The following is a 444,311-nucleotide window of genomic DNA, read 5'->3' as shown; positions in this document are numbered from 1 at the left end:
CACCAACAACACGGTGATCGGCGCCATCGCGGTCCGCCGCGGCGAGGCCGACGCGCTGATCTGCGGCCTTGAGGGCCGCTTCGAGACGCGCCTGCGCATCATCCGCGACGTGATTGGGCTCGCGCCGGGCGTGGAGCAGTGCGCCGCGATGAGCCTCGTGGTGACGCATAACGGCGCCTACTTCCTGGCCGACACCCATGTCCGCCAGAACCCCACGGCCGAGGAGATCGCCGACGTGGCGCAGGCCTGCGCCAGCCACGTCAGCCGGTTCGGGATGACGCCGAAGATCGCGCTCCTCAGCCACTCGGATTTCGGCCAGTCGGATTCGCCCTCCGCGATGAAGATGCGCGACGCCCTCGCGCTCCTGCACACGCGGAATCCCGAGCTGCAGGTCGACGGCGAGATGCAAGCCGATTCCGCCCTCAACGAGATGGTGCGCGAGCGCGTCCTGCCGGGCTCGCGCCTCAAGGGCGCGGCCAACGTCCTGATCTTCCCGAACCTCGACGCCGCCAACATCGCCTTCCAGTTCGCGAAGGTGCTGGCGGACGCGCTGCCGGTCGGCCCGCTCCTGATCGGCCCGGCCAAGCCCGCCCACATCCTGACGCCGTCGGTGACGGCGCGCGGCATCGTCAACGTCACGGCCGCCGCCGTGGTCGAGGCCCAGGCGGACGAGGCCGTCGCGCGCGCCGAGGAGGGCGGCGTCGGCATGCTCTCGGAGTGAGGGGCGCCCGTCGGCGGCCGCCAGCGTGGCCGTCGATTTGCTTGCCCGCCCCGGGACCACGAAACCACCGGGAGACGACGCGATGTGCGCGGGCGACGATCCAACCTGCCACGCCTTCGAGGAGCACCGCCGCCGGTTCCGGCGGGATCTCGAGCCTGAGCGGCGCGCCTTCCTGAGGAGCGGCTTCGCGGCGACCGGCGCCGCGGCCGCGGCCCTCGCGGCCGGCGGTCCGTCGCTCGTGAGCCCGGCCCTGGCCCAGGCGAGCGGCGCCAAGATCGCCGCCACGGCGCATTACCACCTGCCGGCGAATGCCGAGACGGTCCACTGGGGCTTCTTCAGCCGCAGCCTCAAGCCCAAGGTCGAGATCGGCTCGGGCGACTTCGTCACGATCGAGACGCTCACCCACCAGGCGAGCGACGATGCCGAGCGCATGATCCAGGGCGATCCGGGCGCCGAGAGCGTCTATCTCTGGACCAAGGACAAGATGGGCGTCTCGCCCCGCGGGGCCGGCGCCATGGACGCCAAGGTCGGCCCCGGCGGCGGCCTCGGCGTGCACATCTGCACCGGCCCGGTGGCGATCCGCGGCGCCGAGCCCGGCGACGTCCTGGAGGTGCGGATCCTCGACGTCGCCCCCCGCCCCTGCGCCAATCCCAGGTACAAGGGACTGGCCTTCGGCAGCAATGCGGCGGCGTGGTGGGGCTACCACTACAACGACCTGATCACCGGCGATAAACCCCGGGAGGTCGTGACCATCTACGAGGTCGACGCCACCGGCGAGCGCGACTGGGCCCGGGCGGTCTACAGCTTCCGCTGGCCCGGCGTGACCGACCCGTTCGGCGTCTCCCACCCGACCATCGACTATCCCGGCCTGCCGGTGGACCACACGAAGACCCAGAAGACCTTCGAGGTCCTGAAGGGCATCCGCGTGCCGATCCGGCCGCATTTCGGCACGATGGGCGTGGCGCCCGCCGAGGCCGACCGGGTGAACACGATCCCGCCGAGCTACACCGGCGGCAACATCGACAACTGGCGGATCGGCAAGGGCGCGACCCTCTACTACCCGGTGGCGGTGCCGGGCGCCCTGTTCTCCGTGGGCGATCCCCACGCCAGCCAGGGCGATTCCGAACTATGCGGCACCGCGATCGAGTGCTCGCTCACCGGCACCTTCCAATTCATCCTGCACAAGAAGGCGGACCTGCCCGGCACGCCGCTGGAGGCGCTCGACTTCCCGATGATCGAGACCCGGGACGACTGGGTTCTGTCCGGCTTCAGCTATCCGAACTACCTGCGCGACCTCGGCCCGGACGCCCAGAGCGCGATCTTCCAGAAATCCTCGATCGACCTCGCCATGCGCGACGCCTTCCGGAAGATGCGCCAGTTCCTGATGCACGCGAAGGGCCTCACCGAGGACGAGGCGATCTCGCTGATGTCGGTCGCGGTCGATTTCGGGATCACGCAGGTCGTGGACGGCAACTGGGGCGTCCACGCCGTGGTCAAGAAGGCGATCTTCTCCGATCGCGTCGCCTGACGGCGGACCCGGTCACGCGGCCTTCGCGGCTCCGGTCATCGTCATGAGGCCGGCGATGACCCGGTAGGTCTCGGTCCAGGCTTCCCGGACCTCCGGCGTGAAGTCCGGGCCGAGCCTCTGCTCCAGGGTCCAGAGCAGCGCCGCCCCGACCGCCTCGAAATGCGCCTGCAGCGCGCCGTAGCCGACGTGCCGGTCCCCGAGATCGCGCACGGCGGCGACGAGGGCCTCCGGCTTGTCGAGGTTGGCCACCGCCAGTGCCAGCATGGCGACGAGTTTGCGCTTCTGCGCGGTCATGTCGTCCGGGAAGAGCGACCGGACCTGCGGCGCGATGTCGAACAGGCGTCCGTAGAACAGCTCTGCCGCGGTGTCGCCGAGCGCCTGCACCGTCGCGAAGCTGCGCTGCACGATCGCGACCTGGGCGGCGGAGACCGCGTAGGACACGCGAACGCTCGCCAGGAACCGTTCGACCTCGGCGGTCAGACGGTCCGACTGGTCCGACAGGGCGGAGGCCGCCGCGAGAACCTGGCTCGCGGCCAGGCCGGTGCCCTCCGCCGCCTGCGCGACGCCGGTCATGGTCGTGGTGACCTCGCCTGTGCCGGCGGCCGCCTGCCCGACGTTGCGGACGATCTCCTGGGTCGCCGCACCCTGTTCCTCGACGGCCGCCGCGATCGTGGTCGCTGCCCCGTTGATCTCGCGGATCCGCGCGGTGATCGCCGCGATGGCCTCCACCGCCTGCCCGGTGGACGCCTGCACCTGCGCGATCTGACCGGAGATCTCGTCGGTGGCCTTGGCGGTCTGCGCGGCGAGGGCCTTCACCTCGGAAGCCACCACCGCGAAGCCGCGGCCGGCCGCGCCCGCGCGGGCCGCCTCGATGGTGGCGTTGAGCGCCAGCAGGTTGGTCTGCTCGGCGATCGACGAGATCAGCCCTACGACGGCACCGATCTGGTCCACGGCGCTGCTCAGGTCCTGGACGCGCGCGGCGGTCCGGTCGGCCTCGGCCGCGGCTCTCTGCGCGAGATCCGCCGACCCGTCGGCCTGCCGCCCGATCTCCTGGACGGAGGTGCCGAGCTCCTCCGCGGCCGCCGCCACGGTGTTGACGTTGCTCGAGGCCCGCTCGGCGGCGGCCGCGACCGCCGTCGACTGCCCGGCCGTCTGGGTGGCCGTCACGGTCATCGTCTGCGCCGTGACCTGCAGGGCGTTGGCCGAGGACGCGACCGAGCCGATCATGCCTCCGACGGCCTCCTCGAACCGCTGCGCCATCTGGCGCAGGCTGTCCCGGCGCTGGTCGTCGGCGTCCAGCCGCGCCCGCTCGGCCCCGGCCTCGAGGTCGCGCGTGCGGATCAGATTGTCCCGGAAGGCCTGCACGGCCACCATGATCGGCGCGAACTCGTTCCGGTACGCTCGCACCGGGACGGCGACGGCGGTGTCGCCCCCCGTCAGCGCGCGCATCGCGGTGGCGATGATCCGGAGGGGGCGCAGCACGCCCCCGAACAGAGCCATGAGGCCCAGCCCGACGAGCAGCAGGACGGCCAGCAGCGCCGCGGCACTGTGCAGGAGAACGCCGTCCGCCTCCGCGGCGAGGCTCTCGGCCCGCGCCACCATCTCGGCGAGGGCGGCATTGGCGAGATCGACGATCGTCATCTGCTCGACGCTGTTTCGCTTGCGGAGGTCCTGGAACGCGATGGGGGACGCGCGATGCTGGCTCAGGGCGTCGAAGATCGCGCGCGCCGCCTCCGCCGCCTCGCCCTCGAAATTGCTGCGCTTGGCCTTCTCGAACGCGGACCGCACGGCGTCCGAGCTCTGGGCGGCGGCCTCGCTGGTGCTCGACCACGCCGACTGGACCCGCGCCCGCTCCTCGGCCGCCGCCACGGTCTCAGGCAGCGACCACGACGTTCCCGCCGCCAGCGAGGTCTGCACGCGCAGGGCGACGTTCCCGATCGCGACACGGGTCGCCCAGGCGGACCGCTTGAGGACGAGGTAGTGCTGCAGGACGGCGTCGGAGCGCGGAATAGCCGAATCCACGGCGTCCGTGGTCGCCGTCAGCGCGTCGAGAAGTTCCTGAAAGGCCGTCAGCACGGCGGGCAGCAGCGCCGGGTCCCGCTTCGGCTTCGGTACGCGCAGGGCTTCATCGATCCGGGGGCGGAGCAGGTTCACGGCGTCCTGAGCCGCGTTGAGCCTCGCCATCGTCGCCGTCACGGAGGGCAGATCCCGGTTCCGCAGCAGGTCCTGAACGCTCGCGAAGCCCGCGACCATCGCGTCCCGGTTCGTCGCGTAGGCCTTCAGGCTCTCCGGGTCGGCGGACGCATCCCCGCCCAGGGCGAGCGCTGCCCCTCGCTCGAGGCGTGTCGGCAGGATCGTCCCGAGCAGCTGGCGACTGGCGCGGGTCAGCGTGACCGCGTCCCGGGCCTGTCGCGCCTGAAGCCGCGCGTCGAGCAGAGCATTCCCCGCGTAGGCCAGTAACATCATCGCCATGGCGAGTATCGTCGTGCACATGACGACTCGAATCGAGACGTAGCCAAGCCATCTCATCGCGTGAACAATCCGATGTGCGAGTGGGATCTGCGTGTTGCTCGCATCATAGGGCGAACGGCGCGCGCGTTCACGCTGCCGCTCGGCAGTGTTCGACAGTCTATCGCGCCGACATATTTTGCGGGCGGCGCGCTCTATTCCGGATTCAGAGGAGAATCGACATCAACCATTAAAAAAGTTGGGTTCGTGAATTAAGCCGGCGTTACCGCGGCGATCTCGGTCGGCAGGCGCACGCTCACCGTTCCGGCGGCGTGCGGTGAGCGCCGGTGCGACGGTCACGAGGCCGCCGTCGGCCCCGGGACGCGTGAGCTCTCCCGCGCGACGGGCCCGGGCCATCGTGCGAGACCGGACCGCGGCGAAGAGCGAGGCCCTGCCCGGGTTCGGCGCACGCGCCGCGCGGATCAGGGCGCGTCGTCCGCGAGCTCGACCCGCCCGTCTAGGCCGATGATGCGCCCGAGGCCGCGGACGCGGTTCAGCAGGCGGTCTCCGTTCAGGGCTTCCCAGTCCCGCGGCAGGCGCAGCACCACCCGCCCCTCCTCGACGGTGAGCGGCGCCCGTCCGAGGGCGCCGTCCATGCCGGCCGAGATCGGGAAGGCGATCCGGAGCAGGGCGCCCAGGAGGCGGGCGCGCTCGAACAGGCGCGGACCGGCCACGCTCCGGAGCATCGGGTTCGCCTTCTCGGGGGCCAGGCCGGTGTGCCTCAGGGACACCGCCAGGGCGAGATAGGCCCGGCCTGGATGATCCACGCCGACGAACGCGGCATTCTGGATCACCGCGATGCTCTGCTCACCGCGGTAATCCGGATGCGCCCGCCAGCCGACGTCGGACAGCAGGCAGCCGGCGTGCCGCAGACGGCGCTCGTCGGTGGTCTCGTGGCCGTCCAGGGTCGCGACGAACCGGTCCGTCCAGGTGATCAACTCCTCGCCGTGGCGGGGCGAGCGCGCGCGCAGAACGTTGAATTCCGACGCCGAGGCCAGCAGCGGATCGATCAGACGGGTGTCGCGGTCGAGCTGCTCGAACAGCAGGCCCTCGCGCACGCCCGATGCCGAGATCGCCACCTCGCGGGGGCGCCCGACCCGGATGATCTCCTCGAGGACGACGGCGCCGTAGGCGAGGAGCGGGCGCCGCGCCTCGGAGATCGCGTCGACGTCCTGCAGCAGCGCCACGTCGGTCTGCTCGACGACCTGCAGGAAGCTGAGTTCGTCTGTGGGCTCCACCGTGTAGCCGTGCATGACGTGGACGGGGTAGCCGCGGGCCGCCTGATGGAGCCGCGCGATGGCCCGCCACGTGCCGCCGACCGCGTAGAAGGTCCGCCCGCGCAGGGTCTCGAGCTGCGGGGCGGCCTTGCGCATGTACTCGCGGACGATCTTGGCGGCCTTCTTGACCGAGCCGCCGGACAGGTCCTGCAGGGCGAGGCCGCCGAGGGGCATGGTCACCCCCTGTCCGACCACCGCCCCGCGGACGTCCACGAGCTCCAGCGAGCCGCCGCCCATGTCGCCCACGACGCCGTTCGGCGCGTGGAATCCCGAGACCACGCCGAGGGCCGACAGCTCGGCCTCGCGCCGTCCGGAGAGGAGCTGGATCTCCTGGCCACAGGCCGCCTCGGCGGCCCGGAGAAAGTCTGGACCGTTCTCGGCGTCCCGCGCCGCCGCCGTGGCGAGGACGTAGACCTGCCTGACGCGCATCGTCTGGCACAGCACCCGGAACCGCGCCAGGGCGGCGAGTGCGCGCGTCACCGCCTCCTCGTTCAGGCGGCCGGTCGTCAGGACGTTGCGGCCCAGGCCGCAGAGCACCTTCTCATTGTAGAGCGGCGTCGGCGCCCGGGTCAGTCCGTCGTACGCGACGAGGCGGACCGAGTTGGAGCCGATGTCGATGATCGCCACAGGATGGCGCGCGGTGCTGTCGATCGCCTCCGCGTCGTGCGCGAGGGTGAGGTTGGCAAGAGGGCTGCCCAAACGTCCGAGTCCTTCATCAGCCCGGCGCGCCTGCCGGCGCGCCGTGCGGGAGGTTTAGCCCAGCGACGCCGCGCAGCGAAACTCAGCTGCGTTGGGCGCGGCGGCTCAGCGCCCGCGGACTCGACTTCTTCGAGGCCTTGCCGCGCCCCGAGAGGCTGGGATTGGTCATGAAATACTTGTGGGCGTTGAACGGCTCCTCGCCCTCGGCGGGCTGGATCCGCTCGCAGCCGCCCGAGGCGAGGAGCCGCCAGCTCTGGCGGTTGTCGAGCAGGTTGGCCAGCATGATCTGGTCGAGCACCTGCTGATGCACCGTCGGGTTGGTGATCGGCAGCAGCGCCTCGACGCGGCGGTCGAGGTTCCGGCTCATCAGGTCGGCGGAGGAGATGTAGACCGTCGCCTTGGGGTGCGGCAGCCCGACGCCGTTGCCGAAGGCGTAGATGCGCCCGTGCTCCAGGAAGCGCCCGACGATCGACTTCACCCGGATCGTCTCCGACAGCCCGGGAATGCCCGGGCGCAGGCAGCAGATGCCGCGAACCACGCAGTCGATCTGAACCCCGGCCGCCGAGGCGTCGTAGAGCGCGTCGATGATCTGACTGTCGACCAGGGAGTTGCACTTGATCCAGATCGCGGCCGGACGCCCGGCCTTCGCGTGGGCGACCTCCGCCTCGATGTGCTCCAGGAGGCGGTTCTTCAGGGTCAGTGGCGAGACCGCCATGCGCTCCAGCTCGGCCGGCTCGGCGTAGCCGGTGATGAAGTTGAAGATCCGCGACACGTCGCGCGCGATCGCGGGATCGGCCGTGAAGAACGACAGGTCCGTGTAGATGCGCGCGGTGATCGGGTGGTAGTTGCCGGTGCCGACGTGGCAGTAGGTGACGAGCCTGTCGCCTTCCCGCCGGACCACCAGCGACAGCTTGGCGTGGGTCTTCAGCTCGACGAAGCCGAACACCACCTGCGCGCCGGCCTTCTCGAGGTTGCGCGCCCAGCGGATGTTGGCCTCCTCGTCGAAGCGCGCCTTCAGCTCCACGAGGGCGGTGACGGACTTGCCGAGTTCCGCGGCCTCGGCGAGGGCCGCCACGATCGGCGAGTTGGACGAGGTACGGTAGAGCGTCTGCTTGATCGCGACCACGTTCGGGTCACGGGCGGCCTGCGCGAGGAACTGCACCACCGAATCGAAGGATTCGTAGGGGTGGTGGACGATGAAGTCCTTCTGCCGGATCGCCGCGAACACGTCGCCGCCGCTCTCGCGGATGCGCTCCGGGAAGCGCGGGTTGTAGGGCTTGAACTTCAGGTCGGGCCTGTCGATGCCGACGACCTGGGACAGCTCGTTCAGGGCCAGCATGCCCTCCACGAGGAAGATCGCGTCCGCGGCGATCTCCAGTTCGTCGGCGACGAAGCTGCGCAGATCCTCCGACATGCCCGCCTCGACCTCGAGACGGATCACGACGCCGCGCCGCCGCTGCTTCAGCGCCGTCTCGAAATGCAGGACGAGGTCCTCCGCCTCCTCCTCGATCTCCAAGTCGGAATCGCGGACCACGCGGAACGCGCCGCTGCCCTTGACGAGGTAGCCCGGGAAGAGCCGCCCGGTGAACATCCCGATCACCTGCTCGATGGTGATCAGGCGCGCGGCCGTCTCGCTGTCGCTCACCGGCAGGCGCACGAAGCGGTCGATGACGCCCGGCAGCCGGATCAGCGCGCGCAGCAGCCGGCCGTCCTTCGGTCGCACCAGCATCAGCGCGATGGTCGTGCCGAGATTCGGGATGAACGGGAACGGGTGGGCCGGATCGATCGCCAGCGGCGTCAGGACCGGGAAGACGTGGTTGAGGAAGTACTCCTCCAGCCACGCCGCCTGCTCGGCCGTGAGGGCCGCGGGCTCGACGATGTCGATGTCGCTCGTGTGCAGCTCCGTGCGCAGTTCCCGCCAGCGGGCCTGCTGGTCGGCGGCGAGGCGCGACACCTCGGCGCCGATCCGGACGAGTTGCTCGGACGGCGACAGGCCGTCCTGCGACGGGACCGTGATCCCCGCCCGGACCTGATCGATGAGGCCGGCGACGCGGACCATGAAGAATTCGTCGAGGTTGTTGGCCGAGATCGACAGGAAGCGGAGGCGCTCCAGGAGCGGGTGGTTGGGGTTCGACGCCTCTTCCAGCACCCGCCGGTTGAACTGCAGCCAGGACAGCTCGCGGTTCACGTACCGCTCCGGTGAGTGGCGCAGGGTTCGCCCGGCCTCCACCACCGGCTCGCGGGCCGCGCCGACCGGCGGCTCCGCGGGAGTCGCGGCCGCCGCGGCCGGCCACTCGTCGGTGGCGTCCGGAATGGCTTCCGCCGGAGCCGCCGCCCCCGCGACCGGATCGGCCTGCAGGCGCTTGGGCGCGACCGCCCGCCGCGTCGCCGGACTGGCCGTCGCGCGCCGACGGGGCTCGGGCGCCTCATCGGCGGCGTCGCGGTCCACGGGCTTCTGCGTCGATTCCATCCCGGATCCCTGTCTCTGCTCCTCGCGGCGGCGGAGCGTGTATCACCCTAGACCGGCGCCCTTCACGACAGTTTCGTGACGGCCACTGCATTCCTCCTTCAGGCGTTCGGGTCCGGCTCGTCCTCCAGCCCCATGCGCCGCAGGACGGCCAGCGCGAGCGGCCGGCTGATGCGGCGGCCGCGCCCGAGGGCGTCGCGGTCGAGCTCGGCGACGACGTCGCGGGCGCGGCCCAGCGACCGGTCGATCCGCAGGGCCAGCGCCTCGATGACACCGAGATCGACCACCAGCTGCCGGTCGACGAACAGCTTGACCAGGACGGCACGCAGGAGCGCGTCGTCCGGCGCCTCGATGGCGATGCGCGGCGCGAGGCGAAGCCGCGAGCGCAGATCCGGCGTCGTGAGGCCGAGGGCGTCGATACCCGTGGCGCTGGTCAGCAGAACCGGGGAGCCCCGCTCGCGGGCGCGGTTGAGCAGATGGAACAGCGCCGCCTCGTCGCGCCGCTCCGCCCGGTCGATGTCCTCCACGACCAGCGCCCCGTTGGAGACGAGGTGCTGGACCGCGTCGGCACCCAGCTCGGCGGCCGGGAGGGTCCAGGCATGGGCCCGCTCGGCCCAGATCGCCGCGAGGTGGCTCTTGCCGCTGCCGGAGGGGCCGGTGAGGACCAAGACGCTGTCGGGCCAGTCCGGCCACGCCTCGATCAGCGCGTAGGCGGCCTCGTTGGCCGGTCCGACGAGGAAATCCTCGCGCCCGTAGCGGGGGTCGAGCGGCAGGTCGAAGGCCAGCTGCTTGGGTGGGGCGTTCTCGCGCATAGGCCGCTCAGGATCATCCCGCGCCCGCGGAGGTCAAGGCCGAAGCGTCCTTGCCCTCGTGCTCGATCAGGATCGGCTGCCCGGCGTGGTAGAGGCGGCTCTCCAGGTAGCGGGCCAGGGCGAAGCGGACCAGCACGCCGATCGAGGCCGCGATCGGGACGGCGAGCAGCAGCCCGACGAAGCCGAACAGCGTTCCGAAGGCGAGCAGGGCGAACATCAGCCAGACCGGGTGCAGCCCCGTGGAATCGCCGACGAGCTTCGGCGAGATGACGTTGCCCTCCAGGAACTGGCCGACGAGGAAGACGGCGACGGTCAGGCCGAGATGCAGCCAATCTCCGGAGGGCCAGAACTGGACGAGCGCGACGCCCACGGAGAGCATGAAGCCGGTGAGCGTGCCGACGTAGGGGATGAAGGTCAGGAACCCGGCGATCAGGCCGATCAGCACGCCGAAGTTGAGGCCAACCAGCCAGAGGCCGACGGCGTAGAAGCTGCCCAGGATGAGGCAGACCAGGGTCTGGCCGCGGACGTAGCCGGTGACCGCTCCGTCGATCTGGCGCGCCAGCTCGCGCACCGTCGCCCGGTGCCGGGGCGGCACCCAGCCGTCGATGGCGGCGACCATCCGGTCCCAGTCGACGAGGATGTGGAAGGCGACGACCGGCGTCACGACCAGCAGGGAGGCGATCGAGATCAGCGCCTGGCTGCCCGACCAGAGCGATTTCAGGAAGGCCAGGAGCCACGTGCCAGCCTGGGTGGCGAGCGTCCCCACGGAGGATTGCAGCTCGTTGAGGACGTTCGCGCCGCCGACGCGCTCGAGCAGGGTCCCGGACCGCTCGGCGATGATCGCCTGGAGCCGCGACACCATTCCGGGCAGCGCGTTGACGAGCGCCACGACCTGGTTGGCCGTGAGCGGGATCAGGATCAGCAGCGTCACGACGAGGACGACGACGAACAGCGCCAGGATCAGCAGGCTCGCCGCCAGCCGCCCAAGGCCGAGCCGCTCCAGCCGGTCTGCCAGGGGATCGAGGAGGTAGGCCAGCGTGATGCCGGCCACGAACGGCAGCATCACCTCCCGCAGGAGGTAGACGATCAATCCCAGGGCCACGACAGCGGCCAGCCCGATCACAGCCCGTGCGCGCACGATGACGCTCCCCCCAGCAGCACACCACGCCAGCGGGCAGAGTGGGTATGCGGAGCGCGCCGATCAAGGCGCCGCCGGCACGACTCGCGCGGCGCGCGGGAAGCCGCTAGAGCGGGGCCAGTATTCAGCGAGGTGGCGCGGGCATGACGGCCAAGGACGGCAACGAGCCGAAGACGGGGCTGACCTACGCGGCGGCGGGCGTCGATATCGATGCCGGCAACGCTATGGTCGAGACGATCAAGCCGCTGGTGCGCTCGACCCGGCGCCCGGGCGCCGACGCCGAGATCGGCGGGTTCGGCGGCCTGTTCGACCTGAAGGCCGCGGGCTTCCGCGACCCGATCCTGGTCGCGGCTAACGACGGCGTCGGCACCAAGGTGAAGATCGCCATCGAGACCGGCCGCCACGACACGATCGGCATCGACCTCGTGGCGATGTGCGTGAACGACATCATCGTCCAGGGCGCCGAGCCGCTGTTCTTCCTCGACTACTACGCGACCGGTAAGCTGGTCCCCGGCGTCGGCGCCGACATCGTGCGCGGCATCGCCGAGGGCTGCCGGCAGGCCGGCTGCGCGCTGATCGGCGGCGAGACCGCCGAGATGCCGGGCCTCTACGACGGGTCCGACTACGACCTCGCGGGCTTCTCCGTCGGCGCCGCCGAGCGCGGCGCCCTGCTGCCGCGGCCCGGCATCCGGCCCGGCGACGTCGTGCTCGGCCTGCCCTCCTCCGGCGTCCATTCCAACGGCTTCTCGCTGGTCCGCCGGATCGTCGCGAAGACGGGTCTCGGCTGGGACGCGCCGGCCCCGTTCGCCCCGGGCCGCAGCCTCGGCGAGGCGCTGCTGGAGCCGACCCGGATCTACGTGAAGCCGCTGCTCGCGGCTTTGGGCGCCACCGACGGGATCCGGGCGCTCGCCCACATCACGGGCGGCGGCTTCCCCGACAACCTTCCCCGGGTCCTGCCGGACGAAGTCGGCATCGCCGTCGACCTCGATGCCGTGACCCCGTCGCCGGTCTTCGGCTGGCTCGCCCGCGAGGGCGGCGTCGCCGAGGCCGAGATGCTGCGGACCTTCAACTGCGGGATCGGCATGGTGGTGATCGCCGCCGCCGACGCGGTCGACGACGTCGACGAGGCCCTGACCCGGGCCGGCGAGACCCCGGTCCGCCTCGGACGGATCACGGCGCGCGGCCCCGAGCCGGTGACCTTCAGCGGCCGCCTCGCCCTGTGATGGCGTCCGCCCGCAAGACCCGCGTCGCGATCCTCATCTCGGGGCGCGGCTCGAACATGCTGGCGCTGCTGGAAGCCGCGAAGGATCCCGCCTTCCCGGCCGAGATCGTGCTGGTCCTGTCGAACCGCCCGGAGGCCGCCGGCCTCGCCCGGGCAGCCGAGGCCGGCATCCCGACGCAGGCCATCGATCACCGGGCCTTCGCCGACCGGGCCGGTTTCGACGCCGCCCTCGACGCGGCGCTGCGCGCGGCGGATGTCGACCTCGTCTGCCTCGCGGGCTTCATGCGGATCCTGACGACCGACTTCGTCGCGTCCTGGGCCGGCCGGATGCTCAACATCCACCCTTCGCTCCTGCCCCTGTTCAAGGGCACCCACACGCACCGGCAGGCGCTGGACGCGGGCGTGCGCCTGCACGGCTGCACGGTCCACTTCGTCGTGCCGGAACTCGACGCCGGACCGATCGTCGCCCAGGCCGCGGTCCCGGTCCGCCAGGACGACGATCCCGACAGCCTCGCCGACCGCGTGATCGTGCAGGAGCGGCGGCTCTACCCCGCGGTGCTCGCCCTGGTGGCGGGCGGCCGCGCCCGTCTGGACGGCGATCGCGTCGTGATCGACGAGAGGGCGCCAGACGGCGCTCTGTTCAGCCTCTAGGCGGCGGTTGCACGGGCGTTTCCGTCCGCGCGAGCGGGGCGCCGCGATCCGGCCGCGCCACGCTCGCCATGTTCCGCCCCCGGGGCTGCTCCGCCGACGAAGACGGTGCGCGGACCCGGAGGCCTTCGAAGCTCTGGGCGCTCAGACCGGGCGCTGGAGCTTGCAGCTGTCCAGGGCCGAGAGCGCCTTAGCGCGGGCGGTGTCGTTGAAGTAGCCGGTGGTCCGGTAGGCCTCGATCTCGGAGGCGTCGAGGCTGCGCAGCGTCTGCCGCGCGTAGCAGCCGCAGGGGCGCTCCAGGGAGGCCTCGCTGGCGCTGGTCATGCGGGCCTGGACGACCGTGCAGGCGTGGCGCACGCGGCCCTCGAGGTTGGTCTTGCTGGCGGTCTTGAGAGCGGGGTCCGGCTCGTACTGCTGGAACGGGGCCGAGGATCCGCCCGCGAGGGCGGCGGTCGCGCCGAGGGCGAACAGGCCGGTCGCGATCAGCAGGGGCAGGCGGCGCATCGTCATGGTCGGGGTCGTCCGGGGGCTGAGATTGGCTAAGCTCGGCCGTTGGACGCTCCCGGGCTCCGTCCCGTCAAGGACGACCCGGTCACACAGGGCGGCATTCCCGGCGCCGCCGGGTACGGGGCGCGCGAATGGCGGGTCGGTGTGCCCAACCCGCCACCGCGCGTCGCCTCGCCTCAGGCGGCGATGTCGGAATCCTTGAAGAACTGCGCGATCTCGAGCTTGGCGTTCTCGGCGCTGTCGGAGCCGTGGACGGTGTTCTCGCCGACGGACTCGGCGAACTTCTTGCGGATCGTGCCCTCGGCGGCCTGGGCCGGGTTCGTGGCACCCATCACCTCACGGTACTTGGCGACGGCGTTCTCGCCCTCGAGGACCTGAACCACCACCGGGCCGGAGGTCATGAAGGTCACGAGCTCGCCGAAGAACGGGCGCTCCTTGTGCACCTCGTAGAACTTCTCGGCCTGCTCCTTGGTCATGCGGATGCGGCGCTGGCCGACGATGCGCAGGCCGGCCTCCTCGATGACGGCGTTGACCGCGCCGGTCAGGTTCCGCCGCGTCGCGTCGGGCTTCAGGATCGAGAAGGTGCGCTCGGTGGCCATGGTGCGTCCGGTCTGTCTGTGGAAAAAATCTGCGGCGCGCCGGCGATCCGGACACGCCGCGGCAGCGAGAATTTCGCTTCGGCGCCGGGCTTATAGCGGGCGCCCCCCGGTGCCTCAAGCGGCCCGGCGCGCCCGGGCGGGGCAAGCGCGGCCGTGGCTCTGCCGCAACACCGCCGAAAAATCGCCCGATTGCGGCGGCTCAGTCGCGCACCAACCGACTTCGTCCACCCCTCGGGCGCCGGCGACGCCCCAATCCCGGAGACGAACCATGCGACTCGCTCTCAGCGCCAGCCTGCTTCTCGCCGGCCTCACCGCCGCCTCCGCCGACACGGGCAAGGATCCGTCCGGCACCTGGCTCACCGGCGACGGCCGCGCCAAGATCCGGATCGACCGCTGCGGCCCCGGCCAGAAGCTGGTCTGCGGCAAGGTCGTCTGGCTCAAGACGCCGACCTTCGACAACGGCGCCCCGCGCACCGACCTCAAGAATCCCGACCCGAAGAAGCGCGCCCGTCCGGTGATCGGTCTCCAGCTGATCGAAGGTCTGAAGCCGGACGACGCGAAGTTCACCGGCGAGCTCTACAATATCGAGGAAGGCAAGATCTACACGGTCAGCCTCGAGCGGGAGAGCGAGGCCGAGCTCAACGTGTCGGGCTGCATGCTCAAGATCCTGTGCGGGTCGCAGACCTGGACCCGCGTGCCGGACGTGAACCAGCAGGCCGCCAACAAGAACTGAGCTTCGTCAGATCGCCGCGAGGCCGCGCTGCACCGCCGGCCTCGCCAGGATGCTCTCGAGCCACCGGGCGACGTTCGGGAGGGTGTCGATGTCGACACCCTGCTTGAAGTTGAGCTTCGCCCAGGTGAACGTCGCGATGTCGGCGACGGAGTAGTCCTCGGCCAGGAAGGCGCGCCCCTCGAGGCGCCGCTCCAGCACGCCGTAGAGGCGCTTGGCCTCGGCGGTGAACCGGTCGATCGCGTAAGGCAGCTTCTCGGGCGCATAGATCTTGAAGTGATGCGTCTGCCCGAGCATCGGCCCGAAGCCCGCCACCTGCCAGAACAGCCATTCGTCGACCGCCACGCGGGCGCGCTCGTCGGTCGGGTAGAACTGCCCGGTCTTCCGGCCGAGATACTGCAGGATCGCGCCTGATTCGAAGACCGAGATCGGCAGTCCGCCCGGACCGTCCGGATCGACGATGGCCGGGATCTTGTTGTTGGGCGAAATCGCCAGGAAGTCGGGCGCGAACTGCTCGTTCTTCGCGATGTCCACGGGAACGATGCGATAGGGGAGCCCGCACTCCTCCAGCATAATCGGGATCTTCCAGCCGTTCGGCGTACTCCATGTGTGGACGTCGATCGGCCGCCCGGACACCGCTGCCATGCTCTGCCTGCTCCTGGACCCGATCGTCGGCGGCGCGGTGGTCCTCCGCCGTTTCCGAATTGCCCCGGCAGTGAAGACGATTTCCCGGCCGCGCTCAAGGGCACCGCGCCCGTAGACGCGGTCGCACGGCGAAGCTGCGCCGGGGCTGGCGGCGGCGGCGCGGCCGGGCTTGCCGGCGCCGCGGGAGAGCGGCGAGATTGCGGCTCGGGCGCCGGAACGGCGCCCGAGGGGGAACATCCGATGATCGATCGTCTCGTCAGGATCGCGGTCCTGTCCGTGCCGCTGCTCGCCGCCTGCCCGGCTCTCGCCAAGGAGCCACCCGCCAAGGAATCACCCGCCAAGGAGGCACCCACGAAGGCGCCGCCCGTCGCCGAGGCGCCGGCCGCCAGGGCGCCGAGCGCGGGCCAGTCCGCCGCCCGCGATCGCCAGAAGACCTGCGGCACCGAGTGGCGCGCCCTGACCGACGCGCAGAAGGCGGCGCAGGGACCGAAGTGGCCGCAGTACTGGAGCAAGTGCAACAAGCGCCTGAAAGGTGGCGACAAGGCCTGATCGGCTAGAACCGCGGGGCGTTCCGTTCGTTCGAACATCCGCGGCGGGTTGGCAGGAGGCACGAGGCGATGACGGACCCTTCTCCGTCCGGTCGGGCGGTGGACAGCGCGCCGCGCGGGGTCCGGCATGGCTGAGGCCCCCGCCGGCTCCGTCGCGGATCGCCGCCCCGAACCGCTCGGCGACCGCGTCCTGGCGTTCCTCGATGCCTGGGTGCCGAAGCCGGCCGCCTGGGCCTTCGCGCTGCGGATCTGGATCGCCATGATGCTGGCGCTGGCCGCCGCATTCTGGCTCCAGCTCGACAGCGCCTCGTCCGCCGCCACCTGCGTGGCGATCCTCGCCCAGCCCAAGCGGGGGCAGGCGATCTCGAAGGCGGTCTACCGCCTGCTCGGCACGCTCGTCGGCGCGGCGGTGGCGCTCGTCTTCATGGCGCTCTTCGGCCAGGACCGGGTGCTGCTGCTCCTCAGCTTCACCGTCTGGCTCGGCCTCTGCGTCTTCGTCGCCCAGTTTCTGCAGGACACGCGGGCCTACGGCGCGATGCTGTCCGGCTACACTGTGGCGATCATCGCGCTCGGCCAGATCGACGATCCGCAGGGGACCTTCGACGCCGCCGTGTCCCGCGTCGCCGCGATCGTGCTCGGCATCGTCGTGATCACCTTCATCAACGACGCCCTCGCCTCGCCGAGCACGTGGCGGGCGCTGCTGCCGCAGCTGCGCGCGGCCTGGGACCAGACGCGCGGCTACGCCCGCGAGACTCTGGCGTCGGGGGATCTCGGCGCCCCGCGCACCGCCGCGCTGATCCGCGCCATCGCGCCGATGCGGGCCGATGCCAGCGCCATCGCGGGCGAGCTGGACGACGGCCGGTACCGCGCGGCCGGCGCGCGCAGCTGCATCGCCGCGCTCTACGTGATGGCGGCGTCGATCCGCGGCCTCGGGGCCGCGGCCGCGTCCCTGCGCGATCCGAGCCCGGCCGTCGCGGAGGCGATGGCGATCTGCCGGCGGGTGGCCGACGCGCCCGATCCCGACGCCCTGGACCGCGACGACGAGCGCCTGCGCGACCTAGTCGACGCGGCCATCCGCGACGGGACCCGTCCCCTCGACGAGGTCGTTGTGCTCCAGCGCGCCCTCGACTTCGTCTGCGCCGCGACCTTCGCGCAGGACGGCATCCGCGCCGTCGCCGACGGCCACAGGCCCCTGCGCGACGCCGAACTGCCGACGCACCGCGACTTCCCGGTCGCCCTCCGCGGCGCCCTGCGGGTGGCCCTGAGTTTCGCGGTCACCGCCGCCACCTTCGCGGCGCTCGGCCTGCCCCAGGCCTCGTTCGCACTGGTCCAGGTGGCCGCCACCGCGGCCCTGTCGTCGATGACGCCGGACCCGAAGAAGTTCGCGAACGGCGTCGTCGTCGGCATGACGCTGGCCGCCGCCCTGGCGGGCATCGCCCGGTTCGCGCTCCTCAACGGTGTCCAGGGCTTCCCGATGCTGGCGCTGGTGATGGCGCCGGTGATCTTCCTGGGCTGCTTCCTCTCGCTGAACCCGAAGACCTTCGGGGTCGGCTTCATCCTGATCGTGTTCTTCCCCGTCCTGCTGGGGCCCTCGAACCCGCAGACCTACGACGCCCTGAGCTTCCTGCTGAACGCGTTCCTCGTCGTCGTGGCGGCCGTGATCCTGTCGATCATCGTCCGCCTCATCCTGCCGATCTCGCCGGCCCAGCAGCGGGTCTTCGCCCTCGGTTCGGCGCGGCGGGCGCTCGCCGACGCCCTCGTCGGCCAGGGCGGCGACGCCACCACCCGCACGAGCCTGAATGCCGACCGGCTGTTCCAGTTCGCCGCCTACAGCTCGGGGAGCGCGGCGGTGCGGCAAGCAAACCTGCACCACGCCTTCGCCCTCGCCCGCCTGGAGGCCGCCGCCGCCCGGGCTCACGCGGAACTGCGCCGCCTCTGGTCGGTCGGAGCCCTGCGCGGCGCGATCCCGCGGGCGCGGGACGCCCTCGCGGCCGGCGACGATCGCGGGCTCGAGATGGCGGCGCGCGACCTGATCCGCGCCGCCTCCAGCCAGGACCGGGCGGTGCGGCTCACGACGGCCCGTGCCGCCAGCGACCTCGTCACCGCGTCGCGAACCATCGCCCGCCACAGGCGATTCCTCCAACGCCTCGACATCGCGCTATTCTGATTGCCGCTTCTTCCGGGGTAACCATGCACGAAGACATCCATGTCGGCGGGGTGCTAGTCACGGCCTTCGTCGCTTACGCGCTCGCCGCGTTCGTGATCCTGATCGTCCTTCGCCTCGTCTTCGCCCGCATCCGCTTCAGCCGCTACGTCGCCAACGCCCCGCTCGCCGAAGCCGGCCTCTACGTCTGTGTCCTCGCCCTCCTGATCGCGTTCATCTGATGCCCGACACGACCGCCGACGAGGACGATCCGAAGTCCGCCGCCCGCGACGGCGCGCCCGGGCGGAGCGGCCCGCTGCCCGCAGTGCCGCGCCGGGGCCGGGCCGCCAAGGTGTTCCGCCTCGCGGCCACCGGCGTGATCCTGCTCGCGGCGATCCTGGCGGGAGCCTTCGTGTGGGAATTCTACGTGGCGGCGCCCTGGACGCGCGACGGCACGGTCCGGGTCCAGGTCGCCAACATCGCCCCGCAGGTCGCGGGTCAGATCGTCGAGGTCCGGGTTCAGGACAACCAGAACGTTCGCAAGGGCGACGTCCTCTACGTCATCGACCCGGTTGATTTCGAGGTCGCCGTCACCTCGGCGGATGCCGAGGTCAAGAATCGCGAAGCCGATCTGCAGGTGAAGAACGCCGAGTCGGCCCGGCGCCAAGCGCTCTCGACCGTGTCGACCTCGATCGAGGAGAAGCAGCGATTCGCAGGCGCCGCGAAGATCGCCGAGGCGTCGCTGGAGAGCGCGCAGGCGCAGCTGCGGCAGGCCAAGGTGAATCTGGAGCGCACCCAGGTGAGGTCGACCGTCAACGGACGGGTGACCAACCTGCTGATGCGGGTCGGCGACTACGCCCGGACCGGCACCTCGAACATCAACGTGGTCGACACCGACTCCTTCTGGATCGACGGCTATTTCGAGGAGACCAAGATGTCCAACATCCGCGTCGGCGACCCCGCCGACGTGAAGCTGATGGGCTTCGATCCGCACCTGACCGGCACGGTCCACAGCATCACGCTCGGCATCTCCACGGCGAACGCCGCCGCCAGCACGCAGGGGCTGCCGGACGTCAACCCCGTCTACACCTGGGTGCGCCTCGCCCAGCGGGTGCCGGTCCGCATCGGCATCGACCACGTCCCGGCGGGCGTCCCGCTCATCGCCGGCATGACCGCGACGGTGTTCGTCAACGGCGGCCGCGGCCCGGCACCGAGCTGGTTCATGGACCTGCGCGACCGCGTCTCCGGCCTGGCAAAGCCGGCGGCCAGCCCCACCCGGGAGGCCGACCGGCGCTGAATCGCCGCGCGGACGCGATCCGGTTGGCGGGGGCGCGGTTGCCCGGACACGCATCCGCGCCGGAGATCACGATGAACCGACTGGTCGCACTCGCCACCGTCCTGCTGGCCGCGGGACCGGCCGCGGCCGCGCCCCCGCGGGCCGCGGTATTCGATTTCCACTTCTCGAACCTATCGCCGGTGCCGGGTGACGCCGCCGACATCGCGCGGCTGAAGAGGGTCAGCGCCGAACTGCGCGACCTCCTCCAGAAGAAGGGCCTGTTCGTCGTGGTCTCGACCGAGCCGGTGCGGGACGAGGTCACCAGAAGTGCCGACCTGCGCCGCTGCAATGGCTGCGCGGATGACTTCGCCCGCAAGCTCGGCGCGGATGTCGCGATCACCGGCGAGGTGCAGAAAGTCTCGAACCTGATCCTCAACCTCAACGTCTACGTGAAGTCCCTCACCGGCGACGCGCCCGAGAAGGCCTACAGCGTGGACCTGCGCGGCGACACGGATGAGTCCTTCGACCGCGGCATCCGCTTTCTGGTCGAGAACAATATGGGCGCCGGCAAGTAGCTTGCGGGCCAATCAATATTTCGCAGCGCCGCGGGATCGATCCAAGTGATTGAGCTCGCACGCGCTGCGGTGCGGCGGCGGAGGCAAGTGGATCGAAAAAGCCTTTTGCCGAGAAAATAGCTATTGACCGACTTGGAGCACGGGCGCAGTCTCCATCTGTGCCTAGCGAGAGCGGGCACGGACCGGCACGAAATCTTGACGCGATCAGGTTTCGCAGCGGTGTCGGTCGTCGGAAGCTGGAGGAGACAGGGATGACTCCACCGCAGCGGAATGCCGCCTAGACGGTTCAGGGACAGGTTCGGCCCGAGACCTAGCGGCGCAACACGAACAGCCGGACGGACGCGGCTCCAGGGGCGCAGAAGCGGCCACGCATGGCACGCCTTCGAATGCGCGAAAGGCCCCACTTCGAGCCGTTCCGCCGCGGTTTCTCTTCGAGGATCTGTTCGTGGCCCACCTGCCCGGCATCGCCGCGGCGGGATCTAGTCGTGGCTTTGGCGAGCATGGGACTGGCCGGCGACGTCGAAGCGACGGCCATCCGATCCCGGCACTCATCCCGAGGCCGGGCGCGGACTGGCCGCTCGCCGCGGAAGGCTCACTCGATCCCGAGCTTCGCCTTGAGCAGCGCGTTCACCGCCGCGGGGTTCGCCTTGCCGCCGGTGGCCTTCATGGTCTGGCCGACGAACCAGCCGAGCAGGGTCGGCTTCTCTTTGGCCTGGGCGACCTTGTCGGGATTCGCCGCGATGATCTGGTCCACCGCCGCCTCGATGGCGCCCGTGTCGGTCACCTGCTTCATGCCGCGGCTCTCGACGACGGCGCGCGGGTCGCCGCCCTCGGTCCAGACGATCTCGAACAGGTCCTTGGCGATCTTGCCGGAGATGACGCCCTCGCCGATCAGGTCGATGATCGCCCCGAGCTGGTCCGCCGAGACCGGGGTCGCGTCGATGGACAGCCCCTCCTTGTTGAGGCGCCCGAACAGCTCGTTGATCACCCAGTTGGCCGCGGCCTTGCCGTCCCGGCCCTTCGCCACCGCCTCGTAATAGTCCGCGGAGGCGCGCTCGGCGACCAGCACCCCGGCATCGTAGGGCGAGAGGCCGAAGGCCGAGACGAACCGCGCCTTCTTGGCGTCCGGCAGCTCCGGCAGCCCCTCGGCCAGGACGTCGACGTAGGCCTGGTCGAATTCCAGCGGCAGCAGGTCCGGGTCGGGGAAGTAGCGGTAGTCGTGCGCCTCTTCCTTCGAGCGCATCGAGCGCGTCTCGCCCTTGGTCGGGTCGAACAGGCGCGTCTCCTGGTCGATCTTGCCGCCGTCCTCGAGGATGGCGATCTGGCGCCGCGCCTCCGTCTCAATCGCCTGCCCGATGAAGCGGATCGAGTTGACGTTCTTGATCTCGCAGCGGGTGCCCAGCGGCTCACCGGGGCGGCGGACCGAGACGTTCACGTCGGCGCGAAGCGAGCCCTTCTCCATGTCGCCGTCGCAGGTGCCGAGGTAGCGCAGGATCGTGCGCAGCTTGGTCACGTAGGCCTTCGCCTCCTCGGAGGAGCGCAGGTCGGGCCGGGAGACGATCTCCATCAGCGCCACGCCCGACCGGTTGAGGTCGACGAAGCTCCGGGTCGGATCCTGGTCGTGCAGCGACTTGCCGGCATCCTGCTCGAGGTGCAGGCGCTCGATGCCCACGGTGATCGAGGCGCCGTCGGCCAGATCCACCAGGACCTCGCCCTCGCCGACGATCGGGTCCTTGTACTGCGAGATCTGGTAGCCCTGCGGCAGGTCCGGATAGAAGTAGTTCTTCCGGTCGAACACGGAGCGCAGGTTGATCTTGGCCTTCAGGCCGAGGCCGGTGCGCACCGCCTGGGCGACGCACTCGGCGTTGATCACCGGCAGCATCCCGGGCATCGCGGCGTCGACCAGCGACACGTGGTCGTTCGGCTCGGCCCCGAACTCCGTCGAGGCGCCGGAGAACAGCTTCGCCCGGCTGGACACCTGGGCGTGGATCTCCATGCCGACGATCACCTCCCAGTCGTGGAGGCCGCCCTTGATCAGCTTCTTGGGGTCGACGGGTGCGTTCATGGTCGGTCCGAAAGGCGGCTGGCGTTCGAGGCGTCGCCGTCTCTGCGAGCGCAGCGAAGCGATCCAGGGAAGCGCGAGGCTTCCGGGCGTTGCACCGCCGGATCGCTTCGCTGCGCTCGCAGAGACGGCGGAGGCGCCGCATGCGTCGAGCGAGAGATTTTCTAGGAGGCCCCTGCCCGCAGGGTCAAGCGCGGCGTCCGACCGCTTGCCGGGCGCCGTAGCCCGCGACGGCCCAGAGCAGGGCCGCGACGGCGCGGACCGGGAAGAAGGTCGGGCCGTCGCGGGTGATCGGCGCCGGCCACGGGATGCCGGCCGCGCTGACCGCGTAGGAGAACAGCACCGAGAAGCCGAGCGCCGCGATCGCCGCGATGAAGACCTTGCCGAACTGGCTGGCGGTCCAGCCGAGATAGACCGCCACCACGATCAGCGCCGGATCGAACGCGGCCCAGATCCAGACCGTCCAGGGATAGTACGGGACGGTCATGACCACCACGGCTCGGGCAGGACGGTGCGACCGGCCGCGTCCTCGATCACCTGCGCGACCGCGAACAGCGTCTCCTCGTCGAAGGGCCGGCCGATGAGCTGGAGGCCCAGCGGGAGGCCCTGGCCGTCGAGCCCCGCCGGCACGGCGATGCCCGGCAGCCCGGCCATGTTCACCGTCACGGTGAACACGTCGTTGAGGTACATCTCCACCGGGTCAGCCGAGGCCTTCTCGCCGATGCCGAAGGCGGCCGACGGCGTCGCCGGCGTCAGGATCGCGTCGACCCCGGCCGCGTAGGCGGCCTCGAAGTCGCGCTTGATCAGCGTGCGGATCTTCTGCGCGCGGACGTAGTAGGCGTCGTAGTATCCGGCCGAGAGCACGTAGGTGCCGATCATGATCCGGCGCTTCACCTCGCGGCCGAAGCCGGCAGCGCGGGTGTTCTCGTACATCCCGGCGATGTCCTTACCGGGCACGCGCAGGCCGTAGCGGACGCCGTCGTAGCGGGCGAGGTTCGAGGAGGCCTCGGCCGGCGCCACGATGTAGTAGGCCGGCAGCGCGTAGGCGGTGTGCGGCAGCGAGATCTCCCGGATCGTCGCGCCGGCGGCCTTGAGCCACGCCGCGCCCTCGTCCCAGAGCTTCTGGATTTCCGCGGGCATCCCGTCGACCCGGTACTCCTTCGGGATGCCGATGGTCAGGCCCTTCACGCCGCGCGACACGGCGGCCTCGAAATCGGGCACCGCGAGGTCGGCGCAGGTCGTGTCCCGGGCGTCGGCGCCCGCCATGGAGCCGAGCAGGATGGCGCAATCGCGCACCGTCCGGGCGATCGGGCCGGCCTGATCGAGGGAGGAGGCGAAGGCCACCGTGCCCCAGCGCGAGCAGCGCCCGTAGGTCGGCTTGATCCCCACCGTGCCGGTGAAGGCGGCAGGCTGCCGGATGGAGCCGCCGGTATCGGTCGCGGTGGCGCCGAGGCAGAGGCGCGCGGCGACCGCCGCGGCGGAGCCGCCCGACGAGCCGCCGGGCACGATCGGCGCGTCCGATCCGGCGCGCCGCCAGGGCGAGACCACGTTGCCGTAGGCGCTGGTCTCGTTCGACGAGCCCATGGCGAACTCGTCGAGGTTCAGCTTGCCGAGCATCACGGCGCCGTCGCGCCACAGATTGGCCGACACGGCCGATTCGTAGTGCGGCTCGAAGGTCTCGAGGATCTTGGAGCCCGCTGTGGTCGTCACGCCGTGCGTGCAGAACAGGTCCTTGATGCCGAGGGGGATGCCCTCGAGCGGCCGCGCCTCGCCGGACGCGATCTTCTGGTCCGAGGCCTCGGCCATCGCCAGGGCGCGGTCCGGGGTCTCCCGGATATACGCGTTCAGGACGCGGGCCTTGGCCATGGCGTCCAGATGGGCCTGGGTCAGCTCGCGGGCCGAGATCCGCTTCGCCTTCAGGGCGTCGCGCGCTTCGGCCAGGGTAAGTTCGTTCGGATCCACGCTGTTCACGTCCCCGCGCGCGCCGCCGCGCGCCTGCCCGCCAGAAATCCGGTCCGCAAGGTCCGGGCCGTCCTCGGCCTACTCGACCACCTTCGGGACCAGGAAGTAATTGTCCTCGGTCTCGGGTGCGTTGGCCACGACGTCGGCGGCGCGGCCACCCTCCGTGACGACGTCCTCGCGCTTCTTCATCGCCATCGGCGTCACCGAGGTCATCGGCTCGACGCCCGCGACGTCGACCGTGCCGAGCTGCTCGACGAAGGACAGGATGGCGTTCAGCTCGCCCTGGAGGGGCCCGACTTCGTCGTCGGTGACCGCGATCCGCGCCAGATGCGCGATGCGCCGAACCGTCTTCTCGTCGACCGACATGCCGTCCCGTTCGTCCCTGCCCGGGAGCGCTCTCCCGAAGTCGGTCGGCCTATAGCATCGGGTCTCGACGCGCCGCAACGCGGGTGGGCTATGCCGCGCCGCCCGCAGGGCGGCCGGCCGCGCCGGACCCGCCTGACCGCGCGCTCGGCGCGGGCGGGCGACGGGCGGATCAGGTCACGACGTGGTGGGGCGTCACCGACATCTCGATGGTGATTCCTGGTTGCCGGACCGGCTGGATCATGGCTTGGGTGAAGCCCGCGACCAGCACCTCGAAGGCGAGGAGCAGCATCCAGCGGTGCTTGCGCGGCATCGCCCGCCGGCGGCCGGACGGAGCGGAAGAGGAGAGCTGGCCGTTCGTCGACAAGGCGGACCCCTACAGCGTGGTTTAACGGAACATTAACCTACCTAGACGCGAACGGCTCCGCGCGCACCGGGGGCGATCTGCGGAGGAACCGAAGTCTGTGGACGGTGGAGCGGGAGCGATGTGGGAGACGGTCTTCGAGGAGCTTGCGCCGGGCTTCGTGCCGGACGCGGCGGCCCTCGACCGTGCAGCGGAGGCGCTGGGCTTCGCCCTGCCGGCCTCCTACCGCGACTTCTGCCGGACCTGCGGCGTCGGCCTCGCGGGCGGGCAGTTCCGCGTCGCCGTGCCGGCACCGTTCGAGGCCTGCGATCTGGTGAGCCAGGCGGCCCTCATCGCCCACAGCGTCGGCGCCGCGGTCGCCATGCTGGAGGACGGGGCGGAGCCGCACCGGTTCGACGTCGAGGGCGGCGACGCCGGCATCGTCGAGCGCGCCTGCTTCTTCGGCGCGGGCGAGGACGGCAGCTTCCTGTTCTGGGACGTCACCGGGACCGACGGCGAGTACGACGTCTGGCTGCTGGCGCCTGACTTGGAGACGGTGCGGTTCGGCGGCGAGAGCCTCGACGACTTCTTCACCCGGGTCACGGCGCCGTCCGCGGCCCTGGTCCTGGGACCGGGCTCGGAGCCCCTCCCCGCACGGTTCGAGGGCGTCACCGAGGCCATTCTGGCGCGCGCTGCGCGGGCGGTACCATGAATTTCGACGCGATCCGCGCCTTCGCGGCCGAGTCCCGCGGCGGCGCCCGCCTGATCGGCATCGATCTCGGCACCAAGACGATCGGCCTCGCCCTGTCGGATCTCGGCCGCCAGATCGCGACGCCGCTGGAGACGATCCGCCGGGTGAAGTTCACCCCCGACGCGCAGCGGCTCGCCGCCCTGTGCCGGCAGCACGCGGTCGGCGGCCTCGTCGTCGGGCTGCCGCTCAACATGGACGGGAGCGAGGGGCCGCGGGTGCAGTCGACCCGCGCCTTCATGCGCAACCTCGCGCCGATCCTCCCCCTGCCCCACGTCTTCTTCGACGAACGCCTCTCGACCGCCGTGGTCACCCGCGCGCTGATCGAGGCCGACGCCTCGCGGGCGCGGCGCGGCGAACTCGTGGACAAGCTCGCCGCCGCCTACATCCTCCAGGGCTGCCTCGACGTCATGCGCAACCTCGCGGACGCCGATGCGGACGACGATCCCGAAGAGGACTCCCTCAGCGGCTGACCAGCGAGACGGTGCCGCTGCCGTGGCGCTCGATCCGTCCGTCGAGCTCCAGTTCCAGCAGCACGCTCTGCACGGTCCGGGCACCGACCCCGGCGCTCCGCGCCAGCTCATCGGTGCCGACCGGGCTCGGACCGAGCAGGGCCACGATCCGCGCCCGGTCGTCCTCGGCCTCGGGCGGCTCGTCGCGCGCGGGATTGTCGGCGGACGCGCCGTCGGCTCGCTCCGGTCCCGGGTCGAGAGCCGCGTCGAGCGCGATCTCGTCCCAGAAATCCGGCTGCTCGGCCAGGTCCGGCCGCCCGCGCGCCGGGGCCGCCTCGGCGTCCGGGCCGCGCTCGATGATCGGTCCCAGCACCTCCAGCACGTGGTCCACCTCGGAGACCAGGGTGGCGCCCTGGCGGATCAGGTCGTTGGTGCCCTCGGCGCGCGGGTCGAGCGGCGAGCCGGGAACCGCGAAGACCTCCCGGTTCTGCTCCAGGGCGTAGCGCGCCGTGATCAGCGAGCCGGAGCGGCGGGCTGCCTCCACCACCACCGTCCCGTAGGACAGCCCGGAGATGATCCGGTTGCGCCTCGGGAAGTCCCGCCCCCGGGGCTCCCAGCCCATCGGCATCTCCGCGAGGACCGCGCCGCCCTCAGCCAGGATGGCCTCGACCAGGGTCGCGTGGCTCGCCGGGTAGATCCGGTCCTGGCCGCCGGCCATGACGGCGATCGTGCCGGTCCGGAGGCTCGCCTTGTGGGCGCGCGCGTCGATCCCGCGGGCGAGGCCCGAGACCACCGTGAGGCCTGCCTCGCCGAGCCCGCGGGCGAGCCGCTCCGTGAAGGCGAGCCCCGCCGACGATGCGTTCCGCGAGCCGACGAGGGCGGCGGCGGGCCGGTTGAGGATCGGTGCGCCGCGCACGGCCAGAAGCGGTGGCGCCGCGTCGACCTGTATCAGGAGCCGCGGGTATTCCGCCTCGCCGGTGGCGATCAGCCGGCCGCTGAGGCGGGTCAGGGCCGCCAGCTCGGCCTCGGCCTCAGCGCGGGTGGGTGGCACGATCCGCCGCCCCTGGCGGCCGGTGAGCTCCGGCAGGGCGTCGAGGGCGGCGGCCGCGCCGCCGAAACGGTTCACGAGCCTCCGGAAGGTGCGGGGGCCGACGCCCTCGGTCCGGATCAGCCGCAGCCAGTCGAGCCGCTGGGCCTCGGTGAGCTGCATCCACCACCCCCACACCTGCCCGAAGGTCGGCGCGGCGCGCCGGCACTCAGCCCTTCTGGCCGATGCGCCCCTCGGTGCCGGACGCGAGTCGGCGGATGTTGGGCGCGTGCTTCCACCATAGCAGCAGGCCGAGGAGCAGGAACAGCAACGCCTGCGTCGGGGCACCCAGCGCCCAGAGGACGAGGGGTGTGGCCGCGGAGGCGGCGAGCGCCGCCAGCGACGAGTACTTGAGCGCGAAGGCGAGACCGAGCCAGATCGCCGCGAACGCCGCGAGGGCGGGCGGGCTGAAGGCGAGGAGCACCCCGATGAAGGTCGCGACGCCCTTGCCGCCCTTGAAGCCCAGCCAGACCGGGAAGAGGTGGCCGAGGAAGGCGCCGAGCCCGGCCGCGAGCGCCGGGCCCTCGCCCAACTGCCGGGCGATGAGGACGGCCGCCGTGCCCTTGAGGGCGTCGCCCAGGAGCGTCGCCGCGGCGAGGCCCTTGCGGCCGGTGCGGAGCACGTTGGTGGCGCCGATATTGCCGGAGCCGATCGCCCGGACGTCGCCGAGGCCGGCGAACTTCGTGAGGATCAGCCCGAACGGGATCGAGCCCAGGGCGTAGCCGAGGGCGAGGCCGCCGAGGGCGGCCGGGGTCGCGAGATCGGGGGGCATCATGCGGCGGCCGCGAGGTCGTCGACCGCGTGGACGATCCGGCCACCGACCAGCGTCAGCACCGCCGCGCCCTGGAGGCGCGCCTCGTCGAAGGGGGAGTTCTTGGAGCGCGACTTCAGCCGGCGCTTGTCGAGGACGTAGGGCAGATCGGGGTCGATCAGCACGAGGTCGGCGGGGGCGCCGACCGCCAGCCGGCCGGCCTCGCGGCCGAGGATCCGCGCCGGGTTCGCGGTAAGCGCGGCGATCAGCTTGGGCAGCGCGAGGTCGCCGGTGTGGACGAGGCGCATGGCGGCGCCGAGCAGCGTCTCGATTCCGAGCGCCCCGTCCGCCGCCTCGGCGAAGGGCAGGCGCTTGGTCTCCACGTCCTGCGGGTTGTGGTCCGACACGACCACGTCGATCACGCCCTCGTCGAGGGCGCGCACCACCGCCTGACGGTCGGTCTCGTGGCGCAGGGGCGGCGAGAGCCGGCAGAAGGTGCGGTAATGGCCGATATCGTTCTCGTTGAGGACGAGGTTGTTCACCGAGACGCCGCAGGTCACCGGCAGGCCGTCCTGCTTGGCCCGGCGGACGATCTCCACCGAATCGGCGCAGGAGATCATCGCCGCGTGGTAGCGGGCACCGGTCAGCCGCACGAGGCGGATGTCGCGCTCCAGCATCACGGTCTCGGCCTCGCGGGGGATGCCCATGAGCCCGAGGCGCGAGGCGAGCTCGCCCTCGTTCATGACGCCCTCGGCGACGAGGGCGGATTCCTCCACGTGCTGTACGATCAGCGCGTCGAAATCCCGGGCGTAGGTCAGGGCGCGGCGCAGAACCTGCGCGTTTGCCACGGCCCGGAGCCCGTCGGTGAACGCGACCGCGCCGGCCTCCTTGAGCAGGCCGAACTCGGTCATCTCCCGGCCGGCCAAGCCCTTGGTGATGGCGGCCGCCGGCAGGACATTGACGCTCGCCGTGTCGCGGGCGCGGCGGAGCACGAAGTCGACGATGGCCGGCTCGTCGATCACCGGATTGGTGTCGGGCATGCAGACGAGCGTCGTGACGCCGCCCGCGGCCGCCGCGGCGCTCGCCGAGGCCAGGGTCTCGCGGTGCTCCGCCCCCGGCTCGCCCACGAAGGCGCGCATGTCGATCAGCCCGGGGGCCAGCACGCGGCCGGCGCAGTCGACGCGCTTCGCGTCGGCCGGGGCGCCCGGCGCCGCGCCGGCGGCGATATCGGCGATGCGGCCGTCCCTCACCAGCACCGCGCCGGCGGTCTGGCGACCGGTCTCGGGATCGAGGAGGTCGGCGTTCGCCAGAAGGTAGCTGCTCACTGGGGCGCCCTCGCGGAAGAGGCCGGGCCGTCGAGGCGCATGGCGAGGCCAGCCGCCGCCATGTGCGCCTTCGCCTCGGCGACGCTCGCCTGCCCGAAATGGAAGATGGAGGCCGCCAGGACGGCGCTGGCGCCGCCCTCGGCCACGCCAGCCACGAGGTCGTCGAGGCCGCCGACGCCGCCCGAGGCGATCACCGGCACGGTGACGACGTCGCTGATCGCGCGCGTCAGGGCGAGATCGTAGCCGGAGCGCGTCCCGTCCTTGTCCATGGATGTGACGAGCAGCTCGCCGGCGCCCTTCTCAGCCACCAGCCGCGCGAAAGCCACGGCGTCGATCCCGGTCGGGTCGCGGCCGCCATGGGTGAAGATCTCCCAGGCGGCCGGCGTGCCGGGGGGCGAGACGCGCTTGGCGTCGATCGCCACCACGATGCACTGCGCGCCGAACTTCTCGGCGGCCCGGGCCACGAGGTCGGGATCCTTCACCGCGGCGGTGTTGATCGCGACCTTGTCGGCGCCGGCGAGCAGCAGCGCGCGCACGTCCTCGACGGTGCGCACGCCGCCGCCGACGGTCAGCGGCATGAAGCAGGCCTCGGCGGTCCGGCTGACGATGTCGAGCAGGGTGCCGCGGGCTTCGCGGCTCGCGGTGATGTCGAGGAAGCACAGTTCGTCGGCGCCGGCCGCGTCGTAGACCTTCGCGGCCTCGACGGGGTCGCCGGCATCGCGCAGGCCCTCGAAGCGCACGCCCTTCACGACGCGGCCATCCTTCACGTCGAGGCAGGGAATGATGCGGGTCTTCAGCACGGGCGGCGTCTCATGTCACGAGCCTCTGGATATCACGCCGCCGGGCCGCGCGCCGCAGCGATCGCCGCCAGGGCTGCCTCCGGATCGATGCGGCCGTCGTAGAGTGCCCGGCCGGTGATCGCGCCCGCGATCAGGGCGCAGTCGGGCTGCAGCAGCCGGTGGACGTCGTCGATCGACGCGAGGCCGCCCGAGGCGATGACCGGGATGCGCACGGCCTGGGCGAGCGCCAGGGTCATCTCGACGTTGAGGCCCTTCAGGATCCCGTCGCGGGCGATGTCGGTGTAGATGATCGCCGCGACGCCCGCGTCCTCGAACCGGCGCCCCAGCTCCTCCGCGGTCATGCTGGAGGTCTGGGCCCAGCCCTCGACGGCGACGCGGCCGTCCTTGGCGTCGATCCCGACCGCGATCTTCCCAGGATACTTGCGGGCCGCCTCCCGGACGAAGCCGGGATCGCGCACCGCCGCGGTGCCGATGATCGCGCGGGCAACGCCCTTGCTCAGCCACCCCTCCAGGGTCTTCATCTCGCGGATCCCGCCGCCGAGCTGGACCGGGATCGTGACCCGCGCGAGGATCGCGTCGACGGCCTCGGCGTTCCGCGGGGCGCCCGCGAAGGCGCCGTCGAGATCGACGACGTGGAGCCAGGAGAAGCCCTGCGCCTCGAAGATCGCGGCCTGCGCGGCCGGATCGTCGCCGAAGACCTTGGCCTGCGCCATGTCCCCCTGGATGAGGCGAACGCAACGCCCCTCTTTCAGGTCGATCGCCGGGTACAGGATCACGGGCGCTTCCGTCCTTCTTGCCTGGGCCGAACGGCGCTCACGGGCGCCAGTTCAGGAAGTTGGCGATGAGCGCGAGGCCCAGCCGCTGGCTCTTCTCGGGGTGGAACTGCGTGCCGGCGACGTTGCCGCGGGCGACGAGGGCGGTGACCGGGCCGCCGTACTCGGCGCGCGCGACGACGTCGTCCGGACGCTCCGCCTGCAGCGCGTAGCTGTGCACGAAGTAGGCGTGCAGCCCGTCCTCGCCGGTGGGAATGCCGGCGAGCAGCGGGTGGTCGCGCTCGGTCCGCAGGGTGTTCCAGCCCATGTGGGGAACCTTGAGGGCCGGATCCGACGGCCGGATCGGACCGACGTCGCCGGGGATCCAGCCGAGCCCCGGCGTGGTCGTGTACTCGAGCCCGCGGCTCGCCAGGAGCTGCATCCCCACGCAGATGCCGAGGAACGGGCGGCCCGCCCCGTGGGCGACCCGCGTCATCGCCTCGACCATGCCGGGAACGGCATCGAGCCCGCGGCGGCAATCCGCGAAGGCGCCGACGCCGGGCAGCACGACGCGGTCGGCCGCGGCCACCACCTCCGGGTCCGAGGTCAGGCAGATCCGCGCGTCGCGCCCGCTCTCGCGGGCGGCGCGCTCGAAGGCCTTGGCGGCGGAGTGGAGGTTGCCCGACCCGTAATCGATGATCGCGACGGTCTCGGTGGTCATGCGCGTCTCGCCCGGGAACTCACCGGGCGCCTTCCTGGGCAGGGAACAGCCCGATCACCGGCTCGGCCCGCCGGCTGGGGCCGCTCGGGAACGGGGCCCGGGGGGCGCTCGGGATCGCCTCGATCCAGCGGTTCAGCGCCCGGGCCTCGGCCTCCTCGGGCGTCGCGGCGACCACCGCGTCGCGCGCCGGCCAGCCGCGCCGCGCCAGGGTCCAGCGGCGCAGGCTGGAGGCCTCGAGGCCGATCAGCCAGGCGGCCAGCAGGGTGACGATCAGGCCGGCACCGGCCGGGAGCCCGAGGGCGATGCCGGCAGCGGCCAGCGCCACGAGGCCGACGAGGACGAGCAGGGCGGCGAGCCAGAGGCGGTGGAACAGGAACCACAGCACCGTGAAGGCGAAGGCCGGCCAGGAGAAGCCGTCGCGTACCAGGAGAGCCCGGTCGAGCCCGACCGTCTCGCCGGGCCGCGCATCGGCCGGCAGGTGGAGCGTGTAGCTGCGCATCCGCATCGCGAAACTCCGACAGCGCGCGCCGCGACGGCCGTGTGGCCGATCCGGGCGCCCGACGACAACGGGTCTACAGAGAGCCCTTGGTTGAGGGAACGCGCCCCTCCTCCCGCGGATCGATCGCCACGGCCTTCCGCAAGGCGCGGGCCAGCCCCTTGTAGCAGCTCTCCGCGATGTGGTGGGCGTTGTCGCCGTAGAGGGTCTCCACGTGGAGCGTCAGGCCGGCATTCATCGCGAAGGCCTGGAACCACTCGCGCACCAACTCGGTGTCGAACTGTCCGATCTTCTCCACGCGGAACGTCGTGCGGAACACCAGGAAGGGCCGGCCGGAGATGTCGACGCAGACCCGGGTCAGCGCCTCGTCCATCGGCAGGTGGATGTCGGCGTAGCGCGTGACCCCGCGCTTGTCGCCGAGCGCCTTGGCGAAGGCCTGCCCCAGGGCGATGCCGCAATCCTCGGCCGAGTGGTGCTGGTCGATGTGCAGGTCGCCGTCGACCTTCACGTCCAGGTCGAACAGGGCGTGCCGCGCCAGCAGATCCAGCATGTGGTCGAGGAAGCCGATGCCGGTGGCGATCTTCGACCGCCCGGTCCCGTCGAGATTGACGGTGACCGCGATATCGGTCTCCGCGGTCTTCCGGCTGATGGAGGCGCTGCGCATTTCGGTCTGGACTTCGCGTCAAGGGCGGCCCGGGCCGCCCGCGCCTTCTAGAGGGACTCGTCGCCGAATGGAAAGGCCGGCCGGCTAGCCGTTGAGAACCCGCCCCGCCACGGCGTCGAGCTTGGCGAGGAGCGCCGGATCCCGGACGGCGGGCGCCGTCATGATCGCGCCGTCCAGGGCCCGGTGCGAACCCGCCGGGCACGGCTCCCGCTCGCCCGGGAAATCGCGGGCGAGACGGGCGACGAGCCGCGCCGCTTTGTCGGCGTTGGCCCGGGCGACGGCGATCACCGCGGCGACGTCGACGGCATCGTGGCCCGGGTGCCAGCAATCGTAGTCGGTCACCATCGCGATGGTCGCGTAGGTGATCTCCGCCTCGCGGGCGAGCTTGGCCTCGGGCATGTTGGTCATGCCGATCACGTCGAAGCCCTGGGCCTTGTAGGCGCGGGATTCGGCCAGCGACGAGAATTGCGGCCCCTCCATGCACACGTACGTGCCGCCGCGATGAACCGCGATGTCCTCGGCCTTCGCGGCCTGAGCGATCCGCGCCTGCAGGCCGGGGCCCACCGGATGGGCGAGGGAGACGTGGGCGACGCAGCCGTCGCCGAAGAACGACGAGGCGCGGCCGTGGGTGCGGTCGACGAACTGGTCGACGAGCACGAAGAGGCCCGGGGGCAGGTCCTCGCGGAAGGAGCCGCAGGCCGAGAGGGCGACGAGGTCGGTGACCCCGGCCCGTTTCAGGGCGTCGATATTGGCGCGGTAGTTGATGCCCGACGGCGAGAGCCGGTGCCCCCGCCCGTGGCGCGCCAGGAACACGACCTTGGTGTCGCCGATGCGCCCGATCCGCAGGGCGTCCGAGGGCTCGCCCCAGGGCGACGTCACGCGCTCCTCGCGCACGTCCTGGAGACCCGGCAGGTCGTAGACGCCGGACCCACCCATGACACCCAGTACCGCTGCGCTCATGCCGGACTCCCTCAACGCGCGACGCCTCGGCAGCGCGGCCTATCCCACCCGGCACCTCGTCTCGGGTGCCGGAGCCATGCGGAGGCCTCGACGGAGACCTCCGGACGCCGCTCTGATCCCTGAAGCCCTCCTGCGAGGCCCGCTGACGCGGTCACCTCAGGATGAGGTGGTGCAGGGGGCGGGCAGTCTCGGGAGGCGGACCGTCGCGGCGGGCGAGCGGTAGCATGGAGCGCCGGCCGAAAAAAAGATGGGCCTCCGCGAGGGAGGCCCATCCGAACTGCGAACCGATCCGGCCCGCCTCAGTAGGTCTTGTGCAGCTCCGGCTGGAGGCCGTGCACCTCGCCACCGACATCCGCCCAGATCTTCTTCTTCACGTAGTAGAGCAGACCCGACAGCACGATCAGGAACAGGATCACCCGGAAGCCCAGGGCCTTGCGGTCCATCATGTGCGGCTCGGCCGCCCACATCAGGAAGGCCGAGACGTCCTTGCCGTACTGGTCCAACGTCTCGGGCACGACCGGCTGGCCCTGATCGTTCTTCGGGTAGGAGACCTGCCCGTCGGTGATCGGCGGCGGCATCGCGATGATGTGGCCCGGATAGTACTTGTTGTAGTGGCCGCCCTCCGGCAGCGCGAAGTCCTTCGGCGGATCCTGGTAGCCGTTGATCAGGGCGTGGATGTAGTCCGGCCCCTGCTCCGAGTAGCCGACGAGCGGCAGCCAGTCGGTCAGGAAGTAGAGCGAGCCGCGGGAGAAGGTCCGCGCCTTGGCGATGACCGAGAAGTCCGGCGGGGCCTTGCCGCCGTTGGCCGCGGCCGCAGCCTGATCGTTCGGGAAGGGCGGCGGGAAGGTGTCGGCCGGGCGGCCCGGCCGCTCGAACATGTCGCCGGCGTCGTTCGGCCCGTCCTTCACCTGATAGGTCGCGGCCAGCGCCTTGACCTGCCCGGCCGAGAAGTGCGGCCCGCCCTCCTGCGCGAGGTTGCGGAAGGAGACCAGCTTCATCGAGTGGCAGGCGGAGCAGACCTCCTTGTAGACCTGGAATCCGCGTTGCAGCTGCGCGGTGTCGAAGCGGCCGAACACGCCGGCGAAGCTCCAGTTCACGCGGGCCGGGATCGGCCCGCCATGCCCTTCCTGGGCGGAGACCGGCACGGCGCCGATCAGCAGGGCCGCCAGGGCGGCCGCGGCGGTCGTCGAGAGGACGCGGGTCATCATCATGGTCCTGTCGTCAGCCCGTCAGCCTTTGGTGGTCGGAGCAGCGGCGGCGCCCGCCGGCATGCCGGATCCGGTCACCTGCTTGCCCGGTCCGGTCACGCTCTCGAGGATCGAGCCCGGCAACTTCTTCGGCGTCTCGAACAGGCCGCAGAGCGGCATGACGATCAGGAAGTGCGCGAAGTAGTAGGCGGTACAGACCTGGGCGGCGAGCACGTAGCCGCCCTCCGGGGGCTGCGAGCCGAGCCAGCCGAGGAGGAGGGTCGCGCCGATGAACACCCAGAAGAACTGGCGGTAGATCGGCCGGTAGTTGCACGACCGGATCCGCGACGTGTCGAGCCACGGCGCGAACGCCAGGATGATCACCGCCGAGAACATCAGGATGACGCCGCCGAGCTTGCTCGGGACCGCGCGCAGGATCGCGTAGAACGGCAGGAAGTACCATTCCGGCACGATGTGCGCGGGCGTCACCGCCGGGTTGGCCTGGATGTAGTTGTCGGCGTGGCCGAGATAGTTGGGCTGGTAGAACAGGAACCACGCGAACAGGATCATGAACACGCAGGTCGCGAACACGTCCTTGACCGTCGCGTAGGGCGTGAACGGCACCGCGTCCTTGCCCGACTTGATCGGGATGCCGGCCGGGTTGTTCTGCCCGGTGACGTGCAGGGCCCAGACGTGCAGCACGACCACGCCGGCGATCATCCACGGCAGCAGGTAGTGCAGCGAGAAGAAGCGGTTCACGGTTGGGTTGCCCACCGAGTAGCCGCCCCACAGCAGGGTCTGGATCGTGTCGCCGACCACCGGGATCGCCGCCAGGATGTTGGTGATGACGGTCGCGCCCCAGAAGCTCATCTGGCCCCACGGCAGCGTGTAGCCGAGGAAGGCGGTCGCCATCATCAGGAGGTAGATGACGACGCCGAGGATGTAGAGCACCTCGCGCGGCGCCTTGTACGACCCGTAATAGAGGGCGCGGAACATGTGCACGTAGACGGCCACGAAGAACATCGAGGCACCGTTGGCGTGCGCGTAGCGCAGCAGCCAGCCGTAGTTCACGTCGCGCATGATCTTCTCGACGGAGGTGAAGGCACCTGTCGCCGAGGGCTCGTAGTGCATCGCCAGCCAGATGCCGGTGACGATCTGGATTCCCAGGAAGGCGGCGAGGATCGCCCCGAAGGTCCAGAAGTAGTTGAGGTTCCGCGGAACCGGGTAGGCGATGAAGGACGAGTGCACCAGCCCGGCGATGGGCAGGCGCGCCTCGAACCATTTGGCCACGCGGCTCTTCGGGACGTAGGTGCTGGCTGTTCCGCTCATGCTTCCGTCCTCCTCAGGCCGCTTCCTTGCCGCCTTCGCCGATCCGGATCTTGGTATCGGTCTGGAAGGCGTAGGGCGGGATCGGCAGGTTGATGGGCGCCGGTCCGTGGCGCACGCGACCCACCGCGTCGAATTGCGAGCCGTGGCACGGGCAGGCCCAGCCCTCGAAAGCGCCCTGGTGGCCGATCGGCACGCAGCCGAGATGCGTGCAGTTGCCGTAGACCACCAGCCACTGGTCGTGGCCGCTCTTGACCCGCGTCGGGAAGGCGGCCGGGTCGATCATGGCCGAGAGCGGGACCGCCTTCATGTCGGTCACTTCCTTGGCGGTCAGCTTGCGCACGAAGATCAGCTTGCCGCGCCAGAAGACGTTGATGATCTGGCCGTCCTGGATCGGTGTCAGGTCGACCTCGATCGGCGCGCCGGCGGCGATCGTGTCGGCGTCGGGCGCCATGGAGGAGATCAGCGGCCAGACGACGGCTCCCGCCCCGACCGCCAACCCGGCGCCCGTCGCCAGGAACAGGAAGTCACGGCGGCTGCCCTCATGACCAGAGACCGCGGCAGCGGCGGCTGATGTGTTCGCCAAGGTTCGGAACTCCATGCGTCGGCGTCAGGGCCGCAGGTGCCCTCGTCCCGGCTCGTCCCGGGAACAAAGCATTATGGTTCTAATCTGAGCAATGAGACCGTCTGCCGCCCCCGAGTCAAGCCGCAGTGTGCGGCGCGGCGATAAGGTCGCCCCTCGATCGTAGCGGTATGTTGCCAGCAATCTCGCTCCTCCGACGCTCAGGCGACGGCGCTGTCGTACCGGGCCGTCCCGTCGTCGAGAAAGCCGCCCGACTGTCGCGTCCAGAGGCCGGCATAGACGCCGCCGGCGGCGACCAGATCGGCGTGAGTCCCCTCCTCGATGATCCGGCCGCGGTCGATCACGACCAGCCGGTCGAGGGCCGCGATCGTCGACAGGCGATGCGCGATGGCCAGCACGGTCTTGCCGGCCATCAGCGTGTCGAGGGATTCCTGGATCGCCGCCTCGACCTGGCTGTCGAGCGCCGAGGTCGCCTCGTCGAGAATCAGGATCGGCGCGTCCTTCAACATGACGCGGGCGATGGCGATGCGCTGGCGCTGGCCGCCGGACAGCTTGACGCCGCGCTCGCCGACCTGGGCGTCGTAGCCGTGCCGGCCCTTGTGGTCGACGAGATCGGCGATGAACGTGTCCGCGTGGGCGAGCCGCGCGGCCCGCTCGATCTCCCCCTGGGTGGCGCCGGGGCGGCCGTAGGCGATGTTGTCGCGGATGGAACGGTGCAGCAGGGAGGTGTCCTGGCTGACCATCGCGATGGCCTCGCGCAGGGATTGCTGGGTCACCGTCGCGATGTCCTGACCGTCCACCAGGATCCGCCCGCTCTCCACGTCGTAGAGCCGCAGGAGCAGGCCCGCCAGGGTCGACTTGCCTGCGCCGCTGACGCCGACCAGTCCGACCTTCTCGCCCGGACGGATCGTCAGGGAGAAATCCTCGATGACGGTGGCGTCGCCGCGCCCGTAGTGGAAGCCGACCTCCTCGAACCGGATCTCGCCGCCGGTGACGGCGAGCGTCCGCGCGTCCGGCGCGTCGACGAGGGCGTGCGGCCGGGCCATCGTCTGCATGCTCTCCTGGACCACGCCGACATTCTCGAACACGCCGCGCACGGTCTGCATGACCCAGCCCGACATGGCGATGAGCCTGAGGACCAGGGCGAGCCCCGCCGACGCCTCGCCGGTCGTCATGCCGCCGTCGCGCCACAGCACGAGGCAGGCCGCGCCGGTGGCGATCAGGAGCCCGCTGTTGAGCAGGCCGAGGAGGCTCGTCGTCAGGGTGACCAGCCGGAACTGGTGGAGATAGGCGGCGGTGTGGACTTCCACGGCGTCCTGCACCGCGGCCCGCTCCTCGCGGTCGCGGGCGAAGAGCTTCACCGTCAGGATGTTGGTGTAGCTGTCGACGATGCGGCCGATCAGCGTCGAGCGGGTGTCGGCGGTCTTGTGCGAGCGCGCGCGGGCCCGGGGCACGAACCACGCGGTCAGGGCCGCGTAGGCGGCGATCCAGAGCAGCACCGGGACGGCGAGCCACGGCGAGATCGCGCTGAACAGCCCGACCGCGGTGATCGCGTAGATCGCCACGTACAGGAGCGTGTCGATGAAGACGACGGCGAGTTCCCGCACCGCCGGGCCCACCTGGACGACGCGGTTAGCGAGCCGTCCCGAGAAGTCGCCCTGGAAATACGAGAGCGCGTGCCCGAGGGTGTAGAGATGCGCCCGCCAGCGGATCTGGCTGGTCGATTGTGGCACGACGAGCTGGTTGGACAGCACCTCGTGGGCCCAGATCGACAGCGGTCGCACCACGGCGATCAGCAGGACCACCAGCCCGAGCTCGACCGCGTGGTCCGACAGCACCGTCGCCCGGTCGGCCGAGCCGAGCAGGTCGATGAACCAGCGCATCACGAGGTAGAGGGAGGCCTCGACCGTGCCGGCGATCACCGCGATGACGAACAGCGCCGCCAGGGCGGCGCGGATCGGGCGCAGGTAGAACCAGGCGAAGCCGAGCACCGACCGCGGCGGCATCCGCGCCTCGTCGAAGGGCGCGAAGGGGTCGACGCGGCGTTCAAGCCAATCGAGGAACATGTTGATGGGGGCGTGACGCGGCGGGAGCCCCTCATGTAAGCGCCTCCCGCCGCGCGCCAACCGCGCGGCGTGGTCGCGCCGCCCGGCCTCAGCGGTTCAGGGCGAGGGCCGCGCCGGACTTGGTGAGGGCGCCTTCCAGGCCGCCGCCGCCCTGACGCAGCCGCGCCGCCACCGAGCCGCCCGGCTGGTAGAGGTAGACCTCGCCGTCGCGGAAGTCCCAGGCCGAGACCCGCGCGAGATCCTTGTTGGCGCAGCCCGAGGCCGTCGCCCGGTAGAGGTCGAGGGCCGGGGTGCTCGAGAGCGTGACCTTGCAGTTCGCACCGGTCGCGTCCCGCGCATCCCAGCTTCCGACCACCGACGAGCGGCCGCCCGTGGCGACCGGCGGCGGCGGCGCCGGCGGGGCGACCGGCTCGGCGATCACGGAGGGGCCGCCGGCGGGCGGCGCGGCCGCCTGGGCACCGGGCGGGGGCGGCGCGTCGGGGCTCGCCGCGACGCCGGGCGGCGGCGCCAGCGGGGCCGCCGTCACCGTGCCCGACGGCATGGCCGGCACCGTGTCCAGGGACGCCTGGGGCGACGGCCCCCGGGTGCGCGGCCCGTCGAGGCGGCTGGAGGCGCAGGCGCCGAGGCTGGCGGCCAGACAGAGAACGGCGAACGTCGACAGGCTCGGGCGCAGCATCGGTCCACTTCGGGTCAGGATTCACGGCGCGGAGGCGCTTCGATCCTGACTCCGTGGCAATTGCGCTGTCCGCAAGGCAGCCCTCTCAGCCCGGACCAACTCTGCTGCGGAGAGCCGGCCTTTTCGGCCGGGTGTGGCCCTCAGGCCTCAACACCCGACTCGACTGCGCGATCAGAGCGTGCGCTCGACCATCATCTTCTTGATCTCGGCGATGGCCTTCGCCGGGTTCAGGCTCTTCGGGCACGTGTTGGCGCAGTTCATGATCGTGTGGCAGCGGTACAGCCGGAACGGGTCGTGCAGCCCGTCGAGGCGGTGGCCCGTGTTCTCGTCGCGCGAGTCGATCAGCCAGCGATAGGCCTGCAGCAGGGCCGCCGGGCCGAGGAACTTGTCGCCGTTCCACCAGTAGCTCGGGCACGACGTGGTGCAGCACGCGCACAGGATGCACTCGTAGAGGCCGTCGAGGCGGGAGCGGTCCTCCGGCGTCTGGCGCCACTCCTTCTCGGGCGCGGGCGTCTCGGTCTGGAGCCAGGGCTCGATGGCGGCGTGCTGGGCGTAGAAATTCGTCAGGTCCGGCACGAGATCCTTGAGGACCGGCATGTGCGGCAGCGGGTAGATCCGGATCGCACCGTCTTTGTCCTTGCGGGTCATCACCGGCAGGGCGTTGTCGGGGCTCTTGCACTCGTCGATGCCCATCGTGCAGGCGAGCGCGTTCTGCCCCTCGATGTTCATCGCGCAGGAGCCGCAGATGCCCTCGCGGCAGGAGCGGCGGAAGACCAGCGTCGAGTCGACCTTGTTCTTGATCCACAGCAGCGCGTCGAGGACCATCGGGCCGCAATCCTCGCGGTCGACCTGATAAGTGTCGATCCGCGGGTTGGCCCCGTCATCCGGGTTCCAGCGGTAGATCTTGAAGGTCTGCAGGTTCCTGGCGCCGGGCGGGGCCGGCCAGGACTTGCCCTGGGTGATCTGGGAATTCTTCGGAAGGTTGAACTGAGCCATGGTTCTCGACGGCTTCCGCTGGAGCAGGACGCGGCGGCCGGAGGGGTGAGGCCCCCCCCGCCGCAGTCGTTGTGCAGAGTTGCAGATCAGTACACGCGCGCCTTGGGCTCGATGTACTGGATCTCGTTGGACATCGTGTAGGTGTGGACCGGGCGGTAATCGATGACCACTTGGTGCTGGCCCTCGTCGAGCCAGGACAGCGTGTGCTTCATCCAGTCCTTGTCGTCGCGGTCCGGGAAGTCCTCGCGCGCGTGGGCACCGCGGGATTCCGTGCGGTTGGCGGCCGATTCCATCGTCACCACCGCCTGGCCGATCAGGTTGTCGAACTCCAGAGTCTCCAGGAGGTCGGTGTTCCAGACCAGCGACCGGTCGGTGATCTTCACGTCGGCGGCGGCGTTCCAGACCTTGTGGATCAGGCCCTTGCCCTCCTCCAGCACCTCGCCGGTGCGGAACACGGCGCAGTTGTTCTGCATCGTCTTCTGCATCTCGGCACGGAGTTCGGCGGTCGGCGTCGAGCCGTTGGCGTAGCGGAACCGGTCGAGGCGCTCGAGGGCCTTGTCGGTCGCGCCCTTGGGCAGCTCCATGGCCCGGCCGTTCGGCTCGACGATCTCGGCGCAGCGCTTGCCGGCGGCGCGGCCGAAGACCACGAGGTCGATCAGCGAGTTCGAGCCGAGGCGATTGGCGCCGTGGACGGAGACGCAGGCCGCCTCGCCGATCGCCATCAGCCCCGGGACCACCGTGTCGGGGTTGCCGTCGCGCAGCGTCAGCACCTCGCCGTGATAGTTCGTGGGGATGCCGCCCATGTTGTAGTGGACGGTCGGGATGACCGGGATCGGCTCCTTGGTCACGTCGACGCCCGCGAAGATCCGCGCGGATTCCGAGATGCCCGGCAGGCGCTCGTGCAGGATCTTCGGGTCCAGGTGGTCGAGGTGCAGGTAGATGTGGTCCTTGTTCTTGCCGACGCCGCGGCCGTCGCGGATCTCCATGGTCATGGAGCGCGAGACCACGTCGCGCGAGGCGAGGTCCTTCGCCGACGGCGCGTAGCGCTCCATGAAGCGCTCGCCCTCGGAATTGGTGAGATAGCCGCCCTCGCCGCGGGAGCCTTCGGTGATCAGGCAGCCCGCGCCGTAGATACCGGTCGGGTGGAACTGCACGAACTCCATGTCCTGCAGCGGCAGGCCGGCGCGCAGCACCATGGCGTTGCCGTCGCCCGTGCAGGTATGGGCGGAGGTCGCCGAGAAGTAGGCGCGGCCGTAGCCGCCGGTCGCCAGGATGGTCATCTGGGCGCGGAAGCGGTGGATCTCGCCGGTGGCCTGATCGAGGGCGATGACGCCGCGGCAGCGGCCCTCGTCGTCCATGATCAGGTCGAGGGCGAAGTACTCGATGAAGAAATCAGTCTGGTTCTTCACCGCCTGCCCGTAGAGGGTGTGCAGCATCGCGTGGCCGGTCCGGTCGGCCGCCGCGCAGGTGCGTTGGGCGGTGCCCTTGCCGTAATCGGTCGTCATGCCGCCGAACGGGCGCTGGTAGATCTTGCCCTCCTCCGTGCGGGAGAACGGTACGCCCCAGTGCTCCAGCTCGTAGACGGCGGCGGGCGCATTGCGCACGAGGTACTCGATGGCGTCTTGGTCGCCGAGCCAGTCCGATCCCTTCACGGTGTCGTACATGTGCCAGCGCCAGTCGTCCGGGCCCATGTTGCCCAGCGAGGCCGAGATGCCGCCCTGCGCCGCCACCGTGTGCGAGCGCGTCGGGAACACCTTGGTGATGCAGGCGGTGCGCAGACCCGCTTCCGAGCAGCCCACCGTGGCGCGCAGTCCCGCGCCGCCCGCGCCGACGATCACGACGTCGAAGGCGTGATCGTGGATGGTGTAGGCAGGCCCGCTGCCGTTTGTGCCGTTGGCGGCCATGTTCGGCTCCTCGAGATCGATGTTGGCGGGGTCAGGCCGGCTGTCCGAAGCCGATGCGCAGGACCGCGTAGAGGCAGGCGACGGCCACGACGACCGCGTAGGCGTTGTTGGCGAACACCGCCGCGATCTTCGTCGCCGGCGCGTGCACGTAGTCCTCGATGATCACCTGCATGCCGAGGCGCATGTGGACCGTGACCGACAGTAGCGCCAGGATCAGGAGGATCGACACCAGAGGGGTCGCGACGAGGAGCCGCGCCTCCGGGTAGCCGCGGCCCGCCATCTTGGCGATGATCACCACGAAGCTCAGCATCAGCACGACGTTGGCGACGGCGGTCAGCCGCTGCAGCCACCAGTGCCCGGCGCCGTGATGGGAGACGCCGAGGCCGCGTACGCGGGCGCGCGGCGTGCGGATCGAGACGCGCGTGTCCTGCCGGACCTCTTCCTTAGCCATGTCGTCCTCCTCAGCGGACCAGAAGGGCGACCGCCCAGATGACGAGGGTGAGGGCCACCGAGCCGATCAGCGTCAGCCGGGCCATCGAGAGGCGCTTCTCCCGGTCGAAGCCGACGCCGGTGTCCCAGATCAGGTGCCGGATGCCGCCGAGCATATGGTGCATCAGGATCCACGTGTAGACGAACAGGATCAGGCGCCCGAAGATCGAGCCGAAGAACCCGGCCACGTAAGAGTAGCCGGCCGGTCCCGAGGCCAGAGCCACGAGCCAGACTGCGACGAGAGCAGTCCCGCCGTAGAGCGCGGTGCCGGTGATGCGGTGGAACACCGACATCGCCATCGTCCAGGTCCAGCGATAGATCTGGAGATGCGGCGACATGGGCTGAGCCACTGTCGGGCGGGCGGTGGGTGCCATCGTGTTGAAGCCTCGCAGCTGCGAACTGGACCGTCTCTAATCTGGTAGCGCTAGAGCCTGAGCGGGCAACCCGCAATCCGTCATGGTGCGGCGCAATGTGCCCTCTGGGGCGACACTTTGCCGATTCTGTCACTTCAGCTGTCCCAGGAGGCGCCACCACGCGTAGTCGAGCGGCGCCGCCACGAGGAGCGACAGGAAACCGAAGCTCAGGGTGAGCCGGGTCGCATCCCGGAGACGGACCCGCCCGAGCTCGCTGGCGAACACGATCGGGGGCGCCTGATAGGGGAAGAACAGGGTCGAGTAGCCGATCACCTGCAGCGAGACGACCGCGAAGGGTGACAGGCCGCTCGCCTCCGACATCTCGCCCGCGAGCGCCGTGTACAGGGCCGGGGCGCCGTTGGCGGTGACGAGGAGGGTCAGCACCGAGGCGATGCCGGTGAGCACCGCGAAGTTCTGCGTCGGTGCGTCGCGCGCAAGGGGCGCGACGGTCAGCAGCAGATGGCCGAGGCGCTCGCCGAGCCCGGTCTCGTTGACCAGGGCGACGAGGCCGAGCAGCGCCGCGATGTAGAAGCAGGTCCGCAGGTTCACTTGTTGGAACGCCTCCGGCGGCAGGACCCCGATCCGCGGCAGCAGGCAGACGACCGCCGCGGCGAGGCCGACCCAGGCGGCGGCAAGGCCGTGGAGGCTGTCGGTCATCCAGAGGATCAGCGTGCAGGCGAGGATCACCGCGAGGCGCCGCTCGGGCGGGGACAGCGGAGGAAGGTCCGGCAGGATCGGAGCGGCGGAGCCGAGGTCGTCCGGGAACAGCTGGACGATGAGGGCGACGAGCAGCACGCCCTTCACCAGCGCCAGGACCGGGGCATGCAGGAGGAAGTAGGAGAGGTACGACAGGTGCAGACCGAGCAGGTGCTCGGCCGAGCCGGCCATCACGAGGTTCGGGACGTTGGCGGGCAGGATCGCCGCAGAGAGGATCGGGGTGGCGAGGCCGACGGCCAGGACCGCACCCGTCCGCCCCGGGCGCCCGGCCGCGAGACCGAAGGCGTCGCAGAGTGCGAGGGTGACGGGGATCATCAGGGCAATGCGGCCCAGATTCGACGGCATGACGAAGGCGATGAGGAAGCTCAGCGTCACCAGCCCAGCGATGAAGCGGCCGTAGGAGCCGGAGAGCCGCAGAGCGAGGGTGCGCGCCATCCGGGCGCCCAAGCCGGTCCGGGTCATGCCCTGCCCCACCACCATGCCGGACAGGACCAGCCAGAACGCGGAGGACGAGAAGCCCGAGAACACCGTCGCGGCCGAGCCGAGACGCGGCAGCATCGCCAGTCCGAAGAAGGCGAGTGCCGTGACGATCTCGGGCAGCAGCGCGGTCGCCCACAGGCCCATGCACAGCACGAGCAGCCCCGCCGTCGCCGCAACCAGTCCCTCGCCGCTCACCGCGATCGTCCCCGCACCACGCTACGCCGGAAGCGGCATCCTCATCGGATTGGAACGGTTCGCAATTCGGGACTTGTTGAGCGAGCCTTCGCCTGCGGCGAAGGCTGTGGATCCGGTGGGCCGATCTGGCCCAGGGGTCCTCACGGCAATGCCCGACCGAAGGCCGGCCGGGCGTCGCGCGGTTTGGAGGATGCGCCGCGGGGACGAGACCCGCGCCGCCTGGCTCAGTAGCCGTAGCCGTAATAGCCGTTGCAGGCAGCCGGGTCGTAGGCGCCGTAGCCGTAAGTGTAGGCGCAATTGTCGTAGCCGTAGTCGAGACCGCCCAGGCCGTAACCGACGCCGAGGCCGAGCCCGAGGCCGGCGAGTCCGTAGCCGACGCCGCGTCCGTAGCGGTGGCCGTAATAGCCGCGGTTGACCAAGCCGCGACCGGCGATCCCGCGGTTCCCGACCCCGCCGAACCGGCCGGCCTGGTTATATTCGCCGGCCCGCAGGCCGCCGGTCCGGACGCTGCCGACGCCGGTCACGCCGAGCCCGGCCCCGCGGAAGCCGCCGCCCAGTCCGCCGACCCGCGCCCCGCCGACGCCATTCTGGAAGGCGCCGCCGCCGAAGCCGCCGTTCCGGAACGCTCCGCCGCCGACACTGCCGCCGCGGGAGCCGCCGCTGAAACCGCCACCGTGGAAACCGCCCCCACCGAATCCGCCGCCGTGGAAGCCACCGCCGCCGAAGCCGCGGGCATCGGCGACGGTCGGCGCGAACGCGACGGCCGCCAGGAGGGCGGTGGAGACGAGTGAGATACGAGTCATGGGAAAGCTCAGCCTGATGTGTGGTGCTTTAACCACTCAACCCGGCTCTAAGGCGGCTGTATCCAAGCTTGAGTATGACCGATGGCGTGGCAGTCGGTCGCTGAGTTGGCGATATGTACGTCGGGCTCGAACGTCACCCTGGACTTCACGAAGTCTTACCGGAAGGGCGGTTCATCGAAACTGCGCAGCTTGCGCGAGTGGAGACCTTGCCGATCGGCCCGAAGAACGTCGAGGGCCGCCAGCCCGACCCGGAGGTGCTCCGAGACGGCCCGATCGTAGAAGGCGTTGGCGGCACCCGGCAGCTTGATCTCGCCGTGGAGCGGCTTGTCTGAGACGCAGAGCAGCGCGCCGTAGGGAACGCGCAGGCGGAAGCCCTGGGCGGCGACCGTGCCGCTCTCCATGTCCACCGCCACGGCGCGGGACTGGTTGATCCGACGCCGCTCCTGGCTGAAGCGCAGTTCCCAGTTGCGATCGTCGTAGGTCACCACCGTGCCGGTGCGCAGGCGCCGCTTGAGCGCGTCAGCCTGCTCGCCCGTCACCGCGGCGGCGGCGTCCTGAAGGGCGACCTGCACCTCGGCGAGGGCCGGCACCGGCACGTCCGGCGGCACGAGCTCGTCGAGGATACGGTCGCGGCGGAGGTAGGCGTGCGCCAGCACGTAGTCGCCGATGGTCTGCGACTGCCGCAGGCCGCCGCAATGGCCGACCATCAGCCAGCAATCCGGGCGCAGCACCGCGAGGTGGTCGGTGATCGTCTTCGCGTTCGAGGGGCCGACGCCGATATTGACCAGCGTCGTGCCCTGCTGGGTCCCGTCGGAATCGCGCGCCACCAAGTGGTAGGCCGGCATCTGATGGCGATGCCAGGGTGAGGCGGCGATCACAGCGGCCGGGTCTGCATCGGCCGCCTCGGCACGGGTCACGGACACGCCGCCCGGCAGGACCAGCCGCTCGAACCCCTCCGCGCCCGAGGCGAGCCGCTCCAAGCCGTGGCGGACGAACTGGTCGACGTAGCGGTGATAGTTGGTGAGCAGGATCCAGGGCTGGACGTCGCGCCAGTCGCAGCCGGTGTAGTGGACGAGGCGCCGGAGCGAGTAATCGACCCGCACCGCGTCGAACAGCGCCAGGGGCAGCGGCTCGCCGGCGATCTGGTCGAACAGCCCGTCCGCGATCTCGTCGCCCACGAGCGACAGGAGCGGCACCGGGAAGTAGGTGGCGAGGTCCGCGCCGTCGACGGTCCGCCCGCGCGCGTCCAGCCCGGCCTCCAGCACGTAGGGATAGGGAATCTCCTGCGCGCTGAGACCGACCTCGAGGGCGATGCCGTAGTCGGCGATCAGCGGCTCCAGCTGGCGGGTCAGGTACGTCCGGAAGAATCCCGGATGCGTGATTGTGGTGGCGTAGGTGCCGGCGGCCTGGAGCTTGGCGGTGGCGCGCCGGACCCGGGGCAGCGGCCCGTCCGGGCGGTAACTGATCCGCAGTTCCGGGTAGCGGAAGGCGAGACGCTCCGTGGCGTCCGGCGGCGGCCCGCCGGCGAGGTAGCGCTCCAGCGCGGTCCGCAGGGCGCCGGCCGCGTCGTCGTAGAGCTCGACCAGCCGGTCGATGGCGGTCGCGGCATCCGCCACCGCCTGCATCGGCCGCAATTCCCGCTCGATCATGTCGCCTCCGTTCCTGCTGCCGGATCTACACCCCGCGCCATCCGGGGGCGAGATGCGGGGTTGCGAGCCGCGGACACATGGCCGACAAGCCGGCCGGCGCGGAGCGCGGCGGCGAGGACGCGGGCATGGACACGGGGCTGGACGCGGATGAGTTCGGGACCCGTCCCGGTGAAGAGAGGGCCGCCCTGCCCGCGACCTTCGACGCGGGCCTCCACTTCATCGGCCGGCTGCGCACGCCCTGGCAGGCGCGGTCCGACTGTCCGAAGAATGGCCTGCAGACCGACGCAATCTGCACCGTCGAGGTCGACCCGGCCTACGCCCCCGGCCTGCGCAACGTCACGGGGTGCACGCACCTGATCCTCGTCTACTGGATGGACCGGGCGACCCGCGGCCTCGTGATCCAGCGGCCGCGCCACGCCGACGGCCCCAGGGGCACGTTCTCCCTGCGCTCGCCGGCCCGTCCCAACCCGATCGCCCTGTCGGTCGTGGAACTGCTCGGCCGCGTCGGCGACACGCTCCGCGTGCGCGGGCTCGACTGTCTCGACGGCACGCCGCTCCTCGACATCAAGCCCTACTACGCCTCGACGGACGCGCGGCCCGACGCCCGGGTCGACCGGGCCGGGGCCGAGCCGTGAAGCGCGTCGTTTCCCTCGTTCTCGGCGGGCTCGCCCTCCTGGCGATCGGCGGCTTCGCCGGGTGGCGCCTGCACCGGCCGGGGGCCGACGCGCGGGCCTACGCCGAGATGCGCCTGATCGCCGTGCAGGTCAGCCTCGACGAGGCGCCGCCGGACTACGTGTTCTGGGCCGGCGATTCCCAGGTGGAGCTGCAGCCCGGTAGCCAGCGCCCCTGCGGGCTGGATTTCCTCAACGGCGGGATCAGCGGCGCGACCGCGGGCAGCTACGCGGACTATCTCGCGCGCCTGACCTTCAAGGTGCAGCCGCGGCTCGCGGTCCTGACCATCGGAACCAACGACATCCTGGTGAAGAACAACCCGCAGCTGCACAAGCCGACGGAGCAGTTCGAGGCCGCCGCCGAGACGATCGTCAAGCGGCTGCAGACCCTCAGCCCGCGCGTCGTGGTGACCGCCCTCCCCCCGGTGGGTCGCGAGATCGGCAAGCTGGTGGATGCCGGCGCGGTCGCGGATTACTCGCGCCGGTTGCGGAATCTCTGCGGGCGGCTCGGCTGCGTCTTCACGGATCCGTTCGCCGCCCTGCGCGACGGCGATACGGGCTACGCCAAGCCCGGCGCCCTGCGCGACGGGCTGCACCTCGCGGCATTCCGGCCGGCGCTGAGGGCGGTCGAGCCGGCGCTCTGCACCCCGTGAGGGCCGGCGCCGCGTCGTTGCGAGCGGTGCGAAGCAATCCAGGAGCGCGTCACGGATCGAAGCGTCACGCTGCCCTGGGTCGCTTCGCTCCGCTCGCGATGACGGCGCGGGATCGGGCCGGACGCCGGCTCACTCCCACTCGATCGTGCCGGGCGGCTTCGAGGTGATGTCGTAGGTCACCCGGTTGATGCCCTTCACCTCGTTGATGATCCGGGTCGCGACCCGGCCCAGGAAGGCCATGTCGAACGGGTAGAAGTCGGCTGTCATGCCGTCGACCGAGGTGACGGCGCGCAGCGCGCAGACGTGGTCGTAGGTGCGCCCGTCGCCCATCACGCCGACGGTCTTCACCGGCAGGATCACCGCGAAGGCCTGCCAGATCGTGTCGTAGAGGCCGGCCTGCCGGATTTCGTCGAGGTAGATCGCGTCGGCCTTGCGCACGGCCTCCAGCTTCTCGCCGGTGATCGTGCCGGGGCAGCGGATCGCCAGGCCCGGGCCCGGGAACGGGTGGCGGCCGACGAAGCCCTCGGGCAGGCCGAGCTCCTTGCCGAGCACCCGGACCTCGTCCTTGAAAAGCTCGCGCAGCGGCTCCACGAGCTTCATGTTCATGCGCTCGGGCAGGCCGCCGACGTTGTGGTGGCTCTTGATGGTCACGGACGGGCCGCCGGTGAACGACACGCTCTCGATCACGTCGGGGTAGAGCGTGCCCTGAGCGAGGAACTTCGCCCCGCCGATCTTCTTCGATTCGGCCTCGAAAACGTCGATGAACAGGCGGCCGATCGTCTTGCGCTTGATTTCCGGGTCGCTGACGCCCTCCAGAGCCGCGAGGAACATCCCCGACGCCTCCACGTGGACCAGCGGGATGTTGTAGTGGTCGCGGAACAGCGCCACAACCTGCTCGGCCTCGCCGAGGCGCAGGAGCCCGTGGTCGACGAACACGCAGGTCAGCTGATCGCCGATCGCCTCGTGGATCAGCACCGCCGCCACGGCCGAATCGACGCCGCCCGAAAGGCCGCAGATCACCTTCTCGGAGCCGACCTGCTCGCGGATCTTGGCGATGGCCTCTTCGCGGTAGGCGCCCATGGTCCAGTCGCCCGAGCAGCCCGCGACATCGCGCACGAAGTTGCGGATCAGCAGGGCGCCGTGGGGCGTGTGCGCCACCTCCGGGTGGAACTGGACCGCGTAGTAGTTGCGGGCCTCGTCGGCAACCGCCGCGAAGGGCGCGTTCCTGGAGATCGCCACGGTGGTGAAGCCGTCCGGCAGCTTGGTGACGCGATCACCGTGGCTCATCCAGACCGGGTACTTCTCGCCCTTGTGCCAGACGCCCTTGAACAGCGGGCAGTCGGCCAGGATCTCGACCTCGGCGCGGCCGAACTCCGCGTGGTGGCCGCCCTCTACGGCGCCGCCGAGCTGGGCCGCCATGGTCTGCTGGCCGTAGCAGATGCCGAAGACCGGGACGCCCGAATCGAACACGAGCTGGGGCGCGCGGGGCGAGGCCTCGACGGTAACCGATTCGGGGCCGCCGGAGAGGATCACGCCCTTGGGCTTCTGCTCGCGGAACGCGGCCTCGGCCTTCGTGAAGGGCACGATCTCGCAGTAGACGCCCTCCTCCCGCACGCGGCGGGCGATGAGCTGCGTCACCTGAGAGCCGAAATCGACGATCAGGATCTTGTCGTGGTCGGTGTTCATCGCGGGCGATTATCCGAAGCCCGCGGCGCGTGCAACGCACAAGTCCGGATTGTCCGGCCTTCCGACGTGCCGTCACCGACGGAATGCCGGACCCGACCGTCAGGTCCCGCGCGTCGCCGTCGCCCCGTCGGTGCCGGCGCGGCCAGCCGCGCGCGGCGGTCTCGGCTGGCCCGACGCGCGCCAGCTCTCAGTCGAAGTTGCGGACCTTGGCCGAGCCGCCGAGGCTGATCGCGGGTTTCGCGGCGGCGCCGGCGAGGCTCACCTTCTTCTGGCCGGGCGGGGTCTTGGCGCGCAGCTGCGGGGCGGGCTCGGGAGTCGGTCGCGACGGCTTCAAATGCGCCTGGCCGTGGATCACCGAGCCGATCTCTCCCGCCACGCGGATCAGGTCGTCGCGCTCGCAGGAACGGGCGACCTTCAGCCCGAGCTTGTGCATGTGGCTCTTGCCGTAGAGGTAGGCGGCGAGCTGCGCGCGCTTCAGCGGCGGGATCTGCTCCAGGATCAGCGGCAGGTCGAAATCGTCGGCCCGGTACACGGAGCCCAGAACCTCGAGGGTCACCGGGCAATCGACTTCGGGCTCGGCGCCGCTGGTCGGATGCGCTTGCGTCATGGATGCCTCTCGGAGGTCGATGGATCGGGACCGGGCTCGGATGCCCCGGAGCCGGGGTCGAGTTCAACCCCTATCGGAACGGTGAGGTTCGCAATCCTGTCCTGCGCGGGCGCAGGCGTCGGTGGCGGGACTGGTTCGGGCTTCCAGGCGCCCAGGCAGCCGGTGCAGACCGATTCGATCACCGCGCGGGCATGGGCCTGCCGGCGGGCCCAGAGCATCTCCCGGGCGAGGCGCGCCGCCTCGGGGTCCGGCAGCGGGCGGATGCGGATGAAGAGCGGCTCCTGCGCGGTGGCGGGCGCTGGTGTCAGGACGAGGAGCCCGAGCAGCGCCATCGCGGGATCGGCGGCACGCCACCGGCGCCGCGGCGCCGACCATGCGGGTCCCGCCATGTCACTCTCCCGCCCGGAACGAGCGCGATACCTCGCGCGTCAGGGTAAACCGCCTCTTAACGGCCGCCGCGGCCGCGCGGAACTTCGCCTCGGGACGCCGGTAGAACGAGGGGGGACCGAGCGGGAGACGGCTTGATGCCTCAGATGTTCGACTGGATCTTCTTCGCGATCATGTTGCCGTTTCCGACCTACCTGGTCTGGGACTTCATGCGGCATCGATAGGCAGGGCGCAACGGCGCTCACCCGCCGGACGAAGCGGCCATGCGGCCGACCGGCGCGGCCCGTTCGGGCTCGATGCCCGGCTCCGCCGCCTGCTCGGCCCGCCGCCGCTCCTGAGCGCGCCCGAGCCAGACGCTGTTCACGAGCCACGCCATCGACAGCGGGATCGCGGCGCCGGCCACGCTGGCGCTGCCGAGCCCCATGCCCTGGATGCCGGTGAACGACCACGCGCCGACCTGATCGCCCAACCGGTAGACGACGGTGTCGATGAAGCTCTTCGCCTTGTAGCGGTCCTCCCGGGGGACGACGGTGAACAGCACCTCGCGCACCGGCCGGGCGATCGCGAAGTTCCCGGCCCGGCGGAGCACCTGGAACGCCACGATGACGCCGATCGTCGGCCAGAGGGCGAGCGCCACGAAGCCGAGGATGCTGAAGGCGGGGAGGATCGCCAGCGTCAGGGCGACGCCGATTCGGTTCACGATCCGGCCCGTGAGGAACAGCTGGATGCCCAGCGTGAGGACGTTCACCGCGAGGTCGACGCTGGCGAAGAACGCCGTCTGCGCGCCGCGGTCCGGGAAGCTCCGCTTCGCGATGCCCGCCTGCTCGAAGTACAGGAACGTCGAGGTCACCGAGAACAGCAGCAGGAACAGCGAGATGTTGAGCAGGTAGGGCGATGCGAGAGTCCGGGTGACGCCGGCGAGCACGCTGCCGCCGATCGTCCGGTCCTGACCGTCCTCGGGGCCCCCGTTCCGGCCCGGCACCTCGTGGAGCTGCGTCGACAGCGCCGCGAGCCCGCGCATGCAGAACACCGCGACCTCGAGGAGCGCCACCGCGCAGAGCATCAGGCCCCAGGTCGGGACGTTCTTGGCCAGGATCGCGGTGGTCGCCGAGCCCGCGATGGCGCCGAGCGTCGCGCCGGCCGCGATGAAGCCGAATAGCCGCTTGCCCTGGGCGTTCGAGAACACGTCGACGATCGTCGCCCAGAAAATCGAGACCACGAACAGGTTGAAGATCGACAGCCAGACGAAGAACACCCGGCCGATCCACACGCCCCACTCAGCGGGCGCGAGGTAGAGCGTCAGCGCGAACGCCAGGATGTTGGCCGCGAAGAACCGATAGGTGATCGGCACGAACCGCGCCCGCGGCATCCGTTTCACGAGGTAGGCGAAGGGCAGGTTGAGGGCGAGCATCCCCAGGAGGGTGGCGGTGAACAGCCAGGGCAGGTTCTCGATGCCGCCGGCGACGCCCATCTGGTCCCGGATCGGGCGCAGGACGTAGTAGGCGGCCAGGATCGAGAAGATGTAGGCCCACGACCAGGCCAGCGCCCGGCCCTCGCCGGGCTGAACGTCGATCAGGCGCGCGAGCGTGCCGCGGGCGGGTTCAGGCATGGGCCGATCTCACCGGATTGGGCTTCTTCCCCGGACGGGCCTCCCTCGGGGAAGGCTCGGTCGGACCCCTCGCCGTTGCGGGGCCCGGCAAGGGGCCGGGCGACGCGCCTACTTCGCCAGTCCGAGTTTCTCGCGCATCTCCGGCGCGGTGACGTCGTGACCGAAGCCCGAGCTGCCCATGGCGAACTTGTCGGCATCCTTGAGCGGGCCGACCACCACCGGGTCGAACCCGGCATCGCGGACGAGGCCCTCGGCGACCTTCAGCGCCTCGGGGTCGTCCCCGGCGATCGGGATCGCCATCCGCCCGCCCGCACGACCCTTGCCGCCGTCCGCGCCCTCCTTGGCGAAGATCTTGTAATTGGCCGCGTTGAAGGCGCGCACGATCTTGGCGCCGGGGAAGTACTTGGCCGAGGTCGCGCCGATCCCGCTGGCCTGGACCTCGTCGTAGAGCGCGCCGTCGCGCTTCTGCGTGGCGTTGCCGGCATCGAGGACGACCTTCCCCTTGAGGGACGGGCCGATCTCCTTCGCGAGGTCCGGATAGGCCTTGTAGGGGACGGCGATGAACATGGCGTCGCCGAACTTGATCGCCTCCTCGGGCGTGCCGGCCCTGGCCTTGGGTCCGAGCTCCGAGACCATCGCGGCGAGCTGCTCCGGGTGGCGGGAGGCGAACATGACCTCGTGGCCGTCCTTGACCCAGAGCGTCCCGATCGTGCCGCCGATGTTCCCGGCGCCGATCACGCCGATCCGGATCTTCTTCGCGCCGTCCTGGGCTGCGGCGGGCACGGAAGCGGGAAGAGCGGCGGCCACGGCGAGGCCAGCCGCGAGGGCGAGCGCCGCGCGGCGCGAGATGACATCAAACCGCATCGATGAACGTCTCCATCTGCTTGCGCTGCGCCGCGTCGGGCAGCTTGCCCCGCACGGCCCCGAGGTTGTCCTCGACATAGGCGGCCTTCGCCATGCCGGGGATCGGGCAGGTCACGGCCGGGTTGCCGAGCACGTATTTCAGGAAGAACTGCGGCCAGCTCGCGCAGCCGAGATCCTTGGCGACCGCCGGCAACTCCTTGCCCTGGACCGCCTTGAACAGGCGATCGCGGCCGAACGGCACGTTGGTCATCACCGCCACGCCGCGATCCGCGGCCAGCGGGAGCACGCGCTCCGCGGCGGCACGGTTGTCGATGGCGTAGTTCACCTGGATGAAGTCGAGGCTCTCGCGCTTCATGACGGCCTCCAGGGCGTCGAGCTGGTTGTCGCGCCAGACCGTGACGCCGACGTACCGGACGCGCTTCTGCGCCTTCAGATCGCGCAGGACCGCCAGGTTCCCGGTCACGTCGATCAGGTTGTGGACCGCCACCAAATCGAGGGTATCGACCTTCATGCGCTTCAGCGATCGGTCGAACTCCGCGAGCGTCGCGTCGCGGCCGGTCGTGTCGACCTTGCTCGCGAGGAAGATCTTCTGGCGCAGGCCGGGCTCCGCCAGGATCAGGCCGAGGACGTCCTCGGCGGTGCCGTAGCTCGGGGCCGTGTCGATCACCGATCCGCCGAGTGCGACGAAGGTCTTCACCGCCTCCTTCAGGGGCGCCACCGCCTCGGGCGTCGGCTCGACCTCGTAGCGCCGGGACGTGCCGATCCCGATGGCCGGGAGCGTCTCGCCGGTGGAGGGTATCGGGCGGCGGATCAGCGGCTCGGCCGCCGCGGCGAGGCGGCCGGCGAGCGGGGCGATAGCGGCTGCGGCGATGACGGCGCGACGGGATACGGGCATGGCCGGCCTCCGACGGATTCAGGACCCGCCGGGAGATAGGGCGCGTCCGCGCTCTGTGTATTCTTAATTCTCACGCTTCCGCGAGGGATGCGCGCTGCACCTTCGAGGCTTGGGCTAATCTTCCTCGGGCGGGTCCTCGAATTCCGCGCCCTCGGTATCGGGGGCGATGCGGAACCGGTACTCGTCGATCGCCAGGAACGCCCGGTGGGCGACCTGCGGGTCGATCCCGTCGCGGACGACCAGGGTCTGGAAGTCGATGAACAGGCGCGCGACGCGGGCCTCCTCCGTCAGGGTGGCCAGGGCGGACGAACTCGCGCCGGCGCGCATCATGTAGCGCTTGGCCTCTCCGGCCGCGTCTGGCGCGGGCAGGACGACGACCTGCCCGGCGGTTTCCGGCTTCAGTTCCGCCCAGCGGACGGGCGTCCAGGCGATGATGGCGTCGGTGTGCTTCATCGAAGGCTCCGGCAGGTGGACGGGGATCCGCCTACCGGTCGCGGCCGGGAACGTCGAGGCTCCCGGCGTTCCGGATCAGGGTGCGCGCTCCATCTGGCCGCGGATCTCGCCCTTCGGGTTCGCGGCGGTGTGGAGGTTGAAGTAGACCTTCCCCGCCTCGAGATCGGCGGCCTTGGCATCGTCGAGGGTCGCCTCGCCGGTGAAGGGGCTGCTCGCCGCCGTCACCGGCACGAGCACGCCGGCATTCTCGCCCGCCTTGGCCGGCCCGTGGAAATGGGCGGCCGTGACCGGCCCGGTGAGGCCGCTGTACTGGCCCGACCAGCTCAAGCGCTTGGTGGCGGGATCGAAGGTCGCGGTGATCTCGCCCTTGCCGGAGGACGCGGTTGCCGGCACCTCGCTGCCGCCGGTGAGCGCCGCGCGGTAGGTGACGTCCTTGCCCGCCGCGACAGCCGGACCCGTGGCGAGCGGCACCCCGAGGGCGAGAAGGGCGGCGAGGCTGGTGGTCCAGCGATGGCTCTTGCGCGCTGTCATCGAACGCTCCGCGATCTGACGGGCCGTCGAGCGGCCCGTGCCAAACCTAGCGGGCCAGGACAGGTCGGACATGGCGGACGGGCTGTCGCCGAGCGATTCTCGGTGACAGCCAAGCGTTTCCCTCCCGCGCACGACGGCACGCGGACTGCCCGACCTCCGGAGGCGCGATTTGCTCACGGGAAGACGTTGACACGGAGCGCCCGCTCTTCCTATACCGCCGCCACTGCACGCATCGTCTCGATGGACGGTCGCGGCTCGTGGCGGGGTAGCTCAGCTGGTTAGAGCAGAGGAATCATAATCCTTGTGTCGGGGGTTCAAATCCCTCCCTCGCTACCAACAGTTTCAGTAATCTTCGTCTATAAATCCAAGTCTCCTCTGAGCGTGCCGACCGGTGTGTCGGATCTGGGCCGCAGCCGGAACGCTGATCCTGAGGATCGCAAATCCTACCGCGAGCGGCCGGTCTCCAGCACGATCAGTTCTTCGCTCGAGCGCTTCGGTCGCACGCGAAGCCACTCACTTTTCAATCCCGTCTCGCTTGCCGCGAAGCAATGGACGTCTGGACTTGCTTCAGGATCTTGTACGGCTTGCCGTCGAGGACGGAGATCGGCGCGTCGAGCGCTACCGACCTCTCGATCTCGGCCGGCCCGACAGCTGATCGGGTCGCGACCCTTTAAGGCAGGCGAAGGTTGATGCCGGCGAACACCGTCCCGTCTTGAAAGTTCAGGACGGTGTCCGTCCATCGCATGACGCGGCGGCCACGATTGCCGGGCGGACCGCGGCTGCCGGTCCGGACCGGCGGGCGACCGTGATCTCTCCAAACGGAACCGGCCGGGACTGGATGGCTTGGCCTCCTGATGCACGACTTCGAAGAGACGCCGGCCATTCGGGAGACGGTGAAATCAATCGGCCCGGACGTCGGCGCGATGTCGCGCGCGCAACTTGAGGCGGAGGTGCTGCGCCTGCGCTCGGGGCTGCCGGAGGCAGGAGCGAGACGATCGGCCGGGAGGTGCGCCCGGTGCATCGGACCGCCGGGCAGGACGCGCCAGCGAGCGAGTGGCGCCACCGGGTCGTCTTCGACAACGTCAGGGACTTCGCCATCGTCGTCACCGACCGCGACGGCTCGGTCATCGACTGGAACCTCGGCGCCGAGCGGATCTTCGGCTGGACGGCGGAGGAGATGCGCGGGCAGCCCGCCGACCGGATCTTCACGTCCGAGGACCGTGCGGAGGGGCGCCCTGAGGCCGAGATGCGGCTCGCGACGAGCGAGGCGCGCGCCTCCGTCGACCGCTGGCACCTCCGCAAGGACGGCAGTCGCGTCTGGACGTCGGGCGAGATGATGCCGCTGCTCGACGAGGCCGGTGCGCATCGCGGGTTCACCAAGATTGTCCGCGACCGCACGGCCGAGCACGAGGCCGCAAGGTCGCTGAGGGAGCGCGAGGCCCACCTCCGGCATACCGTCGAACTGAATCCCCAGGTGCCGTGGACCTGCGACCCGGCGGGCAACATCACCTCATACTCGAACCGCTGGCTGGAACTGACCGGCCAGGCACCCGGCGAACCCGACGGCGCGGGCTGGATGAAGGCCCTGCATCCGGAGGACGTCCCCCACACGGTCGCGGTGTTCTCGGCCTGTCTCGCCTCGGGCGAGCCGGTCGACGTGGACTATCGCATCAACATCGCGGCTACCGGCACGTACCGCTGGATGCGGGCGCGCGCGCGTCCCCGCCGCGACGGAGCCGGCGCCATCGTGGCCTGGTACGGGGTGGTCGAGGACATCCACGACCGCCGCCTGGCCGAGGCGGCGCTGCAGGAGAGCGAGGCCCGTTACCGGACGCTGTTCGAGACGGTCGAGGTCGGGTTCTGCATCCTCATGATGCGGTTCGACGCGGACGGACGGGCGGTCGATTACCTGATCGAGGAGGCCAATCCGGCCTTCGCCCGGCAGACGGGCGCCGACGTCGCCGGCCGCTGGGTCAGCACGTTCGCGCCCGACCTCGAACGGCACTGGTTCGACAGCTACGGCCGCGTCGCCCTGACCGGGGAACCCGCCCATTTCGAGAACTACGCCGCCGTGTTCGGGCGCTGGTTCGACGTGCGTGCGCACCGGGTCGGGGACCCGCGCGACCACCGCGTCGCGGTCTTCTTCAGCGACATCACCGCGCGCAGGAGCGCCGAGTTGCTGGCGGAGGCCAGCGCGCGCGAGCTCCGGCTCATCACCGACGCGCTGCCGGTGCTGATCGCGTTCATCGACGCCGGCCACGTCTACCGCTTCGCCAACGAGGCCTACAAGGACTGGTTCTCCGCCCCGCCCGGCGATGTCGTCGGACGCGATGTCCGCGAGCTGCTCGGCCCGGCCGCCTACGCCGTGCGGCGACCCTTCATCGATCGGGCGCTCGGGGGTGAGCCCGTCACCTTCGAGACGGACTGGCCGCACCGCGACGGGCGCCACCGCGTCGCCGAGATCCGCTACCTGCCGCGACGGACCTCCGGCGGCCGCGTCGACGGTTTCCACGTCTTCGTGCAGGACGTGACCGTCCGGGTGCAGACGGAGGCCGACCTCGCCCGCCAGGTCGCCGCCCGAACCGCCGAGCGCGACCAGATCTGGCAGGCCTCGTCCGACCTGCTCTGCGTGGCCAACCTCGACGGCTACTTCGTCGGCCTCAACCCGGCCTGGTCGCGAACCCTCGGGTGGACCGACGCCGACATGAAGGCGCGGCCGTTCCTCGATTTCGTCCACCCCGACGACGTCGCGTCGACCGTGGCGGCGGCGGGGGGACTGTCGCGCGGGGAGGCCCAGCTCACGTTCGAGAACCGCTATCGCCGCAAGGACGGCAGCTATGTCTGGCTGTCCTGGAACGCGGTGCCCCGCGACGGGCTGATCTACTCGTCCGTGCGCGACGTGACCGAGATCAAGCAGCAGGCCGAGGCGCTGGCCAAGACAGAAGAGGCTCTGCGGCAGTCGCAGAAGATGGAGGCGGTCGGCCAGCTGACCGGCGGCCTCGCGCACGATTTCAACAACCTGCTCGCGGGCATCTCCGGCTCCCTGGAGCTGATGCAGACGCGGATGAGCCAGGGGCGGATGGGCGACCTCGACCGCTACTTGAGCGTCGCCCAGGGCGCGGCCAAGCGGGCCGCCGCCCTGACGCATCGCCTGCTGGCCTTCTCCCGCCGCCAGACCCTCGACCCCAAACCCACCAACGTGAATCGCCTCGTCCACGACATGGAGGAGCTGGTCCGGCGCACCGTCGGTCCGGCCGTCCACTTGGAGGTCGTCGGTCTCGCGGGGCTGTGGCCGGCGCTGATCGACCCGGGCCAGCTGGAGAACGCGCTGCTCAACCTGTGCATCAACGCCCGCGACGCGATGCCGGACGGCGGTCGCATCACCATCGAGACCGCCAACAGGTGGATCGACGAGGTCGGCGGCCGCCAGCACGACCTCGCGCCCGGCCAGTATCTCGGCGTCTGCGTGACCGACACCGGCACCGGCATGGCGCCGGACCTGATCGGAAAGGTGTTCGAGCCGTTCTTCACCACCAAGCCCACCGGCGAGGGCACGGGCCTCGGCCTGTCCATGGTCTACGGCTTCGCCAAGCAGTCCGGCGGGCAGGTGCGGATCTACTCCGAGGTCGGCGCGGGGACGACGGTCTGCCTCTACCTGCCGCGGCACTACGGCGAGGCCGACGAGGACGCGGTCGCGCGCAGGCTTTCCGAGGTCGAGCAAGCGGGCCAGGGCGAGACGGTGCTAATCGTCGACGACGAGCCATCGGTGCGCATGCTGGTCACCGAGGTGCTGGAGGACCTGGGCTACACCGCCATCGAGGCCGCCGACAGCGTCGCCGGCCTGAAGGTGCTGCAGTCGGACGTGCGGATCGATCTGCTGGTGACGGATGTCGGCCTGCCGGGGGGCATGAACGGGCGACAGATGGCGGACGCCGGCCGCGAGCGGCGACCGGACCTGAAGGTGCTGTTCATCACCGGGTACGCGGAGAACGCCGTGCTCGGGAACGGCTACCTTCGGCCCGGGATGCAGGTCTTGACCAAGCCGTTCGTGCTGGAGACCCTCGCCTCCCGCATCAAGGACCTCATCGCCGAGACTTGAACCCCCTCGTCCGAAAGGGCCGCGCCCCCAGAGGGCAGCCGACTGCTCGTGCAACGGGAGCGGGCGAGCCCTGGGGTGCCGCCAGCGAGGTGACCGCCTCGTGGATCGGTCGCCTCGTCCGTGATCCGGTTCCCCGGGCCGGTCGCGCACATGATCGCAGGGCAGGCCGCGGGACGACCGCGTCGTGCCACCGGGTCCGCATTCGCGAGACCGATGACGGAGCGACGCCGAAGGTGTTGATGCCCGGTTCTCGTCGTCGGGCCCTATCCCGGGGCTTGCACGGCCGGGTGATATTGCGGGCTCTCACGCCTGTCGAACATCCCGTAGTCGCGAATGATCCGAACAGCTCGGAGGCGCGTGCCCGCGACTGATGAGACGGCGTTCGCCGCGCCGGCATCTCTCCACGACAGCAGCACCAGCACCTTTCCCGGATTGGTGAAGGAATCGAACGCGTCCCAACTCACCAGCCCCTCGGTCCGCTGGTCGAGACCGAGCATGGCCATGAGGTCGACATCGAAGGGCGTGGGCCGGTCCGCCGACATCGCCTCCGACAGTGTACAGGCCTTGGCTTGGCCGACTTCCGTCTCATCGAGGCGTTGCTCGCGGACCCGATGTCCCGCCGGCGGGTGGGTGTCAGCCGTCACCTCGCCGACGCGGAGATGGTAGTCCGCGAACACCTCGGACCGGCCTTTCCCCTGGATCAGGTGATGACCGGCATGGGTGCGCCAGCGGATCACCGACTTCTCGTCCCGCCACGTCGAGTGCGAAAGGACCCAGCCCGGCCGCGTCCGGCTCGTGAAGCGCTCGTTGTCGATGAAGCCGTCGATGCCCTCGAGCTCAGGCTTCAGCACACGCGCGTGTTCCAGATAGGCGTCCTTGCGACCGTCGCCGGGTCGGACTTCGAAGATGACGGAGAACATGGGCTCCTCCCTGGGTGTCGATGCGGTTCAAGCCGGGACCGGCTCACTCAGACATACGGCGGAGGCTCTCCAGAGGGCCCTACGCCCGGCCTCGAGATGCATCAGATGCGTGTCGCGCCTGAGCTTGATGTCACGCCGGTCCGGGGAGCTGGAGTAGGTATCGAGCAGCCACGCGGCGTCGGTCGTCAGACCGTCCCGCTCACCCCGGAACTGCGGAGACAGCCGGCGAAGGAACAGCGTGGGCCCGGATCGCGGATCTTCGATCCAATGATGCTCCTCCCTGTCGTCAATCTCATCGGGCGTCATAGGCGTCACCTATTGCCGTGGCGGGCGAACCGTCGGCACAGACGTGGCGCGGTTCTCCAGCTTCACGCTCCCACTCTGATCCAGGGATCCCGGCCGAGTCAGCCGTAAACGCTTCGGTCCAAACCGAAGCGTCGTCGGATGCGGCGGGCGTTGAGCGCGTTTAGGTTCAGCTCATGACGCAGGGTCCTGCACTCTCCGAGATCGGCGCGCTCGTCGGAGATCCCAGCCGCTCCAATATCCTGTCGACCTTGATCGACGGGCGAGCACTGACCGCGACCGAACTGGCCTGGACGGCCGGCGTCGCGCCAGCCACCGCGAGCGAGCACCTGACGAAGCTCGTGGCCGGCGGCCTGCTCACGGTGTCGCGCCAAGGTCGGCACCGATACTTCCGCCTCGCCTCCGTCGAGGTCGCCCGCATGCTCGAGGCCATGATGGTGATCGCGAACCGGGGCGAGCCGGAGGGAGCATCGCGCCGAGCGACGCCGCGGATCGATCCAGCCTTGCGCGAGGCCCGCACCTGCTACGATCACCTCGCCGGACGGCTCGGCGTCGGGATCGCCGATGCGCTGGTCGCACGGGGACTGATCGTCCTGGGCGAGGAGGCGGGTGAAGTGACCGCATCCGGCGGTGCGTGGCTGGCCGCGTTCGGTGTCGAAGTCGAACCGGCCGGACGAACCCGCCGCCTGCTCTGCCGCCCCTGCTTAGACTGGAGCGAGCGGAGACCTCACCTCGCCGGCCGTCTCGGAGCCGCCCTGTGCCGCCGCTGCGAGGATCTCGGGTGGATCGAGCGTCAGCGCGACGGGCGCGCCATCCGCGTGACCGAGCGGGGAAGACTCGGCTTCGAGAGCGAGTTCGGCTTCGTCGAGTGACGGTCGGTCGTGATCCGGTCTGCACCCTCCAACGCGATCAGAACGCCTTCCCCGGCAGGGGAAACAGTCCGGCGAACCGCTGCACGACGTCCCGGTCCCCGCCCGCCGCAGGAGATGGGCACGTTCATGTACGGCCGGAACATCGAGGATCCGGATGGCCACGTCGTCGAGCTGATGTGGATGGACCCCGAGGGCATGACGCGAGGGCAGGCTCCGGCCTGAAGCCTTTCCGCGCGCACCCCGACTCGAGGAGGCAACCCATGACTCACGTGAGCGGGTTCGTCACGCCGGTTCCCGACGCGAACCGGGAGGCCTATGTCGCGTCGGCCAGGGCGGCCTGGGCGCTGTTCCGGGAGTACGGCGCGCTCCACCAGATGGAGGCCTGGGGCGACAACGTTCCGGAGGGCGAGCGGACCGATTTCCGGCGGTCCGTCGCCCTTCGCGACGGCGAGAGCGTCGTCCTCGGGTGGATCCTCTGGCCCGACCGGGAAACGGCAGACCGGTGCGAGGCCGCGATGCGGACCGATCCGCGCTTCCGCGATCTGACCATGCCGTTCGACGGGGCGCGGATGATCTTCGGAGGTTTCGCCGCGGTCTTCGAAGCGTCGCGCGGGGCGGCGTAGAGGAGACGAGGATTCTGACCCTCGACGGCGTGGCCCCGACGCTCCGGTGCAACCCTGAGGCGACCTAGCCTTTTCGATGTTCGGCCTGATCGGCGGTGCCGGCGATGTCGACCGCTGACCCCGATCCCGCGGGATGTTCCGCCACGAAGCGCTCGAAGGTCGCGCGATCCTTGGCGCGCTTCAGCGCGTCGACGAAACCCTCGAAGTCCCGGAGACGCGTTTCGAGCGCGCGGCGCTCCCCCTCGATGCGGCCGATCTCGCCGTCGCGCCAGGCGTCGAAGGCGGTGTTGCCGCTGGTCCGGGGCGTCGTGAACCGGCGCCGCTCACGGAACCCGGTGCCGGGCCCGAGGGACCGGCGCAGGCGTTCGAGGCCCGGCAGGCCGGACAGCCCGAGATCGCGCCGCACGAGCGCCTGCCGCGCGACGAGGACGAGGGCGGCGAAGCTGCCGACATAGAGGGCATCGTGGATCCAGGGCATGATGGGCATGGGACAGCTCCTTGCGCGTGTCGGCGCCGTTGAGGACGGACGGAGCATGCCGACATGCCGCTGCTGCGGGCTGAACCGGTCGGTTAAGGCCGGGTTAAGCCTCTAAGCCTGTTGACGGACAACCCGTCCGCGACGCCGCGCGACCGCGGGGCGGCATGCCGTGGGTCCGGGGGTTCAGCCCAGGACGACCCGGAGCTTGTTGGCGAGTTCGTCCCGTTGATAGGGCTTGCTCAGGAGAGGCAGGTCGGCCGGCACCGCGTGTTCGTCGAGCGCCGTGCCCGTGTACCCGGACGTCAGGAGCACCCGCAGGCCGGGACGCAGGCGCCGGGCCTCGACCGAGAGCTGCACGCCGTTCATGCCACCGGGCATGACGACGTCCGAGAACAGGATATCGATGCGCTCGGGGCCGCCCAGCCGCTCCAGGGCCTCCGACGCCCGGGTCGCGGTCAGGGTCCGGTAACCGAGCTCGCCCAGGCTCTCGACCGCCATCTCCAGCACCGCCGGCTCGTCCTCGACCACCAGCACCACCTCGCCGGAGGCCGCCCGCCGCAGCGGGAGGGTGTTGTCCGGCCGGGCCTCGACGGCCCTCTCGGCCGAGCGCGGCAGGTAGAGCTCGATGGAGGTGCCGGCGCCGGGCTCGCTCTTGATCTGCGCATGCCCTCCGGCCTGCCGCACGAACCCGTAGACTTGGCTGAGGCCGAGGCCCGTTCCCTTGCCGACATCCTTGGTCGTGAAGAACGGCTCGAAGGCGCGGCTGCGCGTGGCGGCGTCCATGCCCTGGCCCGTGTCGGTGACCGAGACGAGCACGTAGGCGCCCGGCCGCAGGTCGGGCCGGTCGGGAATCTCCGCGGCATCGAGGTGCCCGTTGCAGGTCTTGACCGTCAGGACGCCGCCGTCCGGCATCGCGTCCCGGGCGTTGACCGCGAGGTTCAGCACCGCACTCTCGAACTGTCCCGGATCGAGCCGGACCGGATCGAGGACCGCGTCGAGGTCGAACCGGATCTCGACGGTCTCGCCGACGGCCCGCTTCAGCAGGGCCTGGAAGTCCTTGAGCAGCCGGTTGGGGTTGACGGTCTCGGGCCGGAGCACCTGGCGCCGGGAGAACGACAGCAGCTTCTCGGTGACCTCGGCCCCGCGCCGCGCCGCCGTCATCGCCGACGTGGCCAGCCTCTCGACGCGCTGCGGGTTGTCGGGCTTGCGCACGATCATGTCGAGGTTGCCGACGATGATGGTCAGCAGGTTGTTGAAGTCGTGCGCCACGCCCCCGGTCAACTGGCCGATGGCCTCCATCTTCTGAGCCTGGTTCAGGCGTTCCTCGGCCTCGCGCTGGCGCGTCGTGTCCATCACGACGCCCGCCATGGATCGGGGCTGGCCGCTCCCGTCGCGGTAGACCTTGCCCCGCATCGTGACCGAGCGGGCGGCCCCGTCCTCGGCCCGCCGGATGTGGCAGTCGATGTCGAGGCGGCCCGTCCCGATGGCGGCATCGAACGCCGCCCGCACGGCGTCTCGGTCCTCGGGGACGACGTGCTCGACGAAGGTCCCGACGTCCCATGCCGCGACCGGAGCGCTGTGGCAGAAGATCGCGTCGTGCCTCGGCGACCGGCGCGCCGTGTTGCCACGGAGGTCGAGCTCCCAGTCGCCCATCTCGGCCGCTTCCAGCGCCAGGGCGAGGTTGTCGCGGGCACGCTGCAGCTCCGCCCGCCGGGCCTCCCGGTCCTCGGCGGCGGCCGCGGCCTGCGCGTACAGGAAGTCGACCTCGCGCAGGTAGACGCCGAGCAGGATGAAGCCGGCCACCAGGGCTTCCATCCGGCCCGCGAACCAGCCGACCGTGCCGCGGGCGGCGCCCGGAAGCGTGACCATGTTGTCGAAGACGAGCAGCAGAAGCGACACGGCCAGCCAGAGCTGGAGCACGGTCCGCAGGCGGGTCTTCCACCACAGCACGGCCAGCGCGATGACGGTCAGGGCGACCACGCCCGGCCCGATGCCCGAGGTGGTGAGCAGCCAGTAATCGTCGCCCTCGACGCATTTCGGCAGGAGGTGGACGAAGCGGACGGCCGCCACGCCGGTGAGCGCGGCGGCCGCGACGGTCCCGGCGACGGTGGCCCAGCCGATCCGTCCGGCCTTTCCGCGCGGGGCCTGCGGCGGACGCTCGTCGCCCTCCAGGAGCGCGTAGGGCAGCGCGAAGAGCGGCGGCCCGAGATGCCAGAAGGTCCAGAGCCACGTCGTGGTGTCCGGCCCGTCGCCGAGGAGCCGACCCTGCGCGAGGACGTTCGGGAACGACAGCATCTGCAGGAAGACGACGAGCGTCACGTAGAGGCTGCCGGCCCCGAGCACGAGCAGCGGCGCCGAGCCGATGCGGCGGTACTGCGTGAGGAACAGGTACGTGGTCAGGCCGTAGACCACGATCAGCGCCGATTGGTAGACGGGCACGAAGCCCGGCATCGGCGGCATCGGGCGGTTGGCGAACGGCAGCAGCGCGAGGGTGACGGCCCCGAATAGGAGGCTGACGGCGACCGCGAGCCGACGCTGCGTCCGGCCGGCCCGGGCGGTCGCCAGGGTCGCCAGAGTCGGCGCCGTCGAGGACTCGCTCATCGTGTGCTCCGGACCGAAGCGGGATGGCTGGCTGCGCCGGCTGATCGCTCGCGAGACATCAGGTGTACCACGGCGCTTCTCGCTGTTCCACGCGAGGCATCGGAGCAATCTCGTCCGTTAAAAGGGCGAAGCTCGGCCGTCGCTCCCGTGCCGTGGCGGCGGCGGGCGACGGATGGCGGCCTCGGCGGAATCGCCTTGCCCGTCGAGAGTGGAGAGTTCTTTCCTGAAGGAGGCGGGTCCCCGGCGCGGACCGGAAGCGGTTCGAGCGGTGCATCGCCCAGCCCGTCGCGCGTAGCGTACGGAAGCGAGTCCGGTTCGGTCAGCCGGGCCTACTACGCGCGCAGATTCAGCCGATAGCGATAGGCATCGCCTCGGAACAGGCCTTCCACGTACTCGATCATCACCGAGTCCTGATTGTAGCTGTGGCGCTTGATCAACAGGCACGGGAGGGGCTGTTCGAAGGCGAAGATCTCGCACTCGTCAGCCGTCGGCATGGTCGCCTCCACCGTCTGCTCGCAGCGCACGAGGCGGCCGCCCGGGTGCCCGCTCAGGAAGGCGTAGACGGAACCGGAGAGGTCGCCGGTCTCAAGGGCGGGCACGGCGCGGATGTTGTACCAGGCGACCTCGCGCGACATCGGCACGCCGTCGCCGGAGCGAACGCGCGTCAGACGCAGGAACGGGGCCGTCGAGGGCAGGCCGAAGATCGATGCGATCGAGCGGTCCTCGGTGACCGCCCGATCGAGGATGCGCGAGGATGGGATCTTCCCCAGCTCCCGCATCTCCTCCGTGAAGCCCTTGAGCCGGTCCATACCCGGGCGCACGGGCTCGGGGGGACGGCGCACGAGGAAGCCGCAGCGCCCGCGCGGGACGAGCAGCTCGTTGTCGCTGAGTTCGGCATAGGCGCGTTGGACCGTCACGCGGCTGACCCCGAGGCTGTCGGCGAGCTGGCGCTCGGCCGGCAAGGTGACGCCCGGCGGCAGCGAGCCCGACAGGATCAGTTCGCGAAGCTGACCCTCGATCTGCCGGTACAGCGGCATCGCCGTGTCGGCGCGCAGGCGGAGGAGAGAGAGCACCGAGGGACGCTCGCCCTCCGCGAGGTCCGCCTCGACATCACCCTTGATCGTCCGATTTTTGGGGCGCACGTCCGATCGGCCTCCGGTACAGCTATTCGCAGTGTACAGGTTCGGAGCGCTCCATGCGCCTGTTCGTCGTCGGAAGCTTCGTGATCGCCTGCTCGGTCAAGGTCGCGCGGCTGCCGCAGGCGGGCGAGTCCCTCGATGGCTTGGCCTTCCTCGCCGAGCCTGGCGGCAAGGGCTTCAACCTCGCGCTCGCCGCGCACCAGCTCGGCGTCGAGGTGGACGGACTCTTCGCCGTCGGCACGGACGTGTTCTCCCCTATGGTCCGCGCCACCTTCGCGCGGGTCGGATTCGCCGAGGACATGCTGGTGCCGCATGCCGGCTCGACGGGCGCCGGCGTCGCGTTCGTCGACGCGGCCGGCGAGAACTGTCTCGCGGTCTGCCTCGGGGCCAACCTCGCCCTCGGTGCGGAGGACGTCCGAGCCGTCGCCGCCCGACTCGAGCGAGCGGACCTCGTGGCGGCGACATTCGAATCGCCGGACGCCTCGATCCGAGCGGCGTTCGCGCTCGCTCGGCAGGCGGGCATCCCCACGCTGCTGAATCCCTCCCCGATGCGCCCCATCGATCCGGCGATCCTGGCCGATACCGCGATCCTCGTCGTCAACGCGGTCGAGGCCGCCGACCTCGGCCTCGGGACTCCCGACGCCATCGCGGACGCCACGGAAGCGACGCCGGCGATCGCCGCCCTGCTCTCCGGAGGCCTCGAACTGCTGGTCGTGACCCTGGGAGAGCGCGGCGCGGTGGCGTTCCGCCCCGATTGGCCCACCCTACGCCAGCCGGCCTTCGCGGTCGCGGCGGTCGACACGGTCGGCGCGGGGGACGGGTTCACGGCCGGGCTGATCGCGGGCCTTCTCGCGGGAGAGCCCCTCGACGCGACCCTGCGGCAGGCCGCGGCCTGCGGTGCGCTGACGACCTGCCAGTTCGGGGCTTTCGAGGCCTTTCCGACCGCGCAGGTGCTGACCGCCTTCCTCCGCGACGCCGATATGTAACTCACGCCGCGCCCAGGCGCTTCGTCGTCTGCCCGCTGAAGAGCGCGAGCGACGTGACGATGCTCAGCAAGTCGGCCTGCCGCTTCGTTCCGGTCTTGTTGAAGATCGAGTTGAGCTGGGTGCGGACGGTGCTTGTCTGGACGCCGACGCTCTCGGCGTAGCTCTGCAGACGCAAACCTCCGGCGAGCGCCTGGAGCAACCGCGCCTCCGCCGGGGTCAGGTCGAACAGCATGTTCAGCAGGCCGTGGTCCGGAACCGCCCGCGCGCCGACATGCACGAGAACGAGGAGCACCGCCGAGGTACCGAAGACGTCGCCGGGGCGCTGCTTCAGGCGCATGACATGAGCGATCTGAGGACGGTGATCAGAGTAGCTGCGCACCGGCATCGTCTGCGCCGCGCGCCGGCCGCCAACGACGTTGCCGATCGCGTCCTGCAGCAGCTTGCTGTTGATCAGGCTCTTGAAGAGCTGGCCGCCGTGCTGGCCGGGGGGCAGGACCTCCTCCCGCTCCTGCAGCCGGGCATTCATGGTCAGCACCCGACCCGAGGCCGACAGAACGGCGGCGGGGAGTCCGATCTGGCTGAGCGTCGCGGTCGTGACGCGGCCGCGCTCGCAGCTGAACTGCGCGCTGAGCTCGCAGGCGCGCACGAGGTGTGGTCGCAAGGCGTCTAGTCCGGGCAGGACGGAGGCCTCATGGGGGCCGGTTTGAGCCCGCCGTTCGGCGGTCACGATCGCGATGTCGCCCGTCGAAAGGGGAATCGTTGTGCCCACCTGCCAGAACGGCCTGTCGCCTTCGCGGAGCCAGCCTTCGTAGGAGGCCGGCACGAGGTCGACGTCGCGCGTGAAGCCCGCCTGGGCGTCGGTGCGCCACGGCGCCATCCGACCGCTGCTGCGCCCCGCGCCGGTCTGGTGACCGAGTCGCTGCTCCAGGGCCGGTGAGGCGATCCAGCGGGAGGTCCCGACGGGCGGGAGCACCGCGAGCACAGCGCCGTCCGAGTTCGCCATATCGCCGATGGACTGGAGGACGTCGGGCCAGAGTTCCGGCGTGCCCGCAGCCTCGTAGATCCGGTCGATAAGCGCTTCCCGCATTGGCACGTCCCGCGACGATTCTTCTGACCGCGATAATACCAATATCAGTCCAAAACCGACATTTGCATCCTTCAAACAGAGGATGCCGTCCGGCAGGGACGGTGCGCCGAGGGCCGTTTCGACGGACTTGCCGCCCCCCGGCCCCGGATGCGCGGCGTCGACACGGCCGCCCGGACCGCCGGCGCGGCGGTGTAAATGCCTGGCGCCACGATGCTTTGTCGCCCGACCGGGACGCTGGCGGCGAGCGCTGCGCGGCGCTGGCGGTGCCATCCGCCGAACAGAGGATGCCAGGGTTCCGGCCCTCCCTAGTGTGTCGACGCGAGGGAGGAACAGCCATGAAAACAGTCGTCGCCACCGCCGTGGTCGTCATGTTCTGCGCCGGCGCCCGGGCCGACGAACTGAACGACATGCCGGACATCGCGTGTGCCCAAGCGTCGTCCGCCGTGGAGCGCGACCACATCGGGTGTCCGGGCACCGACAAGGCGGCCGCGGGGTCCCGGGCGGCCGCCTCGCCCCTCGACCGCGCGGAAGACGACTGACCGGATTCCCGGTGCCATGAGCGTCGTCGCCACGGCACTGCTCACCGGCGCGAGTCTCGGTCTGTCCATCGCCGCGCCGATCGGGCCGACGAGCTTGCTGTGCGTTCAGCGAACGCTGTCAGGCGGCCTGTCGACCGGCCTCGCCACCGGGCTCGGTGTCGCCACCGTGCACCTGACATACGGGGGCCTCGTCATGCGCTGGGGCGCGGAGCTCGCCGCGGTGTGGTCGAACGGCGCCGTTCTCTCCCTGATCTCGGGGGCGGTGCTGCTCGCCCTCGCGGTCCGGGTGCTTCGCAGCGTCTCGGTGCTGCAGGAGGGCTGCGCGTGCCGCGACACGCTGGCGGTGAGCTACGGCAGCGCGGTCGTGCTGGCCCTGACGAATCCGGTCACCCCGGTGCTGTTCCTGGCCGCGATGCCGGCCTTCCTTGAGCGCGGGACCGCGCCGTTCCCGGTTCTGGCGGCCGGTGTCTTCGTCGGCTCGTTCGGCTGGTGGGTGGTGCTCAACACCGCGGTGTCCCTGTTCCGGCGCTGCGTGACCAGCCAGATCCTGAATCGGATGAACAAGGCCGCGGGCCTTCTCCTCGCCCTCCTGGCGCTGAGCTTGCTCGTTCGGGGACTGGACGGTGGCACGGCGGCCCGTTCGAGCAGCGCGGGCGTGAGCGGGGTGTCGGGCGCGGACGTCCGAGCGCCGAGCCGGCTCTGAGCCGTCGCGCAGCGCGGGACGCGATCTCGCCCCGGCTCGCAGCGCGGTCGACAGCGTGGCCGCCCCCGGCCGTGCCGGCGGTGATACCGCGGACCGGATCCGGAGAGCCGCGCCCGTCAGGAGCGTCGGAGGCGTACGGTGGGCGCGGGCCGCGTCACTGCCTGCCAGGCACGGTGCCGTGGACGGCGTTGCGCCAAGCCTCCGCGCCGCCGGCTTGGTGCCAGAGCCACGCCGTTGCCGCCACCCAGGGGCCACCAATCAGGATGAAGGCGATCAGACCCATGTCGTCCCTCCTCGGCTGGGGGACGCCAGCCTACGCCAAATCGACGCGAACGCCAGGTGGACTTGGCCCGGCCGCGCGCGCGCCGGGGCCGCTCGGCGTCGTGGCACGTCAGCCGACGGGGCCGGCATCGAGCGACACGCGGAAGCGCATCCGCACAACGCCCGTGTCGTCGCGGACCGCCGCGATGTAATCCTGGCGCCCGGGCCGGTCGGAGAGCCCCTGCGCGATCCGCGTCATGATCTTCACGGCCTGCGACCGGGCGGCTTCGAGACCGGGCAGGTCGTAGCCGTCCTTGTCGCGGACGAGCTCGGTTCCGTCGTGCAGGTCGATGAAGAAGCGGGGCATGGGCGGCTCGGCGGGGGGATCCGTCCGCTACGCTAAGCAGTTTCCGCACCGGCCCGCGTACCCCTTTTCGGCAGGTCGCCGTCGCGGCGCTCCCGTGATCGCGCCGGCACCGTCGGTGGCTCGGGACGGGCCGGGCGACGGCCCTAGCGGTAGTCGCCCGGGGTCAGACCGTGCCGGGCCATCTTGTCGTAGAGGGTCTTGCGCGGCAGGCCGAGGGCTTCCGCGGCGGCGCGGACATCGCCGCCGGCCATGATCAGCTCGTCGCGGATCAGCTGCCGCTCGAAGCGATCAACCTGGTCGGTGAGGCTTGCGGCGGCCCTCTCGGCCGCGGGCTGCGCCGCCGCCGCGAGGCCCAGCGCGCAGCGCTCGGCGAAATGGCCGAGCTCGCGGACGTTGCCGGGCCAGGCGTGGCGGCGCAGGTGCTCGCGGATCGCCGGCGTGACGGGCGGCACCGGGCGCCCGAACTTCTCCGCGGCCCGGCGCAGGAAGTGCTGAAAGAGCAGCAGCACGTCCTCCCCGCGGTCGCGCAGGGGCGGGATCGCGATCGTGATGACGTTGAGCCGATGATAGAGGTCGTCGCGGAAGGTGCCCTGCGCGGCCGCCTGCCCGAGATCGACCTTCGTGGCGGCGACCACGCGCATGTCGACCGGGCGCACCTCGTTGGTGCCGAGCGGTTCCACGGTGCGCTCCTGGAGCACGCGGAGAAGCTTGACCTGCAGCGGCAGCGGCATGCTCTCGATCTCGTCGAGGAAGAGGGTGCCGCCCTGCGCGTGCTCGATGCGGCCGACCCGGCGCTTGAGGGCCCCGGTGAAGGCGCCGGCCTCGTGCCCGAACAGCTCGCTCTCGACCACGCTGTCGGGCAGCGCCCCGCAATTCATGGCCACGAGGTTTCGCTCCGCGCGGCGGCTCCACCGGTGCATGGCGCCGGCCACGACCTCCTTGCCGGAGCCGGTCTCGCCGAAAACCAGCACGTCGACGTCGGCCTGCGCCACCTCGCGCACCAGGGCGCGCAGGCCCACGATCGCCGGGGAGGTCCCGAGGAAAGCCGGATCCTCCTCGATCGCCGCGTCGAGCCGGGCCCGCAGCGCCCGGTTCTCGATCACGAGCCGCCGCCGCTCCAGCGCCCGGCGCACGGACACGACGAGCGCCTCGGCGGGATAGGGCTTGGCCAGGAAGTCGTAGGCCCCGTCCTGCATGGCGGCCACCGCCATGCGGATGTCCCCGTGGCCGGTGATCAGGATCACCGGCAGGTCGGGGTCGACCCGGCGCAGCCGCGTCAGGAGGGCGACGCCGTCGAGCCCCGGCAGCCGCACGTCGGTGACCACCACGCCGGGCGGCGCGGCCAGGATCGCCGCGAGCGCCGGCTCGGCGGCCGCGAAGGCCTCGACGGTGAAACCCTCGAGCTCCAGGCTCTGGCCGTTGGCCCGGCGCACGTCGGCCTCGTCGTCGATGAAGACGACGCGCTCGGTGCCCGCCTGCGCGTCCGCCGGTCTGCTCACGGTGTCGCTCCCACGGGCTTGCCCACGTTCGGGACCGCGTCCGCCGCCCGGATCATCTCCATCCGGAAGACCGTCCCGGCGCCGTCGCCGCCGGCCAGGATCAGGTTCCCGCCGCAATCCTCCACGATCCCGCGGGATATGGCGAGGCCCAGGCCGAGGCCGTCCGCCTTGGTCGTGAAGAAGGCGTCGAAGATCTGGCCGCGCACCTCCGCGGGGATCCCGGGCCCGGTATCGGCCACCTCGATCGCGACGCGCTCGTCCCCCTCGACGAGGTGCAGGCTGACGCGGGCCTCTTCGCGACCCGCCACGGCGTCGACGGCGTTCTGCAGCAGGTTGACCAGGACCTGCTCCAGCCGCGGGCCATCCCCGAGGACGCGCAGATCCGGGGCGGGCCGGTCCGCCTCCAGCGGGACGTGCAGCGCGGCGGCGCGCGCCGCCACGAGCTCCAGCGCGTTCGCCACCACCTCACGCAGGGAAACCGGTTCCCGCCGCGGCGAGGCGCGGCGGGCGAAGCCCTTGAGTTGCCGGGTGAGGCCGGCGATGCGGTCGGTGAGCCGCCCGATAGCGGCGGCATTCTCGGCCGCGTCCTCGCCCCGGCCGCGGCGGATCAGGATCGCGGCATTGTCCGCGTAGGAGCGGATCGCCGCCAGCGGCTGGTTGATCTCGTGGGCCATGCTGGCCGCGAACTGGCCCAGCGCCGCGAGCCGGCCGGCCTGCGCCAGTTCGCGGCCGAGGCGCTCGCGCTCGGCCTCGGCGCGCTGCCGCTCCGCGATCTCGGCGCGCAGCTGGGCATTGGTCTCCCGCAGCGCCCGCGTCCGCGCCTCGACGCTCGATTCCAGCTCCGCCCGGCGCGCCGCGGCCTCGGCGAGCCGCGCCCGGGTCCGGCGGCCGCGATCGGTGAGCGCGAAGATCCCGTAGCCAGCGAATGCCGTGACGAGGGCCGCGATGATCCAGGCCTGCAGGCGTTCCCGCTCGACGGCGGTGCCGAGCGGCGTCAGCGTCCGCAGCTGCCAGTCCGTGCCCGGTACGGGCGCCTGCGACAGGATCGCGCTCCAGGCCGGCAGCGACCCGCGCCCGACCCGCACCACGTCCGGCTCGCCCGCGACCGGATGGAGCGGCAGGCGCTCCAGGCGGGCGTTGCCGAATTCCTGTCCCGCCTCGATCCGGGCGCGCTCGGCCGCGTCGACGGCGCTGAGCGTGTCGAAGCGCCAGCCCGGCTCGCTGGTGACGAGGACGATGCCACGGGCGTCGGTGACGAAGGTGACCTCGCGGGCGGCCCGCCACGCCGACTCGACGGCGTCGAACTCGACCTTCACCACGACGACCCCGCTCCCGGCCCCGATCCGGCGCGCGAGGTACAGGCCCGGCCGTCCGCTGACCGTGCCGAGGGCGAACTGGGAGCCGGCGCCGCCGGCCAGGGCCTGCTTGAAATAGGGGCGGAACCCGTAGTCCCGGCCGACGAAGCTGCGATCCTCGCCCGCGTTGCTCGCCGCGACCGTGAGTCCGTCGGCGCGGATGATGTAGATGACCGCCGAACCCGTGGCGGCGGCGACCTGGGCGAGCCGCCGGTCGACACGGTCGAGGAGGTCGCGCCCGGGATCGGGACCGACCGCGGCGGCGACCTCGGGGTCGGCCGCGAGCGCCAGCGGCAGGGACGCCTGCTTCTGCATCTCCGCGAGCAGGACGCCGACCTGAAGGCCGATCGCCGAACGGGCGCCGCGCCGCAGGTCCGAGAGGGCCCAGCGCTCCGCGGCGCGCCCGGCGAGCCACGCCGTCACGAGGATCGCGCAGAGCCCGATCACGGCGGCGACACCCCGGCGCGAAGGCGGGCGGTGACCGGAGGGCGGGTGCCCGCTCACCGGCGGCGGGCCAGTGCGGAGATCCGGACCGTCCCGACCGGCGGCGTGCGGGAATCCGCAAGGCCGCCCGTGGCCCTGCCGGGAGCCTGCTTGAAAAAAGCTATCTCCGGCAGGTGGTTAAAGAAATGTAGCGGCCGTCGGTCAATTGGCATGCCGGTTGCCATTCTCGTCACGAAACGCAGCCATGTCGTCAGAGAACGGCTGCGCGCCGGAAGGCCAACAGCAAGCGCGGACACCGCCGGGACACCCCGGCGCGAGCCGCCCCGCCCGAAACCCGAGACAGGGAGAACGCCCGATGGCTGCCGTACCGTCACCACTCACCGCCCCGCATCCGCCCGCCAAGTCGAAGCCGCTGTACCGGACACTGTACTTCCAGGTCCTGGTCGCCGTCGCGATCGGCATCCTGCTCGGCCATTTCTACCCGCAGCTCGGCGCCGAGTTGAAGCCGCTGGGCGACGCCTTCATCAAGCTCGTCAAGATGATCATCGCGCCGGTGATCTTCCTGACCGTCGTCTCCGGCATCGCCGGGATGACCAACCTCGAGAAGGTCGGTCGGGTCGGCGGCAAGGCGCTGATCTACTTCCTGACGTTCTCGACGCTGGCCCTGATCGTCGGCCTCGTCGTCGCCAACGTGCTCCAGCCGGGCAACGGCCTGCACATCGATCCGAAGTCGCTCGACCCGAAGGCGGTCGCCACCTACGCCGGCAAGGCGAAGGAGCAGAGCATCGTCGACTTCCTGATGAACATCATTCCCACGACGGCGGTCGGCGCCTTCGCGGGCGGTGAGATCCTGCAGGTGCTGTTCTTCTCGGTGCTGTTCGGCTTCGGCCTCGCCTTCCTGGGCGACCGCGGCAAGCCGGTGCTCGACATCATCAAGGTCCTGTCCGAGGCGATCTTCGGCGTCGTCAACATCATCATGAAGGTCGCCCCGATCGGCGCCTTCGGCGCGATGGCGTTCACGATCGGCAAGTACGGGATCAGCTCGCTGGCCAACCTCGCCTACCTCGTCGGCGCCTTCTACCTGACGTCGGCGATCTTCGTGCTGGTCGTGCTCGGGGCGGTCGCCCGCTACAACGGCTTCTCGATCATCAAGCTCATCCGTTACATCAAGGAAGAGCTGCTCCTCGTGCTCGGCACGTCGTCCTCCGAGTCGGCACTGCCCTCGCTGCTGGAGAAGATGGAGCGGGCCGGCTGCTCGAAGCCGGTCGTCGGCCTCGTGGTGCCCACGGGCTACTCGTTCAACCTCGACGGCACCAACATCTACATGACCATGGCGGCGCTGTTCATCGCGCAGGCGACCGACACGCCGCTGAGCTACGGTGAGCAGGCGCTGCTGCTGCTCGTCGCCATGCTGTCGTCCAAGGGGGCCGCCGGCGTCACCGGCTCGGGCTTCATCACCCTGGCGGCGACGCTCGCGGTGGTGCCCTCCGTGCCGGTGGTCGGCATGGCGCTGATCCTCGGCGTCGACCGCTTCATGTCGGAGTGCCGCGCGCTGACCAACTTCATCGGCAACGCGGTGGCCTGCATCGTGGTGGCGCGCTGGGAGAACGAGGTCGACGAGGCCAAGCTCGCCGCGGCCCTGTCCGGCCAGACCATGGCGCCGCTTCCCCCCGCGCCGGCTCTCCAGCCGGCCGAGTAAGCCCGCGGCGTCGCGGGCCGCGCACGGCGCAGCGCGGGACGCCGTGACGGTGGAAAACGCACGCCGCGCCGCGGATCCCTCCGCGGCGCGGCTCTCGCATGCCGAAGGAACGCGGCCGAAGGAACGCGACGGAGCCGCGGCCCGACGCCGCCGAACGCTGTCAGGCCGCGTCGAGGGTGTGGGGCGCGAAGGCGGCGACGACCGGCCGGAACGCGCCGACGATCGCCGGGTCGAGCCGCCCCGCCATGCCCTCCAGGATCGCGTAGGCCGCCTCGCTCGCCATGGGCCGCTTGTAGGGCCGCTGCTCGATCAGGGCCGCGTGGATGTCGCAGACGGTGACGAGGCGGACGAGGTCGGGGATCTCCTCTCCCTTGAGCCGGTCCGGATAGCCCGACCCGTCGAGCATCTCGTGGTGCGACCGGACGACGTGCAGCATCTGCTGCTCGAAGCCCTGATCGACGAGCATGCTGTAGCCTTTCTCCGGATGCAGCCGCATGACGGCCAGCTCGGCGTCGTCGAGCCGGCCCGGCTTGTTGAGGATGGCGGCCGGGATGTGGATCTTGCCGACGTCGTGCAGCAGGGCCGCCTTGGTCAGGCGGTGGCGCTCCTGCTCGCCGAGGCCGAGGCTCGCCGCGAAGGCCGCCGCCAGACCGGCGACCAGCAGGCAGTGCTGGTGCGTGGCGTCGTCGAACTGGCGGACCGCGCGGACCCAGTCGCGGATCCCGGTGTCCCGGATCGCGAGGTCGATGGCCTGGGTTCCGTTGTCGATGACGCCGGGCGTGATCGGCTGGTCGGGCACGAACACCGAGGCATAGAATCCGCGCACCGCCGCGGCCGTCCGCACGGCGCAGGCCGGCAGGGGCTCGTCCGCGAAGGTCGCGAGGCGCGCGGCCGCGCGTGGCGCCCCCAGCGTCTCCCGCAGGCGATCCGTGTCGAAGGGCGCGCACAGCGTGTGGGTCGCGCCGAGGGCGACGCCGAGCAGCCGGGTTCGTGGGCTGTCGGTGTGGAGCAGGACGGTCAGCGGAGCGCCGTGCCGGACCTCCGCGAGACGGCGGCGGAGATGCTCGACGGAGCTCGCGCCCAGATCGTGCACGTCGGTGACGATCGCGGTCGCGCCGCCGAGGGGCAATTCCGCGGCGCGCAGATCGTGGAGCTCACAGGACAGGCCATCGGACAGGTCCTGGGCCAGGCCCTGGCTGCGTGCGGGATCGTCCGTGATGAGGAGTATCCGGCCCATCGGCACGCCTTCCGGACCGCGCCTTACGGGAACATCGCGTCGACCGTGTCCTGCGATACCGAGGCGTCGCCGGGCAGGACGGGGCCGTTGAGCAGGGCCGCCTCCTCGCTGCGCGTGTCGGTCGTCGGATTCGGCCGCGACGGCGCGTCGCCGGGCCCGGACCAGACGCGCAGCATCTCGCCGATCCGCTCCTCGACGAGGACGATCGTGCGCACGACCTTCGAGATCCGCTGGCCGGTGAGGTCCTGGAAATTGCAGGATTCGAAGATCGTCTGCATCTCGATCTGGATGGCTTGGGCGTCGGCCCGGTTGGCGTCCTCGCCCGACCGTCTCACGATGCCGCGCGCGAGCGTGTCCACCTTCTCCGAAGCCGTCAGGATCGCGTTGGTGGCGTCCTCGGTGCCCTGCACCACGGCGAGGAGCTCGTCCCGCGCGCGGCTCGTCTCCTGTTCCTGCCGGAGGTCGGCGATCTCCTGGCGCGTGCGCGCGATCGCGTCGGAGATCGACAGGAGCTGGGTCCGGAGGAGCCCAACACCCTCTTCGATGGAGGCAACGTCCGGCAGAGCGCGGGCCATGATCGGGGATCGCCATGCGGTTTATATTGGCCGGTGAAACTATCGGCGACCTCTTAAGCCGCGCTTAATGGCACTTATCTCGACGCGATTCTGTGCCGCTCCGGCCGATCGTGACTGTGCAATGTCCTATTTTCACGTCATCCACAAGTCAAAGCACGCCGAACGCGCGCTGAACCCGCGCCTCGTCTTGTCGACCGCTTCGCGCGACGTCGACGCGACGATCTCCGCCTGGCCGAAGAGTGCGATCTCGCCGCGTTACCGATGAGGGCTGGAACAGCGGCGCTCTCAACTGTTGGTTGATGCTAACGAACTATTCCGGCGCCCGCTCGGTAGCACATGTGCGTGAACGGCTCGACTTTGAGCAGTGATGCGCGGAGAAAAGTAAGCTTTTGATGCTCTCTCGAGCTCGGTGGTTCCGATTTCGAGTTGGGATGTGAGCAGGGCAATCCGAGCGGCGTCGCGCTTGCTCGACCTCCGGGAACGGGCCGCGCGCTTCGCGCGGGCACGCGGGGGCGCGACGGCCGTGGAGTTCGCCCTGGTGGCCCTGCCGTTCTTCGCGCTGGTCGGGGCCTGCCTCGAGAACGGGATCGTGTTCTGGGAGCAGGAGATCCTCCAGCAGGCGGTGTCCGACGCCAGCCGGCAGATCTACACGGGCACGTTTCAGACGACGAACGCCGGCACAACCGACCCGGCGACGCTGATGAGCCGCTTCCGGACGGCGATCTGCACGCAGCCGAACGGCACGCCCCGGGTCACGATCTTCACCTGCGCCAACGTCCGGGTCAGCGTGATGAAGGTGGCCGATTACGGGTCCGCCAACCCGGTCTCGCCGGTCGCGACCAACGCCAGCGGTGCGAGCGACTGGAACCCGAACTTCGCCAGCTACGCCTGCGCCGGGAACTCGGCCATCGTGATCGTGCAGGCCGCGGTCGACATCCCGGTCTTCTTCCCGCTGCTCGGTGCCGCCGTGCCCAACCTGCCGAACAAGCGGCGGGTGCTGCAGGCCGCGACGGTGTTCAAGGTGGAACCCTACACCGCACCGTCGGGGTGCTCGTGATGGGCGGCCTGCCGATCGGCCTGAGCCGCTTCCGCCGCGATGAGCGCGGGATCGCCGCCGTCGAGTTCGCGCTCGTCCTGCCCCTGCTGATCGTCCTGTATTTCGGAACCGCCGAGCTGACGCGCGTCGTCGACGCGACCCGGAAACTGACCCTGTTCGCGCGCACGCTGGGCGATCTGTCCGGACGGGTGGACAACGCTCTGGCGACCCAGAACGGGATGGCTCTGGCGACGCAGGACGGGATGACGAAGATCACCAGTGCGGCGACCGCGATCCTGCGCCCGCTGGACGCGTCCGGCCTGCAGATCGTGGTCAACGCGATGGGCGTGGAAACGGTCAACGGGTCGCTCAAGGGCTTCGTCTGCTCCAGCTGGCCGCAGAACGCCACGAAGCGCCCGGCCAACCAGGCCAACGGGAGCAACGGACTCCCCGCCACACCGGCCGCCTATCAGTTCGACGGGGCCCGCTACATCCTGGCGGAAGTCACGATGCCCTACACCCCGATCATCGGGAGTGCCCTGTACCGCTGGATCTTCGGCGGCCGCGGATTGACCTTCACGCGGCAGATCCCGTGGTCCGAGCGCACCCCCAGCGAGATCGTCATGCCGGGCGGCACCGCCTGCCCGGTCTACAACTAATGGTCGAGGGAAGGCCCGTGTCGGTGTTCCGCATCCGGTTGAACCGCACTCTCAGGCTGGCCGTCGCGGCGTTTCCGCGGGCGCGCTCCGGTCAGGTCGCGCTGACGTTCGCGCTGGTCACGCTGCCGGTCATGTTCGCCACGGCGGCGGCGATCGATTACGGGCGCCGCAACGCCGCGAAGACCCAGCTCGACACCGCCCTCGACGGCGCCGTTCTCGCGGTGATGTCGCAGAAGACCAACACGATCCCGGCGACGACCTTGCAGAACATGGAGACGCAGTTCCGCGCTGAGGCCGCCAAGGTTCCGGGCGTCACGGTGACCTCGTTCGCCCCCGGCGCGCCGGTGAACAGCGCGAAGACGCTGAGCCTCACCGCCACCTACACGGCGACGGTCAAGACCAGCCTGGCATCGATGATGCAGATCCCGGCCATGCCCATCAGCGGCACGTCCTCGGCGACCCGCAACACCTCGCAGTACATCAACTACTACCTGCTGCTCGACAACTCGCCGTCGATGGGGCTCGCGGCGACCGATGCCGACGTGAGCAACATGAAGCGCGCCACCAACGGGTGCGCGTTCGCCTGCCACCAGCACACCTTCGACAACAAGGGCAACATCATCGGCGACGATCAGAACGACTTCTACCATGTGGCGTTGCGGAACAACATCAAGCTCCGCATCCAGGTTCTGAGGGACGCGGTCTCGGCGCTCGTCGATCAGGCGAATGTCAGCATGTTGCTGCCGCAACAGTTCCAGATGGAGATGTGGACCTTCAACGATTCGGTGACGCAGACGCGGCTGCAGGCGATGACGCCGACCTTGAACAACATCAAGACCGCGACCCCGAATATCGATATCGCCTACGCCTACTACAATCAGTCCGACAATCAGACCGATTTCGAGCGGGCCATCGCGAAGATGAACGCGACGATCCCGGCCAGCGGCGACGGGCTGACGCCGGACAAGCCGATCCGGTTCCTGTTCATGGTCACCGACGGCGTCGAGGACACCGGCGGCAGCGTCACCAACCAGAGCGCGGGTTTCCAGATCCAGAGCAACCGCTTCATCGGGCCGCTGAGTCCCTCGACCTGCACGAATCTCAAGAACAAGAACGTCAAGATCGGGATCATCTACACGCAGTACCTGCCGATCTACGATAACGATTTCTACAACAGCTACGTCAGGCCGTACGAGTCGAAGATCGGGCCGGCACTGCAGGCCTGCGCGTCCGACGGCATGTATTTTCCGGTGACCACGAACGGCGACATCACCGCCGCCATGCTGAAGCTTTTCAGCACCACGCTCGCGAGCGTGCGCCTGAGCAACTGACGCGCCGCGCCCCGCTCACGTCGTCGCGGGTGATCCGAGGACGTTGACCCACAGGACGGTGGTCTGGCTGCGCCGATCGGGATTGCTGAAGCGGTGCGGCCGCCGGCTCTCGAAGCGGAAGCTGTCGCCCTCCGCGAGCTGGAGCGTCCGCGTCTCGACGATCAGGGTGAGGCGCCCCGCGAGGACGAGGCCGGCTTCCTCGCCGTCGTGGCTGAACGGCTCGTCGCCGGTGCTCGCGCCGGGCTTCAGCACCATGTGGAACAGGCTCATCCCCTGCGTGCCCCCTGGCGGGGTCAGGAGCTGCTTGGTGATGCCGGCCCGCCAGAGCTGAAGTTCCGGCCGGTCCTTCCGGAACACGACGATGGGATCCGGGTCGGGCGCGTCCGGCCCCGCTTCGAACAGGCCGCCGATCCCGATCTGCAGCGTGTCGGCGAGCAGCGCCAGGACCCGCAGGGACGGCGACGACAGGCCCCGCTCGACCTGGCTGATGAAGCCGATCGACAGGCCCGTGCTGAACGCCACCGCCTCCAGCGAGAGTCCGCGCGCGCGACGCAGGCCGCGCAGGCGCTGACCCACAGCCCGGTCGACCGGTTCCGGACCCGTTGCCTCGCCTCGGGGGATGCTCACCGTCACGCCAGCCTGCCTCTCGTGTGCTTCTTCATGCACGTGAAAGTCGCTTGCGTCGATACCGAAAACGTGCGGTATTCTTCACGAGAATGAAATCGGGCCCGGCTTCCGCCGCGTGACCCGGGCACTGCACGGGAGCGGCACCATGAGAAGACGGTTGGCCAAGCTGTGTCTGTCGTCGGCGCTGCTCCTCGGCGTCCTCGGCGCCCCCGTCGGCGCGCAGGCCCTGAAGGTGGGATCGACGCCCACCGGCCTGCCCTTCACCTTCCTCGATACCAAGACGAACAGCATTCAAGGCGTGATGGTCGACCTCGTCAACGCGGTCAGCAAGGAGGCGGGTTTCACGGTCGCGGTCGAGCCGCTGCAATTCTCGACGCTGATCCCGGCACTCACCGCCTCGAAGATCGATATCATCGCGGCGGCGATGTTCATCACGCCGCAGCGCAAGGAGGTCGTGTCGTTCTCGGCGCCCGTCTACAGCTACGGCGAGGGGCTGATCGTCCCGAAGACCGACACGAAGGACTACACGTCCTTCGCTGACCTGAAGGGCGAGACGGTGGGCGCCCAGGTCGGCACCGCCTTCGTCGAGCCGCTGAAGAAGTCGGGCCTCTTCAACGAGGTGAAGATCTACGACGCGATCCCCGACATCATCCGGGACGTCAATTCCGGGCGGCTGAAGGCCGGCTTCGCCGACGCGCCGATCCTCGCCTACTACGTCAAGCAGGGCCTGTTTCCCGGCGTCCGCCTCGTCGAGACCTTTAAGCCGACCGTCGTCGCCTCGGTCGGCCTCAGCGTCCGCAAGACCGACACCGAGCTCCTCGCCAAGATCGACAAGGCGCTCGCCAAGCTGAAGGCCGACGGGACGCTCCAGGCGATCCTGACCAAGTGGGGTCTGCCGCCGTCGGCCGACCGGTCCTGACATTCATGCGCGAGTTCCTCGCCGACGCGCAGGACTACCTGCCGATCCTGCTGCAGGGCGTGCAGCTCACGATCCTGATCACGATCGCGTCCCTGGTGGTCTCGACGCTGCTCGGGCTGGTCTGGGCGGTGATGCGGGTCTCCGGCATCGCGATCCTGTCGGGCTTCAGCGCGGTGATGATCAACATCCTGCGCGGCATCCCGATCATCGTGCAGCTGTTCTACATCTACTTCGTGATGCCCGATTTCGGCCTGTCGCTCACCGCGGTCCAGGCGGCGATCATCGGGCTCGGCATCGCCTACTCGGCCTATCAGGCCGAGAACTTCCGCGCCGGCATCGAGGCGGTGGATCGCGGCCAGGTCGAGGCGGCGCTGTCGATCGGCATGGGCTGGGGCATGACCATGCGGCGGGTGATCCTGCCGCAGGCGATCCGGATCGCGCTGCCGCCCTACGGCAACATCATGATCATGATGCTCAAGGACTCGTCGCAGGCCTCGACCATCACGGTCGCCGAATTGGCGCTCCAGGGAAAGCTCATCGCCTCGTCGACCTTCAAGAACACCAGCGTCTACACGCTGGTGGCGCTGATGTACCTCGCGCTGAGCCTGCCGCTGATCCTGCTGGTCCGCCACTTTGAGGCGAAGGGGCGGCATCGATGATCGTGCTGGAGGACGTCCACAAGCATTACGGCGCGCTGGAGGTGATCAAGGGCGTCTCGGCCGAGGTCACCAAGGGCGAGGTCGTCTGCATCATCGGGCCCTCGGGATCCGGCAAATCGACCCTCCTGCGCTGCATCAACGGGCTCGAGGCCTACGACGGCGGCGAGATCCGCGTCGACGGGCAGCGGGTCGACCGGGACAAGCGCGGCATCAAGGCGATCCGCACGCGGGTCTCCATGGTCTTCCAGCGCTTCAACCTGTTCGCCAACCGGACCGCGCTCGAGAACGTCGTCGAGGGGCCGATCCACGTGAAGGGCGAGCCCCGGGGCGAGGCCGAGGAGCGGGCGCGCGCCCTGCTCGCCCGGGTCGGGCTCTCGGGCAAGGAGCACGCCCGGCCGAACGAGCTCTCCGGCGGGCAGCAGCAGCGCGTCGCGATCGCCCGGGCGCTCGCCATGCGGCCGGAGGCGATCCTGTTCGACGAGCCGACCTCGGCCCTCGATCCCGAGCTCGTCGGCGACGTGCTGAAGGTCATGCGCGCCCTCGCCGACGAGGGTATGACGATGCTCGTGGTCACCCATGAGATCGGCTTCGCCCGCGAGGTCGCCGACCGGGTCCTCTTCCTCGACGGCGGCCGACTCGTCGAGCAGGGGCCGGCCGCCGAGGTCCTCAACCGGCCGCAGAACCCGCGTACCCGGGACTTCCTGCAGCGCGTGCTGCACCCGCTCTAGGACACGCCGTGGCCGAACCGTTCCCGCTCGCACCCTCGCTCTGGGCCACGACGGCGGCGCCCGCGCCGGACACGCCGCCGCTGGCCCGATCCGGCCTGGCCGAGGTGGTGATCGTCGGCGGCGGGTTCTGCGGCCTGTCCACCGCCCTGCATCTCGCCGAGCGCGGCATCAGACCCGTCGTGCTCGAGGCGCAGGAGGTCGGCTACGGCGGGTCCGGTCGCAACGGCGGCCAGGTCATCCCGGGCCTGAAATACGATCCCGCCGACCTCGTCGCGCGGTTCGGTCGGGAGCGCGGCGAGCGGCTCGCGCGCTTCGCCGGCGGGACCGCCGACGTCGTGTTCGACCTCATCGCCCGGCACGGGATGGACGTGCCGCATTCCCGCGCCGGCTGGATCCAGGGCGCCCACACCGAGGCCGGGCTCGCCGAGGTCGCCAAGCGGGCGGCCCAGTGGGCGGATCTCGGTGCGCCCACCCGCGTCCTCGACAGGGCCGAGACCGAGCAGCTGCTGGGGACCGACCGCTATCTCGGCGGTTGGCTCGACGGCCGCGGCGGGGCGATCCAGCCCCTGAGCTACGCCCGCGGCCTCGCCCGGGCCGCCCAGAAGGCCGGCGCCACGATCCACGGCGGATCGCCGGTCACCGGCCTCGAACGGACCGGATCGGGCTGGACCGTCACCACGGCCCAGGGCGAGCGGGTGACGACCGGCCGGGTCGTGCTGTGCACCAACGGCTACACGGGCGGCCTGTGGCCGAACCTCGCGCGGACCGTGATCGCGGCGAACTCGTTCCAGGTCGCCACGGTGCCGCTGACCGACAACCTGCGGCGCTCGATCCTGCCCGAAGGCCACGTCTCCTCGGACACGCGCAAGCTCCTGCTCTACTTCCGCCTCGACCATACCGGACGCCTGCTGATGGGCGGCCGCGGTCCGTTCCGGGAGCCGCGCGATCCCGCCGACTGGGCCCATCTCGAGCGGATCGTCGGCAAGCTCTTCCCCCAGCTCGACGGGATCGCCTTCGACCATCGCTGGTGCGGCCGCGTCGCGATCACCCGGGACTACCTGCCCCATATCCACGAGCCGGCGCCCGGGCTCCTCATCGATATCGGCTGCCAGGGCCGGGGCGTCGGCCTCCAGTCGGCGATGGGCCGGGCGATGGCCGCCTACATCGCGACCGGAGATGCCGGCAACCTGCCCCTGCCGCTGACGCCGATCGAGCCGCTGCCGCTCCACGGGCTGAACCGGCTGTACGTCTCGGCGATCATCGCCTGGTACCGCCTGCGCGACGGCGGCATCCGCTGATCCTACCGGCCCGCCGTCACCGCGCGCGCCACAGCGCCCCGATCAGGCCCAGGGCGGCGAGCGCCAGCGCGAGGAGCACCCACCACAGGGCCCCCGGCCCGACATGGGTGAGCACGACGGCCCCAGCCGGCGGCGCCAGGGCCTGGGCGGCCAGGGCCGGCCGGGCGAGGCGGCCGACCACCAGCGGGTAGCGCACGGGGCCGAACAGGGCGAGCGGGACCGTGCCGCGGGCGATCGAGTAGATCCCGTTGCCGCCCGCGTAGAGCACCAGCCAGAGCGCCACGCCCGGCAGCCCGGCCGCGAGGAGCCACAGCCCGAGGGCGATCAGGCCGAAGGCGGCCGTCAGTGTCCAGAGCGGGTGGTGGCGGCCCTTGAGGGAGATCTCGGCGACGCGGGCGCTCACCTGCGCGGGCCCGATCAGCGCCCCGTACGAGACGGCGGCGGCGAGCGACACGCCGCGCGCCTGCAGCAGGGTGAGCAGGTGCACCGAGACCTGGGACATGATCGCGCCGCCGATGACCAGCACCCCCGCGAACAGCAGGAACGCGCGGCGCTCCCGGGTCGATAGCGGCGCGGACCCCGTTCCCTGTGGCCCGTCGGAGACCGGGAGTGCCGGCGCGTGCGGGATCATCGCGAGGATGAGCGGCAGCGTCACCGCGAGGTGCAGGCCGGCATAGGTGAGGCAGGCGCCCCGCCAGCCGACATGGGCCACCAGGAAGGCCGAGAGCGGCCAGCACACGGTGCTGGCGAACCCGCCCCAGAGGGTCAGCGTGGTGATGGCCGGCCGCGCGGCCGCGCCGTAGAGCCGCCCGAGGGTCGCGAAGGCGGGGTCATACAGGCCGCAACCCATGCCGGCGCCGAGGATCAGCCAGCCGGCGAGATAGATCGGCAGGTTCGGCGCCACGGCCACGACGGTCAGCCCAGCGGCGAGGAGCAGCGCCGCGAGGGCGAGGACCGGCCGCCCGCCGTGCCGGTGGATCGCCGCCCCGACATGCGGTGAGGCGAGGGCCGCGACGAGGAGGCCGAAGGCCAGTCCGCTGACCACCCAGGCGAGCGGCCAGCCGGTGCTCTCGGCGATGGGGGCCGCCATCACCGCCGGCAGGTAGAACGACGAGCCCCAGGCGAGGATCTCCACGACGCCGAGTGCGGCGATCACCGGCCAGCGGCTGGCTTCGCTCATGTCCGGACCGCCGCCGCCAAGGCCCGCGGGCGCTCAGGCCGTGGCGACACGGCGGCCCTGCTCGTCGACCACCGGCTCGCCGTCCTCCTTCACGAACCCGCCCCGCTGCGGCGGCAGGAGATCCAGCACCGCCTCCGAGGGGCGGCACAGGCGTACGCCCTTCGGCGTGACCACGAGTGGCCGGTTGAGCAGGATCGGATGCGCCGCGACGGCGTCGAGCAACTGCCCGTCGGTCAGGTCCGGGTTGCCGAGGTCGAGCTCGGCGTAGGGCGTGCCCTTCTCCCGGAGCACGTCGCGCACCGACAGCCCGGCGCGGTCGAGGAGCTGCAGCAGCAGCGCGCGGGCCGGCGGCGTCTTGAGATACTCGATCACGTGGGGCTCGATCCCGGCGTTACGGATCATCGCGAGAGTGTTGCGCGACGTGCCGCAGGCCGGATTGTGGTAGATCACGACGTCGAACGGCTCAGACATGTGCTGTGTCTCCCGAGGGGCTGAGGCAGGCGGCCAGGGTCTCCGCCGCCGGCGTGCAGATCTCCGCGCGGCCCTGGCAGCAATCGCGCATCAGGAACGCGATCAGATCGGCCAGCACCGGATAGGCGGCACTGTAGAGGATGGAGCGACCGTCGCGCCGCGAACCGACCAGCCCGGCGCGGCTCAGTTCCTTCAGGTGATGCGACACCGTGGCGGCCGACACGCCGACCGCCTCGGCCAGCGTCCCGGAGGCGAGGCCTTCCGGACCGGCTCTCACCAGCGCCCGCACCAACCGCAGCCTGTGCTCCTGCGCCAGGGCCGCGAAGGCCGACAGGGCTTGCGCGTCGTCCATTTTCCCGACAATCTTCAAACAGTTGTTTGAACGTATGAGAAAGCGTCCCGGTGAGCAAGAGCCCGGCCCCTGCCCCTTCGGTCCGCGACGGCCTGCCGAATCTCAGCGCGGCGCATTTCGCAACGCCGACCGACGGGGCCGGTCGGGGGATCCCGCTCGCGCACGCGCCGCGCCTCCTGATCCTGTACGGGTCGCTCCGCGAACGCTCCTTCAGCCGGTTCCTGGCCTACGAGGCCGCGCGGCTCCTGGAGGCGATGGGCGGCGAGGTCCGCATCTATCACGCCGACGGCCTGCCGCTGCCCGACGACGCGACCGCCGACCATCCGAAGGTGCGGGAGATCCGCGCCCTCTCGGCCTGGTCCGATGGGCAGGTCTGGGTCTCGCCCGAGCGGCACGGCGCGCTCACCGGCGTGATGAAGAGCCAGATCGACTGGCTGCCCCTGTCCGAGGGGAGTCTGCGCCCGACGCAGGGCCGGACCCTCGCGGTGATGCAGGTCTCGGGCGGCTCCCAGAGCTTCAACGCCGTGAACGCCCTGCGCGTCCTCGGCCGCTGGATGCGGATGATCACGATCCCCAACCAGTCCTCGGTGCCGATGGCCTACCGGGAGTTCGACGAGGCCGGCCGTATGAGGCCCGGGCCGCTCTACGACCGGGTCGTCGACGTGTGCGAGGAACTCATGAAGTTCACGCTGCTGACCCGCGGATGCGCCGATTACCTCGTGGACCGCTACAGCGAGCGCAAGGAGCGCGATCCCGACCGGCTCGCCGGTGTCGCGGCCGATATCGGCTTCGCGAAGCCCTCACCGCCGGGCGCCTGAGCCACGCCGGCCCGATCGCGCCGCCACGCGGTCCGGCCCGGGCCGGTGCTCACTGGAATCGCCGCATCTCCGGCGCCAGCGAGCGCCCCGCTTCGAGGAGGGCGCGGACCTTGCGGGTCGCGTGCTGGAGGATGTCCGGCCGCGCATCCTCGTAGGACGTCTCCTCGACGAAGCTCCGCAGGGCCTCCGTGATCCGGTCCTCGATCTCGTCCATCAGGGCGAGCCCCTCCGGACCTTCCCGCCGCAGATGCGCGTCTGCGAGCGTCAGGTAGGCGGCGCTCGCCAGCAGGAAGGCGATCCCGTTCGCCTCCTGAGCCGCCGCGGAGCTCGCGTCGCCGCCGTCCATGCCGTCTGCGACGTCGTCGTCCATCGGCTCACATACTCCCCGTTCGTTGCTCACGCTGTGCCGCTCCCGCCGCGTCGCGCCAAGTAGAGAAAAAGGGTCGGTCCCCGTCCCCATTCGGGCGACGTCGGGGGCCGATCCGGACCGCCGGCCCCGCGTCGTCGCCGGGCGCCGGACCGGTCCGCTCGGCTCTCCCCGGGCCTCAATGGCCCGGATCGGCGCGGTCCTCGGTCGCGCGCCGCTCGCGCATCCGGAGCAGTGCCCGGCGCCAGGCATCCACCACCGCCGCGCGTGCGCGGGCATCGGTCTCGCGGTCGGACTCCGCCGTCCGGGCCTTGCCGTCGGCCTGCCTGCTCCGGGCTCTCGGATCTCGGTTCATGATCGCCTCCTGTCGTGTCCAGACCGAGAGACACCGGATCCCGGGACGCCGCGGTGAGGCGGCGCACGCGGACCATGGAAATCGCGTGCGGCGGAGCACAGGCGGCCGACGGCCCCGCGACGCGCGCAATTTTTCTGATCGTGGACCGAAGAGTTTTTCAGGAGCGCCGACACTCATTTTCGGAGTACTGTCACGGCGCCGGCATGTGCCCTCGTGCGATGCCGCAAATATTGATGCGGTGCAATAACGATCGTATTCAAAACTCAGCCGATCTCCGGGGCCGAGACGTCCCGGCACCACGGGGGCGGCGCATGGCACAGTCGGAGGCGACGGGCATCACGGCCGGCCGCTCCTCCACGTGCCGGGGAGGATCACGGGCTCCATGAGGAAGAACAAGGTCATCTCGGCGGAGGAGGCGATCGCGCTGATCCGCGAGAACGACGTCGTGACCACCACGGGGTTCGTCCAGAGCTGCATCCCGGAGGCCCTGCACGCCGCCCTCGAGAAGCGGTTCGTCGAGACCGGATCACCGCGCGGCCTCACCCTGATCATGACGGCCGGCGCCGGCGACAGCAAAGGGCTCGGCACCGGCCGCCTGCACCATGACGGCCTCCTCACGCGGGTGATCGCGGCCAATTTCGGCCGCATGCCCAAGGTCGCCAAGGCCGCGCAGGACAACCTGATCCGCGGCTACAACCTGCCCCAGGGCGTGATCTCCCAGCTCTACCGGGCCTGCGCGGCGGGCCAGCCCGGCCTGTTCTCGAAGGTCGGCCTGAAGACCTACGTCGACCCGCGCCACGGGGGCGCCAAGGTCAACGAGCTGACCACCGAGGACATCGTCAAGCTCGTCGAGGTCGATGGCGAGGAGTGGCTGTTCTACACGGCGACCAAGATCGACGTGGCCTTCATCCGGGCCACCTCGGCCGATCCGTCGGGCAACCTCTCCTACGAGAAGGAGGCGCTGACCCTGGACTGCCTCGCCCAGGCCATGGCGGCCCGCAACAACGGCGGCATCGTCATCGCCCAGGTCGAGCGCATCGTCGACGACGGCTACCTCCTGCCGAAGGACGTGCGCGTGCCCGGCATCCTCGTAGACTGCGTGGTGGTCGCCGAGCCCGAGATGCACCGGATGAACTACGGCGTGATGCACGACGCGGCGCTCGCCGGCGAGATCCGGGTCCCGGTCACCGGCATCAAGCGGATGGCGCTCAACGAGCGCAAGATCATCGCGCGCCGCGCCGCCTTCGAGCTGCCGCCGAACGGCGTGGTCAATCTCGGCGTCGGCGCGCCCGAGGGCATCTCGTCGGTCGCCAACGAGGAGAAGATCACCCCCTACATCACCCTCACCACCGAGGCGGGCGCGGTCGGCGGGGTGCTGGCGTCCGGTTCGAGCTTCGGCGCGGCCACCAACGCCGACTGCATCATCGACCAGAACCAGATGTTCGACTTCTACGACGGCGGCGGCCTCGACATGACCTGCCTGGGCATGGCCGAGTGCGACGCGGCCGGCAACGTCAACACCTCGCGGTTCGGCGGCAAGCTGAACGGCTGCGGCGGCTTCATCAACATCTCGCAGAACGCCCGCACCGTCGTGTTCGCCGGGACGTTCACGGCCGGCGGTCTCGAGATCGCGGTGTCCGACGGTCAGGTGCGCATCGTGAACGAGGGCAAGGCCCGCAAGTTCGTCACTCAGGTCCAGCAGAACACCTTCTCGGGCCCCTACGCGGTCGAGCGGTCGCAGCCGGTCCTCTACGTGACCGAGCGGTGCGTCTTCCAGCTGACTCCGGAGGGCTTGGAGCTGATCGAGGTCGCGCCGGGGATCGACATCGAGCGCGACATCCTCGCCCACATGGATTTCGCCCCCGTCGTGCGCAATCCGGTGCCGATGGATCCGCGCATCTTCCGCGAGGAGCCGATGGAGCTGATCTCGGATCTGCTCAACCTCGATCTGAAGTCCCGCGTCAGCTACGACGGCGAGCGCAACATCCTCTTCGTCAACCTGGAAGGCTGGTACTGCCGGGTGAAGGGCGACATGGACGAGCTGCGCATGACCATCGTCGAGGCCTGCCGGAAGGCGGGCCAGCGGGTCAACGCCGTGATCAATCACGACGGCTTCCGGCTCAACGAGAACTTGGTCGACGACTACGCCGGCATGGTCCAGTACCTGCAGGCGAACTACTACGCGACCACGACCCGCTACGCGACCAGCGCCTTCCTGCGCCTCAAGATGGAGGAGGCCCTGAACAAGCGCGGGGTCGCGCCGCACGTCTTCGAGCGCAAGGAGGAGGCGCAGGCCTTCGTCAGCAGCACCGAGGACAAGAAGGCCCGCAAGCGCATCTCCCCGGCGGTCGCGTCGGCGGCGTGAGGGCCGGCCGGGCCCGCTCCGGGCGCGCCGGGCGCCGCTCGCGCCACGGCGCGGTCGGTGCCGCGGCCTGCCTCAGGCGACCGGCAGGCCGAGGACCCGCCGCGATTCCTCGGACAGCACCGCGTGGCGCGCCGATTCGGGGCCGTCATTCGGCGTCCGCGCGGCCGCCTGCGTGACGAGGTCCCGGAACCGCTTCTTGTCGAGGGCGCGGCCGCGCAGGCTTCCGAGCACGGCGTCCAGCACCATGCGGACGGCCCGGGCGCGCTGGCGCTCGCGCTCCAGTTCGGCGGCGAGCAGCGGATCCCCGAACTGGGCCGCGCCGAGCGGCGCCACCAAGACGGCGCCGTCGATGACGGCGGGATCCCGGTCGTCGGTCTCGACCGCAGAATCCGTGATGCCGTCGAGGATCTTGGTCGCCTCGGTCAGCAGGATCTTGTGCTGGACCGCCGCCGAGAGGTTCCCCGGAACCTTCTGGCTCGCCGCGGCAATCAGGCGCTTGAACTTGGCCCGATCCAGCCCGAAACGGCCGATGCTGGCCCGCAGCGCTGCCAGCACGGTGCGGAGCGCCTCGGTCCGGTAGGTCGCCTTGAGGAGCTGATCCCGCAGCGCCCCCGCCGAGGCCATCTCGACGAAGGACGTCTCGGGCAGTTGCTGCACCTGTTCCGCCAGCTCGACGATGGCGCGCTGCATCAGCGCGGTGCGCTGCTCGCGGATCTCGTCCGGCGCCAGCCGCTGGCGTCCCTTGCGGAGCCACACGAAGAATTCCGTCGCGTCCCGGTCGAGGAAATCCTCGACGCGCAGATCGATGTAGCCGAGCTGCGCCAGCTCCAGGATCATCAGATTGAAGCTCGCCGGCACGAACACCCAGGCATGGGCGTCGGCGTAGTAGGGCAGTTGCGCGGCGCCGAGCCACTGCGGCTCGTCGGTGAGCGGATTCGCGGGAATGGCCGGCCGCGTGTCCTGGCCCGACCAGGCGCCGACCGTGCCGTTGTCCTTCAGCGCCATGTTCAGGGCGTAGTCGATGTGGGTCCGGACCGTGTGCCGGTTCCGCTTCTCCAGGAACGCCGCGACCGCGTCCGCCGTCCCGGTGAGGGAACGGTAGAAATCGAAGCATTTGCGCTTGTCGGGCACGGCCAGGATCACCACGCCGTCCGGCCGCAGCAGCGTCTCGGCGGCGCGCAGGAAGGTCACGATGTCGGTCGTGTGCTCGATGACGTGGCTGGCGATGAACGCGTCGAAGGTGCCGTGCTGGTCGACCGGGACCGCGTCCGCGATCGAGCCGCCTGTCCAGACGAAATCGACCTCCTCGATGCGGTCGACCGTCTGGTCGTGATACTTCTCGATGAGCTCCGAGCGCGGCGCGTGATCGATGACGAACGTGTTCCAGCCGTCGCGCTTCGGCGCGAGCGGGCTGAAGCTCGGGCCAATCTCCACGATGCGGGCGTCCTTGGTCAGCGACCTCAGGAGTTGCTGCGCACGATCCATTGCCACTAAGCTCCGATCAAACGCTTCGCGAATGCGCTGTAGAAGCGCGGTGAAGGCCGCGTTGGCGGGAAGGAACACCGTTGCACAAGAGGCCGCTCGCCGCCGTCACGATGGCCTACAACGAAAAGACCATGCTTCCGCTCTGGCTGAAGCACTACGCGCGACAAGTCGGGGCTGAAAACTGTTATATCCTCGATCACGGTTCCGACGACGGCTCGACGACCGGACTGCGCGCGAACGTCGTCCGGTTGCCCCGGTTGCCCCTGAACGAGTGGGAGCGCGCCCACACGGTCAGGGATTTCTGCGCATCGCTGTTCATCGGCTTCAAATATGTTCTCTATGCGGATAGCGACGAGCTGATCCTGCCCGATCCAGACGTATCGCCTACTCTCTCCGATTACATCGCCGCGCGGACGCTGCCCCCCATCCTCGATCTGTTCGGGGCCGACGTCATGCACGTCGGGGGCGAGGCTCCTATCGACGTCGCGGCGCCGATCTCCGGCCAGCGGAGATACATCCGGCCGATATCGACCCTGTGCAAGGCGACCATCGTGTCGGAGCGGGTCGACTGGCATGTCGGCTTCCACTGCCTGATCCAGGATCACCGCCCCGATTTCCGCGACCTGTTCCTGTTCCACCTGGCGTATCTGGACCACGACATCCTCTTCAGGCGCCAGCAGAAGCGGAATGCGGCCGCGCCGATCGGCATCCCGAACTCCCACCACGCCATCGACGCGACGGAGTTCCTGGCCTTCGTGAAGGCCGATATCGGTCGCATCCCGCGCCGTCCCATTCAGATGCGTCCGGGTGAGGCCCATTTCGAGACCACGAAGCGGCTGTTCGCCGACGCGATCGAGCGCAAGAGCGCGATCCAGGCGCCCGACCTCTGGACGCTGCCCGAGCGCTTCGTCGGATCCTTCTAGGGCAGGACAGTCGAACCGGCTCGGAGAACGCCGCGTCTGTGCCGGCACGGCCATCCGGTATATCCCGGGCCGCCCGACGCCGCTTCGGCGACGCCGGCGAACCCTTGGGGAGCTTCGACCCTGCGCGACGATCAGAGCCTCATCGCGCCGGGCGCGGACCGGAGCAACGCCGCCGCGCCCTGGGCCGAACGCGTCGCGGATCTCGCGCACGCGGCGCTCATCGGCGAACTGGAGACCTGGCCCAAGCCCGGCCTCGTGAGCCCGGTCGATTCCGGCAGCCACGACGACATGGATGCGGAGACGCTCCGCCGCAGCGCGGCGGCGCTCCGGCCGTTCTTCGCGGAACTGGTCGCGGCGGGCGCCCGCGATGCGGGAATGGCGGAACTCCGGGCAATCGGTCTGGCCGCCGAGACCGCGATGATGCGGGCGACCGGCGGCGTCAACGCGCATCGGGGCGCCATCTTCTCGCTGGGGCTGATCTGTGCCGCCGCGGGAGCGCGGGGCGTGGGGCCCGGTGCGGAGCGCGCGAGCGCCGAAGGGCTGGCGGAGGCGGTCGGCCATCTCTGGGGGACTGCGATCACCCGGGCGCCGGTCTCGGCCGTCAGCCACGGCGGCCGCGCGGCGCGGCGCTTCGGCGTCGGTGGCGCCAGCGCCGAGGCCGCGGCGGGCTTTCCGACCATCCGCGCCGTCGCCCTGCCCGCGCTCCGCTTCGGCCGATCGTGCGCCCCCCACGATGCCGAGGCGGCCCGCGTGCACTGCTTCTTCGCCCTCCTGGCGGTCGTCGACGACACGAACCTCCTGCACCGCGGCGGTGCCGACGGCCTCGTCGGCGCGCGCGCGGCCGCAGCGACCTTTCTCGACGCCGGAGGCATCGCGGCCCCCGACTGGCGGGCGCGCGCGGCGGCGATCCACCGCGCCTTCATGGCCGCGCGCCTGAGCCCCGGCGGCTGCGCCGATCTCCTCGCCGCGACGCTGCTGCTGGACGCCCTCGCCTCCCAACCCTGACGCGCGCGCAGCCCCGGGGCGCGTCGGTCGCAGTTTCGCGGATGCGGGCTCTACCTACATACGGATTCTATCCAGCCCTCCCCCCCCGGACCGCCCGTGACCCTGTTCAGGATCGCCCTCCTCGCGCTCGCCGCGCTCTTCCTCGTGCCGGTGGCGATCTCCGCCCTGCTCTACGCGACGCGGGCGAGCGGCGACTGGCGTCTGGCGGATCGGTCCAGCGCCGGCCTGCTGCCGCGCGCGGACGCGCATCCCGGCGCCGTGCTGCGCATCTTCTCGGCGCGGACCGTGAGCTGGCGCGGCATCGTGGCCACGCACAGCTGGATCGTCGTCAAGGAGCGCGGCGCCCGCGCCTACAGCCGCTTCGACTACACGGCCTGGGGCCAGCCGATCTGGATCGACCGGTTCGTGCCGGACGGACGCTGGTTCGGGAACCCGCCGACGGTGGTGTTCGCGGCCGACGGCGCCGAGGCGGAGGCGATGCTGCCGCGGATCCGGCAGGCCGTGGCCGAGTACCGGTTCAGCCGGCCCGGCGACTACGTCGTTTGGCCCGGCCCGAACTCGAACACCTTCGTGGCCGCCGTCATGGCGGCGGTGCCGGAGATCCGCGAGAGCCTGCCCACCACCGCGATCGGCAAGGACTTCCCCTATGACGGGCGCTGGATCGGCCTGACGCCGTCGCGGACCGGGATCCGCATCAACCTCGGCGGCTATGCCGGGGTGACCCTCGGCTGGGTCGAGGGCCTGGAGCTGAACCTGCTCGGCGGCGTCGCCGGGATCGACCTGCGCCGGCCCGGTCTCAAGCTGCCGGCTCTGGGTCGGGTCGGGCTCTGAGCGCCGACGCGCTCCCGGGGCGCGCGGCCGTCGGCGCCCCGGGACGCGCCGCTCACGGCGCGAGGTCGTGGACCGGCTCCTTCACCGGCGTGGCGCTGCTGTTCAGCACGGTGCTGCCGGTCGAGACCGGCTTCAGCACGGCCCGGTCGATCTGCGGCGGCGTCGGGAGCTGGAGCTGCGCGCTCGTGTCGGTCCATTCGCGCGCGACACGGTCGGGATCGTCGTTGAGCTTCGTGCCGTAGCTCGGCACGATCTCCCGGATCTTCGCCTGCCATTCCGGCGTGGCGACCTTCTGGGCAAAGACCTTCTCCAGCACCTGCAGCATGATCGGCGCCGCCGTGGAGGCGCCGGGCGAGGCCCCGAGGAGCGCCGCGATGCTGCCGTCCCTGGCGTTGACGATCTCGGTGCCGAGCTTCAGGACGCCGCCCTTGTTCGGGTCGCGCTTGATGATCTGCACACGCTGCCCCGCCTGCCAGAGGCGCCACTCCTCCTTCCTGGCCTTCGGGAAGTATTCGCGCAGCGCCGCGATCCGGTCGTCGTCCGACAGCATCAGCTGTCCCGCCAGGTACTCGACCAGCGGGAACTCGTCGACGCCGACCTTCATCATCGGCCAGATGTTGCTGGTGGTCGTGGAGCTGAGGAGGTCGAAGTACGAGCCCTCCTTCAGGAACTTGGTCGAGAAGGTCGCGAACGGCCCGAACAGGATCACGCGCTTGCCGTTGATCACGCGGGTGTCGAGATGCGGCACCGACATCGGCGGGGAGCCCACGGACGCCTTGCCGTACGCCTTGGCGAGATGGAGCGTGGCGACGTCGGGATTGTCGTTGATCAGGAACGAGCCGCCCACCGGGAAACCGGCATACTCGTCGCCCTCAGGGATGCCGGATTTCTGCAGGAGGTGCAGGGCACCGCCGCCCGCGCCGATGAACACGAACTTGGCGTCGGTCGTCCGGCGCGTCCCGTCCTTCAGGTTCTTGGCGGTTACCCGCCACGAGCCGTCGCCGTTCTTGGTGATGCTCTCGACCTCGGTCGAGAGCCGGAGGTTGAAGCTCGGCTGCTTCTTCAGGTGGGCGACGTACTGGCGGGTCACCTCGCCCCACTCGCAGTCGGTCCCGAGCGGCGACCAAGTCGCGGCGACCTTCTGCTTCGGGTCGCGGCCCTCCATCATCAGCGGCACCCACTTGCGGAGCTGCTCGGGATCCTCCGAGTACTCCATGCCGGCGAAGAGCGGGCTCGCCTTCAGGGCCTCCCAGCGCTTCTTCAGGTAGGCGATGTTGTCGTCGCCCCAGACGAAGCTCATGTGGGGCGTGTAGTTGATGAAGGCGCGCGGGTCCGTCATCACGCCGGTCCTGACCTGATGCGCCAGGAACTGCCGGGTCACCTGGAACGCCTCGTTGATCTCCACCGCCTTGGCGATCTCGATCTGCCCGTTCTTCTTCTCGGGCGTGTAGTTCAGCTCCGCCAGGGCCGAGTGTCCGGTGCCGGCGTTGTTCCAGCCGTTCGAGCTCTCGAGGGCGACCTGATCCAGCCGTTCGACCATCTGGATCGACCAGTTCGGCTCCAGCGCGTTCAGCCAGACGCCCAGCGTCGCGCTCATGATCCCGCCGCCGATCAGCAGCACGTCGACCTTGCTGTCCGCGCCCTCGGCCAGGGCCAGCGCGCCCGGCAGGGCCGCCAGCGCCAGGCCGGTGGCGGCCGTGCCGAGGAGCCGCCGCCGGCTCAGGGGCAGCACGTCCGCGGCCCGGCGGTCGCGCCGGTGTTGGGTCTCGTCGTCGCCACGCATGGGCAGATCCCGCTTTTGCGTACCGCACGGCCCGATCGGCCGCCGCGCGTACGGAAGACACTCGATGCGACGGGCGCGAATCCCGCCCGTCCGGCCTTCCGGATCGTTTCCCCATTCCCGTCGCGGCACGCTCGCGGTTTCGCGCGACCCGGCACGACGGTCCTGCCCTGGCCCGCATCGCGTCCGTCGCCCCCGAGCCGCACGGATCGTCGGACGACGGGGCGCGCTCGCGCGACGCAGAGGCCTTCCCTCCGCCTAGGCGCGCGATCTCGCCCGAGAACGGATCTCCGGTTCAAGACCTCGCTCGCGCGGTGGCGCGATTGCCGGGTGGGCGGGAAGTTGCTGGCTGGCTTGGCTCAGCAGATTGGTGGTGGCCTCATAGAGGACGGGGCCTGAAAGGACAATTACTGCCAGGGTTGCAATCGCCGCCATCCTGTCAGTCCGTCGCGACGACCGGCGCGCATGGCGGCGACCCGCCGATAGACTGGCCGCGATCGGTCGCCCGATCGGTCGCCCGGTCCGTCGCTCGACGCGACGGCGTGGCGAAGGCGCGCCGCTGCGGGATGTGCTTGAACCGGATGATGCTGCGCGACAGGCGGCCGTCATCCCAATTGGGCATCACGCGCCAGGGAGTCGTGACGTCGGCGCAGTCGCCGTCGATATGGATGGTGCGGCGCTGCTCGGTGCCGACCCATTCGGGCGCCCACGCGGTCTGCACGCTGGTGACCCACTGGTCACCCTCGATCCGGTAGCGGCCGATATAGGCGACGAGGGTCTTTATCAGCGCGGCCCGCTCGGCGTCGGTGGTCGCCGGCGTGCGGGCGCTGCCCTCGAGGTTGAAGGCGACCCAGCCGTCCTTGGTGAAGATGACGCGACCGCGCGGCGCGCCGCCCATGGCGTCGACGAGCGTGCCGGTCTCCTTGTCCTCGACCTTGTAGGAGACGAGTTCCCAGGTGCCGACGATCCGGTCCGCCAAGCGCGCCCCGACCACCGCCGCGCCGACGCGGTCCGGCGCGGAGGCGCTCCAGGCCAAGTCGGCCGCCAGGAGACCGGAAAGCGCCAGGAGGGTACGGACGGCCGCGGCCGCCGATCGTTGTGCGGGCATGGTCTGGACCGGGGACTCGCGTGTCGCGGCGCCGGAATGCGCCGCCGCCGCGTTCTGCGGGCCGGCACGGCGCGTTCCAAGCGCCGCGCGAGCAGTGCTGGTAGACCGTCTGCGCGCTTGCGGCCGTTGCCGCGGGCGAGCCGTCGTCAGCCGCCGTTGCGGGCCATGCGGGTCGTGACCGTGCCGGCGGCGAGGCTCGGCAGCGGGTCCTGCGTGCCGCTGACGACCACCAGCCGCTGAACCTCGCCGCGCAGGAAGGCCTGGAGGAACCGGTCGTAGTCGCGGAACGACACGCAGCCGTTCGAGTCGCCGCGCGGGCCCAGCATATAGGTGTGCGCCAGCAGGCCGACACGGCCGTAAACCGCCTCGTTGCCGCCGACCGGCGTGAGGCGGATCGCCCGCACGCCGTGGAAGGGCCGTTCGCGCTCGGTGAGATCGTAGGTGCCGGGCGGAGTCGGGCCGCGCATCCGGACGTTGACGAAGCGCGGCTCGTCCATCCCCTCGCCCAGGCCGGAATGCGCCTCCAGGCGCTCGCCGTTCGGAAGGGTCACGGTCCGGGCGGCGATGTTGTAGACCGCGATGCCGGCCGAGGGGCCCGGATCCCGGGCCGGGGCCAGCGGCGGCGAGACGCGCTGCTGCGGCGGCGCGACGTCGGCCGGCTTGCTCTCGAGCGCCGTGTAGGCCAGCGCCGGTCCGCGCTCGATGCCGAACAGCTTCTCGATGAACGAGCGCTCTTCGGGTTGGGGGATAGGCTGAGCCGCCGGCGGCACCTCGCGGCGCGCCATGCGCCGGTCGGACCGCCGGGCGAGTGCGGTGCCCGCGGGCCCGCGGAACTCGGGCGGACGGGGGATCGGCAGCGGGACCACCATCGCGCTGAGCGGTGTCTCGGCGACCTGCGCTCCGGGCTGCGCGTCGGCGCCGGCATCGGCGCCTTCGGGGACGGGTTCGGGCGTCAGCGAGGGTGGGGCGATCTGATTCCAGGCCCATCGTGACTGCGAATTGCCGAGGGCGTCGCGACCGGGCTCGGGCGATTCGGCGGCCTCCGGCTTGGCGGCGGCGGTCTCGGCCCTGTCCTCCGCGGACGGTGCGGGCACTGGCGCTTCCGTCCGGGCGTTCTCGATGCCGGTTACCGGGACGGGGGCGCGATGCAGGACGCTGCCCCCGAGGGCGGCGAGCGTCACCGCGCCGGTGAGCACCGTCAGGGGCGCGAGCCACGTGCTGCGCGCGTTCCGGGTCTTGAGGCCGTCCAGCGGCACGGATTCGACAGCCATCGCGGTTGCCCATGCTCCTCGTCGCGAGGCGGGGCTTGCCGGCTGCCGCCCTCCGCACAGGCTGCGGATCCGCGGCGGGCGGACCGGCCCCGCTCAGCGTGAGACAGCGGGGTCGGGCCGGCTTTTCTGGGGCGATGCGATGGTCGATCTTGGCTCGATCGGGACCATTTTCGGGCGCGCCGCCGCAGTCCTCGCAGTACGTCTCGGTCTATTCGAGGCCGAGATACTGCTAATTGTTGTCGATCTGGCGCCCGAGAATGGCGATCGCCTTCTCGTAGACCGGCGCCGCGTTCCAGCCCTGGATCGCCGCGAAGTTCGGCTCGCCGGGCTGGTAGCCGGCGCCGGCCCGCCAGCCATGCGCCTTGAGGAAATTGGCCGTGGACGACAGGGCGGCGCCGACGTTGTTGAGGTCGCCGGTGCCGTAGGCCAGCACGTTCTTCGGCAGGAACTGGGTGTGCCCGACCTCGCCGTGCGCCGCGCCGCGGGTATTCGGTGTCAGGAGCCCGCGATCGACCAGGGTCAGCGCAGCGTAGAGCTGGTCCGTGAAGTATTCGGAACGCCGGCAATCGTAGGCGAGCGTCGCCACCGCGGAGAGCGTGTTGACGTTGCCGCGCACCGCGCCGAAGCCGGTCTCCATGCCCCAGATCGCCAGGAGCGGGCCCGGCGGAACGCCGTAGCGCTGCTCGATCGAGTCGAAGAGGGCCGCGTTCTGCTGCTTCAGCGCGCGGCCCCGCTTGACGATGGTCGGGCCGCCGCGCTTGGCGAGAAACTGCTCCAGCGACAGCTTGAAGCTGTGCTGCCCCCGGTCCGCCGAGATGGTGGCGGTCGAGTAGGTTGTGTTCTGCAGCGCCGCGAGGCTGGCCGCGCTGGCCCGGCCGCGCGACTCCTCGGCGAATTGCCGCTTCCACGCATCGAAGCCGGCCGCGGTGTTGCCGCACTGCGCGGCCTGCGCCTGCCCGGCGCTGAGAGCGATCCCGGCGATGGCCGCGACCGCGATGGTCTGACGCCGCAAATTCTCGATCACGCGAAACACTCCTTCGGCGCGTCGTCGCGCCCTGTCCTGCTGGGGATACCGGGTCACATCTCGTCGATATCAGGGCGAGAAGATGTCGAAGGCGCGACCTGCAGGCTTCCCGCCCTCAAATCATCGCGCATCTCGGGATCTGCGACGAGGCCGCAACGGCAGGGTGTTCGGAGCATCGTGAACACCGCGTGTGCGAGAAGCCGACGCGCGGCCGACGCGCGGCCGAGGCGTTCGTCACCGGGCAAGATCAGGTAGCTCGAAGGGTCGCATATCACCCCTCGTGCATAGATGTGGCGCGTGGCACATCAGTATTTTGCCAGCAAATGGAATGGCCGTTGGCGTGTTTGACGGATATGTCACAAGCTTGTCAAACGAACGACATAGCCTTGCCGGCGGAAAGACTTCTGCGGAGAGGCGGCGTGGGGTCGTTGATGATCCGGGCGGCGTGGCATGATCGAGATCCCGCCTCCCTCGCCCATTGTGACCGCCCCCTGCCTTGTCGCGACGCCGCTCGGCGCTCTCGGGGCGGACAAGCGCGAGCCCTTGGCCGGATCTTGGTCTGACCGACGGACGCGCGGTGACGCGAACTGAGCTGGTGAACGCCTGCCTCAGACCTGCAGCCGACGGTCGAGGCGAGCCGTCGGGCCGACCTAGCCGACAACGAGACAGGACGCCCATGGCCCTCGGAATGCACGACACCGGTTCCTCGCGCGCGGGCACGCTCGGGCCCGATCTCGACCGCGACGGCGTCGCCAAGGCCTACGGCCGCTGGGCCCCGGTCTACGATCTGGTCTTCGGGCCCGTCTTCGCGCAGGGCCGTACCCTGGCGGCGGCGGCCGCCGAACGGATCGGCGGCCGCATCCTGGAAGTCGGCGTCGGCACCGGCCTGTCGCTGCCGGCCTACAGGCACGCCCGCAGCATCGTCGGAATCGATATCTCGGCCCCCATGCTCGAGAAGGCGCGTCAGCGCGTGGCGCGGCTGCGTCTGCGCAACGTGGAGCGCCTCGCCGTCATGGACGCCGAGCAGCTCGACTTCCCGGACGCCGCCTTCGACGTGGTGGTGGCGCAGTACGTCGTCACGGCTGTCCCCAATCCCGAGGCGGCGCTGGACGAGTTCGCCCGGGTGCTGCGCCCCGGCGGCGAGATCGTGATCACCACGCGGATCGGCGCCGAGGCCGGCCTGCGGCGCGCGGTGGAGCGCACCCTCGCTCCGGTGACGAGCCGCCTCGGATGGCGGACCGAGTTCGCCTGGGAGCGCTACGCGGCCTGGGCCGCCGGCGCGCCGGTGGAGATCGTCGAGCGCCGGGCGCTCCCGCCGCTCGGCCACTTCTCCCTGCTGCGCCTGCGCAAGCGCGACGCCTGAACGCGCATCAGCTTCGACCAACCCACCACCATCGATCGGGGACCCACATCATGGCGAGTTTTCGGGAGGCACTGCGCGTCCAGCGCTGGGACGACCACCGCTATTATCACCACAACCGCGTCAATCAGAGCTTGCACGTGGTGAGCGCGATCAGCTTCCTGGTCGCCTACGCCCTGGCGTTCAGGGATCCGGCCACGGCGGCCCTGATCGGCTGGCTGGTGGCGATGACCTCGCGGCAGGCCGGCCACCTGTTCTTCGAGCCGAAGGGCTACGACCACGTCAACGACGCGACCCACGAGCACAAGGAGGAGATCAAGGTCGGCTACAACCTGCAGCGGAAGGTCGTGCTCCTGGCGATCTGGGCCCTGTCGCCCCTGCCGCTCTACTTCGACCCGAGCCTGTTCGGCCTGATCGCGCCGCACCAGAGCACCGCGGACCTGATCCGCAACGTCGGCTGGATCTGGCTGTGGCTGGCGCTCGCCGGCCTGCTGTTCCGGATGGTGCAGCTCTTCGTCCAGCGCGACGTCCAGACCGGCCTCGTCTGGGTGACCAAGATCCTCACCGACCCGTTCCACGACATCAAGCTCTACCACAAGGCGCCGCTGGCCCTGCTGCACGGCGAGCTGGTCGAGGAGCGGGAGCCGCACGAGCGCGGCGCCTGAGCATAGGTCGCGCGCCGGGCCCGTCGCCCGGCGCGCCGGATCAGCCCTGATCCGGGGCCCGCAGGCCCAGGCGGGCCCCGAGGCCGCCCAGGCGGATGGCCGCGACCTCCCGCAGGATCGACCGGCGGATCGCCCTGTCGCTCGGCGCGCCGCCGTCCCACCAGCCGTCCGCCCGCATGGCCCGCGCCGCCGCCTCGAAGCGCGTCGCCACGGCCTCGAAGGCCGCGTCGTCGTACGCGAGGCTGAAGATCATCCGGCCGGTCCCGACCCACGACAGGGCTAGCCCCTCGGCGCGCAGGTAGAATTGCAGCATCCAGTTGTAGCGCGACGGCTCGGTATACAGGACCGTCCACACTGTCGACATGTTGGCGACCCGCACCGGCAGGCCGGCCTCCGCCAGCCGGGCGTTCAGGTGACGCGCGCGCGCGTCCCAGGTCGCGTCGAGGTCGGCGTAGAGTGCGGCCACCGCCGGGCTGTCGAGCCGGTCGAGGAACACGCCCATCGCGCCCATCACGTAGGGATGGGCGTTGAAGGTGCCCCGCGCGAAGCAGATGTCGACGGGCCGGTCCTCCCTGTACCGGCGCATCAGGTCGGCGCGCCCGCAGAGGACGCCGACCGGCAGGCCGCCCCCCAGGGTCTTGCCGTAGGTGACCATGTCGGCGCGCAGGCCGAAATACGCCTGCGCGCCGCCGCGGGCGAGCCGGAAGCCGAGGAAGACCTCGTCGAGGATCAGCACGATGCCGCGGGCGCTGCACACCGCCCGGAGGTCGTGGAGCCACTTGGTGTAGGCGGCGCGGTCGAAGGACGCCCTGCGGCCGCTGTCGACCAGCGCGGAATCGGCCGGCGCGCCGGCATTCGGGTGCATCGCCTGGAGCGGGTTGACCAGGACGCAGGCGACGTCGCGGCGGCCGGCGAGCACCCGCAGCGTCCGTTCGGACATGTCGGCCAGGGTGAGCGTGTCGCGGGTCGGGACGGGGTTGCCGATGCCCGGCTGCACCTCGCCCCACCAGCCGTGATAGGCGCCGCACAGGCGGACGATCCGGCGGCGGCCGGTGTGGTAGCGGGCGAGCCGCACGGCCTGCATCACCGCCTCGGTCCCGGACATGTGGAACGAGACCTCGTCGAGGCCCGAGATCGCCTTCAGCCGCGCGACGTTGCCGGTGACGACCGGGTGGAGCGGCCCGAGCACGGGACCGAGGGCCGAGACCCGCGCCGCGCCCTCCTCCAGGCAGGCCCGATAGAAATCGACGCCGAACAGGTTCACGCCGTAGGAGCCGGCGAGGTCGTAGAAGACGTTGCCGTCGAGGTCCGTGACGGTGACGCCGGCGGCGGCGGCCGCGAAGGCGCCGGTGCCGAGATGGGCGCGCACGTGCCGGGCGTACTGGAACGGCACCCGGTAGAGCCCGGTGAACTGGAGATCCGAGAGCCCGTCGCGGACCGCCTCGGTCTCGGCGCGTGTCCGGGCGAAGCGCGCCCGGAACAGGTCGGAGAGCCGCGCGAAGCCGGCCTCGCGCCGGCGCGCCACCGCCTCGTCCGGATCGTCCGACCGGAAGAAGGCGCGCTCCGAGTAGGCGTAGTGCGGGATCTGCCCGGCGACGCGCCGGGCCATGCGGGCGTGGCCGGTGAGCGAGCGATGCTTCGCCCGGGAGAGCTGCAGGCGCTCGGCCGCCCGTGGCAGGGCGAGCACCGCGGCGACGGTGGTGGCGGACAGGGTGACGAGGAGCGCGGACATCGCCCCGCGCCCTACCGGAGGCGGTTCACGGCATGATGACGGTTTCCGGATCCCGGCTGCGGACGGTCCTGGCGCGTGTCGGCGCGCAGGAGGATCTCAACTTCCTGCTGACGAACCGGCTGCCGCGCCGTCTCGCCACCCGCTTCATGGGCTGGTTCAGCCGGATCGAGCAGCCGCTGATCCGCGACCTCTCGATATTGACCTGGCGGCTGTTCTGCGACGTCGACCTCCGCGACGCGCGGGAGACGCGCTTCCCCAGCCTCCACGCCGCCTTCGTGCGCGCCCTGCGTCCCGGTGCCCGGCCGATCGCGCCCGATCCGGCCCTGCTGACGAGCCCCAGCGACGCGATCCTGGGAGCCCACGGTCGCGTCGAGGCCGGCCGCCTGCTCCAGATCAAGGGCCTGTCCTACCCGCTCGCCGACCTGCTCGGCGGGGACGTCGCGCTGGCGCGCGCCCACGAGGGCGGCAGCTACGCCACCCTGCGCCTGACGGCCGGGATGTACCATCGATTCCACGCGCCGCACGACCTGCGGGTCGAGTCGGTGCGGCATATCTGGGGCGACACCTGGAACGTGAACCCGATCGCCCTGAAACGCGTCGAGGCGCTGTTCTGCCGGAACGAGCGCGCCGTCCTGCGCCTGCGCCTCGCGGAGGGCGGCCACGCGGTGACGCTGGTGCCGGTGGCGGCCATCCTCGTTGCCGGGCTGCGGCTCGGCTTCCTGCCCGAGGGTCTCGCCCTGCGCGAGACGGGCGGACGGACCCTGCCCACCGCGGCGCGCCTCGCGAAGGGCGCCGAGATGGGCTGGTTCGAGCACGGCTCCACCATCGTGGTGCTGACGCCTCCGGGCTTCACGCTCTGCCCCGGGCTCTCCGTCGGATCGATCCTGCGGGTCGGCGAGCCCCTGATGCGGCTGCCACCGCTCCCTGGATCGCCCGGCCGCTGAGCGTGTCGCCTCAGGCGGCCCGCACCGCCGCCAGGTACTCCGCGACCGCCGCGTTCAGGGTCTCCGACTGTCGCGACAGGGCGGTGGCCGCGTCCAAGGCCGCGGCCGCGGTCCGGCCGGTCTCGCCCGCGGCCTGCGTGATGCGCCCGATCGTGACCGTGACCGCCTGGGTGCCGTCGGCGGCCTGGCTGACGTTCCGCACGATCTCCTGCGTCACCGCCTCCTGCTCCTCCATCGCGGCCGCGACGCCCGTGGCGATGGTCCGAAGGTCCAGGACAGCGGCGGTGATCGCCTGGATGACGTCGACCGCGCGGTGGGTCTCCTTCTGAATGGTCGCGACCTGCTCGGAGATCGTCTCGGTCGCCCGGACGGTCTGCGCCGCCAGCGCCTTGACCTCGGTGGCGACGACGGCGAAGCCGCGTCCCGCCTCCCCGGCGCGGGCCGCCTCGATGGTGGCATTCAGCGCGAGCAGGTTCGTCTGCGCGGCGATCCCGGCGATCAGGCTGACCACGGTCCCGATCCGCTCGGCGCCGTCGGCGAGGCTCATAACGAGGGTGTTCGTCTCCGACGCCTCAGTGGCCGCGCGCCGGGCCATGTCCGAGGAGCGCGTGATCTGGCCGTTGATGGACCCGATCGACGTGGCCAGTTCCTCGCCGGCCGCCGCGACGGTCTGAACGTTGACCGCTGTCTGCTCGGCCGCCGAGGACACCTGGAGCAGCTGCGTCGCGGTCTCGCCGGCGCTCCGGTCCATCGTCGCGGCGGCGGCTTCCATGGACGAGGCGCTGGCGGACAGCGCCTCGGTCAGGCGATCCATCCGGGCACGGAACGCCGCGGTGGCGCTGTCCAACGTCTCGGCGCGGCGCGCCTTCGCTTCCGCCTCGTTGGCGGCGGCGGCATCCGTCGCGCGCTTCGCGACGAGCGCGTCCTTGAAGACCTGGATAGCCTTGAGCATCGCGCCGATCTCGTCGCCGCGGTCCGCACCGTCGATCCGCACGTCGAGGTCGCCCGCGGCGAGACGGGTCATCGTCGCCGTGGTCCGCGCGATCGGGCGGGTGACTTGGACGAGGATCACGCGGATGCCGTACCCGACCGCGAGCGCGGCCCCGGCGAGTGTCGCGAAGAGCAGGATTCGCAGGCGCCGCGCCATCGCGTCCGCGCGTTCGAACTCGGCGCGGGCCTCGCGGACCTGCAGGTCGGACAACTCGCCGATGGCCGCCGTCGTCGGACCCATCGCGCGGAGCAGATCGATCCGGGTCGCGGTCACAGCGTTGAGGTCCCCCTTCGTCAAGGCGCGGACGAGGTCGGTGACGATCGCCACGTCCCGATCGAATCGCGTCGTCAGGCTCGCGACGAGCTGTGCCTCCTCGGGCGTGAGGTACGTGGTCAGGTACGCGGACCAGGCTTCCTTCGCCCGTGCCAGCTGGCGATCGAGGATCGTCACGGCTTCGGACGCCTGAATCGCGTGGAACTCGAAATCCCGCGTCGCGGTCAGTATGGCATCGAAGGCATCGCGCATCGCGCCGAACTGGCTGAGCGGCATGACCCTGTCGGCGTAGATCGATTCGAGGCCCCGGAAATTTCTGTAGAGCGCGTAATTGCTGAGCGCTGCTGATCCCACGAGGAGTGTACCCAGCACCGCGAGAAGCGCGAAAAGCCTACCTTTGATCGTGTGAATCATCGATGGCGACCGTATCGTAGTCGGAGTCTCGAGCGACGATGGCGGTCTAACACTCTGCATGAGCGTTTCAAGAATTTTCGTGTACTTCGAGGCGGCAATACCGTGGAGATTTCACGCCGTTGGATCTGGTTTTTTGAGGAGAACGACAGTTTTATTGAGATAATAACTTGTTCATTGGTCCGATCGTGCGAGCAATGCCAATTCTGTTGCTCGGATGGACGTTGAAACGCGGGCGTTCAGCTGATGCGTCCAGTTCGATGCCGGCGGCTCCGTGAACGCCGCGCAGCACCACAGCTACGACTCGAGCACAGCGCCGTCAGTTCTGCGGAACGGTGTCCTGCTGTAGCCCGGCGTACAGACCTTCGGGTGGCGGGCCGCGTTCGACGACGAAGCCTGCCGCTCAGCGCTGCACGGCCTCGATATCATCCTCGTAGATCGAGTCCGGCTGGCAGGCGTGCCATTCCTTCTTCTCGTCCGCCTGCCCCTTGCGGCCCCAGCAATAGCCCGCCTGCGCCAGGCGTCCGCTCAGCCGATCGCGCAGCCGACACTGCTCACGCGTGATGGCGGGATCGCCGGTGCTCTCGCAGGCGCGTGCGGCGTTCGCCTCGGCCGTCAGCAATTCCGGGACGGTCGGAAGCTGCTGCTGGGCGCGCGCGCCCGTGGCGGCGAAGACCAGAGCGAGGACGGCGAGATCGGCGCGCATGGGCGCACGATAATCGAGCTCCGGCGTTCCGCAACCGCGGGCCAATCGACGCCGGCGCCTTTGGGGCCGTGGCCGCCGAGGTCGGCTCGTTGCTTCGGCCATCGATCGATCGCTCGTGGACTCTCCGCGAGCCGGTCATCACCCTGTGGCGGCCGCGCGGACATGCGCGAACAGGCCGCTCCCGCCGCGCTCGATGTCCTCGCGCACGGCATCCCGGGCCGCCTCCGGGTCACCGCGGCGCAGGGCGTCGATGATGCGGCGATGGGGGTGCGGCTCCCAGTCGGGGACGCCGTCATCGTAGAGGTGCGACAGGATCGGGCCGCAGCGCACCCACAGCAACTCCACGATCTCGTACAGGATCGGCATCTGTCCGAGCCTGCACAGCGTCAGGTGAAACTCGGTGTTGAGGTTCACCGCCCGCGCGAAGTCGCGGCTCGCGTGACAGTGCGAGATCTGCGCGTGGATCGCCTCGAGGTCGTCGACCTCGGCCGCGCGGCTGGCTGCCCCAGCGGCGGCGGCACGCCCCTCGAGATCGGTGCGGATCGCCCGGATCTCCAGGAGCTGATCCAGGGTCAGGCGGGGCACGACGACGCTGCCGCGCGCGTCGAGGGCGAGGGCCTTCTCGGCGACGAGCCTGAGAAGGGCCTCGCGCATGGGGGTCGCGCTGATGCCGAACCGGGCCGACATCGGCCGGAGCCGCAGGCGCGTGTCGGGTCGCAACTGCCCGCGCATCAGCGCGATGCGCAGCTCGCGGTAGGCCCGCTCGCTCAGGCTCTCCTTGACGATCGGACGGACCCAGTCCGGCACGATATCGCCTGTTTCCGGTTCGGACGCCGAAGCGCTTGACATATTCCTCCCCTTCGTCCGATGTTTGTTATAACAAATTACGCCTAGCGTCGACGGCACGTGCCGCGAGGCAGGCCGCCGGGCCGGCAGGCTCGGCGGGAGACAGGGGACGGAAATGCTTGCGTTGCGCAAGGCGACCGCCGCCTTCGGGGCGGACCTCGTCCACGTCGATGCGCCCGCTGCCCCGGGCGTGGGACGCGTCACCGTCGCGGTCGCCGCGGCCGGCATCTGCGGCAGCGACGTCCACGCCTTCGAGTGGACCCCGGGCTACGGGTTCATGACCGCGTTCATGCCGGTCACTCTCGGTCACGAGTTCTCCGGGACGGTCCGGGCGGTGGGGGACGGCGTGACCGCGCTCGCGGTCGGCGACCGGGTCACCTGCTGGCCGACGGTGCCGTGCGGCGGCTGCGCGGCCTGCGCCGCCGCGCGGCCGCAGGATTGCCGGGGCCGCCGCATCGTCGGCCTGCACGCCGACGGGGCCTTCGCCGATCAGGTCGTCGTCCCGGCCGACAATTGCCGCCGCCTGCCGGACGGGTTGCCGCTGACCGTCGCGGCCCTGGCCGAGCCGCTGGCGGTCGCGGTCAACGCGGTGGACGTCGCGGAGGTCGGTCCCGGCGACCGCGTGGCGGTGCTCGGGCCGGGCCCGATCGGCCTCTGCATCGCCTTCGTGGCACAGCAGCGGGGCGCGGACGTGCTGCTCGCCGGGCTCGACGACGCCGCGCGCCTCGACCTCGCCCGGCGGATCGGCATCCGCCACACGGTCGATCTCGCCGGCATCGGCCTGGACGACGCCGTCCGGCGCGTCTTCGACGGGGAGGCCGACCGGGTGGTCGAGGCGACCGGTTCCGCCCGGTCGGTCAGTGACGGGTTGGCCGTCCTGCGCTCGGGCGGCGTGATGGTGGTGGCCGGCATCCATTCCGGCTCCCTCGACCTCGACCTGACGGGTTTCGTGCGCAGCAAGAAGCAGCTGCGCGCGGCCCACGACACGACGGCGCGCGCCTTCGACGCAGCGCTCGCGCTCCTCGCGGCGCATGCCGGGACGCTGGCGGCGCTGATCACCCACCGCCGCCCCCTCGCGGAAGCCGGGGCGGCGTTCGAGCTGGCGCGCAGCCGGCAGGCCATGAAGGTGCTGCTTCTCCCGGAAGCGTCGGCGAGCCGGGAAACGGAGCGATGAGCATGGGCATGCGAGCCGTGATCGCCGACGGACAGGGCGGTCCCGAGGTCCTCCGGATCGTCGAGCGTCCGCGCCCGGAGCCGGGCCAGGGCCAGGTGCTCGTGCGCGTCGAGGCCGCGGGCATCAACCGTCCGGACGTGATGCAGCGCGAGGGCCGCTACCCGCCGCCCCCCGGCGCCTCGGACGTGTTCGGGCTCGAACTCGCCGGGATCGTCGAGGCGCTCGGGCCCGGCGCGGGCCGCTTCCGGACCGGGGACCGAGTGATGGCGCTGGTCCATAGCGGCGCCTACGCCGAGTGGGCCGTCGTCGACGAGGCGGTCGCTCTGCCCGTGCCGGAGGGCCTCCCGGCGGTCGAGGCGGGGGCGATCCCCGAGACCTACTTCACCGTCTGGAGCAACGTGTTCGAGCGCGCCCGGCTGCAGGCGGGCGAGAGCCTCCTGATCCACGGCGGCTCCTCGGGTATCGGCACCACGGCGATCCTGCTGGCGAAGGCCCGGGGCGCCCGGGTGATCGTCACCGCGGGCTCGCCCGAGAAATGCGCGGCCTGCCTGACGCTCGGCGCGGACGCGGCCATCGATTATCGGCGGGAGGATTTCGTCGCCGCGGCCAGGGCCGCCACCGGCGGGAGCGGGCCCGACGTGATCCTCGACATGGTCGGCGGCCCCTACATCGCCCGCAACCTCGATGCCGTGGCGGTCGACGGGCGCATCGCGCAGATCGCGTTCCAGCAGGGCTCGCGGGTGGCGGAGATCGACTTCCAGCCGCTGCTGATGAAGCGGGTGACGCTCACGGGCTCGACGCTGCGCGCCCGGCCGGTGGCCCTGAAGGCGCGCCTCGCCGAGGCCCTCGCCGAGCACGTCCTGCCGCTGCTCGCGGCGGGGCGCGCGCGGCCGCCGATCGATTCCGTGTTCCCGTTCGAGCGGGTCGCGGAGGCCCATGCCCGCATGGATGCGGGCCAGCATATCGGGAAGATCGTCCTGTCGATGGGCGACGCCGCGCAGGGGAGCCGCTGATGTCCGAGATGTCCGAGCGCGCCAACATGACCGGTGCCCACGCCCTCGCGGCCGCGCTCCACCGGCACGGCGTCCGCGACGTGTTCGGCCAGAGCATCCCCTCGGCACTGTTCCTGGCCGCGCCGCACCACGGCATCCGCCAGATCGGCTACCGCACCGAGAACGCGGGCGCCGCCATGGCCGACGCCTACGCGCGGATCTCCGGCCGGGTCGCGGTCGTCGCGGCCCAGAACGGGCCCGCCGCGACCCTGCTGGTGCCGGGCCTCGCGGAAGCCCTGAAGGCCTCGATCCCGGTCGTGGCGATCGTCCAGGACGTCCACCGCCGCTTCACCGACCGGAACGCCTTCCAGGAACTGGACCACCTCGCCCTGTTCGCGGGCGTCGCCAAGTGGGTCCGCCGGGTCGCGGTCGCCGAGCGCATCGACGACTACGTCGACATGGCCTTCGCGGCCGCGGCCTCCGGGCGGCCCGGGCCGGCTGTGCTGCTGGTGCCCCTGGACCTCCTCGACGAGCGGCCGGACTTCGAGGCCGCCGCGCCGCGCCGGTCGGCGAGCCTGGGCACCTACCCCCTCGACCGCACGGTCGCCGACCCGGCCCGGATCGCCGAGGCCGCGGACCTGATCGCCGGCGCGCGGCGTCCCCTCGTGATCGCGGGCGGCGGCGTCCATTCCTCCGGGGCCTACCCGGAACTCGCCGCCCTGCAGGGTCTCGGACTGCCGGTCGCCACCACGGTGATGGGCAAGGGGGCCGTCGCCGAGACCGACCCGCTCTCCGTCGGCGTCGTCGGGTACTTCATGGCGCCGCGGGCGCGCTCGTCCCACTTGCGCAGCCTCGTCACGGAGGCCGACGTCGTCCTCCTCGTCGGAAACCGCACCAACCAGAACGGCACCGACAGCTGGTCGCTCTACCCGGCGGACGCCCGCTTCATCCATCTCGACGTCGACGGGGGCGAGGTCGGCCGCAACTACGAGGCCCTGCGCCTCGTCGGCGACGCCAAGCTGACCCTCGCCGCCCTCGCCGAGGCGCTCCGGCAGCGCGACCTCGCGGGATTGGAGGGCCGCCGCGCGCCGCTCGCCGACACGATCGCCCGCGCCCGCGAGGCCCAGGCCGGCGACATGGCCCGCCTCGTCGACATGGAGGCCGCGCCGATCCGCCCGGAGCGGATCATGGCGGAGATCGACGCGGTCACGACCGCCGAGACCGTCGTCGTCGCCGACGCGAGCTACGCCTCGATCTGGATCGCCAACTTCCTGACGGCGCGGAAGGCCGGCCAGCGCTTCCTGACGCCGCGCGGCATCGCGGGCCTCGGCTGGGGCCTGCCCTTCGCCCTCGGCGCCAAGGCCGCCCGCCCGGACGCGCCCGTGATCTGCGTGACCGGCGACGGCGGCTTCGGCCACGTCTGGTCGGAGCTGGAGACGGCGCGGCGGATGCGGCTGCCGGTCATCGTCGTCGTCCTGAACAACCAGATCCTCGGTTACCAGAAGCACGCGGAGCTGAGCCTGTTCGGCGACTTCACCGACGTCTGCGACTTCGAGGCGGTCGACCACGCCGCCATCGCGCGGGCCTGCGGCTGTGCCGGGACGCGGGTCGAGCGCCCCGAGGATCTCGCACCGGCGCTGCGCGACGCGCTCGCCGGCGGCGCCGTGACGGTGATCGACGTGATCACCGACCAGCGCGCCTACCCGCCGATCACCAGCTTCGAGGGCAAGGACGCCCTCGCCTACTGACGCCGACGATTGACCCGACCGGAAGGCGCGCGAAGCGCCGGGTCGACGACTGACACGGGAGGAAACGATGAGAGTTCTGGCGCGTGCACTCGCCGCCGCCCTCGTGCTGGGCGCCGCGGCCCAGGCGGCGGGACCGACGACGGCCCGAGCCGCCGACGTGAAGTTCGGCGCACTCTTCCCGTTCAGCGGGCAGCTCGCCCTGCTCGGCGAGGAGAGCGCCCGGGGCGTCGAGATCGCCGTCGACGAGATCAACGCCGCTGGCGGCGTCCAGGGGCAGAAGGTGGTGCTCGCCCGCGGCGACGCCGTCGACAACAACCAGGCGATCGGCGAGGCGCGCCGCCTCATCTCCCTGGAGAAGGTGGCGGCGATCTTCGGCTCCTACTCGTCCGCCCGCTCCATCGCCGCGAGCCAGGTGGCCGAGCTGTCCGGCATCCCGTATTTCGAGCTCGGCGCGGTGGCCGAGGAGGTCACCGGGCGCGGGCTGCAATACCTCTACCGCACCAACCCGACGGCCGAGGACATGGCTAAGCTCGCGGTGGAGATGATCGTCAACAAGGTCGCCGCCGGGCTCGGCAAGAAGCCCGAGGACCTGAAGATCGGCATCATCTACGAGGATTCGAGCTACGGCACCTCGGTGGCGGGCTTCCAGAAGAAGTTCGCCGCCCAGGCCAAGCTCAACGTGGTGACCGCGCAGGGCTACCCCGCCTCGACGGTCGACATGTCCTCCCTCGTCCTCGACCTGAAGGGGCGCAACATCGACGTCCTGCTCCAGACGTCCTACCAGAACGATTCCGTGCTGTTCCTGCAGCAGGCCAACGAGGCGGGCTTCAAGCCGGGCGCCATCATCGGCGGCGGCGGCGGCTACTCGATGCAGCCCACCGCCGACGCGGTCGGCCACAAGGTCATCGAGGGCGTGCTCGACACGGATTTTACACAGTACCTCGTCAACACGAAGTACACGCCCGGTATCGAGAACTTCGTCGCGGCCTACCAGAAGAAGTACGGGAGCGCCCCGCGCTCCGGGCACTCCCTGAACAACTACGTCGGCGCCAAGCTCATTCTCGAGGCCATCGGCAAGGCGAAGGGCTTCGAGCCCGACACCATCGTCAAGGCCGTCCAGGCCATCGACGTGAAGGACGGCGTCACAGCGGTCGGCTACGGGTTCAAGTTCGGCAAGAACAACCAGAACGAGCGCGCCGCGATGATGGGCATGCAGTGGCAGGGCGGCAAGCTCGTCACGGTCTATCCCGACAGCGCCGCCGTCGCGCCCATGGAGATGCGCAAGTAACCGCAGGTCTCCGAAGGTAACAGCGCCGCCGTCACGCAGGTCCACGGAGATCGGGGATGGACGTCTTCCTCCAAGTGCTCGCCAACGGGGTGATGCTCGGCGGCCTGTTCGCGATCGTCAGCGTCGGGCTGACCCTGATCTTCGGCATCGTGAAGGTCGTGAACTTCGCCCACGGCGAGTTCCTGATGGTCGGGATGTACCTGACCTATCTCGCGGTGACCGGGCTCGGGCTGCACCCCTTCGCGGCGGTGATCCTCGTCGTGCCGGTCCTGTTCCTGCTAGGCGCCCTCACCCAGCGGTTCCTGATCCAGCCCCTGCTCGCCGCGGGCGACCATCACATCCAGATCTTCGCCACGGTGGGCCTGTCGACGGTGCTGATCAACCTCGCCCTCCTCGTCTTCGGGGCCGACATCGCCAACACGCCGCCATCGGGCCTGCGCCAGCCGCTGGAGATCGGCCCGGTGCGGGTGCTGCTCGGGCAGGTGGTGATCCTCGGCTCCGCGATCGTGCTGGTGGCGGGGCTCCAGATGTTCCTGGCGCGCACCCGCACGGGCCGGGCGATCCGCGCGGTCGCCCAGAACCGCGCGGCGGCCGAGCTGATGGGCATCGACGTCGACCGGATCTACGCCCTGACCTTCGGCAGCGGTGCGGCCTGCGTCGGGGTGGCGGCGGTGCTGATCGCGCCGCTCTACCCGACCTCGCCCAACAGCGGCACCTACTTCGTGCTGATCGCCTTCGTGGTCGTCGTGCTCGGCGGCCTCGGCTCCATCCGCGGCGCCTTCGTCGGGGCGATCCTGATCGGCCTGATCGACAGCGTCACGGGCTTCTACGTCGGCGCCGACATGCGCGAGGTCGCGGTCTTCGGCGTGTTCCTGGCGATCCTGATCCTGAAGCCCTCGGGCCTCTTCGGGCGGCAGCTCCGGCTGTCCCACGTCTCGCCGTGAGGGAGCCCGCGATGACCGATATCCCGCTCGCCGCAGCACCGTCCGCGGCCCCGACAGCCGCACCGTCCGCCTTCCCGCGCCGTGGCGCGGCGGCGCTGGCGCTCGTCCTCGCGGCCCTGGTGGCGGTGCCGGTCGCGGTCGGCAACCCGTTCATCTACCACGTCTTCATCACGATCTGCGTCTTCGCCGCGCTCTCGACCGCCTGGAACATCGTCGGCGGCTACGCCGGCCAGCTCTCCCTCGGCCACGGCATCTTCTACGGCCTCGGCGCCTATTGCGGGATGCTGCTCGTCGGCGCCGGGATCAGCCCGTGGATCGGCATGGTGGCCGGCGCCGCCCTCGCCGTGCTGGTGGCGCTGGCGATCAGCTACCCGTGCTTCCGGCTGCACGGGCCGTTCTTCTCGCTGGCGACCATCGCCTTCCTCGAAGTCTTCCGCGTCCTGGCGCTGCATTTCCGGGACCTGACCGGCGGCGCCACCGGTCTGATGATCCCGCTGAAGTTCGGCTGGACGTGGATGGTGTTCCGGGACCGCTGGCCGCCGCTGGCCATCGCCTTCGGGCTCCTCCTGCTGACCCTGGCGGTCGCGTGGTGGATGCGCAGCCACCGGATCGGCTTCTACCTCGTCGCCACCCGCGAGCGGGAATCGGCCGCGCGCGCCGCGGGCGTGCGCACGGTGCGGGTGCGGCTCGTCGCCGTGGCGGTGTCGGGGGCGCTCACCGCGATGGTCGGCACCTTCCACGCCATGTACCTGACCTTCATCGAGCCGGCGGCGATGTTCTCGCTGACCCTGTCGATCCAGATCGCGATGTTCGCGCTGATCGGCGGACTCGGCACGGTGTTCGGGCCGCTCCTCGGCGCGCTGCTCCTCGTGCCGATCACCGAGCTGGCCCGCGGCTGGCTCGGCGCCAAGGCCCTGGGGCTCCACGGCCTGGTCTACGGCCTCGTTCTGGTCCTCGTCGTCCTGTTCCTGCCCAACGGGCTGATGGGCCTCGTGTCCCGCTTCGCGCGGGCCCGCGCGGGCGGCCGCGGCGCGCAGGCGGCGTCGGTTCCGGCCGTTCCGCGGGTCCCGGAGCGGCCGCCGGTCGGCGCGGACCTGATCCGGGTCGAGGGCCTGCAGAAGCGCTTCGGCGGCCTGCACGTCACCAACGATGTCGGCTTCACGCTCCGGGAGGGCGAGATCCTCGGCCTGATCGGCCCCAACGGGGCCGGCAAGACCACCGTCTTCAACATGATCTCGGGCTTCCTCAAGCCCGATGCCGGCACGGTGAGCGTCCGCGCGCCGGACGGGACGTGGCACCGGCCGGGCCGGCCGTCGGATTTCGCGACGCTCGGCGTCGGCCGCACCTTCCAGATCGTGCAGCCCTTCGCGGCCATGACGGTCGAGGAGAACATCATGGTCGGCGCGTTCCACCGCCACGGCGACGTCCGCGAGGCCCGGGCGGTCGCGCGCGAGACCGCCGAGCGGATGGGGCTCGCGCCCTGGCTCGGGAGCGAGGCGCGCGGCCTCACCATCGGGGGCCTCAAGCGGCTCGAGGTCGCCCGCGTGATGGCGATGCGCCCGCGCGTGCTGCTGCTCGACGAGGTCATGGCCGGCATCAACCAGACCGACGTGCGCCGCGCCATCGACCTGATGCTGTCGATCCGCGACACCGGCGTCAGCATCATCGCGATCGAGCACGTCATGCAGGCGGTGATGGCGCTTTCCGACCGGGTGATCGTCCTGAGTTCCGGGCAGATCATCGCCCAGGGCAGCCCGCAGGACGTGGTACGCGACCCCGCCGTGATCGAGGCGTATCTCGGCAAGGAGTTCGCCCATGCTCACGCTTGAGCGCGTGGATGCCGGTTACGGCGCGACCAGCATCCTGCACGCCGTCTCGCTCGAGGTGCGCGCCGGCGAGGTGGTGACGATCGTCGGCGCGAACGGGGCCGGCAAGACGACGACGCTGCGGACCATCTCGGGCCTGGTGAAGCCCACCCGCGGCCGGATCCTGTTCGAGGACGAGGACGTCACCCGGCTCTCGGGCCACGAGATGGTGGCGCGCGGCGTCACCCTGATCCCGGAGGGGCGCCAGCTCTTCCCCGAGATGACGGTGCGGGAGAACCTGCTGATGGGCGCCTACCGCCGCGCGGCGCGCGAGCGCCAGTCGGAGACGCTCGCGGACGTGCTCGACCTGTTCCCGCGGGTGCGCGAGCGCCTCGACCAGAACGCCGGCTCCCTCTCGGGCGGCGAGCAGCAGATGGTGGCCATCGCCCGCGGGATGATGGCCCGTCCCAAGCTCCTGATGTTCGACGAGCCCTCGCTGGGCCTCGCGCCGATCGTGGTGGCGCAGGTCTTCGCGGTGGTCGACCGGATCGTGAAGACCGGCGCCACCGTCCTGATCGTCGAGCAGAACGTGTTCCACACGCTGCAGGTAGCCGACCGGGGCTACGTTCTGGAGAACGGCGAGATCGTCCTCGCCGACGCGTCCGCGGCCCTTCTCGACAACGACCACGTCCGACGCGCCTATCTGGGGATCTGAGATGACCGAGCGGCAGACGAACGCCGAGGCGATCGCGCGGCGCCCGAGCCACGCCGGACGGCGCGTCCTCGTCACCGGGGCCGGCCGCGGGATCGGCCGGGCGATCGCGGAGGGGTTCAGCGCGCGGGGCGCCCTGGTGGGCGTGGCCGACGTGAACCCGGACGACGTCGCGGCGACCGTCGCGGCGATCGAGGGCGGAGGCGGTCGCGCCCTGCCGCTGCGGCTCGACGTCGCCGACTACGCGGCGGTCGAGGCGGCCCTGTCGGAGGCCGCCGCCGCGATGGGCGGCGCGTTCGACACGGTGGTCAACAACGCCGGCATCTCGCCCAAGCACGACGGGGCGGCCCACCGGGTCTGGGAGATGGACCCGGCGGAGTGGAGCCGCGTCGTCGCGGTCAACCTGACGGGGGCGTTCAACACCGTCCGCGCGCTGGCGCCCGCGATGTGCGCGGCCGGGCGGGGCTGGATCGTCAACATGTCGTCGGTGGCCGGCAAGACCCACTCGCCGATCGTCGCCTGCCACTACGCGGCCTCGAAGGCCGGGCTGATCGGGCTCACCAAGCACCTCGCGGCCGAGCTCGGTCCGTTCGGCATCCGCGTCAACGCGATCGCGCCGGGGCGGATCGAGACCCCGATGGTCCGGGCGGTGGGCCGCGCCGTCAACGACGAGCAGGTGCGCCTGACCCCGATGGGCCGGCTCGGCGCCCCCGAGGAAGTCGCCGATCTCGCCCTCTACCTCACCTCCGCCGAGGCCAGCTTCATCACCGGCCAGACCGTCGACGTCGCCGGCGGCCTCTACATGACGTGAGCCGGGACCGGTCGGGACAGGCGATGGACGGGAGGACGGCCATGAGCAGCGCGGTCACCGCGACCGGGATCACCGGGCGGACCCGGGTCTACGGGATCCTGGCGGACCCGATCTACCACGTGAAGGCGCCCGAGGTGATGGGGGCGCTCTTCGCCCGCCACGGCGTGGACGGCGTCCTCGTCCCGCTGCACGTGGCGGCGGACGGCCTCGCCGCCGTGATGGACGGGCTGCGGCACCTGCGCAATTTCGGCGGCTTCATCGCCACGGTCCCGCACAAGACCGCGATGACCGGCCTGTGCGACGCCCTCACCCGGGAGGCCGAGCAGATCGGGGCGGTCAACTGCGTCCGGCGGGAGGCGGACGGGCGCATGGTCGGCACGATGCTCGACGGGATCGGCTTCGTCGAGGCGCTGCGCGCCTCGGGCCTGGAGCCGCGCGGCCGGAGCGCGGCGCTGGCGGGGGCCGGCGGCGCGGCGAGCGCCATCGCCTTCGCGCTCGCCGAGGCCGGTGTCGCCCGCCTGACGATCCTGAACCGCACCGCCGACCGCGCCCAAGCGCTGGCGGAGCGCCTGCGCGCCGCCTATCCCGGGCTGGCGGTCGCGGCCGAAGGCGTCCAGGCGGAGCACGATCTCCTCGTCAACGGCACGTCGCTCGGGATGCGCCCGCAGGACGCCGCCCCCTTCGACCTGGGCGCCCTCCACGCCGGCCAGTTCGTCGCCGAGGCGATCATGGATCCCGAGACCACGCCGCTGCTCGCCGCCGCGCTGACGGCGGGCTGCCGCGTCCAGAAGGGCCTGCCGATGCTGGAGTGTCAGATCGCCCTGATGGCCCGCCACATGGGCGCCCTCTGAGGCGGGAACCGGGGACTGAGCTTGGGGCGCACCGTGGGACCGACCGACATCGACGCCGTCGCGGCCGGCGCGTTCGACTACGTGATCGTGGGCGGCGGCACCGCGGGCTGCGTCCTGGCCAACCGCCTGACCGAGTCCGGGACGCACCGGGTCCTGCTCCTCGAGGCGGGGGGACGGGCGCGCAGCCCCTGGGTCGCGATCCCGGCGGGCTTCAGCCGCCTGCTCCAGCACCCATCCTACAACTGGCGATTCCGGACCGAGCCCGAGGCGGCGACCGGCGGCCGGGTGATCGCGGTCCCGCGGGGCAAGGGCCTCGGCGGGTCGACGCTGATCAACGGCATGATCTACGTGCGCGGACAGCCGCAGGATTACGATGCCTGGGCGCAGGCCGGGTGCCGCGGCTGGGGATTCTCGGACGTGCTCCCCTATTTCCGCAGGCTCGAGGATTACGAGGGCGGCCGCGAACCGTTGCGCGCCCGCGGCGGTCCGCTGCCGCTGACGGAAGTGGCCGAGCGTCCTGCGATCGCGGAGGCCTTCATCGCCGCCGCGCAGGCGGCAGGCTACCCGCGCAATCCCGACTACAACGCGGAGAGCCAGGACGGCTTCGGCTACTACCAAGTGAACCAGCGGCGCGGCCGGCGCGTCAGCGCCGCCGATGCCTATCTGCGGCCGGCCCTGGCCCGCCCGAACCTCGCCGTCGTGACCGACGCGCACGTCCTGCGGCTGATCTTCGACGCGGACCGGGCGAGCGGCGTCGCCGCTCTGGTCGGCGGCCGCGAGCGGCTCTTCCGCTGCCGCGGGGAAGTGATCCTCGCCGCGGGGGCCGCCCAGACCCCGCAGATCCTGGAACTGTCCGGCCTCGGCGATCCGGCGATCCTCGGGGCGCTCGGCGTCGCCGTGCGGCGCGCCCTCCCCGGCGTCGGCGCCAACTACATGGACCATTACTGCACGCGCATGAACTGGCGCGTGCGCCTGCCGGTGACGCTGAACGAGCAGACCCGCGGCCTGCGCCTCGGCCTCGCGGCGGCGCGCTACCTCGCGACGCGGCAGGGCATCCTGGCGCTGGGGACCGGTCTCGCCCACGGCTTCGTGCGCACCCGGCCGGGGCTCGACGGGCCCGACGTGCAGTACTTCTTCATGCACGCGAGCTACGCCAACGCCGCCGAGCGCAAGCTCGACCGCCTGCCCGGCATGACGATCGGCGTCACGCAGTTGCGACCGGAATCGCGCGGGACGATCCACGCCGCGTCGCCCGACCCGCTCGCGCCGCCCGCCATCCGCCCGAACTTCCTCGCCACCGCGGAGGATCGCCGGGCGATGGTCGAGGGCATGAAGATCGCCCGCGCCATCGTCGCGCAGACGCCGATGGAGCGCTTCCGCGGGGCCGAGCTCAACCCCGGTCCGGACTGCCGGACCGACGCGGACTGGCTCGATTTCGCGCGCCGCGACGGCCAGACGATCTACCACATCTGCGGCACGTGCCGCATGGGCGACGATCCGGATTCGGTGACGGATCCCAGCCTGCGCGTGCGCGGCGTGGCCGGCCTTCGGGTGGCCGATGCCTCGATCATGCCGCGCATCGTCTCCGGCAACACGCAGGCCGCGGTGTTCATGATCGCCGAGAAGGCCGCCGACCTGATCCGGGCCGATGCCTGATCCGGTCTGGCCATCGGGCGCCGCGGCGCGTACGGCAGCCCCGCGCCGGTCTCGGCCGCGTCTCGGCGTCGTGTCGGCGTCGTCCGGCGCTTCGCGACGCAGCAGACCGCAGGTCAAACGCCCCGGCGCGACCGGCGGCAGAGGTTCGACGTCATGCTCTACATGGTCCACATGCAGGTCAACATTCCGGCGTCCCTCCCGAAGGAGGACGCGGCTCGCCTGAAGGCCGAGGAGAAGGCCTACGCCCAGAAGCTCCAGCAAGATGGCCGATGGCGGCATCTCTGGCGCATCGCCGGGCAGTACGCGAATTACAGTGTCTTCGACGTGGCGGGAAACGATGAACTTCACGAAATCCTGAGTTCGCTGCCGCTCTACCCGTATATGGCGATCAGCGTGACGCCGCTGGCGCAGCATCCCTCCGCGATCGCGGCCAACTGACGGGACCACCGCCATGCCTTACATGATCGAGACCTTCGACAAGGCCGGGAGCCTGGACGTCCGCAGGGCGAACCGCGCGGAGCATCTCGTCTACCTCGACCGGATCAAGGACCGGCTCCTGGCCTGCGGCGCGAAGCTGAACGACGACGGGAGCGACGCCGGCGGCGGCCTCTACGTGGTCGACGTCGAGACCCGCGCGGAGGCCGAGGCGCTCATCCACGCGGACCCGTTCTACAAGGTCGGGCTCTTCGAGCGCGTCGAGATCCGGCGCTGGCGCAAGGCCTACCTGGACGGCCGCAGCTATCTCTGAGACCGAGGGAACGCGGTTTCGAAGGACAGGCGGCCTTCCGGTACGGGGCAGCCGCTGAAGAACAAGAGATTGGGGAGGAAACAATGATCCGTCGTCCTTGGGTGGCGGCCGCCGCGTTCGGCGCCGCTGCCCTCACCGCCCTGCCCGCCTCCGCGCAGTACGCGGATGGCGGCATCAAGATCGGCATCCTGACCGACATGTCCGGCGGCTACTCGGATCTGGCCGGCCGCGGCTCGGTGACGGCCGCGCAGCTCGCGGTCGAGGATTTCGGACGGCCGATCAACGGTCGGAAGGTCGAGCTCGTCTTCGCCGATCACCAGAACAAGGCGGACATCGCCTCGTCGATCGCGCGCCGGTGGTTCGATACCGAGGGCGTCGACGCCATCTTCGACACCAACTCCTCGGTCGCCGGGCTGGCGGTGCGCGAGGTCGCGCGCAGCAAGGGCAAGATCGACATCAACTCCGGCGCCGGCTCGATGGCGCTGACCAACGCCGCGTGCTCGCCGACCGGCGCCCACTGGTCTTGGGATACCCACTCGCTCGCGGCCGGCACCGCCGCGGCGCTGGCGGACGATCCGAAGAACACGTGGTTCTTCATCACGGCCGACTACACCTTCGGGCACGATCTGGAGGCGCAGGTCACCCGGGTCGTGAAGGCCAAGGGCGGCACGGTGCTCGGGTCGGTCAAGCACCCGTTCCCCAATCCCGATTTCTCGTCCTACCTGCTGCAGGCGCAGGCGTCGGGCGCGAAGATCATCGGGATGGCCAACGCCGGCGCCGACACGATCAACACCATCAAGCAGGCGAGCGAGTTCGGCATCCTGCAGGGCGGCCAGAGGCTGGGCGGGCTCAACATCTTCCTGACCGACATCTACTCCGTCGGATTGCCGGCGGCGCAGGGCATGATCCTCACGACGGGCTTCTACTGGGACATGGACGACCAGACGCGCGCCTTCGCGCGGCGCTTCGGCGAGCGGATGGGCGGGCGGATGCCGACCATGGTCCAGGCCGGCGACTACTCGGCGGTGCTCCACTTCCTGAAGGCGGCCGAAGCCGCCGGCACGGATGACGGCCTGAAGGTGATGGCCAAGATGCGCGAGCTGCCGATCCAGGATTTCTTCGCCCACAACGCCACGCTGCGCCCGGACGGCCGCATGGTCCACGACATGTACCTCGCCCAGGTGAAGTCCCCGGCGGAATCGACGGGGCCCTGGGACTTCTACAAGATCCTGAAGACGATCCCGGGCGACCAGGCGTTCCAGCCGCTCTCCGAGAGCACGTGCAAGCTGGTGAAGGGCTGACGCGCGCCTTCGCGGCTCGTCGCTTACAGCGGGGCGCGGGCCGTGCACCCCTGTCTCCACCGGAGTCGCCGCTCGCGACGGCCCTAGTGGGACGTGCTCTCGACCGCGGCGGCGAAGACGTAGCCGACCCCGCGCTCGGTCACGATCAGCTTCGGGTCGCTGGGCCTGCGCTCGATCTTCCGGCGCAGCCGCAGGATCTGCACGTCGATGCAGCGATCGAAGACGTCGTCGTGGACGCGGGTGACCTGGAGCAGGTACTCGCGGCTGAGCGGACGCTGAGGTGCGTCGAGGAACGCCGCCAGGAGCGCGTAGTCGCGCTTGCCCAGGACGACCTCTTCCCCGTCGGGATTGATCAGACGCCGGCGTCGGCGGTTCAGGACCCAGCCGTCGAAGCGCCGGCACGGCGCCTCCGCCGGACGGGACGAGGCCTGCGCCGCGACGCGGCGGAGAACGACGCGCACGCGCGCCAGGAATTCGCGCAGGCCGTAGGGTTTGACGATGTAGTCGTCGGCGCCGAGTTCGAGGCCGAGCACGCGGTCGAACTCCTCGCAGCGATGGGCCGTCGTCAGGATGACGGGAACATCGCTCACCGCGCGCAGGTCCCGCAGCAGGTCGAGGCCGTTCTCCGCGCCCGGGCGAAGATTGAGCACCACGAGGTTGAACTGCGACGGATCCGCGAGCTCTCCGCGCGCCTCGGCCCGCGTCGACGCCGGGACGACGTCGACCCCGTGCCCGTCGAGGTATCCGGAAACGACACGCTGAACCTCCGCGTCATCGTCGACGAGCAGAATGCGCAGGCCGTGATGATGCATAAGCGATGCTCCTCCGGAGTCCCGATTGGCGCGATCATCGGAGCAGCGGTCCGAGGGTGTCCGGCCGTCCCGGGGCGGCCGGAGGCGCGTCGTCATCCCCTCGCCTGTCGATCGGCCTGGCCGCTGCTCCCACGGCGTGACGGTTCAGCGGCAGACCCGCTCGTAGCGGCCCCACACCGGGCTGAAGAACAGGCGACAGTCGCCGAAAAAGCCGCCCGCGGCGTATCCGCCCGCCGGGCTCCACCAGCCATGGCCGCCGAAGCGGTGATGGAAGCCGTGATGGAACCCCCCGTGGTGGAAGCCGTGATGGAAGCCGCCATGGTGCCCGAAGCTTCCGTGCCCGAAGCCGCGCGCTTCGGCTCGTCCGGGCACGGTCGCCAGGGCGGCGAGGGCGAGACAGGACAGGATCGCTGTCTTCGTCGAGGTGATCGTCATGAGATGTCTCCCGTTGCGATACGGGGACGATGCACCGGAGAGCCCGGGGTGGACTGTGACCCGGGTCACAGTTTCAGTGTGATCCTCCGGTCGGTCAGCGACGCGCTCGGGGGAGCGGCTAGGACGTCGTCGCGCGCGGGTGGCGCAGCCAGACCTCGAGGGGCTGGCTGCGGCCGCGGATCGCCGCGGTCCGGCTCTCGAACGCGCCCTCCGACCGCTCGAGCCCGGCCGCCTGCGCCAGCTCGGCGCTGAGTGCCAGGCGGGCGTGGGCGTCCGCCGCGACCGCCAGCAGGCGGCTCGCCACGTTGACCGTGTCGCCCGTCGCGGTGATGTGCTGGTTGGTGTCGCTGCCGAGGCGCGAGAGGATCACCGGCCCGTAATGCGCGCCGATGCGCAGATCGAGGGCCGGCCCGGCCTCGTGCAGGACCGGGCTGTCCGCGATCCAGGCGCGCGTTCGGACGATGAGTTCCTCCGCGGCCTGGACGGCGTGCGCCGCCTGGTCCGGGTCCGGATCGAGGGCGCCGAACAGGATCATGGCGCCGTCGCCCATGAAGTTCACCACGACGCCCCCGCGCAGGGTCACCGCTTCGTCCACGAGATCGTGGAACGTCTTGAGCATCGCCCGCGTCCGCGCCGGGCCGAGCTGCTCGCTCCGGCGCGTGAAGCCGGTGAGGTCGACGAACAGCACGGGGATGTCGCGCGCGACCGGCTCGGCGAGGTAACCCGGATCGCGCGCGAGCCGCTCGGCCAGGGCGGCAGGCTGCATCCGCCGCAGCACCTGCTCGGACCGCGCCACGCGCGCGCTCTGGCGGCGCTCGAGCGTCTGGCGGCCGACCGCGCAGACCAGCGCCGGCAGTCCCACGGCCGCGAGCGGCAGGGCGGCGCTCAGCCAGATGCCGTGCGCGAACGCGATGGCGCCCGCGGCGAGCCAGCCTGCCGTCGCGAGCAGGACCAGGATCAGGCCCGGGCCCGGCGGCAGCAGCGCGATGGCGAGTGCGGACCCGACCGCCAGGAGGACCGAGGCCGCGGCGTCTCGCTGCCGCACGCCGGCGTCCCGGACGAGGGCGTCCCCCGTGGTGAGGTGGGCGATGCCGGTGGCGAGGAGCTCGACGCCGGGCAAGACGGGATCGAACGCGGTGGCGAAGGTGTCGCCGCCGCCGAGCGCGGTGACGCCGATCACGACGATGCCGTCCGAGAGCGCCGCGGCCGGCGCCGTCCCGTCGAGGAGGGCGGCCGCGCTCACCGTCGCGATCGTGCGTCGCGGACCGTAGGGGCGCAGCGGGAGGTGGTAGCCGAGGTCCAGCGACAGGGCGCGGTCGCCGATCTGGACGCGCCCCTTGCTGAGCACGGGGTCGTTGCGGGCCGCCAGGGCGGCCGCGCGCAGCACGAAGGACGCGGCGACGCCGTCGGCCGTGCGCACGACCAGGGGGAGATGGCGGGGTACGCCCGACGCGTCCTCTGCGACGTTGACGACGCCGGACGCGACGTCTTCGCCGAGCTTCGGCGACGGCCGGTGGAGCGCGGTGGCGAACGGGATGCCGTCCTCGCTGGCGCTCCCGTCGAAGACCGCAGCCGAAGCCAGGATCGCTGTGGTCTTCCCGAGGGCGACGGCGAGCGCGCTGTCCGCCTCCGGCTGCCGCCCCGCCTCGAGGAAGAGCACATCGACGGCGATCACGCGCGGGCGGGCCTCCGCCACCCGCTCGACGATCCGCGCCATCGTGGTCCGCGAGACCGGGAAGCCGCCTTCGCGCCGCACCGTCGCGTCGTCGATCGCCACTACGGTGAGGTTGGCGGGCGGCGTGCGCGGCCCGGCGAGCCGCAGGCGAAGGTCCGTGAGGGCGGATTCCAGGCGATCGAGGGGCGTCGCGCGCCCGGCGATATGGAGATGGCCGAGCCAGGCGCCCCAGGCGAGTGCGCCGAGCGACGCGGCGAGCAGGAAGACGCGCCGCGCCAGCCGGAAGGTCCGGTCGGGCGTCGGAGCCGCCGGCCGACCGGCCTCGCTCAACGCCCGAACCGCTCGAGCAGGCTCCTGACGCGCTCCTGGGGCCAGCGCCGGACCTCCAGAGGGTCGCGGCCGTCATCGACGTCGACCCCCTCGCCCGGCCCGAGCGTGACGGCGACCTGCGGGTCGGTGCGCCGGGCGACGTCGACCCGTCCCTGCGCCACGAAGACGGAGGTGCGCGCCCGCGTCACGTCGACGGCGTAGACCGTGCCCCGCACCGAGGCCACCGCGTGGGGGGTGAGGATCTGGAAGCCGTCTCGGCGGACGCGGCGGCTCGCCGGGATGGTGACGAAGACCGCGTTGCCGCCGATTTCGGCGCCCTTGAGATGTCCGTCACCGTCGGGTCCCACGGGGCGCAGGCTGCCCGCGCGTTCGGTTTCGAGCGTCAGGCCGTCGGCGCAGTGCAGGATCCGCAAGGGCGGATCGAAGCGCGTCGTCTCCGTACATCGCGTCTGCGCTGCGGCGCTCGACGCCGCGAGGGTGAGGGCGGCCGTGGCTGCCAGGCGCGCTGTCGTTCTCATGCGGTGAAGCCCTGTCGCCTCGATCATGTCTGCGCCCGCGCGCCCAGCGCGACGAGGCGGTGTGAGGCCCGCACGGTCACGCGCGCGCGGCCGAGATCGATGAGGCCCGATCTCTGCCAGTCCTGCAGGACGCGGTTCACGCTCTCCCGCGCCGCGCCGACGAAGGCCGCGAGTTCCTGCTGCGTCACCTGGATCTCGGCGCCGTAATCCTCCGACAGCATGATCAGGCGCCGGGCGAGGCGCATGTCGAGCGGCAGCAGCGTCGCCTCCTCCATGCGCGCGCTCATCCAGCGCAGGCGCTGGCACAGCAGGCCGATGATCCGGACCGCCAGGGCGGGATCGCCGTGGAGCAGTTTGAGGAAGGCCCGCCCCTCGACGACGAACAGGTCGGCCGGCTCGAGCGCCACGGCCTCGGCGGTCCGTGGATGGCCGTCGAGGAAGGCGATCTCGCCGAAGACGTCGCCCGGCCCGAGCAGGTTGAGGGTGACCGCGCGCCCGTCGTCGGAGCCGGCCCCGATCCGGATCTGCCCGCGCCGCACGGCGTAGAGGGCATCGCCCGGATCGCCCTTCTGGAAGAGGATCTCGTGTCGCGCGAGGCTGCGCGTCGTGCAGAGCCCGGCAATGGTCTCGATCGCCTCCGGACCAAGCTCAGCGAAGAACGCGTTGGCCTTCAGAAACCGAACGAGCGTGTGCGGCGTGCTCACGACTGCATCTCTCCGGCCGTCGAGCTGGGGCTTATGCGCGTGTCGAGGGCCGATTAGCAAGGCTTACACTGCGAGAGCGGAGGATGATCATGGGCTCCGCCCGCGGGCGTGCTCACGGCGGCGACGATTGTTACAGGCCGCGCGCCCGCTCCAGCATGCCGGTGGCCCCTTCGCCGATCACCCCGCACGGCGCCTAGCTGTCGCCGGTGGCCGCGCGGGGCAGGATCGAGGCGTCCAAGACCGTCCGAACGTCGCGGCCCGTTCGGGCGGTGCAGCCCTGGAGCCGGTCGGTGACCGCGGCAGCGCGGATTCAGTCCGCCCTCGCCGCGCCGGACGGGCGGAACCCCCGCGCGCTGCCGCGGGCGCGGCAGAGGTCGGCGCGGGCCGCGGTCGCCGTCACGTCGGCCGGGTGGGACAGGTCGTTCGCCTCGATGAACGGCGGCGTCGCCATATCGGCGCGCCGCGCGCGATCAGGCCTCTCGAGAGCGTCTGCGGCGGGTCGGAGCGACTGTCGCGCGCGGATCGTACCCCCGTGAACGATCACTTGTCCGAGCGCGTCTTCCTCGGATCGTCGGAGGGATTGATGTAGTCGAGCCCGAAGGGCCCTGTTCCCGAGACCTGGATCACGGCCGGGTCGCGCGTCGTCCAGAGCGCGTGGGGCATCTTGGCCGGCAGATACAGGAAGGCACCCTGCTGGAGAGACTGCCCCCGGCTCGCGTCGATCGTCTTCCCCATGTCGTGGACGAGTGTGCCGGACAGCAAGGTCACGCTCTCGTCGGTCGCGTGCGTGTGCGGAGCGATGACGTAGTTCGGCGGGAACCGGAGCCTGAGCGTGAACGGTCCGGGCTCGTCCGGATCGCCGGCGATGATGCTGATCTCGCTGCCCTTCGGGAGGGAGGGCGGCGCGGCGCGCCACTGGACGGCTTCGTCACCGGTGACCATGACCATCTCGCCCGCGCGCGCGTCCGGCGCGAGGCATGCGAGGAAGAGGACGAGACAGCAGCTCTGGCGCAAACGCATCGACAATCTCCAGATCGGCGCTGGGGCGAGCCCGGATCGAACCTGTCCGCTGACGCCGAGCCCACTCTACCGTCGGCGGCGCTCGCGACAGGGTCCGTCCTGTTAGACCGCGCGCCTTCGGACCCGCTACGGCAGAACGCCCGTACCGACCCGGGCAAATCGCACGACCTTGCCGGAGACCCTTCCAAGACGGTCGCGCGCTCGCGTACTCTCGGCCTTTCGGGAGAACACGGGTGACACCCTTCAGGCTCAAGCAGGTCCTGGCCGTCTGGGACGCGCGCGAGCTGGATCTCAAATGGGCCCTCGTCGGACGCATCGCGCTGATCGCGATCCTCTGCGCTGCCGGAGCGGCCGCCTACGCGATGCACGACGTCGCGGCGAAGACCCGACAGCGGAACGCCGAGACGGCCGATGAGGTGCATAAGCAGCTCCGCCTCCAGCTCCTGCGAATCGAGCGGGCAGCCGACATTCCCCAACGCTTCCCGGATTGGGAGATCATCACCCGGTACGCTCTGCAACCGGGCCAGTGCGTGCAGCTGATCCCGGCGGATGCCGGTCCGACACGGTCGAGCTGCTTGGGCGTCGAGGCGCACGCGCGCGCCGCACCCGACTGGTTCGCGACGCTCTACCGGTTCCTCTTCTTCGCCGGATCCACCGTCAGCCTGCCGCTCGAGCATCAGGGGTCGCGGATCGGGATCGTCGAAGCGGACATCGATCCCGACGCGGTCGTCGGGTCGGCGTGGATCGTGCTGAAGCAGGTGTCCGGCGCTCTCGCGGCCATGACCGTCGTCCTTTGCGTGCTGGTCTACGGCGCGGTGGCGCACGCGCTGCGTCCCGCCAACGAGATCCTGATCGGTATCGATCGCGTCGCGAAGGGCGACCTCGGATGGCGTCTGCCCAGCCTCCGCCTGCGCGAGCTCCTACGCATCGCGACGGTCTTCAATCAGCTTGCCAGCCATCTCCAAGTCGCCACGCGGGAACGTGCCGAGCTCGCGCGCCGGCTGATCGATGTTCAGGAGCAGGAGCAGCGGTGGCTGTCGCTCGAACTGCACGACGACGTCGCGCAGCGTCTGACGGGGTTGAGCCTTCTCGCCCGGTCGATCCAGGAGGGCGCGCGCTCCTGGTCGCCTTCGGTCGTGGCCGAGAGTGCCGAACTCGCCACCATGGCGTCGGACGCCGTGCGCGCGCTCCGGAGCACCCTCGCCGCGCTCAGGCCGCCCGAGATCGACGATCTCGGGCTGCGGGTCGCGCTCCGGAGTCTGATCGCCGCCCAGGCGCAGCGCGCCGGGGGCCGGATCCACGTCACGCTCGCGGCCGACGCGCAGGCCGATCGCCTGCCCTCCGACGCGGCGGCCCATATCTACCGGATCGTCCAGGAAGGCCTCACCAACGCCGTCCGCCACGCGGCCGCGCACCGTCGCGATCGCGCTGAACGTCGCGGAGACCGACGGCGGCGCCGAGGTCCAGCTGATCCTCACGGACGACGGGAGCGGCGCCCCCGTGGAGGCGCTGGAGCGCCCGCATTCCGGTCTCGGCCTGCTCGGCATGCGCGATCGCGTCCACGCGCTCGGCGGGCAGATCGTGATGGAAACGTCCCCGGGCGGCGGGTTCCGCTTGCGGGTCCGCTTTCACGCCGCGCTCGCGGGCGAAGAGGTGTCATGACCAAACGGCGCATACGCGTGATGCTCGTCGACGATCACACCGTCGTGCGGGAGGGCTATCGGCGGCTCCTGGAGCGGCAGCCCGACATGGAGGTCGCCGCCGAGGCCGGGGACGGCGCGGAGGCCTATCGCTCCTACCGCATGGTGGAGCCGGACGTCGTCATCATGGACATCAGCATGCCCGGCCGCGGTGGGATCGACGCCATCCGGCAGATCCGGCAGGTGGATCCGAGCGCTCGCATCCTCGTCTTCAGCGTGCATGCCGCGGTGAGCTACGCGCTCCAGGCCATACGCGCCGGCGCCCGCGGCTACATCACCAAGAGCAGCGCTTCGGATCTCCTCATCGAAGCGGTGCGAAGCGTGTTCAACAACAAGCTGACCCTGTGCGCGGAGATCTCGCACCTGCTGGCCGCGAGCCGGCTGGCGGAGGAGACGTCCCCGATCGACCAGCTGTCGCCTCGGGAATTCGAGATCCTGCGGATGATCCTCGACGCGCGGCACACGGACGCGATCGCGGCCGATCTCAGCCTCTCGCCCAAGACCGTCGCGAACTATCACTACGCCATCAAATCGAAGCTCGGCGTCAGCTCGGACGTGGAACTCGTCTACTGCTGCATCCGGTGCGGGCTGATCGATCCCTTCGCGGTCGTCGGAGCGGACTAGAACGCGCGGGCGCGCGGCCCGCAGCGGTGCGCGTCACACGTCCAAGTTCGCGACGCTCAGCGCGTTCTCCTGGATGAACTCGCGCCGGGGCTCGACCACGTCGCCCATCAGCTTCACGAACAGGTCGTCGGCATCGGTGACGTCCTTGACCTTGACCTGCAGCAGCGAGCGCACGTCGCGGTCGAGCGTGGTCTCCCAGAGCTGCTGGGCGGTCATCTCGCCGAGGCCCTTGTATCGCTGGAGCTGAAGGCCCTTGCGGCCGAAGGCCATCACCGCCTCGAAGAGCGCCACGGGCCCGTGGAGCACCGTCTCGTCGGACTTCCGCATCAGCGTGGCCGGCTCGCCGTAGATCTCCCGGAAGGCGTCGGCCCGCTCGGAGAGGCGCCGGGCCTCCTGCGAGGTGATCAGCCCGGCGTCGAGGGTCGAGACTTGGCGAACGCCCCGGAGCGTCCGGCTGAGGCGATAGCCGTCCTCGAACGACTCGCCCTGCCAGCCCCGCTCGATCTCGTCGGCGATCGCGTCGAGCCGGCGGGCGGTCATGTCGGCCAGGACCTCGGCCTCACCCGCCCGCGACGCCGCCTCGGCATCGAAGGCGCCGGCCAGCACCGCCTGCTCGACCACGGAGCGGTCGTAGCGCGTGTGCAGGCCCTGCAGGATGCTCCGGAAGGTCCGGGCCTCCTCGACGAGGCTCTTGAGCTGCGCCCCGGCGAATTCCGCGCCGGTGGAGAGCCGCAGGATCGCGCCGTCGGTGCCCTGGTCGATCAGGTAATCCTCGAGGGCGCGCTCGTCCTTCAGGTAGATCGCCCGGCGGCCGCGCTCGGCTTTGTAGAGCGGCGGCTGCGCGATGAAGAGGTGGCCGCGCTCGATCAGCTCCGGCATCTGCCGGAAGAAGAAGGTGAGCAGGAGCGTGCGGATGTGCGAGCCGTCCACGTCCGCGTCGGTCATGATGATGATGCGGTGGTAGCGCAGCTTCTCCGGGTTGAAGCCCTCCCGGTCCGTGGAGGAGCGCCCGATCCCGGCGCCCAGCGCCGTGATCAGGGTGCCGATCTCCGCGGAGGACAGCATCCGGTCCGCGCGCACGCGCTCGACGTTGAGGATCTTGCCGCGCAGGGGCAACACGGCCTGGAAGGTCCGGTCGCGGCCCTGCTTGGCCGAGCCGCCGGCGGAATCGCCCTCCACCAGCAGGATCTCGCACTTGGTCGGGTCGCGCTCCTGGCAGTCGGCGAGCTTGCCGGGCAGCGAGGCAATGTCGAGCGCACCCTTGCGGGTCACGGTCTCGCGCGCCTTGCGGGCGGCCTCGCGGGCTGAGGCCGCCAGCACCACCTTGCCCATCACCGATCGGGCCTGGCTCGGATTCTCCTCGAGCCACGTGGACAGGCCCTCGTTGAGGACGTTCTCCACCGCCGGGCGCACCTCGGACGAGACGAGCTTGTCCTTGGTCTGCGACGAGAATTTGGGGTCCGGCACCTGCACCGAGATGACCGCGGTGAGACCCTCGCGGCAATCCTCGCCGGTGAGCGAGACCTTCTCCTTCTTGGCGATGCCCGACGATTCGGCGTAGCCGGTGACCTGCCGGGTCAGGGCCGCCCGGAAGCCGGCCATGTGGGTGCCGCCGTCGCGCTGCGGGATGTTGTTGGTGAAGGGCAGGACCGTCTCGTTGAACGAGTCGTTCCACCAGAACGCGACCTCGACGCGAATTCCATCGCGCTCGGAGCTGACGACGACGGGGCTCGTCATCCCGTCGATCGGCTTGCGGGAGCGGTCGAGGTACCGGACGAAGGCCTCGATGCCGCCCTCGTAGTACAGCTCCTCGCGCTTCTTCTCGGCGTGGCGGGCATCGGTCAGGACGATGCGGACGCCGGAATTGAGGAAGGCGAGCTCGCGCAGGCGCTTCTCCAGCGTCCCGTAGTCGAACTCGATCATCGTGAAGGTGTCGGTCGACGGCAGGAAGGTGACTTCCGTGCCGCGCCTTCCGTTTCCGGGCCCGATGATCTCCAGGGGCGCCACGGCGTCGCCGTGGCGGAACTCCATCGCGTGCTCGTTGTCGTTGCGCCAGATGCGCAGGCGCAGCCAGGACGACAGGGCGTTCACCACCGAGACGCCCACGCCGTGCAGGCCGCCGGAGACCTTGTACGAATTCTGGTCGAACTTACCGCCGGCATGCAGCTGGGTCATGATGACCTCGGCCGCCGAGACGCCCTCCTCCTTGTGGATGTCCACCGGGATGCCGCGCCCGTTGTCGGAGACCGTGCAGGAACCGTCGGCGTTGAGCGTCACGGTGACGAGGTCGGCGTGGCCGGCCAGGGCCTCGTCGATGGCGTTGTCCACGACCTCGTACACCATGTGGTGGAGGCCGGAGCCGTCGTCGGTGTCGCCGATATACATGCCGGGCCGCTTGCGGACGGCGTCGAGGCCCTTCAGCACGCGGATGGACTCCGCGCCGTAATCGGCGGGCTCGGTCTGGGGGGTGTCGGCCATGAACTTCCTCGGCAGGCGGGCCTGATCGCGTCGGTGGCAGATGCGCCCTCGGGCGCCCGCGCCTGAACTCTCGCTTGGTCCGCCTGATATAGGGGTTCCGCGTTGAGATTGCACGATTTTACGGGTCCGCGGCGGGCCCGTCCCGTCGCTTTTGTGACGCCCGTCGCTTAACGCTGCGTTAGCCCTCGATGCCGCCCGCGCTCGCCGCATCCAGGCGGTCGATCACCCCGGGTGCGAGGGTCAGCCGGACGGCGCCGAGCAGCTCGTCGAGCTGCGCCACGGAGGTCGCGCTCGCGATGGGCGCGGTGATGCCGGGGCGGGCGATGATCCAGGCGAGCGCGACCTGGGCCGGACTCGCGCCGTGGGCCTGCGCGACCGAATCGAGGACGTCGAGCAGCGCGAGGCCGCGGGGGTTCAGGTACTTGACGACCCGGTTCTCCCGCGGGCGTCCCGCCGCGTCGTCGGCACTGCGGTATTTGCCGGTCAGGAAGCCGGCCGCCAGGGAGAAGTAGCCGATCACGCCGATCTGCTCCGCCCGGCAGAGCGGCTCAAGCTCGGCCTCGTAGCCGCGCTGGGCGAGGCTGTAATCGGGCTGCAAGCACTCGTAGCGCGGCAGGTCCGCGGAGGCCGAGACCGCCAGCGCCTCCGCGAGCCGCGCCGCGGTGTAGTTCGAGGCGCCGATCGCCCGGACCTTGCCGGCCGCGATCAGGCGCTCGTGCGCCCTCAGGGTCTCCTCGAGGGGCACCGCCGCGTCGTCGAGATGCGACTGGTACAGGTCGATCCGGTCGACCCCGAGGCGCCGCAGCGAGGCCTCGCAGGCCCGCTCGATATGGGCCGCCGAGAGGCCGTGGCCGGCCTCGCCGAGGTCCATGCCGACCTTGGTCGCCAGGACGATCCGGTCACGCGCGCCCGGTCGGGCCGCGAGCCACTTGCCGATCACCGTCTCGGATTCCCCGCCGACATGGCCGGGGGCCCAGCGCGAGTAGACGTCGGCGGTGTCGATGAAGTCGAAGCCGCTCCCCACGAACCGGTCGAGGATCGCGAAGGACGCGGCCTTGTCGGCCGTCCAGCCGAAGACGTTGCCGCCGAGGCAGAACGGCGCGACCGTCAGGTCGGAGCGGCCGATGCGGCGCCTGTCCATGCGCGTCAATCCTGCAGGAAGGGGTTGGACACGCGCTCCGCGCCGAGAGTGCTGGTCGGTCCATGGCCGGGGATGAAGGCGACGTCGTCGCCCAGCGGCAGCACCTTGTCCTTGATGGCGCGGATGAGCTGCTCGTGGTTGCCGCCGGGCAGGTCGGTGCGGCCGACCGAGCCCTTGAACACCACGTCGCCGACGAGGGCGAAGCGCGCGTCCCGGCTCACGAACACGACGCTGCCCGGCGAGTGGCCGGGGCAGTGGAGGATGTCGAAGCCGAGCCCGCCGACCGTCACGGCGTCGCCCTCGTCGAGCCACCGGTCGGGCGTGACCGGCCGGGCGGCGCCGAGGCCGTAATTGGCCGCCGTCTCGGGCAGGGAATCGAGCAGGAACTTGTCGGCCTGGTGCGGGCCCTCGATCGGCACGCCGAGGCGTTCGCGCAGCTCGTCGGCGCCGGCGGCGTGGTCGACGTGCCCGTGGGTCAGCAGGATCTTCTCGACGGTGACGCCCTGCTCGCGGATCGCCGCCTCGATACGGTCGAGGTCGCCGCCGGGATCGACGACGGCGCCGACCTTGGTGGCGTCATCCCAGATCAGGGTGCAATTCTGCTGGAAGGGCGTGACCGGGATGATCCCGGCGCGTGGCGTACCTGGCATGTCGTCCCGCGTGTTGGTGGCGCCGCTCCGGACGCCCTCCGCCCCAGTTTAGCGTAGAACGCCGGTGGGCGGCACCCTGCGCGGCACCCTGCGCGGCACGCTCAGGCCGCGTCGCCCCTGGGGCGGCGCAGGCTGTCGTGAAGCGCCAGCATCTCGGCCATGCCGAGCGACCGCGAGCTCCAGCGGGTCTCCGCGGCGTTGACCTGGGTGAACCGGTCGTGGGACCGCCCGCCATAGGCGCCGAACAGGGCTCTGCCCGCCTCGACGGCACCGTCGCCGGGCGCCGTCTCGTCCGGCCGGTCGATCCGGTAGGACGGCGTCGGGGAACGGCCGGTCACGCCGATCCGCACCCAGGCGTCGCCGTGATGCTTCTGGCACATCCGCATGGTGCTCAGGACCTGGCGCAGGTAGGCCTCGCCGTCGGCGAGATCCGGCAGGACGTCGGCGATCGTCGCGTCCGGGGGATGATGCTTCGTCCGGGCCATGTCCCACCTCGCTCCAGCCTGTCCTACCGTGTCGGCCGGCCGAGGGCGAGCCGGGCTCCGGTGTTCCTCACGTCGGCCGCCGCTTCAGCAGCGCGTCGAGCCCGCCGACGCGGAACCAGTGGTAGCCGTATCCCTCCAGGAACAGGCAGTGGCGGCCATCGTCCTTGACCTCGCTGCGGGCGCCGGTGAGCAGGTCGACGAGGATGTCGTGCTCGCGATCCTCGGATCCCGACGCCATCGCGACCTCGACGGGCTCCGGCGCGAGATTGTGGACGCACAGGATGGCATTGCCGCGCCACGCGTAGCGTAGCGCCAGGACCGACGGGCGCCCGGTCTCCATCGCGACGACGTCGCCCCAGCCGATCTCCGGCGCCTCCTTGCGCTGCCGGATCATGCTCTGCATCCAGTTGAGCAGCGAGCCCTCCTCGTGGCGCTGGTCGGCGACGTTCACGTGCGCGTAGCCGTAGGGGCCGTGGTCGATCAGCGGCAGGACGGTGCGCCGGGCCGTCGAGAAGCCGCCCTGGTGCTCGCTCGTCCACTGCATCGGCGTGCGGGCGCAGTCGCGCTCCGGCAGAGCCAGCTCGTCGCCCATGCCGATCTCGTCGCCGTAGCGCAGCACCGGCGTTCCCGGGAGGGTGAACATCAGCGAGTAGGCGAGGCGGATCCGGCGGGGATCGCCGGCCAGCATCGGCGCGAAGCGGCGGCGGATGCCGCGATCGTAGAGCTGCATCCCCTTCTCGGGTCCGAAGGCGTCGAACACGCTCTGGCGCTGCTTGTCGGTGAGGCGTCCCAGGTCGAGCTCGTCGTGGTTCCGCAGGAAGATGCCCCACTGGCAGGAGAGCGGGCGCGGCTTCGTCCGCTCGATCGCCTTGACGAGGGGCCGCGCATCGTGGGCCGCCAGGGCGTAGAAGGTCGCCTGATTGACCTGGAAGTTGAACATCATGTGCATGCGGTCGGCATCGTCGCCGAAATAGTCGAGGTCCTGCTTCGGCAGGATGTTGGCCTCGGCCAGGATGATCGCGTCGCCCTGGCGCCACTGCAGGAACTCGCGCAAGTCGCGCAGCATCTCGAACTGCTCGCGGGGCTTGCCGCCGACATCGGCCCCCTTCTCGGCGATGACGAACGGCACCGCGTCCATGCGGAAGCCTGAGACGCCGAGCTGGATCCAGAAGCCCATGATCTTCAGGATCTCGGCCAGCACCTCCGGATTGGCGGTGTTGAGATCCGGCTGGAAGTTGAAGAAGCGGTGGAAGTACCAGGCCTTGGCCTTGGTGTCGTAGGTCCAAGTGGTCTCCTGAACGCCCGGGAAGACCATACCCTCGTCGGCGGTTGCGGGGCGCTCCTTCGACCAGACGTACCAGTCGCGGTAGGGCGATTTGGGGTCGGACCGGGCCGACTGGAACCACGGATGCTGGTCCGAGGTGTGGTTGACGACGAGGTCGATGAGGACGCGCAGGCCCCGCTGCTTGGCGGCGTGCGTGAAGGCGACGAAGTCCCCGAGCGAGCCGTAATCCGGATCGACGCCGTAATAGTCGGCGATGTCGTAGCCGCCGTCCTTCTTGGGCGAGGGCTGGAACGGCATCAGCCAGACCGCGGTGGCGCCCAGGCCCTGGATGTAGTCCAGCCGGCGCTCCAGCCCGGCGAAATCGCCGATACCGTCGCCGTTGGCGTCCATGAACGTGCCGACGGACAGGCAGTAGATGATCGCGTTCTTGTACCACAGGTCGTTGATCATGGGCCCCCCGGCGTCGTCGCGCCTCACGAACGTGGGAGTCGGCCAAAGCGTTGCCGTGCGGCGTCTCCTTAAATCAGCCGCGTTGTGCACGCCCTGTTCAGGCGCGCTCCCGAAAGGTCCGCGCTCGCCCCGTCGCGTCCCCCGAATCCGGCCCGTATGAACGCCATCCTGATCAAGCTGTTCGCGACCGCCCTGACGCTCAGCCAGGTCACGACACGGCCGGACGCGGTCCGGACGCAGTTCGATCCCGCGACGGACGGTCCGGAGGTGGTGCGCCTGCTGCGCGACGGCTGCGCCCACATGCGCAAGGCTTTCGACATCGAGGACATCAATCTCGACGAGTTGATCACCACCGCGATGGAGGATCCGTCCACGGTCGCCGGTCCGGCCGCGCCGAAGATCCTGCACGGTCTCGACCTGACCGAGCTGAACACGAGCTACAAGCAGTTCTGCAAGGGCGAGAACCCGGCGAACTCGCCCTTCGACGCGAAGGCGGTGATCGAGTTCTACGACAACGCCACCAAGGATCTGCCCAGCGCCGAGGCCCTGCGCGACAAGGCCCTGCCGGGGATGACCCGGATCCTCGACGGCGCCGGCAAGCCCTTCGCCGAGGCATCGGAGCCGAACGGCCGCCGCATCGTGGTGCCGATCACGGCGGTCCCGAACCTCGTCCAGAAGGCCTTCATCGCCGCCGAGGACAAGCGCTTCGAGACCCATCACGGGATCGACGAGCGCGGGGTCATCCGCGCCTTCATCGCCAACCTCGCCTCGCCGGGGCGGCCGGCGGGCGGCTCGACCATCACCCAGCAGGTGGTCAAGAACCTCTCGGTCGGCGACGACGTCACCTACGAGCGCAAGATCCGCGAGATGATCGTCGCGTCGCGGCTGGAGCGCATCCTGACGAAGCCGCAGATCCTGGGGCTCTACCTCAACGGCATCTATCTCGGCCGCGGCGCCTACGGCATCGAGATGGCCGCGCAGAGCTATTTCGGGAAGCCGGTGGGGCAGCTGACTCTGCCGGAAGCGGCGCTCCTCGCCGGCATGCCCAAGGGGCCGAACTTCTACAGCCCGGACAAGTACCCCGACCGCGCGCGGGAGCGGCGCGCCTACGTGCTCGCCCGCCTCAAGGAAGAGGGGACGATCACCGAGGCCGAGATGAGCGCGGCGATCAAGTCCGATCTCGGTCTGAAGCCGATCGAGACCGCGCGGCGCGATTCCGGCTTCTACGTCGTGGATTTCCTCAATCGCGAGGCCCGCACCTTCGCGGGCGTGGATTCGCTGACCTCCGGCTCGCTGACCGTCCGTTCGACGATCAACGCGGGGCTGCAGCGCGCCGTCGAGGACGCCCTGCAGGACGGGCTCGCCAATTACGAGCGCGGCACCGGCCGTCAGGCCTTCACGGGGCCGGAACTCAACCTCGCCGACAGCGTCCGGCGGATCCAGGCGGCGACGCCGGCACCGGAGGGCTCCGCCTCGGCCGCGCCCGCCGTCACCGGCGCGCGGCCGGAGGCCGCGAAATCCGACGCCAGACCGGAGGCCGGGCCGGCCGCGAAACCGCGCCGCGGCGAGAGGGTCGCGGCCGTGCCGCAGAAGAAGCCGGCGTGGCTGCTGGCGCTCGAGAGCGCCCGCCCGGTCCTCTACGACGTTCACTGGCCGATGGCGGTGGTGCTGGAGACCGGCCGCGGCGGCGTGAAGGTGGGCCTCGCCGACGGCCGCACCGCCTCCCTCGACCCCGGCATCGCCCGCGGCAAGCTGCAGCTCTACGACGTGATCCGCGTGAAGGTCAGCGCCGGCAAGGGCGGCCCGCGCGCGCAGCTCCGCGTCCGGCCGACCGTCCAGGGCGCGGCCCTGGTATTGGAGAACCAGACCGGCCGGATCCTCGCGATGGCCGGCGGCTTCTCCTACCCGCTGAGCCAGCTCAACCGGGTCACCCAGACGGTGCGCCAGCCCGGCTCGACGCTGAAGCCGCTGACCTACCTCGCCGCGCTCAACGCCGGCCTGCAGCCGAACACCCTGGTGATGGATTCCGCCGTGACCCTGCCGCCCATCGGCGGGGCCGGCGATTCCTGGTCGCCGAAGAACTACGAGGGCGGCGGCTCGGGACCGACGACCCTGCGGCGCGGCCTGGAATTCTCCAAGAACCTCGTCACCGCCCGGCTCCTCCAGGGCGGGATCGCCCCGAAGGCGCCGGCGAGCCTGAAGCGGGTCTGCGACATCGCCCTCGAGGCGCAGATCTACGCCGAGTGCGAGCCCTACTACCCCTTCGTCCTCGGCGCGCAGCCGGTGCGGATGCTCGACCTCGCGGGCTTCTACGCGGCGGTGGCCAACGAGGGCGCCCGCCCGGCGCCCTACGCGCTGGAATCGGTCGAGCGGGACGGCAAGCCGCTCTACGCGCACGCCGCCAAGGAGCCGGTGCGGATCGCCTCGGCGGACCGCGTGGCCTTCTACCAGCTGAAGACCATGCTGCAGGGCGTGACGCAGCACGGCACGGCCGCGGCGCTCGCGAAGGTCTCGGCCTACGTCGCGGGCAAGACCGGCACCTCGGAGAACGAGAACGACGCGTGGTTCGCCGGACTGACCAACGAGATCAGCGTGGTTGTTTGGGTCGGCTACGACAACGCCGACGGCACCCGCAAGACGCTCGGCCGTGGCCAGACCGGCGGCCACGTCTCGGTGCCGATCGCCTCGGCGATCCTGCAGGCGGCCTGGGCGAACGGCGTTGCCAAGACGCCGCTGCGGGGCCCCTCCCCCGAGGCGCGCCCGTTCATCGCCGACCTGCCGATCGACCCGCGCAGCGGCGTACGGGTCGCGAGCGGAGGTTTCCTCGAGCATTTCCGCACCAGCGGTGACGGGCGCATGGCGGACACCCAGTACCGCCTCGTGCCCCGCGAGACGCTCTACGCCATGCGGCCGGACGCGCAGGACGGCGATCTCGCCGGCGACGACGGCGCGAGCGTCGCGGGCGACTACTACGGCAACATGACCGGCGAGCGGCCGCGATCCGACTTCCTCGACCCGTTCGGCGAGCGTCCCGCGCCGCGCAGCCGCCGCGCGCAGGGCGACGTGGATCTCTACGGTCAGGATCCCTACAAGCCCTGGCCGGGCCAGACGAATCGCTCGCCCTTCGGCGGGGACGACGACGCGCGCCGCCCGCGCCGCCGCGATCCCGACTACCTGTTCGGCGAAGACCCCGGTTACTGATAGCCCTCCCCGACAGACGAGAATCCCGTTGCGCCAGCAGCTTCCCGCGGCCCTGGCGGCCGCCCTCACGGCCGCGCTCCCGGCCCTTCCGGCACGCGCCCAGACGCCCGCCGCCAACACCGCCCCGGCGCCGGGGCCCGAGCGGATCAAGGAGGTGCCCTCGGTCACGGCCGTCGATCCGGCCGCGATCAAGCCCGGGCAGATCCTGTTCACCGACCATCGCGACAACCCGTCGGCGCCGGAGAACGGCCTGATCTCGTATCTCGACTGGCTGAAGGCGCGGCCGGCCGAGGCGGCGGCGCTCGCCCCGTATCCCGGCTACAAGGAGCCGGACTACACGGTCACGGTGAACGGCGTGACCAAGCCGCGGCACGAGACCCTGAAGGTCTACGTCGCCGAGGGGCGCTTCGTCGTCCCGCGGCCGCCCGAGGCGATCGACCTCCAGGCCTTCGCCAACCTCGCCTTCGTCCAGAAAATGGATCCGGCGATCAAGCACCGCACCCTGGCGGTCGCCGACGTGACGCCCAACAAGGACCCGGCCGCCGCCTTCGCCAAGCGTCCCGACCGTCCGTGGTGCGAGGGCGCCGGCGCCTGCATCGAGTCGCGCTACGACCTCGAGGGCAAGCTGCCGCTCGGCGTGAAGCTCGCCAACAAGCTCGAGGAAGGCTCGGCCAAGAAGATCGCCGAGTTCGTCTCGTTCCAGAGCGAGTTGCGGGTGCTCGGGCCGGACCAGGGCGACCGGCTCAAGGCGCTGACCAAGATCGACACCGCGGTGACCGGAGGCCTGGAGCAGACGATCTTCTGGGTCAATCAGATCCTGCGCTTCGGCAAGTTCCTGGCCGTATTCCAGCCGATGCCGAACGACCCGACTAAGACGGTGGTCACCACCTACATGGCGCTGGCGATCAAGGGCGACGTCCTCGACCGCAAGGCCGAGTACGCCCGCGTGCCGGTACTCAAGAATCTGCTGCCCGCGCAGGTGCTGATGGGCAATTCCAGCTTCAACACTGGCAACTCGATCAGCGCCGGCCTGCCGGTCTATGCCCGCAACCGGATCGCCACCTTCGCGGACGCGCTCACCAAGCGGTGACGCGCCGCGCGCGCCTCACATCCCGCGGTTGCCGATCGTCGGCAGCGTCGGCTGGGTGTAGGCGCGGTTCACGTCGCGGCGGGTCTGGGTGCCGTTGGTGTTGCCCGAGGCCCGGTAGTTGTCGATGTTGAAGGTCTCGGCGAGGCCGCTGCGGGAATCCGGGCCGTCGCTGGTGCTGCAGGCGCAGAGGCCGCCGAGGGTCAGCGCGGAGAGGGCGAGAAGGGTCAAGCGCATCGCGTATCCTGAAAGCGGGCCGTGGCCGGGCCGCGACCGGCCACGGCCGGAGCGGCCCTCACGGGACGTCTCGCGGCATGGTCAGCGCGGAGGCGCCTCCGTCAAGGTCGCGCGCAAGATGTAAATCCGTTCTGCCGCCTCCGATGCGCGCCGGCCACGGAAAATCCACCACAGACCGGGATTGCGGCGGATAGGGCCGGCCAATCGTGTTGAGTTCGGCCCCCTCCCCCTGGCGAATCCCGGTCGTTTCGGGCGACAACCCTCCGCGATGAGCAACGTCTTGCCCTTCCGTCCGCGCCCGACCGTCACCCGCCTCGCTCGCTGCGAAGTTGTGACTGTGGCCGGTGATCTCCTCGCCCTGCTGGAGCAGCTCGAGGATGTGAGCGCCCGCGCCGCCGCGATGGGGCGTCCGGCGATCGAGGTCGAGCGCACCGTTCAACACCTCTTGGATGCCGTGAGCGCCGTGGAGCGCGCCCTCGACTGCATCGGCGAGGGCGAGCAGTCGGCGCCGGGCTAGACCGCGTCCCTGCGCGCTCGGGCGCGCCGGGCTCCTGACCGCGGGGACGTCGAATCCCGCGCCGGTGGGTCGCCGCGGGGCGTTCCTAAGCAGACTCTAAATCATCCGGAACCCTCCAGTACGCCTTGCGGTTGAGGGTCGGATGCTCGTGTCGGGCGTCGCTTCCGGAGGGTGCTATGAGGCTTCGCACGAGCAGCTTGCTGGCCGTCATGGCGGCCGGCGGTCTCCTCGCCGGGTCGGCGCTGCGCGCCCAGGCCGCCGAGGTCGGTTTCCTCGAGATGCTGTTCGGCGCCCGGCCGGCCCCGCAGCAGGCCCAGCCGGCCCCTGCCCCGGCCCCCGCCTTCGACGGACGCGCCTTCGGCCGCCACGCGACCCCGCGGCTCGGGGCGGCGCGCCGCCGCTTCCAGACCCGCTACGCGGCGCTCCCGCTCAAGATCCGCGTCAAGGAGCGGGAGATCAGCGAGCGCCAGACCCCCATCGACATGAAGGGCGGCGCGACGGCGGCACTGCTCAAGGACGAGACGCTGCGGCCGGGCGACATCGTGGTGCTGAATTCCGGCGCCCGGGTGTTCACCGGGAATCCCGACAAGCGCCACGCGATCCGGGATTTCGAGCCGGTTCAGAACTCGCGCTTCGTGAGCCGGGGCACGCGGAAGGTCCTGGCCGGGCTGTTCACGCCGGTCGGCGCCGTGCCCGCGCAGGAGGCGCGGCGGATGATGGCCCGCGCCCGGCAGCCGATGCCCGAGGCGGCGACGCCGATCCCCGCGCAGAAGACCGCCATGCGGGTGATCAACCCGTGGCAGGGCGGGCAGTGACCGGCGCGGCGCCGCTCAGAAGAAGCGTTCCTTGATGACGATCGTGTCGCCCGGCCGGACCGCGTAGGTCATCGGCACGATCCCGGAGATCAGCGAGCCGCCGGCGTCGCGGGTCAGGACGGCGTAATCGCGCGCTGCCCTCGGGCCGAAACCGGCCGCGATCGCCACCGCCGTCTCCACGGTCATGCCGTTGACGAACGGGTACTGACCGGAGGTGGTGACTTCGCCGAGGATGTAGAACGGTCGGTAGGCGTCCACCTCCACGGTGACGTGCGGCTCGCGCACGTATCCGGAGGCCAGCTTGGCCTCGATCGCCTTCGCCGCCTGCGCGGTCGTCTGGCCGCCCACCTGCACGGTCCCGATCAGCGGCATGGCGATGCGCCCCGCGCCGTCGACCGCGTATATGTTGGACAGGTTGTCCTGGCCGAACACGATCACCCGCAGCTTGTCGCCCGCCGCCAGCGTGTACCGCGCGGCGATCGAGCCGGTGCCGGTGGCATCGAGCTGGTCGGTGCGGAAGCTCGGCCGCAGGCAGCCGCCGAGCGCCAGAGTCGAGCCGAGTGCGAGGAGCAGAGCGCGCCGGTTCATCACCATCGCCGTCATGGATGCAGTTGCGGGGTGATGTAGGCCGTTAAGGTTAATGAAACTTGATCACCGCGCGACGGAGGCGGCGCCGTCACCGGTCCGCGCGGCCCTTAACTCTTGAGCAACCTTAACATCCACTAATGGCCGCGGGACGGCAGTAATGCCCGCCCGGCCTGTCTCCGCGTTCAGAGCGTCCGCATGTCCACGATCCGTCAACGCTCGACCTACGCCGTGCCCGGATCCCAACCGCGCGCCGAGGAAGGCCTCGGCCTCGCGCAGCTGCCGCGGATCCTGCGGCGCTCGATCGGCTGGATCGTCGGGCCGACCCTGGTGGTCGCCCTCGGCGCGAGCGTCTTCGTCAACGTGGTCAGCCCCCGCTACACCGGCGAGGCGAAGGTGCTGCTCGAGAGCCGCGACCCGGCCTTCGCCCGCACCGCGCAGGAGCGCGGCGACCAGCTCGCGCCGATCGACGAGCAGGCGGTGGCGAGCCAGGTGCAGGTCGTGATGTCCCGCGATCTCGCCCGCGAGGCGATCCGCCGGCTCAAGCTCGTCGGCAACGCCGAGTTCGATCCCGGCGCGGGCAGCATCGGCGCCGTGCAGCGCGTGCTGATGATGCTCGGCATCGGTCCCAATCCCCTGGACCGCCCCGCCGAGGACCGGGTCCTCGACGCCTACTTCGACCACCTCCTGGTCTTCCCCGCCGGCAAGTCGCGCATCCTGACGATCGAGTTCCGCGCGAAGGACCCGAAGCTCGCGGCTGAGGCCGCCAACACCATCGCCAAGCTCTACATCGGCTCGCTGGAGGCCGATAAGGTCGACACCGCCCGCTACGCCTCCACCTGGCTCGGCGGCAACATCGACGGGCTGCGCAAGCGCGTCGCCGAGGCGGAGGCCAAGGTCGAGGCGTTCCGCGCCAAGAACGGCCTCGTGGGCAGCACCGGTCTGGCCGGGCGGCCGCTCAACGCCCAGCAGCTCGGCGAGCTGTCGAGCCAGCTCTCCGCGGCGCGGAGCCTGAAGGCCGACCTCGACGGCAAGGTGAAGGCCATCAAGGACCTGATCAAGGACGGGCGCGCCTTCGAGATTCCCGATGTCGCGAACAACGAGGTCATCCGCCGGATCGTCGAGAACCGGATTTCCGTGCGCGCCCAGCTCGCCCTCGAGTCGCGGACCCTGCTGCCGGCTCACCCGCGGATCAAGGAGCTGCACGCCCAGCTCGAGGACCTCGACGCCCAGATCAAGGCCTCGGCCGAGCGCGTCGTGCGCACGATGGAGAACGACGCCAAGATCGCCGGCGCCCGGGTCGAGAGCCTCCAGGCCGCCGTCGACGGCCAGCAGGACGTCGTCGTCCGCGGCAACGCCAGCGAGATCCAGCTCCGCGCGCTGGAGCGCGAGGCCAAGGCGCAGCGCGAGCAGCTCGAATCCTATCTCGGCCGCTACCGCGAGGCGGCGGCGCGCGACGGCGAGGCCGCGACCCCAGCTGACGCGCGCATCGTGTCCCGCGCGGTGACGCCCGAGGTTCCGTCCTTCCCGAAGAAGCTGCCGATCGTCGCCTTCGCGACGCTGCTGACGCTGATGCTCTCGGTCGGCGGGGTCATCGCCAGCGCGCTGCTGGCCGAGTCCGGCCGCGCCGCCGGCGACCGCGACGGCGATCCGGCAGACGATCGGCGGCGCCGCGAGCCGGTGCTGGATCGGCCGTCCTTCACCTTCCCGGAGGCGACGCCGGCCTCCCGTTGGTCCGAGGCGTCGGGCGCGGCTGCCGCCGCGTCGGCGGCGCCCGCCGCGGCCACGGCGCTTCGCTCCCCCGACACGTTCGATCTCGCGCCGCTCGTCGCGCGCATCGCGGCGGCGCCCCGCGCACCGGAGGCGCAGGCGGGTCGCCGCGTCCTGATCGTCGAGACCGAAGCCCGTCGCGGCGTCCCGACGCTGCCCGAGGCGCTGACCCGCGCCCTCGGTCGCGAGGGAAGCCTCGTCGCCGTCGACCTGAACCTGCCGAACGACGGCACGGCGCGGCTCGGCTTCGCCGACCTCATCGCCGGCGAGGCCGCGTTCCTCGACGTGATCCAGGCACGCCGGGACGGCGGCCAGCATCGGATCGAGGCGGGGCTGCTGGAGTCGACCGTCCTGTTCGACGAGCCCGATGCCCTGGCCCTGACCTTCGAGGCCATGGCCGAGGCCTACGACTGGGTGGTCTTCCGGCTCCACGCCGCGCCGGGGGCCGTCGACCTCCTCGAGCTCGTGGCCGGCTTCATGGACAGCGTCATCATCGCGTCGAACGCCGATGCCGAGGATCCGGCGCTGGCCGACCTCTACGCCCTCGCCGAGGAGGCCGGCGCGGGGCAGATCCTGGTCGCGCAGGATCGCCCGGCCGCGTCCGATGTCGAGGAGGCGCGGGCGGAGCTGCGCCTCAACGCCGCCTAGGCCGCGCGCCGATCAGGACCGGCGCAGGGTGCGGAGCCGCTTGAGGGCGGCGTAGAGGCGCGGGTCGCGCTTGATCCGCCGTTTCGTCCGCGTCAGGCCCCGGCGCAGGGCGCCGTAGGCTCGGCCCCGCAGGTTGACCGGGATGATCGTCTCGACGAGGCTGATCGTCTCATCGCAGATGCTGGCCTTGTAGCGCGCCTCGCCGACGCCGAGATCGAAGCCCTGCCGGCCGCGGGCGGTCTGGTCGCGCACGAGATGCTGCAGGAGAAGGTCGCCGGGACTGTAACGGGCGACCTCGGGGTCGCCGTCGAACGCCGTCATCATGCCGCTGAACCGTCGGTCGCTGACGGCACCGCCGAAGGTGGCGAGGACGCGGCCGCTCTCGGCGAGACACAGGGCGTACAGCTCCACGGCGGGCTCGGCGCCGGTCGACGCGGCCGTCAGGAAGGACCGGATCGCGGGATCGGCGTAAGGGTCGGCCACGCCCATGCCGGCGAAGCGGGCCGATTTCTGCGCGAAGAACGCCGCCAGCAGGCGCGCCGCCTCGTCGGCGGTCTCGGCGCGGCGGTAGACGATCGCGCCGTGCGCCTCCACGAGGCGCTTCTCCTTGGAGCGCAGCTTCTTGCGGGCGTCCGCGCTGAAAACCCGGCGCACGGTCGCCTCCGGATCCGGCCCGAGCATGAGTCCGTAGCCGTCGCTGGCCTCCGCCTCGCCGGTCGCGGCGAGCGGGTTCGCTGCCCCGTCCCACATCCGGGGCTGGTGCTTGAGCGCGAAGGCGTCGATACCCTCAGCGCGGCCGGCGCGGATCAGCGCCGCGACGATGCTGCCTGGCCCGATGGCCGCCGCGTCGCGGGTGGCGAAGAGCGGCATGTGATAGTTGGCGTGCGTGCCGCCGACCGTGCGCGCGAGGCGCAGCCCGTGCTCCCGGCTCAGGGTGAACGGGACGAGGATGCGCGGCCGTCCGTCGGCATCCCGCAGGACCGCGACGCGCGCGCGCTCGGCCTGTCCCGTCGCCCGCAGGTAGGCGCTGATCCAGTCGAACCGCTGATACGGCGTGCCGAGGCTCGCCGGATCGGCGTCCAGGCGCCGCCACAGCGCCTCCGCGGCGGCCAGATCGGGGTAGATCTCCGCGACGAGCCCCCCGACGCTGCGCGAATCGACCATGTCCGTTCCCGCTACGTGGACACCGACCGCCATGACCCGATCTCCCGGGGACCGCGCGCGATCCCGTGCCGCGCAAACCCTGACGGCAAGCGGCTGAACAGCCCGTCACTCCGATCGATGATGGCGCGATACCGGCGTCGGACGGTCCGTCAAAGAACAGTCGTGGCTAATGATAGCTTGCTTTCGCCGCGGCCACGCATGCTTTCGGCTTTGTTTACCCGGGCGAGCCAAGGCTGTGCCGAGCTGGGCCGCGGGCCCGAACGGTTCAGGGCCATGCTGTCGTCGCGTGCCAAGCATCGGGTCTTCGCGTCCGGGTTCCGCGCGATCCAGGCGCTCGGGGCGGACCGCTGGCTCAGCCCCGCGGCGCGCGGCCTCGGCGTGATCCTCACTTTCCATCACGTCAGCCCCGACCCGGTCCCGGCCTTCGCGCCGAACCGCCTGCTCGGCATCACCCCCGAGTTCCTTGATCTCACCCTGCGCGAGCTCGATGCCCGCGGCTTCGAGATCATCGGTCTCGATTCGGTGCCGGAGCGGCTGGCCGAACCGGATTACGGGCCGCCCTTCGCGGTCCTGACCTTCGATGACGGCTACCGCGACAACGTCGAGTACGCCCGTCCCGTGCTGGCCCGCCACGGCGCGCCGTGGACCCTGTTCGTCACCAGCGGCTTCGCCGACCAGGCCGGGCGGCTCTGGTGGATCGAGCTGGAGCGGGCGATCGCGCGCCTGGACCGGGTGCGCATCGACGTCGGCGCGCGGAGTCTCGACCTTCCGGCGCGCAGCCCGCAGGAGAAGGCGCTGGCCTTCGAAGCCCTGTACCGCGACCTGCGGCGCGGGGACGAGGCGGACCTCCTCGACCGGATCGCGGCCCTCTGCCGGCAGGCCGGCTTCCCGCCCGGGCGCCTCGCCGCCGACCTGTGCCTGTCCTGGGCTGAGCTGCGCGCCCTCGCCGCCGACCCGGCCGTCACCGTCGGCGCCCACACAGTCAGCCATCCGATGCTCGCCAAGCACGCTCCCGCGATCGCGGCGCGCGAGATCGCCGAGGGGCGCGGGCGGATCGAGACGGAACTCGGGCGGCCGGTGCGGCACCTCTCCTACCCGGTCGGGGATCCGTCCTCCGCCGGTCCGCGGGAATTCGGCCTGGCGCGGGAGATGGGCTTCGCGACGGCCGTGACCACGCGGCCCGGCCACCTCTTCGCCGAGCACGCCGCGCACCTCCAGGCCCTGCCCCGGGTGTCGGTGAACGGTTGCCACCAGACGCGCGCGGCGCTCGCCGGACTGCTCTCCGGCGTCCCGTTCCTGGCGTGGAATCGCGGGCGACGGCTCAACGTCGCCTGAGGCGACGCCTCGCCCGCGCGCGGCGTCAGCGGAACAGCGCGTCGAACAGGTTCTGCGGCTGCTGCTGCGGCGGCGGGGCCGGCGCCGGCCCCTCGTTCGACGGGAAGAACTTCCGCGAGGGCTTCTGGCGGGGCTGCACCGGCACGCCGCGCGGCGCCTCCACGTCCACCTGCCCGTTGGCATTGAGCTGCTGGGCGGTCTTGGTCGCATCCTTGCCGGGGCGCTTCGCCTTCTCGGGCTTGGTCGCCACGGCCGGGACGTCCTCCTGCTCCTTGGCCTCGGCGATCACGTCGCTGCCGCCCTTACAGTCGACCAGCCAGACGTCGTAGATCGGGTGCTCGATCGCGTGCAGGCCGGGGCTCGACGCGAACATCCACCCGGTGAAGATCCGGCGGTACTTGTTGTCGAGGGTGACCTCGTCGACCTCGAGGAACGCCGTTGTCTTGGCGCTCTCGGTCGGCGGCCGCGTGTAGCAGACCCGCGGGGTGAGCTGCAGGGCGCCGAACTGTACGGTCTCGTCGACCGCCACCTCGAAATTGACGATCCGGCCGGTGATCTTGTCGAGGCCGGAGAACACCGCGGTCGGGTTCTTGATCTTGTCGGCGGCGGCGGGGCCGGCGCAGACGAGGAGCGCGAGGCCGGGGGCGAGCGCGCGGCGTGCGAGGGCGGTGATGCGGCTCAAGAGTCGGACCCCTGGACGAGGGTGACCGGCCGCGCCAACGGGTGCGCGGCGGGCGATCGGGATTGACCCGTCATGAACACCGGAACGGTGGCGGCAAAAGGGCGCCGGCTCCGCGAAGCGTCGCGGCTCTACTCGCCCGGCGTCCAGGACACGTAGTCGCCCGTCGCGGCCGGCCGCTGGCCCCAGGAGAGCTGCGAGCCCGCCGGCCGGTACGCGTTCGCGGTGCCGGTCTGGTTCTCGATATGGGGCTTCTGCCACGCCTTCGGCTGATAGGTCTCCTCGCTCGGCGCGACGTCGACGTTGTGGCACAGCCAGCCGCGCCAGCCGGGGGGCACCTTCGAGGCGTCGGCGTAGCCGTTGTAGACGACCCAGCGACGCTCCGAGCCCACCGAGCGGTCGATCAGCGCGCCTTCCGCCTTGTAGTACTTGTTCCCGAACTCGTCCTCGCCGACGAAGATGCCGGTGCGCGCGGTCTGGAGCGCGACGGAGACGGTCTGACCGTTCCACCACGTGAAGATGCGCAGCAAAGTGTCCTTCAGCGCCATCGCCGGTCCCGGAATCGTGGCGCGCCGCGAGGGCGCTCGTCGGCGCCGTTATGGTGACCGCGCGCGTGTGAGTCCAGCCGCATGACGGAAGTGTCGCCCCGCGGCAACGCTCGGCCCGCGCTTTCGGCCTCCGGTTCCGGCCATCCGCCGGTTCCGCTCCCTAGGGTTGTGAATCTAAAATTTTCCCGATCCGATTCCCGAAAGCCGGAAGGACACTTATCCCGGCCCGGGACGATATCCACAGGCTTTTGCGAGCCGGCACAACATCTAGCGGGGAACAAGGCCGTCGAACACCACTTGTTGACGTGAGAGTGAAGGCGGCGGTAATCTCCCTGCATCGGTCGCGCCCCGCGGAAGTGGTGCGTTGGGCAGGGGCGGCCGTTCCTAATTTTCGTTCGCGGGACCGAGGCACGTCTCTCAGCCGGGCTTGGTCGGCCGCGAATCCCACTATCGGGCTAGACCCCGCGTCGCGCGGGGCCGGGACCCTCGTGTCCCGACGGGAGAGGTGTGTTTCATGCGGTTCGAGCGTCGCTACACCACGGCCGGACAATCGCCCTACGCCGGGATCCCCTTCCGCAAGGCCTTGAGCGAGATCCGCAACCCGGACGGCTCGGTCGTGTTCCGCCTCGACGGCATCGACGTGCCGGAGAGCTGGAGCCAGGTCGCGAGCGACGTTCTCGCGCAGAAATACTTCCGCAAGGCGGGCGTTCCGGCGCGGCTGCGCAAGGTCGAGGAGAACGCGGTCCCCTCGTTCCTCTGGCGCTCGGTGCCGGACGACGCGGCCCTGGCCGAGATCCCCGAGGACGAGCGCTTCGTCTCCGAAGCCTCCGCCACGCAGGTCTTCGACCGGCTCGCCGGCTGCTGGACCTACTGGGGCTGGAAGGGCGGCTACTTCTCGTCGGAGGAGGACGCCTCGGCCTTCATGGACGAGCTGCGCTTCATGCTGGCCCGCCAGATGGTGGCGCCGAACTCGCCGCAATGGTTCAACACCGGCCTGCACTGGGCCTATGGCATCGATGGCCCGAGCCAGGGCCACTACTATTGCGACCCGCAGACCGGCGTGCTGACCAAGTCGGCCTCGGCCTACGAGCACCCGCAGCCGCACGCCTGCTTCATCCAGTCGGTCCAGGACGACCTCGTCAACGACGGCGGCATCATGGACCTGTGGGTGCGTGAGGCGCGCCTGTTCAAGTACGGCTCCGGCACCGGCTCGAACTTCTCGATGCTGCGCTCGGAGAACGAGAAGCTCGGCGGCGGCGGCAAGTCCTCGGGCCTGATGAGCTTCCTGAAGATCGGCGACCGCGCGGCCGGCGCGATCAAGTCGGGCGGCACCACGCGGCGCGCCGCCAAGATGGTGATCGTCGACATCGACCACCCGGATATCGAGGCCTTCATCGACTGGAAGGTGAAGGAGGAGCAGAAGGTCGCCGCCCTGGTGACGGGCTCGAAGGTCGTCTCCAAGCACCTGACCCTGGTGATGAAGGCCTGCACGCAGTGCGAGGCCGAGGGCGATGCCTGCTTCGATCCGGAGCGCAACCCGGCGCTCAAGCGCGAGATCAAGGCCGCCCGCCGCGCTTCCGTGCCGGATTCCTACATCAAGCGCGTCGTGCAGTTCGCCCGCCAGGGCTTCACCAAGATCGAGTTCCCCGTCTACGACACCGACTGGGATTCGGAGGCCTACCTCACGGTCGCCGGCCAGAACTCCAACAACTCGGTCTCGCTGACCGACGACTTCCTGCGCGCCGTCGAGGCGGATGCCGACTGGCAGCTGACCGCCCGCACCACCGGCAAGGTCACCAAGACCCTGAAGGCCCGCGACCTGTGGGAGCGGATCGGCGAGGCCGCCTGGGCCTCTGCGGACCCGGGCCTGCACTTCAACACCACGATGAACGACTGGCACACCTGCCCGGCGGGCGGGCGGATCCGGGCCTCGAACCCGTGCTCCGAGTACATGTTCCTCGACGACACCGCCTGCAATCTCGCCTCGGCGAACCTGCTGACGATGTATGACCGGGATACCAAGCGCTTCGACGTGGAGGCCTTCGAGCACCTCAACCGCCTCTGGACGGTGGTGCTCGAGATCTCCGTGATGATGGCGCAGTTCCCGTCCAAGGAGATCGCGGAACTCTCCTACCGCTACCGGACGCTGGGTCTCGGCTACGCCAATATCGGCGGCCTGCTGATGACCATGGGCCTTCCTTACGATTCCGACGCGGGCCGGGCGCTCGCCGGTGCCCTCACCGCCATCATGACCGGCGTCGCCTACGCCACCTCGGCCGAGATGGCCGCGGAACTCGGCACCTTCCCGGCCTACGACGAGAATGCCGACGCGATGCTGCGGGTCATCCGCAACCATCGCCGGGCCGCCCACGGCGAGGCCGGTGGCTACGAGTTCCTGAACGTCGCGCCGGTCGCCCTCGACCACGCGAACATCCCGCAGGCGGATCTGGGCGACCATGCCCGCGCCGCCTGGGACCGGGCGCTGAAGCTCGGCGAGGAGCACGGCTACCGCAACGCCCAGGCCACCGTGATCGCGCCGACCGGCACGATCGGCCTCGTGATGGATTGCGACACGACCGGCATCGAGCCCGACTTCGCCCTGGTGAAGTTCAAGAAGCTCGCCGGCGGCGGCTACTTCAAGATCATCAACCAGGCCGCTCCGGACGCCCTGCGGGCTCTGGGCTACCGCGAATCCGAGATCGCCGAGATCGAGGCCTACGCGGTCGGCCACGGCTCGATGGGCCAGGCGCCGGGCATCAACCCGACGACGCTCCGCGCCAAGGGCTTCACCGACGAGAAGATCGCGGCGGTGGAGAAAGGCCTGAAGTCGGCCTTCGACATAAAGTTCGTGTTCAACCGCTGGACGCTCGGCGACGACTTCCTCACCCAGGCCCTGAAGGTGCCCGCGGAGAAGCTGTCGGACCCGACCTTCGAGCTGCTGCCGTTCCTCGGCTTCACCAAGAAGGAGATCGAGGCCGCCAACACCCACATCTGCGGGGCGATGACCCTGGAGGGCGCGCCGGGCCTGAAGCTCGAGCATTACCCGGTCTTCGACTGCGCCAACCCGTGCGGCCGGATCGGCAAGCGCTACCTCTCGGTCGAGAGCCACATCCGCATGATGGCGGCGGCGCAGCCCTTCATCTCGGGGGCGATCTCCAAGACCATCAACATGCCGAACGACGCCACGGTCGAGGATTGCAAGGCGGCCTACCTGCTGTCCTGGCGCCTCGCCCTCAAGGCGAACGCTCTCTATCGCGACGGCTCGAAGCTGTCGCAGCCGCTCAACTCGGCGCTCATCTCGGATGACGAAGACGAGGCCGATGAGGGGATCGACGCCCTGATCCAGGCGCCGGCCGCCGCCAAGGCCGCCGCCGCCGCGGAGAAGATCGTCGAGCGCGTGATCGAGCGCGTCGAGCGGATCCGCTCCCGCGAGAAGCTGCCGGCCCGTCGGAAGGGCTACACCCAGAAGGCGGTGGTGGGCGGCCACAAGGTCTACCTGCGCACCGGCGAGTACGACGACGGCCGCCTCGGCGAGATCTTCATCGACATGCACAAGGAGGGCGCGACCTTCCGGAGCCTGATGAACAACTTCGCCATCGCGATCTCGCTCGGCCTCCAGTACGGCGTGCCGCTCGAGGAATACGTGGAGGCTTTCACCTTCACGCGGTTCGAGCCGGCCGGCTTCGTGCAGGGCAACGACGCGATCAAGAACGCGACCTCGCTCCTCGACTACGTGTTCCGCGAGCTGGCGGTCTCGTATCTCGGCCGCGCCGACCTCGCCCATGTCAGCCCCGCCGAGATCGGCGGCACGGTGATCGGCGGCGGTGAGAGCGGCGACACGACCCGCGAGGGCCCGAAGCCCGCGCCGGCCTCCTCGGTCGTGTCCCGCGGCCTGCTGCGCGGCTCGGCCGACCGGCTCACCCTGATCCAGGGCGGCCCGGCCGGTGCCAGCCTCGGGGTCGGTGCGGCGAGCGCTGGCCAGTCGGCCCCGGCCGGCGGCACGGTCCACGCGCTCCGCGGCAGCACGGCGCTGAAGGCGGAGCCTGCGGTGGCCGGTCAGGCCGAGACGATCGCCGACACCCTCCCCTTCGCCAAGGCGGAGAGGAGCGTCGCCGACCGGCGGGCCGAGGCGAAGATGAAGGGCTACGTCGGCGAGGCCTGCCCGGAATGCGCGAACTTCACGCTGGTCCGCAACGGCACCTGCCTCAAGTGCGATACCTGCGGTTCGACGACCGGGTGCTCCTGAAACGCCGACGGCTCGTACGATAAAGAAGGCCTAAGTTGCTTGCCGCTCTGAGTTAAACTTGCTGAGGTTTCAGCGAGATATATCTCAGAGCGGCATTCGACCGGGTGCGTCCGAGAGGGGCGCCGATCAGCGGACGATATCCGCGCTCGCTGTACCGGTCAGTGATTCCCCGAAGATGTCGAGCATGTTCGGGGGAAGCTGCGCTTAGACGGACCGATGGTCTCCGCCCTGCGCGTGCGACGAGATCGAGATCTGTTCGCGAAGAGCGTGTAGCGCCTGCGATGGCGCGGATCAGGCTTTTGCGCTGACCGGAGGTTGGAAGGGCGCGCGCGACGACGCGGTCATCGCGGCTGCCAAGCGGCCAGAGGGCGCCTATGTATCGGGCGAGCCAACGCCAGCCATCGACCCGGGCTGGTCTCCACTGAAGGTAGCCGATCCGCGCCCGCTGAGACGACGTCGCCATGATCTCATCGACTTCGACCAGCGCGGTCGTGATCGGCGCTTCCGGCGGCATTGGCCGAGCCCTTGTCTCCGGACTGGCCGCGAGCGGAGCCTACGCTCCGATCTTCGCCCTCTCGCGCTCGCAGCCATCGTTCCCGCACGGCATCCGCAGCCACGCGATCGACCTCACCGACGAGGCGTCGATCGCTGCGGCCGCGGCCGCGGTCGCGGAGGCCGGACCGGTCGGTCTGGTCATCGTCGCGACCGGCATCCTCCATCAGGACGGCGTCGCGCCCGAGAAGGCGCTGAAGGCGCTCGATCCCGGCGCGATGGCCGCCGTGTTCAGCATCAACACGATCGGCCCCGCCCTCGTCGCCAAGCATTTCGTCCCGCTGCTGGCACGAGAGGGACGTTGCGTGTTCGCAGCGTTGTCGGCACGGGTCGGATCGATCGAGGATAATCGCTCGGGCGGATGGTACGCCTACCGTGCCTCGAAGGCAGCTCTGAACCAGATCCTGCGAACCCTATCGATCGAGGTGGCCCGCAGCCGCCCGGACGCGATCGTCGTCGGCCTCCATCCGGGCACGGTCGCTTCCAACCTGTCGCGGCCCTTCCGCCCAGATCCGGGTGCCCCCGGCGTCTTTCGACCCGACGAGAGCGCAGCTCATCTTCTGCGCGTGCTCGGCGAGCTCGACGTGACGGACACCGGAGGCGTCTTCGCCTGGGACGGCGCGCGCGTCCCGGCCTAGGGCTCGGAACCGGTCAGCGCGAGGCGGCGGTCCCGCTAGGCAGATCGCGTTCCCCCGGTCGGATCAGTCCGCGTCGTCCTGGACGTAGGACGCCAGGCCGTTGCCGAAGGACCATTCGTCGCGCGCGTTCGGCGACAGGACGATGAGCACGTCTTCCGGACGAAGACCGGGATCGGCGACGAGGTTGTCGGTGATCGCTCTGTAGAGCGCCTTCTTCTTCGCCGTGTCCCGCCAATTGCCCGCGACGATGTTGATGATCACCACGTCGTCGGTGCGGTGAAGCCCGAGATAGTCGGAATCGTAGATCAGTTCGTCCGGCGCGTGCTGATGGATGAGGTGAAAGCGGTCGTCTGCGGGCACGCCGTAGGCGTCGCGCAGGCCGCGATGGATGCCGTCCGAGATGGCTCTGATATGGGCCGGTGACTTGCCCTTGAGGAGCGAGATCCGAACGAGGGGCATGGCTTGCGGTCTCCTGCGACGTCGAGCGGCTGACTGCCTTGACGCTCCCCGTTTACGCCCCCAGGATCGTCCGGAAAATTTGAAACACCTGAATAAAGACTTTCCGGAAATCGAAGCATGGCGACGCGCACCAACCTCGACATGGACGTGCTCCGCACCTTCGTGACCGGGTTCGAACTCGGCAGTTTCGCCCGCGCGGCCGAGCGGCTGGGGCGGTCGCAATCGGCTGTCAGCACGCAGCTCCGGAAGCTGGAGGAACAGGTCGGTCAGCCGCTCGTGCAGAAGGCGGGACGCGGTCTCGCGCTGACCGCCGCCGGTGAGAGCATGCTCGGCTACGCGAAGCGGCTCTTGGAACTCAACGACGAGGCGGTCGACCGGCTGCGCGGACCCGAGCTCGAGGGCTGGGCGCGGCTGGGCCTCGCGCAGGATTTCGCCGAGGGCTGGCTGCCGGCGGTGCTCAAGCGGTTCTCGCGGGCCTATCCGCGTGTGCGTATCGAGGTTCAGGTCGGGCTCGGCGCGCAGCTCGTCGAGAAGACCCTGAAGGGCGAGCTCGACGTCGCGCTGGTCTGGGGGGACGGCAGCGGTGCCCCTCACGCGCACCGGGTCGCCGAAGTGCCGATCCACTGGATCGGATCTCCGGACTGGCCGGGTCTCGCGGACCCGGTCCGGGAACCCGTCCCGTTCGCGGCCTTCACGCCGCCGTGCACGTTCCGGTCCGCGGCCGTGTCGGCCTTGGACGGTCGCGGCTTGCCCTGGCGGCTCGTCTTCACCAGCCCCAGCCTCTCGGGACTCTGGGCCGCCGCCGAAGGTGGCTTGGGTGTCACCGCGCGCACCGCCGTCGGCCTGCCGAAAACGCTGAGCGTTCTCGATCCGGCCGCGACCGGCCTGCCGCCTCTTCCGAGCGCGTCACTGACACTCCACCAGGCCGAAGCCGAATTGGCGCCGGCCGTCGCGCGGCTCACCGATATTCTTCTCGAGACCATAAGGGAGCATGTCGCGTAAAGGCACGATGACCAGTGACGGGCTCTCGGCGCGCCGCAGACACCCCGGTCATCGAACATCAGTCCTCTCGGTCTCTGCCCGAGTACGAACGGTGATCGATCGCACTGGCCAGGACTTCTCGAGGAGAGACCGCGAGAGGCACCCGACCGCTGTTCGGACCTTGCCCTGTCCGCGTCGCGAGGCTCGATCACGGGGCGGCGGAGCCGAGGGTGACGTGGCTCGCGCCAGCGGAGATGAGGCCGCATCATTCGGTTTTGCCGAACACAGGGTAGCGAACTTTCAAATTATCCGAACTCTCAAGGTCACGTAATCCTTCGTCCGTTGGCCGCCGCGGCGGTCGCGAAGCCACGGACCGACGACCATGCCCTTCATCAATGTTAAAGTCGCGGGCACGCCCCTCGCACCCGAGCAGATCACGGCGATCCAGGCGGGCATCACCCGGCTGATGGCCACCGTCCTGCACAAGGTCGCGCCTCTGGTCGGCGTACTGGTCGAGGCGGTGCCTGCCGCGGGATGGAGTGTCGGTGCCGAGCCGATCGCCCGCGCCGCGCAAGTGGACGCCATCATCAGCGCGGACACGAATACGCCCGATGAGAAATCGCGCTTCATCGCTGAAGTAAACCAGCTCCTGAAGACCGTCCTCGGGGCCGAACTGGCGGAGGTGTCCTACATCGTCATCCACGAGGTGCCGAAGGACAGCTGGGGTTACGACGGCCTAACTCAGGCGGAGCGCGGGCGCCGCCGCGCATAGCTCGCAGCGTTCCGCAGGTGGGGGCGCCGGATCATGTGTCGGCCGACCGGCGCCGCCGGCCTATCACGAACGCGCCCGGCGCTTAATCCGACTGCCGGCACCAGCGACGTGAAATTGTGGTGCCTGCAGCTTTTACGACATGTGGAACGGACAATCTGTATTAATCGTCTGGGATCGCCCAAAATCTCAGCTTGACGGCTCGACCCGTCTCGGGAGATCTCCCTCCCAGAGTGCCACGGTGAAGGGCACACCGCGCACGCGGAATCTTGGAGAGGAAACGATGGTCTTCGCAGGTCGCGCTGCAGCCGCGGTGCTGTTATTGACGATGGTGTCGGCCCCGGCGCGGGCCGCGGACCCGATCAAGATCGGGCTGAGCGGGCCCTATACGGGCGGCTCGTCTTCGATGGGTGTCTCGATGCGGGACGGCGCCAAGCTCGCCGCCGCCGAGATCAACAAGGCCGGCGGCGTTCTCGGCCGGCCGATCCAGCTGATCGAGCGCGACGACGAGGCCAAGAACGAGGTCGGCGCGCAGGTCGCGCAGGAGCTGATCAACAAGGAGAAAGTCGTCGCGAGCGTCGGCTTCATCAATACCGGCGTGGCTCTGGCCGCCCAGCGCTTCTACCAAGAGGCCGAGATCCCGGTCTTCAACAACGTCGCGACCGGGACGATCATCACCAACCAGTTCAAGGAGCCGGACTACGACGCCAACTACGTCTTCCGGAACTCCGCCTACGACGTGCTCCAGGCCGGCCTGATGGTCGACGAGGCCCTCGCCCAGGGTCACAAGAAGATCGCGGTCCTGGCGGACTCGACCAATTACGGGCAGCTCGGGCGCGAGGACATCGAGAAGTATCTCGCGACGAAGAACGTGAAGCCCGTCGCGGTCGAGAAGTTCAACATCAAGGACGTCGACATGACGGCCCAGCTGCTGAAGGCGCAGCAGGCCGGCGCCGAGGTGATCCTGGCCTACGGCATCGGGCCGGAACTGGCCCAGATCGCCAACGGCATGGCCAAGCTCGGCTGGAAGGTCCCGATGATCACGAGCTGGCCGTCCTCGATGCAGAGCTTCATCGACATCGCCGGCACGAACGGCAACGGCGTGATCATGCCCCAGACCTTCATCGAGGATCAGACCCTGCCGAAGCGCAAGGCGTTCCTTGAGAACTACTACAAGACCTACGGCGTCACGAAGATCCCGACCCCCGTGGCCGGCGCCCAGGGCTACGACTCGATCTACCTCCTCGCCGCGGCGATCAAGCAGGCCGGCGGCACCGACGGCGCCAAGATCCGCGCCGCCCTGGAGAACCTGAACGAGAAGGTCGAGGGCGTGGTCACGACCTACGACAAGCCCTTCACGGCGAAGGACCACAACGCCATCTCGCGCAACATGGTGGTGTTCGGGAAGGTGCAGGACGGCAAGATCGTCTACGCCAAGGACGAGGACGCCAAGAACGCCGGCGTGGTTCGTCTGAAGGAGAAGTCCTCGAACTGAGGATCCGGACGCTGCGCCCGCGACGGGCGCGGCGTCTCCCTCGGGGCCGGCGGCGTCACAGCCCGCCGGCGCTCAGCACAGCGGTCCCGCGGCGCCCGCCGCGCGACCGGACGTCCCTCCGGCGACAGCGATCCCATGGAAATCCTGCTCCAGCTCATCGCGTCCGGCGTCGCGGTCGGCATGATCTACGCCGCCATCGCGTTCGGCTATCAGCTGACCTTCGCGACCTCGAAGACCCTCAATTTCGGCCAGGGCGAGGCGCTGGCCCTCGGGGCCCTGTTCGGCCTGACCCTGGTGCCGTTCGTCGGCTACTGGCTGATGATCCCGCTGGTCCTGGTCTTCGGCTTCGCCCTCGGAGCCGTGGTCGAGCGCCTCGGCGTGCGCCCGGCCGTGAAGATCAAGTCCGAGTACGGGTGGATCATGGCCACCATCGCGCTCGGCATCATCTTCAAGAACGTCGCCGAGAACGTCTGGGGACGTGACGACCTCAAATTCCCCTCCCCGCTGCCCGAGACGGCGCTCCAGGTCGGCGGCGTGCGCGTCCTGCCGATGGAACTGCTGATCGTCGCGGGCGCGCTGCTGATGATGCTGACGGTGGAGATCTTCAATCGCAAGTCGATCTGGGGGAAGGCGGTCGTCGCCACCTCCAACGACATCGACGCCGCCGGGCTGATGGGCATCAACACCCAGAAGGTCATCACCCTGTCCTACTCGATCAGCGCCATGACGGCGGCCTTCGCGGGCGTCCTGGTGGCGCCCGTCACCCTGACCGGGGCGACGATGGGCTCCGTGCTGGCGCTCAAGGCCTTCGCGGTGGCGATCATCGGCGGCCTCGAATCCGGCCTCGGCGTCATCGTCGGCGGCCTGATCCTCGGCGTCGCGGAGACGCTGACCGGCTTCTACATCTCGACCGGCTACAAGGATGTGCCGGGCCTGATCCTGCTCCTCGTCGTCCTCTCCATCCGCCCGGTCGGCCTGTTCGGCAAGGCCGTCATCAAGAAGGTCTGAGCGTGACCTCCCGCGCAATTCTCACGGCATCCTGAGCCATGGCGCAGACCCTCGCCCCCACCGAAGCGCCCGCCCCGGCGGCCGCCCCCAGCCTGTCGCGCCACGTCGGCATCCTCGGCGCCGTGCTGCTGGTCGTCGGCCTCGCGGTCTTCCCGCACGTGGTCACGAGCTCGTACTACATCCACCTGATGATCGTGATCGCGATCTACGCGATCCTGATCCTCGGGCTCGACATCGTGGTCGGCTATACCGGGCAGGTGAGCCTCGGCCATGCCGGCCTGTTCGGCGTCGGCGCCTACTCGGCGGCGGTGCTGTTCCTGCACTTCAAGCTCGGGATCTGGTGGGGCATCCTGGCCGGGATCGGGGTGACCTCCGCCTTCGGCGTGCTGCTCGCCGTGCCGGCCCTGCGGGTGACCGGCCCCTACCTCGCCATGGTGACGCTGGCCTTCGGCACCATCGTCCAGATCTTCATCAACGAGCTGACGCCGCTGACCAACGGTCCCCTCGGCATCACCCTGCCGCCGGCCCGTGTCCTCGACTTCTCGCTGCTGGGCCTCCAGGCCCCCTGGGGCGTGGCCGGCCGCAAGCTCGAGTTCTACTACCTGGTCTGTCTGGCGCTCCTGGCCACGATCCTGGTCGTCAACCGAGTGGTGCGCTCGCCCTACGGCCGCGCCTTCGAGGCGCTGCGCGACTCGCCGATCGCCTGCGATTGCATGGGCGTCAGCGTCTACCGCTACAAGGTCTACGCCTTCGTGATCTCGGCGGCTTTGGCCGGCCTCGCCGGCGCGCTGTTCGCCTGGTCGGAGCGCTACGTGGCGCCGAACTCCTACGGGTTCGAGCTCACCGTGCTGTTCCTCCTCGCCGTCACGATGGGCGGCCGCAAGTCGCGGGCGGGGCCGATCATCGGCTCGGCGATCATCGTGATGATGCCGAACGTGCTCGCCGATATCGGCCTGGTGCGGATCATGGCGGGGATCATCGCCGCCGCGGCACTGGTCGTGGGCGCTCTCGCCTTCCTGCGCCGCCGGGAGAACCGGTTCGCCCTGCTGGTGCCGGTCGCGCTCTGCCTCGCCTTCTTCCCGGCCACGCTCGCGCTCGAATCGGTCACCGACTTCCGGCTGACCGTGTTCGGCCTGATGATCCTGTTCGTGGTGTATTACCTGCCGGACGGGATCGTGGGCTTCCTCCGCGAGAAGATCCCCGCCCTGCGCCCGACCCACACGGCCGAGGGCAAGAGCCTCCACGCCGAGGGCGCGGCCCTCAGCGTGCAGAGCGGCGACCGGGGCGCCGACCCGCTCCTCTCCGTCGATCAGGCGCTGATGCAGTTCGGCGGCCTCAAGGCGCTGGCCGGCGTCGATCTCACGGTGCGGCCAGGCACGATCCACGGGCTGATCGGTCCCAACGGATCCGGCAAGAGCACGATGATGAACGTGCTCACCGGCATCTACAAACCGACCGGCGGCAGCGTGACCCTGGCGCGCGGCCAGGGGACGAAGCGCCTCGACGGGCGCACCCCGTCGGAGATCGCCGCTGCCGGCGTGGCACGCACCTTCCAGAACGTGCAGCTCTTCCGGGAGATGACCGCGCTGGAGAACGTGCTGGTCGGGCTCCACCACAGCTTCCGCGGCACCCTGTTCGACGCGATCCTCGGCACGCCGCGGCGCCGCCGGGAGGAGCGCGAGCAGCGCGCCCGCGCCATGGCGATCCTCGACTTCGTCGGCCTCGGCGCCCTGGCGCAGGTCGAGGCACGCAACCTGCCCTACGGCAAGCAGCGGCTCCTCGAGATCGGTCGCGCGCTCGCCCTCGACCCGGTCCTGCTGCTCCTCGACGAGCCGGCCGCGGGCCTCACCGCCCCCGACATCGCCGAGCTGACGGCGATCATCCGCAAGATCCGCGATGCCGGCATCACGGTGATCCTGATCGAGCACCACATGGACGTGGTCATGGGCCTGTGCGACCGCGTCAGCGTCCTCGATTTCGGCCACAAGATCGCCGAGGGCAGCGCCCGCGAAGTGCAGGCCGATCCGAAGGTCGTCGAGGCCTATCTCGGCAGCCCCGTCGCCGACGAGGAGATGACCCATGCTTGAGGTCACGGGTCTGTCGGCCGGCTACGGCCAGGTGGAGGTTCTGCACGGCCTCGATTTCCAGGTCCCCAAGGGCCAGGTCGTGGCGCTGATCGGCTCCAACGGGGCCGGCAAGACCACCACGATGCGCGCCCTGTCGGGCATGATCCGGCCGCGGGCCGGCTCGATCCGCCTCAACGGACAGGAGATCGGCGGCCTCGACAGCCACGACGTCGCCCGGTTCGGCCTCGCGCACTCGCCGGAGGGCCGGCGCGTCTTCCCGACCCTGTCGGTCGAGGACAACCTCACCCTCGGCGCCTTCCCGCGGCTGACCGGCTCGCGCCCGAAGGGCGACGTCGCGGCCGACCGCGAGCGGGCCTTCGAGATGTTCCCGCGGCTCAAGGAGCGGCGCGCGCAGCTCGCCGGCACGCTCTCGGGCGGCGAGCAGCAGATGCTCGCCATGGGTCGGGCGCTGATGCTGCGGCCCGAGATCCTCCTGCTCGACGAGCCCTCGATGGGCCTCGCTCCCAAGTTGGTGGAGGAGGTCTTCCGGATCATCCGGCTGCTCAAGGCCGAGCAGGTGACGATGCTGCTCGTCGAGCAGTTCGCCATGGCGGCGCTCGGCGTCGCCGACCACGCCTACGTGCTGGAGAACGGCCGGATCCGCTTCCAGGGCCCGGCGCAGCAGATGCGCAACGATCCGGCCGTGCGGGCGGCGTATCTCGGCGGCAGCCACTGACATCCGACCGCGGATCGGTGCCGCGCGTGGCCCGGGATGTCCCCCAGTCCCGGCGCCCGGCATGACCCTGTCTCGCCGGGGCCGGCGGATCACGCCCGGCGCACCGTCGTCGGCGCGGCTCGCGAGTGCCTGACAGTCGGCGCATCACCCTCGCGGACAAGCGCCCGCGCTCGCGGACGCCCTACAGGATTGTCCGACGCCGGGCGCGGGCGGCCCGGTGTTTGCTGAGGTTCGCCGGGGACAACGCTGAGGCCGGTCGGGCTCTGATGCCCGTAGGCCGCGCCGCCGCTCTCCTGTAGAGACCGTCGGGACGCGGCCGGCGCGACGGCCACACGGGAGGTGTCGATTTTGGACGACGGTTGGGCGACTGCCTTAGGGTTGTTTGCCGTCCTCGCCCTGGTTCTGGCGAACGGCTTCTTCGTCGCAGCGGAGTTCGCCCTGGTCGCGGTGCGCAGGAGTCGCGTCGCCGAACTCGTCGCCGAGCGGCGCGTGAACGCGAAGGCGCTGCTCTGGGCCACGGACCACCTCGACGCCCACCTCGCGGCGACGCAGCTCGGCATCACGATCTCGTCCCTGGCGCTCGGCTGGGTCGGCGAGCCGGCGCTGGCCCACCTGATCTTGCCCACACTGACGTGGCTGCCGGACATGCTCTCGACGGCGGCCGCCCACACGGTCGCCGTGGTGATCTCGTTCGTCATCATGACGGCGCTGCACATCGTGCTGGGCGAGTTGGCGCCGAAGAGCCTCGCGCTCCAGCGCAGCGAGCGCACGGCCCTGGCGGTGATCCGTCCGCTCAGCGTGTTCCTGTTCGTGTTCCGCCCGGCCATCCTGTTCCTCAACGGGCTCGGCAACGGCGTCCTGCGCCTGTGCGGATTGCAGCCCGGCCACGGCGAGGGCGGCCACCACTCGACGGCCGAGCTCAACCTCCTGGTCGAGGCGAGCCGCGAGGCAGGCCTCATCCGCGAGGCCCAGCAGGAAGCGGTCGAGCGCATCTTCCGGCTGGGGGACCGCCGGGTCCGCGAGATCATGACGCCGCGTCACGAGGTCGAGTGGGTCGACCTCGACGGATCGCCCGAGGAGATCACGCGGGCGGTCCGCGCCTGCAGCCACGCCCATGTCGTCGTGAGCCGCGGCGGCATCGACGAGGTCGTCGGCGTGCTGCGCAAGCAGGACCTGCTCGATCAGATCCTCGACGGGCGACCCCTCGATATCGCCACCGCCATGCGGCCCCCGAACGTCGTCCACGAGGGCATGACGGTGCTCACGGCACTGGAGAGCTTCCAGCGCAACCCCGTGCAGCTGGCGGTGATCGTCGACGAGTACGGCAGCCTGGAAGGCATCGTCACGCAGACGGATCTCCTCGAGGCCATTGCGGGCGACATACCCGAGGTCGGTGAGGACCCGGCGGTCGTCGAGCGCGAGGACGGCTCGTTGCTCATCGACGGCATGATGCCGGCCGAGGACGCGTTCGAGCGTCTCGCCTTCAACGATCCGCCGGGCACGGACGACTACACGACTTTGGCCGGCTACGTGATCTTCCAGCTCGGCCGCATTCCGGCGGCGGGGGACGCGTTCGTGGCGGAGGGGTGGCGTCTCGAGGTGGTCGACATGGACGGCCGTCGCATCGACAAGGTCCTGGCCACCCGCTTGCCGGCGCGGGCGCCGGTCGGAGGGGCGTGAGCGCGTCGCCGGACCATCAATTGGCGCATATCCAATCGGCGCATATGCCTGCGAGAATCGCGGGCGCGTCGTCTCGCGCGGCGGTAGCCGTCGACCGCGCGAGTTCGCAGCGATATCGCGACCGTCAGTAGCGATCGTAGCGGTAGCCACCGTAACGTCGCCCTTCGTAGAAGCGCGCGTCCCTGCGTCCGTAGCCACCGAACTCACGGTGGCGGCGATAGCCGTGCGCGGGCGCCCAGGGTGGCGGGCCGCCGTGACGGAAGCCCCGCTCTCCGCGGGCCCAGGGCGGATCGGCGAAGGCGGCCGAGGTCGATCCGAGGATGCCTCCGGCCAGTGTCAGTGTGCCGAGCAGGATCAGCGTTGGCGTGCGGATCATGGATGCCTTCCTCACAGCGGGGGCGTCCCGCGTCGCCCCAGTTACGGTGCTCCGCGGCAAACCGTTCCCCGCCGTCGCGAAGGCACGAGGCCGGTCAGCTCGGAGCCTCTCCGAATAACCGCGCGGTCTTCAGGATCGCGCTGGTCCGAGAATAAGCACTGGTGGCGATGGAACGGCACAGGTTCCGGTCAAACAGGCGTTCACAGCGTGATCGTGCGCCGTCACGACGTCGATAGCGGCACGAATTGTCGGAACGGTCCCGGAGATCCTGCCGTTTAGGGGCTCCAAAACAGGAGACGCTCCATGACACGCTTGCCGATTATCGTCCTCGCCACCCTCGCACTCGGGGGCAGCGCCGTCGCCGCCGAGCAGGGGGCCTCGTCCAAGACTCCGGGCCACGAGATGCAGGATCGCGGGAGCCGGGCCGGGAGCCCGGGCGCGTCCGGTTACGCGCCGGGCCACGAGATGAAGTCCGGCGGGACGGACTCGACCGGTTCGACGTCGCGAAGCGGCGGAAGCACGACGGGCACCACCGGCACCAGCTCGACCGGCACCCGTCGCTGACACGACCGTCGTCCCGTCCGGCTATTTTGCCCGACGGGACGAACCGGCCGCAAGTCGAGCAGTGCTGATCAACAAGGGTCCGGGCTCGGTTCGAGCTCATGAGGCGCGGATCGCCGAAGATGAATTGTCGATGAACGGCAAGATTGATTAATTTCGTGAGCCGTGGAACGCGATGATTGGCGACTGCATTTCTCGCTTCAGTTCGATGAACGAGGTTGGAGTATGAAGAAGCTTATCACGACCCTGGTCGCCGGCACCGCGCTGCTGGGTGCAGCCTCTGCCGCTCAGGCCCATGAGTGGGGTGGCGGCTATGGCTACGGCTACGGTCCGGGTCACGGCCATTCTCGCGTGATCGTGCGCGAAGGCTACGGCGACGGCTATCGCGGCGTTCGCTTCGGCCACCGAGACTGGGATCGTCCGGATGTTCGCGTAATCGAGCGTCGCGGGTACGGTCATCGTTACCACGAGGACGATTGGGACGATTGATCCGACCCGGATTGATGCGGAGTAGAGAGGCGCCCGACCGGGCGCCTCTTTTTTTATTTCCGATCATCGGCGCACCGCATGCAACGGTTTGGCGCCCGTCCGGCTTTCTGAGCGGTTCATCGACACGAGGAACAGCATCGCTATGCCGGTACGTCTGATCACGACTGCTCTGCTTCTGTCCGCGGGGGCCACGGCCGCGCTCGCCGCGCCCATGTCGGCCGACGACAAGGCGGCGCTCCAGCAGCAATGCATGGGCGATTTCACGACCTTCTGCGGTGGCATGCCGCCCGACGATGGGCCCGAGACTCAAGCCTGTTTCGAGAAGAATATGGCCAAGCTGTCGCCGGGCTGCCAGGGCGCCATCCAGAGCTACAAGCAGGGCAAGAAGGGCTGATCCAACCCGGCTGTCGTCTCCCAAGATCGGACGCGATCAGCCTCGCCATCGGTCCCGCGCGGGTCTGACCGCACAGGCAATACATCGGATCGAAGACCGTAGACGCGGGGGCGGCCCGAGCCGCCCCCGCCGGTGTTCAGTAGCTGTAGGACCGGCGCGGGTAGGCCTGGGGCGCGCCGTAGCCGGTGTCGCGCGGCTGGACCCGCGACCCGTACTCGATCTCCTTGCGCCGCGCCTGCCGGTTGGCGAGGTAGCGGCCGCCCAGGCAGCCTGCGACGGCGCCGACGACGCCGCGCTCGGCGAGGTAATGGCCCGCCAGACCGCCGATGATCGCGCCCTTGATACAGCCCTTCGCCTCAGCCGCACCGACGCTCATGAGTGTCACGAGAGCGATGGCGGATGCTTGTCCCACGATGCGCATGCTGATGCTCCTCTTCGATCCGGAAGAGAATGCACCTGCGTCACGACCGTTCCGGACGTCGGAAAAGGGGTCGGCGCCCCCTTGTTCGTCGCCGCGGAGATCCGACTGTTTCGCGCGCGTCGCTTCGTCCTGATGTCGGCGCCGATCCTGTGGCTCCGCGACCGACGATCGTGCCGGACGGAGCCGTCGCCGTCGGAGGTCGTCCTCCGGAAGCAGTGGCCCGTTCCAGAGCTGCGGTGCGCGTGCGGAGCGGCGGTTGCCACATCGCTTGACTCCAATACTTAGGACTCCTAATTATCGATCCATGGACCACGCGGCCGACCCAGATCCCGTCCTGATCCGCCTGCGCGAGGGCTTCGAGCGCGTCGCCCTCGTGCTGCGGGCCGATCTGTGGGCGGCCGCGGGCGACGCGGGCCTGAATCCGACACAGGCGCAGGTGCTGGCGCTGCTCGCGGGACGCCCGGCCGGCCTGAGGGCGAAGGAGATCGCCGCGCAGCTGGCCGTCTCGGCACCGAGCATGGCCGACACGCTCGCCGCGCTCGCCCGCAAGGCCCTGCTGACGCGCGCGCCCGATCCCACGGATGCCCGCGCGGTGATCGTGCGCCTGACCGACGAAGGCCGCGCGCTCGGGCGCGCCCTCGCCGCGGCCACGTCACAGGTGATGTCGGCTCTGGCGCGGCTGACGCCGCCTGAGCAGGCGGATCTCCTCCTGACCCAGATTAAGCTCATCCGGACCCTGCAGCAGGCGGGCGCCATCCCCGTGCAGCGGATGTGCGTCAGCTGCCGCCATTTCAGGCCGAACGCCCATCCGGCCGAGGCCCAGCCCCACCATTGTGCCTTCGTGAACGCCGCGATCGGGACCCGGGATCTCCGGCTCGATTGCGGCGAGCATGAAGCGGCCGATCCCGACGTCCAGGCTGCCACCTGGACGTCCTTCGCGAATGGATCGCCGCCCCTCCGAGCACCACGAGAGACCTGAAAGGACACATCGTCATGACGAGGATCAAGGCACGGGGCGTCGGCCTCGTGGCGGCGGCTCTGTGCGCGCTCTCCACCGGCGCCTCGGCCGGGCCCATCCGGGCGCAGCCGAGTCCCGCTGTCCTGGCGTCGTTCGACATCGTCGAGACGACGATCGCGACCAAGGGCGACACCGCCGTCTTCACCACCCGGGTCCGGGGCGAGGCGGGCAAGGACAAGCCGGATGCCACCGGCAAGTTCGAGGGCTCGAGCGTCTACGCCTACGTCTGGCCGACGACCCTCGACAGCGACGCGATCGGCTTCGACAAGGCTCAGGGTATCGTGGCGCTCGCCGTCACCTTCCACCCCGATTTCGACGACGCGGCCTACGGTGCCAGGAACCGCCATGTCTGGCACCCGCACTGGGTGGTGCTCGCCAAGGACGCGGCCTGCGGCGGCGGCCTGAAGGTCGTCGATATCCCGGACGGCGCGAAGCCGAAGGTTCCGCCGACCTGGCCGAAGGTCCCGCTCCTGATCGACAGCCCGGACTACCCGACCACCTTCCGGGGCGACACGGTTCAGGTTGAGATCCCGGTCTCGCTCATCACCGGCATCAAGGGTGCCTCGTTCGACGGGGTGACGTCCGGCCTCAAGGTCAACGGCAACCTGCACGCGCCGCTGCTCTGCGTCAGCGACGTCTTCAAGGTCGCCTCGGGCAACCTGTCGCTGCCGGGCAAGGTGACCCCTCAGAAGTAGGACGCGCGACAGGAAGCGGTTCGGCGACTGCCATCGCCGAACCGCCGGAAGATCCCCCTCCGAGCATCAGAGAAGGACGAGTCACCATGGCATATGCCCGCCTCGACGATCCACCCCCGGCCGCGGCCGGGCCCTCGCCGCGCGTAGACGTGATCGATCGCCGACCCGTGAGGGCGCCGACCACGCCGAGGATCGCGGCGCTGGCACGCCTCGGCGGGATCCTTCTCGCGCTCCTCGCGCCGCCGACAGGGGCGATCGCCGCCGATGCCCAGGACCTGGTGGAGGCTCTGCGCACAGTCGCCGGCAGTCGGCCCGGCGTGCGCCCGACCTTCGCCAAAGGGCAGTGCGTCCGCGGCACCTACACCCCTGCGGCCGAAGTGGGACAGGTGACGCGGTCGATCAGTTTCACGCGGCCGTGCCCACTCGTCGGGCGGTTCTCGGTCGGCGGCGGCAACCCGTCGGTGCCGGACGCGACCAGGACCGTTCTGCGCGGCTTCTCGATCAAGCTCCTGTCGGACGGTGGCGAGACCCATCTGCTGTTCGAGAACGCGCCGGTCCACTTCGCGCGGACCGTCGACCAGATGCTCGCGTTCCTGCAGGTCCGCGTTCCCGGCCCCGACGGCAAGCCGAATCCGGAGGCCATCGCGGCCTTCGCGAAGGCCAATCCGGAGACGACGCGCCAGGCGGCCTTCGTCGCCGGCAAGCCTGTCCCGGGCAGCTATGCCGGCCTCGTCTATTGGGGCGTGCACACGTTCACGGGGCTCAACGCGGACGGCCGTGCCGTGCCCTTCAAGTTCAAGATCGTGCCCCGAGCCGGCGAGATCACCCTCAGCGACGAGGAGGCGAAGGGCAAGCCTGCACACTTTCTGGCCGACGCGCTGCGGGAAGAGCTGTCGAAGGGCCCGGCGGTGTTCGACGTCGTGGCCCTGCTCGCCGGGCCCAACGACGATCTCGGCAGCGACATCACCCAGCGGTGGCCCAACGAGGACGACCGGAAGGCGGTCACCCTCGGCACGATCGCGGTGACCGGCATCGAGCCGAACGAGACCTGCGACCAGGGCACCTTCGACCCGGGACAGCTGGCGGACGGCATCGACGCGCCGAAGGACGAGATCTTCGCGGCGCGCCGCACCGCCTACGGGATCTCGTTCGGCCTGCGCTCCCAGTGAGCCTCCGCGGCCCGGCGGCTGCCACCGCCCGGCCGCCACACCCGCTGGCCGCGCCTCGACAGGGCGCCGCGCGGCCAGCGGCCGATGCGACCAGACGGACGCCCGTCATCGACGACTGGAGCTCCGGAGAAGCGGCATGACCATCCTGGCCTCCGAACTCGTGACCGGTCGCTGGTTCAACACGCCCGCGCCGCTCTCCCTCGCCGCGCTGCGCGGCACGGTCGTCGTGCTGCACGCGTTCCAGATGCTGTGCCCCGGCTGCGTGGCGCACGGCACGCCGCAGGCCGAGAAGCTGCACCGGATGTTTGCCGGCAACGGCGCGGTCGCGGTGATCGGCCTGCACGCGGTGTTCGAGCATCATGCCGCCATGACCGAAGTCGCCCTCGAAGCCTTCATCCACGAGTACCGTCTGACCCTGCCGATCGCCGTCGACCTCCTCGAGGACGACGGTCCGATCCCGCAGACGATGCGGCGCTACGGTATGCGCGGAACGCCGACCACGATCGTCATCGACCGCGACGGACGCGTCCGGGAACACGCCTTCGGGCAGGTCGACGACCTCGCGCTCGGGATCGTCGTGGGCTCGCTGATCGCGGCACCGGGCACGGGATCGATGCGCGGGAAGTTGGCACCGGACGGGTGCGACGAAGCCGGCTGCCGGCTCACGGAGGAAACGCGGCCATGACGGCGCCTATTCTCCCACCCGTCCTCCCGCTCGTCCTCGCCGGCCCGGTCGCGCCGCTGGGACCGGACGGTCCGCCGAGCGGCATCGTCAAGAACCCCGTTCCCGCGCCGTGGCGGATCACGGCGACCGGTCTCGTGGGCGATGCCCAGGCCGATCTCCGGTACCACGGCGGCCCGGAGAAGGCGCTCCACCAGTATCCGCAGGACCATTACGCCGCCTGGGCCACCGAGATCGGCGATCATCCGGTGCTCTCCGCACCGGGCGCCTTCGGTGAGAATCTCGCGACGACGGGCTGGACGGAGCGCGACGTCTGCGTCGGCGACGTCGCCCGCTTCGGCTCGGCGCTGCTACAGGTCAGCCAGGGGCGCCAGCCCTGCTTCAAGCTCGACCGACGCTTCGGACGATCCGGGATGGCGCTCGCCGTGCAGAGAACGGGGCGGACGGGCTGGTACTGGCGGGTCCTCAAGGACGGCGTCGCCGAGCCGGGCGACAGGATCGAGCTCCGCGCCCGTCCGCGGCCGGACTGGTCGCTCGCGCGCCTGATCCACCTCCTCTACGTCGACACGCACAACCGGTCCGAGCTGCAGGCCGCGAGCGCGCTCCCGGAACTGGCGGAGAGCTGGCGCCTGCTCCTGCGCCGACGCTTGCGGACCGGCGCGGTCGAGGACTGGTCGAAGCGCGTCACCGGACGGGATGGCGGGCCGGGCGCCTGAACGCGAGCGCGTCGATGCGGATGGGCCTCGGACGAGGGGCCGGGCTGCCGGTCGGACACCGGCCACGGCACGCGCTCATTGCGGGAAGGCCGACGGGAACAGGCGCCGGAGATGTGCGTGCAGGCCGGGCTCGCGCCACGTCCGGCCGCGCCAGGCGAGGTGCCCGTCCGGCCGGATCAGGCAGGCCATGGTTCCCGCGCCGTAAGCCTTACCGAAGGACCCTGTCGGATCCGCGAGCGTCGTCACGCCCGGGATGGGCACCTCGCTGCCGATGACGACGACCCGGACGCGGGGTCGGTGCTGGCGGGCCCAGATCGGCAGATCGGGGCCGGCCACACCGTCCGACATCCCGGCTGCATGGATGAGGAGGACGTGCTCGGTGCCTCTGAGTTCGTCGAAGAGCCGCGTCGGGAAGCCGAGTCCGTCGCGGACCAGCCCGTTGACGTCGGGCGCCCGGTCGCCGGCCCTCGTGCCGGCCTCCGTCGGCTCCGTCGCGTCGTCGGCGATCCAGGCCGTGTTCCGGTAGCTGACGAGGACCTGCGTGTCGGCGAGGCGGTCCGGCGCGCCGCCGCGCTCCCGACCGTATCCCTCGCTCGCCGTCCGGGTCCGCGCGATCACGTCCGCGCCCACCGGGCGCCGCTCCCCCTCGTAGCTGTCGAGGAGAGCCTCGGGGCTGGCGCCCCGAAGAACCAGGGCGAGCTTCCAGGCCAGATTGTAGGCGTCCTGGATCCCGGTGTTCATCCCCTGCCCGCCGGTCGGCGGGTGGATGTGGGCGGCATCGCCCGCCAGGAAGCAGCGGCCGCGCCGATAGGCGGCGGCGAGGCGCATGCTGATGCGGTACACCGACGACCAGCGCAGGTCCGACAGGCGCGAGCCGTCCGGCAGGAGATCGTCGGCCACGGCCTGCAGGTCGGCCAGCGACGGGCCTTGAAGCTCGGCCTGGATCCCGTGGTCCGACCCGCCCGCCGGCACCAGATGCTGCGGCGCGAGCATCGAGACGCGGTAGCGGCCCGGCTCGGGGAGCGGGATGGCGATGAACATGTCGGGCGGGGCGTCCTCGTTCAGTCGCAGCGCCCGGACCGCGAGTCCGTAGGGTACATCCCAGGCGATGAGCACGTCACCGAGCATGAACGGCCAGGGATAGGCCTCGCCCTCGAACGCGATGCCGAGCTGGCGCCGGACCGTGCTGTGGGCACCGTCGCAGCCGACGACGTAGCGGAAGTGCGCCTCCGCGACCGCACCGTCCGCCTCCTGCAGGTGCGCGCAAATTCCGGCGGCGTCCTGCTCCAGGGTCGTCAGGCGCAGGCCGCGCTCGACCCGGGCTCCGAAGCGCTCCAACTGACGGTTCAGGACGCGCTCGGTCTCGAATTGGGGCAGACCGAGCGACGCGTAGGGCAGATCGAGCGGTGGACTGACCGCGTCGATTGGCGGCTGGCCGTGCAGGATCGTGCGCAGACCCGTGAGCCAGAGACCCGCGTCGATCATCTCGCGGGCGAGGCCCATGTCCTCCCAGACTTCCAGCGTGCGCGGGGTAACCCCGATCGCGCGGCAATAGGGCGACGGCCGCGCCGCAGCGTCGACGACCCGGCAGCGCGCCCCGTGCCGGGCGAGTTCGCAGGCGAGCGTCAGACCGACCGGACCGGCTCCCACGATCAGTACATCCGCCATCGCACCCTCCCCGGACCGATCCCGAATCGTCCCAGCGCCCGCACCTATCTGAAATGGCTTGGCCGGAATCACGCCGTCGACGCGCGGACTATAGATTTCGTTCGAAGGATCCGCCGCAGGCACGGCTCGGGATGCGCCGCTCCCGACCGACGCCGATGCGCCGATCCCGCGACAGCGGCTCAGCGCGCGTCCCGGAGAACCGACGGCGGAGGGCGCGCCACGACCTCCCCAAGTCGATTGATTTCGTCGACGGTGTTTCGCGCAGACATTGCATTGATGCCGCGATTTGGGGTGCGACCGAAAAGTCAATGCTTCTCGGGAAAGACATCATTGTATATGGAGCTGACCAGTATGGGGGCCGTGTCCTGGCGCCCCGAGGTCGCGAGAGATGTCGACTTTCGACGAGTCGGTCGCGCGCCAGCAGCGGTTCATGGGACCACTCCTGGTGGCGGCGATCCTGTTCGGCCTGGCCGGGCTGCCGGTCGCGGTCTGGCTCGACCTGCGCGGCCTGTCCGAGCGCATGCTCGCCACGCAGGCGATCGAGACCGGCCGGATCATCGACCAGATGCGCAGCTTCTACGCCAGCGACGTTGTCCAGGCGGTCAACGCCGCGACCGGCCGGGTCGAGACGCGCCACGATTACAAGGGGGTGCCGAACGCGATCCCGATTCCCGCGACTCTCTCCCTGGAACTCGGCGAGCGGATCAGCGGCGGCGACGGCGCGGTGAAGTACCGCTTTGTCTCCGATCTCCCGTTCAAGGACCGCAAGCCGCACGATCTCGACAGCTTCGAGACCCAGGCCCTGGCGGACCTCCGGGCGCACCCCAAGACCGGCTTCGTCAGCGAAACGACGGGGTCCATCTTCGACCGGCAGGTGCGCATCGCGGCGCCGATCCGCATGGAATCCGCCTGCGTGCGCTGCCACAACGCCCATCCCCTGAGCCCGAAGACCGACTGGAAGGTCGGCGACGTCCGAGGCATCCAGGAGATCGTCCTGCACCAGCCGATCGCCGCCAACGTCTTCGCCTTCAAGTATCTGCTCGGCTACTTCATCCTGGCGGCGCTCGCCGGCACCACTTTCCTGCTGCTGCAGGCGCGCCAGTCCCGCCTCATCGACCGGATGAACAGGGAGCTGACCGAGTCGAACGGGTTCCTGGCGGCGGTCTCGGTGCAGATCGCCAAGTACATCTCGCCCCAGGTCTACAAGAGCATCTTCAGCGGCGAGCGGGACGTGTCGGTGGCGACCGAGCGCAAGAAGCTGACGATCTTCTTCTCCGACATCAAGGACTTCACCGCGACCACCGAGCGCCTGCAGCCCGAGGAGCTGACCGCGCTGCTGAACGAGTACCTGACCGAGATGACCGCCATCGCGGTCAAGCACGGCGGCACGGTGGACAAGTATATCGGCGACGCGATGCTGGTCTTCTTCGGCGACCCGGAGAGCCGGGGCGTCCGCGAAGACGCGCAGGCCTGCGTCCGAATGGCGATCGAGATGCAGAAGCGCCTGGGCCAGCTCAACGCCCGCTGGCGGCGATCCGGCATCGAGCGCCCGTTCCAGGCCCGCATCGGCATCAACACGGGCTACTGCAACGTCGGCAATTTCGGCAGCGACGAGCGGATGGACTACACGATCATCGGCGCGGAAGCGAACCTCGCCGCCCGCCTGCAGGCGGCCGCTGTCCCGGGCGGCATCACCCTGAGCTACGAGACCTACGCGCTGGTGAGCGACATCGTCCAGGCGAGCCCGCAGGAGCCGATCCGCATGAAGGGCATCAGCCGCGAGATCGTCCCCTACGCCATCGAGGGCGACCTCACCGCCGAGGCCCCGGAGACGATCTTCTCCGAACACGCCCGGGGGATCGACTTCTACGTCGACGTCGACGCCCTGGAGATGGAGGGCGCGGCGCGTCTCCGGAAGCGCCTGCTCGACACGCTCGCCGCCGTCGACCGCCGGATGACCGGGGCGGGCACCCCCTCGGATGACGGCACGCGGCCCTCCGCGGCCGGCTGAGGTCCGGGCGACCGCGTCAGAGCGGCAGGGCGGACATCGCCAGGGCGCCGTGGTGGCGGAGCGCGTTCGTGGCCGCCACCTGCCGCTCGAAAGCCGTCATCAGCCTGGGCGAAACGCCCTGGCTGTCGGGCAGGCGGATCGTCATCGGGTCGAGGAAGCGCCCGTTGACGCTCACCTCGTAGTGGACGTGGGGGCCCGTCGAGAGGCCGGTCGAGCCCATGTAGGCGATGACCTGCCCCTGATGGACGGTCGCGCCGACCTGAACGCCGTGCGCGAGCCGCTGCAGGTGATTGTAGGCCGTCACGTAGCCGTTGGCGTGGTGGATCTCGACGCGATTGCCGTAGCCGCCGCGCGGGCCCGCATACGCCACGGTCCCGTCGCCCGTCGCCATGATCGGCGTGCCGGCCTTGTTGGCCCAATCGACGCCGTTGTGGAAGCGGGCGTAGTGGAGGATCGGATGGACGCGCGTACCGAACGGGGAGGTGATCCGCCCGTCGGCGATCGGCATGCGCATCAGGAACTTGCGGAGCGAGTTGCCTGTCTCGCTGAAGTAGCTCGCCGTCCCGGCCTCGGGCACCTCGAAGCGGTAGGCGCGGTGCTTCACCCCGCCGAGCGTCAGGGCGACGTAGCGCACCTCCGGCGGGCCGCCCGCCTTCTCGCTCGGGCTGAACAGCACCTCCAGCCGGTCGGACGGGGCGATCCGGCGCTGCATGTCCAGGCCGAACGCGAAGATGCCGACGATGCGCTCGGCCAGGATGTCGGGCAGGCCGTTACGCAGGACCGCCTCGTAGATGCTCCTGTAAAGGCTGGCGCCCGAGCCCTCTCCGTCGCCGTCGTCACCGGAACGCGACGCCGCGACCTGGGCCGACGGCGGCGCCACCGTGACGAAGCCGCCGGAATCCCGTTCCGCGACGATCTCCTCGACGCCGCCCGCGCCGTAGAGCGTCACCCGGGCGATCCGGCGCGCGGCCTCGCCGGCGCGCGACCGGACGAGGAGCAGGTCAACGTGCTGCCCCTCGGCCAGCCCGGTGCAGGCATGCTCGCTGAAGGCGGCCAGGATGGCGGTCACGCGCGCCGGCTCGGCTCCGTTCGCCGCCAGCGCGTCGGCCAGAGTCTCGCCGCGCTTGAGCACGACGTCGCGCGTCTCAGTCAGGCTCAGGCCGGAGGCGGGCTGGGTCTCGGCGAGGTCGGTGATGTTCTCCGGGACGACCCGCACCTCGATCGCGTGGAACGGGTCGCGGCCCGTATCGGCGCCGGCGGCGGTCGCGGCGGCGTCGGCCGGCGCGGCGACCAGGATCTGCGAGAGCAGCCGCTGCGGCGCGAGCGGCACGGCGATCCGCGGCCCCGTCTCGCGCGCCTCATCCGACTGCCTCTCCACGAGGGCCGTGACGTCCTCGTCGCTCAGGCCGGGCGCGTCGTCGGGAACCGGCGTGCCCGCGAGCGCGGAGCGCGTGATCGTGACCGTGGTCCCGGACGGATCGTCCACCGGCTCGTCTGCGACAGGGGCGACCTCTCCGTCCGCGGCGAGCTGGCGCGTCGGATCGAAGGGTGGGATCTGCCCGTCGACCGCGTCGCCGGAGGACAGGCTCGTGACCAGTCGCACGAAGGGCTGGGTCCGGATAATCTCGCGCGCGCCGACCTGGTGGGTCACCGGCGCTGAGAACTCCTCCCGGTCCGAGGCGACGAGTTGGCGCCGCACGAGGCGGTCGCCGCGCTGTCCGACCACCCCTTGCCCCTCCGCGACCTGGGCGGGCCCCTGGCGGAATGTCGGCTTGGCCGGTGCGAGATCGGTGTCGACGGACATGCGGAGCGCCGCCCCCATGAGGGCCGCGCCGCAGGTGGCGATCAGGCAGCTGGCGCAGAGCCAGCGCAGGTTCAGCCGTCGCCGGTCGAGCGGCGTCGTCACTTCGTGGGTCGGGGCCGCGACCGGGGTGCGCGACAGGGACCTGTGCAGAATGGGCAGCCCGCCGCGCGGTGCTCGTCCGCCCTCGTTCATCCGGTCCCCTCACGCTCAAGCTCGCCGCTTCGGCGGTGAGTGCGGCCTGAATGAGGCTGCGACTTGCGCCTGGCGCGACGCTCGTCCGCTCAAGGAGCGCACGTGTCGAACGCGGTACCGGCGGGCAGGACGGGGCATTCGTCGACCGCCCACGATCGTTTCGACCGGACTCCGCCACGGAGCCGGGGAACGCCCGGCGCAGATCGCTGTTGCCCCAGTCGCCACAGAGGGATCGGGGTCCGACCGCCGCGACTTCGGCACCTTGCCGCGACACATTCGGAGAACATGGTCATGGTCGACACGGACAGGGTCACGGGCGCCGCGCGCGCGTTCGGCGGGAAGGTGCAGGGCGCGGTCGGCGACGCCGTCGGCTCGGACCGTCAAGCGCTCGAGGGGCGTCTCCGAGAGGCGCAGGGGACCGCCGAGAATCTCTACGGCCAAGCCAAGGACGCCGTGCGGCACGCGGCCGACGAGGTCTCGGACCACGCCGCCGAGGCCTACGACCGGAGCCGCCACGTCGCCTGGGAAGGTCATCAGAAATCCGTCGAGTGGCCGCACGCCTCCCTGATCGTGGCCGGTCTCGTCGGCTTCGGGCTCGGTTTCCTCGTCAGCCGTCTCTGACACGGATCGCCGCGTGCCGCCGTCGGCCTCACGTCGACGGGATCGCGGGGCCGCGAGCGCCGTGCGCGATTAAGTCGGCACGGAGGCCAGGGCCGAGCCCGTGCCGCGAGAGGCGCGGGCCCCCTCTCCCGCGCGGGAGGGGGATGGCACCGGTTCTCGACCGGGAACCGCCGTCCTAATCGAACCATCGCACATCGGTCGAAAGCGACCCGAGCGGGTTCAGGCACATGCGCACGCAGCCGCCACGCCCGTCGGAAGCCCATCGGCGCTGCCTGGCCGATCCTGGCGGCACAGAGGGTGTCGGCGACCTGCGAGGGTCCACGCCCGAGCCCGGGAATGAGCCTCCATTATCCACGCCGTTAGTAACTTGTGTTCCGTTATGGAACAGAGTCCTTGGCTCTATTCTCGCTCTAGACACCGCTGAGAGGTGTCTAATGCATCAGTTCATCGGCCTATTTGCCATCTTCGTCACGCTGGCCGGCGTGCTCCACACCTGGGGTGCGCCGCACTGGGCGATCGCCGGCCTCTGCCTGATCGGTCTCCTCGGCGCGTCGGCCACGCTCGTCGGCATCCAACCCAAGGTGGCCCCGTCGCCGGTGTCCCAGGCGCAGTCGCTCAACGATGCGATGCAGCCCGTCTTCGAAGGCGTCTGGGACCCGCTGCGGCCCGGCCGGCTGCTGACGACGTCCCGGTAGCGTCTCCGGTCCGCGCGGCCTCCGCCGCGGGCCGCGGGTCCCGTCAGACAGCCCGCGCCGTACCCTAGAAGGTCGAGCGCGCCTCGATGCTGGAATAGTACCCGGAGCCCTGTACCCGATCCCGGACGTAGCCGGCGGCCACCGACATCTGGACGGGTCCGAAGCGGACGCCGGTCAGGTGGGCGCCGATCCGATACTGGCGGAAGAAGTCGTCGCCGAGGAACAGCGCCTCGGGTCCGATATAGACGCCGTCGGCGAGCATGTAGCCGACGCGCAGGCGCGAGTAGTAGGCGTTGAACTTCGTTGAGTACGAGCCGTAGGCAGAGACCATGGTCCGGTCGGTCGGCGTCGCGTAGAAATTGCCAGCGACCTTCAGCCCGACGCCCGTACCGACGACCGGGTTGCCCGGATCGGGAATCGACAGCTGGTTGCTGCGGACGTTGAAGCCGATGAACCCTGCGAGGGCCGCGTCCTTCCAGACCCACTCGTAACCCGCCTGCAGGGCGCCTTCCTGCTGGTAGCCGGTGACCCGCGTCGCGACGGACCGGCCGGGATACGAGTAGGTGCCACCGATGGCGTCCACGCGGACCCGCAGGCCGTCCCGGGTGGGTGAGCCGTTCGGTGCGGCGGTCACCGTCACGGAGCCGAAGGCCGAGCTGTTCGATGTGACGCTGGTGGATCCGTCGACCGCGACGGCCCAGCTGTCGTCGACCGCCTGCTGCGAGGCGCCCGTGTACCAGTCGGCGCCGGCGCTGCGCGCCGGGAGGTCGGCGGCGGCGGCCTGCGTGACGGAGGCCGCCGCGCAGGCGCACGAGAGGGCCAGAACGGTCGTGTACGGAGTGCGAGGACGTCGGGCAGCTGATTCCGCAGTCCCGCCCATATTCAAAGGCTCCGTTAAGGTACGATTTACGCTTTAACCAACACTCGTCGACAATAGTTAACATCCACTTTTGGAAGGACTGAGTTTCGAGCAAGGCGTCCGCGCCGAGAGCGAGCGCGAGAACCGCCCGGTCGATGCGTCGGGCGGGACGCGCGGCGATCAGGCCGCGCGCGCGCGGACCGCGGCGTCGAGGACGACCTGCAGGTCCTCGTTGCGGAAAGGCTTGTCGATCCGCAGGAAGGCGTCGGCGGAGCGCGGCAGCTGGCCGTGTGGGCTGGCGAGGATGACCCGGATCTGCGGGTAGCGCTCGACCACGGTGGCGGCGAGCTGGAGGCCCGCCATCACCGGCATCGATTGATCGACGATCATCGCGTCGAAGGCGGCGTCGCGGGCGAGGATCTCGAGGGCGTGCGCCCCGGAGGCGGCCTGGACCACCGCGTGGCCGAGATCGGCGAGCACCTCTGCGACGCTGGCCCGCACGAGGCCGTCGCTCTCCACGAGCAGGATCTTCAGCCCCGCCGCGCGGATCGGAGGGAGCGTGGCGACGGCCGGGGGCGCGGCGGGCAGCCAGAACTCGGCCAGGAACGGCTCGGCGCCGGTCCCGTCGCGGATCAGGCGCCAGTGGCCGCCGGTCTCGGTCACGAGCGCCGCGGCCGCCGCGAGGGTCGGGCCTGCTGCCGTCGGCAGCGGCGCGGCCTCGAGTCGGCGTCCGCTGCTGACGAGCACGCGCACGTAGGCCGCAACTTCCGCCGCGGCGCCCATGTCCTCGGGGGTGCCCTCGACGGCCGCGATGGCGAAGCCGGCGAGGCCGGCGTCGCGGATATGGAAGGCCAGGTTGAGGAGCAGCAGCTCCAGCACGCGCTCGCTGCACAGGACGGGCGGCAACCCGGCGGGGATCCGGTTGAGGACCGGCATCTCGCCGAGGGCGTTCGCGGCCAGGAACGGCAGGTAGCCCTCGAAGGTGGTGGCGAGGTCGGTCTCGGCGAGGGTGATGCCGGTCTCATCGCCGCGCACGAGGTGCAGCATCCGGCGGGTGAGCGCCGCGCCCCGGCGCGCGCCGGCCGTCGCCCGCCCGACCAGCCGTTCCTGGTCGTCCCCGAGGGTGTGGCGCCGCGCCAGCAGCGTGAGATTCGTCAGGACGACGGTCAGGACGTCGTTGAACTCGTGGACGATGCCGTCGGTCACCCGCCGCAGGACGAGGTTGCGACGCGGCTCGACGGGCTGCGGCAGGGTCGCCCCCTCGCCGCCCGGCAGCTTCCGCATCAGGGCGAAGAGCCGCCGGTCGCCCCTGGCGTCGGCGAGGCACAGCAGCCTCACCTGGACCTGCTGCTCCGGCCAGTCGCGGAGGTGCAGGGTCACGTCGTGCGGGCCGTCGGCCGCGAGGGCGGCGTCGCGCGCCCGGTCGAGCACGGGCCGGTCCTCGGCGACGAAGCAGGCGGCGAACGGGGCGGCGACGGGGGCCCCGTCTTCGCCGGCCGCGCTCCGCGAATCCAAGAGGGTCCGGCCGGTGTCCGGATCGATCTCGCAGCAGGCCCAGCCGGAGACCGCCTCGAAGGTGGTCAGCCGCGCCTTGAGGCGCGCGACCTCGGAACCGGCGCCGGCCATCTGCAACCCGGCGCTGCGGCGATGACCCGCGAAGACGTCCGAGAGCGCCGCGAACTCGCCGATCCACGTGCGGGGCGCTTCGGTCTCGCCGGCGGTCTCGCCCTGGCCCGTCAGGAGGCGGCGCAGCGGTCGCGTCAGCCGCTCTCCCGCGACGAAGCCGAGCGCCGCCGCGCAGAGGATCAGGGCGAGCCCGACGCCGAGCATCCGCCAGTCCGGCGACGCGGCGAGCGCCGCGCCGGAGGGCACGGACTGCGCCGTCACCAGCCATCCCGGCGAACCGATCTCGGCCGCGACACGCATCGGCGTCGTGGCCGAGACGGCCGTCGTCCGGAATGGGCTCGTGGCCCCCGACAGGACCCGGCTGTCCGGGGTGGCGACGAGGAAGCCGAGGGTCTCGGGCAGCGCCGCGGCGCGCCGCACCTCCTCCTCGACCTTGGTGAGATAGCTCGGGTCGGCGTCGAGGCGCAGCAGGCCGTCCTGACCGCGCTCGCCCAGCGCGACGGCGGTCCCGAACGGCGAGTCGGCCTCCGCCCCGTCGCTGACCACGATGACCCCGGCCGCGCGGCCGCGCAGGAACCACGTCTGCCGCGCGACGCTGCTGCCGACGCGGCGCTCGTCCCGGGCCGCCAGCACGGTACCGTCGGGCGCGACGAGGACGGCGTCCCGGTAGACCGGGTTGAGGTCGAGCCACCCGCGCAGGCGCGCGGCGCGCTGGTCGGCGGAGAGCAGGCCCTCGTCGTCGCGGAGCATCAGGGCGGCGTTGCGCGCGTCGACGACGGTCTGCCGCAGCCGCGCCGCGAGGGCGGCGACGTAGGCGCGCGAGGCCGAACCGACCATCTCCTGCGGAGACGCCGCGGGTCCGGGCCGCGCGGCCGGGACGACGATCAGGACGGCGGCCGCGAACCCCGCCGCCGCGGCGATCGCCACCTGCAGAGCGTTGAGCAATCCGAGGGAGATCTGCAGCGGCTTCGCGGTCATCCGTACGCCCGGGGGTCGGTCCCGAGCGAGGCGCGATTTTCGTTAAGGGTCGATTAAGGCCCGCGGCGCAACCCGGCCGTGCCCCCCGACGCGGGCGCGTTCCGCCGGGCGGGTCGTTCCGATTATCCATGGCGCTCTACGTCGCCTGCGCCGCGCCGAAGCCGTTTATAGCGAAGCTTTAGAACGGAATATTAATGTATTCGGCGCAACGGCGCGTCCCGGTCTCGTTCTCGCAGCCCGATCGACTTCGCCACGCCGGGCATCATCTGGGTTGCCCACATTCCTAAGTTAACCGTAATTTCCGGCCAAGTGGAGTGGGCTGGATATTACGAATGGGTTTGTTCATTGACCATCGTCGCTGTACAAACCCGGCGGTAGAGCCGTTGCACCTCGATCCGAGGGATTTTTGGCCCGGGAGGCTGTAGCGTGAGGCAGGCGTTGCGTTGGCTGGCCTGGGTTGGGGCGACAGTCGCCAGCCTCGCCCTGCTCAGCCAGCCGGTCGGGACGCAGGCCCAGCTCGCCATGAGCCTCGCCGCCATGGCGGTGATGATCGTGCTGTGGGCCGTGCTCGACGGGCCGCGCACGCGGTTCGTCTTCATGGCGCTCGGCAGCCTCGTGGTGCTGCGCTACATCCTATGGCGGCTCACCAACACGCTGCCCTCGCCGGGCGACCCGGTCAGCTTCGGCTTCGGCCTGATCCTGCTGGTGGCCGAGCTCTACTGCGTCTTCATTCTGTTCGTCAGCCTGATCATCAACGCGGACCCGCTGCGGCGCGACCCGCCGCCGGCTGCCCCGGCCGCCGACCTGCCCACGGTCGACGTGTTCGTCCCGAGCTACAACGAGGACGCCGCGATCCTTGCCATGACCCTGGCGGCGGCGCGACAGCTGAACTTCCCGCCCGAGAAGCTCACGGTGTGGTTGCTCGACGACGGCGGCACCGACCAGAAGTGCAGCGATGCCGACCCGGCCAAGGCCGCGGCGGCGCGCGCCCGTCGGGGCGAGCTGCAAGCGCTCTGCGACGAGCTCGGCGCCCGCTACCTCACCCGCGCCCGGAACGAGCACGCGAAGGCGGGCAACCTTAACAACGGTCTCGCCCATGCCCGGGGGGACCTCGTGGCGGTGCTGGACGCCGACCACGTCCCGTTCCGCTCGTTCCTGACCGAGACCGTCGGCTATTTCGCGCAGGATCCGCGCCTGTTCCTCGTGCAGACGCCGCACGCGTTCCTCAACCCCGACCCGGTCGAGCGCAATCTGCGGACCTTCGAGCGCATGCCCTCGGAGAACGAGATGTTCTACGCGGTCACGCAGCGCGGCCTCGACAAGTGGAACGGCTCCTTCTTCTGCGGCTCGGCGGCCCTTCTGCGTCGCACCGCCCTCGACGAGGCCGGCGGCTTCTCGGGCATCACCATCACGGAGGATTGCGAGACCGCCTTCGAGCTGCACTCGCGCAACTGGAACAGCGCCTACGTCGACAAGCCGCTGATCGCCGGCCTGCAGCCCGACACACTGGCGGACTTCATCGGCCAGCGCTCCCGCTGGTGCCAGGGGATGTTCCAGATCCTGCTGCTGAAGAACCCGGCCTTCCAGAAGGGCCTCAAGCCCATTCAGAAGATCGCCTACCTCTCCAGCATGACCTTCTGGTTCTTCCCGATCCCGCGGCTGATCTTCATGTTCGCGCCGCTGCTGCACATCTTCTTCGACCTGAAGATCTTCGTGGCCAGCGTGGACGAGTCGATCGCCTATACGCTGACCTACATCATCATCAACTTGATGATCCAGAACTACATCTACGGCAAATTCCGCTGGCCGTTCGTGTCGGAGCTCTACGAGTACATCCAGGGCGTCTACCTGGCCAAGGCGATCGTCTCGGTCATCGCGTCGCCCCGCAAGCCGACCTTCAACGTCACCAACAAGGGGGCGACCCTCGACCACGACCACATCTCGTCGCTCGCCCTTCCGTTCTTCCTGATCTACCTGCTCCTGATGCTCGGCTGCGCCGTCGCGGCGTGGCGCTACCTGTACGAGCCCGGCGTGACCAACCTCATGCTGGTGGTCGGGCTGTGGAACTTCTTCAACCTGCTCACCGCGGGCGCGTCCCTCGGGGTCTGCGCCGAGCGGCGCCAGCTGGAGCGCACGCCCTCCCTGGCGATCGATCGCCGCGGCGTCCTCACGGTCGCCGGACACAGCGTCGACGTCTCGATCGAGCGCGTCTCCGCCGAAGCCTGCACCCTGCGCCTCCTCGGCGGCGCCCTCGATCCGGGGCTCACGCGCCCGCCGCTGCGGGGGACGCTCAGCGTCGAGCCGACGGCCGGCGCGCGCCGGACCGCATCGCTTCCGGTCCACCTGGACCAGGCGACGCGCGACGGACAGGAGCTCGTCATGCGGGTGAACTTCGGCACGCTGGCCATCCGCGACTACCCCGCGCTCGCGGGACTCATGTACGGGGACGCCGAGGCGATGCGGCGCTTTCAGCTGCGGCGGCGGCGGCACAAGGACATTCCGACCGGCACGCTGCAATTCGCGTGGTGGGGCTTGGTCGAGCCGTTCCGCGCGCTCCGCTATCTTCTCGCGAGCCGACGCCCCAGGCCCGTCGAGATCGAGGAGGCGCCGATCTACGACGCACCGCACGACGCCGCGGCGCCGGTGCCGGCTCCGGTGCCGTCCGTCCCGGCACCGGCGGCCCCCGTTGCGGCGCCGTCGCTGCCCGCGACCGCTAAACCCACCGACATCGAGAGCGGGGACGACTGGGTCCGCTTGATGATGGATTACGAGAACGAGCGCACCCTGGCCGAGCTTCGCGGCCGGCGCACGAGCGCGGCGTGACGGCGATGGGTGCTCGGCTCTGCCTCCCCGTGCTGGGACTGCTGCTCGGTCTCGCGAGCGTTCCTGCCCTGGCCCAGAGCTTCCTGGGCTCGGGGCCGGCGGAACGGCTGACGGTCCCGCCGAGCGGCAACGCCCTGCGCGCGCCGTCCGAGGACGGGTCGGGCCCCGCGCGCCGGCCGGACGCGTCGGCGACGGAGACGAAGCCGACCGCGCGCCCGTCCGAGCCGCCCCGGACCGCCGCGCCTCAGACGGTGCCGCGCGCGGCGATCCAGGCGACCATCGCGCCGGCGCGCCGGCTTCCGTCCGGCCCGCGCGGCTTCCGCCTGACCGGGGAAGAGGATTCCCTGCGCTACCCCGTCTACCTCACCGAGGCGCAGACGCGGGGACCGGCACGGCTGCGCCTCTCCTACCTGTCGGCGATCTCGGTGGCGCCGGAGAGTTCCGAACTCGCTGCCTTCGTCAACGGGACGAAGGTCGGCTGGACCCGCATCCAGGCGCCCGGTGCCGTGAAGGTGGTGGAGTTCGCCATCGGCGACGGCGTGCTGAAGCCCGGCTACAACGCCGTCACCTTCACCGCCAGCCAGCGCCACCGCGTCGACTGCTCGGTCGGCGCGACCTACGAATTGTGGACGCAGATCGATCCGTCGCGATCCGGCCTCGTGGTCCCGACGGCGACCGACATGGACGTCCGATCCCTCGCCGCGGCGGAGCCGGATGAGAGCGGCGCCCTGCCGATCCAGGTCATCCTGAACGAGCGTCCGAACCTGGCCCGCCTGGAGCGGATGATGGAGGCGGTGCAGGCCCTCGCCCTCGTGGGGCGGGTCGCCCGTCCGACCGTGACCTTCGGCCCTCCACTGCAGGGCCGAAACGGCATCAACCTCGTCGTCGGTACAGCCTCCGAGATCACCGGCGTCGAGGGCGTTCCCGAACTCGGCCCGATCAGCGGGCCCCGCCTCGCCATCCTGCCGACGCGGCCGAACACACCGCCGACCCTGGTCGTCACCGGGGCCCGCGATGAGGACGTCCGTCAGGCCATCACCAACCTCGCCGTCCCACCCGACAACGGGACGCCGAGCGGGCTCAAGGCGGTCCAGCTGTTCCGCGGCTACATGGTGCACGGCGGCGAGAACCTGACGCTCGACCGCCTCGGCGTGACGTCCCGCGAGTTCTCGGGGCGCCTGCTCCATGTCGGCTTCGCCCTCCGCTTTCCCGGGGATTTCGTCCCGGCCGATTACGGCAAGGTGATGCTCCACCTGGCCGGGGCCTACGTGGCCGGGCTCTCCTCGGAGGCCCGCATCGTCATCGACATCAACGGGCGCAACGCGGCCAGCGTCCCGCTGCCCGACGGGCGCGGCGAGGTGTTCGACGACAGCGCGATCCCCCTGCCCTTCAGCCTCTGGCGCCCGGGGGTGAACCACGTCGAGATCTCGGCGCAGTTGCCGAACGCCGCCGACCAAGTCTGTGACACCCTCAGCCCGGCGGCCAAGCAGGCGCGCTTCCTGTTCCTCGACCGATCGCGGATCGAGATCCCGCATTTCGCCCGGGCGGCGCGCAGCCCCGACCTCGCGGCGATCAAGGGGGGCGCCGTACCGTTCGTCGTCCCGGGGCAGCGCGCGCGCCTCGTGCTGCCGACGCCCGACCGCGACAGCGCCGACGCGGCCGCGACCCTCGCCGCCCGACTGGCGATGGCGGCCGAGCGCGTCATCGATTTCGAGGTCGTGACCCAGCAGCAGGTCGTGTCCGACACGAGCCAGCTCGTGGTCGCGCCCGCCCGCGCCCTCGACCCGGCGCTCCTGGAATCGGTCGGTTTCGATCCGCAGCAGGTCCAGCGGGTCTGGGAAGGCCGCGCCGACATGGTGGCCACCCCGGGTCAGTTCGGTCCCGAGGGCGTGCTTACCCTCGATCGCCTGCGCCGCAACCTGCCGATGCGCTGCGCCCTGCCGACGCTGATCCCGCAGGTGCGCCCGGCGCAGCCCGCCCCGGCCCAGCAGGCGCCGCAATCCCAGGGCCCGACGAGCGCCGGGCCCTCCCCGACCACGGCCCCGGCCCCCTCGCCGGGCTCCGCGTCGGACCGTGAACTCATCGACCGCTGGGAGGCGTCGACACGCGGCTCGCGCCAGATCTGGGCGGCCCTGGACAGCGTCTGGAACGAGATCACCGGCACGGTGCGCTCCCTGCGCCAGACGATCACGGCGCAGGTGAAGCCGGACGAGACGGTCGAGGTTCCGGCGACGGCCTCGCTGCTCATCGCCGAGGGACCCCCGGTCCAGGCGAGCAACACCGTGATCGTGACCGCGCCGAACGCGTCGCTGCTGAAGGCGTCCGTCTCCTGCCTCGTCGACCCGGTGGTCTGGGCGAGGCTCGGCGGCAGCGCCGCCTTCCTCGACGCGTCGAACGGCACGCTGGTGACGTCCCGGCCCGAGCGGATCGAGATCGTCGAGACGCAGCCGCGATCTCTGCCGAACCTGCGCCTCGTGTCCGCGGCTTGGCTGTCGATCAACACGGAATACTACGTGGGCATGACCCTCGCGATGGCTCTCTGCCTCGGCCTGGCCACCACGAGTCTCGTGCGCAACGTCGGCAGGAAGAATCCATGAGCCGCCGCGCCCGCACCCCCCTCGCCGCAGCTTTCCTCGCCGCGGCGATCCTGCCCGCGGCGGCCGCCTCGCCCCAGGACGAGCCCGCCGTGCCTCCGAGTACCGCGCAGCCGGGCACGCAGCCCGCGCAGGCGCCCCGGACCGCGACCCAGGGGCTCGCCGGCAAGCTCGGCAACGACGCCGCGTGGCGGGCCTACCGCGCGCGGTTCATCACCGACCAGGGGCGCGTGGTCGACACCGCGAACGGTCAGATCAGCCACAGCGAGGGCCAGGGCTACGGCATGCTGCTCGCCGTGGCGGCCGGTGATCGGGTCAGCTTCGAGCGGATCTGGGGCTGGACCCGGGCCAACCTGATGGTCCGCGGCGACGAGTTGCTGGCGTGGCGCTGGTCACCCGACAAGCGTCCGGCGGTGAGCGACATGAACAACGCCACCGACGGCGACATCCTGATCGCCTGGGCGCTCACCGAGGCGGCCGAGGCCTGGAACGAGCCGAGCTACCGGACCGCCGCGCGCCGGATCGCCATCGAGTTCGGGCGCAAGACCATCCTGTTCCGGGACGCGCACGGGGCGCTGCTGCTCCCCGCGGTCTCGGGCTTCTCGGCCCGGGAGCGCCCGGACGGTCCGCTGATCAACCTCTCCTACTGGATCTTCCCCGCGTTCCCGCGCCTCGCCCTCGTCGCGCCGGAATACGACTGGGCGGCCCTGACGCGCAGCGGCCTCGCCCTGCTGCGGCAGTCGCGCTTCGGTCCGAGCAACCTGCCCACCGAGTGGATCTCCGCCAAGGAGGCGCCGCGTCCCGCGAACGGCTTCCCGCCGCTGTTCTCCTACAACGCCATCCGGATCCCGCTCTACCTCGTCTGGGCGGGGCTGGTGCGGCCCGACGACCTCGCGCCGTTCCAGGCCCTGTGGTCGGGCGCCGATCGGGAACGGCTGCCGATCGTCGACACCGGCGACGGGCGGAAGGTCGAGTGGCTCACCGAGGCCGGCTACATGGGGCTCCCGGCCCTGGTGGCCTGCGCCCTCGACGGGACGCCCTTCCCCGAGGATGCGCGCGGCGACATCGGCAACCAGAACTACTACCCGGCCACTCTGAGCCTCCTCGCCCTGACCGCGGCCCGCATGCGTTACCCGTCATGCCTGAAGTCCTGACCGGTCGTCCGCCGGCACGCCTCCGACCGGCCGCGCCCTGCCTCCTGATGCTGGCGCTGTCCACCGCGCCGGCCGCCGCGCAGGTCGACGCGCGACCCGGTCCCGCGCCGCAGTCTCCCGCCGCGCCGACACGGTCCGAGCCCCGCATCGTCTACGGCGACGGCCCGCGCGCCCCGGCGATCCTGGCCGACCCGGCCACGTCCCGCACGACCGACATGGTCGACGAGAGCGCGCTGCGCTACTACGCGGCCCAGAAGCAGACGGCTCGGATGAAGGCCGAGATCGCCCGCCTGAAGCGGCTCTATCCCGGCTGGAACGAGCCGCCGGACCTCAACGCACTGCAGCCGAGCCCGCCCGAAGAGGCGCCCCTGTGGGACCTCTTCACCGCGGGGCGGTTCGACGACCTCCGCGCGGCGATCGTCGCGCGCAGGTCGATCGACCCCGCGTGGCAGCCCTCCGAGGAGCTCGCGCGCAAGCTCCGCCGGGCCGAGTTCCGGTCCCGGATCACGGCGCTCACCGGCAAGGACGCCGACGCGATCATCGACCTCTACCGCGCCGATTCCGGCGCCCTCGATCCGCTCGACGTCCAGAGCATCTGGATGGTCGCCGACGCCCTGGGCGATACCGGCTCGGGCGACGAGGCCTTCGAGCTCTACAAGTCGATCCTCGACGGCAACGCCGATTCCGGCGTGCGCCTCGCCACCATCCAGAAGGCGATGGCGCATCTGCGCATGGCGCAGGCGGAGCGCCTGATCGAGATGGGGCATCGGGGCGCGAACGGGGCCTCGGAATTCGACGCGATCCGCCTCGACATCACCCGTGCCCGGATCGCGGCCTTCCTGCACGAGGAGAGCGCCGAGACCCCGACCCCCGCCGATCTCGCGGCCTTCCAGGCCGTCGCCCGCAAGAGCGGCGATCCCACCCAGACGAGCCTCCTCGGCTGGTACGCCTACAAGCGCCGCCAGTTCCGGGAGGCGCTCGAATGGTTCAAGCAGGCGATCGCCCGGGGCGGCGACGCGATGGTCGCCCACGGACTCGCCCTGACCCTGCGCCAGCTCGACATGGCGCGCGAGGCCGAGGAGGTCGCCTACGCGTGGCGCGACAAGTTCGTGGGCAACGAGTTGCTCTACATCGACATCCTGGAGCAGAAGCTGACGCTGCCCCGCCCGCTCGCGATCGAGCCCGCGCGCATCGCCCGCTACGCCCAGGTCGTGACGGCCTCCACCTCGGGCGAAGGCGCCCAGGGGCTGGCGTGGTACGCCTACAATTCCTGCCAGTTCGACACGGCGCTGGAGTGGTTCCAGCGGGCCGTCGCCTGGATGCCGAGCGAGGGGACCGTTTTCGGCTACGCCCTCACCCTGCAGCGCCTGAAGCGGCAGCGTCCGTACCTCGAGGTCGTGAACCGCTACGACGGCCTCTTCGCGAAGGTGGTCGACCTGCTGTTCCGCGAGAATGCCGGCGGGTCGCCGCTGCCCTGCGACCCCGTGCCCGCCGCCGCCGGGCCCGCACCCGGGCGGCACGCCGCGCCCGCGGCGCGGGTCGAGACGCCGCCGATCAACCGGGTGCCGCGGCCGGACCTGCCGCCGGCCGGCGCGGACGCCAAGCCCCTCGCCGTGCAGCGCAACGAGTTCCCCCTGGCGGTCTCCATGGAGAACGCGCTCCGCTACCCGCCGCCGGGGCTCGTGCGGGTCCTGGCCGAGCCCGTTCCCGCGGGGACCTACGCCCGCGAGCCCGCGACCCCGGCGCCGCCCCTGGTGGCCCGGCGCGTGCCCGGCGCGGGTCCGATGCCGTACGAGCGGTTCGGCTACGCCCTGCTCCCGGACTATCGCGGCGTCGACAAGCCCGAATTCCTGTCGCCGCCCGCCGCCGGCACCCTGTGGCAGGACCAGCAGGCCGAGCGCGGGCGACCCGAGAATTCCGAGGCGAAGCGGTTCCAGCTGCCCGCGCGCTCGGCCTACGACACCTCCGCCACGACCGAGCGGACCACCCCGTGAGGCGCGCGGCGATCCGTACGGCCCGGCTCTGCGCCCTGGTGTGTCTCCTGCTGCCCGCCGTCGCGCGGGCGCAGACGGCTCCGGTCCTGACCCTGCCCGGCGCCGGGACGCTGACCGCGGTGATCGAGACGCGCGAGCGCGATGGGTTCGACCAGCGGCTGCGCTATGCCGGCGGCGACGGTCGCAACCACGCCGAGATCGCCCTGCGCCGGGAGACCGCCGACCTACTCCTCGCCTTCCCGCCGCGGCTGGCCAAGCCCAGCGAATTTGGGATCGCGGGGGAGATCGCCGTCCGGTTTCCCGGGCAGGCGATGACGGTGCGGCCGCCGCTGCGGAACGCCTACGGCCCGGTGGGCATCGCGCTCGGCGCCGACTGCCTCTACGCGTGGCAGTGGATCGAGGGCGGACGCGGCGCCGCGTCCGCCGGCGGGCAGCCGCCCGCTCTGTTCCAGGCGGAGCCGCTCGCGCGCCGCGCGATCTCCCTGCGGATCCGGCTGTGCCGCACCGCCGAGGCCAGCCTCGGCGACCTCGTGCGGGCGGTGGAGGGCCTCAGGATCGCCCTGCCCGGCACCCGCCCCCAGCCGGTTGTCGCGCGCGTCCCGCCGCGACGGGTCGCGCCGCGGGCCGCCGTCCGCCGCCCGAGCCGGCCGGCCGCGGCCGAGGCACGCCGAGACGAGGTTCCGCCGGCGCGGACGCCGGCCGCGTCACCGCCGCAGGTGCCCGTGGCGTCGCCCGTCGCGCCACCCGCGGCGCCGCCCGTCGCGCCGCCGGCACCGTCCCCGAGCGCCGGGGCGCCGGATCAGAAGCGCTACATCGTGTCGCCGACCCCCCAGACCCCCGCACCGGTGCTGCCGGAGCCGGGCGGCCAGCGCTACATCACCGAGGGGAGCGGCAGCGGGATCGCACCGAAGCCGGCGCCGGGGCAGGCCCCCGGTGAGACCTTCTTCCGCGACCTGCCGCCGGAGGCCTATCGGCCGCCGAACTGAGTTCAGGTCCGGGCGCCCGCCTCGGATCTGAGCCGTCAGAGCACGAAACGCCCGAGCTCGTTCGCCGGGAAGGTTCGGAAGCGCCGGTATCCGCCCTGTACGGCCTGGGCGAGGGACGCGACGCCCGCGAGATCGCCCGCCTCGGCCCTGCGGGAATCCGCTTCGGTCAGGACGAGGCCCACCGTGATCGAGACCGCGCTGATCGAGACCGGCACGGCGAGAACGTGTCGGCCGGTCAGCCCGTCGGAGGCGACCACGTCGACCGCGTAGAGGCTGAACAGGTAGGCGCGCTCCGCGATCAGCGTCCGCGCCTCCGCCAGGACGTAGCGCGGCTCCTCCCCCGACAGCCGGCGATATCGGGAGATGTCCGGTGCCATCGCTCCCCCGAGCGGCGAGCCTTGGCGGATTCAGGCGGCGATCAGGCGGCGATCCGCTCCGGCTTATCCTCGCTCGCGGCCGGCTCCGGCCCGGCGGGGTCCCGGCTGGCGCGGAAATGATCGAGGATGCTGTCGCCCAGTCCGTCGAGCACGAGGTCGGTCGCGGCCTGGACCTCCGGGTCGACCTCCTCGGGCCGGTACCAGGCCAGGATCTGCTCGGGCAGCGCGTCGAGGATCGCGCCCACCGGGTTGACCGGCTCGGCCTCGGCAGGCCCGTCCGCGGCGTCGGCGATCGCCACGACGACCGGGGTCGCCGTATCGGTCTCCTCCGCGAAGGCGGTCCGGCGCTGGCTCTCCAGGGCGGCGCGCCACGCGGCGTCGGCGGCCTCGGCCTCACGGCGGGCGGTCTCGCGCGCCAGCGCCTGGGCGGCGATGGCGCGGGCCACCTCGCGCGCCTCGTCGCGGGCCGCCTCGGCCTCGTAGCGGTTGAGCAGCGTGATGACCGGGTGCATCTCCGGATCCGACAGGTCGCCGCAGGCTCCGATGGCGGATTCGATGAGGCGCCGCGACAGGCCGGTGCCCCGGACCGGGGCCGCCGCGCGGGCGAGTTCCTGCCAGGCGGCGAGCGCCGCCCGCATCGCCGGCAGGAGCGCTTCGGGCAGCCCGGCGCGGTCGTGCAGGTCCGCGAACAGGCGCGGGTCGCGCATGGCCCGGGCGACCCCGGCATGATCCTGCCCCGACAGGTCGGCCAGGGCGGCGAGCGCGAAGTCCGTCCGGCCCGAGAGCACGGCGCGCAGGATCAGGCCCGCGGTCAGCTGCCGGCTTGCGCGCAGATGGGTCACCAGCCGCGTCACGGCGGCCGCGCCGAAGCCCTCGCAAGCCTCGAGCGCGACGCGCTCGCCGGCCTCGCGGCTCATCCGGTCCAAGCGCTCGGCGCCGAGCCAAGCGCGGTCGGTGACGAAGTCGGCGAGCGCCCGCGCCACCGCGATCCCGAGGGCATGGCGCACCTCCGGCGGCAGGTCGGCGCGGGCGAGGAGCGCCTCGCGCAGGGCGGCCTCGTCGCCGCGGCGCTCGATCATGCGCAGCATCCGGCCCGCGGTGATCTTCGCCGTCGGATTGGCCGCGAGTACGACCAGCGTGTCGGTCTCGCCGATCTCCGCCAGGGCGCCCGCGACCGCGTGCGAGAGGTGGTGCCGGGCGGCGATCACCGCGCGGGTAGCCTCGTCGCCGAGGGCGGCCGCGTCCACGAGGTCGGCGTCGGTGAGGACCGGCGAGCGGGCGAGCACCGGCCGCGCCACCTCGGGAACGTCGGAGGACAGAGCGACGACCAGCGGGCGCGGCGCCCGCGCCGAGGCCGCGCAGGTCTCGGCGAGCGCCCGGCGCACGAGCGGCGACGGGTCGTCGAGGAGCGCGAGCAGCGCGGTCTTGGCCTCCCAGGCCGCGTCGGCGCCCAGGTCGCCGTAGAGGTAGGTCCGGGCCAGCGTCGCGGTCGCTTCGGCCCGGCGCTCGGCCGAGGCGTCCTGCGTCCAGGCCAGAAAGTCGCGGATGATCATCGACCGCTCCGGGGGGCGAACAGGCTGGTCCTGCTGCCGGACATGGACGCTGCGGCCGCGAGGTCCGCGGGTCGGCGGGGCGGCAGCGGCGGATTGAGGAGGGCGGCGCCCGGCGGCGTCGCCGCCGGTCCGGCCGCTGCGCCCGTGACGGCACCCGTGACGGCACCCGTGATAGCACCCGTGACGGCGGGCTCCGCGACGGCGACGCGCGGTGGCGGCTCGGCGTCGGAGCGCGGGAAATAGGTCGGCGCCGCGTGCTGCACCGGCGCGGCGCTGTTGCGCGCCTGCCAGAGACGGGCCGCGGCGTCGGAGGCCGCGCCGCGCTGGTCCGTCTGGAACAGGCTGCGCAGGTCCGAGGTCCCGCCGAACGCGGTCGCCGCGCTGGCGTAGGCCGAGACGGCCTGCGGCGCCGCGGCGCCGTCCTGGCGCAGGCCGGTGAGGTCGGTGGCCGCGGCGCCCTGGGCCGCCGCCGAGAGGCTGGCATAGAGTTCGGCAGCACTCCGCGGCCGGCCGGCGCGGTCGTAGAACAGCGCCCGGTTGGCACCGGCCGCCTCCGGCAGGTCGAGGGCGGCGGCGCGCTCGGGGAAGGCGCGGGCGGTCGAGATCAGGGCGGCCGCGCCCTTCGCGCCCAGCACGTGGGCCGCGTAGAGATCGCCCGCGGTCGGCTCGCGACCGAGGGCGCCCGTGAGGGCGTCGGCGTTCTGCTGGGTCAGCGCGCCGGCCAGCGTCGCGGAGATCTTGGGATCGCGGCGCAGGTCGAGGATCGCCTGCCGCTGGCTGGCGTCGGGAACCGTGTAGGTGCCGTCCGACTGCCGGGTGATCGCGTCGGCCTGCGCCTGCAGGCCGAGCCGCGGCCCGGCATTCTTCATCACGCCGAGCCAGGTCTGCTCGATGAACTGGAACAGGCCGGTGGCCGAGGAGGTGCCGGCCTTGGCGGCGGGATCGAGGGCGGATTCGCGCCGCGCCGTCGCCAGGAGATAGTCGAAGCCGACGCCGCTCGCCGTCGCTCCGTCGCGGATGGCCTGGACCACCGGCCCGGAGGCGGGCGTGCCCGGCAGCGCCCGCGCCTGGGGCGGCGGGTTCTCCGGTGGGCTCGACGGCGTGGTGAACAGGAACATCCGGGCGGGCACGGTGCTGGAGACCGCCCGAACCTGCGCCCGCTATGGTAAACAAGTCCTCAATCGGCCGCGCGCGACCGGTTCCTGTTTCAGGACCCGGTGAACTCCCCCGCGCCCTTCGGCCGGCGCATCTGGAAGCGCGTGTCGGCGGTAGCGTGGAAGTAGTCGAAGTACCCGCCGCGCATGATCGGGTGCATCGCCGCCGTATCGACCATTCCGTCCGCGACGTACCGCTCGTCGACGTAGATCGATACCACCTGCCCGATCACCAGGAAGTTCTCCGCCTCCCCGCCCGAGAGGGGCACCAGCGGCACGGTCTGGAGCCACCGGCACTCCAGGGCCGCCGGCGAGGCGGCCACGCGCGGCGGCCGCACCTTCTGCGAGGGCGCGGTCTCCAGGTTGGCGAAGGCGAACTCGCTCGTTCCGCGCGGGAGCGGCGCCGAGGAATCGTTCATCCCGTCGCGCAGGTCCCAGGTGGCGAGACTGCAGACGAACTCCCGGCCCTCCTCGGCGAAGGTCATCGCGTCCTTCCGGCCCGAGGAGGAGAACGCGACCATGTTGTCGGCCACGGCGTTGAAGAACGAGTAGGGCGCGAGGTTGAGCGCGCCCGCGCGGTTCATGGCGCTGATCCAGCCGATCGGTCGCGGCGCGACGATGGCCTTCAGCGGGTTGTGCGGGAGGGCGCGCGACTCGCGCGGCAGGTCGAGGTCGTAGTGCACGGCCGGTCCCTTCACAGGTAGGTGACGATCTCGTCGAGGGCCGGCCGCGGCCGGTCGGAGGGCACCTCGCGCGCCCGGCCGATATGGACGAAGCCGGCGAGCTTCTCGGTGGGCGCGAGGCCGAGGGCGTCGAGCACGCGGCGGTCGTAGGCGAACCACTCGGTCAGCCACGACGTGGCGAAGCCGGCGGCGTTCGCGGCGATCACGAGATTCATGGTGGCGGCACCGGCGGAGAGCACCTGCTCCCAGTCCGGGATCTTCACGTGCGGACCCGCCCGCGAGACCACCGCGACGACGACCGGCGCGTGGGTCAGGCGGGCGCGTTCCTGCGCGAGCCGCTCGGGCGTCGCGTCGGGATTGTCGGCCGCGAAGGTCGCCGCGATGACCTCGCCCACCTTCGCCCGGGCCTCGCCGGCGATGACGATGAAGCGCCAGGGCGCGAGCTTGCCGTGGTCGGGCACCCGCGAGGCGGCCGTCAGGATGGTGTCCAGCTGCGCCCTGTCGGGCCCGGGCTCGTCCAGCAGCGCCGGCGGCACCGAGCGTCGGGTCTTCAGGAGATCGAGGGTGGCGGTCATGCGCTCCGTCCCGGTATCGCGTCCCGACCGGGATGTGGCATGCGCGGGCCGCCGGTGGAAGAGCGGCCTTGCCGCCGCCACGGTCGGGAGTCAGAGGCAGGCCTGGACGATCCGGTGTCGCGACCGGCGAGACGAGCAGAGAAGGGCCGACCGATGCGCATGAGGCTTGCAGCGACCGCGCTGGCGATGCTCGCCGCCGGCCCGCCGGCCGCGCTCGCGCAGCAGGACCCGTTCCAGAACCGGCTCGGCGGCGCCCTGCCCTCGCCGTCGATCACGACCCCGAACCTGCCGCCGTCCCTGCCCCCGGCCGAGCCGGACGCGCAGCTGTCCCTGTCGGCGCTCCTGTCGGGACCGGGCACGGCCCTGCGCCAGGGGCTCGCGTGGCGGATCTACGAGGATCGCGGCGACGGCACGCGGCCGTCGATCGTCGCCCGCTCGACCGAGGCCGAGCCGCATTTCACCCTCGCGCCGGGCGCCTACGTGGCGACCGTGACGTACGGCTTCGCCAGCGCCTCGAAGCGGATCGTGATGGGCGGGCAGCCGACGACCGACACGCTGCGGGTGGCCGCCGGCGCCCTGAAGCTCGCGGGCGCCGTGGGCGATCAGAAGATCCCGCCCGGTCAGGTGATGTTCTCGGTCTTCGTCCCGGTGGGGACCAATTCCGAGGGCCGGCTGGTGCGCGCCGGCATCAAGACCGGCGAGCTGCTGCGCCTGCCGGAGGGCACGTACCACGTCGTCTCGACCTACGGAGAATCGAACGCGATCCAGCGCGCGGACCTGCGCGTCGAGAACGGCAAGGTCACGGAGGCGACACTCAACCACCGCGCCGCGACGGTGACCCTGAAGCTCGTCGCCGCCCCCGGCGCCGAGGCCTTCGCGGGCACCGCCTTCTCGGTCCTCACCCCCGGCGGCGACACGATCCGCGAGGCGATCGGCGCCTTCCCGCAGGTCACCCTGGCGGAGGGCGACTACGTGCTGATCGCCCGCCACGACGGGCAGGTCTACACCCGGGAGTTCAAGGTCGAGAGCGGGCTCGACCGCGACATCGAGGTCGTGGCGAAGTCCGGCTGACGCTCCCGGGCCGACGGCTCCGCGCCGTTCTCAGGCGAAGCGCCGCGCCAGCGCCACGCAGGCGGCGACGGCCAGCGCGGCGGCGATCATCGCCGGCTCGATCCGCTCGCCGAGGACCAGCGCGGCCACGCCGAGGCCCAGGAACGGCTGCAGCAGCTGCAGCTGGCCGACCGACGCGATGCCGCCGCGCGCCAGGGCGCGGTACCAGAACACGAAGCCGATGAGCATGCTGAACAGCGCGACGTAGCCGAGGCCCGCCCAGGCCGGCAGCGGGATCGCCGCCAGCTCGGCCGGCCGGAGCAGCAGCGCGAGGGGCAGGCTCACGGGCAGCGACAGGACGGTGGCCCAGGCGATCACCTGCCAGCCGCCCAACCGGCGGGCCAGGACGCCGCCCTCGGCGTAGCCGAGCCCGCAGAGCAGGATCGCGGCCAGCATGAAGGCGTCGCCGGGACCCGGCGGACCGTCGAGCCCCCGCGCGGCGAAGCCGACTGTGACCAGCGCGCCGGTGATCGAGAGCAGCCAGAAGACCGGTGACGGTCGCTCGCCGGAGCGCAGCGCGCCGAACAGGGCGGTGGCGAGGGGCAGCAGGCCGACGAAGACGGTGCCGTGCGCGGCGCCGACCGTGCGCAGGGCCAGCGCGGTGAGGAGCGGGAAGCCGACCACGACGCCCGCGGCCACGATGGCGAGCGCCAGGAGATCGGTCCGGCGCGGACGTGCCTGCCGGAGCGCCAGCAGGGTGGCCGCGCCGGCGAGGCCGGCGAGCGCCGCCCGGGCCGCGCTGAGGAACAGGGCGTCCATGCCGGTCAGCGCGAGGCGCGTCGCGACCAGCGACGCGCTGAAGATCGCGACGCCGATGAGGCCGTCCACCCAGGCGCCGGTCGCCGGTCCGCGCGTCGTCTCGATCACTCCCCCCGCCACGGATGTCCCCTCCCGATACGTGCGGCTCCCGGCATGCCGTGCCGGGGCGCGGTCGGCCAGGAACGGTCGGGGCGCCGCCGGGCAATCTGTCCCGGTCGATCTTCGATACAGTTGGCCACCCCGTTCACCGCGCCGGAGCCTCGTGAGGGGCCTCGCCGCGCGGGTCGCGCGCCGGCCGAAGGTTCCATGTTCCGCGCATTAACATTTCCGTGCAGTCGCGGAACGATGCGCCCGAGGCGGCCATTTCAGACCACCCATACCGGGCCACTGGAGTACACCATGCGCCGCCTCGTCATCGCCGCCTTCGCCGCCGCCGCCCTCGCCGGGCCCGCGCTCGCCGCCAACGAGGCGCCGCAGACGGTCGCGCCCAAATTCGAGACCGTGCCGCAGGACGCGGTGCTCAGCTACAACCTCATCGGTCTCAACGTGACCGACGCGCAGAACAACACGGTCGGCGAGATCAAGGACCTCGTGATCGATCACGGGAAGCTGGCCGGCTACATCGTCTCGGTGGGCGGCTTCCTCGGCCTGGGCGAGCGCTACGTCGCGGTCTCGCCGAGCTCGATCGCGCTCGGCTACGACGCCGACGCGAAGAAGTGGAAGGCCATCATCGGCGCCAGCAAGGACCAGCTGAAGGCGGCGCCGGAGTTCAAGTACGAGGGCAAGTTCAAGCGCTGAGGCGCACCGCCGCGGCCGGGCCCAGCGCCCGGCCGATCCGGCGCCCCGCACTCAGACGGAGGCGTCGAGGGCCTGTCGCGCCAGGCGGGCGACGAGCGCCTCCCGCTTGGCTTGGCGCAGCACGATCCGCGCCGCGGCCCGCGCGTTGGACGCGCGCAGCTCGGCCCGCGGGCCGCCGTCGCGCAGGGCGCGCCACGCCAGCGCGCGGAACCAGCGGACGTTGGCCAGCGCCGCCGCCCTGCGGCTCAGCGGCCCGCCGACATCCAGCGGCTTCTCGAGTGTTCCGGACGTCATGGTCTCGATCCTGAAGCGCGACTCGCCGCTTGTCCGATTATGGAACAACAGATGGCGATTCCACGGGAGCTGAGCAATAGTGTTGCCAACGTGAACTTTTGAATCGAGCGCGAAGACTGCGCATCCACGAAATGAGGTAGTCCCGCCCCGGGACGGCACCGGGCGACGGGGCACCGCGCGGCGGGCGATCCTGCGGGAACGCCGCGGCGGGGACCCGACTTCCCGCAACGGGAAGCCGGTGCGGCGCCGATCCGGGCCGGTCGATCTGGAGAGCCGGTCGCGTGCCGACGATTTTCGATGCCCATACCTTCGCCCTCACGGCGCATGCGGGTCAGCTCGACAAGGGCGGCGAGCCGTGCATGCGGCACCTGGAACGCGTCGCGAACGCCGCCCAGACCCGGGCCGGTCACGCCCGACTCATCGACGGGCTCGACATCGACCCGATGCGAGTCATGCAGGCGGCGCTCCTGCACGATGTGCTGGAGGACACGCCGCGCACGGCGGCGGACCTCCGCGCCGCCGGCTTCGAGGCCGACATCGTCGAGACGGTGACGCTTCTCACGAAGCCGCGGAGTCGGATCGCGTATTCCGAGCGGATCACCACCCTGATCGCGGCCGGCAACCTCGCCGCGCTGCTGATCAAGATGTCCGATACCGAGGACAACCTCTGTCCGACCCGGATCCCGCCCAACGCCGCGTTCCTGCGCGAGCGCTACGCGACGGCGTTCGAGCGCCTGAAGGCGGCGGCGGCGACGCGCGGGTACACGGGCCGCTGAGCACCAACCCAGGCGGGGAACATTCGCGCGAGCGTCCGGTAGATCCTGCAACGCCCGGGCTGACCGCTGAGGTTCCGGACCCGGGGATGTGAGTGCCGGAGAAGCGCCGATGACACCGTCGACCCGTTCGCCCGCCGCGATCAGCGACGAGGGGCGCCACGCCCGTGACCGCGGCGATCCGATCACCGCCAACCCCTATCCGGCGGATTCGGAGTCCTGGGCCACCTGGGATCGCGGCTACCGGATGCCCGACGAGCAGGCGCGCGCCGCGACCCCGGCTGCGGTCCGGGAGGACGCGCCACCGGAAGCATCGTGATCCGGGACCCGTGCCGGCCGGTCGGCGACGCGGTCGGAACAGCGGCCGTGGCATGGGGTTGCCCGCACGACCGGTCACGGCTCCGCGAGCGCGATGGCCGGACCGAGAGGGAGATCCGCCATGAAGGTCACGAGTCTCGCCATCGCCGCCCTCCTCGCGGCCGCGATCCCCGCCACGGCCGCCGAGAATGCCGGCAGCGCGACCAGCCGGTCGGGCACGTCCAACAGCACCGGCCCGAGCGACGCGGGGTCCGGCTCGACACCCGGCGCCGCCGGCAGCGGCCCGTCGACCGGCTCGATGAGCCGCTCCGGCACGACGAACAGCACCGGCCCGAACGATGCCGGATCCGGCTCCAAGCCGCCGGCCGGCGGCCGCTGACGGGACCGCGTCGCGCAGCGAGCGGCGCGGAGATCCTGTTTGGCGATATCGCCAAACAGGATCTCCGCGCCCTCACACGCTACAGGGAGGATCCGTGCCGGCACGCACCCGCATCGCACTCGCCGCTCTTCTGCTGCTCGGCCTCGCCGCCTGCGACGACAAGCAGGCGCAGAACAACACGCCGACGAAACCCGACTCCACCAAGATGGAGCCGCAGACCGACCAATCGGCGCCGAACACGCAGAAGCGCTAGAGCCGTTCCCGAACGGGGCAGGTGCGGACGGGGACGCTCGCCGAGCCGCCGCTGTTCGTGGCGCTGGTCCGTTCCCTCTGTGGCGGAGGCCACACGTCTCTGCGGTCCGACCGGGGAACCCGATCATCCGGACCGTCGCGACACCTCCGGGGTCGGCACCGGTGACGGCCGAGCATCCCGGGCGGTCAAGTCCGGATCGGCGAGGGACTTGTCTCGGATTGGCCGGTGGTTGCGCCGGTCGGCGGATCGCCGGACGGGTCGGCGATCAGCGGTACGGCGGCGCCGAAGCCGAGAGCGGCCTCGACGAGGATATCGTCGAGCGCGTCCGCGACCCACACGGCGCCGTCGAGGACGGATGTCAGGATTCGAGTCATCGGCACCTCCCTCCCGCATCCCGGGTCGCCGCCGCCGGACGGCGGCGACCCGGGATGCGGTCTTCAACCGGTTCGCACCCGCCGTCTCAGACGAAGTGCATCGGGAGGGCGCGATCCAGGATCTCGACGTAGGTCCCGGCGAGAACCGCGACGGTGGCGGCGGCGACGGCCGTGGCGAGGGCGAAGCGGGCAACGAGGGTCATCGAAGTCTCCATCAGGTCCGCGACTGTGTTCGCGGTGTGACCCTGATGTAAGCTCAAGCTTTCCCCGCCGAGGTGCTGCGGCACACCCCGGCAGTGAACTGGACCGCGAGGCCTATATCGCCGGGCTCCTCAGTCGGCGCTTCAGGCGGCGCGCACGGTCGCGAGGAACCGTCCGACCTCGGCGGACAGGTGCTCGGACTGGCGCGACAGCTCCGAGGCCGCGCCGAGAACCTGGCTCGCCGCCGCGCCGGTCTCCTCCGCGGCGCCGGCCACGCCGGCGATGTTGCTGGTCACCTCGCCGGTGCCCTGCGCGGCCTGGGTGACGTTGCGGACGATCTCCTGCGTCGCCGCGCCCTGCTCCTCGACGGCGGCCGCGATCGAGGTGGCGACGCTGTTGATCTCGCGGATGCGCCCGGTGATCGTCCCGATGGCGGAGACCGCCTGACCGGTCACGCCCTGGATCCGGCCGATCTGACTGGAGATCTCCCCGGTCGCGCGGGCGGTCTGTTCCGCCAGCGCCTTCACCTCGGAGGCGACGACCGCGAAGCCGCGGCCCGCCGCGCCCGCGCGGGCGGCCTCGATCGTGGCGTTCAGCGCCAGGAGGTTGGTCTGACCGGCGATCGAGGAGATCAGGCCCACCACGTCGCCGATCTTGGCGACGGCGCCGCTGAGTTCCTGGACGAGGGCGCCGGTCTCGTCCGCCTCGCCGGCGGCGGAGCGGGCCAGCTCGGCCGAACCCTGGACCTGGCGCCCGATCTCCTGGACGGAGGCGCCGAGTTCCTCGGCGGCGGCCGCGACGGTGCTGACGTTCGAGGCAGCCTCCTCGGCGGCGGCCGCGACCGCCCCCGACTGCGCCGAGGTCTGGCCTGCCATGGCCGACATGGAGCCGGCGGTGGCCTGCAGCTCGGTCGCGGAGGCCGAGACCTGCCCGACGATGCCGCCGACCGCCGCCTCGAAGCTGTCGGCCATCTGGCGCATGCCGATCCGGCGCTGCTCCTCGGCGGCGAGGCGCGCCTGCGCGGTCTCGGCCTCCAGCGCCTTCATCTGGATAAGGCCCTGCTTGAACACCGCGACGGCCGACGCGATGATGCCGATCTCGGTCTTCTCGCCCTGATGCGGGATCTCGGCCGACAGGTCGCCGGCGATCAGCGCCTGCATCGGCCGCACCACCGCGGCGATGCCGCGGGTGACGCCGAGGACGATGATCACGCCCGACAGAGCGGAGACCGCCACGGCGAGAGCGATCGCGACGAGGCTCACCGTCCAGGTCTCGTTGAAGACGGCGGTGCCCTGGGCCTGCGCGGCATCGGCGCCGGCGTTGTTGATGGCGATCAGCTTCTCGAGAGCCTTGGAGGCGGCGCGGCGCGGGATGAGGCCCTTCGTCTCGTAGAGCTGATAGGCCTCGGTCTTCTTCCCGGCCCGCGACAGATCGACGACGTCGTTGCGCACCGCCTTGAAGGTCTGAGATTCCTGGTTGAACGCGTCGAAAAGCGACCGCTCTTCGGGCGAGCTGAGCAGGCCCTTGTAGACCGCGACCCGGTCGGCCAGCTTCCGGTCGAAGCTGTCCATATCCTTCTCAATGCTGGCGAGCAGCGCCGGATCGGTCGCCTGCGTGTGCCGCAGGAGAAGGCCGCTGCTGCGGGCGGTCAGCGTGTCGATCTCGCCCAGCGCCCGGATGCTCGGCAGCCAGTTCGTATCGATCTCGACCGCCTGCTCGCGCAATTTGCGCGTACTCACGAGCCCGAGCACGCCGAGCCCGATCACGAAAACGGTCAGGACCGAGAAGGCCACGACCAGCTTTGTACGAATGGAGACACTCTGTAGCGACACGGCGGCCTCGACGGAGCCGAATAGAACAATTCGGCGGCTGCACGGCGCACGATTAGCGAAATGTATTTAATATCCGCTAATCAGACCTTCCCCTGACTCGCGAGCTGTCGCTCGCCGTCTCACGGAGGGATGCCGGTTACGCGGCTTGGATCTCCGCGACGGCGCCCGCGCGGACGCGGGGCGGCACCCGACGGGCTCGCCCGCGCTCGAGGCGCCTGCCGGTGTGCCTATCGGGCCGCCGGTTGGGGCATCTTCACGATCCTGCCGTCGGGCAGGATGATGTCGCCCGGGCTCTGTCCGGCCGCGCAGGGACCGATGTAGGTGGCGTCGATCACCATCTGGCGTCGCACGGGCTCCTTGGCGTTCGGCATGCCGGTCAGCGTCGTATCCACCTCCATGTGGATCTTGCTGTTGAAGTCGCCGCTGATCTCGGTCGTGCCCGCGGCCGAGATCGGGCCGAGCTTGCACTCGGTCTCGCCCTTGTAGCCGGTGCTCGTCTTGATGATGGTGCGCTTCGCGCAGTTCTGGCCGCCCCCGAACGCGGCCTGCGCGATCTGATCGGTCTTCTCGTCGATGCATTGACGCGCGGTCGTGTTGCCGTCGGGCGACGTGGTCTTGCTCTCCCACAGGCCGGCCTTGCGTGCCGGCAACGTCTCGGCGGAGGCCACACTGGTCATCGCGGACAGAATCGCCGCAATCCCGATACCGACGGTACGTGCTCGCATGGATGATCCCTGGATCTGACGCGACTCAGGCGCCGCAACGGGGCGTGGCTAACCGATGCGATACAGGCGAACAAGTCGATCCTGGACCAGCGTTCGCTCCGGAACACTGGAGGGGATCGGCACTTCGGCCGCGGATACCCGGCGTGAGCGGTCCGAATGTCGGGATGACTGAGGGGAGGTTTCGCCCGGGTTCGACCGGATGATGATCCGGCTCACACCGCCCGCTTCAGGCCGACCGCACCGGCGCCGAGACGCGCCTCGATCACCTGCACGATGTACTCGGCGTCGCGGCCGACCGCGCCGAAGCGGCCCGAGCCCCAGGTGTTCAGCCAGGGCAGGCCGATGAAGGAGATGCCCGCCTCGGCCGTGACGCCGCGCCTGTGCTTCGGCTGGCCGGCGCCGTTGAACACGGACGCGTCGAGCCACCGGAAATCCGGCGCGAAGCCGATGCACCAGACCACGCTGGCGATGCCGGACCCCTCGAGGGGGAGCGCGGTGACCGGCTCGCCCGGCTCCCAGACCGGCGCGTAGGGCGCCTGGACCGGCGCCGCGATGCCGGCCGCGTCGATATGGGCGTCGATGGCCGCGTTGATGCCGTTGTAGGTCCGGTCGGCCTGGTCGAGCGCGGGCCGGAGGTTGTCGCGGAAGCGGAGGGCGCCCCCGGCGTAGTCCTCGAGGACGCCGTAGAGCGCCATGCCCTCCAGGGCGAAGCGGCGCAGGTCGACGTCCCGGCCGCCGTCGCGGCCGGTCACGTAGTGGTTGGTGTTGTCCCGGACGCCGTCGCGCAGCGGGTGATCGTCGACGGTCTTCTCGTAGTAGCCCATGTCGGCGAGCCACGCGACGACGTCGCGGCCGCGGTAGAAGCGGGCGCAGCGGGGTGCGTCGCCCACGGCGAGATGTACCTGCCGTCCGGCGAGATGCAGGTCCTCGGCGATCTGCGCGCCGGACTGCCCCGAGCCGACGACCAGGACCGCGCCGTCGGGCAGCTGCGCCGGGTTCCGGTACTGATTCGAGTGGATCTGGGTGATCGCGGGCGGCAGCTTCTCGGCCATGCGCGGGACGATCGGCGTGTGGTAGCCGCCGGAGGCCACCACGATCTCGTCGGCGGTGTAGTCGCCCTCCGAGGTCCGGACCGCGAACACGCCGTCGTCGCGCCGCGCCACGCGCGTGACCGCCACGCCCTCGCGGAGCGGCGGCCGCACCTTGGCGACGAAGGCCTTCAGGTAGGCGACGATCTCGTCCTTCCTCATGAACCCGTCCGGGTCCGGCCCGTCGTAGGGGTGGCCCGGCAGGTCGCACTGCCAGTTCGGGGTGACGAGGCAGAACGTGTCCCAGCGCTGCGTTGCCCAGGTGTGCGCGGCCGTGTGCTTCTCGAAGACGAGGTGCGCGATGCCGCGCTGCTTCAGGTGGTAGCTGACCGAGAGGCCGGCCTGGCCGCCGCCGACGACGGCGACGGGGACGTGACGGGTCGTTGTCGTCATGGCTGCAACTCCGTGAAGGCTGACGCGCCGCGGGCGCAGGCGGCGTAGGCGTCGCGGTGGCGCGTCGCGCAGGCGCGCCAGGAATGGGCGGCCGCGCGCTCCAGCCCCGTCGCCCGCAGGCGGGCGCGGGTCCGCGGTTCCAGCGCTGCCGCCATGGCGGCTGCGATGCTGTCGGGGTCGGCGGGATCGACGAACAGCGCGTCGGCCGGCGTCAGGTACTCGGTGAAGGGCGGTCGGTCGGAGACGATTGCCGGCGTTCCGCAGGCCATGGCCTCCAGAACGCAGAGGCCGAACCCCTCGGTCCAGGACGGGAAGGCCAGCAGGTCCGCGGCCCGGTAGAGCGCCGGCATGTCGGCCTGCGCGACGGGCCCCGTCACGATGACGGCCGCGCCGCGGCCCTCGTCCAGACCCGCGGCGACGAGGGCCGCGCGGCAGCGTTCGCGGTAGCCGGCGTGGTCGAGGAGCGAGGCTCCGCCCGCGACGACGAGCTGGGCGTGCGGGTGGCGCGTCCGCAGGCGCGCGAACCCCGCGATGATGCCGAGGCTGTTCTTGCGCTCCTCGAGGCCGCCGACGCTGAGGACGATCGGCCCCGCGCCGAGCCCCCAGCGCGCCCGCAGAGCCGCGTCGCCCTCCGCGGCCGCGGGGCGATAGACCGACAGGTCGACCCCGTTGCCGACGATCCCGGCCTCGGCGCCGATCGCGTCCCGGATCCAGTCGGCCCACAGGCGGCTGACGCAGAGCAGCCGGCCGGCCTCGCGGATCGCGCGGTCCTGCCAGCCCGCGAGCACGGGGTCGGCGAAGCTGTCGACGTGGTGGACGGTCCGGACGAAGCCCGGGATCAGGCGCCGGTGCTTCAGGGTCGCGAGGGCGTTGCCGCCGATGCCGTCATGGGCGTGGAACACGTCGAAGTCGCGGGCCGCCGGGCTCGCGAAGTGGCGCAGGTAGTCGTGGATGCGGGCCCGCACGAGGTCGACCGTCCCGCCCGCGACCGGCTCGGCGGCGACCGCCACGGTCGCGCAGGACGCGTCCCGGAAGAACCCGCGGCCGGACGGGTCGGGCGCGTGGACCACCGCCGCGTGACCGAGTTCGCACAGCGCCTCGGCGAGGGCGAGGCAGTGGGCGACCCCGCCCCGCGGGTTGGTGGAGTGGGTCAGGAGGGCGACGCGCAGCGCCTTCACGGCGTCGCCCCCGGGCCGTCCCTGCCGCAGCCGATCAGCGGGCCGGCGGCGAAGTCCCACACGACGGCCTCGGTGCCCGAGGCGTCCCGCACCCGGACGGCCCGGCCGGCGTCGAGGCCCCCGATCCGGGCCGCCGCGATGCCGCGCTCGGCGAAGCGCGCGGTGACGGCCGCCGTGCGGTCGGGGCGGACGCTCACGAGGTAGCCGAAGCTCGGGAACGCCGTCAGCCAGCGCGCGAGCGGGACGTGGTCGGGCCGCGGGATCGCGTCGAGGTCGATGACGCCGCCGACGGCGGAGCATTCGAGCAGCATCAGCGCCGTGCCGACGATGCCCGCCATGCTGATGTCCTTGGCGGCGCCGGCCAGGCCGTCCTCGGCGAGGCCCGGCAGCAGGGCGAGGTCGCCGCGCAGCCGCGCGCCCGGCGCGCCGGTGGAGGCGTCCCAGTAGGGGTGCGGGTCGCGGAAGCGCCCGCGCAGGTCGATGGCGGCGACGAGGTCGTCGCCGGGCGCGGCGTCGAAGCTCGTCAGCAGGCGCGGTCCCGCCCGGCCGAGCACCGCGACCGCGAGGTTGCCGGCGGCCGCGCGGGTGTTGGTGTGGCCGCCGACCACCGGGACGCCGTAGAGCGCGGCGGCGTCGGACAGGCCGGCCAGGATCGGGTCGGCGGCCCCGGCCTCCCGAGCCCAGAGGGCATCGACGACGGCGAGCGGGCGCCCGCCCATGGCGGCGACGTCGCTCAGGTTGACCATGATCCCGCAATAGCCCGCGAAGTACGGATCGTCGGCCACGAAGCTGTCGAGGAAGCCCTCGATGGCCAGCAGCAGGTGCCCGTCGCCGTCAGGGATCGCCGCGCAATCGTCACCGACCGGCACGGCCGCGTGCCGGCTCCCGAGCCGGAGCCGCCGCACCACGGCGTCAATGTCGCGCTTGTGGCCGACCCCGCGGGCCTCGCGGATCTGGCGGGCCAGCGCCCGGACGTCGATCCCGGCGGTCACGCGGCCCTGCGGAAGGTGAGGAGGCCGTGCTCGGGATCGTGCATCGGGGGGTAGGCCGCGAGGTCCGCCTCCATCAGGCGGTGGGGCCGCCCGTGCAGGTCCAGCGCGTCGAGGCTCTCCCAGTGCAGGGCCTCGAACAGCGCGACGTTGCCCTCTTGGACATGCGCGAGGAAGCGGGTGCAGCCCCGCGCGTGGGCCGAGGACACCGCGACCCGGATGAGGCCGGTGCCGAGGGCGGCGGCGCTGCGGTAAGGCTTGGCGACGGCGAGGCGCGAGCCCCACCACGTTCCCGGGCGCGCGCCGTCTTCGTGGATCCGCACGGTGCCGACGACGGCGTCCGCGTCGCCGCCGAGCGTCGAGAGGGCGCAGATCGGGACGGCGTGCGCGTCGATCGCGTCGCGGTCGTCCTCGGCGAAGATCCCCTGCTCCGCGCAGAAGACCTGCCGCCGCAGGGCGGCGCAGGCGCGCCGCTCCGACGGCGCGACCGCGAACTTCACCCGGAAGTGGCTGGGCCGGTACGGCGGAACGGGGTCGAACATCAGGCCGCCTCCCCGGCGCGCTCGTAGGTGGAGAGCGCCGAGCAGGCACCGCACCGGCCGCAGCCGGCCTTGATGTCGGTGGAGCGCAGGTTCGCCCGCCCCAGCATCTCCGCGAGCGGCTTCAGGACGGCGTGCATGAAGTCGGGCCCGGGGGCCGGATGGCTCTCCAGCGGCGTGCCGGAGATCGGCACGAAGGGCACCACGAACGGGTAGACGCCCATCCCGATCAGCCGGTCGGCCATCGCGAGGATCGCTTCCGGCGCGTCGCCGAGGCCGGCGAGGATGTAGGTGGAGACCTGGCCGCGCCCGAAGACCGGGACAGCGGCCGCGAAGGCGTCGTAGTACCGCTCCAGCGGCACGCCCGCCTTGCCGGGCATGATCCGCGCCCGCACCTCGGGCGTGACGGCCTCCAGATGCATGCCCAGCGCGTCGATGCCCGAGGCCTTCATCCGCTCGAACCAGCGGTCGTCGTCGGGCGGCTCGCACTGGGCCTGGATCGGCAGGTCGACGGCCGCCTTCACCGCGAAGGCGCTCTCGCACAGGATCGCGGCGCCGCGGTCGGTGGCGTTCGGCGTGCCGGTGGTCATGACCATGTGCTTCACGCCGTCGAGCAGCACGGCGGCGCGGGCGACCTCGGCGAGCTGCTCGGGTGTCTTGCGGGCCACCGTGCGGCCGGCCGCCAGCGACTGGCCGATCGAGCAGAACTGGCAGGTCTTCGCGCGGCTCTGGTAGCGGATGCAGGTTTGCAGCACCGTGGTGGCCAGCACGTCGCGCCCGTGCAGGACGGCGATTTTCGCGTAGGGCACACCGTCGAAGGTGGAGAGGGCGTAGAAGCGCGGGCGGCCCGGGAAGGTGACGTGGCCGACCACGACGCCCGCGTGCTCGATCACCGCGATCCCGTCCGCGTCCGGCGGGCGCACGAGGAAGGGCGAGTCGAAGGCGGCCTCGGTGTGGACCGGCACCATCACGGTGCGGCCCGCGATGGTCATCGCCTTGTGGTCCGAGGGGCCGGCGCCGCCGCGGCGGCTCGGCGCGCCGGCGCGGCTGTCGGCGAGCCTAACGCCGCAGGATTGCAACGCGTTGATCAGGCGCTCCGTCGGCATCCCGATCGGGGCCGGCGGGGCCGGCGGTGACGTGGGACGGCGCGTCGGAAGCGGGCTGCTGCTCATGGTCGGGGCTCCGGGGGGCGGTCTGCGAACGGGCCGGCCGCTGCACGAAGGCGGCCGGACGGTCGTCGTGGAGCAGGCTGAGGAGCTCCGGCCGCGCGTAGTGGCCGACCGAGTCCATCATCCGCTTGCGCTTGGTCACCAGCGCGAGATCCATGTCGGCGATCAGGATGCCCTCGCCCGGTCCCAGGGGATCGGCGAGGTGCTTGCCCTCGGGCGACACGATGGCGGTGCAGTTCCCGCCGCGGCAGGCGCCGCGCAGGCGCTCGTCCGGGCAGACCTGCGCGACCTGCGCGTCGGTGAGCCAGCCGGTGGCGTTGACCACGAAGCAGGCCGCTTCCAGGGCGTGGTGGCGGATCGTCACCTCCATCTGGTCGGCGAAGATCTGGCCGACGAGAGAGCCCGGGAACTGCGCGGCGTGGATCTCCTCGTGGCGCGCCATCAGGGCGTAGCGGGCGAGCGGGTTGTAGTGCTCCCAGCAGGCGAGCGCCCCAACGCGGCCGACCGCCGTCTCCACCACGGCGAGGCCGGCGCCGTCGCCCTGCCCCCAGATCATGCGCTCGTGGTAGGTCGGTGTGATCTTCCGGCGCTTGAGCTTCAGGGCGCCGTCCGCGTCGAAGATCAGCTGCGCGTTGTAGAGCGATCCGTGATCGCGCTCGTTGACCCCGACCACGATCACGGCCCCGTGGCGCCGTGCGGCCGCGGAGATCGCCTGCGTCACCGGACCCGGCACGGCGACCGCACGCTCGTAGAGGCGCAGGTGCTCGGGCCCCTGGAGCGCGGGCGGGAGAACGAATGAGAAGTAGGGATAGTAGGGCACGAAGGTCTCGGGGAAGACCATGAAGCGCGCGCCCTTGGCGGCGGCCTCGTCGACGGCGTTGAGCACGCGCTCCAGGGTGCCGTCCGGGCGGTCGAGGTCCGGCGCGATCTGGATCGCGGCAGCCCGCACGATCCGGGTCTCTGACATGGGTGGTCCTCCGGCTGAGCCAGCGGCTGCGCGCGTCGCGCGCGGCCGCCGGGGGCGTTGGCGCGGTCGTCAGACGGTCCAGGTGTCGATGATCACCGCGTTGTCGCGCTTGTGCAGGAGGATGCAGTCGAGCACGTCGAGGGGGTTGATCATGCGAATACCCTCGATGAAGGCCGCCTCGCTGTGTCCGTACAGGGCCTGTGTCGAGAAGCGGCAGGCGTAGACCTTGCCGCCCTCGGCCATGAACTTCTCGAGCTGGTTGTTGAAGTTGAGATGGCCCGGGAACGCCTCGTCGCCGAGCCGGGGGAACCCGCGCTGGACCCCGAGGGTGATGCCCGGGCCGTAGAGCAGGATCGAGGTCTCGAAGCCCTTGCGCTGCAGGCGGGTGGCCTGGAGCAGGTTGACGAGGCCGATCGAGCCTTCGAACGCCACGGTGTGGAAGGTGACGAGGGCCTTCTGGCCCGGTTCGGCCTTCACGTCCTCGAAGACCTTCTCCTCGTAGTCGACCAGGACGTCGCCCTTCTTGTGCGGCTCGCGGTTCACGGCAGGCATTGCTCACGCTCCTCGATGGTCTGACCCGCGGCAGGGGGTGCTGCGCACGTTCAGACAGTCGGATGGCAAGCCATGTGCCAGATCGAAGCCGTCAGGAATGCATTCAATAACGCGCCCTGCGATGCATACAATGATGCGATCAATAGAGTGAATTCGATCCGCCCAGGTCTACTCGACGACGCACAATTCATCATCAGGATTTGCGCACGTCGTCGCCAGATGGCGCGCGCTTCGGCGACGAATATTGTACGCATTGCACGCATCGGTCGCGCCGTGATAGGCCGTCACGCGCCCGGTACGGCGCTTGCAAGCCATACAATCGATCATTGATCGGTTTTCAGGTCGCGGGTGCTGGACGGATGAAGGCTGGCGGGCGGGGAGGACGGTCGGTCGACCGGGGCGACGCGGCCGGTATCTGGACGCCGGACCTCAGGCGCTGGGGCAAGCCCCATTACCTGGCCATCGCGGACGCGCTGGCGGACGACATCCGGACCGGCCACCTGCTTCCGGGCACGCGCCTGCCGACCCAGCGCGCGCTCGCCGCCACGCTCGACCTCAACTTCACGACCGTGTCCCGCGGCTACGTCGAGGCTCACAGGCGCGGCCTGATCGAGGGCCGGGTCGGCCGGGGCACCTTCGTGGTCGACCCGGCGGACGCCGCCCGCACCGCTGGGCCGGCCCTTCCCCGGCGGCCGGGACCGGTCGACTTCACCATGAACCTGCCCCCGGAACCCGACCTGCCCGGCCTGCGGGCCCGCATGCGGTCGTCCTTCGCGGAACTCTCGGGCGATCTCGCCGACCTCCTGCGCTACCAGGGCTTCGGCGGGACGGAGGCGGACAAGGAGGCCGCGCTGCGCTGGCTCGCGGGTCGCGGGATCGCGGCGGCGCGCGAGCGCCTGCTGATCTGCCCCGGCGCGCACAGCGCCCTGTCCAGCATCCTGGGACAGGTCGCGCAGGCGGGCGACACGATCTGCGCCGAGCGCATCACCTATCCGGGTATCCGGACCCTCGCGGCGCACCGGGGCCTGCGCCTCGTCGGCCTGCCGATGGACCGCCACGGGCTCGACCCCGACGCCTTCGCGGCCGCCTGCACGCGGGGGGCGCCGAAGGCGCTCTACCTCAATCCCCTGCTGCAGAACCCGACCACCGCGACCCTGTCCCGCGCCCGGCGCGAGGCCGTCATCGCGACGGCCCGCCGCTACGCGGTCACCATCATCGAGGACGACGCCTACGCGCGCATCTGCCCGGCACCGCCGCCGAGCTTCGCCGAACTGGCGCCCGAGATCACCTACTACGTGGCGGGCGTCGCGAAGTGCCTGGGCGCCGGCCTTCGCCTCGCCTTCCTGATCGCCCCGAACGCGCGGGCCGCCCTGCCCCTCGGCGACGCCCTGCGCGCCGCCACCGTGATGGCGTCGCCGATCTCGACCGCGCTGACGACACGCTGGATCACGGACGGGACGGCGGACGCCATCGTGGATTTCGTCCGCGCCGAGTCGGCCGCGCGCCAGAGCCTCGCGGCCGCGCTGCTGCCCGCCGAGGCCTACGTCGCGGACCCGCACGCCTTCCATGTCTGGATCACCCTGCCGGCGGGATGGACGCGCTCGGCCTTCGCCAGCCAGGGCCGCGCGGCCGGTCTCGGGGTGGTCGGCAGCGACCCCTTCTGCGTCGCGGGGACGCCGCCCGAGGCCGTCCGCCTCTGCCTCGGCGGCCCTTCGACCCGGCAGCAGATCGCCCACGGGCTGGAGAGGCTGGCCCACGCCCTGGAGGGCTCGCCGGCGCTGGCTTCGACCTACATCTGACGGAGCCGGCCGCGTCCCTTCGACCGCGGGCGGCAGGTCGGTCGAATCGTGCCGGCGCGTGGCATCCAGCCGCATCGCGTCGCGGTGCGCCGATCCGGCAGCGAAGACCAGAAATCCTATTCTACGTCAGCATATGAACTTCCGTGCAACCTGAGAGCATGACGGCACCGGATCTCGGCGTCGAAATCCGTACCCTCGATTGTATGGTTCACCGGCACTGAGATCGAAGATTGCGTAAAAAATGTACTCCTCTGGTAGTTTTGACCTGTCCCAGACCTTCTCAATCTCGAACTATTGTGCCGTTCAGATTTAAGTCATCGTTCACGATTGTGCGCAATCATTATGCGAGGCCGTCATGCCGTAACAGTAAATCAGCGGCAGATCTCAAGAAGAACCGCGTGTTCGCACTCGGGATCCCGGCAATGACAAGAAGGGATGGGATCATGCTCGGCGCCCTGCGCGGTCGTGAAGGTCTGGCGGCGAAATTCGATGCCCTCGACCGCTCACAGGCCGTCATCGAGTTCGAGCCGGACGGCACCATCATCACGGCCAACGCCAACTTCCTGACGATGATGGGCTACGCCCTGCCCGACATCCGGGGCCAGCGCCACGCCCTGTTCGTGGAGGCGGCGCACCGGGACAGCCCGGCGTATCACGCCTTCTGGGACGCCCTGCGGCAGGGCACCTGCCAAGTGGCCGAGTTCAAGCGGATCGCCCAGGGCGGCCGCCACGTCTGGGTGCAGGCGAGCTACAACCCCGTGCTCGACCGCGCGGGCCGCGTCGTGAAGGTCGTCAAGTTCGCCTCGGACATCACGGCGCAGAAGCTGCTGATGCTCGACTACGCCGGTCAGATCGCGGCGCTGCACCGGTCGCAGGCCGTGATCGCCTTCGATCCGGCCGGCACGATCCTGGACGCCAACGGCAACTTCCTCGAGACGATGGGCTATCGCCTGGAGGAGATCCGGGGCCAGCACCACGGCCTGTTCGTCGACCCGGCCGAGCGGTCGAGTGCCGGCTACCGCGCGTTCTGGGAGGGCCTTGGCCGGGGTGAGTTCGCGGGCGGCGAGTTCCGCCGCATCGCGAAGGGCGGCCGTGACGTCTGGATCCAGGCGACCTACAACCCGATCCTCGACGCCAGCGGTTGCGTCCTGAAGGTGGTCAAGTTCGCCGCCGACATCACCGCGCAGGTCCAGGAGCGCCACCGGCGCGTCGCGGCGCAGCGGGCGATCGGCGCCGACCTCGACGCGATCGGCACGGCGGTCGAGGGTACCGGCCGACGGACCGCGGAGGCCGTCGAACTCGCCGGGCGGGTGTCCGGCGACATCCAGAGCGTGGCCTCGGGCGCCGAGGAACTGTCGGCCTCGGTCGGGGAGATCAGCCAGCAGGTCAGCCACGCGGCGCGGATGGCCGGCGAGGCCGTCGAGCAGGCCCGGCACACCAGCACCATCGTCGAGGGCCTGAGCGGGCAGGCGGCGCAGATCGGCGACGTCGTGACCATGATCCAGGGCATCGCGGCCCAGACCAACCTGCTCGCGCTCAACGCCACGATCGAGGCGGCCCGGGCGGGCCTCGCCGGCAAGGGCTTCGCGGTCGTGGCGTCGGAGGTGAAGGCGCTCGCCGAGCAGACCGCCAGGGCCACGGACCAGATCCGCGACCAGATCACCACGACGCAGGCCACCACGCGCGAGGCCGTGGCGGCGATCGGGTCGATCCAGGGCACGATCCGGGCGCTCGACGAGATCTCGGCGGCGATCGCGGCCGCCGTCGAGGAGCAGTCGGCGGTGACCCAGGAGATCTCCGGCAGCATGCACACGGCCTCCCGCGGGGTCGGGACCATCGCGGGCGGCATGGCGGCGATCGCGCGGGCCAACGAGCAGGTCGACGCGGCCACCCGCCAGGTCCGGGAAGCCGCGCGCGCCGTCGGCTGAGGTCGCCCGCCCCGGTTCCGGGGGCGCACCGCCGCTCGCGGGTCGCCGCGACCGGTTTCAGACGGGCGGAATCGCCAGCCGGGTGCTTTGGCCCGGACAGGCCGCCCATGATAGCGAGGGCGCGGCTCCGATGCCGGCCCGGGTCGGCGGCGCGACGCGCGGGAAACGACCTTGGCGGCGATTTGGCTGACGGCCCTGATCCGGGCGCTGACCTCAGGGACCGTGGTGGTGCTCGCCTCCGTCCTGGCCGAGTGGCTGGGACCGGTCTGGGGCGCGCTCGTCGTCAGCCTGCCGGTCTCCGCGGGGCCGGCCTACGTGTTCATGGCGATGGAGCACGACGCCGCCTTCGTGGCCGGGGCGGCCCTGAACGGCTTCGCGGCGAACGCCGCGACGGGCCTGTTCCTGATCGTCTACGCCCACCGGGCGGCCGGCCGGGACATGACCGCCACCCTCGGGCCGGCGATCCTCGCGTGGCTCGCGGCGGCCCTGCCGGTCTCGGCACTCACGTGGACGCCGACGACGGCCTTCCTGCTGAACGCCCTGGTCTACGGGGCCGGCGCGCTCTCGACCCGGCACGTCGTGCGCGCGACCCTCGTGCGGAGCGCCGTCGTCGCGCGGCCGCGCCCGCTGGACCTGCTGATCCGGGCGAGCGCCGTCGCGCTGTTCGTCGCGGCCCTCCTGGCGCTGAGTACGGCGCTGGGCCCGGCCAGGACCGGGGTCATCGCCGCCTTCCCGGTCACGATGACGAGCGCCTTCGTCATCCTCCATCGCCGCATCGGCGGGGCGGCGATGGCGCGGCTGGCGAGCGTCGCGATCCGCGGGGTGTTCGGCTTCGGCCTGACCCTGCTGACACTCCACCTGATGATCCAGCCCTACGGTGCCGCGCTCGCGCTGACGGTCGCGCTCCTCGTCTCGCTGATCTACTCGGCGGGACTCCTCGTGGTGCAGCCCCGTCCCGGTCGGCAGGAGCCCGGCATCGTCACGCGCTGAGGCAGCGCCGTCCGACAGCCACCTCCCCGCCCCTCGTCCGGGCGCCGCTAACACCGCCGCGACGGCACCGCAGCGCCTCAGACGCCATCGTCCTCCCGCTGCAGGGCCCGCTTGCGCCAGGCCGTGAGCAGGCTGGCGAGCGCGTCGGGATCCAGCCCATAGCTGTCCGGCAGACCCGCGTTGCGCCCGATCAGATGCCGGTTCATCGCCCCGAGGCGCGTCGCGCCGGCGCTCGCGTCGTCGAACGTGACGAGGCGTTGTCCCGAACCGGGCATGGAGACCGGCTCGAACACGCCCACGTCACGCCACCGGACGCGCCGCGCGCGGCCCAGCTGCACGACGGTGAAGCCCGTCTCGTCGAGGTGCAGCGCCGAGCCGCGGATCGCCGTCAGGATGAGGAACGGGACACCTCCGAGGAAGAGCGCGACGCCCGGCCAGAGCAGCAGTTGCATCGCCGTGGAGGGCGCCTCGTGCAGCACCATCCAGAGCGTGACGCCGCCGAAGCCGGCGGCCATCAGAGCCAGGAACAGGAGTTTCCGCACCGAGGCGCGCAGGATCACGGGGCCGGGGAACTGCGCCGCCAGCGACCCCGCCGACCGGCTCTCGGATTCGAGCAGGTCCGGCCGCAGCTGCCACACGGCGACGGCCGCGCACACGCCGAAGAACACCGTCGTCGTGACGCCGCCATCCGCGCCGGTGGCGATCATCCCGAGGCCGGCGGCGACGAAGAGGAGGCTGATGCCGAGCAGCAGGACGGTCCGGCCACGGTCGCCGCGCGCGAGTTTCAACACGAACGCCCGCCCTCCCGCGACGCCGATGGCCGGTGTGGCCACCCGATTCCGAGACGCGACCATACAGGCCGCGCCGCGAGGCGGCGATCACGCGCGCCGCGCCGTGTCGCCGCTCTCGCCCAGCATCGCCAGCACCTGCGCGGCCCCCTCCTCCGGCGCGATGCGGGACGTGTCGAGGAGCGGCACCCGCAGCTCCTCCGCGAGCGTCCGATAGCCGGCGATCCGGGCTTCGGTCATGTGCTCCGACGGGTTCGGGACGCCGCGCGCGACCATGCGGGCGATGGTGGTGGGACGGTCGGCCCAGCACATGACGGTGAACGGGCGCGGCTCCCAGCCCGGACGGAAGGCCGGCGAGAGGAGCTGCGAGGCGGTGAACCAGTGCCGGTCGAACACGACCGGTCCCGGCGGGGCGTTGGCGATCGCCGCCGCCACGGCCGCGTGCGCCAGGTCGTCGGCCAGCACGTGCTGCCCCGTCCGGGCGAGGTGGACCAGGATCGCGCCGACCGGACCGCTGAACGGGTTGAGCACCGTCGCGCCGAGCGCCTCGGCGACGTGCCGCGCGATACTCGACTTGCCGGAGCCGTCGAGCCCGTCGACCGCGAGCGCGATCCGCGAGGCCTGGGCGGCCTTCTGCTGGGCCCGCGTCAGGTTCGAGGGGTAGATGCGGCCCTCGCGCCGGCCGTGCTCGAGGTAGTGCAGCTGCCCCTGCCACGCGTGCTCGAACAGCGCCGCGAGGTCGGCGTGCAGCCGGATATAGCCGAGGGCGTCGAAATCCTCCGGCAGGGGCCCGTCCCGGCTCGCGAGGTCGGCGAGGCGCAGCGCGGTCTCGCGCGGCGGGCCGGACGGGCGCGCCGCATCGGTCCGGCCCGCCCGCAGCGCGATCGCCTCCGCGACGACGGCGAGCAGGCCGTCCGCGTAGGTGTCCCAGTCGAGCGCCCGGATCCGCGCCCGTCCCGCCTCGGCCCGGGACGCGGCGCCGGCAGGATCGGTCGCGATCCTGTCCACGGCCTCCGCGATGGCCGCGCCCAGCGCCGCGTCCGGACCGTCCGGCACCACCAGGGCCGTGACGCCGTCCTCGGCGAAAGCCAGCGTGCCGTGCACGGTCGCGACGAGCGGCGTGCCGCAGGCCATCGCTTCCGCGGCCGGGTTGCACCAGCCGGCATGCGCCTCCGCGCTGCAGAACGCGTCGAGCCCGTGATACCACGCGGGCAGGTCGGACTCGGGCAGCGGCCCGTGCACGACGAGGCGGCCCGACGCCACCAGATCGGCGCGCGCGCCCACCAGCCCCCAGTCCGGCCGTCCGAACCAGTGCAGGGCCCACGCGTCACCGAGCCTGTCGAGCGCCGCGAGCTGCGCGGCGGGGCGCTTGTTGGCGATGCCGCCGAGCCGGCGCCGCGCGCCGCGCGCGGGCGGCGAGACGGGCGGCGCGAACAGCCCGGTATCGACCGCACCGACGAGGCGCCGCCACGGCAGGCCGAGGGCCTGGAGGGCGGCGTCGTCCCAGTGGTCGTTGTTCGCCACGACGAGGTCGGGCGCGAGGGTCCGCGTGACGCGCGCGTAGGCGTCGCGCCGCACCGGCGCGTTGAGGAGGTGCTGGATCCGGGCGCCGAAGTTCGGGGCCCGGAGGTCCGCGAAGCCCTCGATCGTGGCATCCGGGAAGCCGCCGCCGGGCACCATGACGGCGTCCCAGCTCGCGCGCGCGGCGTCCTCGCGGTGCAGGACGGGCAGCCGCGTCTCGAACCCGTCCTCGCCGGTGCCCAGAGTCAGGTACGCGAACGCGTGACCGCGACGCGCGAGCACCCGCCCGACCCGCTCGAACCGGAGCAGGCCGCCCGTCAGCGCCAAGTGGTCACAGGCGACGAGCAGCCGCATCACGGGGTTCCTCTGATGAGACGCAGGAGGCGAAGGGACAGGCGGCTGCCGTCGCCGGCCGAAGCGCGGTGGGCGTCGAGGGTGTCCTGGAGGTGGTCGCGCGCGCGGTGCATCTCGGCCGCGTAGGCGATCACGCGGTCGGTGCGGCGGACGCTCTCGCGCGCGGCGGCCTCGTGCGCGGCGGCGTCGGCGGCGCGCGCGGCGCGCAGGGCCGCGTTCTCCTCGAGCAGCCGCGCGATCTCCGCGGAGGCCTCCGCGAGCGCCGCGCGCGGATCCGCGTCGATCCGGGTCTCTTCGCCGACCGGCAGGCGCGTCGCCGCCGCCCAGTCCAGGCCGCGCTCCGTCACCCAGTCGCTGACGATCGTCTGGAAACGGCTTTCCCGGGCCAGCCGGTCGGCGAGCTGCGCATCGTCCAGAGCCAGCCCGAGCCGCGGCAGCAGGGCGCGCAGGGCGTCCAGAAGGGTCAGCGTGGACGGCCTGCCGGGACGCCAGTCTCGCGCATCGGTCAGCGCGTTGACCAGGCCCCGCACGGCGAGGTGGCCAGCGTCCAGCGGGACCCCGAGCTCCCATTCCAGGTCTATGAACGTGCCGTCGGCGGCCGAGACGAGATTCTTCGGGATGGCGTCGAGGGCCGGTCCCGGGAGGATCGTCTGGGTCTCGAGCGGCGCTCCCGCCGCGAAGCGGCGCGCGACGGCTTGAAGCCATGTTCCGGCCCAGGCGGCGACGGCGTCCGGGCACCAGCCTTCCCGCGCCAGCCGCGCCTCGAGAACTTCAGACCAGAGGGAGCCCGACACGTAGGTCTCCGACGGCAACAGGTTCGTGACGCCTCGAACCGCGGCGGGAAGGTCGGGATACGCGCGCGCGCGTAGCACCGCGATCTGCGACCCGGCCTCCGCGAAGGTCACCAGCCGCTCGAATTCCGGCCGGCGGCGCAAACCCGCGTGGATCGCCAGCCGGTCGTCCGGCGGCAGCGGCTCCGCCGATGCCGCGATCACGAAGGCGGGCGCCAGATCGCCGATGAGCCCCTGCTCCGCCACCGTGGCCCAGGCGCGCCGCGGCGAGAACAGCGCGCCCGCGCGGGCTGCCGGATCCGGCCCGGCCGCGCCGATCGCGAGCAGTCCGGGATCGAACCCGCCCGGCCGCGCGAGGCCCCGCTCGGCGATGAAGCTCACGGGCTCCTCCCGCCCCGGGAACGGGAACCACCATTCCTGATAGGCCAGGCCGCGGGCCTGCAGGGACCGTTTCAGGCCTGCCCGCGTGGGCAGCCGGAGGCCGTCCGACCTGAGGCGTCCCTCGAGGCTCGGGAAGCCGCGCTGCCCCGCTGTCTCGGAGCCCGCAGCGAGTCCGTGGAGCGAGAGGGCGTTGTCGATGACGAGGATCAGCCGCCCGCCGGGCCGCAGCCGTTCCTGGGCCCAGGCGATCGTCGCGTCGAGCGCGTCCCGGCCCCCGTCGTCGCGACACGACAGCAGCCCCGTCAGCACGACGCCATCGAAGAGGGTGGAAGCCGGCAGGTCGGCGCCATCCGCCGTGGTGACGAGGGTGGCGTCGGAAGCCCAGCGCGCGCGGCTCCCCGCGTCGGGCTTCGGGCCCAGCAGCAGGAGCGTGCCGGTCAACCACGGCAGGAAGGGGCGCAACGCCTCGGCGCAGGGCTCGCGCGGCGGGTGCGGCGCGCCTATTGCCACTTCATCCCGTGCCATACTTCCTGATTGCCAACATTAAATTGCCCGAAATTACCCAATCGCCAAGTGGTTGGGGGAAATTAATCGACGAAATGGACATGCGACAGTTGCGTGTCTACTTACAATTGGCATTAACCTGCAATTAAAACTGGCCCGTCTCGCCGAGGTCACGAGGGATGAATTTCGTCAGCGCGATCTCGTTGGCCGGGCCGCACGTCCTGGTCACGAGCACCTTCCCCGATGCGCTCAACAGGAATCCCGGGATCCGGAGCGATCTGGCAGAGGGCTTCGCCGAACTGCTCGGCGCCGAGCGCGTCAGACACACCCCTCTGGAACTGGCGGTCGCGGCGGTTCGGGCGACCCGGCCGGATGTCGTGATCGCGGTCGGAAGTCTCGTGCCTGACCTGGCGGATCTGCGCGCGCTTCGGCGGGCCGCGGACGCCGTGGGTGCCGTCCTGATCTTCTGGCTGACGGACGACCCGTACGAGTTCGACTACGCCTTCAAGGCGGAACTCTACGCCGACATCGTCGTGAGCAACGATTCCTGGGCGGCGCAGCACTACCGGCACCCCGACGTCCACCACCTGCCGCTGGCCGCGGCGCCCGACCGGCATTTCCGGCCGATCGCCCCGGTGGCGGAGCGGGAGACAGTCCTGTTCTTCTGCGGCGTCGCCTACCCGAACCGCGTCGCCCTGATGCGCCGGATCGACGATCTCCTGTGCCGGCACGTCGTGGAGATCCTGGGCGCCGAGTGGCCGGACACGCTCCGATGCGCGGTGAACCGCCGCCTCACGCCGGCGCAGATGGCCGACTACGCCGCGGCGGCGCGGCTGACGCTCAACATCGGCCGCGACCTTGACGTGGCCAATCGCCGGCTGTCGCTCCCGCAGGCGACGCCGGGACCGCGCACCTTCGAGGTCGCCCTGTCGGGCTCGGCGCAGCTGTTCTTCGTCACCGGCCTGGAAATCTGCGCGCATTTCGAGCCGGACACGGAGATCCTGCTGGTGGACGGCGCGGCCGATATCGCGCGCGCCATCGAGCGGTCGCTCGACGAGCCCGGCGCGATCGAGGCGATCGCGCGCCGGGCGCAGGCGCGGGCGCTCCGCGAGCACACCTACCGGCATCGCGCGGCGCGCCTGCTCGACCTGAGCCGCCTGACGGTCCCGGCCTGATCACGCCGCCGCTGAGACGGACGAGACCGCGCATGTCCGACCTGTCGATCCTGCTGCTCGACACCGAGCCGCAGACCCACAACCGCTACCTCGTGCTCGCCATCGCGGACGCGCTGCGCCGCCATCCCGCGGTCGGCCGGGTCCATGTCGGCGGGCACGGCGATGCCCTGGCCGCCTTCGTCGAGCAGGGTCTCGACACGCTGATCGCTTTCGGCGGCGCGCGGGCGCACGCGCCCCTGGTCGGTCGGCTCGCGGGGCTCGCCCGGACCAGCGTGCTCTGGACCACGGAGGATCCGTACGAGCGCGAGGCGAACGTGCGCGGGTCGGGGGTCTTCGATCTGGTCTTCACGAACGACCTTGCCACGGTCCCGGCCTACGGAGGCCGGGCGCACCACCTCGCCCTCGGCGCCTCCTCGCTCTTCCACGATCTCCCGGTTCTCGAGGACGACGCGCGCTACCGCTACGATCTCCTCTTCATCGGAACGGCGTGGCCGAACAGGGTCGCGACCCTGAACGCGCTCTCGGCCAAGCTGCCGCGGGACGTGAAGTTCAAGCTGGCGCTGCCGTGGAACGCGCATATCGGTCCGCCGGAGCTGGAGGACGAGGCGCTCGTCACAGACTGGCGCTGCGGCAACCGCGACTTCGCCCTCCTGGCGAACCGCAGTCGCGTCGTGCTCACCCTGCCCAGGATCTTCTCGGCGGCGCGCGCCGATCAGGCGACCGGTTCGACGCCGCCGCCGCGGCTGTTCGAGACGGCGCTGGCCGGCGGCTTCCAGGTCGTGGTGTCGCCCGAGCCGGAGACGGCCGCCTACTACACGCCGGACGCCGAGATCGCGCTCTGCGACGACGAGGCCGGTGCAGTCGAGGCGATCCTGACGGCCCTGACCGAGCCGGAGGCCCGCATCGCGCGCGCACGCGCCGCGCAGGCGCGGACCCGCGCCGAACACCTCTACGACCATCGCGTGGCGACGATCCTGGATGCGGTGATCGACCGGCGCCGGACGCAGACGCGCCGGCCGCCCCTCGAACCGTCAGCGCCCCGCACGGTCCTGATGCTCACCCACAACCGGATGGGGCATCGTCCCGGCGGCGGGGTCGAGGTCTATCAGGAACTGCTGACCGAGCTCGGCGAGCCGTACCGCGTCCTGTTCCTCTTCTCCGTCTTCGGCGACGGGCGCTGGTCGCTCCGGCTCGAGGGCCCGGGGATCGCGGAGAGCTTCGCCTGCGGTCCCGTCACGCCGCCGCTCTCGACGGACCCGTTCGTGGAGGGGATCTTCCAGAGGCTGCTGTTCGAGCATCAGGTCGACCTCGTCCACATCCATCACCTGATGCACGTCCCGCTGTCGCTGCCGCTGATCGCGCGGGCCTGCGGCATACCCACCGTCTACCACCTGCACGACCATTTCCTGATTTGCGAGCGCTGGCTGCTGCTCGATCACACCGGCCGGTTCTGCGACGTCGTCAATCGCGGGGCGGACCAGTGCGACGCCTGCCTGGTCTCGGGAAACCAGTATCCGCCCGGCTCCAAGGCGCGCCGCGACGGCATGATGACCCTGGTGACCGACGCGATCGACGCCTTCGTCACGAGCACGCCCGCCACGGCGGGGTACCTCCGGCGCTACTTCCCCGGCATCCCCGCCGACCGGATCGTCGAGATCCCGATGGTGGCGCCGAATACCACGCCGGCCGGGGCGCGGCCGGTGTCCAGGCGCAGGCGCGACGGCGATCGGCTGACCGTGGCGATCCTGGGCAATCTCGCGGCCCACAAGGGCGGCCAGCAGGCGATCAACCTGATCCGGAGCTGCGAGGCCTATCCCATCCATTTCAAGGTGATCGGCCGCATCGACGACCCGTACCGCGAGGCGGTCGCGGGCTTCGGACCGGATCAGGTCACCGTGACGGGCCCCTACGAGCAGCACGCGATCGGCGGCCTGCTGGCCGGCTGCGATGTCTCGCTGCACCTCTCGACCTGGCCCGAGACGTTCGTCATCGCGCTGACGGAGGCGTGGCAGGCGGGCCTGGTTCCGGTCGTCGCCGATATCGGGGCCCTGGCCGAGCGCGTCGAGGACGGGATCGACGGGTTCAAGGTCCCGCCGGACGATGCCGGCGCCGTCCGCGCGCGCCTCATCGCGCTGCACTACGATCGCGCCCGCCTCGCCCGGATGCAGGCCTCCGTTGGCCGGAAATCCTTCCCCGACACCGACGGTCACCTCGGGTCGGTCCGCGCCCTCTACGAGCGCCTGATCGGGACGCGGCCGCTGCGCCACGGACGGGTTCCCAGCCACCTGCGGCACGGTTTCGACCTGCGGCTCGAGACCCTGGGATACCGGACGAACGCCGCCTCCTGGACCAGCGCGGCGATCGCGTGGGACGAGGCGGCCCGCGCGCCGGAGGCGTCGCCCGCCGTGATGGCGGCGGCGCGCGCGCGCCCGGTTCCGGAGCTGCCCGACGCGTTCCGGCGTCTGACGCTGAGGCCGGTCCGGCGCAGCGAGTGCGGCTGGAGCCTCGACGTGCTGCGCACGGACGAGCGCCTGAACCGGAGCCTGGATCTCTCGTCGGTCGTCGCACGGGCCTCCGTGTTCCTGCGCGGCTGGCTGCACGTCTCGGGGCCGGCGCCGAAGGCGATCTACCTGCGGCTGACGGGTCGCACCGGGACATCGTGGGTCGCCCTGCAGAGCGATCTCCGTCCGGACGTGGCCAAGTGGTACGGTGAACCCGCCGCCGCGACGTCCGGCTTCACCGGCCAGATCGACGTCGCGGGGATGTCCTTCGGACGCTACGCGCTCGCGATCGTCCAGATCGCCGACGGTAGCCTGCGCATCCTCGAAGACGTCGCTTCGATCTTCATCGCCCCCGACACCGAGCCGCCGGCGCGCTTCGTTCCGGAGCCGCGCCATCTCGTCAGCGGCCCGCCGCACGTCCCGGATCTACACCACAGCCTGCCGGATGCCGGCGACGCGCTCCGCGTGTCGCCGGGGCAGCTCTGGGCCGCGGAAGTCGCGTTCCCCGGGACCGCGCCCCGGCTCGGCAAGGACACGCTGGCGGTGTTCCGCGGCACGAACGGTCAGACGTGGCGGGCGCCCGTCCTCAAGGTCGACGAGCGGACGGTGCGCATCACCGCCTCCGTCCCGAACATCGATCCGGGTGCCTACACGGTGTCCCTCGCCGAGCCGCACAACAGGACGTTGCGGACCCTCGCGACGCTGTTCCGCACCCAGGTGGCGCGTTCGGAGTGACGGGAATCACCGGCAAGCCCGGTCTCGATCCCCCGAGCCGACCCCGGACGCGGGCCTACCACGCCTCGACCCGTTCACCGCCGAAGATGCGCGACGTCGGCAGCTCGAAGATGAAGTAGGGATTGAGTTGCGGCGGAGCCCCGGCCTCATCCAGGCGGGACTGCTGCTCGGGCGTCAGGACGACCTCGAGGGCGGCGATGTTCTGCGCCAGCTGCTCCGGGCGGCTCGCCCCGACCAGGACCGAGGCGATGCCGGGGCGCCGCGCGACCCAGGCCAGCGCCACCTGCGCCATCGGTCGGCCGACGTCCGCGGCGACCGCCCGCAGCACGTCCACCACCGCGAAGTTCGCCTCGGTGAACAGCATGCCGCCGAAGGGGTTGTCGCCGTTGAGCCGGCCGTCGCTGCCGCCCTCGGCCGCGTCGCCGGCCCGGTCCGGGAGCGAGCCTGCCGGCCCGGCCTGAGCGAGCTTCTCGCGCCCGTACTTGCCGGTCAGCAGGCCGGCCGCCAGCGGGCTCCAGGGCACCAGCCCGAGCCCGAGGGCGCGGCCCGCGGGCAGCACATCGAGTTCCACGCCCCGGTCGAGCAGCGAGTAGGCGTATTGCAGGCCGATGGGTTCCGGAAGGCCGTGGGCGCGGGCCAAGGTGGCGATCTGCGCGGCGTACCAGGCGGGCGCGTTCGAGAATCCGTAATACAGGATGTCGCCGCGCGCGACGGCATCGGTCAGCGCCCGGAGGACTTCCTCCGGCGGCGTGGTCCGGTCCCAGACATGGGTCCAGTACAGGTCGATCCAGCCGGTCCTGAGACGGCGCAGGGAGCTCTCGAGACCGGAGCGGATGTTCCGCGCGCTGTTGCCTCCGGCGAGCGGCGTGCCCTGCGCGCGCGGGAAGCCCGACTTCGTCGCGACGACCAGACGGTCGCGCAGACCGCGCGCCGCGATCAGGTCGCCGAGCATCGTCTCGCTCGCGCCGCCCGCGTAGACGTCGGCCGTATCGAGGAAGTTGCCGCCCGCTTCGACGTAACGGTCGAAGATGGCCGCCGAGACCGTCGCGTCGCTGCCCCAGCGGGCGGCGCCGAAGGTCATGGTCCCGAGCGCAAGGGGGCTCACGGCCAGACCCGAGCGTCCCAGGGTTCGATAGTGCCTCAGATCCATCGCCGCACCTCACTGTTGAGGGCTTGGACGTAGTCCGGCGTCGGTATCGGGATTAGCCGTGGTATTCCGCATGCGTCTGTGAGCAGAGTTCAGGAATGCGGCGCGGCACCCTCGACGATCTGGCGGCTTTCGCGGCGGTGGCGCGCCATCGCAGCTTCACGCGGGCGGCCGCGGAGATGGGGCTGTCGCCCTCCGCGCTCAGCCACACGATGCGGGCTCTGGAGGCGCGTCACGGCGTGCGCCTGCTGGCCCGCACCACCCGCAGCGTCGCGCTCACTCCGGCCGGCGAGCGGCTGCTGCGGTCGGTCGGCCCCGCGCTCGAGGACGTCGCGCGCGGGCTCGACGCGCTGGCCGAGTGGCGCGGCGCGCCGTCGGGGCGGCTGCGGCTGACGACCTTCGCGTACGCCGCGCGGGCGATCCTCGAGCCCAGACTGCCCGCCTTCCTGATCGATTACCCAGCCGTCTCGGTTGAGGTGATCGTGGACGACCCCCTGACCGACATCGTCGCCGCCGGCTTCGACGCCGGGATCCGCTTCGGCGAGACGGTCGAGCGCGACATGGTGGCGGTCCGGGTCGGACCCGACCTGCGCACGGTGGTCGTCGCGACCCCGGACTACTTCGCCCGTCACCCGCGCCCGGAGAGCCCGGCTGACCTGGAAGCGCATCGCTGCGTGAACTACCGGCTCGTCGGCGGCGGCGGGTTGCTGCCCTGGGAGTTCGCCCGCGACGGCCGCGAGATCCGGGTGCGCGCGGCCGGCCAGCTCGTCGTGAACGATGGCCGGCTCGCGGCCGCCGCGATCCGGGCCGGTGCCGGGCTCGGCTACATGCTGGAAGACGAGGCGGCCGACGACCTGGCCGCGGGCCGTCTCGTCCAGGCGCTGGACGCGTGGTGTCCGTCGTTTCCCGGCTGCCACCTCTACTACCCCGACCGGCAGGTCACGCCCGCCCTGCGCAGCCTGATCGACGCGCTGCGGTGGCGGGAGGCGCCGCCGCCTCCCGGCCCGTGAGACCGTGCCCGCGGGGCCTCCCCGCTCAGGCGCCCCGCCAGTCGCGGGCGACCTCGCCCGCGAAGTCGCGGTAGCTGCGCGGCCTGCGGCCGAGGAGCCTCGCGAAGTCCGCAACCTCGGCCTCGGTCGCGACGGCGCCGTCCTCCTGGTAGCGGCGCATCATCACCCGCAGGTCATAGGCGAGCCAGGCGGGAGCGAAGCTCCGGAGCCGCTGCTCCAGCGCGTCGAGATCGTCGCCTCCGTAGCGGACCGCGCGCCCGAGGGCCTCGGACCAGATCTCCGCCAGGGCGTCGCCCGTCAGGGCGTCCGGGCCGACGACGTCGTAGGTCTCGGCCGGAAGACGGTCGGCCGCACGCTCGCGGCGCAGCAGCGCGTTGGCCGCCGCCTCGGCGATATCGCGCACGTCGACCATCGAGACGCCGGCCTGGCCGAGGGGCACGGCATACAGGCCGGCCCCGAGAAGCGGCTCCTTCTGGGCGAGGTCGTTCTGCATGAAGTAGGAGGGCCGCAGCACCGTGGCGGGCAGGTCGAGGGCCGCGATCATCCGCTCGACGGCGTGCTTGCCGGTGAAGTGCGGGGCATCGACGAAGGCCTCGCTCTTGAAGACCGAGAGATAGACGATGCCGCGCACGCCCGCGTCGCGGGCGAGGCTGAGCGTCGTGATCGCCTGGGTCAGCTCGTCCGGCGCGTTGGCGACGAGCAGGAACAGGGTGTCGACCCCGACCAGCGCCGCGCGCATCGCGTCGATGTCGGCGGGATCACCGCGGACGGCCTCGACGCCCGAGGGGAATCGCGCCTTCTCGGGCGAGCGGGTCAGAGCGCGCACGGCGGCCCCCTCGGCGACGAGATGATCGATGACGGCGGAGCCGATGCGGCCCGTGGAACCGGTGACGAGGATGGTCATGGCGGATCTCCTGGATGCGGGGCGGCCCCGAGCGGGCCGCCGATGACCCGAAGATGTGCCGTTCCTTTTCTGAGCCATAGTCGGCAAGATCGGGACTGGGTGTCCCGGATCTGGAACAGCACATGGACCTCGCGGCGCTCGCCGACTTCAATCTCGTCGCCGGCCACGGCGGCTTCGGCCGCGCCGCCCGGGCGAGCGGGCGGCCGAAGGCGACGCTGTCGCGGCGCGTCGCCGAGCTTGAGGCGAGCCTCGGGACGCGGCTGATCGAGCGGGGCGAGCGCAGCCTCCGCCTGACAGAGGCGGGGGCGCTCCTCCACGCCCGGACGGGGCCGCTGCTCAGCGAGATCGCGGAGGCCGGCGCCGTCGTCGGTGGCGGCCTCGACCGACCCCGTGGGCGGCTCCGGGTGAGTGCGCCGCTGCTCCTGTCCGACACGCAGCTCGGCCGCGTCGCCGCGGACTTCGCCCGCGCCTATCCCGAGGTCGAGCTGGAGATCTCCGCCGAAGACCGGTTCGTCGACCCGATCGAGGAGGGTTTCGACGTGATCATCCGGGTCAATCCGAAGCCGGACGAGCGCCTCGTCGGGCGCTGTGTCCTGCGGGACGAGCTCTGGCTGGTGGCGGCGCCCGAGGTCCCGCGTCCCGAACCGTCGGCCGGGAGCGACGCGGCGACCGTGCCGGCGGCGGTGCGCTGGACGCCGCGTCAGGACGAGACGTGGCAGGTCCATGATGGCCGGACGCGCCGGTCCTACGCGCCCGTGCCGGTCCTGCGCCTGTCCTCGCTGCCGATGCTGCGCGACGCCGTGGTGGCGGGCGCCGGCGCGGCGCTGCTCCCGCGCTCGCTGGTCGGGGGCGACGTGGCGGCCGGGCGGCTGGCCTGCTGGGGCTGGCTGGAGGGGCCGCCGACGGAGCTGTGGGCGCTCCACACGTCCCGGCGCTTGGTCAGTCCCAAGGTGAACGCCTTCGTCGCACATCTGGCAGCCGCGCTGTCGACGGATCGACCCGCCGGGCGTTAGATCGAGCGTTCGAACCTGAAGGGCGCCGAGCGCGGCGCGCGCGGGACGGTGCCCTATCCGCATTCCGCCGCACCGTCCCGACGCGGCGCCTCGGGCGAGCCCGGCGGACCCGCCATCGTCCGGCCGAGCCAGTCCACGAAGGCCGCCGCCGGCCCCGCGGGTGGCAGGGCACGCACGAGAACGAAGTACCGGAGCCCGTTCATGAGGGCCGCGTCGCAGGCGGGCACGAGACGCCCGTCGGCGCGATAGGGCGCGACGATCAGCGATCGCCCCAGGGCGATGCCCGAGCCGCCGAGCGAGGCGCGCAGCGCCAGTTGCGCGAGGTTGAAGTAGAGATTCTGGACGCGGCCGCCCCAGGGCGCCCCGTGGACGCGTATCCAGCGATCCCACTCCTCCGAGACGCTCGCGGCCGCCTCCCACGGCGTCGCGTCGTGGAGCAGCACGACGGCCCCGCCGGGATCCGCCGCATCCCGGTAGGCCGGGGCGCAGACCGGGTAGACCGGCTCGGGATGGTCGAAGACGACCGTCGCACCGGGAGGCGGCGCCGGGCCGTAGCGGATCGCGACGTCGATACCGGACTGCGCCATGCGTCCCGGATCCAGGTCGTGGGTCTCCCCGAAGACGGCGACGTCGATGTCGGGATGCGTGTCGCTGAAGGCTTTCAACCTTGGCGCGAGCCATTCCGAGGCCAGGGAGGGGACGCAGCTGATCCGCAGCGTCGCCCGGCCCTCGCGCCGTTCCCCCCGGAGCAGGGCCTCGCCCATCCCGTCGAAGCCGCTCCGCGCCGCGGCGAACAGGTCGTGACCCGCGGCGGTCAGCCGGATCTCGCGGGCGCCCCGCTCGAGCAGCGGGTAACCGAGGCGCCGCTCCAGCCGCTGGATCCGCTGCGTGACCGCGCTCTGCGTGACGGCGAGGCGGTCGCCCGCACGGGCGAAGCCGCCCGCCTCGACCAGGACGCGGAAGAAGAACAGGTCGCCGGCCAGGCGCGCGTCGAGCCTCACGGGCATGCCCGATCATAAGCGGGCCTAATAGACCGCACCAGAGAATATAATTGGCCGCATGAGCGCCGCTCGCGCAGGGTCGGCGCGGACAAACCGGGCAGGATCGGGAGCGCCATGGCAGCCGTCGACGGGATGGAGACTCGACTATCGGGCGACCGGATTCCGGAGGCGGTCAGGCGCGCCAGCCCCACGGTCTGGATGAACCCGGCGCTGGACGCCACCGCGTCCGTCCTGCCCGGACTCGCGACCGGCCGTGCCGACGTGGACGCGGCCGTGGCGCGCTGGCAGCGGTTCGCGCCGCTCCTGGCGCGCCTCTTCCCCGAAGAGGGCGCCGGCCGGATCGACTCGCCGCTCGTCCCGCTGGAAGAGCGCCTGTCCCGTGACATCCTGGACGGTGCCGACGGGCGCGTGCTGGTGAAGGCCGACCACGCGCTGCCGGTGACCGGCTGCATCAAGGCGCGCGGCGGCGTCTACGAGGTCCTGGCCTATGCCGAGGACCTGGCCGCGCGGGCCGGGCTGCTCACCGAGGGGCGATCCTACGCGGCCTTCGCCGACCCGGAATTCCGCGCCCTGTTCGCCCGCCACGTGATCGCGGTCGGCAGCACCGGCAATCTCGGCTTCAGCGTCGGCCTGATGGGGCGCTCGCTCGGCTTCGCGGTCGAGGTCCACATGTCCCACGACGCCAAGGCGTGGAAGAAGCAGCGCCTGCGCGAACTCGGCGCCCGCGTCGTCGAGCATCGCGGCGATTACGGGGCGGCGGTCGCGGCGGCCCGCGGCGCGTTCGCCGGCCGCGCGGACGCCCGTTTCGTCGACGACGAGGATTCCGTCGACCTGTTTCTCGGCTACGCGGCCGCGGCCCTCGACCTTCAGCGCCAGCTCGCGGAGGCCGGGATCGCGGTGGGGCCGGCGCATCCCCTGTTCGTCTATCTGCCCTGCGGCGTGGGCGGTGCGCCGGGCGGCGTCGCCTTCGGTCTGAAGCTCTTGTTCGGTGACGCCGTGCACCCGGTCTTCGTCGAGCCGGTCGCGTCCCCGTGCATGCTGGTCCAGCTCGCGGCCGGTCTCGAGCGCCCGGTCAGCGTCTACGATGTCGGCCTCGACAACCGCACCGCGGCGGACGGGTTGGCCTGCGCCTCCGCGTCGATGCTGGTGGCCCGGACGCTCGAGAAGCTGGTGGCCGCCGTGGTCACGGTGCCCGACGACGCGCTGTACCGCTGGCTCAGGGTGATGTGGACCGAGGCGGGCCTGCGCCTGGAGCCCTCCGCGGCGGCGGGGTTCGCGGCGGCCGGGCGCTTCGCCGCCACGCTGCCCGCGGCGGTCGGCGCCGCGGCCACCCACGTGATCTGGACGACCGGCGGCGCGCACCTCCCGGCCGAGGAATTCGAGGCGGCCCTCGCCCGCGGTTAAGGCGCTGGACGCGGGCTCGGGATCTGAAACCGCGCGGCCGCGGCTCCACGATCGCGCCGGTTCGCCAAGCGATCCGGGGCCGATCTGGAGTGAGGACCAGATTCGGCTTTCGGTCACTCCATCAGGTCGGTCAGGGCTCCGATCTCGTCGGCGTTCTTCCAGACCGTCTCGCAGCCGATCACCGTGTCGGTGGCGTCGATCGTCAGCGTGAACGCGGGGGGTACCCGCTCGGTCCCGACGAGCCGGAGGCGAACACCCCACCGCGACATGTCGTGCACCACGCAGGGGATGGCGGGATGGCCGGCTACCGAGATGCATCCGCTCAGGTTGACGGAGACGCGTCGGGCGTTGCGCTGGTTGTCCATAAGTACTCCGCGCTAGAGCGCCGGAGCATAAGCGGCAACCGATCAAGGGCCGGTTTACGAACTGAACTCAATTGCGCCTAAAATTCGCGTCGAGGTGGCTAATACCGACGTCTCGACCTACCGGTTGGGAAGCCACCGGGAGACGAAGGTCAGCGGCCGCGACGTGCCGGCCCGGCCGTCGGCATCCGCACGCGCGTCCTCGTCCGGCAGCAGCGACCCGATCAGGCGGAGCAGCTTCTCCCGCTCCTCTCCGGTGAACAGCACGAGGAACGAACCGAGATCCAGTTGGACCTCGGGCGCGTCATCGCCCGGGGAGTGAGAGACGTAGGGCTGTCCGGTCTGGAGGTCGCGCATCAGGGACCAGCGGTCGCCGCCGACGCCGACATGGAATTCGCGCGCAATCCGTGGGCCCTGTTCAATCATTGCTCATCCCGCACGCGGTCAACGTGCAATTTTCAACGGGATAGGGCGTGCAAACGCCTTGCGATATAACCTGGCTCAAGAATTCACAGGTATCGTCGACTGCAGCCCCACCGGCGCGAGCCGCCGGTGGCGGTATGTCGGCGCGGTCTCGGGCTGGAGGTTGGTGCACTTGCGGCGCAGGATCGCGGACGATCCGACGCCGGACTGACATGCCCCATCTCCGCGCGGCAGAGGGCGCGTTTTCGGACCGAGAAGGGCGAGCGCTCCGCTCTCGCCCGGTCGGCGCCGGCCCTAGCGATACGCGTGGGGGCGTGAGCGCTCGAAGGCGGCCGCGCAGGCCGTGTCGAAGAGCTTGCAGGGCGGCGGGGCGTCGCCCGGTTCGACGAGCATCGGCTGTCCGCGGATGTCTCCGGTGGCGTGAGCCTGCGAGTACCGTGACCGCGGGTCGAAGTAAGGATCCGAAGTGTAACTGCTCATGAAGGCGCCTCCTGCCGGCATCTCGCTCTCGGACAGCGCCACGCCGGTCTGCAGCGCCAGTGAGAGCACCGAGACCAGGAGCAGCAGACATCGTCTGGTCATAGGCCCGCGCCTCCTCGCGCGCACGAGATCGGCAGCGCGGACGCCGCGCTCCGGATGTCCTGGATGTGTTCGACGGGACCGCCGCGGGGGTCAGCGGCCGGTCTCTGCGAGCAGGCCCGCCACAACGCCTGCGCGCTTCGGAACAGCCGCCCGACGGGATCACCGCGTGGCCGCGACGCACTGCCTTCAGCGACGTTGGCGGGTCAGCCCATCTCGACATTCGGAAGATGGCGCAAGCCGACCGCGCACTGCAATCAAATAGGCTTTTCAGCAGTGAAAACGGAATTGATTTGAGAAATTTTCTTTAAAATTCGATGCGCGCCCGTCCGGCCGCGGCCTAGGACGGAGACAGTGCAAGCATCGGATTCGCGACGCACTTTAGAGATCCGCTGCCGCTTTAAGTTTCTTAAACGCGCTTTATTTTGTCGTGCCGAATTCATTCGAAGAGTGTCTTTGCCAGGACTATAACTTCGGCCTGCCGGGCATTCGCCCTGCCTTCTCTTCGCACACGAGGCTTGATCGGCTGCCAGTCCACGCGGGCACCCCGCGGGAATGGGAGCCGGGTCACGGCGGGACACCCGACTGATCACATGGAACTCGTCCGGTTCGCTCTGAAGTTTCGCAAGAGCTTCTATGTTCTTGCCGTCCTCATGTTCCTCGCGGGGCTCGGCTCGATCACCGTCGCGCCCAAGGACGTGCTGCCCGCCGTCGATATCCCGGTGGTGGTGGTGGTGTGGACCTATAATGGTCTCGACGCGACCGACATGGTCCAGCGCATCACGAACTACAGCGAGTTCTCGCTGTCGAGCAACGTGAACAACATCCGCCGGATCGAGTCGACGTCGATCCAGGGCACGGTGACCGAGCGGATCTACTTCGATTCCGCGGTCAGCATCGATCTGGCGATGACCCAGGTCGACTCGGCGATGAACGCGATCCGCTCGCGCATGCCGCCGGGCGTGCAGCCCCCCGTCATCATGCGCTTCTCCGCCTCGTCGGTGCCCGTCATTCAGATGGCGCTGTCGTCCTCGAAGCTGCCGCTCACCAAGGTCTTCGACTACGCGCAGTACCGGACCCGCCGCCGGCTCGCCGAGGTGCCGGGCTCGACCCTGCCCTCCCCCTACGGCGGCGCGCCGCGTCAGGTCATGGTCGATCTCGACCCCGGCAAGCTGCGCGCGATCGGCATGACGCCGCTCGATGTCCTGAACGCGGTCCTCAAGCAGAACCTCGTCGTGCCCTCGGGCCTCGCGAAGATCGGGACGCAGCAATACACGGTGCGGCTGAACTCGAGCCCGCAGCTGGTCGATCAGCTCAACCGCATTCCGATCAAGGTCGAGAACAACCAGCCGGTCCTGCTGCGCGACGTCGCCCATGTCCGGGACGGCTCGCCCCCGCAGATCAACATCGTCCGCGCCGACGGCCACCACTCCGTCCTGTTGCAGGTCCTCAAGAACGGCGCGGCCTCGACCCTGGACGTCGTGAACGCCGTCAAGGCCGCGCTGCCTGACATCCACGCGGCCGCGCCGAAGGGCATGACCATCACGCCGCTGTTCGATCAGTCGGTCTTCGTCTCGGACGCCATCTCCGACGTGGTGCGCGAGGCGGTGATCGCGGCGGGGCTCACCGGTCTCGCCATCCTGCTGTTCCTCGGCTCCTGGCGCTCGACCATCGTGGTGCTGGTCTCCATCCCGCTCTGCATCCTGACCTCCCTGTCGATCCTGGTTGCTCTGGGCCAGACCATCAACGTGATGACCCTGGGCGGCCTCGCCCTGGCCGTCGGAATCCTCGTGGACGACGCGACGGTCGCGATCGAGAACACCTACCGGATGTTCGAGGAAGGCTTCTCCTTCCGGCGCTCGGTGGTCGAGGGCGTGGCCGGCATCGCCAAGCCGGCCCTGATCTCCACGCTGGCGATCTGCTCGGCCTTCTCGGCGGTCTTCTTCCTCACGGACGCGCCCCGCTACCTCTTCGTCCCGCAGGCCGAGGCGGTGGTCTTCGCGATGCTGACCTCCTACCTCCTGTCGCGGACGCTGGTGGCGATCCTCATCGACGTCCTGGTCGCCCCGGAATACGCCCGGCATCACGGCCCGGCCGCCGAGGTCGATGGGGCGTCACCACCCCGCCGCCGCTCCGTCCTCGGCCGGATTCTCCGCGCGCCCACACGGCCCCTCGCCTGGCTGCTTCAATATCCGCTGCGCGGCGCCCTCGCCTTCCGCAACGCGTTCGAGCGCGGGTTCGCGCGCTTCCACGCGGGCTATGTCGGCCTCCTGTCCGCGGTGCTCGGCCATCCGGCCCGCGCGCTGTCCGGCGCGCTCGCCGTCTTCGCGGTGACGGCCGCGATCTTCCCCTTCGTCGGCCAGGACTACTTCCCGCAGATCGAATCCAGCCAGATGACCCTGCATATCCGCACCCGGCCGGGCGAGCGGATCGAGCAGGCGGAGAAGACCTTCGCGCAGGTCGAGGACGTCGTCCGGCAGGTCGTCCCGAAGGACGAGCTGGGGCTCATCCTGGACAATATCGGCCTCCCCGCCTCGAACTACAATTTCGCCTTCATGGATGCGTCGTTCGTCGCCTACAATGACGGGCAGATGCTCATCAATCTGAAGGGTGAGCATAAGCCGATCTCCTTCTACGAGAAGCGGCTGCGCCAGGTCCTGCACCAGGCCTTCCCCGACGACACCTTCTACTTCCAGCCGTCCGACATCATCACGCAGATCCTGAATTTCGGGACCGTCGCGCAGATCGACGTGCAGGTCTCCGGGCGGCACGATGCCGAGGACCTCGCCGTGGCGCAGGACCTCGTCCGCCGCATCGCGGCGGTCCGCGGCGCCGTCGACGTCCACCTGCACCAGATCGTCGACGCCCCGCAGATGTACGTGAACGTCGACCGCAGGCTGGCCTCCGAGATGGGCGTCAGCGAGCAGTCCATCGCGCAGAACCTGAACGTCTCGCTCTCCGGCTCCTTCCAGGTCAGCCCGAACTTCTGGGCCGATCCCAAGTCCGGCATGCCGTACCAGCTCTGGGTCCAGACGCCGGAGTGGCGCAACGCCGACATCACGCAGCTGATGAACACGCCGGTCTCGGTGCACACGGACGCGGGTGACAGGCCCGGCATCCCGATCCTGCTGTCGAACATCGCCACGATGCAGCGGCAGCCTGAGCAGACCGTGATCAACCACGTCAACCAGCAGCCGACCTTCGACATCCTCGCCAACGTCCAGAACGCGGATCTCGGCAGCGTCCGAAACGCGGTGGACCGGATCGTCGCCGAGGAGCAGGTCAAGCTCCCGGCCCCGGACAAGATCCTCGTCCGCGGCCAGATCGAGAGCATGGAGAGCGCGTTCTCGCGCATCGAGCTCGGGCTCGGGATCGCGCTGGTGGCGGTCTACCTGCTGCTCGTCCTGAACTACCAGACGTGGGTCGACCCCTTCGTGGTCATCGCCGCCCTGCCGCTGGCCTTCTGCGGCATCGTGATGAGCCTGTTCATCACCAGCACGGCGTTCTCGATCCCCGCCCTGTTCGGCGCGATCATGTCGGTCGGCGTGGCGAGCGCGAACTCGATCCTGCTCGTCACCTTCGCCAAGGAGCACCGCGAGGCCACCGGCTGCTCTGCCCGCGAGGCCGCCCTGATGGCCGGCCATACCCGCCTCCGGCCGGTGCTCATGACCGCCTCCGCGATGTTCCTGGGCCTGATCCCGATGGCGATCGGGTCCGGCGAAGGCGCCGAGCAGAATGCCGCCCTCGCCCGCGCGGTGATGGGCGGGATCGGGATGGGCACCGTCTCGACCCTGCTCTTCGTCCCCCTTCTCTACACCCTGCTCCGCCGCAACCCGATCAAGCCCCTCGAGGATTATTGATGACCCGTTTCAACGACGCCCCCGGGAGCGGCGCCGAGGCTGCCGCGCGGGCGCACCAGCACGCGGTCGAGATCGACCCGCTGCGGCAGGACGGGGCCGGCGAGGCCCTCGTCCACGCGGTGCCGCCGCCGCCGCGCAAGCGCCCGTTCCTCGTGGCGTTCCTCGCGCTCGGCAGCGCCCTCGGCCTCGGCGCCTGGCACCATTGGGAAACCTACCAGGCCTCCCTGGAGACCCAGGCCGAGGCCGTGAACTTCGTTCCGACGGTCCGCACCGGGCCGGCGCAGGTGGATGACGGGCCCATGACGCTGACCCTGCCGGGCCAGACCGAAGCCTTCGACCATGCCGACATCTTCGCCCGCGCCACCGGCTACATCGCCGAGCGCCGGGTCGACATCGGGTCGCGGGTCAAGAAGGGCGACCTGCTGGTCCGGATCGCCGCGCCCGACCTCGACCAGCAGGCCCGGCAGGCCGAGGCTCAGCTCGGCCAGTTCAAGGCGCAGCTCGCCGTCGCGCAGGCGGATGTGGAGCAGGCCAAGGCCAGCGTGACGCTCGCGAACGTGACCGACGCCCGCACCGCGACGCTGGCCGGACAAGGCTGGGCCTCGAAGCAGAACGCCGACCAGACCCGGGCGGGGATGCTGACCGCCACCGCGACCCTCGCCGCCGCGCAGGCGAAGGTGAAGGTCGCGGAAGCCAACATCACCGCCCAGCAGGCGACCGTCGACCGGCTCCGGACGCTGACCACCTTCGAGAACGTCGTCGCGCCGTTCGACGGCATCGTGACCGCCCGCAAGGTCGATGTCGGCGACCTCGTCCACGGCGATGCCGGCTCCGGGACGCCGCTCTTCACGGTCGACAGCACCGATGTCCTGCGGGTCGCGGTGCAGGTGCCGCAATCGGCCGCCGTGGGTATCCGCGACGGGGTGAAGGCGCGGGTCCAGGTCGCGCAGATCGCGGACCGGACCTTCGACGGCACGGTCTCGCGCAGCTCGGTGGCTCTCCAATCCTCGGTGCGGACGCTGGACACGGAGGTCGACGTCGCCAATCCCGACGGAATCCTGCGGCCGGGCCTCTACGTCGCCGTCACTTTCGCGGTGCCGCGCACGCATCCGCGGGTGATCGTGCCGTCCGAGGCGCTCATCTTCGACGCGGAGGGGACGCGCGTGGCCGTGGTCGGGGCGGACGACACCGTCCGGCTCCGGCCGATCACGATCGCGCGCGATCTCGGCACGCGCCTCGAGCTGCGCAGCGGCCTCGACAGCGGCGAGACCGTCGTCCTCAACCCGCCCGCCGGCCTTCAGGACGGCAGCCGCGTCGTCCCCCGCGGCTCCGTCGCCTCCCAGGTCCCGACAGCCAAGCTCTCCGAGCAGGCGAGCGCGGAGTGAGGCGCATGGTCCAGATCCCTCGCTCCCTTGTAAGCTTCGCCGGCGGGATGACGCAGGTCGGCCGCCGCGACCGAACCGCATTTGACTCCGGCTCCGAAGAGGATAATTCCACCTCTCCCTCCGAGCCGCAGGAGACCAGACAGGGCCGGCGAATACAAAATAAGAAGGAAAAACGAATGGCCAGCGTATTGGTAGTCGAGGACGACCGGCGGGTCGCCGCGGAGATCGGTTCGGCCCTCGCGGAATACGGATTTCAGGTCGACGAAGCCCCCAGTGGCAGCATCGGACTACGCAAGGCCCTGGACGGTAACTTTGACGTGATCGTGCTCGACCGGATGCTCCCGGAGATCGACGGCCTGTCGCTGCTGACCGAGCTGCGCGCCGCGAAGGTCTCGACGCCGGTCCTGATCCTCAGCGCCCTGTCGGCCGTCAACGAGCGCGTCGACGGGCTGCGCGCCGGCGGCGACGACTACCTCGCCAAGCCGTTCGAGTTCATCGAGCTGACCGCCCGCGTCGACGCGCTGGCGCGGCGCAAGATGGCGGCCGAGGCGGTGAACGAGCTCGTCGTCGGCGACCTGCGCCTCGACCTGATCGAGCGCGTCCTCCACTGCGGGAACCGGGAAATTGAGCTCCTGCCCAAGGAATTCGCGATCATCGAGTTCCTGATGCAGAACGCCGGCACGCTGGTGAGCCGGAAGATGATCTTCGAATCCGTCTGGGGCTACAGCTTCAATCACCAGTCCAGCGTCATCGACGTCCACATCGGCAAGATCCGCAAGAAGCTCGATCCCGACGGGCTGAACCCGCGGATCCACACGGTGCGCAACACGGGCTTCATCCTCCGTGCGCCTTCTTGAGGTCCGGCGCACCAGCGGCTTCCGGGTCGCGTGCCTGTTCTTCGCGACCTTCGGGACCGCCTCGCTGGCGCTCTCGGGCTTCCTCTACGTCGACACGCGCAGCTACGGCCGCAAGGCCGCGTTCGAATGGGTCGAGTGGGAATCGAAGCACCTCCTGAACCTGTCGCCGCGTGCGCTGCGCGAGCGGATCGACGCGTCCGAGGATTTCGCCGAGGGCGGCCGCCCGCTCGTCCTGTTCGGGCCCGACCACGTGCGCCGGGCCGGCGCGCCGATCGCCTTCCCCGACAGGGCGCCGATCGGGAAGCCGTTCATCCTGGCGCAGCCGCTGGATCACCGCAGCCGCACGCTCTTCAGCCAGCTCACCGAGCTTCCGAGCGGCGAGTACGTGCTGGTCAGCCGCTCGGCCCAGGATCTCCAGTCCCTCGAGAAGGCGCTGGTCGAGACCTTTGTCTGGGGCATGGCCGCCACCATCGTGATCGGCCTGATCGGTGCCGTCGTGTTCGGCGCCGGCTCGCTGCGGCAGAACGATGCGATCACCAAGGCGGTCGAGCGCATCATGCGCGGCGACCTGAGCGAGCGCCTGCCGACGCGCGGCGTCTCGGCCGACCTCGCTCACCTCACGCGCGTCGTGAACGACATGCTCGACCAGCTCGAGCGGCTGATGCTGGAGATCAAGGGCGTCAACGAGAACATCGCCCACGACCTGCGCACCCCGCTGACCCGGGTGGTCGGCACGCTGGAGCGGTCGCTGCGCAAGGCCGACAGCGTCGCGGCCTTCCGCGCCTTCAACGAGGACGTCCTGGCCGAGGTCAAGAGCATCGTCGTCCGGTTCTCGGCCCTGCTGCGCATCTCCGAGATGGAGGACCGCCTGCGCCGATCAGGCTTCACCCAGGTCGATCTCGGCCGGCTGCTCGAGGATGCGGTGGAGTACTACGAGCCCCTGGCAATCGAGCGCGACATCCGACTTCTCTGGGAGCGGCCGGACGGCCCGTGCGCGATAGAGGGCGACCGCAGCCTGATCTTCGAGGCGGTGAGCAACCTGATCGACAACGCCCTGAAGTTCACGCCGGCCGCCGGGCAGGTGACGGTCGCGCTGCTCCGGAATCCGACGGGGATCCAGGTCACCGATACGGGCTGCGGCATCCCCGCGGAGGAGCTGAGCGCCGTGCGCGCCCGGTACCGCCGCGGCGCGCTGAAGACCGACAAGAGCGGCTTCGGGATCGGCCTGAGCCTCGTCGATTCCATCGCGCGGCTGCACAGCGCCACCTTCGACATCGTCTCCGACGGGAGCGGCTGCCGCGTGACCCTCAGCTGGACCCACAGCGTCGCGGGGCACCCGTCGATCGACCTCCTGCCGGCCGCATCCCTCTGACGCCGTCGTCACGCCGTCGCGCCCGGCCGGTCCCGCATCGCGGGGCGTGCCGGGCGCGGGGCCGTACCGGGTGGGCGCTCAATAGGCGGGCTGGCCGCGGCGGCGCTCGCGGCTGTTGAGATGGCTCCACTGGCGATTGGCCGGGACGGTCTCGACCGCGCTGGGCCGCTGGATCGCGGCGCTGTAGCCGGTCGCCCCCTCCCACATGCCGCCCGCCTTGTCGTTGCCCTCGGAGGCGGACCACGCGTCGAGGCCGCTGCCGTTGGTCCGGACGATGAGGCTGGGATCGATGGTCGCGCCACCGTCCTGAGCGAGAGCAGGTCCCGCGATCAGCATCGCGCCCATCGAGCAGGCCAGGACGATGTTCTTCATGATGATCTCCCGTTACACAAGCTGTCGCTCACCGGCGACGTGGTAGTAATATGCTGCAATACCCATTTAAACTCTATATTTTATTGCGGAATAATTCTTTTGCTCTTTGGACGGGCTTCAATCTTGAAACGATTTTTGAATTTCTCGTGGAGGATGGCCTCAGGTCGGCCACATCCCGGTCACCGGGATCGGGGCTTGTGTCGCCCGGGCCTGACGGACAATCCTGCCCGGCTTGCGCCGGCAGCGAGCACGAAAAAGCCGACCGGTTGCCCGGTCGGCGAAGTCGTATGGGTCTGAAGCTCTGGGTCAGACCGGCCCTGCCCTGGTACCCGGGCCAGCCGCTCTGAAACCATAGCATCCGCTCGGTCGGCGGCGAAGCAAGCCGCTGAAGAGCTGACTCTCTTGTAGATAATTTTGCGTCGATCGCAAGCAAAAGATCTTTTATTTGTTAAATACGGCCCAATTTACGAGATAACTTACTTGGCGTTCCAAATAGAGAAGCCCGGCCTTGCGGCCGGGCTCGAGACTGGACTTTGCGCCCGCGAAGGCGCGTCGGATCGGTTCAGAAATCCCGCTGCACGCGGAACCGGAATTGGGCCGCATCCTGCGAATTGACGTAGCGCAGCGCGTTCTTCGAGATGTCCGGCGTGACGCCGCTGTTGAGCGCCGTGCGGATGTACTCGCCCTCGACGCCGATATCGAGATCCTTCACGGGGGTCCAGATCAGGCTGGCGCCGGTGATCATCTGGTTGTTGCCCCGCAGGATGGGACTCGTGGCGAAGGCCAGGGCATTCGACGCACTGGCGCCGGCCGGGGCGAAGCCGAAGCCGAGGAGGCCCAGAGCGTTGCGCCCCTTGGAGTTGTAGTCGATCTGCGCGTAGCTGCCGAAGAAGGCCGAGCGCCAGGCCGGCGACCAGTAATGGAGCAGGGAGGCGACAGCGGAGAACGAGGTCGACAGTTCGAGGCGGCCGGTCGCGGGGTTGAGCACCGCGTCGGCGTAGTATTGCGCGAACGAGCCGCCGCCGACCGGCGCCGCGCCGAGGGCGTCGTACGGCGCCGTGTAGTTGGAGATGCCCGTATAGGCGATGGCACCCTGCCCGTAGGCGCCCTGGAGGTAGAGCGTGTCGCCCGTCGCGATGAACGGCAGGTTGACCTTCAGGCCACCCTGGACCGCCCAGCCGTAGGCGTTCGAGGCGCGTCCCGTCGGCGAGATGCCCAGGCCGGTCGTGGCGGTGGTGATGCCCGCGACCGTGCTGCCGGCGACGCCGGCATTGATCTCGTGGACGGCGGCCGAGAGCTGCGCCGAGCCCCAGGCCTGGTCGATGCGGGCCGCGCCGACGAAGTCCGGCATGCGGCTCTTCTGGGTGACGTCGACGAAGGCGACATTGCCGGGACCGACGACGATCGGCGCCAGCCAGGTCGAGGGGGTGAACGGGTTGAAGGCGTTGCTGTAGCCCGCGAAGCCGCCACCGGCCGTGAAGGCCCCGACGGCCGAGCCGGTGCCGAAGATCGGGAAGCGCCGGTAGGTCGGATCCTCCATCGAGGCGGTCAGCGTGATGCCGTTCCCGAGGATCGCCGAGTAGGCGAGCAGGTTCGTGCTGAACGTATCGGAGCCGGCCGTGCCGCCGATCAACTCGAAGTCGTGCGCGTAGAAGTCGAAGAAGGAGGACGCGCGGCCCGCGGTGAGCCCGGCGAACTGAATGAAGGCCTTATCGGCGTTGACGTAGGTCTGCGTGCGCCCGAAGGCGTCGGCGCCGAGGCCCGCGATGGCCAAGCTCTCGCGCTGCCGGGATCCCGAGGTCAGGAACGGGCCGCTGCGGTTGGCGACATCGATGCGCAGGAAGGCGCGCAGGGTTCCGTAATCGGTCTGGGTCCGCGAATCGAGGTTCAGACGCATCAGGCCGAGATAGCCGGTGAGGTCGCCGCCGCCGCCCGTGCGAACCTTGCTGGTCTGATACAGGAAGTCATACCGCGCCCGTCCGGACAGACGAATGCAGGTATCGGTCCCGGGGATGTAGAAGAAGCCGGCGCCGTAGGCGTTGCAAACGCGTACGAACTCGACCGGCGCAGCCTTGAACGTCGGGAGATCGGCAGCGTACGCACCGCCGATCGGGATCATCAGGGCCGAGGAGCCCAGTAACAGCGCCTTGATTCTGGTCATCATATCCCCGCATCCGACGCCGTGGTCGTGCCACTGCCAGCGTCAACCCAATGATCCGCGTTCACGCACGTGTACGGGTCCCGACACGGTGCGGCGTCGCAGTATTTTTCGAGAATTGGCCGCTCTATCGCTCGGCAGCTTGACCGTATCCGTCAAGATTTGATTTTACAAATAAATTGCGATTGCGTTTTTCAACCGGAATTGACTTCCTGAAATTTGTTTTTTTATCCAAATTGATCACGGAAATGAGAGTGCGCGGGCGAGGCGAGCTGCGGATCGCGGCCGCGTCGGCTCAGCGAGGCTGGTTGATGGCGCGGTCCATCGCGTGGACTCCGCCGACCGAGACCTTGAGTTCTGCGCCGTGGATGTCGCTAGCAGCGATGAAGAGGCATCTGCCGCCCTATCAGGCCTGCTCCCCGAGATCCAACGACAGATCCCGTGCCGTCGCTAGGAGATCCTGTCTCCGAGCATTCCTGACTGAGCGCTCTGTCGTGACAGGTGCTTGAGGTGCCGCTCTGAGGCCGTGCCCTATCGGCCGCGTCCGCCTCTCGTCGACGCGCGACCCGAACCGGTTTGCGCCGCGGCGGGGCGGAGCCACGGCATGGCCTGCTGATCGACCGGGCCGAGACCGCCGTTAAGCATATCTTTCAAGAGTTATAGATTGCAAAGCACGGCTATATCCCGGGGCCGGCATCATGATTTACAAAGTTCTAACGTAGCGCGTCCAATTTGCGGCGACGGTGCGGAGGATCGAATGTCGGAACCGCTGACCCTCGCGCCGCATCAGCCCGGCGGAGCCGAGACCGCCCCCGGGTGGCGTAGTACAGCCGCCGCGCAGGTCGACCGGCATCCCCGCTCCGATGTCGGGACCATCGTGATTCACTGGGTGGTCGCCATCGCCATGGTGGCGAGCCTGCTGACGGGCCTGCGCATCTCGGCCGACGCACCCGTGGCGCGGACCGCGAAGTTCCTGGCGCCCCTGCTTCCGCAAGGTGAAGTCTGGACCGTCCACTTCGTGGCCGGCCTGACCCTGTTCTTCGGAATCACCGCCTATCTGGTCTACCTCGTGCGCGGGCGTCTCACGGATCGCAACGGCCTGTCGCGGCTCCGCGCCCTCCGTGTCAGCGGGCGAAGCAAGGCCGCCCGGAAGGCACGGTGGGGCGGCATCAACGTCGCGCTGCACTGGCTGATCTACGCCGTCACGCTCGTCCTGACAGGCACCGGGGTCGCGCTCTACCTCGGCTATGGCGGCTGGGTGGTCTGGCTGCACGCCACCTGCGCGCTGGTCGCCCTGGCCTACATCGCGGTCCATATCCTCGCGCACTTCATGTACGGCGGCTTGTGGCAGCTCCTGCGGTTGTTCCGCCCGGCGGCCCTGGCGGACGGTGCGGCGCGGCGGCGACGCCCACTTCTGGCCGCCGCCGTCATCGGCCTCCCCGTCGTCGGCGGCCTCGCCTTCGCGGACGTGAAGGGCCGGTCCACGCTGGTGATCGACAAGGTGTCGGCCGGGCCCGACCTGTCGAAGCTCCTCGAAGACCCGGTCTGGCGCACCGCGCGCCCGGTCTCGGTCCGGACGATGCAGGGGGCCAATTTCGGCGGGACCGGTGAGACCACCGTCGAGATCCGCGCCGTGCGCGACGCGACGAACGTGTATTTCGCCTTCCGCTGGTGGGACCCGTCGCGCTCGCTGAAGCGCGTCCCGATGATCAAGAAGGCGGACGGCTGGCACCTCCTCGACGCGGACGCGGCGCGCGCGGACGTGACCGCCTACTACGAGGACAAGCTGGCGGTGATCTTCTCGCGGTCCGACGCGTTCGGCAGCGGCGGGTCGACCCATCTCGGCGCCCGGCCGCTGCCCGACGCCCCCGCCCCGCTCAACGGCCGCGGCTACCACTACACCACCGACGGCAGCTACATCGATATGTGGCAGTGGAAGGCGGCCCGCGGCGGCATGCTCGGCGTCGTCGAGGACATGCATATCGGCCCGCCCACAGACCCCACCGACGCCGAGCGGGCCGTGAAGGGCCGCTACCAGGCCGGCTACTGGGGCGATCCCGGCACCAGCGCGTACCGCTACAACTTCAAGTTCGAGGGGCCCGGCGGCTACGCGGGCGCGGTCGAGCCGCTGCGGCTTCCCAAGGACTGGCAGGCGACGGTGGCCAAGCTCGGCACCGTGGATCTGGACTTCGATGCCAGCACGTCGCCGGGCTCGGCGTGGTGGATGGTCGAGAAGACCGAGACGGTGCCGTACTCGGCTGCCGCCGACGCGGAGATCCCGGTCGGCACCGTGATGCCGGGCGTGCTCATGACCGACGGCTACACGGGGGACCGCGCCGGGATCTCGGCGGCCGCCGACTGGGCCGACGACCACTGGACCCTCGTCGCCGCGCGCAAGATCGCGACCGGCAGCAAGTACGACGTCGATTTCCTGCCCGGCAACACCTTCTACCTGTACGTCTCGGCCTTCGATCACACGCAGACGCGGCACACGCGGCACATGCGGCCGGTCGAAGTCCTTCTGCGCTGAGCCGGGAGCGCGCCGTGGCCGATCGCGTCAGCCTCGTCATCAACGGAAGGCGGGTCAGCGCCAGCGCCGGCCAGACCCTGCTCGACGCGGGTCTGGCGGCCGGCCAGGCGATCCCGCACGACTGCGCCACCGGGCAGTGCGACACCTGCCGCGTCCGGATCCATGCGGGCGCGGTCGACGATGCGGGGACGCGCATCGGCGAGACCGTGCAGGCCTGCCGGGCCCGCCTGACCACCGACGCGGTCATCGAGTTCGACGAGGTTCCGGAAACCGTCCGGCGGGCCGGCACCGTGGACCGCGTCGTCGATCTCACCGCCGAGATCGTCGAGGTGACGGTCGCGCTGCGCAAGCGGCTGACCTACCTGCCCGGCCAGTATGTCCGGGTCTCCTTCGCCGGGCTGCCCGCGCGGGACTACAGCCCGACCCTGCGCGCGGACGGATCGGGCGAACTGAACGAATTGATCTTCCAGATCCGCCGCCAGCCCGACGGCGCGGTCTCGCCGCTGCTCGGCGGCAGGATCGGACCGGGAACCGCCGTGAAGGTCGAGGGCCCGTTCGGGACCGCCTTCCACCGGCTCGGGCGCGGCCGTCTCGTGATCGTCTCATCGGGCGTCGGCTGGGCGCCCGCCTGGGCAGTCGCCCGCGCGAGCCGGATGCGTGAGCCGGAGCGCGACCTGCTCGTCGTGGCCGGCGCGCGGCACCCGCAGAATCTCTACATGCGCCCGGCGCTTGACTGGCTGCGCGAGCGGGGGGCGACGACGGTCCTGACCTGCAGTGGCGGCAACCCGCCTCCGGATGCCCGGCCCGGGCGGCCGACGCTCCACATGCCGATGCTCACGCGCGACGACACCGTTCTCGCGGCCGGCGCCCCCGAGATGGTCGCGGCTGTCCAGTTCCTCGCCGCGGCGACCGGGGCGACCTGCTACGCCGATCCCTTCTACGCGGCCGCGCGCGGCGCGGACGGGAAACCGCCGTCCGACACGAACTTCCTGCAGCGCTTCCTCCAGCGCGTCGCGGGTCATCGGACCGCTAAAACGGAGCCTGTCGCCTAGCAGATCGTCAACCACACCTTCGGTGTACGGTATCCGGTGACCTCGGGTTAAACACTCGAGGCGCATTCTCGGGTTATGGCACTGTTATTCACGTCTCTTCGGCGCATCATCGCGGGCGGAATCATCCTCCTGGCCCTGCCGGCCGCCGCGCGCGCGGACGACCTCGCGGTCGTCGGCACGGGCGACGGGATCGAGATGCTCCAGGCCGTGGCGGCCGCCTACAATGCCGAGAGCGGCGACGCGCGCGTGTCGGTGCCGCCGAGCATCGGTTCCGGCGGCGCTGTCGCGGCCGTGGGCGGCGAGCGCCAGAGGCTCGGGCGGGTCGCGCGCCCGCTGACCGAGGCCGAGAAGGCCCAGGGACTCGTGGAGGTGCCGCTCGCCCGCATCCCCTCGGCGATCTTCGTCCATCAGGGCGTCGGCGTCACCAACCTGACCAGCGCGCAGACCGCCGCGATCTTCGCCGGCACGGTCGACAATTGGAGCGCCCTCGGCGGCCCCGATCTGAAGATCCGCGTCGTCCGGCGCGAGGACACGGACAGCACGCTCACGGTCCTGCGGGCCACCATGCCGGGCTGGCGCGACCTCGTCCTGACCAGCCGCTCGAAGACCGCGACCACGACCCAGGACGCGATCGCCACGGTGCGGGAGACGCCCGGCGCGATCGGCTTCGGACCGTACTCGCCGGCACTCGCGAACGAACTCGCGGTCCTGACGATCGACGGCCGGGCCCCGCGCGATCCGTCCTATCCGAGCGCCGTGACCCTCGCGCTGATCTACAAGGCCGCCACGCGCGACGCCGCGGCGTCGGCGTTCCTCGCCTTCGCGACCTCCGACCGCGCGGGACAGGTCATGGCGGAGCGGGGCGGCGCCCCGCTCAGGCCGTGACGGGCACCGTCTTCTCGCGTTCCCTGCGCGCGCGCCTCGTCGGCGCCACGCTCTCGACGGCCGCGATCGCGCTGGCGGCGTTGGTTTTCCTGGTGGTTCTGCGCTCCGGCCAGACGCTCCGCGAGCAGGCGCAGGAGGTCTCGACCTGGTCCGAGGCCCAGCTCTCCGACCGCCTGCTCAGCGATGCCAAGCTCGCCGCGGCGCGGCTCCAGATGCAGCGCGAGGACGTCGAGCGGCGCTTCGCCACCATGGCCAAGCGCTGGGACGTCGCGAAGGCGGTCTTCTCCGGCAACACGGTGGCGGCCTCGGAGCTTCTGCGGCCGGCTCTCGCCCTCGCCGATCTCGACGGCGCCATCGCCTTCGACCTCAATCTCCGCGCCCTGACCGCCGACCGCGTCGAGGCGGACCTCCTCGCCGCCAACGCGGCGTTCCGGACGTCGCCCGTCGCGGCGTCCCTGCGGGCCGTGCTCGCCCGCAACGATCGGGAGCACGCGGACGGGTTCGTGCTGTCGCTGCGCTGGGACGACGCGCTCGCGCGGGCGCTCGCCGCCACCGAGAGCGGCACGGTCGCCGACATCTTCGGCGAGCCGCTGTTCGACGATTTCGGCGAGGTGATCGGCGGCCTCGTCGGGTACCGGGTCCTGCGCGCGCACGAGCCGACCCTGACGGCGTTCGCGTCCCTCAGCAACCGCGACGTCCTGATCCTCGCCGACCAGAACCTCCTCTCCTCGGCGGGCTCGGAGGTCTCCAACGCCCAGCTCGGACCCGCGTCGGGCGCTGAGCTGCACGCCGTGCTCGGCGCCGAGAAGGTCGCGCGCTGCATCCCGCAGCCGCCCGACATACGCCTCTGCGTCGCGGCGCCGCTGCGGGAGCTGCAGCAACTCACCGGCAAGGTCGTGGGCATCGGCGAGGAGAGCTCGCGCGCGCTGCTGCGGACGCTCAGCGTCGTCGCCGGTCTCACGCTGTGCCTCGTCGCCGTCGTCATGCTCTTCCTGTCGAGCCGGATCACCCGTCCCCTGGTGCGCATCACCCAGACGGTCTCCGAGGTCGCGCGCGGCAACTGGCACGTCAGCGTGCCCGATATCGACCGTGCCGACGAGGTCGGCGATATCGCGCGGGCCGTCGTCGTGCTCGAGCATTCCCTCTCGGAACGCGATCAGCTGCGCGACGACGTGTTCCGGCAGAACACGGTCCTGACGGAGCGCGAGCGGCAGCTGCAGGAGCAGAACGAGCGCTTCGACGCCGCCCTGAACAACATGTCCCAGGGCCTGTGCATGTTCGGCGTCCACGGCCGGCTCAAGGTCTACAATTCCCAGTTCTGCCGGATCTACGGGATCGCTCCGGGCGCGCTGGATCTCGACCCGACACAGAATGAGGTTCACCGGCTCGCCGGTCTCACGGACTGGTCGGCCGCGGAGAGCGGGCCGATCCGCCGGACCCTCACCCGGACGCTCGCCGACGGCCGCTGCATCGAGATCACGGTCGAGCCGATGGCCGATGGCGGCTGGGTGGAGACCCACGAGGACGTCACCGCGAGCGTCACCGCGCAGGCGCGGATCGCGCATCTCGCGACCCACGACGCGCTGACCGGCCTCTCGAATCGAGCGCTCCTGGCCGACCGTCTGGCCGCCGCCTTCGCGGACCATGCGGTCGGCGGCCGGGCGGTGACCGTCATCTGTCTCGACCTCGACGACTTCAAGGGCATCAACGACACCCTCGGACATCCGGCCGGCGACGAACTCCTCCGACAGGTCGGCCGCCGCCTCACCGGACTGTGCCCGTCCGGCGGCACGGTGGCGCGCCTCGGCGGCGACGAGTTCGCGATGGTCCTCTTCGAGGCAGACCTGCCGGACGGCGTCCTCGCCCTGGCGGAGCAGATCCTGATCCAGCTCAGGCGGCCGTTCTTCCTGGCCGGCCAGTTCGTGTCCGTCGATGGGAGTCTCGGCATCGCCGTCTCCGGCGCGGAGGATGCCGACGGCGACGATCTCCTGCGCCGCGCCGACGTCGCCCTCTACGCCGCGAAGGCCGACGGCGGTCGGCGCGTCCGCGTCTTCGAGCAGGAGATGGAGGAGCGTCAGAACCAGCGGCGCTGGCTGGAACGCGAGCTGCGGCTGGCGATCGGCACCGCGCAGATCGAGCTGCACTATCAGCCGCTGTTCGACCTGGCGACGAACGCGGTGACGAGCTTCGAGGCCCTCGCGCGGTGGCACCACCCGGAACGCGGGATGATCTCACCCGGCGAGTTCATCCCGGTCGCCGAGGCGACGGGGCTGATCGACGCCCTCGGCGCCTACGTGCTCGAACGGGCCTGCGCCGATGCCATGACGTGGCCTGGCTCCCTGCGGGTCGCCGTCAACATCTCGCCGATCCAGTTCCGCGAAGGCAATCTCGACCGGTTCGTCGAGGAGGTCTTGCGGAAGACCGAGCTGCCGAGCCACCGTCTCGAGCTGGAGATCACCGAGTCGGTCATTCTGAGCCAGGATCAGGCGAGCTTCGAGATGCTGAGCCGCCTGCGCTCCTTAGGCGTGCGGTTCTCGATGGACGATTTCGGGACCGGCTACTCGTCCCTCTCCTCCCTGAACACCTTCCGATTCGACAAGATCAAGCTGGACCAGTCCTTCGTCCGGAACCTTCTGGAAAAGGACGAGGCGGCGGCGATCGTCCACGTCGTCGCCGAACTCGGCCGCAGCCTGAAGATCACGACGACCGCCGAGGGCGTCGAGACCCCGGAGCAACTGGCCCGGCTGCGGGCGAGCGGATTCTCGGAGGTCCAGGGCTACCTGCTGAGCAGGCCGATCCCGGCGGCTGGCGTGGCGGCCTTCATCAATGCGCAGGAGCATATCCACGTCGCGGCCTGAGCGGGCCGCGCAACGGCCCGTTGGGCGGCTCGGCGGCTCGCGCTCAGTCGGCGACGCGCTCCACGCGGGACAGGAGGCACCCGGGCCGCGCCGTGTGGATGTTGACGAAGCGGGTGCGCGGATCGTCGAGGGCGCGGCGGAGCGGAACCTCGGCCTCGCTCCCGGGACAAACCTGCCCGAGATCGTAGAGGCAGAGATGGTCCGCGTCGTAGGCACGGACCGAGACCAGCGTGTTCGCGCGGACGATCGGCGCGAGGCCGTCGGCCGCCTCGGCGCGCGGGCACTCGTCCGCGTGCAGGAAGATCGGACTGGGTGTCCAGTAGATCCCGCGCGGCTCGGGCAGATCGTAGGATCCGAGCAGCATGGTCTCGCCGGGCCGGCCGAGCTGCAGGCAGTGTCGGCAGGGAAAGCCGCCATCCGCCGTCGCGACGACCCGACGGACCGGGTTGTCCCGGTCGTCCAGGCCGGTGGTACGGAAGCGATCGGCGGTCTCCGTCGGGATCGGAACGCAGCGATAACGGGTCATGGTGCACCTCCGGGACGGGCCCTAAGCTCCGTCCCGGCGCGCCGCATCCCGCTTCTTGCTGCGCAATCCGGAACGCTCCGCGGCCGCCGCGGGCGTCTCAGGCCGGGGTCGCGTCGCCGGCCGCGAGGGCGTGGCAGTACACGTCGACCGCGCCCTTGCCCTTCAGCGTCACCGGGCCGATCGGCCGGACGTCGCGCGGGTCCGGCAGGCGCGCGAAGGCCTCGCGCGACAGGTGCAGCGCGCACCCGTCGCCGAGGCCCGCGAGCCGGGCGGCGACGTTCACGGTGTCGCCCCACAGGTCGAAGGTGAACTTCGTCCGGCCGACGATGCCGCCGACGACCGGCCCGATATGGATGCCGCCGCGGATCCGCCAGCCCGGCTCGCCCTCGGCCGCGATCGCCACCATGTCGGCGGCGCAGCGGATGGCGGCGGAGACCGGGTCGTCGTGCGGCCGCAGCAGGTTGGCCGTGGCCATGAACGCGTCGCCGATCGTCTTGATGTTCTCCAGGCCGCGCGCCTGCGCGACCACCTCGAAGGCCTCCGCGAGGCGCTGGATCTCCGCGACGACGACGTCCGGGCTCTGGTCGTGGCACCACGTGGTGAAGCCGACGAGGTCGATGAACAGGACGGCGACGTCGCCGAACAGCCGCGGCTTGACCTGCCCGGTCTCCATCAGCTCCGCCACCGCCGAGACCGGCAGGATGGCGTGCAGGAGCTCGTCGGCGCGCTTGCGCTCGCGCTCGATGGTCCGCAGATGCGCCACCTCGCGGTCGTGCGCCCGCTTCCGCTCCAGGCAGGACCGGATGCGCGCCTCCAGGATCACGGGCTCGAAGGGCTTCGGCAGGTAGTCGAAGGCGCCGAGCTCGATGCACCGGACGATGCTGCCGATCTCCATGAGGGCGGAGATCATCACGACGGGCGTGTGGCGCCACGCCTCGTGGGCCTTCATCCGCTCGAGCACGGCGTAGCCGTCCAGGGCCGGCATCATCACGTCGAGGAGCACGAGGTCGAACGGCTCCTCGCTCAGCCGGTCGAGGGCCGCCCGCCCGTTCGCCGCCCGCACGCTGGCGTGGCCGAGGAGCTCCAGCTCCTGCTCCAGCAGGTCGAGGTTGAAGGGCTCATCGTCGACGATGAGGATGCGGGCTGGCTCCACGGGTCCTCCCTTCCTGGCGTGAGACGGCCGCGCTTAGCCGAGCCAGTGCTGCAGCTTGGCGAAGAGCAGGTCCTCGTCGACGGGCTTCGTCATGAAGTCGTCGCAGCCGGCGGCCCGCGCGCGGTCCTCGTCGCCGGTCATCGCGTTGGCGGTGATCGCCATCACCGGGATGGCGGCGGTCGTCGCGTCGGCCTTGATCCGGCGCGTCGCCTCCCAGCCGTCGACGAGCGGCAGCGACAGGTCCATGAGGATGAGATCCGGCCGGTGCGCGATCGCCATGTCCACGCCGGCGGCCCCGTCGACGGCGATCAGGATCTCGTACTCGTCCTCGAGCAGCTGGGTCAGCAGATCGCGGTTGAGCGCGACGTCCTCGACGATGAGAATCCGCTTCATGGGCGGATCCCGGACGAAGCGGGCCGCCGCGAACGTGGCGTCTCAGACCTCATCGGTCACCGTCGGCGGTCTCGGTCTCCAGGACCGGGAGCACGCGGCGGACCTCCCGGACCAGGGCGGCGCGATCGAGCCCGCCCTTGTCGATCAGTCCGAGCACCCGTTCCCGGAGCATGCCGCGCTCGGCGGGATCTAGGGACGCGGCGGTCAGGACCACGACGGGGATCGACCGGGCGGCGGGATCCGCCTGCAGGGCGTCCAGGAAGGCGAGGCCGTCCATCCGCGGCATGAGCAGGTCGAGGAGGATGACGCTCGGGCGGGCCTGCGCGATGCGCTCCAGGCCGGCCGCGCCGTCGGCCACCCAGTCGACGGTGCAGTGCTCCGAGTCGAGCAGCTGCCGCACGAGGTCCGGCACGTTGGGATCGTCGTCGATCACGAGGACGCGCTCGTTGTCGGGGGCGATCCGCGCGAGGGCGCCGATCAGGGCCTCCCGCTCGAACGGCTTCACGATGTAGTCGGTGGCGCCGAGCCGGAAGCCGAGCTCCTTCTGGTCGACGATGGAGATCAAGACGACCGGGATGTCCCGGGTCAGCGGATCGGTCTTCAGCGCGTGCAGCACCTGCCAGCCGTCGGTGCCGGGCATCATGATGTCGAGGGTGATCGCCCGCGGCTGCAGCTCCCGGGCCTTGACCAGCCCTTCCTGGCCGCTCGCCGCCCCGACCACCGTGTAGCCGGCATCGGCGAGGTTCTCCTTCAGCAGGTAGACGACGTTGGGATCGTCGTCGATCGCGAGCACGACCTTGGCGCCCGAGCGCGGCGCGGTGACGGCGGCGGGTGCCGGCTTCGGGGGCGGCGGCACCTCGGCGCCGCCGGCGATCCGCGGCGGGATGGTGAGCGTGAAGGTCGATCCCTCGCCCTCGCGGCTCTCGACGCCGATCCGGCCGCCGAGCAGGCGCGCGAGCCGGTGGCTGATCGCGAGCCCGAGCCCGGTGCCGCTGTGGGACCGGGTCGCGCTGTTGTCGACCTGATGGAACTCCTCGAAGATCGCGCTCAGGGCGCCCGCCGGGATGCCGATGCCGGTATCCATCACGGCGAACTCGATGCCCTCATCGACCGAGCGGACGCGGAGCGTGACCGATCCGGCCTCGGTGAACTTGATGGCGTTGCTGAGCAGGTTGATCAGGATCTGCCGCAGCTTCTCCTCGTCCGTGCGCAGCATCGGGGGCGGGTCCCGGACGTCCCGGACGAGGCGCACGCCCTCGTTCTTGACGAGGGGCTCGACGGTGCGGAGGCACAGGTCGAGGACCGGCTCCAGGGCGAAGTCCGAGGGTTTCACCTCCATGCGCCCCGCCTCGACCTTGGCGAGGTCGAGGATGCTGTTGATCAGCGAGAGCAGGTGCTCGGAACTCGCCAGGATCTTCTCGAGATTCTCGAACTGCTTGACCGGCAGGACATCCTTCGTCCGCCGCATCACCAGCCGGGTGAAGCCGATGATCGCGTTGAGCGGGGTCCGCAATTCGTGGCTCATGTTGGCGAGGAAGCTGCTCTTGGCGCGGCTCGCCTCCTCGGCCGCCTCCTTCGCCTGACGCAGGCTCTCCTCGGCCTGCTTGCGCTCGATCACGCGGCCGAGCTGCGCGCCGATATTGCTCATGACCCGGAGCAGCGAGGCGTCCGGCGGGGACGCGTCACGGGCGAAGAACTCCAGCACCGCGACGACGTCGCGCCCGACCGTCACCGGAAAGCCGAACCCCGCCCGGATGCCGTGCTCGACCGCCGCCGGCGCGCGCGGGTCCGCGGCCAGCGTCGGGTCCCCGACGCTCCATTCCGGCGCGCCCGAGACCAGAACGCGGCCGGCCAGGCCCGATCCGGCAGCCAGCGACGTGGCGGCCGTGGCAGCCTGGAATCGCGCGACATCCGCGCCGGGGTCGCAGTGCCAGATTCCGGTCGGGAGCAGCGTCCGCGTTCCGTCCCGGGCCAGGATATGGGCGTGACCGACGGGCCAGCCGGCGTGCTGCGCGACGCGCTCGAGGCAGAAGCGCAGGGCGTCCTCGACCGTCGGGGCCTCGTTGGCGGCCGCGGCGGCGGCCTGGAGCAGCTCGACGAAGGCGGTCTGCTTCTGCAGCGCCAGCTCGGCCTCCTTGCGCTCGGTGATGTCGCTCCAGGACTCGACCACCTCGACGGGCTGGCCCGTCGCGTCCCGCAGGAGGCGCTGCTCGTCCCGGACCCAGCGATAGGTGCCGTTCGCGTGCAGGAACCGGTACTCGATGACGTTGTGCCCGTCCGCGAGCAGGTGCGGGAACTCGGCGAGCACCCGGTCCCGGTCGTCCGGGTGAAGCCGCTCCAGCCAGAATTCCGGGCCCGCCAGGTAATCGCCGGGCTCGTAGCCGAGGAGATCGCGCACATTCTCGCTGATGAAGGTCGGCGCGTTGCGGCCCCCCACCTCGAAGCTGCAGATCATCGACGGGGACGCGGTGAGCAGGTAGGTCAGCCGCCCCTGCGTCGCCTGGAGCACCTGCTCGGCGCGCTTGATCTCGGTCACGTCGGTGTAGACCGCGACGACGCCGCCGTCGTTGGTCTTGCGCTCGTTGACCTGGACCCAGCGGCCGTCGACGCGCTGCTGGAGAAGCGGACCGCGCGGCGCGCGGTAATGGGCGATGCGCTCGGCGACCCAGGCCTCGACGCTCATCCCGTCCGGCCGTACGACGCAGGTCTCCGCGACGGCGTTGGCGATGGCCTCGAAGGTCACGCCGGGCACGATGATGGCCGACAGGCCGGGATGGAAATCCTGGAAGTGCTCGTTGCACAGGACGAGGCGATCGTCCGGGTCGAACAGCGCGAAGCCCTCCGAGCTGCTCTCGATCGCCTCGACGAGCTTCTGCTTGGCGACCCCGGCCTCGTCGAGAGGCCCGGCGCTCCGGCTAGGGCCGGCGTCGGCGGCCCGACCTGTCTCGCTGGGTGATCCGGCCGGCGCGTGGGACATACCTCGAACCACTCCGACACCGACGCGCCAGGGGTGACGCCTTGCCCTGCCAAACCTGATCTGCGCGATGCCCGAGGGCGCGCAATTCATTATTCGGCACCGTCGCATGGTCTATTTTGCGGATCAAGCTGTACGGGAATCGCTGTCCCGCCCCAGTCACGGGCTCGCCGTTCGTCGCGCAGTTCGTCGCCCGTCTGCCGGCTTCTCGCTTCCAATCCCGTCCGGAACGCATCGGTGCCATGTCTCGGCGCGGCGTGGCGGCACGCCGAGAAAGTGTATCTTCCGTGAAAACGGAGGAAACGATGGCTTACAAGATCACTTTTCGCCGCGGAAAACGCGAGAGCTTCACCAAGCTGTGGCCGTGCGACCTCGAGGCGGCCACGGCCTACGCGCTCGCGCAGCTCCCCCTGCAGCAGCGAGAGAACGGGGCGACCTCTGTCACCGTGGTCTGCGAGCGGACCGGCGAGGTCGTGTTCAACTCGACCGAGCAGCCCGAGGCCGCGACGGTCTAGGGCGTCGCCCGGCCGCGGACCGGACGCTCCCGGAGGGGCTGCGTCGTGCCACCAGATCCCGTCCGTGCGCCCGAGCCCGTCCCGGCCTCGGTGGGCCGCGCCGAACCGGGATCCGGCTCCCAAGACTCACCGCCCCGCGTCCTGCACGCTCTCGATCCGCCCTTTCTGGCGCTGACGGGCGCGCCGGCCGCCCATCCTCATGACATCCCTATGCCGGACGCCCCGCACGCGTCTTGGTCCCTCACGGCCGATGCGGACGTGGTCGCGCCATCGGGCATCAGCCCGGATGGAGCCTCCGCATGCCGATCGTCCGTTACATCCTCGCCGAGTGCAGGGCCGACCGCGTCTTCGCGCTGATGGTCGTCGCGCTCGGCGGGTGGTCCGCCGTGTCCCTCGCGCTGCTCGCGCTGAACGTCTTCGAACCCCTGCGGGTCCAGTGAGCGCCGGAGCCGCGCCGCCCTGTCGCGGCGACGCCGCGTCGCCGTCCGGCACGGCACCCCCGGGGTTATCCATCCAGCCGCTGGCGGGCCGCTGCCGCGTCTGCGGGCTCGCCTACGGCGGCATCCTCGGCCGCGAGGCGGGGGTGATCCGGCTCGATCGCGCCCGGTGGCGCCGTCTCTGCCCGGGCGCGGCGTGGCTGACCGTGCCGGCCGCCTGCGCGGGTCTCCGGGCCAGCTTCGGCGGGGACGCCGGATCCTAACGCGGCCTTTATAAACTCCCGCCCGGTCCTCGCTCGAACCCTAACGCGGTTCCCGGCGACACTGCTGGTCGGTCAAGGCCGGCCGCGGAGCCTCCGCGGCCGGTCCGCCGAACCGGACCCGACCACCATGCTCGACATCGTCTTCCTCGCCGGGGGCCTCGCCTTCTTCGCCGCGGCGGCCGGCTATGCGGCCGCCTGCGACCGGCTCTGAGAGAGGCCGCCATGACCCTCGACCTCGCCCTCGGCGCCTGCGTGACCGCCGGCCTCCTCGTCTACCTCACCTACGCCCTCGTCCGCCCCGAGCGGTTCTGAGCGGCCCTGACGGATCTCCCCCCATGACCCTCAACGGCTGGATCCAGATCGCGCTGTACGGCGCGATCGTTCTGGCGCTCGTGAAGCCCCTCGGGTCGTACATGACCCGCGTCTTCACTGGAGAGCGCACCCTCCTCTCGCCCGTTCTAGGACCGATCGAGCGCGGGCTCTACCGCGTGTCCGGCATCGATGACCGCCAGGAGCAGCACTGGCTGGCCTATACGGGCGCGGTCATCCTGTTCCATGTGCTGGGCTTCGCGGTGCTCTACGCGATCCTGCGCCTGCAGGCGGTACTGCCGCTGAATCCGGCCGATCAGAGCGCGGTGGCGCCGGATCTCGCGTTCAACACGTCGACCAGCTTCATCACCAACACTAACTGGCAGTCCTACGGCGGCGAGACTACGCTGTCGTACCTGTCCCAGATGCTGGGCCTGACGCACCAGAACTTCCTGTCGGCGGCGACCGGCATCGCGGTCGCGGTGGCGCTGATCCGCGGGTTCGCCCGCGCCTCCAGCGGCACGATCGGCTCGTTCTGGGTCGATGTGACCCGCGCGACCCTCTACGTGCTGCTGCCGATCTGCATCCCCTACACGCTGTTCCTGGTCTGGCAGGGCATGCCGCAGACGCTCAGCGCCTACGCGGACGCCACGACGCTGGAGGGCGCCAAGCAGACCATCGCGCTGGGCCCGGTCGCGAGCCAGGTGGCGATCAAGATGCTCGGCACCAACGGCGGCGGCTTCTTCAACGCCAACGCCGCGCACCCCTTCGAGAACCCCACCGCCCTGTCGAACTTCGTCCAGATGGTCTCGATCTTCGCGATCGGCGCCGCGCTGACCAACGTCTTCGGCCGCATGGTCGGTGACGAGCGTCAGGGCTGGGCGATCCTCGGCGCCATGGGAATCCTGTTCCTGGCCGGCGTCGCCGTCACCTACTGGGCCGAGGCCAACGGCAGCTCGGTGCTCAGCAGCTTCGGGCTCACCGGCGGCAACATGGAGGGCAAGGAGGTCCGCTTCGGGATCAGCGCCTCGGCGCTGTTCGCGGTGATCACCACCGCGGCCTCCTGCGGCGCGGTGAACGCGATGCACGACTCGTTCACGGCGCTTGGCGGCCTGATCCCGCTGCTCAACATGCAGCTCGGCGAGGTCATCATCGGCGGCGTCGGCGCCGGCCTCTACGGCATGCTGATCTTCGTCATCGTGGCGATCTTCGTGGCGGGCCTGATGGTCGGCCGCACCCCCGAATACCTCGGCAAGAAGATCGAGGCGAAGGAGGTGAAGATGGCCATGCTCGGCATCCTCTGCCTGCCGCTGATGATGCTGGGCTTCACCGCCCTGGCGACGGTGGTGCCGGCGGGCCTCGCCGGCCCGGCCAATGCCGGCCCGCACGGCTTCTCGGAGATCCTCTACGCCTACACGTCGGCGGCGGCCAACAACGGCTCGGCCTTCGGCGGGCTGACGGCCAACACGCTGTTCTACAACAGCACGCTCGCCGTCGGCATGCTGGTCGGCCGGTTCTTCGTGAAGATCCCGGTGCTCGCCATCGCGGGCTCGCTCGCGGCCAAGAAGACGGTCCCGGCCTCCGCGGGCACGTTCCCCACCCACGGTGGTCTGTTCGTCGGGCTGCTGGTCGGCGTCGTGCTGATCATGGGCGGCCTGACCTTCTTCCCGTCGCTCGCGCTCGGCCCGATCGTGGAGCACTTCGCGGGCGCGGCCGGCCAGACCTTCGCGACGGGGGGCTGAGATGCCGCGCGCTTTCCCCGCCCGGCGCGTCCCGCGCCACCACCTCGCGCTGCACCGCTCTCCACTGCGGCACGACCGCGGCGGCGCTCAGCCCCTGCGGACCTCCGACCTCATCCTGGCGCTCCTCGGCGTCGTGATGCTCGGCGGCTTCGCCCTGCTGGCCGCCTACGCGCTCACCCTCGGCGCCGGGGGCTGAGCCTCCGCAACGGTGATCGCGCGCGCAGCGAAGCGCGGCCCTGGGTTGCTTCGCTCCGCTCGCAAGGACGGCAGCCTCACTCCAATCTCTCCTCCGGACATCTCCCATGTCGCGTCAGACGTCATCCCTGTTCAGCGCCGCCCTGATCGGGCCGGCCCTCCTCGGCTCGGTACGAAAACTCGATCCGCGGGCCATGATCCGAAACCCGGTCATGTTCGTGGTCGAGGTCGTGGCGCTCCTCACCACCGTGCTGTTCGTCCGCGACCTCGTCACCGGCGGCAGCGACCTGCTCTTCTCGGGCCAGATCATCCTCTGGCTGTGGTTCACCCTGATCTTCGCCAACTTTGCCGAGGCCCTCGCGGAGGGGCGCGGCAAGGCCCAGGCCGACAGCCTGCGGCGCACCCGCACCGAGATGACCGCCAAGCGCCTGACCGGCCAGGGCCGGGCCTTCGAGACGGTGCCGGGCACCTCGCTCAAGGTCGGCGACGTCGTCCTGGTCGAGGCCGGAGACCTGATCCCGTCGGACGGCGAGGTGATCGAGGGGGTCGCCTCCGTGAACGAGGCGGCCATCACGGGCGAATCCGCCCCGGTGATCCGCGAATCCGGCGGCGACCGCTCGGCGGTGACCGGCGGCACGCAGGTCCTCTCGGACGAGATCAAGGTCCGCATCACCGCCGCGGCCGGCTCGACCTTCGTCGACCGGATGATCGCCCTCGTGGAGGGCGCCTCGCGGCAGAAGACGCCGAACGAGATCGCCCTGAACATCCTGCTCGCCGGCCTCACCATCGTGTTCGTCTTCGCGGTGGCCTCGATCCCGAGCTTCGCGAGCTACGCGGGCGGGTCGATCCCCGTGATCGTTCTGGTCGCCCTGTTCGTCACGCTGATCCCGACGACGATCGGCGCGCTGCTCTCGGCGATCGGCATCGCCGGGATGGACCGGCTGGTCCGCTTCAACGTGCTCGCCATGTCGGGCCGCGCCGTGGAGGCGGCGGGCGACGTCGACACGCTGCTCCTCGACAAGACCGGCACGATCACCCTCGGCAACCGTCAGGCGACCGAGTTCCGCCCCGTCCGCGGCGTCACCGCGCAGGATCTCGCCGACGCGGCGCAGCTCGCCTCGCTCGCCGACGAGACGCCGGAGGGCCGCTCGATCGTGGTACTGGCCAAGGAGAAGTACGGCATCCGCGCCCGGGACATGGGCGGCCTCAACGCCACCTTCGTGCCGTTCACCGCGCAGTCGCGGATGTCGGGGGTGGATCTGCAGGGCACGTCGATCCGCAAGGGCGCCGTCGATGCCGTCATCGCCTCGGTCTCGGGCCAGCCCATCGCCTCGCGCGGCTCCAACGTCGCCCAGGCCGTCCGCCCCGAGGCCGAGACCGGCGTCGTGACCGAGATCCGCGCCATCGCGGAGGAGATCGCCAAGGCCGGCGGCACCCCGCTCGCCGTGGCCAAGGACGGCCGCCTGCTGGGCGTGGTCTACCTCAAGGACATCGTGAAGGGCGGCATCCGCGAGCGCTTCGCCGAGCTGCGCCAGATGGGCATCCGCACGGTGATGATCACCGGCGACAACCCGATGACCGCGGCGGCGATCGCCGCTGAGGCCGGCGTCGACGACTTCCTCGCCCAGGCGACTCCGGAGGACAAGCTCGCGCTGATCCGCAAGGAGCAGGCGGACGGCAAGCTCGTCGCCATGTGCGGCGACGGCACCAACGACGCCCCGGCGCTGGCCCAGGCCGATGTCGGCGTCGCCATGAACACCGGCACCGTCGCGGCCCGCGAGGCCGGCAACATGGTCGACCTCGACAGTGACCCGACGAAGCTCATCGAGATTGTCGGCATCGGCAAGCAGCTGCTGATGACCCGCGGCGCGCTGACGACCTTCTCGATCGCCAACGACGTGGCCAAGTACTTCGCCATCATCCCGGCGATGTTCCTGACGCTCTACCCGCAGCTCCAGGCGCTGAACGTCATGGGCCTGGCCTCGCCGCAGAGCGCGATCCTGTCGGCGATCATCTTCAACGCCCTGATCATCGTGGCGCTGATTCCGCTGGCGCTGCGCGGCGTCACCTACCGGGCCGTCGGCGCGGCCGCGCTGCTGCGCCGGAACCTCCTGATCTACGGCCTCGGCGGCGTCCTGGTGCCCTTCGTCGGCATCAAGGCCATCGACCTCGCCGTCAGCGCCCTCCACCTCGCCTGAACCGGTCCCCGGAGACCCGCCATGCTCAACCAGCTTCGCCCCGCCCTGGTCCTGCTCACCGCCCTGACGGCGATCACGGGCCTCGCCTACCCCCTCGCGATGACGGGCCTCGCCGGCGCCATCTTCCCCGCCAAGGCCGCCGGCAGCCTGATCGCGCGCGACGGCACGGTCGTCGGCTCCAGCCTGATCGGCCAGAACTTCACGGGTGCCGGCTACTTCCACGGCCGGCCCTCGGCGACGACGGCGCCGGACCCGTCCGACGCCGCGAAGACGGTGCCGGCGCCCTACAACGCGGCGAACTCCTCGGGCTCGAATCTCGGGCCGACCAGCGCCGCCCTCGCCGAGCGGGTGAAGGCCGATCTCGACGCGCTCAGGGCCGAGAACCCGGATGCGCCCGTTCCGGTCGACCTCGTCACGACCAGCGGCTCGGGCCTCGACCCGGACATCTCGCCCGAGGCCGCCTACTTCCAGGTCCCGCGCGTCGCCAGGGCCCGCAACATCCCGGCGGACAAGCTCCGCGCGCTGGTGTCGTCCCGCATCGAGGCGCGCACCCTTGGCATCCTGGGTGAGCCGCGCGTCAACGTGCTGGCGCTTAACCTCGCGGTCGACGATCTCGCCCGTCGCTGAGGCGCGCCCGGCAGCAGGGGGGACCCCGAAGCTGCGCTGCGGATCCCGCTTCGTCTTCGCGAGCGAAGCGAAGCAATCCAGCCGCGCCACGCTCACCGGCGTCAGCTGCCCTGGGTTGCTTCGCTCCGCTCGCGATGACGCGACGATCCCACGTTGTCCGCGGGGTTTTGCTAAGATGGCGATCATGCCCGAGACCGGCCGCGACCCGACCCGCCCCTCCCCCGACGCCCTGCTCGAAGCGGCGCGCCGGGAGGAGCGGACGCGCGGCCGGCTCAAGGTGTTCCTCGGCGCCGCCCCCGGGGTCGGCAAGACCTACGAGATGCTGACCGTCGGGCGGGCGCGGCTGAAGGCAGGCCTCGACGTCGTGGTCGGCGTCGTCGAGACGCACGGCCGCGCCGAGACCGAGGCCCTGCTCGACGGGTTCGAGACGATCCCCCGCCGTTCCGTTCCGTATCACGGCACCGTCCTGCAGGAGATGGACCTCGACGCCCTGCTGGCGCGCCGGCCGGCCCTGGCGCTGGTCGACGAGCTCGCCCACACCAACGCCCCGGGCTCGCGCCACCCGAAGCGCTACCAGGATGTCGAGGAACTGCTCGACGCCGGTATCGACGTCCTGACGACGCTCAACATCCAGCACGTCGAGAGCCTCAACGACGTGGTGGCGTCGATCACCCGCATCCGGGTGCGCGAGACGGTGCCGGACGGCGTCCTCGACCGGGCGGACGACATCGAGGTCGTGGACCTCAACCCCGACGACCTGATCCAGCGCCTGAAGGACGGCAAGGTCTACGTCCCGACGCACGCCGAGCGCGCGCTCAAGCACTATTTCTCGCGCGGCAACCTCACGGCGCTCCGCGAGCTGGCGCTCCGGCGCACCGCCGACCGGGTCGACGACGAGCTGCTCGGCCACATGCGGGCCAACGCGATCGCCGGTCCCTGGGCGGCGGGCGAGCGCGTGCTGGTCTGCGTGAACGAGGATCCCCGCTCCGCCGGCCTCGTGCGCCACGCCAAGCGCCTCGCCGACCGCCTGCACGCCCCCTGGACGGCGCTCTCCATCGAGGGCGCGCGGGCGGCGGCCCTGAGCGAGGTCGAGCGCGACCGCATCGCCGAGGCCCTGCGGCTCGCCGACCGCCTCGGCGGCGACGCCGTCACCCTGCCGGGCGGGCGCCGGATCGCCGACGACGTGCTCGACTACGCGCGCTCGGCCAACGTGAACCACATCGTCGTCGGCAAGGCGAACCGCTCGTGGCTCTTCGAGCTGGTCAACGGCTCGGTGGTGTACGACCTCGTGCGGCACAGCGGCGCCATCAGCGTGCACGTCGTTCCCGGCGAGGCCGTCCCGGACGAGAAGCCGGCGCGCCGCGCCGTGGCGGTGACCGCGCCGCGTCCGGGGCGCGACGCGCGGCCCTACGCGATCGCGCTGGCGGCGATCGCAGCGGGCCTCGGCGCGGCCATCGTCGCGGAACCCTACGCGGGCGTCGAGAACGCCGACCTGTTCCTGCTGACCGCGGTCGTGGCCGTGGCGGTGCGCTGGGGCCTCGGGCCGTCCCTCGTCTCGGTGGTGGCGGCCTCGCTCGCCTACAATTTCTTCTTCCTGCCGCCGGTCTACACGCTCACCATCGCCGATCCGACCAACGTCGCGGCGTTCCTGCTCTTCACCCTGGTGGCCGTCCTCGTCTCGAACCTCGCCTCCCGCGCACGTCGCGTCGCGGTGGTCAGCCAGGGCCGGGCGCGGGCCACCGAGCGGCTGTTCGGCTTCTCGCGGAAGCTCGCCGCCTGCGGCACCCTCGACGACGTGCTCTGGGCCACCTGCGCCCAGGTCGCCGCGATGCTGAAGGTGCGCGTCGTCCTCCTGCTGCCGGACGGCCCGGCCGTCACGGTGCGGGCGGGCTACCCGCCCGAGGACATGCTGGACGAGGCCGATCTCGCGGCCGCGCAGTGGGCCTTCGACAACGACCGGCCCGCGGGCCGGGGCGCCGACACGCTGCCGGGCGCCAAGCGCCTGTTCCTGCCGATGCGGACCGGGCGCGGGACGATCGGGGTGATCGGCCTCGATTCCGACGGCACCGGGCCGATCCTGTCGCCGGAGGGCCGCCGCCTCCTCGACGCCCTGGCCGACATGGGCGCCCTGGCCATCGAGCGGGTCCGGCTCGTGGAGGATCTCGACCGGGCCGAGCGCGCGGCCGAGACCGACCGCCTGCGCCAGGCGCTGCTCACCTCGATCAGCCACGACCTGCGCACACCGCTCGCCTCGGTGCTGGGCGCGGCCAGCACGCTGCGCGACCTCGAGGCGGCGCTGCCCGCGGACGCCAAGGCGGAGTTGCTGGCGACGATCATCGAGGAATCGGAGCGGCTCAACCGCTTCATCGCGAACCTCCTCGACATGACCCGGCTGGAGGCCGGCGCGGTGGCGCCGAACCTCTCCGCGCAGGACGTGGCCGAGACGGTCGACACCGCCCTGCGCCGCACCCAGAAGATCCTTGCCGAACACCGCGTCGCCGTGGACGTCGAGGCCGACCTGCCGCCGCTGGCGCTCGATCCGGTCCTGTTCGAGCAGGTCCTGGTCAACCTCCTCGACAACGCCGCCAAGTACGCGCCCGAGGGCTCGACCGTGACGGTGCGCGCGCGCCGCGCGGACGACCGCGTCCGCATCGCCGTGCTGGACGAGGGCGACGGCCTGCCCGAGGCGGATGTCGAGCGGGTCTTCGACAAGTTCTACCGCGTCCGGAAGGGCGACCGGGTCCGGGCCGGCACCGGGCTGGGCCTCGCCATCTCCCGGGGCTTCGTCGAGGCGATGGGCGGCACCGTCACGGCCGAGAACCGCCCCGACCGCGGCGGCGCCTGCTTCACCGTCAGCCTGCCGGTTCCGGCCCGGAGCGCGCCCAGGGACATCGCCGCATGAGCCCCACGATCCTGGTCGTCGACGACGAGCCGCCGATCCGCAAGCTCCTCCGCATGGGCCTGGCCACGCAGGGCTACGCGATCCTGGAGGCGCCCGATGCCCGGACCGCCCTGGCGCTGCTCGGCCGGGAGGGCGTCGATCTCGTGATCCTCGATCTCGGCCTGCCCGACATGCGCGGCCACGACCTGCTGCGGTCGGTTCGATCGAGCCATCCCGACCTCCCGGTCGTCGTCCTGTCGAGCCGCGACGACGAGAGCGGCAAGGTCGAGGCGCTCGATCTCGGCGCCAACGACTACGTGACCAAGCCGTTCGGCATGGCGGAGCTGCTGGCGCGCCTGCGGGCCGCCATGCGCCACCAGCTCGCCGCGCGGGGCGAGCGGCCGATCTTCCGCGTCGACACCCTGTCGGTCGATCTGGTCCGCCGGATCGTGAAGGTCGACGAGGCCGAGGTGAAGCTGACGCCGCGCGAGTACGATTTCCTGCGCGTCCTGGTCCTGCATGCCGGCAAGGTGCTCACCCACGCGCAGCTGATGCGCTCGGTGCCCTCCTCGTCCGATCCGCAATACCTGCGCGTCTACGTGCGCCAGCTCCGCCAGAAGCTGGAGGCGGATCCCGAGCGCCCGCGGATCTTGCTGACCGAGACCGGTGTCGGCTACCGCCTGCGCGCGCCCGACGACGAGCCGGCCCCGCCGCACCGCGGCGCCGGCGGCGCGACCGCCCACTGATCCCGAGGACGAGCCGATGTTTCCTAGCGCCCGCGATCCCGCGCGATGAGTGTGGACCGGATCCTCGCGCCCTCCGACGCGCTCGTCGGCCTGCGCGCTGCCGGCAAGGGGGCGCTGCTCGAGGAGCTGGCGCGCCGCGCCGCCAACGCCCTCGGCCTCGCCGCGGAGACGATCCTCCCGGCGCTGATCCGGCGCGAATCCCTGGGTTCGACCGGGGTCGGCGACGGCATCGCCCTGCCGCACGCGCGCCTCGAGGGCATCGCGCGCCCCTACGGGATCCTGGCCCGGCTCCGCGACCCGATCGATTTCGACGCGGTCGACGATCGGCCGGTGGACCTCGTCGTCCTGCTGCTGCTCCCGGCCGTCGCCGAGGGCGAGACGCTGAACGCGCTGGCCTGCGTGGCGCGGCGCCTGCGCGACCCCGGGGCCGCCGCGACGATGCGCGCCGCGCGGGACGCGGCGGCGCTCTACGCGGCCGCGACGGGCCGGTAAGGGTGCCGCGCGGCCGTCAGTGCGCGCCGCCGGTCTCGACGAACTTGAACAGGAAGACCGCCGCGATCACCCAGACGATCGGCTTCACCTCCCGGGCGCGGCCCGCCAGCAGCTTCAGCGCCGCGTAGGTGATGAACCCGCAGGAGACGCCGGTGGCGATCGAGTAGGTGAACGGCATCAGCAGGGCCGTGACGCAGGCCGGCACGACCTCGGTGATATCGTCCCAGTCGAGCTCGACCAGCTCGCGCAGCATCAGGCAGGCGACGTAGAACAGCGCCGGCGCCGTGGCGTAGGCGGGTACCGCGCCCGCCAGCGGCGCGAAGAACAGGCAGGCGAGGAACAGCACCGCCACGGTGGCGGCCGTGAGCCCGGTGCGGCCGCCCTCCTCGACGCCGGAGGCGCTCTCCAGGTACGCCGTCGTGCTCGACGTGCCGAGGAGCGAGCCCGCGAAGACCGAGACGGAATCGGCCATCAGCGCCCGGTCGAGGCGGCGCATCTTCCCGTCGGTCAGGAGCCCGGCCCGGCTCGCCACGCCCATCAGCGTGCCCGTGGCGTCGAACAGCTCCACCAGGAACAGGACCAAGATGACGTGGAGCAGGCCCGCCGAGAGGGCACCCGGGATGTCGAGGGCGAACAGGGTCGGGGCGATCGACGGCGGCAGGGAGACGATTCCCTGGAAAGTGTTGCCCGCGAAGACGAAGCTCAGCGCCGTGACGGTGAGGATGCTCGACAGCAGCGCCGCCCGCACCTTACGGGCGGAGAGGACGGCCACCATCAGGAAGCCCAGCACCGCCAGGATCGCCTCCGGCTTGTGCAGGTCGCCGAGGGTGACGAAGGTCGCCGGGCTCGCCGCGACGAGGCCGGCGTTCTTGAGCGCGATGATCGCCAGGAACAGGCCGATCCCGACCGTGATGGCGATCCGCATGGAGCGCGGGATCCCCTCGACGATCAGCGCGCGCAGGCCTGTCAGCGTGACGATCAGGAAGCACACGCCCGAGATGAACACCGCGCCGAGGGCGGCCTGCCAGCTGAAGCCGAGCTGCTGGACCACCACGTAGGTGAAGTAGGCGTTGAGCCCCATGCCGGGCGCGAGGGCGATCGGGTAATTGGCCCAGAGCGCCATGATCATCGAGCCGAGCGCCGCCACGAGGCAGGTCGCCACGAAAACCGCGCCCCGGGGCATGCCGGCATCCCCGAGGATGCTCGGGTTGATGAAGACGATGTAGGCCATCGTCAGGAAGGTGGTCAGCCCCGCGAGCACCTCCGTGCGTACGCTGGTGCCGTGCTCGGCGAGGCGGAAGGTGCGTTCCAGGAGGCCGGGCCTCGCCGCCGGCACCGCGTCCCGCGCGCGATCCATCACGCGAGCCCCGCCCGGCCGGCCGCCACGGCCCGGTAGATCCTGTCCGGCGCGAAGGGGGTCGCGGTCAGGCGAGCCCCGGTCGCGTCCCGGATGGCGTTGCCGAGCGCCGCCGCCACCGGGTTGAACGGCGACTCGCTCATCGACTTGGCGCCGAGCGGGCCGACGCTGTCGTGCGTGTCGGCGAACAGGACCTCGGTGTCGGGCACGTCGGCGCAGGCGGGGATGTGGTAGTCGCGGAACGTCTGCGTGACGAGGCTCCCGTCCGCGGCGACTTGGACGTCCTCGTAGAGCGCCGCGCCGAGCGCCTGCGCGATACCGCCCTCGACCTGACCGCGGCACTGCATCGGGTTGATCACCCGCCCGGCATCGGCGGCGTGGACGCTCCTGAGGATCCGCACCGCGCCGCTCACCGGGTCGACCGCCACCCGGAAGGCGTGGACGTTGAACGCCACCGAGCGCGGGCTGCCGTCGGCCCGGCCGGTCGCGTCCAGGGGACCGATCGCCGCCAGCGTGACCGGTCCGGCCGGCGTCTCGACCTGCTCCCCGTCGAGGCGGCAGGATTCCGGGGTCGCGCCCGCGATCTCGGCGGCCCGCGCGCGGATCCGGAGCGCGAGCGCCTCGGCGGCGCGCATCGTCGCCAGGCCCGCCACCACCGTGCCGGTGCTCCCGTAGGCGCCGGTGTCGTGCCCGACGATATCCGTGTCCGCGCCCGCGACGCGGACACGCTCCGGCGCGGCGCCGAGCGCCGAGGCCGCGATCTGCCGATGCACCGTGCTGGTGCCGTTGCCGAACTCGGCCGTCCCGACGCGCACGGTGAATTGCCCGTCGGCGTCCAGGCTGACCCGCGCGTCGGCGTGGTGGCCGCGCGGCGGGATCGTGTCGATCATCGCCATCGCCATGCCGGTCCCGGCGCGCCAGCCGGGCTCGGGCTCGGGCCCCGGATCGGACCGCAGCGCGTCCTCGACCAGGGTGAGGCACTGGTCGAGCCCGTAGCTGCCGAAGATCACGTCGTGCGGTTCCAGGCTGTTCGACACCATGGCGTCGCCCGGCTTGACGGCGTTGCGCCGCCTCAGGGCGAACGGGTCAATGCCGAGTTCGCGGGCGACCTCGTCCAGGGCGGATTCCAGCGCGAAGATCGTCTGGCTCAACCCGTAGCCGCGGAAGGCCCCCGCCGGCACCGTGTGGGTGTAGACGGCGCGGCCGCTCACCTGCTTGTTCGGGCAGACATAGGCGGCCAGCACCTCGTGGCAGGCGTGGTGGATCACGCCGCCCGCGTGGTTCCCGTAGGCGCCGGTGTCGGACAGGACGTCGAGGCTCAGCGCCGTGAGGGTGCCGTCGCGGCGGGCGCCGACCTTCACGTCCACCCGCATCGGGTGGCGCGTCGTCGTCCCGACGAACTGCTCCCGGCGGGTCAGCTCCCAGCGCACCGGCCGCCCCGTGTGCAGGACCGCCAGGGCGACGAGGTCCTCGGTCAGCATCTCCTGCTTGCCGCCGAAGCCGCCCCCGACCCGCGCGCAGACCACGTGCACCGCGTCCTTCTCCAGGCCGAACAGGTCCGCCAGCGCGTCCCGGGTCAGGAACGGCACCTGAGTGCTGGTGCGCAGCGTCAGGCGGCCGTCCTCGGCGCGCCAGCCGATGCAGCCGTGGGTCTCCATGGCGGCGTGCTGGACGCGCTGCGACCGGAACGTCCCGGCGTAGACGAAATCGGCCTCGGCGAGGCCCGCCGCCGCATCGCCGACCGCGCCGTGCACCTCGCCGGCGAGGTTGGGATGGCTCTCCAGGGGCGGTGCGTCCTCGCCCGGGCAATCGCGGGGATCGTGGACGCGGGAAGCGTCGGAGTCGAGGGCGCGCTCCGGATCGAGGAGCGCCGGGCGCACCTCGTAGGTCACCCGCAGGGCGCGGCAGCCGGCCTCGGCGGCGGCTGCCGTCTCCGCCACCACGGCGGCGACGCGCTGCCCGACGAACCGCAGGATCGAGTCGAGGACCCGCGTGTCGGAGGCGTCGTCGCGCGGATCCTCGTGGCGGGCGGTCGAGAAGCGGCGCGTCGGCGCGTCGGCGTGGGTCAGCACGGCCACGACGCCCGGGACGGCGCGGGCGGCCGTCGCGTCGATCGCGACGATCCGGGCATGGGCGTGCGGCGAGCGCAGCACCTTGAGGTGGAGCGTGTCGCCGAGTGGTGCGTCCATCGTGAAGCGGGCGCGTCCGGACACGACCAGCGGCGCGGCCGGTGCCGCGAGGTTGCGGCCCACGGGATCGCCGCAGCCGCCGCTCTCGACCGAGCGCGCGCTGCCGGCGATGGCCTCGCGCACGGCGCGGTAACCGGTGCAGCGGCAGAGATTGCCCTTGAGGGCGGTGCCGAGATCCTGCTTCTGACCCTGGTCGAGGCGCGCCGCGGTCATGATCATGCCGGGCGTGCAGAAGCCGCACTGGAAGCCCTGGGCTGCCAGGAAGGCTTCCTGCATCGGGTGGAACGCCGCCGGCTCGGCCGCGTCGGCGCGGCAGGGACCGGCCAGCCCTTCGATCGTGGTCACGCTCCGTCCCTCGGCGCGGAAGGCCGGTACCAGGCAGCTGTGCACGGGCTCGCCGTCGAGATGGACCGTGCAGGCGCCGCAATCGCCGGCGTCGCAGCCCTTCTTCACGCCGAACCAGCCGGCCTCGCGGAGATAGGTCCGGAGGCACTGCCCGGCTCTCGGCGCGCCCTCGTGCGCGGCACCGTTGATCGTGAGCTTCATGACGCGGCTCCCGGCGACGGCGCCGCGTCGAGCGACCCGCGGATCTCCTCGGCGAAGTGCCGGGTCATGTGGCGGCGCCAGTCGGGCCGCCCGTGGACATCGTCGTGGTAGAGCGCGTCCGGGATCGCCTCGTCCAGCGCCCGCATCAGCGCGGCCGGATCCGGCAGACCGTCGAAGGCGAGGCGCAGCGGGCGTTTGACGGAGGCCGTGACCGTGAGCGCGAAGGCGCCGTCCGGGCCGCGCGTCCCGATCAGCAGCGCGCCGGAGCGCCCGTTCGGGCTGAGGCTGATGCGGCGGAAGGCCGTGCGGCGCGCGAGCGCCGTGGCCGGCATCGACAGGCTCCTCAGGAGCTCGCCCGGCGCCAGGGCGTTCCGCTGCGGCGCGAGGACGAAGTCGAGGATCGGGAGTTCCCGCTCGGCCCCGTCGGCGGACCAGATCGTGCAGGTCGCGTCGAGGGCCGTCGCGAGGGCGATCATCGGCCCGGCCGGGAGGGCGAGGCAGACGTTGCCGCCGACCGTGGCCACGTTCCAGATCTTGAAGGAGCCGAGCAGCGCGCGGCAGCACTGGCCCACCAGCGGCGCCGCGTTCCAGCCCGGCGGCAGTTCCAGCCGGTCGAGCTGGGCGATGGTGCAGGTCGCCGCGAGGGTCAGGCCCTCCGCGTCGACCGCGTGCGGTGGCCATCCGAGCGCCGCGAGGTCGACGAGGCGCCGCATCCCGACCTGCGGCTCGGAGAACAGCCACGTCCCGCCTCCCAGGCAGGCATCGCCGTCCGCCCAGGCGGGAAGCTCGGTCCGACTCCGCGGCCGGACGACGGTCTCGATCGTGTTGAGGTCCATGCCCGCTCGCCGGTCCGAGGCCGGTTCGGCCCGGCCCGACACTATGCCGGTTTTAATCGGGCTCCGGTCAAGCCGCGCCGGCAGCTTCGAACCTTGGCGCCCCCACGCACGTCGGCCTAGGATGAATCAGATTTGCGTGAGATGGCCGGCGGCGGTCCGGATCGGAGATCCCCATGGCCCTGACGGCATCGCGGTACGGCAAGGAACGGGTTCGCGTGCTGCGCCTCGCCCGCGACGGCGACCACCACACGCCGCGCGAACTGACGCTGTCGGTCATGTTGACCGGGCGCTTCGAGGCGGCCTGGACAGAGGGTGACAACCGCGCCTCCATCGCCACCGACAGCATCCGGAACATCGTCAACGTGACGGCGGCGCGGCATCTCGGGCTCGACGCCGAGGGGTTCGTCGCCGCGGTCGCGCGGGTGCTGCTCGAGACCTACCCGCAGGTCGAGACCGTCACGATCGACGCGGAGGAAGTTCGCTGGCTCCGCCACGCGATCGCCGACGCGCCGCACGGCCACACCTTCACGCGCGACGGGAACGGCGCCGGCTTCGTGGGGCTCACCGCCGACCGGACTGGGTCGACCCTGCGCTCCGGATTGCGCGGCTACACCTTCATGAAGACCACGCAATCGGGCTGGACGGGGTTCGTGGCGGACCAGTACCGGACCCTGCCCGACACGACCGACCGCATCGCCGCGACCAGCATGGACGCGACCTGGACCTGGGCCTCCGCGCCGCACGATCACGGTGCCACCAATGCCCGCATCCTCGCGACACTGTTGACCGTTTTCGGCACCACCTACAGCCGCGGGATCCAGGACAGCATGTACCGGATGGGCGAGGCCGCCCTGGCCGCCGTCCCGGAACTGGCCGAGATCGGCTTCGTCATGCCCAACAAGCACTACCTGCCGATCGACCTGACACCGTTCGGCCTCGACAACCCGGGCGTTGTCTTCCTGCCGACCGACGAGCCCTACGGCCGGATCGAGGCGACCATCGGCCGGACAGGTTGATCAGTCCACGCCGCGACGCCCTTCCCAGATTCCCCATGCGTCAAGGCGCGCCGCGTCGATCGGTGGGCGGTGGATCAGCGGTGCAATCCTACAACCGCAGGCTGGCGAGCGGCGGGCGAACGCCGGCGACGCACAACGCAAGATAGTCTCGCCCTTGATCTATGCTGTCCCATGGCTTTTCATTAAGTGGGACTGCGCAGTAGGCGGTTCACCGCGATTTTCTTGAGCAAAGCGAACCATTTTAACCGCCGCGCAACGGCATCCCATTATCGAAGCCCTCGCTATAGCCGGGCATCGACAGATTTATGATGTCGCCCGGCGCAATAAAAATTGATCTCGATCAAGAAATTCTTGATCCGACCGGCTCGGTGCGCGCTTCGGCCGCACCCTCATCTCAGGATGCGGAGACATCGATGTTCGAGGGCGTTCTGGCTGGGAGGGATCACGCGGCCAAACTCGCGGCGTTGAGCCGGTCCCTCGCCACCATCGAGTTCGCGCTGGACGGCACGATCCTCGACGCCAATCCGAACTTCCTGGAAGCCATGGGCTACGCGCTCGAGGAGATCCGCGGCCGGCATCACAGCCTGTTCGTCCCGCCGGTCGAGCGGGAGAGCGAGGCCTATCGGGAATTCTGGGACAAGCTGCGGCGCGGCACCTTCGCCAGCGCCGAGTACAAGCGGCTCGCCAAGGGCGGGCGGGAGGTCTGGATCCAGGCCTCCTACAACCCGGTGCTCGACGCGCGCGGCGGACCGGTCAAGATCGTCAAGTTCGCCACCGACATCACCGCCCAGAAGCTCCGCGCCCTCGATCTGGAAGGGCAGATCAGCGCGCTGCACCGCTCGCAGGCGGTGATCGCCTTCGCACTCGACGGCACGATCCTAACCGCCAACGCGAACTTCCTCGACGCGGTGGGCTATCGGCTCGACGAGATCGTGGGGCGGCATCACAGCCTGTTCGTCGGCGAGGCGGAGCGCGCCAGCGAGGCTTACCGGCGATTCTGGGCCGCCCTGGCGCGCGGGGAGTATCAGTCCGGCGTGTTCAGCCGCGCCGGCAAGGGCGGGCGGGAAGTCTGGATCCAGGCGACCTACAATCCGATCACGGACGCGGATGGGCGGCCCGTCCGGGTCGTCAAGTTCGCCACCGACATCACCGCCGAGGTCCACGAGCGGCAGCAGCGCGCCGCCGCGCAGAGCGCCATCGGCGCCGAGCTGGACGCCATCGGCGACGCCGTGGCGGATGTGACGCGCCAGGCCGACGCGGCGGTCACGCGCGTGGACCGCGTATCTGGCGACATCCGCTCGGTGGCCACCGGCGCGGAGCAGCTGTCGGCCTCGGTGGACGAGATCAGCCAGCAGGTGAGCCACGCCGCCGAGATGGCCGGGCAGGCCGTGGAGCAGGCGCAGCGCACCGGCCGGATCGTGACCGGCCTCAGCGACCAGGCCGCGCAGATCGGCGCGGTGCTGAGCCTCATCTCCGGCATCGCCGCCCAGACCAATCTCCTCGCGCTCAACGCCACCATCGAGGCGGCCCGTGCCGGCGAGGCCGGTCGCGGCTTCGCGGTGGTGGCGTCGGAGGTGAAGACCCTGGCCGCGCAGACGGGGCGCGCGACGGAACAGATCCGCCAGCAGATCGCCTCGACGCAGGCGGCGACCCGGGAGGCCGTCGACGCCATCGACATGATCCAGGGCACGATCCGGACCCTGGACGCGGCCTCGTCGACCATCGCGGCAGCCGTCGAGGAGCAATCCGCGGTGATGCGCGAGATGTCGGGCACCATGCAGACCGCCGCACAGGACGTCTCCGCGATCTCCGGCGGGATGACCACGATCGCGCGGGCGAGCGGCCGTGCCGACCGCGCGACGCGGCAGGTCCGGGAGACCGCGCGGGCTTTCGGCTGATGCGATCCGGGCGGTCGCCGCCGGGTCAGCCCGGATCGCCGCCTTCGTCCGCGCGCTCGTCCTCGACCAAGCGCCCGATCCGGGGGATCAGCGGGCAGGTGACCGTGCAGCGCAGGCCGTCGGGCTCGAAGGCGAGCGCGACGGTTGCCCGCAGCTCGTAGCTCAGCATCTCGGTGAGCACCTGCATGCCGAAGCCGCGCCGGCTCGGTTGCGCGACGCCCGCACCCCCCGATTCCTTCCAGACGAGCGTCAGGTCGCCGGGCGGGCTCGCCCCGGCGCCGGCGACGACCCAGGTGACGTCGACACCGCCCTTCGAGAGACCGAAGGCGCCGTGCTCGATCGCGTTGCTGCAGAGTTCGTGGACCGCGAGGGCCATCAGCTGCGCGGCCTTCGGCCGGAGGCGCACGGTCGGCCCCGCCAGCGTCGCCTGTTCGCCTTCGCGGATCAGGTGGATCATCAACTCGTCGGAGATGAGCGTGTGCAGGCTCACCTCGCCGAACGTGTCGGCCGCGACCCGCACGCGCGCGATGGCGTCCAGCCGACCTTCGAGATGAGTCGCGTAGCCGTCAACGGTCTCGGCGGTCTCGGCCGAGAGACGCAGGACCGCCCGCAGCATCGCCAACGTGTCGCGCAAGCCGTGACGCAGACCGTCCGGTGTCCCGGACTCGTCCAGGAGGCGGCGAAGACGGGCATTGTCCGCTTCGAGGTGCGCGACGCGCGCGGCCATTGCTTGAGGCTCTGCCATGTTCGCTCTCTCAGCGCCGAAAGCCGGGAGGTTCCGTTCAGCTCACATAACGTAGCTCGGACCTGCACCAGCATCACAGACCGGAGATTTTCGCTGAACCGGGCGGGAAATGCCGGCTCGTGCCCGTCTGACCTGAACACGCCCCACCGCGGAGCGATCATCGAGCTCCGAGATGCTGTCAGCCAATACCGGCGATCATTCCTCCAGGTTTCAGGCTACGTTCTGACCAGAGGCCGATCTTCGACGAAGCACCTCCGAGCCGAACGCAAAGCTTCGGCCTTGATCACCCCGAGCGACAATCCGGCCGCGTCGACGGTCGCGATCATCCCGAGCCGGCCGAATGCCGGATGGCGGTTTCGGCATGATCCGAGCGTCATCGTCGGACCCGGTTCGACCTGCACCATCCGCCGGCGATCCGGAAAACGCCAGCGGTAGGGCGGCGGACGCGCCCGCCCAGGGGGCCTCGCATACGCCCCACGCCGGGCCGGAGTCCGACCCTTGTTTCGGTTCGGCTAACCATCGCTGCCCCGGTCGCCTACCCGTGGCCGCACTTCGATGTGTGGGAGACGGATGCGTGGCGGGACAAAGCTTGCGGAAGGCAGGACGGCTGAAGCGGCTCTGGCCCGGGCGCGCGGCTGCCCTACCGCCGGCACCGCGTTCGCCGGGACTGGCCGACCTGCCTGAACCGCCGCCGCCGCGCGGTCTCACGGCCTCCGAGCTGATCGCCATGGCGCGCCAAGCCCGGGCCATGTCCGATCAGAGGGATCCGGCAAAAACCACGAGCGTTTCCTGAGGTCCGCTGCACGCTGTCGGGAGGTCGTCATGGGGCTGGTCGCCTTCATCGTCTTCGTCTGTCCCTGGATGGGCATCGCCGGCCTGCTGTGGATGCGGGCACAACAGGCCAAGCCGCTCTGACCGAGGCTCCGTCGCCGCGTCGCCCGGCGATCGTCTCGGCTGCGATATGCCCTCCGAGCAGCCCGCCCGGAGGCACGCCATGGCCCGCGCGTCGGCCTGTATCGAGCCGGTCCTGAAGCTCACTGACGAGCTCGGCCGCGCGACTCTCCGGCAGCGACAGAATCGGACGCCTAGCAGCTTCCCCTACAATAATGCATCGCCCTCTCGCTCGCCATTCCGATATTTGTCTTATATAGTTTGATTGTGTAAATTATAAGTCTGCCGATATAAGCCTATGATCCAGCTTAACCTAGGGTCAAAGCAAAGTTTCAAAAATTTTGATGCATTTGTTGGCCCATTGAAGGCAATTGATTTTTCTTGGTCCGTAACATAGACGCGCCATGGTGATCCTTCCTAGGGTCAGGATTGTGGTGCCATTCATTATCCGAACAACCCATCGCCGCACCCTGCGTTTCAGAACGATCGTGATCGTCTTCGCAGGATCGATGACCTCGCTCACATTTGGAATTGTCTACGTCCTGCTATTGCAGGTCGGCGCGATCGACGCTGCCAGCCGCACTCTGGTTCAGGAGATCGGGGCTGTCCGGGCTCTCGGCACCATGAAGCAGCGGACACAGGAGCTCGGTGCGTTGGAATGTCCTGCGCGCGCCGTAGCGACCGAGGCCGACCCTCGGGAGGACATCGACCGGACAATTGAGCCGCACGAGGCATTCCTCAAGGCCTGGACCACCTATGTGTCGACGATCAGGACGGCGGACGAGCGGGAGCGCGCTCGCGGTCTGTGGGACGCGTGGCAGCATTTCCTCGCCGTGGAGGCGGAAGCGGCCGCTCTCGACAGGGCTGGGGAACGCGATCTCGCCGACAGGGTGCGGGCGACGGCGCTTCAGGCCGACGCGGCAGCCGTCGCACGGGATGTCGACGCGCTGCTGACCGACCGCGACGCCGCGGTCGCCGAGCAACTCGGAGCTGTCGACGCCGCCGGCTCGACCTTGCGCCCGAGCCTCGTGGCCGGCTTGTCCGCCGCTGCGCTGGCTGCCCTGGTCCTGGTGCAGGCCATCCTGCGCAGCGTCGCGCAGCCGATGACAGCGCTCGCCTGCGCCATGCAGCGACTGGCCGACCACGATCTCACCGTCGCGGTCTCGGCAGCAGCGGGCTGCACCGAACTCGGCGTCATGGCGGCCGCGACGAGAGCTGTTCAGGAAACGCTGCGGCAGGCCGTGTTGCGGGACGCCGAGGCCGATCGGTCGCGCGCTCAGAGCGAGCAGCGCCGCGCCGTGATCGAGCACGCGACCGAGCGGGTCGAGACCACGATCGGCGGCATGGTCGAGGCTGTGTCTTCGACCGCCGCGGCACTGCGCGTCACCGCCGACGACGTGGGCCAAGCGATCCGCGATGGGGCGGTTCGATCGACCAGGTTGGGCGCCGCGCTCGCGCAGACGCGATCGAAGGTCCGGCAGATCACCGTCTCTGCCGAGACGTTCGGCGCGGCGGTCGAAGAGGTCGGGGCGCAGGCCGAGGCCACCGCGACCCTGGCCGGAAGCGCCGCGGCGGACGCGGCCCGGACGACCGCCCGCGTTCAGGCGCTGAGCAGCGGCGTCGACCGGATCGGCGACGCGGTCCGCCTCATCGCCAAGATCGCCGCACAGACGAACCTGCTGGCCCTCAACGCCACGATCGAGGCCGCCCGGGCCGGCGACGCGGGCCGCGGCTTCGCGGTGGTCGCCTCCGAAGTGAAGGCCCTGGCCGAGCAGACCAGGGAGGCCACCGAGATCATCGGCCAGCACGTCTCCGAGATCCGAGGCTCGACCGACGCGGCGGTGTCGGCGATCGCGGGCATCACGGCGCGGGTCGAGGACATGAGCCGCGCGGCGAACGTTATCGTCGAGTCCGCGGAGCGGCAGGGTGCGACCGCGCGGGAGATCGTGACGGCCATCGCGGAGGCGACCGACGGCACCGAGGGGTTCGACGCGGAGGGCGCGGGCGTCACCGAGATTCCCGAGGGGGCCGAGCCGACGACGACGGCCGTGTTGACCGCGGCCGACGGCCTGACCCAGGACGCCGCCCGTCTCGGCGAGGCGCTCGCTGGCCTCCTGGAGAGCCTCCGTGCGGCGTGAGGCGGGGCCCGCTGAGAGCGGGACGGAACTGGCCGCATGAACTGGATTGAGTGGGCACGCGGCCGCTCGATCGGCGGGTCGCTCCGGAGGGGATCCCTCGTCCTCGCTCTCGCGGCTTGGGCGCTGCCGGCCTCGGCCACCACCATCGCGTTCCTGACACCGGCAGGCGTCGCCCGGCGCCTGCACGACGGCCTCGACGAGCAGGCGCGCGCGCGGGGCGTCGCGACTCGCTTCGCCTACGCGCCCGACGGCGCGGGCGACGAGCAGATCGCGCAGGCGCGGCGGCTGATCGCCGAGAGAGCCGACGCCCTCGTGGTCGTGCCGGTCGACTCCGCGGCGCGCGAGGAGATCACCCGGCTGGCCCTGGAAGCCGACGTACCGCTCGTCCTCATCGGCCACGGCGCACGGACCGACTGGTTTGCCGGGCGCGTCACCCAGGTCGTGCCGAGCGATCTCGTCGCCGGGCGGCTGCAGATGCGCAAGCTCGCCCAGATGTCGGGTGGGGCCGGACGCGTCGCGATCCTCGCGGGCAGCGCCACCGATCCCGTCTCGGCGCTCCGCAGCAGGGGTGCCAGGGAGGTGCTGGCGGAGAGCCCGCGCCTCCGCCTGGTCGCGGAGGCCGCGACGGATGCGAGCCGCACGACGGCGCGGGCCACCGTCGCCGGGTGGCTCGCCCGAGGCGTCGGCATCGACGCGATCGCCGCGACCAGCGACGAGATGGCGCTCGGCGCCGCCGAGGCGGTCGAGGCTGCCGGGATTCCGGCGGGCCGGATCCGCATCGGCGGGGTGGATGCCACCGCCGAGGGCATGCAGGCGATGCAGGACCTGCGCCTCGCCGTGACGGTCTTCCAGGACGCGGGCGTCCAGTGCCGGCGCGCGGTCGACGACGCCCTGGCGCTGATCCGTCGCGAGCCGGTTCCGCCCAGCGACTGGGTCCCGTCCGAGCTGATCACGGACCGCATGTCGACCACGCACTTCTCGCGCTAGACCGCGCCGGCGGGCAAACGCCAGTCGTCCCGGCGCCGGTTCGGCCCGTCAGTGCGCCATGAGGCAGCAGAGGGTGCTCGCCTGCAGGATGTCGCGGGTGGCGCGGGCGAGGGCCTTGATCCAGCGCAATCGCGCCGACGCCCTCAGGTTCACGGCACCGGCCTTGAGCTGAATCAACGCGTCGCGATCCGGGCCACGGCAGAGCTGCCGCGTTCGTCCCCTGGAGACCGCGATGTCCGCCCTCGAACTGCCGAGTGCAGTCAATCTCGCGCGAGCCCAATTCGCGCTCACCGTCGTCTGGCACTTCCTGTTCCCGGCCTTCACCATCGGGCTCGCGAGCTACCTCGCCGTGCTCGAAGGCTTCTGGCTGCGCACCGGGAAGGCCGTCTATCTGGACACCTACCGCTACTGGCTCCGCATCTTCGCGGTCGCCTTCGCGATGGGCGTCGTGTCCGGCCTGGTCATGAGCTACCAGTTCGGCACGAACTGGTCGGTCTTCGCCGACCGGACGGCGCCGGTGCTCGGGCCGCTTCTCGGCTACGAGGTGCTCACGGCCTTCTTCCTGGAGGCGGGCTTCCTCGGCGTCATGCTGTTCGGCCTCGAGCGGGTCGGCAAGGGGCTTCACTTCCTGGCGACCTGCCTTGTCGCCGTCGGCACCCTGACCTCCGCGTTCTGGATCCTCTCGGCCAATTCCTGGATGCAGACACCCACCGGCCACGTCGTCGCGCCGGACGGCCGCTTCAACCCGGCCGACTGGTGGGCGATCGTCTTCAACCCGTCCTTCCCCTACCGCTTCGCCCACACGGTCACCGGCGCCTACCTCACCACCGCGATGATCGTCGGCGCCGTGGGCGCGTGGCACCTGCTGCGGGACCGGGCCAATCACCGGGCCCGGCTGATGTTCTCGATGGCCATGTGGATGGCCGCCGCTGTGGCTCCGGCCCAGCTGGTGATCGGCGACCTGCACGGCGGCAATTCCTACGCGCACCAGCCCGCCAAGGTCGCCGCCATGGAGGGTCATTTCCGGACGGAGCGCCGGGCCCCCGCGATCCTGTTCGGGTGGCCGGACGCGGAGGCGGGCGCGGTGCGGGGCCGGATCGAGATTCCCGGCCTCGCCAGCCTCTACCTGACCCACGATCTCGACGGTGAGGTCCGCGGGCTCAACGACATGCCGCGCGACGTCTGGCCGACCAACCTCCCCCTGGTGTTCTGGTCGTTCCGGATCATGGTCGGCCTCGGCCTGCTGATGATCGCCCTCGGTCTCGCCGCGCTCTGGCTGCGCCACCGCGGGCGGCTCTACGACACGCCCTGGCTGCACCGCTTCGCGGTCGGCATGGGGCCGTCCGGCCTGATCGCGGTCACGGCCGGCTGGACGGTGACCGAGGCGGGGCGTCAGCCCTTCACCGTCTACGGCGCGCTGCGCACCGTCGACAGCGTGTCACCGGTGGCGGCCCCGGCCGTCGCCGCCTCGCTGGCGGCCTTCGCGGCGGTCTACCTCGCGGTGTTCGGCGCGGGCATCTGGTACCTCCTGCACCTGTTCAATCAGGCGCCGCACGCCCACGAGCCCGGCCCGCCGCCCGGACAGCCGATCCGCACCGCCGGCATCACGCCCGCCCCCGCCCTCGTCGCCGGCGCTCCGACTGCCGGCCGCCCCCTCGCGCAGCCCGCGGAGTAGCCCAATGCCCCTCGATCTTACGCTCATCTGGGCGCTCCTCATCGCCACGGCGGTCTTCCTCTACGTGGTGATGGACGGCTTCGACCTCGGGGTCGGCATCCTGTTCCCGGCGGTGCGCGGCAAGGCGGACCGGGACGTCATGGTCAACACCGTGGCGCCAGTCTGGGATGGGAACGAGACCTGGCTCATCCTCGGCGGCGGCGGGCTGTTCGCGGTGTTCCCGCTGGCCTACGCCACGATCCTGCCGGCGCTCTACATGCCGCTGATCCTGATGCTCCTCGCGCTGGTCTTCCGCGGCGTCGCCTTCGAGATGCGGTTCCGCGCGGCCTCGCCCGCGAGCCAGCGGACCTGGGACCGGTCCTTCTCGTGGGGCAGCTACGTTGCGACCTTCTGCCAGGGCATCTGCCTCGGGGCCCTGGTCCAGGGCATCCGGGTCGAGGGCCGCGCCTACGCGGGCGGCTGGTGGGACTGGCTGACGCCGTTCTCGGTGCTGACCGGGGCCGCCCTGGTCGCCGGCTACGGTCTGCTCGGCGCCTGCTGGCTGATCTGGAAGACGGAGGGCGAGCTCCAGCTCCGAGCCTACCGGCTCGCGCGCCGGCTCGGCCTCGTCACGCTGGCGGCCATCGTGATCATCTCGGCGGCGATGCCGATCCTCAGCGACGCGTTCCGCGCGCGGTGGTTGTCCTGGCCGAATCTCGCCTTGGCCGCGCCGGTGCCGGCGCTCGTCGCGCTGCTGGCGTGGCGCTTCTTCGTCGCGCTCGATCGGCGGGCCGAAGTGACGCCGTTCCTCTGCGCCCTGGGCCTGTTCCTCATGTCGTATGTCGGGCTCGGCATCAGTCTGTGGCCGATGATCGTCCCGCCGGTGGTCACGATCTGGGACGCGGCGACCCACCCGAGCAGCCAGGCGTTCCTTCTGGCCGGCGCGGTGATCCTGGTCCCGATGATCCTGGCTTACACCGGCTACGTCTACTGGCTGTTCCGCGGCAAGGTCGCGGCGGGCGCGCCGGGCTATCACTGAGACCCGCCGCCCGTCGAATGGGGACGCAGGGATCGGCGCGCCGCGCCGGTCCCTGCCCTCTCGTGCTCGGCCTCACCGGCCGGCACGGGCGCCCTTGACGAAACGTGCGACGTCGTCCGCGACCGAGTACCGGAGACTGAACGGGAAGCTCATCGCGTGGACGATCTGCCCGTGCCCGAGACCCGGGTAGATCTTCATCGTCTCCCTGCCGTCGAAGCCGCGCAGCGCCCGGTCGAGCGACAGGGTTCCGGCGGGGTTGACGTCGAGATCCGCCGCGCCGGTGGCCAGCAGCATCGCCGGATGCGGATCCGCGGCGTGGTTGATCGGCTGCAGGGCCGGATCGCTGTCCGCGAACACCTGGCGATCCAGCGGATCGGTCAGCGCCGAAGTCGCGTAGGGTCCGGCCAGCCCGACGATCCCGGCGAGCTTGGCGGGACTGGAGCCGGCCCGCTGGAGCCAAGTCGCGTCGAGGCCCAGCATCGCGGCGGCCCAGGCCCCCGAGGAATGCCCCACGACGGTGACGCGGGCGGGATCGCCGCCGTACTCGGCCGCGTGCGCGAGGGTCCAGGCGACGGCGGCGGCGTTGTCCGCGAGGATGTCCTGGAGGCTCGCCGCCGGCACGTGGCGGTACTCGGGGATGACCGCGACGACGCCCCGCCGCGCGAACGCCGCGCCCACGTAGGCAACCTCGTCCTTCGATCCGGTCCGCCACCCGCCGCCGTACAGGAACACGGCGACCGGACGCGGCTTCCCGGCGGCTGGCCGGTAGATGTCGGCGCGGTGCGCGCTCCCGTCGGCATAGGGGACGCCCTTGTCCACGTGGACTTCGAGCGGCGCCAGCGCGTTCAGGACCGCGAGGGTCAGGCCGACGATCGTGTCACCCAGGTAGCTCAGCATGTCTCAGGCCTCCGAGAGGGTCGGCGTTCGGGCGCGGTTCGGAACGGACCGCGTCGGCGGCCGCCCTAGGTGAGCTCGACGACGCTGAGGCGGTCCGTCACCGGGACCGGCACCCGCCTGTCCGCGGGGAGATCCATCACGCTCACCGCACCGTCGTCGTCGAAGCGGTGGAGCCTCACCCGTCGGGGCTGCCGTGACAGGCGGAGCTCGGCGGTCCGCGCCGGCAGATCCGGCCGGGCGGCCCGGCTGCGCCGGTCCCAGCCATCGAGGCCGAGCCAGATCGGGACGAGGGTCGCCCCGTCCCGCCGCGCGAACCGCGCGGTGACGAGATCGGGAATGGGGTTGCCGAGCGTGACGTCGCGGTCGGCCGGAACGGCGGCGATCTCGCCAATTGGGGCGCCGAACAGCCGGACGAGGTTGCGCACCGCCGCGAAGGCGGGTGTGGGGCGACCGTCGTGGGCGAGAAGGCCGAAGCGGCTCTCGGGATCGGCGTCGCCGCGGTCGAAGCTGGAGATCAGCTCGTACAGGTAGGTCCGCCGCACGCCCTGGAGGTAGCTCCAGAGCAGCATCCGCGGGAGGTAGCGGGCGCGCAGTCCCGGCGAGATCGGCAGGTGGGCGCTGCCGGTGGCGAGCGCCGTGTGGTAGCCGTTCTCGGTCGCGATCACGGGCGCGTCGCCGAAGACCGGGCGCGCGGCCGCGACGAAGCGCGCGAGGCTGCCGCCGCCGTCGGTTTCCGGGTGCTCGGCCCCGGGATAGGCGTGGATGTTGGCGAGGTCGACGACCGCCGCGAGGTTCTGCGCCGCCGCGACGTTACCCTGGATGTAGCTCGGTCCGGCCACACGCACGGCCTCGGCCCGCGTGTCCGCCCGCACCGCGCGGAACAGGGCCGCCTGATGATCGGCCGAGAGCCGCGCGAGGCCCGGCCGCGCCGCGACCGGCGGCTCGTTGCCGCCCTCCGCCACGATGAGCCCGTCGCCGGCCCAGCCGGCGATCTCGGCGAAGCGCTCCGGCGGCACCCGCGGCCCCGGCGTGAGCCCGTCGTAGAAGATCAGGCTGAAACGGTAGCCCCGGTCGGCCATATCGGCGATGCGCTCGAACTGCCCGGCCGGCTCGTCGCCGACGAGCACGATGTCGTCGCGCAGGTGCCGGATCCCGAGTTCGTCGAGCGCCTGGGCGCAGGCGGCGAAGCGGTCGACGTAGGGGGTGCCGCGATGGCCGAGATGCACGTTGACGCCGATCGAGTCGATCAGCGCCTCGCAGCGGTGCAGCGGCTCGGCCGCGGCGGCCCGCCCGGCCGCGAGCGCGCCCGCTGCCAGGGCGAGGGCGGACCGGCGCGTGAGACGGGTCACGTCCGGCCCGCCAGGGTGAGACCGCTTCCCGGCGCGGCGGCCTTCGCCACGCCGGTGCGAGTCGCGTGGGCGCGGCGGACGGCGCGCAGGAGGTCCTGCAGCACCTCCGCGACCCGGGCCTGGGCCGCGCGGGAACCGAAATTGTGGTCCACGCCCGGTACCACCGTCACGGGCGCTCCGACACGGCGGTCGGCCGGTCCGGGCGAGCGTCCCAGATGGCGGCGGACGGCCGCGAGGCCCGGATCGCCCGCGCTGTAGAGCAGGCGGATCTCCGCGCCCCGCCGACGGAGGGCCGCGACCCGCCGGGCGGGCGAGCCCCCGAGCGGACCGGGGCGGAGAGCCCGGCGCAGGCGGCGGATCCCGGCCTCGATGCCGCGCCGGGCGAGGACCGAGGCGATGGCGGCGATCCGGATCTCGCCGCGGATCAGCCGGCGCCAGGTCGCGCCCCGCTTGAGCAGGGCCGCGTAGGTGGACGCGCTCCCGAAGGTCTGCCGGATGACCTGGTCGAGGTCCTGATCCGGGTCCCAGTCGAAGCAGTAGAGGTTGAGCAGGAGCGCGCCGTCGATCCGGCGGTCCCGGCAGAACGCGTGGAAGGCCGCGTAGGCGCCGCTGCACCCGCCCACCAGCAGGATCGGGCCGCCCGCGCCGGCGATCAGGTCGACCGCCGCCGTGACGTCGGCGAAGCCGTCCGCGGCGAAGAGGGGCTTGCGGCCGTCCGGCCGCTCGTCGCTGTCGCCGATGCCGCGCAGGTCGAACCGGACCGACGCGATCCCCTCCGCGGCGAGGCGCCGGGCGAGATCCGTGGTCTGGCGCCCCCATCCGGAATGCACGCTCATGCCCGTCGAGACGAACAGGATCGTCGGCGCCGCGCTCTCCGCCCGGTCGGGCCGGCAGCGGATGCCGATCAGGCCGCGCCCGAAGCGGACCGGCGCCTCCGCCCAGCCCGGTCCGGTCAGCCCGTTCCGGCGCCCGTCGATGGCGATGCCGCCGGGTCGCGGCCCGGCGGCCGCCATCCCGTCGGTCGCGAAGCCGATGACGCGGGCGAAATCCGCGGTCGGGACATCCGAGAAGATCGGATCGGCGACGAGCGCCGCGAGACCCGGGAACGCTCCCGTCGCCACGTCGCAGCCGAGAGCGCCGAGGTGCGCGGCCAGCGCCTTGGTCTCGGGTGCGAGGAGCAGCGCGTGGCGGGCCGGCGCCCGCGCGAGCCGCGCGAGGTTCAGCTCGGCGAGATCGGTGAGGAACGCCGCCTCCATCCGGAAGCCGCCCACGGTGAGGCTGTCCGGGTCCTGCGCCGGAGCGGACCCGTCCGGCAGGCGGCCGATCGTCTGCGCCCGCAGCCGCATCTCGCGCAGATACGCGCGCCCGGTCGTGACCGGCGCCAGCAGGACGAGGCGGTCGACGGCCTCCGCCTCGCCGGCCAGAGCCGCGAAGGTCGCGCCGAGCCGCAGGCCGGCGACGACGATCTCCGCGACGCCGGTCGTCGCGCGCAGGTACGCGATGGCCCCACGCACCGCAGCGACGCAGCCAGCGACCCGCGCCTCGTCCAGATCGGCCGAGTCGCCCTCGCCCGGATAGTCGAAGCGCAGCGTCGGGCAGCCCGCCGCGGCGAGGCCCTCGGCCAGGGAGCGCCAGGGCCGATGCGCGGCCATCTGCTCGAAGCCGTAGGCCCCACAGAGGACGACGCCCCGCGTCCCGGCCGCCGGATGAAGCCACCCGAACAGCCCGTCGAAGGTCACCGGCACCGACACCGCGGCCTCGGACCCGACTTCACCCGTCATGACCGAATTCCACGATCTCGTCGCTGTTGATGGCCCGCACGCGCCCGCGCGGGAGCCGGGCGGCCTCCGCGAAGGTGATGATCCGGCTCGACCCCGGGGCGAGATGGAAGCCGCTGTCGGTCGGCCGTGCCCACGGGGCCAGCACCTGGATGCCGCGGGCGAAGCGCTCGGTGCTGATCCGCAGACCCGGCCCCGCCTCGGTCGCGATCGGCTCGGCCCGGAGGCCGACGGCCGACCGGTCGAGCGGCCCCGCGCCCAGGACGTGGAAGCACTCGGCGATCACGCGCCCGTCAGCGTCGGTCAGCCGCGCGTGCGCGAGATCGTGGATCCGGGGCCCGAACCGGTAGCTGTCGGTGGAGTCGAAGAAGCGCCCGAGAAGGGCTGCGGAGGTGAACGTGAGCGCCGCCCGCGGGCCGGCCTCGAGAGCGCGCTCGGCGCGGGCCGCGACGCGGCCCGCGACATCGCAGAAGGTCAGCGACAGCGTCAGCGCCCGGGCCGTCGCCCTCTCGTTGAGGACGTGGACATGGAGGCCGTCGAGGCCCTCATCGGTGAGGAGGACTTGGACCGGGCGGAAGGCGCGCCTCAGCGCGTACCAGGCCGATTTCGGGCGCTGCGTCCAGTCGATCACGCCCCAGCCGGCTCCGGGCGCGAGGTCGCGCAGCATCAGGACGAGGCCGCCGGCCGTCGGCGAGCGCGGCCGGCGCCACTTGGAGAAAGTCGCCTCCATGACCTCGGCCACCGCGGCGCGGCCGAGCTCGAGGTAGCGGTCCGGGTCCTCGGCGCGCAGGGTCGCCGGATCGACGCCGTAGAGCGCGCCGACGTAGTGGTCGCGCACCGTCTCGAAGTCCCAATCGGCGCCGCGGTCCTGCGGGATGCCGGACTGCCAGAGCGGGTCGGCCGGTCCGGTCGGGCCCAGCGTGCCGGCTTCGGGCGGGTTGGCGAAGGCGAGGCACTCGCTGGCGAAGCCGACCTCGGCCCGGCGGGCATCTTCCAGGGGCCGTCGATATGCGCCGACGCCGAAATAGTGCGTGCAACCCCTGCGCGGCGAGAACGGCAGGTCGCCGCCGGAGGGCGAGTTCGGCACGACGACGAGATCGGGCCGCCACGCTGCCACCCGCTCCGCCAGCGTGTCCGCGCAGTAGGCGTCGGCCCAGACGGCGCGCGGCGCCCCGAGCATCGCCGCCTGCTGCCAGACCTCGCTGCCGCCGCAGACGACGGAGAGCGACGGCGCGGTCTGCGTGCGGTCGAGGAATCCGCTCAGCTCGCGGTCGAGCGCGGCCGCGAAAGCCGGTTCGGCGTGCGGGTAGTCGAAGTTGGCGAGCATCAGGTCCTGCCAGACCAGGATGCCGAACTCGTCGCAGAGATCGTAGAAGTCCGGGGCCGGATAGAGCGTCGTCCCGGGCACGCGCAGCATGTTCATGCCGGCCTCGCGCGCCAGCTCAAGCAATGCGCGGGTGCCGTCCGAGCCCAGCCCGACGAGGTCCGGCGGCGTCCAGACGGCGCCCCGGCAGAAGAGCGGCGCGCCGTTCACGGCCAGCGCGAGCCCCTCCGCGAACAACCGCGTGAGCGACAGGGTCCGGAAGCCGACGCGGCCCAGGTCGATTTGCGCCCCGTCGACGCGGACTTCGACCGGGTGGAGGTTCGGTGCGCCGTGGGTATGCGGCCACCAGGGCGCGATGCCGGGCAGCGCCAGCGCGCCCGCGAACAGGCCCGGCTCGACCTCCGCGAGTGGGGCTTCGCCGCCGCCGCACCGGAGGAGGACGGTGCCGACCGGACCGTCGACCCGCAGGCGCACGGCCACCCGGCCGACGTCGCCGTCGAGGGTCGTACGCACATCCGCGGCGCTCGCGCGGGGGCGGACCGGCTCGACGGTTATCGGGCGGTAGGGCCCGACGAGGTCGATCTCGGGACACCAGCCCGGCATGAAGCCGAGGACGCTGGTACGCACGTGGCGCAGCGACCCGGGCGTGATCATCCGCGGACGCCAGCGCCCGCGCTTGGCCGGGCGTTCGAGTTCCGCCCGAAGCGCGCGGAAGCACAGCGCGAGGTCGGAGGTGCCGCCAAGGTCCACGTCGACGACGTGCTCCTCGAACATCGCGCGGGCGCACAGGACCGGGACGCCGTCGAGCCAGACCTCGGCGAGGGTGGCGAGGCCCCCGAAGCGCAGCCGGGCAGGCCCGGAACCGGTAATGCGTGTCCGATACCAGACGTCGCGGTCGTGGATCGGCTCCGGCGCCGCCTCGCTCCAGCGTCCGGCGGCTCGAAGGGCGCCGGCGGCGGTGCCCGGAACCTCGGCGACGATCCAGTCGGTGACCCCGTCCAGATCGCCGGGACCCGCGCAGGCGCCCGCCGGCGTCGCGGCGAGCCGCCAGGGCCCGAAGCGGACCTCCGGCGCGCGGTCGTCGACGCTGCGGATGCGGGCCATGACGCCTCTCAGCGGTCCAACGCGCGGTCGAGATCCGCGAAGACGCGGTCGTATGTCGCCGCGAGGCGGTCGAGGCGCGGCGCCAGGCCCTCGGCCGAGCGGCGATGGAACGCGCGGGCGAGCTGGAACTGGAAGGCCTTGGCCTCGCGGCTCAGGTCCGCGGCGGCCGAGGCGGCTGGCCCGAATCCGCCGGCCTCCCGGGCCTCGAGCCACGTGAGATGACTGGCGAGCATCTCGAAATTACCGCCGAGCTGGCGCGTGGTGTTGAAGGCGTAGGCGTGGAACACGCTGAGCGGCCGGACGACCAGCTCCGCGGCCGTCGCCGCGAGGGTATCGCGGAACGCCAGGACGGGGTTGCGCCGGGGCGCCCGGGCGCGATGCCGGACGAGCAGTTCGCGCGCAACCGCCGGCAGATCCGCCGGGCCGAGCGACGGTGCGACGGTCTTCACGAACTCGGCGTAGGGCGGCAGCGTCGCCGGCCCGAAGATCCCGGTGTAATCCTTCCCGGCGAGGCGGAAGCGACCCGCATTGTGCAGGTAATCGAGCTCCTGCGCGGCCGGATCGAGGGCCAAGATCCCGATCGTGGTCTTGCCGTGCTCGCGTCCGTAGGTGGTCCCCTGGGTGTCCGGCAGGTAGATCGCGTCGACCTCGACCAGCACCGGCCGGCCGGCCGCGGCCTGGATCACGGCGTGCTTCTCGAGGCCGTCGTAGACCGCGAGTTCCAGCACCTCCAGACCGTAGAGGCGCTCGATATCGCCGGTCGGCGGTTTGAAGAAGGTGAACTGGTCGCCCTCGAAATCCTGCCTCACGGTGAAGCCCAGCATCGCCTCCGGCACGAGGCCGCGTCCGTGCAGGAGCTCGATCCAGAGGTCGACGTAGCAGTTCGTCTCCGGCCAGTCGCGGCCGGAATCGTGGAGCGGGTGCGGGACGTAGGGTCCCGCGGCTCCGAGACCCTCCGGCAGGCGCAGCGCGGCGGTCACCGCCTCAGCCCCACAGCTCGGCGCGCGCGGCGGCCGGCCACGCGGCGAGATCGAGCCCGTGGTGGCGCAGGAGCGCCAGCGTGATCCGCTCCAGGCCGAAGCCGACGCAGGCCGTGTGGGCGACCTCGCCGTCGGCCTGGCGCAGCTCCCAGGTGCTGCCGAAATGGTCCTGGTGATAGTTGAAGCTGAGGCAGGCCGTCGGCTTGTCGACGCTGTTGACCGGGACGTTCAGCTCGAATTTCAGCCCCTGCGCCCGCTGGTTGTTGGCGAGCATCCGGCCGGCGCGGCCGAAGAACGGGTCGTTGGCCGCGTCGATCGCGAGCGGGAGACCGAGGGCGCGGATCATGGCCGTGCCGCGCTCGAGCCAGGCTTCGCGGAAGGCCAGGACCTGCTCGGGGCTGCCCATGCGCACGTACTCGCGCATCCGGAACAGCTGCATCCGGGTCGGCTCGAGCGAGGGCTCGCGCCGGAAGCAGTAGGATTGCAGGTCGAACAGGCGGCCCTCGGCCGGCAGCGCGCCCCGCGCGGCGGCGACCGGGTAGACCGGGTAGCAGGCCGCGGGCGTCAGCACGATGTCGGTGGCCTCCTGCTGCCCGGTCCAGTCGGTCCCGGCCTCGAGGCAGGCGAGGATCTCGGCGTGGCCGCGCGCGTCGCCGCAGAAGCTGTGTACGGTGCCGGCGAGGTTCGGGAAGCCCTTCAGGTAGCCGCTGCGCTCGAAGGCCGGGCGGCTCATCGCCGGCGGGAAGCGCAGCACCTCGGCCTCCTGGGTGGCCCCGAGTCGCGTGATCATCCGGTCGAGGGCGTCGACGACGCTCTCGAAGCCGCCGCTGCGGCCGTAGAGGCCGTCGATGCCGGTCCGGACTAGCAGGCCGTGATCGAACAGGCGGTCGAGGAAGGTGGGACCGCCGGCCGGCTCGTCCTCGAGCAGCACGTCGACGGGGGCAGAGGAGATCGATTCCATCACGCACTCATGAGCTGGCCGCTGCCCTTCTGCACGAGCAGGAGCTTGGCGGTGTTGGCGAGGATGCGGTCGTTGCCGATCATCAGCGGCGCGGAGAGGACATCGCGCAGCGGCCGCCCCAGGCTGAAGGGCGTGTCGTTGCGGTAGCCGGCGAGGCCGACGATCGCGAGTGCCCGCCGGACGATGTCGACCGCCATGTCGGAGACGGTGATCTTCAGGTTGTTGAGCATCACGCAGAAGCCGACCGAGCCGATCGTGTCGGCGTCCCCGTGCGCGTCCTCGAAGCGGCGCAGGGCCGACACGATGGTGCCGCGCATGGCCTGATGCGCGCTGGAGACCTCGGCGAGGCGCGTCGCGGTCGGCGGCACCTGCCCGGGCCGGCGCCGCGCCTCGGCCTGCACGAAGGCGCGGGCGCGGTCGACCGCGTAGGTCGCGATCCCGTACCAGACGCTGCTCCACAGCAGGTGCGAGGAGGCCAGCATCGACTGGGCGGCGATCTCCGCGAACGGCTTCGGCAGGATCTGCTCGACCGGGACGTTCCGCGCCTCCAGGCGGAAGCCGTCGCTGCAGGTCCCGCGCATCCCGAGCGTGTCCCAGTCGCCCGTTCGCGCGAGGGAGATCTGGTCGGCCATCAGCGCGACGAGGACCTGATCGGACGTCGCGGCGTCCGGATGGCGCCGGGCCGTGGCGAGGATCAGGTCGGCGTTGGCGCCGTAGGAGATCACCGACGCGTCCTTGCCGAGGGCGAAGACCTCGCCGGTCGTCTCCACGGCGCAGAGGCTGTTGCGCAGGTCCCCGCCGATGCCCGCCTCCGTGGTCGAGGAGGCGACCAGCAGCTGCTCGCGCGCGATGCGCTCCATCAGGCGCCCGTGCCACGGGCTGTCGAGGCCGTGGGTCACGAGGCTGGAGACCTTGATGTGGTGCATCGCGAAGACCATCGCGGCCGCGCTGCAGGCCTGCCCGAGCGTGCTGCACAGCTCGGCGATCTGCGTCAGCCCCGCCCCCTCCCCGCCGAACTGGCCCGGGATCTGGAGGCCGAGCAGCCGCTCGGCCCTCATCGCGGCCACGGCCTCCGCGGGAAAGCGGCCTTCGCGGTCGACGGCGTCGGCGTGGTGCGCCGCCACCGCCGCGGCCCGCTCGGCGCGCGCGGCGAGCGTGCTCATGCGGCTTCCTGCTGGATCAGGGTGGAGACGGCCTCGCGGATCGCGCGGATCGACGAGAACGACTTGCGGTTCAGGAGCTCGTCGGGGAACTCGATGCTGAAACGCTCCTCGAGGCCCAGCATCAGCTGGACGGAACCGAACGAGTCCAGCCCGAGATCGAACAGGCTGTCATCCTCGGAGAGCTGGTCGGCCTTCCCGGCGAAGGCTTCGTTCGCCCCGAGAATCTCACGGATGTCTTGAGCGATATTCAAGGCGGAACTCCTTATTCCAGTTGTCACGACGCTATTGAACGGATCGGATCGGCGTCAAATTATCTATTGATTAATAGTAAATAGCGGTCCGTAGAGGGCGACACAGGGTTGCGCACCGTGCAAACAGGAACCGGATGTGGCCGGCGGCCTACATTCGGCGACACCACCTTTACGATCACTTTCCAGCTCTTGCTTTCGTGATCGTCCGTCCAGAGATTTCGCGGATTTAGCAACTCATGCGTGTAAATGCCCCGCCTGATCTTAAATTCGAGACGCGGGCCATTTAGGACGTTTCCGGACTCGTCGTGACGCGGCGGGGCCATCTCGGCCATAAGGGCGCGACGTCGCCCGTCCCGGGCGGGCCCAGCGATCAGCCGGCGCGCGATGATCTACAACCTTCAAATCCTGCGTGCCGTCGCCTCGTACCTCGTCTTCCTCACGCATTTCGGCCTCTACATCGGCCCCGTGCTGCCGAGGCCGGATCTGTTCGCCTTCGGCGCGAGCGGGGTCGACGTGTTCTTCGTGCTCTCCGGGTTCATCATGTTTGTGAGCACGAGCGGGCGCCGCGAGAGCCCGGGCGAGTTCCTGCTCCGCCGCGCGTCGCGCGTTGTCCCGGTCTACTGGCTCGTCACGCTCGCCCTGGCGCTGATCGCGCTGACGGGCCTGAAGCCCATCGGGATCGTGGAGATCCGGCCAGATTACGTCGTCCAGTCCCTGCTGTTCCTGCCGTTCTCCCGCGGCGGCTTCGTCGAGCCGCTCAACTCCGTGGGCTGGACACTCAATTACGAGATGTTCTTCTACGTGGTCTTCGCGGCGCTGCTCATGGTGCCGAGACCCGCCTTCCGGGCGTTCGGTGCGGCCGCGATCTTCCTGGCGCTGATCCTGCTCGGATTGCTGCCCGCGTCGAATCTCTACTGGGCGTACTACACGAAGCCGATCCTGATCGAGTTCGCCGCCGGCATCGGGCTGGGATACGCCTACCTGCGGCTCCGGGCGCCGGCCGCGGGCTTCCCGGTCCGGCGCGTGGCGTGCGCGGCCGTCGCGGCCGCTCTTCTGCTCATCCTCGGCGGCCAGATCGTGACCGACGCGCTCGGCGTCAGCCCCGAGCTGTCCGGCTTCGCGCGCCCGCTGATCTGGGGGTCAGCGGCCGTCCTGATCGTCGGTGCGATGCTGCTGCTGGAGCGGGGCGGCATCGCCCTGAAGTCGCGCTGGCTGCTGTCGCAGGGCAATGCCAGCTATTCCTTCTACCTGGTCCACAACCTGCTGCTGCACAGCGCCGCCAAGATCGCGGCGCTCGTCGTCGCGCCCGGCTTCGCGCGCGCCGCCCTGATCTTCGCGATCGCGTTCCCGGCGGCGGTCGCCGCCGGCGAGTTGCTGTTCCGGTATGTCGAGACGCCGGTGATCGCGGCCCTGCGGCGCCGGCTCGACCGGCGGCCCTCGCCCGATCCCCTGCCCGTTCCGGCCGCTTCGTAGGCCGCGCAGCCGGGCCCCCGCCGCCGGTGTGCCGACCCGGCGCAGCGGGCACCCACGGGGAGTCATGCCGAAGATTGCAGGTCTGAGAACACCTTTCGCTTAACGTTAATTATTGGCAAAAATTAAGTTTACACGCTGCGTCTCGCGTCTAAACAGGCCCTAATTTCGACTGTTGCTGCGGCGGTGACCCCTTTTTTACAGATCACGCTGCTATTACCCTCTCGTGTGTGCCTTGGCCCGCTGTCACCGGCGGGACCGGCGGGACGGAATGCAGGGTCCAGCGTCCGGCGCACCGACGAGGAAGCTGTGATGCGTGTCGCGATCGTTCACGACTGGTTGTACATCGTCGGTGGCGCCGAGCGTGTCCTCGAGCAGCTGCTGCGGATCTACCCGGACGCGGATGTCTTCGCGCTCTTCGACTTCCTGCCCGAAGCGGACCGGGCGCGGCTAGGCTACACCCAGGCGCATACGAGCTTCATCCAGCGCATGCCCTTCGCGCGGACGCGGCACCGCAACTACCTGCCGCTGATGCCGCTCGCGATCGAGCAGTTCGACCTGTCGGCCTACGATCTCGTCATCTCGAGCAGCTACGCGGTGGCGAAGGGCGTCCTCACCGGGCCCGACCAGCTCCACGTCTCCTACATCCACTCGCCCATGCGCTACGCCTGGGACATGCAGCACACCTACCTGCGGGAGAGCGGCTGCGACGCGGGCATGAAGAGCGTGCTCGCCCGGCTGATCCTGCACCGGATGCGCGTCTGGGATTTTCGCACGGCGGCCGGTCCCAACGCGATCGTGGCCAACTCCGCCTTCGTCGCCCGCCGCATCCACAAGGTCTACGGCCGCACCGCCGAGGTCATCCACCCGCCGATCACGCTGCCGAGCCAGCGGTATGACGGGCCGCGCGGCAACCACTTCCTCGTGGCCAGCCGGCTTGTGCCGTACAAGAACGTCGAGGCGGTGATCCGCGCGTTCGCGCTGCTCCCCGACCTCGAACTCGTGGTGGCGGGCACCGGGCCCGATGCCGCGCGGCTGCGCGAGATCGCGGGGCCGAACGTGTCGTTCTCCGGCTTCGTGCCCGACGCGGAGCTGCGCCACCTCATGGCCACGGCCCGCGCCTTCATCTTCGCGGCCGAGGAGGATTTCGGGATCATCGTGGTCGAGGCCACGTCGGAGGGCACGCCGGTCCTCGCGCTGGGCCGCGGGGGCGCCCGCGAGACGGTCCAGACCCGCGGCCCGCAGCGCACCGGGATGTTCTTCGACACGCCCGAGCCCGTGGCGATCGCCGAGTGCGTCCAGCGCTTCCTGCTGCAGGAGAGCCACTTCACCCGCGAGGCCTGCTGGGCGCAGGCCGAGCAGTTCTCGGCCGAGCTGTTCCGCAGCCGGTTCTCGACCTTCGTCGACGACCAGATGGCGATGCACCGGGCCGCCTGCGAGACTCGCCCGCGGATCCTGCCGCGCCTCGAAGCCGTCGGCTGAGGACGCGCCGCATGTCCTTCCTGACTGTCGATCTGGCCGACCGGACGCCGGTTCGCGCCCTCGCCCAGGAGCCGGCGCGCGGCGGTCCGCTGGCCGCGGCCCTCGCCCGGATCTGGCATCGCCGCTACCTGTTCGCGGCGGTGTTCGCCACCGTCCTCGGCCTCGCCGTGACCGCCCTGCTGATGATCCAGCGGCAATACGTGGCGAGCGGCTCGGTCATCGTGGCCGAGGCGGAACCGGGCGCCAACAACGCCTCGATGGCCTGGATCCAAAAGATCGGCGACCCGGCCGACATTGAGAGCCAGATCTTGGTGATCCGCTCGCCGCGGCTCCTGCGCCTCGCGATCGACGACAACCTGGTCGCCGCGGTGCTGGCCGAGTGCCGCTACGCGGCCACAGGGGGGCATCCCGACCGGATCAGCGAGAAGAAGGACGCCGCCTGCACGAAGCTCACGACCGACCGCAACGCGCTCGTCGAGTACCTGCAGAAGCGCTACACGGTCCTGAGCTCCGGCCGCTCGCGCATCATCACCATCGGCTACAAGTCGCCGCTGCCCGAGACGGCGCAGACGATGGCCAACGGCCTGATCAACGCCTTCCTGGACGACCAGCGCGAGGCGCAGGCCTCGAGCCGCAAGGCCGCGGCCGACTGGCTGCACACCGAGATCAGCCAGCTGGACGCCTCGATCCGGGCCGACGAGACCCGCATCCAGACCTTCCGGCGCCGCAAGGGCCTGCTGAAGGGCTCGCTCGCCCCGATCAGCGCGGAGCGGCTCACCAGCATCAGCCAGCAGCTCGCCGCGGCCGAGACCGCCAAGGCGGACGCGGCCGCGCGGCTCTCCGAGATCGAGGCAAAGGGTGCCCGCGGCGCCGACAGCGCCCCGGCCGTCCTGGCAAGCCCGACCATCGTCTCGCTGAAGCAGCAGCTCAGCGGCGTCAGCGCGCAGCTCGCCAACCAGAGCACACTGCTGGGCGCGAACCACCCGGTGATCCGGGCGCTCGAGACCGAGCAGGCGAGCCTTCGCGCGCGGATCGAGCAGGAGATCGGCAACGTCGCCAAGGGTCTGCGCAAGTCCTACGAGGCTTCGAACGCCCTGGCCAAGTCGCTGCGCGCCCAGCTCGAGACGGCGAAGACCGACGCCGCCGCCGCCATGGACGACGAAGCGTCGATCGAGGGCATGGTGCGCAACGCCGAGATCAAGCGCACCCGCTACGCCGACTTGGTCAAGCGGGCGGGCGAGTTGGAGACCGAGCGGCGCATCCTCACCGGCAGCACGCGGCTCGTCAGCCTCGCCGAGCTGCCGCAGGAGCCGTTCTCGCCCAAGGCCGTGCCGTTCCTGGCGGGCGGCGTCGTGCTGGCGGGCGTGCTCGCGGCCGCCGCCGCGCTGCTGCGCGACTACACCGACCGGCGCGTGCGCACCTCGGCGCAGCTCATGGCCGGCACCGGCGCCCCGGTCTTCGCGCAGCTGCCGAGCCTGGAGCCTGCCGGCCTCGTCGGCCGCTTCTCCGAGCGGCAGCGCGAGCTCGACCTCGCGGAGGCGCTGGCGCGGGCGCGGGTCGACTCGATGATGCAGAACGTCCTGCGCAACCTGCACGCCCATCTCGTGCTGGCGGGCGCCGGCAAGTCCCGCGTCATCCTGGTGACCTCGGCGAAGCCGCGGGAGGGCAAGTCGTTCACGGCCTTCGCGCTGGCCGGCATCGGCGCAGCGAGCGGCCGCCGGGTGCTGGTGGTCGAGTGCGACCTGCGGCGGCCGAACTTCGAGGCCTCCCTCGGGCTCGGACGCGGCCCCGGCCTCGGCGGCGTGCTCCGCGGCGAGATCGACCCGGCCGACGCTGTGGTCCAGGCCGGACGCTTCGACGTCATCCCCGCGGGAACGCCGACGGCCGACTCGACCGAGCTCCTGATGGGCGACCGGATGGCCGACTTCCTCAAGTGGAGCCGCCGCTACGACCTCGTCCTCCTGGACACCCCGCCGACCAGCCTCCTGATGGATGCGGCGATGCTGGCCCGCCACGTCGACGGCGTGCTCTGCTGCGCCCGCTACGGCCGCTCGCAGCTCTCCGACACCGTCGAGACCGTGGCGAACCTGCGCCGCGCCGGCGGGCACGTGCTCGGGATCGCCATGACGATGGTCCGGCCGGGCCTCCAGTCGACCTACGACGTGATGCCGCTGCCCGATCCCCGCACCGCCGCGAGCGCGCGATGACCGAGCTCCTCACCACCCACGCGCTCGCGGAGCGCGGCCTCCTCGACCGGGGGCAATACGCGCGCTCAGGCATCGCCGCGCGGCCGCGGGTCCTGTTCGTGAGCCATACCGGAACGATGTCCGGTGCCGAGCTGGTGCTCCGCGACGCAGTCCGGCCTTGGGCGGGCTCCAGCGCCTTCCTGTTCGAGGACGGCGCGCTGACCGCGGCCCTCCGCGACGCGGGTCTGGAGATCCGTCTCGCGCGCCGCCGGTCCGCCCTGGCGGGCCTCCGGCGGGACGTGTCACCGTTGAGTGCGCTACCGTTCCTGGGACAGCTCGGTTCCCTGGCGCTGGAGATCGCCCGATCGGCCCGGTCCTGCGACGTGGTCTACGCCAACTCGCAGAAGGCCTTCCTGCTCTCGTCTCTGGCGGCGCGGGCCGCCGGGCGCCCCCTGATCTGGCACCTCCATGACATCCTCAACGGGGCGCATTTCGGCCGGGCGCAGCGCATCCTGCAGATCCGGCTCGCCAATCTCTGCGCCGGCCGGGTGATCGTTCCCTCCGAGGCCGCCGCGCGGGCCTTCGTCCAGGCCGGCGGGCGCCGGTCGCTGATCCGCGTCGTGCCGAACGGCCTCGACGTCGATCCGGCACCCTGCTCCGCCGCCGTTCTGCGCGCGGAACTCGGCCTGCCGGAAGGCCCCCTCGTCGGCGTCTTCAGCCGCCTCGCGCCGTGGAAGGGGCAGGACGTCCTGATCGAGGCGCTGGCGACCCTGCCCGGCCTCCGCTGCGTCGTGGTCGGGGCGCCGCTCTTCGGCGAGGATGCCTACGCGGCGCACCTGCGCGACCTCGCGGCGCGGCGCGGCCTCTCGGACCGGGTGCTGTTCCTCGGACAGCGCGACGACGTCCCCCGGCTGATGCAGGCGGTCGACGCGGTCGTGCACCCCTCGGTCGATCCCGAACCGTTCGGTCGCACCCTGGTCGAGGCGATGCTGGTCGGCGCGCCGGTGATCGCCACCGACGCCGGCGCCTCCGCCGAGATCCTCGACGGCGGCGCGGCCGGGACGCTGGTTCCGCCGCGTCGGCCGGATCGCCTCGCGGCGGCCCTGTCGGCGCTGTTCGCCGATCCCGGCCCCTTCAGGGCGCGCGCCGCGCTCGCGCGCGAGCGGGCGCTGTCCCGCTACGGCGCGGAGCGCATGCAGCGCGATCTCGCCGACATCATCCTCCAGGTCGCCGGCCGGGCCTGACGGGCCGGCGATCCCCCTTCCCGTTCGGAGCCGTCAGACCCGCCATGCCGCGCGTCCTCGTCAACATGCCGAGCCAGCATGCCGGTCGGCCGTCGGGCGTCGCGCTCGTCGCCTTCCGGGTGATCGCCGGTCTGGTCGCGCGCGGCACCTTCGCGGTGGTGCTCCGCTCCCCGTGGCGCCGCGACCAGCTGCCGGCGGCGATCCGCGACCGCGTCGAGGTCGTGACGGTTCCGCGGCCGCGGATCATGCTGCTCGACGTGCTGCGCCAGTGCCTCGCGGTACCGCGTCTGTGCCGCGCCCGCGCCGTCGACGTGGTGCTGAACATCGACCCGTACGGGGCGGCCTTCGGCGGCCGCGCCCGCGTCAGTGTGGTGCACGACCTCTATTTCCGCACCCTGCCCGAGCGCATCCGCTCCCGCGAGGCCCTGACCACCGACCCGATCTTCCGCCTGGTCCTCGGCAACAGCGCCCGGGTGATCGCCGTCTCGGACGCGACACGGCGCGATCTGGAGTACCATTACCCGCGGCTCCGCGGCCGGACGCGCACCGTGCCGTCCGCGGCCATGCTGGACCCATCGGTGGCTAGTTCCGGCGCCGAAGTCCCGGCGGGGCCGTACGTGCTGGCCGTCGGCAACGCCCTCTACAACAAGAACTTCGCGACCCTCGCGCGCGCCGTGGTCGCGCTCGGGAGGCCGGGGATCGGGATCGTCCACGTCGGCGAGGATTCCGACGAGGCCGTCGCCGCCGCACTCGGCGACGCGCCGGTCCCCCTGACCCGCCTGTCGGGCATCGGCGACGATAGGCTGGCGGCCCTCTATCGCGGCGCGCTGTGCCTGTGCGTCCCGTCCTTCGCCGAGGGATTCTGCCTGCCCGTTCTGGAGGCGCAAGCCCTCGACTGTCCGGTGATCTGCTCGGACCGCTCCGCGACGCCCGAGATCGCGGGAGGCGGCGCCCTCACCTTCGATCCCGCCGACGCGGCAGCGCTGACCGAATGCCTGCGCCGCCTGCTGGACGAGCCCGGGCTCAGGGCCGCGCTGATCGCCCGCGGCCGCGACAATGTCCGGCGCTACGACTGGGCCGAGACCGCGCGCCGCTACGAGACACTGCTGCTCGACGCGCTGCAAGACGGCGCGGCGGCGCGGTCCGCCCGGGAGGTGCCGCATGCGCATCCTGCACCTTAGCTCCCTCTACGCACCCGAGCAGGTCGGCGGCGCCGAACTGATGGTCGAGACGCTCGCCCGGACCCAGGCGGATCTCGGCCACAGCGTCGCCGTTGCCTGCGCGGCGCGGACCGAGGGCAAACCGATTCTGCAGGACGGCGTCACGGTTTACCGGATCGGCTACGGGACGCCGTTCCACATCCTCGATTGGCCGCAGCGCGGGCGGGTCGAGCGCCTCCGCTACAAGGTCGCGGCGCAGTGGAACCGCCACGCCGTCGACCGGATGGCGCGGGCGGTCCGGGACTACGCCCCCGACCTCGTGAACACGCATTCCATCTCCGAGCTACCGCCGGCGCTCTGGCCGATGCTCCGGCGGCTCCGGGTGCCGGTCGTGCACACGCTGCACGACTTCACCAGCCTCTGCACCAACGGCGCGATGGTGCGCCACGGGCGTCCCTGCGCCCAGCAGCATCTTAAGTGCCGCCTCTACGCCGCGCCGCACCGGCGATGCCAGCGCGCCGTGACGGCCGTCGCCGCCGTGGGCTCGGACATCCTCGACCGCCACCTCGCCGCCGGCCTCTTCGCTCATGTGCCACCGTCGCTGCGCCGGGTGATCTGGAACCCGATCCCGCCCGGCTCGCCGGTGACGCGGACGAAGCGGGCGCCCGGCGCGCCGGTCCGGTTCGGCTATCTGGGCCGGATCGAGCGTGCGAAGGGACTCGATGTCCTCCTCGAGGCCTGCCGGCGCCTGCCGGAGGCGGGCTGGCGCCTCGCTGTTGCGGGTCGCGCCGTGGACGGACTGGACCGCTACCGAGCCCTGGCCGAGGGCCTGCCCGTGACCTTCCCGGGCTACGCCGCTCGCGACGCCTTCCTGGACGATCTCGACTGCCTCGTGGTCCCGCCGATCTGGCCCGAGCCCTTCGGCCGGACGGTGGCAGAGGCCTACGGGCGCGGCGTCCCGGTGATCGGCACCGCGACCGGCGGCATCGGCGAGCAGGTCGGGTCCGGCCCCTGGCTGGTCCCGCCCGGCGACGCGCCGGCGCTCGCCGCCGCGATGGCCCGGATCATCGCGGAGCCGGCCCGTCTCGCCGAGGGGCTCGCCCGCGCCGCACGCATCCGCGCTGGCACCGATCCGGTCGCTGTGGCGACCGCCTATCTCGATCTCTACGCCGCGACCCGCGACGCGGCCTCCATCGAACCGCTTCCCGAGCCTTCCGCCCGCGCGGAGCGCCCGCACCTCAGCGAGTGCCGTTCATGATGACCCCCACCCTGTCGTCGAGCTACGCCCGGGTCCTCTCGGAGGAACCCCGCGCCCAGGACCGGGACCGCCCGAGGGATCAGGCGGCCGCGCGCGCGGTGACCGGCCCCCTGCGGATCCTGCATCTCAGCGCCCTCTACCCGCCCTACATCGTGGGCGGCGCCGAGCGCTCGGTGGAGCACCTCGCCGAGGAACTCGTCGCGGCCGGCCACACGGTGGCGGCGGCCTGCATCGCCCGGGAGCCCGAGCCCAAGAGCGTGCGCGGCGGCGTCACCGTCTACCGCATGGCCCACCACAACGATTTCTGGCTCGAGGACTGGCCCCAGGCAAGCCGCTTCGGCCGCGCCTGGGCGAAGCTCAAGCAGCAGTGGAATTTCGCCGTCGCGGCCGAGTTCGGCCGCGTCCTCGACGATTTCCGGCCCGACATCGTGAACACGCACTCGCTGCTCGACGTCTCGACTCTCGTCTGGCGCGAGGCGGCCAAGCGCGGGATCCCGATCGTCCACACGGTCTGCGAGTACGACCTGATCTGCGGCAACGCCGCGATGTTCAGGGACGGCAAGCCGTGCGACCGCTGGCACCTGGGCTGCAAGGTGGTCAACGCCGCCAAGCAGATCACGAACCGGTCGGTCGACGCCGTCGTCAGCGTCGGCACCGAGATCCTCAAGACCCATGTCGACCACGGGCTGTTCGCGCATCTCGCGCCCGAGCGGCGCCGGGTGATCTTCTATTCCTGCACCGTCCCAGAGGGCGACCCGGAGACACGGCGCCGGATCGACCGGACCGGCCAGCCGATGACCTTCGGCTATCTCGGCCGGATCAACACCGAGAAGGGGGTCGGTACGATGATCGACGCCTTCCGACGGATCGGTCCCGACGACTGGCGCTGCCTCGTCGCCGGCCACGCGATGGACGACTCGATCAAGCGGTTCAAGGCGCAGGCCGAGGGCCTGCCCATCGACTTCGTCGGCTGGGCGAAACCCGCCGAGTTTCTCAGCGCGATCGACGTGCTCATCGTCCCGTCGTTCTGGGCCGAGCCGTCGCCGCGGACGATCTACGAGGCCTACACGATGGGCGTTCCGGTGATCGGGGCGGGCTCGGGCGGCATCCCCGAGCTGATCGGCGAGGACAACGCCGACTGGCTGTTCACGCCGGGCGACGACGCCGACCTCGCCGCACGACTGCGGATAGTGATCGCCCGCGGCCGCGGCGACCTGCCGGACGAGCGCGCCTTCCAGCACGTCATCCGTGAATCGACCTCGGAGCGTGTCGCCGAGAAGTACCTCGATCTCTACGCCGAACTCGTGGCCGAGCGTCGGGCGAGCCGCCCGTGAGCGCCGGCGCGCCGGTCCTGTCGGAGGCGGCCGCCGCCGAGGAGGAGCCGGGGCTCGCCTCCGGCGCCGCGGTGACGCGGCGCTCGTTCGACGCCGCGCGCTGGGTGGCGGTGGCCTCGGTCGGCAACGTGGTCCTCAGCTTCGGAGTGTTCCTCGTGCTCGCCCGCCTCATCGGGCCCGCCGAGTTCGGGATGGTGGCGATCGCCGCGGTCTTCATCGACATCCTGCAGATCGTCGCCCGCTGCGGCCTGCCCGACGCGGTGGTCCAGCGCGCCGAGCTCGACGAGGACTTCGCCGCCACCGCCTTCTGGGTGATGCTCGCCGCGGGCGTCCTGTGCGCCGTGGGCCTCGTGGCCCTGGCCGGCCCGATCGCCTGGATCTTCGACCTGCCGGCATTGCGGCCGGTCCTGTGCGCGCTCTCCGCCTGTTTCGTCATCACCGCCGCGGGTGCGATCCACGAAGCGCGGCTCCAGCGGAGCTTCGGCTTCCGCAAGCTCGCCCTGCGGGCGCTCGGCGCCAACGTGCTCGGCGGCGCCGCGGCCCTCGTGCTGGCCCTCGACGGCTACGGCGTCTGGAGCCTGGTGGTGCAGCGGCTCGTCGCCGCGACCGCGACCACGCTCCTGACCTGGGCGGCGGCCCGCTGGATTCCGCCGCTGCGGCTGCACCTCGCCTCCGTGCGCGAGCAGATCGCGTTCGGCTCGCGGCTGTTCTGCACCTATCTGCTGCTCGTCGCCTCGATCCGGAGCCAGGAAGTCATCGCGGCCTACTTCCTGTCCGCCACCGATGTCGGCTACCTGCGCCTCGCTTGGCGCTGCATCGACCTCGTGAGCCAGGTCGCGGTCATCCCGCTGACTACGGTCGGGCTGACCACCTACGCGCGCCTCCAGGACCGTCCGGGCGAGCTGGCCGCGGCCTTCCACGGATTCACCGAGGCCTCGGCCTTCCTGGCCGTGCCCGCCTTCTTCGGCATGGCGGCCGTCGCCCCGACCCTCATCCCGTTCCTGTTCGGCGACCAGTGGCACGACGCGGCGCCGGTGCTGCGGACGCTGGCGCTCCTCGCCCCGGAATTCGTCGCCACCTCGATGCTGTGGATGATCTTCACCGCCCTGGGCCGCAACGGCACGGCCCTGCGGCTCGCCGGAGCGCAGTTCGGCCTCGGCGCCGCGGCGGCCGTCGTCACCGCGCCCTTCGGCCTCGCCGCCCTGGTCGCCGGGCACGTGGTGCGGGCCTACCTGTTCACGCCCGCGATCGTCGCCAGCGTCGGGCGCGTCGTCCCGGTCACGAACGGGCGGCTCGTGCGGCTCCTCGCGCCGATCACGCTCTGCGCCGGCGCGATGGCCGGGCTGGTGCTGGTCGTCCAGGGGCCGATTTACGCCGCCCTCGGGGACCGGGTCGGCCTGTTCGCGGCGGTCGGAATCGGGATCGCGGCCTATCTGGGCCTCGCCTGGATCTTCATGCGCGGCACGCTCCGCACGGCCGTCGGCCAGTTTCTGAGGCGCCCCGCCTGATCTGCACCCTCCGCCAACCTTTGTGGGCGACACTGCCCGCTAGAGGCCGCGGCCGGCGGAGGGATCATCGGCGGCCGATGCGCGGGGACGGTGCAGGGTGATGGCGGGACAGGCGTTGCCGATCGAGACGCGCGCGCCGGCCGCGTCCCTCCTCGCGGACCGCGTCGCCGTGTTCCTGCTCGGCGCCGCCCTGAACTTCAACGTCCTGACCTCGACCTTCGGGCTGCCGTTCCAGCGCCTGTCCGACCTGCTGCCGTTCCTGCTCATCCCCTGGCTCGGGTTGCGCCGCGCCGTCGTGGCGGAGGCACTGCGGCAGGCCGCGCCCCTCGCCGGCATCCTGGCGCTGATCGCGGCCTCGTTGGTGCTGAAGGCGCACAAGCAGGCGGGCGACGTCTACCTGACCCTCGTCCTGCTGCTCTACGTGGTCCAGGCGTTCATCCTGCTGGTGATGTTCCGCGACCGGCGCGTCGAGGACGCATTCTGTGTCGGCCTGCTCGCCGGAATGCTCGCCTCCCTCGCGGTCCTGCTGCTCGCCGCCTCCGGCATGCCGCTCGACCGGTTCGGACTCGCCGTTCCCACGGACGGGCTCGACGAGGAGCTGAAGCTGTTCGTGCAGGATAAGCAGGGCGGCCTCTGGGCCTCCGGCAACGAGACCGGCCACGTCTTCGCCCTGGCCGGGGCCGCGGCCCTGCTGCTCAGCCTGCGCTATCGCCTGAAGATCGTCTATCTCGCCTACTTCGCGGCCCTCCTGGCGAGCTTCCCATTCACCAACAACCGCGCCGGCCTGTTCATGCCGATCCTGTTCCTCGGCCTGCTGATGCGGCGGAATCTCAAGGCGCCCGCGGTGCTGGCCGCGCTCGGCGTCCTGGGCGTCCTGCTCGTGGCCTGGGCGGTGACGGGGGAGATCCCGCTTCCGGGGACGCTGTCCCAGGCGATCGAGCGGCGCTTCGCCGAGGACCACAACGTCACGGGCAATTTCGACGAGCGGTTCCTGTCCGGCGTGACCGCGCTCCAGCTGGTCCTCGAGTACCCGTTTGGCGTCGGCGAGGTCGCCCGCCGGGAGGAGCTGCAGGCCCTGACCGGGCTCGTGACACCACACAACGGCTTCGTGTCGCTGGCACTCCAGAGCGGCATCGCCACGGCGCTGCTCCTCGTAGCCGGCCTCGGGCGCATCCTGCTGGCGCCCGCCGCCTTCGGGCCGTTCCTGACCTACAGCGCGGTGTTCCTGATCCCGTCGCTCATGTTCGAGGAACTGTCGGTCAACCAGTACTTCCTCTTCTTCATGGGCTTCGTCCTGGCATCCCTCGCGCTGCCACCGGACCGCGCCCAATCGGCCCCGGATTAGGGACCGCGCCACCACGGATCGCGGCGCGGCCCGCGGACTCAGCGCATGACGAAGGGGTTCTCCGGCGCGTCGCGGCTCGTGGAGATCCAGACGCTCTTGGTCTCCAAGTACTCGCGGATCGACTCGATGCCGCTCTCGCGGCCGATGCCCGAGCGCTTCATGCCGCCGAAGGGCATCATGTAGCTCACCGCCCGGTAGGTGTTCACCCAGACGGTGCCGGCTCGCAGCCCCTTCGACATCCGCATCGCGCGGCCGATATCCTGGGTCCAGACCCCGGCCGCGAGCCCGTAGATCACGTCGTTGCCGACTCTCAGCGCCTCGGCCTCGTCCTCGAATCCGATGATCGACAGCACCGGGCCGAACACCTCCTCCTGGGCGATGCGCATGTCGTTGGTGACGCCCGTGAAGATGGTCGGCTCGACGAACTGGCCGCCGAGCACGCCGGGACCGGAGGCGGGGTTGCCGCCGAAGACGCAGCGCGCGCCCTCGCTCTTGGCGAGCGCGATGTAGTCGAGAACCTTCGTGTACTGGGGCGGCGTCGTGATCGGCCCGATATTGGTGTCGGCCTGCATCGGGTCGCCGAGCTTGGCGGTACGGGCGAGTTCGACGAGCCGCTCGGTGAATTCCTGGCGGATGCTGTTCTGGACCAGCAGGCGCGAGCCGGCGATGCAGGTCTGCCCGGTGGCCGCGAAGATGCCCGAGATCGCCCCCGCGGCAGCGGACTTCAGGTCGGCGTCGGCGAAGACGATGTTGGGCGATTTCCCGCCGAGTTCCAGGGAGACGCGCTTGATCTGCCGCGCGGCGGCCTCGTAGACCTTCGCTCCGGTGACGTCGGAGCCCGTGAAGGTGATCTTGGCGACGTCGGGATGCTCGACGATGGCGGTGCCGGCCTCGCCGCCGTAGCCGGTGACCACGTTGAACATACCGTCGGGGAGCCCTGCCTCCTTGGTCAGGCGGGCGAATTCCAGCGTGCTGGCGGAGGCGAATTCCGAGGGCTTCACCACAACCGCGCAGCCGGCCGCGAGCGCGGGCGCGCATTTCCAGGCGACGAACAGGAGCGGCGAGTTCCACGCCGTCAGCGCCCCGACCACGCCCACCGGCTCGTGCCGGGTGAACGCGAAGGTCTCGGGCTTGTCGATCGGCACCTGCGCGCCCTCGACCTTGTCGGCGAGCCCCGCGTAGTACCACCACCATTCCGGCTGGTAGCGGGTCTGGCCGTACATCTCGGCGAAGAGCTTGCCGTTGTCGCGGACCTCGACCTCGGCCAGCGCCTTGGCCTCGCGCTCGACGAGATCGCCGATCCGGCGCAGGACCTTGCCGCGGGCCGAGGCCGTCATGGTCGCCCAGGGTCCGTCCCACATGGCGCGCTTGGCCGCGGCTACCGCCCGGTCGACGTCGGCGCGCCCGGCGCGCGGGATCCGCGCCCAGGGCTCGCCGCGATAGGGGTCGATGGACTCGAACCACGAGCCCTCGACCGGATCGACGGACTGGCCGTCGATGTAGAGCTGGTAGGTCTTCACGGCGCGCCTCTCCGTCCGGGGATGCGCGCCATATGGATCCGGAGCCCGCTCGCGGCGAGCCCGACGGCTCAGGCGTTGGCGCTGAGGCGCTTGATGTCGGCGTCGACCATCTCGGTAATCAGCGCCTCGAGGCTGGTCTCGGCCTCCCAGCCGAACGTCGCCTTGGCCTTGGCGGGGTTGCCCAGCAGCACCTCGACCTCCGCCGGCCGGAACAGCGCCGGGTCGACGATCAGGTGGTCGTCCACCTTCAGGCCGACATGCTTGAACGCGATCTCGCACATGTCCCGCACCGTCGTGGTCCGGCCGGTCGCGATCACGTAATCGTCCGGGCGGTCCTGCTGCAGCATCAGCCACATCGCCTTCACGTAGTCCCGGGCGTGGCCCCAGTCGCGCTTGGCGTCGATGTTGCCGAGCCGCAGCTCCTTCTGCTTCCCGAGCTTGATCCGCGCCACCGCGTCGGTGACCTTGCGGGTGACGAACTCGACGCCGCGCAGCGGGCTCTCGTGGTTGAACAGGATGCCGTTCGACGCGTGCAGCCCGAAGCTCTCGCGGTAGTTGATGGTCATCCAGTGCGCGTACAGCTTGGCCACGCCGTAGGGCGAGCGCGGGTAGAACGGCGTCGACTCGCTCTGCTTGGCCTCCTGGATCAGGCCGAACATCTCCGAGGTCGAGGCCTGGTAGTAGCGCGCCTGGGGCGCCGCGGAGCGCAGGCATTCCAGCATGTGCACGGCGCCGAGGCCGGTGACCTGCCCGGTGAGCAGCGGCTGCTGCCAGGACGAGGTCACGAACGACTGAGCGGCGAGGTTGTAGATCTCGTCCGGCTTGGCGGCCTGGACGATGCGCAGCAGGGCGGACTGGTCGAGCAGGTTGCCGTCGACCAGCTCGACATCGTCGGTGATGCCGAGCCACTTCAACCGGTGGTCGAAAACGCCGGCGTGGCTGGAGCGCCGCACGATGCCGGTGACGGCGTAGCCCTTCTGCAGGAGCAGCTGCGCCAGATACGCGCCGTCCTGGCCCGTCACACCCGTGATCAGCGCTCGCTTGGCCGTCATGAACCCGTCCCGTCCCGAAGATGCCCGGCTGCTACGACCGCAACGGGCCGCGCGTCAAGGCGATGTGTCGACATCAGTATTGCGCCAAGCAAGCGGAGCCGGAGCGGCACATCGCCAGACTAGCGTCGCAACTCGACAGCCATCTGCAATGGTCGTGCGGCCCCAGTGCGGCGCGGCTAAGGTCGCGCGAGCCAGTCCGCCACGCCGTCGAGCGTCCGGAATTCCTCGACGGCGTGAACGCGCGCCGCCGGGAGCGCGGTCCGGGTCATGGTGGCGAGGGCGTGGCCCGGCCCGAGTTCGAGGACGCGGTCCGCGCCGTACTCGCGGCACGCCTCCAGGCAGGCGGCCCAGTCGATCGTGCGCGAGATCTGGAGCGCCAGCTTGTCGCGACCCTCGGCATCCCGAAACACCGTGCTTCCGTCCAGCCCACTGACCAGCCGGGGCATGCGAGGGGGCGGGCGGCGCGGCGGTACCGCGGCGAGCGCGTCCCGGAAGGCCGCCGTCGCGGCGTCCAGCAGCGGCGTGTGCGACGGCGTGTGGACGGGCAGGACCACGGCACGCTGCGCGCCGGCGCCGGTCGCCTCTCGGCACAGCGCCACCAGCGCCGCGCGCGGACCGCCGACGACGCCGCTGTCGGCCGCGTTGCGGATGGCGAGGTGGCAGCCGTGGCGCGCCGCGAGATCCGCGAGCGTCGCGAGGCTCAGGCCGCGGATCCCCGCCAGCCCGAACCCCGCGCCGGACGCGGCGTCCATGGCCTCAGCACGCCGGGCGGCTAGGGCGAGCACGTCCGCGGTGTCGAGGCGCCCGGCGACGCCCCAGGCGGCCAGATCGCCGATGCTGTACCCGGCCACGATCGACCGGTCCGGCATCGCCTCGGCCAGGGCCCGCCACGCCGACAGGGCGGCGACGCAACACAGGATCTGGCCGGTCCGATTGGCGTTCAGGGTGTCGCCGCCCGCGCGGGCCAGGTCGCGCGGGTCGGCGCCGTCGAGGAGCGGTCTGGCGGCCGCGAACACGTCCTGGGCCGCCGGATGATCGGCCGTCAGGTCGAACATCTCCGGGTGCTGACCGCCCTGGCCGGAGAGGAGGATCGCGAGGGTCATGCCGCGCCCGGGCCGCGCAGTCCCGCGACCGGCCGCAGAAGCAACCGGTCCAGGCTCTTGGCGAGCACCGAACCGTCCTCCGGCGCGTCGCGCAGCTCGCGCCAGTGCAGATCGGCGCCGTCCGGCAGCAGGATCTCGCCGTCGATGCCCATCGGCGCCGTCTCCGCCACGGCGGCGATGCCGTCGAGAAGGTCGACCGGCACCGGTGGTGGGCACGGCCAGAGCAGGTCGAGATCGGAGCTGGCGCTCAGGTAGGTCAGGCCGGCGACCGCCTGCCAGAGCAGGCTGCCGAAGGGGCGCGGCACGAGGCCGTGCCGCCGGCCGAGCGCCGTCAGGGCGTCGAGGCTCGGGCCCCAGGCCGCCGGCGCGCGGGCGACGGCCTCGGCGAGGGTCACCACCGGTGCGGGCGCCAGCGCCGAAGCCGGCAGCGCTAGCCCGATCCGCCGCTTGCCGTCCGCGGGCGGCAGCGGCAGGCCGAGCGGCACCGCGTCGCCGGTCTCTCCGGGGACGCGGCGGCGGACGATCAGCGGCCGGCCCGCAGCGGCCCAGCCCTCGAGATGGGGGACGGCGCCGAGGTCGGGCCGGTCCGCGCGCCACGCCGCCCAGGCCGCCGGATCGACCCGGACGAGGTCGTGGCGTCGGAACGGCTCAGCCAAGACGGGCTTGGTCGGCCACGGCCGCCGCGACGGTGCGGGCGACCGGGCGACCGCCCCGCTCGGCGCCCAGCCGGTCGCGGATATCCTCCGCCGGCAGGGTATCGATCACCGCGCGGATCTGGCCCTCCAGGGACAGGTCCGGGTTCAGAACCACGTGGACGGCGCCGGTCGCCACCATGTTGTCGAGGCCGGGCGCGAAGACGGGCGTCGACTTCGCCATGTCCTTCAGCGTGTCGAGCGGCAGCTTGGTCACCCGGGCGACGGACGGCAGGTCCATCACGCTCGGGTTCGCCCCGGGCAGGGCCGCGAGGACCCGCGTCGCGAGGGCCGTGGCGATGAAGGCGCCGGCGGCCGAGTGGCCGTAGATCAGCCCGATCGTCGGATGGCCCGACCGGTCGGCCAGGAGCAGCGCCTTGGCGAGATGCGCGAGGCACTCGTTGAGACCCAGCAGCTCGTCGCGGCGGCTCATGCGCTGGCTGTCGGAATCCACCGCCACGAGAATCGGCGCGCGGTCACCAACCCGGACGGCGTCGAGCACGGCGCGCGACAGGACCAGTGCCCCGTCGACGCCCAGCGGCGTGTCGCCGTCGACGCCGACCACGTGCATCCGGCCGTCCGCGAAGGGGCCGGTGCCGGTCACGAGGCCGTCGCGCACCGCCACCGCATGTCCTCGCGGGAACAGGGAGGCGAGGATCTCAGCGAGCGTCATGGTCGGCCTCCGGGCTCTGGGCCACGGTCTCGTCGAAGGCGGTCGTGTCCATCGCCGGCACGGATTCGGGGTCGTTCACGCCGAGGCGCGCCCAGACATCCGTGGCGTCGCGGCAATCGCCGAACCGCTCGATCCGGGCCTCCAGACGCGACTGCTCGGCCTCTAGGGTCGCCAGATCGAAGGCCGGCGCTCGACCGACGAGGTCGCGGGCGGCCGCGCGGAAGGCCGCGACCGTGTCGGCGCAGAAGGCGTCGGCGCCCCCGATCAGGCGACGGTGCTTGCCGCCCATGGTCCGCCAGACCAGAGCGCGGTCGCGGGAATCGAACTCCTCGGCGCCTTTGTTGGTCTCGATCACCTCGGGGCCGGAGACCGAGATGCGCCCGCTCTCCGACACGGCGAGCCGCGAGCAGGTGCCGGCGATGAGGCCGCCGCCGCCGTAGCAGCCGGCCCGCCCGCCGATCAGCCCGACGACCGGGATGCCGGCCGCGCGGACGTCGACGATGGCCCGCATGGTCTCGGCGATGGCCGTCTCGCCGGCATTGGCCTCCTGAAGGCGGACGCCGCCGGTGTCGAACAAGATAAAGACCGCCTTCGGCTTCAGCTCCAGGGCCGCGCGGAGCAGGCCGACCAGCTTGCCGCCGTGCACCTCGCCGAACGCGCCGCCCATGAAGCGGCCCTCCTGGGCGGCGACCAGGACCGGGTCGCCGTCGAGGCGCGCGCTCCCGACCACGATACCGTCGTCGAAGGCGCGGGGCAGGTCGAAGAGCGGCAGGTGCGGGCTCATCCGCCGCTCGGTCGGCGGCAGGAACTCGCGGAAGCTTCCCGGATCGGTGAGCGCCAGCACGCGCTGGCGGGCGGTGGCCTCGTACCAGCTCAGGGCGTCCGGATCGAAGCGCGCGGCGCGGTCGGCAGCCATGGTCAGGCCTCCATCAGCCGCGCGCCCTGGAGCAGGCGCAGCGACACGGTGTCGGGGCGGGCGCCGCCGTCGTTGATGCTGATGCGGAGGCCGCCCGGCTGCGCCCGGGCAACGAAATCGGCCACCACCGCCTCCCAGACGTCGCCGTAGCCGGCGATCGGGGTCTCGATGGCCACCTCGCAGGCATCCGGCGGCAGCACCCGCTCCAGCAGGATCTCCAGGTTGCCGGAGGCGACGACGCCGGTGATCGCGCTCGGCGCCGAGCCGGCCAGCGGCTTCCTGGTGGTGTGGCGGAAGGTCAGGGATTCCATCGCCGGCTCCTCGGGTGCGGATACGTCATCGCGCGACGCTACCAGTTCCGGAAGCGGGCGGGCGGCTCGTAGAGCCCGCCGGACCAGTGCACGAGATCCTTGATCGACTTCGCGGCGAGCAGTGCGCGGTCGGCGTCGAGCGGCTCGATGCCCAGATCCTCCGGGCGTCGGATGACGCCCCGGGCGCGCAGCTCCTCGACCTTCGCCCGGTCTCGACCGCGACCGACCTCGGTGTAGCCGGCCACGCCCCGGATCGCCTGCTCGCGCTCGTCGGCGTCGCGGCAGAGCAGGAGGTTGGCGATGCCTTCCTCGGTGACGATGTGAGTGACGTCGTCCGCGTAGATCATGACCGGCGCCAGCTCGAGGCCGATCTTTTTGGCCAGTTCGAGGGCGTCGAGCTTCTCCACGAAGGTCGGCACCAGCTTGTCGCCGAAGGTCTCGACCAGCTGCACGACGAGCTTGCGCCCGCGCATCAGTGCCGGATCGCCGACGATCTGGCCCTCGCGGCCGGCCTTCATCCAGGCGTCGGAGGGGTGGCGTCGTCCGTGCGGGTCCGACCCCATGTTGGGCGCCCCGCCGAAGCCCGCCACCCGCGACTGGGTGATGGTCGAGGAATGGCCCATCAGGTCGATCTGCAGGGTCGCGCCGATGAACATGTCGCAGGCGTAGAGGCCGGCGGTCTGGCAGAAGGCCCGGTTCGAGCGCAGGCTCCCGTCGGCGCCGGTGAAGAAGACGTCCGGCCGCTCGCGGATGTAGCGGTCCATCCCGACCTCGGAGCCGAAGCAGTGGACCTGCTTGACCCATCCGGACTCGATCGCCGGGATCAGGGTCGGGTGCGGATTCAGCGCCCAGTGCGTGGCGATCTTGCCCTTGAGGCCGAGCTTCTCGCCGTAAGTCGGCAGCAGCAGCTCGATCGCCGCCGTGCCGAACCCGATGCCGTGATTGAGCCGCTTGATGCCGTACTCGGCGTAGATGCCCTTGATCGCCATCATGGCGATCAGGATCTGCGTCTCGGTCATCGCCGCCGGGTCGCGGGTGAAGAGCGGCTCCACGTAGAAGGGCCTGTCGGCCTCGACCACGAAGTCGATCCGGTCGCCCGGGATGTCGACCCGCGGGACCGCGTCGACGATCTCGTTGACCTGCGCGACCACGACGCCGTTCTTGAAGGCGGTCGCCTCCACGACGGTCGGCGTGTCCTCGGTATTCGGCCCCGTATACAGGTTGCCGTTCCGGTCGGCCGAGACGCCGGCGATCAGCGCCACGTTGGGCGTGAGGTCGACGAAGTAGCGGGCGAACAGCTCCAGGTAGGTGTGCACCGCCCCGAGCTCGATCTGGCCGCCGTAGAGCATCTTGGCGATGCGGGCGCCCTGCGGGCCCGAATACGAGTAGTCGAGCCGCTTCGCGATCCCGGTCTCGAACACGTCGAGGTGCTCGGGCAGCACGATCCCCGACTGGACCATGTGCAGGTCGTGGATCTTCCCGGGATCGCAGGCGCTCAAGCCGCGGGCGAGGCAGTCGGCCTGCTTCTGGTTGTCGCCCTCGAGGCAGACGCGGTCGCCGGGCCGCAGGATGGCCTCCAAGAGGTCGATCACGGCTCCGGCCGGCACGACCTTGCCGTCCGCGTGGGCGCGCCCCGCCGCGATCCGCGCGTCGCGCGCCTGCCTCTCACCGCGCCACTCGCCCATCCGCGTGCTCCCACCGGTGTACCGAACGTCATATAGCGGGCGCTCTGGTATTCTCAAACCCTTCTCTATCACAGTTTCGTATACGGGATTGCGCACCTGTCAATATCTTGCATATTTTCACCAACGGCCTCCGAGGCCGATCCGGGAGGGCAACGCGCCATGTCGCACGCGTCCATACGGCCGTCGGATGCGGCCGGAAGAGCCGCTTCCTCGAAGGGGCAACGCCGATGATCGTCCTCGGTGTCGCCCTGCTCGCCGCCTGCACGCTGGTCGGCGTGTATCTCGGCGATCTCCTCGGCCTGGCCCTCGGCGTGAAGGCCAATGTCGGCGGCGTCGGCATCGCCATGATCCTGCTCATCGCCGCGCGCCTGTGGCTGTCCCGCCGGGGCCGCCTGACGAAGGGCGTCCAGTTCGGCGTCGAGTTCTGGGCGGGGATGTACATCCCGATCGTGGTCGCCATGGCGGCCCAGCAGAACGTCGTCGCCGCCGTGAGCGGCGGCCCGATCGTGCTGATCGCCGCGACCGGCTCCCTGGTCCTGTGCTTCGGCGCGGTCGCCCTGCTGAGCCGGATCGGCCGACGCGATCCCGGCAGCGGCCCCGTCGAGCACGGCGGATCCGTGATCGGCGGCGACGCCGAACCCGTCGCCAGGTAGGGGTGATCGCCATGGGACACGACATCTGGCACGGCATCGAGCACGTCTTCGTCGAGCAGAGCCTCGTGGCCGCCTTCGCGGTGGTCGGCGCGCTGATCCTGGTCTCGAACTTCGCCGCCAAGCACCTGACCAACGGCCGGGTCCACGGCTCCGCGATCGCGATCGTGCTCGGTCTGGTGCTCGCCTATGTCGGCGGGCTCTACACGGGCGGGAAGAAGGGCCTCGCCGACATCCCGGCGCTCGCCGGGATCGGCCTCATGGGCGGAGCGATGCTGCGCGACTTCGCCATCGTCGCCACCGCCTTCGAGGTCGACGTGATCGAGGCGCGGCGCGCGGGCTTACTGGGTGTCCTGGCGCTGGCGCTGGGCACGATCCTGCCGTTCATCGTCGGCACCCTGACCGCCGTGGCTTTCGGCTATCACGACGCGGTCTCGATCACGACGATCGGCGCCGGGGCGATCACCTACATCGTCGGGCCCGTCACCGGCGCGGCGATCGGCGCGGATTCGACCGTGATGGCGCTGTCCATCGCCACCGGAGTGACCAAGGCGGTGATGGTGATGGTCGGAACGCCCCTGGTCGCCCGGCTGATCGGCCTCGACAACCCGCGCTCGGCCATGGCGTATGGCGGCCTGATGGGTACGGTCAGCGGAGTCGCCGGGGGCCTCGCTGCGACGGATCCGAAGCTCGTCCCCTACGGCGCGCTGACGGCGACGTTCCACACCGGCATCGGCTGCCTCGTCGGACCCTCGATCCTGTTCCTGACGGTGCGGGCCCTGGTCGGCTGACGCGTCGGCTCACCGGCTTCCCGGCCGAACAGCGGATCCGCACGCGCGGATTAGGGTATGGTCCCGCATCGTCTTCCCGAGGACGGGCAGGCGCCGCTCAGGGGACGCTCGAGGAACGGCGCATGCACGGAGACTTCCAGAAGATCGACAGCGGGCTGCTCTCGGACCGGATCCGCGACGCGCTCACCGACGCCATCGCGTCGGGGACGATCGCGGCCGGCACGGCCCTCGACGAGCAGAACCTCGCCGATCGCTACGGCGCATCGCGCACGCCCGTCCGTGAGGCGCTGCGCCAGCTCGCGGCCTCGGGCCTCGTGGAGATCCGGCCCCGGCGGGGTGTGGTGGTTGCGCGCCTGACGCCGCAGCGGATCGCCGACATGTTCGAGACGACCGCCGAGATCGAGGCGATGTGCGCCCGGCTGGCCACCTACCGGATGACGCCCCTCGAGCGCGGGGAGCTGATGGAGCTCCACGAGGAATCCGCAAAGGCGGTCGAGGCGGGCGACGTCGACGCCTACGACCGATTCAACCGCGCCTTCCACGAGGCACTCTACACGGCGACGCACAACGGCTTCATGGCCGAGCAGGCGCTCGCGATCCGCGAGCGGCTGGCCGCGTTCCGGCGCACGCAGCTCCGCCACGCCGACCGGATCCGCCGCTCGCGGGAGGAGCACGGCGAGATCCTGTCGGCCATCGCAGAGGGGGACGGCGAGACGGCCGCCCGTCGCATGCGCGCCCACATGCTCCGGGCCGCGGCGGCGCTGGGGCGCTACATCGCCGAGACGGAGTGACGGGCCGGCGCGGGTTCAGAGCCGCGCGACGGCGTCGCGCACCGTGGACCGGTAGGGCGTCGTCGGCCTGCCGATCAGCACGCTCAGCTGACGCGTGTCGTCGTTGAGGGCGCCGCGGGCCGCGGCCGCGTCCGAGTCGGCGAGCAGCGCTGCGAAGCCCGCCGGCAACCCGGCGGCGACCAGCGCCGCCTCGTACTCGGCCTGCGGCAGATCGCGGTACGCGACCGGCTTGCCGGCGGCCGCAGCGATCGCCGCGGCGAACTCGGTGAGCGTGTAGGCCTCGTCGCCCGCCAGCTCGTAGATGCGGCCACCCTGCCCGTCGGCGGTGAGGACCGAGGCCGCCGCCGCGGCGTAGTCGGCCCGCGCGGCCGAGGCGATGAGCCCGTCGCCCGCGCAGCCGAGGACTGCGCCGTGGGCGAGCGCCGGCGCGATACCCGCGGCGTAGTTCTCCGTGTACCAGCCGTTGCGCAGCAGGACGAACGGCACGCCGGAGGCTTCGAGCAGCCGCTCGGTCCGGCGATGCTCCTCGGCCAGGGCGAGTGCCGACGTGTCGGCGCGCAAAACACTCGTGTAAGCGATCAGGCCGACACCGGCCCGCTTTGCGCTGTCGATGACGTTGCGATGCTGCGCCACGCGCCGGCCGATCTCGCTCGATGAGATCAGCAGGAGACGCTGGATGCCCTCGAGCGCCGCGTCCAGGCTCGTCGGGTCCGCGTAGTCGGCCCGTCGGACCGCGACGCCGAGCCTTCGCAGGCTCTGTGCAGCCTCGCCCTCGGTGTCGCGCGCACCGGCCACCACCGCGCTGGCCGGTACGCGCTGCAGGAGCGCCGCGACGACTTGGCGGCCGAGTTGGCCCGTGGCGCCGGTCACGAAGTAGGTCGGCTGACTGGTCGAGCTCACGCTGGCTCCTCATGGTTCAATATCGGAGCAAGGTCACTAGATGAGACCGTCAGCGCGGTGAAGGAGGCAGGATTTTGGGACCAGGTTACTCGAAGGAAACCGCGGTGCCGCTCGCCCGCGCCGAGCTGGCGGCCAAATACGCGGCCTGGCAGGCCGGCACCCTCGATCCGGCGGCGTGCCCGGTGCGGGACGTGCTGGATCGGGTCGGCGACAAGTGGTCGATGCTGCTCCTGATCGCCCTGGCCGACGGGCCGCACCGGTTCAGCGCCCTCCTCCGGACGCTGCCCGACATCTCGAAGCGGATGCTGACGCAGACGCTCCGGGACCTGGAGCGGGACGGTTTCGTCGCGCGGACCGTGTTCCCGACGAAGCCGCCCAGCGTCGAGTACCGGCTCACGGATCTCGGGGCTGCCTTGCTCGAGCCGCTGGCGCGCCTCGTGCAATGGGCGGAGGAGCGTCACGGCGCGATCCGGGCGGCGCGGACCCGGTTCGACGCGGAGCCCTTCTAGGAGCGTCGCGCGCGGCCTGCCACGGCTTCTTGGGGACGTCCGGCCTCGCGCTGTCCGCCCGCGCGAAGAGGGTCAGGCCCGCGGCGCCGATCCGCCGAGGGCGTCGGCGAGCCGCCCGATATGCTCGGCCGCCCGGCCGATCCCGAACGCCGCCCGCTCGGCATCGTCGACCCGCCCGCGCTCCGCGGTCTCGGCGGCGGCGCGCAGCTCCGCCACGTTGCTCTCCAGCGACGTGATCCGCGACCGCAGTTCCGCGAGTTCGTCGGCGATGGTCAGCGCCGCCATGACCTGCAGGCGCATGTCGCCGATCTCGCCGAAGCTCTTGCGCATCTCGCCGATGCGCCCGTCGAGGAGGGCGGCGAGACCGGTGAGATGCGCCTCCTCACCCTCGCCGCAGGCCATGCGGTAGCTGCGGCCGTCGATGGTCACGTTGATCTGCGGCAAGGATCGCTCCGGTGGTCGCTCCGACAGGCTTGGGCGGTGGTGTCAGGCGCGTCCGAGCACATCCTGAACGGTCTCGATGGCCCGGTCGAGCCGGTGGCCGACCTCCCCGGTCGTCGCCGAGACCGTGGCGAGGCGGGCGCTCGCCGCGTCCAGGGCGGCCGCGAGCCGGGCCCGGTCCTCGTCCATCAGGGCGAGTTCCGCGTCCCGGTCGTCGGGCTGCGCGTCTGTCTCGAGGCGATGCTGGACGACGGCGTCGAGGCGGTTGATCGCCGCTTCGAGCCGGTTGAGGGCGTCGTCGATGGAACGGGTCTCGGTCTCGTCGGCCATGGTTCTTCGTCTATCCCGACGCGAAGCTTTCCGTCGAATGCAGGCGAAATTCCAGCGCGAAAACGCGTTCGATCCCCGATCCGGTCGCTGATCGAATGGATCGTCGCGATCCCTGTTTATTGGTCGGTGGATCGAAGGTCTTTGTCACAGCCACGCGTTTGACAGGTCGAGGCTCCATGCTAGACAGCCGCGCGATCCCGAGAGGGACCGCGCGAGACATGCCGGAGGGCCGGTCCGCGACAGTTCCGAGGCCTCAGCCAGCACCGTCCGAATTGACGGTCACGGGCGTGGAAGCCCGGCCTCTCCCGGTCCGGTTCATCGCAGGTTCAAACCCGCCCGCCCAGATCCCGCCCGGCCCGGCCCGGACGGTATGGCGGGCCGCCGAGACCGCTCCGCGGACCGCCCCCTTGAGGTCCGGCGCGCGGCGAGCCGCATCAGGAAGGAGTCACGCCGTGACGAAGGTTGCCATCAACGGGTTCGGGCGCATCGGCCGCAACGTCCTGCGCGCGATCGCGGAAGCCGGCCGCAGCGACATTGAGGTCGTGGCGATCAACGATCTCGGCCCGGTGGAGACCAACGCCCACCTGCTCCGCTACGATTCCGTGCACGGCCGCTTCCCCGGCGAGGTCGCGGTCGACGGCGAGTTCCTCGTGGTCAACGGCAAGCGCATCAAGGTCACGGCCGTGCGCAACCCGGCCGAGCTGCCGCACCGCGACCTCGGCGTCGACATCGCCCTGGAATGCACCGGCATCTTCACCTCGAAGGACAAGGCGAAGGCCCATCTCGACGCCGGCGCCAAGCGCGTTCTCGTCTCGGCCCCGGCCGACGGCGCCGACCTGACGGTGGTCTACGGCGTCAATCACGACAAGCTCACGGGCGAGCACCACGTGGTGTCGAACGCCTCCTGCACCACGAACTGCCTCGCCCCGGTGGCGAAGGTTCTGGACGAGGCCGTCGGCATCGAGCGCGGCTTCATGACCACGATCCACTCCTACACCAACGACCAGCCCTCGCTGGACCAGATGCACAAGGATCTCTACCGGGCCCGCGCCGCGGCGCTCTCGATGATCCCGACCTCGACCGGCGCCGCCAAGGCCGTCGGCCTCGTGCTCCCGGAGCTCAAGGGCAAGCTCGACGGCACCGCGATCCGCGTGCCGACCCCGAACGTCTCGGCGGTCGACCTCGTGTTCACGGCCAAGCGCGCCACCACGGTTCAGGAGATCAACGACGCCATCAAGGCGGCCGCCTCCGGCCCGCTCAAGGGCGTCCTCGGCGTCACCGACCGGCCGAACGTCTCGATCGACTTCAACCACGATCCGCACTCGTCGACCTTCCACCTCGACCAGACCAAGGTCATGGACGGCGTTCTGGTGCGCATCCTGACCTGGTACGACAACGAGTGGGGCTTCTCGAACCGCATGGCCGACACGGCCGTGGCGATGGCCAAGCTCATCTGAGCCGGACTTCAGCGGTCGCCGCCTCCCTTGAGGCCGGCGGCCGCACCTCTCTTCGGACGGCCTTTCTTCGAACCAGGGACTCTCCAGGGATGACCGACGCTTCGCAGGGCACGTCGAGCGGGCCGGCTGCCGTGCCGCCCGCCCCCAGGCCGGCTCCGCAGCCGCCCACCACCCAGACCGCACCACCTCCCGTGGCGACCGCCGCACCCGCCGCCTCCGCGCTCCCGTCCCACGCGCTCCCGGCCAACCAGCTCTTCGATCAGCTCGCGCGCATCGAGGACAAGTGCTCGCGCATCGAGGACAAGTACGCCCGCTCCGAGGCGCTGCTGTCCCGCGTCGAGGACAAGGTCGAGAACGCGGCGAACCGGATGAACGAGTCCGCCCGCCAGTCCGACCTCGCCGCGCTCCGCACGGAGATGCGCGGCCTCGCCGAGCGCACCCGGCGCCTGCCCGGGACCGGCGCCCTCGTCCTCACCGCCGTGATCACCGCCATCCTGACCGTGGTCCTGATGGTCGCCGTCCAGCGGCTCAACCTCGACCGCCTGCTGCCGCAGCGGGCCACCATCGGCACCACCGCGCAGTAACCGCCCCGCCCCGAACAGGACCGCACCAGACCGCATGAGCGCCTTCCGCACCCTCGACGATGCCGGCTCCCTCAAGGGCAAGCGGGTCCTCATGCGCGTCGACCTGAACGTGCCCATGGAGAACGGGCGGGTGACCGACGCGACCCGCATCGAGCGTGTCGCGCCGACGATCCGCGAGGTCGCCGAGCAGGGTGCCAAGGTGATCCTGCTCGCCCATTTCGGCCGCCCGAAGGGCAAGCGCGAGCCGAAGGATTCGCTGGAGCCGGTGGTCCCCGCCCTCGGCGCGGCCCTGGGGCGCAGCGTCGCGTTCGCGGCGGACTGCGTCGGCGACGCGGCCGCGCAGGCGGTGGCGGCCCTGAAGGACGGCGATGTCCTCCTGCTCGAGAACACCCGCTACCACGCGGGCGAGGAGAAGAACGACGCGGCCTTCGCGGACGCCCTGGCGGCGAACGGCGACGTCTACGTCAACGAGGCCTTCTCGGCGGCTCACCGCGCGCACGCCTCCACCGAGGGTCTGGCGCACCGGCTGCCGGCCTACGCGGGCCGCGAGATGCAGGCCGAACTCGACGCGCTGACCAAGGGCCTGGAATCGCCCCAGCGCCCGGTGATCGCGCTGGTCGGCGGCGCCAAGGTCTCCTCGAAGATCGACCTCCTCGAGAACCTCGTCGCCAAGGTCGACATGCTGGTGATCGGCGGCGGCATGGCCAACACCTTCCTGCACGCGCAGGGCAAGGCGGTGGGCAAGTCCCTCTGCGAGAAGGATCTCGCAGAGACCGCCACGCGCATCCTGGCGGCGGCAGAGAAGGCCGGCTGCCGGATCATCCTGCCGGTCGATGCCGTCGCCGCGACCGAATTCAAGGCGCAGGCCCCGCACGAGACCGTGCCGGTCGATGCCGTGCCGGACGCGAGCATGATCCTCGACGCCGGTCCGCGCTCGGTCGCCGAGATCAACGCCGCCATCGACGGGGCCAAGACCCTGGTGTGGAACGGCCCGCTGGGCGCCTTCGAGCTCGCCCCGTTCGACGCCGCGACCGTGGCCGCCGCCAAGCACGCGGCGTCCCGGACCAAGGCCGGCCAGCTCGTCTCGGTGGCGGGCGGTGGCGACACGGTGGCCGCACTCAACCACGCCGGCGTGGCGCAGGACTTCACCTACGTCTCGACCGCAGGCGGTGCCTTCCTCGAGTGGCTGGAAGGCAAGGCCCTCCCGGGCGTCGAGGCGCTGCGGGCGAAGGGCTGAGACGGCCGCCTTGCTCTCCTCGCCCTCCGACCGAGCCCTATTTACTGGACCGGCCTTCATCGGCTGGGGGGCCGATTCGATCGGTGACGACGTGGCGAACGCGACCTTCGAGATCCTGAAGGGCATCCGGGCGCGCGTGGCGATGCCGGCTATGGCGGGCGGCTTCGACGCGCGTGTCAGCGCGATCGCGGAGGCCGTCGTTGCCCTGGAGAACCGGTCCGGGTGCCGATCATCCGCCGAAAGAATGCCCTGCGCCGCGTCGGAGATTGACCGAAAGCAAGGCACTCGGCAGAGCGACACGATACAGCTCAGCTGAGGGCCTGACGGCAACTCCGGCGATCGGGCGGACGACGAAACGGGAAACGGGAAGACACGCACGATGGCACGCATCACCCTCCGGCAGCTCCTCGATCACGCCGCTGAGTACGAGTACGGCGTGCCCGCCTTCAACCTGAACAACATGGAGCAGGGGCTCGCCATCATGGCGGCCGCCGACGCCACCGACTCGCCGGTGATCCTCCAGGCGAGTCGCGGCGCCCGCGCCTACGCCAACGACGTCGTGCTGGCCAAGCTGATTGACGGCCTCGTCGAGATCTACCCGCACATCCCCGTCTGCATGCATCTCGACCACGGCAACAACGAAGCCACCTGCGCCACCGCCATCCAGTACGGTTTCACCTCGGTGATGATGGACGGCTCGCTGAAGGCCGACGGCAAGACCCCGGCCGATTACAATTACAACGTCGAGATCACCCGCAACGTCACCAAGATGGCCCACTGGGCCGGCGTGTCGGTCGAGGGCGAGCTGGGCGTGCTCGGCTCGCTGGAGAGCGGCCAGGGCGAGGCCGAGGACGGCCACGGCGCCGAGGGCACCCTCAGCCACGACCAGCTCCTGACCGACCCGGACGAGGCGGTGAAATTCGTCGAGGCCACCAAGGTGGACGCGCTGGCGGTAGCCATGGGCACGAGCCACGGCGCCTACAAGTTCACCCGCAAGCCCGACGGCGAGGTGCTGGCGATGAACGTGATCGAGGAGATCCACCGCCGCCTGCCGACGACCCACCTCGTCATGCACGGCTCCTCCTCGGTGCCGCAGGACCTGCAGGACATCATCAACCAGTACGGCGGCCAGATGAAGCCGACCTGGGGCGTCCCGGTCGAGGAGATTCAGCGCGGCATCAAGCACGGTGTGCGCAAGATCAACATCGACACCGACAACCGCATGGCGATGACCGGCCAGATCCGGAAGGTGCTCACCGAGAACCCCTCCGAGTTCGATCCGCGCAAGTACCTGAAGCCCGCCATGGAGGCGATGACGAAGCTCTGCAAGCAGCGCTTCGAGGAGTTCAACACCGCCGGGAAAGGCTCGAAGCTCCGCCCGATCTCCGTCGCCGAGATGGCCAAGCGCTACGCCAGCGGCGCCCTCGACCCGAAGATCGGCCCGCAGTAGGGCGCGGATTGTCGGCCGCGATGAGCAACAGCGCCCGCCTCGCCCTGCTCGGACCGCACGGTCTCGACGCGGAGGGCATCGCGGACTTCGTGACGGTCCTGAAGGCCGCCTGCGAAGCCGGCGATGTGGCCGCCGTGATCCTGCGGCTCGCCGCCACCGACGAGCGCGGGCTGACGGCCCGCGTCAAGTCGGTCGCCCCGATCGTGCAGGAGCGCGGCGCGGCGCTGGTCGTCGCCTGCCCGGGCTTCGCCGGCGACCTCGCCACGGTGGCGATCCGCGGCGGGGCCGACGGCATCCACGTCGACAAGCCGCGCGACCTGAAGGACCTGCGCGGCCGGCTCCGGGACGGCCGCATCCTCGGCGCGGGCGGCTTGGAGACCAAGCACGGCGCGATGGAGGCCGGCGAGGCCGGCATCGACTACCTGATGTTCGGCGGCCTGTACCCGGACGGCGTCGCGCCTGATGCGGAGACGGTCCGGGCCCGCGCCGCGTGGTGGGCCGAGATCTTCGAGACGCCCTGCATCGCGGTGGCCGCCGCCGCCGACGAGATCGCGCCGCTCGCCGCGACGGGTGCGGAGTTTGTCGGCCTCGAGAGCGGCCTCTGGCTGCAGGATTCCGGCGCGGTCGAGCGGGCCCAGCGTGCCGTCCGGGAGATCGAGGCGTGAGGGGCCGCGACGTTCGCTTGGCGGCTGCTCTCGCCGGGGCCGCGCTGCTGGCGGCGCCGGCCTGGGCGGCCTCGGGGCCGGCCGATCCGGCCCGGACCGCGGCGCCCGGCTCGCTCGGACCCGCGGCGCAGACCGGCAAGGCGTCGATGCCGGAGCTGCCGAGCCCCTACACGCCGAACTACGCGCGGGGCGCCGTGCCGCCGCCGGGCAGCCAGCCGCCGGATTTCGCCTACGGCGCCTACCAGAAGGGCCAGTACGTCACCGCCTTCCGCGAGGCGACGAAGCGCATCGAGGCGAATCCCAAGGACGCCGCCGCCATGACGCTGCTCGGGGAGCTGTACAATCAGGGCCTCGGCGTGAAGCAGGATCCAGTGAAGGCGGCCGACTGGTACCGCCTGGCCGCGGCGCAGAACGACGCCTCCGCCATGGCGTCCCTCGGGTTGATGGCCCTTGACGGCCGCGGCATGCCGAAGGACCCGAAGGGCGGGCGGCGCTGGCTCGAGCGGGCGACGGCCCAAGGTTCGCCGACCGCGGCCTACAATCTCGGACTGATCCTGATCGGCACCGGCGCCACCGCCGACGAGGCGGCGGCGGCGGCGCAGTTCCGCAAGGCGGCCGACGCCGAGATCGGCCCGGCCCAGCACGATTTGGGCGTGCTCTACCTGCAGGGCCGCGGCGTGCCAAAGGACCCGTCGAAGGCCGCGGAGCTGTTCCGGCGCGGCGCCGACAACGGCGATCTCGCCAGCGAGGTCGAGTACGCGATCCTGCTGTTCAACGGCACCGGCGTCACCAAGGACGAGCGCGCGGCCGCGCGGTACTTCTTGCATGCGGCCTCGCGCGGCAACGCCATCGCGCAGAACCGCGTCGCGCGGCTCTACGCCGTGGGTCGCGGCGTCGCCAAGAATCCTGTGGAGGCGGCCGCCTGGAACCTCGCGGCGGCCGGACAGGGCCTGTCCGACGCGTGGCTGGATCAGACCCTTTCCGGTCTCTCGGCCGACGAGCGCACCCGGGCGGAGCGTCTTGCCAACGAGCGGATCGAGCAGCGCTGAGCCGCTAGACCTCGGCCTTCGACCAGTCGACGCCGGCCTCGAGGTGCGGCAGCAGGACGACGCTCTCCTGCTCGTTCGGGTCCGTCCGGGCGATCACCGCGGTGACGGGCTCCGTCTGGCTGCGGTTGTAGGGCAGGTGCGGCACGTCGGCGGCGATGTAGACGAACTCGCCGGCGCCCGCGATCGCGTGGTTCTCCAGCCGCTCGCCCCAGAAGCAGCCGGACACACCCGACAGCACGTAGATCGCCGTCTCGTGGGATTCGTGCTTGTGAGCGTGGGCCCGCTCCCCGGGCGGGATCTCCAGGAGCTGCATGTGCAGCGCCTTCGAAGCCACGGACTCGGCCGAGACGGCCGGTCGGTAGATGTGCCCCTGCTTGCCGCGGAACGGCGCACTCTCGTGCACCACCCGGAACCCCTGCTTCTCCGTGCCGGACGCGGAACTCATGGACCTTCCTCCACTCTGAAGGCGGGATCGACGGGGATCTGCATGCCGTTAACCAGCGCGTTCGTCTGGTTGGCCATCCCGACGACCGCCAGGAACTCGCCGTGCTGGGCCTCCGTCAAGCCCTTGGCCCGCGCCGCCGCGGTGTGGGAATGGATGCAATAGGGGCAGCCATTCGCGATCGAGACCGCGATGTAGACCAGTTCCTTGGTCAGGGGATCGAGGGTTCCCGGGCCCATGACGGTCTTGAGCGTCGACCAGGTCCGCTCCAGCAGTGCCGGATCGTTGGCCAGGCCCCGCCAGAAATTGTTGACGAAGTCGGATCCGCGGGTCGCCCGGATGTCAGCGAAGACCGCGCGGACGCGCGGGTCGGCCTCGGCCTCGGAATCGGACCAGAGTTTCACGGTCGCCATCGCAGTCCCTTCCTCGAAGCTCGCGCCGTCAGAGCCTGCACGCCTCCTCGAGCGCCCGTTTCTCCGCCTCGGAGAACAGGCGCGAGCGGATGTGGAAGCGCTTCTCCCGACCGTTCTCCAGCGAGAACATGCCACCGCGGCCCGGCACCACGTCGAGGATCAGGTGCGTGTGCTTCCAGACCTCGAACTGCGACCGGCTGATGTAGAAGTCGGCACCGCCGACGGTGCCGAGATGGACGTCGCCGTCACTCACCAGGAAATCGCCGACGGGATAGCACATGGGAGACGAGCCGTCGCAGCAGCCACCCGACTGGTGGAACATGACCGGACCGTACTCGCCCCGCAGCTCGTCGATCAGCGCGAGGGCCGCCGGGGTTGCGGTGACCCGCAGCGGCGTCCCGTCGGCGCCGGCCTGCTCGGCGACGTTGGCGTCCACACTCTGCTCCGTACTCATGCGATCCTCCCGGTCGATGCCTGAATATGCGTGCGCGCCGGCCGGTTTCCACTGCGGCGCCCTCCGGAGCGCGGAGTGCATGGTCACCGGGTCCGGGATCGAAAAAGCCCCGGCCTTGCGGCCGGGGCTGAAGTTGTCTCGGGGGTTGACCCGGGAAGAAACTCAGAAGAACCCGAGCTTCTTGGCCGAGTAGCTGACCAGCATGTTCTTGGTCTGCTGGTAGTGATCGAGCATCATCTTGTGGGTCTCGCGGCCGATGCCGGACTGCTTGTAGCCGCCGAAGGCCGCGTGGGCCGGGTAGGCGTGGTAGCAGTTCGTCCAGACGCGGCCGGCCTGGATCGCCCGGCCGAAGCGGTAGGCGCGGGTCCCGTCGCGGGTCCAGACGCCGGCGCCGAGGCCGTAGAGCGTGTCGTTGGCGATGGAGAGCGCCTCGGCATCGTCCTTGAAGGTCGTGACCGACAGGACCGGCCCGAAGATCTCCTCCTGGAAGATGCGCATCTTGTTGTGGCCGCGGAACACGGTCGGCTTCACGTAGAAGCCCTCGGCGAACTCGCCGTCCTTGACGTTCCGCTCACCGCCCGTGAGCAGCTGCGCGCCCTCCTGCCGGCCGATGTCGATGTAGGAGAGGATCTTCTCCATCTGCTCGCCCGAGGCCTGGGCGCCGATCATCGTGGCCGGATCCAGCGGCGAGCCCTGGGTGATCGCCTCGACGCGCTTCACCGCGCGCTCCATGAACCGGTCGTAGATCGACTCGTGCACGAGCGCGCGGCTCGGGCAGGTGCAGACCTCGCCCTGGTTGAGGGCGAACATCGTGAAGCCCTCGAGGGCCTTGTCGAGGAAGTCGTCGTCCTCGTTCGCCACGTCGGCGAAGAAGATGTTCGGCGACTTGCCGCCGAGTTCCAGCGTCACCGGGATCAGGTTCTGCGACGCGTACTGCATGATGAGGCGGCCGGTGGTCGTCTCACCCGTGAAGGCGATCTTGGCGATCCGCGGCGACGAGGCGAGCGGCTTGCCGGCCTCGAGGCCGAAGCCGTTGACGATGTTCAGCACGCCCGGGGGCAGCAGGTCGCCGACGATCTCGGCCAGCACCAGCACCGAGGCGGGGGTCTGCTCGGCGGGCTTCAGGACCACGCAGTTGCCGGCGGCGAGCGCCGGGGCGAGCTTCCACACCGCCATCAGGATCGGGAAGTTCCACGGGATGATCTGGCCGACCACGCCCAGCGGCTCGTGGAAGTGGTAGGCGACCGTGTCGTGGTCGATCTCGGAGATCGAGCCTTCCTGCGCCCGCACGCAGCCGGCGAAGTAGCGGAAGTGGTCGATCGCCAGCGGGATGTCCGCGTGGGTCGTCTCGCGGATCGGCTTGCCGTTGTCCCAGGTCTCCGCCAGGGCGAGCAGATCGAGGTTCTCCTCCATCCGGTCGGCCATCTTGAGGAGGATGCGGGCGCGCTCGGCCGGCGCCGTCTGGCCCCAGGCCTCCCGGGCGGCGTGGGCGGCGTCGAGAGCCTTCTCGACGTCCTGGGCGTCGGAGCGGGCGACCTCGCACACCACCTTGCCGGTGATCGGCGAGGTGTTCTCGAAGTAGCGGCCGGCCGCGGGGGCGACCCACTGGCCGCCGATGAAGTTGTCGTAGCGGGCCGAGAAGGGCGACTTGACCTTCGAGTCGCCGAGGAATTCCGGCTTGTTCATCGCTGTGTTCCCTCCGTGGGCCCCGGCCTCGCGAACCGCGGCTCTTGGGCTTAAGCTGGCGCTCGGGCGACCGATCCTGGGGGCCGCATCCGCTTCCGCTCTGTTCGCAGCCAATGGCTTTTGGCCTGCCGAATCAAGGTGGACTTTTGGCCAGTGCGCGAGTGCGCCGATCCTACGCGCTTCCCGGCATCACCGCGAGCGGGCAAAAGAGCCTCGTTTCCGGCACCGCTCGGCCGGCCGCCGCGCGTCGATCGGCCGGACCCGGCGACCGGCCGAATCGATGATGTGCCGAATCGGCGCGCCGTTCCTCAGCCGAGCAGGGCCAGCGGAACGGACGCCGCCGCGAGCGGGAGCGCCGCCAGGGCCGCGTTCCGCAGCCACGTGGGCCGGTACGCGACGATCGCCACCACGGCGAGGGCGGAGCCCGTCAGCGATCCGACCCACTGCACCGGGCCGAAATTCCAGCCCCCCGCCGCGACGGCCGCCGCGAACGAGAGGCCGAGCCCGCACCAGCCCGCCATCCGCAGGCTGCCGACCCGCGCCTTCGGCACGCCGACGCGGTAGGCGGCCCGGTGGTGCCGGTCGAGGCTGAGGGCCAGGGCCGCGAAGCCCGAGAAGCTCAGGAGCAGGCTGAGGATCAGCGCGGCGGCTGTCATGCTTCGACCGTCCGGGACAGGGTTACCTTGGCCGGACGGGCCGCGGCCACGCCCCGCCGCGTGGCCAGCCGGGCCGCGAGGCCGAGCGCGAGGCCGACGGCCGCCATGGCGGCGTCGAAGGCGAGGAAGCGCTGCTGGCCGATGAGGATCACGTCCACCAGCGGGATCGCCAGGAAGGCGCAGGCCGGCACCGCCAGGGCGAGCGACCACGCGCGCCGTCGCGGGTACAGGGACGCCGCGAGGGCGGCCACGAGCCAGGCGGCGAAGAAGGCGCGCACCTCCCAGTCCGCCCGGGCCCCGAGCCCGTCGGGCAGTAGCCGGTTCGCCAGGAAATACGCGGCGAGGCCCACCGGCAGACCCGCGATGGTGCCGAGGTTGAGGAACCGCACGAGACGCAGGCCGAAACCCTCGGGATCCGCGCCCTTCGGCGCCCGGGCCACGGTCCAGAGCACGAGGCCGCTGGCGACCGTGGCGGCACCCATCACGCCGCAGAGGAAGAACAGGAGGCGCAGAGGGGCGGCGGCGAAGTGCGCCTCGTGCAGCCCCACCATCACGGCCCCGGTCCGGGTCGCCGCGCCGGCCTCGCCGACCCGGGCGATCTCCGAACCGGTATCGGCCGCGTAGGCGATCTGCGGGTGCAGGTGCGCGAGCCCGTGCGGCTCCTCGAAATACGCCGTCACGGTGGCGCCGGCGTCGCCCGGCCGCGTGACCAGCACCACCTCGGGCACCTCGCCCCCGGCGGCCGTCGCGCGGGCGACGATCTCGCCGAGCGGCAGCGGCGTGCCGGGGCGCCCGACCGGGGCCGCTCCCGGGATCGCCAGCCCGGCCTCGGCGTAGTAGCGCAGCATGTCGTCGCCGTAGACGGCCTTCATGCCCCAGGGCATCAGCATCGCCGACAGGGTGACGAGGCCCGTGTAGACGATCATCAGGTGGAACGGCAGCGCCAGGACGCCGACCACGTTGTGGGCGTCGAGCCAGCCGCGCTGCGCAGAGCGGTCGCGCCGAAAGGTGAAGAAGTCGGCGAAGATGCGCCGGTGCGTCACGATCCCGGAGATCAGCGCGATCAGCAGGACCATGGCGCAGGCCGAGACGATCCAGCGACCCCAGATCGGCGGCAGGCTCAGCTCGAAGTGGAATCGGTAGAGGAAGTCGCCGCCGCGCGTGTCGCGGATCCGCGCGGGCTCGCCCGTGGCGGGATCGAGGAGCGCGTGGTGGAACGGGCCACCCGGCCGCGGCCACCAGTAGACCTCGACGGCCGAGGTCTCGGCATTCGGCAGCTTGACCGACCAGCCGGCCGCGTCCGGCATGCTCCGGCGCAGGAACGCCCCGGCCCGCGTCGCCGCTGCGACGGGATCGGGTGCGGTCGCGGACAACTCGGGCCGCATCCAGTGCGAGATGTCGGTGCGGTAATAGCTGGCGGTGCCGGTGACGAAGATCGCGAACAGCACCCAGCCGACCACGAGGCCGGACCACGTGTGCAGCCACGCCATCGCCTGGCGGACACTCCGCGCCGGGCTCACGCGGCCGCCCCGTGCGCGAAGGCGCCGGCGAGCCACAGGGCCCCGGTCAGCAGGAGCGCCGTCAGCCCCAGGACGAGGGTCGCCCGGCCGAGCGTGCGGGCCGCGAACACCCAGATCGCCGCCCCCGCCATGATGGCGAAGCTCGCCAGCGTCCCGGCCGAGACCGCCTCGGCCCGCGGGAAGGGAAGAACCAAAGCCAGCAGCGCGCTCGACAGGGCGGCGACCGCGTAGCCGCCGAGGATCGCGAGCAGTACCCGGCCGGCGACCGCCGCGCGGTTTGCCAGCGTCGGCATGGCGCGGGCGCTCATGGCGCCATCCCTCGTTCCCGTGAGACCATGGCGCGACGTACCAGCGGTCCGGGCCGCCGCGCAACGCCTATGTTCCGGAACGATTCCAGTGTGAAAAGAGGCGTTTAGGACGCCGAAAAGCGGCGCGTCCCGAGGTCGGATCCGACGCTCGCCGCCCCGCGCTACGGGCCGGCGGTTCCCGACGCGCCGTCGCGGCTCGGCCTGCGGATCGCCACGGCCGCATTCCGCGCGCTCGGCGGCAGATCCGCCCCGGGATCGGGTTTGCTGAACGCCGCGGCCGATCCGGACGCCGGGCCGACCGCGCGGCCGTCGCGCGCGTGTCCCCAGCCGTAGCCGGCGTTGATCCCCGCGTAGAAGCCCGTGAAGTCCTCCGCTCGCGCAGTTCCCGCGAGCAGCACCAGGGCCGTGGACAGCACAAGGCGGCGCATCGATCGTCCCCGAACGAGAAAGGCGGCGGCCCCGCTCGGGGCCGCCGCCTCATGATCTTCGCGGAACGCGGCGGCAAAGAGACCGCCGCGGGATCCTCAATCCTCGACGTTGATGCTCTGGGCCTCACGACCCTTCTGGCCCTCGACCACGCCGAGCGTGACCTGCTGGCCCTCGGCGAGCGAATCGAGACCGGCGCGGGACAGCGCGGAGCGGTGCACGAACACGTCCTTGCCGCCGTCGTTGACCGAGACGAAGCCGAAGCCCTTGGCGGGATCGTACCACTTCACGGTGCCGCTCATCTCGACCGACGGGCCGCTGGCGAAACGGCCACCGCCGCCACCACCGCCGCCGCCGTAGCCGCCGCCGTAACCACCGCGATCGCGGTCGCCGTAGCCGCCGCCGGCCCCGGCGCCGAAGCCGCCGGTGCGCGGACGGAACTCACGCCGGGGCGCGGGCGCCTCGGCCGTGGAGGTGTCGACGCTGGTGACGCTCGTGACCTGCGGGCCTTTCTGACCCTGGGCCGTCGTGACCGTCAGCCGGGTGCCCGGCATCAGATCATCGTGGCCGGCCGCCTCGACAGCGCGGATGTGGAGGAAGGCATCGCCCGAACCGTCGCCGAGTTCGACGAAGCCGAAGCCCTTCTCCTTGTTGAACCACTTGACCGTCGCATCGCGCTCCGGTCCGGACGCGACGGGAGCCGCGCCACGCGACGGGCCGCGATCGAAACCGCCCCCGCCGAAACCACCGCCGCCACCGCCGAAACCGCCGCCGCCGTATCCGCCGCTGGGGGGAGCCTGATCAGGCCATCTCGGCTCGCCACTCTCGTCGAAGCCGCGCTTCTGCGGCCCTCTGAAATCACGACCACGTCCCATAGAAAGCTCGCAAAAACCGTCCGCCGCCCTTGTCTCGAATACCGCGTGCGCGCCATCCCAGACAGCCCACGCCCCGCACTATCATTACCCCAGGTCGCGGTAACCAAGAATAACGCCCCAGTCCTGACGCAATCGGGCCTTGACCGCAAGGACCTTCTTGGCTCAGAGGCGCCCGTTTCGTTACTTTCTTGCGGCAAACAACGGAGTCCGCCCCCGCTCCTGGGCCGGCCCTTTCTCATTCGAGGGAAGGCGTTAGCGAAACGCAAAGGCTGTCCGGCTAGACTCGGCCCCGCGCCCCGCAGAACCGGCCGGCCATGATCGCGACACCGACTTTCCCCGATCTCTCCGCTCTTGTGGTCGACGAGAGTCTCTACATCCGCCGAATCGTGCGCGACATGCTGATGCGCGTCGGCATCAAGCGTGTGCTGGAGGCGCCGGACGGGGCCGAGGCGCTGGGCGTGCTCGCCGAGAGCAAGCCCGACATCAGCATCATCGACTGGGACCTGTCGATCCTGTCGGGCGAGGAGTTCATCCGGCTCGCGCGGACCCCGACCACCTCCCCCTGCCCCACGATCCCGATCATCCTGATGCTGGCCCAGCCCCGCCGGAACGTGGTCGACCGGGCGGTGGCGCTCGGCGTCAACGAGATCATCGCCAAGCCGTTCTCGCCCAAGACCCTGTGGTCGCGGTTGGACGAGGTGATCAACCGGCCCCGCCCCTACTCGCAGGTGAAGAGCCTCCTGCGGCCGATCCCGCGCCGGGCCAGCGCGATGAAGGCCGTCGCCTGAGCGCGACCGCGATGGGGCGTTGCAGTTCCCCGCCGAGCCTGTAGGGTCGCAGTTCAACAGAGTCCGAGCGCGCTGCTCAGGGCCGACCCGAAGGATCGACGGCCGCGCCGATGAGGGACGAGACCGCCGCGGCCGCGCCGTCCCGAATCCAGACCGGCGCGGTGCCGCTCCAGACGCAAGCCCCCGTGCCGGGCCGCGAGCGTCGCCGCGCCGCCTACGCGGCGCTCGACCTCGGCACCAACAATTGCCGCCTGCTGGTCGCGGAGCCGACCTTCAGCGGCTTCCGCGTGATCGACGCGTTCTCGCGGATCGTGCGCCTCGGCGAGGGCCTCGGCACGTCCGACCGCCTGAGCGAGGCGGCGATCGAGCGGACCGTGGAGGCCCTGCGGATCTGCCGGGCCAAGATGCAGGCCCGTGGGGTGCAGCGGGCCAAGATCATCGCCACGGAGGCCTGCCGCCTCGCGGTGAACGGCGCCGCCTTCGTGGAGCGCGTCCGCCGCGGCGTGGGGCTCGACCTCGAGATCGTCGACCGGCAGACGGAGGCGTATCTCGCGGTCACCGGCTGCGCGGCGCTCGCGGACCCGCTGGCCGAATCGGTCATCATCTTCGACATCGGCGGCGGCTCGACCGAGATCGCGTGGCTGGACGGGGCGGCCGCCAACCCGTCGACCGACCCGACGCTGCGGATCCGAGCCTGGGATTCGCTTCCGGTCGGCGTGGTCACGCTCGCCGAGCGGCACGGAGGCGCCGAGGTCACCCGGCGCATGTTCGAGGGCATGGTCGAGGAGGTGGCCGAGAAGCTCTCGGCCTTCGCGCTCCGCGCCGCGCCCGCGGCGACGGCGCCGCATTTCCACCTGCTCGGCACGTCCGGCACCGTGACGACCATCGCGGCGATGCATCTGCGCCTCGCCCGCTACGAGCGTCGGCGGGTCGACGGGCTGTGGATGAGCGACGACGCGGTCTCGACCGCGATCGACGACCTGCTCGACACGCGCCTGGAGCAGCGCGCCGACAACCCCTGCATCGGCCGCGACCGCGCCGATCTCGTGCTCGCGGGCTGCGCGATCCTCGAGGCGATCCGCCGGGCGTTCCCCTCGGAGCGCCTGCGCATCGCCGACCGCGGCCTGCGCGAAGGATTGCTGATGAACATGATGCGGGAGGACGGGGTCTGGAACCGGAAGGCGGTCCGATGAGGGCGGCGCGATGAGCGACCGGCGCGGCGGCGCGAGTTCCGGCGGCGGTGTCCGGGGCGAACTGAAGCAGCGGGTGAAGACCGGCCGCGGACGGACCCTGTCCCAGAAGCGCTGGCTCGAGCGCCAGCTCAACGATCCCTACGTGGCCCGCGCCAAGCGCGAGGGCTACCGGTCGCGGGCGGCCTACAAGCTCCTGGAGATCGACGAGCGCTACAAGCTCCTGCGGCCCGGCCAGAAGATCGTGGACCTCGGCGCCGCGCCGGGGGGCTGGTCGCAGGTGGCCGCGCGGGTGGTCGGGCCGACGGGCCGCGTCGTGGGCATCGATCTCCTGGAGATCGAGCCGATGGCCGGGGTCGAATTCATCACCCTGGACTTCCTCGACCCCGAGGCGCCTGACCGGCTGACCGGCATGCTCGGCGGCCCCGCCGACCTCGTCATGTCCGACATGGCCGCCAACGCCACCGGCCACAAGAAGACCGACCACCTGCGGATCATCGGCCTCGCCGAGACGGCGGCGGAGTTCGCCCGCGAGATCCTGGGCCCCGGGGGCGCCTACCTCGCCAAGGTGCTCCAGGGCGGCACCGAGGGCGCGCTGCTCACCGACCTGAAGCGCGACTTCGCCACGGTCCGGCACGTCAAGCCGGCCGCGAGCCGGGCCGATTCGAGCGAACTCTACGTCCTCGCGACCGGTTACCGGGGTGCACCGGGCCGGGCCGCGTCCGCCGACGAGGGCTGAGCCGCCCGGCGATGCTCCTCGCCTGGGCCCTGTCCGTCCTCAACCCGGCGCCGCTGCCCCTGCGCCGGCTCGGCTATGTCCGCCAGAGCGGCCTGCTCCACGCCCGCTCGCGCCGCTGCCGGGCGGCCTGGGCGCCGCACCTCGCGCGGGCTCGGTCCGTGATCGCGGCGGCGGCCGAAGCGACCCGGCAGCGCCGGCACGCGGTGGTGCTGGGCTCGGGCCTGCTCGACGACGTGCCGCTCGACGCCCTCGCCCGCCGGTTCGACCGGGTCAGCCTCGTGGACGCCGTCCATCCCTGGCCGGCGCGCCTCGCCGCCCGCCGCGTCCCGAACGTCGCGCTGGCGAGCGCGGAGATCAGCGCCGGTCTCGCGGGGGCCTGGGCCGACCTCTGCGCGGACGCCGACCTGATCGTCTCGGCGAATCTGCTGACGCAGATTCCGCTCCTCCCGATCGAGGCCCACGAGACCCGGGGCCGCGAGGCCCCCCCGCGACTCGGCGCGCACCTCGTCGAGACCCACCTGGCGGCGCTCGACGCGCTCGCCGGGCGCGTCGAGCGCGTCTGCCTGATCACCGACACGGTGCAGCGCGAGGAGGACCGGGCGGGCCGGACCGTCGACAGCGCCGACCTGCTGTTCGGGATCGCGCTGCCGCCCGCGCCGGAAGCCTGGGACTGGGAGATCGCACCGTTCGGCGAGATCGGCCGGCGTCGCCGCCTGATTCACCGCATGCACGCCTACCCGGACTGGAAGGCCGCGCGGCGGCCCGTGCGCTGAGCCGCGAAAGAAGAAGGCCGTCCCGGTTCCCCGGAACGGCCTCGCTTCGACGTCATCCCCGATGTCGGATCACTCGGTCGGCACGTCCGCCGCCGGCGTGGTGGCGCCGCCCTCGTCCGCGGCGCTCTCGAAGCGCGGGCGCCGACGGCGGCGGGGCTTAGCGGCCGGAGCCTCGTCGGCCGCCGCCTCGGGCTCGGGAGCGCTCGACGGCTCGACCGCGGGCGCGGGGCGCGCGGGCGCCATCAGGAAGGCCGGCAGGCCCGTGGGCTCCTCGGCCTCCGCGGCGGGCGCGGCCTCGCGGCGGCGCTCGCGGCGCGGCGCGGCCTCGGCGCGGGGGGCCCGCTCCGGGCGAGCCTCGGGACGGGCCTCCTGCCGGGCCTCGGCGCGCGGGGCATCGCCGCGCCCGTTCTCGTAGCGGCCCTGGTCGCCGCGATTGTCCTGACGGTTGTCCGGACGGGCGTCCTGGCGGCCATCCTGCCGATTGTCCGGACGGTCCTGGCGATCCGGCCGGCCCTCGTGCCGCTCCTGGCGGTAGTCCGGACGGCCGTAATCCTGGCGGTCCTGACGATCCTGCCGGTTCTCCTGGCGATAATCCTGCCGCTGGTAGTCCTGGCGCTGATAATCCTGACGCGGCTGGTCCTGGCGCCGGTAGTCCTGACGGCCGTTGTTGTCGAACCGGCGCTGGTCGCGGTTCTGGAACCGGTCGCGGCCCTGGCGGCCGTCCTGATTCCCGTCCGGACGGCTCTCGTAGGGCTGCGGCTGCTGGCCGGGATCGTTGTCGTCGTAGCCGTTATAGGCGTGACCGTTCTGCGACCCGCCATTGCCCTGGGCGTCGTCGTCGCCCTCGTCCATGTCGTCGTCGTAGGGACGACTGGCATAGCCACCGGTGTTAGCCGGTCGATTCTGGTCCTGCGCACCGGAGACAATACGGAAGTAGTGCTCGCCGTGCTGAAAGTAGTTTTCGGCGGCGACCGGATCGCCGGCGGCAAGGGCATCCCGCGCGAGCTGCGCGTACTTGTCGGCGATGTGCTGCGCGGTGCCGCGGATTTTGACGTCGGGACCGTTGGATTCGTAGGAGCGCGTCAGCGGATTCGGACCCTTCGGCCGGTTCCGGCCGCGCATCCGTCGATTCTGGTTTGGTCTCATCGGTCTGTTATGACCCTCGTTCACGCAAACGACTGTCTACGGAGGCGCCCGGGCGGATCTCGTGGCGCGAACCGGCCAAGCGCATCCGGCGGCGCCGCGCGTGGGACCGCTCTTCGGTCCGCGCGTCTGCCTGACCACCCCTCGAACCGGGCGCCCGGTGAAGGCCGCCGATCCTCAGTCGATTGTCAGGTTCGAATGTGTCGTCCCGCCGCGCTGGCACCGGCGCGTTCTGGTTCGACGGGTTAGGGGGATCAGCGAACCAATCGGCGACCCATGGTCACCACCGACCTTACAGCCGTCCGTCTTAACGGACGGTTCGCGATCTTCAAGCCGACTCTAGCGTTCCCCGGTTGATGCAACAAGCAATTTTTCGGTGCCGGGATGGTCGACCCAGACTTAGGCATCCCTGTGGCCGGATAAAAGACCCTCCGGCCGGTCGAAACACAGGACTCGGTCATGACCAGCAAGATCGCGGGTCAGCCCGCGCTCGCGATAGCCGGCAGCGCCCGCGAGCTCCGTGACGGCCGCCGCCTGATCGTAGCCGATCTCGAGCACGAGCAGGCCGCCCGGGGCGAGACGCGCGCCCGCGCCGTCCAGGATCCGCCGGTAGGCGTCGAGTCCGTCGGTGCCGCCGTCGAGGGCGGCCTCCGGGTCGTGGCCGCGGACCTCGCGCGCCAGGGTCGCGATCACGGCGCGGGCGATGTAGGGCGGGTTCGAGACCACGAGGTCGAAGCGGCCGCGCAGGGCGTCGCACCAGTCGCCGGCGACGAAGCGCGCCCGGTCGTCGACGGCGTTCAAGACGGCGTTGTCCCGGGCGACGCGCAGGGCGCCCTCGGAGCGGTCGAGCCCGACGCCGGTGGCCCGCGGCCGCTCGGACAGGAGGGCCGTCAGGATGCAGCCCGTCCCGGTCCCGAGGTCCAGGCAGCGGAGCGGCGCGGCGCGCTCGGGCCGCGCCGCCAGCGCGACCTCGACCAGGATCTCGGTGTCCGGGCGCGGCACGAGCGTGTCGGGGCCCAGCCGGAACGGCAGGCCCCAGAACTCCCAGGCGCCGAGGATGCGGGCGACCGGCTCGCCGGCGAGCCGCCGGGTCAGCGCCGCCGCGAGGGCGGCCGCACCCGCCGCGCCGACGCGGCGATCTCCCTCGATCAGCAGGTCGCGGGTCTCCAGGCCGAGGAGGCCGAGCAGCAGGAACCGGGCATCGCCCGCCGCCTCGGCGACGCCACCGGCGTGCAGGCGCGCCGTCAGCGCGCGCAGCGCCTCGCGGCGGGTCAGGTCCTGCATCGCGTCCGGCGTCACGGCGCGGATCAGGCCATGCCCTCGGCGGCCAGCAACTCCGCCTGGTGCTCGGTGATGAGGGCGTCCACCACCTCGTCGAGGGCGGTCCCGGCCATCACCTCCTCGAGCTTGTAGAGGGTCAGGTTGATCCGGTGGTCGGTCACGCGGCCCTGCGGGAAGTTGTAGGTCCGGATCCGCTCGCTGCGGTCGCCGGAGCCGACCTGCGCCTTGCGGTCGGCCGCCCGGGCCGAATCCTTGGCGCTGCGCTCGGCGTCGTAGAGCCGCGCCCGCAGGAGCGCCATGGCACGGGCCCGGTTCTTGTGCTGCGACCGCTCCTCCTGGACGAAGACCACGATGCCGGTCGGCAGGTGCGTGATCCGGATCGCCGATTCCGTCTTGTTGACGTGCTGGCCGCCCGCGCCCTGGGCCCGCATCGTGTCGATCTTCAGGTCCGCGTCGTTGACGTGGATGTCGACCTCCTCGGCCTCCGGGAGCACCGCGACGGTGGCGGCGGAGGTGTGGATCCGGCCCTGCGTCTCGGTGTCGGGCACGCGCTGGACCCGGTGGGCGCCGCTCTCGAACTTGAGGCGGGCGAACACGCCCCGGCCCTTCACCTCGGCCACGACCTCGCGGAAGCCGCCGACCGTGCCCTCGCTCTCGGAGATCACCTCGACCCGCCAGCCCTTCGACTCGGCGTACTTCGCGTACATCCGGAACAGGTCGCCGGCGAACAGCGCGGCCTCGTCGCCGCCGGTCCCGGCGCGGACCTCCAGGATCGCGCTCTTCTCGTCGGCGGCGTCCTTGGGCAGGAGCAGCAACTGGAGGTCCCGGTGGGCGGCCTCGAGCGCCTCCTGCGCCTCCGGCTTCTCCTCGGCGGCGAGGGCCCGCATCTCCGGATCCGTGCCGGGCTCGTCGATCAGGGCCTCGACGCCCGCGAGGTTCTCCAGGGCGGCGCGGTAGGCGCGGATCGCCGCCACGACCGGGTCGAGGTCGGACAGCTCGCGGGAGAGCTGGACCACCGTCTCGGGATCGATCTCGCCGGAGGCGAGCTGCGCGGTGACGATGTCGTGCCGCGCCAGGATGGCGTCGAGGCGCTCGGTGGGAAAGGGGATCATCGCCCGTGTTTCTGCAGGTCTGCGCGTGCGGTTCCGGGCCGGGCGCGCGTCTCGTCCTGCGGGACGGAGCTGCGTGGCTTGGAGGGTGTAGGACCCGGCAGGACGTCCCCCAAATCCACGCCTCGTCCGTCCGAGAGCGGAAGCCGCGGCGCGTCGACCGAAATCGTCGTGGCGTTGCCGTACAACCCCGGCCGAATGTTCGGCAAGGGTCGCGTTCGCGCTTAGATAGGGATGCCGTGCGCGTGCGCGAAGGCCGTCAGCGCCGGGCGCAGGGAATCGCCGTCATGCATCCGCGCCATCTCGGCGTCGATCAGCGCGGCGATCGCGGCCGCGTCGAGGCTCAGCACCATCGCCTTGACCGGGCCGATGGCGGCCGGCGACATCGACAGCTGTCGGTAGCCGAGGCCGATCAGCGCCATGGCGTCGAGGGGCCGGCCGCCGATCTCGCCGCACACCGTCACCGGGCAGGAGGCCGCGTTGGCCCGCTCGGCGATCAGACGGAACGCGCGGAGCGCCGCGACGCTCAGCGGATCGAACCGGTCGGCGACCCGCCGGTTCTCGCGGTCCACCGCGAACAGGAACTGCATCAGGTCGTTCGAGCCGACCGAGAGGAAGTCGGCCTCCTTGGCGATCTCGTCGATCTGGAACAGGAGCGACGGCACCTCGATCATCGCGCCGAGGCGGCAATCGGTCGGGAGCCGGTAGCCGTGGCGCTTGAGGTAGGCCTTCTCGCGCTCGACGATGCCGCGGGCGCGCACGAACTCGTCCACCGTGGCGACCATCGGGAACATGATCTTGAGCGGGTCGCCGTCGGCGGCCTTCAGGAGGGCGCGCAGCTGCATGCGCAGCAGCGCCGGCCGGTCGAGGCCGATGCGGATCGCCCGCCAGCCCAGCGCCGGGTTCTCCTCCTCGAGCTTGGCCATGTAGGGCAGGATCTTGTCGCCGCCGATGTCGAGGGTGCGGACCGTGACGGACTTGCCGGCCGAGGCCGCGAAGACCTTGCGGTACAGCTCCTCCTGCTCGGCCGCCGACGGCATGCGCTGCGCCACCATGAACTGCAGCTCGGTGCGGAACAGGCCGACGCCCTCGGCCCCCGTCTCCTGCAGGTGGCTGAAATCCACCAGCAGGCCGGCGTTGAGGTGCAGGCCGACGCGCACGCCGTCGCGGGTCTGGGCCGGGACGTCGCGCAGCGCCCGGTACTGCTCCTGCCGGCGGGCGCGGAGGCGCACCATCTCGGCGTAGGCGGCCTCGACCTCGGGACCGGGCCGGACATGGATCTCGCCGGCCACGCCGTCGACGATGATCGCGTCGCCGGCGTCGCACAGGGCGGTGGCGTTCTCGACCTCGCCCACAGCCGGGATGCCGAGCGCCCGGGCGACGATGGCGACGTGGCTGGTCGGACCGCCCTCCTCCAGGACGATGCCGCGCAGGGTCGAGGCCTCGTAGTCCAGGAGCGCCGCCGGCCCCATGGTGCGCGCCACCAGGATGGCGTTCTCGGGCAGCACCAGGGCGCCGGCCGCCTCGGGGCCGATCAGCGTGCGCAGGACGCGGTTGGCGAGGTCGTCGAGATCGTGCAGCCGCTCGCGCAGGTACGGATCCGATTGCCGCATCATCCGGGCGCGGTTGTCCGACTGGACCCGCTCGACCGCGGCCTCCGCGGTCAGGCCGGAGCCCACGGCCTCGCGCATCCGGCGGAGCCAGCCCTTGTCGTGGGCGAACATCCGGACGGTCTCGAGGACTTCGCGGGACTCCGCCGTGCCGATCCGGTCGCCGCGCTCCACCAGGGCGTCGATCGCCGAGCGGACCTCCTCGATCGCCGCGTCGAGGCGCGCGACCTCGCGCTCGACGTTCTCGGCGATCAGCGTCTTCACCACGACGCGGGGCTCGTGCAGCACCACGTAGCCGAGGCCGATGCCGTCCGCGAGGGCGATGCCCCGGGCCAGGACCGGACGGCGGGCCGCGGTGCCGGCGTCCGGCGCGAGCCCCTCCAGTTCGCCCGAGGCGATCATCTCCGAGAGCACCATGGCGGTGGTCTGGAGCGCCTCGATCTCCTCCTCGGAGTAGACGCGGTAGGTCTTGTTCTGGACCGTCAGGACGCCGAGCGTGTTGCCGGCGCGCAGCAGCGGCACGCCCAGGAAGGCGTGATAGGCCTCCTCGCCCGTCTCAGGCCGGTACGAGAAGGCCGGGTGGTTCTGGGCGTCCGAGAGGGAGAGCGGCTCCGCCGTGCGCGCGATGAGGCCGACGAGGCCCTCGTCGGTGCGCATGCGGGTCTGGTGCACCGCTTCGCGGTTCAGACCTTCCGTGGCGAACAGCTCGAGGGTGTTGTCGTCGCGCAGCACGTAGACCGAGCAGACCTCGGCCACCACGTTGGCGGCGATCAGGACGACGATGCGGTCGAGGCGCGCCTGGGGGCTGACCGGCTCCGCCATCGCTTCGCGGAGGCGGCGCAGCAGCAGGCGCGGGCCTCCGGGCGCAGCGGGCATCGGTTCGTCGTTCCAGCGTCGGTGAGCGGCCTTGGCGTCGACCACCCTGCAACCTTGGCGCCAGACCCGGGACGGCCGGCGCCGGATGGACCGGGTCGCTGGTCCCAGAGGCGTTCTGGGATCGGCGGATCGGCCCGTGACTGTTCAGTTCACACCACGCGCCCCGCTCGAACCCGCGTCCCAGGCTCAGGCCTGATCCAGGCCGTATAGCGAGTGAAGCGTGCGCACGGCAAGCTCCGTATAGGCGGCGTCGATCAGCACGGAGAACTTGATCTCCGAGGTGGTGATCGCGCGGATGTTGATGCCCTTCTCGGCGAGCGCCCGGAACGCCTTGGCGGCGACGCCCGCGTGGCTGCGCATCCCGACGCCGATCGCCGAGACCTTCACCACGTCGGTGGCGCCCTCGATCTGCGCGTAGCCGATCTGCGCGCGGGCCTCGTCGAGGATCTTGCGGGCCCGCTCGTACTCGGCGGACGGCACCGTGAAGGTCATGTCGGTGGTCGACTGGTCGCCCGACACGGTCTGGATGATCATGTCCACGTTGATGTTGGCATCCGCCAGCGGCCCGAAGATCGCGGCGGCGACGCCCGGGCTGTCCTTGACCTTGCGCAGGGTGATCTGCGCCTCGTCCCGGGAGAAGGCGATCCCGGTGATGATCTGCTGTTCCACGATGTCGTCCTCGTCGCAGATGAGGGTGCCCGGGCGCGCGGCGTCCGGCGGATCGAAGGAGGACCGGACCGTGGTCGGCACCCGGTGGACCATGGCGAGCTCCACCGAGCGGACCTGCAGCACCTTGGCGCCCAGCGAGGCCATCTCCAGCATCTCCTCGAAGGTGACCCGCTCCATGCGGCGAGCCTTCGGGACGATGCGCGGATCGGTGGTGTAGACGCCGTCGACGTCCGTGTAGATGTCGCAGCGCTCGGCCCCGATCGCGGCCGCCACGGCCACCGCGGAGGTGTCGGAGCCGCCGCGGCCCAGCGTCGTCACCCGGCCGGTCTCGTCGTGGACGCCCTGGAAGCCGGCGATGACTGCGACCTCGCCCTTGGCGAAGCCCGCCTCGAGATTCTTCGGGTCGATGTCGGCGATGCGGGCCGAGCCGTGCGCGTCCGACGTCACGACCGGGATCTGCCAGCCCTGCCAGGAGCGGGCCTTGAGCCCGTCCTTCTGCAGGGCGATCGCCAGGAGGCCGGCGGTGACGAGCTCGCCGGACGCCACGACGGCGTCGTACTCGCGCGGATCGTAGATCGGGTTCGCGTCCTTGACCCAGTCGACCAGTTCGTTGGTCTTGCCCGACATGGCGGACACGATCACGGCGACGTCGTAACCGGCCGCCACCTCGCGGGCGACGTGGCGCGCCACGTTGCGGATGCGGTCGACGTTGGCGACGGAGGTGCCGCCGAATTTCATCACCAGACGGGGCATGGTCTCTCGGTCGCGGGTTCCCGGTGGCGATTTGGACGGGCCGCTGCAGCCCCGTCCGGACGGTGCCCGGCGGGTACAAGCGGCCCGGAGGAGTGTCAACAACCGGCCAAGCATGGCGCCCGCGCGCCGCGGCGACTTCCGGGCGATCGCCGTGCTAGAGCGCGGGCACGAAGCAGGCACGACGCCGCGCGGTGGATCCCACCCGCCGGCATGAGGACGGAACACGCATGGACAGGTCAGCCACGGACCGGGTCACGGAAGGGTTCGTCGACCGCGGCGAGGTCGCGCGCTTCGACGCGCTTGCCGCCACGTGGTGGGACGAGACCGGCCCGATGCGCGTCCTGCACCGGTTCAATCCGGTGCGGCTCACCTACATCCGCGACGCCCTCTGCCGCAGGTTCTGCCGCGACCCGAAGGCGCCCTTCCCCCTCGACGGGCTGACGATCTGCGACGTCGGCTGCGGCGGCGGCGTGCTCTCGGAGCCGCTGGCCCGGCTCGGCGCCCGGGTGACCGGCCTCGACCCGGCCGAGCAGAACGTCGCGGTGGCCCGGGCCCACGCCGAGTCGGCCGGGGTGCCGGTGGATTACCGCGGACAGACCATCGAGGCGGTGGTCGCCGGCGGCGAGACCTTCGACGCGGTGCTGATCATGGAGGTCGTCGAGCACGTCTCCGACATGCCGGCCTTCGTGCGGACCGCCTGCGCGGCGGTGAAGCCCGGCGGACTGCTGTTCGGAGCCACCCTCAACCGCACGCTGCGCTCCTTCGCGCTCGCCATCGTCGGCGCCGAGTACGTGCTCGGCTGGCTGCCGCGCGGCACGCACGACTGGGAGAAGTTCGTGACGCCGGACGAGCTCGCCCGCGCGATCCGGGCCGGCGGTCTCGACGTCACCGACACGGTCGGCGTCGTCTACAACCCGCTGACGGACGGGTGGCGCACCAGCCGCGACAAGGCGGTGAACTACATGGTCGCGGCCGAGCGGTCGGCGTGAACGGGTCGCCTCCTCCGCCGTTGCCATCGCGGTGGAGGACGCGGCGATGCTCGAGAAGATTCCCGGTGTGCTCGGCGAGGCGCTGTCGGGGCTGAAGGTGGGCCTGGAGAAGACGACGTCCCGCGCGGACTTCCCCGACGTGCCCGAGACCGTGACGCTGTCGAGCCCGGCCTTCGCCGACGGGGCGGACCTGCCCGCGCGCTTCACGGCCGACGGCGCGGGCGTGTCGCCGCCCCTCGCCTGGAGCGGGCTGCCGGCGGGCACTGCCGCCCTCGTCCTCCTCGTGGAGGATGCGGGCAGCCCGACGCCCCGGCCGCTGGTCCATCTCATCGCCTGGTCGGTCCCGCCGGAGCCCGCCGGCCTGCCGGAGGGCGCGCTGCCGGGGCCCGGCCACGCGGGCACCGTGGCGGCCGTGGGCCGGAACAGCTTCCTGCGCGCGGAGTGGCTGCTGCCGGACCCGCCCACCGGCCACGGGCCTCACCCGTACCTCTTCCAGATCTACGCGCTGCGGCAGCCCCTCGCCCTCGCCGAGGCGCCGGGCCGCGGCGCGCTGATCGAGGCCATGCGCGGTCAGGTCCTCGCGAAGGGGATATTGACCGGCGTTTACCATCGTCCCTGATCCGACCGATACCGGTGCGATACAGCTCAGCCCTGCAGAACTCGCGCGTTGTGCCGCATTCGTGATCTCAGTATTGTGTCGACCAACGAAGCGGTCTGGGCAGACCGCCTGAAAATGGCTGGAGATCGAGCCTGTGGGCGTCGGCGTGCGCACGAAGCGGCGGGGCGGCAGCAGTGTGGCGCGCGCGCTCGCTGTGTCGGATGTCGGGACTTGGACCTGGCACATCGCCGACGATGTTCTGCGGTGCGACCCCGTCGCCGCGACGATGCTGGGCCTGCCCAGGACGAGAAGCGGCAGCGGCACGACCTTCGGAAGCTTCCTGGACCGCATCCACCCGGAGGACCAGCGTCGGATCGCGTCGACCCTCGATGACCTCCGCCGGCAGGGCGGCCTGTACATCGCGCAGTACCGGACCGTCCCGGAGCCGGGCGAGGTCCGGTGGATCCTCGCGCGCGGCCGCTTCATCCTCGACGCGCAGGGCGGCGTCAGCGAGGCCCACGGGATCGTCATCGACGTGACCGAGTGCGGCCGCGACGGCTTCCTCGACGAATCCGCCTTCTGCGCGACCGACGTGGCGGCCGGCGGCATCGACCGGGTCGCCGAGATGGCCCTGGCCCTCTACAACGCCGCCGAGGACGGCCTGCCCCAGCCGGGGTTCGAGCGCCTGAAGCCGCTGCTCGACGTGCTGCTGCACGAGATCGGCCGGCAGCTCGTGCTGGCACCGGCGGTGCCGGATCTCGACAGGGTTCACTGAGCCGCCCCCCCCTCCGCTCGATGCCCGGCGCGCCTTGCCTTCCGGGGGCGAATCCTGATATGGCCGCGCCATCCCGCGATGCGTGAGCCGTGATCGCCGGACGCGACCCCGCGTCCAGCCTCGTGACCACGTTCCCGACACCCGACACAACGGACGGCCCTCCGGGCTCGAGAGACCCATGAAGATCCGCAACTCCCTCAAGTCCCTGCGTGGCCGCCACCGCGACAACCAGCTCGTGCGCCGCAAGGGCCGGGTCTACGTGATCAACAAGACCCAGAAGCGCTTCAAGGCCCGCCAGGGCTGAGGCCGCTCCGCCCGGTCAGGCCGGGTCGGACGACGATCGACGTTGGGACGGCCGTACCCGAAGGGGCGCGGCCGTTTCCGCATGCGCGCGGCACCGCGGCACGTTGACGGATCCCGGGCCGGCGCACAGTCTGGCCGCATGACGCCGACCCGCCTCCTCGCCGCCCTGGTCTGCCTGTCGGCCCTCGCCCTGGACATCCCGGCGGCGCGGGCGGCCCCGGAGGCCGGGCGTTCCGGCCGCGCCGCGCCCGAGGGGAAGCCGGCGCCCAAGCCGCCGAGCCTGGACGACCTGTTCGCCCGCCTGCGCGCCAGCGAGGACCCGGCCGAGGCCAAGGGCATCGCCCGGCTGATCGAGCGGCGCATGGCTGGGTCGGGCAGCCCGACCGCCGACCTCCTCACTGATCGCGCCCGTCAGGCGGTCACCGCACACGACTTCCCCCTGGCGGCCGAGCTGATGGACCGCGTCACCGCCCTCGAGCCGAACTGGTCGGAGGGCTGGAACCGGCGCGCGACGGTGTTCTGGCTCCTGTCCGACAAGGACGACGCCCTGGCGGACCTGCAGCGGGCCCTGGTGCTGGAGCCGCGCCACTTCGAGGCCTGGGCCGCGATGGGCCGGATCTACGAATCGCTCGACGACAAGGCGCGGGCGCTCGCCGCCTTCCGGCGGGCGCGGGCGCTCTACCCGCAGATGGAGAAGATCGGCGAGGCGATCAACCGCCTCACTCCGGAGGTCGACGGCCGCGACCTGTGAGCCGGGTGACCGCCGTCCTCCTCACCCTCCTGGCCCTGCCCCTCGCCCTCGCCGGGCTCGTCCTCGCGGCCGGCGCGCTGGCGACGCTAATCATCACCCTGCGGGTCGGCGCAGCCAACCCGCCGGCCGGCCCGTTCGTGGCAGTGACCGGCGGCCGGCTCGCGACCCTGCAGGACGGACCGGCCGACGGGCCGCCCGTCGTGCTCCTGCACGGCGCCTCGGCCAACGCGTCGGATCCCATGGAGGGGATCGGCCGCCGGCTCGCGGCGCGGGGTTTCCGGGTCATCGCGTTCGACCGGCCGGGCTTCGGCTGGAGCGACCGGATCGGCGGCGGCGACACCGCGTCCCCCGCGGCGCAGGCCGCCCTGATCGCCGAGGCGCTGGAGCGGATGGGTGTCGGCCCGGCGCTTGTCTTCGGCCATTCCTGGGCCGGCGCCCTCGCCCTGGCCCTCGCCCTGGGCCATCCGGACAGGGTCTCGGCCCTCGCCCTCGCGGCGCCGGTGGCGATGCCCATGCCGGACCGGATGCCCGATCTGCCCTGGTACTGGCGGCTCGCCGTGACCCCGCCGGTGGCGTGGCTGCTCAGCCGGACGGTCGGGCCGCCCATCGCGCGACACTTCCTGCCCGAGGCGGCGCGCCGGGTCTTCCAGCCGCAACCGCCGCAGGCGGATTACCCGGACTTGGCGCGGTCGGACCTGGTCCTGCGGCCCGGAACGCTGCTCGCCAACGTCCAGGACCTGCTCGGCCTGCCGCGCGCCCTCGCGGCGCAGAGCCCGCGCTACGGCGCGATCCGCGTGCCCACCCTGGTGATTTCCGGCGAGGCGGACCCGATCGTCCGCGCCGACACGCAGGCGGTGCCGCTGGCCCGCGCGATCCCCGGCGCGCGGCTGGTTCTGCTGCCGGGCATCGGCCACATGCTCCAGTACGTCGCCGCCGATCGGGTCGCCGAGGAGGTCGCCCGGCTGGCCGGCGCGACGGGCGCGGCCGGTCCGGAGCCGGCCGTCGCGCACTGACGCGCCGGCCGGTCCCGCTCTCCTATCCGGGTGCGGTCACGCCTTCTCGGCGTGCTCGCGGGTGATGAAGGTCAGCCGCACGAGGTTGGTGGCGCCCGGCGTGCCGAACGGCAGGCCGGCCACGACGATCACCCGGTCCCCCACGGCGGCGAACTTCTCGCGCACCGCGAACTTGGCGGCGCGGAACGACATGTCGTCCACGTCGCTCGCGTCCTTGGTGACGATCGGGTGCGTGCCCCAGGCCAGGGCGAGGCGGCGGGCGGTCTCGCGCCGCGGCGTCAGCGCGATCACGGTGGCGTTCGGGCGCTCGCGCGACAGGCGCAGGGCCGTCGAGCCGGAATTGGTCCAGGCCATGATCGCGTCGAGGCTCAGCGCGTCGACCATCTGGTGCGCCGCCGCCGCGATGGCGTCGGCGGCCGTCTCGTCGGGAGTCGCGCTCTGCGCCCGGATGATCGACCAGTAGATCGCGTCCCGCTCCACCTGCTCGGCGATGCGGTTCATGGTCTCCACGGCCCCGATCGGGTGGGCGCCCGAGGCGCTCTCCGCGGAGAGCATCACGGCGTCCGCCCCTTCGTAGACCGCCGTGGCGACGTCGGAGACCTCGGCCCGGGTCGGCACCGGCGCGGTGATCATCGATTCGAGCATCTGGGTCGCCACGACCACCGGCTTGCCGTAGCGTCGGGCGCCGCGGGTGATGCGCTTCTGCACGCCCGGCACCTGCTCCAGGGGCATCTCCACGCCGAGGTCGCCGCGGGCGACCATCAGCCCGTCGGAGATCTCGATGATCTCGTCGAGGCGCGCCAGCGCCTGCGGCTTCTCGATCTTGGCCATCACTAGGGCGCGGCCGGCGCAGACCTTCTTCACCTCGGCCACGTCCTCGGGCCGCTGGACGAACGAGACGGCGATCCAGTCGGCGCCGGCGTTCAGGCCGGCATCGAGGTCGGCCCGGTCCTTGTCGGTCATCGCCGGCACCGGGATCACGGTGTGCGGCAGGGACACGCCCTTCCGGTTCGAGATCCGGCCGCCGACCTCGACGCGGGTCACGGCCCGGTTGTGCGCCGTCTCGAGCACGGTCAGCCGCAGCTTGCCGTCGTCGACCAGGATGGCGTGGCCCGGCTCCAGCGCCTCGAGGATCTCCGGATGCGGCAGGTGGCAGCGCGCGGCGTCGCCGGGGGTCGGGTCGCCGTCGAGCACGAAGGTGGCACCGGCCTCGATCATCGCGGCGCCCTCCGCGAAGGTGCCGAGCCGCAGCTTGGGTCCCTGCAGGTCGACCAGGATGCCGATCGGCCGCTTGGCCTCGCGCTCGATGGTGCGGATCGCCTCCACCTTCTCGGGCAGCTTCTCGCGCGGGAGGTGGCTCATATTGAGCCGGAATACGTCGACGCCCGCGCGGAACAGCCGCTCGATCATCTCCGGCGAATCGGAGGCCGGACCGAGGGTGGCGACGATCTTCGTGCGGCGGGACCGTTTCAAGTGTATTTCCTCCGTGTTCTCGTTGCCGCGCGGCGTCGAGCGCCGGCGGTTGAAAGATCTGGCTCAGGGAGCGCAGATCGGCTGTGAGCATCCCGGGCCGGACAGCGTCAAGACCGCAGTCTCGGCCGCCGCCTTCACATTACGGTTTCGCCGGCGCGTCCGGCCGGTTCGGATCCGTGAGCTGGATGGTCCAGCTCTTCTGCTCGCCGGTGTCGACTTCGAAGAAGCCGTTGCGGTCGTAGCCGCGGGCGAGACAATCCTCGATGCCGCGAATCGTGAACTCCGAATCGCGGGTGCACATCAGCGAACGGCCGCTCCACTCGCCGCCGCGCGTGTAGTCGACCGCGAAGACGTAGTAGAACCGCGCCGCCAGCGCGCCCTTGAGCAGCGTCTCGCAGGCCTTCGGCGCCAGATCCCACCAGCCCTCCGTCACCCAGCCCTGGGGATCGCGGTAGCCCAGCGAGATCCCGACCTTGCTGGCGGTCTGGTTGCACAGGCGCAGGTCCGCCCGGGCGGGGCTCGCGCCGAGGAGCGCGAGGCCGAGGACCGTGACTGCCGGGAGGAGCTGAGCCGCCGAGACGCGAGAGCTAATTGACGAGGATGATGCGGCAGTCGTTGACATTGGTACAGGTCGGACCGGGGTTCACGAGGTCGCCGAGGGCCGCGAAGAAGGCGGTGGAGTCGTTCTGCTCCAGCATCGCGGCCGGGTCGAGGCCGGCGGCCCGGGCCCGTTCGAGGGTCGTGGGGTCGACGAGGCCGCCCGCCGGGTCGGTGGCGAGGCCCCGCCCGCCGTCGGTCCCGTCGGTGTCGGCGCTGATGCCGAAGATGCCGGGCTCGCCGTCGAGCGCGACCGCCAGCGCAAGGGCGTATTCCTGGTTCGGGCCGCCATGGCCCTCGCCGCGGATGGTGACGGTGAGTTCGCCGCCGGAGATCAGCGCGACGCGCTTGCCGGCCGCCTTGTGGCGCTTGGCCTCGGCCGCGTGCTCGGCCGCGACCTCGCGGGCCTCGCCCTCCAGGTCGGCGCCCAGGAGGATCGGCTCGTAGCCGGCCGCGCGGGCCGCCTCGGCGGCGGCGTTCAGGGCGTCGATCGGCCGGGCGATGATGCGGTACTCGGCGCGGGCGAAGGCGGGATCGCCGGCCTTCGGCGTCTCGTTGTTGGGGTCGTTCAGGAGGCGCACCGCCTCCTCGGGCAGCGGGATGCCGCGCTTCTCGCAGATGGCCCGGGCATCGGCCAGGGTCGACGGATCGGGCACGGTCGGCCCGGAGGCGATGACCGCCGGATCGTCGAAGGGCACGTCGGAGATCGCCAGCGTCAGGACGCGCCGGGCATTGCGGGCCGCGAGGGCCAGGCGGCCGCCCTTGATCCGCGAGATGTGCTTGCGCACCGTGTTGATCTCGCCGATCGGCGCGCCGGACCGGAGCATCGCCCGGGTGATCGCCTGCTTCTCGATCAGCGTGAGGTCGCCGGCGGGGGCGATCCAGTTGGCCGAGCCGCCGCCCGAGAGCAGCACCAGGACCTCGTCGTCGGGCCCGGCCTCGGTGGCGAGCCGCAGCGCTTCGCGGGTCGCCGAGATGCCGGCCTCATCGGGGACCGGGTGGCCCGCCTCGACCATGTGGATCCCCGGCGCCTCCTGCCCGTAGCCGTGCCGCGCCACCGCGAGGCCGACGATCCGGTCGTCACCGAGCCCGTGCTTCTGCCGGTAGAAGCGGCTCGCCACGGCGCTCATGCTGCCCGCGGCCTTGCCGGCGGCCAGGATGATCAGGCGGCCCGGGCTCGGCTCCGGCAGGTGCGGCGGCAGGCAGAGATCCGGATGGGCGGCGCGGATCGCGGCCGTGAGGATCGAATCGAGGAGCGCGCGCTGGTCCCGGGTGGCCGCGTCGGTGACGGGCGGAACGGTGTCGGTCATGGCGTCGAACGGGCTCCTCTCTCCATTGTGTCGCGCGATCCCCGCCCGTTTCTTCCCTGGGCGGCGGGCCCGTTTCTTGCCGTGAGCGCACGATCCTTGATAGGTGATCTGCCCGAGCGGCCGCGCGACGGCAAGCGCCATCGGTGCCCTCGCACAGATCTGAAGACCTCTCTGAAGACCTCGGAGCCCCGTGACCCGTCCGGAGACAGAATCGGCCGTCCCGCCCGCGCATCCCTGCGAGATCATTCCCGGCGACCCCGCCTGCGGCCTCGTCATCGCCTGCGACCACGCCTCGAACTTCGTGCCGCCGGACATCGCGCTCGGCGTGCCCGCGTCGGAATACGCCCGGCACATCGCCTACGACATCGGCGCGGCGGCGGTGACGCGGAGCCTCGCGGCGCAGCTCGGCGCCCCGGCGATCCTGACGAACTTCTCCCGCCTCATCATCGACCCGAATCGCGGGCGCGCCGATCCGACCCTGGTGATGCGCCTGTCCGACGGCGCCGTCGTGCCGGGCAATGCCCGGATCGACGAGGCCGGGAAGCAGGCCCGGATCGCGCGGTTCTACGCGCCGTTCGACGCGGCCATCGACGAGGCGATCGCCGCCGCCCAGGCTGCGGGCCGGCCGCCCGTGCTCCTGACCATGCACAGCTTCACGCCCTACTGGCGCGGGATCGCGCGGCCCTGGCAGGTCGGGATCCTGTACGACCGGGACGACCGCTTCGCCCGCCCGCTGATCCGCGCGCTGGAGGCCGATCCGGCCGGGCTCACCGTCGGCGACAACGCGCCCTACGGCGGCGGCCTGCCGGGCGACACGATCGACCGCCACGCCACGGCGCGCGGCCTCGCGAACGCCCTGGTGGAGATCCGCCAGGACCTGATCGCCGGCGCGGACGGCCAAGCGGAGTGGGCGGCGCGCTTCGCCCGCGTGCTGCGCCCGCTGCTCGCGGCTTGATCTCCGCCGGGCCGACCCCGAAATCGGGTGTGGCCCGCCCGACCCGAAGAGAGTTGCGACTGATGAGCGAGATCGATCCCAGGACCCAGACGGAACTCGAGGCCGCGGTCTTCCGCCGCCTCGTCGCGCATCTGCGCAACCGGACGGATGTGCAGAACATCGACCTGATGAATCTGGCGGGCTTCTGCCGGAACTGCCTGTCGAACTGGCTGAAGGACGCCGCCGACGAGACGGGCGTCGCGCTGACCAAGGACGAGAGCCGCGAGGCGGTCTACGGGATGCCTTACGCCGAGTGGAAGGCGCGCTTCCAGACGGAGGCGAGTGCGGAGCAGCAGGCGGGCTTCTCGGCTGCGCAGGCCAAGGACCATTGATGCGGCGGCCGGACGGCGGCGAATCGGCTAAGCTTCCGGTAAGGCGCGCCCGTTAACCACGGGTCCAGGGCGCAATTGCGCCGTGCATTCGGGAGAGCCCCATGAACGCCCATTCGATGCCCACCGCCGCGCAGCGGCCCGGCGGCGACGTCTCGTCGGCCGAGGGTGTGGCCGCCGACGAGCTGAAGCAGTTCATCGAGCGCCTGGAGCGCCTCGAGGAGGAGAAGGCCGGCATCATGGGCGACATCAAGGAGGTGTTCGCCGAGCTGAAGGGTCGGGGCTTCGACGCGAAGGCCGTCCGGACGATCCTGCGCATCCGCAAGCAGGACCACAGCGAGCGCCAGGAGCAGGAGGCGATCCTCGAGCTCTACATGCAGGCCCTCGGCATGGCGTAGCCGGAACGGGCGGCGAGAAGGCCGCCCGGTCCGCGCCTGCCGCATCCGACCGAGCCGCGCAGCGGTGTTCGACGAGGCGACGGTCGGTAACAGCGATCGGGCGTCGGTGAATCGCCCCCCGGCCCGCTTCGGGCCGTCGATGACCGGGATGGTCGCGGCGCTCAAGGGGCTGCCGCGAAGCCTCTCGGCGATGAAGAGCCGGACCGAGCACGCAGTGCGGACACGCCGCGGACGGAAGGTCCGCGCGACCGATCCGCGTCACGATCCCGAGCCGTGACGGACGCGTGACGGATCCTCGGGACCGTGTCCCGAGGATCCGCCGGACAGAGCCCCCTCCCCCAGCGGGAGAGGAAACAGTCTCAGGCGGCGCGCTTGGCGCGGTTCAGCAGCTTGCGATTGACCAGCACCTCGGCGATCTGGATCGCGTTGAGGGCCGCGCCCTTGCGCAGGTTGTCCGAGACACACCAGAAGTTCAGGCCGTTCTCCACCGTCGCGTCCTCGCGGATGCGCGAGATGTAGGTCGCGTCCTCGCCGGCCGCCTCGTGGGGGGTCATGTAGCCGCCGTTCTCGCGCTTATCGATCACCAGCACGCCGGGGGCGGCGCGCAGGATCTCGGTCGCCTTCTCGGCCGTGAGCGGCTGCTCGAACTCGACGTTCACCGATTCCGCGTGACCGATGAAGACCGGCACGCGGACGGCGGTCGCCGTCAGCTTGATCTTCGGGTCGAGCATCTTCTTGGTCTCGGCGACCATCTTCCACTCTTCCTTCGTGTAGCCATCCTCCATGAACACGTCGATGTGGGGGATGACGTTGAAGGCGATGCGCTTCGTGAACTTGCCGCCCTGCTTGATCTCGCCGGCGGTGAACACGGCGCGGGTCTGGTTGAACAGCTCGTCCATCGCCTCCTTGCCGGCGCCGGAGACCGACTGGTAGGTCGACACGACGACGCGCTTGATCGTGGCCGCCTCGTGGAGGGGCTTGAGCGCGACGACCAGCTGGGCGGTCGAGCAGTTCGGGTTGGCGATGATGTTGCGCTTGGTGAAGCCCACCACCGCGTCGGCGTTCACCTCGGGCACGATCAGCGGCACGTCGGCGTCGTAGCGGAACGCCGACGAGTTATCGATGACCACGCAGCCCTGCTGGCCGATGCGGGGCGACCACTCCTTCGACGCCTCGCCGCCGGCCGACATCAGGCAGATGTCGGTGTCGGAGAAGTCGTACGTGTCCAGCGTTTTGACCTTGAGCGTCTTGTCGCCGTAGGAGACTTCCTGACCCTGGCTGCGGCGCGAGGCCAGCGCCACGACCTCGTCGGCGGGGAAAGCCCGCTCGGCCAGGATATCGAGCATCTCGCGGCCCACGTTGCCCGTGGCGCCGACGACGGCGACCTTGTAACCCATCTCTCGTCTCCGCGCGGAAAACCCCGACCGATCCGGGTGCCGCGCCTGTGCCAGTACAATCGGCCGAAGGATCGTTCGTGCCGGACGCGCCCGCCAAACGGGCGCGGCCGCAGACCCCGTCCTCCGCGGAGGTGGGGGCGACGGCCGGGTCGAGCAAGGCGCGCAAGGGCGCGCGCTGTCAAGGCCGCCGACGGCGCAACACTCGATTCACCCTGCCTCCGGAAACCCGGTGACGGTCTCGGGCCGGCAGAGGGAATTCAATCCTTCGGCGCGACGCTGGCGTCCACCCCGCGGCCTCCCGCCGCCACGGAGCACGCCCCTGACCGGAACAGCGCCCCTCGTCGATCGGATCGGGCTCGGCGTGCCGGGCGGCCGGGCCGCGCGCGCGCCGTACGCCCCGGTCTCCCCGGGATCTCTCGGCCTGCGCATTGCCCTCGCCGCGGCGGCGATTGCCCTCCTGTGGGCCCTCCCCCGCTGGCCCGGCGAGACCCCGGCCTCCGCGCCCGCGCCGCCGCCGGCCGCGGAGACCGCCTTCGTCCCGTCGGTTCAGGCCTCGCCGGCACCGCCCGCGGCCTCGGTCGCCCAGTTCGGGCTCGCGGAACCCGGGCTCGATCCGGTGCGCGTGTCCGCCCGCGTCGATCCGCGGACCGGGCTGCGCGAGGACACCCTCATCCGGGGCGACGTCGCGGCGATCGAGGCGCCGGCCCTCCGGGTCCAGCTCACCCGCGGGCCCCGCTTGGGCGCACCGCCGACGCTCTTCGTGCTCATGGCCCGGCGCGCCGCGAACGGTCCGGCCCTCGACCGGCCGGCCCTTGCGGTGGCCCGGACCGGCGCCCGCGATCAAATCCGCACCAAGTTCGGTGCGGTCGAGACCCTGGAGGTGACCTTCGCGGGCCCCGCGCAGCGGACCTGCACCGGCTTCGTCACGCGCGACACGGCTTTCCAGCTCGACGGATGGCTCTGCGCGCCCCTCGCGCGCCCGCCGGAGCCGCAGGCCCTCGGCTGCATGCTCGACGCGCTGAGCCTTGTCGACCTCGCCGATGCCGCCACGACGGCGGCCTTCTCGGTCGCGCCCGATCCGGTGGGCGCGTGCCCGGCATCGGCCGCGACAGAGCCTCCCGGGAGGGTCGGATCGTTAATCCGGCGGCCGCAAAATAAAAAATGAGGCCGGAGTGTGGCAAAACGCACAAGCTCAGCCATAAGGGCGGAACAACAGCCTCGCCCAAGCGTCTTATCGTCAAAGGCGGCGAACTGTTAAGCTTCGGTCGCCATACTGATGGCACTCAAGGACAAGGTTGGCCATGCGCTCGCTCAAGATCGCCCTTCTCGGCGTCGTCGCCGCCACCGGCCTCGGCGCTCTGGCCTCCGCGCCCGCCCAGGCTCAGGATGGCTACGTCCCCGGCCCGATCTACCGGGTCAGCCGGCCGCTCCCGATCCGCGTGCGCCCGCGCAGCTGGCTCGATGCCGGCAACGTGCCGCTGACCTCGAACGTTCCGGGCGCCGGCGGCTCGCGCAACCCGGCCCTGAACCCCTATCTGATCGCGGCGTCCAACCAGCTGACCCCGCCCTACGGCCCGACGGACCGCTTCGGACGCGGCATCCTGCCGGATCCGATCACGAACGGGCCGTTCATCGGCGCCCGCTCCTCGGCGATCCGCAACGTCGACCTCTCCTTCGTCGACCGGCTGGACCCGACCTCGCCGCTCTACGGCCGCCCCTACTGAGCGGCCCGACAAGGCAGCATCACGTTCGCGAAGCGCGGGTCCTCGGGCCCGCGTTTTTCGTTGGCGGTCATGCCCGGCCACGCCTTCACCGGGGCCGGATATCCTGTATGCCAAGTGCCGCGGGAGCGCGTGGGCTGCCGAGACCGGGAACTGAGCGATGAAGCCGTTCGACTGGGTGACCGGGTATCCGTCGCTGCGGATGCCGATGTTCGGGCGCAACTGCGTGGCGACCTCGCACGCGCTGGCGGCGCAGGCCGGCATCCAGATGCTCCAGGCCGGCGGCAACGCGGTCGACGCCGCGATCGCCACGGCGGCCGCCAAGACCGTCACCGAGCCGTGCAGCAACGGTCTCGGCTCCGACGCCTTCTGCATCCTGTGGGACGGGAAGGCGCTGCACGGCCTCAACGCTTCCGGCGGGGCGCCGGCCGCCTGGAGCCGGGACTACTTCCTGAAGAAGTACGGCGCCGGCGAGCGGCCGCCGATGCGCGGCTGGGACTCGGTCACCGTGCCGGGCGCGGTCGCCGCCTGGGCGGCGCTGAGCGAGCGCTTCGGCCGCCTCCCCTTCGCCGACCTGATGCAGCCCGCGATCCGCATCGCCGAGCGGGGCTACCTCGCGCCGGTGGTGGTCCAGCAGAAATGGGCGGCCGCGGCCCGGATCGAGGCGATCACCCGCCAGCCGGGCTTCTCGGAGTTCTTCCTGCCGCGGGGCCGGGCGCCGGATGTCGGCGAGCTGGTGACCTTCCCGGGCGCCGAGAAGACCCTTCGACTGATCGGCGAGACCAAGGGCGAGGCCTTCTACCGGGGCGAGATCGCCGAGGCGATCGCCGCGCACGCGCGGGCCAACGGCGGCGCGATGACCGCCGCCGACCTCGCGGCGTTCCGCCCCGAATGGGTCACGCCGACCGCGAAGGACTATCACGGCTACACGCTGCACGAGATCCCGCCGAACGGCCAGGGTATCGCGGCGCAGATCGCGCTGGGCCTCCTCGAGCAGTTCGACCTCGGCGGCCTGCCGGTCGATGGGCCGGAGTCGCAGCACCTGCAGATCGAGGCGATGAAGCTCGCCTTCAGCGACACCTACCGGTACGTCGCCGACCCCCGCGGGATGGAGGTGACGCCGGAGGCCATGCTCGACCCCGCCTACCTCGCGGACCGCGCCAAGCTGATCGACCGGAACCGCGCCCAGGTCTTCGGGCCGGGCAAGCCGCCCGCGGGCGGCACGATCTACCTCACCGCGGCCGACGAGTCCGGCATGATGGTGAGCTTCATCCAGTCGAACTTCATGGGCTTCGGCTCCGGCGTGGTCGTTCCGGGCTGGGGCATCTCCCTGCAGAATCGCGGCTACGGCTTCGTGCTCGATCCGGAGAGCCCCAACGTGGTGGCGCCCGGCAAGCGCCCGTTCCACACCATCATCCCGGGCTTCCTCACGAAGGACGGAGCCCCGGTGATGAGCTTCGGCGTGATGGGCGGCAACATGCAGCCGCAGGGGCACGTCCAGACGCTGGTGCGGATGATCGACCACGGCCAGAACCCGCAGGCGGCCTGCGACGCGCCGCGGTGGCGGGTGAACGAGGGCCTGGACATCAACGTCGAGGCGGCGATGCCGGGCGCGACCCTGGAACGCCTGAAGGCCCTCGGCCACGAACTCGAGGTGATCGAGGACAGCTACCAGGATTTCGGCGCCGGCCAGTTCATCTGGCGGATGGGCGATCCCGCCGTCGAGGGCTACGTGGCCGCGAGCGACCCGCGCCGCGACGGGCAGGCCGTCGTCTGGTGACGCGCTACTTGACCTGAACGCTGTCCACCACCTCGCGGAACTTGGCGAGGACGCCGTCGCGCTGATCCTGCCGCACGACGCCGAGGGCGCGGACGTAGCCGTCCGGTGCGAACCGGATGGTCTGCATGACCACGACGGGCTGGTTGGTCGGCTGATCGAGGGCGCGGGCCACGATCTCGTGCCAGTCGACGCCGTTCGAGCGGTAGCTCTGCGCCCGCTCGATGACGAAGTCCTTGAGGGTCTGATTGGACGCCAGGGCGGCGCGGGCGAAGCCGTCCCGCTGCTCGGCCCCGGGCGGCTGCTGCACGGCCTGCGCGAGGACGAGGATCGGCTGTTCCAGATTCTGCATCTGGTCCTTCGGGCCGCTGGTGAGGAGGACCGAGTTACCGGCCATCACCCGCACGGGCCGGAAGCCCGCCATGTCGGCGATGCGGAAGGGCAGCGCGTCGACCTGCTGGGTCAGCGACAGGGCCGGCCGCAGGGTGACGCCGGTCACCATCTTGCGCATCGAGGCCTCGGTCTCGGCGTCGGGCAGCGCCTGGGCGATGATCAGCCCGGTCACGGTCGGCGTTCCGACCACGAGGATCCACTTCCGGATCGCCGGCGCGGACGAGCCGGGATCGGCGGGCTGCTCACCGGTGTAGAGCATGCCCTCGTTGTCGCCGATCTTGACCTCCTCGCGCTTCTCGACCGCGAAGCCTTGGCTCAGTAGGTTGGCGTCGGTGAAGCCGCTGACGAGCTCCGCGAAGGCGTTCGCGGGCAATTCGACGACCGACACGGTCGCGCCACCCTCTTTCCGCTCGAAGCCCGAGAAGCGCCGCGACAGCGACATGTCGGCGGGCGGGTCGAAGCCGAAGCGCGAGCCCGCGGGATAGACGGGATCGCCGGCCCGGGCGGCCGAGCCGAGGCTGGCCGCCAGCGCGGCTGCGCACAGAACCCGTCCGAGACGCAGCGTCAGGTTGCGCATCCGCATCGAAAACCGGTTCTCCTGGTGGACCCAACTTTGGGTTAGTCCGCACCCGATGGGTCTGCCGGGCGACCTGTTCTGTCAAGCCGGCAACGCGGCGCGCCTGCGTTCACGATGAAGGGAAAGCGCGAGCGCGGCGGCGGCGCCGATCCCGACGCCGTAGGCGAGGAGATTCCACGGCGAGAAGATGGAGCCGAGGAGGAGCTGACCCGGCAGGGTCGTCCGGAAGGCGTCGAGGGCCGGCGTGTGGACGAGCCGGCTGCTCTCGATGAGCGCGGCGGCCGCGAAGGCGGCGATCAGGCAGGTGCGCAGGCCCCAGCTGCCGGGTCGCAGGGCCGCGACCAGAAGGAACAGCATCGCCCCCCACAGGATCCCGCCGCCGTGATGGTGGATCGCGAGCGGCAGGCCCCAGTGCGGCACGCGCAGCAGCAGGCCGAGGGCGATCACCGCGGCCACGAGGCCGAGATGGGTCGCGCGGGCCATCGGCAGTTCCCGACGCGCGGCCGCGGCCGGCACGGCCGGCCAGGTCGCGATGCCGTTCACCCGCGCGACCAGCGTGTAGGACACGATCATCAGCAGGAACCAGGACGAGAGCTTGGCCACCGGGACGATGGACCAGTGCTGCCGCTGGTTCGGGTAGAGCCACGTGCCGGACAACGTGCCGAGATTCTCGGCGAACCAGATGAACAGCGCGACGAGCAGCAGGCCCAGCAGGAGCGGCATGGTGCGGTGCTCCCGCCAGACCTTGAAGTACACGGTCGCGGGGGCGAAGGCCGCGACCGCGACCGCGATGAGTCCGACACGCAGGTCGATCCCGCGATGATCGATGAGGAAATTGACGTAAATCGCCACCGACAGGACCGCGAGCAGGCGCAGGCTCGGGTGCCGCGTGAACCGGAAATCGAACAGGCGCCAGACGCGGGCGAGGTAGCTGCCGACCGCCGCGTACATGAAGCCCGTGAACAGCGGGACGCCGCCGAGCCGGAACAGGTTCGCCTCCGGGTAGACCCAGCTGCCGATCGCGGTCTTGTGGATCTCCATGGCCGTGCCGATGACGTGGAAGACCAGGATCACCCGGGCCTCCGACCACGTCTCCATCCGCAGCCGCAGCATCGCGACCTGGAGCACGAGGGCGGCGAGGAACAGCGCGTCGTAGCGGGCGACGGGCGCGTGGGCCGGCCAGACGAGGCGCGTGCCGAGCATGAGGGCCAGGAGCAGGCCGCCGAACAGGCAGGCCCAGCCCTGCTTGAGCCCGAACCGGACGAACTCGTAGAGCCCGGCCGTGACGCGCCCGCGCGCCAGGACCGCCTCCTGGAGGCGGGCCTCGGCCGCGACGAAGCCGGCGAGCGCCGGCCACTGCGCCGCCGCGCTGACGCGCACGCCGGGGATCGCCGGCGGCATCGCGGTCGGCACCGGCTCCGGATCTCGCTCGCGCGTCATGGCGTGTCGCGCATCATGGCGTGGCCGGCACCGTGACGCGTCGCAGGGTGAGATTGCAGCGGCCGCCCGGCGGCAGGAATCCGGGCCCGTCGGCCGCTTCGAGCAGGTCGCCGTCCGGGTAGAGCCGGTCGATGCCGTGGAAGACGAGCCGCGCGGCGCCACCCATCACCAGTGCGTCGCCGGCCTGCAGCCGGACCGAGCGGGTCGGGTCGGACCGGCTCGGACCGCCGTAGCGGAACAGGGCCGCCGCGCCGAGGGACAGCGACACGACCGGCGCGGCGAGATCCGCCTCGTCGCGATCCTGGTGGAGGCCCATGCGGGTCCCCGGCGCGTAGATGTTGACGAGGCAGGCTTCCGGCGGAGCCGGATAGGCCGCCAGCGTCTCCCAGGCCGCGCGGGCGGTCGGCGGCAGGGTCGGCCAGGGTCGACCGGTCTCGGGATGGTGCGGCTGGTAGCGGTAGCCCGCGACGTCGGAGACCCAGCCGAGGGGTCCGGCATTCGACATCCGCACCGAGAACGGCTTGCCGGTGCGGGGCATGCGCGGCGTCACGGGCGGCGCCTCGGCGAGAACCGCGGCGATCTCCGCGGCGAGCCGCGCGCGGGCCGCCGCGTCGAGGAAGCCCGGATGGTGGATCAGGCCCGGTGCGAGTTCCGTCGCCACTCAGCGGTCCGCGTCGACGACCTGCTCCAGCACGGTCTTGGAGGCGACCGTGGTGTCGGTGTTCAGGCGGTAGACCAGCGGCACGCCGGTCCGGATCTGGAGATCGGGCACCTGCGCCTCGGTCAATCCGTCGAGCACCATCACCAGGGCGCGCAGCGAGTTCCCGTGGGCCGCCACCAAGACCCGCTGGCCGGCCATCACGCGCGGCAGGATCGTCGCGACGTAGCAGGGCAGAACCCGCGCGGCCGTGTCCTTCAGGCTCTCGCCGCCGGGCGGCCGCACGTCGTAGCCCCGGCGCCAGGCGTGGACCTGCGCGTCGCCCCAGCGGGCGCGGGCCTCGTCCTTGTTGAGGCCGGAGAGGTCACCGTAATCGCGCTCGTTGAGGGCGCGCGCGCGCAGGACCGGGATCTCGGACAGGTCCATCTCCTCGAGGATCAGCGCGCAGGTCCGCTGCGCGCGGACCAGCTCGGAGGTGAAGGCCACGTCGAACCCGTAGCCGTCCCTCTTGAGGCCGCGCCCGGCGGCCCGGGCCTCGGCGACGCCGCGCTCGGTGAGGTCCGGGTCGCGCCAGCCGGTGAACAGGTTCTGCAGGTTCCACTCGCTCTGGCCGTGCCGGACGAGGACGAGGAGCCGCTCCATCGCCGTCGCGCCGCCGGTCACAGGCCGAGCACGTCGGTCATGGTGTAGAGCCCCGGCGGCTTGGGATGCGCCCAGAGCGCGGCCTTGACGGCGCCCGTGGCGAACAGGCCCCGGTCGGCGGCGTGGTGGCTGATCGTCAGGCTCTCGCCGGTGCCGGCGAAGATCACGCTGTGGTCGCCGACGACGCTGCCGCCCCGCAGGGTGGCGAAGCCGATATCGCCGGGCCGGCGGGCGCCGGTATGCCCGTCCCGGGTCGAGACCCGAACCGCCTTCAGGTCGACGCCGCGGCCCTCCGCGGCGGCCTCGCCGAGCATCAGCGCTGTCCCGGAGGGGGCGTCCACCTTCATGCGGTGGTGCATCTCGGCGATCTCGATGTCGAACTCGTCGCCCAGGGCCTTGGCGACCCGCCGGACCAGGGCGGCCATCAGGTTGATGCCGAGCGACATGTTGCCCGACTGCACGATGCGGGCGTGGTACGAGGCCGCCTTCAGCTTGGCGAAATCGTCCTCCGACAGGCCGGTCGTGCCGACGACGTGGACGATGCGCGCCTGGGCGGCGAGCTCGGCGAAGGCGACCGTGGCGGCCGGCGCAGTGAAGTCGAGGACGCCGTCGGCGCCCGCGAAGGCCGTGAGGGCGTCGTCGGTGACGGGAACGTCGAGGGGTGGCAGCCCGGCGAGCACACCGGCGTCCTGGCCGAGTGCCGGCGAGCCGTCGCGCTCGATCGCCGCTGAGAGCGTGCAGCCCTCGGCCTGCGCCACCGCGCGGATCAGCATCCGCCCCATGCGCCCGTCGGCGCCGACCACTACGAGCCGCATCCCGTTCCCCAGCTTGCCGTCTCAGGCGGGCAGGAACGCGGCCGCGCCGGCCCCACCCCTGCCCGCATCGCTGTCCGGGTCCCCGCTCCGCCGCGCGGGCGGCGGGAGCCCGGGCGCTCTCACTCCTTCTCGGGGGCGATCTGCTCGAGGCCGCCGATATGCTTCTGCGCGTAGAGCGGCAGGCCGATCTGCTTGATCAGCTCCAGCTGGGTCTCGAGGAAGTCGATGTGACCCTCCTCGTCCTCGGCCAGATCCTCGAAGAGGCGCTTGGACACGCGGTCGTTGATCGAATCGCAGTACTTCGCGGCCTCGAGGTAGAGGCTGCGGGCCTCGTTCTCGGCGGCGAGATCGGATTCCAGGATCTCCTGGACGTTCTGGCCGATCCGCAGCGGGTCGAGCTCCTGCAGATTCGGGAACCCGTCGAGGAACAGGATCCGGTCGATGAACCGGTCGGCGTGGTTCATCTCCTCGATCGATTCCTTGCGCCAGAACTTCGCCAGCTCGACGTAGCCCCAGTCATTGAGCATGCGGAAATGCAGCCAGTACTGGCTGACGGCCGTCAGCTCACTGCGCAGGCCGCGATTCAGATACTCGATGACCTTGGTGTCGCCCTTCATGCCCCCGTACTCCTTACCGTGCTCTCAGGCGGGGGGTAGAAGCATCAGGCCGCGACTCCCTCATCCGCAGTTTGGAATTTCACCAAACTACAGGCGCTCGCGCAAGCCGTCGTGCAAGCATGGCTGCTCTCCGCCGCCGCGGCCTCGCCCAGCGCGGTCTGCATGATCGCGCGGATCGTGCGGGCGCAGCGCCCGCATTTCGGGCTGCAGCCGAGGCAGGCGTAGACCTGCGCGGGCGTGCGCGGGCAGCCGGGTCCGGGGGCGAGGCAGCCGCGCACGGCGCCGTCCGATAAGACGTTACAAGAACAGACGATCATGCGCGCCGCAAATCCCGTCATCCCCGTGCCCGCCGCGGTCGTCGACGACCGTCCGGGGCACCCGCGCCAGTTTAGAAGAATTGAAAAGTAGCTTGCTTTTCAATACCTTATTGGCCGCGGTCGACATGGCACCGCCGCCCGCGCGGGTCAAGGGCGTGCGATCTAAGTGCGCCCCAACTGTCAGGTCGGGCCGTCAGCGGGCGAGTTCGCGCAGGCCGAGCCGGATAAGCACTTTGGCCTCGGCGCCCTCCCCCGCACCCTTGAGCGCGGCCGCGATGGCGGCGGCGGCCTGGACCTGCGGGTAGCCGAGATTGACCAGGGCCGAGACGGCGTCCGCCACCGGCTGCGGGGCGGCGCCCTCCTCGACGGCGCCCGCGAGGGCGATGAGCGCCGGATCGACGGGCGCGAAGGCCGGGGCCTTGTCCTTGAGCTCGGCGGCGAGCCGGGCGGCGAGGCGCGGCCCGACGCCCGGGGCCCGGCTGATCGAGCCCTTGTCGCCGGTGGCGATGGCGCTCGCCAGCGCCTCGGGCTCCAGCACCGACAGAACGCCGAGCGCCACCCGCGCGCCGACGCCCTGGACGGTCTGGAGCAGGCGGAACCACTCGCGCTCGGCGTCCGAGCGGAAGCCGTAGAGGCGGATCATGTCCTCGCGGACGTGGGTCTCGATCGACAGCGCCGCGGGCTCGCCGACCTTGGGCATGCGCTGCAGGGTCCGCGCCGAGCAGTGAACGATGTAGCCGACCCCCGACACGTCGAGGATCACGAAATCCTCGCCGAACGAGTCCACGACGCCCTTGAGCTTGCCGATCATGCCACGCCTGCCGCTACCTCGGCTTGCCTACAGAACCGCGGCGGCCTTCGCCAGACGTGCTTGAGCGCGCAGGGAGATCATGAAATCACGGGCCCGCGCCGGCCGAGCTTGGCCGGTCACGGGGGGACGACATGCGCGCGCCACTTCTTGTCCTGATCGGCCTGCTCTGCGCCGGCCCGGCCCGGGCGGCGGACAACCCGGCAGCCCCGCCCGCACCGGTCGCGCCGAGCGCGGATCCGACGCAGGTCCGGCCCGGCAGCTACGTCCTCGATCCGGATCACGGCAAGATCACGTGGTCGGTCTCGCATCTCGGCTACTCGACCTATTACGGCCAGTTCACCGGCCTGAGCGGCACGCTCCAGCTCGACCCGAAGGCGCCCGAGAAGAGCCGCCTCGAGGTAACTGTGCCGCTCGGCGGCGTCATCACCGGCAGCACCCGGCTGAACGAGCACCTCGCGGCCCCAGATTTCTTCGACACGGCCAAGTTCCCGAGCGCCACCTTCACCGCCACCAAGGTCGAGCCCACCAGCCCGACCACCGCGCGGATCACCGGCGACCTCAACCTGCGGGGGACGGTCCGGCCGTTCGCGATCGACGCCACCTTCAACCAGGCCGGCATCCACCCTGTGGACCAGCGCTACACCGTGGGCTTCGACGGGCGCGCGGTCGTCAAGCGCTCGGATTTCGGCATCAACGCCTACCTGCCGCAGCTCGGCGACGAGGTGAGCCTGCGCATCGAGGGCGAGTTCAAGGCCGCGCCCTGACGGCCGGTCTGTCTGCCGACCGCGGGCCGACGCGGCGGGTGACGCCCCGTCGCCGGACGTGTAGTCAGCCGCCGTCGCGGCGCCGCGGCGAGGGGCGCGCCCAAGGGAACGCGCGTCTCCCGGTCGGCGCCCGGCATCGTCGCGAAGATGCGGGTGCGCCACCGCGCCGATCGATGCTTACCCTGGAGGTCTCAGCCGTGCGGCGTGTCGGTGTCCCCACCCTTGCCCTGACGCTAGTCCTGACGCTGAATCTCGCGGGGACGGCCGCCGCGCAGGTGCCCGCCGCGCCGGCGTCGGCCCTCGACAATTACGCCTCGGCGGCGGCCACGACCATCATCGCCGAGCAGGCCTGCCCGGGCGTGCAGGTCCGGGCCGGCCAGCTGACGACGCTCCGCCTCGCGGCACGCGTCAATGCCGGGCAGGAGGCGATCCTGGAGGAGAAGCTGCGCACCCGCGCCACGCAGGTGCGCCAGCAGCTCGCCGCCGACGGCCGGGAGACGTGGTGCGCGCAGGCCCTCGCCGCCTTCGGCCCGGCGGGCAGCGTCGCGAAGGGCATCCTGGCGACCGGCGCGCCGATCCGGTGACACCGCCCGGCAGGCCGCCGCGGATTGACACGGCGGCGCCGCGCCCGTACTGAGCCCGCATGGCGCGCGGCCTCAGCTGGGGTCCGCGCGTTTCGCGTTGTCCGGGCCGAACGCCCGTTCAATGACTTCAAACAAGAAGCCGGTCCAGGGGCAGCCGCCCCGGAGGCCGTTCGAGAACACGAGAGAACGATGTTCGCAGTCATTAAGACGGGCGGTAAGCAGTACCGCGTCGCCGCCAACGACACCATCACCATCGCCTCCCTGGCGGGCGAGGCCGGCGAGGCCGTGACCTTCGGCGAGGTCCTCCTGTTCGCCGACGGCGCGGGCGCGACCCAGGTCGGCGCCCCGACCCTGTCGGGCATCAGCGTCACGGGCGAGATCGTGCGCCACGGCCGCGACAAGAAGGTCATCGCCTTCAAGAAGCGCCGCCGGCAGAACTCCCGCCGCAAGCGCGGCCATCGCCAGGACCACACGGTCGTGCGCATCACCGGCATTTCGGCCTGACGCACGCCAGACGCTGGGCGCGTACGGTCCCGAGGGACCGATCCGCGACCGCATCCACGCCACTCAGAATTCGGAGCTCATCCCATGGCACACAAGAAGGCTGGCGGCTCGTCCCGCAACGGTCGCGACTCGGAAGGCCGGCGCCTCGGCGTCAAGAAGTTCGGCTCGGAGGCCGTCATTCCGGGCAACATCATCGTGCGTCAGCGCGGCACCAAATGGCATCCCGGCGCCAATGTCGGCATGGGTAAGGACCACACGATCTTCGCGCTGGTACCGGGCCATGTCCGCTTCGAGACGCGCCGCGGGCGCGCCTTCGTAGGTGTTACCCCGCTGGCCGAGGCCGCGGAATAAGAGGCGGGCGCCCTGAGTGGCGAAGCTGGCGTCCCGCCCGGTGTCCCACACCGGACCGGAGACGTCGTTGCCGAGCCCTTGACGGGCCAGGTCGGACGGAACACCGGGGAGGATGGGACGCCATCCTCCCCTTCGTCGTCTTGAGGCGGTGCCCCGGAGCCGGGAACGCCGCCCTGCGAGGGCACGATGTTCCCCGATCTGACCCGTGATGACGTTTTCCGGATCGAGACGCGGCGGCTGTGGCTGCGCTGGCCGACCGCCAAGGACAGGGACGCGATCCTGAAGCTGGCTGGCGACCTGTCGGTCGCCGCGATGCTGGCGCGGGTGCCGCACCCGCTCCCGGCCCCGGAGGTGGACGCGTTCCTGCTGCAGGCGCGCTCGCGGAACGCCGCCGGTTCGGCGCTCACGCTCGCCCTCGCGCCGCGGGCGGCGCCGGGCAGCCTCATCGGTGTCGTCAGCATCGAGGGGCGGACCGACGGACCGCCGGAACTCGGCTACTGGCTCGGGCAGCCCTACTGGGGCAGCGGCCTGATGGCCGAGGCCGTGACGGCCCTGTGCCACGCCTTCTTCGCCTATACGGTCGGGACGGAACTCGCCGCCTCGGCCCGCACGGTCAACCCGGCGTCCCGGCGCGTGCTGGAGACCTGCGGCTTCGCGCAGGCCGGCAGCACGATCCGGCCCTTTCCGGCGCGCGGCGCGGACCTTCCGGTCGATCTCTTCAGCCTCGACCGGCAGCGCTGGCAGACTCCGCCGTCGGAGCCGGCGATGACGCGGGCCGCCTGAGGCGGCCCCGCGGCGCCGGGCTGGCCGGCGGCCGCCGACAGGGTGATGGTGCGGGTCGCGAATCCGCACCCGACAAAGGATTCAGGTCGTGAAGTTCCTCGACGAAGCCAAGGTCTATGTCCGCTCCGGTGATGGCGGTCCCGGCTGCGTCTCGTTCCGGCGGGAGAAATTCATCGAGTTCGGCGGACCGAACGGCGGTGACGGCGGCCGCGGCGGCGACGTCTGGGTCGAGTGCGTCGAGGGTCTCAACACCCTGATCGACTACCGCTACCAGCAGCACTTCAAGGCCAAGAAGGGCGAGCACGGCATGGGCTCGAACTGCCACGGCGCCAACGGCGCCGACACGGTCCTGAAGGTCCCGGCCGGCACGCAGATCTTCTCCGAGGACGGCGAGACGCTGCTCGCCGACCTGACCGAGGTCGGCCAGAAGATCCGCCTCGCCAAGGGCGGCAATGGCGGCTTCGGCAACGCCTACTTCACGACCTCCACCAACCGCGCCCCGAAACACGCCAATCCCGGCCAGGAAGGCCAGGAGATGTGGATCTGGCTGCGGCTCAAGCTGATCGCCGATGCCGGACTCGTCGGGCTCCCGAATGCCGGCAAGTCGACCTTCCTGGCGAGCGTCACCGCGGCGAAGCCGAAGATCGCCGACTACCCGTTCACGACCCTGCATCCCGGCCTCGGCGTGGTTCGCTCGGACGGGCGCGAGTTCGTGCTCGCCGACATCCCGGGCCTGATCGAGGGCGCCCACGAGGGCGTCGGCCTCGGCGACAAGTTCCTCGCCCACGTCGAGCGCTGCCGGGTGCTGCTGCACCTCGTGGACGGCACGAGCGAGCATGCGGGCAAGACCTACAAGCTGGTTCGCGGCGAGATCGAGGCCTACGGCAACGGCCTCGCGGAGAAGCCCGAGGTCGTGGCGCTCTCGAAGGCCGACGCGCTCGACGCCGACACGCTCAAGAGCCAGGTGGCCAAGCTGAAGCGCGCCGCCGGCCGCGCGCCGCTGGTCCTGTCCTCGGCGAGCCGCAAGGGCGTTCCCGAGGCGCTGCGCGCGCTTCAGGCCGAGATCGATGCCAGCGCCGAGGCCGAGCGGAAGCCGGCGGCCGCCTGGCAGCCGTAGCCCTCGACCGACTGTTCAAAGGGCGGGTCTTGGTTCACACCCGCCCCGAACGCGCCGTCCCGCAAGAATCATGATCCCTGCCCTCGAAGAATTCCGCCGCGTGGTCATCAAGGTCGGCTCGGCCCTGCTGGTCGACCGCAATGCCGGCCGCCTCCGCCACGCCTGGCTCGCCGCGCTGGCCGAGGACATCGCTGAGCTGCACGGGCGCGGCGTCGACGTCCTGGTCGTGTCCTCGGGCAGCATCGCCCTCGGCCGGACGGTGCTGGGCCTGCCGCCCGGCGTCCTGCGCCTGGAGGAGAGCCAGGGCGCGGCCTCGGTGGGGCAGATCACGCTGGCGCGCCACTGGGCCGAGGCGCTGGGCCATCACGGCATCGTCGCCGGCCAGATCCTCGTGACGCCGCAGGACACCGAGGAGCGCCGCCGCTACCTCAACGCCCGCGCCACCGTGCTGAAACTCCTGGAGATGCGCGCGGTGCCGGTCGTGAACGAGAACGACACGGTGGCGACCTCGGAGATCCGCTACGGCGACAACGACCGGCTCGCCGCCCGGGTCGCCACCATGATCGACGCCGACGTGCTGGTGCTGTTCTCGGACATCGACGGCCTCTACACGGCGCCGCCCCAGAGCGATCCAGAGGCCCGCCACCTCGCCGTGGTCGACCGGATCACTTCCGAGATCGAGGCGATGGCCGGCGGCCCGGCCTCCGAGCTGTCGCGGGGCGGCATGCGCACCAAGGTCGAGGCCGCCAAGATCGCGGCCTCGGGCGGCACGCACCTGGTCATCGCGGACGGGCGCGGGAAGAACCCGCTGAAGGCCGTGCGGGACGGGGCGCGCTGCACGTGGTTCCTCTCGGGGTCAACGCCCACGGCCGCCCGGAAGACCTGGATCGCCGGCTCGCTGGAGCCGCGCGGCACCCTGACGATCGACGCGGGCGCCGAGCAGGCGCTCCGGAGCGGGGCCAGCCTGCTTCCCGTGGGCGTGCGCGCGATCGAGGGCAGCTTCTCCCGCGGCGATGCCGTGAGGATCCGCGATCCGGAGGGCCGGATCCTCGGCCGCGGTCTCGTGGCCTATGACAGCGCCGAGGCCGCGCTGATCATCGGTCATCCGAGCGCGCGCATTCCGGAACTGCTCAATTATCCCGGTCGCGCCTGGATGGTGCACCGCGATGACTTGGCACTATTCTAGAAATCGTCGACACAAGCTAATCTATTTACAATTTTTGTCTCGATGATCGCCACCGTTCCCGGCCCGGCACTCTTGTCGGGACGGCGTTCGATGTGCAAATACGGCGCTCTCCCCCGTCCGGGCCGCGCGCGCGGCCGTCGACAACCGAGGACGCCAGCGTGCCCGTCCTGAACCTGAGATCGGACTTCGCCGAGGCCGACGCCCTTCCGGAGCAGATGGCGGCTATCGGCCGCCGCGCCCGGGCGGCGGCGCGGCGCATGGCGCTGGCCTCGGCGCGGACGAAGGACGTCGCGCTCAAGCTGATCGCCGAGCGGATTCGCGCGAGCCGCGACGAGATCCTGGGCGAGAACGCCCGGGACGTGGCCGCCGCCCGGAGCGCGGGCCAGACCGCCGCGCTGATCGACCGTCTGACGCTCGACCCCGGGCGCCTCGCGGCCATCGCGGACGCGGTCGAGAAGGTCGGGTCGCTCGCCGACCCGGTCGGGCGCCAGCTCGCCGCGATCGAGCGGCCGAACGGCCTGCTGATCGAGCGCATCGCGGTGCCGCTCGGCGTCGTCGGCGTCATCTTCGAGGCGCGCCCCAACGTGACGGCGGATGCCGGCGCGCTCTGCCTCAAGGCCGGCAACGCGGCGATCCTCCGGGCCGGCTCGGACAGCCATCGCAGCGCGATGGCGATCGCGAAGGCGATGAGCCGCGGGCTCGCCGATGCGGGCCTGCCCGAGGATGCGATCCAGCTGGTGCCCACCCGCGACCGCGCCGCGGTCGGACTGATGCTCGCCGGCCTCGACGGCTGCGTCGACGTGATCGTCCCGCGCGGCGGCCGCGGCCTCGTGGAGCGCGTCCAGGCCGAGGCGCGCGTGCCGGTCTTCGCCCATCTCGACGGTATCAACCACGTCTACGTCGCCGCGGCGGCGGACCTCGACATGGCCCGCACCGTGCTGCTCAACAGCAAGATGCGCCGCACCAGCGTCTGCGGCGCCGCCGAGACCCTGCTGGTCGACCGCGCCTGCGCGGCGACGCACCTCGCGCCGCTGGTCCAGGCCCTGATCGACGCCGGCTGCGCCGTCCGGGGCGATGCCGCGACGCGCGCGGTCGATCCGCGCGTGACGGCCGCCTCCGAGGAGGACTGGCACACCGAGTACCTCGACGCGATCATCGCGGTGCGGGTGGTCGACGGGATCGAGGCCGCCATCGAGCACATCGAGACCTACGGCTCGCATCACACCGACGCGATCATCACCGACAACGACGCCGAGGCGACGCGCTTCCTGGCCGAGGTCGACTCGGCGATCGTGACGCACAACGCCTCCACGCAGTTCGCCGACGGCGGCGAGTTCGGCTTCGGGGCTGAGATCGGCATCGCCACGGGACGGATGCACGCGCGCGGGCCTGTGGGCGTCGAGCAGCTGACCACGTTCAAGTACCGGGTCCACGGCAGCGGCCAGATCCGTCCGTGACGCGCACTGACGGTTCGGCGTGCGGCTGACCCTGCCGCCGAGCGCTCCCGGCATGCGGATCGGCCTCTACGGCGGATCCTTCAATCCCGCCCATCTGGGCCACCGGCACGTGACGCTCGCGGCCCTGCGTCGGCTCGGGCTCGACCGGGTCTGGTGGCTGGTGAGCCCGGGGAACCCGCTCAAGAGCCGGAGCGCCCTCCCCTCCGTCGCGGCGCGGTGCGATCAGGCGCGCCAGATCGCCCGGCACCCGCGGATCGCCGTGACCGGGATCGAGGCTGCGCTCGGCGTCCGCTTCACGGTGCAGACGCTGCGCTTCCTCACGCGCCGGTGCCCCGGCGTTCACTTCGTCTGGGTCATGGGAGCCGATTCCCTCGGGACCTTCCATCGCTGGAAGGGCTTCGCCGAGATCGCCCGCCTCGTGCCGATCGCCGTCATCGACCGGCCCGGCTTCACCATGACGCCGCTGAATGCCCGCGCGGCCCGGCGCCTCGCCGGTGCCCGGGTCCCCGAGGCGGCGGCGTCGACGCTCGCGCTGCGGTCGCCCCCGGCCTGGATGTTCCTGCACGGGCCGCGCTCGACCCTGTCGTCCACGCAGATCCGCGCGCGCACGGGTCGGGGGACGGCGCCGCCGAAGCCTGCGCGGTTGCAATCGCGGCCCGATACCGCCAATTTCACCTGATCCCGCAAGGCCCGACGTCGCCGTGCGGCAGAACGAGGAACCAGGACTCTGCCCGAAACCAGTCACACGGAGACGATCCGAACCCCCGTCCAGGCCCCGGTCGAAGCCGGTCAGGCGCGCTCGGACGACCTGAAGGCGCTCGCCCTCGAATGCCTCGACGACATGAAGGCCGAGGAGACGATCGCGATCGATCTGGCCGGCAAGACCTCGCTCGCCGACACGATGATCATCACGTCGGGTCGCTCGCAGCGTCACGTCGGCTCGATCGCCGACAAGATCATCCAGGAGATGAAGAATCGTGGCTACGGCAACGCCCGGGTCGAGGGCATGCCGGCCTGCGACTGGGTGCTGATCGACGCCGGCGACGTGCTGGTGCACATCTTCCGCCCCGAGGTCCGCGGCTTCTACAACCTCGAGAAGATGTGGGGCGCCGACCGCCCCGTCGGGATCGCGGCCGGCTAGGCCGGATCCGAGTCGGTGCGCTTGGTCCTGGCCGCGGTCGGACGGCTGAAGGCCGGGCCGGAGCGCGAACTCGCGTCACGATATCGCGACCGCGCCGCGCAACTCGGACGCGGCCTCGGCTTCCCGTCCTGCGACATGGCCGAGATCCCGGAATCCCGCGCCCGTCGCGCCCACGACCGGTGCGCCGAGGAGGCGGCGGCGCTCGCGACCCATCTGCCCGCGGGCGGTGTCCTCGTCGCCTATGACGAGCGCGGTCGGGCCGATCTCGCCAGCGAGGCCATGGCCGAGCGCGTCGCCGCTTGGCGCGACGCGGCCCGGCCGGCCCTGGTCGTGGTGATCGGCGGCCCGGACGGGCTGGACGCCTCAATTCGGACGCGCGCGGAGCTGATCCTGTCGTTCGGGGCCGCCACCCTGCCCCACGGACTCGTTCGCGTGCTCGCCCTCGAACAACTCTATCGCAGCCTCACCATCCTGGCCGGTCACCCGTACCATCGCGGTGAGGCGGGCTGAGCGGCCGTGAGGATGTCCGAGCCCGAGTTGAAGCCTGGGTCGCGGCGCGCGCGCGCGGCACTCGCCCTGCTGGCCGCGCTGTCGATCACTGCCGCCGCGCGCGCCGAGACCCCGAAGCCCACGGATCCCGAGGCGATCCAGCGGGCCAACGAGGAGCGGGAGCGCCGGGCCGAGAACCTGAAGCGCGTGCAGGACGCCCTCGCCGCCAGCGCCGGACAGCGCGCGCAGTTCGAATCCGAGATCGCGGCGATCGGGTCCGACCGCGCGAAGCTCGACACCGCCCTCCTCGACGCGAATCGACAGGCGCAGGCGACGGAAGACCGCCTCAGCCGCCTGGAGGAGCGCCTGAAGGCGATGAGCGAGAGCGAGGCCGCGATCCGGCACTCGCTGCAGGGTCGGCGCGGCATCGTCGCCGAGATCCTGGCGGCGCTCCAGCGGATGGGCCGCCGCCCGCCGCCGGCGGTGCTGGTGAGCCCCGAGGACGTGCTGGCCGCGATCCGGACCTCGATGCTGCTCGGTGCCGTGGTGCCGGAACTGCGCGGCGAGGTGGACACGCTCGCGGCCGATCTCGCGGAAATGATCAGGCTGCGCGGTTTGATCGCGCAGGACAAGGAAGGCCTCTCGAACGACCTCGCCGGCTGGGCGCGCGAGCAGCAGCGCCTGCAGGCCCTGGTCGCCGCCCGGCGCGCGCGGCAGGCGGAGGTGGAGAGCGGCCTCACGGCCGAGCGACGCCGCGCCACCGAGCTCGGCGCGCAGGCCAAGAACCTGAAGGATCTGCTCGACCGCACGGAGGCGGAGGTCGCCGCGGCGAAGCGCTCCGCCGAGGAGGCCAAGGCTGCCGCGGAGCGCGAGGTGCGCATCACGCAGGAGCGGTTCGCCGCGGCCGGCTTCCGCGATCCGGCACGGCTCGCGCCCAAAGTGCATTTCGCCGAGGCGCGGGGCGAAGTGCCGCGGCCGGTGAGCGGACGCGTCGCACGCGGCTTCAACCAGCCCGACGGCAACGGCGGGACGACCCGCGGCGTGTCGTTCACGACCCGCCCGAAGGCGTCGGTCTCGTCCCCGGCCGACGGGTGGGTGCAGTTCGCCGGGCCGTTTCGGTCCTATGGCCAACTCTTGATCATCAACGCGGGCGACGGCTACTATCTTCTGCTCGCGGGAATGGACCAGATCAGCGTCGAGGTCGGTCAGTTCGTGCTCGCGGGCGAACCGGTCGGCAGCATGGGCGACAGGGGTGCGGGTCCCGGCGGGTCCGAGGGTGATCCCACGCTCTACGTCGAGTTCAAGAAGGACGGCGGCTCCATCGATCCGGAGCCGTGGTGGGCGAAGAGCCCGAATAATACGGTACTTGGCGAGAAGGTTCGCGGCTGATGCGCAAGACTTCCCTGATCATGCTCGGCGCCTTCCTCGGTGCCGGAACGTCCATGGTGGCGACCCAGACCGACTTCCTGTCGGGTCCGCGGGCCGTGGCCGCCTCGGCCGAGACCTACCGCCAGCTCAGCCTGTTCGGCGACGTCTTCGAGAAGGTCCGCACCGACTACGTCGAGAAGCCGGACGAGTCGAAGATGATCGAGGCGGCCGTCAACGGCATGCTGACGTCGCTCGACCCGCACTCGAGCTACATGGACGCCAAGGCGTTCCGCGACATGCAGACCACCACCCGCGGCGAGTTCGGCGGCCTTGGCATCGAGGTCACGATGGAGGACGGCCTGATCAAGGTCGTCACGCCGATCGACGACACCCCGGCGGCGAAGGCGGGCCTGCTCGCGAACGACATCATCACGCAGATCGATGACGACCAGGTCCAGGGCCTCACCCTGAACCAGGCGGTCGACAAGATGCGCGGCCCGGTCAACTCGAGCGTCAAGCTCAAGATCAGCCGCAAGGAGTCGAAGGACCCGATCGACGTCACGCTCACCCGCGACGTGATCAAGATCAAGCCGGTGCGCTCGAAGATCGAGGGTGGCGACGTCGCCTACATCCGCCTGACCCAGTTCAACGAGCAGACCTTCGACGGGATGCGGGCCGCCATCGACAAGCTCACGGGCGAGATCGGTGCCGACAAGATCAAGGGCTACATCGTCGACCTGCGCAACAACCCGGGCGGGCTGCTCGATCAGGCCGTGATGGTCTCCGACGCCTTCCTCGATCGCGGCGAGATCGTCTCGACCCGCGGCCGCAACCCGGACGAGACGCAGCGGTTCTCGGCCAAGGCCGGCGATCTGACCAAGGGCAAGCCCATCGTGGTGCTGGTCAACGGCGGTTCCGCCTCGGCCTCCGAGATCGTGGCCGGCGCCCTTCAGGATCACAAGCGCGCGACCATCATGGGCACGCGCTCCTTCGGCAAGGGCTCTGTCCAGTCGATCATCCCCCTCGGCGGCTCCGGCGCCCTCCGGCTCACCACGGCGCGCTACTACACGCCGTCGGGCCGCTCGATCCAGGCAAAGGGCATCGAGCCGGACGTCGAGGTCACGCAGGACGTGCCGGAGGAGCTCAAGGGCAAGGACGAGACCAAGGGTGAGGCCGGGCTGAAGGGTCATCTGAAGCAGAAGGACACCGACGAGCGCGGCGGATCCTCCGCCTACGTCCCGCCGGATCCGGCCAAGGACAAGCAGCTGATCTCGGCCGTGGACTTCTTGCACGGCATCCAGAAGGGCGCCGCCAACGGCACGCCCGCGCAGCAGCAGAAGCCGAGCCTGCCGAACTGATCGTTCGGCAACCCCGCGCCCCTCTGACCCGATCCCGTCCGGCCACCCGCCGGGCGGGATTTCCCGTTCTGGGACCGGGCGTTAGCGGAACGTTAACCATACCCGGCCGCAATGGATGCGAGGGTTGGGACCGCGCCGACCGGCGCAGGAACCGCGATCCCGTATCGAGAGCCGCTTGACCGAGTCCACCGACGATATCCTCACGCGCCCCCTCGGGGTGCCGGAGGCGGCGCCGGAGCAGCCCCCAGGCCGGATCGGACGGCTGATCGCGGCTGCCCGCAGGCCCCGGGTCGCGGCCGCGGCGCTCGCGGCCGGCTTCGCGGTGGCGGCCGGCCTCGTGCTCGCGCTGGGCGACCCCCAGGGCGGTGAACCCCGGGTCCAGGTGGCGATCGCGATGCGCGAACCCGCGGCCCGTCCGGCCGCACAGGCCCCGGTCGCCCAGCAGCCCCAGGTCATCACGACGGCGCCGGGAACGGCGCCCCTCCAGCACAGCGCCGAGGAGGTCGAGACCGCGTCCGGGGTAACGGTCGTGCGCCCGGCCGGCAGCGGGCCTAGCGAGGCGGTGGTGATCCGCGTGCCGCCGCCGAGCGCCCCCCGTCTCGCCCAGGCCCCCGACCCGCGGATCAGCGAGGCGGGCCGCCACGGTCTCATGCCGAAGCTCGGCGAGGGCCGCATCCGCGCCCTCGACGTCTACGCCCGGACCGAGGAGGCCGGCAGCGGGCCGCGCATCGCGATCGTGGTGACCGGTCTCGGCGTCGGTCAGGCCGCGACCGCGGGCGCCACCGCGCGCCTGCCCGCCGCCGTGAGCCTCGCCTTCCTGCCCTACGGCGGCGAGGCCGAGCGCGCCGCGGCGCGCGCGCGGGACGCCGGCCACGAGATCTTCCTGCAACTCCCGATGGAACCCTTCGACTATCCCGACAGCGATCCGGGTCCGCAGACGCTGCTGACCGCGCTGCGGGGACCGGAAAATGCGGACCGCCTTGCCTGGGCGATGAGCCGCTTCCCGGGCTACGTCGGCGCGGTGAACTTCATGGGCTCCAAGCTGATGGCCGACGCGGCTTTCGAGCCGGTCCTGCGCGAGATCGGCGCCCGCGGTCTCGGGTTCCTCGATGACGGCACGGCCCCGAAACCCGCGGCGGCGCTCGCCAACAAGGGCAAGACGCCGGTGGCCCGTGCCGAGATCGTCCTCGACGCCACGCCGCGCGCCGACGCGATCGACGCCGCGCTCGCCCAGGCCGAAGCCCGGGCCCGCGCCAACGGCTTCGCCCTGGTCTCGGCGACCGGGACACCGCTGAGCATCGATCGGATCGCCCGCTGGGCGAAGGAGATCGACTCGCGCGGGCTGCGCCTCGTGCCGGCGAGCGTGGCGCTGCGGGGCGCCCGCGACAAGCGGGTCTCGACTGCCGATTGAGCGTGTCCGTGTCCAAAGTCAGCGCAAGTAGATCCGGCGCCTTCCGGGCCGGTGAAGACTTGGTCGACGTTGCCGCCTCGCCTCCCCCTGACCTATGGTCGCCGCGATGGTAACGGATTCCGACCCGGGCATCGCCCTGCCCTACCGCCCCTGCGTGGGCATCGCCCTGATCGCGCCGTCCGGCGGCGTCTTCGTCGGGCGTCGCAGAAAGGATGCCGGTCCCGAGCACGTCGACGGTCCGCACATGTGGCAGATGCCGCAGGGCGGCATCGATCCCGGCGAGGACGCGGAGGCCGCCGCCCGCCGCGAGCTCTACGAGGAAACCAACGTTCCGCCCGAGGCCGTGAAGCTCCTGGCCGAGATTCCGGACTGGCTCCCCTACGATCTGCCACCGGCGGTGATGAAGCAGGCTTGGAAGGGCCGCTACCGCGGACAGACGCAGAAATGGTTCGCCTACGGCTTCGTCGGCAGCGAAGATCTGATCGACGTGCTCCGGCCCGGCGGCGGCGCCCACAAGGCGGAGTTCGACGCGTGGCGGTGGGCGCGGTTCTCCGAGCTTCCGGACCTGATCGTTCCCTTCAAGCGGCCGGTCTACGAGCGCGTCGTCGCCGCCTTCGCCGGCCTCGATCGATGGGCGGCGCGGTCATGACCGCGCGGACGGGGCGCTGAGGCCGTGCGCTGGCTCGCGGTCCCGGTCGCCCTCGCCCTGGCGTGGCTCGCCTTCACGATGAGCCCGCTCTGGTCGCTCTACGACCTGGCGCAGGCGGTGCGCCGGCACGATGCCGCCTATGTCGAGAGCCACGTGAACTTCCGGACGCTGCGCCTGTCGCTCGTCCGGCAGATCACCGCCGCGATGCGCGCGGCGTCCGAGACCGATCCCGACCTCGAGCCCCGCGACCGCCAGCGTCTCAACGACGCCGCCTACGGCCTCGCCCTGGCGCTCGCCGAGACGATGGTGACGCCGGAGACGGTGATGGACCTGCTGGCCAACGGCTGGCCCGACAAGCTCGACCTCGAGCGCCCGGCCGGCACACGGCCGGAGGGGCTGGTCATCCGCGGCCTCGGGCGGCTCATGCCGTACTACGCGGCCCTGGAGATGCGCGGCTTCCGCGCGGTCGTGATCCCGATCCCGCCGGAAGGGTCACGCGCCGAGCGCACGCGGATCCGGCTGCGGCTGCGCGGCCTGAGCTGGCGCCTGGTGGATATCGAGATGGCGGAGATGCTGCGCGCGCAGATCGCCGCCAAGCTCAGCCGCGCCCTGGCGCGCGCCAAGATCGGAGCCAGTGCCGGCGAGGAGCGCTGAGGCGGCGCGGCGGCCCGGACGGCGAGGCGCTATTTCGCCTTCGGCCCGCCCGGCGCGTTCTTGGGCTCGCCCGCCGCGGCCTTGGGCTCGCGCGCCTCGATCAGGTCCTCGGCCTTCTCCTCGTCGGTGTCGCCGCTCTGCTCGATGGTCTTGCCCGGATTGGCCAGCAGGGAGCGCACGATCCCCAGCAGGACCTCGCACTCGCCGGGGAACTTGTAGCTCTCGAGGACGATCGCGGCGTCGCGCAGGGTCCGCAGATCGCGCACCAGCTGGGCGTTGGCGTCCTCCCGCAGCTCGCTCTTCTTGGCGATCGCCTCCTCGATCTGCGCGCCCTTCACGTCGCAGGCGGCCCCGGCCGGCGATGCAGCGAGCGCGGCGGCGAGTGCGAGACCGAGTGCGGGAAGAGAGCGCCACATGGCGGGTATCCTCGAAGATCCAATTCAGAAGGTGTGAACGGGCGCGGTTCGCAGGACGTCCTGCGTCAGCGCCACGAGCTGGCTCGGGCGGTACGGCTTCGGCACGAAGACCGAGCCCGGAACGGCCTCGCAGCCCGCCAGGGAAGCCCGGCCCCCGGAGGTGTAGACGACCGGGAGGTCGGGCGAGAGCCGGCGGGCGCACCGGGCCAGCGACAGGCCGTCCGTGTTGCGGGCCAGATCGATATCGGTGAAGAGCAGGTCGACGCTCTCCCGGGCCAGGATCGCCTCGGCTTCCCAGGCATCCGCGGCGGTGAGCACCCGGTAGCCCTCTTCGAGGAGCGCCTCGGCGGCCAGCTCGCACACGGTCGGCTCATCCTCGACGACCAGGATCGTGGCGGCGCCCCGGTCCGGGACGGGCAGGGTCGGGCAGACGAACGCGGCGGCGAACGGAACCATGACGCAACTCCCACTCACCCGGCGGGGGCACGGTGTTCCCGAGCCGGATCGCTGGGGCAACGACCCCTTCCGACGCGGCGTTCACCGTGTTTGCATCGAATTGCTCGGGTTTGGTGAGCGGCGCGTTAACCGCGGCCCGTCTCCCGTGAACGAAGGCGTCCGAATGGTTAACAGAGCGTTACCGATCTGCGACCGCGGGGCCGAACCGTGAACCGCCCGGCTCAGTTGGGCGTCGGCCTACTCCTCACCGGTATGGCCGGCTACGTCGACGCCCTCGGCTTCGTACGGCTCGGCGGCCTCTACACATCCTTCATGAGCGGCAACACCACGCAGCTCGCCGTTCTCGGCGCCCAGGTCGAGCTGCACCACATGATCCTCCCGGCGATCCTGATCCTGGCGTTCCTGACGGGATCGGTCCTCGGGAGCGGGCTGGCGATCCTGGTACCGCCGCGCTGGGCGACGCCGGCGGTCCTCGCCTACGAGTCGCTCCTGATCCTCGCCGGTCTGGGGCTCGGACTCCAGTCGCCCGAACTCGGCGTCGCGGCCTTCTTCGTCGCCTTGGCGATGGGATCCCAGAACGCGGTTCTGGCGCAGGTGAAGGGCTTCCGGGCCGGCACCACCTTCGTCACCGGCGCGCTGTTCAGCCTGGGCCAGAAGATCGCGCAGGCCCTGACCCGCACCGGAGATCCGCTCGGCTGGCTCGGCGACGCCTCCGTCTGGATCTCGCTGCTGTTCGGCGCCTACCTGGGCGCGCGGGCCTACCAGCAATTCGGTCTCTACGCGCTGATCGCCCCGGCGGCGATCTCGGGTGGCCTGGCGTTGATTACCGCCTTCCTGGTCTTGCGCACCGCGCCGCCGGCCGCAAATGTCCCCCCGACATGAGCAGCCCCGTCAGTAACCCGTCCCTCACCAGTCACGTCGCCGCGCTGGAGCCCGGCGAGCACGTGCTCGCCGCGCATTTCCTGAAGGACGTGCCGGCCCTGGCGCTCAGCGACGGCACGGTCGCGCTGGTGCGGGAGGACGGGATCACCCGCGTCGCCGCGCATCCCGACAGCGGGATCCTCGTCGCGGCCGGCGGAGTCGACCGGCTGCTCACCGGGGGCGACGACGGCCGCGTGGTGGCGATCCGCGCCGACGGCGCGATGGAGCAGCTCGGCCTCGCCAAGGGCGGCGCCTGGATCGACGCGCTCGCCGCCCATCCCGACGGCGCGGTGGCGTGGTCGGCCGGCCGGACCGTCGTGGCCCGCGACGCGAAGGGCCGCGAGAAGACCTTCGACGCGCCGTCCTCCGCCCGCGGCCTCGTCTTCGCGCCCAAGGGCTACCGGCTCGGCGTCGCCCACTACAACGGCGTGAGCCTCTGGTACCCCAATCTGGAGACGCCGGCCGAGGTGATCACCTGGAAGGGCTCGCATATCGACGTCACGTGGTCGCCGGACGGGCGCTTCGTGGTGTCGACCATGCAGGAGAACAGCCTGCACGGCTGGCGCCTCCAGCCGGATCGCGGGCACATGCGGATGTCGGGCTATCCCGGCAAGGTCCGCTCGATGTCGTGGTCGTTCGACGGGAACTGGCTCGCCACCAGCGGGGCCGAGGCGGCGATCGTGTGGCCCTTCGATTCCAAGGAAGGTCCGACCGGCAAGGCCCCGCGGGAATGCGGCGTCCGCCCGGCCCGGGTCTCCCGCGTGGCATTCCACCCGAAGGCGCCGGTCCTGGCCATGGGCTACGAGGACGGCTGCATCCTGCTCGTCCGCTTCACCGACGCGGCCGAGTTGCTGGTGCGACCGGCCGTCCAGGGGAGCGGCGTCACGGCGCTCGGCTGGGACGCGCGCGGCGGCCGCCTGCTGTTCGGCTGCGCCGACGGAAAGGCCGGCCTCCTCACACTGCCGGGCTGAGACGCCGGGTCAGGGGTCGTCGCACCCGCGGCTGGAACCACCGCCCCGCGCATGCTCTTTGTCGGGGGTCGATTCCCCCGCCGGAGGCCAGGCATGTTTCGCGTGTTCCGCACCTTCGGCCTCGCCCTCGGCCTGCTCGGAGGCGTGGTCGCCGCGCAGGCCCCGGAATTCGCGCAGCAATACGCGCAGCGCCTCGGGGGCGCCGCGGACGAGCTCCGTCGGCAGGTGGCGGTCCTCGAATCCGACGCGCAGGCGTCCGGGACGACGCGCGAGGGCGCCGTCGACCGGCTGCGCGCCAACCCGGACCAACTCGTCGCCCGCCGAGGCGAGGCCGCCCGGGCCGACATCGCCCGTCTCGCCCGCCTGAGCGCCCAGCAGCAGGCCCTGAGTGCGGCGACGAGCCCACTCGGGCGCGTGGTGGCGATGCTCCGCGATCCGGACGTGCCGGTGGCCGAGGCCGCCTATCACGACTTCAGCCCGGCCGTGCCCACGAGTGCCGACGGCTTGGCCGCGGGTCTGATCGGGTTCTTCGTCGCGTGGGGCGGCTGGCGCGTCGCGTCGGATGTCGGCCACCGGGCCGTGCGCCGGCGCCCGCGGGAGACCGCGACCGTCGCTTGAGCGCAGTTCGCGCAGGCCAGACTGTGGCGCAACGTCTACAGCAGCTTGCGCGAGCCTTGCGTATCGAGCAGGGATCCGGCCGTCCCGGTCCGGGAGAAGGCGCAAGATGCCGCGCGCGTCGAACTCCACCACCATCGATCCGGCGCTCGACGCCGCCGCGCTGCTGCGGCGTATCGGCTTCTTCGGCCTCTTCGTGGTTCTCCCCGTCCTCGCGCAGGTCGCCCGCCGCGCCTCGGTGATCCTCGCGCCGATCGCCGTGATCCTCCTGATCATCGCCAGCGTCATCGACCGGCGTCAGCGCCCGGTCCGACCGGCGACCTATCGCCTCCTGACGGCTCCGGCCTTCCTGGCAGGCATGCTGGTCGTGCTGTGGTCGGCGCTGTCGCTGACCTGGACTCCCTTCCTCGGGCCGGCGCTGGAGCGGCTGGCCAATCTCGGCGCAACCATCGGACTCGCCCTCCTGGGCTACCTCGCCCTCCCCGACAGGATGCGCTCGGCCAACCTCTACCTCCTGCCGCTCGGTGTCGTGGCAGGCGCGATCGTGGCGATCATGCTCGGGCTGTTCGGCGCCCACATCGCGCCGCCCGGCGTCGAGGATGACGGGGCCCTCGATCGCGGGCTCGTCCTGCTCATCCTGCTGCTCTGGCCGGCCCTCGCGTGGCTGCGGTCCCGCCGCCGCGACCGGGAGGCGCTGGGACTCGCGCTGCTCGTCGCCCTGGCGCTCACGGTCCAGCCTGACGGGACGCAGATCGCCGCCCTGTCGGTCGGCGCCGTCGCCTTCGCGGTGACGAGCTACCGGCCGCGGCTCGGAGTGACGCTCACCGCTCTCGTCTCGGCCGCCCTGCTGGCGGCGGCGCCGTTGCTCCCCTTCCTGGCGCGGCCGGTTGGCGCCGCTCTCTTCGGGCCGGTCGCACCCGCGGTGCTGTCGCTGAAGAGCTGGCAGAAGGTCGTGACCTCCGATCCGGTGCGGCTGATCACCGGGCACGGCTTCGAGACGGCCCTGCGCGGACGCCTGGTCGGCCTCCTGCCAGCCAACGCACCGACCACGGCGCTCTTCGAGTTCTGGTACGAGCTCGGCATCGTCGGCGCCCTCGCCGCCGCCTTCGCCCTCTACGCCTCGATCCGGCGGGCCGGCCGGGACGGCCCGGCCCTCGTTCCCGGCGCGATGGGCTGCTTCGCCGCCGCCTTCACGGTGGCCTGCCTGAGCGTCGGGCTGACTGCCGTCTGGTGGCTCACGACAGTCGCCATCGCGATCGTGGTCTTCGTCGCGGTGGAGCGCGGCCAGTTCCGGACCAGCCGGCCGAAGGTCGCCAAGCTGCATCGCCTGCAGACGCGGGGCGAGTGAGCGGTCAGGCGCGCAGGAAACCGTGCAGGCGTATCCAGGCCAGGAAGAGGCCGGGCCACGCCGCCACCGGTGTCCCGGGCGCGCCGAGGCCGAAGCCGTGGCCGCCGCGCTCGAACAGGTGCAGCTCGGCCGGCACCCGCGCCTTGCGCAGCGCGGAGAACATCAGCAGCGGGTGGTCGGCCACGGCGACGGGGTCGTCGATCGCCTGGACCAGGAAGGTCGGCGGCGTCTCCGGCCCGACCTGTAGATCCACCGAGTAGGTCTTCATCTCGTCGGGGGTGACCTCGTCGCCGACCAGGATGCGGCGGGTCGCGGTCCGGTCGAACGGCTTGCGCATGGTGATGACGGGGTAGATCAGACCGGCCAGCGCCGGCCGGATCGGCTGAGCGTCGGCGGTGTCGACGCCCGCGTACAGGTCCCGGGCGCTCCCGACGGCGGTCTCGCCCATCAGGTGGCCGCCCGCCGAGAAGCCGAGGACGCCGACCCGCGCGGGATCGATGCCGAACTCGGCGCCGCGCGCCCGGACCAGCCGGAGGGCGCGCTGCGCGTCCTGCCGCGGCGCGTCCGGCCCCGAGCCCCAGCCCTCCGCGGGCAGGCGGTAGACGAGGAGGAAGACCGTGATGCCGGCGGCGTTCAGGACGCGGCCGACCGGGACGCCCTCGTTGCCGAGGGCGATGAATTCGTAGCCGCCGCCCGCCGCGACGATCATCGCGGCGCCGTTCGGGTTGGCCGGACGCATGACCAGCAGACAGGGCCGCGCGACCCGGGTGACGTCGCCGAACGTCCCCTCGACGTAGCGATAGCCGTCCGGGTTCGGCCCGTCGCCCCCGCCCGGCGGCGCGCCGGGCCACAGCTCGATCACCTGCAGATCCGCGCCGGGCAGCGAGCGCGGCAGAGCCCGGATCGACTCGTGCGGCGCGGGCTTCGGTGCCGTCTCCGCCGGGCCTTCCGCCCGGGCGTTGCGCAGCCCGAGGACGCTTCCGAGACCGGCGAGCAGGAGACGGCGGTCGAGGCGCAAAGGCATCTCCCGGGTGAGGCCGCGCGCGGGACCGCCCCCCGGCGAGCCCAGCTCCCGCGGGAGCGCGGGGGCAACGCCCAAGGACGCGAGGCGGGTTCCGTCGCGGCGGCGCGCCTCAGCTCTTTCGCGCGATGACGGCGACGTAGAAGCCGTCGGTCCCGGTCCGCAGCGGGCTCATCTGGATTCCGTGGGCCGTCTTCCGCACGGCTGACCGGAGCGAATCCGGCCCCGTTGCCAGCACCTCGTCCGCGGGAACGACGTCGAAGCGGCCGCGCCAGCCTGACAGGAGGCCGGCGACGGCGGCGTCGTTCTCCGCCGAGAGCAGCGAGCAGGTGATGTAGACGATCCGGCCGCCGGGCCTGACGAGCCGCGCCGCCCGATCGAGCACCTGGGCCTGCTCGGCGGTTCGCAGCGCGAGGCTTCCTGGCCGCAGCCGCCATTTGGCATCCGGATTCCGGCGCCACGTGCCGGACCCGGTGCAGGGCGCGTCGACCACGACCCGGTCGACCTTGCCGTCGAGATCCTCCAGGACGTCGGCGCGCGCCTTGCCGCTGCGCGGGGTTCGCACCTCGGCCAGCGCACCGGACCGGCGCAGGCGCTCGTGGATCGGCGCGAGCCGGCGCGGATCGCCGTCGGTGGCGATCAGGCGGGCGCCGTTGCCGGTCTCCGCCGCGAGGGCCAGGGTCTTGCCGCCGCCGCCCGCACAGAGGTCGACGATGGTCTCGCCGGCGCGCGGCGCGGCGAGGAGCGCGGCGAGCTGCGAGCCCTCGTCCTGGATCTCGTACCAGCCCTCCAGGAACTCGGCCTCGACGTGGAGCGCCGGACCGCGCCCGTCGGCGCCGATCGGGACGCGCAGGCCCGCCGGCGCGTGCGGTGTCGGCGCGGCGTCGTAGGCCGCGAGCGCCGGCAGGATCGCGTCGCGGTCGCCGCGCAGGGCGTTGACGCGGATATCGAGGGGCGCGCGCCGCGCCAGCGCCTTCAGCTCCGGGACGAGGTCGTCGCCGAGCGTGGCCGCGAGGTCCGGGAGCACGAAGGCCGGCGCGTCGCCCGCCACCTCCGGCGGCGCGTCCTGCAGCGTCCCGCCGTCGAGGCGCGCGCGCTCGTCGTCGCTGAGGGGAGCCGGCGCGAAGCGCTCGCCGGTGAACAGGGTCGCGACCGAACCCGCCGCGAGCCCCTGCTGGAGGCGCAGCGTGCCGATCAGGACGGCGCGCGGCGTATCCGCGCCCATGATCCAGGCCGCCGACGCCCGCCGCCGCAGGGCGTCGTACACGAGGCTGGCGATGCCCGCGCGGTCGCCCGAGCCGGCGAAGCGGTGGGCGAGACCCCAGTCCTTCAGGGCGTCGGCGGCCGGCCGACGCCGCTCGGCGATATCGGTGAGGACTTCGATGGCGGCGGAGCAGCGAGCGGCGGGGGTCAGAGTTCGGATCCTTCGGAGTGCGTCAATGACGACGTGAAACGGCCACGCTTGGCCCACGATGCCGCCACGTTACGGCCGAGCTTCCTGCACCTTCGCGGCGCAGACCGTGCTGCGGTCGGTCCGCCGTGCGGGCCGCCGCGTGTCGTATGGCATCCGCCCGCCCCGGACCAGACCGGTCCGTCGCCGGGCGCATCCCGGGAGTACCCCAGCCCATGACGTCCACCGTTCGCGTCGCCCTCGCGGCCCTGGTCACCGCCTCACTCGCCGCCTGCGCGAGCGCGCCCGCCGCCCAGCCGGAGCTGACGCCGGTGCCGCGTCCGCGGGTCGATGCCAAGACGCAGCTCGAATACGGCAACCCGCCCCCGCCGCCGCCCGGCCGCTACTGAAGCGTCCGCGCGGGGCGCGGCTCAGGCCGCCTCCCGCGCCCGGCGGGCCTCGTAGGCCTTGAGGCCGGTATAGACCGCGGCCAGGAGCGGGAACGGCACCTCCGGCGCCAGCCGCTGGCCGCGGGCGATCAGGTCGCCGATCACGTGGTCCGCCTCGATGCGACCCCGGTTCTCGATGTCGCGCAGCATCGAGGCCGTGAAGGTGGACCCGGCCGCCGTCAGCTGCGCCCGCGCCCGCTCCGCCACCACGGCCCGCGGCTCGAAGCCGCTGGCCGCGGCAACGGTCGTGCACTCCGCGTGCAGCGCCGCGATCAGCGCGGCGCCCTCGGGTGCCGCCACGATGTCGCCGACCGCGGCGCGCATCAGCGTGGTCGCCCCGGCGAGCGTCGCCAGGAACACCCACTTCTCCCACATCTCCTGCAGGATCACGTCGCTCAGGCGCGGCTGGAACTTGAGGCCGCGCATCAGCGCGTCGACCGCCTCGATCCGCGCCGAGCGCGACCCGTCCCGCTCGCCGTAGGTGATGCTGCACAGCTCGCTCATGTGGCGGATTGCGCCGTCCGGCGCGAGCGTCGCGGCGATCGCGCACGAACCGCCGAGAACGCGGTCCGTACCGAACCGGGCGTCGAGCACGTCGAGATGCGACATGCCGTTGAGCACGGGCAGGATCGCGGTGTCGGGGCCCACGGCCGGCGCGAGGTCCGCGACGGCGCTGTCGAGGTCGTAGGCCTTGCACGACAGCAGGATCAGGTCGAACCGCCCGGCCCCGGCCAGCTTATCGGCCGTGACGGTGGGCGGAGCGGGCAGGTGCAGGTCGCCGAGCGGCGAGCGGACGTTGAGGCCGTCCGCCGCCAGCTTCGCCGCCCGGGCCGGCCGGACCAGGAAGGTGACGTCGGCGCCCGCCTCGGCGAGGCGCGCCCCGTAATAGCCGCCGGTCGCGCCGGCCCCGACGATCAGCGTGCGCATCGGGCCCTCAGGTCCGCGACGGGTAGTTCGGGCTCTCGCGGGTGATCGTCACGTCGTGGACGTGGCTCTCGCGCAGGCCGGCATTGGTGATGCGGATGAACTGTGCCCGCTCCTGGAACTCGGGGATCGTGGCGCCGCCGACGTAGCCCATGGCGGCGCGCAGGCCGCCGGCGAGCTGGTGCAGGACGTTGCCGACCGGGCCCTTGTAGGGGACCTGCCCCTCGATGCCCTCCGGCACGAGCTTGTGGGTGTCGTTCACCTCGGCCTGAAAGTAGCGGTCGGCCGAGCCGCGGGCCATGGCGCCCACCGAGCCCATGCCGCGGTACGACTTGTAGGAGCGGCCCTGGTAAAGGAACACCTCGCCGGGCGCCTCGTCGGTGCCGGCGAGCAGCGAGCCGAGCATCGCCACGGAGGCGCCGGCCGCGATCGCCTTGGCGAGGTCGCCGGAATACTTGATGCCGCCGTCGGCGATGACCGGGACGTCGGCCTCGCCGGCCGCCTCGACCGCCTCCATCAGCGCGGTGAGCTGCGGCACGCCCACGCCCGCCACGATGCGGGTCGTGCAGATCGAGCCCGGGCCGATGCCGACCTTGATGGCGTCGGCGCCGGCATCGATCAGCGCCCTGGCGCCGTCCCGCGTCGCGACGTTGCCGGCGATGACCTGAACGGCGTTCGAGAGCTGCTTCACGCGGGCGACGGCATCGAGCACCTTGATCGAGTGGCCGTGGGCGGTGTCGACCACGATCACGTCGCAGCCGGCGTCGATCAGGCGCTCGGCCCGCTCGAAGCCGCTGTCGCCCGTCGTCGTGGCGGCGGCGACGCGCAGCCGACCCTGCTCGTCCTTGACGGCGTTCGGGTAGGCGACGCGCTTCTCGATGTCCTTGACGGTGATCAGGCCGATGCAGCGGTAATGGTCGTCGACGACCAGCAGCTTCTCGATCCGGAATTGGTGGAGCAGCCGCTTGGCCTCGTCCTGGGTCACGCCCTCGCGGACCGTGATCAGGCGGTCGCGGGTCATCAGCTCGGCGACCGGCTGGTTGGAGTTCGTCGCGAAGCGGACGTCGCGGTTGGTCAGGATGCCGACGAGCTTGCCCCGCGAGCCGTTGGGACCGCGCTCGACCACCGGGATGCCGGAGATCCGGTTGAGCTTCATCACCTCGAAGGCGTCGGCGAGCGTCTCGTCGGGGTGGATGGTGATGGGGTTCATCACCATGCCGGACTCGTACTTCTTGACGAGGCGGACCTGCTCGGCCTGCTCCGGCGGCTCGAGGTTGCGGTGGATGACGCCCATGCCGCCGTTGGCCGCCATGGCGATGGCCATCGGCGCTTCGGTGACCGTGTCCATCGCCGAGGCGAGGATCGGCAGGTTCAGCGGAATCGTGCGGGTCAGCCGCGAGGCGACGCTGACCTCGGTTGGCATCACCGAGGAGGCGGCGGGCCGCAGGAGCACGTCGTCGAAGGTGAGTCCCTCGATGATCGATGCGGTTTCTACTCGGGCCATGTGCCAACTTTCCTCGGACGGCAGCGCGCGTGGAGGCCGCGCTGCGGGATCGGGTTGGCAAGTGCCAGTATCACGGGCTCCGCGAAGGCGCCAATGCGCGGTTGATGCGTCGCAGCGCGAAAACGCGCATGGCTCGAGGCTTATCCACGCCCGCTCGACGGGCGCGTCAGTGCCATGAACGGACGTCCGCGGTCAGACGCGGAGTCGGCGCGGGCGCCTCAGCGCATCGCCGGCGCGGCCGGGCCCTTGTCGGTGTATTCGGGCGGCAGGCCGATATAGTCGCCGAGCATGCCGTCGATGCCCGGCGCGCGGCCGAAGGCCTCGCAGTCCGGGTCGAGGGGCGCCTCGCCCAGGGTGGTGATGCGGATCCGGTCCCAGGTCGGGATCGTGTTAGGCGCGGTGAACGGGTCGTCGCCGGTCGCCAGCATGTAGCCGAAATCCTGGCCGAACTCGCCTGCGAGGTCGTAGGCGTCGCTGGCGCGCGAGAAGCGCGGCTGGCTGGTGAAGGAGTTGGCCGCTCCGCCCCAGACCATGGCGGCCCGCTGCTCGCGGCGCCGGTCCAGAGCCTCGGCCTCGACCGTCAGGCTCCCGAGCCCGATCGGCACGCGCGGGATCGGCACGCGCCCGACACCCTCGGCGAAGCTCAGGCCGAGCTGCGAGGCGACCGTCACGCCCGCCGAGCCCGCGATGGTTGCGCCGGCACCGAGAAGGTCCGTCGGATCGACGCGGGTGACCTGCGCCCGCACGGTCAGGTCGGCGTCGCGGCTGGTGACGATGTCGTACTTCAGCGACAGGTCGTAGCACAACGCCCGGTCGGCGGCGTTGGCGATGAGCCGCCGCTCGGCGGCCGTCAGCGGGGCGGCACCGGACACGTCGGCGTGGAACGCCGTCGGGATGATGCGGACGGTGCGGGCCTTCGCCAGGGCCGGCCGGTCGACGTAGATCCGCGAGGCCGAGGCGACCTGATCGCTGGACTTCAGCCGGTCGTAGCGGGTCAGCGAGCCGCGATCGTTGAGCAGGACAGTGCCGCAGGCGGCGACCATCGAGAGAAGGGCGACGCCGGCGGCGATCCGCGCCACGGAGCGGACCTTGCTGGGGCTGGGCTGCATCGAAATCCTCGCGCGCCGGCCCCGGGCCGGCTGGAGCGGCCTCACGGACGCGTGATGGAAACTTAGCCATTGGCGCACCCGCAAAAAAGGTGGCTTCGCGCCGCGGCTCAACCTCTGTTGCACGATGGATACATTCGCGAAACACGAGGGTGCGAGGTGGCCGCGCTGCCGTGCAACCGCGGCGGCGCGACATGCGTCTGCTGTATGATGCCCGCGACCACCCAAAGACCGCTCTGGATCGTCCCCCTGACGGTCGCCACCGCGCTGTTCATGGAGAACACCGATTCCACGGTGATCGCCACGGCGCTCCCGAGCATCGCCGCGAGTCTCCAAGAGGACCCGATCGCCCTCAAGCTGGCGCTGACCTCCTACCTGGTCAGCCTCGCGATCTTCATCCCGGTGAGCGGCTGGATGGCCGACCGGTACGGGTCGCGGACGGTGTTCCGCGCGGCTCTCGTGGTGTTCATGGCCGGCTCGCTCGCCTGCGCGGCCGCGAACGGGCTCGCGTGGTTCGTCGCCGCGCGGTTCCTCCAGGGCATGGGGGGCGCCATGATGGTGCCGGTCGGGCGCCTCGTGGTGCTCCGCAGCGTGCCGAAATCGCAGCTCGTGACGGCCCTCGCCTACCTGACCTTCCCGGCGCTGGTCGGCCCGGTACTCGGGCCGCCGGTCGGCGGCCTGATCACCACGTGGTTCGACTGGCGCTGGATCTTCTTCATCAACCTGCCGATCGGCTGCGCCGGGATCGTGCTGGCGAGCCTGTACTTCGAGGACGTGCGGGAGCCGGAGCGGCCGCCCCTCGACCTGCTCGGCTTCGCGCTGCTCGGGACCGGCCTCGCCGCCCTGATGCTCGGCCTCGCCTCCCTCGGCCGCCACCTGCTGCCGGCGGAAATCTCCTGGGGCTGCCTCGCCGCGGGCGCGGTGCTCCTGCCGCTCTACCGGGCACATGCCCGGCGGGTGCCCTACCCGATCGTCCGCCTCGACCTGATGCGGCGGCCGACCTTCCGGGTCGCGGTGCTCGGCGGCAGCCTGTTCCGGATCGGCACCGGGGCGATCCCGTTTCTGCTGCCGCTGATGCTGCAGGTCGGCTTCGGGCTCGACGCCCTGCAGTCGGGCCTGATCACCTTCGCGGCGGCGGCCGGGGCGATGTTCGTGAAGACTCTGGGTCCGCGGATCTTGCGCCGCACCGGCTTCCGCGCCCTGATGGTCTGGAACGCGCTGCTGGCCTCGGCCTTCCTGGCGGTTAACGGATTCTACACCGCGCAGACGCCCCACTGGATCATGGTGATCCTGCTGTTCGTCGGCGGCTGCTCGCGATCGATCCAGTTCACCTGCGTCAACGCCATCGCGTACGCCGACCTCGAATCGAAGGAGATGAGCGCGGCCACGAGCTTCGCCAGCGTCTGCCAGCAGCTGTCGCTCAGCCTCGGCGTCACGCTGGGCGCGCTGGCGCTCGAGGGGAATGCCGGGTTCCACGGCCGAACGGAGATCCAGGCCTCGGATTTCGGGCCGGCCTTCTTCGCCGTCGCTGTGATCTCGGCGGCCTCGGCACTGGCCTTCCGCAACCTGTCGCCGGATGCCGGCGCGGAGATCTCCGGGCGGAAGATGGCTGCCGCGCCGCCCGCCCCGACGACCGAGATGAGGCCGCGGCACGGCTGATCAGGCCGCGGCGCGGGCCGGCGGCCGGCCGGCAGCGCGTTTGCCGGCGTTCCGCGGCGCGCTGCCCTTGCCGGAAGCCTTCGCGGGGGCGGCCTTCGCGCTCGGCGCCGCGGCGCGGGTTCCCGCGCGCCAGCCCTGCCAGCTGAGCGCGCCCGGACCGTTCAGGGCGTACATGAGGAACCCGCCGGCGAGGCCGAGATCGGCCAGCATCAGCGTGCGCTCGGCGACCGCGGCGGGTCCCACATAGTACCAGAACGGGTGGAGCACGAAGGCCGTCACGGCGGCGAAGAGCGCGAGCGCCAGCCCGGTGAGCCCCGGCAGGACGCCGAGGATCAGGGCGAGCGGTCCGAACACCTGCACCACAACGGCGGCGGTGGCGACGCCGTTGGGAAACGGCATCCCGGCCCCCGCGAGCGTCAGCGCGAACCCCGACACGTTGAGCGCCCGGGCAATCCCGGTCGGCAGGAGCGCGGCGGCCAGCAGCAGGCGCGCGACGAGGAAGGTTGCGTCCTGGGCGCGGGCGAGCATCGGCGTGTCCGGTCGGGTGGATCAGGACGGCAGTTTTGCAACTTTCCGCTGAAGACCCCGTTAAGGACGCCGCCTCAACCCCCAACGCCGCCGCGGAACAGCCGGCCACGCTCGGTCCAGGCGACGACGAGGAGCGCCAGGGCGCCGAGACTTGCGTAGCCGATCGCCACGGGGAGCACCGTGCCGTCGAAGGACTGGCCGATCAGGAAGCCGCAGAAAGCGCCCAGGATCGTGGTGTAGAAGCCCAGGAACGACGAGGCCGTGCCGGCGATGGCGCCGAGGGGCTCCAGCGCGAGGGCGTTGAAGTTCGGCATCGCGAAGCTGATCAAGAACTGGTTCACCGCGAGGATCGACAGGAACACGGCCAGCGGCGGGTGGCCGTGATAGGCCAGCCCGACGCCGACCTGCGCGAGGCCGACGAGCGTGAAGGCGATGACGCCGCTGTGCGACATCGCCCGCATCCCGAGCCGCCGGACCACGCGGGCGTTGATCAGCGTCGCGGCGCCCATGGCGCCGGCCACGAGCCCGAAGGCCAGCGGGAAGAGCGGGCCGAGGTGGTACAGGCCGGTATCGAAGACCTGCTGGGCCGAGCCGACGTAGCCCATGATGCAGCCGGTCATCAGCCCGAGCGCGGTGGCGTAACCGACGGCGACGCGGGTCTTCAGCGTCAGGCGGATCGCCTCCCAGGTCGCGGCCGGCGAGAGCGGCCGGCGATATTCCGGGTGCAGCGTCTCGGGCATCCGCAGGGAGAACCAGATCGTCAGCCAGAAGGCGAGGACCAGCATCGAGACGAAGACGTAGACCCAGGAGCCCAGCGCCAGCATCATGCCGCCGATCGCCGGCGCGATCATCGGGACGATCAGGAACACCATCATAGTGAGCGACATGACGCTCGCCATCTCGCGGCCGGCGAACCGGTCGCGCACGATCGCCACCGACAGCACCCGCCCGCCGGCGGCGCCGATGCCCTGGATGATCCGGGCGGCGAGCAGCCAGCCGAAGCTCGGCGCCACCATGGCGAGGAAGCAGCCGATCACGTAGACGGCGAGGCTTGCCAGCAGCACCGGCCGTCGCCCGAGGGCGTCGGAGACCGGCCCGTAGACGATCTGCGCGAAGCCGAAGCCGATCATGTAGACGTAGACGAGGAGCTGCAGCCGGTTGGGATCGGCCACCGCGAACCGCGCCTCGATGGCCGGGAAGGCGGGCAGCAGGTTGTCGATGGAGATCGCCGTCACCGCCATCATCAGGGCGATGATGGCGACGAACTCGGCGAAGCCCGGCCCGGACCAGGGCCGCGGGGCGCGGACGTCCTGGACCGGCGGCACGGGCCGAATCGCGATGGTCACGGCGGGCTCTCGGGGTGCGCGGGAACGGGCCGATCAGGGCTCGTCCTTCACGGCACAGTTGTGACAACCCTGCCCGCGCCGCGCAGTTCAGGCCGGCAGCGGGCGCAGGGCCGGCGCGTCGGGCTTGCGGCCCACGAAGGCGGCCATCAGGGCGGCGACGAGGCAGAGCAGGCCGGCCGCCACGAAGGCGCCGAGATAGGTGCCGCTCTCGGTCCGGACCATGCCGGCGAGCCACGCCGCGGACGCCGCGCCGATCTGGTGCGCGGCCGCGATCCACCCGAACATCAGCGCGGCGTTCTCCTCCCCGAACGATTTGCCCGCGAGCTGAACGGTGGGCGGCACGGTGGCGATCCAGTCGAGCCCGTAGAAGACCGCGAACAGCGACAGGCCGTAGAAGCTGTAGTCGAAGGAATAGGGCAGGAAGATCAGCGAGAGTCCGCGCAGGCCGTAGTACCAGGCCAGGAGCTTGCGCGAGTCGAACCGGTCGGTGAGCCAACCCGACGCCGTAGTGCCGATCAGGTCGCAGATCCCCATGAGCGCCAGCAGGCCGGCGGCCGTGACCTCGGCGATGCCGTGATCGATGCAGGCCGGGATCAGGTGGGTGCCGATCAGTCCGTTGGTCGAGGCGCCGCAGATGAAGAACGTGCCGGCGAGCAGCCAGAAATCCCGGGAGCGCAGGCCGATGCGCAGGCCGCGGAGCGCCCGCATGGCCGGGTTCTCGGTCAGCACCGGCGTCGGCGTCACCGCGTCCTCGCCATAGCGGGGCAGGCCGAGATCCGCCGGCCGGTCGCGCAGGAACAGGGCGGCCAGCGGGATCAGCGCCAGGGTCGCGGCGGCGACCACCAGCGAGACGGAGCGCCAGCCCTGCCCCACCGCGATCGAGGCCAGCATCGGCAGGAAGACCAGCTGACCCGTGGCGCTGCTCGCGGTCAGCAGGCCGAGCACGAGACCCCGGCGCTTGGCGAACCAGCGCCCGGCCACGGTGGCGCCGAGCACGTTGGCCACCATGCCGGACCCGGATCCGACGACGAGGCCCCAGAGCAGGACCATCTGCCAGGGTGCGGTCATCAGGCTCGTGGCGGCGGTGCCGATCGCCAGGATCAGGAGTGCGCCGCAGACCGAGCGCCGCAGGCCGAACCGCTCGATGATCGCCACCGCGAAGGGGCCGATCATCCCGTACAGGAAGATGTTGAGCGCGATGCCGACGCCGATCGTGGCCGCGGTCCAGCCGAATTCCCGCTCCCAGGGGACGATCAACACGCTCGGCGTGGCGCGGACACCGGCCCCGACGAGCAGTACCAGGAAGGTCACCGCGACGACGATCCAGGCGTAGTGCAGGCGCGACCCGGGGCGCGTCTCTGTCAGGGCGGTCATGGACGGGCTCCGGAAGCGGGGCGGATCGGTCAGGCGGCGGAGATCAGGGACTCCGCCAGGGCGGAGACGGTCGCGGGATCGACCCGGGCGTTGATACGGCTCTGCGCCTCGCGCCAGTAGGGCGTCGCGGCCGCGAGGGCCTCGCGGCCCGACGCGGTCAGGGACACGCGGCGCTCGCGCGGATCCGACGCGCCGGGCGTGACCGAGACGAAGCCGCGGCGCTTGAGCGGGTCGAGGTTGCGGCCCATCGTGGTGCGCTCCAGCGCCGCCTCGGCGGCGAGGCGGGAGACCGGGACCGGTCCGAGCCGGTCCAGCAGCCGCAGGATCGCGAACTGGGTCACGCGGAGCCCGGTCGGCTTCAAGGCGGCGTCGTAGATCGCCGTCAGCGCCCGCGTGGCGCGGCGCAGGGCGGAGCAGGTGCACGGCTCGGGTGACGGGGCGCTCATGGTATGGGTGTATATGCACGCATCGGGCGTTCGGCAAGGCGAAGCTGACGGTTCGCAGCGATCGACACCCGTTGGCCCGGAAACGGGCGGGCGCTGTCATCGACACGGCCGGTCACGCTGCTATCGCTTGGGCGAGTGACCCGGTTCGGGAGAAGCGCGATGACACTCGAGACCGCGACGGCGTTGTCCTCCTCGGAGCAGAAGACGGCCCGCACCGGGCTGATTGAGGCGGCTGCCGACATCGTCACCGAGCAGGGCGGACCCGGCGGCTTCGTCCGCGACCTGTTCGGCCGCGTGACTCCGGAGGATCTCGCTCCCTACGACGCCTCCGTCCTGGCGGATCTCGCCGCCCGCGCCCGCGCCTTCCTGTCCGAGCCGCGGAGGCCGGGCGACCCGGCGCGGCTGCGCCTGGGCGACAGCCAGCTGGTGCGCGACGGCCGTGCGCGCGAGACGACGGTTCTGGAGGTGATCAACGACAACCGTCCGTTCCTGCTGGACTCGACCCTGGCCGAACTGACCGAGCATGGCCTCGCCCCGCAGCTCGTGGCGCACCCGATCCTCGGGGTGGAGCGGGACGGCGCGGGCGGGCTCATCCGGGTGGTCGGGGAGACGACCGCGGACGCGCAGGGCAGTCTCGCGCGCGAGAGCTTCATCCACATCCACCTCGACCCCGTGGCGGCCGAGACAGGCAAGCGGCTCCTGAACGCCCTCGCGACCGTCTACCGGGATGTCGCCCTGGCGAGCGACGACCACGACGCCATGCTGGCGCGCCTCACCGACCTCGCCGCCGATCTCGGGCGCGGGCCGACCCCGATGCCGGGACCGGAGACCGAGGAGGCGCGCGCCTTCCTCGAATGGCTGACCGACGGCCAGTTCCTCATCCTCGGCATGCAGGAGCACGGCATCGCCGGCGACGCCCACCCGCTGGTCGAGGGGTCGAGCCTCGGCGTGCTCCGCGATCCCGGCGCGACGCCCCTGCGCCGCGGCCGGACGCCGGTGGACTACACGCCGGAGATCCTCGCCTTCCTGGAAGAGCCGCAGCCGCTGATCATCACCAAGGCCAGCGTGAAATCCCGGGTCCACCGCTCGGCCTACCTGGACTATATCGGCGTCAAGCTGTTCTCCGGCCTCGGCAAGCTGTCGGGCGAGGTGCGGATCGTCGGCCTGTTCACCGCCTCCGCCTACACAAGCCCGGCCCGCGAGGTTCCGGTCCTACGCCGGAAGGTCGAGGCCGTCGTCCAGCGCGCCGGCCTCGACCCGACGAGCCATGCCGGCCGCAGCCTCCTCGCCGTACTGGAGAGCTATCCGCGGGACGAACTCTTCCAGATCGACGGCGAGCGGCTCTATCGGTTTACCCTGGCCATCGCCGCCCTGGCCGACCGCCCGCGGGTCCGCGTGCTGTCCCGGCCCGACCGGTTCGGCCGCTTCGTGTCGCTGCTCGTCTACGTCCCGAAGGACCGCTACGATACCGCGATCCGCGGACGGATCGGCAGCTACCTCGCCGAGACCTACGGCGGGCGGCTCAGCGCGTCCTACCCCGACTACCCGGAAGGCTCGCTCGCCCGGATCCACTACATCATCGGCCTGCCCGATCAGGGCAGCCCCGAGCACGATCCCGCCTTCCTGGAGACCGGGATCGTCGCCCTGGTCCGGACCTGGGGCGACGCGCTGCGGGCGGCGCTGGCCGAATCCCTGGGGGGCGACCGCGCGCGGCAACTCGCCGCCCGCTACGGCGACGCGTTCTCGGCCGCCTATCGGGACAATTTTCAGCCTGAGGTCGCCGTCGCCGACGTGACGATCCTCGACAGCCTCGGCGAGACGCAGCCGCGGGCCGTCCATCTCGATCGGCGGCCCAGCGACCCCGCGGCGCAGGTCCGCCTGAAGGCGTTCTCGCGCGGCACGGCGATCGCGCTGTCCGACCGGGTCCCGGCGCTCGAGAATCTCGGCTTCCGCGTCATCAACGAGCGCACGTACCAGATCGCGCCGTCCGGGACGGACGAGGCCGCGCGGGTCTGGCTGCACGACATGCTGATCGAGCGCGCCACCGGCGCCCCGATCGACCTCGCGGCGCTGGAACGCCCGCTGGAGGCCGCGATGCTCGCCATCGCGGACGGCATCGCCGAGTCCGACGGGTACAACCGGCTCGTCCTTGAGGCAGCTCTCCCCTGGCGGGAGGCGGCCCTGCTCCGGGCCCTGGGCCGCTACCTGCGCCAGCTGCGTATCCGCTACGGGCAGGACTACCTCGCGGGCACGCTGAGCCGCCACGCCGGGATCGCGCGCGCGATCGTGGCACTGTTCCGCGCCCGGTTCGACCCGGCGCTCATTGGTGACCGGACCGCGCAGGAGGCCGAGGTACGCGCCGAGATCGAGATGGCGCTCGCCGAGGTCACGAGCCTCGACGACGACCGGATCCTCCGCCGGTTCGTCAACCTCGTCGAGGCGGCGGTTCGGACGAATTTCTACCAGACCGGCGCCGACGGGCAGCCGCGAGAGACGATCAGCTTCAAGTTCGCCTGCGCCAAGGTGACGGCGATGCCGCTGCCGCGGCCGTTCTTCGAGATCTTCGTCTACTCGCCCCGCGTCGAAGGCGTGCACCTCCGCTTCGGCTACGTGGCCCGCGGCGGCCTGCGCTGGTCCGACCGGCCGGAGGATTTCCGCACCGAGATCCTCGGCCTCGTGAAGGCCCAGCAGGTGAAGAACGCCGTGATCGTGCCGGTGGGCGCCAAGGGCGGCTTCTTCCCAAAGCGGCTGCCACCGGCCTCCGACCGCGCCGCCTGGATGCAGGAGGGGACCGAGAGCTACCGGATCTTCATCCGCACGCTGCTCGAACTGACCGACAACATCGTCGACAACGCCATCGTGCCGCCGCCCGACACGGTGCGGCACGATCCCGACGACGCCTACCTGGTGGTCGCCGCCGACAAGGGCACCGCCACCTTCTCGGACATCGCCAACGCCCTCTCGCTGGAGAAGGGCCACTGGCTCGGCGACGCCTTCGCGTCCGGCGGCAGTCAGGGCTACGACCACAAGGGCATGGGCATCACCGCCCGCGGCGCCTGGGAGGCGGTGCGCCGGCATTTCCGCGAGATCGACGTGGACGTGCAGACCGACCCGATCACCACGGTCGGCGTCGGCGACATGTCGGGCGACGTCTTCGGCAACGGCATGCTCCTCTCCGAGAGCATCCGCCTGATCGCGGCCTTCGACCACCGCGACATCTTCCTCGACCCGAACCCGGACGCCGCGGCGAGCTTCGCCGAGCGGCGGCGCCTGTTCGATCTGGGGCGGTCCTCCTGGGCGGATTACGACAATAGCCTGATCTCGGAGGGCGGCGGCGTGTTCCCGCGCAGCCTGAAGACCGTGCCGCTCTCGGAGGCGATCCGGTCCGCCCTGGGCTTCGCCCGGTCCGAGGCGACGCCCACCGAGCTGATGCAGGCGATCCTGAAGGCGCCGGCCGACCTGCTCTGGTTCGGCGGCATCGGCACCTATGTCCGGGCCACCACCGAGACCGACGAAGATGCCGGCGACCGCGCCAACGACGCCCTGCGCATCACTGGGCCGGAGCTGCGCGCGAAGGTCGTCGGCGAGGGCGCCAATCTCGGCCTGACACAGCGCGGGCGCATCGAGGCGGCGCGCGCGGGCGTCCGCCTCAACACCGACGCGATCGACAACTCGGCCGGCGTGAACACCTCGGACGTCGAGGTGAACATCAAGATCGCGCTGATGACGCCGGAGCGGGACGGCAGGCTCAGCTACGAGGCGCGCAACACCCTGCTCGCCGACATGACCGACGAGGTCGGGCGTCTCGTGCTGCGCAACAACGAGTTGCAGACGCTCGCCCTGTCCCTCGCCCAGCGCGGGGGGCTGGGGGAGACCGGCTTCGCCATGCGGACGATGCAGGCACTGGAGGCGGAGGGCCGGCTCGACCGGGCGGTGGAGTTCCTGCCGGACGACGGCACGCTCGCCGAGCGCATGCGGCGGAACGAGGGGCTGACCCGCCCGGAATACGCCGTGCTGCTCGCCTACGCGAAGCTGTCGCTGCACGACGCGATCCTCGAGAGCGCCGTGCCGAACGACCCGTACTTCGACCGGGAGCTGCAGCGCTACTTCCCGAAGGCACTGCGCGAACGCTTCCCCGATGCCGTCAAGGGACACCGCCTGCGCCGCGAGATCATCGCCACGGCGCTCGCCAACATCATCGTCAATCGCGGCGGCCCGTCGCTGGTGACGCGCCTCGTCGACGGCACCGGCGCGGACGCCGCGACCATTGCCAAGGCCTACGCGGTGACCCGCGACGCCTTCGGCCTGATGGAGCTGAACCTTGCCATCGACGGCCTCGCCGGTCGGATTCCCGGCCAGGGCCAGCTCGACCTCTACGCCGAGGTGCACAATCTGCTGACGAACCGGATCGTGTGGTTCATCCGCAACCTCGACCTGGGCGGCGGTCTCGCCCCGGTGGTCGCCCGCTACCGGGACGGCATCGCCGCCGTGGAGGCCGCCCTCCCCAACGTGCTCGGCGACGAGGCGCTGGCGACGATCGGCGCCCGCGCGGCGAAGCTGACCGGGCACGGCATGGCCCCGGCCCAGGCGCGGCGCCTTGCCTCGCTCAGCGCGCTGATCTCCGCCCCCGACATCGTCCGGGTCGCCGAGGCCAGTGGGCGCCCAGTCGAGGAGGTCGCGGCCACGCATTTCGCCCTGGAGCACGCCTTCCGGCTGGACGATCTCGCCGCCGCGGCGCGGACCGTCCCGGTGGCCGACACGTTCGACCGCGTGGCATTGGAGCGCGCGGGCGCCGGCATCGCCGCAGCGCACCGCAAGCTGACGGCCGAGGTCGTGGCGGATCTCGGCGCCGGGCCGGACGCGGTGGAGGCCTGGATCCGGGCGCGCGGCACCTCGCTCGCCCGGATCCGCGAGGCCGTGGACGCGATCAGCGCCTCCGGCCTCACGGTCTCCAAGGCGACGGTGGCGGCGAGCCTGCTCGGCGACCTCGTCCGGGCCGACTGATCGATCAGGTCCCGGGCGCGGATGCCGGTATGACGCTCCGGCGTCCGCGGCCGACCGCGGTGAGCACCAGTCCGAGCCCGGCGAGCGACACCGCGGCGGCGATCAGCGGGAGCTGGCCGTAGCCGGCCCCGAGGGTCAGCGCCGTGCCCCCGATCCAGGCGCCGGTGGCGTTGCCGAGGTTGAACGCGCCCTGGTTCAGCGTGGAGGCAAGGTTCGGCGCGTCGCTCGCCGCCTCCACGACCCAGATCTGGAGGGGCGAGACCAGGGCGAAGACCAGGCCCGACCAGAGCACCACGACCGCCACCGCGAGCGCCGGATGGTGCGCGACCGCGGCGAGCACCAGCAGGGCCGCCACGATGCCCAGGAAGCTGCCGACGATGGTGGCCATCGGGCCCCGGTCGGCCAGATGCCCACCGAGGAGATTGCCGACGGTCAGGCCCGTGCCGGCGGCGAACAGCACGCCGGTCACGCCCTGCGGCGTGAAGCCGGTCACGCCGGTCAGGAACGGCGTGATGTAGGTGAACACCGTGAAGAAGCTCACCGAGGACAGCGTCGAGATCAGCATCGGCCGCAGCACCGGCCAGCGCCCGAGCGCGCGAAACTCGCTGACGAGCCGGCCGCGGGTCCCGGGAAGCCCGTCCGGCACGCAGAGCTGGATCGCGAGCCCGGCCGCGAGCCCGATCACGACCACCGCCCAGAAGGTCGAGCGCCAGCCCGCCTCCTGCCCGAGGGCGGTGCCCAGCGGCACGCCGAGCACGTTGGCGAGGGTGAGGCCCGCGAACATCAGCGAGACCGCCTGCGTGCGCTTCTCCCGCGGCACGAGATCCCGCGCCACAACGGCGCCGATGCCGAAGAACGCGCCGTGCGCGAAGGCCGTGAGGATCCGGGCGGCCATGAGCAGGGCGTAGCTCGGCGCCAGCGCGCAACCGAGATTGCCGGCCAGGAACACCGCCATCAGCGCCAGCAGCGCGGTCTTGCGCGGCAGGCCCGCGGTCGCGATCGCCACGATCGGCGCGCCCACGACCACGCCCATGGCGTAGCCCGAGACGAGGTAGCCGGCCTGGGGAATGGTGACGCCGAAGCTCTGCGCCACCTCCGGGAGCAGGCCCATGATGACGAATTCGGTCGTGCCGATCCCGAACGAGGCGACGGCGAGGGCGAGGATCGGCAGGGGCGGCACGGGAACGTCCTTCGGCGCGGGCTGAGCTCGATGGTGCAGAGCAGCATCGCAGCGCGGTCGCCGATGGATAGCGTCGGAGGCGCGGCGCACAGTTGCGCGGCGCGCAAGGGCCGCGTCGCGGATACGACGCGGCTTAGCCCCCGCTCGGACCTCTCACTCAGCCGGTACCTTCTTCCGCCTCCGCGACTTCGCAGTCGGCGCAGGGGGCGCCTCGATGGCGGCCGCGGCCCCTCCGCGGGTCTTCCGGCGCTGCTGTCCGAGCCCGAGGGCGCGTGCCAGCTCCGATCGCTGCGCCGAATAGCTCGCCGCGGTCATCGGATAGTCCCGGGGCAGGCCCCACTTCTCCCGGTAGGCTTCGGGCGTCAGGCCGCGCAGCGTCAGGTGACGCCGGAGCGTCTTGTACGGCTTTCCGTCCTCGAAGCTGACGATGTGATCATTCGTGACTGATTTGCGGATCTGCGACGGACTGAGCTTCTCGACGCTCGAGTTCGCGGCGCGACCTTGAGTTGTCAAACTGTTCAGCGCCGCGTGGATACCGCCGATCAATCCGGGAAGTTCGGAGACCGGAACGGAGTTGTTCGACACGTAAGCGGCGACGATATCGACCGCGAGCCCGATCGCCGGGCTGAGCTCACTGCCTGCGTTCTCACTCACGGCAAACCTCAAGAGTTACAATCATTCAGGCCGATCAATTCCTCTCGGAGTCGACCGAATTCTGCACCTTTGTAGCATAGTGCACGAAATAGCTCAAACGTATTCGTGATCGACAGGTGAGATCGGATCGATGGGCCGCAAACCTTCCGCCCCACCGCCGTTGACGGGGCATTAACCACGTCGCCGCTAGGGTTCGTTAACCATACCGGCACTGTTCCGGGGTGGTGTGACCTGCAATCTCCGCGCTCTGGTGCCGGGGACTTTGGCGGAGACCGGGATCAGGTGCGGACGGCGGCTGACCGGTGGGAACGGCGGAGGATGCGGCTCGCCGCCGCGGCGCTCGGCGTCACGCTCGCGGCACCGGCGGCAGCCCAGCGTTTCGACGCGACCAGCCCGGTTACCGGCCAGCCCGACAATCCCGGCATCGGCCAGGACACGGGCCCGAACGGCCTGCCCACACTCAAGCGCACGATCCCGGACGGCCTGAGCCGCGACCAGAATCGCGGGGCGCTCGGCGGCGACGCGGCGGGCGGCGAGCAGACCGGCGGTGACAGCCTCCGGTCGCCGCTCTCGCCCCCCGCGCAGACGCAGATCCTCGGTCAGCCCGGTGTGTCCCAGCTCAGCACCCGCGTCACCACAGGGGGACGGCGCACCGGCGGATCCTCGATGGCACCGGCCAATCTCGCGCCGTCGACCCTCCTGCGCACGCGCGCCGCTCCGCCGCGGCGGATCGGCTCGGCGACGCGACAGGTCACTCAGGACGTCACGCAGATCCCGCCGCCGGCGCTGCGGCTGACGCCGGTGGTCCAGCAGGCGGTGGTCGGGGTCCCGAACCCGCAGGTCGTGACGCCGATCCGGCCGATCCTCCCGTTCCAGTCGATCGCGCCGGCCCTCGGCCTCCTGACCCCGGGCTTCATCCTCGGCACCGACCTGGCGCGCGCGATCCCCACCGATCCGGCCTACGCGCCGATCGGCTATCAGGTCGGGACCTTCACGGTCCTGCCCACCTTCGCCCAGAGCGTCGGCTACGATTCGAACCCGGACCAGACCACCCGCCAGATCGCCAAGGGCTCGGTCGCGCTGCGCACCGACGCCACGGTCGACTTTCGGAGCAACTGGTCCTCCAGCTCGCTGCAGGGCTCGCTCCGGGGCTCGTACCTCGAGACCCCGCAGAACGAGGCCGCGAGCCGCCCCGCGGCAGACGGCGTGGTCCGGCTGCGCGTCGACGCCAACCGGGACCTGCGCATCGACGCGGAGGGGCGGTTCCTGGTGGACACGCAGCGCACGTCGAGCGCCAACCTCCAGGCTGCCACCGCCACGACACGGCCGCTCCTGGCCGTCTACGGCGGTTCGCTCGGGGCGACGGAGACGTTCAACCGCCTGTCGGTCACCCTGCGCGGGTCCGTCGACCGCTCCGAGTTCGACAATGCGCGTTTGGCGGACGGGACGATCGTCAATCAGTCCGACCGCAACCTGAACCAGTACAGCCTGCAGCTGCGCACGGCCTACGAGATCAATCCGGATTTCAGCCCGTTCATCGACCTGCTCGGCGACACGCGCGTCTACGACCGGCGCTTCGACGCGACGGGCGTCCGGCGCGACTCGGACGGCATCGCGGTCGCCTTCGGGACGAGCATCGGCCTCGCGCGCTCGGTGACGGGGGAGATCTCCGCCGGCATCCAGCATCGGACCTACGTCGATCCGAGCCTGCGCGACATCAACGCGCCGTTGCTCAACGCGGCCCTGGTCTGGGCGGCGAGCCCGCTCACGACCGTCCGCCTCACCGCCGCGACCGGCGTCACCGAGACGACGATCCCGGGCTCCAGCGGCGTGCTCACCGAGGTCGCGACGCTCGAGGTGCAGCACGACCTGCTGCGCAACCTCTCGATCGTCCTCGGCGGATCGTATCTCCGGAACGACTACCAGAGCAGCAGCATCCGCGAGAACGGGTTCTCGGCGACCGCGCGGCTCGACTACCACTTCACCCGCTGGCTGACCCTGCGCGGCACGTACATCTATCAGAAGTTCGACAGCACGGTCGCCGGGTCCAGCTTCCGGGAGAACACCTTCCTGCTCGGCCTGCGCGTGAATCCCTGAGGCGGCCTCAGAACCGCTCCGTCCAGGGACGCAGTTCCAGTTCGGAGGTCCAGGCGCTCCGATCCTGGCGCAGGAGGTCGCGATAGGCCCTGGCGATGGCGTCGGGATCGAGATGGCTGTCGGGAGCCTCCGGCGGCTCGCCGCCGCGGGCCGGATTGCGGATGGCGCCGTCGATCACGATGTGCGCGACGTGGATCCCCTGGGGCTGCAATTCCCGGGCGAGGCTCTGACCCAGTCCCCGCAGCGCGAACTTCCCCATCGCGAACGGGGCCGATCCCGCGAAGCCCTTCACGCTCGCCGAGGCGCCGGTGAGCAGGATCGCGCCGTGGCGATGCGGCAGCATGCGGCGCGCCGCGGCCTGCGCCACGAGGAAACCACCGTACGCGGACACCATCAGCGCCTGGGCGACCGCGTCCGGGTCGAGATCGGCGACCGGGCCGCGGAGACGACCGCTCGCGTTGTAGACGACGACGTCCGGCGGACCGCCGAGCGCGGGCTCCAGGCGGGCGAACAGCGCCTCGACCTCAGCGGGCCGGCTGGCGTCGCAGGCATGAACCGCCGCGCCCGTCTCCGCCGCCAGCGCGGCGAGCTTGTCGACGTTCCGGGCGGCGAGGCCAATCGTCATGCCGTCGGCCGCGAACAGGCGCGCCAGCGACGCGCTGAGGCCGGAGCCCGCCCCGACGATCAGGGCTCTGGAATAGGTCGGGATCATCCTCTCCTCCTCTGCTGACCCGCCCAGGGCCGATGGGAACCTGTACGCCCGCCCCGCGTCAGTCGCGGCGCTGCGCGAAGAACGCCCGGAGCAGATCGGCCGCCTCGCGCTCGCGGAACCCGCCGTAGACCTCCGGCACGTGGTGGCAGGTCGGCTGATCGAAGACGCGCGGCCCGTGCTCGACCCCACCCCCCTTCGGATCGGCCGCGCCGTAGTAGAGCCGCCGGATGCGCGCGAAGGATATCGCGCCCGCGCACATCGGGCACGGCTCCAGGGTGACGTAGAGATCGCAGCCGACGAGGCGCTCGGTGCCGAGGGCCGCGCAGGCCGCGCGGATCGCCAGGATCTCCGCGTGCGCCGTCGGGTCGTGCAATTCGCGCGGCCGATTATGCGCCACCGCCAGGATGACCCCGTCCCGGACCACCGCGGCGCCGACCGGGACCTCCCCGGCAGTGGCCGCGGCGCGGGCGGCCGCGAAAGCGTGATCGAGCGCGGTCAGCGGTCCGGACGTTTCCGCCCGCGCCGGATGGATCGGATCGGCAGCCAAGCTGTTCTCATCCCACAGACGCGACGGGCTCGGGGCGGCGGGCTGGTCTGACCCAAGTCAATGTTAAGGCCTGGAACATTCCGCCGACCGTGACCGTTTCAGGAACCAGTGCGGCGCCGCCGCAGATCGAACAAGAGGACAACGCCATGAGCAGCACCACCGACAAGATCAAGGGCGTCGCCAACGAGGCCGTCGGCAAGGCCAAGCAGGGCATCGGCGACGTGACCGGTAACGACAAGCTCAAGGCCGAAGGTGCCGCCCAGGAACTCAAGGGCAAGGCCCAGGGCACCGTCGGCGACGCCAAGAGCGCGGTGAAGTCCGCCACCGACAAGCTCTGATCGTCGAGCGCGACCGGAACGGAACCCGCCTCGGGCGGGTTCCAGAACTGAACCGACCCGAATAACGCGAGGATGCCATGATCGGCTGGGCTGTCACGTTTCTCGTCGTCGCTCTCGTGGCGGCGCTCCTCGGTTTCGGCGGCATCGCCGGCACGGCGATGGAGGCGGCCAAGATCGTCTTCTTCGTGGCGATCGCGCTGTTCCTGATCTCCGCCGTGTTCGGCGTGATGCGCGGGCGCTCGCCGAGACTCTGACGAACACGGGTCTTCGACCCGCCATCCAAGTCTTCGAGGCGGTCCCGACGGGCCGCCTCTTCGCGTTGAGGCGGCCCGCACCGGTGCACAACCCGTCTCGCCTGTCGGAACCGGCTCTGATAAGCGGCAGGCATGAGCGACTTGCCGAACGACGATAAGCCGGAGGGGACCGCCCGTCCGGCCCCCGAGTCAGCGCGCACCGAGAGCTGGGCACCGCCCACCGATGCGGGCCGTGCCGATGCCGACACCGAGCGGCCTGCCAGATCTGCCGCGAAGAAGACGGCGCGGAAGGCCAACCCGCAGCCCGCCCCGCAGGCGGAGCCTCTGCCAGAGCCGCAGCCGGAGCCCGGTCCCGAAGCGTCCGCGGATTCGGAGGCCCTGATCGAGACGCCGCCCGGCGAGCGCATCGCGAAGGCGATGGCACGGTCCGGCGTCGCCTCGCGGCGCGACGCCGAGACGATGATCCTGGCCGGACGCGTCAGCGTCAACGGCGAGACGCTGACATCCCCGGCTCGCAATGTCACCGAGAACGACCGGATCCTGATCGACGGCGAGCCGATGCCGTCGCGGGAGCGCAGCCGCCTGTGGATCTTCCACAAGCCGCGGGGCGTAGTGACGACCGCCCGGGACCCGGAGGGCCGCCAGACGGTGTTCGACGTGCTCCCGGAGGATCTGCCCCGGGTCGTGGCGGTCGGACGGCTCGACATCAACACCGAGGGGCTGCTGCTGCTCACCAATGACGGCGGGCTCGCCAAGGTGATCGCGCATCCCGACACGGGCTGGCTGCGCCGCTACCGTGTCCGCGCCCACGGCGACACCGATCAGGCGCAGCTCGACCGGCTGTCCAAGGGCGTCACCATCGACGGGATGGAGTACGGCCCCGTCGAGGCGACCCTCGACCGCGTGCAGGGCGACAACGTCTGGCTGACGCTGGGCCTGCGCGAGGGCAAGAATCGCGAGGTGAAGCGCATCCTCGAGCATCTCGGACTGTCCGTGAACCGGCTGATCCGGCTCTCCTTCGGGCCGTTCCAGCTCGGCGACCTGGAGGTCGGCCTGGTCGAGGAGGTGCGGACCCGCGTCCTCAAGGATCAGCTCGGCAAGAGCCTCGCAGAGCAGGCCGGCGTGGATTTCGACAGTCCGGTCCGCGAGCCGATCTCGCCGTTCGGCGGCACCCGCCCGGCGGATCGGGACGCCCAATCGGCGCAACCGGCGCCGTCTAGGCGCAATGCCGCGCGTCCCGCGCCGGCGCCCCGCGTCTCGACCGGAGGCACCGGTCCCGGACCGCGCAACTCCGCGTGGCGCGACGAGGACGCGGCCAAGCCGCGGGGGACGCGCATTCCCCGGCGCGGCGCGGATCCCCGGGCCGCGCAGGCGGCCGCGGCGGAACGCGGCCGCGAGCGCGTCGGCTCGATCCGGGCCGGTGACCGCCGGGTCGTCGTCGAGCGCCTGTCCGCAACGCCGGCGGAGCCCGAGCCCGTCGCCAAGCCGAAGCGCCGCTTCGCCGACCGGGGGATGCCGGAGCGGCAGGAGCGGCCCGCCGGTCGGCGCGATGAGCGCCGCGGCGATGAGCGCCCGCGCCGCGAGAGCGCGCGGAGCGAGGCTCCGCGGGACGAGCGGCGATTCGACGAGCGCGGGGGCAAGCCCGGGGGCCGGCGCGACCGACCGTTCGACGCCGGGCCGGCGGAGGGCGCGTCGCGGAAGCCAGGCGGCTTCCGCGGCCAGAAGCCCGCTGCCGCCGGGGGCAAGCCCGCGTTCGGTGGCCCAAAGACCGGGGGTGCGCGTCCCGGCGGAAGCCGCCCCGGTGGCAAGCCCGGCGGTTTCGCCGGCAAGGGGGCTGGCCAGGGTCGGCGCAACGGACCCGCGGGCGGGTCGGACACGGGCGGTCGTCCTGGTGCTCGTCCCGGTGCGCCGCGCGGCGGCGCTAAGCCCGGCGGCGGCCGGCCGCCGCGCGGGACGCGGTGAGGATCGTCGGCGGCGCGTGGCGGGGCCGCAGGCTCGCCACGCCGCGCACCGACGCCATTCGGCCGACATCGGACCGCCTGCGGGAATCGTTGTTCAACGTGCTCGCCCACGCCTACGACGACGCCGTGACCGGCGCCCGGGTCCTCGACCTGTTCGCCGGTACGGGTGCCCTCGGCTTCGAGGCGCTCTCGCGGGGCGCCGCCTACGCCCTCCTCGTCGACGAGGGCGCCGAGGCGCGCGCGGTGATCCGCGAGAACATCGAGGCCCTGGGTGCCGAAGGCGTGACGCGCCTGTTTCGGCGGGACGCGACCCGTCTCGGCCCGGCCTCCACGGCGGGCACCTTCTCGCTGGTCTTCTGCGATCCGCCCTACGGCCGTGATCTCGCGCCGCGCGCCCTGAAAAGCGCCGCCGAGGGAGCCTGGCTGGCGCCCGGGGCTCTCATCGTCGTCGAAGAGGTCGAGGCCGCGCAGGTCGTCTGGCCGGCCGGCTTCGCGGAACTGGAGCGGCGCGTCTACGGGGATACGGCCGTGGCGATCGCCCGATTCGCCGCCTGAATCGTGCTTAGTCCCGATCGCGCGAAGCCGGATCCGTAGCGCCGACTTGAGACCCGAAATGGATCGCCAGCCAGACGGTGGGTGAGTCGGTCCACTCCACCCGGTGCCGACGATGCGGCGCGATCAGTACGGCGTCACCCGCGACGAGGCGACGGGCCTCCGCCTCGTCGGCGAACCGAAGGTCGGCCGCGCCCGTTAGGACGGCGACCCACTCGGTATCCGGCTGGTCGTAGTAGAATCCCGGCGGGCTCGCCTGGCCGGTCGAGACGATGCGCTCCACCCGCAGGTCCGGCTCGGAGACCAGGACCGACACGATCTCGTCGTCCGCCCGGAGCGGCAGGTCGGCGAGCAGGTGGGTCACACGCGTCGGGAGAGAGTCCATGATCCCGCCTGCAGGGACCGCACGGCGCCGGATCGGCGCCGGGCAAGGCCCGGATGTCAGGAGTTGCGCGGAGCGCCGCCCGCCTGCGGTGCCACGCCGTCCGACGTCTTGGTCTGACCGATCCGCGCCGCGGATTTGACGAGGGAGAGCACGTCGCGGCGCATCTGATCGTCGGCGATCTGATTGTAGGCCCGGAGCAGTTCGACGGCGCCGGCGACGCGCAGCAGCGCGGGACCGCTATCCGTCGTCGCCTCGGGCTCGGGCTCGAAGAAACTCGAGACCGGAACGCCGAGCCGCTCGGCGATCGCCTGCAGGCGGCCGGCACCGACACGGTTCTTGCCGGTCTCGTACTTCTGGACCTGCTGGAAGCTGACGCCCAGCGCGCTGGCCAGCGCGGACTGGCTCAGTCCATTCGCCGCCCGAAGGAACGCGATGCGGCTGCCGACCCCGTGATCGATGGCTGTGGTCTGCTTCGGCTTGGGGGTTGGGTTCGCCATAGTTGGTAGTCCGGATGTTCTTGCTGTCTGCAGGCTTGCTCGCCCGGATCCAGGGCGCCAATCACAACCGACAGGTGCAACATTGCGCGGCCAAGATCCAGACCTGACATCTGTTAGTGCCACAGGTCAGCCGCGCGTGCAACGAATGGTTACGCTCTCGAAATCTTAGGTCCGGAAGACCGCAATTTGGGCCCTCCAGTGCCCGCCGCGAGAACAACTCAAATACCGGGCCCGATCAAATATAAGTGAGCGAGATCAGCTAAAAATTCACTCTCGAACACTGCCGGGCGATATCGGGTTGCCTGCGCCGCGTTGGGCCCACCGGGCCGATCCCAGTGAAATCCGTACGACAGCAAACGGTCGACTCAGGGCTCGGTGGCGCGCGCCGGCGACGGAATCACGCCGCCGGGCCGAGCCAATCGAGGACGATTCGCAACTGGTCGTCGTCGAGCAACGCGGGCGCGTGGCCGCAATCGGGAATCTCGACGCGGCGCGTCGGCGGTCCTCGGCGCGTCATCTCGTCGGCCGTCGAGGCGAGGAGGAGTTCCGAGTGCTCGCCGCGGAGCAGCAGGACCGGACAGGTGATCGCGTCCCAGTCGCGCCACATGCTCACGCTGTAGACGCGGCCCGGTCGGAAGGCGTCTCCGATGCCGGGATCGTAGTGGGGCCGCCAGCCGCCGTTGGGCTCCTGGAAGAAGCTGTGCTTGGCGATGTGGCGCCACTGCTCGTCGGTGAGCGGGCCGAACGCGCCCAGCACCGTGCGCAGACGCGATTCGCCCGAGGCGAGGTTATGGTGCAGCCGGGGCGCGTCCCGCAGGCGCGACCCGATCTCGCGGATGGGCGCCCAGGGCAGGAACGGGCCAATATCGTTGGTCACCATCCGGCGGATCGGGGTGCGGGCGGCCGCGGCCAGGACCATGCCGGTCAGGCCGCCGAGGGACGTGCCCACCCAGTCGATCTTCCCGGGGACCCGGAGATGGGCGATGAGCGCGGCCATGTCGGCGGCGTATTGCGGCAGGCCGTAGAGTTCCGGGTCCTTCAGCCATCCGCTGAGGCCGCGCCCGGGCAGGTCCGGGCAGATCACCCGGTACCCGAGCTTCGCGAGGCGATAGCCGAGGGCGTCGAAATCGCGGCCCTGGCGGCTGAGACCGTGGACGCAGACGACGACGTGCGGGCTGTCCGGGTCACCCCATTCCACGTAGGCGATGCGGTGGAAGTCGTGGGGCGCGTAGGCCTGGAAATGGCCGGTCCGGAACGGCACGTCGGCGCGGCTCAGGTCGTCGAGCCGCGGCGTCGCCTCAGGTCCGGGAACGGGCGCCGCGGTGCCGGCCGTCACGGGGTCTCCGTGCGCGCGGCGGCCTCGCGGGCGAGACGGCCGGTCGTATGATGGAGGTCGACCATCTGGTCGGTCAGCCGGCGCGCCTGCTCCTGCAGGAACGCGATGTTCAGCGCCGCGACCTCGCGGGCATCTGCCGCCTTGGCGACGCGGTCCGCGAAGTCGAGGCTCGCGCGGACATTGGTGTCGGAGGCCACGAGCATCCGGTGGCCGATCTCGCGCATCGCCGCCATGGCGTGGACCGCGTTGTCCTCGAAGGCGTTGTAGAGGCGGGCGCCAGCGGCGTCCCACTGCTCGCGCACCCGGCGGGCGCCGGCCACGTTGCTGTCGGTGAGTTGGTGCGCGGTCTCGCGGCTGGAGCCCATCACCGCGCGCCAGCCCTCGAAGCTCTGCGCCATCGAGGCCTCGAAGGCGTTCAGCGCCATCTCGCCCGCCTCGGCGAAGCGCTCGTACGCCTCGCGCGCCCGGGCGACGCCGCCCTCCACCGCGGCGCGGCCGGTCTCCCCTGAGATCGCCGGCAGGTTGTCGTTCCCCACAATCGTCTCCCGCAGATGGGCCGGTCGCACGCGTTCCCGACGGCGCGTCGCTGGAATACGGGCATCCGCCAGGGGCGATCTCGCGTCAACAGGACCCTGTAACAGAATCCGCGCGCGGACCACATTGTCACGGTGGCCGCGATTGACAGGCACGACGGCGGCGAAATCTTCGTCGCGCGGAGCGCACGCCACGCCCGCCGCCCGATCAGAAGGCTGCACGATGACGGACACCCGTCCGACCCAGACTGAGGTCCGCGAGACGGGCTCTCATCCGTTCGAGGCCGGGCTCGCGCGCCGGCCGGCCAACTACGTCCCGCTGACCCCCGTCAGCCTGCTGGCGCGGGCCGCCGCCGCGGCGGGCGGGCGGATCGCCGTGATCGACGGCCACCGCCGCCTCACCTACGCGGACCTCTACGCGCGCTGCCGGCGCCTCGCCGCGGGCCTCGCGGCCCGGGGGGTCGGGCCACTCGACACCGTGGCGATCCTGGCGCCGAACGTCCCGGAAATGATCGAGGCGCACTTCGCCGTGCCGATGCTCGGCGCGGTGCTGAACCCGCTGAATACGCGCCTCGACGCGGCGACGATCGCGTTCTCGCTGCGGCACGGGGGCGCCCGGGCGCTCCTCGTCGAGGCCGAGTACGCCGCGCTGGCCGCGCGGGCGCTCGCGGAACTCGCCGAGCCGATCCTCGTCGTGGCGATCGGCGCGACCGGGATCGACGGCGCCCTGCCCTACGAGGATCTGCTGGCCGAGGGCGATCCCGACTACGCCTGGCACGGCCCGGAGGACGAGTGGCAGTCGCTCTGCCTGCTCTACACGTCGGGGACGACCGGCGATCCCAAAGGCGCCGTCTACAGCCATCGCGGCGCCTATCTGCAGGCGCTCGGCAACGCCGTCACGTTCGGCCTGACCGGCGAGAGCGTGTATCTTTGGACGCTGCCGATGTTCCACTGCAGCGGTTGGTCCTACCCATGGGCGAGTGTCGCCGCCTGCGCCACGCAGGTCTGCCTGCGCAAGGTCGAGCCGGCCGCGATCTTCAGGCTGATCGCCGAGCACGGGGTGACGCATCTGTGCGGCGCCCCGATCGTCCTCTCGATGATCGCGCACGCGCCGGCGCAGGACCGTGTGCCGTTCCCCCAGCGCGTGCGCTGCGCGGTCGGCGGCGCGGCGCCGTCCTCGACGATCATCCGCACCATGGAGGAGCTCGGCTTCCAGGTGACGCACCTCTACGGCGCCACCGAGAGCTACGGCCCCGCGACGGTCTGTCTGGCGCAGCCGGACTGGACCGCTCTCCCCGACACCGAGCGACACGCCCGCATGGCCCGCCAGGGCGTGCCGCTGGCCACGCTCGAGGCGGTGAGCGTCGCCGACGTCGCGAGCGACGCGCCGGTGCCGCGGGACGGCACGACGGTCGGCGAGATCCGCCTGCGCGGCAACACGGTGATGAAGGGCTACCTCGGCAACCCGGGCGCGACCGAGGAGGCCCTCGCCGGCGGCTGGTACCGGACCGGCGACCTCGCGGTCTGGCATCCCGACGGGTCGGTGGAGATCAAGGACCGGGCGAAGGACATCATCATCTCGGGCGGCGAGAACATCTCCAGCCTGGAGGTGGAGGAGGTGCTGATGCGCCATCCCGCCGTGATGCTGGCGGCCGTCGTGGCGCGGCCGGATCCGACCTGGGGCGAGAGCCCCTGCGCGTTCCTGGAGGTGAAGCCCGGCGCAGCGGTGCCAAGCGACCAGGAGTTGATCGCGTTCTGTCGCGAGCACATGGCGCGGTTCAAGGTGCCGAAGACGGTGGTGTTCGGGCCGCTGCCGAAGACCTCGACCGGCAAGATTCAGAAATTCGTCCTGCGCGAACAGGCGCGGACCCTCTGACCCGCGCCGGTCCCGTGACGGGAGCCGTTTCGGGCGACCACTACAGGCCGGAGACGAGGTGGCCGCCGTCGACCGCCAGGACGCTGCCGGTCATGTAGGCGCCGGCCTCCGAGGCCAGGAGCAGGAGCGGCCCGTCGAGTTCGGCGGCCTCGCCCAGCCGGCGCTGCGGAATGCGCCTGATCAGCGCCCGGCCGGCATCGGACTCGAAGAAGGCGTCGTTGAGCTCGGTCTTGATGTAGCCCGGCGCGAGGGCGTTCACCCGGATCCCGTAGCGGGCCCACTCGAGCGCGAGGCTCTTGGTGAGCTGGACGACCGCCGCCTTCGAGGTGGCGTAGGGCGCGAGCCCGCCGGTGACCCGCAGCCCGAGGATCGACGCGATGTTGACGATGCTGCCGCCCGCCCCGTGCCGGACCATGCGCCGGCCGGTGGCCTGGGCGACCTGCCAGACGCCTTTGAGATTCGTGTCGAGCACCGCATCCCAGTCGGATTCCGCGAGGTCGAGGGCCGGCTTCGTCGCCGTCACGCCGGCATTGTTCACCAGCACCGCCACCGGTCCGAAGCGCTCTTCGGCGGCGTCGAGCGCCCGCTCAACGCTCGCGGCGTCGGTGACGTCCATGACGACGGCGTGGGCCTCACCGCCCGCCGCCGCGACGCGATCGACGGTCTCGGCGAGGGCGTTGGCCCGGCGGGCGCCGAGCGACAGGCGCGCGCCTGCGCGGGCCAGCGTTTCGGCGAAGTGACGGCCAAGGCCGCTTGAGGCCCCGGTGACGAGGACGTGGCGGCCGGCGAGGTCGAACGGAGCGGCCATCTCAGCGCACCGCGGCGACGACCGAGGCGTGGCTCCTCGGAGCGGCCCGGCACGGGCCGGTGACGACGGGATCGGTCATGGCTCTGCGCCTCCCCTGCGCGCGCCGCCGGTCTTCGGGCCGCGGCGCCGACGTCCGTTGTGGACCGGCTCCGCCGGGTCCGCCAGCCGGCCCGGCGTCCCGGACCGCTCATCGGCGGCCGAACAGCCGCTCGATGTCAGCGAGCTTCAGCTCGATCGAGGTCGGGCGCCCGTGATTGCACTGTCCGGAATTCGGCGTCGCCTCCATCTCGCGCAGGAGGGCATTCATCTCCTCCGGCCGCAGGCGCCGCCCGGCCCGGATGGAGCCGTGACAGCTCATGCGCGACAGGACCGCGTCGAGGCGCCGCCCGAGCGGGCCGCCCTCGGTCGCCGGCTCTCCGCCCTCCTCGTCGCCGCTGGCCTCCAGGGCGTCGAGGATGTCGGTAACGAGCTTGCGCGTCGAGGCGCCGATCAGCGCGGCCGGCACCTCGCGCACGAGCACCGCCCCCGGCCCGAACGCCTCGATGGACAGTCCCAGCCGGTCGAGGTCCGGGGCGGCCGCGACCAGCCGGTCGGCCTCCTCGGGGCTCATCTCGACCACGTCCGGGATCAGGAGGCCCTGACGGGCGATGCCGCCGGCCTCCCGCTCGGCCTTCATCCGCTCGTAGACGAGGCGCTCGTGGGCGGCGTGCTGATCGACGATCACGAGGCCGTCGCGGGTCTGGGCGAGGATGTAGGTCTCGTGGATCTGCGCGCGGGCGGCCCCCAGCGGATGATCGAGCGCCTCCACAGCGTCGGCGGCAACGCGGGTGTCGGCCTGAGGCGGGGCCGCCACGGCTTCGGGCTCGGGCCCGGCCCAGACGGCCTGAGCGGCCTCGCCGAAGCCGGTCGGCTCGACCCGCGCCGGCTGCGGCGCCGGCCTCCACGCCGCCGAGGAACGGTAGCCGGGCGGCGCTGCCACCGAGGGTGCACCGCTCGGGAAGGGGCCCGGCCGCGTCGGCCGGAACAGGCTCGGCGCGGTGGCGCCGCTGTGGGTGGCGAGCGGCGCCCCGGCCGGGCGCAGGGCGTCGAGGGTCCGCGCGGCGCCGGTGGTGGCCGAGCGGGCGCCGCCGCGGCGCAGGGCGTCGTGGATCGCGCTCACGATCAGCGCCCGCACGAGGCCCGGCTCGCGGAAGCGCACCTCGGTCTTGGCCGGGTGAACGTTGACGTCGACGAGGCCGGGGTCGCACGCGACGGCGAGGCCGAGCACCGGGTGCCGGTCGGAGGCCAGCGTGTCGGCGTAGGCGCCGCGGATCGCCCCGAGCAGGAGCCGGTCGCGCACGGGGCGGCCGTTGACCGCGAGGTGGATGTGGGTCGCCGCACCGCGATGGTAGGTCGGTAGGCCGACATGACCGGCCACCGCGAAGCCCTCCCGGGCCAGGGAGACCGGCAGGGCGTTGGCGAGGAAGTCCTGCCCCAGCACTGCCGCGAGCCGGCGCAGCTCCGCCTCGGCCCCGGTCTCAGCCGGCAGGACCAGGGGCTGCCCGGCATCGGCTCTCAGGGTGAAGCGGATCCCGGGCTGCGTCGCGGCGAGGCGGCGCAGCGTCTCGGCGATCGCGGCGTTCTCGGCCCGGTCCGACTTCAGGAACTTGAGCCGCGCCGGCGTGGCGGCGAAGAGCTCGGTCACCTCGATCCGGGTGCCTCGCTGGGCCGGGGCCGGACGGACCTGCCCCTTCATCCCCGCGTCGACGGTGAGGCTCGCCCCCGCCTCGGCCTCCGGCGTGCGGGTGACGATGGCGAGCCGCGACACCGCGCCGATCGACGGCAGGGCCTCGCCGCGGAATCCCAGGGTGTCGATCGCCGTGAGGTCGCCGCCCGGGAGCTTGGAGGTGGCGTGCCGTTCGACCGCGAGATCGAGATCGTCCGGCGTCATGCCGCGGCCGTCGTCGACGACCCGGATCAGCCGGCGCCCCCCGGCCTCGACGGTGACCTCGATCGCCCGGGCCCCGGCATCGATCGCGTTCTCAACCAGCTCCTTCACGGCCGAGGCCGGGCGCTCGACCACCTCGCCCGCGGCGATGCGATCGACGAGGACGGGGTCGAGGCGGCGGACGGACGGCGCGGACAGGGAGGACATCGGCGCGCAGGATAGTCCCTGCGCGGCGGCGATCCAATCGGCCGGTCGTGCCGACCCGTCAGGCGCGGCGCTTCGACCCGCCCAGGGAGATGCGGCCGGCGCCCCCGCGCGGTCCGTGGCTCGCCGCCGCCACGGGACGGCGGGACAGGTCGTAGAGGACGTTCCCGACCAGGCCCGCGGTCCGCCGGAGGGTCGGGCCCTCGCAGGTCGCCGCGACGCGGACGCCGATCGCGTGGGTGTGACTGCGGCCGTAGAGCCAGACGGCGAGCCGGGCGCGCGTCGCCTCCGGGATCCCGTCGAGCAGAAGCGCGGCCCCGTCCGGGTCGGCCTTGATCAGGCGGCCGACCACGTCCGGTGCGACCGGGCAGTCGAGGGCCGGGTCGTCGATGCTGAGCATTCGGTCCTGGGTCATGGTGGCCCTGACAGCGTGGAGCCGTCAGCGTGGGCAGTCTTGGTTAACGAAAGCTCACCACAAGTCGCAGCCCCGATCCGCCATTGCAGGTCGCGACGGGGGCGTTGCCGCGATGCAACCGCCACCCGCCCCGGATCCCGCGTCCTAGAGCGGCCGTCGGATCAGCCGGGCGATCAGGCCGACGATGCCCTCGCGGAACAGCAGCACGCAGAGCACGAAGACGCAGCCCTGGATGATCGTCACCCAGGCACCGAACTGCGCCAGGTAGGTCTCCATCGTGACGATCACAAGCGCGCCGACGATCGGCCCGAACACCGTCCCCATGCCGCCGACGAGGGTCATCAGCACCACCTCGCCGGACATCGACCAGTGCACGTCGGTGAGCGAGGCGAGCTGGAACACGATCGCCTTGGTGGAGCCCGCGAGCCCGGCGAGCGTCGCCGAGAGCACGAACACCGCGAGCTTGTACTGGCTGGCGCGGTAGCCGAGCGAGATCGCCCTCGGCTCGTTGTCGCGGATCGCCTTCAGCACCTGCCCGAAGGGCGAGTGGATGATCCGGTAGATCAGCAGCATCCCGGCCATGAACACGACGGCCACGACGGCGTACATGACCCGGTCGTCCGCGAGGCTGATCGCGCCGAACAGGTTGCCGCGGGGCACCGCCTGGATGCCGTCCTCGCCGCCGGTGAACTTCGCCTGAAGGGAGAAGAAGAACACCATTTGGGCGAGCGCCAGGGTGATCATCGAGAAGTAGATGCCCTGCCGGCGGATCGCCAGGGCGCCGAAGACCAGACCCAGCAGGGCGGCCGTGACCGTGCCGGCGAGGATCGCGAGCTCGGGCGTGAAGCCCAGGCTCTTGGCCGTGAACGCGCAGAGGTAGCTCGCCATGCCGAAATAGGCGGCGTGGCCGAAGGAGAGCAGGCCGCCGTAGCCGAGCAGGAGGTTGAAGGCGAGCGCGAACAGCGCGAAGCACAGCACCTTCATCAGGTAGACGGGGTACAGGACGAGCGGTGCCACGACGAGCAGCACCGCTATGCCCACGAAGATGAGGCGGTGGAGCGCCTTGTCGTCCCGGCTCGTCGGCACGGCGGCGGCGATCGGGGCGGCGTCGAGGGCGGCGGTGTCGGCCATGGGGGTGCCTCAGATCGCGATCAGGCCGTGCGCCCGAACAGGCCGGCGGGTTTGACGAGCAGCACCAGCACCATGATCACGAAGATCACGGTGGCGGACGCCTCCGGATAGAACACCTTGGTCAGCCCCTCGACGAGGCCCAGGGCGAAGCCCGTGATCACCGAGCCGATGATCGAGCCCATGCCGCCGATCACCACCACGGCGAAGACCACGATGATGATGTCGGCGCCCATGTTGGGATTGACCGAGTAGATCGGCGCAGCCAGCACCCCGGCGAAGCCCGCCAGCGCCACGCCGAACCCGTAGGTCAGCGTCAGGAACAGCGGCACGTTGACCCCGAAGGCCTGGACCAGGGTCGGGTTCTCGGTGGCGGCGCGCAGATACGCGCCGAGCTTGGTCTTCTCGATGACGAGCCACGTGGCGATGCAGACGGTCAGCGAGGCGACCACCACCCAGGCGCGGTAGTTCGGCAGGAACATGAAGGGCAGGCGCTGGCCGCCCGACAGCTCGGCCGGGATCGCGTAGGGCAGGCCCGAGACGCCGTACTGGTTGCGGAACAGGCCCTGGATGATCAGCGCGAGACCGAAGGTCAGCAGCAGGCCGTAGAGGTGGTCGAGCTTGTAGAGCCGGGCAATCAGCACCCGCTCCAGCACGATGCCGAACGCGCCCACCACGAGCGGTGCGAGCCCCAGCGCCCACCAGTAGCCGAGGCCGACGTAGGTGAGCAGCATCCAGGCCACGAACGCGCCCATCATGTAGAGCGCGCCGTGGGCGAAGTTGATGATGTTCAGGAGCCCGAAGATGATGGCGAGCCCGAGCGACAGGATCGCGTAGAACGAGCCGTTGATCAGGCCGAGCAGGAGCTGACCGAACAGGGCCTGCGTCGGCACACCGAAGATCGTGGTCATGGCCGGTCTCCGCGCCCCGAACCCACCGTCAGCCCTTCACCAGGGGGCAGTTGCCCTCGTTGAGCGGCCGGAAGACCTGGTCGCCCGGGATGGTCTCGAGCTTCTTGTAGAGGTCCCACTCGCCCTTCGACTCGGCGGGCTTCTTGACCTCGAACAGGTACATGTCGTGGATCTTGCGGCCGTCCGCGCGGATCACGCCCTTGCCGAACAGCGGGTCGTCCGTCGGCATCGCCTTCATCTTGGCGACCGTGGCGGCGCCGTCGGCGGTGGACTTCGTCTCGGCCACAGCCTTCAGGTAGTGGAGCACGTCCGAGTAGACGCCCGCATGGTTCGCGGTCGGCTTCGAGCCGTTCTTCATCTGCTTGGCGAACCGGTCCGAGAAGGCGCGGGTCTGGTCGTTCAGGTCCCAGTAGAACGGCTCGGTCAGCACCAGGCCCTGCGCCACCTTGGTGCCGAGCGAGTGCACGTCCGAGGAGAAGACCAGGAGGCCGGCGAGCGCCTGGCCGCCCTCGGTGATGCCGAACTCGCCCGCCTGCTTGATCGCGTTGATCGTGTCGGTACCGGCATTGGCGAGCCCGATCACCTTGGCGCCCGAGCCCTGCGCCTGCAGCAGGAAGGACGAGAAGTCGGAGGTCGGGAACGGGGTCTTCACCGAGCCGACGACCTTGCCGCCGTTCTTGGTGATGACCGCGCTGGTGTCGCGCTGCAGGGTCTGGCCGAACACGTAGTCGGCCGTGAGGAAGAACCACGTGTTGCCGCCGCGCTTGACCATCGCGCCGCCGGTGCCGTTGGCCAGCGCTACCGTGTCGTAGACCCAGTGGATGGTGTTCGGCGTGCATTGCGGGCCGGTGAGGTCGGCCGTGCCGGCGCCGGTATCGATGAAGACCTTGTTCTTCTCCTTGGTCACCTGGCTGATGGCCAGCGCCACCGAGGAGGTCACCCCGTCGGTGATCATGTCGACGGCGTCGCGGTCGTACCATTGGCGGGCGATGGCCGCGCCGACATCCGGCTTGTTCTGGTGATCGGCCGAGACGATCTCGACCTTCAGGCCGTGCTGCTCCGGCTTGAAATCCTCGATGGCGAGCTTCGCGGCCACGACCGAGCCCTCGCCGCTGATGTCCGAGTAGGCGCCCGAGCGGTCGCCCAGGATGCCGATCTTCACGTTCGTCTGCGCGACCGCGGTGCCCATCATCAGGGCGCCGGCGAGGGCGGCGAGGGTCACGGGCCGGGCGATGCGTCCGAGCATTTTCGTTTCCATCCTCCAGCGGCGCAGCGGATCTCCGCCGGCCGAGTATCGGGTCGCCGTTTTCTGGCGCTTCTACGGTTTTCGCGTACGAGATTCAGACGCCGAGATAGGCGTGCAGCTTGTCGATATTGGCGTCAAGCTCGGCATTGGGGATCATGTCGACCACCCGCCCCTGCTCGATCACGAAGTGCCGGTCCGCCAAAGTCTGGGCGAAGCGGAAATTCTGCTCCACCAGGACGATGGTGTAGCCCTGAGTCTTCAATTGCTGGATCGTCCGGCCGATCTGCTGGACGATGACCGGCGCGAGACCTTCCGTGGGCTCGTCGAGCAGGATCAGCTTGGCGCCTGTGCGCAGGATGCGCCCGATCGCCAGCATCTGCTGCTCGCCGCCCGAGAGCTTGGTGCCCTGGCTGCCGGCGCGTTCCTTGAGGTTCGGGAACAGCGTGTGGATGTCTGCCACCGACATGCCGCCGGGCTTCACCCGCGGCGGAAGCATCAGGTTCTCGTGGACCGTCAGGCTCGCGAAGATGCCGCGCTCCTCCGGCACGTAGCCGATCCCGAGCCGGGCGATGTTGCGCGAGGCCATCCGGACCGTCTCGACGCCGTCGTAGACGATCGAGCCCGAGCGCTTGCCGAGGATCCCGATGATCGCCCGGAGGGTCGTGGTCTTGCCCGCGCCGTTGCGACCGAGCAGCGTGATCACCTCGCCCGCGCGCACGTCGATGTCGATGCCGTGGAGGACGTGGCTCTCGCCGTACCAGCCCTCGAGGCCGCGGACGGTCAGCAGCGCGTCGGTCGCGGCCGCCGGAGGTGTCCTCAGAGCCGCCTCAGGCATGTCCCGCCCCGATATACGCTTCGACCACGCGCGGATCCTTCGAGACCGTGGCGTAGTCGCCCTCGGCCAGCACCTGCCCGCGGGCCAGCACGGTGATCCGGTCCGACAGGGAGGCCACCACCGAGAGGTTGTGCTCCACCATCAGGATGGTGCGGTCCTTCGAGACCCGGCGGATGAGTTGGGCCGTGCGCTCGACGTCCTCGTGGCCCATGCCGGCCATCGGCTCGTCGAGGAGCAGCATCTCCGGATCGAGGGCGAGGGTCGTGGCGATCTCGAGCGCGCGCTTGCGCCCGTAGGACAGCTCGACCGCGAGTACGTCGGCGAAGTCGGAGAGGCCCACCGCCTCGACGAGGGCGAGCGCCTCGCCGTTCAGCGCGCGGAGGACCCGCTCGGGCCGCCAGAAGTCGAAGGAATCGCCGCGACGCCGCCGCTGGAGGGCGATGCGGACATTCTCCATCACCGTAAGGTGCGGGAACACGGCCGAGATCTGGAACGAGCGCACGAGCCCGAGGCGGGCGACGTCCGCCGCCTTCAGGCCCGTGATGTCGCGGTCCTTGTAGCGGATCGTCCCCGCGGTCGGGATCAGGAACTTCGTCAGGAGGTTGAAGCAAGTGGTCTTGCCGGCTCCGTTCGGCCCGATGAGGGCGTGGATGGTGCCGCGCTCGACCTGCAACGCCACGCCGTTGACGGCCCGGAATCCGCGGAATTCCATCGTCAGGCCATCGGTCGCCAGGATTACATCCCGTGCCAAGCGTGTCCCTCCCGGGTTCGATTTCTTGCCGCCATATCGCCGATCCGCAGCCGCGCAGTCCATCGCAAACGCTCGTGGCGGCGCGACAATCCCCCGGGAGTGATATCAGTGGCCCTCTGTGTCACGACGGCCGTCGGACTGAACTTGACCGCGCCGCGCGCCGCACTTAACTCAGACAATTCTTCGCGTGGCTCTTCTGAGAGGGTTCGGCATGGGCGATCGCCCGGCCTACATCGCCGTCGACTGGGGCACGACGAACCGGCGGGCCTTCGCCGTCTCGGAAGCGGGCGCCGTCCTCGACAGCCTGCACGACGAGCGTGGCGTCCTCGCCCTGACGCCCGACGCCTATCCGGCGGAGATCGCGGCCCTGCGCGCGCGACTGGGCGCTGACCTCATCATCGCCATCGGCATGATCGGCTCCAACCGGGGCTGGCAGGCGGCGCCCTACGTGGCCGCGCCGGCCACCCTCACCGCCCTGGCCGAAGCCTGCCTCGAGCCCGCCCCCGGTGTCCGGATCGTCCCCGGCGTCGCCCTGCGGGGCGGAGGCCGCCCCGACGTGATGCGGGGCGAGGAGATCCAGGTCTTCGGGGCGATCGGAGCGGGCGCGGCGCCGGCGACCGCCCTGTTCTGCCAGCCCGGCACGCACAACAAGTGGATCGAGACCGTCGACGGGTCCATCACGGATTTCACCACGGTGATGACCGGAGAACTCTTCGCCCTCCTCCGGGCGCACGGGATCCTGGCCGGGACGCTCGACGGCGCGGTCGGGGATGGGGCCCCCTTCCGCGCGGGTGTCCGTCGCGGCCTCGCGTCCCGCAATCTAGCCGCCACCCTGTTCGAGGTTCGCTCCGGCCTCCTGCTCGACCGGCTCGCCGCCGAGGACGCGGCGGCCCATGCCAGCGGAATCCTGATCGGCGCCGATATCGGCACCCGGGACGACCTCCGGCGGCGCCCGGTCCATCTCCTCGGCGGCGGCCGCCTCGGAGCACTCTACGCCGCCGCCATCACCGAAACGGGCGGGGATCCGGTGATCGTGCCGGACGGTTCAACCACGGCCGGTATCCACGCCATCTGGAGTCTGCGGGCATGACCATCCTCGACCGGTTCGAGGCGGCCTTCGCGGCCTGCCCGCTCGTCGCCATCCTGCGGGGGCTCACGCCTGACGAGGCACCCGCCGTGGGGGAGGCGCTGGTCGGGGCCGGGTTCACCCTCGTCGAGGTGCCCCTCAACTCGCCGGACCCGCTCCGGAGCATCGCGGCGCTCGCCGATCACCTCGCCGGGCGGGCGCTAGTCGGAGCCGGCACGGTCCTGACGCCGACTCAGGTCGGCGAGGTTGCCGCTGCTGGCGGAACCCTCGTGGTATCGCCAAACGCCGATCCGGCCGTCATCGGCGCCACCGTCGCGGCGGGCCTTGTCTCCCTTCCGGGCTATCAGACGCCCACGGAGGCTTTCGCGTGCCTCGCGGCGGGAGCAACCGCGCTGAAGCTGTTCCCGGCGGATGTCGCGACGCCCCTGGCGCTCCGGGCGCATCGCGCGGTCCTGCCGCCGGACACGCGGGTTCTGGCCGTCGGCGGAGTCTTGCCCGAGACCATCGCGGGCTGGCGGCAGGCGGGCGCCGATGGATTCGGCCTCGGGTCCAATCTTTACCGGCCCGGGAAGGCGGCGGCCGACGTCGCCCGCGACGCCGAGGCCTACGTGGCGGCGTTCGAGCGCTCCGCCTGAAGACACCGATGGCGGGCCGTCCGGTCGGGCCGAGCTAGAAACGGCAGAGCGTGTCGGCCGCGCCCCCTGACCTTCGCTCGATGCGCGCCTCCGCAGGCGGCCTGACCGCGCCTGCGCGACCGGTTCACAGCGCGATCGCCGCCGCGTCGTCGCGGTCGGCACTTCACCGGCGAGGCCCGGCCGCCCGTGGCAGGTTGCCGAGGTTCGCGCTATCGGCGGTTCGCGATCTCGCGAGCCGGCCGATCGGACCGGTCGACCACCGTCCGGCACGCACCGCTCAGCGACACCCGCTTCTCGCGGAGGCAGAGTGTGATCGCCCCCGCGTTCGGGATCTGGGCGGCGCACAGGCGCATCACGTCCGGCGTGCAGGCGGCCCGGTCCGCGCCGGTCTCCGCGAGCGCGGGTGCCGTGCCGACGAGAACCGCGAGGAGGGCGAAAGTGGCGGACTTCATCAAGGATGTCTCCTGAGCGGATCGGGACCGCGAGCGGCCAAGCCTCGGCGTCCGGCGAGAACGCCGAGGCCGGAAAAGATATCCCGTCGTGCTTGTTTCAATCTGACGCAGGTTCGCGGCCGCGGAGTGAGGGGCCGCTGACGTCACGGACGTATCGCCGGTGCGATCGCACCGGTCGTCGCAGGCTCGACCAGAGCCGCGCCGGCGACCGGTTGTGATCTCTGGCGATCGAGCTTGTCCGCCGAGACGAGGGCGGCGGCGATCAGGGCCGACACCGCCAGCGTCGCCTTCACCACCTCCCAGACCCGCGCGAGCATGGTCGATCCCCACCGGCGTCATCGAGTGCGAGCAGCGGATCCGCCTCATCAATCCGCCTGCCCCGCATCCTCGACCGGAGCCCTTCCCAAAACCTTTCCCGTGAACCCGAGGACTGCATATCGACCGTGGCGTGATGCAATCCGGTCTCACCCCGAGAACTCGCGCAGGTTTCCCGCGTAGCATCTCACGCGAGCGTCGATCCCGCGGCCGCCTCGGCGGCCAGCGCCTCGAAGACCAGGGCGTGACGGCGCGCCAGGGCCTCGACATCGTGCGTGTACCCGCCGCCGATCACCGCGGCGAGCGCGATCCCACGGGCGCGGGCCTGCGCCACGACGTAGCGATCGCGGGCGAGCAGTCCGTCATCGGTGAGGCAGAGACGGCCGAGACGGTCGTCCCGATGGGGATCGACGCCCGCGTTATAGAAGACGAGATCCGGCGCGAACGCGTCGAGGAGCGGCGGCAGGCGGGCGCGCAGGACATCGAGATAGGCGGCGTCGTCGAGCCGGTCGGGCAGGCCGATGTCGAGGTCGCCAGCGATCTTCTGGGCCGGGTAGTTGTTCTCGCAATGGATCGAGAGCGTGAACAGGTCGGGACTGAGGGCGAGGCAGTCCGCGGTCCCATCGCCCTGATGGACGTCGAGGTCGACCACGAGAACGCGCCGGACCAGACCTTCGGACTGGAGGGTGCGGGCCGCCACCGCGACATCGTTCAGCACGCAGAAACCGGCGCCCTGCCGGCGCCGCGCGTGGTGGCTGCCGCCGGCGGCGCTGCCCGCGAGGCCTTCCGCGAGGGCGAGGCGCCCGGCCAAGAGGGTGCCGCCCACCGAGGCGCGGGAGCGGCGGACAAGGGGGGCGTCGACCGGCAAGCCGATCGCCCGCTCGATGTCCCGGCCGACATCGCAGGCGAGCACCGCATCCACGTAGGCCGGATCGTGGGCGCGTAGCAGGATCTCGGCACTGGCGGGCTCCGGCGTGACGAAGCCCAGGGGCGCCAAACCCTTGGCGACCAAGGTCTCGGCGAGCAGGCCGTACTTGCGCATCGGGAACCGGTGGCCTGACGGGAGCGGCGCCTCGTAGGCCGGATGGAAGGCGATCGGCGGGATCACGCGGGCCGGCCTAGATCGGCCAGGAGGCACCGGGCCAGTGCCTGACCGCTGTCGTAGGCCGCCTCGATCCGGGCGCCGAGGCACCAATCCCCGCCTGCCCCGAGACGCAAGTCCGGATCGTACAGGCAGGGTCGCTCCAGGGCGGTCTCGACCTGGGCGTAGCGCCAGCGATGCGCCTCCGCGTGGGACGGCCGGAGCTTGGCGCCGAGGACGTCCTCGGCCGCTCCGAGAAGCGCGGCGATGACCGCCTCGCGCGGGGCCTCGAGATGTCCGCGGGACCAGGCGGGCGTCGCGTGCACCGTGAGCCGCGAGCCGGCAGGCCTCCCGGGCTTCGCGGAGTCGTGCGCGATCAGGCCGATCGGATCGGTCCGAGGCTGGACGAGGACATCCCGCGGTCGCGTCTCCGTCGCCACCATGAGCGACCAGCACGGCGCATAGGTGGCCCGCCGGACACCGGGCAACGCGACGCCCGATGCCTCGAGCAGCGTCGTGACCTGAGGGGCCGGGAAGGTGATCGCGACGGCGTCGAATGGGCCGTGCACGGTGCCGGCCGCGTCCTCGAGGTGCCAGCGCGCTCCCTGCCGTCGAAGCCGCACGACGGTCGTCGCGCTCGATACCGGAAGGTCCGAGAGCAGGTCGCGGACGGGCTCCGTCATGCCCGGCACGCCGACATGGCGGTCGGAGCCGGCCCAGGGCGCAACGATGCCCAGCCGCGTCCACCGGCCGAGCTCGGCCGCGAAGGCGGGCCCGCGCGCGCGCATGAATTGCGCGCCGTGGTCGAACTGCATCTCACCGACCCGCCGGGTCGCCATGCGTCCCCCGACCCCGCGCCCCTTGTCGAAGACCCGGACGCGGAGGCCCGCCTCGGCCAGCCGGCGCGCGGCGGCCGCGCCTGCCATGCCGGCTCCGAGGACCGCGACAATTCCGTGCTCGTTCACGCCCCTCCCCGTCTGAACGACCGGCCCCGCCGCCGCGTGAGGGCGAAGATAGGGGCCGAGCCACGCGGCGTCAGAGCGACGGAATCGCGCTCGTCATGGACGGGACCTGTGTTCGCGGCGCGGATACGGTCCGGCTGTCCGGCGAAGTCCCGCGGCGATCGGTGGCGCCGTGGTGCGGGTAGAGGGAATCGAACCCCCACGCCTTGCGGCTGGCGATTTTGAGTCGCCCGCGTCTACCAATTCCGCCATACCCGCGTGCCAGCGCTCTTCGCATAGGTCGGCGGCTCCGGCCAAGTGTTGTTTTGCGTCGGTCGGCGATCTGGCCAAGGCGGGGCGCCTATGCTCAAAGGGCGGCCGATCTCATAATCCGGGACCTTGAATGCTCCGCCGGCTCTACGCGTGGATCCTGGCCCTCAGTGACCGGCCATCCGCGCCCTACGCGCTCGGTGCCGTGGCCTTCGCCGAAAGCTCCTTCTTTCCGGTTCCACCAGACGTGATGCTCGTCCCGATGGCGGTCGCCCGGCCGGATCGGGTCTGGTTCTACGCCACGATCACGACGGTCGCCTCGGTCCTCGGCGGTCTGGTCGGCTACGCCATCGGAGCCCTGCTGTTCGACTCCGTCGGTGAGTGGCTCATCCGCCTCTACGGCTTGCAGAACTCGGCCGCGACCTTCCAGGACTCCTACGCGCGCTACGGCCACTGGGTGATCCTGCTGAAGGGGCTCACGCCGATCCCCTACAAGCTCGTGACGATCACGTCGGGTTTCGCGCATTACAGCCTGTTCTGGTTCACGATCCTGTCGATCGTGACCCGCGGCGCCCGCTTCTTCATTCTCGCCGGACTGCTCGGTCGCTACGGTGTCCAGATTCGCGGCGTGCTCGACCGGCACCTGAACGCGGTCGCGGCGATCTCCGTCGCCGTCATCGTCCTCGGCTTCCTGCTCTTCAAGGTGATCCTGTAGCGATGAACACGGCGGCAGCCCTGCGCCTCAAGACCGCTGGCCTCTGGCTCGCGATCGCCTCCGCCCTCACCGTCGGGGCCGCGCTCGTCCTCCAGTACGGGTACGGCTACGCGCCGTGCAAGCTCTGCCTGACCGAGCGGCTGCCCTACTACGCCGCCGTGCCGCTGGGCCTGCTGGCCCTGTTCATGCCGGAGCGTCTGGCTCGGATCGCCCTCGGGCTCGCGGCCGTCGGCCTGCTCTACGGGGCCGGGATCGGGGTCTACCACGCCGGCGCGGAATGGGGCTTCTGGCCGGGACCCGCCGATTGCGGCGGCGGCACCGGCGCCAATCCGGGCCAGGTCGGCGACTTCCTCAACAGCCTGCAGACCACGAAGGTGGTCGACTGCTCGGTGGCCGCGCTGCGGGTGCTGGGCGTGTCGCTCGCCGGCTGGAGCGCCGCGATCTCGGCCGTGCTGGCCTCCTTCGCGGGGACCGCCGCGCTGCGTCCCTGACGGGCGCGGACCGGCGAGGCCGGTCAGTTCCGGTCGTCGGGCAGGACCGGGATCGCCGCCACCTCGATGCCCTCGTCGATCAGGGCCCGCGCCTCCGCGGGGCTCGCTTCACCGTAGATCGAACGCCCCTCCGCCTCGCCGTAGTGGATCTTGCGCGCCTCCTCGGGGAAGCGCGCCCCGACATGCTCGGCATTCGCCACGACGTGCTCCCGGAGCGCGCGCAGCATCGCCCGCACCTGACGTTCCGGCTCGGCGATCATGGTCACCGGCGCCTCCGCCTTCGGGATCGGCGGCGGCGCGCGCTCCCGATCCGTGCGGGCGACGCTCGGCACCATCAGGGCCTTGCTGACCTTGGCGCTGTCGCAGATCGGGCACGTCACGAGGCCGCGCGTGACCTGCGTGTCGTAGGAATCGGAGGACGGGAACCAGCTCTCGAAGCCGTGCCCGGCATCGCAGACGAGACTGTACCGGATCATTCTGTTGCTTGCTGTGGTGACTACTGCGCGGCGCGAGTCCGCGGACCGACGCGCTCGACGGTGAAGGGCCGGCCGTGCTGCAGCGAGGGAATGCGGGCCCGGGCCTCCGCGACCTGCGCGAGGTCGATCTCCGCCAGGATGATCCCCGGCTCGTCCCCGCCGGCATCGGCCAGGACCCGGCCCCAGGGATCGACGATCAGCGAGTGGCCGTAGGTCTCGCGCCCGTCCTCGTGCCGACCGCCCTGCGCCGCCGAGATCACGAAGGCGCCGGTCTCGATGGCCCGAGCCCGCTGCAGGACATGCCAGTGGGCCTCGCCGGTCTGCCGGGTGAAGCAAGCGGGGGCCGTCAGCACGTCGGCGCCCGCCTCGGCGAGGGCGCGGTACAGCGCGGGGAAGCGGATGTCGTAGCAGATCGTCAGGCCGAGCGTGGCCCACGGCGTCTCGGCAAGCACCGCGCAGGCGCCCCCGGAATAGGTCGCGGATTCCCGCCAGCGCTCGCCGCTCGGCAGGTCGACGTCGAAGAGATGCAGCTTGTCGTAGGAGGCCAGGATCTCCCCGTCGGCGCCGATCAGGTAGGCGCGGTTGGCGATCTTGTCGCCGGCCCTGACCGCGATCGAGCCGATCTGGACGACAGTTCCGGTCTGACGCGCGGCCTCGCGGAGCGCCGCCAGGGTCGGGTCCTGCTCCTCGGTGGTGACGTGGGCGAACAGACGCTCGCGGCTCCGCTCCACCAGGGACGTCATCTCGGGAGTCTGCACGTAGGCCGCGCCCCGCGCCGACGCCTCGCGCACGCCCGCCACGGCCGCGTCGCGATTGGCGGCAGGGTCGCGCCCCGACCGCATCTGCACGCAGGCAGCCGTGAAGCGGGGCTCAGGCATCGGCCGTGTCCTTGAGCAGCGGGTCGAGCTTGCCGGCGCGATCGAGGGCGTACAGGTCGTCGCAGCCGCCGACATGCGTGGCGCCGACGAAGATCTGGGGCACGCTGGTGCGGCCGCCGGCGCGCTCGACCATGGCAGACCGGGCGCCCTGCACGCGCTCGACGTCGATCTCCTGGAAGGCGACGCCCTTCTCCTTCAGCAGGCTCTTGGCCGCCGAGCAGTAAGGACACCAGGCCGTGGTGTAGATTGTGACCGGCTGCATCGCGATCGTCGTCCCGCGCGTGAACTCGGGACATATAGGAGCGCGGGGCGCGCCTTGCCTATGCCCGTGTGGTCACAGGGCAACGCGCGCGCGCCGTCGACGAAGCATCGACAGGATCAGGCGGCCAGGAGCTTCTCGACCTCGTTGACGAGGTCGCGGAGGTGGAAGGGCTTCGACAGGACCTTGGCGTCCTTCGGGGCCTTCGAATCCGGGTTGAGGGCGACCGCCGCGAAGCCGGTGATGAACATCACCTTGATGTCGGGATCGAGCTCGGTGGCGCGGCGGGCCAGCTCGATGCCGTCCATCTCGGGCATCACGATGTCGGTCAGCAGCAGCTCGAACGGCTCCTCGCGCAGCCGGTTGTAGGCGGAGAGGCCGTTGTCGAAGGACAGGACATCGTAGCCCGCGTTCTGCAGCGCCTTGGCCAGAAACCGGCGCATGTCGTTGTCGTCTTCCGCCAGCAGGATTTTCATCGGCCGGATCCGAGCCTTCGAGTCGAGAAGTTGATCCCATAAAGGGAGGCGATGGTAAACAAGGTGTTAGGATGGAGCGCGCAGCCGCCGCCGCGTGTCTCCCGGGCGACTGCGTCGGCCGCCGGTGCGGAGTGGACAGGCGATCGATCGCACACCACAGTGAGCGCCTGCCGTCCTCGTTCAACCGCCGGGGTGTCCACCAGCCGATGACTGCAACCGAACCGGTACAGCCAGACGCCTTCGGATTTGCCCCGGCCTTCGCGGTCGACGAGCCCGCGGCGCACACCCTGCCTTTCGTCTTCAATACCGGTCATTCCGGGGCCGTCTACCCCCCCGACTTCATCGCGGCCTCGCGGCTCGACGCGCTGACCCTGCGCCGCTCCGAGGATGCCCACGTCGACCGCCTGTTCGGATCGGTCGTCGGACTGGGCGCGCCGCTCCTGCGGGCCAACTTCCCCCGCGCCTTCCTCGACGTGAACCGGGAGCCCTACGAGCTCGACCCGCGCATGTTCGAGGGGCGCCTGCCGCCCTTCGCCAACACCCGGTCGATGCGCGTCGCGGGCGGTCTCGGGACCGTGCCCCGGGTCGTCGCCGACGGCCAGGAGATCTATGCCCGGCGCCTGCCGGTCGCCGAGGCGACCGCCCGGATCGAGAGCCTGTACAAGCCGTATCATCGCGCGCTGCGCGGACTGGTCCAGCGCACGGCGCGCACCCACGGCCACTGCATGCTCGTCGATTGCCACTCGATGCCGTCCTCGAGCCTCGGCCGCGATCCGGACATGAAAGCCGACGTGGTGCTGGGCGACCGCTACGGCACGGCGTGCGCACCCGTCCTGATCGACGGATTCGAGGCCGCGTTCCGGGCCCGGGGTTTCCGCGTGGTCCGCAACAAGCCCTACGCCGGCGGCTTCATCACGGAGCATTACGGCGAGCCGAACCTCGACCGCCACGCGCTCCAGATCGAGCTGAATCGGGGCCTCTACATGAACGAGGCCAGCCTCGCGATGACGGCGGGCTTCCCGGCACTGGTCGAGGCGCTGCGCGGCGTCGTCGCCGATGTCGCCAAGGACCTCGACGATCTCGTCCCCCGCCGGATGGCCGCGGAATAGGGGCGCTGCCCCGACCGTTCACGAAGAAGAGCGGCGGTATGCCGGAAAGAAAAAAGGCCACTCCCGAAGGAGCGGCCCGAAGTCTAGGGAGGAAACGCCCAAGAAGGGCAGCGAGACCGCGACGCCATCGCGATCTCGCAACGCACAAACTAAAGTGCGCCGCACAAGAAGCAAGCGCAATTCGCCCGCCGCGGCCGCTCTGCGCGCATACCTGAAGCGCGTTCTCTGGCTGCCGCGCGTCGCCGCGTGCAGGCGTAGCTCGGACGAGAGCGAGAACCGATGCGGTCGAACGTGTCGCCTAGCGGGGCGCGGTGATCGGATCCGCGCCCGCAGCGCCATTCAGCCCTGGCTCTTGAGCAGCTTCTCGATCTCGGCCCGCAGGGGTCCTGCGAGATCGTTCCGCTCAAGGGCGTAGGCGAGATTCGCCGTGAGGAAGCCGAGCTTCGAGCCGGTATCGTAGGTCCGGCCCTCGTAGCGCATGCCGTAGAACGCCTGCTTCTCCATCAGGTCGATCATGGCGTCCGTGAGCTGGATCTCGCCGCCCGCGCCCTTCTTGCCGTGCTCGAGGATCCCGAAGATCTCGGGCTGGAGGATGTAGCGCCCGGAGATGATGAAGTTCGACGGCGCCGTGCCCTGCTTGGGCTTCTCGACCATCCCGGTGATCTGGAAGGACTGGCCGTAGGTCTCGCCCACGCTGACGATGCCGTACTGGTGCGTCTCCTCAGGCGCCACCTCCTCGACGGCGATGATGTTGCCGCCGTGGCGATCGTAGGCGGCCAGCATCTGCTGCATGCAGCCGCGGCTCAGCATGTCGGGGAGCAGCACCGCGAAGGGCTCGTCGCCGACGATCTCGCGGGCGCACCACACCGCGTGGCCGAGGCCGAGCGGCGCCTGCTGGCGGGTGAAGCTGGTCTGGCCGGCCTTCGGCAGGTCCTTCTTCAGCTCCTCGTAGGCGGCCGTCTTCCCGCGCTCCTGAAGGGTGTGGTCGAGCTCGAACGCGATGTCGAAATGGTCCTCGATCACCGCCTTGCCGCGGCCGGTGACGAAGATGAAGTGCTCGATCCCGGCCGCGCGCGCCTCGTCGACGACGTGCTGCACCACTGGCCGGTCGACGACCGTGAGCATCTCCTTCGGGACCGCCTTCGTGGCGGGCAGGAAGCGCGTGCCGAGGCCCGCGACGGGGAGGACGGCCTTGCGGATCGGTTTCATCGAGCGGTAACCCCGGAACTGGATGGAACGACGTGGTCAGCTGTGCGGTCAGTGAGATAGCTTAACGCGAGCCGTCGCAAGCATGTACATCGTTAGTATGAGGCGGCGGGGCGTAAATTTCCCGTCTGCAAAGGCGTAAGCAGTTGCCGGGCTGGCGGCAGTGAGGGCGAGATGGCGGTTCTGGTGACGGGGGGTGCCGGCTACATCGGCAGCCACATGGTGCTGGCGCTCCTCGACGCCGGCCATGAGGAGGTCGTCGTCCTCGACGATCTCTCCACCGGCTTCGACTGGGCGGTCCCAGAGGGTGTGAAGCTCGTCGTCGGCGACGTGGCCGACCAGGCCCTCGTGACACAGACCATCCTGCAGCACCGCATCGATGCCCTGGCCCACTTCGCCGCCAAGATCGTCGTGCCGGAATCCGTGGCCGATCCCCTGGGCTACTACCTCGCCAACACCGTGAAGACCCGCGCGCTGATCGAGGCGTCGGTGCGTGCCGGCGTCAAGAATGTCATCTTCTCCTCGACCGCGGCCGTCTACGGTGAGCCCGAGGCCTCGCCGGTTCCCGAGGACCTGCCACTGAAGCCGATCAATCCCTACGGCCGCTCGAAGCTGATGAGCGAGTGGATGATCGCCGACGCCGCCGCGGCGTACGGCTTCTCCTACGTGGTCCTGCGCTACTTCAACGTCGCCGGCGCGGATCCGGAGGGACGGTCCGGCCAGTCGACGCCCAACGCCACGCACCTGATCAAGGTGGCCACGCAGGCGGCGCTCGGCCAGCGCGCCCGGCTCGACGTCTTCGGGACCGACTACCCGACCCCGGACGGGTCGTGCCTGCGCGACTACATCCAGGTCTCGGACCTCGCGGAGGCGCATCGCCTCGCCCTCGACCATCTGCGCTCCGGTGGCGAGAGCCTGACGCTGAACTGCGGCTACGGGCGCGGCTACTCGGTCCTCGAGGTCGTCGGGGTCGTGAAGCGGATCTCGGGCCGCGACTTCGAGGTGCGGCTGTGCCCGCGCCGGGCCGGCGATCCGGCCCAAATCGTCGCCGAGGCAGCGCGCATCCGCGATCGCCTGGGCTGGCAGCCCCGGCACGACGACCTCGACGCCATCGTCGGTCAAGCCCTCGCCTGGGAAGAACGCCTGGAGAAGCGCAATCGGATCTGACCGGATGCATTCCCGTCGATGGATCCTGGCCGCGGCGGCGAGCCTCGCGACCGGCCCGGCCCGCGCCGAGGACGCCTTCCGGGCGTTCGTCGAGGCCCTGCGTCCGGACGCGGCGGCGCGGGGAGTCTCCGCCGCGACCTTCGACGCGGCGTTCCGCGGGATCACGGGACCCGATCCCGGCATCCTGGCGCGAACCCGCCGCCAGAGCGAGTTCAGCCGGCCTGTCTGGGAGTACCTCGTCGGCGCGGCCTCGGCCGGCCGCATCGCGCGCGGCCGCGACCGCGCCGCCGCCCTCGCTTCGACCCTGACGGCGATCGAGGCCCGCTACGGCGTTCCGGGTCCGGTGGTGATGGCATTCTGGGGCGTCGAATCGGATTTCGGAGCGAGTGCGGGCAGCGTCCCGACCGTCCGGGCGCTGGCGACGCTCGCCGAGGCGCGGCACCGCGGCAGCCTGTTCCGCGACGAGCTCCTCGCCGCCCTCACGATCCTGCAGCGCGGCGACATCGCGCCCGACCGGATGAGCGGCAGCTGGGCTGGCGCGATGGGTCAGGTGCAGTTCCTGCCCTCCACCTACCTGGCCCACGCGGTCGACTTCGACGGCGACGGCCGGCGCGACATCTGGACCAGTGCGGCGGATTCGCTGGCCTCGATCGCCGCCTACCTCAAGGATCTCGGCTGGAATCCGACCCTCTCCTGGGGCTACGAGGTGCGCCTGCCTAAGGAGTTCGACCTGAGCCGCTACGCGGGCGATCTCGCGAGCTTCGCCGAGCGCGGCGTTCGCCGCACCGACGGGCAGCCGCTGCCGGGGACCGGGCGCGCCAGCCTGTTCCTGCCCGGAGGCCTCGGCGCCCCGGTCTTCCTGATCACCGACAATTTCGAGGTGGTCCGGGGCTACAACACCTCGGATTCCTACGCGCTGGCAGTGGGTCACCTTGCCGACCGCCTCGCCGGCGGTCCGCCGCTGGCCGCGCCGTGGCCCGCCGGAGCCCGCCTCGACGGGCCGGGCCTCCGCGCCCTGCAGACCGGCCTCGCGGCTTCCGGCTTCTACGACGGGCCGACGGATGGACGCGCGGGCCCGAAGCTGCGCGAGGGGGTGCGGCGCTATCAGATCAGCGTCGGATTGCCGGCCGACGGGTACGCGACGCCGGCCCTACTCGCCCGCGTGGCCGGGAAGGCAGCGCCGCGACGCTGAGCCCGGCGAGAGGTTTAGACCCGCGCGCGGCTTCCACCTATAGTGGCCGCGGTCCGAACGGGCCCGGTTCGGCGTAAAGCGTACGGGATGCGCATGGTCCTCAGTCGTCGGCGTCCTTCGGAACGCCCCCTCATCTTCGGGCTCTCGGTCCTGCTGGGGCTCGCGGAGGTGTCGACTTTCGGGGGCAGTCCAGCCCGCGCGCAGTGGGGCGACAGCTACCAGCAGCAGCAGGGCGGCACCTATTACCAGGCGCCGCCGCGCCGGCGGCCGCGGGACGCCTATTACCGCGACGACGGGACGTCCGGGCGCCAGCCCCGCTACGCGCCGCAGCAGGAGGCGCCGCGCCAGTTCTACTGGCCCTGGGAGGACAGGCCGCAGCCGGTGGCGCCGCAGCCGGAGCGCACCTACCGGGCCCCGCGCCAGCGAACCAATCCCTACGCGACCGGAGAGGCGCAGCGTCCGCCCCCCGCCGTGAAGCGGCGGGTCCGTCCGGCCAGGGCGCCGACACCGCCGAAGCCCGCGGTCGCCAAGACCGAGCCGAACGTCCAGATCGCCGTCTTCGGCGATTCCCTCGCCGACCATCTCGCCAAGGGCCTCGACGACGTGTTCGAGGACAATGCCGACGTCGCCGTGATCGACCGCGCGAAGGGCGACAGCGGTCTGGTGCGCAAGGACGTGGTCGACTGGCCGAAGGTCGCGCAGGACTACCTCCAGAGCAACGCGAAGGTGCGCTACGCCCTGGTGATGTTGGGCGCCAACGATCGGCAGCCGATCCGCGAGGGCGACGAGACGGCCGATCCCCTCACGGACCGCTGGCGCGCCCTCTACCGCGCCCGGGTGGAGGCGCTGGCGAAAGTCTTCACCGACCGCAAGATCCCGCTGATCTGGGTCGGGCTGCCGCCGGTCCAGAGCGAGTCCCTGAGCCGGGACCTCGCTTCCCTGAACGACATCGTCCGGGACACCGTTACCAAAGCCGGCGGCACCTACGTCGATATCTGGCCGGGCTTCGTCGACGACCGAGACCGGTACGCCGCGTCGGGCCCGGATCCGGAAGGCCAGATCGCCAAGCTCCGTACCGCGGACGGTGTCCATTTCACCAAGGCGGGCGATCGGAAGCTGGCCCACTTCGCCGATGTCGAGCTGAAGCGGCTGATGGGCGCGGTGCCGGGCACGGCCGAGCCGTCGCCGACCGCGACCGTGGCGCCGACCGCACCGCCCGCGACACCCGGGCCGAGCCTCGACGGTACCGCGCCGGCCACCGATACCGCGGCGATCGATCGTCAGATCACCGCGATGCTGCCGAGCCTGCCGGAGCCGCCCGGCGTGCCGGCGCTCCCGGTGAAGCCCGCGGCCGGCCCCGTGGTACCGTTGAGCCGGAGCGAGGTATCGCCCGGCGGCGCGCTGCTGAATGGCCGTCCGCGCGATCCGGACAATTCCGGGACCGTGGAGCGGACGCTGCTGCGCGGCAACGCGCCGATGCCGCAGCCCGGCCGAGCCGACGATTTCCGCTGGCCGCCCGGCTGAGCCGGGCGGACCCTTCGCACGGTCTCAGCTGGCCGTCAGCGCGGCAGGACGCTGGCGCCCATCAGCATCTCGTCGATGGCGCGCGCCGCCTGACGCCCCTCGCGGATCGCCCAGACCACCAGGGACTGGCCGCGCCGCATGTCGCCGGCGGCCCAGATCTTCGCGTCCGACGTGCGGTAGTCGTCCTCGTTCGCCTCGACATTGCCGCGCTTGTCGACGCCGACCCCGGACTGCTCCAGCAGACCCTTCTGGACCGAGCCCGCGAAGCCGATCGCCATGAAGACGAGGTCGGCCGGCAGCACGAACTCGGTGCCGGCGATCGGCTGGCGCTTGGCATCGACGCGGGCGCAGACCACGCCGGTGAGCTGGCCCTTCTTGTTCCCCTCGAGCCGCAGGGTCGCGGCCTGGAACTCGCGCTCCGCGCCCTCCGCCTGGCTGGACGAGGTCCGCATCTTGGTCGGCCAGTAGGGCCACACGGTGAGCTTGTCCTCCCACTCCGGCGGGCGCGGGCGGATGTCGAGCTGCGTCACCGACAGGGCCCCCTGGCGGAACGCGGTGCCGACGCAGTCGGAGGCGGTGTCGCCGCCGCCGATGACCACCACGTTCTTGCCCGCGGCCAGGATCGGCTGCTCGCCGTTGCCGCGCATCGGCTCGGCGCTCACGCGCCGGTTCGACTGGACGAGGTAGGGCATCGCGTAGTGGACGCCCTCGAGGTCCTGGCCGGGGAGCTGCGGGTTGCGCGGATCCTCGGCGCCACCGCAGAACATCACGGCGTCGAACTCGGCCTTGAGCTCGTCGACCGACTTCGTGACGCCGATGTTCTGATTGTAGTGGAAGACGACGCCCTCGGCTTCCATCTGGCGCACGCGCCGGTCGATATGGCGCTTCTCCATCTTGAAGTCCGGGATGCCGTAGCGGAGAAGGCCACCCGCCTTCGGCTCGCGCTCGAACACGTGGACGTCGTGCCCGACGCGGGCGAGCTGCTGCGCCGCCGCCATACCGGCCGGTCCGGAGCCCACGATCGCGACGCGCTTGCCGGTGCGGGTCTGCGCCGGCTCGGGCTTCACCCAGCCCATGTTCCAGGCGCGGTCGGCGATCGCCTGCTCGATCGTCTTGATGGCGACCGGCTGGTTCTCGAGGTTCAGCGTGCACGCCTCCTCGCAGGGCGCGGGGCAGACCCGGCCGGTAAACTCCGGGAAGTTGTTCGTGGAGTGGAGGTTGCGGGACGCCTCCTCCCAATCCGACTGGAAGACGAGGTCGTTCCAATCCGGGATCTGGTTGTGGACCGGGCAGCCCGTCGGCCCGTGGCAGAACGGGATGCCGCAATCCATGCAGCGCGCGGCCTGTTTCGTCAGGTCGTGCTCGTCGAGCGGGAGCGTGAACTCGCGGAAGTGCCGGACCCGGTCGGCGGCGAGCTGGTACTTCTGCTCCTGCCGGTCGAACTCTAGGAAGCCTGTGATCTTGCCCATTGGTCAGCCCCTGGGCCGGCCAGTCTCTGACTGCGCTGCCCGCGTCGTCGTCTCGTGTGGGTGCGTGACCGGGCGGGAGCCCGCCCGGTCTCAGGAAGTCGCCTACTCGGCGGCCACCGGCATCCGCGCCATCTCCATCTCGCGAAGCGCCCGGCGGTACTCCACCGGCATCACCTTCACGAACTTGGTGCGGTAGCCGCTCCAGTCGTCGAGGATCGCCTTGGCGCGGGGGCTGCCCGTGTACTTGAGATGGTTGGTGATGAGCTGCGTCAGCCGCTCCTCGTCGTGCCCGGACATGTCTGCCAGGATGTCGACCCGCCCCTTGGTCTCCAGGTCGCCGTCCTGATGGAAGCGACGCATCAGGTCGTCCTCCTCCTCGACCGGCTCCAGGTCGACCATCGACAGGTTGCAGCGCGCCGAGAAGGAGCCGTCCTCATCGAGCACGTAGGCGATGCCGCCCGACATGCCGGCCGCGAAGTTGCGCCCGGTCTCGCCGATCGACACGACCACGCCGCCGGTCATGTACTCGCAGCCATGGTCGCCCATGCCCTCGACCACCGTGATCGCGCCGGAGTTCCTGACCGCGAAGCGCTCGCCCGCGGAGCCGCGGATGTAGCACTCGCCGGCGATCGCCCCGTACAGCACGGTGTTGCCGACCATGATCGTCCGGTCCTGCGGCGACTTCAGCGCGTCGCTCGGCCGGATGATCAGCTTGCCGCCCGACAGGCCCTTGCCGACGTAGTCGTTGCCGTGGCCGGTCAGCTCGACGGTCACGCCGGCCGCCACCCAGGCGCCGAAGCTCTGGCCCGCCGTGCCGGCGAGCTTCACCACGATCGTGTCGTCCGGCAGGCCCTCGTGGCCGTGCGCCTTGGCGACCATGCCGGAGAGCATCGCGCCCGCCGCCCGGTCCGAGTTCCGGATGGTGTCGGTGATGACCACCGGCTCGCCGGTCTCGATCGCGTGCTGCGCCTTCTCGATCAGGCGCCGGTCGAGGACCGTGTCGATCGGGTGGTGCTGCACCTCCACGTGGCGGATCGCCGTGCCCTCGGCCACCTTCGGCCGGTGGAACAGCTTGGTGAAGTCGAGCCCGCGCGCCTTCCAGTGAGCGATGGCCTCGACCTTGTCGAGCACGTCGGAGCGGCCGACCGCCTCCTCCAGCTTCGTGAAGCCGAGCGAGGCGAGGATCTCCCGCACCTCCTCGGCCACGAAGAAGAAGTAGTTCACCACGTGCTCCGGCGTGCCCTTGAAGCGCTTGCGCAGCACCGGGTCCTGGGTGGCGACGCCCACCGGGCAGGTGTTCAGGTGGCACTTGCGCATCATGATGCAGCCGGCCGCGATCAGCGGGGCGGTCGAGAAGCCCATCTGATCGGCGCCGAGCAGCGCCGCGATGATCACGTCGCGCCCCGTCCGGATGCCGCCGTCGGCCTGCAGGGCGACGCGCCCGCGCAGGTTGTTGAGCACCAGCGTCTGCTGGGTCTCGGCCAGCCCGGTCTCCCAGGGTCCGCCCGCGTGCTTGAGCGAGGTCAGCGGCGCCGCGCCGGTGCCGCCGTCGAAGCCCGAGATCGTGATGTGGTCGGCCCGCGCCTTGGCGACACCGGCCGCGACCGTGCCGACGCCAACCTCGGAGACGAGCTTCACCGACACGTCCGCCGACGGGTTCACGTTCTTCAGGTCGAAGATCAGCTGGGCCAGATCCTCGATCGAGTAGATGTCGTGGTGCGGCGGCGGCGAGATCAGGCCCACCCCCGGGGTGGCGTAGCGGACCTTGGCGATCTTGGCGTCGACCTTGTGACCGGGCAGCTGGCCGCCCTCGCCGGGCTTGGCGCCCTGCGCGACCTTGATCTGCATCATGTCGGAATTGACGAGGTACTCCGTCGTGACGCCGAAGCGGCCGGAGGCGACCTGCTTGATCGCGGACCGGCGCGAGCGCCCGTCCGGCAGCGGCTTGAACCGCTCAACCTCCTCGCCGCCCTCGCCCGAGTTCGAGCGGCCGCCGAACGAGTTCAGCGCGATGGCGAGCGTCTCGTGCGCCTCCTTGGAGATGGAGCCGTACGACATGGCGCCCGTGGCGAAGCGCTTGACGATCTCGGAGGCCGGCTCGACCGAGTCCAGCGGGACCGGTGCGCGACCGAGCTCGGCGGCGGACTTGATGCGGAACAGGCCGCGGAGCGTCTTCAGCTGGTGCTCCTGGCGGTTCACCAGCTCGGCGTATTCGCGGTACCGCTCCGGCACGTTGAGGCGCACCGCGTGCTGCAGCGTCGCCACCGTGTCGGGCGTCCAGGTGTGGGTCTCGCCGCGCAGGCGGTAGGCGTACTCGCCGCCGACATCCAGGGCGTTCCGGTAGACCGGCGCGTCACCGAAGGCGTCGCGGTGTCGGCGCGCGGTCTCCTCGGCGATCTCCGCCATGCCGACGCCCTCGATGGTCGTCGCCGTGCCGAAGAAGTCGCGGCCGACGAAGGTCGAGTTCAGACCGACCGCGTCGAAGATCTGCGCGCCGCAATAGGACTGGTAGGTGGAGATGCCCATCTTGGACATCACCTTCAGCAGGCCCTTATCGATGGCCTTGATGTAGCGATAGATGATCTCGTCGTCGGTGAGGTCCGGCGGGAACTCGTCCTTCATGTCGAGCAGCGTCTCGAAGGCGAGGTACGGGTTCACCGCCTCGGCGCCGTAGCCGGCGAGGCAGGCGAAGTGGTGCACCTCGCGCGGCTCGCCCGACTCGACGACGAGGCCGACCGAGGTCCGCAGGCCTTTGCGAATCAGGTAATTGTGCACGGACGCCGTGGCGAGCAGCGCCGGGATCGGGATCCGATCCGGCCCGACCGCCCGGTCGGTGAGCACGATGATGTTGTAGCCGCCGCGCACCGCCGCCTCGGCGCGGTCGCAGAGGCGGTCGAGCGCCCCGTCCATGGCCGCCGCGCCGGTCTCGGCCGGGTAGGTCATGTCAAGGGTCTTGGTGTCGAACCGATCCTCGAAATGGCCGATCGAGCGGATCTTCTCCAGATCGGCGTTGGTGAGGATCGGCTGGCGGACCTCCAGGCGCTTGCGCCGGGACGCGCCCTCCATGTCGAGCAGGTTCGGCCGCGGCCCGATGAACGAGACGAGGCTCATCACGGCCTCCTCGCGGATCGGGTCGATCGGCGGGTTCGTGACCTGCGCGAAGTTCTGCTTGAAGTAGGTGTAGAGCAGCTTCGACTTCTCGGAGAGGGCCGAGAGCGGCGTGTCCGTGCCCATGGAGCCGACCGCCTCCTGGCCGGTGACGGCCATGGGCTGCATCAGCAGCTTGAGGTCTTCCTGCGTGTAGCCGAAGGCCTGCTGGCGATCGAGCAGGCTGACGTCGCCGCGGGACTCGCGCGGCTGCACCGGGCGCAGGTCCTCCAGCACGATCTGGGTGTTCTTGACCCAGTCGGCGTAGGGATGCGCGGCGGCGAGCTCGCCCTTGATCTCCTCGTCGGAGACGATGCGGCCCTTCTGCAGGTCGATCAGCAGCATGCGGCCCGGCTGCAGGCGCCAGGACTGGACGATCTTCTCGTCCGGGATCGGCAGGGTGCCCATCTCGGAGGCGAGCACCACGAGGCCGTCGTCGGTGACGATGTAGCGCGCCGGGCGCAGGCCGTTGCGGTCGAGGGTGGCGCCGATCTGGCGGCCGTCGGTGAAGGCCACGGCGGCGGGACCGTCCCACGGCTCCATGAGAGCGGCGTGGTACTCGTAGAAGGCGCGCCGCTCCTCGCTCATGAGCGGGTTTCCGGCCCAGGCTTCCGGGATAAGCATCATCATCGCGTGGGCGAGCGGGTAGCCGCCCTGCACGAGGAACTCGAGGGCGTTGTCGAAGCAGGCCGTGTCGGACTGGCCCTCGTAGGAGATCGGCCACAGCTTCGAGATGTCGTTGCCGAACAGGTCGGAATCGACGCTCGCCTGACGGGCCGCCATCCAGTTGACGTTGCCGCGCAGCGTGTTGATCTCGCCGTTATGCGCGACCATCCGGTACGGGTGCGACAGCCGCCAGGTCGGGAAGGTATTGGTGGCGAAGCGCTGGTGGACGAGGGCGATCGCCGAGACGAACCGGTCGTCCTTCAGGTCGAGGAAGTAGCCGCCGAGCTGCGTGACCAGCACCATGCCCTTGTAGACGATGGTCCGGGTCGACACGGAGACCGGGTAGAACTCCTTCACCCGCGGGTCGTCGAGGCCGTAGACCTTGTTGGAGATCACCTTGCGGGCGACGTAGACCCGGCGCTCGAACGCGTCTTGGTCGGTGACCGAGGCGGGCCGGCCGATGAAGACCTGACGGTGGTGCGGCTCGGTCGCCTTCACGGCGTCGCCGAGATCCTCCGGATCCACCGGCACGTCGCGCCAGCCGAGGAGCGGCAGGCCCTCGGCGGCCAGGGACGATTCGACGATCTCCTGGATGATCGCCCGCGGCTCCTCCGCCTTCGGCATGAAGAACTGTCCGATGGCGTACGAGCCCGCCGGCGGCAGCTCGAAGCCGAGGCGCGAGCACTCCTCGGCGAAGAAGCCGTGCGGGATCTGCGTGAGGATGCCGCAGCCGTCGCCCATCTTGGGATCGGCGCCCACCGCGCCGCGATGATCGAGGTTCTCCAGGATCTTCAGGCCCTGCTCGACGATCGCGTGAGTCCGGCGGTCGTGCATGTCGGCGATGAAGCCGACGCCGCAGGCGTCGCGCTCGCGGGCCGGATCGTAGGAACCCTGGGCTTTCGGGAGGGCGGGGTCGCGCACGATGAGCGGCATCGCGCCGCCGCGGGGGGCGGCAGCCAGGGCCGTGGACGCAGCAAACTCGTCGGCGGGTCTGCGTTGTGACATGCTTCGTCTCGTCCTTCCCTCGAACCCGTCCGCAGCCAAGAACCCGCGAGCATGTTTCATGCCCGCAAGCCGTCGGCGCCACGCGCTCGGCCTCTTGCCGCAGGCCATCCGGCCGGTCCCGGAGGACACGTCCGTCGGCCTGCGTTCATCGAGGACCCGGACCGCTCGGAGAGCGGTGCGCTGGCGCGCCCGTGTCCGTCTGCCGAAACTTCTCGCCCGCGCGCGAGACGGCGACGGCCGGGATGCACGGCCGATGGGACAGTTGTGCTGTCCTAAGTCGCGAAACTGCCAGATTGAAATGTTTTCAGCAAGAGACTGCAGGCCGCGACGGTGTCGCCGCTCTGGATGACGGGCCGCGACCCGCTCCGCGCCTCCGCAATCTCGCCCGAATCGCGGGTTCTACGGGTCGTGCCGAGCACAAGCGGCATGCGGGGCAACGACCTCGCCGGCATGGTCGAGGTCCGGGTCTACCGGCCCGGACCATGCCGGAACCGGACACGAACCGGACACTCTGCCGGGTCTCCAAACCCAGAACGCACAAGAGTGACGATGACGAGCAGAGCCGCTGCGCGCTTCCCACGCCCGATGAGCCGGACGCTTCGCGCCGCGTGCCTGTCGGCGCTCGCTCTCTTGGGCGCATCCGGCGGGGCGCGCGCGCAATTCGCCTTCGAGGAAGAGGTCCTTCCGCCTCGCGTCGTCGCTTGGCGCCTCGCAGATCGCGGGTTCAGCGGCCTGAGCCGCCCGCGCTTCGACGGGCGGGTCTACGTGGTCGACGCCGTCGGTCCCGCCGGCGCGCCCGTCCGGCTGTTCGTCGATCCCATGACGGGCGGGATCGTGGGCCGCCGGCCGATCGGTGCGCCCGAGACCGTCGCTCGGCTGGAGCGACCCGCACCGGGCTTCGGCTGGACCGAGGACGAGGTCGTGCCCCGCCGCGCGATGCGTCCGGTCCCGTCCGAGGACGGTCCGGTGGCGCGGCCCCAGCGCCGGCCGGGCACCGAGGCCCTGCGGCCCGAGGCCAATCCCGAAGGTGTGAATCCCGACAGCGTCGCCCGGACTGCTCAGCCCATCGCTCCGCCAAAGCGGGTCGCGCGCGGAGCGCTCGCCCGGACGCCGGAGCTGAAGCCGCCGCCCCGCACGTCTCCCGAGGCACCGGCCCCCAAGCTCCCGCCGGCCGATACGGCCAAAGCGGATCCGAACGCCGGTCCCGCGCCCGAGACCAAGGCGGCGGCGATCGAGAAGGCCCCGGCCCCGGTTCCCGCTGCGCGACCCGCCGCGCCGTCGAAGCCGGCCGACGCCGCCGTGGCCGAGACGGCCAAGCCGGCCGCGAAGGATTGGAAGGATCCGCCCACGGACAAGAAGCCGGTTCGGGTGATCGGCGGCGCGACCATCGTCCCCGGCCAGGCCGAGTAAATTCGGCGGACGGAACCGGCGCGTCACGCGCCGTCCGTCAGCCGCTCGGCTCCCGTAAAAACCGTCACGGTGTCGGCCCGCGCGATGGCGCAGAGCGTCATGCCGTAGGACCGGGCCCGGTCGAGGGCCAGCGACGTCGGGGCCGAGATAGCGACGATCACGGCTGCGCCGAGCCGCGCGGCCTTCTCGACCATCTCGTACGAGCAGCGGCTGGTGATGACCAGGAAACCCGAGTCCGCGGGCGTCCCGGTCCGCATCAGGGTGCCGATCAGCTTGTCCAGAGCGTTGTGGCGGCCGACATCCTCGCGCACAGCCGCGAGTCCGCCGTCGAGGCGCGCCCAGGCCGCGGCGTGGACCGCGCGCGTCTCCGCGCCGAGGCGCTGGGCGCTGTCGAGATTCGACAGGGCGCGGGCGATAGCGGGCAGCCCGACCCGGACCTCGGAAGCCGCCCGCTTACCGGCCTGCGGCAGTTGCGCCAGGTCCTCGATGCCGCAGACCCCGCAGCCGGTGCGGCCGCTGATGGCGCGCTTGCGCGCCAGATGCTCGCGGAGCCGGCCCGGCGCGAGCTCGACGTGGAGGCGCAGACCGTCCGACGCCGTCTCCACCCGGGTCGCGCGGATCTCCTCCGCGCTGTCGACGATGCCCTCCGTCAGGCTGAAGCCGTAGGCGAAATCCTCGAGGTCGGCGGGCGTCGCCATCATCACGGCGTGCGGCACGCTGCCGTAGACGAGGTTGACCGGCGCCTCGACGGCCAGCGCCCGCGTGTCCGGCCTCGGCGCCGAGCCCGTATAGGTCATCACCTGCATCGGCGCCGGCACTGCGCAGGGCAGAGGACCGGGGGTGGGGCTGCCGGTTTGGGTGGACATCTCGAACTCCGCAGGCGTGGCACGAACGCGTCGCGACGCTTCATCCCCGGCGCGACGCGACGGGGAACGATTTCGCCGGGCCCTAGTGCGCCGACGCCACGAGGCGCCGTCAACTGGCGGGAAAGCGCGCGATGCGACGCTTGTGCGGTTGCACGTGGCCGGCCCTTGTGGTCTGAAGCGCCGGTCGGATAATGCCGGGTGACACAACCGGTACTCCGTCACGTCGGTACAATCCCGCACGCGTTCAAGACGGGGAGGTCCGGCGGCAGCCAGACAGTTTCAGGGGAGCCACGAGAGGCAGATGCGGACGGTGCGGACGATCAACCGGTCACTCTGGAGCCTCGCCGCTCTCGGCGCCCTGCTCTTCCCGATATCCGGCGCGCAGGCCGCGGGCTTCGGTCAGCCCGTGCCGTGGGAGATGGACCGGCAGATCCCGGTCACCGAGAACGCGCGCGACATCCTGAACTTCGAGATCGGCCTGCACTGGCTGTCCCTCGCCATCTCGGTGTTCGTGCTCGGGCTCATCCTGTGGTGCGTCTACCGCTTCGGCGAGAAGCGGAACCCGACCCCGTCCCGAACCACGCACAACACCGCCATCGAGGTCGCCTGGACGATCGTGCCGGTGCTAATCTTGGTCGCCGTGGCGATCCCGTCCTTCCGCCTGCTGCGCACGCAGCTCTCGGACCCGAAGGCCGACATGATCGTCAAGGTCGTCGGCCACGCCTGGTACTGGTCCTACGAGTACCCGCAGACCGAGGCCGGCGGCGGCTTCACGTTCGATGCCAACATCGACGAGGACAAGCAGCCGCGCCTGCTCCAGACCGACAACGAGATGGTCGTTCCGGTCAACAAGATCGTGAAGATCCAGGTCACCGCCGCCGACGTGCTGCATTCCTGGGCGATGCCGGCCTTCGGCTTCAAGATCGACGCCGTCCCCGGCCGCCTGAACCAGATGTGGTTCAAGGCCGACAAGGAGGGCACCTTCCACGGCCAGTGCTCCGAGCTGTGCGGCCAGCGCCACGCCTACATGCCTATCGTGGTCCGCGTGGTCAGCGAGCAGGCCTACGCCGACTGGCTGAAGGAGGCGAAGACCAAGTACGCCCGCATCGACAACGGCACGAGCTTCGCCGAGGCCCGCTGAGCCCCGGCTGATCGAACAGACCCCATCAGATTCACAAGGCATTCGAATCCATGGCTACAGCCGCAGCCCATGCCGGGGCCCATGAGGTCCACGACCACAAGCCGTCGTTCTTCGCCCGCTGGTTCCTGTCGACGAACCACAAGGACATCGGCACCCTCTACCTGCTGTTCGCCTTCTGCGCCGGAATCATCGGCGCGTTCCTCTCCTTCGGCATCCGGATGGAGATGGAGGCGCCCGGCCTGCAGTATTTCTCGAACCCGGCGACCTACAACGTGTTCGTCACCGGTCACGGTCTCATCATGGTGTTCTTCATGGTGATGCCGGCGCTGATCGGCGGCTTCGGCAACTGGTTCGTGCCCCTCATGATCGGCGCGCCCGACATGGCGTTCCCGCGCATGAACAACATCTCGTTCTGGCTGACGGTGGCGGGATTCTGCTCCCTGCTGTGCTCGCTGTTCGTCGAGGGCGCGCCCGGCGCGTCCGGCGCCGGCACCGGCTGGACCGTCTACCCGCCGCTCTCCACCGCCGGCCATCCCGGCCCGGCCGTCGACTTCGCGATCTTCGCGCTCCACCTGTCGGGCGCGGGCTCCATCCTCGGCGCGATCAACTTCATCACCACGATCCTGAACATGCGCGCCCCGGGCATGACGCTGCACAAGATGCCGCTCTTCGCCTGGGCCGAGCTGGTGACCGCGTTCCTGCTGCTGCTCTCGCTGCCGGTGCTCGCGGGCGCCATCACGATGCTGCTGACCGACCGCAACTTCGGCACGACCTTCTTCGACCCGGCCGGCGGCGGTGACCCGATCCTGTACCAGCACCTGTTCTGGTTCTTCGGTCACCCCGAAGTGTACATCATGATCCTGCCGGCCTTCGGCATCGTGTCGCACATCATCGCCACGTTCTCGCGCAAGCCCGTCTTCGGCTACCTCGCGATGGCCTACGCCATGGTGGCGATCGGCGTCGTCGGCTTCGTCGTGTGGGCGCACCACATGTACACGGTCGGCCTGTCGCTGCAGACGCAGTCCTACTTCGTGTTCGCCACTATGGTGATCGCGGTCCCGACCGGCGTGAAGATCTTCTCGTGGATCGCCACCATGTGGGGCGGCTCCATCCGCTTCACCGCCGCCATGCACTGGGCGGTGGGCTTCATCTTCCTGTTCACGGTCGGCGGCGTCACCGGCGTCGTGCTGGCCAACTCGGCGGTCGATAAGTACCTGCACGACACCTACTACGTGGTCGCGCACTTCCACTACGTGCTGTCCCTCGGGGCCGTGTTCATCATCTTCGCCGGTGTCTACTACTGGTTCCCGAAGATGACCGGTCACATCATCCCCGAGTGGGCCGGCAAGCTGCACTTCTGGCTGGCCTTCATCGGCGCGAACGTCCTGTTCTTCCCGATGCACTTCCTGGGCCTCGCCGGCATGCCGCGCCGCTACGCCGACTACCCGGACGCGTTCGCCCAGTGGCACAAGGTGTCGACCTACGGCGGCCACATCTTCGCGCTCGGCATGTTCGTGTTCGTGATCGGCGTCATCCTCGCCTTCCGCTCGAAGGAGCGGGCCGCGGACAACCCGTGGGGCGAAGGCGCCACCACCCTCGAGTGGACGCTCTCCTCCCCGCCCCCGTTCCACCAGTTCGAGACGCTGCCCCGCATCGTCGACGAGCCGGGCGCGCACTGATAGACACCCCGCGAGGGCCGCGTCCGCGGCCCTCGCCCTTCCCCGGAGGCCGGTCGGCCGACCTCCCGGCAAGGGCGAGCGATGAGGGCGATCCGCACGGGCCGAGGGAGAAGTCCCGGGCCCCGCTCACGCCGATCCTTGGAACACGTCGAATTCGAGACACGACTCGGCCGTGACGCGCGCGGCCGGGCGCCGACACAGCAGCGGCAGACGCGATGACGAGCCTGACGAACACGATCGGACCGGACGTTCCGGCCCCGGCCCTCACGACCGCCGGCGGCGACGTTCCGGACTACTTCGCCCTGCTGAAGCCGCGGGTGATGGTCCTCGTGATCTTCACCGCACTGGTCGGAATGGTGGTCTCGCAGGGCCACGTGCAGCCGGCCATCGGCGCGATCTCGCTCCTCGCCATCGCGGTCGGCGCCGGTGCGTCCGGCTGCCTCAACATGTGGTGGGACGCCGACATCGACGCGGTCATGAGTCGGACCGCCACCCGGCCGATTCCGTCGGGCCGGATCACCTCCCAGGAGGCACTGGGCTTCGGACTGTTCCTCTCGGTCGCCTCCGTGGTGGTGCTCGGGCTCGCCGCCAATCTCCTGGCGGCCGCGCTCCTCGCCTTCACCATCGTGTTCTACGCCGTGGTCTACTCGATGTGGCTGAAGCGGGCGACCGCGCAGAACATCGTCATCGGCGGCGCCGCCGGAGCCCTGCCGCCGGTCATCGGGCAGGCGGTGGTGACCGGGTCGGTCGGCGTCGAGTCGCTGATCCTGTTCGCCATCATCTTCATCTGGACCCCGCCGCACTTCTGGGCGCTCGCCCTGATCAAGGCCGACGAGTACGCCCGCGCCGGCATCCCGATGATGCCGAACGTCGCCGGCCCCGCCTCCACCCGCCGCCAGATCGTCTGGTACTCGCTGCTCCTCGCACCCCTCGGCCTCGTGCCGGTGGCCCTGGGCTTCGGCGGCCTCGTCTACGCGGTGGTCGGCCTCGTGGGCGGCCTCGGCATGGTGGCGTTCAGCATCCGGGTACTGCGGAATCGTGAGGGGGATGCCGAGCGGCGCGCCGCGATGGGCATGTTCGGCTTCTCGATCCTCTACCTGTTCGCGCTGTTCTCGGCGCTCCTGGCCGAGCAGAGCTTCGGCCTGTTCCGTCCGGTCCTGGGTTGAGCGCCATGGCGGATCCCGAGATCCAGTACCGGCCGCTCACGCCCGAGCAGGAGGCGCGGCGCCGCAAGCGCTCGATCGCGATCGCGCTGGCGCTGGGAGCCTGGGTCCTGCTGTTCTTCGTGCTGACGATCGTCAAGCTCGGCCCTCAGATCCTGACCCGGCCGCTCTGAGGCGCCCCCGATGACAGTTCCTCCATCAGGATCGAACCGGGCCGCCACGCGCACCGCCCTCGCCTGCGCGGGTCTCGCCGTGGGCATGATCGGCCTCGCCTTCGCGTCGGTGCCGCTCTACGACGCCTTCTGCAAGGCGACCGGCTACGACGGCACGCCCCGGCAGGGACCGGCCCTTTCGGCCTCCGCGGCGCGGGCCGACGACAGCATGGTCGTCCATTTCGACACCAACGTCGCGCCGGGGCTGCCCTGGAAATTCATCCCGGAAGTGAGCAGCGTCGAGGCGAAGCTCGGTGAGACCAAGACGGTCTTCTTCCGCGTGCAGAACACCGGCAGCACGCCCTCGGCGGGTGTGGCGACCTTTAACGTCCAGCCCGGGTTGATGGGTGGTTACTTCGTCAAGATCGCGTGCTTCTGCTTCAACGAGCAGACGCTACAGCCGGGCGAGACGCTGGACGTGCCGGTGGTGTTCTACGTCGATCCGGCCGTTCGGGACGACTCGAACACCGCGCATCTCTCGGAGATGACGCTGTCCTACACGTACTTCGCCTCCAAGAACGGTCAGCCCGTGAAGGCGGCGGTGGCGAAATCGTCTTCCTCGGGAACGAAGGGCGATTTCTGATCGCGGACCCGTGACAACACGGGGCCGCAGCGACTAAAGCTGCCAGCAAGCTTGGGCGTGGTGCGTGCCGCGCCCGGCCGAGGGCAGGCAACGAACAGCGTAAGGCCGGGAACGGCGCAGGGCGCGAGGGTGAGGAGCGACGGGACGATGGCCGAGGCGCACGCCAAGAATCACGACTACCACATCCTGAATCCGAGCCCGTGGCCGTTGATCGGAGCCTTCTCGGGCTTCCTCATGGCGTTCGGCGCCGTGTTCTGGATGAAGAGCCTCACGATCGGCACCCTGGCTCCCGGTCCCTACATCTTCGGGGCCGGCACGATCGGCGTCCTCTACACCATGTTCTCGTGGTGGAAGGACGTCGCGCACGAGGCCAATTCCGGCGACCATACCCGCGTCGTCCAGCTTCACCACCGTTACGGCATGATGATGTTCATCGCCTCCGAGGTGATGTTCTTCGTCGCGTGGTTCTGGGCCTACTTCGAGGCCGCCCTCTACACCGCCGACCCGATCCAGGTCTCGCGCGTGGAGTTCACCGGCGGTGTCTGGCCGCCGAAGGGCATCGAGGCGTTCGATCCCTGGCACCTGCCGCTCCTGAACACGCTGATCCTGCTGACCTCGGGCACCACCGTCACCTGGGCGCACCACGCGCTGATCGAGGGCGACCGCAAGGGCCTGAAGTACGGCCTGTGGCTGACGATCATCCTCGGCGTTCTGTTCACCGCCTGCCAGGCCTACGAGTACAGCCACGCCGAGTTCGGCTTCTCGGGCAGCATCTACTCGTCGACCTTCTTCATGGCGACGGGCTTCCACGGCGCCCACGTCATCATCGGCACGATCTTCCTGGCGGTGTGCCTGTTCCGCGTCTACGCGGGCCAGTTCACCCCGCGTCAGCACCTCGGCTTCGAGTTCGCCGCCTGGTACTGGCACTTCGTCGATGTCGTGTGGCTGTTCCTGTTCGCCGCCATCTACGTGTGGGGTTCGGGGGTCTTCCACGGCGGCGGCGCTCACTGAGCGAAACCATCCCGTCGCCGCATGGCGGATCTGCGAAGGGCGGCTCAGGCCGCCCTTCTGCGTTTCCGACGCCGCGCGAACCCCGTATCGACGAGAACGACCCGCGCTCGGGTCGATGGGGTCCCGCACGGAACAGGTCTGGAGTGTGCCCGTGAACAACCGAACCTACTCGCCGCCGCCGCCGATCCCGACCGGCCTGCGCGGCCGGTGCCCGCGCTGCGGCGAGGGTCACCTGTTCAAAGGGTTCCTGAGCCTGCGCCCCTCTTGCGAGGCGTGCGGGCTCGACTACACGCATTTCGACTCCGCAGACGGGCCGGCCTTCTTCGTCATGTCGATCGTCGGCCTGATCGTGGTCGGTCTCGCCCTCTGGCTGGAGATCACCTACGAGCCGCCGATCTGGGTCCACGCCCTGGTGGCCCTGACCCTCTCGGTCGGGCTCAGCCTGATCCTGGTGCGGCCCCTCAAGGGCTTGCTGATCGCCCTGCAGTTCAGCAACCGGGCGGAGCAAGGGCGCTTCGAGCCGTGACCGCGAGCGGACCGTACCGCGCTGGCTGGCGCGACCTGGTCGCGCCGGGGCTCGCCTCGCTGGTTGCCCTGGCCATCCTGCTGGGGCTGGGGACTTGGCAGCTCGAGCGCAGGGCCTGGAAGGAAGACCTGATCGCCCGGATCGTGCGTCAGAGCCGCGCGGAGCCGGTGGCGCCGCCGGCCGCGGCGGCCTGGGATCCGGCGCGCGACGAGTTCCGGCACGTCCGGGTCAGCGGTCAGTTCCTCAACGACCGGGAAACCCTCGTGCACGGGCTGGCGCCCGGCGAGACGCCGGGCCGCGCCCTGCAGGGCTACTACGTGCTCACGCCGTTCCGCCGGGACGACGGGAGCATGGTGATCATCAACCGGGGTTTCGTTCCCACGGAACTGAAGGCGCAGGGCGATCGCCGGGACGGCCTGATCGACGGGTCGACGACGGTCACCGGCATCCTCCGCGCGAGCGAGGCCCGGGGGATGTTCGTGCCGGAACCGGATCCCGCCCGCGGGGAGTGGTTCAACCGGGACATCGCCGGCATCGC

Annotated in this window: 417 protein-coding genes, 2 tRNA genes and 2 pseudogenes (2 of these 421 running past the window's edge); 205 read left to right on the top strand and 216 right to left on the bottom strand. The window is 71.1% G+C overall.

Annotated features, from left to right (window positions below; all coding sequences use genetic code 11):
• Positions 1–721: the end of an NADP-dependent malic enzyme gene (locus ACLBYG_RS02890; protein WP_447680542.1), read on the top strand. Its footprint begins 1,607 nt before the window's first position; 721 of the gene's 2,328 nt are visible here — the last part of the coding sequence; its start codon lies beyond the left edge, outside the window; it ends in the stop codon at positions 719–721.
• 82 nt (positions 722–803) lie between these two features.
• Entirely contained in the window at positions 804–2,249 is a 1,446-nt protein-coding gene (locus ACLBYG_RS02885; RefSeq protein WP_447680541.1) for an acetamidase/formamidase family protein, read from the top strand.
• A 12-nt stretch (positions 2,250–2,261) separates the two neighbouring features.
• On the opposite strand, the gene ACLBYG_RS02880 is transcribed toward ACLBYG_RS02885, so the two are convergent.
• The 5 genes from ACLBYG_RS02880 to ACLBYG_RS02860 all read right to left on the bottom strand — a co-directional run bounded on the left by ACLBYG_RS02880 (position 2,262) and on the right by ACLBYG_RS02860 (position 11,150).
• On the bottom strand, positions 2,262–4,721 hold the full coding sequence (locus tag ACLBYG_RS02880) for a methyl-accepting chemotaxis protein (protein WP_447680540.1): 2,460 nt from the start codon (positions 4,719–4,721) through the stop codon (positions 2,262–2,264).
• A 458-nt stretch (positions 4,722–5,179) separates the two neighbouring features.
• On the bottom strand, positions 5,180–6,733 hold the full coding sequence (ppx, locus tag ACLBYG_RS02875; protein ID WP_020091807.1) for an exopolyphosphatase: 1,554 nt from the start codon (positions 6,731–6,733) through the stop codon (positions 5,180–5,182).
• Positions 6,734–6,815: 82 nt separating this feature from the next.
• Positions 6,816–9,203, bottom strand: coding sequence for an RNA degradosome polyphosphate kinase (locus tag ACLBYG_RS02870; RefSeq protein ID WP_447680539.1), 2,388 nt, complete (start codon positions 9,201–9,203; stop codon positions 6,816–6,818).
• A 98-nt stretch (positions 9,204–9,301) separates the two neighbouring features.
• Complete coding sequence (locus tag ACLBYG_RS02865; protein WP_447680538.1) at positions 9,302–10,012, bottom strand: hypothetical protein; 711 nt, start codon at positions 10,010–10,012, stop codon at positions 9,302–9,304.
• Positions 10,013–10,025: 13 nt separating this feature from the next.
• Positions 10,026–11,150 (bottom strand): AI-2E family transporter, encoded by a 1,125-nt coding sequence (locus ACLBYG_RS02860; protein ID WP_447680537.1) that lies wholly within the window; start codon positions 11,148–11,150, stop codon positions 10,026–10,028.
• A 143-nt stretch (positions 11,151–11,293) separates the two neighbouring features.
• On the opposite strand from ACLBYG_RS02860, the gene purM reads away from it, so the two are divergent.
• Positions 11,294–12,373: a phosphoribosylformylglycinamidine cyclo-ligase gene (gene purM, locus ACLBYG_RS02855; RefSeq protein WP_447680536.1), complete on the top strand. Its 1,080-nt coding sequence runs from the start codon at positions 11,294–11,296 to the stop codon at positions 12,371–12,373.
• On the top strand, positions 12,373–13,023 hold the full coding sequence (purN, locus tag ACLBYG_RS02850; protein WP_447680535.1) for a phosphoribosylglycinamide formyltransferase: 651 nt from the start codon (positions 12,373–12,375) through the stop codon (positions 13,021–13,023). Before purM ends, purN begins: the two co-directional genes overlap by 1 nt.
• A 141-nt stretch (positions 13,024–13,164) precedes the next feature.
• On the opposite strand, the gene ACLBYG_RS02845 is transcribed toward purN, so the two are convergent.
• Complete coding sequence (locus ACLBYG_RS02845; protein ID WP_020091801.1) at positions 13,165–13,530, bottom strand: hypothetical protein; 366 nt, start codon at positions 13,528–13,530, stop codon at positions 13,165–13,167.
• Between the two features lie 173 nt (positions 13,531–13,703).
• Positions 13,704–14,126 carry a nucleoside-diphosphate kinase gene (gene ndk, locus ACLBYG_RS02840; protein WP_012317495.1) on the bottom strand — a complete coding sequence of 141 codons (423 nt, stop codon included), beginning with the start codon at positions 14,124–14,126 and terminating at the stop codon, positions 13,704–13,706.
• A gap of 268 nt (positions 14,127–14,394) precedes the next feature.
• Between ndk and ACLBYG_RS02835 the strand changes: the two genes are divergently transcribed.
• A complete protein-coding gene (locus tag ACLBYG_RS02835) occupies positions 14,395–14,859 on the top strand; it encodes a DUF2147 domain-containing protein (RefSeq protein WP_020091800.1) in 465 nt (154 codons plus the stop codon).
• Between the two features lie 6 nt (positions 14,860–14,865).
• Here the strand turns inward: ACLBYG_RS02835 and ACLBYG_RS02830 are convergent, their stop codons facing one another.
• Entirely contained in the window at positions 14,866–15,501 is a 636-nt protein-coding gene (locus ACLBYG_RS02830) for a glutathione S-transferase N-terminal domain-containing protein (protein ID WP_026604736.1), read from the bottom strand.
• Positions 15,502–15,741: 240 nt separating this feature from the next.
• Between ACLBYG_RS02830 and ACLBYG_RS02825 the strand changes: the two genes are divergently transcribed.
• The 5 genes from ACLBYG_RS02825 (at position 15,742) to ACLBYG_RS02805 (ending at position 20,043) form a co-directional block, all read left to right on the top strand.
• Entirely contained in the window at positions 15,742–16,050 is a 309-nt protein-coding gene (locus ACLBYG_RS02825) for a hypothetical protein (protein ID WP_447680534.1), read from the top strand.
• A 126-nt stretch (positions 16,051–16,176) separates the two neighbouring features.
• Positions 16,177–18,216, top strand: coding sequence for an FUSC family protein (locus tag ACLBYG_RS02820; protein WP_447680533.1), 2,040 nt, complete (start codon positions 16,177–16,179; stop codon positions 18,214–18,216).
• A gap of 23 nt (positions 18,217–18,239) precedes the next feature.
• Positions 18,240–18,434 carry a DUF1656 domain-containing protein gene (locus ACLBYG_RS02815; RefSeq protein WP_273562358.1) on the top strand — a complete coding sequence of 65 codons (195 nt, stop codon included), beginning with the start codon at positions 18,240–18,242 and terminating at the stop codon, positions 18,432–18,434.
• A complete protein-coding gene (locus tag ACLBYG_RS02810) occupies positions 18,434–19,489 on the top strand; it encodes an efflux RND transporter periplasmic adaptor subunit (protein ID WP_447680532.1) in 1,056 nt (351 codons plus the stop codon). The genes ACLBYG_RS02815 and ACLBYG_RS02810 overlap by 1 nt, the downstream gene beginning before the upstream one ends.
• A 71-nt stretch (positions 19,490–19,560) precedes the next feature.
• Positions 19,561–20,043 carry a DUF3280 domain-containing protein gene (locus ACLBYG_RS02805; RefSeq protein ID WP_447680531.1) on the top strand — a complete coding sequence of 161 codons (483 nt, stop codon included), beginning with the start codon at positions 19,561–19,563 and terminating at the stop codon, positions 20,041–20,043.
• A gap of 592 nt (positions 20,044–20,635) precedes the next feature.
• On the opposite strand, the gene gatB is transcribed toward ACLBYG_RS02805, so the two are convergent.
• The 5 genes from gatB to ACLBYG_RS02780 form a co-directional block, all read right to left on the bottom strand.
• Positions 20,636–22,108: an Asp-tRNA(Asn)/Glu-tRNA(Gln) amidotransferase subunit GatB gene (gene gatB / locus ACLBYG_RS02800; protein ID WP_447680530.1), complete on the bottom strand. Its 1,473-nt coding sequence runs from the start codon at positions 22,106–22,108 to the stop codon at positions 20,636–20,638.
• A gap of 184 nt (positions 22,109–22,292) precedes the next feature.
• On the bottom strand, positions 22,293–22,592 hold the full coding sequence (locus tag ACLBYG_RS02795; protein WP_447680684.1) for a hypothetical protein: 300 nt from the start codon (positions 22,590–22,592) through the stop codon (positions 22,293–22,295).
• Positions 22,589–24,067 carry an Asp-tRNA(Asn)/Glu-tRNA(Gln) amidotransferase subunit GatA gene (gene gatA, locus ACLBYG_RS02790; RefSeq protein ID WP_020091790.1) on the bottom strand — a complete coding sequence of 493 codons (1,479 nt, stop codon included), beginning with the start codon at positions 24,065–24,067 and terminating at the stop codon, positions 22,589–22,591. Before gatA ends, ACLBYG_RS02795 begins: the two co-directional genes overlap by 4 nt.
• Before the next feature lie 78 nt (positions 24,068–24,145).
• Complete coding sequence (gene gatC / locus ACLBYG_RS02785; RefSeq protein ID WP_020091789.1) at positions 24,146–24,433, bottom strand: Asp-tRNA(Asn)/Glu-tRNA(Gln) amidotransferase subunit GatC; 288 nt, start codon at positions 24,431–24,433, stop codon at positions 24,146–24,148.
• Positions 24,434–24,602: 169 nt separating this feature from the next.
• Positions 24,603–24,743, bottom strand: a complete 141-nt coding sequence (locus tag ACLBYG_RS02780) for a hypothetical protein (RefSeq protein WP_012317484.1) — start codon at positions 24,741–24,743, stop codon at positions 24,603–24,605.
• Between the two features lie 172 nt (positions 24,744–24,915).
• On the opposite strand from ACLBYG_RS02780, the gene ACLBYG_RS02775 reads away from it, so the two are divergent.
• A complete protein-coding gene (locus ACLBYG_RS02775) occupies positions 24,916–25,485 on the top strand; it encodes an SMI1/KNR4 family protein (RefSeq protein ID WP_447680529.1) in 570 nt (189 codons plus the stop codon).
• Positions 25,482–25,994, top strand: a complete 513-nt coding sequence (gene ruvX / locus ACLBYG_RS02770; protein ID WP_020091786.1) for a Holliday junction resolvase RuvX — start codon at positions 25,482–25,484, stop codon at positions 25,992–25,994. Before ACLBYG_RS02775 ends, ruvX begins: the two co-directional genes overlap by 4 nt.
• Here the strand turns inward: ruvX and dprA are convergent.
• The 21 genes from dprA to ACLBYG_RS02665 all read right to left on the bottom strand — a co-directional run bounded on the left by dprA (position 25,984) and on the right by ACLBYG_RS02665 (position 47,013).
• Positions 25,984–27,183 carry a DNA-processing protein DprA gene (gene dprA / locus ACLBYG_RS02765; RefSeq protein ID WP_447680528.1) on the bottom strand — a complete coding sequence of 400 codons (1,200 nt, stop codon included), beginning with the start codon at positions 27,181–27,183 and terminating at the stop codon, positions 25,984–25,986. The genes ruvX and dprA overlap by 11 nt on opposite strands.
• Positions 27,184–27,229: 46 nt before the next feature.
• Positions 27,230–27,832: a glycerol-3-phosphate 1-O-acyltransferase PlsY gene (gene plsY, locus ACLBYG_RS02760; RefSeq protein ID WP_244534981.1), complete on the bottom strand. Its 603-nt coding sequence runs from the start codon at positions 27,830–27,832 to the stop codon at positions 27,230–27,232.
• Complete coding sequence (locus ACLBYG_RS02755; protein WP_447680527.1) at positions 27,832–29,136, bottom strand: dihydroorotase; 1,305 nt, start codon at positions 29,134–29,136, stop codon at positions 27,832–27,834. Before ACLBYG_RS02755 ends, plsY begins: the two co-directional genes overlap by 1 nt.
• Positions 29,133–29,936: an imidazole glycerol phosphate synthase subunit HisF gene (gene hisF / locus ACLBYG_RS02750; protein WP_447680526.1), complete on the bottom strand. Its 804-nt coding sequence runs from the start codon at positions 29,934–29,936 to the stop codon at positions 29,133–29,135. Before hisF ends, ACLBYG_RS02755 begins: the two co-directional genes overlap by 4 nt.
• Positions 29,937–29,968: 32 nt before the next feature.
• A complete protein-coding gene (gene hisA, locus ACLBYG_RS02745) occupies positions 29,969–30,712 on the bottom strand; it encodes a 1-(5-phosphoribosyl)-5-[(5-phosphoribosylamino)methylideneamino]imidazole-4-carboxamide isomerase (protein ID WP_103985186.1) in 744 nt (247 codons plus the stop codon).
• Positions 30,713–30,749: 37 nt separating this feature from the next.
• A complete protein-coding gene (gene hisH, locus ACLBYG_RS02740; protein ID WP_020091780.1) occupies positions 30,750–31,409 on the bottom strand; it encodes an imidazole glycerol phosphate synthase subunit HisH in 660 nt (219 codons plus the stop codon).
• A gap of 19 nt (positions 31,410–31,428) precedes the next feature.
• On the bottom strand, positions 31,429–31,908 hold the full coding sequence (locus tag ACLBYG_RS02735) for a DUF2628 domain-containing protein (RefSeq protein ID WP_419511807.1): 480 nt from the start codon (positions 31,906–31,908) through the stop codon (positions 31,429–31,431).
• A 73-nt stretch (positions 31,909–31,981) separates the two neighbouring features.
• Positions 31,982–32,569, bottom strand: a complete 588-nt coding sequence (gene hisB / locus ACLBYG_RS02730) for an imidazoleglycerol-phosphate dehydratase HisB (RefSeq protein ID WP_020091778.1) — start codon at positions 32,567–32,569, stop codon at positions 31,982–31,984.
• An 84-nt stretch (positions 32,570–32,653) separates the two neighbouring features.
• The gene (locus ACLBYG_RS02725; protein WP_447680525.1) at positions 32,654–33,529 is read right to left on the bottom strand and encodes an S-methyl-5'-thioadenosine phosphorylase; all 876 of its coding nucleotides are present in this window, start codon (positions 33,527–33,529) and stop codon (positions 32,654–32,656) included.
• A 299-nt stretch (positions 33,530–33,828) separates the two neighbouring features.
• A complete protein-coding gene (locus tag ACLBYG_RS02720; protein ID WP_056521259.1) occupies positions 33,829–34,740 on the bottom strand; it encodes a cytochrome c1 in 912 nt (303 codons plus the stop codon).
• 18 nt (positions 34,741–34,758) lie between these two features.
• Positions 34,759–36,045, bottom strand: coding sequence for a cytochrome b (locus tag ACLBYG_RS02715; protein ID WP_020091775.1), 1,287 nt, complete (start codon positions 36,043–36,045; stop codon positions 34,759–34,761).
• A gap of 13 nt (positions 36,046–36,058) precedes the next feature.
• Positions 36,059–36,643, bottom strand: coding sequence for a ubiquinol-cytochrome c reductase iron-sulfur subunit (gene petA / locus ACLBYG_RS02710; protein ID WP_447680524.1), 585 nt, complete (start codon positions 36,641–36,643; stop codon positions 36,059–36,061).
• A 182-nt stretch (positions 36,644–36,825) separates the two neighbouring features.
• Positions 36,826–38,691 carry an ABC transporter ATP-binding protein gene (locus tag ACLBYG_RS02705; RefSeq protein WP_447680523.1) on the bottom strand — a complete coding sequence of 622 codons (1,866 nt, stop codon included), beginning with the start codon at positions 38,689–38,691 and terminating at the stop codon, positions 36,826–36,828.
• Positions 38,692–38,779: 88 nt separating this feature from the next.
• Complete coding sequence (locus tag ACLBYG_RS02700; RefSeq protein WP_447680522.1) at positions 38,780–39,367, bottom strand: protease inhibitor Inh/omp19 family protein; 588 nt, start codon at positions 39,365–39,367, stop codon at positions 38,780–38,782.
• A gap of 171 nt (positions 39,368–39,538) precedes the next feature.
• On the bottom strand, positions 39,539–40,363 hold the full coding sequence (locus tag ACLBYG_RS02695) for a succinate dehydrogenase iron-sulfur subunit (RefSeq protein ID WP_024831121.1): 825 nt from the start codon (positions 40,361–40,363) through the stop codon (positions 39,539–39,541).
• Positions 40,364–40,449: 86 nt separating this feature from the next.
• Entirely contained in the window at positions 40,450–42,267 is a 1,818-nt protein-coding gene (gene sdhA / locus ACLBYG_RS02690; RefSeq protein ID WP_056521268.1) for a succinate dehydrogenase flavoprotein subunit, read from the bottom strand.
• 31 nt (positions 42,268–42,298) lie between these two features.
• Positions 42,299–42,718: a succinate dehydrogenase, hydrophobic membrane anchor protein gene (gene sdhD / locus ACLBYG_RS02685; RefSeq protein WP_042674306.1), complete on the bottom strand. Its 420-nt coding sequence runs from the start codon at positions 42,716–42,718 to the stop codon at positions 42,299–42,301.
• 10 nt (positions 42,719–42,728) lie between these two features.
• Positions 42,729–43,130, bottom strand: a complete 402-nt coding sequence (gene sdhC / locus ACLBYG_RS02680) for a succinate dehydrogenase, cytochrome b556 subunit (RefSeq protein ID WP_447680521.1) — start codon at positions 43,128–43,130, stop codon at positions 42,729–42,731.
• 129 nt (positions 43,131–43,259) lie between these two features.
• Positions 43,260–44,510: an SLC13 family permease gene (locus ACLBYG_RS02675; RefSeq protein ID WP_447680683.1), complete on the bottom strand. Its 1,251-nt coding sequence runs from the start codon at positions 44,508–44,510 to the stop codon at positions 43,260–43,262.
• A gap of 275 nt (positions 44,511–44,785) precedes the next feature.
• A complete protein-coding gene (locus tag ACLBYG_RS02670) occupies positions 44,786–45,364 on the bottom strand; it encodes a hypothetical protein (RefSeq protein ID WP_447680520.1) in 579 nt (192 codons plus the stop codon).
• A gap of 155 nt (positions 45,365–45,519) precedes the next feature.
• On the bottom strand, positions 45,520–47,013 hold the full coding sequence (locus ACLBYG_RS02665) for an AMP nucleosidase (RefSeq protein WP_447680519.1): 1,494 nt from the start codon (positions 47,011–47,013) through the stop codon (positions 45,520–45,522).
• Positions 47,014–47,138: 125 nt separating this feature from the next.
• Here ACLBYG_RS02665 and tsaA point away from each other — a divergent pair, with 125 nt between their 5' ends.
• Together tsaA and ACLBYG_RS02655 are read left to right on the top strand one after the other, a co-directional pair.
• Entirely contained in the window at positions 47,139–47,648 is a 510-nt protein-coding gene (gene tsaA / locus ACLBYG_RS02660; RefSeq protein ID WP_447680682.1) for a tRNA (N6-threonylcarbamoyladenosine(37)-N6)-methyltransferase TrmO, read from the top strand.
• Positions 47,645–48,337, top strand: coding sequence for an SGNH/GDSL hydrolase family protein (locus ACLBYG_RS02655; protein ID WP_447680518.1), 693 nt, complete (start codon positions 47,645–47,647; stop codon positions 48,335–48,337). The genes tsaA and ACLBYG_RS02655 overlap by 4 nt, the downstream gene beginning before the upstream one ends.
• Positions 48,338–48,466: 129 nt before the next feature.
• Here ACLBYG_RS02655 and guaA read toward each other — a convergent pair whose 3' ends face one another.
• From guaA to ACLBYG_RS02615, 8 genes are all read right to left on the bottom strand, one after another.
• Complete coding sequence (gene guaA, locus ACLBYG_RS02650) at positions 48,467–50,023, bottom strand: glutamine-hydrolyzing GMP synthase (RefSeq protein ID WP_447680517.1); 1,557 nt, start codon at positions 50,021–50,023, stop codon at positions 48,467–48,469.
• Positions 50,024–50,210: 187 nt separating this feature from the next.
• Positions 50,211–50,630 (bottom strand): hypothetical protein, encoded by a 420-nt coding sequence (locus tag ACLBYG_RS02645; protein WP_020091761.1) that lies wholly within the window; start codon positions 50,628–50,630, stop codon positions 50,211–50,213.
• Positions 50,627–50,962: a hypothetical protein gene (locus ACLBYG_RS02640; RefSeq protein WP_447680516.1), complete on the bottom strand. Its 336-nt coding sequence runs from the start codon at positions 50,960–50,962 to the stop codon at positions 50,627–50,629. Before ACLBYG_RS02640 ends, ACLBYG_RS02645 begins: the two co-directional genes overlap by 4 nt.
• 296 nt (positions 50,963–51,258) lie before the next feature.
• The gene (locus ACLBYG_RS02635) at positions 51,259–52,626 is read right to left on the bottom strand and encodes an NTP/NDP exchange transporter (RefSeq protein ID WP_447680515.1); all 1,368 of its coding nucleotides are present in this window, start codon (positions 52,624–52,626) and stop codon (positions 51,259–51,261) included.
• 108 nt (positions 52,627–52,734) lie between these two features.
• A complete protein-coding gene (locus tag ACLBYG_RS02630; protein ID WP_447680514.1) occupies positions 52,735–53,490 on the bottom strand; it encodes an NADPH-dependent F420 reductase in 756 nt (251 codons plus the stop codon).
• Positions 53,480–54,385, bottom strand: a complete 906-nt coding sequence (locus tag ACLBYG_RS02625) for an aldo/keto reductase (RefSeq protein ID WP_447680513.1) — start codon at positions 54,383–54,385, stop codon at positions 53,480–53,482. Before ACLBYG_RS02625 ends, ACLBYG_RS02630 begins: the two co-directional genes overlap by 11 nt.
• Before the next feature lie 114 nt (positions 54,386–54,499).
• Positions 54,500–54,838 carry a hypothetical protein gene (locus ACLBYG_RS02620; RefSeq protein ID WP_056521301.1) on the bottom strand — a complete coding sequence of 113 codons (339 nt, stop codon included), beginning with the start codon at positions 54,836–54,838 and terminating at the stop codon, positions 54,500–54,502.
• Positions 54,839–54,913: 75 nt separating this feature from the next.
• Positions 54,914–55,369 carry a CHRD domain-containing protein gene (locus tag ACLBYG_RS02615; RefSeq protein WP_447680512.1) on the bottom strand — a complete coding sequence of 152 codons (456 nt, stop codon included), beginning with the start codon at positions 55,367–55,369 and terminating at the stop codon, positions 54,914–54,916.
• A 259-nt stretch (positions 55,370–55,628) separates the two neighbouring features.
• Between ACLBYG_RS02615 and ACLBYG_RS02610 the strand changes: the two genes are divergently transcribed.
• A tRNA-Met gene (locus ACLBYG_RS02610) sits at positions 55,629–55,705 on the top strand.
• 679 nt (positions 55,706–56,384) lie between these two features.
• Positions 56,385–59,468: a PAS domain S-box protein gene (locus ACLBYG_RS02605; protein WP_447680511.1), complete on the top strand. Its 3,084-nt coding sequence runs from the start codon at positions 56,385–56,387 to the stop codon at positions 59,466–59,468.
• Positions 59,469–59,731: 263 nt separating this feature from the next.
• Here the strand turns inward: ACLBYG_RS02605 and ACLBYG_RS02600 are convergent, their stop codons facing one another.
• Complete coding sequence (locus ACLBYG_RS02600) at positions 59,732–60,388, bottom strand: antibiotic biosynthesis monooxygenase family protein (RefSeq protein ID WP_020091752.1); 657 nt, start codon at positions 60,386–60,388, stop codon at positions 59,732–59,734.
• Between the two features lie 479 nt (positions 60,389–60,867).
• On the opposite strand from ACLBYG_RS02600, the gene ACLBYG_RS02595 reads away from it, so the two are divergent.
• Both ACLBYG_RS02595 and ACLBYG_RS02590 read left to right on the top strand, forming a co-directional pair.
• Positions 60,868–61,563: an ArsR/SmtB family transcription factor gene (locus ACLBYG_RS02595; protein ID WP_447680510.1), complete on the top strand. Its 696-nt coding sequence runs from the start codon at positions 60,868–60,870 to the stop codon at positions 61,561–61,563.
• 260 nt (positions 61,564–61,823) lie between these two features.
• Positions 61,824–62,186: a DUF1428 domain-containing protein gene (locus ACLBYG_RS02590; RefSeq protein WP_447680509.1), complete on the top strand. Its 363-nt coding sequence runs from the start codon at positions 61,824–61,826 to the stop codon at positions 62,184–62,186.
• Positions 62,187–62,250: 64 nt separating this feature from the next.
• Here the strand turns inward: ACLBYG_RS02590 and ACLBYG_RS02585 are convergent, their stop codons facing one another.
• The 3 genes from ACLBYG_RS02585 to ACLBYG_RS02575 form a co-directional block, all read right to left on the bottom strand.
• Positions 62,251–62,673, bottom strand: a complete 423-nt coding sequence (locus ACLBYG_RS02585; protein WP_447680508.1) for a DUF2852 domain-containing protein — start codon at positions 62,671–62,673, stop codon at positions 62,251–62,253.
• Positions 62,674–62,847: 174 nt separating this feature from the next.
• Positions 62,848–65,265 (bottom strand): MASE4 domain-containing protein, encoded by a 2,418-nt coding sequence (locus ACLBYG_RS02580; RefSeq protein ID WP_447680507.1) that lies wholly within the window; start codon positions 65,263–65,265, stop codon positions 62,848–62,850.
• A 332-nt stretch (positions 65,266–65,597) separates the two neighbouring features.
• Positions 65,598–66,407: a GntR family transcriptional regulator gene (locus ACLBYG_RS02575; RefSeq protein ID WP_020091746.1), complete on the bottom strand. Its 810-nt coding sequence runs from the start codon at positions 66,405–66,407 to the stop codon at positions 65,598–65,600.
• A gap of 53 nt (positions 66,408–66,460) precedes the next feature.
• Between ACLBYG_RS02575 and ACLBYG_RS02570 the strand changes: the two genes are divergently transcribed.
• A complete protein-coding gene (locus tag ACLBYG_RS02570) occupies positions 66,461–67,390 on the top strand; it encodes a ribokinase (protein WP_447680506.1) in 930 nt (309 codons plus the stop codon).
• 1 nt (position 67,391) lies between these two features.
• Here ACLBYG_RS02570 and ACLBYG_RS02565 read toward each other — a convergent pair whose 3' ends face one another.
• Complete coding sequence (locus tag ACLBYG_RS02565; protein ID WP_447680505.1) at positions 67,392–68,747, bottom strand: helix-turn-helix transcriptional regulator; 1,356 nt, start codon at positions 68,745–68,747, stop codon at positions 67,392–67,394.
• A gap of 65 nt (positions 68,748–68,812) precedes the next feature.
• Between ACLBYG_RS02565 and ACLBYG_RS02560 the strand changes: the two genes are divergently transcribed.
• Together ACLBYG_RS02560 and ACLBYG_RS02555 are read left to right on the top strand one after the other, a co-directional pair.
• On the top strand, positions 68,813–69,016 hold the full coding sequence (locus tag ACLBYG_RS02560; RefSeq protein ID WP_447680504.1) for a hypothetical protein: 204 nt from the start codon (positions 68,813–68,815) through the stop codon (positions 69,014–69,016).
• 16 nt (positions 69,017–69,032) lie between these two features.
• Positions 69,033–69,719, top strand: a complete 687-nt coding sequence (locus tag ACLBYG_RS02555; protein WP_447680503.1) for a LysE family translocator — start codon at positions 69,033–69,035, stop codon at positions 69,717–69,719.
• A 154-nt stretch (positions 69,720–69,873) separates the two neighbouring features.
• Here ACLBYG_RS02555 and ACLBYG_RS02550 read toward each other — a convergent pair whose 3' ends face one another.
• The 4 genes from ACLBYG_RS02550 to ACLBYG_RS02535 all read right to left on the bottom strand — a co-directional run bounded on the left by ACLBYG_RS02550 (position 69,874) and on the right by ACLBYG_RS02535 (position 73,705).
• A complete protein-coding gene (locus tag ACLBYG_RS02550) occupies positions 69,874–70,002 on the bottom strand; it encodes a hypothetical protein (protein ID WP_020091741.1) in 129 nt (42 codons plus the stop codon).
• A 108-nt stretch (positions 70,003–70,110) separates the two neighbouring features.
• Entirely contained in the window at positions 70,111–70,347 is a 237-nt protein-coding gene (locus ACLBYG_RS02545) for a DUF6894 family protein (RefSeq protein WP_020091740.1), read from the bottom strand.
• 143 nt (positions 70,348–70,490) lie between these two features.
• Positions 70,491–71,846, bottom strand: coding sequence for a sigma-54-dependent transcriptional regulator (locus ACLBYG_RS02540; RefSeq protein ID WP_447680502.1), 1,356 nt, complete (start codon positions 71,844–71,846; stop codon positions 70,491–70,493).
• A complete protein-coding gene (locus tag ACLBYG_RS02535) occupies positions 71,843–73,705 on the bottom strand; it encodes a sensor histidine kinase (protein WP_447680501.1) in 1,863 nt (620 codons plus the stop codon). The genes ACLBYG_RS02540 and ACLBYG_RS02535 overlap by 4 nt, the downstream gene beginning before the upstream one ends.
• Before the next feature lie 295 nt (positions 73,706–74,000).
• On the opposite strand from ACLBYG_RS02535, the gene ACLBYG_RS02530 reads away from it, so the two are divergent.
• On the top strand, positions 74,001–75,344 hold the full coding sequence (locus ACLBYG_RS02530; protein WP_331327015.1) for a dicarboxylate/amino acid:cation symporter: 1,344 nt from the start codon (positions 74,001–74,003) through the stop codon (positions 75,342–75,344).
• A gap of 160 nt (positions 75,345–75,504) precedes the next feature.
• Here the strand turns inward: ACLBYG_RS02530 and ACLBYG_RS02525 are convergent, their stop codons facing one another.
• Both ACLBYG_RS02525 and ACLBYG_RS02520 read right to left on the bottom strand, forming a co-directional pair.
• The gene (locus ACLBYG_RS02525) at positions 75,505–76,581 is read right to left on the bottom strand and encodes an HD-GYP domain-containing protein (RefSeq protein ID WP_447680500.1); all 1,077 of its coding nucleotides are present in this window, start codon (positions 76,579–76,581) and stop codon (positions 75,505–75,507) included.
• A gap of 23 nt (positions 76,582–76,604) precedes the next feature.
• Positions 76,605–77,156, bottom strand: coding sequence for a protein phosphatase CheZ (locus tag ACLBYG_RS02520; RefSeq protein WP_447680499.1), 552 nt, complete (start codon positions 77,154–77,156; stop codon positions 76,605–76,607).
• Positions 77,157–77,619: 463 nt separating this feature from the next.
• Here ACLBYG_RS02520 and ACLBYG_RS02515 point away from each other — a divergent pair, with 463 nt between their 5' ends.
• The 3 genes from ACLBYG_RS02515 to ACLBYG_RS02505 are packed head-to-tail and all read left to right on the top strand — an operon-like array spanning position 77,620 to position 80,182.
• Entirely contained in the window at positions 77,620–78,213 is a 594-nt protein-coding gene (locus tag ACLBYG_RS02515; RefSeq protein ID WP_447680498.1) for a TadE/TadG family type IV pilus assembly protein, read from the top strand.
• Positions 78,213–78,851 carry a TadE/TadG family type IV pilus assembly protein gene (locus tag ACLBYG_RS02510; RefSeq protein WP_056522208.1) on the top strand — a complete coding sequence of 213 codons (639 nt, stop codon included), beginning with the start codon at positions 78,213–78,215 and terminating at the stop codon, positions 78,849–78,851. The genes ACLBYG_RS02515 and ACLBYG_RS02510 overlap by 1 nt, the downstream gene beginning before the upstream one ends.
• A 17-nt stretch (positions 78,852–78,868) precedes the next feature.
• The gene (locus ACLBYG_RS02505; RefSeq protein WP_447680497.1) at positions 78,869–80,182 is read left to right on the top strand and encodes a TadE/TadG family type IV pilus assembly protein; all 1,314 of its coding nucleotides are present in this window, start codon (positions 78,869–78,871) and stop codon (positions 80,180–80,182) included.
• Positions 80,183–80,197: 15 nt separating this feature from the next.
• Here the strand turns inward: ACLBYG_RS02505 and ACLBYG_RS02500 are convergent, their stop codons facing one another.
• Positions 80,198–80,815 carry a helix-turn-helix domain-containing protein gene (locus ACLBYG_RS02500; protein ID WP_447680496.1) on the bottom strand — a complete coding sequence of 206 codons (618 nt, stop codon included), beginning with the start codon at positions 80,813–80,815 and terminating at the stop codon, positions 80,198–80,200.
• A gap of 139 nt (positions 80,816–80,954) precedes the next feature.
• Between ACLBYG_RS02500 and ACLBYG_RS02495 the strand changes: the two genes are divergently transcribed.
• Genes ACLBYG_RS02495 through ACLBYG_RS02480 form a run of 4 tightly spaced genes read left to right on the top strand, consistent with a single transcriptional unit; the run spans position 80,955 to position 84,413 of the window.
• Positions 80,955–81,728, top strand: a complete 774-nt coding sequence (locus tag ACLBYG_RS02495; protein ID WP_091978041.1) for an ABC transporter substrate-binding protein — start codon at positions 80,955–80,957, stop codon at positions 81,726–81,728.
• A gap of 5 nt (positions 81,729–81,733) precedes the next feature.
• Positions 81,734–82,387, top strand: coding sequence for an amino acid ABC transporter permease (locus tag ACLBYG_RS02490; RefSeq protein WP_012317380.1), 654 nt, complete (start codon positions 81,734–81,736; stop codon positions 82,385–82,387).
• Positions 82,384–83,115, top strand: coding sequence for an amino acid ABC transporter ATP-binding protein (locus ACLBYG_RS02485; protein ID WP_447680495.1), 732 nt, complete (start codon positions 82,384–82,386; stop codon positions 83,113–83,115). Before ACLBYG_RS02490 ends, ACLBYG_RS02485 begins: the two co-directional genes overlap by 4 nt.
• Positions 83,116–83,123: 8 nt before the next feature.
• A complete protein-coding gene (locus ACLBYG_RS02480) occupies positions 83,124–84,413 on the top strand; it encodes an NAD(P)/FAD-dependent oxidoreductase (protein WP_447680494.1) in 1,290 nt (429 codons plus the stop codon).
• 16 nt (positions 84,414–84,429) lie between these two features.
• Here ACLBYG_RS02480 and ACLBYG_RS02475 read toward each other — a convergent pair whose 3' ends face one another.
• The 3 genes from ACLBYG_RS02475 to ACLBYG_RS02465 are packed head-to-tail and all read right to left on the bottom strand — an operon-like array spanning position 84,430 to position 86,416.
• The gene (locus ACLBYG_RS02475) at positions 84,430–85,593 is read right to left on the bottom strand and encodes an MFS transporter (RefSeq protein ID WP_447680493.1); all 1,164 of its coding nucleotides are present in this window, start codon (positions 85,591–85,593) and stop codon (positions 84,430–84,432) included.
• A gap of 33 nt (positions 85,594–85,626) precedes the next feature.
• The gene (gene arsC / locus ACLBYG_RS02470; protein ID WP_091678670.1) at positions 85,627–86,064 is read right to left on the bottom strand and encodes an arsenate reductase (glutaredoxin); all 438 of its coding nucleotides are present in this window, start codon (positions 86,062–86,064) and stop codon (positions 85,627–85,629) included.
• Positions 86,057–86,416, bottom strand: a complete 360-nt coding sequence (locus tag ACLBYG_RS02465) for an ArsR/SmtB family transcription factor (RefSeq protein WP_447680492.1) — start codon at positions 86,414–86,416, stop codon at positions 86,057–86,059. The genes arsC and ACLBYG_RS02465 overlap by 8 nt, the downstream gene beginning before the upstream one ends.
• A 50-nt stretch (positions 86,417–86,466) precedes the next feature.
• On the opposite strand from ACLBYG_RS02465, the gene arsH reads away from it, so the two are divergent.
• Complete coding sequence (gene arsH, locus ACLBYG_RS02460) at positions 86,467–87,234, top strand: arsenical resistance protein ArsH (RefSeq protein ID WP_447680491.1); 768 nt, start codon at positions 86,467–86,469, stop codon at positions 87,232–87,234.
• A 49-nt stretch (positions 87,235–87,283) separates the two neighbouring features.
• Here the strand turns inward: arsH and ACLBYG_RS02455 are convergent, their stop codons facing one another.
• Together ACLBYG_RS02455 and ACLBYG_RS02450 are read right to left on the bottom strand one after the other, a co-directional pair.
• Positions 87,284–87,604, bottom strand: a complete 321-nt coding sequence (locus ACLBYG_RS02455; RefSeq protein WP_020091721.1) for a hypothetical protein — start codon at positions 87,602–87,604, stop codon at positions 87,284–87,286.
• A 175-nt stretch (positions 87,605–87,779) separates the two neighbouring features.
• Entirely contained in the window at positions 87,780–87,956 is a 177-nt protein-coding gene (locus ACLBYG_RS02450) for a hypothetical protein (RefSeq protein WP_447680490.1), read from the bottom strand.
• A 382-nt stretch (positions 87,957–88,338) separates the two neighbouring features.
• Between ACLBYG_RS02450 and ACLBYG_RS02445 the strand changes: the two genes are divergently transcribed.
• Positions 88,339–90,321: an acyl CoA:acetate/3-ketoacid CoA transferase gene (locus tag ACLBYG_RS02445; RefSeq protein ID WP_020091719.1), complete on the top strand. Its 1,983-nt coding sequence runs from the start codon at positions 88,339–88,341 to the stop codon at positions 90,319–90,321.
• Positions 90,322–90,393: 72 nt separating this feature from the next.
• Here the strand turns inward: ACLBYG_RS02445 and ACLBYG_RS02440 are convergent, their stop codons facing one another.
• Entirely contained in the window at positions 90,394–91,806 is a 1,413-nt protein-coding gene (locus ACLBYG_RS02440) for a class I SAM-dependent methyltransferase (RefSeq protein ID WP_447680489.1), read from the bottom strand.
• An 80-nt stretch (positions 91,807–91,886) separates the two neighbouring features.
• Here ACLBYG_RS02440 and ACLBYG_RS02435 point away from each other — a divergent pair, with 80 nt between their 5' ends.
• From ACLBYG_RS02435 to ACLBYG_RS02425, 3 genes are all read left to right on the top strand, one after another.
• Positions 91,887–92,729 carry a glycosyltransferase family 2 protein gene (locus tag ACLBYG_RS02435; protein ID WP_447680488.1) on the top strand — a complete coding sequence of 281 codons (843 nt, stop codon included), beginning with the start codon at positions 91,887–91,889 and terminating at the stop codon, positions 92,727–92,729.
• 141 nt (positions 92,730–92,870) lie between these two features.
• A complete protein-coding gene (gene mdcB / locus ACLBYG_RS02430) occupies positions 92,871–93,734 on the top strand; it encodes a triphosphoribosyl-dephospho-CoA synthase MdcB (protein WP_447680681.1) in 864 nt (287 codons plus the stop codon).
• A 96-nt stretch (positions 93,735–93,830) separates the two neighbouring features.
• Positions 93,831–94,565, top strand: a complete 735-nt coding sequence (locus tag ACLBYG_RS02425; protein WP_020091715.1) for a DUF3750 domain-containing protein — start codon at positions 93,831–93,833, stop codon at positions 94,563–94,565.
• A gap of 52 nt (positions 94,566–94,617) precedes the next feature.
• Here ACLBYG_RS02425 and mqo read toward each other — a convergent pair whose 3' ends face one another.
• From mqo to ACLBYG_RS02405, 4 genes are all read right to left on the bottom strand, one after another.
• Positions 94,618–96,348, bottom strand: a complete 1,731-nt coding sequence (gene mqo, locus ACLBYG_RS02420; RefSeq protein WP_447680487.1) for a malate dehydrogenase (quinone) — start codon at positions 96,346–96,348, stop codon at positions 94,618–94,620.
• A gap of 436 nt (positions 96,349–96,784) precedes the next feature.
• The gene (locus ACLBYG_RS02415; RefSeq protein ID WP_447680486.1) at positions 96,785–97,453 is read right to left on the bottom strand and encodes a lipocalin-like domain-containing protein; all 669 of its coding nucleotides are present in this window, start codon (positions 97,451–97,453) and stop codon (positions 96,785–96,787) included.
• A gap of 146 nt (positions 97,454–97,599) precedes the next feature.
• Positions 97,600–98,724, bottom strand: coding sequence for a tlde1 domain-containing protein (locus ACLBYG_RS02410; RefSeq protein WP_447680485.1), 1,125 nt, complete (start codon positions 98,722–98,724; stop codon positions 97,600–97,602).
• 229 nt (positions 98,725–98,953) lie between these two features.
• Positions 98,954–99,748, bottom strand: a complete 795-nt coding sequence (locus tag ACLBYG_RS02405) for a lytic murein transglycosylase (RefSeq protein ID WP_447680484.1) — start codon at positions 99,746–99,748, stop codon at positions 98,954–98,956.
• 676 nt (positions 99,749–100,424) lie between these two features.
• Here ACLBYG_RS02405 and ACLBYG_RS02400 point away from each other — a divergent pair.
• Entirely contained in the window at positions 100,425–101,111 is a 687-nt protein-coding gene (locus ACLBYG_RS02400) for a class I SAM-dependent methyltransferase (RefSeq protein WP_447680483.1), read from the top strand.
• Positions 101,112–101,161: 50 nt separating this feature from the next.
• Positions 101,162–101,773 (top strand): membrane protein, encoded by a 612-nt coding sequence (locus ACLBYG_RS02395; RefSeq protein WP_020091709.1) that lies wholly within the window; start codon positions 101,162–101,164, stop codon positions 101,771–101,773.
• A gap of 40 nt (positions 101,774–101,813) precedes the next feature.
• Here ACLBYG_RS02395 and ACLBYG_RS02390 read toward each other — a convergent pair whose 3' ends face one another.
• On the bottom strand, positions 101,814–103,505 hold the full coding sequence (locus ACLBYG_RS02390; protein ID WP_447680482.1) for an aminotransferase class III-fold pyridoxal phosphate-dependent enzyme: 1,692 nt from the start codon (positions 103,503–103,505) through the stop codon (positions 101,814–101,816).
• A gap of 32 nt (positions 103,506–103,537) precedes the next feature.
• On the opposite strand from ACLBYG_RS02390, the gene asd reads away from it, so the two are divergent.
• A complete protein-coding gene (gene asd / locus ACLBYG_RS02385) occupies positions 103,538–104,449 on the top strand; it encodes an archaetidylserine decarboxylase (RefSeq protein ID WP_447680481.1) in 912 nt (303 codons plus the stop codon).
• A 10-nt stretch (positions 104,450–104,459) separates the two neighbouring features.
• On the opposite strand, the gene ACLBYG_RS02380 is transcribed toward asd, so the two are convergent.
• From ACLBYG_RS02380 to ACLBYG_RS02370, 3 genes are all read right to left on the bottom strand, one after another.
• Positions 104,460–106,127, bottom strand: coding sequence for a methyl-accepting chemotaxis protein (locus tag ACLBYG_RS02380; protein WP_447680480.1), 1,668 nt, complete (start codon positions 106,125–106,127; stop codon positions 104,460–104,462).
• A gap of 400 nt (positions 106,128–106,527) precedes the next feature.
• On the bottom strand, positions 106,528–106,830 hold the full coding sequence (locus ACLBYG_RS02375) for a hypothetical protein (RefSeq protein WP_020091704.1): 303 nt from the start codon (positions 106,828–106,830) through the stop codon (positions 106,528–106,530).
• Between the two features lie 138 nt (positions 106,831–106,968).
• Positions 106,969–107,679 carry a GntR family transcriptional regulator gene (locus tag ACLBYG_RS02370; RefSeq protein WP_447680479.1) on the bottom strand — a complete coding sequence of 237 codons (711 nt, stop codon included), beginning with the start codon at positions 107,677–107,679 and terminating at the stop codon, positions 106,969–106,971.
• A gap of 112 nt (positions 107,680–107,791) precedes the next feature.
• On the opposite strand from ACLBYG_RS02370, the gene ACLBYG_RS02365 reads away from it, so the two are divergent.
• The 13 genes from ACLBYG_RS02365 (at position 107,792) to ACLBYG_RS02305 (ending at position 121,706) form a co-directional block, all read left to right on the top strand.
• Complete coding sequence (locus ACLBYG_RS02365) at positions 107,792–108,850, top strand: zinc-dependent alcohol dehydrogenase (RefSeq protein WP_447680478.1); 1,059 nt, start codon at positions 107,792–107,794, stop codon at positions 108,848–108,850.
• Positions 108,847–109,863: an NAD(P)H-quinone oxidoreductase gene (locus ACLBYG_RS02360; RefSeq protein WP_447680477.1), complete on the top strand. Its 1,017-nt coding sequence runs from the start codon at positions 108,847–108,849 to the stop codon at positions 109,861–109,863. The genes ACLBYG_RS02365 and ACLBYG_RS02360 overlap by 4 nt, the downstream gene beginning before the upstream one ends.
• Positions 109,863–111,590: an acetolactate synthase catalytic subunit gene (locus tag ACLBYG_RS02355; RefSeq protein WP_091678715.1), complete on the top strand. Its 1,728-nt coding sequence runs from the start codon at positions 109,863–109,865 to the stop codon at positions 111,588–111,590. Before ACLBYG_RS02360 ends, ACLBYG_RS02355 begins: the two co-directional genes overlap by 1 nt.
• Positions 111,591–111,657: 67 nt before the next feature.
• The gene (locus tag ACLBYG_RS02350; RefSeq protein ID WP_447680476.1) at positions 111,658–112,878 is read left to right on the top strand and encodes an ABC transporter substrate-binding protein; all 1,221 of its coding nucleotides are present in this window, start codon (positions 111,658–111,660) and stop codon (positions 112,876–112,878) included.
• 56 nt (positions 112,879–112,934) lie between these two features.
• A complete protein-coding gene (locus tag ACLBYG_RS02345; protein WP_447680475.1) occupies positions 112,935–113,822 on the top strand; it encodes a branched-chain amino acid ABC transporter permease in 888 nt (295 codons plus the stop codon).
• 11 nt (positions 113,823–113,833) lie between these two features.
• Complete coding sequence (locus ACLBYG_RS02340) at positions 113,834–115,651, top strand: branched-chain amino acid ABC transporter ATP-binding protein/permease (RefSeq protein WP_447680474.1); 1,818 nt, start codon at positions 113,834–113,836, stop codon at positions 115,649–115,651.
• Positions 115,638–116,342 carry an ABC transporter ATP-binding protein gene (locus ACLBYG_RS02335; protein WP_447680473.1) on the top strand — a complete coding sequence of 235 codons (705 nt, stop codon included), beginning with the start codon at positions 115,638–115,640 and terminating at the stop codon, positions 116,340–116,342. Before ACLBYG_RS02340 ends, ACLBYG_RS02335 begins: the two co-directional genes overlap by 14 nt.
• A 1-nt stretch (position 116,343) precedes the next feature.
• Positions 116,344–117,150, top strand: a complete 807-nt coding sequence (gene fabG, locus ACLBYG_RS02330; RefSeq protein WP_447680472.1) for a 3-oxoacyl-ACP reductase FabG — start codon at positions 116,344–116,346, stop codon at positions 117,148–117,150.
• 41 nt (positions 117,151–117,191) lie between these two features.
• The gene (locus ACLBYG_RS02325; protein ID WP_091678722.1) at positions 117,192–118,001 is read left to right on the top strand and encodes a shikimate dehydrogenase family protein; all 810 of its coding nucleotides are present in this window, start codon (positions 117,192–117,194) and stop codon (positions 117,999–118,001) included.
• 33 nt (positions 118,002–118,034) lie between these two features.
• Positions 118,035–119,657 carry a GMC family oxidoreductase gene (locus tag ACLBYG_RS02320; protein ID WP_447680471.1) on the top strand — a complete coding sequence of 541 codons (1,623 nt, stop codon included), beginning with the start codon at positions 118,035–118,037 and terminating at the stop codon, positions 119,655–119,657.
• A 153-nt stretch (positions 119,658–119,810) separates the two neighbouring features.
• Positions 119,811–120,095 (top strand): muconolactone Delta-isomerase, encoded by a 285-nt coding sequence (gene catC / locus ACLBYG_RS02315; protein WP_447680470.1) that lies wholly within the window; start codon positions 119,811–119,813, stop codon positions 120,093–120,095.
• 13 nt (positions 120,096–120,108) lie between these two features.
• The gene (locus ACLBYG_RS02310; protein ID WP_020091691.1) at positions 120,109–120,405 is read left to right on the top strand and encodes a YciI family protein; all 297 of its coding nucleotides are present in this window, start codon (positions 120,109–120,111) and stop codon (positions 120,403–120,405) included.
• 83 nt (positions 120,406–120,488) lie between these two features.
• Positions 120,489–121,706 (top strand): ABC transporter substrate-binding protein, encoded by a 1,218-nt coding sequence (locus tag ACLBYG_RS02305; protein WP_447680469.1) that lies wholly within the window; start codon positions 120,489–120,491, stop codon positions 121,704–121,706.
• 83 nt (positions 121,707–121,789) lie between these two features.
• Here the strand turns inward: ACLBYG_RS02305 and ACLBYG_RS02300 are convergent, their stop codons facing one another.
• The 7 genes from ACLBYG_RS02300 to ACLBYG_RS02270 all read right to left on the bottom strand — a co-directional run bounded on the left by ACLBYG_RS02300 (position 121,790) and on the right by ACLBYG_RS02270 (position 127,200).
• Entirely contained in the window at positions 121,790–122,518 is a 729-nt protein-coding gene (locus tag ACLBYG_RS02300; RefSeq protein ID WP_091678728.1) for a winged helix-turn-helix domain-containing protein, read from the bottom strand.
• 144 nt (positions 122,519–122,662) lie between these two features.
• Entirely contained in the window at positions 122,663–122,953 is a 291-nt protein-coding gene (locus ACLBYG_RS02295; protein WP_447680468.1) for a hypothetical protein, read from the bottom strand.
• 118 nt (positions 122,954–123,071) lie between these two features.
• Complete coding sequence (locus ACLBYG_RS02290) at positions 123,072–124,958, bottom strand: CHASE2 domain-containing protein (protein ID WP_447680467.1); 1,887 nt, start codon at positions 124,956–124,958, stop codon at positions 123,072–123,074.
• The gene (locus ACLBYG_RS02285; protein WP_091678736.1) at positions 124,955–125,476 is read right to left on the bottom strand and encodes a FecR domain-containing protein; all 522 of its coding nucleotides are present in this window, start codon (positions 125,474–125,476) and stop codon (positions 124,955–124,957) included. The genes ACLBYG_RS02290 and ACLBYG_RS02285 overlap by 4 nt, the downstream gene beginning before the upstream one ends.
• Before the next feature lie 23 nt (positions 125,477–125,499).
• Complete coding sequence (locus ACLBYG_RS02280; protein ID WP_020091685.1) at positions 125,500–126,180, bottom strand: Crp/Fnr family transcriptional regulator; 681 nt, start codon at positions 126,178–126,180, stop codon at positions 125,500–125,502.
• A 310-nt stretch (positions 126,181–126,490) separates the two neighbouring features.
• Positions 126,491–126,631: a hypothetical protein gene (locus tag ACLBYG_RS02275; protein WP_447680466.1), complete on the bottom strand. Its 141-nt coding sequence runs from the start codon at positions 126,629–126,631 to the stop codon at positions 126,491–126,493.
• 89 nt (positions 126,632–126,720) lie between these two features.
• Positions 126,721–127,200 (bottom strand): cupin domain-containing protein, encoded by a 480-nt coding sequence (locus ACLBYG_RS02270; RefSeq protein WP_447680465.1) that lies wholly within the window; start codon positions 127,198–127,200, stop codon positions 126,721–126,723.
• A 362-nt stretch (positions 127,201–127,562) separates the two neighbouring features.
• Here ACLBYG_RS02270 and ACLBYG_RS02265 point away from each other — a divergent pair.
• Positions 127,563–128,363, top strand: a pseudogene (locus tag ACLBYG_RS02265) (sensor histidine kinase); the annotation flags it as partial.
• A 495-nt stretch (positions 128,364–128,858) separates the two neighbouring features.
• Positions 128,859–129,524 carry a response regulator gene (locus tag ACLBYG_RS02260; RefSeq protein WP_447680680.1) on the top strand — a complete coding sequence of 222 codons (666 nt, stop codon included), beginning with the start codon at positions 128,859–128,861 and terminating at the stop codon, positions 129,522–129,524.
• Between the two features lie 33 nt (positions 129,525–129,557).
• Here ACLBYG_RS02260 and gyrB read toward each other — a convergent pair whose 3' ends face one another.
• The 5 genes from gyrB to ACLBYG_RS02235 form a co-directional block, all read right to left on the bottom strand.
• The gene (gene gyrB / locus ACLBYG_RS02255) at positions 129,558–132,002 is read right to left on the bottom strand and encodes a DNA topoisomerase (ATP-hydrolyzing) subunit B (RefSeq protein ID WP_447680464.1); all 2,445 of its coding nucleotides are present in this window, start codon (positions 132,000–132,002) and stop codon (positions 129,558–129,560) included.
• A 178-nt stretch (positions 132,003–132,180) separates the two neighbouring features.
• Positions 132,181–133,143 (bottom strand): aldo/keto reductase, encoded by a 963-nt coding sequence (locus tag ACLBYG_RS02250; RefSeq protein WP_447680463.1) that lies wholly within the window; start codon positions 133,141–133,143, stop codon positions 132,181–132,183.
• Positions 133,144–133,148: 5 nt separating this feature from the next.
• Positions 133,149–133,793, bottom strand: coding sequence for an MBL fold metallo-hydrolase (locus tag ACLBYG_RS02245; RefSeq protein WP_020091678.1), 645 nt, complete (start codon positions 133,791–133,793; stop codon positions 133,149–133,151).
• Between the two features lie 101 nt (positions 133,794–133,894).
• Positions 133,895–134,278: a hypothetical protein gene (locus ACLBYG_RS02240; protein WP_020091677.1), complete on the bottom strand. Its 384-nt coding sequence runs from the start codon at positions 134,276–134,278 to the stop codon at positions 133,895–133,897.
• Positions 134,279–134,345: 67 nt separating this feature from the next.
• Positions 134,346–136,013, bottom strand: coding sequence for an alpha-amylase family protein (locus ACLBYG_RS02235; RefSeq protein WP_447680462.1), 1,668 nt, complete (start codon positions 136,011–136,013; stop codon positions 134,346–134,348).
• A 156-nt stretch (positions 136,014–136,169) separates the two neighbouring features.
• On the opposite strand from ACLBYG_RS02235, the gene ACLBYG_RS02230 reads away from it, so the two are divergent.
• The gene (locus ACLBYG_RS02230; RefSeq protein ID WP_447680461.1) at positions 136,170–139,214 is read left to right on the top strand and encodes a penicillin-binding protein 1A; all 3,045 of its coding nucleotides are present in this window, start codon (positions 136,170–136,172) and stop codon (positions 139,212–139,214) included.
• Positions 139,215–139,242: 28 nt separating this feature from the next.
• Positions 139,243–140,304, top strand: a complete 1,062-nt coding sequence (locus tag ACLBYG_RS02225) for a hypothetical protein (protein WP_447680460.1) — start codon at positions 139,243–139,245, stop codon at positions 140,302–140,304.
• Between the two features lie 15 nt (positions 140,305–140,319).
• On the opposite strand, the gene ACLBYG_RS02220 is transcribed toward ACLBYG_RS02225, so the two are convergent.
• A complete protein-coding gene (locus tag ACLBYG_RS02220; protein ID WP_447680459.1) occupies positions 140,320–140,538 on the bottom strand; it encodes a hypothetical protein in 219 nt (72 codons plus the stop codon).
• Positions 140,539–140,806: 268 nt separating this feature from the next.
• Here ACLBYG_RS02220 and ACLBYG_RS02215 point away from each other — a divergent pair, with 268 nt between their 5' ends.
• Together ACLBYG_RS02215 and ACLBYG_RS02210 are read left to right on the top strand one after the other, a co-directional pair.
• Positions 140,807–141,055 (top strand): hypothetical protein, encoded by a 249-nt coding sequence (locus ACLBYG_RS02215; protein ID WP_012317333.1) that lies wholly within the window; start codon positions 140,807–140,809, stop codon positions 141,053–141,055.
• A gap of 176 nt (positions 141,056–141,231) precedes the next feature.
• Entirely contained in the window at positions 141,232–141,870 is a 639-nt protein-coding gene (locus ACLBYG_RS02210) for a hypothetical protein (protein WP_447680458.1), read from the top strand.
• A gap of 15 nt (positions 141,871–141,885) precedes the next feature.
• Here the strand turns inward: ACLBYG_RS02210 and ACLBYG_RS02205 are convergent, their stop codons facing one another.
• Positions 141,886–142,464, bottom strand: a complete 579-nt coding sequence (locus tag ACLBYG_RS02205; protein WP_020091671.1) for a polysaccharide biosynthesis/export family protein — start codon at positions 142,462–142,464, stop codon at positions 141,886–141,888.
• A 189-nt stretch (positions 142,465–142,653) separates the two neighbouring features.
• On the opposite strand from ACLBYG_RS02205, the gene ACLBYG_RS02200 reads away from it, so the two are divergent.
• Positions 142,654–144,873: a GumC family protein gene (locus ACLBYG_RS02200; protein ID WP_447680457.1), complete on the top strand. Its 2,220-nt coding sequence runs from the start codon at positions 142,654–142,656 to the stop codon at positions 144,871–144,873.
• A 12-nt stretch (positions 144,874–144,885) separates the two neighbouring features.
• Here ACLBYG_RS02200 and ACLBYG_RS02195 read toward each other — a convergent pair whose 3' ends face one another.
• The gene (locus ACLBYG_RS02195; RefSeq protein ID WP_447680456.1) at positions 144,886–146,037 is read right to left on the bottom strand and encodes a GNAT family N-acetyltransferase; all 1,152 of its coding nucleotides are present in this window, start codon (positions 146,035–146,037) and stop codon (positions 144,886–144,888) included.
• A gap of 273 nt (positions 146,038–146,310) precedes the next feature.
• Between ACLBYG_RS02195 and ACLBYG_RS02190 the strand changes: the two genes are divergently transcribed.
• Positions 146,311–147,372: a polysaccharide deacetylase family protein gene (locus tag ACLBYG_RS02190; protein ID WP_447680455.1), complete on the top strand. Its 1,062-nt coding sequence runs from the start codon at positions 146,311–146,313 to the stop codon at positions 147,370–147,372.
• Positions 147,373–147,397: 25 nt separating this feature from the next.
• Here ACLBYG_RS02190 and ACLBYG_RS02185 read toward each other — a convergent pair whose 3' ends face one another.
• Together ACLBYG_RS02185 and ACLBYG_RS02180 are read right to left on the bottom strand one after the other, a co-directional pair.
• A complete protein-coding gene (locus ACLBYG_RS02185; protein WP_447680454.1) occupies positions 147,398–148,054 on the bottom strand; it encodes a DUF2155 domain-containing protein in 657 nt (218 codons plus the stop codon).
• Between the two features lie 128 nt (positions 148,055–148,182).
• Positions 148,183–148,599, bottom strand: a complete 417-nt coding sequence (locus tag ACLBYG_RS02180) for an NADH:ubiquinone oxidoreductase subunit NDUFA12 (protein WP_020091666.1) — start codon at positions 148,597–148,599, stop codon at positions 148,183–148,185.
• A gap of 514 nt (positions 148,600–149,113) precedes the next feature.
• Between ACLBYG_RS02180 and ACLBYG_RS02175 the strand changes: the two genes are divergently transcribed.
• Together ACLBYG_RS02175 and ACLBYG_RS02170 are read left to right on the top strand one after the other, a co-directional pair.
• On the top strand, positions 149,114–152,845 hold the full coding sequence (locus tag ACLBYG_RS02175; protein WP_447680453.1) for a vitamin B12-dependent ribonucleotide reductase: 3,732 nt from the start codon (positions 149,114–149,116) through the stop codon (positions 152,843–152,845).
• A 461-nt stretch (positions 152,846–153,306) separates the two neighbouring features.
• On the top strand, positions 153,307–154,035 hold the full coding sequence (locus tag ACLBYG_RS02170; protein ID WP_447680452.1) for an SDR family NAD(P)-dependent oxidoreductase: 729 nt from the start codon (positions 153,307–153,309) through the stop codon (positions 154,033–154,035).
• Positions 154,036–154,098: 63 nt separating this feature from the next.
• On the opposite strand, the gene ACLBYG_RS02165 is transcribed toward ACLBYG_RS02170, so the two are convergent.
• Positions 154,099–154,494 (bottom strand): tautomerase family protein, encoded by a 396-nt coding sequence (locus ACLBYG_RS02165; RefSeq protein WP_091924532.1) that lies wholly within the window; start codon positions 154,492–154,494, stop codon positions 154,099–154,101.
• 117 nt (positions 154,495–154,611) lie between these two features.
• Between ACLBYG_RS02165 and ACLBYG_RS02160 the strand changes: the two genes are divergently transcribed.
• The 7 genes from ACLBYG_RS02160 to ACLBYG_RS02130 all read left to right on the top strand — a co-directional run bounded on the left by ACLBYG_RS02160 (position 154,612) and on the right by ACLBYG_RS02130 (position 163,229).
• A complete protein-coding gene (locus ACLBYG_RS02160; protein WP_447680451.1) occupies positions 154,612–155,496 on the top strand; it encodes a LysR substrate-binding domain-containing protein in 885 nt (294 codons plus the stop codon).
• 361 nt (positions 155,497–155,857) lie between these two features.
• Positions 155,858–156,247 carry a tautomerase family protein gene (locus ACLBYG_RS02155; protein WP_447680450.1) on the top strand — a complete coding sequence of 130 codons (390 nt, stop codon included), beginning with the start codon at positions 155,858–155,860 and terminating at the stop codon, positions 156,245–156,247.
• Positions 156,248–156,527: 280 nt separating this feature from the next.
• Positions 156,528–157,739 carry an ABC transporter substrate-binding protein gene (locus ACLBYG_RS02150; RefSeq protein ID WP_026604708.1) on the top strand — a complete coding sequence of 404 codons (1,212 nt, stop codon included), beginning with the start codon at positions 156,528–156,530 and terminating at the stop codon, positions 157,737–157,739.
• A 135-nt stretch (positions 157,740–157,874) separates the two neighbouring features.
• Entirely contained in the window at positions 157,875–158,747 is an 873-nt protein-coding gene (locus ACLBYG_RS02145; protein ID WP_447680449.1) for a branched-chain amino acid ABC transporter permease, read from the top strand.
• 38 nt (positions 158,748–158,785) lie between these two features.
• A complete protein-coding gene (locus ACLBYG_RS02140) occupies positions 158,786–160,834 on the top strand; it encodes a branched-chain amino acid ABC transporter ATP-binding protein/permease (protein ID WP_447680448.1) in 2,049 nt (682 codons plus the stop codon).
• Entirely contained in the window at positions 160,827–161,549 is a 723-nt protein-coding gene (locus tag ACLBYG_RS02135) for an ABC transporter ATP-binding protein (protein ID WP_010682999.1), read from the top strand. The genes ACLBYG_RS02140 and ACLBYG_RS02135 overlap by 8 nt, the downstream gene beginning before the upstream one ends.
• A 339-nt stretch (positions 161,550–161,888) precedes the next feature.
• The gene (locus ACLBYG_RS02130) at positions 161,889–163,229 is read left to right on the top strand and encodes a hemolysin family protein (protein WP_427507706.1); all 1,341 of its coding nucleotides are present in this window, start codon (positions 161,889–161,891) and stop codon (positions 163,227–163,229) included.
• Positions 163,230–163,353: 124 nt separating this feature from the next.
• Here ACLBYG_RS02130 and ACLBYG_RS02125 read toward each other — a convergent pair whose 3' ends face one another.
• Positions 163,354–163,605, bottom strand: a complete 252-nt coding sequence (locus ACLBYG_RS02125; protein WP_056521514.1) for a hypothetical protein — start codon at positions 163,603–163,605, stop codon at positions 163,354–163,356.
• A gap of 303 nt (positions 163,606–163,908) precedes the next feature.
• On the opposite strand from ACLBYG_RS02125, the gene ACLBYG_RS02120 reads away from it, so the two are divergent.
• The 3 genes from ACLBYG_RS02120 (at position 163,909) to ACLBYG_RS02110 (ending at position 165,049) form a co-directional block, all read left to right on the top strand.
• Positions 163,909–164,169 (top strand): hypothetical protein, encoded by a 261-nt coding sequence (locus ACLBYG_RS02120; protein ID WP_056521516.1) that lies wholly within the window; start codon positions 163,909–163,911, stop codon positions 164,167–164,169.
• Between the two features lie 222 nt (positions 164,170–164,391).
• Positions 164,392–164,655 (top strand): hypothetical protein, encoded by a 264-nt coding sequence (locus ACLBYG_RS02115; protein WP_447680447.1) that lies wholly within the window; start codon positions 164,392–164,394, stop codon positions 164,653–164,655.
• Positions 164,656–164,797: 142 nt separating this feature from the next.
• Positions 164,798–165,049 carry a hypothetical protein gene (locus ACLBYG_RS02110; protein ID WP_020091655.1) on the top strand — a complete coding sequence of 84 codons (252 nt, stop codon included), beginning with the start codon at positions 164,798–164,800 and terminating at the stop codon, positions 165,047–165,049.
• A gap of 136 nt (positions 165,050–165,185) precedes the next feature.
• Here the strand turns inward: ACLBYG_RS02110 and ACLBYG_RS02105 are convergent, their stop codons facing one another.
• The gene (locus ACLBYG_RS02105; RefSeq protein ID WP_020091654.1) at positions 165,186–165,470 is read right to left on the bottom strand and encodes a hypothetical protein; all 285 of its coding nucleotides are present in this window, start codon (positions 165,468–165,470) and stop codon (positions 165,186–165,188) included.
• 304 nt (positions 165,471–165,774) lie between these two features.
• On the opposite strand from ACLBYG_RS02105, the gene ACLBYG_RS02100 reads away from it, so the two are divergent.
• The 5 genes from ACLBYG_RS02100 to ACLBYG_RS02080 all read left to right on the top strand — a co-directional run bounded on the left by ACLBYG_RS02100 (position 165,775) and on the right by ACLBYG_RS02080 (position 169,750).
• Positions 165,775–166,449: a MarR family winged helix-turn-helix transcriptional regulator gene (locus tag ACLBYG_RS02100; RefSeq protein WP_427507704.1), complete on the top strand. Its 675-nt coding sequence runs from the start codon at positions 165,775–165,777 to the stop codon at positions 166,447–166,449.
• A 14-nt stretch (positions 166,450–166,463) separates the two neighbouring features.
• Positions 166,464–167,183: a hypothetical protein gene (locus ACLBYG_RS02095; RefSeq protein WP_331298967.1), complete on the top strand. Its 720-nt coding sequence runs from the start codon at positions 166,464–166,466 to the stop codon at positions 167,181–167,183.
• A 167-nt stretch (positions 167,184–167,350) separates the two neighbouring features.
• Complete coding sequence (locus ACLBYG_RS02090; RefSeq protein ID WP_447680446.1) at positions 167,351–168,352, top strand: catalase; 1,002 nt, start codon at positions 167,351–167,353, stop codon at positions 168,350–168,352.
• A gap of 136 nt (positions 168,353–168,488) precedes the next feature.
• Positions 168,489–169,037 (top strand): peroxiredoxin family protein, encoded by a 549-nt coding sequence (locus ACLBYG_RS02085; protein WP_447680445.1) that lies wholly within the window; start codon positions 168,489–168,491, stop codon positions 169,035–169,037.
• Positions 169,034–169,750 carry an MOSC domain-containing protein gene (locus ACLBYG_RS02080; protein WP_447680444.1) on the top strand — a complete coding sequence of 239 codons (717 nt, stop codon included), beginning with the start codon at positions 169,034–169,036 and terminating at the stop codon, positions 169,748–169,750. The genes ACLBYG_RS02085 and ACLBYG_RS02080 overlap by 4 nt, the downstream gene beginning before the upstream one ends.
• A 75-nt stretch (positions 169,751–169,825) precedes the next feature.
• Here ACLBYG_RS02080 and ACLBYG_RS02075 read toward each other — a convergent pair whose 3' ends face one another.
• Positions 169,826–171,418 carry an FAD-dependent monooxygenase gene (locus tag ACLBYG_RS02075; protein WP_447680443.1) on the bottom strand — a complete coding sequence of 531 codons (1,593 nt, stop codon included), beginning with the start codon at positions 171,416–171,418 and terminating at the stop codon, positions 169,826–169,828.
• Positions 171,419–171,806: 388 nt separating this feature from the next.
• Here ACLBYG_RS02075 and ACLBYG_RS02070 point away from each other — a divergent pair, with 388 nt between their 5' ends.
• Positions 171,807–173,429 carry an adenylate/guanylate cyclase domain-containing protein gene (locus ACLBYG_RS02070; RefSeq protein ID WP_447680442.1) on the top strand — a complete coding sequence of 541 codons (1,623 nt, stop codon included), beginning with the start codon at positions 171,807–171,809 and terminating at the stop codon, positions 173,427–173,429.
• A 16-nt stretch (positions 173,430–173,445) separates the two neighbouring features.
• On the opposite strand, the gene ACLBYG_RS02065 is transcribed toward ACLBYG_RS02070, so the two are convergent.
• On the bottom strand, positions 173,446–175,425 hold the full coding sequence (locus ACLBYG_RS02065; RefSeq protein ID WP_447680441.1) for a peptidoglycan DD-metalloendopeptidase family protein: 1,980 nt from the start codon (positions 175,423–175,425) through the stop codon (positions 173,446–173,448).
• 291 nt (positions 175,426–175,716) lie between these two features.
• On the opposite strand from ACLBYG_RS02065, the gene ACLBYG_RS02060 reads away from it, so the two are divergent.
• Complete coding sequence (locus ACLBYG_RS02060; protein ID WP_447680440.1) at positions 175,717–176,046, top strand: CsbD family protein; 330 nt, start codon at positions 175,717–175,719, stop codon at positions 176,044–176,046.
• A 434-nt stretch (positions 176,047–176,480) separates the two neighbouring features.
• On the top strand, positions 176,481–176,741 hold the full coding sequence (locus tag ACLBYG_RS02055; RefSeq protein ID WP_447680439.1) for a hypothetical protein: 261 nt from the start codon (positions 176,481–176,483) through the stop codon (positions 176,739–176,741).
• Positions 176,742–176,805: 64 nt separating this feature from the next.
• On the opposite strand, the gene bcsS is transcribed toward ACLBYG_RS02055, so the two are convergent.
• On the bottom strand, positions 176,806–177,621 hold the full coding sequence (gene bcsS, locus ACLBYG_RS02050; protein ID WP_447680438.1) for a cellulose biosynthesis protein BcsS: 816 nt from the start codon (positions 177,619–177,621) through the stop codon (positions 176,806–176,808).
• A 159-nt stretch (positions 177,622–177,780) separates the two neighbouring features.
• Positions 177,781–180,204 (bottom strand): response regulator, encoded by a 2,424-nt coding sequence (locus ACLBYG_RS02045; RefSeq protein WP_447680437.1) that lies wholly within the window; start codon positions 180,202–180,204, stop codon positions 177,781–177,783.
• Between the two features lie 426 nt (positions 180,205–180,630).
• Between ACLBYG_RS02045 and bcsA the strand changes: the two genes are divergently transcribed.
• From bcsA to bcsN, 5 genes are read left to right on the top strand one after another with little or no spacing between them, the layout of a single operon-like run.
• A complete protein-coding gene (gene bcsA, locus ACLBYG_RS02040) occupies positions 180,631–183,027 on the top strand; it encodes a UDP-forming cellulose synthase catalytic subunit (protein WP_447680436.1) in 2,397 nt (798 codons plus the stop codon).
• 5 nt (positions 183,028–183,032) lie between these two features.
• Positions 183,033–185,624: a cellulose biosynthesis cyclic di-GMP-binding regulatory protein BcsB gene (locus ACLBYG_RS02035; RefSeq protein WP_447680679.1), complete on the top strand. Its 2,592-nt coding sequence runs from the start codon at positions 183,033–183,035 to the stop codon at positions 185,622–185,624.
• A complete protein-coding gene (locus ACLBYG_RS02030) occupies positions 185,621–186,775 on the top strand; it encodes a glycosyl hydrolase family 8 (RefSeq protein WP_447680435.1) in 1,155 nt (384 codons plus the stop codon). The genes ACLBYG_RS02035 and ACLBYG_RS02030 overlap by 4 nt, the downstream gene beginning before the upstream one ends.
• A complete protein-coding gene (locus ACLBYG_RS02025) occupies positions 186,760–188,769 on the top strand; it encodes a hypothetical protein (protein ID WP_447680434.1) in 2,010 nt (669 codons plus the stop codon). Before ACLBYG_RS02030 ends, ACLBYG_RS02025 begins: the two co-directional genes overlap by 16 nt.
• Positions 188,766–189,755 carry a cellulose biosynthesis protein BcsN gene (bcsN, locus tag ACLBYG_RS02020; protein ID WP_447680433.1) on the top strand — a complete coding sequence of 330 codons (990 nt, stop codon included), beginning with the start codon at positions 188,766–188,768 and terminating at the stop codon, positions 189,753–189,755. Before ACLBYG_RS02025 ends, bcsN begins: the two co-directional genes overlap by 4 nt.
• Before the next feature lie 35 nt (positions 189,756–189,790).
• Here bcsN and ACLBYG_RS02015 read toward each other — a convergent pair whose 3' ends face one another.
• From ACLBYG_RS02015 to ACLBYG_RS01995, 5 genes are all read right to left on the bottom strand, one after another.
• A complete protein-coding gene (locus ACLBYG_RS02015) occupies positions 189,791–190,132 on the bottom strand; it encodes a hypothetical protein (RefSeq protein WP_447680432.1) in 342 nt (113 codons plus the stop codon).
• A gap of 41 nt (positions 190,133–190,173) precedes the next feature.
• A complete protein-coding gene (locus tag ACLBYG_RS02010; protein WP_447680431.1) occupies positions 190,174–191,685 on the bottom strand; it encodes a DUF2336 domain-containing protein in 1,512 nt (503 codons plus the stop codon).
• Positions 191,682–192,803 (bottom strand): lytic transglycosylase domain-containing protein, encoded by a 1,122-nt coding sequence (locus ACLBYG_RS02005; protein WP_447680678.1) that lies wholly within the window; start codon positions 192,801–192,803, stop codon positions 191,682–191,684. Before ACLBYG_RS02005 ends, ACLBYG_RS02010 begins: the two co-directional genes overlap by 4 nt.
• 89 nt (positions 192,804–192,892) lie before the next feature.
• Complete coding sequence (locus tag ACLBYG_RS02000; RefSeq protein WP_020091635.1) at positions 192,893–193,522, bottom strand: flavin reductase family protein; 630 nt, start codon at positions 193,520–193,522, stop codon at positions 192,893–192,895.
• Between the two features lie 11 nt (positions 193,523–193,533).
• Positions 193,534–194,097, bottom strand: a complete 564-nt coding sequence (locus tag ACLBYG_RS01995; protein WP_447680430.1) for a nitroreductase family protein — start codon at positions 194,095–194,097, stop codon at positions 193,534–193,536.
• A 153-nt stretch (positions 194,098–194,250) separates the two neighbouring features.
• Here ACLBYG_RS01995 and ACLBYG_RS01990 point away from each other — a divergent pair, with 153 nt between their 5' ends.
• Positions 194,251–195,168, top strand: a complete 918-nt coding sequence (locus ACLBYG_RS01990) for a hypothetical protein (RefSeq protein ID WP_026604700.1) — start codon at positions 194,251–194,253, stop codon at positions 195,166–195,168.
• A gap of 30 nt (positions 195,169–195,198) precedes the next feature.
• On the opposite strand, the gene ACLBYG_RS01985 is transcribed toward ACLBYG_RS01990, so the two are convergent.
• Positions 195,199–196,086: a DMT family transporter gene (locus tag ACLBYG_RS01985; RefSeq protein WP_447680429.1), complete on the bottom strand. Its 888-nt coding sequence runs from the start codon at positions 196,084–196,086 to the stop codon at positions 195,199–195,201.
• A 279-nt stretch (positions 196,087–196,365) separates the two neighbouring features.
• Between ACLBYG_RS01985 and ACLBYG_RS01980 the strand changes: the two genes are divergently transcribed.
• Positions 196,366–196,764 carry a PRC-barrel domain-containing protein gene (locus ACLBYG_RS01980; RefSeq protein ID WP_020091631.1) on the top strand — a complete coding sequence of 133 codons (399 nt, stop codon included), beginning with the start codon at positions 196,366–196,368 and terminating at the stop codon, positions 196,762–196,764.
• Positions 196,765–196,815: 51 nt separating this feature from the next.
• Here the strand turns inward: ACLBYG_RS01980 and ACLBYG_RS01975 are convergent, their stop codons facing one another.
• Positions 196,816–197,058 carry a hypothetical protein gene (locus ACLBYG_RS01975; RefSeq protein WP_020091630.1) on the bottom strand — a complete coding sequence of 81 codons (243 nt, stop codon included), beginning with the start codon at positions 197,056–197,058 and terminating at the stop codon, positions 196,816–196,818.
• Between the two features lie 281 nt (positions 197,059–197,339).
• On the opposite strand from ACLBYG_RS01975, the gene ACLBYG_RS01970 reads away from it, so the two are divergent.
• From ACLBYG_RS01970 to ACLBYG_RS01955, 4 genes are all read left to right on the top strand, one after another.
• Positions 197,340–197,834, top strand: a complete 495-nt coding sequence (locus ACLBYG_RS01970) for an HD domain-containing protein (RefSeq protein ID WP_447680428.1) — start codon at positions 197,340–197,342, stop codon at positions 197,832–197,834.
• 109 nt (positions 197,835–197,943) lie between these two features.
• Complete coding sequence (locus ACLBYG_RS01965) at positions 197,944–198,150, top strand: hypothetical protein (RefSeq protein WP_020091628.1); 207 nt, start codon at positions 197,944–197,946, stop codon at positions 198,148–198,150.
• A gap of 120 nt (positions 198,151–198,270) precedes the next feature.
• Complete coding sequence (locus ACLBYG_RS01960; protein WP_447680427.1) at positions 198,271–198,528, top strand: hypothetical protein; 258 nt, start codon at positions 198,271–198,273, stop codon at positions 198,526–198,528.
• A 94-nt stretch (positions 198,529–198,622) separates the two neighbouring features.
• Positions 198,623–198,781, top strand: coding sequence for a hypothetical protein (locus ACLBYG_RS01955; protein WP_170855131.1), 159 nt, complete (start codon positions 198,623–198,625; stop codon positions 198,779–198,781).
• 185 nt (positions 198,782–198,966) lie between these two features.
• Here ACLBYG_RS01955 and ACLBYG_RS01950 read toward each other — a convergent pair whose 3' ends face one another.
• From ACLBYG_RS01950 to ACLBYG_RS01905, 10 genes are all read right to left on the bottom strand, one after another.
• A complete protein-coding gene (locus ACLBYG_RS01950; RefSeq protein WP_020091625.1) occupies positions 198,967–199,155 on the bottom strand; it encodes a hypothetical protein in 189 nt (62 codons plus the stop codon).
• 344 nt (positions 199,156–199,499) lie between these two features.
• Positions 199,500–201,188: a methyl-accepting chemotaxis protein gene (locus tag ACLBYG_RS01945; protein ID WP_447680426.1), complete on the bottom strand. Its 1,689-nt coding sequence runs from the start codon at positions 201,186–201,188 to the stop codon at positions 199,500–199,502.
• Between the two features lie 227 nt (positions 201,189–201,415).
• Positions 201,416–201,865, bottom strand: a complete 450-nt coding sequence (locus ACLBYG_RS01940; RefSeq protein WP_447680425.1) for a DUF3617 domain-containing protein — start codon at positions 201,863–201,865, stop codon at positions 201,416–201,418.
• A 260-nt stretch (positions 201,866–202,125) separates the two neighbouring features.
• Positions 202,126–203,394, bottom strand: coding sequence for an MSMEG_0569 family flavin-dependent oxidoreductase (locus ACLBYG_RS01935; RefSeq protein WP_447680424.1), 1,269 nt, complete (start codon positions 203,392–203,394; stop codon positions 202,126–202,128).
• Entirely contained in the window at positions 203,391–204,572 is a 1,182-nt protein-coding gene (locus ACLBYG_RS01930; protein ID WP_447680423.1) for an MSMEG_0565 family glycosyltransferase, read from the bottom strand. The genes ACLBYG_RS01935 and ACLBYG_RS01930 overlap by 4 nt, the downstream gene beginning before the upstream one ends.
• Positions 204,569–205,564: a sll0787 family AIR synthase-like protein gene (locus ACLBYG_RS01925; RefSeq protein WP_447680422.1), complete on the bottom strand. Its 996-nt coding sequence runs from the start codon at positions 205,562–205,564 to the stop codon at positions 204,569–204,571. Before ACLBYG_RS01925 ends, ACLBYG_RS01930 begins: the two co-directional genes overlap by 4 nt.
• Positions 205,561–206,103: an MSMEG_0567/Sll0786 family nitrogen starvation N-acetyltransferase gene (locus ACLBYG_RS01920; protein ID WP_447680421.1), complete on the bottom strand. Its 543-nt coding sequence runs from the start codon at positions 206,101–206,103 to the stop codon at positions 205,561–205,563. Before ACLBYG_RS01920 ends, ACLBYG_RS01925 begins: the two co-directional genes overlap by 4 nt.
• Entirely contained in the window at positions 206,103–207,206 is a 1,104-nt protein-coding gene (locus ACLBYG_RS01915; RefSeq protein WP_091678853.1) for an MSMEG_0568 family radical SAM protein, read from the bottom strand. Before ACLBYG_RS01915 ends, ACLBYG_RS01920 begins: the two co-directional genes overlap by 1 nt.
• Positions 207,160–208,236: a Nit6803 family nitrilase gene (locus ACLBYG_RS01910; RefSeq protein WP_447680420.1), complete on the bottom strand. Its 1,077-nt coding sequence runs from the start codon at positions 208,234–208,236 to the stop codon at positions 207,160–207,162. The genes ACLBYG_RS01915 and ACLBYG_RS01910 overlap by 47 nt, the downstream gene beginning before the upstream one ends.
• Before the next feature lie 69 nt (positions 208,237–208,305).
• Complete coding sequence (locus tag ACLBYG_RS01905; RefSeq protein WP_020091615.1) at positions 208,306–208,788, bottom strand: MSMEG_0572/Sll0783 family nitrogen starvation response protein; 483 nt, start codon at positions 208,786–208,788, stop codon at positions 208,306–208,308.
• Positions 208,789–208,860: 72 nt separating this feature from the next.
• Here ACLBYG_RS01905 and ACLBYG_RS01900 point away from each other — a divergent pair, with 72 nt between their 5' ends.
• The 4 genes from ACLBYG_RS01900 to ACLBYG_RS01885 all read left to right on the top strand — a co-directional run bounded on the left by ACLBYG_RS01900 (position 208,861) and on the right by ACLBYG_RS01885 (position 213,505).
• The gene (locus tag ACLBYG_RS01900; RefSeq protein WP_447680419.1) at positions 208,861–209,118 is read left to right on the top strand and encodes a hypothetical protein; all 258 of its coding nucleotides are present in this window, start codon (positions 208,861–208,863) and stop codon (positions 209,116–209,118) included.
• A gap of 29 nt (positions 209,119–209,147) precedes the next feature.
• A complete protein-coding gene (locus ACLBYG_RS01895; RefSeq protein WP_447680418.1) occupies positions 209,148–210,587 on the top strand; it encodes an aminotransferase-like domain-containing protein in 1,440 nt (479 codons plus the stop codon).
• 443 nt (positions 210,588–211,030) lie between these two features.
• Complete coding sequence (locus ACLBYG_RS01890) at positions 211,031–212,515, top strand: methyl-accepting chemotaxis protein (RefSeq protein WP_447680417.1); 1,485 nt, start codon at positions 211,031–211,033, stop codon at positions 212,513–212,515.
• 171 nt (positions 212,516–212,686) lie between these two features.
• The gene (locus ACLBYG_RS01885) at positions 212,687–213,505 is read left to right on the top strand and encodes a hypothetical protein (protein ID WP_091978477.1); all 819 of its coding nucleotides are present in this window, start codon (positions 212,687–212,689) and stop codon (positions 213,503–213,505) included.
• Positions 213,506–213,582: 77 nt separating this feature from the next.
• Here the strand turns inward: ACLBYG_RS01885 and ACLBYG_RS01880 are convergent, their stop codons facing one another.
• The 3 genes from ACLBYG_RS01880 to ACLBYG_RS01870 all read right to left on the bottom strand — a co-directional run bounded on the left by ACLBYG_RS01880 (position 213,583) and on the right by ACLBYG_RS01870 (position 217,865).
• Entirely contained in the window at positions 213,583–214,296 is a 714-nt protein-coding gene (locus ACLBYG_RS01880) for a hypothetical protein (protein ID WP_447680416.1), read from the bottom strand.
• 87 nt (positions 214,297–214,383) lie between these two features.
• Positions 214,384–216,168 (bottom strand): glycosyltransferase, encoded by a 1,785-nt coding sequence (locus ACLBYG_RS01875; RefSeq protein ID WP_447680415.1) that lies wholly within the window; start codon positions 216,166–216,168, stop codon positions 214,384–214,386.
• On the bottom strand, positions 216,168–217,865 hold the full coding sequence (locus tag ACLBYG_RS01870) for a hypothetical protein (protein ID WP_447680414.1): 1,698 nt from the start codon (positions 217,863–217,865) through the stop codon (positions 216,168–216,170). Before ACLBYG_RS01870 ends, ACLBYG_RS01875 begins: the two co-directional genes overlap by 1 nt.
• A 158-nt stretch (positions 217,866–218,023) precedes the next feature.
• Between ACLBYG_RS01870 and ACLBYG_RS01865 the strand changes: the two genes are divergently transcribed.
• Both ACLBYG_RS01865 and ACLBYG_RS01860 read left to right on the top strand, forming a co-directional pair.
• Positions 218,024–219,019, top strand: coding sequence for a glycosyltransferase family protein (locus ACLBYG_RS01865; protein ID WP_427507674.1), 996 nt, complete (start codon positions 218,024–218,026; stop codon positions 219,017–219,019).
• Positions 219,020–219,051: 32 nt separating this feature from the next.
• On the top strand, positions 219,052–222,255 hold the full coding sequence (locus tag ACLBYG_RS01860; protein WP_447680413.1) for a glycosyltransferase family protein: 3,204 nt from the start codon (positions 219,052–219,054) through the stop codon (positions 222,253–222,255).
• 55 nt (positions 222,256–222,310) lie between these two features.
• Here ACLBYG_RS01860 and ACLBYG_RS01855 read toward each other — a convergent pair whose 3' ends face one another.
• Positions 222,311–223,405, bottom strand: coding sequence for an aldo/keto reductase (locus ACLBYG_RS01855; protein WP_447680412.1), 1,095 nt, complete (start codon positions 223,403–223,405; stop codon positions 222,311–222,313).
• A gap of 95 nt (positions 223,406–223,500) precedes the next feature.
• On the opposite strand from ACLBYG_RS01855, the gene ACLBYG_RS01850 reads away from it, so the two are divergent.
• Positions 223,501–224,412, top strand: coding sequence for a LysR family transcriptional regulator (locus tag ACLBYG_RS01850; protein ID WP_447680411.1), 912 nt, complete (start codon positions 223,501–223,503; stop codon positions 224,410–224,412).
• Positions 224,413–224,437: 25 nt separating this feature from the next.
• On the opposite strand, the gene ACLBYG_RS01845 is transcribed toward ACLBYG_RS01850, so the two are convergent.
• Positions 224,438–225,316, bottom strand: a complete 879-nt coding sequence (locus ACLBYG_RS01845) for an SDR family oxidoreductase (RefSeq protein ID WP_447680410.1) — start codon at positions 225,314–225,316, stop codon at positions 224,438–224,440.
• Between the two features lie 122 nt (positions 225,317–225,438).
• On the opposite strand from ACLBYG_RS01845, the gene ACLBYG_RS01840 reads away from it, so the two are divergent.
• Complete coding sequence (locus tag ACLBYG_RS01840) at positions 225,439–226,329, top strand: LysR family transcriptional regulator (protein ID WP_447680409.1); 891 nt, start codon at positions 225,439–225,441, stop codon at positions 226,327–226,329.
• A 53-nt stretch (positions 226,330–226,382) separates the two neighbouring features.
• Here the strand turns inward: ACLBYG_RS01840 and ACLBYG_RS01835 are convergent, their stop codons facing one another.
• Positions 226,383–227,336: a LysR substrate-binding domain-containing protein gene (locus tag ACLBYG_RS01835; protein ID WP_447680408.1), complete on the bottom strand. Its 954-nt coding sequence runs from the start codon at positions 227,334–227,336 to the stop codon at positions 226,383–226,385.
• Between the two features lie 108 nt (positions 227,337–227,444).
• Between ACLBYG_RS01835 and ACLBYG_RS01830 the strand changes: the two genes are divergently transcribed.
• Positions 227,445–228,734 carry a D-serine ammonia-lyase gene (locus ACLBYG_RS01830; RefSeq protein ID WP_447680407.1) on the top strand — a complete coding sequence of 430 codons (1,290 nt, stop codon included), beginning with the start codon at positions 227,445–227,447 and terminating at the stop codon, positions 228,732–228,734.
• Positions 228,735–228,847: 113 nt separating this feature from the next.
• On the opposite strand, the gene ACLBYG_RS01825 is transcribed toward ACLBYG_RS01830, so the two are convergent.
• The 3 genes from ACLBYG_RS01825 to ACLBYG_RS01815 all read right to left on the bottom strand — a co-directional run bounded on the left by ACLBYG_RS01825 (position 228,848) and on the right by ACLBYG_RS01815 (position 230,101).
• Positions 228,848–229,099, bottom strand: coding sequence for a PilZ domain-containing protein (locus tag ACLBYG_RS01825; protein WP_020091601.1), 252 nt, complete (start codon positions 229,097–229,099; stop codon positions 228,848–228,850).
• A 117-nt stretch (positions 229,100–229,216) separates the two neighbouring features.
• A complete protein-coding gene (locus ACLBYG_RS01820) occupies positions 229,217–229,522 on the bottom strand; it encodes a hypothetical protein (protein ID WP_447680406.1) in 306 nt (101 codons plus the stop codon).
• Positions 229,523–229,813: 291 nt separating this feature from the next.
• Positions 229,814–230,101, bottom strand: coding sequence for a hypothetical protein (locus ACLBYG_RS01815; RefSeq protein WP_091978466.1), 288 nt, complete (start codon positions 230,099–230,101; stop codon positions 229,814–229,816).
• A gap of 590 nt (positions 230,102–230,691) precedes the next feature.
• On the opposite strand from ACLBYG_RS01815, the gene ACLBYG_RS01810 reads away from it, so the two are divergent.
• Genes ACLBYG_RS01810 through ACLBYG_RS01795 form a run of 4 tightly spaced genes read left to right on the top strand, consistent with a single transcriptional unit; the run spans position 230,692 to position 237,572 of the window.
• On the top strand, positions 230,692–233,958 hold the full coding sequence (locus ACLBYG_RS01810; protein ID WP_091677762.1) for an efflux RND transporter permease subunit: 3,267 nt from the start codon (positions 230,692–230,694) through the stop codon (positions 233,956–233,958).
• Positions 233,958–235,343: an efflux RND transporter periplasmic adaptor subunit gene (locus tag ACLBYG_RS01805; RefSeq protein ID WP_100251001.1), complete on the top strand. Its 1,386-nt coding sequence runs from the start codon at positions 233,958–233,960 to the stop codon at positions 235,341–235,343. The genes ACLBYG_RS01810 and ACLBYG_RS01805 overlap by 1 nt, the downstream gene beginning before the upstream one ends.
• 5 nt (positions 235,344–235,348) lie before the next feature.
• A complete protein-coding gene (locus ACLBYG_RS01800; protein ID WP_307188506.1) occupies positions 235,349–236,200 on the top strand; it encodes a response regulator transcription factor in 852 nt (283 codons plus the stop codon).
• Positions 236,187–237,572, top strand: coding sequence for a sensor histidine kinase (locus ACLBYG_RS01795; protein WP_447680405.1), 1,386 nt, complete (start codon positions 236,187–236,189; stop codon positions 237,570–237,572). The genes ACLBYG_RS01800 and ACLBYG_RS01795 overlap by 14 nt, the downstream gene beginning before the upstream one ends.
• Positions 237,573–237,650: 78 nt before the next feature.
• Here ACLBYG_RS01795 and ACLBYG_RS01790 read toward each other — a convergent pair whose 3' ends face one another.
• Together ACLBYG_RS01790 and ACLBYG_RS01785 are read right to left on the bottom strand one after the other, a co-directional pair.
• Entirely contained in the window at positions 237,651–237,944 is a 294-nt protein-coding gene (locus tag ACLBYG_RS01790) for a hypothetical protein (protein WP_020091594.1), read from the bottom strand.
• A 562-nt stretch (positions 237,945–238,506) separates the two neighbouring features.
• Positions 238,507–240,105, bottom strand: a complete 1,599-nt coding sequence (locus ACLBYG_RS01785) for a porin (RefSeq protein WP_447680677.1) — start codon at positions 240,103–240,105, stop codon at positions 238,507–238,509.
• Between the two features lie 754 nt (positions 240,106–240,859).
• Here ACLBYG_RS01785 and ACLBYG_RS01780 point away from each other — a divergent pair.
• The 4 genes from ACLBYG_RS01780 (at position 240,860) to ACLBYG_RS01765 (ending at position 247,427) form a co-directional block, all read left to right on the top strand.
• A complete protein-coding gene (locus ACLBYG_RS01780; RefSeq protein WP_447680404.1) occupies positions 240,860–242,632 on the top strand; it encodes an ethylbenzene dehydrogenase-related protein in 1,773 nt (590 codons plus the stop codon).
• A 14-nt stretch (positions 242,633–242,646) separates the two neighbouring features.
• On the top strand, positions 242,647–243,684 hold the full coding sequence (locus ACLBYG_RS01775) for a 2Fe-2S iron-sulfur cluster-binding protein (protein WP_447680403.1): 1,038 nt from the start codon (positions 242,647–242,649) through the stop codon (positions 243,682–243,684).
• 75 nt (positions 243,685–243,759) lie between these two features.
• Positions 243,760–244,569 carry a PstS family phosphate ABC transporter substrate-binding protein gene (locus ACLBYG_RS01770; RefSeq protein ID WP_447680402.1) on the top strand — a complete coding sequence of 270 codons (810 nt, stop codon included), beginning with the start codon at positions 243,760–243,762 and terminating at the stop codon, positions 244,567–244,569.
• Positions 244,566–247,427 (top strand): putative bifunctional diguanylate cyclase/phosphodiesterase, encoded by a 2,862-nt coding sequence (locus tag ACLBYG_RS01765; protein ID WP_447680401.1) that lies wholly within the window; start codon positions 244,566–244,568, stop codon positions 247,425–247,427. Before ACLBYG_RS01770 ends, ACLBYG_RS01765 begins: the two co-directional genes overlap by 4 nt.
• Before the next feature lie 43 nt (positions 247,428–247,470).
• On the opposite strand, the gene ACLBYG_RS01760 is transcribed toward ACLBYG_RS01765, so the two are convergent.
• From ACLBYG_RS01760 to ACLBYG_RS01745, 4 genes are all read right to left on the bottom strand, one after another.
• Complete coding sequence (locus tag ACLBYG_RS01760) at positions 247,471–247,953, bottom strand: DUF1203 domain-containing protein (protein ID WP_447680400.1); 483 nt, start codon at positions 247,951–247,953, stop codon at positions 247,471–247,473.
• A 97-nt stretch (positions 247,954–248,050) separates the two neighbouring features.
• The gene (locus ACLBYG_RS01755) at positions 248,051–249,106 is read right to left on the bottom strand and encodes an adenylate/guanylate cyclase domain-containing protein (RefSeq protein ID WP_447680399.1); all 1,056 of its coding nucleotides are present in this window, start codon (positions 249,104–249,106) and stop codon (positions 248,051–248,053) included.
• A gap of 33 nt (positions 249,107–249,139) precedes the next feature.
• The gene (locus tag ACLBYG_RS01750; protein WP_026604690.1) at positions 249,140–249,499 is read right to left on the bottom strand and encodes a response regulator; all 360 of its coding nucleotides are present in this window, start codon (positions 249,497–249,499) and stop codon (positions 249,140–249,142) included.
• 49 nt (positions 249,500–249,548) lie between these two features.
• A complete protein-coding gene (locus ACLBYG_RS01745) occupies positions 249,549–252,476 on the bottom strand; it encodes a response regulator (RefSeq protein WP_447680398.1) in 2,928 nt (975 codons plus the stop codon).
• 302 nt (positions 252,477–252,778) lie between these two features.
• On the opposite strand from ACLBYG_RS01745, the gene ACLBYG_RS01740 reads away from it, so the two are divergent.
• The 10 genes from ACLBYG_RS01740 (at position 252,779) to ACLBYG_RS01695 (ending at position 262,878) form a co-directional block, all read left to right on the top strand.
• Positions 252,779–252,988, top strand: coding sequence for a hypothetical protein (locus ACLBYG_RS01740; RefSeq protein WP_020091585.1), 210 nt, complete (start codon positions 252,779–252,781; stop codon positions 252,986–252,988).
• Between the two features lie 299 nt (positions 252,989–253,287).
• Positions 253,288–253,428 (top strand): hypothetical protein, encoded by a 141-nt coding sequence (locus tag ACLBYG_RS01735; protein WP_020091584.1) that lies wholly within the window; start codon positions 253,288–253,290, stop codon positions 253,426–253,428.
• A 482-nt stretch (positions 253,429–253,910) separates the two neighbouring features.
• Positions 253,911–254,000 carry a K(+)-transporting ATPase subunit F gene (locus ACLBYG_RS01730; protein ID WP_020091582.1) on the top strand — a complete coding sequence of 30 codons (90 nt, stop codon included), beginning with the start codon at positions 253,911–253,913 and terminating at the stop codon, positions 253,998–254,000.
• A gap of 23 nt (positions 254,001–254,023) precedes the next feature.
• Positions 254,024–255,739: a potassium-transporting ATPase subunit KdpA gene (gene kdpA, locus ACLBYG_RS01725; RefSeq protein WP_020091581.1), complete on the top strand. Its 1,716-nt coding sequence runs from the start codon at positions 254,024–254,026 to the stop codon at positions 255,737–255,739.
• A 1-nt stretch (position 255,740) separates the two neighbouring features.
• On the top strand, positions 255,741–255,935 hold the full coding sequence (locus ACLBYG_RS01720; RefSeq protein ID WP_091677801.1) for a hypothetical protein: 195 nt from the start codon (positions 255,741–255,743) through the stop codon (positions 255,933–255,935).
• Between the two features lie 106 nt (positions 255,936–256,041).
• Positions 256,042–258,132, top strand: a complete 2,091-nt coding sequence (kdpB, locus tag ACLBYG_RS01715; protein WP_447680397.1) for a potassium-transporting ATPase subunit KdpB — start codon at positions 256,042–256,044, stop codon at positions 258,130–258,132.
• Between the two features lie 21 nt (positions 258,133–258,153).
• Positions 258,154–258,759 carry a K(+)-transporting ATPase subunit C gene (locus ACLBYG_RS01710; RefSeq protein ID WP_447680396.1) on the top strand — a complete coding sequence of 202 codons (606 nt, stop codon included), beginning with the start codon at positions 258,154–258,156 and terminating at the stop codon, positions 258,757–258,759.
• Between the two features lie 184 nt (positions 258,760–258,943).
• Positions 258,944–261,661, top strand: a complete 2,718-nt coding sequence (locus ACLBYG_RS01705) for an ATP-binding protein (RefSeq protein ID WP_447680395.1) — start codon at positions 258,944–258,946, stop codon at positions 261,659–261,661.
• Positions 261,658–262,386: a response regulator gene (locus ACLBYG_RS01700; RefSeq protein WP_091924434.1), complete on the top strand. Its 729-nt coding sequence runs from the start codon at positions 261,658–261,660 to the stop codon at positions 262,384–262,386. The genes ACLBYG_RS01705 and ACLBYG_RS01700 overlap by 4 nt, the downstream gene beginning before the upstream one ends.
• 45 nt (positions 262,387–262,431) lie before the next feature.
• Positions 262,432–262,878, top strand: a complete 447-nt coding sequence (locus tag ACLBYG_RS01695; RefSeq protein WP_447680394.1) for a PTS sugar transporter subunit IIA — start codon at positions 262,432–262,434, stop codon at positions 262,876–262,878.
• Positions 262,879–262,894: 16 nt separating this feature from the next.
• On the opposite strand, the gene ACLBYG_RS01690 is transcribed toward ACLBYG_RS01695, so the two are convergent.
• The 3 genes from ACLBYG_RS01690 to ACLBYG_RS01680 are packed head-to-tail and all read right to left on the bottom strand — an operon-like array spanning position 262,895 to position 267,806.
• Positions 262,895–264,235 carry an NCS2 family permease gene (locus tag ACLBYG_RS01690; protein ID WP_020091574.1) on the bottom strand — a complete coding sequence of 447 codons (1,341 nt, stop codon included), beginning with the start codon at positions 264,233–264,235 and terminating at the stop codon, positions 262,895–262,897.
• On the bottom strand, positions 264,235–266,970 hold the full coding sequence (locus ACLBYG_RS01685) for a molybdopterin-dependent oxidoreductase (RefSeq protein ID WP_447680393.1): 2,736 nt from the start codon (positions 266,968–266,970) through the stop codon (positions 264,235–264,237). Before ACLBYG_RS01685 ends, ACLBYG_RS01690 begins: the two co-directional genes overlap by 1 nt.
• Positions 266,967–267,806 (bottom strand): FAD binding domain-containing protein, encoded by an 840-nt coding sequence (locus tag ACLBYG_RS01680; protein ID WP_447680392.1) that lies wholly within the window; start codon positions 267,804–267,806, stop codon positions 266,967–266,969. Before ACLBYG_RS01680 ends, ACLBYG_RS01685 begins: the two co-directional genes overlap by 4 nt.
• Positions 267,807–267,979: 173 nt before the next feature.
• On the opposite strand from ACLBYG_RS01680, the gene pucL reads away from it, so the two are divergent.
• Together pucL and ACLBYG_RS01670 are read left to right on the top strand one after the other, a co-directional pair.
• Positions 267,980–268,822 (top strand): factor-independent urate hydroxylase, encoded by an 843-nt coding sequence (gene pucL, locus ACLBYG_RS01675; RefSeq protein WP_447680391.1) that lies wholly within the window; start codon positions 267,980–267,982, stop codon positions 268,820–268,822.
• 413 nt (positions 268,823–269,235) lie between these two features.
• On the top strand, positions 269,236–270,720 hold the full coding sequence (locus tag ACLBYG_RS01670; protein ID WP_447680390.1) for a methyl-accepting chemotaxis protein: 1,485 nt from the start codon (positions 269,236–269,238) through the stop codon (positions 270,718–270,720).
• Positions 270,721–270,745: 25 nt separating this feature from the next.
• Here the strand turns inward: ACLBYG_RS01670 and ACLBYG_RS01665 are convergent, their stop codons facing one another.
• Together ACLBYG_RS01665 and ACLBYG_RS01660 are read right to left on the bottom strand one after the other, a co-directional pair.
• Positions 270,746–271,465 (bottom strand): HWE histidine kinase domain-containing protein, encoded by a 720-nt coding sequence (locus ACLBYG_RS01665; protein WP_026604686.1) that lies wholly within the window; start codon positions 271,463–271,465, stop codon positions 270,746–270,748.
• Between the two features lie 215 nt (positions 271,466–271,680).
• Positions 271,681–271,869 carry a hypothetical protein gene (locus ACLBYG_RS01660; protein ID WP_447680389.1) on the bottom strand — a complete coding sequence of 63 codons (189 nt, stop codon included), beginning with the start codon at positions 271,867–271,869 and terminating at the stop codon, positions 271,681–271,683.
• An 891-nt stretch (positions 271,870–272,760) separates the two neighbouring features.
• On the opposite strand from ACLBYG_RS01660, the gene ACLBYG_RS01655 reads away from it, so the two are divergent.
• Together ACLBYG_RS01655 and ACLBYG_RS01650 are read left to right on the top strand one after the other, a co-directional pair.
• Positions 272,761–274,494: a methyl-accepting chemotaxis protein gene (locus tag ACLBYG_RS01655; protein WP_447680388.1), complete on the top strand. Its 1,734-nt coding sequence runs from the start codon at positions 272,761–272,763 to the stop codon at positions 274,492–274,494.
• 36 nt (positions 274,495–274,530) lie between these two features.
• Positions 274,531–275,481: a substrate-binding domain-containing protein gene (locus ACLBYG_RS01650; protein WP_447680387.1), complete on the top strand. Its 951-nt coding sequence runs from the start codon at positions 274,531–274,533 to the stop codon at positions 275,479–275,481.
• Positions 275,482–275,529: 48 nt separating this feature from the next.
• On the opposite strand, the gene ACLBYG_RS01645 is transcribed toward ACLBYG_RS01650, so the two are convergent.
• A complete protein-coding gene (locus ACLBYG_RS01645) occupies positions 275,530–275,658 on the bottom strand; it encodes a hypothetical protein (protein WP_020091564.1) in 129 nt (42 codons plus the stop codon).
• A 55-nt stretch (positions 275,659–275,713) separates the two neighbouring features.
• On the opposite strand from ACLBYG_RS01645, the gene ACLBYG_RS01640 reads away from it, so the two are divergent.
• Both ACLBYG_RS01640 and cydB read left to right on the top strand, forming a co-directional pair.
• A complete protein-coding gene (locus ACLBYG_RS01640; protein WP_447680386.1) occupies positions 275,714–277,156 on the top strand; it encodes a cytochrome ubiquinol oxidase subunit I in 1,443 nt (480 codons plus the stop codon).
• 4 nt (positions 277,157–277,160) lie between these two features.
• Positions 277,161–278,174: a cytochrome d ubiquinol oxidase subunit II gene (cydB, locus tag ACLBYG_RS01635; RefSeq protein ID WP_447680385.1), complete on the top strand. Its 1,014-nt coding sequence runs from the start codon at positions 277,161–277,163 to the stop codon at positions 278,172–278,174.
• 72 nt (positions 278,175–278,246) lie between these two features.
• Here the strand turns inward: cydB and ACLBYG_RS01630 are convergent, their stop codons facing one another.
• From ACLBYG_RS01630 to ACLBYG_RS01595, 8 genes are all read right to left on the bottom strand, one after another.
• Positions 278,247–279,071 carry an alpha/beta hydrolase gene (locus ACLBYG_RS01630; protein WP_447680384.1) on the bottom strand — a complete coding sequence of 275 codons (825 nt, stop codon included), beginning with the start codon at positions 279,069–279,071 and terminating at the stop codon, positions 278,247–278,249.
• A 65-nt stretch (positions 279,072–279,136) separates the two neighbouring features.
• Entirely contained in the window at positions 279,137–280,420 is a 1,284-nt protein-coding gene (locus ACLBYG_RS01625) for a hypothetical protein (RefSeq protein WP_447680383.1), read from the bottom strand.
• Positions 280,417–282,201, bottom strand: coding sequence for an alpha/beta fold hydrolase (locus ACLBYG_RS01620; RefSeq protein WP_447680382.1), 1,785 nt, complete (start codon positions 282,199–282,201; stop codon positions 280,417–280,419). Before ACLBYG_RS01620 ends, ACLBYG_RS01625 begins: the two co-directional genes overlap by 4 nt.
• Positions 282,191–284,626: a glycosyl hydrolase 2 galactose-binding domain-containing protein gene (locus ACLBYG_RS01615; protein WP_447680381.1), complete on the bottom strand. Its 2,436-nt coding sequence runs from the start codon at positions 284,624–284,626 to the stop codon at positions 282,191–282,193. Before ACLBYG_RS01615 ends, ACLBYG_RS01620 begins: the two co-directional genes overlap by 11 nt.
• 8 nt (positions 284,627–284,634) lie before the next feature.
• The gene (locus ACLBYG_RS01610) at positions 284,635–285,606 is read right to left on the bottom strand and encodes a DUF1839 family protein (RefSeq protein ID WP_447680380.1); all 972 of its coding nucleotides are present in this window, start codon (positions 285,604–285,606) and stop codon (positions 284,635–284,637) included.
• Positions 285,607–285,610: 4 nt separating this feature from the next.
• Positions 285,611–286,567, bottom strand: a complete 957-nt coding sequence (locus ACLBYG_RS01605; RefSeq protein WP_447680379.1) for an amino acid--[acyl-carrier-protein] ligase — start codon at positions 286,565–286,567, stop codon at positions 285,611–285,613.
• Positions 286,567–287,730 (bottom strand): acyl-CoA dehydrogenase family protein, encoded by a 1,164-nt coding sequence (locus ACLBYG_RS01600; protein ID WP_447680378.1) that lies wholly within the window; start codon positions 287,728–287,730, stop codon positions 286,567–286,569. Before ACLBYG_RS01600 ends, ACLBYG_RS01605 begins: the two co-directional genes overlap by 1 nt.
• On the bottom strand, positions 287,727–287,975 hold the full coding sequence (locus ACLBYG_RS01595) for an acyl carrier protein (RefSeq protein ID WP_170855117.1): 249 nt from the start codon (positions 287,973–287,975) through the stop codon (positions 287,727–287,729). Before ACLBYG_RS01595 ends, ACLBYG_RS01600 begins: the two co-directional genes overlap by 4 nt.
• A 390-nt stretch (positions 287,976–288,365) precedes the next feature.
• Between ACLBYG_RS01595 and ACLBYG_RS01590 the strand changes: the two genes are divergently transcribed.
• The 9 genes from ACLBYG_RS01590 to ACLBYG_RS01550 all read left to right on the top strand — a co-directional run bounded on the left by ACLBYG_RS01590 (position 288,366) and on the right by ACLBYG_RS01550 (position 300,968).
• Positions 288,366–289,454, top strand: coding sequence for an acyltransferase family protein (locus ACLBYG_RS01590; protein ID WP_447680377.1), 1,089 nt, complete (start codon positions 288,366–288,368; stop codon positions 289,452–289,454).
• 309 nt (positions 289,455–289,763) lie between these two features.
• Positions 289,764–290,933, top strand: coding sequence for a glycosyltransferase (locus tag ACLBYG_RS01585; protein ID WP_447680376.1), 1,170 nt, complete (start codon positions 289,764–289,766; stop codon positions 290,931–290,933).
• An 11-nt stretch (positions 290,934–290,944) separates the two neighbouring features.
• Entirely contained in the window at positions 290,945–293,140 is a 2,196-nt protein-coding gene (locus ACLBYG_RS01580; RefSeq protein WP_447680375.1) for a GumC family protein, read from the top strand.
• Entirely contained in the window at positions 293,137–294,363 is a 1,227-nt protein-coding gene (locus ACLBYG_RS01575; protein WP_447680374.1) for a glycosyltransferase, read from the top strand. Before ACLBYG_RS01580 ends, ACLBYG_RS01575 begins: the two co-directional genes overlap by 4 nt.
• Before the next feature lie 44 nt (positions 294,364–294,407).
• Positions 294,408–295,544, top strand: a complete 1,137-nt coding sequence (locus ACLBYG_RS01570) for a glycosyltransferase family 4 protein (protein WP_447680373.1) — start codon at positions 294,408–294,410, stop codon at positions 295,542–295,544.
• Positions 295,525–296,781 (top strand): glycosyltransferase family 4 protein, encoded by a 1,257-nt coding sequence (locus ACLBYG_RS01565; RefSeq protein WP_447680372.1) that lies wholly within the window; start codon positions 295,525–295,527, stop codon positions 296,779–296,781. The genes ACLBYG_RS01570 and ACLBYG_RS01565 overlap by 20 nt, the downstream gene beginning before the upstream one ends.
• 110 nt (positions 296,782–296,891) lie before the next feature.
• Positions 296,892–298,115, top strand: coding sequence for a glycosyltransferase family 4 protein (locus ACLBYG_RS01560; RefSeq protein WP_447680676.1), 1,224 nt, complete (start codon positions 296,892–296,894; stop codon positions 298,113–298,115).
• Positions 298,112–299,623, top strand: coding sequence for a lipopolysaccharide biosynthesis protein (locus ACLBYG_RS01555; RefSeq protein WP_447680371.1), 1,512 nt, complete (start codon positions 298,112–298,114; stop codon positions 299,621–299,623). The genes ACLBYG_RS01560 and ACLBYG_RS01555 overlap by 4 nt, the downstream gene beginning before the upstream one ends.
• Positions 299,624–299,738: 115 nt before the next feature.
• Entirely contained in the window at positions 299,739–300,968 is a 1,230-nt protein-coding gene (locus ACLBYG_RS01550; RefSeq protein ID WP_447680370.1) for an O-antigen ligase family protein, read from the top strand.
• A gap of 38 nt (positions 300,969–301,006) precedes the next feature.
• Here the strand turns inward: ACLBYG_RS01550 and ACLBYG_RS01545 are convergent, their stop codons facing one another.
• The 8 genes from ACLBYG_RS01545 to mdcA all read right to left on the bottom strand — a co-directional run bounded on the left by ACLBYG_RS01545 (position 301,007) and on the right by mdcA (position 308,920).
• Complete coding sequence (locus tag ACLBYG_RS01545) at positions 301,007–302,488, bottom strand: aldehyde dehydrogenase (protein ID WP_447680369.1); 1,482 nt, start codon at positions 302,486–302,488, stop codon at positions 301,007–301,009.
• Between the two features lie 68 nt (positions 302,489–302,556).
• Positions 302,557–303,540 (bottom strand): GDP-mannose 4,6-dehydratase, encoded by a 984-nt coding sequence (gene gmd, locus ACLBYG_RS01540; RefSeq protein ID WP_447680368.1) that lies wholly within the window; start codon positions 303,538–303,540, stop codon positions 302,557–302,559.
• A 176-nt stretch (positions 303,541–303,716) separates the two neighbouring features.
• Complete coding sequence (locus tag ACLBYG_RS01535; protein ID WP_447680367.1) at positions 303,717–304,643, bottom strand: acyltransferase domain-containing protein; 927 nt, start codon at positions 304,641–304,643, stop codon at positions 303,717–303,719.
• Positions 304,640–305,299: a malonate decarboxylase holo-[acyl-carrier-protein] synthase gene (gene mdcG, locus ACLBYG_RS01530; RefSeq protein WP_447680366.1), complete on the bottom strand. Its 660-nt coding sequence runs from the start codon at positions 305,297–305,299 to the stop codon at positions 304,640–304,642. The genes ACLBYG_RS01535 and mdcG overlap by 4 nt, the downstream gene beginning before the upstream one ends.
• Entirely contained in the window at positions 305,292–306,008 is a 717-nt protein-coding gene (gene mdcE / locus ACLBYG_RS01525) for a biotin-independent malonate decarboxylase subunit gamma (protein ID WP_447680365.1), read from the bottom strand. The genes mdcG and mdcE overlap by 8 nt, the downstream gene beginning before the upstream one ends.
• On the bottom strand, positions 305,995–306,924 hold the full coding sequence (locus ACLBYG_RS01520) for a biotin-independent malonate decarboxylase subunit beta (protein ID WP_447680364.1): 930 nt from the start codon (positions 306,922–306,924) through the stop codon (positions 305,995–305,997). Before ACLBYG_RS01520 ends, mdcE begins: the two co-directional genes overlap by 14 nt.
• A 2-nt stretch (positions 306,925–306,926) precedes the next feature.
• Positions 306,927–307,235, bottom strand: coding sequence for a malonate decarboxylase acyl carrier protein (gene mdcC, locus ACLBYG_RS01515; RefSeq protein WP_042671880.1), 309 nt, complete (start codon positions 307,233–307,235; stop codon positions 306,927–306,929).
• 38 nt (positions 307,236–307,273) lie between these two features.
• Positions 307,274–308,920: a malonate decarboxylase subunit alpha gene (mdcA, locus tag ACLBYG_RS01510; protein WP_447680363.1), complete on the bottom strand. Its 1,647-nt coding sequence runs from the start codon at positions 308,918–308,920 to the stop codon at positions 307,274–307,276.
• Between the two features lie 227 nt (positions 308,921–309,147).
• Here mdcA and madL point away from each other — a divergent pair, with 227 nt between their 5' ends.
• From madL to ACLBYG_RS01495, 3 genes are all read left to right on the top strand, one after another.
• Positions 309,148–309,573 (top strand): malonate transporter subunit MadL, encoded by a 426-nt coding sequence (gene madL, locus ACLBYG_RS01505; RefSeq protein ID WP_447680362.1) that lies wholly within the window; start codon positions 309,148–309,150, stop codon positions 309,571–309,573.
• 23 nt (positions 309,574–309,596) lie between these two features.
• On the top strand, positions 309,597–310,361 hold the full coding sequence (gene madM, locus ACLBYG_RS01500) for a malonate transporter subunit MadM (RefSeq protein WP_026604683.1): 765 nt from the start codon (positions 309,597–309,599) through the stop codon (positions 310,359–310,361).
• A 122-nt stretch (positions 310,362–310,483) separates the two neighbouring features.
• Positions 310,484–311,152, top strand: coding sequence for a GntR family transcriptional regulator (locus ACLBYG_RS01495; protein ID WP_020091534.1), 669 nt, complete (start codon positions 310,484–310,486; stop codon positions 311,150–311,152).
• A gap of 15 nt (positions 311,153–311,167) precedes the next feature.
• Here the strand turns inward: ACLBYG_RS01495 and ACLBYG_RS01490 are convergent, their stop codons facing one another.
• Positions 311,168–312,052, bottom strand: a complete 885-nt coding sequence (locus ACLBYG_RS01490) for an NmrA family NAD(P)-binding protein (RefSeq protein ID WP_447680361.1) — start codon at positions 312,050–312,052, stop codon at positions 311,168–311,170.
• Between the two features lie 74 nt (positions 312,053–312,126).
• Here ACLBYG_RS01490 and ACLBYG_RS01485 point away from each other — a divergent pair, with 74 nt between their 5' ends.
• On the top strand, positions 312,127–312,561 hold the full coding sequence (locus ACLBYG_RS01485; RefSeq protein WP_447680360.1) for a winged helix-turn-helix transcriptional regulator: 435 nt from the start codon (positions 312,127–312,129) through the stop codon (positions 312,559–312,561).
• A 72-nt stretch (positions 312,562–312,633) separates the two neighbouring features.
• Here the strand turns inward: ACLBYG_RS01485 and ACLBYG_RS01480 are convergent, their stop codons facing one another.
• The gene (locus ACLBYG_RS01480; protein WP_447680359.1) at positions 312,634–313,005 is read right to left on the bottom strand and encodes a cell division protein ZapA; all 372 of its coding nucleotides are present in this window, start codon (positions 313,003–313,005) and stop codon (positions 312,634–312,636) included.
• A gap of 42 nt (positions 313,006–313,047) precedes the next feature.
• Positions 313,048–313,332, bottom strand: a complete 285-nt coding sequence (locus tag ACLBYG_RS01475; protein ID WP_091978416.1) for a DUF4164 family protein — start codon at positions 313,330–313,332, stop codon at positions 313,048–313,050.
• Between the two features lie 452 nt (positions 313,333–313,784).
• On the opposite strand from ACLBYG_RS01475, the gene gap reads away from it, so the two are divergent.
• The 7 genes from gap to ACLBYG_RS01440 all read left to right on the top strand — a co-directional run bounded on the left by gap (position 313,785) and on the right by ACLBYG_RS01440 (position 319,774).
• The gene (gap, locus tag ACLBYG_RS01470) at positions 313,785–314,789 is read left to right on the top strand and encodes a type I glyceraldehyde-3-phosphate dehydrogenase (protein WP_012317185.1); all 1,005 of its coding nucleotides are present in this window, start codon (positions 313,785–313,787) and stop codon (positions 314,787–314,789) included.
• Between the two features lie 89 nt (positions 314,790–314,878).
• Positions 314,879–315,373 (top strand): hypothetical protein, encoded by a 495-nt coding sequence (locus tag ACLBYG_RS01465; RefSeq protein WP_447680358.1) that lies wholly within the window; start codon positions 314,879–314,881, stop codon positions 315,371–315,373.
• A 34-nt stretch (positions 315,374–315,407) separates the two neighbouring features.
• Positions 315,408–316,610, top strand: coding sequence for a phosphoglycerate kinase (locus ACLBYG_RS01460; RefSeq protein ID WP_447680357.1), 1,203 nt, complete (start codon positions 315,408–315,410; stop codon positions 316,608–316,610).
• A gap of 91 nt (positions 316,611–316,701) precedes the next feature.
• Entirely contained in the window at positions 316,702–316,926 is a 225-nt protein-coding gene (locus ACLBYG_RS01455; protein WP_139237834.1) for a hypothetical protein, read from the top strand.
• A gap of 63 nt (positions 316,927–316,989) precedes the next feature.
• Complete coding sequence (fba, locus tag ACLBYG_RS01450; RefSeq protein ID WP_020091526.1) at positions 316,990–318,060, top strand: class II fructose-bisphosphate aldolase; 1,071 nt, start codon at positions 316,990–316,992, stop codon at positions 318,058–318,060.
• 20 nt (positions 318,061–318,080) lie between these two features.
• Entirely contained in the window at positions 318,081–318,725 is a 645-nt protein-coding gene (locus tag ACLBYG_RS01445; RefSeq protein WP_447680356.1) for a thiamine phosphate synthase, read from the top strand.
• Positions 318,726–318,742: 17 nt separating this feature from the next.
• The gene (locus tag ACLBYG_RS01440; RefSeq protein ID WP_354454107.1) at positions 318,743–319,774 is read left to right on the top strand and encodes a tetratricopeptide repeat protein; all 1,032 of its coding nucleotides are present in this window, start codon (positions 318,743–318,745) and stop codon (positions 319,772–319,774) included.
• A 4-nt stretch (positions 319,775–319,778) separates the two neighbouring features.
• On the opposite strand, the gene ACLBYG_RS01435 is transcribed toward ACLBYG_RS01440, so the two are convergent.
• The 9 genes from ACLBYG_RS01435 to ACLBYG_RS01395 all read right to left on the bottom strand — a co-directional run bounded on the left by ACLBYG_RS01435 (position 319,779) and on the right by ACLBYG_RS01395 (position 326,554).
• Positions 319,779–320,219 carry a cupin domain-containing protein gene (locus ACLBYG_RS01435; RefSeq protein WP_447680355.1) on the bottom strand — a complete coding sequence of 147 codons (441 nt, stop codon included), beginning with the start codon at positions 320,217–320,219 and terminating at the stop codon, positions 319,779–319,781.
• A complete protein-coding gene (locus ACLBYG_RS01430; RefSeq protein WP_056521806.1) occupies positions 320,216–320,629 on the bottom strand; it encodes a carboxymuconolactone decarboxylase family protein in 414 nt (137 codons plus the stop codon). Before ACLBYG_RS01430 ends, ACLBYG_RS01435 begins: the two co-directional genes overlap by 4 nt.
• 28 nt (positions 320,630–320,657) lie before the next feature.
• Positions 320,658–321,083 carry a DUF779 domain-containing protein gene (locus ACLBYG_RS01425; RefSeq protein ID WP_447680354.1) on the bottom strand — a complete coding sequence of 142 codons (426 nt, stop codon included), beginning with the start codon at positions 321,081–321,083 and terminating at the stop codon, positions 320,658–320,660.
• 162 nt (positions 321,084–321,245) lie between these two features.
• Positions 321,246–322,769, bottom strand: coding sequence for an aldehyde dehydrogenase (gene adh / locus ACLBYG_RS01420; protein ID WP_020091519.1), 1,524 nt, complete (start codon positions 322,767–322,769; stop codon positions 321,246–321,248).
• A gap of 308 nt (positions 322,770–323,077) precedes the next feature.
• The gene (locus ACLBYG_RS01415) at positions 323,078–323,425 is read right to left on the bottom strand and encodes a DUF3325 domain-containing protein (protein ID WP_020091518.1); all 348 of its coding nucleotides are present in this window, start codon (positions 323,423–323,425) and stop codon (positions 323,078–323,080) included.
• The gene (locus ACLBYG_RS01410) at positions 323,422–324,915 is read right to left on the bottom strand and encodes a PepSY-associated TM helix domain-containing protein (RefSeq protein ID WP_447680353.1); all 1,494 of its coding nucleotides are present in this window, start codon (positions 324,913–324,915) and stop codon (positions 323,422–323,424) included. The genes ACLBYG_RS01415 and ACLBYG_RS01410 overlap by 4 nt, the downstream gene beginning before the upstream one ends.
• Before the next feature lie 26 nt (positions 324,916–324,941).
• Positions 324,942–325,253, bottom strand: coding sequence for an iron transporter (locus ACLBYG_RS01405; RefSeq protein WP_447680352.1), 312 nt, complete (start codon positions 325,251–325,253; stop codon positions 324,942–324,944).
• Positions 325,254–325,414: 161 nt separating this feature from the next.
• Positions 325,415–325,681, bottom strand: coding sequence for a hypothetical protein (locus ACLBYG_RS01400; protein ID WP_056521820.1), 267 nt, complete (start codon positions 325,679–325,681; stop codon positions 325,415–325,417).
• Between the two features lie 96 nt (positions 325,682–325,777).
• Complete coding sequence (locus tag ACLBYG_RS01395) at positions 325,778–326,554, bottom strand: cold-shock protein (protein ID WP_447680351.1); 777 nt, start codon at positions 326,552–326,554, stop codon at positions 325,778–325,780.
• Between the two features lie 314 nt (positions 326,555–326,868).
• Between ACLBYG_RS01395 and ACLBYG_RS01390 the strand changes: the two genes are divergently transcribed.
• From ACLBYG_RS01390 to ACLBYG_RS01375, 4 genes are all read left to right on the top strand, one after another.
• The gene (locus tag ACLBYG_RS01390) at positions 326,869–327,342 is read left to right on the top strand and encodes a response regulator (protein ID WP_012317168.1); all 474 of its coding nucleotides are present in this window, start codon (positions 326,869–326,871) and stop codon (positions 327,340–327,342) included.
• 110 nt (positions 327,343–327,452) lie between these two features.
• Positions 327,453–328,535, top strand: a complete 1,083-nt coding sequence (locus ACLBYG_RS01385) for a Ppx/GppA phosphatase family protein (RefSeq protein WP_020091512.1) — start codon at positions 327,453–327,455, stop codon at positions 328,533–328,535.
• A 10-nt stretch (positions 328,536–328,545) separates the two neighbouring features.
• The gene (locus ACLBYG_RS01380; protein ID WP_020091511.1) at positions 328,546–329,271 is read left to right on the top strand and encodes an RlmE family RNA methyltransferase; all 726 of its coding nucleotides are present in this window, start codon (positions 328,546–328,548) and stop codon (positions 329,269–329,271) included.
• A gap of 11 nt (positions 329,272–329,282) precedes the next feature.
• Positions 329,283–330,044, top strand: coding sequence for a hypothetical protein (locus tag ACLBYG_RS01375; RefSeq protein WP_447680350.1), 762 nt, complete (start codon positions 329,283–329,285; stop codon positions 330,042–330,044).
• Between the two features lie 69 nt (positions 330,045–330,113).
• On the opposite strand, the gene ACLBYG_RS01370 is transcribed toward ACLBYG_RS01375, so the two are convergent.
• The 5 genes from ACLBYG_RS01370 to ACLBYG_RS01350 form a co-directional block, all read right to left on the bottom strand.
• Complete coding sequence (locus tag ACLBYG_RS01370) at positions 330,114–331,166, bottom strand: DUF4167 domain-containing protein (protein ID WP_100250945.1); 1,053 nt, start codon at positions 331,164–331,166, stop codon at positions 330,114–330,116.
• Between the two features lie 420 nt (positions 331,167–331,586).
• Positions 331,587–332,486: a peptide chain release factor N(5)-glutamine methyltransferase gene (prmC, locus tag ACLBYG_RS01365; RefSeq protein ID WP_447680349.1), complete on the bottom strand. Its 900-nt coding sequence runs from the start codon at positions 332,484–332,486 to the stop codon at positions 331,587–331,589.
• A gap of 8 nt (positions 332,487–332,494) precedes the next feature.
• On the bottom strand, positions 332,495–333,580 hold the full coding sequence (prfA, locus tag ACLBYG_RS01360; RefSeq protein WP_056521837.1) for a peptide chain release factor 1: 1,086 nt from the start codon (positions 333,578–333,580) through the stop codon (positions 332,495–332,497).
• Between the two features lie 221 nt (positions 333,581–333,801).
• Entirely contained in the window at positions 333,802–336,063 is a 2,262-nt protein-coding gene (ptsP, locus tag ACLBYG_RS01355) for a phosphoenolpyruvate--protein phosphotransferase (protein ID WP_020091506.1), read from the bottom strand.
• A gap of 186 nt (positions 336,064–336,249) precedes the next feature.
• Positions 336,250–337,485 (bottom strand): aspartate kinase, encoded by a 1,236-nt coding sequence (locus tag ACLBYG_RS01350; protein ID WP_056521840.1) that lies wholly within the window; start codon positions 337,483–337,485, stop codon positions 336,250–336,252.
• 227 nt (positions 337,486–337,712) lie between these two features.
• Here ACLBYG_RS01350 and ubiG point away from each other — a divergent pair, with 227 nt between their 5' ends.
• The 6 genes from ubiG (at position 337,713) to ACLBYG_RS01320 (ending at position 341,914) form a co-directional block, all read left to right on the top strand.
• Positions 337,713–338,474 carry a bifunctional 2-polyprenyl-6-hydroxyphenol methylase/3-demethylubiquinol 3-O-methyltransferase UbiG gene (gene ubiG, locus ACLBYG_RS01345; RefSeq protein ID WP_447680348.1) on the top strand — a complete coding sequence of 254 codons (762 nt, stop codon included), beginning with the start codon at positions 337,713–337,715 and terminating at the stop codon, positions 338,472–338,474.
• A 46-nt stretch (positions 338,475–338,520) separates the two neighbouring features.
• Positions 338,521–339,093 (top strand): YbhB/YbcL family Raf kinase inhibitor-like protein, encoded by a 573-nt coding sequence (locus ACLBYG_RS01340; protein ID WP_447680347.1) that lies wholly within the window; start codon positions 338,521–338,523, stop codon positions 339,091–339,093.
• Between the two features lie 133 nt (positions 339,094–339,226).
• Positions 339,227–339,847, top strand: a complete 621-nt coding sequence (locus ACLBYG_RS01335) for a PAS domain-containing protein (protein WP_042675223.1) — start codon at positions 339,227–339,229, stop codon at positions 339,845–339,847.
• A gap of 178 nt (positions 339,848–340,025) precedes the next feature.
• Entirely contained in the window at positions 340,026–340,151 is a 126-nt protein-coding gene (gene ykgO, locus ACLBYG_RS01330; RefSeq protein ID WP_003601867.1) for a type B 50S ribosomal protein L36, read from the top strand.
• Between the two features lie 138 nt (positions 340,152–340,289).
• A complete protein-coding gene (locus tag ACLBYG_RS01325; protein WP_103984713.1) occupies positions 340,290–340,901 on the top strand; it encodes a tetratricopeptide repeat protein in 612 nt (203 codons plus the stop codon).
• Positions 340,898–341,914, top strand: coding sequence for an alpha/beta fold hydrolase (locus tag ACLBYG_RS01320; RefSeq protein WP_447680346.1), 1,017 nt, complete (start codon positions 340,898–340,900; stop codon positions 341,912–341,914). Before ACLBYG_RS01325 ends, ACLBYG_RS01320 begins: the two co-directional genes overlap by 4 nt.
• A 36-nt stretch (positions 341,915–341,950) precedes the next feature.
• Here the strand turns inward: ACLBYG_RS01320 and pyk are convergent, their stop codons facing one another.
• The 3 genes from pyk to ACLBYG_RS01305 form a co-directional block, all read right to left on the bottom strand.
• Positions 341,951–343,387 carry a pyruvate kinase gene (pyk, locus tag ACLBYG_RS01315; protein WP_056521857.1) on the bottom strand — a complete coding sequence of 479 codons (1,437 nt, stop codon included), beginning with the start codon at positions 343,385–343,387 and terminating at the stop codon, positions 341,951–341,953.
• Between the two features lie 139 nt (positions 343,388–343,526).
• Positions 343,527–344,009, bottom strand: a complete 483-nt coding sequence (locus ACLBYG_RS01310) for a DUF1036 domain-containing protein (RefSeq protein ID WP_026604677.1) — start codon at positions 344,007–344,009, stop codon at positions 343,527–343,529.
• The gene (locus ACLBYG_RS01305) at positions 343,975–345,294 is read right to left on the bottom strand and encodes a glycerate kinase type-2 family protein (protein ID WP_091978400.1); all 1,320 of its coding nucleotides are present in this window, start codon (positions 345,292–345,294) and stop codon (positions 343,975–343,977) included. The genes ACLBYG_RS01310 and ACLBYG_RS01305 overlap by 35 nt, the downstream gene beginning before the upstream one ends.
• 190 nt (positions 345,295–345,484) lie before the next feature.
• On the opposite strand from ACLBYG_RS01305, the gene ACLBYG_RS01300 reads away from it, so the two are divergent.
• The 4 genes from ACLBYG_RS01300 to ACLBYG_RS01285 all read left to right on the top strand — a co-directional run bounded on the left by ACLBYG_RS01300 (position 345,485) and on the right by ACLBYG_RS01285 (position 347,292).
• Complete coding sequence (locus ACLBYG_RS01300) at positions 345,485–346,249, top strand: N-formylglutamate amidohydrolase (RefSeq protein WP_447680345.1); 765 nt, start codon at positions 345,485–345,487, stop codon at positions 346,247–346,249.
• Between the two features lie 62 nt (positions 346,250–346,311).
• A complete protein-coding gene (locus tag ACLBYG_RS01295; protein WP_020091496.1) occupies positions 346,312–346,620 on the top strand; it encodes a DUF1244 domain-containing protein in 309 nt (102 codons plus the stop codon).
• A 116-nt stretch (positions 346,621–346,736) separates the two neighbouring features.
• Positions 346,737–347,015, top strand: coding sequence for a DUF2312 domain-containing protein (locus ACLBYG_RS01290; protein ID WP_026604676.1), 279 nt, complete (start codon positions 346,737–346,739; stop codon positions 347,013–347,015).
• Between the two features lie 64 nt (positions 347,016–347,079).
• The gene (locus tag ACLBYG_RS01285) at positions 347,080–347,292 is read left to right on the top strand and encodes a hypothetical protein (protein WP_447680344.1); all 213 of its coding nucleotides are present in this window, start codon (positions 347,080–347,082) and stop codon (positions 347,290–347,292) included.
• An 82-nt stretch (positions 347,293–347,374) separates the two neighbouring features.
• On the opposite strand, the gene ACLBYG_RS01280 is transcribed toward ACLBYG_RS01285, so the two are convergent.
• On the bottom strand, positions 347,375–348,412 hold the full coding sequence (locus ACLBYG_RS01280) for an aspartate-semialdehyde dehydrogenase (RefSeq protein WP_020091495.1): 1,038 nt from the start codon (positions 348,410–348,412) through the stop codon (positions 347,375–347,377).
• A gap of 361 nt (positions 348,413–348,773) precedes the next feature.
• Between ACLBYG_RS01280 and ACLBYG_RS01275 the strand changes: the two genes are divergently transcribed.
• The 3 genes from ACLBYG_RS01275 to ACLBYG_RS01265 all read left to right on the top strand — a co-directional run bounded on the left by ACLBYG_RS01275 (position 348,774) and on the right by ACLBYG_RS01265 (position 351,913).
• Positions 348,774–349,577 (top strand): hypothetical protein, encoded by an 804-nt coding sequence (locus ACLBYG_RS01275; RefSeq protein ID WP_447680343.1) that lies wholly within the window; start codon positions 348,774–348,776, stop codon positions 349,575–349,577.
• A 136-nt stretch (positions 349,578–349,713) separates the two neighbouring features.
• Positions 349,714–350,136 (top strand): hypothetical protein, encoded by a 423-nt coding sequence (locus tag ACLBYG_RS01270; protein ID WP_020091493.1) that lies wholly within the window; start codon positions 349,714–349,716, stop codon positions 350,134–350,136.
• A gap of 157 nt (positions 350,137–350,293) precedes the next feature.
• Positions 350,294–351,913, top strand: coding sequence for a gamma-glutamyltransferase family protein (locus ACLBYG_RS01265; protein ID WP_447680342.1), 1,620 nt, complete (start codon positions 350,294–350,296; stop codon positions 351,911–351,913).
• 4 nt (positions 351,914–351,917) lie between these two features.
• On the opposite strand, the gene ACLBYG_RS01260 is transcribed toward ACLBYG_RS01265, so the two are convergent.
• From ACLBYG_RS01260 to ruvA, 9 genes and pseudogenes are all read right to left on the bottom strand, one after another.
• Positions 351,918–352,886, bottom strand: coding sequence for a hypothetical protein (locus ACLBYG_RS01260; RefSeq protein WP_447680341.1), 969 nt, complete (start codon positions 352,884–352,886; stop codon positions 351,918–351,920).
• A 75-nt stretch (positions 352,887–352,961) separates the two neighbouring features.
• Complete coding sequence (locus ACLBYG_RS01255; RefSeq protein WP_447680675.1) at positions 352,962–353,363, bottom strand: ribosomal maturation YjgA family protein; 402 nt, start codon at positions 353,361–353,363, stop codon at positions 352,962–352,964.
• Positions 353,352–354,281, bottom strand: a pseudogene (locus ACLBYG_RS01250) (DUF817 domain-containing protein); the annotation flags it as partial. The gene ACLBYG_RS01255 and the pseudogene ACLBYG_RS01250, both read right to left, overlap by 12 nt.
• Positions 354,282–354,333: 52 nt before the next feature.
• Positions 354,334–354,981 (bottom strand): alpha-ketoglutarate-dependent dioxygenase AlkB, encoded by a 648-nt coding sequence (locus ACLBYG_RS01245; RefSeq protein WP_447680340.1) that lies wholly within the window; start codon positions 354,979–354,981, stop codon positions 354,334–354,336.
• Positions 354,982–355,620 (bottom strand): 2,3-bisphosphoglycerate-dependent phosphoglycerate mutase, encoded by a 639-nt coding sequence (locus tag ACLBYG_RS01240; protein ID WP_447680674.1) that lies wholly within the window; start codon positions 355,618–355,620, stop codon positions 354,982–354,984.
• A 17-nt stretch (positions 355,621–355,637) separates the two neighbouring features.
• Positions 355,638–356,435 carry a 4-hydroxy-tetrahydrodipicolinate reductase gene (dapB, locus tag ACLBYG_RS01235; RefSeq protein WP_056521879.1) on the bottom strand — a complete coding sequence of 266 codons (798 nt, stop codon included), beginning with the start codon at positions 356,433–356,435 and terminating at the stop codon, positions 355,638–355,640.
• Between the two features lie 119 nt (positions 356,436–356,554).
• Complete coding sequence (bfr, locus tag ACLBYG_RS01230) at positions 356,555–357,052, bottom strand: bacterioferritin (RefSeq protein WP_012317139.1); 498 nt, start codon at positions 357,050–357,052, stop codon at positions 356,555–356,557.
• 44 nt (positions 357,053–357,096) lie between these two features.
• Positions 357,097–357,369: a (2Fe-2S)-binding protein gene (locus ACLBYG_RS01225; protein ID WP_083916283.1), complete on the bottom strand. Its 273-nt coding sequence runs from the start codon at positions 357,367–357,369 to the stop codon at positions 357,097–357,099.
• A gap of 193 nt (positions 357,370–357,562) precedes the next feature.
• Complete coding sequence (ruvA, locus tag ACLBYG_RS01220) at positions 357,563–358,180, bottom strand: Holliday junction branch migration protein RuvA (protein ID WP_100250930.1); 618 nt, start codon at positions 358,178–358,180, stop codon at positions 357,563–357,565.
• Positions 358,181–358,311: 131 nt separating this feature from the next.
• On the opposite strand from ruvA, the gene ACLBYG_RS01215 reads away from it, so the two are divergent.
• From ACLBYG_RS01215 to ACLBYG_RS01140, 16 genes are all read left to right on the top strand, one after another.
• Positions 358,312–358,944: a YceI family protein gene (locus ACLBYG_RS01215; RefSeq protein ID WP_091978391.1), complete on the top strand. Its 633-nt coding sequence runs from the start codon at positions 358,312–358,314 to the stop codon at positions 358,942–358,944.
• 197 nt (positions 358,945–359,141) lie between these two features.
• Positions 359,142–359,528, top strand: a complete 387-nt coding sequence (locus ACLBYG_RS01210) for a hypothetical protein (RefSeq protein WP_447680339.1) — start codon at positions 359,142–359,144, stop codon at positions 359,526–359,528.
• A 189-nt stretch (positions 359,529–359,717) separates the two neighbouring features.
• Positions 359,718–360,032, top strand: coding sequence for a 50S ribosomal protein L21 (rplU, locus tag ACLBYG_RS01205; protein WP_010683509.1), 315 nt, complete (start codon positions 359,718–359,720; stop codon positions 360,030–360,032).
• A gap of 84 nt (positions 360,033–360,116) precedes the next feature.
• The gene (gene rpmA / locus ACLBYG_RS01200) at positions 360,117–360,383 is read left to right on the top strand and encodes a 50S ribosomal protein L27 (RefSeq protein WP_012317134.1); all 267 of its coding nucleotides are present in this window, start codon (positions 360,117–360,119) and stop codon (positions 360,381–360,383) included.
• 186 nt (positions 360,384–360,569) lie between these two features.
• Complete coding sequence (locus ACLBYG_RS01195) at positions 360,570–361,166, top strand: GNAT family N-acetyltransferase (protein ID WP_447680338.1); 597 nt, start codon at positions 360,570–360,572, stop codon at positions 361,164–361,166.
• A gap of 88 nt (positions 361,167–361,254) precedes the next feature.
• Entirely contained in the window at positions 361,255–362,283 is a 1,029-nt protein-coding gene (gene obgE, locus ACLBYG_RS01190) for a GTPase ObgE (protein ID WP_447680337.1), read from the top strand.
• 70 nt (positions 362,284–362,353) lie between these two features.
• The gene (gene proB, locus ACLBYG_RS01185) at positions 362,354–363,469 is read left to right on the top strand and encodes a glutamate 5-kinase (RefSeq protein ID WP_447680336.1); all 1,116 of its coding nucleotides are present in this window, start codon (positions 362,354–362,356) and stop codon (positions 363,467–363,469) included.
• A 158-nt stretch (positions 363,470–363,627) separates the two neighbouring features.
• The gene (locus ACLBYG_RS01180; protein ID WP_447680335.1) at positions 363,628–364,926 is read left to right on the top strand and encodes a glutamate-5-semialdehyde dehydrogenase; all 1,299 of its coding nucleotides are present in this window, start codon (positions 363,628–363,630) and stop codon (positions 364,924–364,926) included.
• Positions 364,927–364,945: 19 nt separating this feature from the next.
• Entirely contained in the window at positions 364,946–365,605 is a 660-nt protein-coding gene (locus ACLBYG_RS01175; protein ID WP_447680334.1) for a nicotinate-nucleotide adenylyltransferase, read from the top strand.
• Positions 365,606–365,734: 129 nt separating this feature from the next.
• On the top strand, positions 365,735–366,067 hold the full coding sequence (gene rsfS / locus ACLBYG_RS01170) for a ribosome silencing factor (RefSeq protein ID WP_085986769.1): 333 nt from the start codon (positions 365,735–365,737) through the stop codon (positions 366,065–366,067).
• A 15-nt stretch (positions 366,068–366,082) separates the two neighbouring features.
• Positions 366,083–366,577 (top strand): 23S rRNA (pseudouridine(1915)-N(3))-methyltransferase RlmH, encoded by a 495-nt coding sequence (rlmH, locus tag ACLBYG_RS01165; protein WP_447680333.1) that lies wholly within the window; start codon positions 366,083–366,085, stop codon positions 366,575–366,577.
• 12 nt (positions 366,578–366,589) lie between these two features.
• Positions 366,590–367,945, top strand: coding sequence for a murein hydrolase activator EnvC family protein (locus tag ACLBYG_RS01160; protein WP_447680332.1), 1,356 nt, complete (start codon positions 366,590–366,592; stop codon positions 367,943–367,945).
• Positions 367,945–369,282, top strand: coding sequence for a S41 family peptidase (locus ACLBYG_RS01155; protein ID WP_447680331.1), 1,338 nt, complete (start codon positions 367,945–367,947; stop codon positions 369,280–369,282). The genes ACLBYG_RS01160 and ACLBYG_RS01155 overlap by 1 nt, the downstream gene beginning before the upstream one ends.
• Positions 369,283–369,457: 175 nt before the next feature.
• Entirely contained in the window at positions 369,458–370,693 is a 1,236-nt protein-coding gene (locus ACLBYG_RS01150; protein WP_447680330.1) for a divergent polysaccharide deacetylase family protein, read from the top strand.
• A gap of 94 nt (positions 370,694–370,787) precedes the next feature.
• The gene (locus ACLBYG_RS01145; protein WP_020091473.1) at positions 370,788–371,342 is read left to right on the top strand and encodes an RNA pyrophosphohydrolase; all 555 of its coding nucleotides are present in this window, start codon (positions 370,788–370,790) and stop codon (positions 371,340–371,342) included.
• Between the two features lie 24 nt (positions 371,343–371,366).
• Positions 371,367–371,996, top strand: coding sequence for a DUF2939 domain-containing protein (locus ACLBYG_RS01140; RefSeq protein WP_020091472.1), 630 nt, complete (start codon positions 371,367–371,369; stop codon positions 371,994–371,996).
• A gap of 29 nt (positions 371,997–372,025) precedes the next feature.
• Here the strand turns inward: ACLBYG_RS01140 and ACLBYG_RS01135 are convergent, their stop codons facing one another.
• Positions 372,026–372,412: a photosystem reaction center subunit H gene (locus tag ACLBYG_RS01135; RefSeq protein ID WP_091678006.1), complete on the bottom strand. Its 387-nt coding sequence runs from the start codon at positions 372,410–372,412 to the stop codon at positions 372,026–372,028.
• Between the two features lie 24 nt (positions 372,413–372,436).
• Complete coding sequence (locus ACLBYG_RS01130) at positions 372,437–372,868, bottom strand: response regulator (RefSeq protein WP_447680329.1); 432 nt, start codon at positions 372,866–372,868, stop codon at positions 372,437–372,439.
• 207 nt (positions 372,869–373,075) lie between these two features.
• On the opposite strand from ACLBYG_RS01130, the gene ACLBYG_RS01125 reads away from it, so the two are divergent.
• From ACLBYG_RS01125 to ACLBYG_RS01110, 4 genes are all read left to right on the top strand, one after another.
• Complete coding sequence (locus ACLBYG_RS01125) at positions 373,076–373,750, top strand: YoaK family protein (RefSeq protein ID WP_026604673.1); 675 nt, start codon at positions 373,076–373,078, stop codon at positions 373,748–373,750.
• Entirely contained in the window at positions 373,747–374,760 is a 1,014-nt protein-coding gene (locus ACLBYG_RS01120; RefSeq protein ID WP_447680328.1) for a WD40 repeat domain-containing protein, read from the top strand. Before ACLBYG_RS01125 ends, ACLBYG_RS01120 begins: the two co-directional genes overlap by 4 nt.
• 93 nt (positions 374,761–374,853) lie before the next feature.
• Entirely contained in the window at positions 374,854–375,378 is a 525-nt protein-coding gene (locus ACLBYG_RS01115; RefSeq protein ID WP_447680327.1) for a DUF2937 family protein, read from the top strand.
• A gap of 106 nt (positions 375,379–375,484) precedes the next feature.
• Positions 375,485–376,723, top strand: a complete 1,239-nt coding sequence (locus tag ACLBYG_RS01110) for a peptide ABC transporter permease (protein ID WP_447680326.1) — start codon at positions 375,485–375,487, stop codon at positions 376,721–376,723.
• Positions 376,724–376,727: 4 nt separating this feature from the next.
• Here the strand turns inward: ACLBYG_RS01110 and ACLBYG_RS01105 are convergent, their stop codons facing one another.
• Both ACLBYG_RS01105 and ACLBYG_RS01100 read right to left on the bottom strand, forming a co-directional pair.
• On the bottom strand, positions 376,728–377,741 hold the full coding sequence (locus ACLBYG_RS01105; protein ID WP_447680325.1) for an alpha/beta hydrolase: 1,014 nt from the start codon (positions 377,739–377,741) through the stop codon (positions 376,728–376,730).
• Between the two features lie 115 nt (positions 377,742–377,856).
• On the bottom strand, positions 377,857–379,215 hold the full coding sequence (locus ACLBYG_RS01100) for an RsmB/NOP family class I SAM-dependent RNA methyltransferase (RefSeq protein ID WP_447680324.1): 1,359 nt from the start codon (positions 379,213–379,215) through the stop codon (positions 377,857–377,859).
• Positions 379,216–379,370: 155 nt separating this feature from the next.
• Between ACLBYG_RS01100 and ACLBYG_RS01095 the strand changes: the two genes are divergently transcribed.
• Positions 379,371–379,544 (top strand): hypothetical protein, encoded by a 174-nt coding sequence (locus ACLBYG_RS01095; protein WP_165923052.1) that lies wholly within the window; start codon positions 379,371–379,373, stop codon positions 379,542–379,544.
• 21 nt (positions 379,545–379,565) lie between these two features.
• Here the strand turns inward: ACLBYG_RS01095 and panE are convergent, their stop codons facing one another.
• The 3 genes from panE to ACLBYG_RS01080 all read right to left on the bottom strand — a co-directional run bounded on the left by panE (position 379,566) and on the right by ACLBYG_RS01080 (position 383,120).
• A complete protein-coding gene (gene panE, locus ACLBYG_RS01090) occupies positions 379,566–380,510 on the bottom strand; it encodes a 2-dehydropantoate 2-reductase (protein WP_447680323.1) in 945 nt (314 codons plus the stop codon).
• A gap of 7 nt (positions 380,511–380,517) precedes the next feature.
• Positions 380,518–382,011 (bottom strand): IMP dehydrogenase, encoded by a 1,494-nt coding sequence (gene guaB, locus ACLBYG_RS01085; protein ID WP_091924395.1) that lies wholly within the window; start codon positions 382,009–382,011, stop codon positions 380,518–380,520.
• A gap of 218 nt (positions 382,012–382,229) precedes the next feature.
• The gene (locus ACLBYG_RS01080) at positions 382,230–383,120 is read right to left on the bottom strand and encodes a DUF3313 domain-containing protein (protein WP_447680322.1); all 891 of its coding nucleotides are present in this window, start codon (positions 383,118–383,120) and stop codon (positions 382,230–382,232) included.
• A gap of 207 nt (positions 383,121–383,327) precedes the next feature.
• On the opposite strand from ACLBYG_RS01080, the gene ACLBYG_RS01075 reads away from it, so the two are divergent.
• Entirely contained in the window at positions 383,328–384,776 is a 1,449-nt protein-coding gene (locus ACLBYG_RS01075) for an MFS transporter (RefSeq protein ID WP_447680673.1), read from the top strand.
• Here the strand turns inward: ACLBYG_RS01075 and ACLBYG_RS01070 are convergent, their stop codons facing one another.
• The 4 genes from ACLBYG_RS01070 to ACLBYG_RS01055 all read right to left on the bottom strand — a co-directional run bounded on the left by ACLBYG_RS01070 (position 384,777) and on the right by ACLBYG_RS01055 (position 388,470).
• Complete coding sequence (locus ACLBYG_RS01070; RefSeq protein WP_447680321.1) at positions 384,777–385,304, bottom strand: DoxX family protein; 528 nt, start codon at positions 385,302–385,304, stop codon at positions 384,777–384,779.
• Between the two features lie 74 nt (positions 385,305–385,378).
• Positions 385,379–386,545 carry a multidrug effflux MFS transporter gene (locus ACLBYG_RS01065; RefSeq protein ID WP_042672169.1) on the bottom strand — a complete coding sequence of 389 codons (1,167 nt, stop codon included), beginning with the start codon at positions 386,543–386,545 and terminating at the stop codon, positions 385,379–385,381.
• A gap of 192 nt (positions 386,546–386,737) precedes the next feature.
• Positions 386,738–388,024, bottom strand: coding sequence for an MFS transporter (locus tag ACLBYG_RS01060; protein WP_447680320.1), 1,287 nt, complete (start codon positions 388,022–388,024; stop codon positions 386,738–386,740).
• Between the two features lie 29 nt (positions 388,025–388,053).
• A complete protein-coding gene (locus ACLBYG_RS01055; RefSeq protein WP_091678033.1) occupies positions 388,054–388,470 on the bottom strand; it encodes a MarR family winged helix-turn-helix transcriptional regulator in 417 nt (138 codons plus the stop codon).
• A 159-nt stretch (positions 388,471–388,629) separates the two neighbouring features.
• Between ACLBYG_RS01055 and ACLBYG_RS01050 the strand changes: the two genes are divergently transcribed.
• On the top strand, positions 388,630–393,474 hold the full coding sequence (locus ACLBYG_RS01050) for an NAD-glutamate dehydrogenase (protein ID WP_447680319.1): 4,845 nt from the start codon (positions 388,630–388,632) through the stop codon (positions 393,472–393,474).
• Positions 393,475–393,478: 4 nt separating this feature from the next.
• On the opposite strand, the gene ACLBYG_RS01045 is transcribed toward ACLBYG_RS01050, so the two are convergent.
• A complete protein-coding gene (locus ACLBYG_RS01045) occupies positions 393,479–394,654 on the bottom strand; it encodes an MFS transporter (RefSeq protein WP_447680318.1) in 1,176 nt (391 codons plus the stop codon).
• A gap of 153 nt (positions 394,655–394,807) precedes the next feature.
• Positions 394,808–395,308 (bottom strand): MucR family transcriptional regulator, encoded by a 501-nt coding sequence (locus ACLBYG_RS01040; RefSeq protein ID WP_091924377.1) that lies wholly within the window; start codon positions 395,306–395,308, stop codon positions 394,808–394,810.
• Positions 395,309–395,626: 318 nt separating this feature from the next.
• Here ACLBYG_RS01040 and ACLBYG_RS01035 point away from each other — a divergent pair, with 318 nt between their 5' ends.
• The gene (locus tag ACLBYG_RS01035; RefSeq protein ID WP_447680317.1) at positions 395,627–397,405 is read left to right on the top strand and encodes an outer membrane beta-barrel protein; all 1,779 of its coding nucleotides are present in this window, start codon (positions 395,627–395,629) and stop codon (positions 397,403–397,405) included.
• 7 nt (positions 397,406–397,412) lie between these two features.
• On the opposite strand, the gene ACLBYG_RS01030 is transcribed toward ACLBYG_RS01035, so the two are convergent.
• Complete coding sequence (locus ACLBYG_RS01030) at positions 397,413–398,117, bottom strand: SDR family oxidoreductase (protein WP_447680316.1); 705 nt, start codon at positions 398,115–398,117, stop codon at positions 397,413–397,415.
• A gap of 58 nt (positions 398,118–398,175) precedes the next feature.
• The gene (locus ACLBYG_RS01025; RefSeq protein WP_447680315.1) at positions 398,176–398,664 is read right to left on the bottom strand and encodes a nucleoside deaminase; all 489 of its coding nucleotides are present in this window, start codon (positions 398,662–398,664) and stop codon (positions 398,176–398,178) included.
• Positions 398,665–398,810: 146 nt separating this feature from the next.
• Between ACLBYG_RS01025 and ACLBYG_RS01020 the strand changes: the two genes are divergently transcribed.
• From ACLBYG_RS01020 to rsmD, 4 genes are all read left to right on the top strand, one after another.
• A complete protein-coding gene (locus ACLBYG_RS01020; protein WP_020091448.1) occupies positions 398,811–399,002 on the top strand; it encodes a CsbD family protein in 192 nt (63 codons plus the stop codon).
• Between the two features lie 77 nt (positions 399,003–399,079).
• Positions 399,080–399,256, top strand: a complete 177-nt coding sequence (locus tag ACLBYG_RS01015; protein ID WP_012317097.1) for a DUF1328 domain-containing protein — start codon at positions 399,080–399,082, stop codon at positions 399,254–399,256.
• Positions 399,257–399,388: 132 nt separating this feature from the next.
• Positions 399,389–401,218 (top strand): pseudouridine synthase, encoded by a 1,830-nt coding sequence (locus tag ACLBYG_RS01010; protein WP_447680314.1) that lies wholly within the window; start codon positions 399,389–399,391, stop codon positions 401,216–401,218.
• Entirely contained in the window at positions 401,215–401,772 is a 558-nt protein-coding gene (gene rsmD, locus ACLBYG_RS01005; protein WP_091678045.1) for a 16S rRNA (guanine(966)-N(2))-methyltransferase RsmD, read from the top strand. Before ACLBYG_RS01010 ends, rsmD begins: the two co-directional genes overlap by 4 nt.
• Before the next feature lie 7 nt (positions 401,773–401,779).
• Here the strand turns inward: rsmD and ACLBYG_RS01000 are convergent, their stop codons facing one another.
• The 4 genes from ACLBYG_RS01000 to ACLBYG_RS00985 all read right to left on the bottom strand — a co-directional run bounded on the left by ACLBYG_RS01000 (position 401,780) and on the right by ACLBYG_RS00985 (position 404,523).
• The gene (locus ACLBYG_RS01000; protein ID WP_447680313.1) at positions 401,780–402,154 is read right to left on the bottom strand and encodes a cupin domain-containing protein; all 375 of its coding nucleotides are present in this window, start codon (positions 402,152–402,154) and stop codon (positions 401,780–401,782) included.
• Between the two features lie 56 nt (positions 402,155–402,210).
• On the bottom strand, positions 402,211–402,651 hold the full coding sequence (locus ACLBYG_RS00995) for a helix-turn-helix domain-containing protein (protein WP_447680312.1): 441 nt from the start codon (positions 402,649–402,651) through the stop codon (positions 402,211–402,213).
• Positions 402,652–403,048: 397 nt separating this feature from the next.
• Positions 403,049–403,987 carry an alpha/beta fold hydrolase gene (locus ACLBYG_RS00990; protein WP_447680311.1) on the bottom strand — a complete coding sequence of 313 codons (939 nt, stop codon included), beginning with the start codon at positions 403,985–403,987 and terminating at the stop codon, positions 403,049–403,051.
• Positions 403,984–404,523 (bottom strand): phasin family protein, encoded by a 540-nt coding sequence (locus ACLBYG_RS00985; RefSeq protein ID WP_447680310.1) that lies wholly within the window; start codon positions 404,521–404,523, stop codon positions 403,984–403,986. Before ACLBYG_RS00985 ends, ACLBYG_RS00990 begins: the two co-directional genes overlap by 4 nt.
• A gap of 220 nt (positions 404,524–404,743) precedes the next feature.
• Here ACLBYG_RS00985 and ACLBYG_RS00980 point away from each other — a divergent pair, with 220 nt between their 5' ends.
• The gene (locus tag ACLBYG_RS00980) at positions 404,744–406,396 is read left to right on the top strand and encodes an AMP-binding protein (protein WP_447680309.1); all 1,653 of its coding nucleotides are present in this window, start codon (positions 404,744–404,746) and stop codon (positions 406,394–406,396) included.
• Between the two features lie 40 nt (positions 406,397–406,436).
• Here the strand turns inward: ACLBYG_RS00980 and ACLBYG_RS00975 are convergent, their stop codons facing one another.
• From ACLBYG_RS00975 to ACLBYG_RS00940, 8 genes are all read right to left on the bottom strand, one after another.
• A complete protein-coding gene (locus ACLBYG_RS00975) occupies positions 406,437–407,204 on the bottom strand; it encodes an SDR family NAD(P)-dependent oxidoreductase (RefSeq protein ID WP_447680308.1) in 768 nt (255 codons plus the stop codon).
• Between the two features lie 187 nt (positions 407,205–407,391).
• Positions 407,392–409,338, bottom strand: coding sequence for a DNA mismatch repair endonuclease MutL (gene mutL, locus ACLBYG_RS00970; RefSeq protein ID WP_447680307.1), 1,947 nt, complete (start codon positions 409,336–409,338; stop codon positions 407,392–407,394).
• A gap of 58 nt (positions 409,339–409,396) precedes the next feature.
• Complete coding sequence (locus tag ACLBYG_RS00965) at positions 409,397–409,750, bottom strand: hypothetical protein (protein ID WP_447680306.1); 354 nt, start codon at positions 409,748–409,750, stop codon at positions 409,397–409,399.
• A 144-nt stretch (positions 409,751–409,894) separates the two neighbouring features.
• Positions 409,895–410,881, bottom strand: a complete 987-nt coding sequence (locus tag ACLBYG_RS00960; protein WP_447680305.1) for a branched-chain amino acid ABC transporter permease — start codon at positions 410,879–410,881, stop codon at positions 409,895–409,897.
• A gap of 20 nt (positions 410,882–410,901) precedes the next feature.
• On the bottom strand, positions 410,902–411,789 hold the full coding sequence (locus ACLBYG_RS00955) for a branched-chain amino acid ABC transporter permease (RefSeq protein ID WP_043380394.1): 888 nt from the start codon (positions 411,787–411,789) through the stop codon (positions 410,902–410,904).
• 28 nt (positions 411,790–411,817) lie between these two features.
• The gene (locus ACLBYG_RS00950) at positions 411,818–413,035 is read right to left on the bottom strand and encodes an ABC transporter substrate-binding protein (RefSeq protein WP_447680304.1); all 1,218 of its coding nucleotides are present in this window, start codon (positions 413,033–413,035) and stop codon (positions 411,818–411,820) included.
• A gap of 94 nt (positions 413,036–413,129) precedes the next feature.
• Positions 413,130–413,870: an ABC transporter ATP-binding protein gene (locus ACLBYG_RS00945; RefSeq protein WP_447680303.1), complete on the bottom strand. Its 741-nt coding sequence runs from the start codon at positions 413,868–413,870 to the stop codon at positions 413,130–413,132.
• The gene (locus tag ACLBYG_RS00940; RefSeq protein WP_026604669.1) at positions 413,863–414,621 is read right to left on the bottom strand and encodes an ABC transporter ATP-binding protein; all 759 of its coding nucleotides are present in this window, start codon (positions 414,619–414,621) and stop codon (positions 413,863–413,865) included. The genes ACLBYG_RS00945 and ACLBYG_RS00940 overlap by 8 nt, the downstream gene beginning before the upstream one ends.
• Before the next feature lie 211 nt (positions 414,622–414,832).
• Between ACLBYG_RS00940 and ACLBYG_RS00935 the strand changes: the two genes are divergently transcribed.
• Together ACLBYG_RS00935 and ACLBYG_RS00930 are read left to right on the top strand one after the other, a co-directional pair.
• Complete coding sequence (locus tag ACLBYG_RS00935; protein WP_447680302.1) at positions 414,833–415,711, top strand: 2-dehydro-3-deoxygalactonokinase; 879 nt, start codon at positions 414,833–414,835, stop codon at positions 415,709–415,711.
• Positions 415,708–416,343, top strand: coding sequence for a 2-dehydro-3-deoxy-6-phosphogalactonate aldolase (locus tag ACLBYG_RS00930; protein ID WP_447680301.1), 636 nt, complete (start codon positions 415,708–415,710; stop codon positions 416,341–416,343). The genes ACLBYG_RS00935 and ACLBYG_RS00930 overlap by 4 nt, the downstream gene beginning before the upstream one ends.
• Positions 416,344–416,552: 209 nt before the next feature.
• Here ACLBYG_RS00930 and ACLBYG_RS00925 read toward each other — a convergent pair whose 3' ends face one another.
• The 5 genes from ACLBYG_RS00925 to ACLBYG_RS00905 all read right to left on the bottom strand — a co-directional run bounded on the left by ACLBYG_RS00925 (position 416,553) and on the right by ACLBYG_RS00905 (position 419,411).
• Complete coding sequence (locus ACLBYG_RS00925; protein ID WP_020091430.1) at positions 416,553–416,795, bottom strand: hypothetical protein; 243 nt, start codon at positions 416,793–416,795, stop codon at positions 416,553–416,555.
• 143 nt (positions 416,796–416,938) lie between these two features.
• Positions 416,939–417,112 carry a hypothetical protein gene (locus ACLBYG_RS00920; RefSeq protein ID WP_447680300.1) on the bottom strand — a complete coding sequence of 58 codons (174 nt, stop codon included), beginning with the start codon at positions 417,110–417,112 and terminating at the stop codon, positions 416,939–416,941.
• A gap of 185 nt (positions 417,113–417,297) precedes the next feature.
• On the bottom strand, positions 417,298–418,218 hold the full coding sequence (locus ACLBYG_RS00915) for a histone deacetylase family protein (protein WP_447680299.1): 921 nt from the start codon (positions 418,216–418,218) through the stop codon (positions 417,298–417,300).
• A complete protein-coding gene (locus ACLBYG_RS00910; protein WP_447680298.1) occupies positions 418,215–419,156 on the bottom strand; it encodes an NAD(P)/FAD-dependent oxidoreductase in 942 nt (313 codons plus the stop codon). Before ACLBYG_RS00910 ends, ACLBYG_RS00915 begins: the two co-directional genes overlap by 4 nt.
• A 170-nt stretch (positions 419,157–419,326) precedes the next feature.
• Positions 419,327–419,411: transfer RNA gene (locus ACLBYG_RS00905), tRNA-Leu, on the bottom strand.
• Positions 419,412–419,535: 124 nt separating this feature from the next.
• Between ACLBYG_RS00905 and ACLBYG_RS00900 the strand changes: the two genes are divergently transcribed.
• Both ACLBYG_RS00900 and ACLBYG_RS00895 read left to right on the top strand, forming a co-directional pair.
• The gene (locus ACLBYG_RS00900; RefSeq protein WP_056522002.1) at positions 419,536–420,117 is read left to right on the top strand and encodes a YqaA family protein; all 582 of its coding nucleotides are present in this window, start codon (positions 419,536–419,538) and stop codon (positions 420,115–420,117) included.
• A gap of 2 nt (positions 420,118–420,119) precedes the next feature.
• Positions 420,120–420,608 (top strand): disulfide bond formation protein B, encoded by a 489-nt coding sequence (locus ACLBYG_RS00895; RefSeq protein WP_447680297.1) that lies wholly within the window; start codon positions 420,120–420,122, stop codon positions 420,606–420,608.
• 23 nt (positions 420,609–420,631) lie between these two features.
• Here the strand turns inward: ACLBYG_RS00895 and ACLBYG_RS00890 are convergent, their stop codons facing one another.
• The 4 genes from ACLBYG_RS00890 to cpdR form a co-directional block, all read right to left on the bottom strand.
• Positions 420,632–421,084 carry a DUF1178 family protein gene (locus ACLBYG_RS00890; protein WP_447680296.1) on the bottom strand — a complete coding sequence of 151 codons (453 nt, stop codon included), beginning with the start codon at positions 421,082–421,084 and terminating at the stop codon, positions 420,632–420,634.
• Positions 421,085–421,104: 20 nt separating this feature from the next.
• Positions 421,105–421,962: a carbon-nitrogen hydrolase family protein gene (locus ACLBYG_RS00885; protein WP_091678078.1), complete on the bottom strand. Its 858-nt coding sequence runs from the start codon at positions 421,960–421,962 to the stop codon at positions 421,105–421,107.
• The gene (gene grxC, locus ACLBYG_RS00880; RefSeq protein ID WP_091980540.1) at positions 421,955–422,224 is read right to left on the bottom strand and encodes a glutaredoxin 3; all 270 of its coding nucleotides are present in this window, start codon (positions 422,222–422,224) and stop codon (positions 421,955–421,957) included. Before grxC ends, ACLBYG_RS00885 begins: the two co-directional genes overlap by 8 nt.
• 116 nt (positions 422,225–422,340) lie before the next feature.
• Positions 422,341–422,697 (bottom strand): cell cycle two-component system response regulator CpdR, encoded by a 357-nt coding sequence (cpdR, locus tag ACLBYG_RS00875; RefSeq protein ID WP_003603128.1) that lies wholly within the window; start codon positions 422,695–422,697, stop codon positions 422,341–422,343.
• A 206-nt stretch (positions 422,698–422,903) separates the two neighbouring features.
• Here cpdR and ACLBYG_RS00870 point away from each other — a divergent pair, with 206 nt between their 5' ends.
• Positions 422,904–423,806 (top strand): N-formylglutamate amidohydrolase, encoded by a 903-nt coding sequence (locus tag ACLBYG_RS00870; protein WP_056522017.1) that lies wholly within the window; start codon positions 422,904–422,906, stop codon positions 423,804–423,806.
• Between the two features lie 339 nt (positions 423,807–424,145).
• Here ACLBYG_RS00870 and galU read toward each other — a convergent pair whose 3' ends face one another.
• Positions 424,146–425,015 carry a UTP--glucose-1-phosphate uridylyltransferase GalU gene (galU, locus tag ACLBYG_RS00865; protein ID WP_020091420.1) on the bottom strand — a complete coding sequence of 290 codons (870 nt, stop codon included), beginning with the start codon at positions 425,013–425,015 and terminating at the stop codon, positions 424,146–424,148.
• 171 nt (positions 425,016–425,186) lie between these two features.
• On the opposite strand from galU, the gene galE reads away from it, so the two are divergent.
• From galE to ACLBYG_RS00850, 3 genes are all read left to right on the top strand, one after another.
• On the top strand, positions 425,187–426,179 hold the full coding sequence (gene galE, locus ACLBYG_RS00860; RefSeq protein ID WP_447680295.1) for a UDP-glucose 4-epimerase GalE: 993 nt from the start codon (positions 425,187–425,189) through the stop codon (positions 426,177–426,179).
• Between the two features lie 4 nt (positions 426,180–426,183).
• Positions 426,184–427,371 (top strand): lytic murein transglycosylase, encoded by a 1,188-nt coding sequence (locus tag ACLBYG_RS00855; RefSeq protein WP_447680294.1) that lies wholly within the window; start codon positions 426,184–426,186, stop codon positions 427,369–427,371.
• Between the two features lie 93 nt (positions 427,372–427,464).
• Positions 427,465–428,895, top strand: coding sequence for an SGNH/GDSL hydrolase family protein (locus ACLBYG_RS00850; RefSeq protein ID WP_447680293.1), 1,431 nt, complete (start codon positions 427,465–427,467; stop codon positions 428,893–428,895).
• A gap of 35 nt (positions 428,896–428,930) precedes the next feature.
• Here the strand turns inward: ACLBYG_RS00850 and ACLBYG_RS00845 are convergent, their stop codons facing one another.
• Both ACLBYG_RS00845 and gltB read right to left on the bottom strand, forming a co-directional pair.
• Positions 428,931–430,364 (bottom strand): glutamate synthase subunit beta, encoded by a 1,434-nt coding sequence (locus ACLBYG_RS00845; RefSeq protein ID WP_447680292.1) that lies wholly within the window; start codon positions 430,362–430,364, stop codon positions 428,931–428,933.
• A 102-nt stretch (positions 430,365–430,466) separates the two neighbouring features.
• Positions 430,467–435,182, bottom strand: coding sequence for a glutamate synthase large subunit (gene gltB, locus ACLBYG_RS00840; RefSeq protein WP_447680291.1), 4,716 nt, complete (start codon positions 435,180–435,182; stop codon positions 430,467–430,469).
• 549 nt (positions 435,183–435,731) lie between these two features.
• On the opposite strand from gltB, the gene ACLBYG_RS00835 reads away from it, so the two are divergent.
• Positions 435,732–436,592, top strand: coding sequence for a hypothetical protein (locus ACLBYG_RS00835; RefSeq protein ID WP_447680290.1), 861 nt, complete (start codon positions 435,732–435,734; stop codon positions 436,590–436,592).
• 23 nt (positions 436,593–436,615) lie between these two features.
• On the opposite strand, the gene fdhD is transcribed toward ACLBYG_RS00835, so the two are convergent.
• Entirely contained in the window at positions 436,616–437,389 is a 774-nt protein-coding gene (gene fdhD, locus ACLBYG_RS00830) for a formate dehydrogenase accessory sulfurtransferase FdhD (RefSeq protein WP_447680672.1), read from the bottom strand.
• A 370-nt stretch (positions 437,390–437,759) separates the two neighbouring features.
• Here fdhD and coxB point away from each other — a divergent pair, with 370 nt between their 5' ends.
• The 8 genes from coxB to ACLBYG_RS00790 form a co-directional block, all read left to right on the top strand.
• Entirely contained in the window at positions 437,760–438,599 is an 840-nt protein-coding gene (coxB, locus tag ACLBYG_RS00825; protein WP_056522032.1) for a cytochrome c oxidase subunit II, read from the top strand.
• A gap of 50 nt (positions 438,600–438,649) precedes the next feature.
• Positions 438,650–440,278: a cytochrome c oxidase subunit I gene (ctaD, locus tag ACLBYG_RS00820; protein ID WP_020091411.1), complete on the top strand. Its 1,629-nt coding sequence runs from the start codon at positions 438,650–438,652 to the stop codon at positions 440,276–440,278.
• A gap of 215 nt (positions 440,279–440,493) precedes the next feature.
• The gene (locus tag ACLBYG_RS00815; RefSeq protein ID WP_020091410.1) at positions 440,494–441,444 is read left to right on the top strand and encodes a heme o synthase; all 951 of its coding nucleotides are present in this window, start codon (positions 440,494–440,496) and stop codon (positions 441,442–441,444) included.
• Between the two features lie 5 nt (positions 441,445–441,449).
• The gene (locus ACLBYG_RS00810; protein WP_020091409.1) at positions 441,450–441,614 is read left to right on the top strand and encodes a hypothetical protein; all 165 of its coding nucleotides are present in this window, start codon (positions 441,450–441,452) and stop codon (positions 441,612–441,614) included.
• Positions 441,615–441,624: 10 nt separating this feature from the next.
• Complete coding sequence (locus ACLBYG_RS00805; RefSeq protein ID WP_447680289.1) at positions 441,625–442,236, top strand: cytochrome c oxidase assembly protein; 612 nt, start codon at positions 441,625–441,627, stop codon at positions 442,234–442,236.
• Between the two features lie 147 nt (positions 442,237–442,383).
• Positions 442,384–443,247 carry a cytochrome c oxidase subunit 3 gene (locus tag ACLBYG_RS00800; protein WP_020091407.1) on the top strand — a complete coding sequence of 288 codons (864 nt, stop codon included), beginning with the start codon at positions 442,384–442,386 and terminating at the stop codon, positions 443,245–443,247.
• Between the two features lie 115 nt (positions 443,248–443,362).
• Positions 443,363–443,773 carry a DUF983 domain-containing protein gene (locus ACLBYG_RS00795; RefSeq protein WP_447680288.1) on the top strand — a complete coding sequence of 137 codons (411 nt, stop codon included), beginning with the start codon at positions 443,363–443,365 and terminating at the stop codon, positions 443,771–443,773.
• A protein-coding gene (locus ACLBYG_RS00790; RefSeq protein ID WP_447680287.1) for an SURF1 family protein crosses the window boundary here: on the top strand, positions 443,770–444,311 show its 5' portion. 223 nt of this gene lie beyond the right edge of the window; 542 of the gene's 765 nt are visible here — the first part of the coding sequence; it begins with the start codon at positions 443,770–443,772; its stop codon lies beyond the right edge, outside the window. Before ACLBYG_RS00795 ends, ACLBYG_RS00790 begins: the two co-directional genes overlap by 4 nt.

The organism is Methylobacterium sp. D53M, assembly GCF_053345625.1.
This window is presented reverse-complemented; position numbering and strand designations above follow the sequence as displayed.

Excerpts from the sequence above, each read along its gene's own strand:
- ACLBYG_RS02885 (WP_447680541.1), top strand. The coding sequence starts at position 804 with ATGTGCGCGGGCGACGATCCAACCTGCCACGCCTTCGAGGAGCACCGC.
- ACLBYG_RS02880 (WP_447680540.1), bottom strand. The coding sequence starts at position 4,721 with ATGGCGATGATGTTACTGGCCTACGCGGGGAATGCTCTGCTCGACGCG.
- ACLBYG_RS02870 (WP_447680539.1), bottom strand. The coding sequence starts at position 9,203 with ATGGAATCGACGCAGAAGCCCGTGGACCGCGACGCCGCCGATGAGGCG.
- ACLBYG_RS02865 (WP_447680538.1), bottom strand. The coding sequence starts at position 10,012 with ATGCGCGAGAACGCCCCACCCAAGCAGCTGGCCTTCGACCTGCCGCTC.
- purM (WP_447680536.1), top strand. The coding sequence starts at position 11,294 with ATGACGGCCAAGGACGGCAACGAGCCGAAGACGGGGCTGACCTACGCG.
- purN (WP_447680535.1), top strand. The coding sequence starts at position 12,373 with ATGGCGTCCGCCCGCAAGACCCGCGTCGCGATCCTCATCTCGGGGCGC.
- ACLBYG_RS02845 (WP_020091801.1), bottom strand. The coding sequence starts at position 13,530 with ATGACGATGCGCCGCCTGCCCCTGCTGATCGCGACCGGCCTGTTCGCC.
- ndk (WP_012317495.1), bottom strand. The coding sequence starts at position 14,126 with ATGGCCACCGAGCGCACCTTCTCGATCCTGAAGCCCGACGCGACGCGG.
- ACLBYG_RS02835 (WP_020091800.1), top strand. The coding sequence starts at position 14,395 with ATGCGACTCGCTCTCAGCGCCAGCCTGCTTCTCGCCGGCCTCACCGCC.
- ACLBYG_RS02830 (WP_026604736.1), bottom strand. The coding sequence starts at position 15,501 with ATGGCAGCGGTGTCCGGGCGGCCGATCGACGTCCACACATGGAGTACG.
- ACLBYG_RS02825 (WP_447680534.1), top strand. The coding sequence starts at position 15,742 with ATGATCGATCGTCTCGTCAGGATCGCGGTCCTGTCCGTGCCGCTGCTC.
- ACLBYG_RS02820 (WP_447680533.1), top strand. The coding sequence starts at position 16,177 with ATGGCTGAGGCCCCCGCCGGCTCCGTCGCGGATCGCCGCCCCGAACCG.
- ACLBYG_RS02815 (WP_273562358.1), top strand. The coding sequence starts at position 18,240 with ATGCACGAAGACATCCATGTCGGCGGGGTGCTAGTCACGGCCTTCGTC.
- ACLBYG_RS02810 (WP_447680532.1), top strand. The coding sequence starts at position 18,434 with ATGCCCGACACGACCGCCGACGAGGACGATCCGAAGTCCGCCGCCCGC.
- ACLBYG_RS02805 (WP_447680531.1), top strand. The coding sequence starts at position 19,561 with ATGAACCGACTGGTCGCACTCGCCACCGTCCTGCTGGCCGCGGGACCG.
- gatB (WP_447680530.1), bottom strand. The coding sequence starts at position 22,108 with ATGAACGCACCCGTCGACCCCAAGAAGCTGATCAAGGGCGGCCTCCAC.
- ACLBYG_RS02795 (WP_447680684.1), bottom strand. The coding sequence starts at position 22,592 with ATGACCGTCCCGTACTATCCCTGGACGGTCTGGATCTGGGCCGCGTTC.
- gatC (WP_020091789.1), bottom strand. The coding sequence starts at position 24,433 with ATGTCGGTCGACGAGAAGACGGTTCGGCGCATCGCGCATCTGGCGCGG.
- ACLBYG_RS02780 (WP_012317484.1), bottom strand. The coding sequence starts at position 24,743 with ATGCCGCGCAAGCACCGCTGGATGCTGCTCCTCGCCTTCGAGGTGCTG.
- ACLBYG_RS02775 (WP_447680529.1), top strand. The coding sequence starts at position 24,916 with ATGTGGGAGACGGTCTTCGAGGAGCTTGCGCCGGGCTTCGTGCCGGAC.
- ruvX (WP_020091786.1), top strand. The coding sequence starts at position 25,482 with ATGAATTTCGACGCGATCCGCGCCTTCGCGGCCGAGTCCCGCGGCGGC.
- dprA (WP_447680528.1), bottom strand. The coding sequence starts at position 27,183 with ATGCAGCTCACCGAGGCCCAGCGGCTCGACTGGCTGCGGCTGATCCGG.
- plsY (WP_244534981.1), bottom strand. The coding sequence starts at position 27,832 with ATGCCCCCCGATCTCGCGACCCCGGCCGCCCTCGGCGGCCTCGCCCTC.
- hisH (WP_020091780.1), bottom strand. The coding sequence starts at position 31,409 with ATGACCACCGAGACCGTCGCGATCATCGATTACGGGTCGGGCAACCTC.
- ACLBYG_RS02735 (WP_419511807.1), bottom strand. The coding sequence starts at position 31,908 with ATGCGCAGCTACACGCTCCACCTGCCGGCCGATGCGCGGCCCGGCGAG.
- hisB (WP_020091778.1), bottom strand. The coding sequence starts at position 32,569 with ATGCGCAGCGCCTCCATCAGCCGGAAGACCGCGGAGACCGATATCGCG.
- ACLBYG_RS02725 (WP_447680525.1), bottom strand. The coding sequence starts at position 33,529 with ATGAGCGCAGCGGTACTGGGTGTCATGGGTGGGTCCGGCGTCTACGAC.
- ACLBYG_RS02720 (WP_056521259.1), bottom strand. The coding sequence starts at position 34,740 with ATGATGATGACCCGCGTCCTCTCGACGACCGCCGCGGCCGCCCTGGCG.
- ACLBYG_RS02715 (WP_020091775.1), bottom strand. The coding sequence starts at position 36,045 with ATGAGCGGAACAGCCAGCACCTACGTCCCGAAGAGCCGCGTGGCCAAA.
- petA (WP_447680524.1), bottom strand. The coding sequence starts at position 36,643 with ATGGAGTTCCGAACCTTGGCGAACACATCAGCCGCCGCTGCCGCGGTC.
- ACLBYG_RS02705 (WP_447680523.1), bottom strand. The coding sequence starts at position 38,691 with ATGTTCCTCGATTGGCTTGAACGCCGCGTCGACCCCTTCGCGCCCTTC.
- ACLBYG_RS02700 (WP_447680522.1), bottom strand. The coding sequence starts at position 39,367 with ATGCTGCGCCCGAGCCTGTCGACGTTCGCCGTTCTCTGTCTGGCCGCC.
- ACLBYG_RS02695 (WP_024831121.1), bottom strand. The coding sequence starts at position 40,363 with ATGGCTCAGTTCAACCTTCCGAAGAATTCCCAGATCACCCAGGGCAAG.
- sdhA (WP_056521268.1), bottom strand. The coding sequence starts at position 42,267 with ATGGCCGCCAACGGCACAAACGGCAGCGGGCCTGCCTACACCATCCAC.
- sdhD (WP_042674306.1), bottom strand. The coding sequence starts at position 42,718 with ATGGCTAAGGAAGAGGTCCGGCAGGACACGCGCGTCTCGATCCGCACG.
- sdhC (WP_447680521.1), bottom strand. The coding sequence starts at position 43,130 with ATGGCACCCACCGCCCGCCCGACAGTGGCTCAGCCCATGTCGCCGCAT.
- ACLBYG_RS02675 (WP_447680683.1), bottom strand. The coding sequence starts at position 44,510 with ATGGGCCTGTGGGCGACCGCGCTGCTGCCCGAGATCGTCACGGCACTC.
- ACLBYG_RS02670 (WP_447680520.1), bottom strand. The coding sequence starts at position 45,364 with ATGACTCGTATCTCACTCGTCTCCACCGCCCTCCTGGCGGCCGTCGCG.
- ACLBYG_RS02665 (WP_447680519.1), bottom strand. The coding sequence starts at position 47,013 with ATGATCGAGCGGGAATTGCGGCCGATGCAGGCGGTGGCGGATGCCGCG.
- tsaA (WP_447680682.1), top strand. The coding sequence starts at position 47,139 with ATGGACACGGGGCTGGACGCGGATGAGTTCGGGACCCGTCCCGGTGAA.
- guaA (WP_447680517.1), bottom strand. The coding sequence starts at position 50,023 with ATGAACACCGACCACGACAAGATCCTGATCGTCGATTTCGGCTCTCAG.
- ACLBYG_RS02645 (WP_020091761.1), bottom strand. The coding sequence starts at position 50,630 with ATGACGCAAGCGCATCCGACCAGCGGCGCCGAGCCCGAAGTCGATTGC.
- ACLBYG_RS02640 (WP_447680516.1), bottom strand. The coding sequence starts at position 50,962 with ATGGCGCTGCTCGGGCTCCTCGTCCTGACACCAGCGCCCGCCACCGCG.
- ACLBYG_RS02635 (WP_447680515.1), bottom strand. The coding sequence starts at position 52,626 with ATGCCTGAACCCGCCCGCGGCACGCTCGCGCGCCTGATCGACGTTCAG.
- ACLBYG_RS02630 (WP_447680514.1), bottom strand. The coding sequence starts at position 53,490 with ATGCGGTTTGATGTCATCTCGCGCCGCGCGGCGCTCGCCCTCGCGGCT.
- ACLBYG_RS02625 (WP_447680513.1), bottom strand. The coding sequence starts at position 54,385 with ATGCCCGTATCCCGTCGCGCCGTCATCGCCGCAGCCGCTATCGCCCCG.
- ACLBYG_RS02620 (WP_056521301.1), bottom strand. The coding sequence starts at position 54,838 with ATGAAGCACACCGACGCCATCATCGCCTGGACGCCCGTCCGCTGGGCG.
- ACLBYG_RS02615 (WP_447680512.1), bottom strand. The coding sequence starts at position 55,369 with ATGACAGCGCGCAAGAGCCATCGCTGGACCACCAGCCTCGCCGCCCTT.
- ACLBYG_RS02600 (WP_020091752.1), bottom strand. The coding sequence starts at position 60,388 with ATGTTCTCCGTCATCTTCGAAGTCCGACCCGGCGACGGTCGCAAGGAC.
- ACLBYG_RS02595 (WP_447680510.1), top strand. The coding sequence starts at position 60,868 with ATGACGCAGGGTCCTGCACTCTCCGAGATCGGCGCGCTCGTCGGAGAT.
- ACLBYG_RS02590 (WP_447680509.1), top strand. The coding sequence starts at position 61,824 with ATGACTCACGTGAGCGGGTTCGTCACGCCGGTTCCCGACGCGAACCGG.
- ACLBYG_RS02585 (WP_447680508.1), bottom strand. The coding sequence starts at position 62,673 with ATGCCCATCATGCCCTGGATCCACGATGCCCTCTATGTCGGCAGCTTC.
- ACLBYG_RS02580 (WP_447680507.1), bottom strand. The coding sequence starts at position 65,265 with ATGAGCGAGTCCTCGACGGCGCCGACTCTGGCGACCCTGGCGACCGCC.
- ACLBYG_RS02570 (WP_447680506.1), top strand. The coding sequence starts at position 66,461 with ATGCGCCTGTTCGTCGTCGGAAGCTTCGTGATCGCCTGCTCGGTCAAG.
- ACLBYG_RS02565 (WP_447680505.1), bottom strand. The coding sequence starts at position 68,747 with ATGGCACCGCCAGCGCCGCGCAGCGCTCGCCGCCAGCGTCCCGGTCGG.
- ACLBYG_RS02560 (WP_447680504.1), top strand. The coding sequence starts at position 68,813 with ATGAAAACAGTCGTCGCCACCGCCGTGGTCGTCATGTTCTGCGCCGGC.
- ACLBYG_RS02555 (WP_447680503.1), top strand. The coding sequence starts at position 69,033 with ATGAGCGTCGTCGCCACGGCACTGCTCACCGGCGCGAGTCTCGGTCTG.
- ACLBYG_RS02550 (WP_020091741.1), bottom strand. The coding sequence starts at position 70,002 with ATGGGTCTGATCGCCTTCATCCTGATTGGTGGCCCCTGGGTGGCGGCA.
- ACLBYG_RS02545 (WP_020091740.1), bottom strand. The coding sequence starts at position 70,347 with ATGCCCCGCTTCTTCATCGACCTGCACGACGGAACCGAGCTCGTCCGC.
- ACLBYG_RS02530 (WP_331327015.1), top strand. The coding sequence starts at position 74,001 with ATGGCTGCCGTACCGTCACCACTCACCGCCCCGCATCCGCCCGCCAAG.
- ACLBYG_RS02525 (WP_447680500.1), bottom strand. The coding sequence starts at position 76,581 with ATGGGCCGGATACTCCTCATCACGGACGATCCCGCACGCAGCCAGGGC.
- ACLBYG_RS02520 (WP_447680499.1), bottom strand. The coding sequence starts at position 77,156 with ATGGCCCGCGCTCTGCCGGACGTTGCCTCCATCGAAGAGGGTGTTGGG.
- ACLBYG_RS02510 (WP_056522208.1), top strand. The coding sequence starts at position 78,213 with ATGGGCGGCCTGCCGATCGGCCTGAGCCGCTTCCGCCGCGATGAGCGC.
- ACLBYG_RS02495 (WP_091978041.1), top strand. The coding sequence starts at position 80,955 with ATGAGAAGACGGTTGGCCAAGCTGTGTCTGTCGTCGGCGCTGCTCCTC.
- ACLBYG_RS02490 (WP_012317380.1), top strand. The coding sequence starts at position 81,734 with ATGCGCGAGTTCCTCGCCGACGCGCAGGACTACCTGCCGATCCTGCTG.
- ACLBYG_RS02485 (WP_447680495.1), top strand. The coding sequence starts at position 82,384 with ATGATCGTGCTGGAGGACGTCCACAAGCATTACGGCGCGCTGGAGGTG.
- ACLBYG_RS02475 (WP_447680493.1), bottom strand. The coding sequence starts at position 85,593 with ATGAGCGAAGCCAGCCGCTGGCCGGTGATCGCCGCACTCGGCGTCGTG.
- arsC (WP_091678670.1), bottom strand. The coding sequence starts at position 86,064 with ATGTCTGAGCCGTTCGACGTCGTGATCTACCACAATCCGGCCTGCGGC.
- ACLBYG_RS02465 (WP_447680492.1), bottom strand. The coding sequence starts at position 86,416 with ATGGACGACGCGCAAGCCCTGTCGGCCTTCGCGGCCCTGGCGCAGGAG.
- ACLBYG_RS02455 (WP_020091721.1), bottom strand. The coding sequence starts at position 87,604 with ATGGACGACGACGTCGCAGACGGCATGGACGGCGGCGACGCGAGCTCC.
- ACLBYG_RS02450 (WP_447680490.1), bottom strand. The coding sequence starts at position 87,956 with ATGAACCGAGATCCGAGAGCCCGGAGCAGGCAGGCCGACGGCAAGGCC.
- ACLBYG_RS02445 (WP_020091719.1), top strand. The coding sequence starts at position 88,339 with ATGAGGAAGAACAAGGTCATCTCGGCGGAGGAGGCGATCGCGCTGATC.
- ACLBYG_RS02440 (WP_447680489.1), bottom strand. The coding sequence starts at position 91,806 with ATGGATCGTGCGCAGCAACTCCTGAGGTCGCTGACCAAGGACGCCCGC.
- mqo (WP_447680487.1), bottom strand. The coding sequence starts at position 96,348 with ATGCGTGGCGACGACGAGACCCAACACCGGCGCGACCGCCGGGCCGCG.
- ACLBYG_RS02415 (WP_447680486.1), bottom strand. The coding sequence starts at position 97,453 with ATGCCCGCACAACGATCGGCGGCCGCGGCCGTCCGTACCCTCCTGGCG.
- ACLBYG_RS02410 (WP_447680485.1), bottom strand. The coding sequence starts at position 98,724 with ATGGCTGTCGAATCCGTGCCGCTGGACGGCCTCAAGACCCGGAACGCG.
- ACLBYG_RS02400 (WP_447680483.1), top strand. The coding sequence starts at position 100,425 with ATGGCCCTCGGAATGCACGACACCGGTTCCTCGCGCGCGGGCACGCTC.
- ACLBYG_RS02395 (WP_020091709.1), top strand. The coding sequence starts at position 101,162 with ATGGCGAGTTTTCGGGAGGCACTGCGCGTCCAGCGCTGGGACGACCAC.
- ACLBYG_RS02390 (WP_447680482.1), bottom strand. The coding sequence starts at position 103,505 with ATGTCCGCGCTCCTCGTCACCCTGTCCGCCACCACCGTCGCCGCGGTG.
- asd (WP_447680481.1), top strand. The coding sequence starts at position 103,538 with ATGATGACGGTTTCCGGATCCCGGCTGCGGACGGTCCTGGCGCGTGTC.
- ACLBYG_RS02380 (WP_447680480.1), bottom strand. The coding sequence starts at position 106,127 with ATGATTCACACGATCAAAGGTAGGCTTTTCGCGCTTCTCGCGGTGCTG.
- ACLBYG_RS02375 (WP_020091704.1), bottom strand. The coding sequence starts at position 106,830 with ATGCGCGCCGATCTCGCCGTCCTCGCTCTGGTCTTCGCCGCCACGGGC.
- ACLBYG_RS02370 (WP_447680479.1), bottom strand. The coding sequence starts at position 107,679 with ATGTCAAGCGCTTCGGCGTCCGAACCGGAAACAGGCGATATCGTGCCG.
- ACLBYG_RS02365 (WP_447680478.1), top strand. The coding sequence starts at position 107,792 with ATGCTTGCGTTGCGCAAGGCGACCGCCGCCTTCGGGGCGGACCTCGTC.
- ACLBYG_RS02360 (WP_447680477.1), top strand. The coding sequence starts at position 108,847 with ATGAGCATGGGCATGCGAGCCGTGATCGCCGACGGACAGGGCGGTCCC.
- ACLBYG_RS02355 (WP_091678715.1), top strand. The coding sequence starts at position 109,863 with ATGTCCGAGATGTCCGAGCGCGCCAACATGACCGGTGCCCACGCCCTC.
- ACLBYG_RS02350 (WP_447680476.1), top strand. The coding sequence starts at position 111,658 with ATGAGAGTTCTGGCGCGTGCACTCGCCGCCGCCCTCGTGCTGGGCGCC.
- ACLBYG_RS02345 (WP_447680475.1), top strand. The coding sequence starts at position 112,935 with ATGGACGTCTTCCTCCAAGTGCTCGCCAACGGGGTGATGCTCGGCGGC.
- ACLBYG_RS02340 (WP_447680474.1), top strand. The coding sequence starts at position 113,834 with ATGACCGATATCCCGCTCGCCGCAGCACCGTCCGCGGCCCCGACAGCC.
- ACLBYG_RS02335 (WP_447680473.1), top strand. The coding sequence starts at position 115,638 with ATGCTCACGCTTGAGCGCGTGGATGCCGGTTACGGCGCGACCAGCATC.
- fabG (WP_447680472.1), top strand. The coding sequence starts at position 116,344 with ATGACCGAGCGGCAGACGAACGCCGAGGCGATCGCGCGGCGCCCGAGC.
- ACLBYG_RS02325 (WP_091678722.1), top strand. The coding sequence starts at position 117,192 with ATGAGCAGCGCGGTCACCGCGACCGGGATCACCGGGCGGACCCGGGTC.
- catC (WP_447680470.1), top strand. The coding sequence starts at position 119,811 with ATGCTCTACATGGTCCACATGCAGGTCAACATTCCGGCGTCCCTCCCG.
- ACLBYG_RS02310 (WP_020091691.1), top strand. The coding sequence starts at position 120,109 with ATGCCTTACATGATCGAGACCTTCGACAAGGCCGGGAGCCTGGACGTC.
- ACLBYG_RS02305 (WP_447680469.1), top strand. The coding sequence starts at position 120,489 with ATGATCCGTCGTCCTTGGGTGGCGGCCGCCGCGTTCGGCGCCGCTGCC.
- ACLBYG_RS02300 (WP_091678728.1), bottom strand. The coding sequence starts at position 122,518 with ATGCATCATCACGGCCTGCGCATTCTGCTCGTCGACGATGACGCGGAG.
- ACLBYG_RS02295 (WP_447680468.1), bottom strand. The coding sequence starts at position 122,953 with ATGACGATCACCTCGACGAAGACAGCGATCCTGTCCTGTCTCGCCCTC.
- ACLBYG_RS02285 (WP_091678736.1), bottom strand. The coding sequence starts at position 125,476 with ATGAGAACGACAGCGCGCCTGGCAGCCACGGCCGCCCTCACCCTCGCG.
- ACLBYG_RS02275 (WP_447680466.1), bottom strand. The coding sequence starts at position 126,631 with ATGGCGACGCCGCCGTTCATCGAGGCGAACGACCTGTCCCACCCGGCC.
- ACLBYG_RS02270 (WP_447680465.1), bottom strand. The coding sequence starts at position 127,200 with ATGCGTTTGCGCCAGAGCTGCTGTCTCGTCCTCTTCCTCGCATGCCTC.
- ACLBYG_RS02260 (WP_447680680.1), top strand. The coding sequence starts at position 128,859 with ATGACCAAACGGCGCATACGCGTGATGCTCGTCGACGATCACACCGTC.
- gyrB (WP_447680464.1), bottom strand. The coding sequence starts at position 132,002 with ATGGCCGACACCCCCCAGACCGAGCCCGCCGATTACGGCGCGGAGTCC.
- ACLBYG_RS02250 (WP_447680463.1), bottom strand. The coding sequence starts at position 133,143 with ATGGACAGGCGCCGCATCGGCCGCTCCGACCTGACGGTCGCGCCGTTC.
- ACLBYG_RS02245 (WP_020091678.1), bottom strand. The coding sequence starts at position 133,793 with ATGCCAGGTACGCCACGCGCCGGGATCATCCCGGTCACGCCCTTCCAG.
- ACLBYG_RS02240 (WP_020091677.1), bottom strand. The coding sequence starts at position 134,278 with ATGGCCCGGACGAAGCATCATCCCCCGGACGCGACGATCGCCGACGTC.
- ACLBYG_RS02235 (WP_447680462.1), bottom strand. The coding sequence starts at position 136,013 with ATGATCAACGACCTGTGGTACAAGAACGCGATCATCTACTGCCTGTCC.
- ACLBYG_RS02230 (WP_447680461.1), top strand. The coding sequence starts at position 136,170 with ATGAACGCCATCCTGATCAAGCTGTTCGCGACCGCCCTGACGCTCAGC.
- ACLBYG_RS02220 (WP_447680459.1), bottom strand. The coding sequence starts at position 140,538 with ATGCGCTTGACCCTTCTCGCCCTCTCCGCGCTGACCCTCGGCGGCCTC.
- ACLBYG_RS02215 (WP_012317333.1), top strand. The coding sequence starts at position 140,807 with ATGAGCAACGTCTTGCCCTTCCGTCCGCGCCCGACCGTCACCCGCCTC.
- ACLBYG_RS02210 (WP_447680458.1), top strand. The coding sequence starts at position 141,232 with ATGAGGCTTCGCACGAGCAGCTTGCTGGCCGTCATGGCGGCCGGCGGT.
- ACLBYG_RS02205 (WP_020091671.1), bottom strand. The coding sequence starts at position 142,464 with ATGGTGATGAACCGGCGCGCTCTGCTCCTCGCACTCGGCTCGACTCTG.
- ACLBYG_RS02200 (WP_447680457.1), top strand. The coding sequence starts at position 142,654 with ATGTCCACGATCCGTCAACGCTCGACCTACGCCGTGCCCGGATCCCAA.
- ACLBYG_RS02195 (WP_447680456.1), bottom strand. The coding sequence starts at position 146,037 with ATGGTCGATTCGCGCAGCGTCGGGGGGCTCGTCGCGGAGATCTACCCC.
- ACLBYG_RS02190 (WP_447680455.1), top strand. The coding sequence starts at position 146,311 with ATGCTGTCGTCGCGTGCCAAGCATCGGGTCTTCGCGTCCGGGTTCCGC.
- ACLBYG_RS02180 (WP_020091666.1), bottom strand. The coding sequence starts at position 148,599 with ATGGCGCTGAAGGACACTTTGCTGCGCATCTTCACGTGGTGGAACGGT.
- ACLBYG_RS02175 (WP_447680453.1), top strand. The coding sequence starts at position 149,114 with ATGCGGTTCGAGCGTCGCTACACCACGGCCGGACAATCGCCCTACGCC.
- ACLBYG_RS02170 (WP_447680452.1), top strand. The coding sequence starts at position 153,307 with ATGATCTCATCGACTTCGACCAGCGCGGTCGTGATCGGCGCTTCCGGC.
- ACLBYG_RS02165 (WP_091924532.1), bottom strand. The coding sequence starts at position 154,494 with ATGCCCCTCGTTCGGATCTCGCTCCTCAAGGGCAAGTCACCGGCCCAT.
- ACLBYG_RS02160 (WP_447680451.1), top strand. The coding sequence starts at position 154,612 with ATGGCGACGCGCACCAACCTCGACATGGACGTGCTCCGCACCTTCGTG.
- ACLBYG_RS02155 (WP_447680450.1), top strand. The coding sequence starts at position 155,858 with ATGCCCTTCATCAATGTTAAAGTCGCGGGCACGCCCCTCGCACCCGAG.
- ACLBYG_RS02150 (WP_026604708.1), top strand. The coding sequence starts at position 156,528 with ATGGTCTTCGCAGGTCGCGCTGCAGCCGCGGTGCTGTTATTGACGATG.
- ACLBYG_RS02145 (WP_447680449.1), top strand. The coding sequence starts at position 157,875 with ATGGAAATCCTGCTCCAGCTCATCGCGTCCGGCGTCGCGGTCGGCATG.
- ACLBYG_RS02140 (WP_447680448.1), top strand. The coding sequence starts at position 158,786 with ATGGCGCAGACCCTCGCCCCCACCGAAGCGCCCGCCCCGGCGGCCGCC.
- ACLBYG_RS02135 (WP_010682999.1), top strand. The coding sequence starts at position 160,827 with ATGCTTGAGGTCACGGGTCTGTCGGCCGGCTACGGCCAGGTGGAGGTT.
- ACLBYG_RS02125 (WP_056521514.1), bottom strand. The coding sequence starts at position 163,605 with ATGATCCGCACGCCAACGCTGATCCTGCTCGGCACACTGACACTGGCC.
- ACLBYG_RS02120 (WP_056521516.1), top strand. The coding sequence starts at position 163,909 with ATGACACGCTTGCCGATTATCGTCCTCGCCACCCTCGCACTCGGGGGC.
- ACLBYG_RS02115 (WP_447680447.1), top strand. The coding sequence starts at position 164,392 with ATGAAGAAGCTTATCACGACCCTGGTCGCCGGCACCGCGCTGCTGGGT.
- ACLBYG_RS02110 (WP_020091655.1), top strand. The coding sequence starts at position 164,798 with ATGCCGGTACGTCTGATCACGACTGCTCTGCTTCTGTCCGCGGGGGCC.
- ACLBYG_RS02105 (WP_020091654.1), bottom strand. The coding sequence starts at position 165,470 with ATGCGCATCGTGGGACAAGCATCCGCCATCGCTCTCGTGACACTCATG.
- ACLBYG_RS02100 (WP_427507704.1), top strand. The coding sequence starts at position 165,775 with ATGGACCACGCGGCCGACCCAGATCCCGTCCTGATCCGCCTGCGCGAG.
- ACLBYG_RS02095 (WP_331298967.1), top strand. The coding sequence starts at position 166,464 with ATGACGAGGATCAAGGCACGGGGCGTCGGCCTCGTGGCGGCGGCTCTG.
- ACLBYG_RS02085 (WP_447680445.1), top strand. The coding sequence starts at position 168,489 with ATGACCATCCTGGCCTCCGAACTCGTGACCGGTCGCTGGTTCAACACG.
- ACLBYG_RS02080 (WP_447680444.1), top strand. The coding sequence starts at position 169,034 with ATGACGGCGCCTATTCTCCCACCCGTCCTCCCGCTCGTCCTCGCCGGC.
- ACLBYG_RS02075 (WP_447680443.1), bottom strand. The coding sequence starts at position 171,418 with ATGGCGGATGTACTGATCGTGGGAGCCGGTCCGGTCGGTCTGACGCTC.
- ACLBYG_RS02070 (WP_447680442.1), top strand. The coding sequence starts at position 171,807 with ATGTCGACTTTCGACGAGTCGGTCGCGCGCCAGCAGCGGTTCATGGGA.
- ACLBYG_RS02065 (WP_447680441.1), bottom strand. The coding sequence starts at position 175,425 with ATGAACGAGGGCGGACGAGCACCGCGCGGCGGGCTGCCCATTCTGCAC.
- ACLBYG_RS02060 (WP_447680440.1), top strand. The coding sequence starts at position 175,717 with ATGGTCGACACGGACAGGGTCACGGGCGCCGCGCGCGCGTTCGGCGGG.
- ACLBYG_RS02055 (WP_447680439.1), top strand. The coding sequence starts at position 176,481 with ATGCATCAGTTCATCGGCCTATTTGCCATCTTCGTCACGCTGGCCGGC.
- bcsS (WP_447680438.1), bottom strand. The coding sequence starts at position 177,621 with ATGGGCGGGACTGCGGAATCAGCTGCCCGACGTCCTCGCACTCCGTAC.
- ACLBYG_RS02045 (WP_447680437.1), bottom strand. The coding sequence starts at position 180,204 with ATGACCGCGAAGCCGCTGCAGATCTCCCTCGGATTGCTCAACGCTCTG.
- ACLBYG_RS02035 (WP_447680679.1), top strand. The coding sequence starts at position 183,033 with ATGGGTGCTCGGCTCTGCCTCCCCGTGCTGGGACTGCTGCTCGGTCTC.
- ACLBYG_RS02030 (WP_447680435.1), top strand. The coding sequence starts at position 185,621 with ATGAGCCGCCGCGCCCGCACCCCCCTCGCCGCAGCTTTCCTCGCCGCG.
- ACLBYG_RS02025 (WP_447680434.1), top strand. The coding sequence starts at position 186,760 with ATGCCTGAAGTCCTGACCGGTCGTCCGCCGGCACGCCTCCGACCGGCC.
- ACLBYG_RS02015 (WP_447680432.1), bottom strand. The coding sequence starts at position 190,132 with ATGGCACCGGACATCTCCCGATATCGCCGGCTGTCGGGGGAGGAGCCG.
- ACLBYG_RS02010 (WP_447680431.1), bottom strand. The coding sequence starts at position 191,685 with ATGATCATCCGCGACTTTCTGGCCTGGACGCAGGACGCCTCGGCCGAG.
- ACLBYG_RS02005 (WP_447680678.1), bottom strand. The coding sequence starts at position 192,803 with ATGTTCCTGTTCACCACGCCGTCGAGCCCACCGGAGAACCCGCCGCCC.
- ACLBYG_RS01995 (WP_447680430.1), bottom strand. The coding sequence starts at position 194,097 with ATGACCGCCACCCTCGATCTCCTGAAGACCCGACGCTCGGTGCCGCCG.
- ACLBYG_RS01990 (WP_026604700.1), top strand. The coding sequence starts at position 194,251 with ATGCGCATGAGGCTTGCAGCGACCGCGCTGGCGATGCTCGCCGCCGGC.
- ACLBYG_RS01980 (WP_020091631.1), top strand. The coding sequence starts at position 196,366 with ATGCGCCGCCTCGTCATCGCCGCCTTCGCCGCCGCCGCCCTCGCCGGG.
- ACLBYG_RS01975 (WP_020091630.1), bottom strand. The coding sequence starts at position 197,058 with ATGACGTCCGGAACACTCGAGAAGCCGCTGGATGTCGGCGGGCCGCTG.
- ACLBYG_RS01965 (WP_020091628.1), top strand. The coding sequence starts at position 197,944 with ATGACACCGTCGACCCGTTCGCCCGCCGCGATCAGCGACGAGGGGCGC.
- ACLBYG_RS01960 (WP_447680427.1), top strand. The coding sequence starts at position 198,271 with ATGAAGGTCACGAGTCTCGCCATCGCCGCCCTCCTCGCGGCCGCGATC.
- ACLBYG_RS01950 (WP_020091625.1), bottom strand. The coding sequence starts at position 199,155 with ATGACTCGAATCCTGACATCCGTCCTCGACGGCGCCGTGTGGGTCGCG.
- ACLBYG_RS01940 (WP_447680425.1), bottom strand. The coding sequence starts at position 201,865 with ATGACCAGTGTGGCCTCCGCCGAGACGTTGCCGGCACGCAAGGCCGGC.
- ACLBYG_RS01935 (WP_447680424.1), bottom strand. The coding sequence starts at position 203,394 with ATGACGACAACGACCCGTCACGTCCCCGTCGCCGTCGTCGGCGGCGGC.
- ACLBYG_RS01920 (WP_447680421.1), bottom strand. The coding sequence starts at position 206,103 with ATGTTCGACCCCGTTCCGCCGTACCGGCCCAGCCACTTCCGGGTGAAG.
- ACLBYG_RS01915 (WP_091678853.1), bottom strand. The coding sequence starts at position 207,206 with ATGCCGACGGAGCGCCTGATCAACGCGTTGCAATCCTGCGGCGTTAGG.
- ACLBYG_RS01910 (WP_447680420.1), bottom strand. The coding sequence starts at position 208,236 with ATGTCAGAGACCCGGATCGTGCGGGCTGCCGCGATCCAGATCGCGCCG.
- ACLBYG_RS01905 (WP_020091615.1), bottom strand. The coding sequence starts at position 208,788 with ATGCCTGCCGTGAACCGCGAGCCGCACAAGAAGGGCGACGTCCTGGTC.
- ACLBYG_RS01900 (WP_447680419.1), top strand. The coding sequence starts at position 208,861 with ATGTGCCAGATCGAAGCCGTCAGGAATGCATTCAATAACGCGCCCTGC.
- ACLBYG_RS01895 (WP_447680418.1), top strand. The coding sequence starts at position 209,148 with ATGAAGGCTGGCGGGCGGGGAGGACGGTCGGTCGACCGGGGCGACGCG.
- ACLBYG_RS01890 (WP_447680417.1), top strand. The coding sequence starts at position 211,031 with ATGCTCGGCGCCCTGCGCGGTCGTGAAGGTCTGGCGGCGAAATTCGAT.
- ACLBYG_RS01875 (WP_447680415.1), bottom strand. The coding sequence starts at position 216,168 with ATGCGGCTGCTCGTCGCCTGTGACCACTTGGCGCTGACGGGCGGCCTG.
- ACLBYG_RS01870 (WP_447680414.1), bottom strand. The coding sequence starts at position 217,865 with ATGGCACGGGATGAAGTGGCAATAGGCGCGCCGCACCCGCCGCGCGAG.
- ACLBYG_RS01865 (WP_427507674.1), top strand. The coding sequence starts at position 218,024 with ATGAATTTCGTCAGCGCGATCTCGTTGGCCGGGCCGCACGTCCTGGTC.
- ACLBYG_RS01860 (WP_447680413.1), top strand. The coding sequence starts at position 219,052 with ATGTCCGACCTGTCGATCCTGCTGCTCGACACCGAGCCGCAGACCCAC.
- ACLBYG_RS01855 (WP_447680412.1), bottom strand. The coding sequence starts at position 223,405 with ATGGATCTGAGGCACTATCGAACCCTGGGACGCTCGGGTCTGGCCGTG.
- ACLBYG_RS01850 (WP_447680411.1), top strand. The coding sequence starts at position 223,501 with ATGCGGCGCGGCACCCTCGACGATCTGGCGGCTTTCGCGGCGGTGGCG.
- ACLBYG_RS01845 (WP_447680410.1), bottom strand. The coding sequence starts at position 225,316 with ATGACCATCCTCGTCACCGGTTCCACGGGCCGCATCGGCTCCGCCGTC.
- ACLBYG_RS01840 (WP_447680409.1), top strand. The coding sequence starts at position 225,439 with ATGGACCTCGCGGCGCTCGCCGACTTCAATCTCGTCGCCGGCCACGGC.
- ACLBYG_RS01835 (WP_447680408.1), bottom strand. The coding sequence starts at position 227,336 with ATGCCCGTGAGGCTCGACGCGCGCCTGGCCGGCGACCTGTTCTTCTTC.
- ACLBYG_RS01830 (WP_447680407.1), top strand. The coding sequence starts at position 227,445 with ATGGCAGCCGTCGACGGGATGGAGACTCGACTATCGGGCGACCGGATT.
- ACLBYG_RS01825 (WP_020091601.1), bottom strand. The coding sequence starts at position 229,099 with ATGGACAACCAGCGCAACGCCCGACGCGTCTCCGTCAACCTGAGCGGA.
- ACLBYG_RS01820 (WP_447680406.1), bottom strand. The coding sequence starts at position 229,522 with ATGATTGAACAGGGCCCACGGATTGCGCGCGAATTCCATGTCGGCGTC.
- ACLBYG_RS01815 (WP_091978466.1), bottom strand. The coding sequence starts at position 230,101 with ATGACCAGACGATGTCTGCTGCTCCTGGTCTCGGTGCTCTCACTGGCG.
- ACLBYG_RS01810 (WP_091677762.1), top strand. The coding sequence starts at position 230,692 with ATGGAACTCGTCCGGTTCGCTCTGAAGTTTCGCAAGAGCTTCTATGTT.
- ACLBYG_RS01805 (WP_100251001.1), top strand. The coding sequence starts at position 233,958 with ATGACCCGTTTCAACGACGCCCCCGGGAGCGGCGCCGAGGCTGCCGCG.
- ACLBYG_RS01800 (WP_307188506.1), top strand. The coding sequence starts at position 235,349 with ATGGTCCAGATCCCTCGCTCCCTTGTAAGCTTCGCCGGCGGGATGACG.
- ACLBYG_RS01790 (WP_020091594.1), bottom strand. The coding sequence starts at position 237,944 with ATGAAGAACATCGTCCTGGCCTGCTCGATGGGCGCGATGCTGATCGCG.
- ACLBYG_RS01785 (WP_447680677.1), bottom strand. The coding sequence starts at position 240,105 with ATGACCAGAATCAAGGCGCTGTTACTGGGCTCCTCGGCCCTGATGATC.
- ACLBYG_RS01780 (WP_447680404.1), top strand. The coding sequence starts at position 240,860 with ATGTCGGAACCGCTGACCCTCGCGCCGCATCAGCCCGGCGGAGCCGAG.
- ACLBYG_RS01770 (WP_447680402.1), top strand. The coding sequence starts at position 243,760 with ATGGCACTGTTATTCACGTCTCTTCGGCGCATCATCGCGGGCGGAATC.
- ACLBYG_RS01760 (WP_447680400.1), bottom strand. The coding sequence starts at position 247,953 with ATGACCCGTTATCGCTGCGTTCCGATCCCGACGGAGACCGCCGATCGC.
- ACLBYG_RS01750 (WP_026604690.1), bottom strand. The coding sequence starts at position 249,499 with ATGAAGCGGATTCTCATCGTCGAGGACGTCGCGCTCAACCGCGATCTG.
- ACLBYG_RS01745 (WP_447680398.1), bottom strand. The coding sequence starts at position 252,476 with ATGTCCCACGCGCCGGCCGGATCACCCAGCGAGACAGGTCGGGCCGCC.
- ACLBYG_RS01740 (WP_020091585.1), top strand. The coding sequence starts at position 252,779 with ATGGCTTACAAGATCACTTTTCGCCGCGGAAAACGCGAGAGCTTCACC.
- ACLBYG_RS01735 (WP_020091584.1), top strand. The coding sequence starts at position 253,288 with ATGCCGATCGTCCGTTACATCCTCGCCGAGTGCAGGGCCGACCGCGTC.
- ACLBYG_RS01730 (WP_020091582.1), top strand. The coding sequence starts at position 253,911 with ATGACCCTCGACCTCGCCCTCGGCGCCTGCGTGACCGCCGGCCTCCTC.
- kdpA (WP_020091581.1), top strand. The coding sequence starts at position 254,024 with ATGACCCTCAACGGCTGGATCCAGATCGCGCTGTACGGCGCGATCGTT.
- ACLBYG_RS01720 (WP_091677801.1), top strand. The coding sequence starts at position 255,741 with ATGCCGCGCGCTTTCCCCGCCCGGCGCGTCCCGCGCCACCACCTCGCG.
- kdpB (WP_447680397.1), top strand. The coding sequence starts at position 256,042 with ATGTCGCGTCAGACGTCATCCCTGTTCAGCGCCGCCCTGATCGGGCCG.
- ACLBYG_RS01710 (WP_447680396.1), top strand. The coding sequence starts at position 258,154 with ATGCTCAACCAGCTTCGCCCCGCCCTGGTCCTGCTCACCGCCCTGACG.
- ACLBYG_RS01705 (WP_447680395.1), top strand. The coding sequence starts at position 258,944 with ATGCCCGAGACCGGCCGCGACCCGACCCGCCCCTCCCCCGACGCCCTG.
- ACLBYG_RS01700 (WP_091924434.1), top strand. The coding sequence starts at position 261,658 with ATGAGCCCCACGATCCTGGTCGTCGACGACGAGCCGCCGATCCGCAAG.
- ACLBYG_RS01695 (WP_447680394.1), top strand. The coding sequence starts at position 262,432 with ATGAGTGTGGACCGGATCCTCGCGCCCTCCGACGCGCTCGTCGGCCTG.
- ACLBYG_RS01690 (WP_020091574.1), bottom strand. The coding sequence starts at position 264,235 with ATGGATCGCGCGCGGGACGCGGTGCCGGCGGCGAGGCCCGGCCTCCTG.
- ACLBYG_RS01685 (WP_447680393.1), bottom strand. The coding sequence starts at position 266,970 with ATGAAGCTCACGATCAACGGTGCCGCGCACGAGGGCGCGCCGAGAGCC.
- ACLBYG_RS01680 (WP_447680392.1), bottom strand. The coding sequence starts at position 267,806 with ATGGACCTCAACACGATCGAGACCGTCGTCCGGCCGCGGAGTCGGACC.
- pucL (WP_447680391.1), top strand. The coding sequence starts at position 267,980 with ATGGCCCTGACGGCATCGCGGTACGGCAAGGAACGGGTTCGCGTGCTG.
- ACLBYG_RS01670 (WP_447680390.1), top strand. The coding sequence starts at position 269,236 with ATGTTCGAGGGCGTTCTGGCTGGGAGGGATCACGCGGCCAAACTCGCG.
- ACLBYG_RS01665 (WP_026604686.1), bottom strand. The coding sequence starts at position 271,465 with ATGGCAGAGCCTCAAGCAATGGCCGCGCGCGTCGCGCACCTCGAAGCG.
- ACLBYG_RS01660 (WP_447680389.1), bottom strand. The coding sequence starts at position 271,869 with ATGGTGCAGGTCGAACCGGGTCCGACGATGACGCTCGGATCATGCCGA.
- ACLBYG_RS01655 (WP_447680388.1), top strand. The coding sequence starts at position 272,761 with ATGGTGATCCTTCCTAGGGTCAGGATTGTGGTGCCATTCATTATCCGA.
- ACLBYG_RS01650 (WP_447680387.1), top strand. The coding sequence starts at position 274,531 with ATGAACTGGATTGAGTGGGCACGCGGCCGCTCGATCGGCGGGTCGCTC.
- ACLBYG_RS01640 (WP_447680386.1), top strand. The coding sequence starts at position 275,714 with ATGTCCGCCCTCGAACTGCCGAGTGCAGTCAATCTCGCGCGAGCCCAA.
- cydB (WP_447680385.1), top strand. The coding sequence starts at position 277,161 with ATGCCCCTCGATCTTACGCTCATCTGGGCGCTCCTCATCGCCACGGCG.
- ACLBYG_RS01630 (WP_447680384.1), bottom strand. The coding sequence starts at position 279,071 with ATGCTGAGCTACCTGGGTGACACGATCGTCGGCCTGACCCTCGCGGTC.
- ACLBYG_RS01620 (WP_447680382.1), bottom strand. The coding sequence starts at position 282,201 with ATGACGGGTGAAGTCGGGTCCGAGGCCGCGGTGTCGGTGCCGGTGACC.
- ACLBYG_RS01615 (WP_447680381.1), bottom strand. The coding sequence starts at position 284,626 with ATGGCCCGCATCCGCAGCGTCGACGACCGCGCGCCGGAGGTCCGCTTC.
- ACLBYG_RS01605 (WP_447680379.1), bottom strand. The coding sequence starts at position 286,567 with ATGGAATCGATCTCCTCTGCCCCCGTCGACGTGCTGCTCGAGGACGAG.
- ACLBYG_RS01600 (WP_447680378.1), bottom strand. The coding sequence starts at position 287,730 with ATGAGCACGCTCGCCGCGCGCGCCGAGCGGGCCGCGGCGGTGGCGGCG.
- ACLBYG_RS01590 (WP_447680377.1), top strand. The coding sequence starts at position 288,366 with ATGATCTACAACCTTCAAATCCTGCGTGCCGTCGCCTCGTACCTCGTC.
- ACLBYG_RS01585 (WP_447680376.1), top strand. The coding sequence starts at position 289,764 with ATGCGTGTCGCGATCGTTCACGACTGGTTGTACATCGTCGGTGGCGCC.
- ACLBYG_RS01580 (WP_447680375.1), top strand. The coding sequence starts at position 290,945 with ATGTCCTTCCTGACTGTCGATCTGGCCGACCGGACGCCGGTTCGCGCC.
- ACLBYG_RS01575 (WP_447680374.1), top strand. The coding sequence starts at position 293,137 with ATGACCGAGCTCCTCACCACCCACGCGCTCGCGGAGCGCGGCCTCCTC.
- ACLBYG_RS01570 (WP_447680373.1), top strand. The coding sequence starts at position 294,408 with ATGCCGCGCGTCCTCGTCAACATGCCGAGCCAGCATGCCGGTCGGCCG.
- ACLBYG_RS01565 (WP_447680372.1), top strand. The coding sequence starts at position 295,525 with ATGCGCATCCTGCACCTTAGCTCCCTCTACGCACCCGAGCAGGTCGGC.
- gmd (WP_447680368.1), bottom strand. The coding sequence starts at position 303,540 with ATGACGGCCAAGCGAGCGCTGATCACGGGTGTGACGGGCCAGGACGGC.
- ACLBYG_RS01535 (WP_447680367.1), bottom strand. The coding sequence starts at position 304,643 with ATGACCCTCGCGATCCTCCTCTCCGGCCAGGGCGGTCAGCACCCGGAG.
- mdcE (WP_447680365.1), bottom strand. The coding sequence starts at position 306,008 with ATGACGCTCGCTGAGATCCTCGCCTCCCTGTTCCCGCGAGGACATGCG.
- ACLBYG_RS01520 (WP_447680364.1), bottom strand. The coding sequence starts at position 306,924 with ATGGCTGCCGACCGCGCCGCGCGCTTCGATCCGGACGCCCTGAGCTGG.
- mdcC (WP_042671880.1), bottom strand. The coding sequence starts at position 307,235 with ATGGAATCCCTGACCTTCCGCCACACCACCAGGAAGCCGCTGGCCGGC.
- mdcA (WP_447680363.1), bottom strand. The coding sequence starts at position 308,920 with ATGGGCGAGTGGCGCGGTGAGAGGCAGGCGCGCGACGCGCGGATCGCG.
- madL (WP_447680362.1), top strand. The coding sequence starts at position 309,148 with ATGATCGTCCTCGGTGTCGCCCTGCTCGCCGCCTGCACGCTGGTCGGC.
- ACLBYG_RS01495 (WP_020091534.1), top strand. The coding sequence starts at position 310,484 with ATGCACGGAGACTTCCAGAAGATCGACAGCGGGCTGCTCTCGGACCGG.
- ACLBYG_RS01475 (WP_091978416.1), bottom strand. The coding sequence starts at position 313,332 with ATGGCCGACGAGACCGAGACCCGTTCCATCGACGACGCCCTCAACCGG.
- ACLBYG_RS01465 (WP_447680358.1), top strand. The coding sequence starts at position 314,879 with ATGACCGACGCTTCGCAGGGCACGTCGAGCGGGCCGGCTGCCGTGCCG.
- ACLBYG_RS01460 (WP_447680357.1), top strand. The coding sequence starts at position 315,408 with ATGAGCGCCTTCCGCACCCTCGACGATGCCGGCTCCCTCAAGGGCAAG.
- fba (WP_020091526.1), top strand. The coding sequence starts at position 316,990 with ATGGCACGCATCACCCTCCGGCAGCTCCTCGATCACGCCGCTGAGTAC.
- ACLBYG_RS01445 (WP_447680356.1), top strand. The coding sequence starts at position 318,081 with ATGAGCAACAGCGCCCGCCTCGCCCTGCTCGGACCGCACGGTCTCGAC.
- ACLBYG_RS01435 (WP_447680355.1), bottom strand. The coding sequence starts at position 320,219 with ATGAGTTCCGCGTCCGGCACGGAGAAGCAGGGGTTCCGGGTGGTGCAC.
- ACLBYG_RS01430 (WP_056521806.1), bottom strand. The coding sequence starts at position 320,629 with ATGGCGACCGTGAAACTCTGGTCCGATTCCGAGGCCGAGGCCGACCCG.
- ACLBYG_RS01425 (WP_447680354.1), bottom strand. The coding sequence starts at position 321,083 with ATGAGTACGGAGCAGAGTGTGGACGCCAACGTCGCCGAGCAGGCCGGC.
- adh (WP_020091519.1), bottom strand. The coding sequence starts at position 322,769 with ATGAACAAGCCGGAATTCCTCGGCGACTCGAAGGTCAAGTCGCCCTTC.
- ACLBYG_RS01415 (WP_020091518.1), bottom strand. The coding sequence starts at position 323,425 with ATGACAGCCGCCGCGCTGATCCTCAGCCTGCTCCTGAGCTTCTCGGGC.
- ACLBYG_RS01410 (WP_447680353.1), bottom strand. The coding sequence starts at position 324,915 with ATGGCGTGGCTGCACACGTGGTCCGGCCTCGTGGTCGGCTGGGTGCTG.
- ACLBYG_RS01405 (WP_447680352.1), bottom strand. The coding sequence starts at position 325,253 with ATGAGCGCCCGCGCCATGCCGACGCTGGCAAACCGCGCGGCGGTCGCC.
- ACLBYG_RS01400 (WP_056521820.1), bottom strand. The coding sequence starts at position 325,681 with ATGCGCCGCCTTGTGCTGTCCACGGCCCTGGTGCTGCTCGCGGGAACT.
- ACLBYG_RS01395 (WP_447680351.1), bottom strand. The coding sequence starts at position 326,554 with ATGGGACGTGGTCGTGATTTCAGAGGGCCGCAGAAGCGCGGCTTCGAC.
- ACLBYG_RS01390 (WP_012317168.1), top strand. The coding sequence starts at position 326,869 with ATGATCGCGACACCGACTTTCCCCGATCTCTCCGCTCTTGTGGTCGAC.
- ACLBYG_RS01385 (WP_020091512.1), top strand. The coding sequence starts at position 327,453 with ATGAGGGACGAGACCGCCGCGGCCGCGCCGTCCCGAATCCAGACCGGC.
- ACLBYG_RS01380 (WP_020091511.1), top strand. The coding sequence starts at position 328,546 with ATGAGCGACCGGCGCGGCGGCGCGAGTTCCGGCGGCGGTGTCCGGGGC.
- ACLBYG_RS01375 (WP_447680350.1), top strand. The coding sequence starts at position 329,283 with ATGCTCCTCGCCTGGGCCCTGTCCGTCCTCAACCCGGCGCCGCTGCCC.
- ACLBYG_RS01370 (WP_100250945.1), bottom strand. The coding sequence starts at position 331,166 with ATGCGCGGCCGGAACCGGCCGAAGGGTCCGAATCCGCTGACGCGCTCC.
- prfA (WP_056521837.1), bottom strand. The coding sequence starts at position 333,580 with ATGATCCCCTTTCCCACCGAGCGCCTCGACGCCATCCTGGCGCGGCAC.
- ptsP (WP_020091506.1), bottom strand. The coding sequence starts at position 336,063 with ATGCCCGCTGCGCCCGGAGGCCCGCGCCTGCTGCTGCGCCGCCTCCGC.
- ACLBYG_RS01350 (WP_056521840.1), bottom strand. The coding sequence starts at position 337,485 with ATGCCCCGTCTGGTGATGAAATTCGGCGGCACCTCCGTCGCCAACGTC.
- ubiG (WP_447680348.1), top strand. The coding sequence starts at position 337,713 with ATGGACAGGTCAGCCACGGACCGGGTCACGGAAGGGTTCGTCGACCGC.
- ACLBYG_RS01340 (WP_447680347.1), top strand. The coding sequence starts at position 338,521 with ATGCTCGAGAAGATTCCCGGTGTGCTCGGCGAGGCGCTGTCGGGGCTG.
- ykgO (WP_003601867.1), top strand. The coding sequence starts at position 340,026 with ATGAAGATCCGCAACTCCCTCAAGTCCCTGCGTGGCCGCCACCGCGAC.
- ACLBYG_RS01325 (WP_103984713.1), top strand. The coding sequence starts at position 340,290 with ATGACGCCGACCCGCCTCCTCGCCGCCCTGGTCTGCCTGTCGGCCCTC.
- ACLBYG_RS01310 (WP_026604677.1), bottom strand. The coding sequence starts at position 344,009 with ATGTCAACGACTGCCGCATCATCCTCGTCAATTAGCTCTCGCGTCTCG.
- ACLBYG_RS01305 (WP_091978400.1), bottom strand. The coding sequence starts at position 345,294 with ATGACCGACACCGTTCCGCCCGTCACCGACGCGGCCACCCGGGACCAG.
- ACLBYG_RS01295 (WP_020091496.1), top strand. The coding sequence starts at position 346,312 with ATGAGCGAGATCGATCCCAGGACCCAGACGGAACTCGAGGCCGCGGTC.
- ACLBYG_RS01290 (WP_026604676.1), top strand. The coding sequence starts at position 346,737 with ATGCCCACCGCCGCGCAGCGGCCCGGCGGCGACGTCTCGTCGGCCGAG.
- ACLBYG_RS01280 (WP_020091495.1), bottom strand. The coding sequence starts at position 348,412 with ATGGGTTACAAGGTCGCCGTCGTCGGCGCCACGGGCAACGTGGGCCGC.
- ACLBYG_RS01270 (WP_020091493.1), top strand. The coding sequence starts at position 349,714 with ATGCGCTCGCTCAAGATCGCCCTTCTCGGCGTCGTCGCCGCCACCGGC.
- ACLBYG_RS01265 (WP_447680342.1), top strand. The coding sequence starts at position 350,294 with ATGAAGCCGTTCGACTGGGTGACCGGGTATCCGTCGCTGCGGATGCCG.
- ACLBYG_RS01260 (WP_447680341.1), bottom strand. The coding sequence starts at position 352,886 with ATGCGGATGCGCAACCTGACGCTGCGTCTCGGACGGGTTCTGTGCGCA.
- ACLBYG_RS01255 (WP_447680675.1), bottom strand. The coding sequence starts at position 353,363 with ATGGCCCGCGCGACCCATCTCGGCCTCGTGGCCGCGGTGATCGCCCTC.
- ACLBYG_RS01240 (WP_447680674.1), bottom strand. The coding sequence starts at position 355,620 with ATGGAGCGGCTCCTCGTCCTCGTCCGGCACGGCCAGAGCGAGTGGAAC.
- dapB (WP_056521879.1), bottom strand. The coding sequence starts at position 356,435 with ATGCGGCTCGTAGTGGTCGGCGCCGACGGGCGCATGGGGCGGATGCTG.
- bfr (WP_012317139.1), bottom strand. The coding sequence starts at position 357,052 with ATGAAGGGCGACACCAAGGTCATCGAGTATCTGAATCGCGGCCTGCGC.
- ACLBYG_RS01225 (WP_083916283.1), bottom strand. The coding sequence starts at position 357,369 with ATGATCGTCTGTTCTTGTAACGTCTTATCGGACGGCGCCGTGCGCGGC.
- ruvA (WP_100250930.1), bottom strand. The coding sequence starts at position 358,180 with ATGATCGGCAAGCTCAAGGGCGTCGTGGACTCGTTCGGCGAGGATTTC.
- ACLBYG_RS01215 (WP_091978391.1), top strand. The coding sequence starts at position 358,312 with ATGCGCGCGCCACTTCTTGTCCTGATCGGCCTGCTCTGCGCCGGCCCG.
- rplU (WP_010683509.1), top strand. The coding sequence starts at position 359,718 with ATGTTCGCAGTCATTAAGACGGGCGGTAAGCAGTACCGCGTCGCCGCC.
- rpmA (WP_012317134.1), top strand. The coding sequence starts at position 360,117 with ATGGCACACAAGAAGGCTGGCGGCTCGTCCCGCAACGGTCGCGACTCG.
- ACLBYG_RS01195 (WP_447680338.1), top strand. The coding sequence starts at position 360,570 with ATGTTCCCCGATCTGACCCGTGATGACGTTTTCCGGATCGAGACGCGG.
- proB (WP_447680336.1), top strand. The coding sequence starts at position 362,354 with ATGATCCCTGCCCTCGAAGAATTCCGCCGCGTGGTCATCAAGGTCGGC.
- ACLBYG_RS01160 (WP_447680332.1), top strand. The coding sequence starts at position 366,590 with ATGTCCGAGCCCGAGTTGAAGCCTGGGTCGCGGCGCGCGCGCGCGGCA.
- ACLBYG_RS01155 (WP_447680331.1), top strand. The coding sequence starts at position 367,945 with ATGCGCAAGACTTCCCTGATCATGCTCGGCGCCTTCCTCGGTGCCGGA.
- ACLBYG_RS01145 (WP_020091473.1), top strand. The coding sequence starts at position 370,788 with ATGGTCGCCGCGATGGTAACGGATTCCGACCCGGGCATCGCCCTGCCC.
- ACLBYG_RS01135 (WP_091678006.1), bottom strand. The coding sequence starts at position 372,412 with ATGTGGCGCTCTCTTCCCGCACTCGGTCTCGCACTCGCCGCCGCGCTC.
- ACLBYG_RS01130 (WP_447680329.1), bottom strand. The coding sequence starts at position 372,868 with ATGGTTCCGTTCGCCGCCGCGTTCGTCTGCCCGACCCTGCCCGTCCCG.
- ACLBYG_RS01120 (WP_447680328.1), top strand. The coding sequence starts at position 373,747 with ATGAGCAGCCCCGTCAGTAACCCGTCCCTCACCAGTCACGTCGCCGCG.
- ACLBYG_RS01115 (WP_447680327.1), top strand. The coding sequence starts at position 374,854 with ATGTTTCGCGTGTTCCGCACCTTCGGCCTCGCCCTCGGCCTGCTCGGA.
- ACLBYG_RS01110 (WP_447680326.1), top strand. The coding sequence starts at position 375,485 with ATGCCGCGCGCGTCGAACTCCACCACCATCGATCCGGCGCTCGACGCC.
- ACLBYG_RS01095 (WP_165923052.1), top strand. The coding sequence starts at position 379,371 with ATGACGTCCACCGTTCGCGTCGCCCTCGCGGCCCTGGTCACCGCCTCA.
- panE (WP_447680323.1), bottom strand. The coding sequence starts at position 380,510 with ATGCGCACGCTGATCGTCGGGGCCGGCGCGACCGGCGGCTATTACGGG.
- guaB (WP_091924395.1), bottom strand. The coding sequence starts at position 382,011 with ATGGCCCGAGTAGAAACCGCATCGATCATCGAGGGACTCACCTTCGAC.
- ACLBYG_RS01080 (WP_447680322.1), bottom strand. The coding sequence starts at position 383,120 with ATGCAGCCCAGCCCCAGCAAGGTCCGCTCCGTGGCGCGGATCGCCGCC.
- ACLBYG_RS01075 (WP_447680673.1), top strand. The coding sequence starts at position 383,328 with ATGCCCGCGACCACCCAAAGACCGCTCTGGATCGTCCCCCTGACGGTC.
- ACLBYG_RS01070 (WP_447680321.1), bottom strand. The coding sequence starts at position 385,304 with ATGCTCGCCCGCGCCCAGGACGCAACCTTCCTCGTCGCGCGCCTGCTG.
- ACLBYG_RS01065 (WP_042672169.1), bottom strand. The coding sequence starts at position 386,545 with ATGGCGGTGACGGCGATCTCCATCGACAACCTGCTGCCCGCCTTCCCG.
- ACLBYG_RS01060 (WP_447680320.1), bottom strand. The coding sequence starts at position 388,024 with ATGACCGCCCTGACAGAGACGCGCCCCGGGTCGCGCCTGCACTACGCC.
- ACLBYG_RS01055 (WP_091678033.1), bottom strand. The coding sequence starts at position 388,470 with ATGAGCGCCCCGTCACCCGAGCCGTGCACCTGCTCCGCCCTGCGCCGC.
- ACLBYG_RS01050 (WP_447680319.1), top strand. The coding sequence starts at position 388,630 with ATGACACTCGAGACCGCGACGGCGTTGTCCTCCTCGGAGCAGAAGACG.
- ACLBYG_RS01035 (WP_447680317.1), top strand. The coding sequence starts at position 395,627 with ATGCGGCTCGCCGCCGCGGCGCTCGGCGTCACGCTCGCGGCACCGGCG.
- ACLBYG_RS01030 (WP_447680316.1), bottom strand. The coding sequence starts at position 398,117 with ATGATCCCGACCTATTCCAGAGCCCTGATCGTCGGGGCGGGCTCCGGC.
- ACLBYG_RS01020 (WP_020091448.1), top strand. The coding sequence starts at position 398,811 with ATGAGCAGCACCACCGACAAGATCAAGGGCGTCGCCAACGAGGCCGTC.
- ACLBYG_RS01015 (WP_012317097.1), top strand. The coding sequence starts at position 399,080 with ATGATCGGCTGGGCTGTCACGTTTCTCGTCGTCGCTCTCGTGGCGGCG.
- ACLBYG_RS01010 (WP_447680314.1), top strand. The coding sequence starts at position 399,389 with ATGAGCGACTTGCCGAACGACGATAAGCCGGAGGGGACCGCCCGTCCG.
- ACLBYG_RS01000 (WP_447680313.1), bottom strand. The coding sequence starts at position 402,154 with ATGGACTCTCTCCCGACGCGTGTGACCCACCTGCTCGCCGACCTGCCG.
- ACLBYG_RS00995 (WP_447680312.1), bottom strand. The coding sequence starts at position 402,651 with ATGGCGAACCCAACCCCCAAGCCGAAGCAGACCACAGCCATCGATCAC.
- ACLBYG_RS00980 (WP_447680309.1), top strand. The coding sequence starts at position 404,744 with ATGACGGACACCCGTCCGACCCAGACTGAGGTCCGCGAGACGGGCTCT.
- ACLBYG_RS00975 (WP_447680308.1), bottom strand. The coding sequence starts at position 407,204 with ATGGCCGCTCCGTTCGACCTCGCCGGCCGCCACGTCCTCGTCACCGGG.
- mutL (WP_447680307.1), bottom strand. The coding sequence starts at position 409,338 with ATGTCCTCCCTGTCCGCGCCGTCCGTCCGCCGCCTCGACCCCGTCCTC.
- ACLBYG_RS00965 (WP_447680306.1), bottom strand. The coding sequence starts at position 409,750 with ATGACCCAGGACCGAATGCTCAGCATCGACGACCCGGCCCTCGACTGC.
- ACLBYG_RS00960 (WP_447680305.1), bottom strand. The coding sequence starts at position 410,881 with ATGGCCGACACCGCCGCCCTCGACGCCGCCCCGATCGCCGCCGCCGTG.
- ACLBYG_RS00955 (WP_043380394.1), bottom strand. The coding sequence starts at position 411,789 with ATGACCACGATCTTCGGTGTGCCGACGCAGGCCCTGTTCGGTCAGCTC.
- ACLBYG_RS00950 (WP_447680304.1), bottom strand. The coding sequence starts at position 413,035 with ATGCTCGGACGCATCGCCCGGCCCGTGACCCTCGCCGCCCTCGCCGGC.
- ACLBYG_RS00945 (WP_447680303.1), bottom strand. The coding sequence starts at position 413,870 with ATGCCTGAGGCGGCTCTGAGGACACCTCCGGCGGCCGCGACCGACGCG.
- ACLBYG_RS00935 (WP_447680302.1), top strand. The coding sequence starts at position 414,833 with ATGGGCGATCGCCCGGCCTACATCGCCGTCGACTGGGGCACGACGAAC.
- ACLBYG_RS00930 (WP_447680301.1), top strand. The coding sequence starts at position 415,708 with ATGACCATCCTCGACCGGTTCGAGGCGGCCTTCGCGGCCTGCCCGCTC.
- ACLBYG_RS00925 (WP_020091430.1), bottom strand. The coding sequence starts at position 416,795 with ATGAAGTCCGCCACTTTCGCCCTCCTCGCGGTTCTCGTCGGCACGGCA.
- ACLBYG_RS00920 (WP_447680300.1), bottom strand. The coding sequence starts at position 417,112 with ATGCTCGCGCGGGTCTGGGAGGTGGTGAAGGCGACGCTGGCGGTGTCG.
- ACLBYG_RS00900 (WP_056522002.1), top strand. The coding sequence starts at position 419,536 with ATGCTCCGCCGGCTCTACGCGTGGATCCTGGCCCTCAGTGACCGGCCA.
- ACLBYG_RS00895 (WP_447680297.1), top strand. The coding sequence starts at position 420,120 with ATGAACACGGCGGCAGCCCTGCGCCTCAAGACCGCTGGCCTCTGGCTC.
- ACLBYG_RS00890 (WP_447680296.1), bottom strand. The coding sequence starts at position 421,084 with ATGATCCGGTACAGTCTCGTCTGCGATGCCGGGCACGGCTTCGAGAGC.
- ACLBYG_RS00885 (WP_091678078.1), bottom strand. The coding sequence starts at position 421,962 with ATGCCTGAGCCCCGCTTCACGGCTGCCTGCGTGCAGATGCGGTCGGGG.
- grxC (WP_091980540.1), bottom strand. The coding sequence starts at position 422,224 with ATGCAGCCGGTCACAATCTACACCACGGCCTGGTGTCCTTACTGCTCG.
- cpdR (WP_003603128.1), bottom strand. The coding sequence starts at position 422,697 with ATGAAAATCCTGCTGGCGGAAGACGACAACGACATGCGCCGGTTTCTG.
- ACLBYG_RS00870 (WP_056522017.1), top strand. The coding sequence starts at position 422,904 with ATGACTGCAACCGAACCGGTACAGCCAGACGCCTTCGGATTTGCCCCG.
- galU (WP_020091420.1), bottom strand. The coding sequence starts at position 425,015 with ATGAAACCGATCCGCAAGGCCGTCCTCCCCGTCGCGGGCCTCGGCACG.
- galE (WP_447680295.1), top strand. The coding sequence starts at position 425,187 with ATGGCGGTTCTGGTGACGGGGGGTGCCGGCTACATCGGCAGCCACATG.
- ACLBYG_RS00855 (WP_447680294.1), top strand. The coding sequence starts at position 426,184 with ATGCATTCCCGTCGATGGATCCTGGCCGCGGCGGCGAGCCTCGCGACC.
- ACLBYG_RS00850 (WP_447680293.1), top strand. The coding sequence starts at position 427,465 with ATGGTCCTCAGTCGTCGGCGTCCTTCGGAACGCCCCCTCATCTTCGGG.
- ACLBYG_RS00845 (WP_447680292.1), bottom strand. The coding sequence starts at position 430,364 with ATGGGCAAGATCACAGGCTTCCTAGAGTTCGACCGGCAGGAGCAGAAG.
- gltB (WP_447680291.1), bottom strand. The coding sequence starts at position 435,182 with ATGTCACAACGCAGACCCGCCGACGAGTTTGCTGCGTCCACGGCCCTG.
- ACLBYG_RS00835 (WP_447680290.1), top strand. The coding sequence starts at position 435,732 with ATGACGAGCAGAGCCGCTGCGCGCTTCCCACGCCCGATGAGCCGGACG.
- fdhD (WP_447680672.1), bottom strand. The coding sequence starts at position 437,389 with ATGACCTATACGGGCTCGGCGCCGAGGCCGGACACGCGGGCGCTGGCC.
- coxB (WP_056522032.1), top strand. The coding sequence starts at position 437,760 with ATGCGGACGGTGCGGACGATCAACCGGTCACTCTGGAGCCTCGCCGCT.
- ctaD (WP_020091411.1), top strand. The coding sequence starts at position 438,650 with ATGGCTACAGCCGCAGCCCATGCCGGGGCCCATGAGGTCCACGACCAC.
- ACLBYG_RS00815 (WP_020091410.1), top strand. The coding sequence starts at position 440,494 with ATGACGAGCCTGACGAACACGATCGGACCGGACGTTCCGGCCCCGGCC.
- ACLBYG_RS00810 (WP_020091409.1), top strand. The coding sequence starts at position 441,450 with ATGGCGGATCCCGAGATCCAGTACCGGCCGCTCACGCCCGAGCAGGAG.
- ACLBYG_RS00805 (WP_447680289.1), top strand. The coding sequence starts at position 441,625 with ATGACAGTTCCTCCATCAGGATCGAACCGGGCCGCCACGCGCACCGCC.
- ACLBYG_RS00800 (WP_020091407.1), top strand. The coding sequence starts at position 442,384 with ATGGCCGAGGCGCACGCCAAGAATCACGACTACCACATCCTGAATCCG.
- ACLBYG_RS00795 (WP_447680288.1), top strand. The coding sequence starts at position 443,363 with ATGGGGTCCCGCACGGAACAGGTCTGGAGTGTGCCCGTGAACAACCGA.